This window comes from Streptomyces sp. V4I2, from assembly GCF_030817655.1.
GTDB classification, from domain to species: domain Bacteria; phylum Actinomycetota; class Actinomycetes; order Streptomycetales; family Streptomycetaceae; genus Streptomyces; species Streptomyces plumbiresistens.
The window spans coordinates 5,984,075-6,437,314 of sequence record NZ_JAUSZM010000003.1 but is presented as its reverse complement, the minus strand read 5'-3'; the positions used below and the strand labels follow the sequence as shown (position 1 = coordinate 6,437,314).

The window sequence follows — 453,240 nt, the reverse complement described above, 5'->3', positions numbered from 1 at the left end:
GGCTACCGCCGGGAGACGGGCTACCGCCGGGAGACGGGCTACCGCCGGGAGACGGGCTACCGCCGGGAGACGGGCTACCACCGGAGGACGGGCTACCACCGGAGGACGGGCTACCACCGGCAACCTGCCGATCGTCGGGCATCTGCCGTCGATCAGGCATCGGTCTCCGATCACGCGTCGGACCGCCGTCAGGAGCTGGCCCACCGTCAGCAGTCGGTAGGCCGTCAGGTGTCCGGCGTCGGCCAGAAGTTGGCCGGCAGTCAGGCGTCGGGCACTGGTCAGGCACCGAAGCCTCCGCGAAGCGAGCCCTGCACGACCGGCAGGAAGTGCGCCGGAATCTCGATCGGGCGACCGCGGCGCCACAGGCGACCACCGCATACGCCGTCGAACCAGTTGTCGGCCGGAGCAACGGCTTCCTCGCACTTGCGCCGCACCGGGCAGCCGGCGCAGGCCCGCAGCGCGGGCGCGGCCTCCTTGACCTTCTTCGAGAAGACGACCCCGGGCGGGAGCCCGGCGCAGGCGGCCGCGGTCTGCCAGGCGCTCGGACGGGGCGGTGGACACGAGCCGGTGACGGACATGGGGGCCTCCCAGTGTGGCGGGTGTGAAGCAAGCGTCGCCCAGAGTTACAGATTGCGAGCGCGCTCGCAACAAATATGCCAGCGACCCTTTCGCCGGAATCGGAAGATCCGGATCGGTCGGACATCACCTACACCGAATCTCCCCTCCTCGCACCGACTTTCCTCAGTGCTTGCACGAGAGCACGTAATTCCGTGCGCGCAAGCAAGCTAAACTTGCCGCACTCCACAGGAAAGCGAGCCCTCAGATGACCAGCCAGGATCTGGACGCGTTCGCCGCTTGGGTCGAGCACCTGATGCGCGACCGCGGCTACGACATCGACAGCCCACGCGGCGGCGGCAAGTCACGCATCGCGGACGAGGCGGGAGTCCATCGCGCCGCCGTCACCCGACTGCTGCAGCGCCAGAGCATGCCGGACCTCGAGACGACGCGCCGACTCGCCCGCGCCCTGCGCGTACCGGTCCGCGACATGCTCATCCGCTCCGGCCGGCTGACCGCGGAGGAACTGACCGACCCCGGCGACCACTTGACCTCCCCCACACCCGGCGCGGAGTTCGGCCGCCGCCCCACCCTGGAGGAGGTCGCCGACCTGCTCGGAGTACCGGCCGACCGACGGGAGATGTTCGTCCGCGTGGTGGAGCAGTTCCTGCCGAACGACGTACCGGCCATGGAACGCGACCACAAGGAGCCCCGTCAGCTGGCGGACGCGGCCGCGACCGCCGACTGACGATCCCTCCCAGATGCCGGACGCGCCACAGAGGACACCCGTGGGCCGACGGGTGCACCTGCACGGGGGCGGCGAGTTCCGGCACTCCTGAACGCCCATGTGCCGCAGCGCCCCTTTCTTCAAGGGCGGGACTGTATCGATGTGCGGCTCCGCCGCGTTGCGGCGCGACAAGCCCCCACGCACCCACAGCGCCCCCCAACCTCAGCCCCTCCCCTCCACCCCCTCCCCACAACAGGTCTCCGGATTTAGTTGCGTGCGCGCACGCACCTATGTCACAGTTGGTGCAGCGGCGGAGCTGTGCCCGCAGGGCGCCACACCGCCTTCCCAACGCTCCCCGAGGTGACCCGGCATGACCACACCCACTCCCCCGAGCACCTTCCCCGACGTCGAGGCCATGATCGTCGACGTCCTGGAGGACGACTCAAGGCTCTCCGGCGCGATCGTCGACGTCCAGGCACCGTCCGGCTTCGACGGCACCGCCGCCGCCGTCTTCGTCAACCGCCGAGGCGGCGCCTGGGTCGGCGAGCTCCACGTCGACCAGCCGCTGATCGAGCTGGAGGTGTACGGCCCGACCAAGCAGGCCGCACACGTCCTGGCCAACGACGCCCGTCAGGCCGTACTGGCGATGGCCAACACCCGGTACGGCACCAGCCTCGTCACGGAGGTGGAGGAACAGGACGGCCCGCGCTGGCTGCCCGACTACCTCTACTCGGCGGCCAACCGCTACGTCACCGTGATGAAGGTGTACGTGGACGTCTACTGACAGACGCTCCGCGCCCCACAGACCGAAGGCCCCGCCACCCCGGCGGGGCCTTCGTCGTACCCGGACCCCCACTCGGGCACGACAACCACCAATATGAACCCATATGAACAAGGAGAACCACCACCATGGCAGGAACCAACTCCTCCGAGATCCGCATCGCCGGCGTAGGCCGCCTCTACGTCGCCACCGCCGACACCGACGTACCGACGACCTTCTCCACCGACACCTCCACCGACTGGGCGACCGGCTGGAAGAACCTCGGCTTCACCTCCGGTGAGGGCGTCACCTTCAGCAAGAAGGACAAGCTGGAGCCGGTCGACGTGTGGCAGGCCGTCAGCCCGGTGCACTTCGTGTACTCGGACCGCGACCTGACCCTGAAGTTCTCGCTGATGCAGTTCAACGAGGACACGCTGCCGTTCTTCATGGGCGGCGGCGCGGTCGAGGCCGTCACCGGCTCCACGGGCGTCTACAAGTACGACATCGCCGACCGCCCGTACGCCGACGTACGCGCCCTCGGCCTGGAGTTCACGGACGTCCGGGCGAGCGACGGCACCACCGTGACCTACCGCTTCGGCATCCCGCGCGGCCAGGTCACGGCGGCGGACGACATCAAGCTGGCCCGCAAGTCCGCGGCCCAGCTCGGCATCACCTACACGGCGATGGCATCCGCCGACGGCTCGGCGCTCGCCAGCTTCGTGATGAAGGACGCCTCGTACGCGGCGGCCTGACCTCCCGGGGTGGGGCGGGCGCCGACCCGCCCCACCCCGGGCCCCACACCGTTCACCCGCCTTCAGTCTTCTGTCCGCGGTCTTCAAGAACTCCAAGGAGTACGCCTCACCATGGCCCGATTCGACGTCAACGCTGCCCGCGCCCAGCGCCTCGAAGCCCTCGGCCGCACCTGGTCGTTCGAGCTCGACGGCGAGACCTTCACCCTGCCCACCGAGCTGACCCGGGCCACCGCCCGAGCCCTGCGCAAGCTCGACGACAACGACGTGGACGGGCTGCTCGGCCTGCTCATGGGTGAGCAGCAGTTCGCCCGCTTCGAGCGGTACGAGATCACCATGCAGGACATCGCCGCCATCCTGGAGGCCTACGGCAAGGAGACGGGGCTCGGCCTGGGGGAAGGCTGAGCCTCGTCGGGTTCGTAGACGAACACGCCGAGGCCCTGGAGGCGGACCTGCTCCGCTACTACGGCATCGACCTGCTCGACTGGCACCGCGACCGGCTCTCCTGTCGCCGGCTCGCGGTGCTCGTCAAACACCTGCCGCGCGACAGTGCCCTGAATCGGGACCTGCACGGTGAGGCCGCCGAGTGGTCGGTGACCGACCATCTGCTGGCGGCGACGGTGGACCATCTGGCCGCCGCCAACTGGATGTTCATGTGCGTCAACTCGTCCGAGGACGGTGACCAGCCGGAGCCTCCGGTGCCGGTCCCGCGCCCGGGCGACGCGGCAGAGGAAGGGGAGGCAGGGAACGAACGAGAAGAAGGAGAAGGAGAAGGAGGAGGAGAGGCAGGGCCGGAGCGGTCGCCGATCGACGGTCGGGGGACACCCGGGGACGGTTCGACGCCGTCCGCGGTCCAGCTGGCCCGATTCTTCGCCTGATTCTCCGCCTGGTTCTTCACCCCGATCGGGGCGGAGCCCCGGCTCAACGAGGCCCCGGCGTCTGCTCGTCCTTCTCGTCCCGGCCCCGGCCCGAGGTCCTGCCCTTGCCCTCCAGCTCGTCGGCGAGGACCCGGGCCTTGTCCGAGAGCCGGGGGCGGTCCTCGTCCCGGGGCACCTGCGGATCGGGCTGCTCCTGCTGGCGGCGACTCCTGTCCCGTAACGCCCCGGTGTCGGCGGCACGTTTCAGCGGGGGCACGCTGGGCCGCCCGTTGCGCCGCACCACCGGCCGCCGCTCGACCGCCGGGCTCGTCTCCCGCACGTCACGCGCGGAGAGCAGGATGTCGGCGGCGGGCACGCTGACCGGGCCGGGGCCGGGGCCGGGGCCGGGTTCAAGCTCAGGCTCGGGCTCGGGCGACTGCTCGTTCTCGTCGGCCACCGACCGCTCCCGCTCGCCCCGCTCCTCTACCCGCGTCACTTCCGAAGGGGGCCGCAGGAGTTGGAGATACGGCAGCGGGATGACCTCGCCGCCCCGCGCGTCCTCGGGCCGTCCGGTTCGGCGCGGCCGGCGGCCGGTGCGGGCGTCTTCGTGGCCCTCGAAGTACGCGGCGGTGATCCGTTCCTCGTAGGCACGCCGTATCCCCGGCATCTGCTCGGCCACCACGTCCGCCCAGGCCGCGCTGTAGGCGCCCAGTTCGCGCCGGTCGAGTTCACCCCGGGGAAGGACGATGAGGTCCTGTGGGTCGTAGCCGAGACGGTGGACGAGTTCGGAGACTCTGGCGATGAGATGTGGCAGATCGGCGGACTGTTCCAGCCAGTCGATCACATGCTCGTGCCGCGCGTTGCTCGCGTCCGCATCCACCCAGTAGGCCTTGCTCTCGTCACCTGCCCCATCGCACCCCCCGGCGCGAGGACGGCCATCGGCGGCCGTCGCCGTCGTCTGCCAGGCCCTCAGCTTCCTGTGGAGCCCGTTTATTCACACTTCATTCACCGACGGAAGAACGGCCGGATCTTACTCCACCAACCGGACAGAACATTCACCGGATCCCGCATCGCCGCAGGTCCGGACCACGCACGGCGGATCCGCCTCGGCAAACACGGGACGGCACCGCGGGATCACTCGTACACTAGTTCGAACACGCGTTTCGAACGCCCCGAGGCGCCACCTGTACCACCAGCCCAGCGGACACACCGGAAAGCAGGCCGACATGGCGACGACTGGCACGAGCAACCACCCGCAGCAGCCGACGGACACCTACACCCGCCTCGCCCACCTCCTGCACGCCTGCGCCCCCAGCCGCGAGGCCCTGCTCGACCAGGTGTACGAGGAGCTGCTCACCCGGGAATCCCGCGCCTACGCCGCCGGCTGGACGGACGCACTGACAGAGGCACGGCGGGCGCGCCCGGGCCGACGGTCCTCCTAGTCGCTCACCGGGTCCGGGGGTGGCACGGATCCGCCGATCCCGCGAGGACGGCGCCGGACGCGACTGCAAAGGTGCACCAGACCTGCTTCTCGTCGAAGCCCGTCCGATGCCACCCCCACCGACGCGCCAAGGCCTCGACCAGACGCAGCCCCCGGCCACCTTCGCCGAACAGGTCGGCGTCGGCGGGCACTTCGGGCACCCGTTCGGGGGCATGGTCGATCACCATCACCCGCAGCAACGCCGGCGCGAACTGCCGCCCGGCCGCCAGGACCAACTCCAGCCCGGCAAGCCCGCCCCCGTGTCGTACGGCGTTCGTACACAGCTCACCGACGGCGAGCTCCACGGGATCCACCAACTCGCCCAGCTTCCAGTGCTGTTGAAGCCAGATCCGAGTCCGGTGCCGGGCCTCGGCAACGGGCCGGTACGGATCGAGTACGGAGGCGTCCCAGCCGACGCGGGTGGGGGTTGCGTCGAAGGGGGTGGAGGCTGTGTCCATCGTTCACCTCGCGGGGAGTTGACGAATAACCCAAGCGATCGACCCATAAGCTACCGGGAAGCTTAAAACGCGTGCTACATATCTCACTCGAACGGGTCTTACTTCTAGATTCGTTGGACGCCCGTCACGCATGTCGGCAAACTGTGCGCGCGAGCGAGGAGTTGATCCATGGCACCCCGGCAGAAACCCACCATCCGCCAACGGCGCTTCGGAGCCGAACTGCGCAGAATGCGGGAGGCCGCAGGCCTCTCCGCTCCGGTTGCGGCCGAGCGGCTCGGCGCGGACCGGACGATGATCTCCAACATCGAGTCCGGCCGCTTCGGCATCAGCGAGCAGCGGCTGCGCCGCCTGGCCGGCATCTACGAGTGCGACGACACCGAACTCATCGACGCCCTCGCGGCAATGACCGGCGGACGGACGAGGGGCTGGTGGGACGAGTACCGGGGAAAGATCCCCCCGGACTTCCTGGACGTGGCCGAACTCGAACACCACGCCACAGGCCTGCGGACGCTCCAGACGGCCCACATCCCCGGCCTCTTCCAGACCGAGGACCACGCGCGGGCGCTGTTCAATCTGTTCGTCCCGGCGTTGCCACGCCTGGAGGTCGAGTTGAGGATCGCCCACCGCCTCGCCCGGCACGCCGTGATCACGAACGAACCCGGCGTGCCGTACGTCGGGCTGGTCCACGAAGCGGCTCTCCGCATGCACACGGGAGGCCGCCAGGTCGCCAAGGCGCAGCTGAACCGTCTGCTGGAGGAGAGCGAGCTCCCCAACGTCCGCCTGCTCGTGATCCCGTTCACCGCCGAGGGCTTCCCGATGGCCGGCGACACGATGATGTACGTTTCCGCCGCCAGCCCTCGCCTGGACACGGTCGAGGTGGACTCCCGGAACGGGGCAGTCTTTTTCGACTCACCCACCCAACTGGTCAACTTCCGGCGACGGCTGGACTTGGTCGAACAGGTGACGTTGAATCCGAACAAGTCGAGAGACCTCATCCTCGAGATCGGCAACGACCTGTAAGAGGTGCCCAGCCCTTGTCCCTCCAGCCCCAGTGGCGCAAGTCCTCGTACTCCGAGGACTCCGGCAATGCCTGCGTCGAGATAGCCGAGACCGGACACGTCATCGCCATACGCGACTCCAAGCACCCGGAACTGCCCTGCGCGTCGGTGGGACGAGATGCCTGGACGGAGTTCACAGGCGCCCTGGGGACAGGCCGGCTGCGAAGGAAACCGTAGGTTCAGGCGCGTCGGCACAGCGCTCCGCCACCACCGGACCCATCGTCACCGGACTCCGCGAGAGACCCTACGAGCCGTTCGACTACCCTCGGACTCCACTGACCAGGAAGCGATGGAGCACGGTTCCGCCCTTGGGCAACTGATAAGCGATCGCTGCGAGCTTCGGCTCTGCGGGTCGTAAATAACGTCGACCGGCGCCGCCACCTGAACGTCGGCCCAGGAACTGGTCGGCGTGGTGATCGTGGCCGTGTCACCGTCGTCAGGCTCGAGCCTCCTGGCACATCCTGCGTACTTCAGTAGAGGACGAGCGCAAGCACCGCACCCACGGCCATCAGCGCCAGCCCGGGCACCGAGAACAGCACGACGTAGAACCGCTCTTCGGATGAGTTGATGTCCGCGAGCGTGCCGGTCTTGGCTCGGCTGGGCTTCCTTCGGTCGTACACCACCGGAACGACGGTGCCCACCGGCCCTCGCGGATCAACCCCCACCTCCTCGAAAGACGGGGGGTAGTCCCGGGTCGAGCTGTCGGGAAGACGGATCTCGTAGAACACATGGGGCCCACTGCTGAGCATTCCTCACGCGTGGAGACCGCTTCACCCTCGACGCCGTGCCGTTCCAGATTCCGCAGTTTCAGGAACTTCTCAAGACCCCCGCAATTCGCGAAGCAGAGCAGCGCGCCGAATCCCATCAGGACAATTCCCACGGCCGCAATGCCACTCATCGCACCCCCACTTATGACAAATGCGCTTCGAAAACAGCTCGACTTCGGAAAGCTTTTGGAGACGCGTCGGGCAGCGTAGCGGCTGGGGCCAGCTCTCGCCATCAACCAGAGCGCGGGAAGTCGTGACCACCGCGACCCTCAGGACAGGACCAGCAGCACGACACCCATGAGATACGCCGCCACACCGCCGTACCCGAAGACGAAAACGGAGAGCTGATCGGGGCGGTAGTTGATGTCCTCCAGGAATCCTGTCTTCGCACGCTGCGGCTTCGTCCTGTCGTACACCACAGGGACCACAGTGCCGAGCTCCGCCATCACTCTTTGCAGGGCGTGGAACTCGGCCTTGGATTCACCGTCAGCCAGGCGGACCTCGTACTGCACCCGGTACTGCCCGGCGCCGGCGTAATCCTGCGCGGTCGAGACGGCCTCTCCCTCTACACCGTGCCGCGCCAGGTTCCGCAGCCGCCGATAATCCCGGAATATGCCGATATGGGAAATCATGGCAGCAAATCCCAGCACCTGAAGAATACAGGAGACAATAAAAGCAGCATCTGAATTCACGGCATCACAGCCCGTCGACCCGGTGACCGACTCACGTCACGGCACCGACGATACAGAGCAGCACCCCAACTGCGAGTAGCGCAAGGCCGGTGCCCCCAGCGAACAGCACGACAAGCCGCTCCGCGTCGAAGTTGAGATCCTTGCGGGTTCCCGTCTTCGCGCGCCGCGGCTTCCTTCTGTCATACACGACCGGCACGACCGTGCCCTCGGGGCCAGGCAGCCCCTGCATGTACTCGTGGAATTCAGCACGCGGCTCCCCCTCCGGCAGGCGGACGTCGAAATAGACCCGCTGCGATCGGGGATTCGCGTATTCATGGGATTTATAAACCGCCTGCCCATCGACACCATGGTGCTTCAAGTTCCGCATGAGGCGATATGTCACGAAATTACCGGACTGGGCCAATAGAGCAAAGACCCCGAACACTATGAGACCTATTCCCAGGATCACCGGGAAATCAAACATGCCCACCCCTACCACTCTCATTGAAGTCGGCGGATTTTAGCAGTCGACGGCAACTGGAAGCAACCCCCAGTATCGCGAGGTAAAAATGGCCAGCGGATCAGACTCCGAAACCCTTGAGAAAATCGCAGAACTCAAGGAGGAAATCAGCACGGTGAAAACCATGCTGAACTCACATGTCAAACCCGAGAACAATGTAACAAATTCGGAACTGACGACCGTCGAGAACAACCTCAAGAATAAAATCAAGGAGGGCAAGGACGAAACGAAGACATTCTGGCAAGCTCTAATGGAATCGGTTGGCCTCAAAGACTTCCTCGAGGCGTTCAAGCAGAAGGATTTCTGGGTTCAAGTCACTTTGATCATCGGCGCCCTCGGTGTGGTCATCATGGGAAAGCTGCTCGACCTCGGAAAAGTGTTCAACCTTGGCCTGCAGAAACTTTCGCAACTGTTCGCCCGCAGTATGTTGGGCCGCACAAACACTCAAGGTCGCGTTCTTGCCACGGGAGACAGTGGCCTGCCACAGTTCATGACCCGCCAGCAGGCAGATTCCCTCACAGCTGTCTCCATCAACCCGCACGGCCTCACCCAGGAAATCCTCAACGGTCTCAAAGACGCGCTCAAGGACCTCGTCCCGGAGATCCAGAACTTCAACAACGCAACCCGGAACATGTACTCCTCAGGGAAGATCAACAAGCTCGCCAAGGCGATCGCGAACCTTAAGGGCAAGCTGACCCCGAGCCCCAAGCAGACCATCCTCGACGTGGCCGGGGCCGTCGGTGAGCTCAACACGTCGATGACGAACTACAAGCCCGAAAAGCTCCCCAAGGCTCAGACGTTCCGGGAGATCGCCGCAGCAGCCCAGGACCTCAACCGGAACGCCGACACCCTGCGGCGAACGTTCGTGGACCTGGCCACCGCATCCAGCACCGCGGCCGGCGCCATCGGCGGCGGCGCCACCGCCCCCGCCGCCAGATGACCCCGTTCCGCCTGAAGGAGGTGTGCCATGAGTCTCGTTAGTTCACTGAAGCAGGCGTCCGGATCCCTGCAGGACTTCAAGTCGAAGGCGTCCGGCGCCGAGTCGGCGGCGAAAGGTGTCGGAAACGCCGGCAAGGCAGGGGCTACCCAGCTCAAGGCCCTCAAGACCGCCGCCCAAAGCTCCGAAAAGGAGCTCAAGGACCTCAAGAAGGCCTCCGACCAAGCCGAGAAGTCCATAGCCAAGGCCGGCAAAACCGGCTCCACCGCCGGAAAGAACCTCGGCAAGTACGAGTCGGGGGCGACCAAGGCGGCCAAGGGCCAGGACAAGATGAACAAGTCGATGAAGGGCAACTTCTTCGGCATGCTCATGGACCTGCTCATGCCGCTCATCGAGAAGGTCGTCGAGATGGCGACCAAGTCGAAGACCATGCAGAAGGTCCTCAAGGCGGCCTTCGGCGCCATCAAGGCCGTGATCAGCAGCGTCATGAAGGCCATCGGGCCGATCATGAAGAACGCCGCGAAACTGATCAAGTCGGTCTGGAGCGGGATCAAGAAGGCGATCTCGGCGGTCGTCAAGGCCGTCGCCACCGTCATCAAGACCTACGTCGGCATCTGGAAGAAGGTCATCAGCACCGCGTTGAAGGCGATCAAGACGGTCGTCTCCACCGTGTGGAAGGGCATCAAGGCCGTCATTTCACCGGTCGTGAACTGGATCAAGTCCGCGATCCCGAACGCCTTCCGCGCCGTCAAGGACAGGCTGTCCAGCGTCTGGGGCGGCCTCAAGGGCATCGCGGGCCGCGCCTTCGACGGCATCAAGAGCGCCGTCAAGGGCCCGATCAACGCCGTCATCGGCATCATCAACTCCGCGATCGGCGCCCTCAACGGCATCAAGGTGTCGATCCCGGGCTGGGTCCCGAAGGTCGGCGGCAAGACCTTCGGCGTCAGCCTGCCGAGGATCCCCGCCCTCGCGGCCGGCGGTGTCGTCATGCCTCGCTCCGGCGGTGTACCGGCGATCCTCGCCGAGGCCGGTGAGGCGGAAGCCGTACTGCCGCTCAGCAAGCTGGACCGACTGCTCAGGCGCGCCGCCGCACAGGGCCCGGCCTACGCCGGCGCGGCCGGAACACACGGCGCGCTGCACATCGAGCACTACTACGCGGCCGAGGCCGGCAGCCCCCAGCGCACCGCCGACGCCCTGATGTTCCTGGCGAAGGCCCGCGGATGAGTGCCGCCTCCATATCGGCGGGCGGCATACCGCTGCCGGTCAACCCGTTCGCCGGAGTCGCGCCGGTCCTCAGCTCCTTCCGTACGAAGGTGACGCAGACCCAGTCCACCCTCCGCAGCCTCACCGACCGGATCAAGGGCGCCGCCACCGCCGTAGACCGCATCCGTCCCGCCGCCGACCAGGGCGCCACCGCCCTGCGCCAGGTCAAGACGAACGCCGACGCCGCCGCCCGCTCCGTCACCAGGACCGGGCAGACCGCCACCACCGCCGCACCCGGCATCAAGGCGGCCGGCGGCGAAGCCAAACGCTCCACGAAGGCCCTCGGCAGGCTCACGTCCGCCGCCGGCGGCATCCTGGCCCTGGCCGCCGGTCTCATCGACGTCGCCGGAATCGTCGGCGACCTGATGGGCGCCTTCGGCACCGCCATGACCATCGGCTCCGGCGTCATGCTCGTCATCAACGCCCTCACCCGCGCCAACCCCATCGGTTTCGTCACGGGCCTGCTCCTCCCGGTCGCCGCCTGGCTGCTCGACCTCGCGATGAACTCCGAGACCGGTCAGCGGCTCATGAAGCAGCTCGCCACGCTCGTACTGAAGTACGTCGAGGGCTACCTGACCGTCATGACGCCGCTGCTCAAGGCGATCGCGAGCGCGGTGAACACGTACGCCACCGCCTACCTCACCCTCATCACCACCGCGATCTCCGTCATCAGCACGCTCCTCGGCACCGCCTTCGCCGCCGTCAGGGCCCTCACCACCGGCGACACCCGCACGCTCAGCGGCAGGGTGTCGTCGATCTGGCGGGGCTTCAAGAACGCGGTCAAGCCGGCGCTGACCTGGATCACCAAGGACATCCCCCGGATGTTCACCCGGATCAAGGAGGCGACCTCCAACACCCTGCGTGCGATGGGGCAGTTCGTCACGACCGGCGCCCAGACCTTCGCCGGTGTCATCAAGGGACCGGTCAACGGGCTGATCGCGTTCTGCAACTGGGTCATCGACGGGCTCAACTCACTGAGCTTCTCGCTCCTCGGCAAGAAGTTCGGCGTCGACCTGGACGAGATCCCGATGCTCGCGAAGGGCGGCGTCGCGGTCCCCGGCGCCTCCCGCCGGGCGGGCCGGGTGCTGCCGCTCACCCACCTGGAGCGGCAGCGGGCACTCGCCCGGCGAAACCGGTCCCGGTCCCAACTCCCGCATCACATCAAAGAGTTCCACGAGAGTGCGGGTACCGGCGCCCGGGGCACCGCCGAAGACCTTCTCTTCCTCGCGTCGGCACACGCGTGAACACACCCGAGGACCTGAACCCGAGAGCGACGAGAGTAGTGAGGTGACGCCCGATGGCCGACATATCCACAACCGCATACACCGACGATGTTCCCCCCGGCTCACTCATCACCCGCGACGGGCAGATGCAGTGGGCCGGACTGCTGCTCGGCCCCGGCACCCCGTACGAGATCGACCGCGGCGGCCTCAGCGGCTGGGAGGACCTGCCCGAGTACGACAGCTCCGACGCCGACCACCCCACCGCGCACGGCGCCTGGCCGGGCACCCGCTACGCCAAGCCCCGCAAGGTCGGCGGCACCCTGTGGACCGTACCGGCGGAGAGCGGCACCGAGTCCTCCCTCGCCGCGATGCGCGTCCTGCGCCAGGCCCTCCTCCTCGGCGACGCCGAGCGCTGGCTCGCCGTGCGGCTGCACGGCGAGACGCTGGCCGTGCGGGCCCGGGTCAGCCAGCGCGTGCTGGCGGCCGACCGGACGTACACCACCCAGGGCGTCTCGAAGGCGTCCGTGCAGTGGTACGCCACCGACCCGCGCCGCTACGCCGTCGACGAGCAGGCCGCCGTCACCGGCGCCCCGCAGCCGGAGAGCGGCCTCACCTGGCCGCTGACCTGGCCGCTGTACTGGGGCCAGACGGCCTCCACCGGAGACGTCAACGCCGACAACACCGGCTCGGCGCCCACGCACCCGGTGCTCACCTTCAACGGCCCGTGCGCCAACCCGACCGTCACCGACCGCACCTCCGCCCGCCGCCTGCGCTACGACATCACCCTCGCCGCCGGTGACGAGCTGGTCGTCGACACCGCGGCCGGCACGGTCACCCTCAACGGCACCGCCTCGCGCCGCCACACCGCGGCCGCCGACAGCAGTCCCGAGGAACTGTTCGCCTTCGAACCGGGCCGTGCCCAGCTGGCGTTCCGGCCGGACACGTACGACACCGGCGCCCGGATGACCGTCCGCTGGCGCGACGCCGAATGGTGACCCGGCCCGGGCCCGACTCCGTGCCCTACGCCGTGCCCTACTCCGTGCCGAACCCCGCGACCCGCCCCGTGCCCCACCCCAGAGGAGAACACTCGTGAACCTGCGCAGCTCATGGGTGGCCGAGACCGGCCAGACCCGCGAGGACACCCGCCTCACCCAGCTCGGCGCGACCACGCCGAGCAACCCCGTCGGGGTCCGCTCCGGCATCCTGCCCGGCTCCTACAGCGGCCAGCACCGAGTCTCCGGCTTCTGGATGGAGGGCGGCGCCGGCACCATGAAGGCGACCGTGTACGAGGGCCGGGCGGTCATCCAGGCCGAGAACAACCAGGGCGCCTACCCGGTCACGCTCCCCGAGTCGCTCCCCCTCACCTTCGCCGACGGCGATGCCTCCCACGCCCGGATCGACCTCGTCGTACTCCGTATCTACGACGACCTGTACGACGACTCCGGCTTCACGAAGGCCGCCGTCGAGATCATCAAGGGCACTCCGTCCGCCACCCCCGTCGACCCCCCGCTCCCGGACATCGCGCTGCCGGTCTACCGGGTCACCGTGCGGGCCGGCGTCAGCGCCGGTAACGGCGGCGTCAACTGGAACAACGACGCCGAGGACCTGCGGACGTCCGTCGTCGCGCTCGGCGGCATCCTCCCGGCGTACGGCGACACCGGCAACGGCGCATACCCCGGCCAGTACCGCGACTCCGGGGGCACGCTGCAGCGCTGGGACGGCTCGGCGTGGGTGTCGTACCCGAGCGCGCTGGGCGGGATCGCCCCGGCCGGTGCGGTCACCACGGCCAGCTACACCGGCCAGTACCGGGATTCGTCCTCCGGGCTGCTACAGCGCTGGAACGGCACGACATGGGTGTCGTACCAGCCGGTGCCGAGCTGGGTCGACTACACGCCGGTCTGGGGCGCCGAGAACGGCATCGCGCCCACGATCGGCAACGGGACACTCGCCGGGTCGTACATGAAGATCGGCACGGTCGTGCACGTCCGGATCTACCTGAAGATCGGTTCGACGACCAACCTGGACGCCCAGGACGCCAACGCCAACTGGACGTTCTCGCTGCCGGCCGCCCCGGTCGCCGCCCCCGCCTGGAAGCTCGACGGGCGGGTGCTGAACGCCGAGGCGTTCGACTCCTCGGCCTCTTTCTTCTACCAGGGCTCCGGCCTGCTGGCCACGACCAACGGCGGCATCGTCCGCTCGGTGCGCGACACCCTCGGCAGCAGCGCCGGCATCTGGGACAGGTCGCTGCCCTTCGCCTGGGCCTCCGGGGACGTCCTGTCCATCCACGGCACCTACGAAGCCGCGTCCCCCTCCTGAGCCGACACAGCCCGGAGACCAACCGAAGGACTCGCTGACCATGACGCTGCACTCCGGCTGGCTGTCCCCCACCGGCCAGACCCGCCAGGCCACCCGCCACAGCGCCCTCGGCGCCACCACCCCGGCCGGCCCCCTCCAGTCCCGCTCGGGCATCCTGCCTGGCACGTACGACGGCCAGTACCGGGTGGGCGGCCTGTGGATGGGCGGCAAGGTCGGCACGATGACCGCCGTCGTCTACCACGGCAGGGCCGTCATCCAAGGCACCACCACCCAGGGTGCCTACCCGGTCGCCCTCGACGAGGACGTCACGGTGACCTTCGCCGACGGCGACGCCCAGTACGGCCGCATCGACCTGCTCGTGCTGCGCGTATACGACGACGCCTACGACGGCTCCGGCCGCACCGAGGCGGTCGTCGAGATCGTCCAGGGCACCCCGGCCGCCGCCCCCGTCGCACCGACCACCCCGGACCTGGCGCTCCCGCTGTTCCGGGTCTCCGTCCCGGCCGGAACCAGCGCGGGCACCGGCGGCATCCCCTGGGCCACCTCCAACACCGACCTGCGCACCACGCTGGTCTCGGCCGGCGGCATCCTCCCGGTCTACAACAACGCGACAGCGGCCGGCAGTTACCCCGGCCAGTACCAGGACAACGACGAGTCCGGTTTCCTCACGCGGTGGAACGGCACCGCGTGGGTCAGGTACCCGAAGGCCCTCGGCGGCATCGCCCCCTCCGGCGCGGTCACCACAGGCAGTTACACCGGCCAGTACCGCGACTCCTCCCTCGGCGTCCTGCAACGCTGGAACGGCTCCGCATGGCAGTCGGCGATCACGCCGCCGCCGTTCGCGTCGTCCCTGGACTCCGGCTACACCACGTCGACGACCTACACGGCCGCGCTCACGGAATCCGCCGTCACCGCGCTCACCCTCGCCTTCATCGCCCCGACCACCGGCGCCGTACTCCTCCACTTCGGCGCGCGCATGCTGACGCAGAGCAGCACCACCGCCACGGCGTTCATGGCCCCGCAGGTCACCCAGGGCAGCACCGTCGTGCTGAGCGCGAACGACGAGAACTGCGCCTCCCACGGCGGCACCGTCTACTCGTCAGTCTCGACGGTGTGGCGGCTGGGCGGGCTCACCCCGGGCACGAGCTACACGGCGACCGCCATGCACCGTTCCAGCGACGCGGCCGTGACCTGCTGGTTCGACAACATCTTCATGCGCACCGAACCGGCCAACTGACCCGGCCGGCTGACCCCGGCCAACTGCCCCCGGCCAACTGACCTGCCCCAGAAAGGGAGTTCCCCATGCCCGTACGCTCCGGCTGGCTGTCTCCGGACGGCCAGTCCCGCGAGGACACCCGGCTCGTCTCGCTCGGCGCCCTCACTCCGACCTCGGCCGTCGCCACCCGCTCCGGCATCCTGCCGGGCTCCCCCGACGGCCAGTGGCGGATCTCCGGATTCACCCTGACCGGTACCCCGAACACCATGACCGTGAGCGTCAGCCCCGGCCGCGCGGTCCTCCAGGGCACCGACAGCCAGGGCGCCTACCCGGTCGCCCTGACCGGGTACCTGCCCCTGACCTTCGCCGACGGCGACGCCCTGTACGACCGGATCGACCTGGTCGTGCTGCGGGTGTACGACGACGCGTACGACGGCCTGGGCCGTACCGAGGCGGTCGTCGAGATCGTCCCGGGCACGCCGGCCGCCATCCCGGCCGTCAAGCCCGTACCCGCACTCGCGATCCCGCTGTACCAGGTCACCGTGGCCAAGGGCACGAGTGCGGGCGGCGGCGGTCTCGCCTGGTCCTCCGTCCTCGCCGACCGCCGTACCCCGACGGTCGCCGTCGGCGGCATCCTGTCGGTCACGTCCGACACCGCGATCGGCTCCTACCCCGGCCAGTACCGCGACATCAATGGCCAGTTGCAGCGCTGGACCGGCAGCGCCTGGGCCGACTACCCGGTCCTGCCGACCTGGCAGAGCTGGACGCCGGCCTGGACGACCGGCACCGGGAGCGCCCTGCCGTCGTACGGCAACGCCACCGTCAACTGCCGGTACCTCAAGTCCGGTACGACCGTGCACCTCAACTTCTCGATCCAGTTCGGCACCACCACCAACTTCGGCACCAGCCCCACCACCGCGGACAACTGGCGGTTCTCGCTGCCGGTGGCCGCGGCCACCGCCCAGCCCGTCATCGGTTTCGCCGAGCTGTCCGCCACCAACGCCGCCCGCCTGATGGGCCGGATCTACCTCGCCACGACCAGCACCTTCGAGTTGAACATCGGCACGGGCCGGGTCGACGCCGCCGCGATCGCCAGTGCCAGCCAGGGCACCGCGGACGCCCTGTCGCCCTGGACCTGGGCCGCCTCGCACGCCGTCCGGGGTACCGCCACCTACGAGGCCGCCTCATGAGCACGATCAACACGCCCTACCGGGCGATCTTCTGCGACCTGCTCACCGACCACACCATCGACATCCTGCCCCTACGAGACGTCACCGTCGACGACTACATCGGCAAGGCCGGTTCCCTCTTCGGCACCGTCCCCCTCCCCAACGCCGAGATGGCCGCCCGTGCCCGCCGCATCGAAGAGGGCCGCACCTCGGTGTATCTCCAGCGCGGCAACGACCTGTGGTGGGGCGGCATCATCTGGACGTCCACCCTGCAGAGCGACACCCGGGGCGTCCTCACCCTCGGCATCCAGGCGGCCACCTTCGAGTCGTACGCGGGCCGCCGCCGCATCCGCAAGGACCTCGCGTTCACCGACGAGGACCAGCTGGAGGTGGCCCGCAAGCTGTGGCGGCACCTCCAGACCGGGACCGTCGACGCCGAAGCCGAGCCCACCGAGGCCGGCGGCGACATCGCCGTCACGTCCGGCGACGAGACCTCCACGCAGACCCGCACCGTCTCCTACCGCGACGGCGACGAGACCGTCTACCTGGAGGCGCTCGACGCGCTCGCCGCCGTGGACAACGGCTTCGAGCACCACATCGCCGTCTACCGCGACCCGTCCACCGGCGAACGGACGCGCCGGCTGCGCCTGGGCAACCCGAAGATCCTGATCGGCACCACCGACCTGCTCCTGGACCGGCCGGGCACGATCCTGTCGTACTCCTTTCCGCGCGACGCCACCCGTGGCGGCACCACCGCGCGGACCCGCGGGGCCTCCGTCAACGACAACCAGGCCGCGGAGTCCCGCCCGCAGTGCTCCGACATCCAGGTCGCCGACGACCTGATCACCAAGGCGGGCTACCCGCGCATCGACCTGTCCTCCGACCACACCGAGATCACCAGCAAGGCCACCCTGAACTCGCTGGCCAAGGCCGAACTGGCATCGGCCACCGCGGCCGTGGTGATCCCGGAGATCAGCGTCCGCCTCGACGACCTGGTCCCGCCCGCCCTGCTCGGCCGGACCGTCCGTATCCGCATCACCGACGAATGGTGGGCCGAGGGCCTGGACGCCCGTTACCGGATCATCGGCGTCAAGGTGAGCCCGGCCCAGCGCGGCCGCCCCGACACCGCCGAGCTCTACCTGGAGGAGGTCTGATGCCCCAGCTCCCCGAAGACATCATCGACCGGCTCACCCAGATGGAACGCCGCATCCAGCAGCTGTCCACCGCCGTCAACGGCCTGCCCGCCCTCAACAAGGGCTCGGGCGCGGGCGGTTACATCTCCGTACGGACCCCGGACAACAGCTCCGAGGTGTTCCGGGTCGGCAAGTGGACGGGCGACGAGTTCGGCCTCGCGATCCGCCGCCAGACCGGCAAGCTGGCGCTGAGTGTGTACAACGGCGACGGCACCAGCACCTCCCAGCAGCCGCTGCGGGTCCACGACGTCAACGGCCGCGAGATCTTCTCCGACGACATCGACACCGGCGGCCTGGCCCGGCCCTGGCTCCCGATGGCGCTGCCGACCGACCTGGACAACGCCCGCTGGCCGCGCACCACTCTGACGGACTGGTCGACGGTCGCCCGGTCCTGGAACCCGCTGTGGCAGCCGCGGATGCGCATCTTCGTCGCGACGGCGGTCAGCTCCGGTGCCACGGGCGAGGTCCGGGTCCTGATCAACGACGCCGAGTGGTCCGGTGCGGTCACCGCGCCCACGTCCCTCGACCACACCGGCGCCGTCGCCGCCGACTTCAACACCTCGTTCGGTTCGCTGCTCAAGGTGGAGATCCAGGCCCGGGTCACCTCGACCTCCGGCACGGTCTACGCCCAGCCGCGGATGATGTTCGGCCTCCAGACCTCGTAAGCCCCTTCAGCCCTCAGGCTCTTCAGCCCTCACGGAGAAACCCATGGACATCGACACCAGCCAGCCCTGGGGCGTCGCGATCGACTACGCCGGCCGCGCCACGGTCGTCGAGGACGCTCACACGATCCACGTCAACGTCTCCGACGCCAGCCTCAGCAGCATCATCGCCCCCGACCCGCTCACCGGACGCCACGCGTCCGTGACCGTCACGGCCCAGTTCTCCGAGACCGACGGCAGCGGCGCCGTCCTGCGCGGCGGCGGCCGCGTCACGGTCCAGCCGACCGGCGCTGACCCCGTCGTACCGGACCAGACGGCCGTGCAACGGGCGGTCGCCGCCGCACTGGACGACTTCCGGGCGAACACGGAGAAGTACGCGGCCCTGTGCGCCACGTGGACGAGCCCGAGCACCCCGGATCCGGAGACGGACACGGACACGGACACAGAGACAGAGACAGAGACAGCAACCACCTGACCCACCCCGCGCCACATCCACCCCGAGCCACCCGGCCGGGGTTTTCTCATGCCCGCGTCACCCCTGAAAGGCAGCCCATGGCCACACCCCTCTCCGCCGACGCCCTCGTCTCCGCCCTGCGGGCCGAGGGCGTCACCGTCGTCGAACACCCCGGCTGGCGCACCAACAACCGCAACCACAAGGGAAGTTGGGGCCCCGTCAACGGCGTGATCATCCACCACACCGTCACCTCGGGTACCGCCGCCACCGTCAACCTCTGCTTCAACGGCCGCTCCGATCTCCCCGGCCCGCTCTGCCACGGCGTCATCGCCAAGGACGGCACGGTGCACCTGGTCGGCAACGGCCGCGCCAACCACGCCGGCAGCGGCGACGGCGACGTACTGAACGCCGTAGTCACCGAGCGCACCGCTCTCCCTTCCCCCAACGAGAACGACACCGACGGCAACGTCCGCTTCTACGGCTTCGAGTGCGTCAACCTCGGCGACGGCAAGGACCCCTGGCCCGAGGCCCAGCTGGACGCGACGGCCCGGGCGGCGGCCGCGCTGTGCCGGGCACACGGCTGGAGCGCCGGCTCCGTCATCGGGCACAAGGAGTGGACCAGCGCGAAGATCGACCCGCGCGGGTTCACGATGACCGACTTCCGGGCCAGGGTCGCCACCCGGCTCGGCAAGAAGCCGACCAGTGCGACGAGGCCCACGTACCAACCCTTCCCCGGCGCCGCCTGGTTCAAGAAGCACCCCCGGTCGCCGATCGTCACAGCGATGGGCAAGCGCCTGGTCGCCCTCGGCTGCTCCGCCTACACCGACGGCCCCGGCCCCCAGTGGACCGAGGCCGACCGCCGGTCGTACGCGAAGTGGCAGCGAAAGCTCCGCTACACCGGCGCGGCGGCCGACGGGTGGCCGGGCGCGAAGTCCTGGGCGGCACTGCAGGTCCCGTACAGCCCTTGAGATCCGTACAGCCCCTGAGAAAGGAGGCCCTCATGTCAGAGGCCGCCAAGCGGACCCTCCGCACCGTTGTCCAGACCGCTGCCGGCCTGTGCGTCCTGCTGCCGACGGTCGTCGACGCCGCCGGCATCTCCAGGACACTCCCCTGGGTGGCCGGCGCCCTCGCCGTCGCCGCGGGCGTGACCCGGGTCATGGCCGTACCCGGCGTCCAGACCCTGCTTCCCGCCTGGCTGCGCACAGACAGCCCGGACTCCGGGGGTGACGGATGACACCTCCGGAGCAGCAACAACACGACGTCGCCCTCGAACTGGAACGCCTGCGCGGCACCGTCGAGGCCGGTTTCGCCCGCGTCGACGGGTCCCTCGCCCTCCTCGTCCAGCGCAGCGACCAGACCGACAAGCAACTCGCCGATCACGAACAGCGGTTGGACGCCCTGGAGCACTCCCGCTGGCCGCTTGCCAGCATCGGCGCGCTGGCCGCCGTAGCCACCATGATCGTCATGGCCTGGGAACTGGCAGCACGCTGAACAGGCCGAAGGGCGGCCACCCCGTACGAAACGGGGTGACCGCCCTTCAGAACCTCAGGACCTCAGAACTCAGAACCTCAGGACCTCAGCACCAACTACTACTGGTTGTACGGACCGTAGTCGTAGTCCTCCAGCGGAACGGCCTGGCCGGAGCCCGTGCCGAACGGCGAGTAGTCGATGTCGTCGTAGCCGACGGCCGAGTACATCGCGGCCTTGGCCTCCTCGGTCGGCTCGACCCGGATGTTGCGGTAGCGGGACAGGCCCGTACCGGCCGGGATGAGCTTACCGATGATGACGTTCTCCTTGAGGCCGATCAGGGAGTCGGACTTGGCGTTGATCGCCGCGTCCGTCAGAACCCTGGTCGTCTCCTGGAAGGACGCCGCCGACAGCCACGACTCGGTCGCCAGCGAGGCCTTGGTGATACCCATCAGCTGCGGACGACCGGAGGCCGGGTGACCGCCCTCCTGGACCACACGACGGTTCTCGGTCTCGAACTTCGAACGCTCGACCAGCTCGCCGGGCAGCAGCTCCGCGTCGCCCGACTCGATGATCGTCACACGGCGCAGCATCTGCCGGATGATGATCTCGATGTGCTTGTCGTGGATCGACACACCCTGCGAGTTGTAGACCTTCTGGACCTCGCCGACCAGGTGGACCTGGACGGCACGCTGACCCAGGATGCGCAGCACGTCGTGCGGGTTGGTGGCACCCACGGTGAGCTTCTGGCCCACCTCGACGTGCTCGCCCTCGCTGACCAGGAGTCGGGCACGCTTCGAGATCGGGAACGCCGTCTCGTCGCTGCCGTCGTCCGGGGTGACGACGATCTTCTTGGTCTTCTCGGTCTCCTCGATCCGCACGCGGCCCTGGGCCTCGGAGATCGGGGCGACACCCTTCGGCGTACGAGCCTCGAAGAGCTCGACGACACGGGGCAGACCCTGGGTGATGTCGTCACCGGCCACACCACCGGTGTGGAAGGTACGCATCGTCAGCTGGGTACCGGGCTCACCGATGGACTGGGCGGCGATGATGCCGACCGCCTCACCGATGTCGACCAGCTTGCCGGTGGCCAGCGAGCGGCCGTAGCACATGGCGCAGGTGCCGACGTGCGACTCGCAGGTCAGGATCGAACGGGTCTTGACCTCCTCGACACCGTGGCGCACCAGCTGGTCGATGAGGACATCGCCGAGGTCGACGTTGGCCGGCGCGATCACCTTGCCGTCGATGACGACGTCCTCGGCGAGCATGCGGGCGTAGACGCTGGTCTCGACGTCGTCCGTCTTGCGCAGCACACCGTCGGCGTCGCGGTTGGCGATCCGCAGCTTCAGACCGCGCTCGGTGCCGCAGTCCTCCTCGCGGATGATGACGTCCTGCGAGACGTCCACCAGACGACGGGTCAGGTAACCCGAGTCGGCGGTACGCAGGGCGGTGTCCGCCAGACCCTTACGGGCACCGTGCGTGGAGATGAAGTACTCCAGCACGGACAGGCCCTCACGGAAGGACGCCTTGATCGGACGCGGGATGGTCTCGTTCTTCGCGTTCGACACCAGACCACGCATACCGGCGATCTGCCGCATCTGCATCATGTTTCCTCGGGCACCCGAGTCAACCATCATGAAGATGGGGTTCGTCTTGGGGAAGTTCGCGTTCATCGCCTCGGCGACCTCGTTGGTCGCCTTGGTCCAGATCGCGATGAGTTCCTGCGTGCGCTCTTCCTTGGTGATCAGACCGCGCTCGTACTGCTTCTGGACCTTCTCGTCCAGCGCCTCGTAGCCCTTGACGATCTCCTTCTTCGCCTCGGGAACGACGACGTCGGAGATGGCCACGGTGACACCGGAACGGGTCGCCCAGTAGAAGCCTGCCGCCTTCAGGTTGTCGAGCGTCGCCGCCACGATGACCTTGGGGTAGCGCTCGGCCAGGTCGTTGACGATCTCGGAGAGCTGCTTCTTGCCCACCGAGTAGTCGACGAACGGGTAGTCCTCGGGCAGCAGCTCGTTGAAGAGCGCGCGGCCCAGGGTGGTGCGCAGGCGGAACGTGTCCCCCTGCTGCCACTCGGGCTCGCCCTCCTCGCGCGCCGGCGGCGTCCAGCCGCGCGGCGGGATGGTGCCCACCGGGAAGCGGATGTCGATCGGCGACTGCAGCGCGAGCTCGCCGGCGTCGAACGCCATGATCGCCTCGGCCGTGGAGCCGAAGGACCGGCCCTCGCCCTTGGTGTCACGCAGTTCGCCGTCGGTGGTGAGGAAGAACAGACCGAGGACCATGTCCTGGGTCGGCATCGTCACCGGACGGCCGTCGGCGGGCTTGAGGATGTTGTTCGAGGACAGCATCAGGATGCGGGCCTCGGCCTGCGCCTCCGCGGACAGCGGAAGGTGCACGGCCATCTGGTCACCGTCGAAGTCCGCGTTGAACGCGGTGCAGACGAGCGGGTGGATCTGGATGGCCTTGCCCTCGACCAGCTGCGGCTCGAAGGCCTGGATGCCGAGGCGGTGCAGGGTGGGAGCACGGTTCAGCAGGACCGGGTGCTCGGCGATGACCTCTTCGAGGACGTCGTACACGACCGTGCGGCCGCGCTCGACCATCCGCTTGGCGCTCTTGATGTTCTGCGCGTGGTTCAGGTCGACCAGGCGCTTCATCACGAACGGCTTGAAGAGCTCCAGCGCCATGGCCTTGGGCAGACCACACTGGTGCAGCTTCAGCTGCGGACCGACGACGATCACGGAACGCGCGGAGTAGTCCACACGCTTGCCGAGCAGGTTCTGACGGAATCGACCCTGCTTGCCCTTGAGCATGTCGCTCAGGGACTTCAGCGGGCGGTTGCCGGGACCGGTGACCGGGCGACCACGACGACCGTTGTCGAAGAGGGCGTCCACGGCCTCCTGGAGCATGCGCTTCTCGTTGTTCACGATGATCTCGGGCGCGCCGAGGTCGAGAAGCCGCTTCAGGCGGTTGTTCCGGTTGATCACACGGCGGTACAGGTCGTTCAGGTCGGAGGTCGCGAAGCGGCCACCGTCCAGCTGCACCATCGGGCGAAGGTCCGGCGGGATGACCGGGACGCAGTCGAGGACCATGCCCTTGGGGCTGTTGGAGGTCTGCAGGAAGGCAGACACGACCTTCAGCCGCTTCAGCGCACGGGTCTTCTTCTGGCCCTTGCCGGTACGGATGATCTCGCGCAGCCGCTCGGCCTCTTCGTCGAGGTCGAAGGACTCCAGGCGCTTCTGCAGCGCCGCGGCTCCCATCGAACCGTCGAAGTACGTGCCGAAGCGGTCACGCAGCTCGCGGTAGAGCAGCTCGTCGCCCTCGAGGTCCTGGACCTTGAGGTTCTTGAACCGGGTCCACACCTCGTCGAGACGGTCGATCTCGCGCTGCGAACGGTCGCGCAGCTGCTTCATCTCCCGCTCGGCACCTTCGCGCACCTTGCGGCGCACGTCGGCCTTGGCGCCCTCGGCCTCCAGCTCGGCCAGGTCGGTCTCGAGCTTCTTGGCGCGGGCCTCCAGGTCGGAGTCCCGGCGGTTCTCGACCTGCTGCCGCTCGACGGAGACGTGCGCCTCCAGGGAGGGCAGGTCGCGGGTGCGGCGCTCCTCGTCGACGTACGTGATCATGTACGCCGCGAAGTAGATGACCTTCTCGAGGTCCTTCGGGGCGAGGTCGAGCAGGTAGCCCAGCCGCGACGGAACGCCCTTGAAGTACCAGATGTGCGTGACGGGCGCGGCGAGCTCGATGTGGCCCATCCGCTCACGGCGCACCTTGGCGCGAGTCACCTCGACGCCGCAGCGCTCACAGATGATGCCCTTGAAGCGGACGCGCTTGTACTTGCCGCAGTAGCACTCCCAGTCCCGGGTCGGACCGAAGATCTTCTCGCAGAAGAGTCCGTCCTTTTCGGGCTTGAGCGTGCGGTAGTTGATCGTCTCGGGCTTCTTGACCTCGCCGTGGCTCCACTGACGGATGTCGTCAGCGGTGGCCAGACCGATCCGGAGCTCGTCGAAGAAGTTGACGTCGAGCACTATGCGTCAATCCCTCTCAGGGTTGTAAGTCATGGGGTCTGATACGGGGGTCCTGGGGCCGGAGGCCTTCATGGTGAAGGCCTCCGAACTCCCGTCAGACCTCTTCGACGCTGCTCGGCTCACGCCGGGACAGGTCGATGCCAAGCTCCTCCGCAGCGCGGAAGACGTCCTCGTCGGTGTCGCGCATCTCGATGGACATGCCGTCCGAGGACAGCACCTCCACGTTGAGGCACAGGGACTGCATCTCCTTGATGAGCACCTTGAAGGACTCGGGGATGCCGGGCTCGGGAATGTTCTCGCCCTTGACGATGGCCTCGTAGACCTTCACGCGGCCGGTGACGTCGTCGGACTTGATGGTCAGCAGCTCCTGGAGGGCGTACGCGGCGCCATAAGCCTCCAGCGCCCACACCTCCATCTCACCGAAGCGCTGGCCACCGAACTGGGCCTTACCACCCAGCGGCTGCTGGGTGATCATCGAGTACGGACCGGTCGACCGGGCGTGCAGCTTGTCGTCGACCAGGTGGTGGAGCTTGAGGATGTACATGAAGCCGACCGAGATCGGCTCCGGGAACGGCTCGCCGGAACGGCCGTCGAACATCCTCGCCTTGCCGGACGGGAGGACCAGACGGTCCCCGTCGCGGTTCGGGATGGTGTGCTCCAGCAGACCGGTCAGCTCGTCCTCGCGGGCGCCGTCGAACACCGGGGTCGCCACGTTCGTGCCGGGGTCGACCTGGTCGGCGCCGATGACCTGGAGGCGCTGCGCCCAGTCCTCCGCGAGGCCGGAGACGTCCCAGCCGCGGCTGGCGAGCCAGCCGAGGTGGATCTCCAGGACCTGTCCCGGGTTCATTCGGGACGGCACACCCAGCGGGTTGAGGATGATGTCGACCGGGGTCCCGTCCTCGAGGAACGGCATGTCCTCGATGGGCAGGATCTTGGAGATGACACCCTTGTTGCCGTGACGGCCGGCCAGCTTGTCGCCGTCCGTGATCTTGCGCTTCTGCGCCACGTAGACACGAACCAGCTGGTTCACGCCCGGCGGCAGCTCGTCGCCCTCTTCACGGTCGAAGACGCGGACGCCGATGACCTTGCCGATCTCGCCGTGCGGCACCTTCAGCGAGGTGTCACGGACCTCACGGGCCTTCTCACCGAAGATCGCACGGAGCAGGCGCTCCTCCGGGGTCAGCTCGGTCTCACCCTTGGGCGTGACCTTGCCGACCAGGATGTCGCCGGCGACGACCTCGGCACCGATACGGATGATGCCGCGCTCGTCGAGGTCGGCGAGGACCTCCTCGGAGACGTTCGGGATGTCCCGGGTGATCTCCTCGGGGCCGAGCTTGGTGTCACGGGCGTCGACCTCGTGCTCCTCGATGTGGATCGAGGAGAGGACGTCGTCCTGCACGAGGCGCTGCGACAGGATGATCGCGTCCTCGTAGTTGTGACCCTCCCACGGCATGAACGCCACGAGCAGGTTCTTGCCCAGCGCCATCTCGCCGTTCTCGGTGGCCGGACCGTCGGCCAGGACCTGGCCGTCGATGATCCGGTCGCCCTCGTTGACGATGACCTTCTGGTTGACCGAGGTGCCCTGGTTGGAGCGGGCGAACTTGGCCAGGCGGTACGTGATGTACGTGCCGTCGTCGTTCGCGGTGGTGATGTAGTCCGCGGAGACCTCCTGGACCACACCCGCCTTCTCGGCCTTGACCACGTCGCCGGCGTCGACGGCGGAGCGGTACTCCATGCCGGTGCCGACGAGCGGGGACTCGCTCTTGATGAGCGGCACGGCCTGACGCATCATGTTCGCGCCCATCAGGGCACGGTTGGCGTCGTCGTGCTCGAGGAACGGGATCATGGCGGTCGCGACCGACACCATCTGGCGCGGCGAGACGTCCATGTAGTCCACGTCGTCACCGGGGACGTAGTCGACCTCGCCGCCACGGCGGCGGACCAGGACGCGGTTCTCGGTGAAACGCATGTCGTCATTGAGCTCGGCGTTCGCCTGCGCGATGACGAATCGGTCCTCTTCGTCGGCCGTCAGGTAGTCGACGTCGTCGGTGACGACACCGCCGGTGACCTTGCGGTACGGCGTCTCGACGAAACCGAACGCGTTGACGCGGCCGTAGGAGGCGAGCGAACCGATCAGACCGATGTTCGGGCCTTCAGGCGTCTCGATCGGGCACATACGTCCGTAGTGGGACGGGTGCACGTCACGGACCTCGAAGCCGGCCCGCTCACGGGAGAGACCACCCGGGCCAAGAGCCGACAGACGGCGCTTGTGGGTGAGACCCGACAGCGGGTTGTTCTGGTCCATGAACTGCGACAGCTGGCTGGTGCCGAAGAACTCCTTGATGGAGGCGACGACCGGCCGGATGTTGATCAGGGTCTGCGGCGTGATCGCCTCGACGTCCTGGGTCGTCATCCGCTCGCGGACGACTCGCTCCATACGCGCCAGACCCGTACGGACCTGGTTCTGGATGAGCTCGCCGACGCTGCGCAGACGACGGTTGCCGAAGTGGTCGATGTCGTCGGTCTCGACGACGATCGTCGTGCCGTTGTCAGCGGCCGTCTCGGTCTCGCCGGCGTGCAGCTTCACCAGGTACTTGATCGTCGAGATGACGTCCTCGACGGTCAGGACACCCGCATTCAGCGGAGCGTCCCCACCCAGCTTCTTGTTGACCTTGTAGCGGCCGACCTTGGCGAGGTCGTAGCGCTTGGGGTTGAAGTAGAGGTTCTCGAGCAGGGTCTGCGCGGCCTCACGCGTCGGGGGCTCGCCCGGACGCAGCTTGCGGTAGATGTCGAGCAGCGCGTCGTCCTGGCCCTGGGTGTGGTCCTTCTCCAGGGTGGCGCGCATGGACTCGTACTCGCCGAACTCCTCGAGGATCTGCTCGGTGGTCCAGCCGAGAGCCTTGAGCAGGACGGTGACGGACTGCTTGCGCTTGCGGTCGATGCGCACACCGACCATGTCGCGCTTGTCGATCTCCATCTCCAGCCAGGCACCCCGGGACGGGATGATCTTGGCGGAGAAGATGTCCTTGTCGGACGTCTTGTCGATGGAGGAGTCGAAGTAGACACCCGGCGAGCGGACCAGCTGCGACACCACGACACGTTCGGTGCCGTTGATGACGAAGGTGCCCTTGCCGGTCATGAGCGGGAAGTCGCCCATGAAGACGGTCTGGGACTTGATCTCGCCGGTCTCGTTGTTGGTGAACTCGGCGGTGACGAAGAGCGGGGCCGCGTACGTGAAGTCGCGGTCCTTGCACTCGTCGATGCTGTTCTTAGGCGGCTCGAAACGGTGGTCGCGGAACGTCAGCGACATCGACCCGGAGAAGTCCTCGATCGGAGAGATCTCCTCGAAGATCTCCTCCAGACCGGACTTGGTGGGGACGTCCTGACCGGACTCCAGAGCCGCCTCGACACGAGCCTTCCACGCGTCGTTGCCGAGCAGCCAGTCGAAGCTCTCGGTTTGCAGCGCAAGAAGGTTCGGAACCTCGAGGGGCTCCTTGATCTTTGCAAAGGAGATGCGCAGCGGGGCGGTGCTGGCGCCGTTGTTCGTATTCGCGGTCGAGGCAGTGCGCGAGGCGGCCAAGAGGGGGTCCTTCCGAGGGCTCGGACTCACTACGCGCGTACCGGTCCCTCTCCCGGGCACAGAGACAGACGGTTCCTTCTCCGGCTCAAAGGGCCAGGTCAGATACGGTCTGATCGTCGGTGCTCAAGTGAGGGTATGCCCCTGGTGACGGGCAGGAGGCAGCTAACAGGCAGCGCAAAGGGTCAGTGTAGCCATTTGGCACACTGATGTCCAGTCCGGGTTTTTCAAGACCCTCGTTGCTCTCAACACCTTCGGCAAGCCCACGTCCTCAACGCACGGTGATACTGCCCTCTTCGTCGCCGATCCATGCCTCGGATTCGGATCCTTGTGACGACGCGTCCTGAGAATTGCGCGCTGCGTGCGGTTCGTCAAGGCCCTCCTTGCCCGAACCGGGTGCTGCGCTCGTCACGTGCAGCCTGCACCGGGGGCGCCCGGAGACACGACGAAGATCACCATACTCCGCACGAACACCGGTGCAAGGCAGCCGCCGCCCGGCTCCCCGAACGCCGAAGAGCGACCACCCAGATGGATGATCGCTCTTCGGTGCGTCAGCGTTACAGCCCCTCTACGAGGGCCGGCAACACGCGTGAGTCCGTGCGGACCCGTGAGGTGTTACTTGACCTCGACGGAAGCGCCGGCGCCCTTGAGGGACTCGGCGGCCTTCTCCGCGGCCTCCTTGGCGACCTTCTCGAGAACGGGCTTCGGGGCGCCGTCCACGAGGTCCCTTGGCCTCCTTGAGGCCCAGGGAGGTCAGCTCACGCACGACCTTGATGACCTGGATCTTCTTCTCGCCGGCGCCGGTGAGGATGACGTCGAACTCGTCCTGCTCCTCGGCAGCCTCGGCCGGGGCGGCCGGACCGGCCGGGCCGGCAACGGCGACCGCGGCGGCGGCGGTGACGTCGAACTTCTCCTCGAACGCCTTCACGAACTCGGAGAGCTCGATGAGGGTCATCTCTTCGAACTGCGCGAGCAGGTCTTCCTGGCTGAGCTTCGCCATGATGGGCGATCCTTCCACTTTTTCGGCTGGTGCCGGTATGTACATGTCTGGCGGGCGTACGTTCGGCCCGCGACGACCGTCACCTCAGGCGGGAAGCCTCAGGCAGCGATCATTTCGGGAGCCGAGTTACTCGGCACCGCCCTGCTCGTCCTGCTTGGCACGAAGCGCGTCCACGGTGCGGACGAGCTTCGACGGGAGCGCCTGGAAGACCTGAGCAGCCTGAGTCTGCTTGCCCTTGAAGGCACCCGCCAGCTTGGAGAGCAGAACCTCGCGGGACTCGAGGTCCGCAAGCTTCTTGATCTCGTCGGCGGACAGCGCCTTGCCGTCAAGGACACCGCCCTTGATGACGAGGTTCGGGTTGTCCTTGGCGAAGTCACGAAGACCCTTCGCCGACTCCACCGGGTCACCGGTGACGAAGGCGACTGCCGTCGGACCGTTGAACAGGTCGTCGAGCGTAGAGATCCCGGCCTCGTTGGCCGCAATCTTGGTCAGCGTGTTCTTCACCACGGCGTACTGGGCGTTCTCACCGAGCGAACGACGCAGCGTCTTGAGCTGCGCCACGGTGAGACCCCGGTACTCGGTCAGCACGGCGGCATTCGAGCTACGGAACTGCTCCGCGAGCTCGGCCACCGCGGCAGCCTTGTCGGGCCTTGCCATAGAGCGTCGGCCTCCTTCCGGGTGATGAGGACCGCTCAGAAGGGGCTGGGACGAACGAAACGCCCCGGCGCAGGCGCACGGGGCGTAGCTCGACCGGCATTCGCAACGCGAGCAGCGAACTCCGGGAGCACATCCACGGTCACCTGCGCGGGTCGTCCGCAGTTCAGCGGATCCTTCGGCCACCGCGCCCTCTTACGAGCACACGGCAACGACCAGCGGTCTTTGGCTTCCTGAGGAGAGTACGCGACGGGATCGCCGTCGAGCAAATCCGCCCGTACGGGGCTCAGCGCGCGGCGTCTGCCATGGAGTCCATCGCCTCGGCGATGTCGACGGTGTCCTTCGCCGGCGGGGCCGTGACCGTCACCGGGGCTCCCCCGCCCATGTACATGACCTTGTCCACGAACCGGATCTCCGCGACCTGGTCCGACCCTCGGTCGAGCGCCGTCATCTTCGGCGACTCCTCCGCCGCCGTCCCGCAGCCCGCGGCACCGGCGGCCAGGAGCAGTGCGGCAACTCCGGCGCCTGCCGTGAATTCCCTGTGGCTCAGGGGGTGTTGCCGAGCGCGCCCTGCTGCTTCAGGAGCTCCTTGAAGTCCTCGGTGTCGTCGGCCGGAGGCTTTTGCACGGAGACCCGCACGCCGTAGTCGCTGTAGTACGCGGTCTGGGTCAGCTCGCCGGTGGCCATCCGGCCCTTTTCGACCTTCTTGACCAGCAGGTCCTGGGCGTCGACCCAGATGTCGACGGTCTGTGTGGTCACCCCGGCCCCTTCCAGCTGCTGCCGCAGCTCGGCGTCGGCGACGTCGCTCACCTCGACCGTGCCGGAGTAGTGCGTGGTGGGCTGCCCGCTCACCGTCTCCGCGCCGACCTCGCGCACGTCCTCGCAGTCCAGGAGCAGCTTCACCGACTGGTTGGGCGTGGTGTTGCGCATCTGGTCGGCGAAGTTCGCGCCACCGCCGCCGAGGGCCTCGAGATCGTCGTAGACGTACCTGAGCCAGTGCTTGCCGCCGGCCTTCTCGGCGAACGCGTCGCCCATCCGCGCGTAGTAGGCGTCGGACAGATAGCGGGCCTCCATCGACGTGATGCCGAGGCCGCGCATCGTCTCGGCCGTGGTGCCGCCGGTGTACGTGATGGTCAGGGTGCCGGTGAGCGCGCTGCCCCAGTCGAGGGCGCCCACGGACTCGACGGACAGTTGGGTGCCCATGGCGGTGGTGGACCGGACCCTGGCCGACTCGGCCCGGTCGGTGGACCGCTCGGCCAGGCGCAGGGCCGGGAGGAACTCGGAGGTCGCCGCACGGTCGTTCTCGGGCTTCGGGGAGGGCTCGGAGGAGGTACAGGCGGTCAGCACCGTCAGTGCGGCCGCCATCGCGACCGAGCGGACACCGCGTCGCCCCGTCGTGCACTTCATACGTCCCCCTGTGCCATCGCCCTGTGCGCACGCTAACCCAGGGCACAGTCCCCTCACACAGGAACGGGCCCCGCACCGAGAAGGTGCGGGGCCCGTCGCCGACCAGGCGAGCCGTCAGGCTCAGACCGCAGCCGGGTCCTCCTCGACAAGGAGGTTGCGGGTGCGGTTCGGGTCGAGCGGAATGCCGGGGCCGATCGTGGTGCTGATCGCGGCCTTCTTGATGTAGCGACCCTTGGCGGCGGAGGGCTTCAGACGAAGGATCTCGTCCAGGGCCGCGCCGTAGTTCTCCACCAGCTGGGTGTCGTCGAAGGACGCCTTGCCGATGATGAAGTGCAGGTTCGAGTGCTTGTCGACGCGGAACTCGATCTTGCCGCCCTTGATCTCGTTGACGGCCTTGACGACGTCAGGAGTCACGGTGCCGGTCTTCGGGTTGGGCATCAGACCACGCGGGCCGAGGACACGGCCGAGGCGGCCGACCTTGCCCATGAGGTCCGGGGTGGCGACGACGGCGTCGAAGTCCAGACGGCCCTTCGACACCTCGTCGATGAGCTCGTCGGCGCCGACGATGTCGGCGCCCGCGGCACGAGCGGCCTCGGCACGGTCACCGGTCGCGAAGACCAGGACCCGGGCGGTCTTGCCGGTGCCGTGCGGGAGGTTCACGGTGCCACGGACCATCTGGTCGGCCTTGCGCGGGTCGACACCCAGACGGAAGGCGACCTCGACGGTGCCGTCGAACTTGCTCGTGGAGGTCTCCTTGGCGAGGCGGACGGCCTCGAGCGGGGCGTAGAACTTGTCCCGGTCGATCTTGGCGTCCGCAGCGCGGAGAGACTTGCTGCGCTTGCTCACTACTGCTCCTGTGTGTTCTTGAGGAGTCGTGGTGTGGGCCGAGCAGGCCCTGCCACTTCTTCTGCTCTGCGGGGGTTGGGGCTCAGCCCTCGACCGTGACGCCCATGGAACGCGCGGTACCGGCGATGATCTTCGCGGCGGCGTCCAGGTCGTTGGCGTTGAGGTCGGCGAGCTTGGTGGTGGCGATCTCGCGGACCTGCGCCTCGGTGATCTTGGCGACCTTGGTCTTGTGCGGCTCGCCGGAGCCCTTCTCGATGCCCGCGGCCTTGAGGATCATCTTGGCGGCCGGCGGCGTCTTGGTGATGAAGGTGAAGGAGCGGTCCTCGTAGACCGTGATCTCCACCGGGATCACCCAGCCACGCTGCGACTCGGTCGCGGCGTTGTACGCCTTGCAGAACTCCATGATGTTGACGCCGTGCTGACCCAGCGCGGGGCCGACCGGCGGCGCCGGGTTGGCGGCACCGGCCTGGATCTGGAGCTTGATGAGCCCCGTGACCTTCTTCTTCTTGGGAGGCATTCCGGGTCCTCTGTCTTTTCTGTCAGTTTCCTGATGCCCGAAGGCAACCGCACAACCCTAACGGGTATCTCTGCGCGGCTAAAAACCGAGCAGGTCAGACAGGCTGCGAAGCCGTCTGACCTGAACGGTGGCTTTGTCGCCGAAGGCGTTAGTTCTTCTGGATCTGGTCGAACGAGAGCTCGACCGGAGTCTCGCGGCCGAAGATCTCCACGAGGCCCTTGACCTTCTTCGAGTCGGGGTTGATCTCGTTGATGGTCGCCTGCAGCGTGGCGAACGGGCCGTCGGTGACGGTGACCGAGTCGCCGACCTCGAAGTCCAGCACCTGGACCTCGACCTTGCGCTGCGGAGCCGGCTTGCCCTCGGCCTCGGCGGCCTCGCGGGCGGCCTTCTCCTCGGCCTCCGGGGCGAGCATCTTGACGATCTCGTCCAGGGTCAGCGGGTACGGGTCGTAGGCGTTGCCCACGAAGCCGGTGACGCCGGGGGTGTTGCGGACGACGCCCCAGGACTCGTTCGTCAGGTCCATGCGCACCAGCACGTAGCCGGGGAGCTTGTTCTGGCGGATGGTCTTGCGCTCGCCGTTCTTGATCTGCGCGACCTCTTCCTGCGGCACTTCGGCCTGGAAGATGAAGTCCTCGACATTCAGCGAGACGGCACGCTGTTCGAGGTTGGTCTTCACGCGGTTCTCGTAACCGGCGTACGTGTGGATGACGTACCACTCGCCGGGGAGGGTGCGCAGTTCCTCGCGCAGGGCGGCGACGGGGTCGACCGGCTCGGCCGGCTCCTCCTCGACGTCCTCTTCCGCTTCCGCTTCGTCTTCCGCGACGGTCTCGTCGGCGGCGGACTCGTCGGCGTCAGTCTCGTCCGCGACGGTCTCGTCCTCGTCCTCGACGTGCACGGCGGCGTCCTCGGCGGGCTCACCAGCGTCGGCGTCGGCAGCCTCGACCTCGTCCAGATCCTCGTCCGCGCCCTCGACGATGTCGAGTTCGTCTTCCACGGACTCGTCCGGCTCGACGGCCTCGTTCAGGTTCGGGTCAGACACGGTGGCTGCTTCTTCCTGGATACATGGGGGTGGAACACGCGAAAGGGGCGCCGGTGACGGCGCCCTTCGCTCTTGGCTCAGCCAAAGACGTACTTGGCGGCGTGGTCGAGTCCATAGTCAATCACGGTGACCAGGCCGATCATGATGACGACGAAGACGATCACGACGGTCGTGTACGTCGTCAGCTGGCTGCGCGTAGGCCAGACGACCTTGCGCAGCTCGGCGACAATCTGACGATAGAAGAGAGCGAGGCGCTTCAGCGGGCCCTTCTTGGCACGCTTTCCGCCCTTACGAGTCTTCTTCTTGGACTCCGGCGCCTCGTCCTCGGCATCAGGCATGTCGATGGAGCCCACGGCGTCCGTCACTCGTCCTCACCTGATTCCGGGTCGTGGCCGTGCCGCGCCCGGTCTGAGCCGCACGGCGGTGCATTGCTGTACGTACATGCGCACACATCCTGGCGAAGGAGTGTGTAGCAGGGCCGGAGGGACTTGAACCCCCAACCGCTGGTTTTGGAGACCAGTGCTCTACCAATTGAGCTACGACCCTTTGTGTGTTCCCCAACAACGTACCGCATCCGACCGAGTGCTCGGTGTGCACCGATTGAGCGCAGCCTGCTGAAGGCCAACGAGGTGAGAGTGTACGTGTTCTGTGGCCCATCGTCGAACAGAAAGTGCCCGTGGGCGCCCTGTCGACGGAAGAACGGCGGAAGATCGACTGTGGATCGCCCTGGCCGCGGCCGGGTTCCGGACGGGTGTTCCGGGGTTTGCCCGTACATGTTCAGTCTGTGAAACCCGCGTGCCGGGGTGGTTTCCGGTCTGAAACGATGGGCCCCATGAGCGCTGCAACCCCTCCCACCGAGCGCCGGGTCTCCGCCCGAGTCGGCGCGATCTCCGAGTCCGCCACTCTCGCCGTGGATGCCAAGGCCAAGGCCCTGAAGGCCGCCGGGCGGCCGGTGATCGGCTTCGGCGCCGGTGAGCCCGACTTCCCGACCCCGGACTACATCGTCGAGGCGGCCGTCGAGGCCTGCAAGAACCCGAAGTACCACCGCTACACGCCGGCCGGTGGTCTGCCCGAGCTGAAGGCCGCGATCGCCGCGAAGACGCTGCGCGACTCGAACTACGAGGTCGACCCGGCGCAGATCCTCGTCACCAACGGCGGCAAGCAGGCCATCTACGAGGCCTTCGCCGCGATCCTCGACCCGGGCGACGAGGTCATCGTCCCGGCGCCGTACTGGACGACGTACCCGGAGTCGATCCGGCTGGCCGGCGGTGTCCCGGTCGACGTGGTCGCGGACGAGACGACCGGCTACCGCGTCAGCGTCGAGCAGCTGGAGGCGGCCCGCACCGAGAAGACGAAGGTCGTCCTCTTCGTCTCCCCCTCGAACCCGACCGGCGCGGTCTACAGCGCCGAGGACGCCGAGGCGATCGGCCGCTGGGCCGTCGAGCACGGCCTGTGGGTCATGACGGACGAGATCTACGAGCACCTGGTCTACGGCGACGCGACCTTCACGTCCCTGCCCGCGATCCTGCCGGAGCTGCGCGACAAGTGCATCGTGGTCAACGGTGTCGCGAAGACGTACGCCATGACGGGCTGGCGGGTCGGCTGGATCATCGGCCCGAAGGACGTCGTGAAGGCGGCGACGAACCTCCAGTCGCACGCCACGTCGAACGTGTCGAACGTGGCGCAGGTCGCGGCGCTGGCCGCGGTGTCGGGCGGACTGGACGCCGTCGCGACGATGCGGGAGGCCTTCGACCGCCGCCGCAAGACGATCGTGCGGATGCTCAACGAGATCGACGGCGTCGTCTGCCCCGAACCCGAGGGCGCCTTCTACGCCTATCCCTCGGTGAAGGGTCTGCTCGGCAAGGAGATCCGCGGCAAGCGCCCGCAGGACACCGTCGCGCTGGCCGCGCTGATCCTGGAGGAGGCCGAGGTCGCGGTCGTTCCGGGCGAGGCCTTCGGTACGCCGGGCTATCTGCGGCTGTCGTACGCCCTGGGGGACGAGGACCTCGTCGAGGGGGTCTCGCGGATCCAGAAGCTGCTGGCGGAGGCGCGGGACTGATTTTGGTCACAGGGCGGCCAGCTCCGGTTTTTTCGGAGGTGGCCGCCCTGTTTGTTTGTGCGAGCAAGACCACTAAAGGGGAAAGCGCTACCGGGACGGCGGGGACGTACGGCAGGATCCTGGAATGGAGCGTGTACGTGATGTCTCTGAGCTGCCGAAAGCCCATCTGCACCTGCACTTCACCGGTTCGATGCGGCCCGGCACCGTGCTGGAACTGGCCGACAAGTACGGCGTGCGTCTGCCCGAGACGCTCAGCGAAGCCCTGATCAGCGGGGAACCGCCCAAACTACGGGCGACGGACGAACGGGGCTGGTTCCGTTTCCAGCGCCTGTACGACGCGGCGCGCTCGTGCCTGAGAGAGCCCGAGGACATCCAGCGGCTGGTGCGGGAGGCCGCGGAGGAGGATGTGAAGGACGGCTCGGGCTGGCTGGAGATTCAGGTCGACCCGACCTCGTACGCCCCGAGGCTGGGCGGACTGATCCCGGCCCTGGAAGTCATCCTGGACGCGGTGGAGACGACCTCGCGGGAGACCGGGCTGGGCATGCGCGTCCTGGTCGCCGCGAACCGTATGAAGCACCCTCTGGACGCGCGCACGCTGGCCCGTCTCGCGGTGCGGTACGCCGACCGGGGCGTCGTCGGCTTCGGGCTCTCCAACGACGAACGCCGGGGCATGGCGAGGGACTTCGACCGGGCCTTCGCCATCGCGCGGGAGGGCGGTCTGCTGTCGGCGCCGCACGGGGGCGAGCTCACAGGGCCGTACTCGGTACGGGACTGCCTGGACGACCTGCATGCGAACCGGCTCGGTCACGGGGTCCGGGCGGCGGAGGATCCGCGCCTGCTGAAGCGGCTCGCGGAGCGGGGCGTGACGTGTGAGGTGTGTCCGGCGTCGAACGTGGCGCTGGGTGTGTACGAGAAGCCTGAGGACGTGCCGCTGCGGACGTTGTTCGAGGCGGGTGTGCCGATGGCGCTGGGGGCCGACGATCCGCTTCTTTTCGGCTCTCGTCTGGCCGCCCAGTACGAGATCGCCCGCCGGCACCATGCCTTCACGGACCTGGAGCTGGCGGAGCTGGCCCGTCAGTCCATTCGGGGGTCGGCGGCGCCCGAGGACATGAAGGGGAAGCTGTTGGCGGGGGTGGAGGACTGGCTGGCCGGCTGACGGCCGGCGCCTTTACAGGCTGACGCCGACCGTCACCGGTTCGTTGACGAGGGTGACCCCGAAGGCGTCTTCGACACCCGTGACCACCTCGCGGGCCAGGGTGAGGAGGTCCTCGGTGGTCGCCGAGCCGCGGTTGGTGAGGGCGAGGGTGTGCTTGGTGGAGATGCGGGCCGGGCCGGTGCCGTATCCCTTGGTGAAGCCGGCCTTGTCGATCAGCCAGGCGGCGGAGGTCTTGGTGCGGCCCTCCCCTGCCGGGTACGCGGGAGGCTCCACACCTTCGCCCAGGCGCGCACGTACGCGCGCGTGGAAGGCTTCGAACTCCTCCTGGGTGAGGATCGGGTTGGTGAAGAAGGACCCGGCCGACCAGGTGTCGTGGTCCTCGGGGTCCAGGACCATGCCCTTGCCGGAACGCAGCTTGAGGACGGTCTCGCGGGCGTCCGCGAGCGGCACGCGGTCGCCGGGTTCGACGCCCAGGGCTCGGGCCGTCTCGGCGTACTTGACCGGGCCGGACAGTCCGTCGGCGTCCTCCACCTCGAAGCGGACGCGTAGGACGACGTAACGCTCGGGGGTGGCCTTGAAGCGGCTGTGGCGGTACGAGAAGGCGCAGTCGGCGTTCGGGATCGTGACCGTCTCGTGCGTGGTCCGGTCGTAGGCGATCACCTCGGTGATCGTCGAGGAGACCTCCTGGCCGTACGCGCCCACGTTCTGGATGGGGGTCGCGCCGGCGGAGCCGGGGATGCCGGCCAGGCACTCGATGCCGGCGAGTCCCGCCTCCACGGTGCGGGCCACGGCGTCGGTCCACACCTCGCCGGCGGCGAGCTCCAGCCGGGTGCCGTCGAGGGCGAAGCCCTTGGTGGCGATGACGAGCGCGGTGCCGTCGAAGCCCTTGTCGCCGATGACCAGGTTCGATCCGCCGCCGATGAGCAACAGGGGCGTCCCGCTGTCGTCCGCCTCGCGGACTGCGGCGATCACCTCGGCGTCGGTCGTCGCGGTGACCAGACGGGCCGCGGGACCGCCCAGCCGGAAGGTGGTCAGCGGGGCGAGGGGGGCGTCGTGGAGTTCCTGCACGCGCTCAAGAGTACGAGACGGGGGGCGAGGCGTTGTGCCTGCGGCGGCCTGTGCGGGTTGGGTGGGGGTGCGCGTAGCGCCGTGCGTTGGGTGGTGGGTCGGGGCCGCGCCGGGGGTGTCCGTCCTCGGAACGGCGCGGAATCGGTCGGCCAGGGAGGTACCGGCGTTGACGCGCCAACCGCTGCGGGCGGACACCCCCCGACACGTCCCCTTCCCGCCGTACGCGACTGCGGGAGCGTCCACCTTCCGACCGACCACCTCTCGGGGCGACACTCACCTGTCGGCCAACCGAGTCAGGTGGCAGGTGGAGACCATCCCCAGCCCCCACCCACCCGCTGAGGGCACAGCCCCAGGCGTGAGGCCCGCCCCTCGACCCACCGAGTCGGGTGGTGGGTGGGCATAGGCCGGGGGTCTGGGGGCGGAGCCCCCAGGGGCGCCCGCGCCCAGACGCCGGGTGACTGGGAACGCGGGGTACCCGAACCCAAGCCACCACCCGACACCGACCCCGCGACACTCACCGAGAAGCCGTCTCCCTCACCGGCGCCGCCACCGCATCCTCCGTCGCCGCCAGCCGCGCGGCACTCTTCCGTCCCGGGATCAGCAACGCCGCGATCCCGGCGACAGCCACCACCGCCGCCCCCGTCACCAACGCCGGCCGCAGCCCGTCGACGAAGGCCTGCCCGCTCTCGTAACCACCCTGCGCTGCGAAGATCGACGCCATGACGGCGATGCCGAGCGCGCCGCCGACCTCGCGCAGGGCGTTGTTCGCGCCGGAGGCGATGCCCTGTTCGTGGGCGCGGACGCTGGACATCACCAGGTTGGCGGCGGGAGCGAAGTACAGGGCCATGCCGACGCCGCTGATGATCAGGCCGGGCAGCTGGGCACCGTAGGACGCGTCGGCGGTGACCACGGAGGCCATCCAGGCGAGGCCGGCCGCCTGGAGGAAGAGGCCGGCGGCGACGACGGGGCGGCCGCCGATGCGGTCGGAGAGTATGCCCGCGATGGGCGCCACGAGCATCGGCATGCCAGTCCAGGGCAGCATCCGCAGGCCCGCCTCGGTGGGCGAGTAGCCGAGTACGCCCTGCATGTACTGGCTGAGCAGGAAGATCGACCCGAACATGCCGAGGAACATCAGGAGGCTGGCCGCGTTGATCCCGGAGAAGGCGCGGGAACGGAACAGCCGCATCGGCAGCATGGGGTGCTTGGCGCGGGTGCTGTAGAAGACGAAGCCGGTGAGCAGCGCCGTCCCGGTGAACAGGCCGGTCAGGACGAGAGGGCTGGTCCAGCCGTCGACGGGGCTGCGGACCAGGCCGTAGACGATCCCGAAGAGGCCGCTGCTGGCGAGCACGGTGCCGAGTACGTCGAGCCGGGCATCGGAGCCGCGGGACTCGGCCAGTCGGAGTCGGGCGAGCGGCAGCAGGGCGATGCCCAGCGGGACGTTCAGCCAGAAGATCCACTGCCAGGAGATGTGTTCGGTGAGGCTGCCGCCGATGAGCGGGCCGGAGGCGACAGCGAGTCCGTTGACGGCGCCCCAGATGCCGTACGCCATTCCGCGCTTGGCGGCGGGCACGGCCGCCGTGAGAAGGGTGAGCGTCAGCGGCATCATGATCGCCGCGCCTACACCCTGGACCGCGCGGGCGGCGATGAGGGAGTCGATGCCGGGCGCCATGGCCGCCGCGGCGGACGCTGCAGTGAAGACCGCCGTGCCGATGATGAAGAGCCGGCGGCGGCCGAAGCGGTCGCCGAGCGCCGCGCCGAACATGAGGAAGACGGCGAAGGTGAGCGTGTAGGCGCTCACCGTCCATTCCAGGTCGTCCAGCGCTCCCCCGAGGTCCTTGCGGATGGAGGGCAGGGCGGTGGTGACGACGAGGTTGTCGAGAGCCGCCATGAATCCGGCGACGCTGGTGATGACGAGGGCCCAGACGGCTCCCCCGCGACGTGCTGTCTGCTGTGACATCTCTCCCCCAGAGAGTGATCAGAGCGTGACCAGAGAGTGTTGAGCGACTGATCACCAAGATCGGTTAGTTATTGATGACTAACTTTCACGCGCATAAAGAGGCACTTATGACGCCTTCTTGTTTCCTAGTGCTCCAGCCGGCCCTTGGCCCGCGCCGACGGATAGAGCCCTTCCCAGACCCGGTGCTCGGGCGGGAAGCCCATGGCGACCAGGCAGTTGATGAGCATTCCGTACGCCAGGAAGGCCGTCGTCTCGTTGACGTCGGCACCGAGGGGCAGGTGGACGGTGTCCCACAGCCGCATCCAGCCGGCCCGCACCGCTTCGCCGAACTCGTGCTCACCGGCCTCCTCGGCGGCAGCCACGGCGACGTACATCTGCATCTGCATCATCAGCTGCTCGGGCTGCTCCGCGATGACCTTGGTGTACGCGTTCCCCATGGCATGGAGGGCCTCTTCGCCCTCGAGCCCTTCGGCGGCCTCCTTGAAGGTGCGGATGGTGTCCTCCACACACCGCTCGGCCGCCGCGAGGAAGATCGCCTTCTTTCCCGGGAAGAGCCGGAAGAGATACGGCTGCGAGACGCCGACCCGCTTGGCGATCGCCTCGGTCGAGGTGCCGTGATATCCACCACGGGCGAACTCGGCCGTCGCCGCACGGATGACACTCTCGCGCCTTTCCTCTGCGCTCATCCTGACCATGCCAGTAAGTTAGTACTTAATCACTAACCACGTCAAGGCTGCCGGACTTAGCCCTTTAAGTGGCGAGATGCGCCTATGCGTAAGGGGCGCCCCTCAATGGAGGACGCCCCTTACTGCTGCTCCAGGGTCAGGCCAGTCGTACGACCGCCCGCGACATCCCCAGCACTTTCTGCCCGGCACTGGTCGCGGTGAGGTCGACGCGGACCGTGTTGTCGTCGAGCTTGGCCGCGACCTTGCCGCTGACCTCGATGGTGGTGCCCTGGTCGTCGTTCGGGACGACGACGGGCTTGGTGAAGCGGACGCCGTACTGGACGACCGATCCCGGGTCGCCGGCCCAGTCGGTGACCACGCGGATCGCCTCGGCCATGGTGAACATGCCGTGCGCGATGACGTCCGGCAGCCCGACCTCCTTGGCGAACTTCTCGTTCCAGTGGATCGGGTTGAAGTCGCCGGAGGCGCCGGCGTACTGGACGAGGGTGGCCCGGGTCACGGAGAAGGTCTGGGCGGGCAGCTCGGTGCCGACCTCGACGTCGCTGTACGCGATCTTGGCGGTCATCTGCTCACGCCTCCTCGGCCGCACGGGCCACGAGCTTGGTCCAGGCGGTCACGACGTGCTCGCCGGCCTCGTCGTGGACCTCTCCCCGGATGTCCAGGATGTCGTTGCCCGCCATGGACTTGATCGCCTCGATGGTCGAGGTGACGGCGAGCCGGTCACCGGCGCGCACAGGGCGGACGTATTCGAACTTCTGGTCGCCGTGTACCACCCGGCTGTAGTCGAGGCCGAGCTGCGGGTCCTGGACGACCTGTCCCGCTGCCTTGAAGGTGATCGAGAACACGAAGGTCGGCGGGGCGATCACATCGGGGTGACCGAGCGCCTTGGCGGCCTCCGGGTCCGTGTACGCCGGGTTGGCGTCCCCCACCGCCTCCGCGAACTCACGGATCTTCTCCCGGCCCACCTCGTAGGGGTCGGTGGGCGGGTAGCTCCGCCCGACGAAGGACTGGTCGAGCGCCATGGCTCGGCACCTCCTGAAGTCTGCTGTACCGAAACGACGTGAGGCCGCCCCCCGACTGCGGGGGCGGCCTCACGTACGAGCCTGATTTATCGCGTTTCGCGGTGCGCGGTGTGCGCGTTGCAACGCGGGCAGTGCTTCTTCATCTCCAGTCGGTCCGGGTTGTTACGCCGGTTCTTCTTGGTGATGTAGTTCCGCTCCTTGCACTCCACGCAGGCCAGCGTGATCTTCGGGCGGACGTCGGTGGCAGCCACAGGAGTGCTCCTTGACGAACGGATGGGACGGTTTAAGCATTAACGCATAGAAGAGTAGCCGATCGAAGGACCGACCCCACAATCGGCTACTGTCAGTAGCGGTGACCGGACTTGAACCGGTGACACAGCGATTATGAGCCGCTTGCTCTACCGACTGAGCTACACCGCTGAGATGCGATCGGGCCCCGCCTTGCGACGGGAACCTTTCACACCAGAGCCCCAATACGGAATCGAACCGTAGACCTTCTCCTTACCATGGAGACGCTCTGCCGACTGAGCTATTGGGGCGAGCGATGAAGACATTACACGCTCGCCCGCCGTTCGCCCAAATCCGTTTCGCGGCTCCCGTCCTGCCCCGATCTGCGGTCCTCCCACGGGCCTCGCAGGCCCCTCCGGTGCAGCGGACCACACCGGTACGACTATTGCGCTCCTCCCTGTCGCGAGCGGGTGGTCACCCTAGGCTCGACTCACTCTGCGTGATCTTGTGCCCCCTTGCGATCCCTTCCGCAGTCCTTAGCCAGCAGTCCCCGAGCCCCCTCCGCAGTCCCCGAGCCCTCTCCGTAGTCCCCGAGCCCCGCAGGCCCCGAGCCCCTGGAGCGCGATGCCCGACAGTCAGCCGCAGCCGCCCCCCTCCCCGTCCGGTTCGTCGTCCTCGTCCTCGTCCGGTTCGTCGTCGAGTTCGCCGTCCGGACGGGCCGAGGGGGCGTCTCTCCTGTTGTGCGGCGCGCGGCTCGCGGACGGCCGGGCCGTGGACGTACGGCTGGGCGGCGGGCGCATCGAGGCGGTCGGTACGGCGGGGAGTCTCTCGGCGGGCGGGGCACGCGCGCGTGGCGCGCGCCTGGACCTCGGTGGGTATCTGCTCCTGCCGGCCCCGGTCGAGCCGCACGCCCACGCCGACACCGCACTGTCCGCCGACGACGAGGGTCCGGTCTCGTACGACATCCAGGATGTCCGGCGTCGGGCCACCGAGGCCGCCCTGCTGCAACTCGGGCACGGGGCCACCGCGCTGCGGGCACACGTGCGCGTGGGCGACGTCCCGGGGCTCGGCACGCTGGCCGCCGTACTCCGGGCACAGCGGGCGCTGCGCGGGTTCACCGAGCTGACGACCGTGGCGATGCCGAGGGTGCTGACCGGGGTGGCCGGGGCCGACGGGCTCGCGATGCTGCGGGACGCGATGAAGATGGGCGCCTCCGTGGTGGGCGGCTGTCCGGATCTCGACCCCGATCCGACGGGCTATGTGCAGGCCGTCCTGGACGTCGCCTCCGAACACGGCTGCCCCGTGGACCTGCACACCGACGCCACCGACCCGGCCCGCCTGTCCCGGCTCGCGGCCATGGCCGGCGGACTGCGCCCTGGAGTGACTCTCGCGCCCTGCGGCGGTCTGGGGCGCCTGCCCGCCGAGGTCGCGTCCCGGACCGCCGACCAGCTCGCGGCGGCCGGCGTGGCGGTGGTGTGCCTGCCGCAGGGCGGCTGCGGAGGTGTCGACCGGCGGGGCACGGCTCCGGTACGGCTGCTGCGCGCGGCCGGAGTGCGGGTGGCCGCGGGCAGCGGCGCTCTGCGGGACGTCTCGAACCCCGTCGGGCGCGGCGACCCGCTGGAGGCTGCCTATCTCCTGGCCTCCCGCTACGGCCTGCGGCCCGAGGAGGCGTACGACGCGGTGAGCGCGTCGGCCCGAGCGGTGCTGGGTCTGCCGGAGGTACGCGTGGAGGCCGGGTTCCCGGCCGAGTTGCTCGCGGTACGCGGTGAACGACTGGCGGGGGCGCTCTCGCTCGCGTACAGCCGCATCGTGGTGCACCGGGGGCGCGTGGTGGCGCGGACGAGCGCGGTACGGGAGTACTGCGACACGGCTGCGTCTGCGGAGTTGGGGCTGCCTCGGCAAGGGCGCGGGCAGTTGTCGTAGGGGCCGTTGTCGAAGGGGCCGTTGTCGAAGGGGGCAAGCGTCGTAGGGGCTGGCGTCCTAGGGGGGCAGTTGTCGAAGGGGCGGTCACCGGGCCGTGTGCCTGATGTGTAGGCCCTGAGGTGTGGCCAGAGTCGTGCGGCGGATGCGGCGGTCCGGGCGTACGGTCGGAAGCATGCGCATTGTCATCGCTGGTGGTCATGGTCAGATCGCGCTGCGGCTGGAGCGTCTGCTCGCCGCGCGCGGAGACGAGGTCGCGGGGATCATCCGCCGCACCGAACAGGGCGACGACCTGCGGGAGGCCGGTGCCGAACCGGTGCTGCTGGACCTGGAGTCGGCCTCGGTCGAGGAGGTCGCGGCGCAGCTGCGGGGCGCCGACGCGGCGGTCTTCGCGGCGGGCGCGGGTCCGGGCAGCGGGGTGGCCCGCAAGGACACGGTCGACAAGGGTGCGGCGGTGCTCTTCGCGGACGCGGCGGTCCAGGCGGGCGTACGGCGCTTCGTGGTCGTGTCGTCCATGGGCGCGGATCCGGCACACGAGGGCAGCGAGGTCTTCGACGTCTACCAGCGCGCCAAGGGCGAGGCGGACGCGTACGTGAGCGGACTGGACGCCCTGGAGTGGACGATCCTGCGCCCCGGTTCACTGACGAACGACGCCGGCACCGGTCTCGTACGGCTGGAGGCGCACACCGGCCGGGGCGCGGTGCCGCGGGACGATGTGGCCGCCGTACTCGCGGAGTTGGTGGATTCCCCGGCGACTGCCGGGCTGACCCTGGAACTGGTCAGCGGGCCCTCGCCGGTGTCGGTGGCGGTGAAGTCGGTGGCGGGGAACTGAAGATGGCCGCCGAGGGGGTGCCGGCCGCACGCGAGGCGTTGCTGCGGCGGATGTACGAGGTGTTCTCCACCGACGAGCGGGACGTCTTTCTCGCGCGGTGCCTGGCCCCGGACGTGGACTGGCCGAACATGCTGGACGGGGTCCGGCTGCACGGCCGCGAGGCGGTACGCGCGTACTGGGCACGGCAGTTCGCGGCCGGCCATCCCCTCGTAGGGCTGGAAGGGCTGCGGCTCGACGGGGACGGCGAGGCGGTGGTGGCGACCGTACGACTCGGGATGCGGGACGCGAGCGGGGAGCACTGGGCCGGGACGGTCGAGCATGTGTACCGGTTCGACGGGGACGGGTTGGTGACGCGGATGGACGTACGGACCGGTTCGTAGCGGTACGCGGCCGGCCGCGGGGCTCGCGCCCAGAACCTCGCAGAGCGTCCTGGAACCTCCTAGAACCTCTTAGAACCTCCTAGAACAGGGGCAGCTGTCCGGGATAGACGGGGACTGCGTACCCGTCCAACGTGGGCTGCGTGGCTCCGAGTTCCGCCTGCCGTCGGGAACCGGGGCACGAGACGAGTACGCCGTTCTCGCGCGCGCCGGGCGGGTCGTGCCGGGCGAAGCGTCCGGCGACGACGGCGATCTCGCGACGGCATTCGGGGCAGTGTCTGCGGCGGGTGGACATGGGATCAGTGTGCCCGGGGGTCTTCGCAGTACCGGAATCAGTGTGCCCCGGGGGTCATCGCGGTACGGGAGCCGGAAGGGAAACGAGGCAGCCGGCGACCCCAAATCCTTCACCACCCCTTCCCGAAAACCGACCATACTTGCTTAAGTCAATCAACCGACTTAGCTTGAACATGTCGCGCTGCCCCCAACCCCACCCGGAGGCTCGACCCATGTCCCACGCGCTCCCCCGCCCCACCGACGACGGAGAGGTCGCGGGCCCCAGGGCCAACACCGTCGTCGCGGTCCTGGCCTTCGGCGGGATCGTCGTCTCGTTGATGCAGACCCTGGTGATCCCGATCGTCCCGGAGCTGCCGCAGCTTCTGAACGCCCCGGCCTCGGACACCGCCTGGGCCGTCACCGCCACGCTGCTCGCGGCCGCCGTCGCCGTACCGATGATGGGGCGGCTCGGTGACATGTACGGCAAGCGCCGCATGCTCCTGATGAGCCTGGTCCTGCTGGTGGCCGGATCGGTCACCGCCGCCCTCAGCGACTCCCTGACCCCGATGATCGCCGGACGCGTCCTGCAGGGCATGGCGGGCGGTGTGATCCCGCTCGGCATCAGCATCATGCGGGACGAACTGCCCGCCGAACGGCTCGGTTCCTCAACCGCCCTGATGAGTGCGTCCCTGGGCGTCGGCGCCGCCCTCGGACTACCCGCCGCCGCGCTGATCGCCGACAACTTCGACTGGCACATGCTGTTCTGGAGCTCGGCGGTCATGGGCGCCGTCGCCCTCCTGCTGGTCCTGCTGCTCGTACCCGAGTCCAAGGTCCGCACCGGCGGCCGCTTCGACCTGGTCGGCGGCCTCGGCATGGCGGTCGGCCTGGTCTGCCTGCTGCTGGCCATCTCCAAGGGCGGTGACTGGGGCTGGGGCAGTGGCACGATCCTCGGGCTCTTCGCGGCGGCCGTCGTGGTCCTGCTGGTGTGGGGCTGGTGGGAACTGCGCACGGAGCAGCCGCTGGTCGACCTGCGCACCACCGCCCGCCGCCAGGTGCTGTTCACCAACCTCGCGTCGATCGCGCTCGGCTTCGGCATGTTCGCGATGTCCCTCGTCCTTCCGCAGCTCCTGCAGTTGCCTGAGGCGACCGGCTACGGTCTGGGCAAGTCGCTGCTCACCGCCGGCCTGGTCATGGCGCCGAGCGGCCTGGTGATGATGGTCATCGCACCGGTCTCCGCGGCCCTGTCCAAGGCCAAGGGCCCGAAGGTGAGCCTGATGCTCGGCGCCCTGATCGTGGCCGCCGGCTACGGCCTGCAGATCCTCCTGATGGACGAGGTCTGGCAGTTCGTGATGGTCTCCTGCGTCATCGGCACCGGTATCGGCTTCACGTACGGCGCCATGCCCGCGCTGATCATGGGCGCCGTGCCGCCGTCCCAGACCGGCGCCGCGAACAGCCTCAACACCCTGATGCGGTCCATCGGTACGTCGGTCGCGAGCGCCGTCGCCGGCGTCATCCTGGCCCAGATGACCACCGACCTCGGCTCGGTCGCCCTGCCCTCCGAGGACGGCTTCAAGACCGTCCTCGCCATTGGCGGGTGCGCGGCGCTGCTTGCCTTCGGCCTCGCCGCGTTCATTCCGCGCAGGGGGGCGGTCGAGGCGGGGGCGGTGGGTGGCGGCGGGGGTCCGGTCGTCGGAGGTCCGGCCGTCGGAGGTCCGGTAGTTGGGGCGCCGGCAGTCGAGGGCGCGGCAGTTGGGGGTCCGGTAGTTGGGGGGCCTCGGACGCCGGACGGTGAGCCGGTTACGGTCGGGCAGGCCGTCGGCGTGGCGCTGGAGCGTACCGGGGCGCTCGCCTCCGCGGCGAGCGCCGAGGGTGACGACGGTCCCAGCGGCTCACTCACCGGCCCCGTCGGCGTCGGCAACGGCGTCACGGTCAGCGGACACATCCTCGGGGCCGAGCGCGTCCCCGTGGCCGCGGCCGCGGTCACCCTGATCTCCCTGGGCGGGAGGCAGCTCGGCCGGTCGGTCTCGCGGAGCGACGGTTCGTACGGCGTGGACGCACCCGGCGCCGGTTCGTACGTCCTGATCGCCTCCGCCGACGGCTACCAGCCGCAGGCCTCGACGATCGTCGTCGCCGGTGACGCGCCGGTTCCGTACGACATCCTGCTCAGCGGCACCAGCGGCCTCGCCGGTGTGGTGCTGTCCGCCGACAGCGGGGCCCCGGTCGCGGAGGCCGTGGTCATCGTGACCGACGTCCGCGGGGACGTCCTGGCCACCGCACGCACCGACGCTCTGGGCGAGTTCGCCATCGCCGACCTGGTGCCGGGGACCGTGACCCTGGCGGTCAACTCCCCCAAGCACCGCCCGCTGGCCCTGCCCGTCGAGATCGGCGGCACCGCGAGCACCCGGATAGAGGTCGAGCTGCGACCGGGGGCGCAGGTGCGGGGCACGGTACGCGGAGCGGGTGCCCCGCTGGGTGACGCGCTGGTGACCCTGGTGGACGCCGCGGGCAACGTCGTCGCCACGGCCACGACCGGCCCCGACGGGGCGTACGCCTTCTCCGACCTGGACAGCGGCGCGTACACGGTCATCGCGACGGGCTACCCGCCGCGGGCCGCCTCGGTGACGATCGCGGGCGCGGGCGTGGACGACCACGACATCGAACTGATCCACGCCGGTGAGTAGTTCGGGGCCGACGCGCGGTTCACGCCCTCATCTGAACCCGGCCGACCCACCCGGGCAGGCGCCTTGAGCGCGAGGCGCCTGCCCGGGGCCGGCGGGGACGAAGCATGGAGCGACCTTGAACGGCTCTACCGGCCTACCTTCAACCTTGGTCCGCGTCTGGTCCGGAAACCCTGATCAGCCCCGGATCCGGGTGTAACCCGGGGGGAACAAGTCGCCTACTTTCGATTCCACTCGAGAGATTGCCCTCGAACGCGAAGAGACCCCCTCCGTCCTGCGTTTCCGCAGATCGGAGGGGGTCTACCTTCATGTGGCGGCGCCAGGATTCGAACCTGGGAAGGCTAAGCCGGCAGATTTACAGTCTGCTCCCTTTGGCCGCTCGGGCACACCGCCGGGGTTTGCCGCCCTTCGAACCGCTTTTCGGCGGTACTCCGTGGCAACGACGTAAACGATACCCGATGGGGAGGGGTGCTTCGCCACCCGATTGATCTGCGCTCGGAGGTCGGTGGGTAGCTAGGCTTGTCCGGATGCGGCCCGGGACCACACCGGGCTCGGCGCTCGCCTCCACGTACGCCGATACGCACGTACGCACCCCGATACGCACCCCGATACAAGGAGCCACAGGACATGGCCGACTCCAGTTTCGACATCGTCTCGAAGGTCGAGCGGCAGGAGGTCGACAACGCCCTCAACCAGGCCGCCAAGGAGATCTCGCAGCGCTACGACTTCAAGGGCGTGGGTGCCTCGATCTCGTGGTCCGGTGACAAGATCCTGATGGAGGCGAACTCCGAGGACCGGGTGATGGCTGTCCTCGACGTCTTCCAGTCCAAGCTGATCAAGCGCGGGATCTCACTGAAGGCGCTGGACGCGGGCGAGCCGCAGCTCTCCGGCAAGGAGTACAAGATCTTCGCGACGATCGAGGAGGGCATCTCCCAGGACAACGCGAAGAAGGTGGCGAAGATCATCCGTGACGAGGGTCCGAAGGGCGTGAAGGCGCAGGTGCAGGGCGACGAGCTGCGGGTCAGCTCGAAGAGCCGCGACGACCTGCAGACCATCATCGCCCTCCTGAAGGGCAAGGACTTCGACTTCGCGCTGCAGTTTGTGAACTACCGGTAGGCATTCCCGAACTGCGAGCGGACCGCTCTGTACGAGGAAGGGTGGGCGCCCACCGGTCTCCCGGTGAGTGCCCACCCTTCTCGCCTGCTGGCTGCGGTCCGAGGGGAGTTTCCGCGCGGTCAGTTGCGCGAGTTGCCGAACAGGAGGCGGTAGGCGATCAGGAGGACGAGGGAGCCGCCGATCGCCGCCGCCCAGGTCGTGCCGTCGTAGAACTCCTTGGTAACCGGGTGGTCCAGCCAGCGGGCCGATATCCAGCCGCCGATGAACGCGCCCGCGATGCCGATGAGTGTCGTGCCGATGAAGCCGCCCGGGTCGCGGCCCGGCAGCAGGAACTTGGCGATGGCTCCGGCCAACAGACCGAGGATGATCCAGCTGATGATGCCCATGGCCTGAACCTGCCCTTCCGTTCTGTGCCCGCACTGTCTTCGGCCTGTGACTTACGTCGCGGCAGGCTGTCCTAGCGGGCGGTGCACGTACCGCTGTGCGCGAGTGTTCGTGCTGCGTTGATGAAGAGGACGTCACTGCTGCATCCCGCGGTTGCAGCGATCAGTAGGGTGCCGCACATGACACCTTCCGAAGCCGGACTGCGGCGCACCCTGGGGGTGGGGGACGCGGTGGTCATCGGGCTGGGCTCGATGATCGGCGCCGGCATCTTTGCCGCCCTCGGGCCCGCGGCGCACGCGGCCGGGTCCGGGCTGCTGCTCGGACTGGCGGTCGCCGCCGTGGTCGCCTACTGCAATGCCACCTCCTCGGCTCGGTTGGCGGCCCTGTATCCGGCGTCCGGCGGCACGTACGTGTACGGGCGCGAGCGGCTCGGGCCGTTCTGGGGTTATCTCGCGGGCTGGTCGTTCGTGGTCGGGAAGACGGCCTCCTGTGCGGCGATGGCGCTCACGGTCGGGACGTACGTCTGGCCGGGGCAGGCGCATGTGGTGGCGGTCGCGGCGGTGGTGGCGCTGACCGCGGTGAACTATGGCGGGGTCCAGAAGTCGGCCTGGCTGACCCGGGCGATCGTGGCGGTGGTCCTGGCGGTCCTCGCCGGCGTGGTGGTCGTGTGTCTGGGGTCCGGGGCCTCCGATGCCGGGCGGCTGGACATCGGGGCGTCGGGCGGGGTGGGCGGGGTGCTCCAGGCGGCCGGTCTGCTGTTCTTCGCGTTCGCGGGGTACGCGCGGATCGCGACCCTCGGCGAAGAGGTGCGGGATCCGGCGCGCACGATCCCTCGCGCGATCCCGCTGGCCCTGGGCATCACGCTGGTGGTGTACGCGTGTGTGGCGGTGGCTGTCCTTTCCGTACTCGGTGCGGGCGGTCTCGGCGACGCGACCGCGCCACTGGCCGACGCGGTGCGGGCGGCCGGGGTGCCGGGGCTGGTGCCGGTGGTGCGGGTGGGTGCCGCCGTGGCCGCGCTGGGCTCGCTGCTCGCCCTGATCCTGGGCGTCTCGCGGACCACGCTGGCCATGGCGCGGGACCGGCATCTGCCCGGCGCGCTGGCCGCCGTGCATCCGCGGTTCCAGGTACCGCACCGGGCGGAACTGGCCGTGGGCGTGGTGGTCGCCGTCCTGGCCGCCACGGTGGATGTGCGGGGTGCGATCGGGTTCTCCTCCTTCGGTGTGCTGGCGTACTACGCGGTGGCCAACGCGTCGGCCTGGACGCTCGGTTCGGCTCCGGCGGCGCGGGTGGTGCCGGCGGTGGGGCTGCTCGGGTGTGTGGTGCTGGCGTTCGCGCTGCCGGGAGTGTCGGTAGTGGTGGGGGCGGGTGTGCTGGCGGTGGGTGCGGTCGCGTATGGGGTACGGCGGGGGGTGTCAGGTCGCGGGCAGTAGCGGCCGAGGGGTCGGGAGGTCGGTGGGCGGGAGTGTGTGACGGCATTCCCAGGCGCCCATCCGTGTCGACAGCCGGGCGCTCTCGGCCATGGGTTCATCATGCAAGGCCCCACTGACAATCGGGCGGGGCTGTTGACAACCGCCGGCCTGTGGAAAACCCTGCTGTGAAAGTCCGGCGCTCAGACGAGGCGGACTTCGACGCCTCGCTCGGTCATGAAGGCGAGCAGCTCGTCGAAAGTCGGCGGGCGGTCGTCGAGGAGTGGGGTGACGCCGAGGCAGGCGCGGGCGATGTGGTCGTCGTGCCAGACGAGGGTGAGGGGCGGGGCGGCACCCCAGCGGCCTCGGAGGCAGTCGTCCAGGGCGCTGAGGCCCCAACCGAAGTAGCCACCGGGACCGTTCACCGCCTCGCCCACCGCGCAGAAGAAGCCGATGGCGTCGGTGATGTGGCGGCCGTCGAGGTCATAGACCGTGTCGGACGGCTTGTCCGGCGCTTCGTGCACGTGGTTGTCCAGGGCCGTGCGCAGCCAGAACCGACGGCCTTCCGGGCCGCACCCCGCCCATCGGTTGGGCTCCGCGGGCCGTCCGTCCCCCCACAGCTCCCAGACCTCACGAGCCGCGAGTGGCGGCCGCTCCGACCACAGGTCGAGGGTGAGGTCGACCAGGCCCGCACCGCGGGCGGAGGGGATCCAGGCCCGCAGTTCGCCCTCGGCGGCGGCCTGCACGGGCCGGCCGGAGGAGTCGATGCGCAGGACCTTCACCTGGCCGAGGTCCTCCTCGCCGGCGTCCAGTGCGGTGCGCAGGGCTCCTCTCGGCGCACAGCCCAGGAGGCGAAGCGGGGGCTCCAGGGGTTCGTCCTCGACCTCTCGCACACGGGCCAGGTCACGGCAGGCGCCCCAAGGCTCGCACTCCGCGTCCAGCAGGCGGTAGCCCGGGGACAGCGGCGGGCACTGCGGATAGTCGTAAGGGTTGTCGTCGGGTTCTCGGGCCTCGATCGTGACGTCGCGCAGCTTCAGGTCACGGGCGCAGGGGCGGACGTCGAGAACGCGGGCGTCTTCGACGTACCACTCCCCGACCGCCGTCCCGGACTTGTCGAGAATCTCCAGGATGAGGACGCCGAGCGGAACCGAGCCCTCGGCACGCACGCGTGCGAGGGCTGCGGAGAGCTCGCCCTCAGGAGCACAGCCCAGCAGCTCGTACCTGTCCCGCGTGGGCGGAGGAGGGTCGGCGAACAGGTCGTCGGCGTCCTGGCACAGGGCCCACGTCTCCTCGTACCCCTCCTCGCCCTCGAACTCCGCCTGTCCGTCGTACGACAGCAGGAGGTACTTCGGCTTCCCCACCCCCGGATCCGCCTGTCAGCGGGTTGCGAACGGCTGGTCGCTCGGCACGATTTCGCGGCCCAGTGGGAACAGCGAGACCGGGATCAGCTTGAAGTTGGCGATGCCGAACGGAATGCCGATGATCGTGAGGCACAGGACGAGGCCGGTGACGATGTGGCCGATGGCCAGCCACCAGCCGGCGAGGACCAGCCAGAGCACGTTGCCGAGGAAGGACGGGGCACCCGCGTCGCGGCGCTCGACCGTGGTGTAGCCGAAGGGCCACAGGGCGTAGACGCCGATGCGGAAGGCCGCTATGCCGAACGGGATGCCGATGATGGTGATGCACAGGAGCAGGCCCGCGGCCAGGTAGGCGAGGAAGAGCCAGAAGCCGCTCAGGACGAGCCATATGACGTTCAGGATGGTTTTCACTGGGGTCGACCTGCCATCTTCTCGAGCCGGGCGATGCGTTCTGCCATCGGCGGGTGTGTCGAGAACATCTTGGAGAGTCCCTGGCCCGGGCGGAAGGGGTTCGCGATCATCATGTGGCTCGCGGTCTCGATGCGGGGCTCAGGGGGCAACGGAAGCTGTTTGGTGCCCAGTTCGAGCTTGCGCAGGGCGCTGGCGAGGGCGAGGGGGTCGCCGGTGAGCTGGGCGCCGGACGCGTCGGCCTCGTACTCCCTGGAACGGCTGATGGCCAGTTGGATGAGGCTGGCCGCGAGCGGTCCCAGGATCATGATCAGCAGAATGCCGAGGAGGCCGGGGCCGTCGTCGTCGTTGGAGCGGCCGATCGGGATCAGCCAGGCGAAGTTGACCAGGAACATGATCACGGAGGCGAGGGCGCCGGCGACCGAGGAGATCAGGATGTCGCGGTTGTAGACATGGCTGAGTTCGTGGCCGATGACGCCGCGCAGCTCGCGCTCGTCCAGGATGCGCAGGATGCCCTCCGTGCAGCACACGGCGGCGTTGCGCGGGTTGCGGCCTGTCGCGAAGGCGTTCGGTGCCTCCGTCGGCGAGATGTACAGACGGGGCATGGGCTGGCGGGCCTGGGTGGAGAGATCACGGACCATGCGATAGAGGCCCGGGGCCTCGAACTCGCTGACGGGGCGGGCACGCATCGCGCGTAGAGCCAGCTTGTCGCTGTTCCAGTACGCGTACGCGTTGGTCCCAAGGGCGATCACGACCGCTACGACGAGCCCCATGCGGCCGAAGAAGCTGCCGATGACGATGATGAGTGCGGACAGTCCCCCGAGGAGTACTGCGGTCCTAAGCCCGTTGTGCCGGCGGTGCACGGTACGCCCTCCAAGTCGCGCAGCAGGGGAACCCTTTGCTTGCTGATCTCGCTCGATGATCTTGCTTACTGACTCCGATGCCACCGGTGCCGTGGTGTCACGTCCAGTGGACCCTCCCGTTCTGGTCAACGCCAGGCGAGGGCCTCTAGTTCCCTTGTGCGTACGGCGGCCTGCGTGGGCCGTCCGGGTGAGGGCAGCGGTGAGCGCTCAGAAGAGCCCGGTGTCCGTGAAGCGCAGGACCAGCTGAGGTGCTCCGGAGAGGGCGATGCCGAGGACGCCGGTGAGGGCGATCGCGGCGGTGAGGGGGGCCGGGACGCGGTGGGCGGCGGCCTCGCCCTCCGGGGCGCGGAACAGCAGGGTCGTCCACTGGAGGTAGTAGAACAGCGCGATCACGACGTTGACGGCCATGACCACGGCGAGCCAGCCGAGGCCCGCGTCGACGGCCGCGGAGAACACGGTGACCTTCGCGAAGAGCCCGATGATGCCCGGCGGCAGTCCGGCCAGGCAGAGCAGGAAGAAGGCCAGGAGGAGGGCCGCGAGGGGGTTCGACGCGTACAGGCCGCGGTAGTCGGAGACGCGGTTGAGGGACTTCGTACGGCCGACCAGCGCGGCCACCGCGAAGGCACCCAGGTTCACGGCGGCGTACATGAGGGCGTACGCGACCGTGGAGCCGATCGACTTCTCGGCGTCGTCGGAGTACGCGGCGGCGGCGATCGGGACGAGGAGGTAGCCGGCCTGGCCGACGGACGACCAGGCGAGCAGCCGTACCGCGCTGTACGCGCGCGTGGCCTGCTGGCGGAGGGCGCCGACGTTGCCGACGGTCATGGTGAGGGCGGCCAGCGCGGCGAGGGCCGGGCCCCAGACGTCGGCGTACGACGGGAGGGCGACGACGGTGATGAGGATGAGGCCGGAGAAGCCGACCGCCTTGCCGACGACCGACAGGTAGGCGGCGATCGGGAGGGGCGCGCCCACGTAGGTGTCCGGCACCCAGAAGTGGAAGGGCACGGCGGCCGTCTTGAAGGCGAAGCCGATGAGGGTGAGGACGACGCCGGTCTGGGTGAGGGTGTGGAGCTGGCCGTCGACGTTCTGGATGCGGTCGGCGATCTGGGTGAGGTAGAGGGTGCCGGTGGAGGCGTACACGAAGCTGATGCCCATGAGGCTGACCGCGGTCGCGGTGACCGAGGACAGGAAGAACTTCAGGGCGGCTTCGGAGGACTTCCGGTCGCCGTGCCTGAGGCCGACGAGGGCGAAGGCGGGCAGGGAGGCGACTTCGAGGGCGACGATCAGGGTCGCGAAGTCGCGGGAGGCGGGCAGGAGGGCGGCGCCGGCCGCGGACGACAGCAGGAGGAACCAGTACTCCCCTTCGGGGAGTCCCTTGTCGGCGTCCTTGAGGGCGGTGACCGACAGGAGGGCGGCGAGGAGGGCGCCGCCGAGGACCAGGAGCTGCAGGACGAGGGTGAAGCGGTCGGCGGTGTAGCTGCACACGTCGGGGGCGCCGGTCAGGCAGAAGGTGCTGCGGTCGCCGTCCAGGAGGGGCAGCAGCATGAGCGTCGAGGCGGCGAGGCCCGCGACCGACCCCCAGCCGAGCAGCGCCTTCTTCTTCTCGCCGACGAACAGGTCGGCGACGAGGACGACGAGTCCGACGACCGCCGCGATGGTGGGCGGCGCGATGGCGAGCCAGTCGACGGACTGGACGAGATTCACGGCCAGCGGCTGGACCGGGGAGCTCATCGGGTGCCTCCTGCGAGGAGCTGTTGCACGGCCGGGTCGGTCAGGCCGAGGAGGGCCTTCGGCCAGAGGCCGGCGACGACGGTGAGGACGACGAGCGGAGTCCAGGCCGCGAACTCGTATGTCTGGACGTCGGCGAGCTTCGGCGCTTCCTGCCGTACGGCGCCCATGCAGACGCGGCGCACCACGATCAGCATGTACGCGGCCGTCAGCAGCGTGCCGAACGCCGCGATCGCCATGAAGGTGAGGAAGGCCGGGCGGCTGAGACCTTCGGCGGGGTCGAACGCGCCGAACAGCGCCAGCATCTCGCCCCAGAATCCGGCGAGGCCGGGCAGGCCGAGCGAGGCGACGGCGGCGAAGGCGAGCAGGCCGCCGAGGCGGGGTGCCTTGCCGTAGAGCGCGGCGCCGGTGGCCTCGGCGAGGGTGTCGAGGTCGGACGTGCCGGTGCGGTCCTTCAGCGCGCCGACCAGGAAGAAGAGCAGGCCGGTGATGAGGCCGTGGGCGATGTTGGCGAACAGCGCGCCGTTCACGCCGGTCGGGGTCATGGTCGAGATGCCGAGCAGGACGAAGCCCATGTGGCCGACGGACGAGTAGGCGATGAGCCGCTTGAGATCGCCCTTCGCTCCCTGTTTCGCCAGGGCCAGGCAGGCCAGCGATCCGTAGATGATCCCGACGACGGCGAAGGCGGCCAGGTAGGGCGCGAAGGTGCGGAAGCCGTCCGGCGTGATCGGCAGCAGAATCCGGACGAATCCGTACGTACCCATCTTCAGCAGTACGCCGGCCAGCAGGACCGAGCCGACGGTCGGGGCCGCGGTGTGGGCGTCGGGCAGCCAGCTGTGCAGCGGCCACATCGGCGTCTTGACCGCGAGCCCGATCCCGATCGCCAAAACCGCGATGACCTGCACGGATGTGGTCAGCGACCGGCCGTTGTCAGTGGCGAGTGCCACCATGTCGAATGTGCCCGCCTTGATTCCGATCAGGAGCAGGCCGAGCAGCATGACCACGGATCCGAGCAGGGTGAAGAGGATGAACTTCCAAGCCGCTTGGGTCCGTTGTTCACCGCCCCAGCGGGCGATGAGGAAGTACATCGGGATGAGGACCATCTCGAAGGCGAGGAAGAAGAGGAGCAGGTCGAGGACGGCGAAGGTCGCGAGGGTGCCGGACTCGAGGACGAGCAGCAGTGCGACGAAGGCCTTCGGGGTCGGTCCCGCGGGCATTTTGAAATAGGAGTAGAGCGCGCAGAGGAAGGTCAGCAGCGCGGTCAGGACCAGAAGGGGGAGGGAGATGCCGTCGATGCCGAGGTGGATGCGCACGTCGAGTGCGGGAATCCAGCTGATGTCGGTCGTGGCCTGCATCTTCGACGGGTGGTCGTGGTCGAAGCCGAGCGTGAGGACGACCGCGGCGATGAGAATCGCACCGGTGACCGTCACACCGTGCCGCAGCACGGCCTGCTCGGGTGACTTCCCCTTCAGCCCGGGCGGGGCCGGCAGCAGAGCGGTGGCGGCGCCGAGAAGCGGGCCGACCACGATGAACGCCAGAAGGACCTGCATCACGGACTCGTTGATATCGATCACGCCTGCTCACGCTCCCGTGGCGACGAGGACGGCGGCGACCACCAGGACGACGGTGCCGGCGAGCAGCACGCTCACATAGGTCTGCAGATTGCCGGTCTGGGCCCGCCGTACGGCGGCTCCCAGCAGGCGGGGCAGCGCACCCGCGCCGCGTACGTAGGTGTCGACGACCTCGCGGTCGAGGAACCGGACGAGGGTGGCTCCGGCCTGGACCGGGCGGACGAAGAGGGCCGTGTACACGGCGTCGAGGTGGAAGCCGACGGCCGCGTGGCGGTGCAGCGGGCCGAGCAGGAGGCGGCCCGGGTCCGCCGGGTCGGGGGCGTAGGCCACGTCTCCGTACGCGGGCTTGTGGCTGGCGATGGCCTCCGCCTCGACCTGTCCGGCGTCGCCCTCGGGGTGGGCCGCGACCGCACCCAGCGGGACGCGGGCCGCCAGAGCGGTGGTGTGCCGCCAGGCCGCGTAGGTGACGAGACCGCCGACCAGGGCCACACCCGTGCCGAGGACGGAGGTGGTCAGGGTCGGGGCCAGGTCGCGGCCGTCGAACCAGTCGGGCAGCGTGCGGTAGGCGAATCCGCCGACGGCGAGAGACGGGGCGGCGAGCACCCACAGCACCACGGTCATGGTGAGGGGCTGCCTGCCGTGGTCGGGGGCCTCGGCGCCGCGGCCGTGGAAGGCAAGCAGCCACAGGCGCGCCGCGTAGGCGGCGGTGAGGAGGGCGGTGAGCAGGCCGGCCACGAGGACGGTCCAGCCGGCGGCGCCGGGGGCGTGCTCGGTATGGCCGGTGGCGACGTGCTCGGCGGCGCCGAGGACGGACTCCTTGGAGAAGAAACCACTGAAGGGCGGGATCGCGGCGAGCGCGAGGAGCGCCACGGTCATGGTCCAGAAGGCGTCGGGGACGCGGTCGCGCAGGTTGCTCATGCGGGACATGGCGGCCAGCGAGTTGGTGCCGGCGGCGTGGATGATCACGCCGGCCGCGAGGAACAGCAGCGCCTTGAAGGCGCCGTGCGTGAGGAGGTGGAAGACGGCGGCACCGCGGTCGCCGACGGCGAGGGCGCCGGTCATGTAGCCGAGCTGGCCGATCGTCGAGTAGGCGAGGACACGCTTGATGTCGTCCTGGGCGAGCGCCGCGAGCGCCGAGCCGGCCATGGTGACCGCGGACATCACGGCGAGGACGACCATCGCGGCCTGGGAGGCCTCGAACACCGGGAGGAGCCGGGCGATGAAGTAGACACCGGCGGCGACCATCGTCGCGGCGTGGATCAGCGCGGAGACGGGGGTCGGGCCCGCCATCGCGTCGGGGAGCCAGGTGTGCAGCGGGAACTGCGCCGACTTGCCCGCCACGCCGGCCAGGAGAAGCAGGGCGATCAGCGTCGGGTGGTCGAGTCCGCCGTTCGCGACGGCGCCGAGGACACGGGTGATGCGGAACGACCCGGCGTCGGTGGCCAGCGCGAACAGGCCGATCAGAAAGGGGACGTCGCCGAGCTTGGTGACCAGGAAGGCCTTGAGGGAGGCGGCGCGGGCCTCCGGGGTCTCCCAGTAGTGGCCGACCAGGAAGTACGAGCAGATGCCCATGATCTCCCAGCCGACCAGCAGCACCATCAGGTCGCCGGAGTAGACGACGAGCAGCATCGCGGAGGTGAAGAGGGACACGAGTGCGGCGTACGAGGGGTAGCGCGGGTCGTCGCGCAGGTAGCCCGTGGAGTAGATCTGCACGCAGGTGGCGACGAGGCCGACCAGGACGGCGACGAGGGCGGCGAAGCCGTCGATGTGCAGGGCGAGTTCGATCGGGACCGAGCCGGTGGGGGTGAGCTCGGTGGCGGCGTTCACCGCCTGGTCGCCGCCCTGGCGCACGGCGACCATCGCGGCGAGCGCGAGGGAGGTGAGCGTCGGCAGGACGGCGAGCGGGCGGACGAAGCCGGGGGCCGTGCGGCCCAGGAGCAGGCCGGCCGCGGCGCCCAGGAACGGAAGGAGGGGGACGAGGACGGCGAGGGTGGTCGTGGTCACGCGGTGGCCTCAGCCTTCCCGGCCCGGTCGGCCGGGCCGGCCGTGCGGGCGTCGCTGTCGGAGCCGTCGGAACCGTCCGTCGGGTGGCTCTCGTGGCCCTCGGCGGTGTCGCGGAGCTTGTCGATGTCCGCGGTACCGCGGTTGCGGTGGACGGCGAGGACGATCGCCAGGCCGATGCCGATCTCGGCGGCGGCGATGGCGATGGTGAACAGGGTCAGGGCCTGGCCGGAGTGCAGGGTCTCCTCGGCGGCCCGGCTGAGCCAGACGTCGAAGGCGACGAGGTTGAGGTTGACGGCGTTGAGCATCAGCTCGACCGACATCAGGACCAGGATCGCGTTGCGGCGGGCGAGGACGCCGTACAGGCCGGTGCAGAACAGGAGGGCGGAGAGGACGGCGGGATAGGCGAGGTGCATCAGCGGGCCCCTTCCGTGTCACGTCCGGTGTCCCCGGCGCCGAGGACGCCCGGGCCGGTGCTCGCCGCCGGGCCGGTGCCCGCCGCGTCCGCCTTGGTCTTGCGGGAGAGGACGATCGCGCCGACCAGAGCGGCGAGGAGGAGGACGGAGAGGGCCTCGAAGGGGAGGACCCAGTTCTGGAAGAGGCTGGCGCCGGTGGCCTCGGTGGAGCCGGCCGCCGGGCCGTCCAGGTCGATCCAGGTGGTGCGGAAGGCGTCGACGACGACCCACACCAGGGCGGCGGCGGAGGCGACGGCCACGGTGAGGGCGGCCCAGCGGTTGCCGGAGTCGGCGTCCGGGGAGCGGCCGATGGGGGCCCTGGTGAGCATCAGACCGAACAGGAGGAGGACGACGACGGAACCGACGTAGATGAGGACCTGCACCCAGGCGATGAACTCGGCGGTGAGCAGGAGGTACTCGACGGCGAGGCCGCCGAGGGTGGCCACCAGCCACAGGGCGGCGTGGACCAGCTGTTTGGTGGTGACGGTGACCAGTGCGGCGCCGAAGGTGACCAGGCCGACGAGGAGGAAGGCGATCTCGACGCCGGTCGGGGAGAGGAAGCCGTGGGTCTCGGTGGCGGCCGTCAGGAAGCCGGCGGCTGCTGCGAGGGTCATGCGTCTCCCTCCTGCCGGGGCTGGTCCGTCTGCTGCTTCGACTCACCCGTCGGCCGGGTGGGCTGCTCGGCCGCGCGGGCCTGCTCGTCGGCGTGCGGCTCGGTCGGCGACTGGACCTCCGGCTGGGCCTCCTGCTGGGCGGCCAGCTTCTCGGCGGTCTTGCGGGCGGCGGCGATCTCCTTCGGCTCCTCCGCGGCGGGGTCGAGGGCGGGCGGGGCCGGGACGGTCCACATCCACTCGCGGAGCTTGTCGCGCTCGTGGGTGAGGTCGCGGATGTCGGTCTCGGCGTACTCGAACTCCGGGGACCAGAACAGGGCGTCGAAAGGACAGACCTCGATGCAGATACCGCAGTACATGCACAGGGCGAAGTCGATGGCGAAGCGGTCGAGGACGTTGCGGCTGCGTTCACGGCCGCCGGGGGTCGCCGCCGGGACCGTCTCCTTGTGGGAGTCGATGTAGATGCACCAGTCCGGGCACTCACGGGCGCACAGCATGCAGACCGTGCAGTTCTCCTCGAAGAGGCCGATCACACCGCGGGTGCGGGGCGGGAGGTCGGGCTGGACGTCCGGGTACTGCTCGGTGACGGTCTTCTTCGTCATCGTGCGGAGGGTGACGGCCAGGCCCCTGGCGAGGCCGGAGCCGGGGATGCGGGGCCGGGTGGGCGGGACAGACGCAGCCATGGTTACTGGATCACCACCTTGACGATGCCGGTGAGGGCGATCTGGGCGAGGGAGAGGGGGACGAGGAGGGTCCAGGAGAGCTTCTGGAGCTGGTCCTCGCGCAGGCGTGGGTAGGTGACGCGGAGCCAGATGACGACGAAGGCCAGCACGGCCGCCTTCAGGAGGGTCCAGACCCAGCCGAGGCCGTCGGCGCCCCAGGGGCCGTGCCAGCCGCCCAGGAAGAGGACGGTGGTCAGGCCGCACAGGACGACGATTCCGGCGTACTCGGCGAGGAGGAACAGGGCGAAGCGGAGGCCGGTGTACTCGGTGTAGGCACCGAAGATGATCTCCGAGTCGGCGACCGGCATGTCGAAGGGCGGGCGCTGGAGTTCAGCGAGGCCGGCGACGAAGAACACGATCGCGCCGACGATCTGCCAGGGCAGCCACCACCACTCGAAGGCGTCAAGAATGCCGGGGATCGAGACGGTGCCGGCCGCCATCGCCACCGAGGCGGCGGTGAGCAGCATCGGGAGTTCGTAGGCGAGGAGCTGGGCGGCGGTGCGCAGGCCGCCGAGGAGGGAGAACTTGTTGGCGGAGGCCCAGCCGGCCATGAGCGAGCCGAGGACGCCCACGCCCATGACGGCGAGGACGAAGAAGACGCCCGCGTCGATGACCTCGCCGACGGCGCCCTCGCCGGGGCCGATGGGGATGGCGAGGAGGACCAGGAGGTACGGGAGGAGGGCTACGGCGGGGGCGAGTTGGAAGATACGGCGGTCCGCGCCCGCCGGGACGATGTCTTCCTTCTGCGCGAACTTCACGCCGTCGGCGACGAGTTGGGCCCAGCCGTGGAAGCCACCGGCGTACATCGGGCCGAGGCGGCCCTGCATGTGGGCCATGACCTTGTGCTCGGTCTGGCCCACGATCAGGGGGAAGGTGAGGAAGACGACGAAGACGATCACGAGTCGCAGGGCGACGTCGAGTGCGTCGTTCACTGCGGGCCTCCTGAGGGGTCTTCGGGGGTGCCGGGCTCGGGGTCGGGGACAGGGCCGGGCCTTGGGGGGTGCTTGGGGTTGGGTGCCTGCTCGGCTTCCGTATTCGCATCGACCTCGGCTTCGGCATCGACTTCGGCTTCGGCTTCGGCTTCGGCTTCGGCTTCGGCTTCGGGAGCGTGGTCCGGCTCGGTTTCCGGTGCCTGCTCGGCATTGGGTGCTTGGCCGGCCGCTGCCTCGCTCTCGGCGTTCGGCTCGGGCTCAGCGCCTCGCCCGGCTTCCCGTTCGTCGAAGGCTGGGCGGGCGTGGTGCCAGGGGGCGTCCGGGCTGCACGGAGTGGTGGGCGCTTTCGGGGGCGTGCCCTCGGTCTGCGCAGGTGCGGCGGCCTCGCCGGTGTCGTCGGCCGAATCCACCGCGCCGGGCGTGGCTCCCTGACTCGCCGATGCCTCCGAAGCGGTGCGGGCCTGACGCCGGGCACCGGGCGCATCGCTGGCCGGGGCAGCTGGGTGCGGAGCGCCCGTGGCCGACGTCTCCGTGGCCTTGGACGCCTCGCTCTGGCTGGCCGAGCCATCCGAAGCAGTGCGGGAACGCCTCGGTACAGCGGGCGCGCCCGTGGGCTGGGACTCCGCCGCCTGCTCCGCCGCCGTTGGACTCCCCGGGCCCTGCACTGGAGACGGCGAGGTCCGGCTCGCCGAGCCCTCGGCCGCCGTACCAGACTCACTCGGCCCAGCTGACGAACGCGAAGAATCAGACTCCTTCGCCTGCCCCGCCGCGTCCTCCGCCGGAACCGCCTCGGCCCGACTCGCCGAACCCTCCTCAGCCGCCGTACCAGACCGCCTCGCCGCACCCGCCGCACCCGCAGACCCGGCCGCCTCCACCGCGGCGGCCTCCTTCGCACTTCCCGAACCCTCCACCGGAGCGGCCGACACCTGACTCGCCGACCCCTCAGCCGCCGTACGGGCACGCCGTACGGGCCGTTCGCCGGCCGCGCGCGCCGGGCGCTCGCCCGTGTCCCCCACCGGGCGATCCCCAGTACCCCGTACCGGGCGATCCCCAGTACCACCCCGCACCGGGCGTTCTCCCGCCCCCGCGCGCCCCGCGCCCCGTGCCGGACGGGTTGGGGCCGGGGGGAGTTGGCCCTTCAGGGGGCCCCATTCGTTGGGGTCGGGGACGCCTGGGGGGAGCATTTGGCGGCGTTTGGGGCCGCCGTGTTCGGATTCGCCGGGTTCCTTGGCGCCGGGCCAGGCCTTGGCGACTCGGGAGGCGAGGACGAAGTCCTTGCGGAGGGGGTGGCCTTCGAAGCCGTCCGGGAGGAGGAGGTGGTCCAGGGAGGGGTGGCCCTCGAAGGCGACGCCGAACATCTCGTGGGTCTCGCGTTCGTGCCAGGCGGCGCCCGCGTACACGTCGACGGCGGTCGGCAGGGCGGGGGCCTCGTGCGGGACGGTCGTACGGACGAGCAGGCGGCGTACCGGGGAGAGGGCCACGACGTGGGCCGAGACGCGGAAGCCCGTGCCCGGTTCGTCGACCGCGCTCAGCCAGTCGAAGTAGGTGCAGCCGAGGCGGTCGCGGGCCGTTTCGAGCGCCGCGATCCAGGAGGCCGGCGGCACGTCCACCGTCAGCACCTCGTACGACTCCTCCGCCGTGGCCTCCGCGCCGAACAGTTCCTCGGCGGGCGCGGGCAGCCAGCCGACCACCGTCATCGCGCGTCCCCCTCAACAGCCGGCTCAGCAGCTGGCGGCCGCACCAGCCCGCTCTGCAGCGCCGCGGCCGACGGCCGGACCGTCCCGTACCGCTCCCCCAGCGACTCCCGGGCGATCTTCTCCTGGAGCTTGAGGATCCCCTGGAGCAGCGCCTCGGGGCGCGGCGGGCAGCCCGGGACGTACACATCCACCGGGATGATCTGGTCGACGCCCTTGGTGACGGAGTACGAGTCCCAGTACGGGCCGCCGCAGTTGGAGCAGGCGCCGAAGGAGATGACGTACTTCGGCTCGGGCATCTGTTCGTAGAGGCGCTTCACGGCCGGCGCCATCTTGTCGGTGACCGTGCCGGAGACGACCATCAGGTCGGCCTGGCGCGGGCCGGGCGCGAAGGGGATCACGCCGAGGCGGATGAAGTCGTGGCGGGCCATCGACGCGGCGATGAACTCGATCGCGCAGCAGGCGAGGCCGAAGTTGAAGACCCACAGGGAGTAGCGGCGGCCCCAGTTGAGGACCACCTTCATCGGCTCGGGGGCGAGCCGGGAGAGCACGCCGAGGCGCTTCGGCTCCGGCAGGTACACGGGCTCCGAAGGAGTCACTTCTGGGGTCACGTCCATGCCAGTACGCCCTTCTTGTACGCGTACAGCAGGCCCACGGCGAGAAAGCCCAGGAAGATGAACATCTCGACGAGTGTCGTCGCGCCGTACCCGTCGGCGGCGAACACCGTCGCCCAGGGGAACAGGAAGATCGAGTCGACGGCGAAGATGACGTACAAGAAAGCGTAGACGTAGTAGCGGACCTGGGTGTGGGCCCAGCCCTCGCCGACGGGGTCGACGCCGCACTCGTACGTCAGGAGCTTCTCGGGCGTGGGGACCACGGGTCGCAGCAGCCGCCCGGCTCCGAAGGCGACGGCCACGAACAGGACGCCGACGACGGCGAGCAGCCCGACGACCGAGTACGACTGGAAGTAGTCCGCCGCAACGACGACGGTCGGTTCCGGCACGTCAGTCCCTCGCTCCCTGACACTGGACGACATCTGGACGACACTGGACGCTCTTCGACGATCTGTACGCACGGGAGTCTAGGCCCTGCTAAAGAGACCGTAAGCAGCCCGTCACGCCTTGGCACAAGCCACAGGTCGCCGGGGTGGGGTTATCCCCAGGGGATCGCGGCGGTCCGCCTCATGGCGCGGCGGCCCGCCGCGCGGCACGCTAACCCGTATGACCGAACGTCTCCCGTCCTCGAGACCCAGCGGGGAAGCGGACAGCGACCGCCTGCCGCCTGTCCGTTTCGCCTTCGACCGGCACACCTGGAAGGAGATCGCGCACCTCCTGGCGAACCTCCCGGTGGCCCTGCTCGGATTCACCTACGTCATGACGGTGCTGGTCACCGGCTTCTGGCTGACCGTCACGGTGATCGGTTTCCCGCTGCTGGCGGCCGGCCTGATGGGCGCCCGGCAACTGGGCAAGCTGGAGCGGGCGCGGGCCAGGGCCCTGCTCGGGGTGCGGATCGACGAGCCGAGCCCCCTCCCCCTGCGCAGCAGAAGGAACGGCTTCTTCGCGCAGCTGTGGATGGGGATCAAGGACCCGGTCGGCTGGCGCACGGTGCTGTACGACTTCGTCCGGCTGCCCTGGGGTGTCTTCACCTTCGCCATCACGCTGACCTCCTTGTTCGTGCTGTGGCCGGTGCTGCCGTTCATCGCGCGGGGTCTGACCAACGTGGACCGGGCGATGGTGCGCGGCCTGCTGTCGCCGTCCGACGAGCTGGAGCGGCGGATCGCCGAGCTGGAGTCGGACCGGGGGGTCGTGGTCGACACGGCCGCGGCCGATCTGCGGCGCATCGAGCGCGATCTGCACGATGGTGCGCAGGCCCGGCTGGTCAACCTGGCCATGGGCCTGGGCCTCGCCAAGGAGAAGCTCCTCGAGGACCCCGACACGGCGGCGGCGATGGTCGCGGAGGCGCACGGCGAGGTCAAGCTCGCGTTGCAGGAGCTGCGGGATCTGGCCCGGGGCATCCATCCCGCCGTACTGACGGACCGCGGCCTGGACGCGGCCCTGTCCTCGGTCGCCTCGCGCTGCACGGTGCCGGTGAAGGTGACGGCCGACCTGCCGACCAGACCGGCCGCGGCGATCGAGGGCATCGCCTACTTCACCGTCTCGGAGCTGCTGCAGAACATCAGCAAGCACAGCGGGGCGAGGACCGCGTCGGTCGACGTGTGGCAGGCCGACGACCGGCTGCTGATCCAGGTGTGGGACGACGGCCACGGCGGCGCGCGTCTCGACGGCGGTACGGGGATGCGCGGCCTCGCCGACCGGCTGGGCGCCGTCGACGGCCTGTTCGTCATCGACTCGCCGCCGGGCGGGCCGACGGTGGTCACGGCGGAGCTGCCGTGGCGGGACCGGTCGCTCGACGCGCGGGAGCCCAGGGGGGCCGGGGAGCCCAGGCGGTCCCGGAGGTAGGGAAAACCCCCCGTCCAGGACGCCGACTGACTCCATGGTCCGCGGACCTGCGGCCGAGCAGGGTGGAGATACGACGGCACAGCCTCGGGACCAGCAGGTGGACCAGCAGGGTCTGCGGAACCTCAGGACGAGTAGAAACGGACGACGCCGATGGCCACGGACTACGGACAGGGCTACGGGCACGACAGCGGGCTCGGGTTCGCGGAGGGGACGCGCAGGCATCGGCTGCCCTCCGCGCTGCGGGCGCCGTTCGAGGCGCGCAGCTGGAGCGAGCTGGCGTATGTGCTGCTGGGCCTGCCGATCGGCGTGTTCCTGTTCACGTACGCCGTCACGATGGTCTCCCTCGGTGCGGGTCTGCTCGTGACGTTCCTCGGGATTCCGGTGCTGGCGGCGGGGCTGGCCGGGTGCCGGGGGTTCGGTGCGCTGGAGCGGGGCCGGGCGCGGGCGCTGCTGGGTCTGGAGGTGGGCGACCCGGAGCCGCTGCGGATGCGGAAGCAGGGCGTGATGGGCTGGATGGGAGCCGTCCTCGGGAGCGGCACCTCCTGGCGGACCCTGCTGTACGCGCTGCTGTACCTGCCGTGGTCGGTGTTCTCCTTCGTCGTCTCGGTGACCTTCTGGTCGATCGGGTGGTCGCTGATGACGTACCCGCTGTGGTTCTGGCTCTTCCCGATGTACGGCGGTCAGGACGGGCTCCAGCTGTACGGCGACGAAAGCCACCACATCTACCTGGACAACGCCTTCGAGATCGGCGTCACGGCGTTGGTGGGGCTGTTGTTCACGATGGCCACGCCGTGGATCGTGCGGGCGCTGACGATGGTGGACCGGGTGCTGGTGCACGGGCTGCTCGGGCCGACCCGGTTGTCGGCGCGGGTGGTGGAGCTGGAGTCGGACCGGGGGGTCGTCGTGGACACCGCCGCGGCGGACCTGCGGCGCATCGAGCGGGACCTGCACGACGGGGCGCAGGCACGGCTGGTGGCGTTGGCCATGGATCTGGGGCTGGCGAAGGAGAAGCTCACGGAGGACCCGCAGGCGGCAGCACGGATGGTGGACGACGCGCACGGTGAGGTGAAGACGGCTCTCCAGGAACTGCGGGACCTGGCACGCGGGATCCATCCGGCGGTGCTGACGGATCGGGGCCTGGACGCGGCGCTGTCGGCGGTGGCGTCGCGGTGCACCGTGCCGGTGCAGGTGGAGGTGGATCTGCCGGCGCGGCCGGCGGCGGCGATCGAGGGGATCGCGTACTTCACGGTGTCGGAGCTGCTGCAGAACATCAGCAAGCACGCTCGGGCGACGTGGGCGTCGGTGGATGTGTGGCGGGTGGAGAACCGGCTGATGCTGCAGGTCGTGGACGACGGGGTGGGCGGGGCGGACACGGCCGGCGGGTCGGGGCTGGCCGGGCTCGCGGAGCGGCTGGACGCGGTGGACGGGATTCTGGTGGTGGACTCGCCGGAGGGCGGGCCCACCCGGATCACCGCGGAGTTGCCTTGGCGGGCGGAGCCGGCGATGCGGTGAGCTCCGCGGTTGGGCGGGACCGGGCGGCGGGGTGTGGTTTCGCCCCCGCCGCCCCTACCCGTTCCCGTCCTCCAGGGGCGCTGCCCCTTCGACCCCGTACCGGGGGGCTCCGCCCCCTGGACCCCGTCGGCCTGAACGGCCTCGTCCTCAAGCGCCGGACGGGCTGGATGGCTCGCGTGCCCTTCGTTCCCCTTGATCCCCGATGATTCCTGCTGCCCGGGCCCGCCCGGGTCCGAATGCTGGGATGCTGGACGTTGTCGTCCGGGCGGGCGGTGGAGTCGGGGCTGTGGGGGGCCGTAGATCGTGGAGGACAGGGTGCGCGTGGTCATCGCCGAGGATTCGGTGCTGCTCAGGGAGGGCCTGACCCGGTTGCTGACCGACCGGGGGCACGATGTGGTCGCCGGGGTGGGTGACGGGGACGCGCTGATCAAGACCATCACCGAGCTGGACGCGGAGGGTGCGCTGCCGGACGTCGTGGTGGCGGACGTACGAATGCCGCCGACGCACACCGACGAGGGGGTGCGGGCCGCCGTACAGCTGCGCAAGGCGCACCCCGGACTCGGTGTGCTCGTGCTGTCGCAGTACGTGGAGGAGCGCTACGCCACCGAACTGCTGGCCGGTTCCAGCCACGGGGTCGGCTATCTGCTCAAGGACCGGGTAGCCGAGGTGCGTGAGTTCGTGGACGCGGTGGTACGGGTGGCCCAGGGAGGTACGGCCCTGGACCCCGAGGTCGTCGCGCAGCTGCTGGGGCGCAGCCGCAAGCAGGACGTGCTCGCGGGACTCACCCCCAGGGAGCGTGAGGTCCTGGGGCTGATGGCCGAGGGCCGGACCAACTCCGCGATCGCCCGGCAGCTGGTCGTGAGCGACGGGGCCGTCGAGAAGCACGTCAGCAACATCTTCCTGAAGCTGGGGCTGTCCCCGAGCGACGGCGACCACCGGCGCGTCCTCGCGGTCCTCACCTACTTGAACTCCTGAGAGTCTGACACCCTGTCAGAAATGGGCGCCCGCTGAGCGGGATGTGCGGGCCCGCCGATCCCGAGAACCGAAGAATGAGGGGCAGCGTCTTCAAGGGCAAGCGCTGGGGGCGAGTAAATCGTGACAAGTCGGGGTGCCCAACCATCTCAAAAGCGTGTCCATCATGCGAATGACCCAGGGAAGGCGACCCTTACGGTCGTAGGGTTGATCCTGGGAGGGCCTGCGGGAAGGCCGCTCCCAGACAGCCGCCTCGAGGGAGGTCCAGTTCAGTGACGCAGGTCAGTAGTCCAGCGGAGCAGGCCGACGGAACCGTCGTGGGAGAGCAGCGCAAAGCGGCAGGCGTGAAGGACGTCCGCCGTCTGAACCGGGTCATCATCCGTTTCGCGGGTGACTCGGGTGACGGGATGCAGCTCACCGGTGACCGTTTCACCTCGGAAACGGCGTCCTTCGGCAACGACCTGTCGACCCTGCCGAACTTCCCGGCCGAGATCCGGGCCCCCGCCGGCACTCTCCCCGGTGTCTCCTCCTTCCAGCTGCACTTCGCCGACCACGACATCCTCACGCCGGGTGATGCGCCGAATGTGCTGGTCGCGATGAACCCGGCGGCGCTGAAGGCGAACATCGCCGATCTGCCGCGCGGCGCGGAGATCATCGTCAACACGGACGAGTTCACCAAACGGGCGATGGCGAAAGTGGGGTACGCGGCCTCGCCGCTGGAGGACGGATCCCTCGACGGTTACCACCTCCATCCGGTCCCCCTGACCACCCTGACCGTCGAGGCTCTCAAGGATTTCGACCTCACTCGCAAAGAGGCCGAGCGCAGCAAGAACATGTTCGCGCTCGGCCTCTTGTCGTGGATGTACCACCGGCCGACCGAGGGCACCGAGAAGTTCCTGACCTCGAAGTTCGCCAAGAAGCCGGACATCGCGGCCGCGAACATCGCCGCCTTCCGCGCGGGCTGGAACTTCGGTGAGACGACGGAGGACTTCGCGGTCTCCTACGAGATCGCGCCGGCGACGACGGCGTTCCCGACCGGCACGTACCGGAACATCTCCGGGAACCTGGCGCTGTCCTACGGGCTGGTCGCCGCGTCCCGGCAGGCGGACCTGCCGCTGTTCCTGGGCTCGTACCCGATCACTCCGGCGTCCGACATCCTGCACGAGCTGAGCAAGCACAAGAACTTCGGCGTGCGTACCTTCCAGGCGGAGGACGAGATCGCCGGGATCGGGGCGGCGCTGGGTGCGGCGTTCGGCGGTTCGCTGGCGGTGACGACGACGTCCGGTCCGGGCGTGGCGCTCAAGAGCGAGACGATCGGGCTGGCGGTGTCCTTGGAGCTGCCGCTGCTGGTCATCGACATCCAGCGGGGCGGCCCGTCGACGGGTCTGCCGACCAAGACCGAGCAGGCGGACCTGCTGCAGGCGATGTACGGGCGCAACGGCGAGGCGCCGGTGCCGATCGTGGCCCCGCGCACCCCGGCCGACTGCTTCGACGCGGCCCTGGAGGCGGCCCGGATCGCGCTGACGTACCGCACGCCCGTCTTCCTGCTCTCGGACGGCTATCTGGCCAACGGTTCCGAGCCCTGGCGGATCCCCGACCTCGACGAGCTCCCCGACCTGCGGGTGCAGTTCGCGCAGGGCCCCAACCACACCCTGGACGACGGCACCGAGGTCTTCTGGCCGTACAAGCGCGACCCGCAGACCCTGGCCCGCCCGTGGGCGATCCCGGGCACGCCGGGCCTGGAGCACCGGATCGGCGGCATCGAGAAGCAGGACGGCTCGGGCAACATCTCCTACGACCCCGCCAACCACGACTTCATGGTCCGCACCCGGCAGGCCAAGATCGACGGCATCGACGTACCGGACGTGGAGGTCGACGACCCGCACGGCGCCCGCACCCTGGTGCTGGGCTGGGGCTCCACGTACGGGCCGATCACGGCGGCGGTACGGCGGCTGCGCACCGCCGGCGAGGCCATCGCGCAGGCCCATCTGCGCCACCTCAACCCTTTCCCCGCCAACCTCGGCACCGTCCTTGAGGGCTACGACAAGGTGGTGATCCCCGAGATGAACCTCGGCCAGCTCGCCGCCCTGGTCCGGGCGAGGTACCTGGTCGACGCCCACTCCTACAACCAGGTCAACGGCATGCCGTTCAAGGCAGAACAGCTCGCCACGGCTCTGAAGGAGGCCATCGATGGCTGAGACGTCCACGGAAGGCACGGGCACGATCGAGGCGCTTTCGCTCGTCCCCAAGGCCGAGGCCCGCCAGTCCATGAAGGACTTCAAGTCCGATCAGGAAGTGCGCTGGTGCCCCGGCTGCGGTGACTACGCCATCCTCGCCGCGGTCCAGGGCTTCATGCCCGAGCTGGGCCTGGCGAAGGAGAACATCGTCTTCGTCTCGGGCATCGGCTGCTCGTCCCGCTTCCCGTACTACATGAACACCTACGGCATGCACTCCATCCACGGCCGTGCCCCCGCCATCGCGACCGGCCTGGCCTCCAGCCGCCGGGACCTGTCGGTGTGGGTGGTCACGGGTGACGGGGATGCGCTGTCGATCGGCGGCAACCACCTGATCCACGCCCTGCGCCGCAACGTCAACCTGAAGATCCTGCTGTTCAACAACCGGATCTACGGCCTGACCAAGGGCCAGTACTCCCCGACCTCCGAGGTCGGCAAGATCACCAAGTCGACGCCGATGGGCTCCCTGGACGCCCCGTTCAACCCGGTGTCCCTGGCAATCGGCGCGGAAGCCTCCTTCGTGGCCCGCACGATCGACTCCGACCGCAAGCACCTCACCGAGGTCCTGCGCCAGGCCGCCGCCCATCCTGGCACCGCGCTGATCGAGATCTACCAGAACTGCAACATCTTCAACGACGGCGCCTTCGAGGCACTGAAGGACAAGCAGCAGGCCGAGGAGGCCCTGATCCGCCTGGAGCACGGCAAGCCCATCCGCTTCGGCACCGACGGCACCCGCGGCGTCGTACGCGACCCGTCGACCGGCGACCTGAAGGTGATCACGGTGACCCCGGACAACGAGGCGGACGTCCTGGTCCACGACGCCCACGCCACGTCCCCCACCACCGCCTTCGCCCTCTCCCGCCTGGCCGACCCGGACACCCTCCACCACACCCCCATCGGGGTGCTCCGCTCCGTGGAGCGACCGGTGTACGACACTCAGATGACGGACCAGCTCGACACCGCGATCGAGCAGAACGGCAAGGGCGACCTGGGAGCGCTGCTGGCCGGCGGGGACACCTGGACGGTCGTGGGCTGACCCGCGTCCGACGCCCCAGGGCCCGGTGCCGTACGTCACGGCGCCGGGCCCTGTGACGTCATGCGTCAGGGATGTCCTTCTTGGCGCGGATCAGGGTCTCGCGGGTGATGACGACGATGCGCTCGTGGTCCGCGCGGGAGGCGTCCGGGGGGAGATGGGGTTCCAGGGCGGCGGTGGCTTCGGTGCCGATGACCGCGAAATCACCGTCCGTAAGTTCGAAGAGGTCAGGGCAGGACTCACCGGACAGACTTCCCCTCTGCTGGGGGGTGGCGCCCAGGCGACGGGCGATACGGGCGATACGGGCGATACGGGCAGGCAGCCGGTCATTACGCACCGTGAAGCTCTAACCGAACAACCTGCCCATCACGCACAAGTACACCCGTGCGCCGTCCCTTGTCCGACCACTCGGGCGCATGAGTCAGCCGCACGGCGCACACCTCAGTCGCACGGCGCATCCGGCGCAGTGGGCCCCGGCCCCACGATCCACCACTCGTCAGGGTCGTCGGCCAACTCGTCCAGAAGGATGTCCACCGCCTCGCCGATACGTTTCTCCAGTGAGCCGGCCTTGAGGCTGCGCCGGTGCTCGACCGTGCGTGACCAGAACTCCCGGAAGAGCTCGCTGCGACACTGCATCCGCAGGTGGCCCAGCAGCTCGTCCTGGTCGACGATGCCGACCCTGTGGGCGAGCAGGACCGTCTGGTAGGCGCGGTTGGCGAAGAGCATCTGCCGGCGCTTCGCCTCGGAGATCCCGTCGAGGGTGCTCAGAACCGCGGCGAACGACGGGTCGTCGATGGCACGGTCCCATTGGTCCATCATCAGGCGGTGGTGCTGAAGCAGGTTGGCGCGATGCAGCTCCGCGGTCATCCCGGCGACTTGACGGACGAGTTCGAGCAGGAGTTCCTCGTGTCGTCGATGACGGCCGCCGCGCAAGAACGGAGCCCTCATTCGACCCAGCCCCGCCACCACGGCGGAGCCGACCCTGTACGCGGCCAAATTCCGTGTGCCCATGTCAAGGCATCCCCCTGGATCCGGGTACCGTGCGCCGATTGATGGCATCGCAGGCCGGTGCACAGTAGGCGTGGCACTCCGCGTTCCAGCGTGCCCTGCGGCTCAAGTCGGCGTGGGAGGCGGAGGGAGGGCGCATTGGAGGACGTGAGGCTCACATCGACCGGCGCCCTGCCATACGTGTGCCCCGCGGGCGCCGCCCGCATACGTTCGTTCGACCCTCGCCGGACGCGTCAGCCCTGCTCAGAGGCCATCTTCCGCGCGTCGTACACCTCCCGCGCCTTCTGCACCTCCCCCATCCGCGCGTCGGTCCACACGGCCAGCGCCCGCACCTGTACGGCCGCCTCGCGGCCCAGGCCGGTGAGGGAGTAGTCGACCCTCGGGGGGATGACCGGCTTGGCGTCGCGGTGGACGAGGCCGTCGCGTTCCAGGGTCTGGAGGGTCTGGGTGAGCATCTTCTCGCTGACGCGGCCGATGGCCCGGCGCAGCTCGCTGAAGCGATGGGGGCGGTCGAGGAGCTGGATCAGGACCAGGACACCCCAGCGGCTGGTGACGTGTTCCAGCACCAGGCGGTGCGGACACATCTCCTCGGCGACCGACGGACTCATCGACGGACCCATCGACGGGCCGCTCACCCCATTGCTTACTGCCATACCAGTACCTTACTTCAAAGTGGGTACTTTCGCAGAGTTAGCGCACACCCTATGGTTAGCGGCAGAGACGCACCCCACAAGGAGATCGCAGATCATGAGCATCGTTGTCACCGGAGCCACCGGAAACCTGGGCCGCCACGTCGTGGAGCAGCTGCTGGAGAAGGTCCCGGCCGAGCAGATCACCGCCGTCGTCCGCAACGCGGAGAAGGCCGCCGACTTCGCGGCGCGCGGCGTGAAGATCGCGCTCGCCGACTACAACGCCCCGGCCTCCTTCGACGGGCTGTTCGCGGCCGGTGACAAGGTGCTGCTCATCTCGGGCAACGAGTTCGACAAGGGCCGCGTCCAGCAGCACACCATCGTCATAGACGCCGCGAAGGCGGCCGGTGTGGCGCTGCTCGCCTACACCAGCGCCCCCGGCACCCTGACCGCCGCGCTCGCCGACGACCACCGTGGCACCGAGGAGGCCCTGACCACCTCCGGTGTGCCGTACGCGCTGCTGCGCAACGGCTGGTACCACGAGAACTACACCGAGAACCTCGCCCCGGTGTTGGAGCACAGTGCGGTCGTCGCCGCCGCCGGCGAGGGCCGGGTGTCCTCCGCCTCGCGCGCCGACTACGCGGCCGCCGCGGTCGCCGTACTGACCGGCGAGGGGCACGAGAACAAGACGTACGAGCTGGGCGGCGACGAGGCGTGGAGCTTCGCGGAGTACGCGGCCGAGCTCAGCCGGCAGACCGGCAAGGAGATCGGCTACTCCGCCGTCCCCACCGACGCCCTCATCGGCATCCTGACCGGAGCCGGGCTGCCGGAGCCGTTCGCCGCGATCCTGGCCGGCGTGGACGCGTCGATCGAGAAGGGCGAGCTGGTCGTGTCCAGCGGCGACCTGTCCCGTCTGGCCGGCCGCCCGGCCACGCCGCTCGCCGAGGCGATCGCCGTCGCGCTCAAGGGCTGACCCGCACGACGGAGCAGATGGAGCAGACGAAGCCACCCAGGGCCGGACTCCCCCGGTAGGGCCCTGGGGTCCAGGTCACCCCCGTCTGTCATGACCGTATGCCGATACGGACATGACAGACGGGGGTGCTCGGCGTTACCTTCTTGCAGGCGAGCTGGATGCGAGAAGGAGGGGTCCGTGGCCGGGACGTCGAAGGGCGAGCAGCACATAGGTCTGCTGAACGGCTTCGCGGCGTACGGGATGTGGGGGCTCGTTCCCCTTTTCTGGCCTCTGCTCAAGCCTGCGGGAGCGGTCGAGATCCTCGCCCACCGGATGGTGTGGTCCCTGGCCTTCGTGGCCGTCGCGCTCGTCGTCATCCGGCGCTGGGCCTGGGTCGGTGAGCTGCTGCGGCAGCCGCGCAGGCTCGCGCTGATCACCGTGGCCGCGGCCGTCATCACCGTGAACTGGGGGCTCTACATCTGGTCGGTGAACTCCGGTCACGTCGTCGAGGCCTCGCTCGGCTACTTCATCAACCCGCTGGTCACCATCGCCATGGGCGTCCTGCTCCTGAAGGAGCGGCTGCGGCCCGTGCAGTGGACGGCGGTCGGCGTCTGTCTCACCGCGGTCCTCGTGCTCACCGTCGGCTACGGCCGCCCGCCGTGGATCTCCCTCACCCTCGCCTTCTCCTTCGCCACGTACGGCCTGGTGAAGAAGAAGGTCAACCTCAGCGGCGTCGAGTCGCTGGCGGCCGAGACGGCGATCCAGTTCCTGCCCGCGCTCGGCTACCTGCTGTGGCTCGGCGCACAGGGCGACTCCACCTTCACCGGCGAGGGCGCGGGCCACGCGACCCTGCTCGCCGCGACCGGCATCGTCACCGCGCTCCCCCTCGTCTGCTTCGGCGCGGCCGCGATCCGTGTGCCCCTGTCCACGCTGGGGCTGCTGCAGTACCTGGCCCCGGTCTTCCAGTTCCTGCTCGGCATTTTCTACTTCCACGAGGCCATGCCGCCCGAGCGCTGGGCCGGGTTCGCGCTGGTCTGGCTGGCGCTGACGCTGCTCACCTGGGACGCCCTGCGCACCGCCCGCCGCTCCGCCCGCACGCTCAGGGCCGAGAGGAACAGGCCCAGCGCCACCATCCCGACGGGCACCAGCAGTGCCGTACGGAACGCGGAGAGCGTCGCCTCGGGGCCCGACCCCGTGGACGCCAAGCCGTAGACGGCCGTCACCGCCGAGATCCCGATCGCCGAGCCGAACTGCGTGGCGGTGTGCAGCAGCCCGCTCGCCAGCCCCTGCTCGGACTCGGCGACGCCGTCCGTCGCCGCGATCGCCAGCGGCCCGTACGCCAGCGCGAAGGCCGTGCCCGCGATGATCAGCGTCGGGAACATCGCCACGTACGACCAGTCCATGCCGACCGGCAGGAACAGCCCGTAGGCGACGACCGCCAGCACGAAGCCGCCGACGATCACGCGGGTGTTGCCGAAGCGGGCGACCAGTTTCGGGGTGAGGGTCGGGGCGAGCACCGCGTCGCACCCCATGATCACCAGGGCGATCGCCGTCTGGAGCGAGGACCAGCCGCGCAGCTCCTGCAAGTACAGCGTCACCACGAACTGGAAGCCGAAGAAGGCCCCGACGAACAGCAGCGCGCCGAGGTCCGCGCGCACGACGGAGCTCATGCGCAGAATGCCGAGCCGGACCAGCGGGGCGGCCGTCCGGCGCTCCACGGCGACGAAGACGGCGGCCAGCAGCAGCGCCGCGAGGGCGGACGCGGTCGTCAACGGCCAGCCGTCCAGACCGTGTTCCAGGCGTACGACGGTGTAGGCGGCCAGCAGCATGGCGCCGGCGGCGGTGCTCGCGCCGGGGAGGTCGAAGCCACGGCGCCGCCCAACCGGAGCATCCTGCGCCGGCACCACTCGTACGGCCACCAGCAGCAGCGCGCCCGCCAGGAGTACGGGCGCGAAGAACACCCAACGCCAGCCGAGCTGGGTGAGCAGGCCGCCGACGACGAGGCCGAGCGAGAAGCCGCCGGCCGCGGTGCCTGCGAAGACCAGCAGGGCCTTGTCGCGCCGCGGGCCCTCCTCGTACGAGGTGGTGATCAGGGACATGGCGGCCGGCGTCATGAACGCGGCGGACACCCCGGTCACGAAACGGGCGACGACCAGCATCCAGCCCTCGGTGGCGAAGCCGCCGAGCCCCGAGAAGAGCAGGAAGACGGTCAGCCAGATCAGGAACATCCGGCGACGGCCGAGCAGGTCCGCGGCCCGGCCGCCGAGCAGGGTGAAACCGGCGTACCCGAGGACATAGGCGCTCATCACCCAGGCCGCCGTGCCGGTCGTGAGGCCCAGGTCGGATCTGATCGACGGGATCGCGACCGCCATCATCGCGACGTCGATGCCCTCCAGGAAGATCGTTCCGCAGAGGACGAGTAACAGCGCCCACGCGCGCGTGCCCATGGCAGTACTCCACATCTAGGGACGGTTACGGGGATGAGGGTCGGTTCCCTCTTGTAACCGACTTCAGCGTGCGGCAGCATCGACAGACATGGAAGAAGGCACTTCAAAGTCACCGAGTAACTGCGCGGGCACCGTGGACTACGGCGATGCCGACCCCTTCCAGTGGGACACCCGGGAGGACTGCCAGGTACGGCAGATCCTCGACCGGGTGGCCGACAAGTGGTCGCTGCTGGTCATCGCGCTGCTGGAGCACCGGCGGCTCAGATTCACCGAGCTGCGCCGGGAGATCGACGGGATCAGCCAGCGGATGCTGACCGTGACCCTGCGCTCGCTGGAGCGGGACGGGCTGGTGAAGCGGACGGTCCATCCGGTGGTGCCGCCGCGGGTGGAGTACGAGCTGACACCGCTGGGCGGGACGCTGCACGCCACGATCCAGTCCCTGGTGAAGTGGACGGAGGTCCACCAGGGGGAGATCGCGGTGGCACGGGCGGCGTACGACGTGCGGGAAGCGGACGCCGCTTCCCTTCACTGACCCGGCACTGTCGGACCCGGCCGCTATAACTGGTGGGCATGACACAGACACCCGCACCCGCCCCCGTGCACTGGAAGCTCGTCATCGACGCCGGTGACCCGCACGCGCAGGCCGACTTCTGGGCGGCCGCGCTGAACTACCTGGTCGAGGACAACGACGCGCTCATCCAGCGGTTGCTGGAGCTCGGCGCCCTGCCGCGCGAGGCCACCGTCGAGTTCCACGCCCGCCTCGCCTTCCGGGACCTGGTCGCCGTACGGCATCCGGACGACCCGTATGAGAAGGACAGCGGGACCGGGCTGGGGCGACGGCTGCTGTTCCAACGGGTGCCGGAGGCGAAGACGGGCAAGAACCGGCTCCATGTCGACCTGCACCCCGGCGAGGGGCGGCGCGCTGCCGAGGTGGAGCGGCTGACGGGGCTCGGGGCGAGTGTGCTGCGGGAGGTGAAGGAGCCGTCGGGCGAGTGGGTGGTGATGGCGGATCCGGAAGGGAACGAGTTCTGCGTGCAGTGATGTGCTGGGAGGCATGAGCGCGGGGCTGTCGGCATGAGGACCGACGGGTCAACGGGCGCTCTGGGCGCGCTCGGTGAGGCGGCCCATGCGGGCGCGGGCCTTGTCCAACTGCTCGATGTCGTCGGCGGCGGGGCCGTCCTCGGCCGTGAGCTCGGTCCACAGGCCGATCAACGCGTGGCCCAGTTCCAGGCCCAGCTGGGGGTCGCGTACGGCACGCCAGGCGGTGAACGCGCTCTGGATGTTGCCGTACGCGGCCTCCGCGTCCCGCATGTGGCGGCGGGCGTGGGCGAGGTCGAGGGAGAGCTGGAAGGAGCGGACCGGGTCGTCCGCCAAGTAGGCGATGTACGCGGCCAGTTCGCGCAGGTGCAGCACCTCGGGGTGCTCCGGCCCCAGCGCCCCGGACGCCTGCGCCAGGGTCCGGTCCGCCACCTCCGCCGCCGTGTCCGTCCGCCCCGCCTTCACGGCCTCGTTGATGTGAGCGAGTGGCTCCGCGAGCAGCGGGGGTGCGGTGCCGTCGCCGGCCGCGACGGTCAGCGGGCCGTCCCCGAGCACGGCTTCGGCGACGGCGTCGAAGCCGCGGGGTGGGGTGGGCTTGGGGTCCGGTGCGGGCTCGGGGGCGAGGTCGGGGAGGAGGAAGGAGGCGGGGCTGGTAGGGCGTGCGGGTGTGGTGGGGGCGGCCGGTGTGGTGAAGGGCGCGGGCGGAGTGGCCTGCGCGGGTGGAGTGGCGTGCGTGGGCGGGGTGGACTGCGCAGGTGGAGTGGCGTGCGCGGGCGGGGTGGCCTGCTCGCGGGGGGCGGGGTGCCCGGGCGGGGCAGGGGGCGCGGACTCTGTGGGCTCCGGCCTCGCGTCCATCACCGGCGGCGGGCCGAACACGCCGGTCGGCGGGGCGACGGTGCCGGGGGCGTGACCGGGGGGCTGGTCCGGGAGCGCGTGGAGGGGGAAGGTCGGAGGGGAGTACCCGCTCGACGGCGATTCACCGGCATGGGGGGACTCACCTGCCGGGGACGGCTCTCCGGTCGAGGACGACTCTCCGGCCGGGGGCGGAAACGCGGGGGCCGCATCCCCTTGCGGCTCGGGCTCGGCAGCCGCTCCCGGGGGAAGGCCGGGGCCCGCCTCGTCGGCCGGCTCCGCCTCCGGCACCGCCCGCATCCGGAAGGTGGGGACCGCGTCCCGCACGGGCTCGTCGAACGGCCGTAGAAGGTGCGTGGGCAGATCACGCCGGGGCTGCTGCGGCTCGGCGGCGGCCGGGGGGCCGTCGGAGGAAGCCGGCATGCCGGGCGGTACGGGCACACCAGACACCCCAGGCCCACCAGGCTGCTCGGAATCGGCCCCCGCAGAAGACCCCCGCTCCACCGGCGGAGCCATCGGTACCGGGTCTGCCGTGAAGTGGCTCGCGCCGTCCGGGTCGACCTGAAGGGGGACGACGTAGCCGATGCGCTCGTCGTGGATCGTGGCGTGGACGGCGTGGCCGGTGCTGAAGGCGATGTGGTGCAGGTGGGTGAGGACGGCCTGCTGGACCTCCTCGCCGGGGGCCGCGACGATCCGTACGTCACCGACCCACGCCGCGCCCGCGCCCGTACCGGACGCCGGGACGTGGACGTCGATCGGCGTCGGCGCGGGGGTGGCCGGGTGCGCGGCGCGCTGCTGGTCCCGCTTCTTGTCGCGGCTGAGTCGAGCCATCGGTTCCCTCACTCGGATGTGTCGGGGAGTCGCCGGACAACGCGTTCGGGTTCCATGGTGCTCCCTCCCGCGTCGGGCTTCCGCACCCTCAGCGCATGATCCGGTCGTACACGTACTGTCGAGTCTCTCCGCTCCCTCACGGTTCTCACGTCACTGCGACGTCACAGACTCGTTCCAGGAACTCATGCCACGTCAGAACACGTGCCCGATGCCGTGCGCGTCACCGGGCAGCAGCGGGTAGCAGGCGGGTGTCGGGGACGGCGAGGAGGAGCGGGACATGGGGACGGACGTACGGAGTGACATACGGCGAGACATACGGAGGGACATACGGCGAGGGCCTGAGATCTGGCTGCGCGGGCCGGTGGCCACACCGGAGGGCCGGCCACCGGAGCCTGTCCTCGGCGCCGGCGGCCCTCCGCGCCACTCCTTCGTCGGTGCGCACGGCGGGGCCGGCACCTCCACCCTCGCCAGGGTCTACGGCGGCCACGACTGCGGACGCGACTGGCCCGGCCCCGCCGCCCCGCGGTCGGTCCTGCTCGTCGCCCGTACCCACGCGTCCGGCCTGAGCGCCGCCCTGCACACCCTGGAGCTCTTCCGGCGGGGCGAGGCTCCGCCCGGCCTCGGCCTCGACGCGGTCGTCCTGGTCGCGGACGCCCCCGGCCGGCTGCCGCGCCCGCTCGCCCAGCGGATCAAGGTGATCGACTCGGCGATCGACGTGCACCGCGTCCCCTGGGTGCCGGCCTGGCGCCTGGGCGACCTGACCGGGACACCGCCTCGGGAGACGGAGGCGCTGGCCCGCCTGACGGGGGCGGCGGGGCGGTCACGTTGAGCGGCGGTCCAACTCCCTGCCACTCAACGGCGTTGCCGAGAATCGCCGTATGACACCCGCCGTACCCGCCGTACCCGCCATCCACTCCTTCGCCTCCGACTTCGCCGCGCTCTCGGCGGAGGAGACCGCCGCCGCCGTACGCTCGCGTGCGCTGCGTGCGGTCGACGTGGTCGCGGCCGCGCTGGAGCGGATCGGGCGGGTGGACCCGGAGCTGTGCGCGTTCGTCGAGGTGTGGGGTGAGGAGGCGCTGCGGCGGGCGGGTGAGGTGGACGCGCGCGTGGCGGCGGGCGAGTGGCTGCCGCTGGCCGGGGTGCCGGTCGGGGTGAAGGGCCGGCACGGGCTGCGTACGGCGGCTCCGCTGCTCGCGGCCGGGTGTGTCGCGGTGGGTGCGACGGCCGTGCCCGGTCCCGGAACTCCCTGGCAGACCTGGGGACTTGGCGCCCATGGCCGTACCGTCAACCCGTGGCGGGACGACCGTACGCCGGGCGGCTCCTCGGCCGGGTCGGCCGCCGCGGTGGCCGCCGGACTGGTGCCGCTCGCGACCGGGAGCGACGGGGCGGGGTCGGTGCGGATTCCGGCGGCCTGGTGCGGCGTGGTGGGGCTGAAGGTCACGAACGGACGGCTGCCGGCGGCCGACCGTACGGGGCTCACGGCGCCCGGCGTGCTGACCCGGTGCGCGTCGGATGCGGCGGCCTGGTGGCGGGTGGTGGCGGGGGACGCGCCGGCGGAGGGAGCCGCACATGGGGCCGGGGCCGGGGCTACGCCTGCGGCGGGTGGCTCACGCTCCCCCACCGCCGTCTGGTCGCCCGACCTCGGCTTCGCCGGCCCCGATCTCGACCCGGACGTCGCGGCGGTCGCCCACGCCGCCGCCGTACGCCTCGCGGAAACCGGTGCCCTCCGGCTCGTACGGCCGTCCGCGCCCCTCCGCCTCGAAGACCCCGCCCCGGCCTGGCTCGCCCTCCGGTCACCCGGCGCGGACCTCGCCTCCGCCCACCGCACCCGCGCGGAGAACGACCGCCGCCTGGCCGCCCTCTTCGCCGACGCGGACCTGCTGCTGACCCCGACGACTCCCACCCTCCCGCACGGCCACGAAGGTCCCGGCGACCGCTACTCGACCGCTCTGACCTGGGCGTTCAACCTGAGCGGGCACCCGGCGGTCAGCATGACGGCGGGGTTCGGCGGCGACGGGTGTCCGGTCGGGCTCCAGATCGTGGCGCCGCCCGGGCGGGAGGACCTGTTGCTCCGTACGATTGCACATTGAATGCGTACGCATATACTGCAAGCGCAAGTAGTCGTCGCACGCCGACCACCTGGGGGATCCCATGACCCGCCGCTTCCTCTTCGTCCTGGGCAGCAGCCGCACCGAGAGCAACTCCGAGATGCTGGCCCGCGAGGCCGCAGAGCAGCTTCCCGCGGACGTCGAACAGGAGTGGATCAGCCTCGCCGAGCATCCGCTGCCCGACTTCGTGGACCTGCGGCACGACAGCGACCACGTCCGCCCGACGGAGGGCGATGTGGCGCTGCTGCTCGACGCGACGCTCGCGGCGACGGACATCGTGATCGTGTCGCCGCTGTACTGGTACTCGGTCTCCGCGCCCGTCAAGCGCTACCTGGACCACTGGTCGGGCTGGCTGCGCACGCCCGGCGTGGATTTCAAGGCCACGCTGGCCGGGCGCACGCTGTGGGGCGTCACCGTGCTCGCGCACGAGGAGGAGGAGGTCGCCGATCCGCTGGTCGGCACACTCAACCAGTCGGCCGCGTACCTGGGGATGCACTTCGGCGGGGTGCTGCTCGGCAACGGCAGCAAGCCGGGTGACGTACTGAAGGACACCGAGGCCTTGACCCGCGCCAAGACCTTCTTCGCGCGGGAGACGCCGCTCGCGCGCTTCCCGTACGAGACCGCGTGACCGTACGAGACCGCGTGACCGTACGAGACCGCGTGACCGTACGAGACCGCGTGACCGCTAGGACGCGATGTCCTTCGTCGTGAACCGCGCCCAGGCCGCCGAGCCGAACACCGCCGCGTACAGGGCCTGGAGGCCGAGGTTCTTCACCAAGTCGTCCCAGTAGATGGGCTCGCGCATGAGATCGGCGAAGGACAGCCAGTAGTGGGAGAAGAAGTACGGCTGGATCGCGTGCAGTTGGGGGATCTGGTCGAGGATCTGGATGGTGATGAGCAGGCCGACCGTGGTCGCCATCGCCGCGATGCCGCTGCTGGTGAGGGTCGAGACGAACAGGCCCAGGGCCGCCATGCCCACCAGTGACGCGGCGACGGCCAGGGCGATCAGCAGCGCTCTGCCCAGGCCCTCGGCGAAACTGATCTGCGTGCCGGAGATGGTCGTCAGGTCGCCCAGGGGGAACAGCAGCGCCCCGACCGTGAGGGCCGAGACGGCGACCACGAGAGTGGCCAGCAGACAGAAGGCCAGCACCGTCGCGTACTTGGTGAGCAGCAGGCGGGTGCGGCCGGCGGGGGCGACCAGGAGGTAGCGGAGGGTGCCCGCGTTGGCCTCGCCGGCGATCGAGTCGCCCGCGATGACGCCGATGGCCATCGGCAGGAAGAAGGGGAGCGTCGCGGCGAGCGCGGTGAAGACGAGGAACAGGCCGTTGTTGGTGATCTGCGAGATGAACGCCGGGCCTGCGCCGCCGCCTCCGCCGCCGGGGCCCGATCGGTCGCCGGTCTCTATCTTCACGGCGATCCCGACCAGGATCGGCACGGCCGCCAGCACGCCGAGGAGGGCGAGGGTGCGCCAGCGGCGGAAGGTGGTCCACATTTCGTTGCGGAGCAACCCGAAGGTCCACAGCACGCTCGGCGTACGGACAGCCTGAGCCTGCGCCGTCGACGTACGTACGGCCTCAGCCTGCGACATCGAAGCCCTCCCCCGTCAGCGCCACGAACGCGTCCTCCAGTGAGGCCCGTTCGACGCCGAAGCCGCGGACCCGGACGCCCGCCGTCACCAGTGCGGCGTTCACCTCGGCGAGGTCGCGGTCCTGGGGCGGCTCGGCGCTCACCCGGTCCTCGGCGATGACCACGTCGGCGGCGCCCTGCTCCTTCAGTATCCGGGCCGTGTCCGCCGGGTCCGGGGTCGTCACGACGAGCCGGCCGCGGGTGCCCGCCGCCAGGTCGGCCACCGGGCCCTGGGTGATCAGGCGGCCCTGGGCCATCACCGCCGCGTGCGTGCAGACCTGCTCGATCTCGTCGAGGAGGTGGGAGGAGAGGAAGACCGTGGTGCCGTCCGAGGCCAGCTCCCGGATCAGGGAACGGATCTCGCGCATGCCCTGCGGGTCGAGTCCGTTGGTCGGTTCGTCGAGGACGAGCAGCCTGCGCGGCTGGAGGAGCGCCGCGGCGAGGCCGAGCCGCTGCTTCATGCCGAGCGAGTACGCCTTCGCCTTCTTGCCCGCCGCCGCCGCGAGGCCGACCCGGTCCAGGGCCGCCGCGACGCGGGTGCGCCGGGTGCGCGGGTCGGCGGTCGGGTCGGCAGCGTCGTAGCGCAGCAGGTTGTCGCGGCCGGAGAGGAAGCCGTACAGCGCCGGCCCTTCGATGAGCGCGCCCACGTGCGGGAGCACCGCGCGCGCCGAGCGCGGCATGGGCCGGCCCAGCACGCGGGCCGACCCCGAGGTGGGCTCGATGAGGCCCATCAGCATGCGGATGGTGGTGGTCTTGCCCGAGCCGTTCGGACCGAGGAAGCCGAAGACGCTGCCCGCCGGAACGGCCAGGTCGAGACCGTCGACGGCGAGCTGCCCGCCGCGGTAGCGCTTGGTGAGCGCGCGGGTGACGATGACGCCGTCACCCGCGCTCTGCTGCCCCGGTTCCGGCTCCGTGGCCGGCGTTTCGCTCATGGGTGCCTTACTACCCGGCGTTCGCGGCCTTGACCAGGGCGTCCTTGGTGACCGCACCGACGTAGACCTTGCCGTCGTCGGTCATCAGCGCGTTGACCAGGCGGGTCGAGAAGACCGTGCCCGAGCCGAACTTGCCGGTCACCTTGTCGCCGAGGGAGTCGAGGAAGCCGCCCATGTCGCCGCCGACCTCGGAGCCGGAGGGCATGCCCTCGCCGCCGGTGTCGAAGGTGGCGACGGAGTTCCAGCCCTCGCCGATGACCTTGAGGCCGTCGAGGCCCTTGCCGAGGTCCTCCTCGGGCTTCCCGCTCGCCGAGCCGTCGTGCTCGCCGTGCTCACCGTGCGCGCCCTTCTCGATGGTCTCGCCCTCGGTGACCTTCGCGCCCTTGGGCGGCGTGAAGTCGAACGTGGACGCGGCCGGCTTGGCGAAGCTGACCTGGGTGAAACCGGCGTCGATGACGGCGGCGCCGCCGCTCGCCGGGGTCAGCGTGAACTTCAGCGGCAGCCCGGTCTTCGAGTCGACGGCCACGGTGATCTGACCGACCGTGGACCCGGAAGCCTTGGGCTTGATGACGAGCCGGTAGGCGTCGCGGCCCGCGACCTGCGCGGTGCCGTCGACGGTCACGGAGGTGGTGTCGTCGACCGCCTTCAGGGCCTCCTCGGCCATGTCCTTCGGCGTGGCCGGGACGTCCTGCCCCTTCTCGGCCTTGCCGCTGTCGGAGCCGCTGTCGGAGGTGGTCGAGTGGTAGACCTCGTTGGACTTGCTGTCGTAGCCCCAGACGTCCTTGCCGTCGTGGATCACGCTGTACTCGGAGCCGCTCTCCAGGAGCGACAGCTTCTGCTTGTCCGGGCCGTCGGCCGCGACCCGCAGGGTGTGCGTGCCGGTCGCCAGCTCGGTGAGCTTGGCGGACGGGTCGGCGGAGGAGCCGCCGTCGCCCGAGTCCATGGCGCCGGAGGTCAGGCTGCTCTCCAGACCGCCGAGGTCGGGCAGTCCGAGATCCGTGCTGATCTTCACTGTGCCGGACAGCTGCTCCACGTCCGACGCGGCGATCTTCTCGATGAGTTCCTGTGCGCTGACCTTCGGCAGGTCGGGGTCGCCGGAGTCGGCGAGCGCGGGAACGAGCCCGATGGTCGCCGCCGCCACCCCTATCACCGCGACCGGGACGACGTACCGAGCGGCCTTGCGTCGCCGCGCCGCGCGCAGGTCGTCGACCTCCGCGGCGGTCGTGCTGTCGTCGGTTTCGATCGGTGCCATGTGTGCCTTACCTCCGTCGTCGGCGGCGGCTGGTCCAACTCCCGTACGTCAACCCCGTAGCCGCCATTCTCACCCGAATCGGTGAGGAGTGGTGTTTTTCTCTGATGTCCATCTGACCAAATCCGCCGCGATGATTCGTCAGCCCGCGGGCTCAACTCCGCGTACACCTGGGGTATGACACGCGGAGGCGGCGCCTCCCCCGACCCGTAGGGGTCGGGGTGCAGACGCCGCCGTCGGGTGGTCGGTTGCTCAGCCGCGCAGGAACACGTAGTCCGCCTGGTACGGCACGCCGACGATCGTGCCCGCCGTGCAGGAGCCGGCCGGGGCGACTCCGCCGACGGTGTTCAGCCGCAGGATCTCCACGGTGCCGGCGAACAGGCCGTGGTGCTTGCCGGACTGGGTGGCCTTGATGTCCAGCTCGGGGATGTTGCCGGCGCCGTTGGGAGTCCGGGAGATGACAGCCCCGGTGACCGCGCTGCGGTCGGGCGCGATCCACTGCGGCGTACCGGAGTTGGGCGCCACGAAGGAGTGCGCGATGCCGGTGCCGAGCACGGCGCTGACGTCCCGCTGGGCGAAGGCGTACCCGCCGGCCTCGACCGGCTTGCACTCGTAGATCTGCTCGCCCTTGAGGACGGACGCCTGGAAGTTGTCGAGGGCGTCGCGGAAGTCGAAGGCGGCGACGGTGACCTTGTGGAACTGGCCGCGGACGGCTCCGCCGGGGAACTCGGCGGTGTGCAGGTTGGCGTAGAAGGAGTTGGGGTCGGTCTTGAGGGCGTCGAGCAGGGCCGGGTCCTTGACCTTGACGGTTCCGGTGACGGTACGGGCCTTGCCGCCGCGCTTCAGGAGGTCGGTGAAGTCCACCTTGATGGCGCCGTTGGTGCCCTTGGCGCCCTGGTGGATGTGGAGGGCGGTCGGCTTGTCGGTGCCGCGCCACTTGACGGCGACGGAGACCTTGTCGCCGTCGACCTTGACGAACTGGAGCGCGGTGCCGTCCTTGTCGCCTTCGGCCGGTACCTCGCTGGCACCTCGGAGGCTGGCGGCGAGGACGGTGCCGTCGCCTCCGGCGGTGGAGGCGGAGGCGGAGGCGGGGGTCGCTGTGGCGGCGTGGCCGCCGGCGGCCACGGCGACGGCGATGACGATCGCTTTCATGCGCATGGGCAGATATACGGGCTGATGTCAGTGTGGACTCGGGCCAGGGGTGTGACCTGTGTCACTCTGCTCTGCGGGTGTGTGGGGGTGCGCGTCTCTGGGGGCTCCGCCCCCAGACCCCCGGCCTTCGCCCACCCACCACCCGACTCGGTGGGTCGAGAGGTGAAGGTAGAGGGTCACTTCTCGTCCGACCGAGTCGGGTGGTGGGTGGGCGAAGGCTCGGGGGTCCAGGGGGCGGAGCCCCCTGGCGGGGTCGAAGGGGCAGCGCCCCTGGATGATGGGACGGGTAGGGGCGGCGGGGGCGGAATCAGCCCGCCCGGTGTACCACCGCGTCGCACAGTTCCATCAGGGCCGCCTTCGCGTCGCACTCCCGTAGCGGAGCCAACGCCGCCCGGGCGTCCTTCGCGTACCGCACCGTGTCACGCCGCGCGTGCTCCAGCGCGGGATGCGCCCGCAGGCCCTCCAGCGCCTTCGCGTGCAGGGCGTCGTCGGTCAGGTCGGAGTCCAGGAGTTCGCACAGGGCGATGTCCTCGGCCAGCCCCAGCCGGGCCGCCCGCTCCCGCAGCCGCAGGACCGGCAGGGTCGGGATGCCCTCGCGCAGATCCGTCCCCGGGGTCTTCCCGGACTCGTGGGAGTCGGAGGCGATGTCCAGGACGTCGTCCGCCAGTTGGAAGGCGACGCCGAGCCGCTCGCCGTACTGGGTCAGCACGTCGACGACCGTCTCGTCGGCGCCGGACATCATCGCCCCGAAGCGGCACGCCACCGCCACCAGCGATCCCGTCTTGCCGCCGAGGACGTCGAGGTAGTGCTCGACCGGGTCGCGGCCGTCGGTGGGACCGGCGGTTTCCAGGATCTGCCCGGTCACCAGCCGCTCGAACGCCTCCGACTGGACCCGGACCGCCTCTGGCCCGAGGTCGGCCAGGATGTGCGAGGCGCGCGCGAACAGGAAGTCGCCGGTGAGGACCGCGACCGAGTTGCCCCAGCGGGCGTTCGCACTGGCGACCCCGCGCCGCACCTCGGCCTCGTCCATCACGTCGTCGTGGTACAGCGTCGCCAGGTGGGTCAGCTCCACCACCACCGCCGACGGCACGATCCCCGGCGCGTAACGGTCGCCGAACTGGGCGGACAGCATCACCAGCAGCGGCCGGAACCGCTTTCCGCCCGCCCGCACCAGATGCTGGGCGGCCTCCGTGATGAAGGGAACCTCGCTCTTGGTGGCTTCGAGCAGTCCCTCCTCGACAGCCGCCAATCCGGCCTGGACATCGGCTTCCAGAGCCTGGTCCCGCACGCTCAGCCCGAACGGCCCGACGACGGTCACGAGGGATCTCCTGTCTGCTGTGTCTACTGGCGATTACACGGTTTGTCGATAGGTCGCTGCCATCACTCAAGTCAGCGTATCCGGTCACGTTTCGATCACCGATAGCGCCCGCCCGTGCAGCCCGGGCGGTATCGGATCACGACGGGTATGTTTTTGATCACTTGAAAAGAATGGATATCTGCCGATTTACATGGAAGTGGTGGAGCGTGTCGCGAACCACCGTCGATACCGAGCCCGGAAGCCGGCCGCCTCCGGAGATCGGCCCGGTCCTGTGCGTGACGGACGGCCGTCACCTGACCGGACGCACACACGCGGCCGCATTCGCCCTCGCCCCGGACACCACGCACCCGGTCCACTGAACTCACGGGGTCACGCTCATGCACATCCGTACGTCCTTCCCCTACGAGACGACCCACGAGGACCTCCGCATCCCGCTCCCGGACGGGACGCTCCTCTACGCGCGCGTGTGGCGCCCCCTCACGGACGAACCAGTACCCGCGATCCTCGAATACCTGCCGTACCGCCTGACCGACTGGACCGCGCCCCGCGACTGGCAACGCCATCCCTGGTACGCGGGCCACGGGTATGCCTCCGTACGAGTGGACGTGCGCGGACACGGCAACAGTCAGGGCATGCCGGGCGACGCGTACTCGGCCACCGAGCTGGCGGACGGCGTCGAGGTCGTCCGATGGCTCGCGGCCCAGCCCTGGTGCGACGGCAAGGTCGGCATGTTCGGCATCTCCTGGGGCGGCTTCGACTCCCTCCGGATCGCGGCCCTCGCACCCGAGCCGCTCAAGGCGGTCGTCACCGTCTGCTCCACCGACGACCGCTATGACAACGACGTGCACTACCTGGGAGGTTCCGTCCTCGGGGTGGACATGCACGCCTGGGCGGCCACCCTGCTGGCCCTCGTCTCCCGCCCGCCGGATCCGCGGTACGTCGGCGAGGCCTGGCGGGACATGTGGCTCAAGCGCCTGGAGGAGGTCACCCCCCTCGTCCACACCTGGCTCGACCACCAGACCCGCGACCGCTACTGGCAGCACGAAAGCGTCCGCGAGGACTACGGCGCGATCGACGCCGCCGTCCTCGCGGTCGGCGGCTGGCACGACCCGTACCGCGACACCGTCCTCCGCCTCGTCGAGCACCTGCCCGCCGACCGCGTCCGCGGCCTGATCGGTCCCTGGTCCCACCAGTACCCCGACCGCGGTCTGCCGCCCGGCCCGGCGATCGGCTTCCTCCAGGAGACCCTGCGCTGGTGGGACCACTGGCTGAAAGGGGTCGAATCGGGCGCGATGCGCGAGCCGCTGCTCCGTGCCTACGTCAGCGACTCCCACCCCCCGGCCACGGTCTACGACACCCTGCCCGGCCGCTGGGTCGGCGAGCCCGCCTGGCCCTCCCCCAACGTCTCGATGGTCTCGCACGCCCTCGAGGGCGCCCCTCTCCTGGTCCGCTCCCCGCAGCATACGGGTGTCGACGCCGGCCGCTTCCTCCCTCTGGGCAACGACGCCGACCTGCCGCCCGACCAGCGGGAGGAGGACGCGAGGTCGGTGTGCTTCGAGTTCCAAGCCGACGAGGAGACCTGGGTGTTGGGGCGGCCGAGGGTGCGGCTCAGGCTGACCTGCGAGGTGCCGCGCGGCCAGGTGATCGCCCGGGTGTGCGACGTCGCCCCGGACGGCGCCTCGACGCTGGTCACCCGGGGCGTACTGAACCTGTCGGCGCGGCAAGGGCGGGATCGGGCGGTGCCGTGGGAGCCGGGCGTCACCGAGGACGTGGAGTTCGAGCTGAACGGCATCGGGCACGCGTTCCCGGCCGGTCATCTCGTCCGGCTGGCCGTCTCCTCCGCGTACTGGCCGTGGATCTGGCCGCAGCCCGACTCGGCGGCCGGCTTCACCCTGGACCCGGAGGGCAGCTTCCTCGAACTCCCGGTGCGCACAAGGGAATCCGCCTCCGGCATCGCCTTCGAGGAACCGGAGCAGTCCGAGCCGCTCGGCGTCAACGTCCCCGTCACGCTCGACGAACCGCGCCCCGAGCGGCTGGTCGTACGCGATGTGGCCAAGGGCGAGTGGCGGCTGGAGGTCGATCCGCTCCCCCACTCTCGGCTTCGCTCGAGCGGGGGGACCCCCATCGGCGGCACCCGCGTGTATCCCGACGGTCTGGAGTTCACCGAGGGCGCGCTGGAGACGTACACGATCAACGAGTCGGACCCCCTGTCGGCCCGGGCCCGCTCGGACTGGACGGTCGAGCTGCACCGGCCGGAGCTCGCCTGGCGGGCGACGGTCCGCACCCGGTCGGAGATCAGCTGTGACGGAACGGACTTTTCCACCTCAAACGAGGTGATTTGTACGGACGGCGACGAGGTCGTCTTCCACCGGACGTGGGAGAAGCGGATTCCACGGACGGCCGGTTGACTATGAGTTGGGCCTATTGCCCGTTTTAGCCATCCTTGTGCTAACCCGTGAGTTGGGTCACTTGCGGCCGGTTGGGGCCACTTGGGGGCCACGCCTCCGCACGCCCGCGTTTCGCCTTGCCTTTCGCGCCAGTTGAGACTTGGCAACCGCAAAGGATCAAGCGCCCCAAATGCCTCAGACCAAGGTCATAGCCCTGAAGTGTGAATCAGCCACTTGTTTCGGCCATGTGCTCTCGCATACGTTCCGGGCCTGTCGGGCGGACGCCTAATCCTGCCGCCGCCCACAGAACACTCATCGACCAACACCGCACGGCAGGAGCGGGGGACCCAGGTAAGCGCCGCACCGGACATCACGCCGGTACGGCTAGGGGTTAAGTCGCGCCGCCTCACGGCGGTGCGGCCGGGCAGCTCCCGTCCGAACCCGACAGCTCACCTCGTAGGCGCCGGAGAGGAACAGCGCCATGCCCGCAGGCAAGCACCGTCGTACCCGCACCAACCCGCTCACCCGAGGCGTCGTCACCGCCGGAACAGGCGTCGCCGCCCTCGCCCTCCCGCTCCTGGGCGCGACCACCGCGAGCGCCGCGCAGCCGGCCAAGGCCCCCGCCTCCGCGCCGGCCGCAGCACAGGTCAAGTCCGTCACGTACACCACGGTCAAGGGCGACTCGCTCTACGGCATCGCGGACAAGTACGACACTCCCGGCGGCTGGCGCCAGCTCTACAAGGACAACCGCAAGGCCGTCGGCGACAACCCCCGGCTGATCCACCCGGATGTCAAGCTGACGGTCAAGACGGCGAAGAAGTCCGGCACGACGGCCGACAAGGCCTCGACGTCCGCCAAGAAGTCCGCCCAGTCCGTCGCCAAGGCCACCCAGGCCTCCGCCAAGACGTACGCGGACAACCTCGACGGCTGGATCCGCGAGGCGATGGACATCATGGCGCAGAAGGGCATCCCGGGCTCGTACGACGGGATCTACCGCAACATCATCCGCGAGTCCTCCGGCAACCCCCAGGCCATCAACAACTGGGACTCCAACGCCGCCGCGGGCACCCCCTCCAAGGGCCTGCTCCAGACCATCGACCCGACCTTCCAGGCGTACCACGTCGACGGCACGTCGTGGGACCCGTACGACCCGGTCGCGAACATCACCGCCGCCTGCAACTACGCGGCCGCGCGGTACGGCTCGATCGACAACGTCTTCGGGGCGTACTGAGCCTGACTACCGCTGCGGAAACAGTCTTTCGAGGACGACGGCGATGCCGTCGTCCTCGTTCGACGAGGTGATCTCGTCGGCCACGCACTTGAGTTCGGGGTGGGCGTTGGCCATGGCGACGCCGTGGCCGGCCCAGTCGAACATGGGGATGTCGTTGGGCATGTCCCCGAAGGCGATGGTGTGTTCGGGGCCGAGCCCGAGATGGTCGGCGGCCAGGGCGAGGCCCGTCGCCTTGGTGATGCCGCATGGCTGGAGTTCGACGGTGCCGGGTCCCGACATGGTGACCGTGGCGAGGGAACCCACCACGGAACGCGCCGTCGCCGCCAACTCGTCGTCGGACAGGTCGGGATGGCGCAGCAGCACCTTGCTGATGGGCTCGCGCCACAGGTCGTCGCGCCGCCCGACCCGGACGGCGGGCAGGGTCGGGTGCGGCATCAGATACCCCGGCTCGATGAGGGTGAGCCCGTCGACGCCGTCCTGGTCGACGGCCGCGTACACCTGGCCGATCTCGGCCTCGATCTTGCCGAGCGCGGTCTCGGCCAGCTCCCGGTCCAGGGTGACCGACCACAGCAGACGGTCCGCGCCGGCGTCGTACACCTGCGCGCCCTGCCCGCACACCGCGAGCCCCGTGCTGCCCAGGTCGTCGAGGAGCGGCCGCACTCTGGGCGCCGGGCGGCCGGTCACCACCAGATGCCGGGCCCCGGCCGCCGCCACCCGCGCGAGCGCGGCGAGCGACCGGTCGGACAGCGTGTCGTCGCCTCGGAGCAGCGTGCCGTCCAGGTCGGTGGCGATGAGCGAATATGCGGTGGGTGCGGCCATGATCAGAGAATACGGATGGAACGCCGCATCGACTCGACGCGAACCGGACGGCTCCAGCCTTCACATGCGTTGACACGTGCTCCGGTTAGGGCAGTTGGCGCGGTCACGCGGAGTCCCGTACCACCAGTTCCGTGGGGAGGATCACTCCCGCCGTGTCCTCCCCCGCGATCTGCGCGAGCAGCATGCGGACCATCTCGGCGCTGATGCGGTCGTAGGGCTGGCGCATGGTGGTGAGGGCCGGGGTGACGGCGGTGGCCGCGGCCGAGTCGTCGAAGCCTCCGACAGCGATGTCATCGGGGACCGAACGGCCGGACTGGTGCAGGGCGTTGACGACTCCGGCGGCCATGAGGTCGGAGGCGACGAACACCGCGTCGATGTCGGGGGCCTGCGCCAGCAGCCGACGGGCGGCCTGCTCGCCGCCGGTGCGGCGGTAGTCGCCCTCCACCACCAGCGCCGGGTCGTAGGGCAGGCCCGCCTCGGCGAGCACGTCGCGGTAGCCGGCCAGGCGGTCGGTGCCGCCCGGGGTGTCCAGCGGGCCGGTGATCATGCCGATGCGGCGGCGGCCGCCGGCGAGGAGGTGGCGGACCATCTCCTGGGCGCCGTCGCGGTCGGCGGCCGCCACGTAGCTGACCTTGGAGCCCAGACCGAGCGGCTTGCCGCAGGCCACCAACGGGATGCCGGCGTCGCGCAGTTCGGCGGCGACCGGGTCTCCGCTGTGGCTGGAGACCAGCAGCACGCCGTCGACGTGGCCCGAGGTGATGTACCGGGTCAGCCGACGCCGGTCGTCGTCGCTCGCCGCCAGCATGAGCAGCAGCGGGATGTCGTGCTGCGCGAGGCGCTCGGTGCAACCCCGCAGCAGTACGTTGAAGTTGGGGTCCTCGAAGAACTTCTCCTGCGGCTCGGTCAGCAGGAAGGCCACCGAGTCCGAGCGTCCGGTGCTCAGGCTGCGGGCATGCCGGTTGACCACGTACCCGGTCTTCCTGATGGCGGCCTCGACGGCCCGGCGGGCGGCCGGGGAGACGTAGTGGCCGCCGTTCAGGAAGCGGGAGACGGTGCCCCGTGACACGCCGGCCTCCCGCGCCACGTCGTGGATGGTGGGCGGTCGGCGGCGTCCGTTGGCGCTGGTGGTCATGTTCCTCGTTCGTGACGGTGGGGTCGGCGGATGCCTCAGGCCTTGACCGAGCCGCTCAGCAGGTCCAGGGACCAGAACCGCTGGATCACCAGGAAGAGCGCGATCAGCGGAATGATCGCCAGCAGACATCCGGTGATGACCAGGGTGTAGAGAGCGGGCTGCGAGGCGCCCTGCGCGAGCAGCGTGTAGAGCCCGAGGGTGAGCGGGAACTTGGTGTCGTCGGCCAGCATCACGTACGGCAGCAGGAAGTTGTTCCAGATGGCGACGAACTGGAAGAGGAACACCGTGATCAGGCCCGGCATCATCATCGGTACGGCGATCCGCGAGAAGATCCGCCACTCGCTCGCGCCGTCCATGCGGGCGGCCTCCAGGAGCTCGGCGGGCACCGCGGCGGCCGCGTAGATGCGGACCAGGTAGACGCCGTACGGGGAGAGGATGGACGGCAGCAGCATCGACCAGTACGAGTCGGCCATGCCCATCTTCGACAGCAGCAGGTACTGCGGGACGGTCAGCACGATGCTCGGCACCAGGACGCCGGCCAGGATCAGCTTGAAGATGAACTCCCGCCCCCGGAAGGCGAACCGGCCCAGCGCATAGCCGCCGCCGGCCGAGACCGCGGCGGACAGCAGGGCGCCGAAGCCCGCGTAGAGGGCGGAGTTGCCCATCCACGTCCAGTAGATGCCGTCCCGGTAGGCGTTCAGCTCGCTCAGGTTGTCGAAGAAGCCGGTGCCGGGCGCGAAGGTGAAGGTGGAGAACAGCTCCGACCGGTCCTTGGTCGCCGCCATCACCACCCAGGCGATGGGGACCAGGCAGTACAGCGCGCCGAGGAGCAGCACGAGGGTGGGGACCCAGGCCGTGCGCCGCGCACGGCTTTTGACCGGGGGTTTGCCGGTGGTGTCGGCGGTGAGGGTGAGGGGGGTCATGCCCGGTCCTCCCGGGTGTAGCGGTCGGAGACGCGCAGCAGGGTGAAGGAGACGAGGTAGGTGGCCAGGGCCAGGACCACCGCGGTGGCGGAGGCGCCGTAGATGTCGGACTTCAGGAAGGCGCTGTCGTAGATGGCCATCAGCGGACTCCAGGTGGAGGGAAGGCTGTTGGTCAGCGGCTTGAGCGCCATGGGCTCGGTGAAGACCTGGAGGGTGGCGATCACCGAGAAGAAGAACGTGAGCACCAGGGAGGGCATCACGATCGGGATCTTGATCCTCAGCGCGATCTTGAAATTGGACGCGCCGTCGATCCGCGCCGCCTCGTAGATGTCCGGCGGGATCGCCCGGAGTGCGGTGTAGATGACGATCATGTTGAAGCCGGTGCCGCCCCAGACCGCGATGTTCGCGAAGGAGAGGTACAGGTTGCCGCCGTCGAACAGGTCCGGCTGCGGCAGCCCGAACTTGTCCAGCAGGTAGTAGAAGGGGCTGACGGCCGGGAGGTACAGGAAGCCCCACATGAGGGCGGCGATGATGCCGGGCACCGCGTACGGCAGGAAGATCATCAGCCGTGTGAAGGGCGCGCTGCGCGCCTTCGGGGTGTCGAGCATCAGCGCGAACAGCAGCGCCAGGCCGAGCATCGTCGGGATGACGATGAGGCCGTAGCCGAAGGCGCGCAGCACGCTGTGGCCGAACTCGGAGTCGTGGAGCACGTCGGTGTAGTTGCCGAAGCCGTTCCAGACCTGTTCGCGGGCGCCCTTGCCGAGTCCGATGCCCTTGACCTGGACCTTGTGCAGGCTGAGCCAGATCGCGTACCCGATGGGGACGACGGTGAAGGCGGCGAACAGGACCAGGGTCGGCGTCAGGAACCAGTACGGTGCGCTGCGGCCTCGGCCACGGCGGCGGGGGCGGCTGGGGCGGACGGACTTGGCGGTGCCGGTGCCGTCCGCCAAGGGCCCGACCGTGACGCGGTCGGAGCCCTTGAGCGGAGCGCTGGTCATGCCTCGGTCACCTCGAAGCCCTGCTCCTTCATGTCGTCGAAGGTCTTCGACTGCATGGTGCTGAGCGCAGAGGTGAACTGGGCCTCCTTCTTCGCCTTGGTGGCCTTGCCGAAACCGTCGTTGAAGGCGGTGTAGGCGGTCTGCACGTTCGGGCCCCAGGCGGCGGTGGCCGTGGTGGCGGCTATCTCCGCGGCCGTGGTGTAGAAGTCCTTCTGGTTCGGGAAGAACGCGGGCGTGGTGAGGACGTCGCCGGACTGGCCACTCGTGGCCGCCGGGTAGATGCCGACCTCCTTGACCAGGGCGGCCAGCGCCTGAGGGTCGGTGTTGATCCAGTGCGCGAACTTCGCCGCGGCCTCGGCGTTCTTGGAGTCCGTGGAGACACCGGTGGAGGAACCGCCCCAGCTGCCGGTGACGTTGTCGCCGGCCTTCCACTGCGGCAGCGGGGCCATCCGCCACTTGCCCTCGGTCTTGGGGGCGGCGGAGACCAGCACACCGGGCGCCCACACGGCGGAGACCCAGCCGATGTGGGTGCCCGTGTTCAGGGCGTTGTTCCAGGCCGGCGTGTACATCGGCTGGTTGTCGATGACGCCCTCCTGGACCAGGCCGCCCCAGAACTCGGCGACCTTCTGGCTGGCCGCGTCGTCGATGCCGACCGTCCACTTGCCGTCGCCGTCGACCGTCCACCACTTGGCGCCGGCCTGCTGGGTGAGGCCCGCGAACAGACCCGGGTCGTTGGAGGAGAAGGTGGTCAAGTAGGCGTCCGGGAGGGCCTTCTTGGCGGCGCGCGCGGTCTCGGCGAACTCCGTCCAGGTCTTCGGCACGGACAGGCCGTGCTCCTTGAAGAGGTCCTCGCGGTAGTAGAACATCAGCGGCCCGGAGTCCTGCGGGACGCCGTAAACCGCGTCGGTGCCGAGGGTGACCATGTCCCACAGGCCCGCGGCGAACTCGCCCTTCGCGTCACCGACGTACTTCGAGATGTCGGCGAGGACGTCGTTGGAGACCAGGGTCGGCAGCGACTGGTACTCGGCCTGGATCAGGTCGGGCGCGTTGCCCGCCTTCTTCGCCGTGATCACCTTGGTGAGGATCTCGGCGCCGCTGCCCTGCTTCGACACGGTGACCGTGATGTCCGGGTTCTTCTTGTTCCAGATCGCGGCGACCTTCTCCATGTTCGGCGCCCACGACCAGTAGGTCAGCTTGACCGGCCCGCTGCTCTCTCCGGAGTCTTCGTCGTCGGAACCGCCGCAGGCGGCGAGGGTGCTGGTGAGGCCGAGGGCGGCGGCCCCGGCGAGAATGCTGCGCCTGCTGATCTGGCGGCGGTTGATCGACATCTACATCTCCCCTGACTGAGAACGAGCCCACCTCGGAACGTCTCGCGTTCGCGGCGACCGCCGTGGGGGGAGGAGCTGCGACACGTGACCGAGGGGCTGTGCGCGAGGGCCGCGCGGCTCTGTGATCGTGCACAGTAGAGAATTGTTTCGGCCCCTTGTCAATGGCGGGTGCCTGGGGTTACCTACTTGTTGCCCGCCGATGTCAGCGCTCATCGGTACTGTGCACGATCACAGAAACAGGGCGTCACCTCTGCCGATTCCTGTGCCCGATCCTCGTCCTCGATCCCGTCCTCGATCCCCGTCCTCGATCCCCGTCCTCGATCCTGGGAGTCACCGCATGCCCTCCGCCGCCCCGCACGACCGCCTGCCACTCGCCTTCGGGGGCGACTACAACCCCGAGCAGTGGCCGCAGGAGGTGTGGGAGGAGGACGTACGGCTGATGCGTGAGGCCGGCGTCACCATGGTCTCGCTCGGCATCTTCGCGTGGTCGAGGATCGAGCCCCGGCCCGGCGAGTACGACTTCGAGTGGCTCGACCACATCATCGGCATGCTCGACGAGGCCGGGATATGCGTGGACCTGGCGACACCGACCGTCGTACCGCCCGCCTGGTTCTACCGCGCCCATCCGGAGGCGCTGCCAGTGACCCGGGAGGGCGTGCGGCTGGCGTTCGGATCACGCGGGGCGATCTGCCACTCCAACCCGGACTACCGGGCGGCTGCCGCTTCGATCACCTCACGGATCGGCGAGCGCTACGGCCGTCATCCGGCCGTAGCGATGTGGCACGTGCACAACGAGTACGGCGCACCCGTGCTCAGCTGCTTCTGCGACACCTGCGCCGACGCCTTCCGGGCCTGGCTCCAGGACCGCTACGGCACCCTCGGCGCCCTCAACCAGGCCTGGGGCACCGCCTTCTGGGGCCAGCTCTACGGCGACTGGGAGGAGATCGGCGTGCCCCGGGCCACACCCACGGTGGGCAACCCGGCCCAGCAGCTGGACTTCCAGCGGTTCGCGGACGGCCAGGCCCGCGCCAACTTCGTCGCCGAGCGGGACATCCTGCACCGACTGTCCCCCGGCGTGCCCGTGACCACCAACTTCATGGTCGCGCCCAGCCAGTGCGCCTCCATCGACTACTGGGCCTGGGCGGGCGAGGTCGACCTCGTCACCAACGACCACTACCTGATCACCGACGGCCGCCGCACCCACGTCAATCTCGCCCTCGCCGCCGACCTCACCCGCTCGGTCGCGGGCGGCGGCCCCTGGCTGCTGCTCGAACACTCCCCGTCGGGCGTCAACTGGCAAGCGCACAACCCCGCCAAGGAGCCGGGCCAGATGGCCCGCAACTCCCTCGGGCACGTCGCCCGCGGCTCCGAGGGCGCGCTGTTCTTCCAGTGGCGGCAGTCCCGCAGCGGCGCTGAGAAGTTCCACTCGTCGATGCTGCCGCACGGCGGGACGGGGACGCGTGTGTGGCGGGAGGTCACTGATCTGGGCCGCCGGATCGCGGACCTGGCGGATCTCCGGGGTACCCGCACCCGCGCCGACGTGGCCATGGTCTGGTCCTGGGACTCCTGGTGGGCCCAGGGACTGGAGTGGCGGCCGAGCGAGGCCCTGGACGCCCGGGAGCGGCTGGACGCGTTCTACGAGGCCCTGTACGACCGGCATCTGACCGTGGACTTCTTCGCGCCGGCCGGGTTGGGCGAGGTCGATCCCTCGCGGTACCCGCTGCTCGTCGTCCCCCAGCTGTACTCGGCACCCGCCTCGGTCGCCGCCGACCTGGAGCGGTACGTCGCGCGCGGCGGCACCCTCCTGGTCTCCTACTTCTCCGGCATCGTCGACGAACACGACGCCGTGCACCCCGGGGCGTATCCGGGGGCGCTGCGGGACGTACTCGGGCTGACCGTCGAGGAGTTCGACCCGTTGCTGCCGGGCGAGCGGATCGCCGTACGGACAACGGCCGGGGAGGTGTTCGAGGCCGATGTGTGGTCCGAGTACGTCGTCCCCGGCGACGGCTGCGAGACCGTGGCCGTCTTCGCCGACGGGCGTACGGCGGGACGGCCGGCGCTCACCCGGCGCGCGCTCGGCGACGGGGCCGCCTGGTATCTGGCCACCCGGCTGACCGGTGGCGATCTGGCGGCGGTGGTGGACCTCGCCCTCGCGGACGCGGGCATCACGCCCGTCGATCTGCCCCGGGACGTCGAACTCGTCGTACGGGAGGGCGAGTCGGGCTCCTTCCGGTTCGCCATCAACCACAGCGGTGCCGACGTGAAGGTGGTGCTGGCGGACGGGAGCCGGGCCGCCGTGCCGGCCGGAGCCGTCGAGGTGTTTCGCGAGCCCCGCTGAGCTCGCTCTCCTGAATCTTCTCTTCCCCTTGTGACCTGTACCTTGAAGGGACCCTGACATGCGCAGACGCAGTGTTCTGACCGCCGCCGGAGCCGCCGCACTGGCGATCCCCGTGCTGGGCGCGGCGCCCGCCGTCGCCTCGACGGCCGGGGATCGTCGCCGTCTGGAGATCCGCGGCGTCGACATCTCCTCGCTGCCGAAGAACGAGGACCACGGCGCCGTGTTCCGCACGGCCGACGGCCGCCGCCAGGACCCGGTGCGCATCCTCGCCGACTCGGGCGTCACCCACGCCCGCCTCAAGGTGTGGGTCAACCCGGCCGACGGCTACAACAACAAGGCCCGCGTCCTCCCGCTGGCCCGGCGCCTGAAGCGAGCCGGCATCGGCATCTGGGTCGACTTCCACTACTCCGACACCTGGGCGGACCCGGCGCACCAGACCAAGCCGGCCGCCTGGGCCGACCTGGACGTGGCAGGCCTGAGCAGGGCCGTCTACGACCACACCGCCGACGTCCTCGGCGCACTGCGCCGGCAGGGCACCCCGGCCGAGCTGGTGCAGATCGGCAACGAGCTGAACGGCGGCATGCTCTGGCCCGACGGCAACTGGGAGCACTGGGACAACCTCGCCGCCTTCCTCAAGGCCGGCCTCAGCGCCGCCCGCGACACCCAGCCGCGCATCCGCACGATCCTCCACCTGGCCAACGGCGGCGACAACGGGCTGTACCGGTGGTGGTTCGACAACGCGGTCTCCTACGGCGTCGACTTCGACATCATCGGGCTCTCCTACTACCCCTTCTGGCACGGGTCGGTGGAGCAGGCCGCCGCCAACATGGCCGACATCACGGCCCGTTACGGCAAGCCGTGCGTGATCGCCGAGACGGCGTACCCGTTCACGCTGGAGAGCGAGGACGACATCAACGACATCATGAACGACCCCTCGCAGCTCACGCCCGGCTACCCCGCCACGCCCGCGGGCCAGGCGGCCTGGCTGCGCGCGGTGGCCGACCTCGCGGCCGCCGTCCCCGGCGGGCAGGGGCTCGGCTACTGCTACTGGGAAGGCGTGTGGACCTACCGCGCCGGCAGCGGCTGGAACCCCGAGGACCCGACCTCCGGCAACGCGTGGGAGAACCTCGCGCTGTTCGACTTCGAGGACCGGGCACTGCCGGGGCTGAGGACGCTGGGGCGCTACCGGGGCTGAGGACCCTGGGTCGCTACCGGTCGTAGGGCGGGCCGCGGGGCCTGTCAGGGGCGGGGAACGGCGGGGACCGGCAGGGACCGGTGTAGCGGACTACACCACGGATACGGGTGGCCGTTCCCTCGTGGCGGCGGGCGGGCGACGGGATCGTAAGGGGCAGAGATCCTCTACGAAAGGACCAGCCCCATGTCCGCGAACCGTCCGCGCCACCGCCGTATCACCACCCTCGCCACCGCCGTGGCCGGAGTCGTCCTGACCGTCGGGCTCGCCACCGCCTGCGACCCCGACGACTTCGACAACTCGCTGGGCTGCCTGTCCAACGCCGACACGATCTCCGACAGCCTCAAGGAGATCCACGAGGCCGGCTGGGACGTGGCGAAGGACCCCTCGCGCACGGACGAGTCGATCGACACGATCGAGAAGAACCTCGACAAGATCAACGACGACACCGACGACAACAAGGTCGACAAGGCCGCCGACGACCTGAACCAGGCGATCAAGGACTACAACAAGGCCATCCTGGACGGCGACACGAACCCGGACACCAGCAAGATCGACGCGGCAGCCGACGAACTGAAGGACGTCTGCACCTCGTGACGTCGGTCATCCCCAGGTCGTGCCGGCCGGCTCCTTGATGGTGGTGTTGATGCGGTTGAACAGGTTGGTGAGGGCGATGGTGAGGATGATCGCCGACAGTTCCTTCTCGTCGAAGTGGTCGGCGACCTCGTCCCACAGCGCGTCCGGCACCGACTCGTGGGAACGGTCGGCGAGGCGGGTGACCGACTCGGTCAGCTGGAGCGCCGCCCGTTCGGCGTCGGAGAAATAGGGCGCCTCGCGCCAGGCGGCGACGGACGCGATGCGCTCCTCGCTCGTCCCGGCCTTGCGCAGGTTGTGCACATGGCCGTGGACGCAGGCGCCGCAGCCGTTGATCTGGCTGGCGCGCAGCGCGACGATCTCCGCCACCTCCTGCGACAGTCCGGACTCGCCGATCGCCTGGAACATGGTGCCGATGCCCTTCATGGCGCCGGGAAGGACGTACGCCGGGTTCGTCATCCGTGCCTGCATGGTGTGCCTCCTGTGTCAGTGTGATCGTGCTCGTGCTCGTTCTTGTTCTCGGTCTCACTGCACTGACGGGTCGGAGGCAGCGGTTGTGACAGGTAGGCCGGAGGAATCGCCGAGCGTTTTCCAGACGCATCTGCGGGAGGCCCCGCCGGCATCCTGGACCGCTTCCCCGAGGCCCTGCGGCCCGAGATCTACGCCTGCCGGCTCCTCGACGGCTTCGAGATGCTGGGCAACATCCCTCAGGACCTGACGGGTGCCGAACTGTACGTCGACGAGATCAAGCGGCTCGGCCTCTGGTACGAGGGCGAGGACGAGGATCTGCCGCTCATAGGGGACGACGACGGGATCGACGCCCAACGCGACCTGCTCAACCTCCACTTCGCCGACGCCTGCATCGACCTCGCCCGGCGTCTCCACGCGGACGGCCGTATCGAGAAGCTCTTCGGCCGCCGCCTGCCCGTCGTGGTCTTCGACCTGGACTGCCCCGGCTGGGAGATCGAGGCCACCGAGGCGGCCAACCCACCGGAGTTGATCGCGGACTTCCTGACCTGGCAGCGGGCGCCCGAGGGGCCGTGACCTGCGCAAGGGGTGCGCCAGGGGTGCGGCCTGCCCAGAACAGGCAACTCAGCCGTAACGTGTGGCCCGACAGCGTGTGGCGCGACCACATCGAACGCACGGTACGCACGAGAGTGAGGCAGCACCCATGCCCCCCTTCGATGTCCCCGAGGGCGACCCCTTCGGCCCGCACAACCTCCCGTACGGCGTGTTCTCGCTCCCCGGATCCGACGATCGCCGGGTGGGTGTCCGTCTCGGCGACCACGTGCTGGACGCGGGCGCGGCGGCCGCGGCCCTCGGCTCCCCGTACGTCTCCCTCCTCGCGCGCCCCTCCCTGAACCCACTGCTCGCCGCGGGCCGCACCGCCTGGTCGGACGTACGACGCGCGCTGACGGGATGGGTGACGGTGCCGTCGCACCGCGAGATCATCGAGCCGCTGTTCCACCCCCTGTCCGCCGTGACCCTGCACCTCCCCTTCGAGGTGGCGGACTACGTCGACTTCTACGCCTCCGAGAACCACGCCCGGAACGTCGGCCGGATGTTCCGCCCGGACGCCGCCGACTCCCTGACCCCCAACTGGAAGCACCTGCCGATCGGCTACCACGGCCGCTCCGGCACGGTAGTGGTGTCCGGCACGGACGTCGTACGCCCGTCGGGGCAGCGAAAGGCCGCTTCCGACCCGGCGCCCGTCTTCGGGCCCTCGGTCCGCCTGGACATCGAGGCCGAGGTCGGCTTCGTGGTCGGGACGCCCTCCCGGATGGGCGAGCAGGTCGCACTCGCCGACTTCCGCGAGCACGTCTTCGGGCTGTGCCTGTTGAACGACTGGTCCGCTCGCGACATCCAGGCCTGGGAGTACGTCCCGCTCGGCCCGTTCCTCGGCAAGTCCTTCGCCACCTCCGTGTCGGCGTGGATCACGCCGCTGGACGCCCTGGAGTCGGCGCTGGTGACGCCCCCGGAGCGGACGCACCCGCTGCTGCCGTACCTGGACGACACCGACGACGAACCCGGCGGCTACGACCTGCGCATCTCGGTCGCCGTCAACGGCCACGTCGTCTCCGAGCCCCCCTTCTCCACCATGTACTGGACGGCCGCCCAGCAGCTGGCCCACATGACCGTCAACGGCGCCTCCCTGCGCACCGGCGACCTGTACGGCTCCGGGACGGTGAGCGGCCCTTCCGAGCGGGAACGGGGATCGCTGCTGGAACTGACCTGGAACGGCCGCGACGCCCTCGAACTCCCCGCCGGCAAGCAGACGTTCCTCGAGGACGGCGACGTGGTGACTCTGTCGGCCTGGGCCCCCGGTCCGGACGGCGTCCGGGTAGGTCTGGGGGAGGTCACCGGCCGGGTGGTGCCGTCCGTATCCCGCCCCTGATCCCACCCCGCACCCCACTGAACCACTCCCGACACCTGCCGTACGCCGCCCGCCGCCGTCATACTGGCGACGGGCGGCGTGGCGTGTGAGGACGACACCGTCGTCGCCCGTACAGCCCGTACGGTGCTTGCCCTTTGCGCTCTTCGCACTGTGCACCCATAGCAGCCGTTTCTTCCGATCAGGATCCGGAGCCCGTGGCATGACCGTCTGCCTGCTCCTGCTGAGCGCCGTCGCCCTGGCGGCCGCCGTGCCGGTTCCCCGTGCGCTGACCCGGGCCGCGTGGCCCGAACGGGACCCCGTGGTCGCGCTGTGGGTGTGGCAGTGCCTGGTCGCCACCGTCCTGCTGTGCTGTCTGGCGGCCCTTGTGCTGAGCACCGCGGCGGTCTTCCACACCGTCCGCCACCATGTCTTCGCACCCGCGCCGCCGGCCGTGACCGCGGCGTACGACCTCTCCGCCGCGCCGCCCTGGGCCGCCACCCTCACCCTGCTGCTGGCCTGCGGGGCCGCCTGGACGACCGCGATGCTCGCCCGCGAGCTCGTCGAGGCCCGCCGTCGCCGCGGCCAGGCCCGCGCCCACCTGCGCGAACGCGCCCCCGACCTGCCGGCCGGCCTGCCCCCCGCACGCGGCCCCCTCCTCGTCCTGGAGGACGAGTATCCGGACGCCTGGTGGATGCCCGGCAACCCGCCCCAGCTGATCGTCACGACCGGCGCCCTGCACCGCCTCACCGACCACCAGCTGGACGCGGTCCTCACCCACGAACGCGGCCACGCCCGCGCCCGCCACGACTGGCTGCTCCACCTCTCCACGGCCCTTGCCACCGGCTTCCCCCGTATCCCGCTCTTCGCCCACTTCTGCGACCAGACCCACCGTCTGGTGGAACTCTCCGCCGACGACACGGCCTCCCGCCGCTGCGGTCACCTGACCACGGCCCTGGCCCTCATCGAGCTGAACCAACACCGAGGCGTCCTCTCCTGCGCCTCCACCCACCGCCTCCTCGGCGAACGAGTGGACCGCCTCCTGGAACCCCAGCCCCGCCTCGGCCCCCGCCACCGAGCCCTCACGACGACGGTGGCAGCCCTGACCCCCCTGCTCCCCCTGCTGATCGCCTTCGCCCCGGGCCTGACGGCACTGTCGTAACGACGAACGCATTCGACCCCGTCAGCCTGCGGGCACCCGGCCAGCGCCGGGCTGGGCGACCCGCCCCCGCCCGGCCGCAACACTGGGGACTGGGCACCAGTCACCAGGCACCGAACCAGCCGACGCCCCTACTGCATCCAGTCCTCGTCCGGCCCCGGCTCCGCATCCATCTCCGGCCAGTCATCCGCACTCGGCCCCGCGTCCCCACTCGGCCCCGCGTCCCCCTCGGGCCCCGGCGCCGCACCCCCGGGAGCACCGCCCAATCCGGCGAGCACCCCGATCACGCCCTCCCCATACGTCATCAGCTTCTTCTCGCCGACCCCACCGACCTCGCCCAGCTGTGCGACGGACGTGGGCCACACCGTGACGATCTCCCGAAGCGTCGCGTCATGGAAGATGACGTACGCCGGAACGCCCTGCTCACGAGCCTGCTCGGCCCGCCAAGCCCGCAACGCCTCGAACGCCGGCACCAACGCCTCGGGCAGCTCGGCCACCGCCGCCTTGGCCTTGCGCTCGCCTCGCCCGGAGCCCGAAGACCCCGAACCCGCCGCCGACCGCGAGGTCACCGCCTTCTTCGGCTCCTTGCGCAGCGGCACCTCCCGCTCCCGCCGCAGCACCGCCCCGCTCGCCTCGGTCAGCACCAACGTGCCGTAGTCCCCCTCGACCGCGAGCAGCCCCTGCGCCAGCAACTGCCGTACGACGCCCCGCCATTCCCCTTCGGAGAGCTCCTCGCCGATACCGAACACGGACAGCTGGTCGTGGTCGAACTGGATGACCTTGGCCGTGCGCTTCCCCATCAGGATGTCGACGATCTGCACCGCGCCGAACTTCTGTCCGCGTTCCCGCTGCAGCCGCACCACCGTCGACAGCACCTTCTGGGCCGCGACCGTGCCGTCCCAGGTCTCCGGCGGCGTCAGACACGTGTCGCAGTTGCCGCAGCCCACCGGGTCGGGGTCCTGGCCGAAGTAGGCGAGGAGCTGCCCACGCCGGCACTGGGCCGTCTCGCACAGCGCCAGCATCGAGTCCAGGTGGGCGGCGGCCCGGCGCCGGAACGCCTCGTCGCCCTCGCTCGACTGGATCATCTTGCGCTGCTGTATGACGTCGTTGAGCCCGTACGCCATCCATGCCGTGGACGGCAGTCCGTCGCGGCCGGCGCGGCCCGTCTCCTGGTAGTAGCCCTCGACCGACTTGGGCAGGTCGAGGTGGGCGACGAAGCGGACGTCCGGCTTGTCGATGCCCATACCGAAGGCGATGGTCGCGACCACGATCAGGCCGTCCTCCCGCAGGAAGCGGGACTGGTGGGCGGCGCGCGTGCCCGAGTCCAGGCCCGCGTGGTACGGCACCGCCTCGATGCCGTTGCGGGACAGGAACTCGGCCGTCGCCTCCACGGACTTGCGCGAGAGGCAGTACACGATGCCCGCGTCGCCCGCGTGCTCCTCGCGCAGGAAGCCCAGCAGCTGCTTCTTGGGGTCGGCCTTGGGCACGATCCGGTACTGGATGTTGGGCCGGTCGAAGCTCGCCACGAAATGGCGGGCCGTCGGCATGTTCAGCCGCTGGGTGATCTCCTTGTGCGTGGCGTCCGTGGCCGTCGCCGTGAGGGCGATCCGCGGGACGTCCGGCCAGCGCTCGCCGAGCAGCGACAGGGACAGGTAGTCGGGGCGGAAGTCGTGGCCCCACTGGGACACGCAGTGCGCCTCGTCGATGGCGAAGACCGCGATCTTCCCCCGCGAGAGCAGATCCAGCGTCGACTCGAGGCGCAGCCGCTCCGGTGCCAGATACAGCAGGTCCAGCTCGCCGGCCAGGTACTCGGCCTCCACCACCCGCCGCTGGTCGAAGTCCTGCGTGGAGTTCATGAACCCGGCGTTCACCCCGAGCGCCCGCAGCGCGTCCACCTGGTCCTGCATCAGCGCGATGAGCGGCGAGACCACAATGCCCGTACCGGGTCTGACCAGGGATGGGATCTGGTAGCACAGCGACTTGCCGCCGCCGGTCGGCATGAGGACCACGGCGTCGCCGCCGGCCACCACATGCTCGATGACCGCTTCCTGCTCGCCGCGGAAGGCCCCGTACCCGAAGACGCGGTGCAGCGTGGCCAGCGCCTCACTGTCGATCGTGCCTGGCATCTCGCTGATCCCGCCCGTCCCACCCATTGCCGTGTCCCCCGTACGTCGTCCCTCGACCACTGCCTCCACGATAGGGGTCAGGACTGACACCATCGGAGTTATCCACAGGCGGCCCCGGCTCCCACGAGGGAACCGGGGCCGCAGCAGGCACGAGCAGCGCAGATCAGCGCGATCAGCGCACGAAGACTCCCGCCTGGTTGGCCAGGTCCAGGAAGTACTGCGGCGCCACACCGAGCACCAGCGTGACCGCCACGCCGACGCCGATCGCGGTCGTCGTCAGCAGCGACGGCACGGCCACGGTCGGTCCCTCGGGCCGCGGCTCGCTGAAGAACATCAGCACGATGACGCGGATGTAGAAGAACGCCGCGATCGCGGACGAGATCACACCGACCACGACCAGCGGGGCCGCGCCGCCCTCCGCCGCCGCCTTGAACACGGCGAACTTCCCGGCGAACCCCGAGGTCAGCGGGATGCCCGCGAAGGCCAGCAGGAACACCGCGAACACGGCCGCCACCAGCGGTGACCGCCGGCCGAGTCCGGCCCACTTGGACAGGTGCGTCGCCTCTCCGCCCGCGTCCCGCACCAGGGTGACCACCGCGAAAGCGCCGATCGTCACGAACGAGTACGCGGCCAGGTAGAAGAGGACGGACGAGATACCGTCGGGCGTGGTCGCGATGACACCCGCGAGGATGAATCCCGCGTGCGCAATTGACGAGTACGCCAGCAGCCGCTTGATGTCGGTCTGTGTGATCGCGACGATCGCACCGCCGAGCATGGTGACGACCGCGACGCCCCACATGACCGGCCGCCAGTCCCAGCGCAGGCCGGGCAGGATGACGTACAGCACCCGGAGCAGCGCGCCGAAGGCGGCCACCTTGGTCGCCGCGGCCATGAACCCGGTCACCGGCGTGGGCGCGCCCTGGTAGACGTCCGGCGTCCACATGTGGAACGGCACGGCGCCGACCTTGAACAGCAGGCCCATCACCAGCATGGCGGCGCCGATGAGCAGCAGTGCGTCGTTGCCCATGGTGTCCGCGAGCGCCGGGTTGACGGTCTGGACCTGGCCGTCGACGACCTGCGCGATCGTCGCGTACGACATCGAGCCCGCGTAGCCGTACAGCAGGGCGATGCCGAACAGCGTGAACGCGGAGGCGAACGCGCCGAGCAGGAAGTACTTGACCGCGGCTTCCTGCGACAGGAGCCGCTTGCGGCGGGCCAGCGCGCACAACAGGTACAGCGGGAGGGAGAAGACTTCCAGGGCCACGAAGAGCGTCAGCAGATCGTTGGCCGAGGGGAAGATCAGCATGCCGGCGACGGCGAACAGCAGCAGCGGGAACACCTCGGTGGTGGTGAACCCGGCCTTCACCGCGGCCTGTTCGCTGTCACTGCCCGGCACTGAGGCGGCCTGCGCGGCGAAGGAGTCGACGCGGTTGCCGTGCGCCTCCGGGTCGAGCCGCCGCTCGGCGAAGGTGAACAGGGCGACCAGGGCCACCAGCAGGATCGTGCCCTGCAGGAAGAGGGCCGGCCCGTCGACCGCGATCGCGCCCATCGCCGCGATGCGCGCCTTGGTCGTGCCGTATCCGTCGGCGGCGAGCGCGACGACCGCGGCGAAGGCGGCGACCAGCGCGACGACGGACACGAACATCTGGGCGTAGTAGCGGGACTTGCGCGGGACGAACGCCTCGACCAGCACCCCGACGATCGCCGCGCCGACGACGATCAAGGTGGGCGACAGTTGTCCGTATTCGAACGTCGGCGTATCGATCTTCGCGATCGGTTCCGCCGCGGTTGTCCACAGGCTGTGGACGGCTACTGCGCTCACTTGGCCGCCTCCACCTCGGGCTGGGGGTCCTTCTTGTCCACGTCGGACATGGTCTGCTTGACCGCCGGATTCACGATGTCGGTGACGGGCTTCGGATAGACACCCAGGAAGATCAGCAGTACGACCAGCGGGGCGACCACCACGAGCTCCCGCACCCTGAGGTCGGGCATCGCCGCGACCTCGGGTTTCACCGGGCCCGTCATCGTCCTCTGATAGAGGACGAGGGTGTAGAGCGCGGCGAGCACGATGCCGAAGGTGGCGATGATCCCGATCACCGGGTAGCGCGCGAACGTGCCGACCAGGACGAGGAACTCACTCACGAACGGCGCGAGGCCGGGCAGCGACAGGGTCGCCAGACTACCGATCAGGAAGGTGCCGGCGAGGACCGGAGCGACTTTCTGCACTCCGCCGTAGTCGGCGATGAGCCGCGAGCCGCGCCGCGAGATCAGGAAGCCGGCCACCAGCATCAACGCGGCCGTCGAGATGCCGTGGTTGACCATGTAGAGGGTCGCGCCCGACTGGCCCTGGCTGGTCATCGCGAAGATGCCCATGATGATGAAGCCGAAGTGCGAGATCGACGCGTACGCCACCAGTCGCTTGATGTCCCGCTGGCCGACGGCGAGCAGCGCCCCGTAGATGATGCTGATCAGCGCCAGGACGAGGATGACGGGCGTCGCCCACTTCGACGCCTCCGGGAACAGCTGGAGGCAGAAGCGGAGCATCGCGAAGGTGCCCACCTTGTCGACGACCGCGGTGATGAGGACGGCGACCGGGGCGGTGGCCTCCCCCATCGCGTTGGGCAGCCAGGTGTGCAGCGGCCACAGGGGCGCCTTCACCGCGAAGGCGAAGAAGAACCCGAGGAACAGCCAGCGCTGGGTGCTGGTCGCCATGTCCGGCAAGCCGTGCTGGGCGATCGTCTGAAGCGAAAAGTGTCCGGCCACCACGTAGAAGCCGATCACCGCGGCCAGCATGATCAGTCCGCCGACCAGGTTGTAGAGGAGGAACTTCACCGCGGCGTACGACCGTTGCGTCGACGCCGCCTCCTCGCCGTGCTGGTGGGCACGGTCCCCGAAGCCGCCGATGAGGAAGTACATCGGGATCAGCATGGCTTCGAAGAAGATGTAGAAGAGGAAGACGTCGGTGGCCTCGAAGGAGATGATCACCATCGCCTCGACGGCCAGGATCAGGGCGAAGAAGCCCTGGGTGGGCCGCCAGCGGGTGTTGCCCGTCTCCAGCGGGTCGGCGTCGTGCCAGCCCGCGAGGATGATGAACGGGATCAACAGGGCGGTCAGCGCGATGAGCGCCACCCCGATGCCGTCCACGCCCAGCTCATAGCGCACCCCGAAGTCCGCGATCCACGAGTGGGATTCCGTGAGCTGGTAGAAGTTGCCGTCCTTGGCGACGTAATCCGGGTCGAAGCGGACCAGGACGACGATCGCGAGGACGAGCGTGGCGAGTGAGACGAGCAGCGCCAGCCACTTGGCGGCGGTGCGCCGCGCCGCCGGCACAGCGGCCGTGGCGATCGCCCCGAGGGCCGGGAGCGCCGCCGTCACTGTCAGCAGAGGAAAGGACATCGGTAATCAGACCGCCCTCATCAGCAGGGTCGCGGCGACGAGGACCGCCGCACCGCCGAACATCGAGACCGCGTACGACCGTGCGAAGCCGTTCTGCAGCTTGCGCATCCGCCCGGAGAGGCCACCCATCGAGGCCGCCGTGCCGTTGACGACACCGTCGACCAGGGTGTGGTCGACGTACACCAGGGAGCGCGTGAGGTGCTCGCCGCCGCGGACCAGGACCACGTGGTTGAAGTCGTCCTGGAGCAGGTCGCGCCGGGCGGCCCGGGTGAGCAGCGACCCGCGCGGGGCGAGCACCGGGACCGGGCGGCGGCCGTACTGGGCCCAGGCGATCGCCACGCCGACGACCAGCACCACCATCGTGGCGAGGGTGACCGTCAGCGCGCTGACCGGCGGGTGTCCGTGGTCGTGGCCGGTGACGGGTTCCAGCCAGTGCAGGAAGCGGTCGCCGATGCTGAAGAAGCCACCCGCGAACACCGATCCGAAGGCCAGCGCGATCATCGGGATCGTCATGGACCTGGGCGACTCGTGCGGGTGCGGTTCCGCGTGCTCGCCGCGGTGCTCGGCGGCGGGCTCCACACTCGGCTCGGCCGGAGAGGCCGTCTTGGTGTGACGCCAGCGTTCTTCTCCGAAGAACGTCATCAGCATCACGCGCGTCATGTAGTACGCCGTGATGGCCGCGCCCAGCAGAGCGCAACCGCCGAGGATCCAGCCCTCGGTGCCGCCCTTGGCGAAGGCCGCCTCGATGATCTTGTCCTTGGAGAAGAAGCCGGACAGGCCGGGGAAGCCGATGATGGCGAGGTAGCCGAGTCCGAAGGTGACGAAGGTGACCGGCATGTACTTCCTGAGGCCGCCGTACTTGCGCATGTCGACCTCGTCGTTCATGCCGTGCATGACCGAACCGGCGCCGAGGAACAGTCCGGCCTTGAAGAAGCCGTGCGTCACCAGGTGCATGATCGCGAAGACGTAGCCGATGGGGCCGAGGCCCGCGGCCAGGACCATGTAGCCGATCTGCGACATGGTCGAGCCTGCCAGCGCCTTCTTGATGTCATCCTTCGCGCAACCGACAATCGCACCGAACAGGAGCGTGACGGCGCCGACGATGGTGACGACGAGTTGCGCGTCGGGCGCCGCGTTGAAGACGGCCCCAGAGCGGACGATCAGGTACACGCCCGCGGTCACCATCGTCGCGGCGTGGATGAGGGCCGAGACCGGGGTCGGGCCCTCCATCGCGTCCCCGAGCCAGGACTGCAGCGGCACCTGGGCGGACTTGCCGCAGGCGGCGAGCAGCAGCATCAGGGCGATGCCGGTGAGCGTGGCCTCCGAGGTGTCACCGACGAGCCCGGGCTCCTCGTGGGTGCCGAGCACCGGGCCGAAGGCGAAGGTCCCGAAGGTCGTGAACATCAGCATGATGGCGATCGACAGGCCCACGTCGCCGACGCGGTTGACCAGGAAGGCCTTCTTCGCGGCGGTGGCGGCGCTGGGCTTGTGCTGCCAGAAGCCGATCAGCAGGTAGGAGGCGAGACCGACGCCCTCCCAGCCGACGTACAGCAGCAGGTAGTTGTCGGCCAGGACGAGCAGCAGCATCGCCGCGAGGAACAGGTTCAGATAGCCGAAGAAGCGGCGGCGCCGCTCGTCGTGCTCCATGTACCCGACGGAGTACAGGTGGATCAGCGAGCCGACGCCGGTGATCAGCAGGACGAACGTCATCGACAGCTGGTCGAGCTGGAAGGCGACGTCCGCCTGGAAGCCCTCGACCGGCACCCAGCTGAACAGGTGCTGGGTCAGTGTCCGGTGTTCGGCGTCCTTGCCGAGCAGGTCGACGAAGAGGATCGCACCGAACACGAAGGACGCGGCGGCCAGGGCCGTGCCGATCCAGTGGCCGACGGCGTCCAGTCTCCGGCCGCCGCACAGCAGGACCGCCGCTCCGAGCAGGGGCGCCGCGACGAGCAGCGCAATCAGGTTCTCAGCATTAGTCACGGTTCAGCGACCCCTTACAGCTTCATCAGGCTGGCGTCGTCGACCGAGGCCGAGTGGCGGGAACGGAACAGCGACACGATGATCGCGAGCCCGACCACGACCTCCGCGGCGGCGACGACCATCGTGAAGAAGGCGATGATCTGGCCGTCGAGGTTGCCGTGCATCCGGGAGAAGGCGACGAACGCGAGGTTGCAGGCGTTGAGCATCAGCTCGACGCACATGAACACGACGATCGCGTTGCGCCTGATCAGCACCCCGGTGGCGCCGATCGTGAACAACAGGGCGGCGAGATAGAGGTAGTTGACGGGGTTCACTTCGACGCCTCCTCGGACCGCTTGAGGTTGGCCTGCTCGATCCCGGTGCGCTCCAGGCGCTCCTCGGCGCGCTGCTCCAGGGCCCGCAGGTCGTTGAGCGCCTCCTGCGACACGTCACGGATCTGGCCGCGCTCCCGCAGCGTCTTGCTGACGGTGAGGTCGGACGGGGTGCCGTCGGGCAGCAGGCCCGCGATGTCCACGGCGTTGTGCCGGGCGTACACACCGGGCGCCGGCAGCGGCGGCAGGTGCTTGCCCTCGCGGACGCGCTCCTCGGACAGCTCGCGCTGGGTCTTGGCCCGCTCGGTGCGCTCGCGGTGTGTGAGCACCATGGCGCCGACGGCGGCCGTGATCAGCAGGGCGCCGGTGATCTCGAAGGCGAAGACGTACTTCGTGAAGATGAGGGCCGCCAGGCCCTCCACATTGCCGCTCGCGTTCGCCTGGGCGAGGCCGTTGAACTCCGTCAGGGAGGCGTTGCCGATGCCCGCGAACAGCAGGATGCCGAAGCCGAGCCCGCAGGTCAGGGCCAGCCAGCGCTGGCCCTTGATGGTCTCCTTCAGGGAGTCCGCCGCGGTGACGCCGACGAGCATCACCACGAACAGGAACAGCATCATGATCGCGCCGGTGTAGACGACGATCTGGACGACGCCGAGGAAGTAGGCGCCGTTGGCGAGGTAGAACACGGCCAGGATGATCATGGTTCCGGCGAGACAGAGCGCGCTGTGCACGGCCCGCTTCATGAAGACGGTGCACAGGGCGCCGATCACGGCAACGGTGCCGAGGACCCAGAACTGGAAGGCCTCTCCGGTGGAGGTGGAGTAGGCGGCGAGTTGCGCGCTCATCGGCCGATCACCTTCTCCGACGTCGGCTCGTCCTCGCCGAAGGTCGACGCGGCCTCCTGCGGAACCTCGCCCTTGGAGAGCGCGACCTGCTGCACCGTGCCGGGCGCTGCCTCGGTCACCAGGCCCCGGTAGTAGTCCTGTTCGTCCGTCCCCGGGAAGATGGAGTGCGGGCTGTCGACCATGCCCTCTTCGAGGCCGGCGAGCAGCTGCTCCTTGGTGTAGATGAGGTTGGCGCGGCTGGAGTCGGCCAGCTCGAACTCGTTGGTCATCGTGAGCGCGCGCGTGGGGCACGCCTCGATGCACAGGCCGCACAGGATGCAGCGGGCGTAGTTGATCTGGTAGACGCGGCCGTACCGCTCGCCCGGCGAGTAGCGCTCCTCGTCGGTGTTGTCGGCGCCCTCCACATAGATGGCGTCGGCGGGGCAGGCCCAGGCGCACAGCTCGCAGCCGACGCACTTCTCCAGGCCGTCCGGATGGCGGTTGAGCTGGTGCCGTCCGTGGAACCGGGGGGCAGTGGTCTTCTGCTGCTCCGGGTACTGCTCGGTCAGCCGCTTCTTGAACATGGCCTTGAAGGTCACGCCGAAGCCGGCCACAGGGTTCTGGAAGCCAGGCTTCGTCTGCCCGGCCTCCTTGGGCTCCTCAGCCATCGGACGCCTCCTTTCCATCCGAAGATCCGTCACTCGCAGTATCCGGTCCACCACTGACAATCAACTCGCGCTCGCGGCGCGGACTGCGCCGCGGCACCGGCGGAAGCTCCTGCCCCGGCAGCGGAGGCACGGGGAACCCGCCCGCCATCGGGTCGAAGCCGACCGGTTCCTCGAGGGGCCGCTCGGCCACCCTCGCCTTCTCGCGGAACATGTCGACGACGAAGGAGAGCAGCAGCAGGACGAGGACGCCGCCGCCGATGTAGAGGGCGATGTCGGCGAAGTCGTAGTTCTCGTTCCTGAGGGTCCTCACGGTGGCCACGAGCATCAGCCACACCAGGGAGACCGGGATGAGGACCTTCCAGCCGAGCTTCATCAGCTGGTCGTAGCGGACACGCGGGAGGGTGCCGCGCAGCCAGATGAAGAAGAACAGCAGCAGCTGCACCTTGACGACGAACCAGAGCATCGGCCACCAGCCGTGGTTCGCGCCCTCCCAGAAGGTGCTGACCGGCCATGGAGCCCGCCAGCCACCCAGGAAGAGCGTCACGGACACGGCCGAGACCGTCACCATGTTCACGTACTCGGCGAGCATGAACATCGCGAACTTGATCGACGAGTACTCGGTGTTGAAGCCGCCCACCAGGTCGCCCTCGGACTCCGGCATGTCGAAGGGGGCGCGGTTGGTCTCGCCCACCATCGTCACGATGTAGATCACGAAGGAGACCGGCAGCAGGACGATGTACCAGCGGTCGTGCTGCTGCTCGACGATCGTCGAGGTCGACATCGATCCCGAGTAGAGGAACACCGAGGCGAACGCGGCGCCCATGGCGATCTCGTACGAGATCATCTGCGCGCAGGAGCGCAGACCGCCGAGGAGCGGGTAGGTGGATCCGGAACTCCAGCCCGCGAGGACGATGCCGTAGATGCCGACCGAGGCGACCGCGAGGATGTAGAGCATCGCGATCGGCAGGTCGGTGAGCTGCATCGCGGTGCGGTGGCCGAAGATCGAGATCTCGTTGCCGGCCGGCCCGAAGGGGATCACCGCGATCGCCATGAAGGCCGGGATGGCCGCGACGATCGGCGCGAGGATGTACACCACCTTGTCCGCGCGCTTGACGACGACGTCTTCCTTGAGCATCAGCTTCATGCCGTCGGCGAGCGACTGGAGCATGCCCCAGGGGCCGTGCCGGTTGGGGCCGATGCGCAGCTGCATCCAGGCGACGACCTTGCGCTCCCACACGATGGAGAACAGCACGGTCAGCATCAGGAAGGCGAAGCAGAACACCGCCTTGACGACGACCAGCCACCAGGGATCGGTGCCGAACATCGAGAGGTCTTCAGCGGCGAGGTACGGGCTCATGCCTCCACCTCCTTGAGGGCTTCGGCGGCGAGCGTCGCCGGACCGATGCGGACGAGTGCGCCGGGCAGCGCCCCGGTGTCGGAGGCGACGCCGCCACCCAGGGAGTTCAGCGGGAGCCAGACCACGCGGTCGGGCATCTCGGTGATCCTGAGGGGAAGTTCGACCGTTCCGGTGCTCGCGGTCACGGCGAGCAGGTCGCCGTCCTTCACACCGGCTTCGGCGGCCGTTGCGGGCGACACGCGCGCGTGGGCCGCGTGCCGCGTCCCGGCGAGCGCCTCGTCGCCCTCCTGGAGGACGCCCTGGTCGAGCAGCAGCCGGTGCCCGGCCAGTACGGCCTCACCGGCGGCCGGCCGCGGCAACTGCGCCGCGGTCTCCAGGGGTTCGGTGGCCCGGGGACCGTCCCAGGCCCCGAGCCGGTCCAGCTCCGCACGCGCGGTCCGCAGATCCGGCAGACCCAGGTGTACGTCCATGGCGTCGGCCAGCATCTGCAGCACGCGCGCGTCGGTGGGTGCGAGGCGCCGGGTCATGTGGTCGGGCTTGAGCGCGGCCTCGAAGAAGCGCACCCTGCCCTCCCAGTTGAGGAAGGTGCCGGCCTTCTCGGCGACCGCGGCCACCGGCAGGACGACGTCCGCGAGTTCGGTGACCTCGCTCGGCCGCAGTTCCAGCGACACCAGGAAGCCGGCCTCGCGCAGCGCTTCACGCGCGCGTGCGGGGTCGGGCAGGTCGGCGACCTCGACGCCCGCGACCAGCAGCGCCTGGAGCTCACCGCCGGCGGCGGCCTCGACGATCTGGCCGGTGTCGCGCCCGTAGCGGTGCGGGAGTTCGGCCAGGCCCCAGGCCACGGCGACCTCGTCCCGCGCGCGCGGGTCGGTGGCCGGACGCCCGCCCGGCAGCAGCGTGGGCAGCGCGCCCGCCTCCACGGCACCGCGCTCCCCGGCCCGGCGCGGGATCCACACCAGCTGGGCGCCGGTCGCGGAGGCGGCCCGTACGGCGGCGGTCAGGCCGCCCGCCACGGCGGCCAGCCGCTCGCCCACCAGGATCACCGCGCCCTTGGTACGCAGCGCCTCGGAGGCCTTCGCGCCGTCGTCCTCCAGACCGACCCCGCTCGCGAGCGCGTCCAGCCACTCGGTCTCGGTGCCGGGAGCTGCGGGCAGCAGCGTGCCGCCGGCCTTCTCCAGGCCACGTGTGGCGTGCGTGGCGAGGGAGAACACCTTCTGCCCGTGCTTGCGCCAGGCCTTGCGCAGCCGGAGGAAGACGCCGGGCGCCTCCTCCTCGGCCTCGAACCCGACCAGCAGAACGGCGGGTGCCTTCTCCAGAGCGGTGTACGTGACGCCCGTACCGTCGAGGTCCCGGCCGCGTCCGGCGACCCGGGCGGCCAGGAAGTCGGCCTCCTCCGGGCTGTGCACGCGCGCGCGGAAGTCGATGTCGTTGGTGTCGAGCGCCACGCGCGCGAACTTGCTGTACGCGTAGGCGTCCTCGATGGTGAGCCGGCCGCCGGTCAGGACACCGGTCCGGCCCCGGGAAGCGAGCAGACCCTGAGCGGCGATCTGCAACGCCTCCGGCCAGGACGCCGGCACGAGGTCGCCCTCGGCGTTGCGCACCAGCGGGTGCTGGAGCCGGTCCCGCTGCTGGGCGTACCGGAACGCGAAGCGCCCCTTGTCGCAGATCCACTCCTCGTTGACCTCGGGGTCCTCGGCCGCGAGCCGCCGCATGACCTTGCCGCGCCGGTGGTCGGTGCGCGTGGCGCAACCGCCGGAGCAGTGCTCGCACACGGACGGCGAGGAGACCAGGTCGAAGGGGCGGGAGCGGAATCGGTACGCCGCCGAGGTCAGCGCGCCGACCGGGCAGATCTGGATGGTGTTGCCGGAGAAGTACGACTCGAAGGGGTCGCCCTCACCGGTGCCGACCTGCTGGAGCGCGCCCCGCTCGATCAGCTCGATCATCGGGTCGCCCGCGACCTGGTTGGAGAACCGGGTGCAGCGGGCGCACAGCACGCACCGCTCACGGTCGAGCAGCACCTGCGTGGAGATCGGCACGGGCTTCTCGTAGGTCCGCTTCTTTCCCTCGAAGCGGGACTCGGCCTGACCGTGCGACATGGCCTGGTTCTGCAGCGGGCACTCGCCGCCCTTGTCGCAGACCGGGCAGTCCAGCGGGTGGTTGATGAGGAGCAGCTCCATGACACCGTGCTGTGCCTTCTCGGCGACCGGCGAGGTGAGGTGGGTCTTCACCACCATCCCGTCCGTGCAGGTGATGGTGCACGACGCCATGGGCTTGCGCTGGCCCTCGACCTCGACGATGCACTGGCGGCAGGCGCCGGCCGGGTCGAGGAGCGGGTGGTCGCAGAACCGGGGGATCTCGATGCCGAGTTGCTCGGCGGCCCGGATGACCAGGGTGCCCTTGGGCACGCTGATCTCCACGCCGTCGATCGTCAGCGACACGAGATCTTCCGGCGGGACCGCCGCCTCTCCCCCGCCCGAGGGAGCGTTGGTGGTCACGGTCATGCGTTCACCTCCGTGCGGTGGTCGGCCCAGGCCGTCGACTTGGCCGGGTCGAAGGGGCAGCCACGGCCCGTGATGTGCTGCTCGTACTCCTCGCGGAAGTACTTGAGCGAGGAGAAGATCGGCGAGGCGGCGCCGTCGCCGAGGGCGCAGAAGGACTTGCCGTTGATGTTGTCGGCGATGTCGTTCAGCTTGTCGAGGTCGGACATGACGCCCTTGCCGGCCTCGATGTCGCGCAGCAACTGCACGAGCCAGTACGTCCCTTCACGGCACGGTGTGCACTTGCCGCAGGACTCGTGGGCGTAGAACTCGGTCCAGCGGGTCACGGCACGCACGACGCAGGTCGTCTCGTCGAAGCACTGCAGAGCTTTTGTGCCGAGCATGGAACCCGCGGCGCCCACTCCTTCGTAGTCAAGAGGGACGTCGAGGTGCTCCTCGGTGAACATCGGCGTCGAGGAGCCGCCGGGCGTCCAGAACTTCAGCCGGTGTCCGGGCCTCATCCCGCCGCTCATCTCGAGGAGTTGGCGAAGGGTGATGCCGAGCGGGGCCTCGTACTGGCCGGGGCTGGCGACGTGGCCGCTGAGCGAGTAGAGCGTGAAGCCCGGGGACTTCTCGCTGCCCATCGACCTGAACCATTCCTTTCCTTTTTGCAGGATGGCGGGAACCGACGCGATCGACTCGACGTTATTCACAACAGTCGGGCACGCATAGAGGCCCGCGACAGCAGGGAAAGGGGGACGGAGCCGCGGTTGACCCCGGCGGCCTTCGAGCGAGTCGAGCAGTGCGGTCTCCTCACCGCAGATGTACGCGCCCGCGCCCGCGTGCACCGTGAGCTGGAGGTCGAGTCCGCTGCCCAGGATGTTCTCGCCCAGGTAGCCCGCCGCGTAGGCCTCACGCACGGCCTCGTGCAACCGCCGCAACACAGGGACGACTTCACCGCGCAGATAGATGAAGGCATGCGAAGACCTGATGGCATAACACGCGATGACAATGCCCTCGATGAGGCTATGCGGGTTCGCGAAGAGGAGCGGAATGTCCTTGCACGTTCCGGGCTCCGACTCGTCGGCGTTGACAACTAGATAGTGCGGCTTTCCATCCCCTTGGGGAATGAACTGCCATTTCATTCCCGTGGGGAATCCCGCACCGCCGCGACCACGCAGACCGGAGTCCTTGACGTACGCGATCAGGTCGTCCGGCGACATGGCGAGCGCCTTGCGGAGTCCCTCGTACCCTTCGTGCCTTCGGTAGACGTCCAGCGTCCAGGACCTGTCCTCGTCCCAGAAGGCCGACAGCACGGGTGCGAGCAGCTTCTCGGGGCTGGTGTCTTTGATCTCGGGTGCCAAGGTCATCACTCCCCCTCCTCGGCGGTAGGCCCTGCCGGGTGGGCGGGGTCGGAGGCCGACGTGTCCTGCGGCGCGTCGTGCGAGCTCAGGTGCTCCGCCGGTGACGGATGGTGCACCGCCCTGTCCTGCGGCTCGTCGTGCGGTCCGCCGTCGCGCGGATGGACCACGCGCGCGGGTGCGGCCTCTCCCCTTGCCAGGCGAAGGCCCACCAGCGAAGCGGGTCCCGCTCCGCCGCTCGCCTCGACGGCCCCGGGCCGCTCGTCGGGGAAGCCGGCCAGGATCCGGGCGGTCTCCTTGAAGGTGCACAGCGGCGCCCCGCGCGTGGGCTCGACCGGCCGCCCCTCGATCAGGTCGTCGACGAGGCGCTTGGCGCTCGCCGGGGTCTGGTTGTCGAAGAACTCCCAGTTGACCATCACGACCGGCGCGAAGTCGCAGGCCGCGTTGCACTCGATGTGCTCCAGGGTGACCTTGCCGTCCTCGGTGGTCCCGCCGTTGCCGACGCCCAGGTGCTCCTGGAGGGACTCGAAGATCGCGTCGCCGCCCATCACCGCGCACAGCGTGTTGGTGCAGACGCCGACCTGGTAGTCACCGCTCGGCCGGCGCCGGTACATGGTGTAGAAGGTGGCGACCGCGGTGACCTCGGCCGTGGTCAGGTGGAGCACGTCCGCGCAGAACTGCATCCCGGTGCGCGTGACGTGGCCCTCCTCCGACTGCACGAGATGCAGCAACGGCAGCAGGGCCGAGCGGGAGTCCGGGTAGCGGGCGATGATCTCCCGCGCGTCCGTCTCCAGCCGGGTGCGGACGTCGTCCGGGTATGCGGGCGCGGGCAGCTCGGGCATGCCCAGGCTGACGCCCCGCTCCGAAGAAGAGGTGGTCACCGGTCGACGCCTCCCATCACGGGGTCGATGGACGCGACAGCGACGATGACGTCGGCGACCTGGCCGCCCTCGCACATCGCCGCCATGGCTTGCAGGTTGGTGAAGGACGGGTCTCGGAAGTGGACCCGGTAGGGGCGGGTGCCGCCGTCGGAGACGGCGTGCACCCCGAGCTCGCCCTTGGGCGACTCGACGGCCACGTATGCCTGTCCCGGCGGTACGCGGAAGCCCTCGGTGACCAGCTTGAAGTGGTGGATCAGGGCCTCCATGGAGGTGCCCATGATCTTCTTGATGTGGTCGAGGGAGTTGCCCAGACCGTCCGGGCCCAGGGCGAGCTGGGCGGGCCAGGCGATCTTCTTGTCGGCGACCATGACCGGGCCGGGCTGCAGCCGGTCCAGGCACTGCTCGACGATCCTGAGGGACTGGCGCATCTCCTCCAGCCGGATCAGGAAGCGGCCGTAGGAGTCGCAGGAGTCGGCGGTGGGGATGTCGAAGTCGAACGTCTCATACCCGCAGTACGGCTGTGCCTTGCGCAGGTCGTGCGGCAGGCCGGCGGAGCGAAGGATCGGGCCGGTGGCGCCGAGAGCCATGCAGCCGGTCAGGTCGAGATAGCCGACGTCCTGCATGCGGGCCTTGAAGATGGGGTTCCCGGTGGCGAGCTTGTCGTACTCCGGGAGGTTCTTCTTCATCTTCTTCACGAACTCGCGGATGTGGTCCACCGCGCCGGGCGGCAGGTCCTGCGCGAGTCCGCCGGGGCGGATGTACGCGTGGTTCATCCGCAGGCCCGTGATGAGCTCGTAGATGTCGAGAATCATTTCACGATCACGGAATCCGTAGATCATGATCGTGGTGGCGCCGAGTTCCATGCCGCCGGTGGCGATGCACACCAGGTGCGAGGACAGCCGGTTCAGCTCCATCAGGAGCACCCGGATGAGGGTGGCGCGGTCGGGGATCTGGTCCTCGATGCCGAGGAGCTTCTCGACGGCGAGGCAGTAGGCGGTCTCGTTGAAGAAGGACGTCAGGTAGTCCATGCGCGTCACGAACGTGGTGCCCTGCGTCCACGTGCGGAACTCGGTGTTCTTCTCGATGCCGGTGTGGAGGTAGCCGATGCCGCAGCGGGCCTCGGTGACCGTCTCGCCGTCGATCTCCAGGATGAGGCGCAGCACTCCGTGGGTGGAGGGGTGCTGGGGGCCCATGTTGACGACGATGCGCTCGTCGTCGGCGCGGGCCGCGGACTGGACGACCTCGTCCCAGTCGCCGCCGGTGACCGTGTATACGGTGCCTTCGGTGGTCTCCCTGGGGGAGGCGTGGGAAGTGCTCACGAGTACGACCTCCGCTGGTCCGGAGCCGGGATCTGGGCGCCCTTGTACTCGACGGGGATGCCGCCGAGGGGGTAGTCCTTGCGCTGCGGGTGGCCCTGCCAGTCGTCCGGCATCATGATCCGCGTCAGGGCCGGGTGACCGTCGAAGACGATGCCGAAGAAGTCGTAGGTCTCGCGCTCGTGCCAGTCGTTGGTCGGATACACGGAGACCAGCGACGGGATGTGCCGGTCGCTGTCCGGAGCGCTGACTTCCAGGCGGATCAGCCGGTTGTGGGTGATCGAGCGCAGGTGGTAGACGGCGTGCAGCTCGCGGCCCTTGTCGTGCGGGTAGTGGACTCCGCTCACGCCCGTGCACAGCTCGAAGCGCAGGGCGGGGTCGTCGCGCAGGGTGCGGGCGACGCGCAGCAGGTGCTCGCGTTCGATGTGGAAGGTGAGCTCGTCGCGGTCGACGACCGTCTTCTCGATCGCGTTCTCGGGGAGGAGGCCCTGCTCCTCCAGCGCGCCTTCCAGCTCGTCGGCGACCTCGTCGAACCATCCCCCGTAGGGGCGGCTCGTCGGGCCCGGGAGCCGGACGGAGCGGACCAGGCCGCCGTAGCCGGAGGTGTCGCCGCCGTTGTTGGCGCCGAACATGCCGCGCTGGACACGGATCTCCTCACCGCCCTCGCCGCGCTGGCCGGGGAGGTTGGAGGCGCCGAGGTCCTTTTCGGGATTCACCCCGTTCGACGCCCCGTTGGTGCCGTTCGCGTCGCTCACCGCAGCAGCCCCTTCATCTCGATCGTCGGCAGGGCCTTGAGCGCCGCTTCCTCCGCCTCACGGGCCGCCTCCTCGGCGTTCACGCCGAGCTTGGAGGACTGGATCTTCTGGTGGAGCTTGAGGATGGCGTCCATCAGCATCTCGGGCCGTGGCGGGCAGCCGGGCAGATAGATGTCGACCGGCACGATGTGGTCGACGCCCTGGACGATGGCGTAGTTGTTGAACATGCCGCCCGAGGAGGCGCAGACCCCCATGGAGATCACCCACTTCGGGTTCGGCATCTGGTCGTAGACCTGCCGGAGCACCGGCGCCATCTTCTGGCTGACCCGGCCGGCGACGATCATCAGGTCCGCCTGCCGCGGCGAACCGCGGAAGACCTCCATGCCGAAGCGCGCCAGGTCGTAGCGGCCGGCGCCGGTGGTCATCATCTCGATGGCACAGCAGGCGAGGCCGAAGGTGGCGGGGAAGACGGACGACTTACGCACCCAGCCCGCGGCCTGCTCGACGGTGGTCAGCAGGAAACCGCTCGGCAGCTTTTCTTCGAGTCCCATGACTAAAGGCCCCTCAGTCCCATTCCAGGCCGCCGCGCCGCCATACGTACGCGTACGCGACGAAGACGGTGAGCACGAAGAGCAGCATCTCCACGAGCCCGAAAACACCCAGGGCGTCGAAGGTGACGGCCCAGGGGTAGAGGAAGACGATCTCGATGTCGAAGACGATGAAGAGCATCGCCGTCAGGTAGTACTTGATGGGGAAGCGCCCGCCGCCGGCCGGCGTGGGGGTCGGCTCGATTCCGCACTCGTAGGCCTCGAGCTTGGCCCGGTTGTACCGCTTCGGACCGATCAGCGTGGCCATGACCACGGAGAAGATCGCAAAGCCTGCCCCGAGGGCTCCCAGTACGAGGATGGGCGCATACGCGTTCACCGCTCCTCGCTCCTCTCAGTCGGCACTGACTGCTGGCGATGGCACATCGGACTCACATCCGCCTCACATGTCCCGAGAGCCCCGCTAGTCCCGGCGAAGATCGCGAACATGTGAAGCAGGTCACAAGCCCAACTGCCTCGCATCTTATGCCTGCCGCTCTGTGATCTGCGACACGGGGTATTGCACAAGCTTTGTGATCTCCACCACCTGACGAAGGATCATGAAGTCGGACGAGTGCCGATCTTCGTACGAGAAGCGTCCGGGTGATCACCAGACGTGACAGTTTCGCTCGTCGGCGCAGGTCGAAAGGTGAGTCTCCATATCAAGAGACTTCCCTTGCATGCAAATTGGTGCTGGACGCGACGCCTTGGTAGAGGACCCCGTTCACACATCAGGGGGAGCCACGGTGCACGGTGTGGACGCGTGCACACATTCACGAGCTCGGCTCGACGCGTTCCGCACACCGGACGCACCCGCACTCGTAACCGTTGCGTGACCTCCACCACATCCCCGAGAAGCCCACGAGAAGCGGGGTTGGCCACCTGTCCCCACCAGTGGTAGGCGGCGGGCAATTCGGACGTAACAACGAAAGCCCATGATCACAGCCATGATCACTCGCGTCCGCAATGTCCGTTACGGCGTCAATAAAGAACGACACACCCGGCGTTCGGAACACCGATTGAACAACTGTGGCGCACCACACGTTTCTTGAAGGTATGGAGGAGCCCCTGATACCGGTTGTTCTCATGTCCCACACCGCTCACATACGCAGCCACCGGAAACCCCGCCGCAGCGCGTCGACCATCGCGATGCGGGCCGGAGTTGCCGGTGGCGTCCTCAGTACCCTGGCAGTGGCCGGGGCGTCGGGTTCGGCGAACGCGGCCGAGCCCGTGACGCAGACCCTTGAACTGCCCACCCTGACGGCCGACCTGGCCACGCAGGTCGCCGAGTCCGCCGACGCCACGCAGCAGGCGGCGGCGAACTACCAGCTGCAGGCCGAGCGTGACGCGGCCGCCGCAAAGGCCGCGAAGCAGGCCAAGGCGGACCTCGCGGAGGCGAAGCAGAAGGCCGAGGACAAGAAGAAGGCGGCCCAGGAGGCCGCTCGCAAGGCCGCTGCCGAGCGCGCGTCCCGCACCACCGAGCGGGCCACCCTGTCCGCCTCGGCGAGCGCCAGCACGTCCACGAGCACGTCCACGGCCACCGGTTCGGCCGCCGCGGTGATCGCCTTCGTCAAGGCGCAGGTCGGTGACGCCTACGTCTCCGGCGGCACCGGCCCGAACTCCTGGGACTGCTCCGGCCTCGTGCAGGCCGCCTTCAACCAGATCGGCGTCAGCCTGCCGCGCGTCTCGCAGGACCAGTCGACCGCCGGCACCCAGGTCTCGCTCGACAACCTGCTGCCGGGCGACATCCTGTACTGGGGCAGCGCGGGAAGCGCGTACCACGTGGCGGTCTACGTCGGCGACGGCATGTTCGTCGGCGCGCAGAACCCGTCCACGGGCGTCGCCGAGAAGTCGCTGTCCTACGACCCGCCGACCGGAGCGGTGCGGGTGCTCTGACGCAAGCAACAACAGTACGGATGGGGCCGCAGCCGCTCGGGGGCTGCGGCCCCATCCGGCTCCTCCGAGGCCGGAGCCGGTCGTTGAAGTGGCCGTGCACGACGGGGGTGGGCGTGCGCAGGTAGAACGTCACGCCGGTCATCCAGTCCGTCCGCAGGGCGTCGCACGGGGCGAGTTCCCCGGCGCCCGCCAGGAAGCGGCTGCGGGTGTGGCCGGTCCGGCCGGTCTGGTTCCGGGGCTGCTGTGTGTGGTCTGTTGTCATGAGCAACGGAGGTGGGGAGGGGCTCCGGAAGGCGGAACCCGGCTTCCCCACCGCACACGACAGGAGAAACCGTCATGCCAAGCGTGTTCGTGCAGGGCAGGCCCGTCGACTCGTATCCCCCGCTCGCACCCGACGCCCGGCGCGGGTCTGTACGGCGCATCACCGAGGTGGGTGAGGGAGTCCTGCACAAGCCGTGTCGGGACGTGACCGAGTTCGGTCCCGATCTCGCGGCGCTGATCGACGACATGTTCCTGACGATGTACGTCGCCGAAGGCGCGGGACTCGCCGCGAACCAGGTCGGCGTCGATCTGCGGCTGTTCGTCTACGACTGCCCGGACGACGACGGTGTCCGGCATGTCGGACACATCGTCAACGCGGTGCTGGATCCGCTCCCCCCGGCCGGGCGACGGCTGCTCGACGACAACGAGGGGTGCCTGTCGGTGCCCGGCGCCGTGATGGACGTACCGCGTCCGGACCGGGCCGTCGTGCGCGGGCTCGACAAGGACGGCGAGCCTCTCGTCATCGAGGGCACGGGGTACTTCGCCCGCTGCCTCGCCCACGAGACCGACCATGTGAACGGGCAGGTGTATCTCGACCGGCTCTCCAAGCGGGAGCGGAAGGACGCGCTGCGGCAGGTGGCGGACCGGCGCGAAGAGGTCTTCGCCCGCCGGGCCGCCAACACAGCCGCCCTCAGCGGCTGATCACGCCTTCGGCGCCACCTTGCTCAGGCCGTTGATGATGCGGTCCATTGCGTCGCCGCCCGTCGGGTCGGTGAGGTTGGCGAGCATCTTCAGCGTGAACTTCATCAACAGGGGGTGCGACAGGCCGCGCTGGGTCGCGATCTTCATGACCTTCGGGTTGCCGATGAGCTTCACGAAGGCGCGGCCCAGCGTGTAGTAGCCGCCGTAGGTGTCCTTGAGGACGCGGGGGTAGCGCTGAAGGGCCAGTTCGCGCCCCGAAGGGGTCGAGCGGGCGTGGGCCTGGACGATGACGTCGGCGGCGATCTGGCCGGACTCCATGGCGTACGCGATGCCCTCGCCGTTGAAGGGGTTCACCAGGCCGCCGGCGTCGCCGACCAGCAGCAGGCCCTTGGTGTAGTGGGGCTGGCGGTTGAAGGCCATGGGGAGGGCGGCGCCGCGGATGGGCCCGGTCATGTTGTCGGGGGTGTAGCCCCAGTCCTCCGGCATCGACGCGCACCAGGCCTTCAGGACCTCGCGCCAGTCGAGTTCCTTGAAGGAGTCCGAGGTGTTCAGGACGCCGAGGCCGACGTTCGAGGTGCCGTCGCCCATGCCGAAGATCCAGCCGTAGCCGGGGAGGAGACGGTCCTCGGCGCCCCGCCGGTCCCACAGTTCCAGCCAGGACTCCAGGTAGTCGTCCTCGTGGCGCGGCGAGGTGAAGTACGTACGGACGGCCACGCCCATCGGGCGGTCCTCGCGGCGGTGCAGGCCCATCGCCAGCGAGAGCCGGGTCGAGTTGCCGTCGGCGGCGACGACCAGCGGCGCGTGGAAGGTGACCTCGCGCTTCTCCCCGGTGTCACCGAGCTTGGCGTGGACGCCGGTGATGCGGCCACTGCGGTCGTCGAGGATCGGCGCGCCCACGTTGCAGCGCTCGTACAGCCGCGCTCCCGCCTTCTGTGCCTGCCGGGCCAGTTGCTCGTCGAAGTCGTCGCGCTTGCGGACGAGGCCGTAGTCCGGGAAGGAGGCGAGATCCGGCCAGTCCAGCTGCAACCGCACACCCCCGCCGATGATCCTCAGGCCCTTGTTGCGCAGCCAGCCAGCCTCCTCGGAGATGTCGATGCCCATGGCCACGAGTTGCTTGGTGGCGCGCGGGGTGAGTCCGTCACCGCAGACCTTCTCGCGCGGGAACTCGGTCTTCTCCAGCAGGAGTACGTCGAGTCCGGCCTTGGCGAGGTGGTAGGCGGTGGTGGAGCCGGCTGGCCCCGCGCCGACGACGATCACATCGGCGGTGTTTTCGGAGAGGGGCTCGGTCACGGCGGGATCTCCCCAAGTTCGGAATCTGCGTGCCGACCGGCACTGGACATGGGCAGTCTATTCAGCAGAATTGATCACCCGGCTGAAGGGCTGCCCTGTGAACCGAGCTCTCCGCGGACCGGGGGCCGACGGGCGAGATCGAGATCGGTCGGCGGCTCGGGCGCGAGCAGCGGGGCCGGGGATACTCCACCGCCGCCGCCCGGATGACGCTGGAACGGCTGCGTGCGGCGGGGGTGCCAAAGGTGGTCGCCAGATCGACGCAGGCAACACCCGGTCCGTCGCGGTCACTCGCCGACTGGGCATGCGCCTCGCCGAGGTGTTCCGGACGCCGGCGCCGGAGCGGGAGGGTCACTGCTACCGGCTCGATCCGCAGAAGCCGATGATTACGCACAGTAACTGACTGTCACAGAAAGACACTTGGCGCTTCCGGGCAGCATACACCCGGGGTTACCCTGCCAGTACCGCTGGGGGTGACATCTGTGCGAATAACACCCAAATCGCCCGAGGTGCGGGTGCCGAAGCTGGTCGGTCTGATGGCCGTGGACGCGCGCGAGGCGGCCGAGGCGGGCGGCGTGCTGCTCGCCGCTCCCGACCGGCCCGACTTCCGTCGCACGGTCGTGGAGTACGTCGTACGGCAGTACCCGCCACCCGGCGCCGAGATTCCGCGCGGGGCCGTGGTGACCGTGTGGTTCGAGTTCGGTGAGGGTGAGGGCGGCGGCGGCGCGGGCGTGCACGAGCCGCGCCTGCCACGTCCGGGCGGCGGCGGCATGCAGCGCGAGCTCGACGAACCGGGCGCCCCGTACTACGCCGTGGCCGGGTTCAACTCGCCTTGAAGCCCCGGTGCAGCGCCACGATCCCACCGCTCAGGTTCCGCCAGGCCACCCTCGACCAGCCGGCCTTCTGGAGACGCTCGGCCAGCGCGGGCTGGTCGGGCCAGGCGCGGATGGACTCGGCGAGGTAGACGTACGCGTCGGGGTTGGACGACACCGCGCGCGCGACCGGCGGCAGGGCGCGCATCAGGTACTCGGTGTAGACCGTGCGGAAGGGCGCCCAGGTCGGGTGCGAGAACTCGCAGATCACGACCCGGCCGCCGGGCTTGGTCACGCGGTGCATCTCGCGCAGGGCCGTGTCGGTGTCCTGCACGTTGCGCAGCCCGAAGGAGATGGTGACGGCGTCGAACGTGTCGTCCTTGAAGGGCAGCTTCGTCGCGTCGCCCGCGGTGAACGGCAGCCAGGTGTGTTTGCGCTTGCCGACCTGGAGCATGCCGAGGGAGAAGTCGCAGGGGACGACGTACGCGCCGGTGCGGGCGAACGGCAGCGAGGACGTGGCCGTACCGGCGGCCAGGTCCAGGACCTTCTGCGCGGGGCGGGCGTCGACCGCCGTGGCGACCTCCTTGCGCCACACCCGGTCCTGGCCGAGCGAGAGCACGTCGTTCGTCAGGTCGTACCGTTCCGCCACGTCGTCGAACATCGAGGCGACTTCGTGCGGCTGCTTGTTCAGGGAAGCGCGGGTCACGGGGCCATTGTTGCAGTACGTCCCCCCGCGTCCGCTCAGGGGAGCAGCCGCGGCTTCCTCCTCGCCGCCACGTCCTCCACCCATCCGCATCCCAGGACGAACCCGGCGATCAGGATCCAGCCGACGCCGAACATGAACCACTGGCTCTCCAGCGGCAGATACGTCTCGAAGGCCGGCACCTGCCAGAACCGGTCGATCAGCGGGACCGTCAGGATCAGCGCGATCTCGTGCCAGAGGTAGATCGTGACCGCGCGCGCGTTGAAGACCGTCACGAGCCTGTCCAGCCGCCGGAAGCGGGTGAGCCCGGCGAAGTCGATCCGGCAGCGGGCCTTGGCCCACATCAGGAGCAGCACGAAACCGGCCGACCAGAAGGCCTGCGCGAGAGGGATCCCGTCGAGGTCGTAGGTGCCGAACTCGGCCTGGTGGCCGACGGCGTACCAGCCGCCGTACCCCATCGCGGCGAGCGACAGCACGACGACCACCGCGGGCCGCGTCCGCCGGAGCACGCCGTCGCGGTGGGCGAAGCCGAGGAGCCAGCAGAAGAGGTACGTCGACAGGTCCCACAGTGCGCTGCCGAGGCGGTTGTCCGGGCCCGACCAGAGGAAGGTCAGGACCAGGATCGGGCAGAGCGACAGCAGGAGCACCGGGACGGGGGCGAGCCGGAAGACCTTCAGCAGGAGCGGGGAGAGCAGGACGAACCACAGATACGTCCGCAGGTACCAGAGGATCTCCCAGGCCTGTACGCCCCACTCGTTGCCCGGCGGGTCGCCGAGCGGGACGATCCAGTAGACGATCTGCCGGCCCGGCATCCAGCCGTGGACCAGCATCGCGACGACCACGAAGAAGCCCCAGAACCAGAACGGCGGCAGGAGTCGGCGCAGCCGGCTCTTCACCACCGTGAGCGGCGGGCGCTCCAGGGACTTGGCCATCAGCGTGCCGGCCAGGCCGAACATGATCCCCATGGAACCCGAGTAGCGCGAGACCATCGAGCCGACCACGAAGAACGTGGCGGGGATGTCGTACTTCTCCAGGATCTCCAGGACCCGGGGCGTGTACGTCGGGTTGGGGCCGTCGTCGAAGGTGAGCGCGATCGTCTTGTCCGGCACGGACAGTGTCGTGGCCTGACCGCCCCGGAAGCTCACGATGGGCCCGCCGTTGGGGATCTTGTCCGGCACCTTGTTGGCACTGGCCCCGTCGCGTACGCGCTGGTCGCCGCCGACCTCGGCACGCAGATAGCCGTCGAGCAGCATGATGCTGGTCAGGGCGAGGAGGAGCAGCAGGGCGAGGATGACCCGTGGCTTCTGCAACGCCGCGGCCTTGCCCGCCGCCCGTTCGATCCGGGAGGGGACGCGCCGGCGGCGGCGGCGTGCGGGCGGGTTCGGGATCGGGATCGGGTTCGGGATCGGGTTCGGGTTCGGGTTCGGGTTCGGGTTCGTGCTCATGACGCCGCCGAGGAGGTGGCAGTGACCGAAGGGCTGACCGAGGGCAGCGCCGACGGGGCACCGCTGGGCCGGACGCCCCGGTCGCCGATGCCGCCCTGCGGCTGGTAGCCGCCGGGGCCCGTGCCGCCCGGCCCGGCACCGCTCCCGCCGCCTCCGCCGAACGGCACCAGCGCGGACGGGTTGACCGAGATGCCGACGCCCATGAAGGCCATGCCCAGGACGACCGCGTACCCGAGGCAGACGACACCGACCAGGAGGCCGATCCGGCGCAGCGCCTTGGAGCGGCGTCCGGAGTTGTCAACGAACACGGGACCCTCGGTCGGGGACCCGTTGCCGCGTTTGCGGCAGCGGCGCGGTTTTCGATGGCAGGCTCGGAATGCATTCCCCGGATATTAGGGAGCCTTTATGTGGCCTAAACTCAGGGTTCCTTGTGAGAGAACCATGAGAAACCCGGAAACCTGTCCTTTCGCTGAGAGATTCCCAGAAAGCCTGCGCAACTTCGAGCGGGACGAAAGGAGTCGAATGCCTGAATTGCTCGCCCGTTGAGCACCGTTTGACCGCTTGTGCCCATGAAGCGCCTGTGCGGTCGTCGTCCGCCCGGAGCCCGGCTCCATGTGAGACATTTCCACTTCGGAAACGCGGTTTGTTTCCTTCCTGAGACAGAAATCACGAGAGCGGGAGCATTCTCAATGCGGAGTTTCCTGAAGCCGGCGGCCGGGCTCACCTGCCTGTTTGCCCTGGCCACCGCGGGGTGCTCCGCGGGATCCGACGACACCTCGGACGCGGCGCCGGCCGCCCCCCCCCCCCCCCCCCCCCCCCCCCCCCCCCCCCCCCCCCCCGCAGTCGAGCACGTCCCCCGCCCAGGAGCCCGCCTCCACCACCTCGTACGCCCCCTACGTCAACGCCACGACCGCGTCCGACAACGACTCCGCCGCCTCCCCCACGACGTACAACCTGGCCTTCGTGATCTCGGAGGGCAGCGGCTGCACGCCGACGTGGAACGAGACGCATGCCATCGGCGACGCGTCCGTGAAGTCCCGGATAGCGCAGCTCAAGGAGGACGGCGCCACGGTCCGGGTCTCCTTCGGCGGCGCCTCCGGCGAGGAGTTGGCGGCGACCTGCGACAGCGCGTCCGAACTGGCCGAGGCGTACGGCAAGGCGCTGGACGCGGCCGGCTCCACCCAGGCCGACTTCGACATCGAGGGTGACGAACTCACCGACGCCGACTCGGTCGCCCTGCGCTCGGAGGCGATCGCGGCCCTGCAGAAGGAGCGCACCGACCTGGAGGTCTCCTTCACGCTCCCGGTCATGCCGTCCGGCCTCGACGACGCCGCCCTCGCCCTCCTGGAGTCGGCCAACGAGCACGACGTACAGGTCTCCACCGTCAACCTCATGACGATGAACTACGCCGAGTCGTACGACGGCGACATGGGCGGCTACGCGCTCACCTCGGCGAAGGCCGCTCACACCCAGCTCAAGGACGTGTTCGGTCTCGCGGACGCGGCTGCCTGGCGGGGCCTGGCGCTGACCTCGATGATCGGCGTCAACGACGTGGAGAACGAGACGTTCACGCTCTCCGACGCGGCCCAGGTGCGGTCGTTCGCGGAGGAGAAGGGGATCGCGTGGGTGTCGATGTGGTCGGCCGAACGCGACCAGCAGTGCGAGGAGGGCAGCTCCGGCCAGGACGACGCTGCGACGGACTGCAGCGGGGTGAAGCAGAGTCCGGGGGCGTTCGCGGAGGCGTTCGCGGGCTGAGCCCGGCCGACGGGGCCGGTGCACGAACCGGTGCTCGAACCGGCTAACGGCGCCGGTACACCAAGCGCCCCTTGACGACCGTCGCCACGCAGCTCGCGGCTCCGCGCTTGGCGAGCGCGGCCTCGTCGGGGACGTCGAACACGGCGAACGTGGCGTCCACGCCGCGCACACCGTCCGGCGGAAGCGGCAGCAGGACCGCCTCCGCCAGGCTCCGCCCGGGCCGCCCGGGCCGCCCGGTCCCCCCGGCCAGCGGGTCGAGCGTCGGCGGGCCCGGGGGATCCTCGAACCGCTCCTCGACCGTCAGCCCCGCCCGGTACACGGCGTCGACGACGCCGGGCCGCCACAGGCTCCCGGCCACGGCGACGGTCCCGTGGGCCAGCATCCGCTGCACTCCGCGCTGAGCGCTCGCACCCCACCGCGCGTCCGTCATGGCGAGCGCCGCGAGGGCCGCGCCGACGATCGGCTCGGTACCCAGTTCGTCGGCCTCGCGCGGGTCGGGATGGTAGGCCCGCTCCAGGAGTTCGGGCCCGTGGACGTTCACCAGCCCGGGCGTCAGAAGCCCCGGCCAGCGCCGCACCCGAGCCGTCGGATGCGCGGCGACCAGTTCCTCGTACCGCCCGACCGCCGCGATCTCCCGCCCCTCGACGACTACCGCCCCACCGGGCACGGGCGGCCGCCGATCCCCCGTGACCAGGAGGTCGGCGGCGTGAATCGTCAGCACAGCGGCGTCAGTTGGACGCCAGCAGCTTCAGCTCCGGATGAGCCGTGCCGCCCGCGATCGCCGTGGAGGAGATGTGGGACATCACGCGCTCGTCGACGGGGTCGTTCGCCGGGTCGACGTGCACGACGAGGTGCTCGTACGTCGTCGCCCGCTGGGCCGGGACGCGCCCCGCCTTGCGGATGAGGTCGATGATCTCCATCCGGTTGGAGCGGTGCTTGGCGCCGGCGGAGGAGACGACGTTCTCCTCCAGCATGATCGAGCCGAGGTCGTCGGCACCGTAGTGCAGGGACAGCTGGCCGACCTCCTTGCCGGTGGTCAGCCACGAGCCCTGGATGTGGGCGATGTTGTCCATGAACAGCCGCGCGATGGCGATCATCCGCAGGTACTCGAAGAGCGTGGCCTGCGTACGGCCCTTCAGGTGGTTGTTCTCGGGCTGGTAGGTGTACGGGATGAAGGCGCGGAAGCCGCCCGTCCGGTCCTGTACGTCACGGATCATCCGCAGGTGCTCGATGCGCTCGGCGTTGGTCTCGCCGGTGCCCATGAGCATGGTGGAGGTGGACTCGACGCCCAGCCGGTGAGCCGTCTCCATGATCTCCAGCCAGCGCTCGCCGGACTCCTTCAGCGGCGCGATGGCCTTGCGCGGACGGGCGGGCAGCAACTCGGCACCGGCACCCGCGAAGGAGTCGAGACCGGCCGCGTGGATCCGCGTGATGGCCTCCTCCACACTCACCTTGGAGATCCGGGCCATGTGCTCGACCTCGCTCGCCCCCAGGCTGTGGATGACCAGCTGCGGGAAGGCCTGCTTGATGGCGGAGAAGTGCTTCTCGTAGTACTCGACGCCGTAGTCCGGGTGGTGACCGCCCTGGAACATGATCTGCGTCCCGCCGAGCTCGACGGTCTCCGCGCACCGGCGCAGGATGTCGTCCAGATCGCGGGTCCAGCCCTTGGCGGTGTCCTTGGGAGGGGCGTAGAAGGCGCAGAACTTGCACGCCGTGACGCACACGTTCGTGTAGTTGATGTTGCGCTCGATGATGTACGTCGCGATGTGCTCGGTCCCCGCGTACCTGCGACGCCGTACAGCGTCGGCGGCTGCGCCCAGCGCGTGCAGCGGGGCGTCGCGGTAGAGGAGGAGCGCCTCCTCGGGAGTGATGCGCCCACCTTCGGCGGCACGGTCGAGGACGGACTGAAGGTCGGCCTTCTCGGTCACCGGGGGCGTCCCTTTCGTCAAGGGGTGAGGACGGGTCCGAACCAGCCTACGCCAGCCGTTTTCGGCTACGGACTTCAGGCCGCGTACGCGCCGATCAGCAGCCCGAGGTACGCCCCCGCGATCAGAAACGGCCCGAACGGGATCGTCGTCCGGCGCCCGGCCCGCCGCGCCACGACGAGCGCACCGCCGTACAACGCCCCCAGCAGGAACCCGGCGAAGGTGCCGAGCAGCACCGTCCCCCAGCCGTACCAGCCGAGCGCGGCCCCGATCCCGAGCGCCAGCTTCACATCGCCGAAGCCCATGCCCCCGGGGTTGATCAGCCACAGCACGAAGTAACCGGCCCCGAGCGCAAGGGCGCCCAGCGCGGCGGACGGCCAGTCCCCGGCATGCTCGGGCACGAGCGCGACCAGCCCGAGCAGCACCAGCGCGACTCCGGCGAGCGGCAGCGTCAGCACGTCCGGCAGCCGCTTCACCCGGAAGTCCACGACGGCCAACAGCACGCCGACGGGCGCGAGCAGCAGCCAGACGGCGAGCTCGGGCCGGGTGCCGGTGGCGGCGGCGAGGGCGGCGCAGAGGAGAGCGGTGGTGAGGGCGAGGACGGGGGTGCGGGGGCCGTACGTACCGTGCGCGGACTCCTTCGCCATGACGGTCTCGGCGTCGGCGTCGGCGTCGGCGTCGGCGTCGGCGTCGGCGTCCGCGGTTACGACGGTCTCGGCGTCCGCCCCCACCCCAACCCGGCCCGCACACTCCCCGCACCGGGCCCGCCCGAGCCACCCCCGGATCGGATGCCCCCCGGGACACCGCGCCCGCCAGGTTTCCTCCGCGGGCACCGAGAACCGGTACGCGGCCCGCGGCACCAGCGCCCCCGCCACCGCCCCCCACACCACGGCGACGGTGATCAAGAGACCGGTCATCCTTGCTCGACCTTCGACAGCCGTGCCTTCGGCCGCCCCGAGTCCTCGCTGTCGGAGTCGTATTGAAGGTCGTCGCCGACGGGCGTGAGCCGGACCGTGTGGGCGGCCTGGCTGCACACGCCCCGGTTCGGCTCGGCACCGACGGCGGTCGCCACGACCTGCTTGTCCGTCACCCTCTTCAGGGTCAGTACGTCGTCGCAGACCCCGCCGAGCACATCGGTGTGCCGCAGTGTGCCCAACTTCTCGCCCACGTCGGCCTGTGCGACGGTCAGCCGGAAGGTCCCCATGGGAAGCGTGCCGTCGAGTGCGGCGGCCTGGCCCTCCCAGGTACCGACGTAGCGGGCCGGCAGCGCGACCGCGTCGCCGCCGGCGCTCGCGCTCGGAGTCGAGGAGTGGGCGCCGCTGTCGGAGTCCCCCGCGGTGCTGGGCCTGCCGTTGTCCGGCAACAGGTCGAACACGAACACCGACCCGACGGTGACCGCCGCCAGCGCCCCCGCGACAGCGAGGGCCACCGTGCAGCTGAGCCGGCGCCCTCGGCCGGTGGCGGCAGGGGCCGCCGTGGCGGAGATGGAGACGGAGAGCTTGCCGGGGCCGCGGTCGGAGGGAGCGGTGTCCTGGGGGCGGGGTTCGGGCGCGTCACGGGGCTCGGGGACGGACCCGGGCGAGCCCACCGGAGCCTCGACGGAAGACGGCGTCGGAGTCATGACCGGCGGCGGCCCGAACTCCCCGAGCGGCGGCGGCTTCACCATCACCGGCGCGGCCTCCGAAGTCCTGCTGAACTCCACCGGCCCGGACGCCACCTCCTGCCCCGTGTCCAGGTTCAGCAGCCGTACGGCCCCCCGGCTGACCTGTTCCACCAGCGCCCCCGGCAGCCACCCGCCCGCGACCAGCCGCGCCGCGCCCTCGGGGGCCAAGCGCCGGGCCACTTCCGCGGGCGTCGGCCGCTCGTCGGGTTCCTTGGACAGGCAGGCCTCCACCAGCGGCCGCACGTCTCCCTCCAGCGACCCGAGTTCGGGCGGCTCGTGGACGACCCGGTAGAGCAGCGCCGCCGAGGAGTCCCCGCGGAAGGGCGCCTCCCCGGTCGCCGCGTACGTCAGCACCGCGCCGAGGGAGAAGACGTCGGCCGCGCCGGTCGCCCCCTTGCCGAGGATCTGCTCGGGCGACATGTAGCCGGGCGAGCCGATCGAGACGCCGCTGGAGGTCAGGGAGGCCGTGCCGTCCAGGGCCCGCGCGATTCCGAAGTCGATGAGCAGGGGGCCGTCCAGGGTCAGCAGCACGTTCGACGGCTTCACGTCCCGGTGCACCAGGCCGAGTTCGTGCACCGCCGTCAGCGCCTCGGCGAGCCCCGCCCCCAGCGCCCGTACCGAATGCGCGGGCAGTGCGCCCCCGTCCGCGACCGCCGCGGACAGCGACGGGCCGGCCGCGTAGGCGGTCGCCACCCATGGCACCGGGGCCTCCGGGTCCGCGTCCAGGACCGGCGCGGTCCAGGCGCCGCCGACCCGCCGCGCCGCGTCGACCTCGCGTCGGAAGCGGGCGCGGAACTCCTCGTCGAGCGCGAAGTGCGGGTGCACGATCTTCACCGCGACCGTGCGGCCGCCCGCGCTGCGGCCGAGGTAGACCCGGCCCATACCGCCGGAGCCGAGCCGGCCGAGCAGCCGGTAGGGCCCCACGACGGTGGGTTCGTCGACTCCGAGCGGCTGCATGGCGTCACTCCTCCCCCGTGCCACTGCCAAAGCATCAGCAGCGTAGTGCGCCGTACCCGCCACGGTTACGGCTGGAGCAGATCGACCTTCACATCCGCCGGGAACCCGGTCGTCGGACCCACCCGGCGGGCGAACTCGGCGACCGCCGCGAGCTGCGGGCCGCCGAAGCGGAAGTCAAGGGTCGTGAAGTAGCGCTCCAGGACCTGCTCGTCGAAGGCCTCCCAGCGGGCCGCCTGCTCGGCGACCTTGCCGACCTCCTCCAGGGAGAGGTTGCGGGAGGCGAGGAAGGCCTCGTGGACCTTGCGGGTGATGGCGGGCTCGCGCTCCAGGTAGTCGCGGCGGGCCGCCCACACGGCGAAGACGAACGGCAGCCCGGTCCACTCCTTCCACAGCGCACCGAGGTCGTGCACTTCGAGCCCGAACTTCGGCCCGTCGAGCAGGTTCGCGCGCAGCGCCGCGTCTCCGATGAGTACGGCGGCCTCGGCCTCCTGCATCATCAGGCTCAGGTCGGGCGGGCAGGTGTAGTAGTCGGGTTGTACGCCGTACCGGTCGGACAGCAGGAGCTGGGCCAGGCGTACGGACGTGCGGGAGGTCGAGCCGAGGGCGACCCGGGCGCCGTCCAGCTCGTCCAGCGGGACCTGCGAGACGATCACGCAGGACATCACCGGCCCGTCGCAGCCGACCGCGATGTCGGGGAAGGCGACCAGGTCGTCCGCGTTCTTGAGGAACTCGACCAGGGTGATGGGCCCGATGTCGAGGTCCCCCCGCACCAGCTGCTCGCTGAGCTTCTCCGGGGTGTCCTTGGTCAGCTCGAAGTCGAGCAGCGTGCCGGTTCTCGCGAGCCCCCAGTAGAGGGGCAGGCAGTTGAGGAACTGGATGTGGCCGACGCGCGGCCGGGTGCGAGAAATGTCCACATCGCGACACTAGACCCCATGGGGTAGCGTGCAGGGCCCGGGTGCGGCTCAAGCGTGACTTGTCTGTGGCTCACGCGTCACCTCTGCTTCACTGCCGCCCCGTCAACCCCGAAACGGGTCCTTCAAACGTCCGGGTGACGTGATCTTGACCTCTATTGCTTTCGGCTGCCCACATGCTAGGCTCGCCGCAAGTTGCAGTTTGGTTTCCCTTGCAGTACAGAGCCTGCGGAGCATGTAACCGCGGGCTCTAGTCGTTTTCAGACGTATGCAGTTGTGCGGCATTTTGTTTTCACACTTGCAGGGTTCTGGAGCAGGGCGACCCTTTGGGCCCAAGGAGGGCTTATGGCTACCGGAACCGTGAAGTGGTTCAACGCCGAAAAGGGCTTTGGCTTCATCGCCCAAGAAGGCGGCGGCCCCGACGTCTTCGTCCACTACTCCGCGATCAACGCGAGCGGCTTCCGCTCGCTGGAGGAGAACCAGCAGGTTTCCTTCGACGTGACCCAGGGCCCGAAGGGCCCGCAGGCGGAGAACGTCACCCCTGTCTGAGTTCATGAGCCCAAAGCTCTGATCCGGAATCGACAGCAGTACCCAAGGAGCCCCGCGCCGCAAGGCGACGGGGCTCCTGCCTTTGCCCCCGACGTTCAGACCTGCGCCCCCTGAGGTTCAGACGTGCTGCATCACCAGCACGAACGTCGTCCCGGCCGCCAGCGCCTCGTACGAGTGCGGCACATCCCCGCGTGCCCGGAATGTGCGGCTCCGACTCACGCGCCGCCCCCGGCTCCGCGCGCAGGTGGTAGATGTCCCGCCGCGCCCCGGGCGGACTGGTGGACAGCAACGTGGCCACGTAGTTCGCCCGTTCGGACGCGATCGCCGTCACCGGCGGACTCCCGGTCTGGGTGCCGGTGGTGATGTCGCTCGTCGTGTACGCGGGCGCCTCCCAGTTCAGCGCGGTCGGCGTGCTGCTCGCCGGGGGTGGCCCGGTCGCCGCGGCGGCCACCGGTCTCCTGCTCAACACCCGCACGGCCGCCTTCAGCCTCGCCGTCGCCGACACCATCGGCCGGGGCCGCCTCGCCCGTCTCGTCGGCGCCCACCTCGTCGCCGACGAGACGGTGGGCCTTCGCCCTCGCCCAGCCGGACCCGGCCCGGCGCCGGGCCGCCTTCTGGATCTCCGGCGTCGGCCTGTTCGTCGTATGGAACGCGACCGTCCTCGCCGGCGCCCTCGCGGGCAGCGCGCTGGGCGACACGGCCACCTACGGCCTGGACGCCGCCTTCCCCGCCGTACTCGGCGATCCGCGCTGCTCGGCACCGTACTGGCGCTGGCGGTGACGCCGGCCGTTCCGGCGGGGGTGCCGGTGCTGGTGGCGCTCGCGGGACTGGCCCTGTACGGCCGTAGGAACTCGGCGAACGTGCGTGAGAGGTCGGCGACATGAGTGCGACGGTTGCCATGATCGTGGCGCTCGCGGTCGGGACGTACGCCTTCCGGCTGGTCGGACCGGTCCTCCACGGGCGCGTGACGCTCCCGGCGCGCGCGCAGGAGCTGCTGTCGGCCGGCGCGGTCGTGCTGCTGGTGGCCCTGCTGGCCACGGGGGCGCTGACCGAGGGCGGCGGCTTCGCGGGGTGGGCCCGGCCGGCCGGAGTGCTGGCGGGCGGGGTACTGGCGTGGCGGCGGGCGCCGTTCGCGGTGGTGGTGCTGGGGGCGGCGGGGGTGACGGCCGGGTTGCGGGTGGTCGGGGTGGCCTGATCCGGTTGTCGGGTCGCCGTGGCTGTCAGTGGCCGCCGCTAAGGTCCCCGCCCATGACCCACGACACCACCTTCCTGACCGACACCCGCACCTTCTACGACGCCATCGCCGAGGACTACTTCACCCTCTTCCATGACGTGCTGGCGAAGACGCCGTTGGACCGGGCCGTGCTCGCCGGGTTCGCCGAACTCGTCGGAGCCGGCGGTGAAGTGGCGGACCTGGGCTGCGGGCCGGGGCAGGTGACCGCGCACCTCGCCTCGCTCGGCCTGTCCGTGTTCGGGCTCGACCTGTCCGAGTCGATGCTGGCGGTGGCCCGCCGCGAGAACCCGGGGCTGCGGTTCGAGCAGGGCTCGATGCTGGAGCTGAAGCTTGCCGACGGGGCGCTCGCGGGGGTCGTGTCCTGGTACTCGTCGATCCACACGCCTGTGGACCGGCTGCCCGACCTCTTCGCCGAGTTCCACCGCGTCCTGGCCCCCGGCGGCCATCTGCTCGTCGCCTTCCAGGTCGGCGACGAGCCCCGGCACCACGACCGCCCCTTCGGCCACCCGGTGTCGCTGGACTTCCAGCGCAGGCGGCCGGAGGACATCGCCGAGTTGCTGTCGGCGGCGGGGTTCGCCCCCATCGCGCGAACGGTGCGGGAGCCGGACGAGGCGCGCGGGGAGCCGACCCCGCAGGCGTCCCTGATCGTGAGCAAGCCGCTGGAGGCCGCCCGCTAGGGCCTGTCCGGGCAGGTCCTAGAGCGCTCCCGCCAGGTCCAGTGCCGCGATGTACCCGAAGGTCATCGCCGGACCGATCGTCGAGCCCGCGCCCGCGTAGCTGTGGCCCATCACGGCGGCGCTGGAGTTCCCGGCGGCGTACAGGCCGGGGATGACCGAGCCGTCGGGGCGCAGCACGCGGGCGCGGGCGTCGGTGCGCAGGCCGCCCTTGGTGCCGAGGTCGCCGGGGACGATGCGGAAGGCGTGGTACGGGGGCAGCCACAGGGGCGCCAGGCAGGAGTTGGGGAGGACGGCGGGGTCCGTGTAGTAGTGGTCGTACGCGCTGTCGCCGCGCCCGAAGTCGGTGTCATCGCCCTTCAGCGCAAGGGAGTTGAAGCGGTCGACGGTGGCGCGGAGGGCGGCCGCGGGCACGCCGATGGCGGCGGCCAGGGCGTCCAGGGACCAGGCCTTGTGCGCGGCACCGGAGGTGTACCAGTCGTCCGGGAACGGGAAGGTCGGCGCCACGTCCTTGAAGAGGTAGCGGTTGCGGTAGTTCTGGTCCGTGATCAGCCAGGCCGGGATGTCGGGGTCGGTCGGGTTCCGCTCGTACATGGTGTGGACGACGTCGCCGTAGGGGGCGGCCTCGTTGACGAACCGGCGCCCCGCCGCGTTGACCAGCAGCCCGCCGGGGAGGGTGCGTTCGGCGAGGCAGAAGTACGGCTGGCCGGGGATTGGAATGGCGGGCCCCCACCAGGCGTCCTCCATCAGGGCGAGGTCGGCACCCAGCCGCTGCCCGGCCCGGATTCCGTCCCCGGTGTTCTCCCTCGCGCCGACGGTCCACTCGGTGCCGATGGGCTGTTGCTGGTACTGCGCCCGCATCGCCGCGTTGTGCTCGAACCCGCCGGAGCCGACGACGACCCCGCGCCGGGCGCGGACGAGCCCCGGGGTGCCGCCCTTGGTGACCACGGCGCCGGTCACCTTCCCGCCCTCGACGTACAGCTCGGTGAGCGGGGTGCCGAGCCAGACCGGCACGCCTGCGGCCCGGAGTCCGAGGCGCAGCCCCGCCGCGAGCGACTGCCCCATGGTGAGCGGCTGCTGCCCGAGCGCGGCGGCCTTCGTGCCGCGGGCCAGGCACTCGGCGGCGACGGCGACGCCCTTCGCGCTCACCGCGGTCAGGGCGAGCCACTTGTAGTCGGCGCTGAAGACCACCATGCCGGCGGGGACTTCGAGGTACGGCGGGTTGAGGCGGGCGAGTTCGGCGCCGAGGAGGTTGCCGTCGAGTTGGTCGGGCTCGATGGAGCGGCCGTTCGGGAGGCCGCCGGGAAGCTCCGGGTAGTAGTCGCTGTATCCCTCCATCCAGCGGAAGCGCAGCGGGCTGTTGGCCAGGACGAAGGAGATCATGGCGGGCCCGTGGGCGAGGAAGGCCCGCTGCCGGTCGACGGGGACGTCCGCCCCGACAACGGCGGCCAGGTAGGCGGCGGCCTTGGCAGGGGTGTCGGGAACTCCGGCGGCGAGGATCACCGGGTTGTTCGGTACCCAGATCCCGGCACCGGAGCGGGCGGCCGAGCCACCGAAGGTGGCGGCCTTCTCGACGACGACACAGCTCAGCCCCCGCCTGGCGGCGGCCAGCGCGGCGGTCATCCCGGCCGCGCCGGAACCGATGACGACGACGTCGTATGTACCGAGCGGAGGCAGATCGGCCGCCCGGGCCCCTTGCTGCACCCCGGTGGCGACGGCGAGGCCGGCACCGGCGGCGCCTGCCAGGAGGTGTCTTCGGGACGGGCGTCCGGCAAGCCTGACGCCTGATCTCACACGGTCCGCGCTCGTGGTCATGGCAACACTCCAGCCCGCTCGGGAACGAATTCAAGGGATGAGGGGACGGGAATGTCGCGCGGGGGTCTTGTGAAGTCAAGAGCCGTGCGCCGACCACAACAGCCTTGACCTCGACCGGACTTGAGGTACGAGGATCGCCGCATGACGACGACAGAGCAGTCGCACGCGGCGGTGGAGTTCGAGGCGCTGGAGATCGAGGCGATCACCCAGGTGGTGGCCAGGGTGGAGCACGCCCAGCGGAACGAACTCCCGGAGGAGTTCGTCGGGTTGTTCCGCGCCGACGCGATCTGGACGACGGGACACGGGCGGCGACTCTTCGGACGAGAGGACATCGCCGCCTTCACGCGTCAGGTCCTCCCCGGCGCCATGCGCGAGTCGACGGTGACCTACGAGGTGGAACACGTGCTGTTCATCCGGCCCGACGTGGCCGCCGTGAAGGTCCGCGCCCAGTACCGGACCCCCGACGGCGAGCCACTCGGCAACCCCGGCAGCCCGATGTACGTGATGTCCAAGGAGAACGGCGAGTGGCGGCTCACCGCCTGCCAGAACACGGAGGTGTTCGAAGCCGCGTGAGGCGGCTCGGAGCGGGCCGCCGCCGTCCACGGGTCGGCCGCGCCGGCGCGCTCACCGCTGGTACAGCCCTTCCACGTCCTGCGCGAAGTCCTTCATGACCGCTTCCCTGCGCAGTTTCATCGACGGGGTCAGGTGGCCGGCCCGCTCCGAGAAGTCCACCGGGAGGATGGTGAAGCGTCGGATGGACTCGGGGCGGGAGACGAGCTTGTTGGCCTCGTCCACCGCTCGCTGGAGGATCGCTCGCAACTCCTCGTCGTTCACGAGGAGTTCCGCCGGGACGGGGTGTTTGCCGTTCATCTGGCGCCAGTGGGTGACGCCATCCATGTCGAGGGTGATGAGGGCGGAGATGTAGGGGCGGGTGTCGCCCACGACCATGCACTGGGAGATCAGGGGGTGGGAGCGGAGCCAGTTCTCCAAGGGGGCCGGGGCGACGTTCTTGCCTCCCGCCGTGATCAGGATCTCCTTCTTCCTGCCCGTGATCGTCAGGTAGCCCTCGTCGTCCAGGCGGCCGATGTCGCCCGTCTGGAACCAGCCGTCGGGGGAGGCGGGGATGAGGCCGCTGCCGTGCGGGTCCCAGTAGCCGCGGAAGACCTGGCCGCCGCTCAGGAGGATCTCGCCGTCCGCGGCGATGCGGATCCTGGTGCCGGGCAACGGCCAGCCGACCGTGCCCAGGCGGGGTTTGAGGGGCGGGGTGACCGTGGCGGCGCCGGTGGACTCGGTGAGGCCGTAGCCCTCGATGATCTCCATGCCCGCGCCCGCGTAGAAGGCCGCGAGGCGGCGGCCGAGGGGGGAGCCGCCGGAGATGATGTGACGGATGCGGCCGCCCATGGCGCTGCGGATGCGGCGGTAGACCAGGGGGTCGTAGAAGGCGCGGGCCGCCTTGAGGGAGGCGCCGGGGCCGGAGCCCGTTCCGGCCAGGCGGGCCTCGACCGCCTCGGCGTAGCGGCAGGCCACGTTGGTCGCGCGGTCGAAGACCTTGACCCGGCCGCCGCTCTCCGCCTTGGCGCGCGCGTTGTTGAAGACCTTCTCCAGCATGTACGGGATGACCAGCAGGAACGTCGGTTTGAAGCTCCCGAGGTCCGCCAGCAGGTCCTCCGACTGCAGGCTCGGCGCGTGGCCGAGACGGACCCGGGCGCGGATGCAGGCGACGGCCACCATGCGGCCGAAGACGTGTGACATCGGGAGGAAGAGGAGGGTGGCGAGGTCCTCGGACGCCGTCTGCGACTTGAAGACGGGGTGCAGGAGTTCGATCGCGTTGTCGACCTCCGCGAGGAAGTTGCCGTGCGTGAGCGCACAGCCCTTGGGGCGGCCGGTGGTGCCCGAGGTGTAGACGATGGTGGCGAGCGTGTCCGGGACCAGCACCCCGCGCCGTACGGCGATCTCCTGGTCGGCGACGCCCTGGCCCAGTTCGGCGACGCGCTCCAGGTGGCCCTTCTCGAGGATCCACAGGTGGCGCAGGTCGGGGACCTGGCTGAGTTCCGGGCCCAGCGCTGACGCCTGGGCGACGGTCTCCGTGACCAGGGCCACCGCGCCCGAGTCCTGGAGGATCCACCGGGTCTGGTAGACGGAGGAGGTCGGGTAGATCGGGACGGTGACCAGGCCGGCGGCCCACGCGGCGAAGTCGAGGAGCGTCCACTCGTACGTCGTCCGCGCCATGATCGCGATCCGGTCGCCCGGCGTCAGCCCTTCCGAGACCATCCCCTTGGCCAGGGCGAGCACTTCCCCGGCGAACTCGGCCGCCGTGACGTCCGCCCAGCCGCCCTCCGCCGTACGGCGGCTGAGCACCCGGTGCTCGGGCGCCGTGTCGGCGTTGTCGAAGGGCAGGTCGGCGAGCGATCCGTGGCTCAGCGGCGGGACCATCGGCGGTACGGAGACCTCCCGGACCTCTCCGTCCAGCCGCCGGATCTCCGGTTCCACGAGCACGGGCGCGCCGTCGTAGTCGTGACCGGACGTGTAGGCGAGGGACATGGGCAGCTCCAGAGGCGTGCAGCAGCGTTCCGCTCTGCTGCATGTGGTACGCACGGGACATACCAGGGCGTTCACCAGCGGCGCGCGGCTGACGGGTTACCGCGGGTTAAGACGGTGATCGTACGGGGCCCGCGTGGAAGGTTCGTGCGGGTTCGGAGGTGGTCCGGAGCCGGGGATGTGCAACCTCGGAGGTTATGTGAGCGACCCTCAGGTACGCCCCGTGTGACGTGGCATTACCTGCGGTAACATTAGGTCGGTGTCCGTCGTCCTCACCCGGTCCCCCGCCCTCGCGCCCCTCCTCGCGCGCGGCGCCCTGCTGTCCCCCTTCAAGCGGCCCCGCCCGGCCGCCGAATTCCCCGGCACCCGGCTGCTGTTGCCCGGCCTGCGCGTCGACCTCGCCCGGCTCGCGGCGTACGAGCGGGTGTGCGGCTTCGCGACCGGGGACGACGCGCTGCCGGCGACGTATCCGCACGTGCTGGGCTTTCCGCTCGCGATGCGCCTGATGAGCGGACGGGACTTCCCCCTGCCGCTGCTCGGGCTCGTCCATACGTCGATCGAGATCGCGCAGCACACCGCGCTCGCGGCCACCGGGGAGTACGAACTCACCGTGTACGTCGACGGGTTGGCGCCGCACCGGCGCGGCACGGAGGCGGCCGTCATCACCGAGGCGCGGGCGGACGGGAGCGTCGTGTGGGAGTCGAGGAGCACGTATCTCGCGCGGCACCGCACGGACGGCCGTACCGCTGAGACCGGCGCGCGGGCCCACGAGCCGCTGCCCGCCGTCGCCGAGTGGCGGCTGGCCGGTGATGTGGGGCGGCGCTATGGCGCGGTCTCCGGCGACCGCAACCCCATCCACCTGCACCCGCTCACCGCCCGCCTCTTCGGCTTCCCCCGGGCCGTCGCGCACGGCATGTGGACCGTGGCCCGCTGCCTGGCCGCGCACGGCACTCCGCAAGCCGCCCTGGTGCGGGCGGAGTTCAAGGCGCCCGTGCTGCTGCCGGGCACGGTGACGTACGCCGCGGACGGCGAGCGGTTCGAACTGCGCGGCGGGGGCCGGGTGCATGTGAGCGGCGGGGTCTACCCGACGGCCTCGTGAACCGGCTCGGGCGGCGACCAGGGACGCCCGTCCATCAGGTTCCCCAGCCCCGCCCACGCGAAGTTCATCAGGGTCGCCGCCGCCTGTCGGGCGCTGACCCCCGGCGTGACGTTGGCCCAGGCGGCGAGGGACTCGGCGGCGCCGACCAGGGCCTCGGCGAGACCGGCGACCTCGCGTTCGGCGAGGTCGGGGTCGCGGTGGGCCGCTCGGGCGGCGACGACGATGAGCCCGGTCACGAAGGCGACGATCTCCTCGCGCATCGAGGCCACCTCGGCGGCGAACGGCTCGCCGTGGGTGCGGGCCTGGAGGTGCAGGACCGACCAGGCGTCCGGATGCCGCGCGGTGTGGGTGAAGAACGCCCGCAGACCGTCCCAGAGTTGGCGGTCGGCGGGCAGGGCCGGATCGACGCCGGCCCGGACGGCCACGGTGAGGGCCTTGGCCTCACGGCGGATGCAGGCGGTGAAGAGGTCTTCCTTCGAGTTCAGGTACAGATACACCAACGGCTTGGACACGCCCGCGAGTTCCGCGATCTCGTCCATCGACGCGGCCATGTACCCGCGCTGCCCGAAGGTCCGCACGGCGGCGTCCAGCATCTGCTGCTCACGGACGGCACGCGGCATCCGCTTGCTCTTCACGGCACCCATACCGGAAGACTAATTGGGTACGGCCGTGAGCGGCTCTCTTATGAGGCCTGGGGAGCCTGCCCCTGCGCCCGGGCGCTGTCGTCGGCCCCGTCCTCCTGGCTGCGGTTGGCCTCCAGGTTGGACTTCATACGGTCCACTTTCTGGACGACCTGGAGCGAGGCGCGGTCCCGCTCCTTGCGCAGCACGACGAAGCTGATCGGCGCGGAGAGCACGAGGGCGAGCAGGACGACCCACATGCCGTTGGCGTCGCCCACGCCGCGCGGGACGACACCGGAGTAGACGAGGCCCCAGACGACCACGAAGCAGCCCACGAAGATCCCGAGGCGCATCAGTGTGTAGCGGAGCATCTCAATCCACTCTTCCGTTCCGACCGAATGTTCCCGAACGCACCATCCAGTGAAGCACGCCCGGCATGCGATCTTGCAGGGGGTGTCAGGGGAAGCCACATCATGATGTCGTCCCGGTAGTCGTCCGCGGCGACCCGCAGCCCGCCCGGCACCCGGCCCACCTCCTTGTAGCCGACGGAGGCGTAGAAGTCCTCCAGGCCCGTCCCGCCCCGGCAGGTCAGCTTGAGCGCCTCCAGGCCGAGGTCGCGGGCGTGCTCCTCGGCCGCCGCGAGCAGGGCCCGGCCGTGGCCGCCGCGCTGGAGGGAGGGGTCGACCATGACGGTGGTCAGCCAGGCGTAGTGGCCCTGGAGGCGGTGCGTGTTGAAGCCGAGGAAGGCGGTGGCGCGCAGCCGTCCGTCGGGGTCGAGCCCGGCGATCAGGCGGTGGCGTCCGGCCGCGACCGACTCCGCGTACCGGTCGATCTCGGGCCGTACGTCCTCGTACGTCGTGTCGCCGACGAAGCCGACCGCTCCGCCCGCGTTGTTGACGTCCGTCCACAGCCGGGTCAGCTCGTCCAGCAGCGCGGGCGAGAGGTGGGGGTCAGGCCGGAATATCAGCTCCATGGTCGGCAAGTTTAAGTTCGGCCAGCCGTACGCCCGTCTGCGGGTCGAAGGCCTTCACGTACGCGAGCTGGGCGCGTCCGGTGCAGCCGCGGGAGAGTTTCACGTCGCCGGAGCCGGTGCCGTAGTGGATCGCCGTGACGTCCTCGGTGACGGCGAGACGCAGCAGCTCGTAGTAGAGGAGGCCGAAGTACAGAGGGGTGTCGCCCTTCGCTTCGTAGTCGTAGCCGGTCTGGCGGGCGTACATCTCGCCGCGGTGGGTGAAGAAGAGCACGAATCCGGCGAGGCGTCCGTCCAGCTCGGCGGTGAGGACGCGGGCCGTGTCGCCGGTGTTGGTCGCGACGCTGGTCAGGACGCGGCGGAAGGCGTCGGCGTCGGCCGGGGTGCCGTACTTGGCGTAGAGGTTCAGCTCCAGGGGGGCGATGCGGTCGATGAGGTCGTCGGTGAGGGGCGAGAGCGCGTAGCTCACTCCCGCCTCCTCCAGTCGCCGCAGGTCGCGGCGGATCCGGCGGCGGGTCTCGCGGCCGAAGCGGGCACGGTAGGCGTCGAAGCCGCCGTCGGACGCCGACGGGACGTCCAGGGAGTACGTCGTCTCGAAGGCGAGGTCCGTGTAGCCCGCGCCGGTGAGGGCCGTGCGCAGGACCTCGTCGTCCTCGTCGACGTAGAGGAAGCAGACCGAGCGCATGCCGTCGTCGCGGGCTTGTTCCTCGGCGGTGGTCAGGAGGCCGCGCAGGGCGTGAGGGTCCACGGCGGCCGCCTTGCCGTGGGAGGGATTGCGGCCGCCGAGGGCGAGGGCGGGCATGAGGTCCGGGGTCCAGGGGGCGTCGTAGTTCCGGCCGAGGACGAAGTCGGGGCGGCAGAAGACATAGGGGGCGTCGTCTTCGAGGGGGTGGGCGGGGAGGGCGGCGAGCAGGTCCCCGTCCGGGGAGCGGGCGGTGAAGTAGTACGGGGCGGTGGCGGCCGTGGCGTGGGCGTGCCGGAGCCAGGGCGTGGCGGAGAAGAAGGACCGGGTGCCGAAGGCGGAGTCCCAGGCCGGGTCGAGGGCGTGGGGGCTGCGGTGCACGGCGACGGTGGGGCGGCCGGGGCTGTCGGTCATGTCCGTCACTCCCCCTCCGCCTCCGCCACCACCGGCGTCAACTGCCCGATCGCCGCGTCCGCGCACCTCAGCGCGTCCCCCGCCGTGTCGGCGGTGGCCACCACCGTGCCCAGGTAGTCGAGGTTGCTCTCGGCCGGCTTGACCGGTTTGCCCGCCTTGGGCTGGAGGACGACCGTGACGACGCCCGGCACCCGGCGGGCCAGGTCCGCGCCTTCGACACCCGCGAGGATCCCCGCCGACCGCGCGGTGAGGTACCGGGACGCGGCGGCCCGGGACTGGGTGGGGGTGAGGTCGGCCGGGACCCCGGCATGGAGCTTGGCCACCTCACGCTGCATGTGGATGCCGGTGGACTCGAGGATCAGGCGCGGGATCTCCGCCCCCGCCATCCGCCCGTTGATCTCCACCACGTACGGCCCGCCCTCGGTGACCTTGACCTCGACGTGCGCGGCGCCGAAGTCGTGCCCGACGGCCGTAAGGGCCCGCACGGCCAGCTCGGCGCACGCCGCCCGCACCGGCTCGGAAAGCAGCGACGGAAACACCTCGCCCAGCTCGGCGAAGTACGGGTGCGGGCCCAGCGCCTTGTCGGTCAGGCCGACGACGACGTGCTCCCGACCGTCGTACACGATCTCGGCGCTGAGCTCGTAGCCGATCAGATACTCCTCGACGAGCGCCCCCGGCCGCCGCGGCTGGCCGCGGAAGTTCAGCGGCACGGACGCAATGGCGTGGTGCGCGGCGGCGACCTCCTCGGGCGTGCGGCAGAGGCTGACGCCGATGCTCGCCGACTCCGTCATCGGCTTCACCACGACGGGCAGCCCGTACTCCTCGGCGGCGGCCAGCGCGTCCGCCTCGGTGACGGCCTGCGTGAAGCGCGGTACGGCGACCCCGGCGTCCCGCATCAGTTCGCGCTGGACGAGCTTGTCGCGGCAGGCGGCGGCCGCGTCGACGTTCATGCCGGGCAGCCCGAAGTGCGCGGCGATCTCGGCGACGACCGGGATGTTGTAGTCGGTGACCGTCATGACGCCGGCCAGCACGCCCTCGGCGTGAAAGGGCGCGAGCGCCTCGACGACGGAGGCGACGGAGTTGGTGTCGGCGGTGAGGATGCCGTCGATGTACTTGGCGTACACCTCGTCGGCGGTGGAGACGATCCGGTAGCGGTCGGGGTCGTTGCTCACCAGCACGGCCCGGTATCCGAGTTCGTGGGCGGCGCGCAACGGGGTGAGTCCGAAGTCGGAGAGCTGGCTCTCGATGACGGCGATCACGGGGGTGGTGCTCATGCGGTCTTCCCTTCGAGGGCGGCCTGGGCGGCAGGTGCGGTCGCCACCGCGATGGGGTGGCGGGCGGCGACGACGAGGACCAGGGCGAGGGCCGTGCAGCCGGCGGGCACGAGCAGCGCGGCCGAGGCGCCCAGCTGCTCGGCGACCACGCCGGCCACCGCGGAACCGGCGGCACTGCCGGCCTGGATGAAGCTGCCGACGCCCGCGAAGGCCTGGGTCATCCGCCCGGTCTCCGTCATGTCGCCGATCAGCTGGAACTCCTCGGCGCCGGCGGGCGCGATGGGCGTTCCGCTGGCGATCAGCAGGACGGCCAGGAGTACGACGGCCGTGGTGCCGTCCGCGAGCCCGGCCAGCGGCAGCAGCGACAGCCCGGCGGTGAGGACGACGAGGAGCCGCAGATAGCGGCCGTAGGTGGAGCCGGGCCGCAGCTTCGCCCCGTAGACGAGGCCACCGGCCACACTGCCCGCCGACTGCAGGGCGAGCAGCACGCCCGCGAACGCCGTGTCCGACCGCTCCCCGTCCAGCAGCGCGGCGACGGCGACGGCGAGCGCGCTGGACAGGGCGGCGGTCAGACCGATCGCGACGAGGACGGTGAGCGCGGCGACCGGCCGGTGCGCGCCGCGTTTGCGGGGCTTGACCGCTGCGGAGGCGGGCCGCTGTTCCCGTACGGCCGGGGCCTGCGCGTAGGCCCAGGTGCCGGCGCCCATCACCACCGCCGCCGTGACCAGCGCGGGGCGCGCGCCGACGGTCGCGGCGAGCAGGGTGATCAGGGAGGGGCCCGCGATGAAGAGGAACTCGGTCAGGGTGGCCTCGAAGGAGTACGCCCGCTGCCGCAGGCCCTCGTCCTCGGTCAGTCTGCTCCACAGCGCCCGCACGGAGGCCCCGACCGGCGGCGCGCACGCCCCGGCGAGACAGGCGCAGGCGAACAGCACGGCGACCGGTGCGCGCAGGCCGGCCACGGCGACGCAGACCAGCGCGACGCACACCCCCGTGCCCAGCACCCGCAGCACGGGCGCCGGACGCAGCCGGTCCATGGCCCGCCCGGCGAAGGGCTGCCCGCACGCGCTGCCGACCGCGTAGGCACCGGCGGCCCCGCCCGCGACGGCGAACGACCGCCCCGCCTCGACGACGCTCAGCAGCAGCGCCACCGGCACCATGGTCACCGCGAGGCGGGCACAGGCGGCGGGGACGACGGCGGGGCGGGCGCCGGGGAGGCGGAGCAGCTCGGCGTACTTGGCGACAAGGCTCATACGCCGGCCTCCACCGCGAACCGGAACACGTCCTCGTCCGTCTCCGCCCGCCACACCAGGTCCTCGCGCTCCCCGTCGATCGCGACGACCCCGGCGCGCAGGCGGATGAAGTTGTTGCTGCGGCCCAGCGAGTAGGCGCCGGAGTCGTGCATGGCGAGCAGGTCGCCGATGTCGAGGTCGGCGGGCAGGTCGGTGGCGGGGGCGTGGATGTCGGCCTCGTAGCAGAGGGGGCCGGCGAGGGACCATGGGGTGAGGTCGGCGGAGAACTCCCGCCCGATCGGCGTGAATCGATGCACCTCGCCGGTGCCGGTCCAGGGGGCGATGTGGTGGCCCGCGTCGAGGATCAGCCAGCGGGAGTCCGGCAGCTCCTTGCGGGACATCACGCGGGTGAGCAGGCACATCGCGTCGGACACCAGCAGCCGCCCCGGTTCGCACGCCAGGACGGCGTCACCGAGACCGAGCTCGGTCATCCGCTTGTCCACGACGGTGAGGAAGGACGCCGGGTCGAGCCCCGGCCCGGGCGACCGGTCGGTGCCCCGCGGCCGCAGAATCCCGGGCACGCCGAATCCGCCGCCGATGTTCACCTCACGCACGCCGAGCCGCGCGGCCTCCTCCAGTACCGGGTCGAGGGCGGCGAGCAGCAGCTCGGGGTGGACGATCTGGCTGCCGAGGTGCGCGTGCACGGCGGTGAGACGAAGATGCTTCGCGGCCTCTACGGTGGCCAGCACCCGCGCCAGCTGCCCGCTACCCGTCGGCCAGCCGAACCGTCCGCGCCGGGCGGACCGTTCGGCCTGGGCGACGAACGCGGGGTCGTCGGATCCGGTGACGGGCAGCCCCGGAAACAGCCGTATCCCCACCTCCGCCACGGTCCCCGCCTCGGCTGCCGCCCGCTCCAGTGCCGCGATCTCGTGCTCGCCGTCGATGTTGACGCGCACCGAGTTGCGTACGGCCAGGGCGAGTTCCTCCGGCGTCTTCACCGGGCCGTTGAAGACGACGTCGCCGGGCGCGAACCCGGCGCGCAGCGCGGCCCGCAGCTCGTAGCCGGAGACCACGTCCGCACCGAGCCCGCGAACCGCGAACCGCTCGCACAGGTGGGGCAGATAGTTCGTCTTCACCGAGTAGTACGCCCGCCCCGGCCGCCCCAACCCGCCGAGCGCGCTCAGCAGTTCGTCGGCGGCCCGCTCGGCCCGCCGCACGTCGAGGACGTGCACGGGGGTGCCGTACCGCCCGGCGATGTCCGCGAGGCGTGTCCCGTCCCAGCCGGTCGTCATCGCTCGCCTCCCGCTCCCGTGATCAGCCGGAACCCGGCGTCGATGTGGTCCAGCTCCAGCAGCCCCGCGTGCCCGCGCTCCCACGCCCCGGACTCCAGGTCGGCGGCCAGCCGCCCGACGCCCCGCTCCACCGCGGCCGGGTCGGTCAGCGCGAACGCCGAGCAGGAGCGGCGGCGCACCGGGTCCAGGTAGGCGTGGGGCCGCCGCCAGAAGGCGGTCATGAAACCGTCGGTGAAGTCGTGCCACACCGGCAGCTGCCGGACCTCGCACTCGCCGAGGAGCCCGGTGAGGTGCGGCAGCGACGGCACCCTGCTCTCCTCGGCCGCGGCGATCTCGGGCAGGTACTCGCGGGTGAGCCAGAACTCCCGCTGCACCGCCATGTCGTACGTCACGACCACGAACCGCCGTGCCACGCGCCGCAGTTCGGCGACCCCGGCGGCGAGGTCGGTCCAGTGGTGCACGGTGAGGACGGCGAGGGCGACGTCGAACTGCGCGTCGTCGAAGGGAAGTTCCTCGGCCCGCCCGGTGAGACAGGGGGCGGCGTCGGCGGGCCGCTGGGCGCGCATCGCGGCGGACGGCTCGACGGCGAGCAGCGGGACGTCCCGCGGTTCGTAGGAGCCCGCGCCCGCACCGACGTTGATGACGCTGCGCGCGTCGCCGACGGCGTCGCGGATCGCGGCGGCCCACCGCGGATCGGGCCGCCGTACGGAGGAGTAGCCGATGCCGATCCGGTCGTAGAGGTCCGTGACCGGAGCCTTGAGCGCCTCGGTCGTCATCACGCCGACGCCCGCTGCCCCTCCAGGACCTTGGCCTCCCACTCCTCCCCGTACCGGCGCTCGTCCCAGGGGTTCACCGCGATCAGCCAGACGTCGCGCAGGCCACCGCTGTCGTCGAGGTGGTCGATGTCGGTGGCGTGGTGGAACATCTCACGGTCGTTGAGCGCGATGGCCTGCCCCGGCTGCAGCACCGTACGGAAGAACGGCTGCCCGCCGCCCGGCGGCATCAACTGGGTCTCGCCGCCGCTGATGTTGTGCCGGCGGCTGACCGCGGTGACGGTGTAGTGGTGCCCGTCGCGGTGCGGTCCCTCGGGCACGGCGACGCCCTTCACACCGGGCGCGGAGACGATGCGCACCTGGTGCACGTTGAGCTGCCAGGACGCGTCCTGGTCGAGGCCGATCGCCTCGGCGGCGGCGCGGATCAGCGGCTCGGGCACGACGTTGAGCGGCTCGAAGGACCGCGGCTGCCCGCCGACCAGCGCGTTGTACTCCCGCGCCTGCGCGAACTCCCGGTGCGGCAGCACCCGCGGCGTCCACGCCCCGCCCTCATGGGTGAGCCGGAACTGCGAGTACCGCCGATAGCGCTGCCGCGAGCCCGTGTACTTGTCCAGCGGCAGCTTCTCGAACTCTGTCAGCGCCGCCTCCCCCAGTGGCGGCACGTCGAAGATCGCGAAGCCCTGACCGTTCAGCCCCATGTGCCGCAACTCCCCGTGTTGCCCGGTCAGTTGACCGGAAAGCGACTTGAAGGCCAAGACTGTAGTCGCCGTTGATCAACACGCGTAGACACCGGGGCGTTAAATCAACGTTTCCGAAAGCCGTGCACCCGCCGTGGCCGGAAGTTCACCCAAGGGCATGGGCCGCGACCCGCAGATCGGAGAGCAGCCCGCGATACGCGGCCTCCCGGTCGTCCGCCCGCAGCACCGAGGAGGGGTGCACGGTGGGCACCAGCCGCTCCGCGTGCCCGTGGATCTCCTCCTCCAGCACCGTCCCGCGCACCTGGGTGACCCGGAACGACGACCCGAGCAGCGCCTTGCCGGCCGTGGCACCGAGCACCACGATCAGTTCCGGCTCCACGACGGCCAGCTCGGCGGCGAGCCACGGCCCGCACGCGGTCATCTCGCGCAGGGACGGCGCCTTGTGGATCCGGCGCTTGCGGGGCTCGGCCTGCGTGAACTTGAAGTGCTTCACGGCGTTGGTGACATACGCCTCGCCGGGGTCGATGCCCGCCTCCGCCAGCGCCCGGTCCAGCAGCTTCCCGGCCGGCCCGACGAAGGGCTTGCCCTGCCGGTCCTCCTGGTCCCCGGGCTGCTCCCCCACGAGCATCACGCGGGCGTCGGCCGCCCCCGCCCCGAACACGGTCTGAGTGGCGTCCCGGTGCAGGGGGCAGCCCCGGCACTCGGCGGCGGCCTTGCGTAGGGCTGGGAGGCCGCCGCGGTCCGGGACGAAGGGCTCCGCGGTGTATGCGTCCTCGGGAGGCATGGGGCCCGAGTACCCGCCGTGGGGGTTCGGACCCATGTCGTCTGCGGGTGCGTGGAGGGCTGGTCGCGCAGTCGACGTCACACGCGCATCGGCTGCGGGGTCTCACGACGCGCGGGGTCCGGGCCGTCGTACTCCCTGATGATCTCGTACCGCGTATTGCGCTCCACCGGGCGGAACCCAGCGTCCCTGATCAGGTCCAGCAGGTCCTCGCGGGTCAGCTTGTTCGGGGTGCCGTAGTTGTCGGCGTCGTGCGTGATCTTGTACTCGACGACCGAGCCGTCCATGTCGTCGGCGCCGTGCTGGAGCGCGAGCTGGGCGGTCTGGACGCCGTGCATGACCCAGAAGACCTTGACGTGCGGAACGTTGTCGAAGAGCAGCCGGGAGACCGCGAAGGTCTTGAGGGCCTCGGCACCGGTGGCCATCTGGGTCCGGGCCTGCAGCCGGTTCCGTACCTTCCCGTCCTTCATGTCCACGAAGTCGTGCTGGTAGCGCAGCGGGATGAAGACCTGGAAGCCGCCGGTCTCGTCCTGGAGCTCACGCAGCCGCAGCACGTGGTCGACGCGGTGGCGGGGCTCCTCGATGTGGCCGTAGAGCATGGTGCACGGGGTCTTCAGACCCTTCTCGTGCGCGAGGCGGTGGATCCGCGACCAGTCCTCCCAGTGCGTGCGGTGGTCGACGATGTGCTGCCGGACCTCCCAGTCGAAGATCTCGGCCCCGCCGCCGGTCAACGACTCCAGACCGGCGTCGATCAGCTCGTCCAGGATCTCGCTCGCGCTGAGCCCCGAGATGGTCTCGAAGTGGTGGATCTCGGTGGCGGTGAAGGCCTTCAGCGACACGTTCGGCAGGGCGGCCTTGAGCTCCTTGAGCGACCGCGGGTAGTAGCGCCACGGCAGGTTCGGGTGCAGGCCGTTGACGATGTGCAGCTCGGTGAGGTTCTCGCCCTCCATCGACTTGGCGAGCTTGACCGCCTCCTCGATGCGCATCGTGTACGCGTCCTTCTCACCCGGCTTGCGCTGGAAGGAGCAGTAGGCGCAGGACGCGGTGCACACGTTCGTCATGTTGAGGTGGCGGTTGACGTTGAAGTGGACGACGTCGCCGTTCTTCCGCGTCCGCACCTCGTGCGCGAGGCCGCCCAGCCAGGCCAGGTCGTCCGACTCGTACAGCGCGATGCCGTCCTCACGGGTCAGCCGCTCACCGGCCCTGACCTTCTGCTCCAGCTCGCGCTTGAGTCCGACGTCCATACCCACACCTTTCTCCGACGACTTCCCACCGTCTCCCACCGTACGTCTATGCCTCTTCGGGCAGCTCCCCGACCCTGTTCTCCCACTTCGTGGACAGCACGATCGTGGTACGGGTCCGGGACACGCCCTTGGTTCCGCTGAGCCGCCGGATGATCTTCTCCAGGCCGTCGACGTCGGTCGCCCGCACCTTGAGCATGAACGAGTCGTCGCCCGCGATGAACCAGCAGTCCTCGATCTCGGAGAGGTCCTTCAGCCGGCGGGCCACGTCCTCGTGGTCGGCGGCGTCCGAGAGCGAGATGCCGATCAGGGCGATGACGCCGAGGCCGAGCGAGGCGGCGTCGACCGTGGCGCGGTAGCCGGTGATGACGCCGGCCGCCTCCAGCCGGTTGATGCGGTCGGTGACGCTGGGTCCCGACAGGCCGACGAGGCGTCCCAGCTCCGCGTAGGAGGCCCGGCCGTTCTCCCTCAGGGCCTGGATGAGCTGCCTGTCCACCGCGTCCATGCGATCGAAGCCTTCCGATGAAGAGACTGAAGAGAGGTTTGTGTGGTGCGTGGTGCGTGGTGCGTGCCTGTTGCCCGGTGCTGTGCCTGGTGCTCACGCAGGTGGCCTGGAGCCCCCGCCGAGCTCGCCCTGCCACCGGCGGTACAGCCCGTGTCCGACGCCCGCCGCGTCGAGGACCCGTCCGGCGACGAAGTCCACCAGGTCCTGGATGTGCGTGGCGCCCGCGTAGAAGGCGGGCGAGGCGGGTACGACGCTCGCACCCGCGTCGTCCAGGGCGACCAGGTGCCGCAGGGTCTGCCCGTTCAGCGGGGTCTCCCGCACGGCCACGACCAGCGTCCGCCGCTCTTTCAGCGTGACGCTCGCGGCCCGTTGCAGCAGGTCCTTGGACAGGCCCAGCGCGACTCCGGCGACGCAGGCGGTGGAGGCCGGCACGATCAGCATCCCCTTCGCGGGGTACGACCCCGAGGATGGCCCCGCCGCCAGGTCCCCGGCGCTCCAGTGCCGTACGCCCTCGACGTCCACGTCGAAGGTCCCCGGCTTCCCGTCGGCACCCCTGGACAGCCATTCCCGCAGGTCGCCGCGCCAGTGCGCGTCCCGGAAGGAGATCCCGGTCTCGTCGAGGAGAGTCAGCCGGGAGGCTCGCGACACGACCAGGTCGACGCTCTCGCCCGCGGCGAGGAGTGCGCGCAGCACGGCGGCGGCGTACGGCGTACCGGATGCTCCGGACACCCCCACGATCCAAGGCGTGCGCTGCGTTTCTCCTGCGTTCACACCCCGAGCGTACCGGTGGGCGAAGAGGTCTTCAGGACCGGTGTGGCGTCTCAGGGTCCACGGGAAGCCTGCTCGTGTCGACGGTGAGGCGTCCGAGCTTCGTCTCCACGGAAACCTTGTCGCCATACGGAACCGTGTCCCGTCCGAGGTATCCGTCCGCTCCGGGGTTCCAGAGCGTTACGAGGTGCGCCCTCTGGGGGTCGAAGATCAGGTAGTTCGGGATGCCCCGGGCTGCGTACTGCTTGTTCTTGATCTCGTAGTCGTTGCGAACGCTGCTCGGGGAAACCACCTCAACGGCCAGTTCGACGAGATCCGGAGGGTAAGCGGTCAGGTTCCGGTTCTTCTCGACCGCCGGGATGACCGCGAGATCGGGGCAGAACTCGAAGTCGTCGCTGAACGGGATGGCGACATCACTGATGAATCCCCACTCGGGGTCCATCTGGGCTTCGAGCTGAGTCCACAGCCTCACGATGGTCTCGTTGTGGAACGGCCTGAGCGGACTCATCACGATGTTGCCCTCGACAATCTCCATCCGGTACCCGCGGAACATGTCCTCGTACCGGGCGAGCTGCGAGTGCAGGCGGTTACTGTCCGAGACGGTCACGTCGGCCTCCCTCTCTGCACTCGATGGTAAGCCGCACCGTACTTACACGGTCAGACCCCGAACCAAGAGATCAAGCAGCGCACACACGAACAGGGCAATCCCGATGAACCCGTTGACGCTGAAGAACGCCCTGTTCACACGGGACAGGTCATGGGGCCGCACGATCGAGTGCTCGTAGACGAACGCGCCCGCGACGATCATCAGGCCGAACCAGAAGAAGGTGCCGGCCTCGGTGGCGACCGCGTACCAGACGAACAGCGCGGTCGTGAGCGCGTGGCATACCCGCGCGCCCCAGACCGCCGCCGGGATGCCGAAGCGGGCCGGGACCGACAGGACGCCGATCTCGCGGTCGGTGTCGACGTCCTGGCAGGCGTAGATCAGGTCGAAGCCGCCGATCCAGATGCCGACGGCGAGCCCGAGGATCACCGCGTCCCAGGACCACTCCCCGGTGATCGCCAGCCAGCCGCCGACCGGGCCCATCGCCTGGGCGAGGCCGAGGATGGCCTGGGGGAAGTTCGTGAACCGCTTGCCGTAGGGATAGACCACCATCGGGATCACCGCGATGGGGGCCAGCGCCAGGCACAGCGGGTTCAGCAGCGCCGCCGAGCCGAGGAAGACCACCAGCGCGACCAGCGCGCCCGTCCAGGCGTGCTTCACCGACATCGCGCCGGTGACCAGCTCGCGGTGCGCGGTCCTCGGGTTACGGGCGTCGATCTCCCGGTCGATGATCCGGTTGACCGCCATCGCGAAGGTCCGCAGGCCCACCATGCAGACGGTGACCAGGAGGAGGCGGCCCCAGTGGATGTTCTCGTCCCACTGGAACATCGCGGTGAGCGCGGCGATGTACGCGAAGGGCAGGGCGAAGACCGAGTGCTCGATCATCACCAGGCGGAGGAAAGCCTTCGTGCGTCCCGGCTGCGGGAGCGCCGCAGAAGCTGAACTCACAGGCCGTACTCCTTCCACCGGCGGTCGACCTTCGCCGCCGTCTGAGGGTCGGACAGCACCATGTCGGGCCAGCCGCCGTCGCGTGTGTAGCCCTCCTCGGGCCACTTCCTGGTCGCGTCGATGCCCGCCTTGCCGCCCCAGAACTGCTGGTAGGAGGCATGGTCGAGGTGATCGACGGGACCTTCGACGACCGAGAGGTCACGGGCGTAGTCCGTGTTGCCGAGGGCCCGCCACGCGACCTCGTGCAGATCGTGGACGTCGCAGTCGGCGTCGACGACCACGATCAGCTTGGTCAGGGACATCATGTGTGCCCCCCAGACCGCGTGCATCACCTTCTGCGCGTGCTTCGGGTACTTCTTGTCGATCGACACGATCGCGCAGTTGTGGAAGCCGCCCGCCTCGGGCAGGTGGTAGTCCACGATGTCCGGCACGATGATCTTCAGCAGGGGGAGGAAGAACCGCTCCGTCGCACGGCCCAGGGGTCCGTCCTCCGTCGGAGGGCGGCCTACGACGATCGACTGCAGCAGCGGCCGCTTCCGCATCGTCACGCAGTCGATCGTCAGGGCGGGGAAGGGTTCCTGCGGGGTGTAGAACCCGGTGTGGTCGCCGAAGGGTCCCTCCGGGAGCATCTCGCCGGGCTCCAGCCAGCCCTCGATCACGACCTCCGCCTGCGCCGGCACCTGGAGCGGCACCGTCTTGCAGTCGACCATCTCGATCCGCCTGCCCGCGATGAACCCGGCGAAGAGGTACTCGTCGATGTCACCGGGAAGGGGCGCGGTGGAGGCGTACGTCACGGCGGGCGGACACCCGAAGGCGATCGCGACCGGCAGCCGCTCGCCCCGCCGCGCCGCGACCTGGTAGTGGTTGCGGCTGTCCTTGTGGATCTGCCAGTGCATGCCGATGGTGCGCTTGTCGTGGCGCTGGAGGCGGTACAGGCCCAGGTTCCGGATGCCGCTCTCGGGGTCCCTGGTGTGGGTGAGCCCGAGGTTGAAGAAGGAGCCGCCGTCCTTCGGCCAGGTGAAGAGGGCGGGCAGCTGGTCGAGGTCGACGTCGTCGCCGTGCAGGACGACCTCGTGGACCGGGGCCTCCTTCACCTTCTTCGGCGGTACGTGCGTCATCGCGCCGAGCTTCCCGAAGGCCTCCCGCACGCCCACGAAGCCGTGCGGCAGCTCGGGCCGCAGCAGCCCGCCGATCTTCTCGGAGATCTCGCCGTACGACTTCAGCCCCAGGGCCTTCAGCAGCCGCCGGTCGGTCCCGAAGACGTTCATCGCGAGGGGCATCGCGGAGCCCTTCACGTTCTCGAAGAGCAGCGCCGGGCCCTGGGACTTCTGCACCCGGTCGACGATCTCCCCGACCTCCAGGTACGGGTCCACCTCGGCTTTGATGCGCTTGAGGTCGCCCTCGCGCTCCAGGGCCCTGAGCAGGGAGCGAAGATCGTCGTAAGCCATGGGGCCAAGTATCCCCGAGCCGCTACCCTGGCCCGGTACCTGGGGTCCCGTGCTCGTGGCCCCGACGACCGTTCCATTGAGAGGCCCCATGCTCCGGGTACTGATGTTCCTCGTCCCACTGGCGCTGAGCGTGTACGCGTTCATCGACTGCATCAGCACGAAGGACGAGGACATCCGCTACATGCCCAAGCCGCTGTGGGCCATCCTCGTCCTGGTGTTCCCGCTCGCCGGCTCCCTCTCCTGGCTCATCGCCGGCAAGAAGCGGCACCCGGCCGGCGCGGGCGGCCCCGCGGGTTCCGCCGGCTCTCCGTGGCGCCGGGGCGGCGGGCAGCGATGGGTGGCGCCCGACGACAATCCCGAGTTCCTCAAGTCCCTGAAGGACGAGGACGAGGACAAGAAGGACCAGGACAAGAAGGACGGCGGCGAGGACCCCACCGCCTGAGTTCACCGCACCTGACAAGGTGTACGCCGGTGAGCCGCCCGGAGCGGACAATGCGCCCCTGGGCGGCGGCGGGCGGGGGCCGGACACTTACCTCGCATGACGACTGCTCCCGCCGACTCCACCGGCACCACGCTCACCCCCGAATACGGTGACAAGGTCATCGCCGTCGAGACGGCGGGCTCGGAACCGATCCCCGACGCCGAACGGCACGGCAGCCCGCTCCAGTTGCTGTGGACCTGGGCGTCCCCGAACATCGAGTTCGCGACGGTGTACATCGGCGTGATCTCGGTCCTGTTCTTCGGGCTGGACTTCTGGCAGGCGACGGCGGCACTGCTGCTGGGCACGGCACTCGGCTCGCTGACCCACGGGATCCTGTCCCTGGACGGCCCGCGCTTCGGCGTCCCGCAGATGGCGGTCGGCCGCTTCTCCTTCGGTTTCCGGGGCAATCTGCTGCCGACGGGTGTGAACGCGCTTGTCGCGGGCGTCGGTTGGTTCGCCGTGAACAGTGTGAGCGCGGCTTTCGCCCTCAACACGCTGACGGACCTGCGCCCGCTCCCCTCCCTCCTGCTGGTGGTGGTCGCCGAGATCGCGATCGGATTCATCGGCCACAACTTCGTCCACGTCTTCGAGAAGTACGCCTTCCCGGCGCTGGCGGTGATCTTCCTGCTGGCCGGCGTCTGGACCTTCAAGGAGGCCGACCTGGGCGGGGCGGGCGCAGGCGGCGGCATCGGCGGCTTCCTCCTCGCCTTCAGCGCGGCCTGGGGCTACACGGCCGGCTGGAACCCGGGGGCCTCGGACTACTCGCGCTACCTCCCGCGTACGGCGAGCCGCTTCAAGACCGCCCTCTACCCGGCCGTCGGCCTCTTCGTGTCGGTCGCGATCGTCTCCGTGATCGGCGCGGCCTCGGCGACGATCGTCGCCCCCGAGGGCGCCTCCCCCACGGCCGCCTTCACGGGCCACCTCCCGGGCTGGCTCAGCGACTTGGTGTTGCTGGCCATCATCCTGGGCGCGGTCTCCGCGAACGCCCTGAACGTGTACTCGTCGGCCATGTCGATCACTTCACTGGGTCTCAAGCTCCCGCCGTGGCTGGGCCGCAGCGCCATCGTCGTCCTGTGCGGTGTCGCCGGTACGGCGGCGGCCTGGGCGTCGCTGGCGGACGCGGGGCACGCGTACGAGGCGTTCCTGCTGGTCATCGCGTACTGGGTGGGACCGTGGCTCGGGGTCGTGCTGGTGGAGCGGTGGCTGCAGTCGCGGACGCCGGTCGAGCAGCTGGCGGCCCGGCTCGGCGACCGGACGTTCACCAACTGGCCCGGTATGGCCGCCCTGTTGACCGGTATCGCGGTGTCCGTGCCGGTCTTCTCCAACCAGGAGAAGTACGTGGGATGGGTACCGGAACAGTGGCCGTCCTTCGGTGACATCACCTGCCTGGTCGGGTTCGCGGTGAGCGCGGGGCTTTACGCGGTGCTGCGGCGGGCGCCTCGCTGAAGCACCTCGCCGGAGAACAACGCCGAGAGACGCAGGTCACATTCGGGCCGTGTCACATCCTGCCGGGGCCGTTCCGTCCAAGTGGTGTAGCCATCAATGAACGGCAGCCATCGACAACGGCAAGGAGTGCACCATGGAAGCTCGCATGAACCTCCTCGGCAACCCGGTCGCGACCAAGATCTGGAAGCACATCGTCGCCGCGAGCAAGGCGGTCGAGGACACGACGCTGCCGGCCGCGACGCAGGAGCTGGTGAAGATCCGCGCCAGCCAGATCAACGGCTGCGGTTTCTGCACCGACATGCACACCAAGGACGCCGCGCACGCCGGGGAGACCGCCCAGCGCCTCAACCTGATCGCGGCCTGGCGCGAGGCCAAGGTGTTCACCGAGGCCGAGCGGGCCGCCCTGGAGCTCGCGGAGCAGGGCACCCGCATCGCCGACGCCGCCGGCGGCGTCACGGACGAGGCCTGGGCGAACGCCGCCAAGCACTACGACGAGGACCAGCTCGCCGCGCTGGTGTCGCTCATCGCGGTCATCAACGCCTTCAACCGCGGGAACGTCATCATCCAGCAGCCCGCCGGCGACTACCAGGTCGGCATGTTCGGATGACGCCGAGCAGTTGACCGAGTGCGCCTAGCCGGCCTCGGGGACTTCCAACGGCAGCGTGTGGGCCTGTTCCGCGTGCTCGACCCTGATGTACCGCTCGCCGAAGGTCTCCTCGAGGATCGGCTCGGCCCTCTCCGGGGCGTCGACGCCGACGAAGACGAACCCGCTTTCATCCACGCCGACTTCGCGCAGCAGGAAGGTGCCGTCCCAGCGGCTCATGTCCTCGCCGATGCGGTCGGAGAGGGCGTTGAGGTCTTCGCGGTTCACGTCGGTGCTGTGCAGCCGTACGGTCACGCCCTTCTCGGCGGCGGCACAGGCGGCGGTGTCGAAGGCGGCGGACGGGATGCGCCAGACGTCCGCCGCGTTGTCGTCGTCGTCGACGGACAGACCGGTGCGGACGGCGGCGTGACGGCCTGCGGTCAGCTTGCCGAGGTCGTCCACGGTCCGGTCCAGCGGGGTGTAGTGGACGGCGTCACCGGCCGTGGGAGCGGGGCAGGTGCCGATGCAACTCTTGTCCGTGGCCGCGGCTTTGATCTCGGCGGATGCCACGCCGTACCCCCCGTCGGTGTGACCGGTCTCCAACTCCTCGATGTACAGCCCGGCGCCCACGGCCACACCGGCGGTCGCGAGGCCCGCCGCGATCCAGGTTCGGTGCCTGATCGGGCTCCTCGCGCACCGGTTGACGGAGGCGAACTTTCTGTAACCGTTCCCGTTCGCCCCGTTGACACCTCCCGCACTCCCCCTTAACGTCACGCCCACATTTTGAACGTGGGGCGAGATTTCGAACACCGAGGTCCGTCGGTCGTCTACTCGCCTTCAAAGCTGTACGCCGACCCCCGACGACCTCGGTGGCTGCGTGCGGATCCACCAGTGATGCCCGTGCAGGGCATCGACGTCCGCTACGCCGTCATCCCCCCAACCAAGAAGAACAAGGAACGATCACCATGGTCACCCGAAGAGCCGCCCTTGCCCTCCTCGGCGGAGTGGCCTCCATGGCCCTCACCTTGTCCGCCTGCGGCCAGAGCAGCGAAGCCGGCTCCGAGGACAGCTCCGAGAGCGACACCGTCGGCATCGCCATGCCGACGCGGGCCTCCGAGCGCTGGCTCACCGACGGCAAGAGCGTCGTCGAGAACCTGAAGGGCATGGGGTACAAGTCCACGCTGGTATACGGCGATGACGACCCGAAGGTCCAGTCCTCGCAGATCGAGACCCTGATCAAGCAGGGCGTCGACGCACTGATCGTCGCGGCCATCGACGCGAAGTCGCTGAACGGCGTGCTGCAACAGGCCGCCGACGCGGACATTCCGGTGATCTCCTACGACCGGCTCATCCTCGGCACCAAGAACGTCGACTACTACGTCTCCTTCGACAACGAGATGGTCGGCCGGCAAGAGGCCCGCCACATCATCGAGAAGCTCGGCCTGGAGGACGGCAAGGGCGGCCCGTTCAACATCGAGCTGTTCGCCGGTTCCCCCGACGACAACAACACCAAGTACTTCTTCGACGGTTCGATGGCGCTTCTGGAGCCGTTCCTGGAGAGCAAGCAGTTGGTCGTCCAGTCCGGCGAGACCGAGCTCGACAAGATCACCACCCTGCGCTGGGACGGACCCACCGCGCAGAAGCGCATGAGCGACCTCCTCACCAAGTGGTACAGCGACCAGACGGTCGACGCGGTCCTGTCGCCGTACGACGGCATCTCCCGGGGCGTCCTGTCCGCGCTGGAGTCGGACGGCTACGGCACCGACGGCAAGCCCCTCCCGGTCGTCACCGGCCAGGACGCCGAGCTGGACTCAGTGAAGTCGATCATCGCGGGGAAACAGTCGCAAACCGTCTTCAAGGACATCCGCGAGCTCGCCAGGGCCGCCACGGAGCTGGTCGACGACATACTCACCGGCCGGATACCGAACGTGGACAACAGAAGGGATTACAACAACGGCGTCAAGAACGTGCCCGTCCACTTGCTGCAGCCGGAGAGCGTCGACAAGACCAACTACGAGATGCTGATCACCAACCGCTACTACACAGCCGAACAGCTGAAGTAGCGACGAGCTGTTGCTCCTGGTCAGCGGAGAGCGGACTTGAATCCTCCCCCTCGTAAACGAGGGGATTCCTGGCTCAGGCTGCCTGGCGGAACAGCGTCCCGCCAGGTCTTGCGCCATCAGCACCAGCCGGGTTGAGACCAGCCCGGGCCAGCATTACGCGGGCGGAGTTCTTGTCTCTGGGCGAGACGGCTCCGCACGCGGTGCAGGCGTAGGTTCGTTCGTTCCAGATCCACCGGCACCGGTCCCACTCCGCCAGCAGCGCAGACTCGGCGGTCGACGACACGCGCAGCCGGAACGTCCACCGGGCATGCCCGGCGTCCCCGGCCTCCTTCACCACCGACACGACATCCCCCCTCCCACACCCCGCCCGATCACCCCAGCTTCCACGCCGAGACCGTACGTGCGACATGCGCACACCCGTACCCCCACTACGGCAAAGCCACCCCAACCAGCGAACACGGGCACGCCCGTTCGCTTTTCGGCTCCGTCGGCGGCTTTGCGGGCGCTCCGCGCCCCAGGAGACCTGACACGGCGACGCTCCGCGTCGCCGTCACGGGATGCGATTCCTCCCCGGCGTGAACGCCGGGGCATCCTCGCAAGAATCAGGTGAATGCGCTCAGCGCAGCCGCGACGACGACAGGATCGACAGCAGGTGCGCCGGGACCATCACCCACGTGATGACGGCCAGCGCGCCCAGTGCCCAGCGGGTCGGGTCGATGCCACCGGTCATCTGGTCGGCCACAGCCGCGGCCAGCAACACCAGCGACGCCTCGATGCCATTCGTCACGCGGTGGATCTTGAAGGCGGCCGCCAGCTTGCGTACCGTCGCCACGCCCTGAGAGCGCGGGCGGGTCGACTCGTCGTCGACGACGCCCAGTCCGCGCCGGGCCCGGGCCACGTCCACGAGGTCGGTCGAGGCCTTCAGCAGCACGACACCCAGGGCGGTGGCGATGCCGATCGACAGCCAGCCGCCGACGCCGGACTCGGCGGCGCGGTAGCCCGCGCCCGCCAGCAGGGCCGCGTCGGCGAGGTAGGCGCCGAGGCGGTCGACGTAGATGCCGGACGCGCTGTTCTGGCCCTTCCAGCGGGCGACTTCGCCGTCCACGCAGTCGAAGAGGAGGAACAACTGCATGAGGACGACGGCCAGTACGGCACCCGTCAGCCCCGGGATCATCAACGCGGCCCCGGACGCGACCCCGCACACCACCATCGTCCAGGTCAGCTGGTCGGGAGTGACCGGCGTGCGCACGAGGTGCCGGGTGAACCGCAGCGAGACGCGCCGCATGTACAGCCGGCCCGCCCAGTGCTCGCCGTTGCGGCTCGCGAGCTTGGCCTGCGGCTGGCAGACCTCCCGCAGCTCCTCCAGAACCGGAGCAGCAACCATGAACGTTCCTCCAAGGGGGGCCCAACTGCCGCTGACACGGCGGTGATCGGCACAGGTTACCTGCCCGGTCGTCTGGACTCCTGCGCTGGCCGGAGTCCAGAATCCGGAGTCCAGAAGCCGGAATCTAGGCCACCGTCCGCAGCCCGCCCGCCACCGCCGGGCTCGTCCCCCGCACCACCCGATGCGCACAGGCCGCCGTCAGCAGTTCGCCCAGCAGGTCCGGGTCGCCGATCTCCAGCCCCAGCAACGACTCGATCCGCTCCAGCCGCTGGTAGAGGGACTGGCGGCCGATGTGCAGCAACGCGGCCGTACGCGTCGGGGAGCAGCCGTGCCGCAGGTGGACCTCCAGGGTGCGGACGAGGTCGCTGGGGTGGGCCGCCTCCCAGGCCAGCAGCGGGCCCAGGGCGTGCTGGACCAGGCCGGCGAGCCGCTCCCGGTTGGCGTCGACGCCGCCCCGGGTCAGCTCCCGTTCCAGGGCCAGCGCGCGCGACGACGTCACCAGCGGGCCGCCCGCCATGCCCGGTTCGGCGGCCGGCACGGTCAGCGCCAGCTCCAGCGTCGTACGGGCCGCCCGCAGCGTGTCGCTCCAGCGCAGCCAGCCTCCGCCGGCGGCGACGGCGTGCCCGACCGCGACGGTCAGGCCGGGGTCGGCGGCCGTACGGAAGGCGTCCTGGACGGCCCGTACGGGGTCGCCGGCACGGGAGCCGGGGAGGGACAGCAGCGCCAGTACGTCGCCCGGGAACGCCGCCCGCAGCACCCCCGACCCGCCCAGCAGCCGTACCGCGCGATCGACCGTGCTCGTGTCCCGCGTGCCGTGCAGGGACACGCCGAGCAGGCGAGCCCCGGGGCCCGGGTGGAAGCCCGCGAGGGCCGCCCGCGCCTCCACCTCGGGCTGGTTCAGCGCCGCCCGGTCGGCCAGGTCCGCCAGCAGGGCCGCCGTATGGTCGTCGCCCCACGGCCGGACGACCGACCGCCCCGACAGGCCCCGGGCCACGATCGCCCGGTTCGCGGCCTCCGTGATCCGTACGAAGGGCACGACCCGGTGCAGGGCCAGCAGCGGCAGGCCCAGCCGGCGGGCCTCGTCGGTCACCTCGTCCGGCATGGACGGCAGTGAGCGCCCCACCTCGACCGCGAGTCCGGCCGCGTCCCGTGCCGCCAGTTCGCGTACGTACCGCCGCCGGACCTCCTCGTCGGCGTCCGTCAGCCCGAAGCCGTTGGTCAGCAGCAGTTCGCCGCCGTCCAGGAAGTTCGCGCCCTCGTACACCTCGCTGGAGTGCACCCAGCGCACGGGACGGTCCAGAGAGCCCTCACCCGCCAGGAGCCGGGGTTCGGCGGCCCGTACCGGGTCCAGCTCCAGGATCTCGCGGAGGGTGAGTGCGGGCACGGGAACCTCCAGGGCGCTGACAGTTCGTCCGGCTGCGGGATGCCCGGAGAGTACTTTCCGCACGTTGCCCTCGTGTTTCCGCCACAGGAGAGTGAAGACATGGACCTTGAAGCCATGGACCTTTTGGATCAGGCGACAGCACGTACCTGGCTGGCCACCGCCGTCGAGGAGGCCCGTGCCGGGCTCGCCGAGGGCGGCATCCCGATCGGCGCGGCCCTGTACGGCGCCGACGGCACCCTCCTCGGCCGCGGCCACAACCTCCGCGTCCAGGACGACGACCCCTCGATGCACGCGGAGACGGCCGCCTTCCGGAACGCGGGACGGCAGCGGTCGTATCGCGGTACGACGATGGTGACCACCCTCTCCCCGTGCTGGTACTGCTCCGGCCTGGTCCGCCAGTTCGGCATCTCGCGGGTCGTCGTCGGCGAGGCGGCCACCTTCCACGGCGGCCACGACTGGCTCGCGGAGCACGGCGTGGAGATCGTGCTCCTGGACGACCGCGAGTGCGTCGAGATGATGCGCGACTTCATCAAGAACAACCCGGCACTGTGGAACGAGGACATCGGTGAGTGACACCCCAGCCCCGCGCATTCCCACGATCGACCTGAAGCCCTGGGTCGAAGGCACCCCCGCCACCCGCGCCGAGATCGCCCGCACCGTCGACGAGGCCCTCCAGACCGCCGGATTCCTGCTGGTCACCGGGCACGGGGTCGACCCGGCCCTGCGTTCCCGCATCCGGGAGGCCGCGCGGACGTTCTTCCGGCTGCCGGTCGACGTCAAGCAGCCGTACACGGCGAAGGTCGGCGGACGCGGCTGGCTCGGGCCGGGGGCGGAGGCGAACGGGTATTCGGAGGGTACCCAGACCCCGCCGGACCTGAAGGAGTCGCTGACGTTCGCCACGCACGAGCACTTCGAGGACCCCGTGGTCGACGCGGAGTGGGCCGCGCCCAATGTCTGGCCCGCGGAGGTGCCCGAGCTCCGGGACCTCTGCGAGGAGTACCTGGCGCGGATGGCCGACCTGGAGAAGGAGCTGCTGTCCCTGCTCGGCGAGGCGCTCGGGCTCGACGCCGACTTCTTCTCGAAGCACATGGACCATCCGACGTACGGCTTCAACATCAACTGGTACCCGGGGACCGAGGTCGTCGGGGAGCCGCAGCCGGGGCAGTTCCGCATCGGTCCGCACACCGACTTCGGGACGGTGACGATCCTCGACCGGCAGGCCGGCAAGGGCGGGCTGCAGGTGTACACGGACCCTGTGGACGGGGGTGCCGGCTGGGAGGACGCGCCCTTCGACCCGGAGGCGTTCACCATCAACGTCGGTGACCTGTTGGCCCGTTGGACAGGCGACCGCTGGCGTTCGGGACGGCACCGCGTGCTGCCGCCGCCGGCCGACGCGCCCGCCGAGGAGCTGATGTCCCTCGTCTACTTCGGGGAGTGCACGCCGGGCACGCTGGTGGAGTCGCTGCCCGCGCCGGTGGGGCGGGTGGCGTACGAGCCCGTCGACTCGCACACGTACCTGCGGGCGAAGCTGGACTCGATCACCGTGGACTGACCGGTCGAGAGTTTCGTAACCCAACGGACATCACGCGGTCTGGCCCGCACCAACTCCCTCTCTTTACCCTGAGGTTGGAGTCTCTGGGGGGAGAGATGCGGTGGGCAGACGGTTGCACGGGCGCGGGGCGTTGTTCGACACCGATCCGGCCGGTCTTGCTCCGCGGCTCGTGGGCCTGCGTCCGCACCAGCACCGGGCCACTCCCGTGGAGCATCCCAAGGAGCTGCCCTTCGTGCTGCTGACCGGGGGGCGGGGGCTCGGCAAGAGCGCGGTGCTCGATGAGTTGCGGGACGCCTACAAGGGGCACACGCCGGTCGCGTCGATCGACTGCGAGGACGTCCAGTTCGCGCGGCCGACCGGCGGGCGGCCCCTGGAGGCCTGGTCGCCGGTGTCGCAGGCGCTGCTGGTGGTCGCCGAGCAGCTGGCCGAGCCGGTGACCGGGGCCGGGCGGATCACGTTCCCGCGCCTGATGTCGGGCCTGGTCGCGGTCGCGGCGGGCGGCTGGGACGACGCGGACTCCGAGCGGATCCGGCGCGAGGTGGAGCGGATCCTGCTGCTGAACGAGGGCGGGTCGTGGGTCGCCGGGTTCGCGGGGCGGATGGCGGGCCGGGTCACCGCGAACGTCGTCTCGGCGGTGAGCGGCACCGGTCCGCTCGTGGCGTCGGCGATCGAGGCGACCCTGGAGTCCTTCTCCGACAGTTTCGTGAACCGGCGCCAGCAGCGGGCCTCCGCCTGGTGGCGCGCCTACCCGAACGCGGGCGCCGACGCCCGCCGCGGCCTGATGCTGCTGTCCGGGCACTTCCGGGCCGGCGGCACCTCGCGGGAGCACGCCGAGCGGTATCTCGTACGGGCGCTGCTCGCCGACCTGACCGACGCGTACGCGGGGATGCTGCCGCGGATGCAGCGGCTGGGGCGGCCCGTCGTCCTCATCGACAACGCGCACCGGGCTCCCGGCCCCGGGCTGGTGGACGCCATACTGCGCGACCGTGCCGAGGGGATCGCCGACCAGGTCGTGTTCGTCGGCGGCCTGCGCGGCACCGACCGCCCGGTCCTGCGCAACGCCGTACGGCGGACGCTGGCGGAGGTCGCGCGGCGCAGCGACTGGGCGCCGGACCCCGCGGCCCCCTCCTCCCGGGCCCTGCTGGTGGCGCTGCCGCCGCTCAGCCCGGACGACACCCTGCACCTGGTGGGCGCCGCCTGCGCCGAGGTCCCGGTGCCGCCCCAACTGCCGTACGCCACCTACAGGTTGACCGGCGGCAACCCGCTGGGGATCGTCCACCTCGCCGACTCCGCCGCGCAGAACCTGCCGGGTGCCGCCTCCCTGGGCGAGCTGCTGACGGCGGACGTGCGGCTGGACGACGACCGCGACGGGCGGCCCGCCTACCTCGAACTCCTGGACCGGCTGGTGCCGGCCGACCGTCTGGACGAGCTGACCGTGCTGGCCGCCGCCCACGACCACGACTCGGCCTGCGCGCTCGCCGAGGCGCTCCTGCCGGACGACTTCGGCCCGGCGGACGTACGGGCGTTGCAGACCCGGCTCGTGGCGGAGGGGCTGGTGGAGGTGCCGGGCCGGTTCGTCGGGGACTCCTTCGTGCGGACTCTGCTGTTGCTGCGGCTGCACCACCGGGACGCGGACCACGGGCAGTGGCGGCAGGCGCACGAGACGCTGATCCGCTCCTACGCGCACGCGGCCGACGACGACGATCCGGCCCGCGCCCGCTACCGGCTGCACCACGAACTCGCCCTGGGCCGCTCGGAGTCGGCGGTGGGATATCTGCGGGACAGCTTCCCCACCCTGGACATCCGCGTCTGGCTGCGGTCGCTGCGGTTCATCGCGTCGGCGCCCTACTTCCACGCGCACGACGCCGAGGGCCACGACTTCGCGGCGCGGGACGACCGGCGGGCGGCGATCGCGCTCGGGCGCACCGACGCCGAACAGGTCGTGCCTCAGGGCGCGGACGCCGTACTGCACCTGCGAATACGGCGGCTGCTGCACGCCGTGTGGCAGCTCACCGACCCGCTCGCGCTCCCCGACCCGAAGGTGTGCGACCGGCTGCGGTTCGAGCTGGAGCAGCTGTCCAACCTGCGCCCGGCGGGCAACGCGCTGCTGTGGCGGGCCTCGCGGGACTGGCCCGAGGACGCGCTCGCCGGGCGGCCGTTGCGCGTCCCGGACGACGACGAGGACGAACCGGACGGGGAGGCGTGATGGCGGGGAGCGGCGCGGGCGGGGGTTCGGGCAGAGGACTGGGCACACGGTTGCGCGAGGGCGTCTGGGAGATCCCCCTGCGCCGCTACCTCGCCCTGCTGGTCGCCGCCGCGGTGGTGACCGGCCTGGTCTTCGGCGTACGGGCGCTCGCGCACGACGACCGGTCCTGCGCCCCCGGGGTCGTACGGCCCGAGGGCAGCGACGAGTGCGTGGGCGTGTCGGCGACGGACTACTACTTCGGCCGGCCTCAACTGCGGGACACCGTAAGGGCGATCGCCCGGGAGAACAGGTCCCTCAAGGCGGACAGCTATGTCACCGTCGCCCTCCTCGAACCCTTCACCGCGACCGACACCGACAACCTCGGGGACGCGCTGCACGAGTTGCAGGGCGTGTATCTGGCGCAGTACCAGGCCAACCACAGGTCGGCCGGGCAGACCCCGGCGATCCGGCTGGTGCTGGCCAACCCCGGGGCGACCGGCGCCCACTGGGAGCACACGGTCGACCAGCTGGAGAAGATGACCAAGGGCCCGGACCGGCTGCGGGCGGTGACCGGGGTCGGGCTGAGCACCGAGAACAACAAGAAGGCCGTCGCCGAGCTCACCCGGCGCGGGATCCCGGTGATCGGCACCTCCATCACCGCCGACGACCTCGCCAACGGACAGGACGGCACCGACCCCTTCCCGGGGCTGGCCCGGGTCTCCCCCACCAACACCGACGAGGCCCGCGCGCTCGCGTCCTTCGCCGAGGTGACGGCGGGCAACGCGCTGCTGGTGTACGACAAGCCGGGCGACCCGTACACGACGACCCTGCAGAAGTCGTTCGCCGACCTCATCGAGGGCTCGCCCTACGAGCCGCAGCCCTTCACCCCGCCGGACGACCGCAGCCAGGAGGGCACGACCGCCAACACGTTCCGGCAGATCACCCACCTCGTGTGCGACACCGCGCCGGACACCGACACCATCCTGTTCGCCGGACGGCACACCCAGCTGCGGCAGTTCATCAACGCGCTGGGCGGGCGCGGCTGCCAGGACCGCAGGTTCACCCTGCTCACCGGTGACGAGGGCTCCTACCTCACCGGCGACAAGGAACTCGACCGCAGCGCCCTCACCCACAACCTCTCCGTGCGCTACACCGCCCTCGCCCACCCGGAGGCCTGGACGCAGGACCCGGTGAAGACCGGCGGCTCGGCGAAGGACGCGGAGGTCCTCAACGGGCTGCTCGCGAGCAGCAAGCGCGAGCCGGTCGGCCCGCTCGGCCCGATCACCCTCTCGGACGGCCAGCTGATCATCGCGTACGACGCCATGCAGCTGGCCGTCAAGGGCATCCGCGAGGCCACCCCCGACGGCGAGGTGGTCCCGCCGCTCGCCGACGTCGGCCTGCAGTGGCCGCAGGTCAAGGGCTCGCTGAAGGTGAGCGGGGCGAGCGGCTGGATCTGCCTGGACGTGCACGGCAACCCGTACAACAAGGCCGTCCCGGTGGTGGAGATCACCCCGCAGGGCGCCAACCGCTTCGTGAAGATCGCCTGGCCGGAGGGGAAGCCACCGGCGAAGGAGTGCCTGCCGCCGTCCTAGAAACGGGCTTCGGGGTCCTGGGAAGGAGCATCGAGCCGGTCGATCAGCCGCTCGAACCGGGCCCGCCAGCCCGCCTCCGACTCCCGGTCCCCCCGGAACTCGTGGGTGAAGCGCAGGGCGGACCCCTCCTCCCCGTCCCGCTCCAGGTGGAACCTGATCCGTCCGCCGCCCTCCACCGTGTACTCGGCGACCCGGTCCACGTCCCACGCGGTCACCTGCCCCGATCCCAGGTCGCGCAGGGTGACCGCGCCGCCGAGGCGGGGTTCGAGGACGTCGACGGCCGTCCACCAGGCGGCGATCCCCTCCGGGGTGGCCAAGGCCGGCCAGACCGCCTCCATGGGCCTCGGGAGCCGCACCAGGAAGTGCAGGATGCGCGTGTCCCCGTGGGTCTGGCTGGAGCCCTGTTCGACGGAACCGCTCATGACTCCAGCCTGCCCCCGGCATACGGAATGCGCACCCCTCAGGGACGCTGACCTGCACGGTCGACGACGGCCCGGCGGAGCACCGCGGTGTTGGCGATGACCGTGCCCTCCTTCACGTCCGAGAAGTCGTCCGTGGCCACGCTGCGCTGCCCGAGGAACTCGTAGGTCTGCCGGTCGAAGATCCACTCGTCCCGGCTGGAATTGTCGGGATCCTTGCGCGCGATGGCGACGCCTCGGCGTCCGGCGGCGTCGACCGCGTTCTCGCCGATCGTCACCCCGGGGATCCGGGCGACGGCCCGGAACAGCGCGGCGCTCTGCTCCGGAGGCACGATCGCCTGCCTCAGCAGGTCGCCGGCCAGCACGAACATGGCCTGGTACCGCTCCTGGCCGCTGTGCTTCGGGGCCGTCTCGTACAGGTAGCGGTACATCCCGTCGGCGTCGGTGGGCAGGGTCTTCACGTGGTTGTAGGAGGGAGAGATCTCCCAGCCCTCGCCGCCCGGCTTGGGGTCGGTCGGGAGGTCCCAGTCCTCCCGCCCCGCCTCCCGCCCCATCCCGGTGTGCAGACCGTCCACCGAGAACCACATCTCCAGCCGGTGCAGCGGCGTGATGGTGAACTTCCCGTCGTACGCCTCTCCGCCCGACACCTTGCTGTCCAGGTACACGAACTGGTCGTCCCGGACCTTCCCGTAGGACGGCTGCTCGTGCGCGGCGGCCAGCGCGATGTCCTCCAGCAGGGCGACGGTGGCCCTGCTGGGCGGCGGTGCGCTCGCCCCGGCCCCCTCGTTCGACGGCAGGACGACGAAGGTGACGGCGGCCGCGGTGGCCACGGCCGCCGCCACCAGTGCGGGCCGCAGCCAGGGCTTCCGCTTCCGGACGGGCAGCGGCTCGGTGTGCCGGATCTCGGTCATCAGATGCTCCTTGAGGAGTCGGTGACGGCCCGGCGGAAGGTCGTGTTCGGGAAGCTGGTTCATCGGTTTCCCTCCCTCAGGGGCCCGACCGCGGTGCCGCGGTCACCTCTCATCTGTCCGCGCGCTTCAGGTGGTTCCAGATGTTTGGCGAGTTTTGTCCGCGCCCGCGAAAGCCGCGACCGTACGGTCCCCACCGGCACCCCCAGCGCCTCGGCCGCGGCTCGGTAGTCCAGGCCGGACCACACGCACAGCGCCAGCACCTCCCGCTCGGCCCGCCGCAGCTTCGCCAGCGCGGTCCGTACGACGGCCAGTTGCGCGGCGTCGTCGAGGCGCCCGGCGACCTCGTCGGCGAAGTCGCGCACCGGCTCGTCCCGGGGCAGGCGGGCGACCGCGGCCGCGTGTCTTCGGGCGGCGCGGCGGGTGTTGCGGGTGACGTTGGTGGCGATGCCGAGCAGCCAGGGCCGCAGGGATCCGCCCTCCTCGTCGAGCCTCTCGCGCAGCCGCCAGGCGTCCAGGAAGGTCAGCGAGACGACGTCCTCGGCCACCGCCCATTCCCCCGTCAGCCGGTAGGCGTGGTTGTAGACGGAGCGTGCGTACGCGTCGAAGAGATCGCCGAAGGCGTCGTGGTCCCCCGCGCGGATGCGTCTTCGCAGATTCGTATCCACACCCTCCACCTGTCCGTACGACCAAGGCCGGTTCCTGTGACCTGCGTCACGGGAACCGGCCTTGAGGCTACGGGAGGCGGTTACACGCCCGCGTAGGAGTGCTTGCCGGAGACGAAGATGTTGACTCCGTAGTAGTTGAACAGCCAGCAGCCGAACGCGATCAGCGCCAGGTAGGCGGCCTTGCGGCCCTTCCAGCCGGCGGTGGCGCGGGCGTGCAGGTAGCAGGCGTAGGCGACCCAGGTGATGAACGCCCAGGTCTCCTTGGGGTCCCAGCCCCAGTAGCGGCCCCAGGCGTCGCCCGCCCAGATCGCGCCCGCGATGATCGTGAACGTCCACAGCGGGAAGACGGCCGCGTTGACCCGGTAGGAGAACTTGTCGAGGGTTGAGGAGGCGGGCAGCCGCTCCAGGAACGAGGTGGCGAACTGGCCGGGCCTGCCGCCGCTCTGCAGCTTGTTCTCGTACGAGTCCTTGAACAGGTAGAGGATCGTGCTGACCGCGCCGACGTAGAAGACCGCGCCGCACAGAATCGCGGTCGAGACGTGGATGTACAGCCAGTACGAGTGGAGGGCGGGAACCAACTGGTCGCTGGCGGTGTACAAGACAGTGACGGCGATGCCGAGATCGAGGAGGACCGTCGTGATCAGGAACAGCCCGAGCCAGCGCACGTTCTTCTTCAGGGCGAGCAGCGTGAGGTACACGCCGACGGCCACGGTGGAGAAGGTGATGTTGAACTCGTACATGTTGCCCCAGGGCGCCCGCTCCACCGAGGCAGCCCGGGCGATGACCCCGCCCAGCTGGATGAGGAACGCGAGCACCGTGAGGGACACGGCGATACGCCCGTAGAGGTCGCCCTGCGCATCGCCACCGTGGGCGCCGGGCCCGTCGGGCACGTCACGCGCCCCGGCCGCCGCCCGCACGACGACCTTCGGCCGCTCCAGTACGGCGGTGGAGCCGCCCTTCTTCACCGTGACGGCCGGCGCCTTCGCCGCCTTCTCGGAGGTGAGCGCGGCGGCGGTGCGGGCGATCTTGCTGCGGCCGCCGAAGGTCCATTCGGCGATGTAGGCGAAGAAGGCGAGGGTGTAGACGGCCATCGCGGAGTAGATCAGCGTGTTGCTGAGGTTCGCGAGGTTTTCGTTGGTCGCGGCGGCGAGTGTCACCTCAGCGCTCCTTCGGTGGATATCCCGGCAACTTGCGGTCGGGCGGCGAGATCTGCAGGTAGCGTGCGTTCGTGTTCACCGGGCTGGTTTCAACCCGGCTGGCGTTGATCGTGGAAGACCTGGAGGACCGCTGGTCCGCCGGGCGGCGTGAGCCAGGAATCTCCCTTGTTCCGCGCGGGAGAGGATTCAATTCTCAGCCCCTTCGGCAGATGCGGCGTCGGAGTCGGACACACCGTCCGGCTCCGCCCCCGTGTCACCGGGCGCGCCCGGTGCCTGGTCGTAGAGGATCCCGGCGAGGTCGCCGAGTTCCTCGGGCACCTTGGCGGACTCGCTGCGGCCGAGGCCGGCCATCTCGACGACGGTGACACCGTCGTCGCCCTTGACGGCCCGCACCCACACGCGGCGGCGCTGGATGAACAGGGAGCCGGCCAGACCGAAGATCGCGGTGACCGAACCGCCGAGCGCCCAGCCGCTGCCCGGCTGCCGGGTGATCTGGAAGTTGGCCCACTCCTTGGTGCCCTCGTAGGTGACCGAGCCGGCGCCGTTCGGGAGCTGCATGGTCTCGCCGGGCTTCAGGTTCTCCCGCAGCTGCGTGCCCTTGGAGTTCTTGAACTCCTTCAGGTGGGTCTTGTCGAGCTGGTACACGCTCTGCGGGATGCCCGCGTCGACACCGAGGTCGCCGTGGTAGGCCTCCAGGTTCAGCACCGGGTTGTTCAGCGCCGGGAACTGCGAGACCACCGCGGAGTTTGCACCCCCGTAGGTCGGCAGGAAGAAGGCCTGGAAGCCGAGCTGTTCCTTCACGCCCTTGGCGTTGCGGTAGCCGTCCATGACCTTGATCGCACCGGAGGAGGTGACGTTGGAGTCGAGCGGGAGGAGAGGCACGGCCTGGCTGTAGACGACGTTGCCCTTGCCGTCGCGGACGGTGATGACGGGGGCGTAGCCGTGGGCGGTGAGGTAGACCTTGGAGTCGCCGATGTCCAGCGGCCCGTTGGGCTCGATGGTGGTCTTCCGGTCCTTGCCGTAGGCGCCGACGCTGTAGTCGACGGTCGCCCGGTAGACGCGCGGGGTTCCCTTGCTGGGGCCCGACGGCTCGTAGGTGCCCGTGAAGTCGTCCAGGACGAAGCTGAACGGGTCCAGGCTGTCCTGGCTGAAGAGGTTGCCGGACTTGAAGTCGTCGTACTGCGTGATGGTGTTGGAGAAGCCGTCGCCCTCGACGACCAGCTTGTTGCCCTCCATCTTGAACAGCTGACCCCAGGCGAAGGCGGTGAGCAGCACGATCAGGGCGATGTGGAAGGCGAGGTTGCCCACCTCGCGCAGATAGCCCTTCTCGGCGGCGACGGCGTCACCGGCGAGGTGGGCGCGGAAGCGGCGCTTCTTCAGCAGGGCGAGCGCGGCCTCGCGGACCTGCTCCGGCTCGGCCTCGGTGCGCCAGGTGGTGTAGGCGGGCAGCCGGGTCATGCGCCTGGGGGCGCCCGGCGGCCGGCCGCGCAACTGGCCCACGAACTGCCAGGTGCGCGGGACGATGCAGCCGATGAGGGAGATGAACAGCAGGATGTAGATCGCGGAGAACCACACCGAGCTGTAGACGTGGAAGAGCCCGAGCTTGTCGTAGACGTCGCCGAGGGTGGGGTTCGCGCTGCGGAAGTCGGCGACCTTCGTCTCGTCCGTCCCGGACTGCGGGATCAGCGAGCCGGGGATCGCGCCGAGCGACAGCAGCAGGAGCAGCAACAGCGCGACCCGCATGGAGGTCAGCTGCCGCCAGAACCAGCGGGCCCAGCCGATGACGCCCAGGGAGGGCAGGTTGGGCAGCTCTTCCTTGGGGGCGGTGGACAGCTGGGATCCGGCGGCGCCGAGGTCCTGTTCGTCCGGGGTCGCGTCGGCGGGCGCGCCGGTGGTCGTCTTGCTCATCGATCAGATCCCCACAGTGAAGCCGTTGGACCAGTTCTGCATCTCGGAGACGATCTGGTCCCACGCGCCGGTCAGCAGCAGCAGACCGGTCACGATCATCATGGTGCCGCCCAGGCGCATCACCCAGACGTAGTGGCGCTTGACCCAGCCGAAGGCGCCGAGCGCCTTGCGGAAGGCGACCGCGGCGAGCACGAACGGCAGGCCGAGGCCCAGGCAGTACGCGACTGTCAGTATGGCCCCGCGGCCGGCGCTCGCCTGGCTGAAGGACAGCGCCTGCACGGAGGCGAGGGTGGGTCCGATGCAGGGCGCCCAGCCGATGCCGAACAGAGCGCCGAGGACGGGGGCGCCGACCAGTCCGGCGGCCGGCTTCTGGTGGAAGCGGAAATCGCGCTGGGTGAGCCAGGGCATCAGGCCCATGAAGAAGACACCCATGAGGATCATGAGCACGCCGAGCACCTTGGACAGGATGCCCTTCTGCTCCTGCAGCGTCTCCCCGAAGTACCCGAACAGGGCCCCGCCGGAGACGAACACGGCGGTGAAGCCGAGCACGAACAGCGAGGCCCCGACGACCATCCGCCCGCGCCGGGCCTCGGCCAGGTCGGTGCCGGTGACGCCGGTGACGTAGGAGAGGTAGCCGGGGACCAGGGGCAGGACGCACGGCGAGAAGAAGGAGACGAGTCCGCCGAGCAGGGCTATGGGCAGCGCGACCAGCAGGGCACCGCTGAACACGGTCTCGTTGCGGCCCGTCGCCTCGGCGAGGGTCACCAGCGCGCTCACGTCACTTCTCCGCGAGGACGGGCTTGAGCATGCTGAGCAGATCCTCCTCGCCGAGCGCCTGCAGCGCCCGCGCGGCGACCTTGCCGTCCTGGTCGATGACGAGCGTGGAGGGGATCAGCTGCGGGTTGAGGGTGCCCTTCTTGAAGCGGAGCATCAGCTTGCCCGTGGGGTCGTACAGGCTCGGGTAGGTGATGCCGTAGTCCTTCTCGAAGGCGACCGCGACCCCGGTGCTGGTGTCCCGGGTGTTGATGCCGACGAACTGGACGCCCTTGTCCGCGTACTCCTTGGAGATCTTGGAGAAGTACTTGGCCTCCGCGCGGCACGGCCCGCACCAGGATCCCCAGACGTTGAGGACGACGACCTTGCCCTTGTAGTCGGCGACGTCGAGCTGCTTGCCGTCGATGGTGGCGCCGGAGAGGTCGGGGGCGGCGACCCGCTTGCCCTGCGCGACGGTGTCGATGCCGTTGTTGCCGGTGACGAAGTTGGTGTCACCGCCGCCGCCGGACGTACCGCCCGAACTGCACGCGGACAGGGTCACCGCGGCTGCCGAGGCAACGGCGGTGAGCAGGACGGCGCGACGGGTGCGACTACGGGTGGCGGCACTCATGTGAAAAGTTTCGCATGCCCGTTCTGGGGATCTTGCGCACCCCCCTTGCGGGCGGAATTCCGCATTTCAGGCAGCGTTCGAGGAGGTCTCCGAGGCGGTCGAGCCGGTTGCGGCCGTGTCCTTCAGGAACTCGTTCCAGCCACCGGCCGGCTGCTGCCCGACATCGAGCGTACGCAGCTTGGCGAGCACCTCGGGCTTCTGGACGTCCATCCAGTCGACGAACTGCCGGAAGGAGACCAGGCGTACGTCCTCGCCCTTCTCCTTCTCCCGGGCGATGTGCTTGAAGGCCTCCTCGACGGCGTCCATGTAGATGCCGCCGTTCCACTGCTCGAAGTGGTTGCCGACGAAGAAGGGTGCGCGGTTTGTCTCGTATGCCCGCTGGAATCCCTGGATGTAGGCGCCGGCGGACTGCTCGCGCCAGGCCGGGTAGTTGTGGGCGGGCGCGTTGGTGGAGTTGACGGACTGATTCGCCAAGTGGTTGTAATCCATGGAAAGCACCTCAAATCGGCGACCGGGGAAAGGTATCGCCTGCAGGGGCAGGTCCCACATCCCCTCCTTCTGCTGCGGCCAGACCTGGCGGCCGCCGGGCGAGGAGGCGTCGTAGCGCCAGCCGAGCTCGCGGGCGGTGGGCAGCAGGTTGTCCTGGCCGAGGAGGCAGGGGGTGCGGCCGCCGACGAGTTCCTTGTCGTAGTCGAAGGGCAGCGCGGGCAGGTCGGTCCATCCCGTGTTGGTCCGCCACTCCTTGACGAAGGACTTGGCCTGGTCGATCTCGCTGCGCCACTGCTGGGGCGTCCAGTTGCCGACGGTGCCGGTGCCGGCGCAGAAGTGGCCGTTGAAGTGGGTGCCTATCTCGTGCCCTTCGAGCCACGCCCGCCTCACGTTCGTCAGCGTCGCCCTGACGTGCTCGTCGGTGAGATAGCCGATGTCGGAGGCGCCGCGCGGGTTGTTCGGCGGGTCGTAGAGGCGCTTCTTCGACTCGGGCAGCAGGTACAGCCCGGAGAGGAAGAAGGTCATGCTCGCGCCGTGCTCCTTGGCGAGGTCCAGGAAGCGCGGGAAGAGGCCGTTGCCGACCTCGCCGGCGCCGTCCCAGGAGAAGATCACGAACTGCGGCGGGGTCTGCCCCGGCTCCAACGGCTCGGGCTTCGCGGGCTGGTGGGGCTGCCTGCCGGTGAAGGAGGTGGAGCCGTCGCCGAGGGGGCGGGCGGTGGGCTTCGGGCTGCTCGGGCGGCCGTCGCCGGAACCTCCGGCATGGCTCGACCCGTCCGACGGGGTGAGCGTGCCGCACCCCGCCAGCCCTACGGCGGCCGCGGCGCCCGCGCCGAGTCCGAGTGCTCCCCTTCGGGTGAGAGTGCGCATTGCATCCCCGTTCGTCACGTTCTCTGGTGGTCACCCAGTCAGAGGCGGCGACGAACGGGGAGGTTCCTCCGATACTTACGGATTTCGTAACAGAGGCGCCGAGAACGCGCTTACGCCCCGAAGGCCTTGCCCTGCCCCTTCACCGGCTTCGCGCCGGCGAGGAGATGAGCGGGGACGAGATCGCGGGCCGGCTCGCTGTAGCCGACGGAGACGATCTTGTCGCCCCGGTATGTGAAGGTCGTCAGGGACGCGAGGGTGCACTGCCGCTTGCGCGGGTCGTGCCACAGCCGCCGCTTCTCGACGTACGACCGCACGATCCAGATCGGCAGCTGGTGACTGACGAGCACCGCCTCGTGCCCGCGCGCCCGGTCCTTCGCCGCGTCCAGCGCGCCCATCATGCGGATGACCTGGTCGACGTACGGCTCGCCCCACGACGGCTTGAACGGGTTGACCAGGTGCTTCCAGTTCTCCGGCCGCCGCAGCGCGCCGTCCCCGACCCCGAAGGTCTTGCCCTGGAAGACGTTCTCGGCCTCGATGAGCCGCTCGTCCGTCGCGATGTCCAGGCCGTGCGCCTTGGCGATCGGCATTGCCGTCTCCTGCGCCCGCTCCAGCGGGGAGGCGACGACATGCGTCACGTCACGGGTGGCGAGGTGCTCGGCGACCCGGTCGGCCATCTGCCGGCCGAGCTCGGAGAGGTGGTAGCCCGCGAGACGGCCGTAGAGGACACCGTCCGGGTTGGCGACTTCACCGTGCCGCATCACGTGGACGACGGTGATGTCCCCGTTGACGTTGCGGTTGCCGTTGCCGTTGCCGTTGTCACTCATGCTTGCGTGGCCTCCGCAGCCGCTCGGGCCGCCGCCGGAAGGGCGTCGGCGATCCGCTGGACGGCCCGCTCGTCGTGGGCCGTGGACACGAACCAGGACTCGAAGGACGACGGCGGCAGGTAGACGCCGTTCGCCAGCAGGGAGTGGAAGAAGGCGGTGAAGCGGAACGACTCCTGCGCCTTCGCGTCCTCGTAGGTGCGGACCGGGCGGTCCGTGAAGAAGACGGAGAACATGTTGGAGGCGTTCTGCACGGTGTGTGCGACGCCTTCCTTGGTGAGGGCCCCGGAGACCAGCGCCTGGATCTGCGCCGACACGTCGTTGACCTTGACGTAGGCCGCGTCGTCGAGCAGCCGCAGCTGGGCGAGACCGGCCGCGGTGGCGACCGGGTTACCGGAGAGGGTGCCGGCCTGGTAGACCGGCCCGGCGGGCGCGAGGTGCCCCATGACATCGGCGCGGCCACCGAAGGCGGCGGCCGGGAACCCGCCCCCCATCACCTTGCCGAAGGTCATCAGGTCGGGCCGGACGCCGTCGATGCCGTACCAGCCGGCCCTGCTGGTCCGGAAGCCGGTCATGACCTCGTCGGAGACGTACAGCGCGCCGTTCTTCGCGCACGCGTCCTTCAGCCCCTGGTTGAAGCCGGGCAGCGGCGGTACGACGCCCATGTTGCCCGGGGAGGCCTCGGTGATCACACAGGCGATCTCGCCGGGATGGGCCTCGAAGGCGGCGTGCACGGCGTCGAGGTCGTTGTAGGGCAGGACGATGGTGTCGGCGGCCTGGGCGCCGGTGACGCCGGGGGTGTCGGGCAGCGCGAAGGTGGCGACGCCGGATCCGGCGGAGGCGAGGAGCGAGTCGACGTGACCGTGGTAACACCCGGCGAACTTGACCACCTTGGTGCGCCGGGTGAACCCGCGGGCGAGCCGGATGGCCGACATGGTGGCCTCGGTCCCGCTGGACACCAGCCGCACCTGCTCCAGCGGCTCGATCCGGGCGACCATCTCCTCAGCGAGCGTGACCTCGCCCTCACCGGGCGTACCGAAGGAGGTGCCGCGGGAGACGGCGTCCTGTACGGCGGCGATGACCTCGGGGCGGGAGTGCCCGAGGATCATGGGCCCCCAGGAACAGACCAGGTCGACGTACTCGCGCCCGTCGGCGTCGGTGAGGTACGGACCCTTGCCGGACACCATGAACCGGGGCGTTCCGCCCACGGCACGGAAGGCGCGCACCGGGGAGTTCACGCCGCCGGGCGTGACGGCGGCCGCACGGTCGAACAGGGCCTGCGAGACAGGCGCATCGTATGAATAGGGCAATTCGCTCATGTCCTGCGACTTCTCCGACCTTCTCCGACTGCTCGGACTCCGGTTTTGCCAGTGACCTCCTCAGGGTAGGCCAGGGGGCACCGAGGACAGCGGGCCGCTGTGGACGGGGCTGCCGAGGCGGGGCCGAGCGGGCTGCCGATGCGGCTACTGACCCGGCGACCAGTCCCGGGCCCCCGTCATCTGCGAGACTGGCACCTGATACACACAGCTCAGAAGGACGATGTTGTGGTGCGCCCTGTTCAGGGGCTGCAAAGATCCTGCGGACAGGTGTTTCAGCGCACGTTTCGGCGGGCGGCCGTGGGGGAGGTCACTGACACGATGATCGGGTTGCGCGGCGGGGCCCGCGCGTCCTAGAAAAGCAGTCGGGTGGAGATATGCATCGCGGTGGCGGACTGGGCGAGGGGACTGACGACCTGGGTCCTCGACGTGCCCGGCGGGGAAGGCACCGACGCGACGCGGAGGAATCGAACGAAGCACGCCAGGGACACGTTGTACCTGGTGAGGAGTCGGAGTGGTCCGACCGACGGATCGACCGGCTGAGGGCGGGGAGCAGGAATGGTGGTCGGGTGGGGGTGACGTACAAGTACTTCGGCGCGCCCGACGGCGCGACCGCAGCCCGTGTCCCGATCTCGATGCGCCCCGAGGAACTCGGCGGCGACGAGCTCGGGATGAACGGCATGTTCACGAAGATCAAGCCGGAGACCATGGCGGCGATGGTCCTCACCGGCATCGAGGGCGTCCCCCTGCACAAGGTGCCGCCCCTGGAACTCGTCGTCCTGCACCCCGACTACGCGGTGGTCAAGCTCCCCATGACGGTCGTCGACCCGCTCCGCGGCATCGGCGAGGAGGCGGTGGGCGCGGCGGCGTTCATCTGGTCGACGGTGCCGGACCGGGGCGGGCCCCGGGACGCGTTCAACGTGTACCAACTGCTGCACGAGTGGCAGGATTTCAGCCATCGGTTGCATGAGGCGGGGCATCAGCCGTACTGCCTGGTGTGGCCGTGAGCTGAGGTTTTCCGGTAGCCGGGCGGGGTTTGCGGACCCCGCCCTTTTGTATGCCGAAATCGTCGGAACCCGCCCGTAGCGTCTCTTTCGGAGCAATCTCTCGTTGGGCCACATGGCCATCGAGCGATGCCGCGAACGGAGAGCCCCTTGCGAATCACCGACATCCAGCGTTGCGAGCTTCGGTCCGGACGTCTCGTGGAATGGACGCTGCACCCGACGACCGTCAAGGCCGCGATGAGTTTGCCGGACGATTCCCGCCCTCCCGCGTACGTACAGGAGTCCCATGTCCGAACGACGCGATCGGTACGGCAGGACGGCCTGTTCGTACCGACCTGGCTCGGGGCGGCCTTCGACATCCCGGGACGGATCGATCTCGACGTACTCCAAGGCGCGTTGCGTGCCTGGACACTCAGGCACGAGACGCTGCGCAGCGGATTCCGCTGGACCGACGACGAGATGCGACGCTTCACGCTGGACGCCGACGCGGTCGTGCTGCACCGCGAGGACATCGGCACCTTCTCCGACGCGGCGGTGCTGACCCGGTATCTGCAGGACCGTTTCGACGTCGCGGCGGACGCGCTCACCTGGCCGAACTTCATTTTCACCGCGGTCGTCAGGGACGACGGCACGAGTGTCTACATGGCGTTCGACCACAGCAACGTCGACTCGTACTCGCTGCAGCGCATCCCCGGCGAGATCCACGACCTCTACGCGGCCGGGCTCCAGGGGCGCACCGCCGACACGGCACCGGTCCGCCAGCTACGTCGACTTCTGCGCGTCCGAGCGCACGCGTGCCGACGGGATCGACGACTCGCACGCGACGGTCGCCCGCTGGCGGGAGTTCATCTCCCGATGCGACGGCAAACTGCCGAACTTCCCCGTCGACCTCGGTCTCGACCCCGAAGGACCGCTGCCCGCCCAGAAGCTCATGCGCGAGATGCTGGTGGAGGACGCGGAAGCGGCGGCCTTCGAGGCGTACTGCCGCCCGTACGGCGGAAGTCTGGTCGGCATCCTCGCCGCCACCGCCCTCGTCGTCCGCGAGATCGGTGGCCAGGAGGTGTACCGCACCGTCGTGCCGTTCCACACCAGGGCGAAGTCCCAGTGGTCGGACTCGGTGGGCTGGTACGTGGGCGGCGCGCCGATCGCTGCGGGAGAACCGGTCACTGGCCCGGATGCCCATCGCCCGCGTACTCGGCCTACTGGGCTCCGACTTCCGGCCCACGTCTGCGGACCTGTACTCGATCGTCTCGTACGTCGACACGCGCGGCACTCCGGGGTCGGAGCGGTGGCAGGAACTGAAGGCGTCCGGACTGCTGCGGGTCTCGTACGGCGACCAGGTGTGCGTGTGGCTGAACCGGCTCCACGAGGGCCTGCAGTTCGCCAGCCGCTGTCCCGACAACGACGTCGCGTACAAGAACATGCGGCTGTACGTCGAGGGGCTGCGGGACCTCGTGGTTTCGGTGGCCCGGGACTCGGCCGTACGCGTCTAGGACGGGGCCGTAGGTGGAGCGGGCTACACCCCCGACCGGGGAGGACGCTCTCTCGTGACGGCAGGCCGATGACGGGATCGTTGAGCTCACAAGGTCAACGGCTCCCCGTCGGGGAGATCCACAGATCCACCTCTCCCCGAAAGGCACCTGCCATGAAGGCGATGCTCTCCTCCCGCCCCGTCCTGTGGTTCCTGTTCCTCTTCAACCTCACCGTCGCCCTGGCCGCCCCCTTCATCGACGACAGCGCGAAGGGCATCGCGACCAGCATCGGCATGGCGGTCGTCTCCCTGGGCGCCGGGTCGGCCCTGTACAAGGGCCGCGGCCGGCGCGCCTGACCGCAGGACGCGGGCGGTCGTCGCGGGCCGCACCACTGCGACGCACCGCTACGACGCACCTGCCTGCCTCAGGCCCCGCCCACCGTGAACCCGATCACCGTCCCGCCGCCCTCCCGCCGCACGGCGAACGGCGCGCCCCCGTGCGCGAGGGCCACCTCCCGCACGATGGACAGGCCGAGGCCCGAGCCCGGCAGGGAGCGCGCGTCGGCGGCGCGGTAGAAGCGGTCGAAGATACGGACCAGGTCGGCGTCGGCGATGCCGGGGCCCCGGTCGAGGACCTCGACGCGGACGGTGCCGATGGGGGTCCCCCCGCTCGAGTGAAGCCGAGAGTGGGGGAGGGCCGGACCGCTGACCTTGATCTCGATGGGTCCCCCGCCGTCGCGGTCGAACTTGGCCGCGTTCTCGACGAGGTTGGAGAAGGCGCGCTGGAGCATCGCCGGGCGGCCGTCGGTCGTCGTGTCACCGCTCGCGCGGACGACGATCTCCCGCCCGGTACGGCGACGGGCGAGCCCGGCGACGTCCTCGGCGATGTCGGCGAGGTCGACCCGCTGGGGCGGCTCGGTGTCGGACTGCCCGGCCGCGAGGTCGACCAACTCGTTGACCAGGTCGGTGAGTTCGCGGGCCTCCTGGCCGAGGTCGGCGACCAGTTCGGCCCGGGTATCGGGGGGCAGCTCGTCGATCCTGCGCAGCAACGAGATGTTCGTCCGCAGGGAGGTCAGCGGCGTACGCAGCTCGTGCCCCGCGTCCTGGACCAGCCGCCGCTGGTCCTCCTCGGACTGGGCGAGCCGCCCGAGCATGCGGTCGAAGGCGCGGCCGAGGCGGCCGACCTCGTCGTAACCGGCGACGGGCACCTGGATGCCGAGGCGTCGGGTACGGGCGACGTCCTCGGCGGCGGAGGTGAGGATCACCAGCCGGCGGGTGATGCGCCGGGCCAGCCACCAGCCGAAGAGCCCTGCCGCTGTCACGACCGCGAGCATCAGGATCAGCGTCCGCTGCTGCAGGGCCCGCAGCAGGTCCTCGGTGTCGCTGAACTCCTGCGCGACCTGCACCGCGCCCCGCCCGTCGCCGAGGGCGACGGTCGCGACCCGGTAGACGTCGTCGCCGACGTCGACGTCCTTGTGCTCGACCATCGTCCCGGCGGTGGCGTCGGCCGCGATCCGCCGGTCCCCGGCGACGACCGGCAGCCCGGGCCGGCCGGGGTCGACGACGCCGCCGTCCGGCCCGAGCACCTGCACGTCCGTGCGGGCGGGCCGGACGAGGTCGTGGCCGGGCTCGGAGGAGGAGAAGTCGCCGGGTGTCATCCGGTGCGTGCGCACCTCGTCCCGCAGGTCCTGCACGACCTGGTCGAACACGGACTCCTGGTCGACCCGGACCAGCCGGGCGGCGGCGCTGTAGGACAGCACGCCGACCAGGACGGTGACGGCGGCGGTCACGGCCGCGAAGGACACCGCGAAGGTGGTCCGCAGGGACAGGAGCCGGGGTCGCCGTCTCACCAGCAGCCGCCCGAGGCGGCCCACCCGTCAGTCCTCCCGCAGCACATAACCCACACCGCGGACCGTGTGGATCAGCAGCGGCGCCCCCGGCTCGTCGAGCTTGCGGCGCAGGTAGCCGACGTACACGGCGAGATTCTTGGAGCCCGGCCCGAAGTCGTAGCCCCAGATCCGGTCGTAGATCGTGGAGTGGTCGAGGACGATTCCCGCGTTGCGGACCAGCAGCTCCAGCAGCTCGAACTCGGTGCGGGTCAGCTCCAGCTCCCGCCCCCCGCGCCAGGCGCGCCGCGCCTGTACGTCCATCCGCAGCCCGTCCGCCTCGATCCGCCCCTCGGCGTGCTCGGGCGCCTGCGGCTTCGGTGCGCCGCTCAGCGCGCCGACCGGGCTGGTCCGGCGCAGCAGCGCCCGCAGCCGGGCGAAGACCTCCTCGACGTCGAACGGCTTGACCACATAGTCGTCGGCGCCCGCGTCCAGCCCGGCGATCCGGTCCTGGGTCTCCACGAGCGCCGTCAGCATCAGGATCGGCGTCCGGTCCCCCTCGGCGCGCAGTACCCGGCAGACCTGCAGTCCGTCGATCCCGGGCATCATCACATCCAGCACGAGCACGTCGGGCGGACTCTTGTGGGCGTGCGCCAGCGCCTCGATCCCGTCGGCGACCGCGGTGACCCGGTAGCCCTCCAGGGTCAGGGCGCGCTCCAGCGCATGGCGGATGGCGCGGTCGTCTTCGGCGAGCAGCACGTTTTGGGGCACGCCCTCAGTGTGCCAAGCCCGCCGACCCGTGCGCCGTGATGAGCGGCTCACCGGGCGCCCTTCTTACTGCCCTCTCACCGCCGGGTGCGCAACCGGGGGCGCACCCCTACCGTCCTCTCACTCGCCCCGCCGGGGAGCTCACGGGCGCAGGCCGTCGAGCGCGGCCCGCAGGATCGGCTCGACGTAGTCGGGGGTGCCGTGAATCGTGGCGACGGCGATGATCATGTCGCAGATCTGCTCGAGGGTGAGGTCGTCGCGGATCTCGTGGGCCTGCTGTGCGGCGACGAGGAGCGGCCGGCCGGCGGCCAGCACCCGGGTGCGGCTCTCGCTGAAGACGGCGTCCTCGCTGTCGGAGTGCGTCAGCAGCTCGGTGGCGATGTCGTGCTTGCCGGTGGCGAAGGCGAAGAACTGGTGGAGCCAGGCCGTGAACACCGCTCCCGGCGTCCGGCCGTCGACGGTCTCGGCAGGCGCGCAGACGGCGTCGACCTCGTCGAGGTAGAGGGCTTCCAGGAGCTCTCGGCGACCGGGGAAGTTGCGGTAGAGCGTCGCCATGCCGACGCCGGCGCGTCGCGAGATCTCGGCCATCGACACCTGGGCGCCGGGCTCGGCGAAGGCGGCGCGGGCCGCCGTGAGGATCTTGTCGCGGTTCCGCTCGGCGTCGGCACGTCTCGACGGTGTGGGCGGCTGGTCCGAGGTCATCACGCTTCCTAAGTGGATAGGCTATCCGCTACGCTGAACGGACAGGCTATCCGTTTCTGCGTCCGGCCTGATTCTATCCACCTGCCGCGGCTTGATTCGCGGCGATTCGAGGAGCCTCCACCATGGAGTACCGCCCCCTGGGACGCACCGGCGTCTCGGTCAGCCCGCTGTGCCTGGGCGCGATGATGTTCGGCGCCTTCGGCAACAGCGACCACGACGACTCGGCCAAGATCATCCACCGTGCCCTGGACGCCGGGATCAACTTCGTCGACACCGCCGACTTCTACTCCGGCGGGGAGTCGGAGGAGATCGTGGGCAAGGCGCTCGCCGGCGGGCGGCGTGACAACGTCGTGCTCGCCACCAAGGTCGGTCTGCCGTTCGGCGAGGACCCCAACCAACGGGGAACCTCGCGGCGCTGGATAACGGAGGCGGTCGAGGGTTCGCTGCGCCGGCTGGGGACCGACTGGATCGACCTCTACCAGGTGCACCGTCTCGACGCGGCCGTCGACATCGACGAGACCCTGGGCGTCCTGTCCGATCTGGTCCACGCCGGAAAGATCCGGGCCTTCGGCGCCTCGACGGTCGCTGGTTCCGAGATCGTCGAGGCGCAGTGGACCGCAGAGCGCCGCGGCCGCGAACGGTTCCGCACCGAGCAGCCCCCGTACTCCCTCCTGGCCCGTGCCGTCGAGTACGACGTGCTGCCGACCTGCCTGCGCCACGGGATGGGCGTGCTGGCCTACAGCCCGCTGGCCGGCGGCTGGCTGACCGGCCGCTACCGCAAGGGCCAGGAGATCGCCGGGCCGGGATCGGTGGCCCGCCGGGTCCGCTTCGCCGCCACCTACGACGCCACGTCCCCGGCGAACGCGGCCAAGCTCGACGCCGCCGACGCCCTCGGGGCGCTCGCCGACGAGGCCGGGATGACGCTCGTCCAGATGGCGATCGCGTTCGTCGTCCGCCACCCGGCGGTCACCTCAGCGATCGTCGGCCCGCGCACCATGGACCACCTGGAGTCCTACCTGACGACCGACGGCATCGAGCTGTCCGACGACCTCCTCGACCGCATCGACGAGATCGTGCCGCCCGGGCACACGGTCAACGTCGCCGACAACATGTGGCACACCAGCACGTCCACGCTGGACGCCGCTTTCCGCCGCCGCTGAAGCCCGTCCGGCGGGTCAGGCCGCAGGAAACCGACGGTGCCTGATCGACGCGGGTGAGCGGGGCATGCCCGCCGCGGAACAGCTGATGTCACTGCTGCCCCGCGCCTGCGGCGGGCCGGGCCGGCCAACCCGCCGGTCCGGCCGCACCCGGTCCACCTGACGTCACCGCCCTGCGCTCACGCCCGCAGCGCGGCCAACTGCTCCTCGAACGGCACGACCGCTGCGAAGGCGTCCTTGACGGGCCTGGCCGCCGACATGCCCGTCATCAGGGCCGCCAGCTCACCCGCAGCCCGCCCGATCCGCCCGTCCAGCCCTTCCGCGCCCCAGTCCTCCGAGGCCGCGTACACCCCGGTCGGGACGACGACGCCCCGCAGGTGGGCGAAGAGCGGACGCAGCGCGTGGTCCAGCACGAGGGAGTGCCGGGCCGTACCGCCGGTCGCGGCGATCAGCACCGGCATGCCCGCCAGCGCGTCCTTGTCGATCACGTCGAAGAACGACTTGAACAGCCCGCTGTACGACGCGGAGAACACCGGCGTGACGACGACCAGCCCGTCCGCCCCGGTCACCGCGTCGATCGCGGCGGCCAGCTTCTTCCCCGGGAACCCGTTGGTGAAGTTGTGCGCGATCTCCACGGCGAGGTCGCGCAGCTCGACGACCTGGACCTCGACCGGCAGGTCCCGGCCCACGGCCGCGGCCAGCCGGTCCCCCAGCAGGCGGGTGGACGACGGGACGCTCAGCCCGGCCGAGACGACGACGAGCTTCATTCGACGGTCACTCCCTTCGATGCGGCCGCGAGCAGCGACTGGTGGGTCGGCGCCTGAGGCACCCCGGCCGGACGCCTCGCGGCGAACTCCTTGCGCAGCACCGGCACGACCTCCTCGCCGAGCATGTCGAGCTGCTCGAGCACGGTCTTCAGCGGCAGCCCGGCGTGGTCGACCAGGAACAGCTGACGCTGGTAGTCACCGGCGTACTCGCGGAAGGCGAGCGTCTTCTCGATGACCTGCTGCGGGGAGCCGACGGTCAGCGGCGTCTGGTCGGTGAAGTCCTCCAGCGACGGCCCGTGCCCGTAGACCGGCGCGACGTCGAAGTACGGCCGGAACTCCCGCACCGCGTCCTGCGAGTTGGGCCGCATGAAGACATGGCCGCCCAGGCCGACGATCGCCTGCTCGGGTGTGCCGTGCCCGTAGTGGGCGTACCGGCTCCGGTAGAGCTCGACCATCCGCTTGGTGTGGTCGGCCGGCCAGAAGATGTTGTTGTGGAAGAAGCCGTCGCCGTAATAGGCGGCCTGCTCGGCGATCTCGGGGGACCGGATCGAGCCGTGCCAGACGAACGGCGGCACGCCGTCCAGCGGCCGGGGCGTGGACGTGAACCCCTGGAGAGGCGTACGGAACTTCCCCTCCCAGTTCACGACGTCCTCGCGCCACAGCCGGTACAGGAGGGCGTAGTTCTCGATGGCGAGGTTGATGCCCTCGCGGATGTCCTGCCCGAACCACGGATACACCGGGCCGGTGTTGCCGCGCCCCATCATCAGGTCCACCCGGCCGTCCGCGAGGTGCTGGAGCATCGCGAAGTCCTCGGCGATCTTCACCGGGTCGTTCGTGGTGATGAGGGTGGTGGAGGTGGAGAGGATCAGCTTCTCCGTCCGCGCCGCCACGTAGCCGAGCATGGTCGTCGGCGACGACGGCACGAAGGGCGGGTTGTGGTGCTCGCCGGTCGCGAAGACGTCGAGCCCGACCTCCTCGGCCTTCAGCGCGATGGCGACCATGGCCTTGATGCGCTCGCGCTCGGTCGGCGCACGGCCCGTGGTCGGGTCCGGCGTTGCATCGCCGACGCTGAAGATCCCGAACTGCATGGTCGCTCAACCTCCAAAGTTGTTGACCGTTCAACTATAGCCTGACAACGGTCCCGCCCTCCCCCGTATTCCGAGTCCCGCCCTCCCCCGTAGCCCGAGTCCCGCCCTCCCCCGCATTCCGACTACCCGGCGCTTGTCAGTGCCCCGCCCTACGATCGCTTCATGGCCCCCGTACGCCGTGACACCCGAGGCATCGTCGACGCCGCGGAGCTCTTCACGCACGTGGACTTCCGCCGCGTCGAGCCGGCGGAGCCGCTGCGCCGGTATGTCGAGCAGTACTGGCTGATCGACTGGAACCTCTCCGAGCCGTACGTCTCCCATGTCGTCCCGCATCCGGCGGTCAACATCGTCTTCCAGCGGTTCGAGGGCCAGGACCCCTTCGTGGAGGTGGCGGGCATCCAGCTCGGCCTCTTCGCGCAGAAACTGGAGGGGCGGGGCCGGGTGTGCGGCATCAAGTTCAGACCCGGCGGCTTCCGCCCCTTCGCCCCGGAGCACCCGGTCACACACTGGACGGGCCACCGGCTCCGCTCCCCCGAGGTCTTCCCGGACACGGACCCCCTGACGATCCTCTCCCCGGACGACGAGAAGACCAGGGTCGCCGCCCTCGACACCTTCCTCCTCGGTCTGGACCCGCGGCCCGACCCCCAGGCCGACCTCGCGACCACCCTGGTCGACCGCATCGGCGCCGACCGCACGATCCGCCGCGTCACCGACTTCGCGCGGTCCGAGGACATGTCCGTACGACTGCTGCAGCGCCTGTTCGCCGCGTACGTCGGCGTCGGCCCCAAGTGGGTCATCCTGCGCCACCGCATCCACGAGGCGCTGGAACGGGCGGAGACGGAGGCGCCGGTGGACTGGGCGGCACTGGCCGCCGACCTCGGCTACGCCGACCAGGCCCATCTGATCCGCGACTTCACAGCGACGGTGGGGATCCCGCCGACGGCGTACGCGCAAGGCGTGCACTGACGGCCCTGAGCAGCGTCCGTCCACCGCGCCCGTCGGCTCCGAAACCGACGCGGAAATCAATGCGCTTGACCGCTCGGCACCCGAGCCCGCACATTTATCTGCGTGACACAGATACTGCATGACGCAAATGAAAAGAAGGCAGCCGCCCGCACCCGCTGGGCGATCCTCGCCGTCGTCCTCGCCGCCGACGTGCTGGACCTCCTCGACGCCACGATCACCAACATCGCCGCCCCGACCATCACCCAGGACCTCGGCGGCGGCTCCGGCCTCGTCCAGTGGCTCGGCGCCTCCTACGCGCTCGCGCTCGGCGTGCTGCTCGTGCCCGGCGGCCGACTGGGCGACAAGTACGGGCGCCGACGGATCTTCCTGCTCGGCCTGGCCGGGTTCGTCGCCGCGTCCCTCGCCTGCGGACTGGCCGTGAGTCCGGAGAACCTCGTCGTCGCCCGCCTCGTCCAGGGCGCCTTCGCCGCCCTCGTCATCCCGCAGGGCTTCGGCATCCTGGCCGCCACCTGGCCGCGCGACCAGATCGGCAAGGCGTTCAGCCTGTTCGGGCCGGTGATGGGCCTGTCAGCCGTCGGCGGCCCGATTCTCGCCGGGTTCCTGGTCGACGCCGACCTCGCCGGCCTCGGCTGGCGCCCCATGTTCCTGATCAACCTGTTCCTGGGCGGCGCCGCCCTGCTCGCCGCCATACGTCTCCTCCCGCGCGACACCGGCGATCCGTCCGTGACCGTCGACGGCCCGGGATCGGCGCTGCTCGCCGGCGCGCTGCTCGGCCTGCTCGGCGGGCTCATCGACGGCTCCACCCACGGCTGGACGCCCCGCGCCTTCGCCCTGCTCCTCCTGGGGCTCGCCCTGTTCGCCGGCTTCTGCCACCGTCAGCGCACCGCCGCCCACCCCCTCGTCCAGCCGTCGCTGCTCCACAACCGCGGCTTCACCTCGGGCCTGATCCTCGGCATCGTCGTCTTCGCCGCGACCGCCGGACTCCTCTACGTCCTCTCCCTCTTCTTCCAGCAGGGCCTCGGCCGCTCCCCCGCGGGCACCGCGCTCGGCCTGGTTCCCCTGTCGCTCGGGATCGTCGTCGCGTCCATCGCCTGCTACCGGCTCATCCACGCCCACGGCCGCAGACTCGTCGTGGCGGGACTGCTGATCGTCATGGCGGGCTGCGGATACCTGGCCAGCCTGGTCATCAACTCCGGTACGGCCCTCAGCAGTTGGGAGCTGGCCCCGCCCGTCCTCCTCATCGGCCTCGGCATGGGCACCTGCTTCGGCACGGTCTACGACATCACGATCGGCGACATCGCCCCCGAGGAGGCGGGCAGCGCGAGCGGCTCGCTCTCCGCGGTGCAGCAGCTCGCCAACGCGATCGGGGCGGCCGCCGTGACCACCGTGTACTTCCGCACGGCCGAGGGCGGCGAGGCCCACGCGATGACCGTGAGCCTCCTCGTGGTCGCCGCGGCAACGGCCCTGTGCCTGCCCCTCGTACGGCTGCTGCCGCGCAAGGCGCCGGAGGAGCAGCACCACTGAGGTCCCGGAAGCGCAGCCGGCCGGCCCCGGGCACAGGCACAGGCACAGGCACAGGCACCGACAACGCGGGGTCGAAGAAAACCCCCGGCCGGCCTGTCACACTCCCGCCCCGCTCCCCGTCAACCCGGTGAACGCGACGAAGCCGCCGCGATCGAGTCCACCGCGATGAAGCCCACCACCGAGGAGCACGCCATGTCCGTCGCCCACACCGTCGTCACCCTGCTGGCCGCCGCGATGGCCGGCTACTCCGGAGTCGTCGTCCTCACCCGCGCCGAGTGGATCACCAAGGCCCTGGCCGACTACCGGGTGCCGAGCTCGTGGTGGCCCTGGCTCGGCGCGGCGAAGGTGGCCGGAGCCGTCGGCCTGCTGGTCGGGTTGTTCGTACCGGTCATCGGCATCGCGGCCGGGACCGGGCTGGTGCTGTACTTCGCCGGGGCGGTCGTCACCGTCGTACGGGCGCGGTGGTACGCGCACATCCCGTTCCCGCTGGTGTACGCCGCCCCGGTGGTCGCGGCCATGACGCTGGGCGCGTCGGCCTGACCCCGCCGCCCGGTGCTCAGGGCACCAGCACCAGCCGCCCCCGCACCCCGCCCTCCGCGAGCCGCGCGTGCGCCTTCGCGGCCTCGTCCAGGGCGTACGTCTCGGCCACCCGGAGGGTCAGGACCCCCTCGTCCACCAGGCCGACCAGCTCGGCGAGACGGGCCCCGTCGGCGCTCACCCCGACGTCCGCCGTCCGCACCCCGCGCACCGGGGCCGGGGCCGTCCCCGGAATGACGCCGACGAAGGCGCCCCCGTCCCGCACCCACTCCAGGGCCGCCGCGCCGAGGATCGCCGCGTCCAGCACGGCGTCGACGCTGCCCGGCTCGACAGCACCGGAGGTGAAGGACGAAGCCCCCAGCGACCGTACGAGCTCCGCGTCCTCCTCGCGGGCCAGCGCGGTCACCGACACCCCGCGGTGCGCGGCGAGTTGGACGGCGTACCCGCCCACCGCGCCCGCGGCCCCCGTCACCAGCAGCGACTGACCCGGCGTCACCTCCAGCAGGTCCAGGGCCTGGACGGCGGTCAGCGCGTTCAGCGGCAGAGTCGCCGCCGCCACCGCGTCGACCGACCTCGGGGCGAGTGCCACCGCGTCCGTGTCCACGACCACGTACTCGGCGTGGGTGCCCAGCGGATTGACCATGCCGTGGTCGAGCGCCACCACCTCGTCCCCGACACGCCATGAACTCGCCACACCCACCGCGTCCACCGTCCCGGCCACGTCCCAGCCGAGCCCGAGCTGCTTGCCCTCGCCGCCGAAGGCCCCCGCCCGCACTTCGGCGTCCACGGGGTTCAGCGCGGCCGCCGCGACCTTGATCCGCACCTGCCGCGCCGCCGGCTCGGGCAGCTCCGTCTCCACGATCCGCACGGCCTCGGGCCCGCCGAACGTCGTCACCACTGCAGCTCGCATGTCCGTCAACTCCCCCTACATCACTGACTGCCTCGGTATCTCCTCAGCTGCCGGCAACCCTAGGAAGAGTTACTATCCATCGGGAAGTAGTTACCCAAAGGTGCGTACATACCCCGGAGGTGAGCCATGGCGACCACAACGGCGGCCCAGCGGCGCGAGCAGGCCCGCACCGAGTACGACGCGTTCCTCAAGGGATGCCCCACCAACCAGCTCCTGGACCGGCTCAGCGACAAGTGGGTCAGCCTCGTCGTCTCTGCCCTCGCCCCCGGCCCCCAGCGCTACAGCGACCTCGCCCGCAGACTCGCCGGCGTCAGCCCCAAGATGCTCACGCAGACCCTGCGCGCACTGGAACGCGACGGCATCCTCACCCGCACGGTCACCCCGTCCGTCCCGGTCCGCGTCGACTACGAACTCACGCAACTGGGCCGCAGCCTGAGCCTGCTGCTGCTCGCGGTGAAGGACTGGGCGGAGACGCACATCGAGGAGGTCTGGGAGGCGCGGGAGCAGTACGACGCCGGGGAGGTGGATGACGGCCGGGTGCGCGGTGGCGGTGGCACTCACACCTCGCCCGCCCGCAGCCGGGCCACCTGAGCCGCGCTGAACGCCGTCGTACGCCTCATGTGGTCGACGATCAGTCCGAGTTGGGATTCGTCCAGGTCGTCGAAGAGAGTGGACCAGCCGCCCCCCAGCCGCTCCCACACCCGCCCGAACTCGGCGATCCGCTCCGGCACCGTAGCCACCAGCACCCGCCGCCGGTCGGCCGCGTCCCGCTCCCGTACGACGTACCCCGCCCGTTCCAGCCGGTCCACCAGCCGCGTCGCCGAGCCGGTCGTCAGCCCGGTCAGCTCGGCGACGCGGCCGGTCGTCACCGGCCCGCCCTCCAGCGTGAGCAGGTTCAGACACTGCAGGTCGGTGGGGTGCAGCCCGAGATGGTCGGCCACCGCCTGGTTGAACAGGGCGTACGACGCCATGTAGCGGCGGGAGACGGTGGACAACTCCTCCAGCAGCCGCTCACGTCCCTGACCGGCCCCCGCCCCACGAGCCATCGCCTCGCCGGCCATCATCCCGTCCGCCTCTCCTCTGCGTCGCGCAGAGATCGTACGACGCAGCCACCGAGGTAGGTGCGGGGCCGGCGCCGACGCCTGCTCAGAAGTAGTACTCGTCCCCGGTGTCCAGGACCAGCACCCGCTGCCGGTCGTTGGCCCGGTTGCGGTCCACCACCCCACCGCTCCACACCGTGTCGACCTCCAGCAGCACCTCCGACGGCGCCCCCCGCAGCCGTACCCCCAGCTCCACGCGGTCCCCCAGCCCGTCCGCGGCCAGCGCCCCCACCCGGCACAGCACCACCCGCAGCCCCGAGCGCGCACATCCGTCCGGCAGCACCTGCCGGAACGCCAGCGGCTCCGACCAGCGCAGCCGCACCGTCGCGTCCGGCACGGCCGACGGCCCGTGATTGCGCGGCGTGAACCGTACGTCGACGACCCCGAAGGCCATCGAGGCGGTCCCGTGATAGGCGAGATCGGCCTCGGGCCCCCCGTCGGCGGCAGCCACCGGAACCGTCCCGCCGCCCACCGCCGCCAGAGCGACCCCCCACACCGCAAGACACCGCAGAACCCGTAGAATCCGCACCCGCATGCCACCACTCCTCAGTCAGCAGTCAGTAGTCAGCCGTGGTCGTACGGGATGTATCCCACGCGCGGCGCACCCCAGGCGCAGCCCATCAGGTGACGCACGGCCCCCTGCACGCGCATGGAAAGCTGGACCGCATGCTCATCCTCCGCTCCGCCGCCCTCTTCGTCGTCGCCGCGCTCTTCGAGATCGGCGGCGCGTGGCTGGTCTGGCAGGGCGTACGTGAGCACCGCGGCCTGTTGTGGATCGGCGCGGGCGTCCTGGCCCTCGGTGCGTACGGCTTCGTCGCCACGCTCCAGCCCGACGCGAACTTCGGCCGCATCCTCGCCGCGTACGGCGGTGTCTTCGTCGCCGGTTCCCTGGCCTGGGGCATGGCCGCGGACGGGTACCGCCCGGATCGCTGGGACGTCACGGGCGCGCTGATCTGCCTCGCGGGCATGGCGGTGATCATGTACGTGCCGCGGGGCGACTGAGCGTACGTACGGCAGGGACCGCTCAGGTCTTTCAGAGCCCTCAGGCCGGCTCTTCGGGCAGCAGCCCCAGTTGTCCCAGGAAGTCCATCTCGTCGAAGTAGAGCCGGTAGTCGACGATCTTGCCGTCCGCCACGGTGGCGATGTCCACCCCTCGGATCCTGATCTCCTTCTGGGTGGGCGGGAGCGTCTCCCCGTTGGGCAGTTGCAGCGGCCCGGTGTTCCGGCCGCTGAAGATCCCCTCGTCGATGGCCGTGTCACCGGCCTCGTACGCGTGCAACGTCTCGAACGTGGCCTCGGGAACCGCCTCCGCCATCTGCCGCCAGTACTCGACGATGCCGTCGCGACCGCGGATCTCCCCCTCGTCGGGGGTGAAGGCGACCGCGTCGTCGGCATAGAGCTCGGCGATGACCTTCAGATCCGGGTGCGAGGTCAGCGCGTCCGTGAGCCGGTCCATGACCTCACGTGCCTGTCCCATCGATCCACCTCCTGAACCGCGGATCACCCACCTCATTGTCCCACCGGGACCGCGCCGGGCAGACCGGAGAGCCGGCCGCCGGGCAGACCGGAGACCGAGACCACAAACCACCCGGTCGCCCCACGCACTTAAGCTGGCCGGGTAGGTCCGTCACGCACCGTCCGAGGAGCAGCCCATGGCCACCGCCGCACCGTCCGCCGCCTCCCGCATCGCCGTCGTCACCGGTGCGAGCAGCGGAATCGGCGCCGCCACGGCACGCCGCCTCGCCGAGGCCGGCTACCGCGTCGTCCTGACCGCCCGCCGCAAGGACCGTATCGAGGCGCTGGCGGAGGAGCTCACCGCGGCCGGCCACCAGGCGACGGCGTACGCCCTCGACGTCACGGACCGCGCCGCCGTGGACGAGTTCGCGACGGCCTTCAAGTCGATAGGCGTCCTGGTCAACAACGCCGGCGGAGCCCTCGGCGCCGACCCCGTGGCCACCGGCGACCCGGCCGACTGGCGCTCGATGTACGAGACGAACGTCATCGGCACCCTCAACCTCACCCAGGCCCTCCTGCCCAAGCTGGACGCGAGCGGCGACGGCACGATCGTCGTCGTCTCCTCGACCGCCGGCCACGGCACCTACGAGGGCGGCGCGGGCTACGTCGCCGCCAAGCACGGCGCCCACGTCCTCGCCGAGACCCTCCGCCTCGAAATCGTCGGCCGCCCCGTCCGCGTCATCGAGATCGCTCCCGGCATGGTCAAGACGGACGAGTTCGCCCTCACCCGCTTCGCCGGCGACAAGGAGCGGGCGGAGAAGGTCTACGAAGGGGTGGCGGAACCCCTCACGGCCGACGACGTGGCCGACACCATCGCCTGGACGGTCACCCGCCCCAGCCACGTCAACATCGACCTCCTGGTCGTCCGCCCCCGCGCCCAGGCCTCGAACACAAAGGTCCACAGGGACCTGTGATGACCAGCGACGCCGAACGCCGCCGCCTGGACGAGGAGAAGAAGAACGAACGCAAGATGTGGTGGTGGCTCGCCTACTTCCTCTTCGGCATCCACATCGTGGCGTTCGTGATGATCTACGCGGTGACGCACGCGCCGAAATAGGCACGCACCCGCCGAGGCAAGAGTGCCGCAAAAGGGGCCCGAGTCTCCTCGGGCCCCTCTCACACGGCCGGCCGTCAGCCCTTCACGCACACGACCTGCTTCAGCTTCGCCACGACCTCCACCAGGTCCCGCTGCTGATCGATGACCTGCTCGATCGGCTTGTACGCGCCCGGGATCTCGTCCACGACACCGGAGTCCTTACGGCACTCCACGCCCCGCGTCTGCTCCTCCAGGTCCTTCGTCGAGAAGCGACGCTTCGCCGCGTTCCGGCTCATGCGCCGACCCGCGCCGTGCGAGGCCGAGTTGAAGGCCTTCTCGTTCCCGAGGCCCTTCACGATGTACGAACCCGTGCCCATCGAACCCGGGATGATCCCGAAGTCGCCGGAACCCGCGCGGATCGCGCCCTTGCGGGTGACGAGGAGGTCCATGCCGTCGTAACGCTCCTCGGCCACGTAGTTGTGGTGCGCGCTGATCTCCGGCTCGAACGTCGGCTTCGCCTTCTTGAACTCCTTGCGGACCACGTCCTTGAGGAGCGCCATCATGATCGTGCGGTTGTACTTGGCGTACTCCTGCGCCCAGAACAGATCGTTGCGGTACGCCGCCATCTGCGGGGTGTCCGCGATGAACACGGCGAGGTCGCGGTCGATCAGCCCCTGGTTGTGCGGGAGCTTCTGGGCGATGCCGATGTGGTGCTCGGCCAGTTCCTTGCCGATGTTCCGGGAACCGGAGTGGAGCATCAGCCAGACAGAACCGGTCGTATCCGTGCACACTTCGACAAAGTGGTTGCCGGATCCGAGCGTTCCCATCTGCTTCCCGGCCCGCTCGTGACGGAACTTCACCGCCTCCGCGACCCCGTCGAACCGCCCCCAGAAGTCGTCCCACCCACCGGTCGCGAACCCGTGCAGCCGCCCCGGATCCACGGGACTGTCATGCATCCCCCGCCCCACCGGAATGGCCTGCTCGATCTTCGACCGGAGCCGCGACAGATCCCCGGGAAGGTCATTGGCGGTCAGCGAGGTCTTCACGGCGGACATCCCGCATCCGATGTCCACCCCCACCGCCGCAGGACACACAGCCCCCCGCATCGCGATGACCGAGCCGACCGTCGCGCCCTTCCCGTAGTGCACGTCTGGCATCACGGCGAGGCCCTTGATCCACGGCAGGGTCGCCACGTTCCGCAGCTGCTGGAGCGCGCCCTCCTCGACCGTCGCCGGGTCGGCCCACATACGGATCGGAACCTTCGCGCCCGGCATTTCCACGTACGACATATCGTCCTCATTCCCCCGGAACCACAACAGAAGTCTTGAATCGCAAAACCGGCGCCAAGATCGACGTAAGGGACAACGGACCGGCGGCCACGGCCATGCGTGCGATACACATTGTCTCCAGGGCAGGCCCCCGTGCGGCAAGCGATTAACCAGCGGGGACACTGAAGAACCCGGCAACAAAGCCATCGTCGAGAGGAGCCTGACCGTGCAGCGGAAGGCGTACGTACCCGGCGTCGCCGCGCTCCTCGCGGCCCTGCTGGCCGGCTGCACCGGCAGCTCGGGCGACGGCGGTACGACGGACGACGCGAACCCCGGTCAGGCCGGCACGGCGTCCGCCGCGGCCCAGCCGGGCAAGTACCGCGTCCTCCCGGAACCCTGCGGCGCGGTCGGCCGGGGCACCCTCGACTCGCTGCTGCCCGGCATCAAGCAGCTCACGGACGAGGAGCAGCGGGAGAACGCGTACGCGGGCGAGGCCACGCTCACCTACGACACCGACCGCAAGGTCGGCTGCCGCTGGAAGGTGGAGTCCACGGACGCCACCGACCATCTGCTCGTCGACTTCGAGCGAGTGGTGTCGTACGACACCGCGGTGAGCGACGACGCCGACGCGCAGCAGCTCTTCGGGACGAAGGAGGAGGCGGCCGACCTTCCCGAGGCGGCGAGCCCCAGCGCCGCGTCCGACGTCGGGACCGGCGAGAGCGGTGGCACGAGCACCGGCAGCCCCACCGCCACCCCGACCGACGCCGCCTCCGCCTCCGCGCCCGCCACCCCCTCCTCCACGGCCTCCCCCTCGCCCTCGGGCTCGTCCTCCCCCTCCTCCACGACCTCGGCCACTCCGACCGATCTCCAGCCCCGTCTTCTCGACGATCTGGGCGACGAGGCGTTCCTGGACGACGCGTTGGGCAGTTCCGGTTCGGCGGCCCAGCAGCGCACGGTGACTGTGGCGTTCCGCACGTCGAACGTGATCGTGACCATCGAGTACGCGGAGCAGCCGACGACGATCGGCGTGGCCCCGGACAGCAAGGAAATGCAGGACAAGGCCCGGAAACTGGCCGCCCAACTGGCGGAGGCACTGGCCGGGTAACACCCCTTCACCGGCCCCTCACGCCCGCGCACAAAGCGGCGGAAGCGAGACCGCACAACTCCCTCACCGCGTACCGTGGCCCCTCGGACCAGATCCGACGGCAGGAACCACAAGCGTCATGAGTGAAGGAACCATGCAGCGACCAGCACAGGCAGACCAGCGTGACGAGCGAGACCAGCGCGATCGGCGGGCCAAGCGCCTTGGCCGCGTCCTTGTCTGCGCGGCCGCCGTCCCCGTGATGCTGATCGCCGCCGGCTGCTCCTCGGACTCCGATTCCGGCTCCGACGACACCGGCGGCAAGAGCGCGGACACCGCGGCGTCGGCCTCGGCGAGCGCTTCGCCGACCGTGCAGGCAGCGGCGTACCAGTCGCTCCCGAAGGCGTGCGGGGTGTTCTCGAAGAAGACCTTGGGCGAACTGGTGCCGAAGGCGCCGAAGTCGGGCAAGGAGGGCACTTCGGACGACAAGTCGGCCCGTGCCAGCTGCTCCTGGAGCAGCCTCGACAACAACGGCGTGAAGGGCTCCCAGTTCCGCTGGCTGAACGTCTCCCTGCTCCGCTTCGACTCGGACACCTCACGCGGTGCGGGCGACGCGCAGGCGCAGACGTACTACGAGACACAGGTACAGGACGCCCAGGCGGTGGACGGCGCGAAGAGCGTGAAGTCGCAGCCGGTGTCCGGGACGGGCGACGCGGCGACGACGGTGACGTACGACCTGAAGAAGAAGGAAGGGTCCTTCAAGCAGCAGACGGTCGTCACACGCGTCGAGAACGTCGTCCTCACCCTCGACTACAACGGCGCGGGCCTCGCCGGCGAGAAGACCCCGAGCGCGGCGACCCTGACGAAGCTCGCGGAGAAGGCCGCCAAGGAGGCGGTGGCGGCGGTGTCGTCGGCGAACGGCGAGGGATCCGGCGCGGGTACGGGCTCGAGCCCCTCCGCCTCGAAGTCCCCCTCGAAGAGCCCTTCGAAGAGCCCTTCGAAGTCCCCGTCGGCCTCGGCTTCTCCCTCCAAGTCGGCTGTCAAGAAGAGCTGACGAAGGTCTCAACTAGGGCGGCCGAAACCTACCGGCCGCCCGTACGCCGCACACATGTGCCACTCTGTTGCGCGCAACAACACGCACGGGGAGGGGAGTACGGGTGGCCGCGCCCATTCAGCTCACACGGACGCACCGGATTCTCATCGGCGTGGTCGTCGCCGGTGCCGTGGTCATCGCGGGCATCGGCTTCGCCGGTTCGTATGCGGCGGTCCGTGAACTGGCCCTCAAGAAGGGTTTCGGGAACTTCAGTTACGTCTTCCCGATCGGCATCGACGCGGGCATCTGCGTCCTGCTCGCCCTCGATCTGCTCCTGACCTGGATCCGGATCCCGTTCCCCCTGCTCCGCCAGACGGCGTGGCTGCTGACGGCGGCGACGATCGCCTTCAACGGTGCGGCCGCCTGGCCGGATCCGCTCGGTGTGGGCATGCACGCGGTGATCCCGGTGCTGTTCGTCGTCTCCGTGGAGGCGGCCCGGCACGCGATCGGCCGCATGGCCGACATCACGGCCGACAAGCACATGGAGGGAGTCCGCCTCACCCGCTGGCTCCTGTCCCCCGGGCCCACGTTCCTCCTCTGGCGCCGCATGAAGCTGTGGGAGCTGCGCTCCTACGAACAGGTCATCAAGCTGGAGCAGGAACGTCTCGTCTACCAGGCCCGCCTCCGCTCCCGCTTCGGCCGCTCCTGGCGCCGCAAGGCCCCGGTGGAGTCCCTGATGCCCCTGAGGCTCGCCAAGTACGGCGTCCCGCTGGCCCGCACCGCTCCGGCGGGCCTGGCGGCGGCGGGCATCGAACCGGCCCTGCTGCCCCCGGTGCCGGTGGAGGCACAGGCCCAGGCGCCGGCACTCGCTCCCCAACAGGAGCTGGCACCGGCCCCCGCGTCACAAGCGCAGCAACAGCAACCGCAGACACAACAGCAGGCACAACAGCAGGCAGAGCCGCTCGACCAGACGCCCGAGGATGACCAGAACCCCTGGTTCCAGTCGCCTCACGAGGTCGCGTACCAGGGCGGCTACGACCCGACGTACGACCCGTCGGAGCAGTACGCCGAGTGGTACGCGCAGCAGCAGCATGCCGAGCAGTACCGGGACCAGTACCAGGAGGAGCCCCCGGCCCAGGAGCCCTCCCCCGAGGAGACGGGTTCCTTCCCCATTCCGGTGGGCCCGGGCCGCAGCCGCGAGCTGGGCGAGGGCGGCGGCACCCCGATCGCCGAGCCGGACGAGGAGTCGTACTACCAGATATTCAAGCAGTCGTCGATGAGCGGCAGCGGTTACCCGACGCCGAGCCAGTTCAGCTACGACGTGGAGGCGACCTACGGCTCCCCCATCCCGGACGCCGAGGCCAAGCGCATGGTCATGCGCTTCCAGAAGCGCCACGCGGCGGAACTGGAAGAGGACCACATCGCGTAGGTGAATCAAGGTGTAGGTGAAACAACAAGAGGCCCTCTGACGAGGGCCTCTTGTCCGTCTCCTGTCCGCGTCCTACTCCCCGAGCAGGGCCCGCACCCGCTCCTGCCCCACCGCGAGCAGCAGCGTGGGCAGACGCGGACCGGTGTCGCGCCCGACCAGCAGGTGGTACAGCAGGGCGAAGAAGGACCGCTGGGCGGTCTTGATCTCCGCGGGCAGTTCCTTCGGCGTCGCGTCCGCCGGGAACCCGGCCTGGACCTTGGGCACGCCGTACACCAGGTGGGTCAGTCCGTCGAGCGACCAGTGCGAGGCCAGCCCGTCGAGGAGCAGCCGCAGCGAGCCCTGTGCCTGCTCGTCGAGGGACTTCAGCAGCTCGACGTCGGGTTCCTCCCGCACGATGGTCCGCTGGTCGGCGGGCACGTGCGTGTTGATCCACGCCTCGGCCTTGTCGTACCGCGGCCGGGCCTCGTCGAGGGAGCCGAGCGGGTCGGACGGGTCGAGCTCGGACAGGATCCGCAGGGCCTGGTCCGCGTGCCCGGCGGTGATGTCGGCGACGGAGGCCAGGGTCCGGTACGGCAGCGGCCGAGGCGTCCGCGGCAGCTCACCGCCCGCGGTCCCCACCGCACGCGAGTGCGCGGCGATGTCGGCCGGCAGGGCGGATCCTCCCCCAGAGCCGAAAGCCTGGGAGGTGCCCCCAGCGACCTTCGCGTCCAGCTTGTCCCACTCGTCGTAGAGCCGCTGGATCTCCTGGTCGAAGGCGATCTTGAAGGACTGGTTGGGCCGGCGCCGGGCGTACAGCCACCGCAGGAGCTGCGGCTCCATGATCTTCAGCGCGTCGCCGGGGGTGGGTACGCCCCCCTTCGAGGACGACATCTTCGCCATCCCGGAGATACCCACGAAGGCGTACATCGGCCCGATGGGCTGCTGCCCGCCGAAGATCCCGACGATCTGCCCGCCCACCTGGAACGACGACCCGGGAGACGAGTGGTCGACCCCGCTCGGCTCGAAGATCACGCCTTCGTACGCCCAGCGCATCGGCCAGTCGACCTTCCAGACCAGCTTGCCGCGGTTGAACTCGTTCAGCCGGACGGTCTCGGAGAAGCCGCAGGCGGTGCAGGTGTACGTCAGCTCGGTGCTGTCGTCGTCGTAGGCGGTGACGGTGGTGAGGTCCTTCTCGCAGTTGCCGCAGTAGGGCTTGTACGGGAAGTACCCGGCGGACCCGGCGCTGCCGTCGTCCTCACTCGCGGCCCCCGAGCCCTCGGCGGCCTCCAGCTCGGCCGCCTCGACGGGCTTCTGCGACTGCTTGGCCGGGGCCTTCTTGGTCCGGTACTGGTCGAGGATCGCGTCGATGTCCCCGCGGTGCCTGATGGCGTGCAGGATCTGCTCGCGGTAGACACCGGAGGTGTACTGCGCGGTCTGGCTGATCCCGTCGAACTCGACGCCGAGCTCGGCGAGCGACTCGACCATGGCGGCCTTGAAGTGCTCGGCCCAGTTCGGGTGGGCGGAGCCCTTGGGAGCCGGCACCGAGGTGAGCGGCTTGCCGATGTGCTCGGCCCAGGACGGGTCGACGCCGTCGACTCCGGCGGGCACCTTGCGGTACCGGTCGTAGTCGTCCCACGAGATCAGGTGCCGGACCTGGTGTCCCCGCCGCCGGATCTCGTCGGCGACGAGGTGCGGGGTCATGACCTCGCGGAGGTTCCCCAGGTGGATCGGGCCGGAGGGCGAGAGCCCGGACGCGACGACGACCGGTTTGCCCGGGGCCCGACGCTCCGACTCCTCGATGACCTCATCCGCGAAACGGGAGACCCAGTCGGTGGTCTCGGTGCTCTGAGCCACGATCGGCACGTCCTTCTTTCTCCGGGGCAGCCATACGGTCAACGGCTGACGCCCTCATTCTCCCAGCTCGGGCGGCAACCACGAAAACGCCTTTTCACACCCACCGCCACCACCCGGGCTCTCCGCAATAACCGCTTTGCTCCCCATGGGATACTGGCCACGTCCATCAAGCCCACGAGGAGAACGGCTCCCACCCCATGGCCCCGGTCACGTCCCTCACCGATCTCGTCCAACAGCGCCTCGCCGACGCCTTCTCTTCCGCCCTCGCGGAAGCCGACGGAGTCGACCCGCTGCTGCGCCGAAGCGACCGGGCGGACTTCCAGGCCAACGGGATCCTGGCCCTCGCGAAGAAGGCGAAGGCGAACCCGCGGGAGTTGGCGACGCAGGTCGTTGCCGGGGTGGTCACCGGTGACGTGATCAAGGACATCGAGGTCTCGGGCCCCGGCTTCCTGAACATCACGCTCGCGGACAGCGCGATCACCGAGAACCTGGCCGCGCGGTACGCCGACCCCGACCGTCTCGGGGTCCCCTTCGCCGAGAACCCGGGCACGACGGTCGTCGACTACGCCCAGCCGAACGTGGCGAAGGAGATGCACGTCGGCCACCTGCGCTCGGCGGTGATCGGCGACGCGGTGGTCCAACTGCTGGAGTTCACCGGCGAGACGGTGGTGCGCAGGCACCACATCGGCGACTGGGGCACCCAGTTCGGCATGCTCATCCAGTACCTGGACGAGCACCCCCACGAGCTGGACCACAAAGACGCGCAGGTCAGCGGCGAGGAGGCGATGTCCAACCTCGACCGTCTCTACAAGGCCGCGCGCAAGCACTTCGACTCCGACGAGGAGTTCAAGACCAGGGCCCGCCGCAGGGTGGTCGACCTCCAGGCCGGGGACCCGCACACCCTCGCCGTCTGGCAGAAGTTCGTGGACGAGTCGAAGATCTACTTCTTCTCCGTCTTCGAGAAACTGGACATGGAGGTCCGGGACCCGGACATCGTCGGTGAGTCCGGCTACAACGACATGCTCGCCGAGACCTGCCGCCTCCTGGAGGAGTCCGGCGTCGCGGTCCGCTCCGAGGGCGCCCTCTGCGTCTTCTTCGACGACGTCAAGGGCCCGGACGGCAACCCGGTCCCGCTGATCGTGCAGAAGTCGGACGGCGGCTACGGCTACGCGGCGACGGACCTGTCCGCCATCCGCGACCGCGTCTTCAACCTGAAGGCGAACACCCTGGTCTACGTGGTCGACGCCCGCCAGTCACTGCACTTCAAGATGGTCTTCGAGACGGCTCGCCGGGCGGGCTGGCTCGGCGACGACGTCAAGGCGCACCAGCTGGCCTTCGGCACCGTGCTCGGCAAGGACGGCAAGCCGTTCAAGACCCGTGAGGGCGAGACGGTCAAGCTGGTCGACCTCCTGGACGAGGCGATCGAGCGGGCGACGGCGGTCGTCCGGGAGAAGGACACGCTGGGCCAGTTGTCCGAGGCGGACATCGCCGAGCGCGGCACCCAGGTCGGCGTCGGCGCGGTGAAGTACGCGGACCTGTCGACGTCGGCCAACCGGGACTACAAGTTCGACCTGGACCAGATGGTCTCGCTGAACGGCGACACGTCCGTGTACCTCCAGTACGCGTACGCCCGTATCCGGTCGATCCTGCGCAAGGCCGGGGACGTACGTCCGTCCGCCCACCCGGAGCTCGAACTGGCCGAGGCGGAGCGGGCGTTGGGCCTGCACGTGGACGCGTTCGCGGAGACGGCGGCCGAAGCGGCGACGGAGTACGCCCCGCACAAACTGGCGGCCTACCTCTACCAGCTGGCGTCGCTGTACACGACCTTCTACGACAAGTGCCCGGTCCTGAAGGCCGAGACGCCGCAGCACGTGGAGAACCGCCTGTTCCTCTGCGACATCACGGCCCGGACCCTGCACCGGGGCATGGCCCTGCTGGGAATCCGGACGCCCGAGCGCCTCTGAGCGCCCGAAGAGACGCGTGCGGCCCGTCCTCTCCCCCGTGGGAGGACGGGCCGCGGCGTCCGCTCAGGCGCAGTAGTTGATCTCGTTGAAGTCCCAGAACGCGGCCCTGGTCGCCGGTCCGGCGACCCCGTCGACGGCAAGGTTGTAGTCGAAGATGTTCAGGTAGCGCTGCAGCGCCTTGATCGTGTTGGTGCCGACGACTCCGTCGACAGTGCCGGCGTTGAGGTCCAGGTCGTTGAACTTCCTCTGCGCCGCCTTCCAGCTGTTGGTGCCCAGCTGCCCGTCGATCGTGCCGGGGTTGTAACCCGTGTCGCGCAGCCAGCACTGCCAGCGCTGGGCCCGAGCCGTGTTCAGGCCAAGGTTGTTCACCGCGAGGACGGAGACCTCGGAGCTCACGGCCGGCTTCGCGTCCGGCGCCGCGAAGCTGGTGCCCGCGGCCGCCACCGTTCCGGCCGCGAGTCCGACGACGGCGGTGAGGCTGATGGCGGTCCTCGTCAACACGTTCGGTCGCATGTTTCCCCCTTGGGGTCGTGGGACGGCACCTGACGTGCCGCCGGTCTGGCAACACGAGAGTGCTCAGTGGACGGCAACGCCTGCCACAGTTGCCGCAGAACTGACGCCCTCGCGGGACGCCCCGCCCGCTGACCTGCTGGGACGCCGTCCGCCGGGACGGTCCGGCGGGACGGCTGCGGCGGGCGGTGGCCGATTCCGTACCCGCGCGGGAACCACGCTCCGGTGCGGGCCGTGGATGGTGATGCAGAATGCGCCGGGCGCAGGGGCCGCTGACCACGGCCACTGAGCACGGACCGGGAACGCGAGTGGGGGAGACATGTCGCGTTGGAAAGCGCTGCCCGCAGAACTGGATCCGCGTGTCCGGCAGTTGGCCGTGCAGTTGCGCCGGCTGAAGGATCACAGCGGGCTGAGCCTGCGGCAACTGGCGGCGAAGACGGGGTACAGCCCGAAGTCGTGGGAACGCTATCTGGGCGGCAGATCGCTTCCTCCCTCGGAGGCCGTGGAGGCGATGGCCCGGATCGGCGGTGACGATCCGACCCGGCTGCTCGCGTTGCACGAAGTCGCCGCCGAGGCGTGGGGGAACGCGCGCGAAGGCGGAGGCGCGTCCGCGCCGGAGGCGGTCGCGGCCGAGCCGGACATCCGGTCGGCGAGGGCCGAAAGCGCACCGTTTCCCAGCCGTTCGCTGCGTATCGCTCTCGTGGCGGGGACGGCGGCTCTGGTACTGGCCGTCTCCGCGGCGGTCCTCCTGCTGGTACGGCTCAACGGCGGCGGCGACGGCGAATTGGCGGCGTCCCCTCTCGCCTCGTCCGCCTCGTCCGCCGCGTCGGCACCCCGGTCGCCGGCGGCGGCACCCACGTACACCTGCCACCCGGAGCGGAGCGACGGCCGCTGGTACGCGGGCATCAGCCGCACCCGGGACGCCATCCTGGCGGACGGCCACGCCGGGCCGGAGGTGGCCGAGGCGCAGTGTCTGCTGCGCAGGGCGGGCGTGTCGCCGGGGGTCGTCGACGGGATCTTCGGTCCGCATACGGAACGTGCGGTCAAGCGCGTGCAGCAGCGGGAGGGGCTGGTCGTGGACGGCATCGTCGGACCGCACACGTGGGAGGTCCTGCGGGGATGACGACGCCGTCGCCCGAATGCGCCCGACTGGCCGCTGCGCTGCGGGAGGTGAAGGAGCAGACCGGCCTGAGCATGGCGGGCCTCGCCTCGAAGACCCTGTTCAGCAAGTCGTCCTGGGAGCGCTATCTCAACGGCAAGACGCTGCCGCCGCGCGAGGCGGTGCGGGAGCTGTGCCGGCTCGCCGGCGCACCGGACGGACGGTGTCTGGCGCTGTGGGAGATCGCGGAGTCGGAATGGCGCGGGCGCGGGACGGGAGAGCCGCGTACGGAGGAGCGGTCGCGGGAGCCGAAGCCGTCCCCGACCCCGGCGCCGCCGCCACCTCCAGCTCCACCTCCAGCTCCGCCTCCGCAGGAGGTGACGCGTGCCGGTCACAAGGGTCTGGCAGCCGTGGCGGTCCTCGCGTCGGTGTCCGCCGTGGCCGTCGGGGGCGTGGCGGTGGCCCTCTTCCTGCTGCCGGACCAGGATGTCGGATCCCGGTCGTCGGCGTCCCCGTCCGCCACCGGGCCGCGCTGCCGGGGAGCCGCCTGCGAGGGCAAGAGCCCGATGCACATGAAGTGCGGCACCGGCCCGGACACCCTCGCCTCCCACCGCACGGCCACCGGTGCCTGGCTGGAACTGCGCCACAGCGAGGAGTGCGGGACCAGCTGGGCGCGGATGTGGGGCACACGGATCGGCGACCGGATCGAGATGACGGTGAGCGGCCGTGACGGCCGTGACGATCTCGGCGGTCGTGACGGTCTCGGAGATGGTGACGGTCGTGTCCGCAGCGCCGAGGTCGAGGACGACGTAGACGCGGAGGCCTACGTCTATACCCCCATGGCCGTGACCCGTCCCGGAGCCGTCGTCGAGGCCTGTTTCCAACCGGCGGCGGGTGGCAGGCGGGAGTGTTTCGACGGCAGCGTGGACCAGTCGGGGCGGCCGCCGCCGTTGTCAGTGGCTCCCCCTAAAGTCACCGGCATGGCGACACTTCCCAACCCCCTGCCGAGACTTGCGACCCTCGGTCTCCCCCTCCCGCCCGGACGCCTGGTCGACGAGACACCCGACGGCCCCTGGCACGAACCGCTGCTCTGGTACGCCGACCGGCCCGCGTCCCCCGGCGACTGGTCGGCGCTGGCGGCACCCGCCGCGCGGGCCGGCCTGCTGCCGGTGCTCGTGGACACGGAAGGCGTCCATGGCGGCGGCCCGGAGAGCTGGGCACTGCGGCCCGAGCTGATGTCGTATCCCGGGGACCACGACGCCGAGGAGGTGCTCGCGGAGTTCTGGGAGGAGCACCAGGAGGTGTACGAGGCGGAGTACGAGGAGGGTGCACCCGGACCGGACTGGCCGGGGCTGTCCTCCGCCGGTTCCCCGGACGCCGGTTCCCCGGACGCCGGTTCCCCGGACGCCGGCCCGCCCGACCCCGATCCGGACATGCGGGCGGCCGAGGTCGCCGACCTGGTGTGCGACGGCGGGGCCGACGCCTTCCACCACCCGAGTCTCGCCCTGGTGCCGACCCGCCGCTCCGCCGACATCCCGGCGGCGATCGGCTGGACCGGCCCGCTGAACCACGACAACGACGTGGCCCGTCTCTGCGCTGTCCTGCGGTCCTGGGAGGATCGCTTCGGGATACGGGTGGTGGCGCTGACCTCCAGCGACCTGCTGGTGTCCGTCGCCGCCCCTCCCACCACTCCCGCCGAGGCGGAGGCGATCGCCGCCGAGCACCTCGCGTTCTGCCCGGACGCCATCTGGCAGACGGGCCCCGGCGACCTGGTCTCCTACGCCAAGGACCTCATCGGTCAGCGCCGCTGGTCCTTCTGGTGGGACTGACCGGCCACCGCCCCCTCACTCCGGCGGGGTCAGCAGCGTCATCCCCTCCGGAGCCACCACCCCGAACTCCGCCTCCAGCAGCCGACGCGCCTCCGCCTCCTCCATGACCTCCCGCTCGCTCACCGTGCCGTCGACCAGCGTCTCGGTGAGGAGGCGGCCGTGGAGAAGGAGGTGGCGTTCGGCGGAAACCCGCTGCACGTACAGCTGTTGGGTGAAGGGCGAGCGCGGGTTGGTCCCGATGTGCCAGTTGATGACCTCGAAGTCGGGCGCCTCGAACGGCTCCAGGGTGAACGCGTACTGCTCCGCCCAGGACGCGGCCTTCTCCTCGTACGCCTCGAGCACCCACATCTCCAACGGCCCCCGGTGCGCCACGTGCACGAGCCGATGCCGCCGCTCCGCGTCCCGGACCTCGGCACCCACCACCAACGGCATGGGCTCCAGCAACGCCCCGATGGCCCCGAACCCGACGTCGGCCAGATACGGCGCCCGCTCCCCCGGCACCTCCACGAGCAGAGCCATGTGCGTACGCGGCCGACTCTCCCTACGGTCCGCCCCCACGACGACGCGGGCGGCCAGCCGGGTCACCACCCGGAAGCCCAGTGCCTCAAGGGCCAGCGAGAACAGCGTGTTGTGCTCGTAGCAGTAGCCGCCGCGCCGGCTGTGGACCAACTTGGTCATGAGGTCGGCGGGTTCGAGTGAGGGCGCCAGGCGCCGCAGGGCATCCAGGTTCTCGAACGGGATGCCCCGCATGTGCGCGAGATGCACCCCCCTCAGCGTCGCCGCGTCGGCCCGCCGCTCCCCCTCCCACCCGATCCGCCCGAGATACGCGTCAAGGTCGAACTCCCCAGTGTCATCGGCCATGCCCTCACCGTATGCACACCGCTCAGCCCACGTCAGCGATCCACAGCAGTAGCCGTTCCCCCGCCTTTGGACCTAGTCCCCCGGAAGCCCGAATCCGGCCCCCAGCCTCCGCAGCCCCTCCCCGATCTCCGCCGGCGTCTGCGTGACGAAGCACAGCCGCAGCGTCGACCGGTCCGGCTCACCGGCATAGAAGGGCGCCCCCGGCACATAGGCCACGTCCTGCCGCACCACCCGCGCCAGCAGCTCGGTCGTGTCGTACGACGACGGCAGCCGGGCCCAGAGGAACATCCCGCCCTCGGGCCGGCTCCAGGCCGACCCCTCCGGCAGCGCGTCCGCCAGCCCCGCGAGCATCGCGTCCCGCCGCTCCCGGTACACCCCGGCGACCCGCCGGACGTGGGCGTCCAGGTCCCGGTCGGCCAGATACCGTGCCGCGGCGAGCTGGTTGACCGTCGGTGTGTGCAGGTCGGCGGCCTGCTTGGCGACCGCGCAGGCCCGCCGCAGCGCGCCCGGCGCCCGCAGCCACCCCAGCCGCAGCCCCGGCGCCATGACCTTGGAGAAGGAGCCGAGCAGGACCGTACGGTCCTCGGCGCCCGGGTACGTGGCGATCCACGGCACCCGCTCGCCCTCGAACCGCAGCTCCCCGTACGGATCGTCCTCGACGATCCACAGCCCCCGCCGGGCGGCGACGGACGCGATCGCCGCCCGGCGCGCGGCCGGCAGCGTACGGCCCGTCGGATTCTGGAAGGTCGGCACGGTGTACAGCAGCTTGGGCCGCTCCCGCACGACCAGTTCCTCCAGCGCCGCCGGATCCAGCCCGTCCCCGTCCCCGTCCCCCGGCACCGCCACCACCCGCGCGCCCGCGAAGCCGAAGGCCTGAAGTGCCGCCAGATAACAGGGACTTTCGACAAGAACCGTGTCCCCGGGCTCCACCAGCACGGTCGCGAGCAGGGACAGCGCCTGCTGCGAACCGGTGGTGACCAGCACGTCGTCGGCCTCGGTGGGCAGCCCCCGCACCGACATCCGCCCGGCCAGCGCACCCCGCAGCCCCGGCTCACCCTCGGTCGTGGAGTACTGCAACGCCCGCTCGGGCGCCTCCGCGAGCACCGCCCGGAAGGCGTCCGCGATCCCGTCCACGTCGAACAGCTCCGGCGCCGGCAGCCCGCCCGCGAAGTTGATCACCTCGGGCCGGGCGGTGACGGCGAGGATGTCCCGTACGGCCGACCCACCGACCGCCCGGGCCCGCGCGGCGAGCGGCGGCGCGGGAACGACATCGACCTCGGCAACGGTCATGGCGGCTCCTTCGACTGCGACGGACTGAAGAACAGGACAGACAGTGCCGCGCAGCCTAGGGAAATAAGTGCCACCTACAAGCAGGTTTCCGCCATCCGGACGGTCACCCACGCCAACCCGTCAGCCCGTCAGCCCGTCAGCCCGTCAGGCCTTGAGCCCGGTCGCCCCATACACATTGATGTCGTCGTCCGTCACGTCGTTGATGTCCCGGTAGCGGATCTTCTCGATGTCGTCGAGCCTCTCGAAGTCCTCCGGATCGATGGCCGGCGGAGCGGGCGCGGGATCCGGCTTCCACTGATGGACGGGGACGACACCGGGCTCGTCGAGCGTGACGCCCGGCGTCTCGGTGAAGAACCGCTCCACCTCGGCCTTGGTCCGGAACACGAAGGTGAACCCGCGCTCGGTGTACGTCCGTTGCACCGCCCGGGTCGGCTCCGGATGCATCTCGTCGGTGAGATGGGTGAGCACGAGCCGGCTGCCGGAGGGCAGCGCGTCCACCAGACCGCGCACGACCGAGTAGGCCTCCTCGTCCTCGACGAAGTGCAGAAGCGCCACCAGACACAGGGCGATCGGCTCGTCGAAGTCGAGGGTCTTGGCGGCCTGTTCGAGGATCTGGCCCGGTTCGCGCATGTCGGCGTCGATGTAGTCCGTACGCCCCTCGGGCCCGCTCGTCAGCAGCGCACGCGCGTGCGCGAGGACGACCGGGTCGTGGTCCACGTACACGACCCGCGAGTCGGGGATGACCCGCTGGGCGATCTGATGGACGTTCTCCGCTGTCGGCAGCCCGGTGCCGATGTCAAGGAACTGCCGGATGCCGTGGTCCGTGGCCATCCGCGTCACGGCGCGGCGCATGAAGTCGCGGTTGTGCCGTACGTCGAGGTAGCCGCGCGGATTGGCGGTCAGGGCGGCGGCCGCGGCCGCGCGGTCCATCGGGTAGTTGTCCTTGCCGCCGAGGAAGACGTCGTAGACACGGGCCGGGTGCGCCTTGGTGGTGTCGATCCTCCTTCTCAGCTCGGCGGGGTCCTGGCTGAGGGCGTCACCGGACATGGGCGTCTCCTCGGAGAGTCGGCGGTGGAACGGTCAACAACCTAACTCCCGGCGGCACTTGATGGTGCCCACCGGCACATTTCACGGAACCCGCCCGTACGACGTCCCGCGCCACGTCCCTGGGAAGCAGCGTCCCCGCAGGTCAGCCCACATCCCACGGCCCCGGCGTCCCGAATCCCCCGCGAACCATGGCACCGCCACCACTCACCCCGCACGCTGTTCCCACCGCCCCCCACCCACCACGGAGGCCGCCCAGCATGTCCGCCCGAACCCGCCACCGCCGCCGCCTCCTCGCCGCCACCGCCCTCACGCTCCTCGCGCTCGTGCTGACGGGCTGCGAGGACGGAACGGGCGTACGCGACGAGGGCCCGTCGACGCTGTCCCCGTCAGCGCACTCCACCCGCTGACCGGCGGCCCCACTCAACGCGAAAGGCCGCCCGGAGAGCGGCCGGGCGGCCTCACGTCACAGGGTCGGAACTCGCCGTCAGACGAGAACCGGCGCTTCCTTCGGGTTCGCACCGAACTTGTTCGCGCCCGACTCACCGTCGCCGCACAGGAAGACCAGCATCACGATGGCGCCCACGAGCGGAACCAGCCCGATGAAGATCCACGCGCCGGAGCGGCCGGTGTCGTGCAGACGGCGCACGGTGACCGCGAGGCTCGGCAGCAGGATCGCGAGGTAGAAGACGACCGCGATCAGCGGCTGCTTGGTGACCGCGGCGATGATCGCGAACACGATGTAGAAGATGGTCACGAACAGCGTGTACATCCAGTATTCCTTGCGACGCGCACGCCCGTTGAACACCGCGTACTTCTTCAGCGCCTCGATGAACCAGCTCATTGTGTCCCCCCAGGGATCGACGTACCCAAGACCCCTCCGAACGGATCAGGCCAGGCGCAGAAGATATGGACACTGACGGGAACTCGTCAATTCGTTACGTCCGCCCAGTTCCGAGGCCCGAACCCAGCACCCGCCGCGGAGCAAGCGCTCTCTCCAGGGTCATTTTCCGGACAGACCCCCAGAAGCTCACCACGAAAACCCGGAAACGCCACGGAAACACCACGGTTCACACCCCCTGCGTTCCCCGGACCGAGTTCCGCCCGTAGCCGGACCGAGTTCGAACCGTTGCGTACGGTAGGCACCCGGGAGCGCCCCGTTCGCGTCCCGCTCCGCCTTCACAGCAGGCGCTGCGCGACCTCGGTGGCCCAGTAGGTGAGGATGTTCCGCGCCCCGGCCCGCTTGATGCCGGTGAGGCTCTCCAGAATCGCGCGGTCCCGGTCGATCCAGCCCTTCTCGGCGGCGGCCTCGATCATCGAGTACTCGCCGGAGATCTGATAGGCGGCGACCGGCACGTCCACGGAGTCGGCCACCCGGGCCAGAATGTCCAGGTAGGGCCCGGCCGGCTTCACCATCACCATGTCGGCGCCCTCTTCGAGATCGAGCGCCAACTCCCTCAGCGACTCCCGCGCGTTCGCCGGATCCTGCTGATACGTCTTCCGGTCCCCCTTCAACGAGGACCCGACGGCCTCCCGGAAGGGCCCGTAGAACGCGGAGGCGTACTTGGCGGTGTACGCGAGGACGGCCACGTCCTCCCGCCCGATCTGGTCAAGGGCATCCCGGACGACCCCGATCTGCCCGTCCATCATCCCGCTGGGACCCACCACATGGGCCCCGGCGTCGGCCTGGACCTGCGCCATCTCGGCGTACCGCTCAAGGGTGGCGTCATTGTCGACCCGCCCTTCCGCGTCGAGCACCCCACAGTGCCCATGATCAATGGTCTCATCGAGACACAGGTCGGACATGACGAGCAACTCATCGCCCACCTCGGCCCGCACATCACGAATCGCGACCTGCAGAATCCCGTCCGGATCAGTCCCGGGCGTCCCCACGGCATCCTTCTTCGACTCCTCCGGCACGCCGAACAGCATGATCCCGGAGACCCCCGCCGCGACCGCCTCCGCGGCGGCCTTCTTCAACGTGTCCCGGGTGTGCTGCACCACCCCCGGCATCGCCGCGATGGGCACCGGCTGGGCAATGCCCTCGCGTACGAAGGCCGGAAGGATGAAGTCGGCAGGGTGCAGCCGCGTCTCGGCGACCATCCTCCGCATGACGGGGGTGGTCCGCAGCCGCCGCGGCCGCGTGCCGGGAAAGGATCCGTACGTCGTCATACACCTACGCTACGCCCGCCCCAGCACCCCCTTTGCCGACGCCCCGTCGGCGCCCGGACGGTCACCATTCACCCCAAGTTCCCAGTCACCCGGCACGGGCGCGGGCGCCCCTGTCGGCTCCGCCCCCAGACCCCCCGACCTATGCCCACCCACCACCCGACCCGGTGGATCGAGAGGCAGGCCTCACCTCTGGGGCTGTGCCCTCAGCGGGTGGGTGGGGCTGGGGACGGTCTCCACCCACCACCCGACTCGGTCGCCGAGAGGCGAGCGCCACCCTGAAGGCCGCGCCCCCCAGGGTGGGTTGCGGCTGGGGAGATGATCTCCACCCACCGCCCGACTCGGTTGCCCGAGAGGCGAGCGCCACCCCGAAGGCCACGCCCCCAGAGCTGAGTGAGAGCTGGGGATGGCTTTACCCACCGCACGTCTCGGTAGGTGGTTGAGAGGTGGCTGGGCTTGTTCGGGGGCTGCGTCCTCAGCGGGTTGGTGGGGGCTGGGGATGGTCTCCACCTGCCACCTGGCTCGGTTGGCCGGGAGGCGAGCGTCACCCCGGAGGCTGCGCCCTCAGCCGGTGCGTGGGGGCTGCGGATGGCCTCTACTCACCGCCCGGCTCGGCCGGTCGAAAGATGGCCCTCACACCTGGGCTGCGTCCCCAGGGGTGGGTGGGGCTGAGGACGGTCTCCACCCGCCACCCGACTCGGTTGGCCGACAGACGAGCGTCGCCCCGAGAGGTGGTCGGTCGGAAGGTGGGCGCTCCCGCAGTCGCGTACGGCGGGAAGGGGACGTGTCGGGGGGTGTCCGCCCGCAGCGGTTGGCGCGTCAACGCCGGTACCTCCCTGGCCGACCGATTCCGCGCCGTTCCGAGGACGGACACCCCCGGCGCGGCCCCGACCCACCACCCAACGCAAGGCGCTACGCGCACCCCCACCCCACCCGCACAGGCCGCCGCAGGCATCACCCGCCCCCGGCCCCCACATGCGCCACGCACACCACAAGTCCAAGCTGAAAGTACAAGCCTCCCGCCCCAGGAGGACGAGATGACCGCCACCCACGGCACCACGCCCCACCGCACAACCCACCGCACCACCCACCCCACCCCCGACCTCTTCGCCCTCTCCGACATCAAGGGCCCGGTCCTACGCCCCGGCCAAGACGGCTACGCCGACGAGGTCACCGGCTTCAACCTGGCCGCCCTGCACACGCCCGACGTGGTCATAGGAGCAACCAGCGCCGACGACATAGTCGCCGCCCTCCGCTGGGCCTCCGCCACCCGCACCCCCGTAGCCGTCCAGGCCACCGGCCACGGCGCCAACTACCCCATAGACAGCGGCCTCCTGATCACGACCACCCGCATGACGGACGTAGAAATTGACCCCACCACCCGCACCGCCACAGCATCAGCCGGCGCGAAATGGCGCCACGTCATCGACGCCGCAGCCCCCCACGGCCTCGCCGCCCTCAGCGGCACCTCCACAGACGCAGGCGTCGTCGGCTACACCCTCGGCGGCGGCCTCCCCGTCCTCGGCCGGGCCTACGGCTACGCCGCCGACCTGGTCCGCTCCTTCCAGGTCGTCACCCCGGACGGCGCCCTCCACGAGGCGACCAAGGACACCGAACCCGAACTCTTCTGGGCCCTACGAGGCGGCAAGGGAAACGTAGGGATCGTCACGCAAGTGACCTTCGACCTGCTGCCCTTCTCCCGCCTCCTCGGCGGCGGCATCTACGCCCCCGGCGAGCACACCGAGGCCCTCCTCCGAGCATGGGCGGACTGGACACACACCGTCCCGAACGAGATGTGCAGCGCGTTCAGCCTGCTGCGCCTCCCCCCGATCCCCCAGATCCCCGAACCCCTGCGCGGCGGCTTCTGGGCCAGGGTGGCGATCGCGTGGACGAGCGACCCGGCAGAAGGCGAACGCCTCATCGCCCCCATCCGCGAGGCGGCCCCCGTGTCCGTCGACACGGTCGAGGAGATGGACTACGCGGAAGTCGACCGTATCTACATGGAGCCCCAGGACCCGCTCCCCGCCCGGGAATCCTGCGCTCTGCTCCACGACCTGACCCCGGACGCCGTCCGCACGTTCCTGGACCAGGCGGGCCCGGCCGCACAGGACTACCCGCTCCTCCTGGTGGAGATCCGCCACATGGGCGGAGCCCTGTCCCGCCCGGCGGCGGTCGAGGACGCGATCTGCGCCCGCGACGCCGAGTACTTCCTGGAAACGGTGGCGGTGCTGGCCGCCCCACCGGCCGCCGAGGCCATAGAGCAGGCCACGGCAGCCCTCCAAACGGCCATGGCCCCGTACGGCACGGGCCGCACGATGGTCAACATCCACGGCACCCCGGGCAACGAGGAGGACCGAGCCCGAGCCTGGACGCCGGAGGTGTACGCCCATCTCCAACAGGCGAAGTCGACGTACGACCCCGAAAACCTGCTCCGCTACGGCCACACAGTGACCCCAGCCTGACCAGCACCAGCACCAGCACCAGCACCCACACACCCACAGGGCACCGGCACACCCGCACCCGCACCGGCACACCCGCACCCGCACCCGCACCAGATCAGGTCGTCGTACGCCTCCGCCGAGCCCCCGGCCGCCGCTCACTCGGCCGCGTCACCGGATCCCCGGCCTCCAGCGCCGCGGCTCTCCGCCGCAGCCCGAAGTCGGCAAGCGCCTCGGCCAGCTTGTGCACGGACGGCTCGGGAGCCATCACATCCACCCGAAGCCCATGCTCCTCGGCGGTCTTGGCGGTGGCAGGCCCGATACACGCGATGACGGTCACGTTGTGCGGCTTACCGGCGATACCCACCAGGTTCCGCACCGTGCTCGACGAGGTGAACAGCACGGCGTCGAACCCACCGCCCTTGATCGCCTCCCGCGTCTCGGCCGGCGGCGGCGACGCCCGCACGGTCCGGTAGGCAGTGACGTCGTCGACCTCCCACCCGAGCTCGATCAGCCCGGCGACCAGCGTCTCCGTGGCGATGTCGGCACGCGGCAGGAACACCCGGTCGATCGGGTCGAACACCGGGTCGTAGGGAGGCCAGTCCTCCAGCAACCCCGCGGCGGACTGCTCCCCCGAAGGCACCAGATCCGGCTTCACACCAAACGCGACCAGCGCCTTCGCGGTCTGCTCCCCCACCGCGGCGACCTTGATGCCGGCGAAGGCGCGCGCATCGAGCCCGTACTCCTCGAACTTCTCCCGAACGGCCTTCACGGCATTGACGCTCGTGAAAGCAATCCACTCGTACCGCCCGGTCACCAGCCCCTTGACCGCCCGCTCCATCTGCTGCGGCGTCCGCGGCGGCTCGACGGCGATCGTCGGCACCTCGTGCGGCACGGCCCCGTAGGACCGCAGTTGGTCGGAGAGCGAAGCCGCCTGCTCCTTGGTCCGCGGCACGAGCACCTTCCAGCCGAACAGCGGCTTGGACTCGAACCACGAGAGCTGCTCGCGCTGAGCCGCGGCGGACCGCTCACCGACCACGGCTATCACCGGCCGCGCGCCCTCGGGGGACGGCAGTACCTTGGCCTGCTTCAGCGTCTGGGCGATGGTTCCCAGCGTCGCGGTCCAGGTCCGCTGCCGCGTGGTCGTACCGGCGACGGTGACCGTCAACGGCGTATCGGGCTTGCGCCCGGCGGACACCAGCTCACCGGCCGCCGCGGCCATGGAGTCGAGGGTCGTCGACACGACAACCGTCCCGTCCGAAGCCCCCACCTCCGTCCAGCACCGGTCGGAAGCGGTCCGCGCATCCACGAACCGAACGTCCGCACCCTCGGCGTCCCGCAACGGCACACCCGCATAAGCAGGCACGCCAACGGCGGCCGCGACCCCGGGAACGACCTCGAAAGGCACCCCCGCGGCGGCGCACGCCAGCATCTCCTCGGCGGCGTACGCGTCGAGTCCGGGATCCCCGGACACCGCACGCACGACCCGCCTGCCGCCCCGCGCGGCCTCCATGACAAGATGTGCGGCATCCCGCACGACGGGGACACCCACGGTCGTTGACGCACTGTCAACTACCGTTAGTTGAGGCGCGCCTGCGCCCGGAGTCGGACCCTGAGCCGGACCGGAGGACAGATCCGCGGACGGATCCGAATCCGTGTTCACGACGGCGACACCGGACCTGGCGTGCGCACGTACGACGTCGAGCACTTCGTGCTCGGCGACGAGGACGTCCGCATGTGCCAGCGCCTCGACGGCGCGAAGAGTCAGCAGTCCCGGATCCCCGGGTCCGGCACCAAGGAAGGTGACGTGCCCGTGTTCCGAACCGGCGGCGGGAAGAGTGGTGGGGCTCACTGTGCTTGCTCCCCCATCAGACCGGCCGCGCCCTGGGCAAGCATCTCGGCAGCGAGTTCGCGACCGAGCGTCATTGCCTGGTCGTACGTCTCGGGCACGGGACCGGTGGTGGACAACTGCACCATCCGCGAGCCGTCGGTCGTGCCGACGACGCCGCGCAGGCGCATTTCCTTGACAATCTGCCCGTCGGCCAGCAGGTCGGCCAGCGCGCCCACAGGGGCGCTGCAGCCGGCCTCCAGGGCGGCGAGCAGGGACCGTTCGGCGGTCACGGCGGCCCGCGTGAGCGGGTCGTCGAGCTCACCGAGCGCGGCGATCAGATCTGCATCCTGGGCGGTGTTCCCCGCCCTGCATTCGATCGCGAGTGCCCCCTGGCCGGGGGCGGGCAAAACCGTGTCGACCGACAGGAAGTCGGTCACTTCGTCACCGCGCCCGATGCGATTGAGCCCGGCCGCGGCCAGCACGACCGCATCGAGTTCACCATCGCGCACGAACCCGATCCGCGTATCCACGTTCCCGCGGATCGGAACCGTCTCGATGTCCAGCCCGTGGCTGCGCGCGTACGCGTTCAGCTGGGCCATCCGCCGCGGCGAACCCGTACCGATGCGCGCCCCGCGGGGCAGGTCGGTGAACTTCAGCGCGTCCCGGGCGACGATGACGTCCCGCGGGTCCTCGCGCAGCGGAATCGCGGCCAGCGCCAGCTGGTCGGGCTGCCCGGTGGGCAGGTCCTTCAGCGAATGAACCGCGAAGTCGACCTCCCCCTTCAGCAGCGCCTCCCGCAGCGCGGTCACGAAGACGCCCGTGCCGCCGATCTGCGCGAGCTGCTCGCGGGAGACATCGCCGTAGGTGGTGATCTCGACGAGCTCGACGGGCCGTCCGGTCACCTGGCTCACGGCGTCCGCGACCTGCCCGGACTGGGCCAGGGCGAGTTTGCTCCGCCTGGTCCCGAGCCTCAATGCCTTGCTACTCATGCCGGCCCTCGGTTCTTGCTGTTCTCAGGTTCCTCGTCGGCGCCATCGGCCCGGGAGACGGCGGCCACCGTCTCGGGGTCGAGGTCGAACAGGGTCCGCAGCGCGTCCGCGTACCCGGCGCCGCCGGGCTCGGCCGCGAGCTGTTTGACCCGTACGGTCGGCGCGTGCAGCAGCTTGTCGACGACGCGCTTCACGGTCTGGGTGATCTCGGCGCGGTGCTTGTCGTCGAGGCCGGGCAGCCGCCCGTCGAGCCGGGCGATCTCGTTCGCGACCACATCGGCGGCCATCGTCCGCAGCGCGACCACGGTGGGCGTGATGTGCGCGGCCCGCAGCGCCGCCCCGAAGGCGGCGACCTCGTCGGCGACGATACGGCGGACCTCGTCGACGTCGGCCGCCATCGGACCCGCGGACGGAGTCCGCTGATCAGGCCCGGTGGCCGAGGCGCCCGCCAGCGACTCGATGTCCACGAGCCGTACCCCGACCAGCCGGTGCACGGCCGCGTCGATGTCGCGGGGCATGGCGAGGTCGAGGAGGAAGAGGGTCGGCTCGGGCCGCGGGATCTCGGCGACGGGCTCGGGCTTGCGCCGCTCGGGCACCCGGCCGACGGCGGCCGCGGCGGCGGCGAGCGCCGCGATGGCGTCCGCCTCCTCGGCCGGGTCGAGCACGCCGAGCGCACCCGCCGGGGCGGCGTTCTGCTGACGCGTGACGCCGTTGTCCACCCAGGCCGCGTGCTGTTCCAGGTCGGCGGCGGCCATCCCGGCCACGGCGGCCTCCCCGAGCACGGAGAACCCGGCGGTCTGCGCGACCGGCAGATCCAGCGGACAGCCGTCCTCGGCGCCCAGGCTGGTGGGCGGAAGCTCGCCGCGCGCGGCGGCCGCCACGGCCGTACGACCGGAGCCACCGTCGGTCGGCGACGGCGTAACGCTCCCGCCGTCCGCCGCGGTCTCTCCGGTACGGCCCTCGACCGCCGAGGCGACCGCCTCGGCCGTCAGGACCAGCCCCGTCGCCCCCGTGCAGGAGACGACGAGATCGGCACGTGTCAGCTCGACCGGCACCGATTCCATCGGTACCGCGCGGGCCAGCACGTCCGTGTCGTCGCCCTCCGCCAGGATCTGGGCGAGCCGCTCGGCGCGATCAGGGGTGCGGTTGGCGACGACGATCTCGGCGACCCCGGCACGCGCGAGCGTGGCCGCGGCCAGCGAGGACATCGACCCGGCGCCGATGACCAGGGCCTTCTTGCCCCGGGCCCACTGCTCGACGGCGTTCGAGGCGGACAGCTGCTCCAGGCCGAAGGTGACCAGGGACTGCCCGGCGCGGTCGATACCGGTCTCGGAGTGGGCACGCTTGCCGACGCGCAGGGCCTGCTGGAACAGGTCGTTCAGCAGCCGCCCGGCGGAGTGCACGTCCTGTGCCTTGGCGAGGGAGTCCTTGATCTGGCCGAGGATCTGTCCCTCGCCGACGACCATGGAGTCGAGCCCGCACGCCACCGAGAAGAGATGGTGGACGGCCCGGTCCTCGTAGTGCACGTACAGATAGGGAGTGAGCTCGTCCAGCCCCACCCCGCTGTGCTGGGCGAGCAGCGTGGACAGCTCGGCGACACCGGCGTGGAACTTGTCCACGTCGGCGTACAGCTCGATGCGGTTGCAGGTCGCAAGCACCGCGGCCTCGGTGGCGGGCTCGGCGGCGACGGTGTCCTGGAGCAGCTTGAGCTGCGCGTCCGCGTTCAGCGCGGCCCGCTCCAGCACGCTGACCGGGGCGCTGCGGTGGCTCAGCCCGACGACGAGGAGACTCATGCCGGCATCACGGCGGGGACGTCCCCGTCTGGACCCTTGTCGGCGGGCTGCTTGCGGGCGGCGGTGTGCGGGACCTCGCCGTCGGCCGCGGCGGCGGCCTCCTCGCCGGCCTTGCGCTGCTCGTGAAAGGCGAGGATCTGCAGCTCGATGGAGAGGTCGACCTTGCGCACGTCGACGCCGTCCGGGACGGACAGCACGGTCGGCGCGAAGTTCAGGATGGAGGTGACGCCGGCGGCCACGAGCCGGTCGCAGACCTGCTGGGCGGCGCCGGCGGGCGTGGCGATGACCCCGATCGACACGCCGTTGTCGTCGATGATCTTTTCGAGCTCGTCGGTGTGCTGGACGGGGATCCCGGCCACCGGCTTTCCGGCCATCGCCGGGTCGGCGTCTATGAGCGCCGCGACCCGGAATCCGCGCGAGGCGAACCCGCCGTAGTTGGCGAGGGCGGCGCCGAGGTTACCGATACCGACGATCACTACCGGCCAGTCCTGGGTCAGGCCCAGCTCACGGGAGATCTGGTAGACGAGATACTCGACGTCGTAGCCCACACCGCGCGTTCCGTAGGAACCCAGGTAAGAGAAGTCCTTGCGCAGCTTCGCGGAGTTGACCCCCGCCGCGGCCGCGAGCTCCTCGGAGGAGACCGTGGGTACCGAGCGCTCCGACAGTGCGGTCAGCGCGCGGAGGTACAGCGGAAGGCGGGCGACGGTGGCCTCGGGAATCCCTCGGCTACGGGTCGCCGGTCGGTGAGTTCGGCCAGTTGCCACGGTGCTCCTGCGGGTAGAGCGGGGCTGCAGGCGGTCACACGTTCCCGGACCGCCCCGTCGAAAGCAGGCTATGTCTTTGTGAACGCGTGCACAAAGATGGTGTCCGATTTGCCCGGCCAACGTGACCGGGGTCACGCGCCCCCGGCGCACCTGTGCGGAACCGGCGCATGCGCACCACCGTTCCTCTTCTCTTGGGGGCAAAACCGCACACTCTCCTCTACGATTCCCGCCCCCGAGACCAAGTCGCCGTCGATCCTAAGCGACGTTCCGGACCAGTTGGACTACTCGGTCAGTGCTTTGCGAAGGCGATCCTCGTTCACGCGCCAGAAGGTGTGCTGCGCTCCGTCGACGAGCACGACGGGGATCTGTTCCCAGTACTGGTCGTGGAGTTGGGGATCCTGGGTGATGTCCTTCTGCTCCCAGGGAACCCCCAGATCGGCGCACACCTTCTCGACCACGGACTGTGCGTCATCACACAGATGACACCCGGCCTTGCGTACGAGAGTGACGAGCCGGTCCTGCGGGGCCCTCGGGGCGCTGCGCCGAAAGATGGGAGTCATGTCGGCCATTCTCCCGCGTTCTTTAACGGCACGGTCGCGGAGAGTTCACATCCTTCGAACCTCTCGGCTCCGGAACCTCCGAACAGACTGGCTATGCTCACGCCATGGCCGCTCTTGGATGGCTCACTCCCCGTAGGCGCTCCGCCACCGCGCGGAGCGTGTTGGCAGGCGAGGCCTCGGCTGAGGCAGCGCGCAAGTCCACGCAGGACCTCCCCAGCGAGGAGCCGGCGTTCCCCGTGCACGGCGACGCGCACGCCGCCGCCTTCTTCGATCTGGACAACACCGTGATGCAGGGCGCCGCCCTGTTCCACTTCGGACGGGGCCTGTACAAGCGGAAGTTCTTCGAGACCCGCGACCTCGCGAAGTTCGCCTGGCAGCAGGCGTGGTTCCGGCTGGCCGGCGTCGAGGACCCGGAACACATGCAGGAGGCCCGCGACTCGGCGCTGTCGATCGTCCAGGGCCACCGGGTCTCCGAGCTGATGTCGATCGGCGAGGAGATCTACGACGAGTACATGGCCGAGCGCATCTGGCCCGGCACCCGGGCCCTGGCCCAGGCGCACCTGGACGCCGGCCAGAAGGTGTGGCTGGTCACGGCGGCCCCGGTGGAGATCGCCCAGGTGATCGCCCGCCGCCTCGGTCTGACCGGTGCTCTCGGCACGGTCGCCGAGTCGGTCGACGGCGTGTACACGGGCAAGCTGGTCGGCGAACCCCTGCACGGCCCGGCGAAGGCGGAGGCGGTCCGTGCGCTGGCCGCGGCGGAGGGCCTGGACCTGACCCGCTGCGCCGCCTACAGCGACTCGCACAACGACATCCCGATGCTGTCGCTGGTCGGCCACCCCTACGCCATCAACCCGGACAGCAAGCTGCGCAAGCACGCCCGCCGGCTGGAGTGGCGGCTGCGCGACTACCGCACGGGCCGCAAGGCGGCGAAGGTCGGCATCCCGGCGGCGGCCGGCGTCGGCGCGGTGGCGGGCGGCACCGCGGCGGCGATCGCCCTGCACAAACGCCGCCGATAACGCCGGGCATCACAACAGGTCACACCCGGAACAACCGGCCAATCCACGGGTCGTACCCCGTTACCCCGCTGGTCAGTCCCGTTGGCTGCACACGGCCACAACACGCCCCGGACCCAGACGGAACACGACGCTTTCCGATCAACAACCGATCACTGACCGGCACTTGATCGGCCGCCATTCGGTTACAGAAGCGACGTAATCGATGATTTGAGCAACTGCGTGTAGCAGTGCCTGCACTAAGCGTTATTCTCCTCAGACGCAATCCGGATCCCCTTCCGTCGCTACGACGGGTGAACGGTTCCGTACTGCACGTGATGGAAGCTCTGCCTCTGGGAGTCCCGTGTACCCACACGTCGGGGTTGACGCCTCGGGCCTGGCTACGCTGCGCGCAACGGTCCAAGACCTGTTGCGCGGCTTCGTCCCCACCGCGTACGCCGTCCCTGCCCTCGCCGTTGCCACCACCCCCGTCGGCCCGTGCTACGCGCTCGCCGACGGCAGCGCCGCCGTCGGAAGACGAGGGCGTTCGACCGGTGCCACAACAACCCGCCGCCCCGCGGCGGACAGCGACAGCGCCCGCATGATGGACCTTGTGGAGCGCGCCCAGGCCGGCGAGGCCGATGCCTTCGGCCGTCTCTACGACCAGTACAGCGACACCGTGTACCGGTACATCTACTACCGAGTGGGAGGCAAGGCGACCGCTGAGGATCTCACCAGCGAGACGTTCCTGCGCGCACTGCGCCGCATCGGCACGTTCACCTGGCAGGGCCGCGACTTCGGCGCGTGGCTCGTGACCATCGCCCGCAACCTCGTCGCGGACCACTTCAAGTCGAGCCGCTTCCGGCTCGAAGTCACCACCGGCGAGATGCTCGACGCCAACGAGGTCGAGCGCTCCCCCGAGGACTCCGTCCTGGAGTCCCTCTCGAACGCCGCCCTCCTCGATGCCGTACGACGGCTCAACCCGCAGCAGCAGGAGTGTGTGACGCTCCGCTTCCTCCAGGGCCTCTCCGTCGCCGAGACCGCCCGCGTGATGGGCAAGAACGAGGGCGCGATCAAGACCCTCCAGTACCGCGCCGTGCGCACTCTCGCCCGGCTCCTCCCGGACGACGCACGCTGACAGAACACGCTCGGTAACTCTCAACTCGCAGTCGGTGAAAGTCCGTTGGCTTCGCTATCCGATCATCCGCCGTCCGTAACCCAAGTGCCGCGCCACTCGTTGTGCGGGATGCAGGCTCCCTGTGGTCACTCCCTGGCCGACTTCGATCACCCGATCGTGTGCTTCTGGTCAGGGCGTGCAACCCTCAGGACCCCCTGGGGAGTCGACCGTCTTGACGAGAGGAGGTGCCGCCAGTGATCGCGAACGTATCGGCGCACCGGCGGGCGAACGCCTTCGCCCAGGCCCTGGAGGACCAGTCCGGCCAGGGCACGGCGGCCGAGCAGTCCGACGGACCACCACCGTCCCCGGCTGCTGCGGAACAGACCGGTCAGGGCCGCCTCACGGCCCTGGCGACCGGTCTCGGCGAGCTGCCCAAACCGCAGATGGACCCCGAGGTCAAGGTCGTCCAGCGGGCCCAGCTCGTGGCCGCCATGGAGGCCATGCTGCTGGAGGGCACCGTGGGAGGCGAGGGCGACCCGGCGGTGCCTGAACAGCGCTCCCCCCGGGCACGGGGCACGCACCGGGCGAGCCCACTGGGCAAGCTCCGCCCGCGTTCCCGGCTCACCAAAGGCCTCGCCGCGGGCGGACTCAGCGTCGGCGTCGCCGCCGGCGCCTTCGGCGGAGTCGCCGCGGCCAGCTCGGACGCCCTGCCCGGCGACTCGCTGTACGGCCTCAAGCGCGGCATAGAGGATTTCAAGCTCTCCTACCTGTCCGACGGGGACGACGAGCGTGGTGTGGCCTACCTCGACCAGGCCTCCACCCGCCTCAGCGAGGCCCGCCGGCTCATGGAGCGCGACCGCGGCGGCCAACTCGACCACGAGTCGCTGGGCGAGATCCGCCGCGCTCTGTCCGGCATGCGGCACGACGCCTCCGAGGGCCACCGCCTGCTGACCGCGGCGTACGAGCGCGACCCGGAGTCCCTGGGCCCCATCCAGGCCCTGGACGCCTTCTCCCGCTCGCACCGCGACGTCTGGGGCGCCCTGCGCGACCGACTGCCCGTCCAGCTCGGTGACGTCAGTCAGCAGGTCTCGTCGGTCTTCGACGCCATAGACGAAGAGGTCGCCCCGCTGCAGTCCCTCCTCCCGCAGCCTCCCGCCCAGGGCGGCAGCGGGACCGGTCAGCGGCAGGACTCCGGGCCGGCATCCTCCGACACCTCGACCGGTTCCGGCCGCTCCTCGGCACCCAGCAGCGGCAACGGCGGCTCGTCCGACGGCACGGGGAGCAACAGCCCCAGCAAGTCGGCCGGCTCCGGCACCGAGGACGACGGCCTGCTCGGCGGCAACACCGGCGGCCTCCTCGACCCACCCAAGAACACCGGCGGCACCACTCCCCCGTCGACCACGACACCCACCACCGAACCGGACGTCACCCTCCCGCCCCTCCTCCCCGGCCTGCTGCCCGGCCTGGGCATCGACGCGGAGGACGCGGAGCAGTAGTCCCTACGACAACGGGGGCGCCCTCCTCAGGAGGGCGCCCCCGTTGTCGTACGACAGGCTTCGGTCAGGTTTCTCAGACAGCTGCCCGAGAGCCGCCGCAGGTTTCTCAACAGCTACCGAGAGCCCCCGACAGCGCTCAGAAGAAGACCGAGCGGCGCTGCACCAGCAGCTTGTAGAGCGTGTGCTGGATCTGTTCGCGGACCTGGTCGGTCAGGTTGAACATCAGCATCGGGTCCTCGGCGGCCTCCGGCGGATAGCCGTCCGTCGGGATCGGCTCGCCGAACTGGATGGTCCACTTGGTCGGCAGCGGGACCGCACCCAGCGGGCCGAGCCACGGGAAGGTCGGCGTGAGGGGGAAGTACGGGAAGCCGAGGACGCGGGCCAGGGTCTTGGCGTTGCCGATCATCGGGTAGATCTCCTCGGCCCCCACGATCGAGCACGGGATGATCGGGGTGCCCTGGCGCAGCGCCGTCGAGACGAAGCCGCCGCGGCCGAAGCGCTGGAGCTTGTAGCGCTCGCTGAAGGGCTTGCCGACGCCCTTGAAGCCCTCCGGCATCACGCCGACCACCTCGCCCTGGGCCAGCAGCCGTTCGGCGTCCTCCGCGCAGGCCAGGGTGTGGCCGAGCTTGCGGGCCAGTTCGTTGACCACAGGCAGCATGAAGACCAGGTCCGCCGCCAGGAGCCGCAGATGGCGGTTGGCGGGGTGGTGGTCGTGGACGGCGACCTGCATCATCAGGCCGTCCATCGGCAGCGTCCCGGAGTGGTTGGCGACGATCAGCGCCCCGCCCTCGGCCGGGATGTTCTCGACGCCCTTCACCTCGACCCGGAAGTACTTCTCGTACATCGGGCGCAGCAGGGACATCAGGACCTGGTCGGTCAACTCCGCGTCGTAGCCGAAGTCGTCGACCTCGTAGTCACCCGTGAGCCGGCGCCGCAGGAACGCGAGCCCGCCCGCGATACGCCGCTCCAGGCCGCCGTACGCGCCCTTGTCCTGCCGCTGCGGGGGCGGCTGTTCCTCACGGGTCACGGGAACATCATCCTGCGCGGGCGCCCTGCTGGGCAGGGGCTGGACCTCACGGACCACCGTGGGCTCACCCTTGCGCCGGCTCCCCGCGCTCCGGCGCCGCGGCGGCCGCTGCACGGCGCTCCCGCGGGACCGGTCGTCGTCGAACGGAATGACCTTGGCGTCCGCCATCGTTGATGCGCTCCTCAGTTGGCGCTCTGCGTCGGGGGGTGGCCGCTGCCCGCCAGGGGCAGCGCGGCGATCCGGTCGACGGCCCCCGCAAGGGCCTCGGGCGGCAGCAGTCCCGGTCCGCGACTGCGCGCGAACTCCGCGAACGTCTGAGCCGTCGTGTACTTCGGCTTGAACCCGAGCGTCTCACGCATCTGGTCCGTCGCCACGACCCGGCCGTGGGTCAGCAGCCGGATCTGTTCGGGCGAGAAGTCCGTCATACCCAGCGTACGCACCAGCGATCCGGCCCAGGTCACCGCGGGGAGCAGCAACGGCACCGTGGGCCGGCCCAGCCGCCGCGAGCACTGCGACAGCAACAGCACGCCGTCCCCGGCGATGTTGAAGGTGCCGCTGTTGAGCGTGCCCCGCTCCGGTTCGTGCGAGGCGATCCGCAGCACCTCGATCACGTCGTCCTCGTGCACGAACTGCAACCGGGGGTCGTAGCCCAGCACGGTCGGCAGGATCGGCAGCGCGAAATACGCGGCGAGCGGGGTGTCCGCGGTCGGGCCGAGGATGTTGGCGAACCGCAGCACACACACGGCGACGTCCGGCCGGCGCCGGGCGAACCCGCGCACATACCCCTCGACCTCCACCGCGTCCTTCGCGAACCCGCCGCTGGGCAGCGACTTCGGCGGAGTGGTCTCGGTGAAGACGGCGGGATCGCGCGGCGCGGATCCGTACACGTTCGTACTGGACTTGACCACGAGCCGCTTCACGGTCGGCGACTTCTGGCAGGCCCCCAGCAGCTGCATGGTGCCGATGACATTGGTCTCCTTGACGGAGGTCCGGCTGCCGCTGCCGAGCGCGGTCGCGGTGACGTCCAGATGGACGACCGTGTCGGCGGCCGTCTCGGCGAGGACCCGCGCTATGCCGGGCTGCCGGATGTCGGCCTGGATGAAGTCGGCGCCGCCCAGATGGTGCTCGGGCGGAACCGCGTCCACGGCGACGACCCGCTCCACCTGTGGGTCACGCTGGATCCGTCGTACGAACCGGCCCCCCAGTTGACGGGCCACCCCGGTCACGAGCACGACCTTGCCCAAGATCAGCGCCTTCCTTCCAGCCCAACCAGCACTCTTTGCCTGCCGCGTTCCCCGTGTGAGGCCCAACCTAGCGGTTTGGTGTTGCGCTGTGATGACCGCCCAATGCATGAAGTGACGACATCCGGCCCCGGACACGCGTGTGGCCCCCCACCATCATGGGCGGGGGGCCACAGAACACACGCTCTCGCGGTGTCGCTTACTTCTTGTTGCGACGCTGAACGCGCGTGCGCTTGAGCAGCTTGCGGTGCTTCTTCTTGGCCATCCGCTTGCGCCGCTTCTTGATAACAGAGCCCACGACTACCCTCGCTCACTTCTCATCACTCGGTGCTGGGCGCCATGGGCCCATACGACCTACGAGGGGCTAGCCTACCCGCCCGAGCGCTGAGGTCGTAATCGAGGTGACCGGGGTGATCCAGTAGTGCCCTGAGGATCCCCCCGGACCCGTCGTCGTCAGGCGGTTTCCACCCCCACATAGCTCTCGCGAAGGTACTCGTGAACCGCATTCTCCGGGACGCGGAAGGACCGCCCCACCCGGATCGCGGGCAGATGACCGCTGTGCACCAATCGGTACACGGTCATCTTCGACACTCGCATCACCGAGGCGACTTCCGCCACGGTAAGGAACTGAACCTCGCTCAGAGGCCTCTGCTCAGCAGCCATGACACACCTGAACCTTCCGCACTCGACGGCCACCGGCTTCCCCTTCCGGTGACTCTTCGTCGCTGCGTGCTCACTCCCCAATGTAGGGGCGGGTGATGCAAGTGGGGAAGAGGTGCACCCATCGGCGGCCTACTGTGACAGACACGCTCGATTGAGTACGTAGCGGGTCAGCGGCAGGTAGTAATCAGACCGCACAGCGTCATCAAGTGGAACGACGACGGACACGACCCCCTCCGCCTCCCCCACAAAGAGCGCGGGGTCATCCGTATCCGCCAGCCCAATGGCCTCAAACCCCAGCTGACCTGCTCCGCAGACCCACCCGTGGTCTCCGATGACGAGCTCGGGAAGAGGCCCGCCGGCCTCCGCGGCCGCGGCCAGCGCGACCCGAACCGGGAGCGGCGAATGCGTGTGCGCGCCGGTCGCACGACCGGAGCTCGGCGCGGCGGGTTCCCGCACCAGCGCGACTCCTCGTACGTAGTCAAGGTTGTACGTGCGTAGACCGAACCGGGTCGTTATGTCGACAGAGTGACCCTGCGCCGGGCTGAGGACGGTACATCCCGCCGCCGACAGTGCGTCTGCCAAGGCGGCGTAGAAGCCGAGCAGTCGATGGGGGTGCCCGGTGCCGAGGAGGACGGTCGCGCCACGCTGCGCGGCTGCCTCGAGCCGCTCGGCGAACGCATCCAGAGCAACCAGGGTCCGCTCAGGATCAATCACATCATGGCCCTCAACGTGACGAGGATCGGCCGAAACCCCGCACTTGTCCGCCATCAACTCGATCAGATCGAGCTGTCCCCACGACCACTCAGGATCAATCCCGATCAGAACCCGAGGATCCCGAGCAGCGAACAACCGATAACTCCGCAGACTCTCCTCCCGCAAGGTCGCCACAGTCCCGGCCAACCGCGCGGCAAGCAGATGGGCACGCAGGGCGCCGACACTCAACACGGGTGCGATGCTGACGGACCCAACACCCCACCGCGACACGAACGAGCAAACACCCCACAGTTGGCGTAATACCTGCCTGCCGATACCGGCCACACCCCTGTCTCCGCGTCCGAGTCCGAGTCCGAGGAGACGGCCCTTCGGACGGAGCGGGTTCGCGGCTCAGCCCAGCGGGGTGCAGGGACGAAGCCCACAAGGCACCAGCGGCCGTAGCCTCCGCCAGGGATCCGGGACCTCAGTCCCCGCCAGGAATCCGGGGACGCAGCCGCCGGGGCGGAGCCCCGCGTGGGGTGCAAGGGACCTAGGCGCTGTCCGGCGGATCATGGGGCCGCGATGGCACCAAGTTAGTTCTCGCGGGCCGGACTGCACCCGGTCTCGAGGCGTTTCTGCCCCTCGGACATGGGCAGGACCGCCAGTGCGGTGTCTGCAATGTTCCGCAGCGTCTCCGGGTCCAGGCCGGCCTTGCCTACCGCCTCGATACCGCGGACCACCGTCAACAGCAGTGCCGCCAACCGCTCCGGATCCGCAGCGCTATCGATGTCGCCGTGGCGCTGGGCGGCGCTGATCTCCGTCCGCAGCAGGGTCAGCAGTGCCGTCATGGTCTCGGCCGACCGTCCGGCGACCGTCGGATCGTGCTGGGCCAGTTCCGCCGCGCCCTTGGCCAACAGGCACCCGCGGCGCTCGGTGTCGGAGGCGGTGTTCTCCGCCATGAGGTGCACGTATCCCGACAGCCGGGCCAGGGCCTCTGCGTCCGGGCCACCTGCCAGCCGGTCCTCGGCCACCTCAACGACTGCGGTGCACCAGTCGCCGAACACACGGTGGAACAGCTTGCCCTTGTCGCCGAATGCGCCGTACAGGCTGCCCTTCCCCAGGCCGGTCGCCCGGGCGATGTCGTCCATCCGGGTTCCTGCATAGCCGGTCGCCCAGAACTGTTCCCGGGCCCGCTCCAGGACTCGGCGTTCGTCGAATGCGCGTGGTCTCGGCATGGCCTCACCCTACCCATTCTTGACTCGATCGTCCATTACTGCCTACGTTATGGACGATCCATTCCACAACCGAAGGGGTTCGACATGCCAGGCGTGCTGCAGGAGAAGGTGGCCGTGATCACCGGAGGGACCAGCGGGATCGGGCTGGCCATCGCCCACCGCTTCGTCCGGGAGGGCGCACGGGTCTTCGTGACCGGCCGGGACATCGACCGCCTCGAAGCGGCAGTCAAGGAGATGGGCCCTGCGGCCACCGGCGTACGATCCGACGTCTCGGTCCTGGCCGACCTGGACGCGCTCTACGCGCGAGTCCGCGAGGAGGCCGGACGCATCGACGTGCTGGTGGCCAACGCGGGAATCGTCGCGGACGCCGCGCTCGGCGCCCACACCGAGGCGAACGTCGACCTGACACTCGCCGTCAACGTCAAGGGCCCACTCTTCACCGTCCAGAAGGCGCTTCCGCTGCTGGCGGAGAACGCCTCCATCCTGGTCATCGGCTCAAGCAACAGCGTGCGCCCCAATGAGCAACTCGAGGTCTACAGCGCCTCGAAGGCGGCGGTGAGCAACCTCGTGCACAACTGGGCCCGGCAGTCACGGGAGCGCCGATTCCGGGTCAACGTGCTCAGCCCGGGACCCACGCGGACCCCTGGCCTGCTGCGCGCCGCGGGGCCGGACATCGACCAGTTCGCCGAGGCCGTCGTGCCACTGGGGCGGCTGGCCGACGCCGAGGAAATCGCCGAGGCCGCTCTCTTCCTGGCTTCGGACGCCTCGTCGTTCGTCACCGGCGCCGAACTCTTCGCCGACGGCGGCTACACCCGGGCCTGAACGACGGCCGCTGGTGCGCATCCGGTTCCCTCGAAGCGACGGGGCGCACTTCCAGCCGCGCGGGTGCGTCGTACGAGGCCAGTGCGCCCGAAGCAACGAGCTCGTGGCCGCGGCCTCTTCGGATGACGTCGACCGCCACCCCGACTGCCGCTCCGGCAACGCCGACCTCCGCTGGATGCTCATCCATCTCGTCGAGGAGACCGGACGGCACGCGGGGCACGCGAACATCGTGAGGGAGCTGCTTGACGGGACGAAGGGGTACTACCAGCTCTCTCCGGTGGGTCGCGGCCGGAGCCACAGTCGGATCGAGGCAACGGTGCGTTCCTGCGTTTGTAGATCGTCCTGTCGAAGCCAGCGGGCCGACCGCCCCTGCTGCCTTTGTGCTGTCAGCTGGCCCGCTGGTTCTTCGGTTCGGGAATCGTGTGCTTGATCTGGCGTCGCCGCAGGTAGCGGCGGTTGCGGCGGGATGAGTAAGCCTTGTCTCCGCCGAGGTGGCCAGGCCGAGTCCGCGGTCGCCCGCCATCCCAGCGGGCGACACGGACACGCTCCATGCAAGGCGAGTGGGCGGCGTCCGCCCTCACCGGCAAGGTGATCTTGCAGGTCAGGCCGCCCCGTGAGCGTCCCAGGCCCTCATCGGGGCGGTGCTCCAGGGGCGTGTGTCTTTTCCCGGAAGCCGCGGGGGTTTCTCACGTGCTCCCGCGGCGTGTCGGTGGGAAGAGCTTGCCCCATGTGCCATCCGCTGACCAGCGCCGATGCCGCTCAAACACGGTCTTCCACCGACCGAAACGCGCAGGCAAATCCCGCCAAAAAACCCCGGTGCCAACCCCCGCCCCACCTCGCCCCTACGCCAACAACCCCCGCAACGGAAACACCGCCCGCCGAGCCGCCAACACCGCCTGGTCCAACCGATCCGCCGGGTCGTACCCCGCCTCCCAGTCGGCCCACCCCACAGGCCACCGCCCGTCAGTCATCCGCGCCGGCCCCAACTGCCGAGTCCGGGCGAACACTTCCTGCCGCCACCCCTCGGGAATCATGGCGGAGGGCTCCACGGCCCGCCCCGCCGCGATCCCCACCAGATGAGTCCACGACCGCGGCACCACATCCACCACCGCGTACCCGCCCCCACCCAGCGCGACCCACCGTCCGTCGGCGTACTCGTGCGCCAGGTCATGACAGGCCACCTGCACGGCCCGCTGCGCATCAAGAGACACAGCCAGATGAGCCAGCGGATCCTCGAAATGCGTGTCGGCCCCGTGCTGCGTCACCAACACCTGCGGCCGGAAGTCGGCGATCACCTCAGGCACCACCGCGTGAAACGCCCGCAGCCACCCCGCGTCCCCGGTCCCCGCCGGCAACGCGACATTCACCGCCGTCCCCTCCGCGGACTCCGCCCCCGTCTCCTCCGGCCACCCGGTCTGCGGAAACAACGTACGAGGATGCTCGTGCAGCGAAATCGTCAGAACCCGCGGATCCTCCCAGAACGCCGCCTGCACCCCGTCCCCGTGATGCACGTCGACATCCACATAGGCGACCCGCTCGGCCCCGAGCTCCAGCAACCGGGCGATGGCGAGCGACGCGTCGTTGTAGATGCAGAACCCCGACGCACCCCCCGGCATGGCGTGATGCAACCCACCCGCGAAGTTCACCGCATGCAGCGCCTCCCCCCGCCACACGGCCTCCGCGGCCCCCACCGACTGGCCCGCGATCAGCGCGGACACCTCATGCATCCCGGCAAACGCCGGATCATCCATGGTCCCCAGCCCGTACGACCCGTCGGCCGCCCCGGGATCCACGGAGGCCGCCTTCACGGCCTCGACGTAGTCCGCCCGGTGAACCAGCCGCAGCGTCGACTCGCCCGCCGGCTTGGCCGAAACGACGTCCATCTCCCGGTCGAGCCCGAAGGCCTGGACAAGCCTCCAGGTCAGGGCAAGCCGAACCGGATCCATCGGATGCTCCGGACCGAAGTCATAGCCCGTTACTGCCTCGTCCCACATCAGCTGTGCGCGGCCGCTCATGCCCGCCACCGTATCGGTCCGGTTGAGCGGCGAACGACCGGGCGTACACGAGCGTCACCAGCACCAACACCATCGGCACAAGCATGGCCCCGCGATAGCTCCAGGCATCCCCCAAGGCCCCCACCAACGGCGACCCGACCAGGAACCCGACGTAGTTGAAGACATTGAGCCGGGCAACCGCCGCATCGGACGCCCCCGGGAACAACCGCCCCGCCGCCGCGAAAGTCTGCGGCACCAGCACACACAACCCGAGCCCCAGCAACGTGAATCCCAGCATCCCGACCCACGCCCCGGGCGCCACCGCCACCACACCGAATCCGACCGCCGCCACCAACGCCCCCACCCGCACGACAGCGACCGCCCCGAACCGCCGTACCCCAAGGTCCCCGATCGCCCGCCCGATCAGCGTGGTCACCATGTACACGTTGTACGGCACAGTCGCCAGCTGCTCACTGCTCCCCAGCACGTCCTGCAGATACTTCGCGCTCCAGTTGGAGACCGTCGAATCCCCGATGTACGCGAAACACATCACCAGACACAGCGGCAGCAGCAACGCGAAGGCGAGGGTCCCACCCTCGCCCTTCTCCTCCACGACATCGGCGTCCCCGCCCCCGTCGACATACCACCGACTCCCCACCAGAGCAGCCGGCAACAGCACCAGCACGACCGGCAGATACGACACCCACAACGCCAGATGCCAGTGCGCTCCCACCCAGGCGAGCGAGGCTCCCAGAATCCCGCCCAGGCTGTACACGGCATGGAAACTGAGCATGATGCTGCGCTTGTACGCCCGCTGCAGACTCACCCCGAGCATGTTCATCGAGGCGTCCAGCGCACCCACGGCGAGCCCGAAGGCGGCGAGCGAGACACCCAGCTCGACCATGGACTCCCCCGCCCCCACCCCGAGCAGCGCCAGGAGCACCACAGGCTGGGACCACCGCAGCACCCGGCTGGGCGGTATTCGCTTCACCAACTGCTCGGTACTCACGCTCCCGACCCCGGCGAGGATCGGCACGGCCGCGAGAAACGCGGGCAGCAGCGCGTCGGAGACCCCGTAACGGTCCTGGATGGCCGGAATCCGCGTCACGAGCAGAGCAAAGGCGACACCCTGCGCGAAGAAGCTGAACGCCAGCGAGGCCCTGCCGCGCCGCAGCACATCAGTCATGGCGGCGAGCGTAAGGCCCCGGCGTACTCGTGGGTAGGTCCAACCAAAGATGAGTTTGTTTCATCTTTGCTTCGCCCGGCGCTCGCAGACCGGGCGTCAGACCAGCAGGTCAGCCAACTCCCCCATGTCAGAGAACAACTGGGTGGCTCCGGCCAACCGTTCGGCAGGCGTCATGGCCGTGAACCCGTACACATCCATCCCCCGGCCGCGACAGCGGCCTGCACCCCCAGCGGACTGTCCTCGATCACGACACACCGCTCGGGCGCGACCCCCATCCGCCCGGCCGCGTACAGAAACAGATCCGGCGCCGGCTTCCCCCGCCCCACATCCTGCGAACTGAAGATCCGCCCCTCGTCGAACCACCGGTCCAGCCCGGTCTTCCGATGCCCGACCCGAATCCGCTCATGGCTCCCGGAAGAGGCGACACAGTACGGCACCCCGTCCGCAGCCAGCTTCTCCAGCACCCCCACGGCCCCGGCCACCGGCTCCAACTCCCGCTCGAAGGCCGCGAACACCCGCCCATGAAAGACGTCGTCGAAACGCTCCGGCAACCGCTGCCCCGTCCGTTCCCACACGAGGTCGTGGATCCGGTGCATCGCGGACCCCATGTAGTCACGGATGGAGTCCTCGTACGACGTCGGATGCCCGAGCTCGGTCAGATAGCCGGCCAGAAGCCGGTTGGAGATGGGCTCACTGTCGACGAGCACACCGTCGTTGTCGAAGATGACAAGGTCATAGCGCATGCCCCGACCCTAAGCGACCCGGAAAAACAGAAAACCCCCGTGCCGATGGCACGGGGGTTTCCTCAACAATTGTTCGGCGGCGTCCTACTCTCCCACAGGGTCCCCCCTGCAGTACCATCGGCGCTGTAAGGCTTAGCTTCCGGGTTCGGAATGTAACCGGGCGTTTCCCTCACGCTATAACCACCGAAACACTATGAAACTGTTTCAGCCGCACCGTTGTCGTGGCCCGACAACGGGGCTGTTCGTGGTTTCAGAACCAACACAGTGGACGCGAGCAACTGAGGACAAGCCCTCGGCCTATTAGTACCGGTCACCTCCACCCATTACTGGGCTTCCAGATCCGGCCTATCAACCCAGTCGTCTACTGGGAGCCTTAACCCCTCAAAGGGGGTGGGAATACTCATCTCGAAGCAGGCTTCCCGCTTAGATGCTTTCAGCGGTTATCCCTCCCGAACGTAGCCAACCAGCCATGCCCTTGGCAGGACAACTGGCACACCAGAGGTTCGTCCGTCCCGGTCCTCTCGTACTAGGGACAGCCCTTCTCAATATTCCTGCGCGCGCAGCGGATAGGGACCGAACTGTCTCACGACGTTCTAAACCCAGCTCGCGTACCGCTTTAATGGGCGAACAGCCCAACCCTTGGGACCGACTCCAGCCCCAGGATGCGACGAGCCGACATCGAGGTGCCAAACCATCCCGTCGATATGGACTCTTGGGGAAGATCAGCCTGTTATCCCCGGGGTACCTTTTATCCGTTGAGCGACGGCGCTTCCACAAGCCACCGCCGGATCACTAGTCCCGACTTTCGTCCCTGCTCGACCCGTCGGTCTCACAGTCAAGCTCCCTTGTGCACTTACACTCAACACCTGATTGCCAACCAGGCTGAGGGAACCTTTGGGCGCCTCCGTTACTCTTTAGGAGGCAACCGCCCCAGTTAAACTACCCATCAGACACTGTCCCTGATCCGGATCACGGACCCAGGTTAGACATCCAGCACGACCAGACTGGTATTTCAACGACGACTCCACCTGAACTGGCGTCCAAGCTTCACAGTCTCCCAGCTATCCTACACAAGCCGAACCGAACACCAATATCAAACTGTAGTAAAGGTCCCGGGGTCTTTCCGTCCTGCTGCGCGAAACGAGCATCTTTACTCGTAGTGCAATTTCACCGGGCCTATGGTTGAGACAGTCGAGAAGTCGTTACGCCATTCGTGCAGGTCGGAACTTACCCGACAAGGAATTTCGCTACCTTAGGATGGTTATAGTTACCACCGCCGTTTACTGGCGCTTAAGTTCTCAGCTTCGCCACCCCGAAGAGTGACTAACCGGTCCCCTTAACGTTCCAGCACCGGGCAGGCGTCAGTCCGTATACATCGCCTTACGGCTTCGCACGGACCTGTGTTTTTAGTAAACAGTCGCTTCTCGCTGGTCTCTGCGGCCACCCCCAGCTCACCGTGTAAAACGGATCACCGGTGATGGCCCCCCTTCTCCCGAAGTTACGGGGGCATTTTGCCGAGTTCCTTAACCATAGTTCACCCGAACGCCTCGGTATTCTCTACCTGACCACCTGAGTCGGTTTAGGGTACGGGCCGCCATGAAACTCGCTAGAGGCTTTTCTCGACAGCATAGGATCATCCACTTCACCACAATCGGCTCGGCATCAGGTCTCAGCCTTGATGAGCGGCGGATTTACCTACCACTCGGCCTACACCCTTACCCCGGGACAACCACCGCCCGGGCTGGACTACCTTCCTGCGTCACCCCATCACTCACCTACTACAAGTCTGGTCCGTCGGCTCCACCACTCCCCTTTGCCCGAAGGCTCCAGGGCGGCTTCACGGACTTAGCATCGCCTGATTCAATGTTTGACGCTTCACAGCGGGTACCGGAATATCAACCGGTTATCCATCGACTACGCCTGTCGGCCTCGCCTTAGGTCCCGACTTACCCTGGGCAGATCAGCTTGACCCAGGAACCCTTAGTCAATCGGCGCACACGTTTCTCACGTGTGTATCGCTACTCATGCCTGCATTCTCACTCGTGAACCGTCCACAACTCGCTTCCGCGGCTGCTTCACCCGGCACACGACGCTCCCCTACCCATCACAGCGCCCGTTGGGGCTATATGCTGCAATGACACGACTTCGGCGGTACGCTTGAGCCCCGCTACATTGTCGGCGCGGAATCACTAGACCAGTGAGCTATTACGCACTCTTTCAAGGGTGGCTGCTTCTAAGCCAACCTCCTGGTTGTCTGTGCGACTCCACATCCTTTCCCACTTAGCGTACGCTTAGGGGCCTTAGTCGATGCTCTGGGCTGTTTCCCTCTCGACCATGGAGCTTATCCCCCACAGTCTCACTGCCGCGCTCTCACTTACCGGCATTCGGAGTTTGGCTAAGGTCAGTAACCCGGTAGGGCCCATCGCCTATCCAGTGCTCTACCTCCGGCAAGAAACACACGACGCTGCACCTAAATGCATTTCGGGGAGAACCAGCTATCACGGAGTTTGATTGGCCTTTCACCCCTAACCACAGGTCATCCCCCAGGTTTTCAACCCTGGTGGGTTCGGTCCTCCACGAAGTCTTACCTCCGCTTCAACCTGCCCATGGCTAGATCACTCCGCTTCGGGTCTTGAGCGTGCTACTGAAACGCCCTATTCGGACTCGCTTTCGCTACGGCTACCCCACCCGGGTTAACCTCGCAACACACCGCAAACTCGCAGGCTCATTCTTCAAAAGGCACGCAGTCACGACTGCATGTGCAAGCACATACAGCGACGCTCCCACGGCTTGTAGGCACACGGTTTCAGGTACTATTTCACTCCGCTCCCGCGGTACTTTTCACCATTCCCTCACGGTACTATCCGCTATCGGTCACCAGGGAATATTTAGGCTTAGCGGGTGGTCCCGCCAGATTCACACGGGATTTCTCGGGCCCCGTGCTACTTGGGTGTCTCTCAAACGAGCCGCTGATGTTTCGACTACGGGGGTCTTACCCTCTACGCCGGACCTTTCGCATGTCCTTCGCCTACATCAACGGTTTCTGACTCGTCTCACGGCCGGCAGACCGTAAAAGAGAGATCCCACAACCCCGCATACGCAACCCCTGCCGGGTCTCACACGTATACGGTTTGGCCTCATCCGGTTTCGCTCGCCACTACTCCCGGAATCACGGTTGTTTTCTCTTCCTGCGGGTACTGAGATGTTTCACTTCCCCGCGTTCCCTCCACATACCCTATGTGTTCAGGTATGGGTGACAGCCCATGACGACTGCCGGGTTTCCCCATTCGGAAACCCCCGGATCAAAGCCTGGTTGACGACTCCCCGGGGACTATCGTGGCCTCCCACGTCCTTCATCGGTTCCTGGTGCCAAGGCATCCACCGTGCGCCCTTAAAAACTTGGCCACAGATGCTCGCGTCCACTGTGCAGTTCTCAAACAACGACCAGCCACCCATCACCCCGAACCAACCGGTTCGAGTTCACTGGGGCCGGCATCGAAGGTCCAGACTCGAAAGCCCGTACCCTCAGACACCCAACAGCGTGCCCGACACCCTCGCCACTCGCCTTCCATTCCACGCCGAAGCAGTACTAGGAAGACAAGCTGGTCAAGTGTGCCGAGTAGTCAACGTTCCACCCTTGAGCAACCAGCACCGGACGTTCGCCGATGAACTGGCCTCTGACCTCACCCCGAAGGGATCGGTAAGAAGTGCTCCTTAGAAAGGAGGTGATCCAGCCGCACCTTCCGGTACGGCTACCTTGTTACGACTTCGTCCCAATCGCCAGTCCCACCTTCGACAGCTCCCTCCCCACAAGGGGGTTGGGCCACCGGCTTCGGGTGTTACCGACTTTCGTGACGTGACGGGCGGTGTGTACAAGGCCCGGGAACGTATTCACCGCAGCAATGCTGATCTGCGATTACTAGCAACTCCGACTTCATGGGGTCGAGTTGCAGACCCCAATCCGAACTGAGACAGGCTTTTTGAGATTCGCTCCACCTCACGGTATCGCAGCTCATTGTACCTGCCATTGTAGCACGTGTGCAGCCCAAGACATAAGGGGCATGATGACTTGACGTCGTCCCCACCTTCCTCCGAGTTGACCCCGGCGGTCTCCTGTGAGTCCCCATCACCCCGAAGGGCATGCTGGCAACACAGAACAAGGGTTGCGCTCGTTGCGGGACTTAACCCAACATCTCACGACACGAGCTGACGACAGCCATGCACCACCTGTACACCGACCACAAGGGGGGCACCATCTCTGATGCTTTCCGGCGTATGTCAAGCCTTGGTAAGGTTCTTCGCGTTGCGTCGAATTAAGCCACATGCTCCGCTGCTTGTGCGGGCCCCCGTCAATTCCTTTGAGTTTTAGCCTTGCGGCCGTACTCCCCAGGCGGGGAACTTAATGCGTTAGCTGCGGCACCGACGACGTGGAATGTCGCCAACACCTAGTTCCCACCGTTTACGGCGTGGACTACCAGGGTATCTAATCCTGTTCGCTCCCCACGCTTTCGCTCCTCAGCGTCAGTAATGGCCCAGAGATCCGCCTTCGCCACCGGTGTTCCTCCTGATATCTGCGCATTTCACCGCTACACCAGGAATTCCGATCTCCCCTACCACACTCTAGCTAGCCCGTATCGAATGCAGACCCGGGGTTAAGCCCCGGGCTTTCACACCCGACGTGACAAGCCGCCTACGAGCTCTTTACGCCCAATAATTCCGGACAACGCTTGCGCCCTACGTATTACCGCGGCTGCTGGCACGTAGTTAGCCGGCGCTTCTTCTGCAGGTACCGTCACTTTCGCTTCTTCCCTGCTGAAAGAGGTTTACAACCCGAAGGCCGTCATCCCTCACGCGGCGTCGCTGCATCAGGCTTTCGCCCATTGTGCAATATTCCCCACTGCTGCCTCCCGTAGGAGTCTGGGCCGTGTCTCAGTCCCAGTGTGGCCGGTCGCCCTCTCAGGCCGGCTACCCGTCGTCGCCTTGGTGAGCCATTACCTCACCAACAAGCTGATAGGCCGCGGGCTCATCCTTCACCGCCGGAGCTTTCAACCCCCACCCAGGAGGGAGGGAGTGTTATCCGGTATTAGACCCCGTTTCCAGGGCTTGTCCCAGAGTGAAGGGCAGATTGCCCACGTGTTACTCACCCGTTCGCCACTAATCCCCACCGAAGTGGTTCATCGTTCGACTTGCATGTGTTAAGCACGCCGCCAGCGTTCGTCCTGAGCCAGGATCAAACTCTCCGTGAATGTTTACCCGTAATCGGGTCGACACCACGAGAGCGGAACAGCCAGGCGGAATAAGCCCGGCCGTTCACAGCGTCCTCGCTGTGTATTCTTCAAAGGAACCTCGCCACCGGAAGAATCCGATGGACGGGGTATCAACATATCTGGCGTTGACTTTTGGCACGCTGTTGAGTTCTCAAGGAACGGACGCTTCCTTTGTACTCACCCTCTCGGGCTTTCCTCCGGGCGCTTCCCTTCGGTCTTGCGTTTCCGACTCTACCAGATCTTCCCGATCCGATTTCCTCGGTGCTTTCCAGGTTCCCGCTCTCGCGTTTCCCTTTCCGGCGGTTCCGACTCTATCAGATCCTTTCGGGCCTGATTCCCAGTCAGAGGGGCTTGTCATCCCGACCCGTGGGCCGTTCCGACGAGTGAGACTTTAGCGGATTCCCTGCTCCCGACGCTAATCGGGGGCTGCGTTCATTCGAACGCAGATTCCTCATTTCGCTAATACGCATGCCAATGGCGCGACGGCAGAACACTGTCGTCGAGTGTCGGCTGGTACTTGCGGAATGGCTGTCCGGGGACCGACCGGAGTCGGCGCTCACGTCGGACAACTCGGAGAACAGTACGTAGCGGGTCGGGGTGTGTCAACTTCGGTCCGCACGGTGCCCTGGCGGCGTACTGTGGGCCGCATGACTACGCGTACGTGCACCCAGCTGTGGTGGGCCGCCTGACGGCGGCCGTGCTCACGTATGCACTCAACGGCCGCCGCCTCGGCGGCCGTTCTTGTTTCTCCCTCCGGAACTCCTAAGGGTCGGCCGACCGGGACGGCGGCCTCGACCAGGAGGTGGAGTAGAGATGACACGGGTCTTCAGCGGGGTCAAGCCGACCGGACACCTGACGTTGGGGAACTACCTGGGCGCCATGCGGCGGTGGGCCGCCGTCGATCAGCACGAGGCCGAAGCGCTGTTCTGCATCGTCGATCTGCACGCGCTGACCGTGGACCACGATCCGGCGCGGGTGCGTCGGCTGAGTCGGCAGGCGGCGACGTTGTTGTTGGCGGCGGGCCTGGATCCGGACCTGTGCACCGTGTTCGTACAGAGTCATGTGGATGAGCACGCGCGGCTGTCGTATCTGCTGGAGTGCGTGGCCACGGACGGTGAGATGCGGCGGATGATCCAGTACAAGGAGAAGGCCGGGCGGGAGCAGGCGCGGGGCGGGAGTGTGCGGCTGTCCCTGCTGACCTATCCCGTGCTGATGGCGGCGGACATCCTTGCGTACGGGGCCGACGAGGTGCCGGTCGGGGACGATCAGGTTCAGCATGTGGAGCTGACGCGGGACCTGGCGGTGCGGTTCAACCAGCGGTACGGGCACACCTTCGTGGTGCCTCGGGCGACGCGTCCGGCGGTGGCGGCTCGGGTGATGAATCTGCAGGAGCCGCTGTCGAAGATGGGGAAGAGCGACGACACCGGGCCGGGGATCGTCTATCTGCTGGACGAGCCGGACGCCGTACGGAAGAAGGTCCTACGGGCTGTGACCGACAGTGGGCGGGAGGTCGTGTACGACCGGGAGGCGCGGCCGGGGGTGGCCAATCTGCTGGAGATCCTCGCAGCCTGCATGGGTGGGAACCCATCGGACCTGAGCGGTGTATATGAGTCGTACGGCGCCTTGAAGAAGGACACCGCGGAGGCGGTGGTCGAGGTCCTCAGGCCCGTGCAGGAGAGGCACAAGGAGTTGTGCGCGGATCCTGGCTTTGTGGAGGGGGTGCTGCGGGATGGGGCGGAGCGGGCTCGGGCGATGGCGCGGCCGACTGTCGATGCCGCATATCGGGCGATCGGGCTGTTGCCGGCGGGCGCGGCTGTTGCGGAGACCGTGACGGGCGGGGCCGGCGCGCGGTGAGGGCCCGGGTGCGGTGAGGGGTGGCGCGTGCGGCCCCCTGGTCGGGGGCCATACGGCGTCAGCTGTTGCCGGAGGCCAGTTCGCGGCTGCGGTCGCGGGCGGCTTCGAGGGCGGCGATGAGGGCAGCTCGTACGCCGTGGTTCTCGAGTTCGCGGATGGCGCTGATGGTCGTGCCCGCGGGGGAGGTGACGTTCTCGCGGAGCTTGACGGGGTGTTCGCCGCTGTCGCGGAGCATGGTGGCGGCGCCGATCGCGGACTGGACGATCAGGTCGTGGGCCTTGTCGCGGGGCAGGCCGAGGAGGATGCCGGCGTCCGTCATGGCTTCGACGAGGTAGAAGAAGTAGGCCGGGCCGGAGCCGGAGAGGGCGGTGCAGGCGTCCTGCTGGGACTCGGGGACGCGGAGCGTCTTGCCGACGGCGCCGAAGATCTCCTCGGTGTGGGCGAGGTGGTCGGCGGTGGCGTGGGTGCCGGCGGAGATGACGGACATGGCCTCGTCGACGAGGGCGGGGGTGTTCGTCATGACGCGGACGACCGGGGTGCCTTTGGCCAGGCGCTCCTCGAAGAAGGAGGTGGGGATTCCGGCGGCGCCGCTGATGACGAGGCGGTCGGCGGGGACGTGTGGGGCGAGTTCGTCGAGGAGGGTGCCCATGTCCTGCGGTTTGACCGTGAGGATCAGGGTGTCGGCGGTCTTGGCGGCTTCCGGGTTGGTGACCGGGGCGACTCCGTAGCGGGTGCGGAGTTCTTCGGCTCGCTCGGCGCGGCGGGCGGTGACCAGGAGGTCGGCCGGGGCCCAGCCGGCGCGGATCATTCCGCTGAGCAGGGCTTCGCCGATCTTGCCGGTGCCGAGGACTGCGACTTTCTGGGTCATGGCTGGGGTGCCCTCCGGGGGGTGCGTCGTCCAGGCTCATCCTCGCATCGGGTTCGTCGGCCTGGCTCGGGTGTCCGGTGGGCGGGACGTCGGGTGTTGGGGTGCCGTGGGGGTTTCTCGCCCCCGCCGCCCCTACCCGTCCCATCCCCAGGGGCTCCGCCCCTTCGACCTCGCTGAGGGCTGCGCCCCCCTGACCCCCGTCGGCCCTGAACGGGCCTCGTCCTCAAACTCCCCCAGAGGGGGACCCCCGGACGGGCTGAGGGGTGCGGGCGGCGCTGGAAGGGGTCATACCGTCCGGCGTCGTAGTGTCGCCGCGCCCAGGCCCAGGACCAGGAGTGCGCAGCCCGCGACGATCAGAGCGTCGCGTACGAAGGCGGCTGTCATGTCCGTGTGGTGGAGGACCTCATTCATGCCGTCGACCGCGTAGGACATGGGGAGGACGTTGGAGACGGCCTCCAGGGCGGGGTGCATGTTGTCGCGAGGGGTGAAGAGGCCGCAGAGGAGGAGTTGGGGGAAGATCACCGCCGGCATGAACTGGACGGCCTGGAACTCGGAGGCGGCGAAGGCCGAGACGAAGAGGCCGAGGGCGGTGCCGAGCAGGGCGTCGAGGAGGGCCACCAGGAGGAGGAGCCAGGGGCTGCCGGTGACGTCCAGGTCGAGGAACCAGAGGGCGAGGCCGGTCGCGAGGGCGGACTGGATGATCGCGAGGGTGCCGAAGGCGAGGGCGTAGCCGGCGATGAGGTCGCCTTTGCCGAGGGGCATGGCGAGGAGGCGTTCGAGGGTGCCGGAGGTGCGTTCGCGCAGGGTGGCGATGGAGGTGACCAGGAACATCGTGATCAGTGGGAAGATCCCGAGGAGGGAGGCGCCGATGCTGTCGAAGGTGCGCGGGCTGCCGTCGAAGACGTAGCGCAGCAGGAACAGCATCACGCAGGGTATGAGGATCATCATCGCGATCGAGCGCGGGTCGTGGCGGAGCTGGCGCAGGACCCGGGCCGCGGTGGCGAGGGTGCGGGAGGCGTTCAGGGCGCTGGTGGGCGCCGGAGTGGTCGGGGGCGCGGTGCTGGTCGTCGTACTCATCGGTTCGTCTCCTTCCGGCGGCCGGCTGCGGCGGCCTCGTCGACGAGGTGGAGGAAGGCGGCCTCGACCGTCTCGGAGTGCGTACGGGTGCGGAGGGCGTCCGGGGTGTCGTCGGCGAGGATCTCGCCCTCGCGCATCAGGAGGAGGCGGTGGCAGCGCTCGGCCTCGTCCATGACGTGGGAGGAGATCAGCAGCGTCGCTTCTCGCTGTACCGCGATGTCGTGGAAGAGATTCCACAGGTCGCGGCGCAGGACGGGGTCGAGGCCGACGGTGGGCTCGTCGAGGACCAGGAGTTCGGGGGTGCCGAGGAGGGCGACCGCGAGGGAGACGCGGCTTCGTTGGCCGCCGGAGAGGTTGCCGGCGAGGGCGTCGGCGTGAGTGGTGAGGTCGACGTCGGCGATCGCGCGGGTGACGTCCTCGTGGCGTCGGTCGGCGGAGGCGCGGCCGGGGGCGAGGATCCCGGCGAAGTAGTCGAGGTTCTGGCGGACGGTCAGGTCGTCGTAGACGGAGGGGGCTTGGGTGACGTAGCCGATGCGGGTGCGGAGGGTGGGGTGGCCGGCGGGGCTGCCGAGGACGTCGAGGGTGCCGGTGACCTTGGCCTGGGTGCCGACGATCGCGCGCATGAGGGTGGACTTGCCGCAGCCCGAGGGGCCGAGCAGGCCTGTGATCTGGCCGCGCGGGACGGTGAAGTCGAGGCCGCGCAGGACGGTGTGCGGGCCGCGGACGACGGTGAGGTTTTCGGCGTGTACGGCAGTGGCGGCGTCCCCTGGGGCCGTTCCTCCGCCGGCTGAGTCGAGATTTATAATCATCATGCGATGAATATTGCTCTCGCCGACGGACGCCGTCAAGCGGCGTGCGTCGGGTGGTTCAGGCGCGCGGCGGAGTGATCAGAGGCGGGTGATCCGATCCGTGCGCCCCTGGGTGCTCCGGATGACCACGGGAACCGGGTGCGCGATCAACTCGCCGTTCCGAGAATTGCTTTCAGTGCGAGGTCACATGTCGAGCACGTGCCTCGTTGTGTTTCTCGTGGCCTTGCCTCTGTGCGTGGGGATCGCCATCGCCTCCGGAGTACCCGCCGAACTGGGGCTGGTCACCGGGATCGTCGGCGGAGTGGTCGCGGGGGCGTTGCCCGGCAGCAGTCTGCAGGTCAGCGGGCCGGCGGCGGGGTTGACCGGGCTCGTGTACGAGGCCGTGCAGAGGTATGGCGTCGGGGGAGGGGTTGGTGGTGAGCGGAAAGAGGGTGTCGTAGGCCTGGCTGCGGTCTGCGGTCTGCGGTCTGCGGTCTGCGGTCTGCGGGGTGGGGTGGTCAGGCGGGATTGGTGGCCACCAGCAGGATCACGTCGTAGACCTCCTCGACGATGCCGTCCGGGAAGGCCCTCGTCAGGTGGTCCCGCTCCTCGGCTAGGAAGGCTGCGGCTGCCTCCTCGCCCTGGACCAGGAAGATCGAGTGGCTGCCGATGTTGGCGAGGTGGGTGTCGATGGGGACGCGGCGGCTCCAGCGGACCTCGCGGCGGACGAAGTCGAGGCGGCCGGTGGGATCGGCGACACGGGCGTTGACGCCTCGCTTCTCGGCCTGGACGTTCACGTCGAAGTACCGGTCGATGCGGTCGGCGGCCTCGGCGATCCACGGCACGTCGAGGGCCTCGGTGTTCCACCACAGGGCGAGCGCGCCGCCCGGGCGCAGGACGCGGAGGGCCTCCGGGACGGCCTGGGCGGGGTCGGTCCAGTGCCAGGACTGGGCGTAGGTGAGGAAGTCGGCGGAGGACGTGGTCAGGGGGAGGGTGTTGCCGTCGCCCCGGATGATCGGGATGTCGGGGTGGGCTCGGCGGAACTGGGCCGCCATGCCGTCGCCGGGTTCCACGGCGACCACGTCGGCGCCGCGCGCGTGCAGGAGGGCGGTCGCGATGCCGGTGCCGGCGCCGATGTCCGCGACGTGGGCGCCGGTGAGGGGGTGGCCGGCCAGGTCCTCGATCGCGTCGAAGAGGGCGGGCGGGTAGGAGGGGCGGTTGGCGGCGTACTGGGCTGCGGCTGCGTTGAAGGACTGCGCTCGGGTGGCGTGGGAGGAGGCCGTCATAGGGGCCATCGTGACCGGGGTCGGGGCTCAGTGCGGTGAGTTTTTGGTGAGAGGGGGCGCGGCCTATGCGCGACGGCGCTTCTTCGACGGGTTGCGGGTGCGGCGGGTCGTGCGCTTCTCGTGCCGGTCGAGGGCCGCCTCGTACTCCTCGCGGTGGAGTTTCTCGCCGGGGGCCTCGGTGAGGGAGCGGAAGAAGTAGGCGAGGAGGGAGCCGACGAAACCGATGGCCAGGAGGCCCCGGAGGGAGGCCTGGCGGTCGGGGTCGGGGCGCTGGGTGAAGCCGTCCCAGGTGTGGCGGAAGGCGAGGGCGCTGCAGATGGCGAACATCGCGACGACGAGAACGGTCACGAAGCGGCCGGTGTCGGCGATCTGGAGGCCCTCGTAGGCGAAGCGGAGGACCAGGCAGGAGGCGATCGCGGCGGCCAGGGAGCCGATGGAGGCGGCGATGCGGCGGAGGGCGTAGCCGTTGTCGTGGGTGACCCAGGTGGTGCCGAAGAGGCGGAGGGGGTCGGGGTGGGGGGTGCCTGGGGAGCCCGCGGGGGTTTCCTGGATGCCGGTTTCGTCGCTCACACGATGATTATGGCTCCGGGGCGGTCGCGGGCTCCTCCGAGGCTCAGGAGCAGCGCGGTTTGATGTAGCCGTCGCTGCCCGTGTTCACGTACGCGTCCGAGACGTACTCGCCGTTGTCGATGTTGTCCCAGATGTTCGACGTGCCGTACGGGCCGGTGACCGTGGTGCCCGGTGACTGGCAGAAGATCGGGACCTGGGCGCCCTCGGCCAGGATGCGGACGATGGTGTAGTTGGTGCCCGGGCCGCTGCGAACGTTGAGGCGCACGCCCGGGGCGACCGGGTAGTAGCGCAGGGCCGACTCGGCGGTGGCCGCGCCCATCATGAGGAGGGCTCCGGTGAAGCCCGCGATCACGGTAGATCTACGTTTCAGGGATGTCATGGGTGTCCCCCGCGTAGTGGTGGTGGGATCAGGCGCAGCGAGAGGCCACGTAGCCGTCGCTGCCCGTCTTCACATAGGCGTCCGAGACGTACTGACCGCTGTCGATGTTGTCCCAGATCTTTGATGTGCCGTACGGGCCCGTGACCGTCTGGCCCGGCGTCTGGCACCAGATCGGGACGTAGGCGCCCTCGGGGAGGACGCGGACGATGCCGTACGTCGTGCCCGGGCCGCTGCGGACGTTGAGGCGCACGCCCGGGGCGACCTGGTAGTAGCGAACGGCCGCGGTCGCGGCTGCCGTTGTCACGGCCTCCGCCTCGTTTCCGCTCTCGACCTCTTCGACACGCTCAACAGACATGGAAAAGCCTCCCCCGTTGAATCCCATGACTGCCATGGGACCCGTTGATTCCCCCAAAACACGCCACGCACACCTGTGCGATCGCGGAACACGCAGGCTAGCAAGCCCCCTCTGTCTCGCACGAGTCATCGACTAGGCTCCGTGCGTCGCGCGCGCGAACGAAGAGCACGGGGGTGGTCGCATGGCGCCACAGCGCAACACTGGGGCGGGCGCAGAAGCGGAACTTCCCGAGTACGCCGGTCACTACCGCTTGGAGTCGTGTCTGGGCTCCGGCGGCATGGGCGTCGTGCACCTCGCTCGGAGCACCTCGGGGATGAAGCTCGCGGTGAAGGTCGTACATGCCGAGTTCGCCAGGGATCCCGAGTTCAGGGGGCGGTTCCGGCAGGAGGTGGCCGCCGCGCGGAAGGTCAGCGGTGCGTTCACCGCATCCGTCGTCGACGCCGACTCGGAGGCCGAACGGCCCTGGATGGCCACCCTGTTCATCCCCGGGCCGACCCTGTCCGAACACGTGAAGCGGAACGGGGCCATGAGCCCTGCCGAGTTGCGCCGCCTGATGGCCGGGCTGGCCGAGGCACTGCGCGACATCCATCGGGTCGGCGTGGTGCACCGGGATCTCAAGCCGAGCAACGTGCTGCTCGCCGAGGACGGGCCCAAGGTCATCGACTTCGGCATTTCTCGGCCAAAGGACAGTGAACTGCGGACCGAGACCGGGAAGTTGATCGGGACGCCGCCGTTCATGGCGCCCGAGCAGTTCCGGCGGCCGCGGGAGGTCGGGCCCGCCGCCGACGTCTTCGCGCTGGGATCCGTGATGGTGCACGCGGCCACGGGGCGGGGTCCGTTCGACTCCGACAGTCCGTATGTCGTCGCCTATCAGGTCGTTCATGACGAGCCGGACCTGACCGGCGTACCGGAGAATCTCGCGCCGCTGGTGCTGCGGTGCCTGGCCAAGGAGCCCGAGGACCGGCCCACGCCGGACGAGTTGATGCGGGAACTGCGGTCGGTGGCGGCCTCGTACGACACGCAGGTGTTCATACCGGCGCAGCGGACGACTGATGTGGCAGAGCCGGAACCCGTCGTCGAGGCGGCCGGGCGAAGGTCCAAGAGACGTCTGGGCAAGCGGGTGGCCCTCGCGGCCGGGGCGCTCATCCTGCTGGCGGGCGGCGTGTTCGCTTCCGTCCAGTTGGCGGGCTCGCCCTCCCCCGAGGCGAAGAGCTCCAGCTCCCCGGGCACGGCGGCGGCGTTCCGCGCATGGCAGGCAAAGCCAGGCCCGGACGGCGCCGGCACGCCCCAATGCTCGTACGGGGCAGGGAAGTTGTTCTGCACACAGTCGGGGCTGGTCTTCGCTCTCGCACCGTCCGACGGCACGCTGCTGTGGCGGCGCTCCATCGGTGAGGTGCGCAGCAGCGCGCCGCCGGTCCTCTCAGGCGGCCTCGTGCTGATCTCGACGGACGAGGGCCGCCGCGTGCAGGCGCTCGATCCCGGCACCGGCCGGGCCCGCTGGCAGCGGAGCACACCGGCGCAGACCGGTACGCCGTGTGTCGGCGGCATGCTCCTGCTCACCGCCGCCAACGGGACGGTCACCGGTGTGGACAGCGCGACGGGCGACACCAAGTGGAGCCGGCGGATACCGGGCCAGAGCGCGCCGACCTTCGTCTCCTTCACGGGGGATCCGCTGGCGTACGCGTGGAGCACGTCCGACGGGTCGAGCACGCGGGTCACGGCGGTGGATCCGGCCACGGGTGTCGTGCGGTGGGACGCGCGACTGCGAGGCAGTCTGCAGCCCGTCGGTACCGTCGGCGGATCCGTGTATCTCCTCTCCGCCGCCGGCGCCTACGGGGACACGGCAGCAGTGGTCCGCTACGACCCCGGGCCCAGGACTTCGGTACGGGTCACGCTGCCCGTTCCGCGCCAGGGCGTGCACGCCGGCGTGCGGGGGAACGTCGTCCATCTCCTGGCCTCCGGGGGTTCCCTGGAAGCCGTCGACACGAAGACGCGCAAGCGACTGTGGCACCTCGAAACGTCCGTGAGCCGCGGTTCCGTGCCGGTCGCCGACGACAAGCACGTGTACGTCAGCGCTCCCGACGGACGGCTGCTCGCGGTCGACGCCGACAGCGGGAGGCTCGTGGGGCAGACGCCGCCGAGGCTCGGTACGAACTCGGATCGAGTTGCGGGGACACTGCCGACGCCCGTACTCGCCCACCACCACATCTACGCAACCGCCCCCGACGGCACCGTCTTCGCCGTCCCCGCGAAGAACCCGTCCGCCTGGTAGAGGCACGGCAGACCGCCGGGTAGAGGCACGGCAGAGACACGGCAGAGGCACGGCACAAAAAAGGGGCCGCCCCCGAAGAGACGGCCCCTGAAGACGAACGTCAGCCCAGCATGCTCACGTCCCGCACCGCGCCCTTGTCCGCGCTCGTGGCCATCGCCGCGTACGCCCGCAGCGCGGCCGAGACCTTGCGCTCGCGGTTCTTCGGGGCGTAGACGCCGTTCAGGGCCTGCTCGCGGCGGGCCAGTTCGGTGTCGTCGACGAGGAGTTCGATCGTGCGGTTCGGGATGTCGATGCGGATGCGGTCGCCGTTCTCGACGAGGGCGATCGTGCCGCCGGACGCCGCCTCCGGGGAGACGTGGCCGATGGACAGGCCCGAGGTGCCGCCGGAGAAGCGGCCGTCGGTGATCAGGGCGCAGGTCTTACCGAGGCCGCGGCCCTTGAGGTAGGACGTCGGGTAGAGCATCTCCTGCATGCCGGGGCCGCCCTTGGGGCCCTCGTAGCGGATGACGACGACGTCGCCGTCCGTGACCTGCTTGGTGAGGATCTTCTCGACGGCCTCTTCCTGCGACTCGCAGACGACCGCGGGGCCCTCGAACGTCCAGATCGACTCGTCGACACCGGCCGTCTTCACCACGCAGCCGTCGACGGCGAGGTTGCCCCTGAGGACCGCCAGGCCGCCGTCCTTCGAGTACGCGTGCTCGGCGCTCCGGATGCAGCCGCCCTCGGCGTCCTCGTCCAGCGCCTCCCAGCGCTCGGACTGGGAGAAGGCCTCGGCGGAACGGACACAGCCGGGGGCCGCGTGCCACAGTTCCAGGGCCTCGGGGGACGGGGAGCCGCCTCGGACGTCCCAGGTCTTCAGCCAGTCCGCCAGGGAGTGGCTGTGGACCGAGTGAACGTCCTCGTTCAGCAGGCCCGCGCGGTGCAGTTCGCCGAGGAGGGCGGGGATGCCGCCGGCGCGGTGCACGTCCTCCATGTAGTACGTGCGGTCCTTGGCGACGTTCGGGGCGACCTTGGCGAGGCAGGGCACGCGGCGCGAGACCTCGTTGATCTCCTCCAGGCCGAAGGGGACGCCCGCCTCCTGGGCAGCCGCCAGCAGGTGCAGGATCGTGTTGGTCGAGCCGCCCATGGCGATGTCCAGGGCCATCGCGTTCTCGAAGGCCGCGATGGTGGCGATGTTGCGGGGCAGGACCGTCTCGTCGTCCTGCTCGTAGTAGCGCCGGGTGATGTCCATGACCGTGCGTGCGGCATCGACGTAGAGCTGCTTGCGGGCCGTGTGCGTGGCCAGGACCGAGCCGTTGCCGGGGAGGGAGAGGCCGATCGCCTCGGTGAGGCAGTTCATCGAGTTGGCCGTGAACATGCCGGAACAGCTGCCGCAGGTCGGGCAGGCGTTCTCCTCGATACGGAGGATGTCCTCGTCCGAGATCTTGTCGTTGGCGGCCTCGGACATCGCGTCGACCAGGTCGAGCGTGCGGACTGTGCCGTCGACCAGCGTGGCGCGGCCGGACTCCATCGGGCCGCCGGAGACGAAGACCGTGGGGATGTTCAGCCGCAGGGCCGCGTTCAGCATGCCCGGGGTGATCTTGTCGCAGTTGGAGATGCAGACGATGGCGTCGGCGCAGTGCGCCTCGACCATGTACTCCACGCTGTCCGCGATCAGGTCGCGGGAGGGCAGGGAGTACAGCATGCCTCCGTGGCCCATCGCGATGCCGTCGTCCACCGCGATGGTGTTGAACTCGCGCGGGATGCCGCCGGCCTCGATGATCGCCTCGCTGACGATCCGGCCGACCGGCTGCAGGTGGGTGTGGCCGGGGACGAACTCCGTGAAGCTGTTCGCGACCGCGATGATCGGCTTGCGGCCGATGTCCGCACCGGGTACACCGGAGGCGCGCATAAGGGCGCGGGCGCCCGCCATGTTGCGTCCGTGGGTGACTGTGCGGGACCTCAGCTCGGGCATCGTCGCTCGCTCCTTCAGGGACTGCAGAGACTGCGATCAGAGACTTCTGACTGCTAACGAGCGTACGCCGGTCATCCAGGGGGCGGACAGGTTGTCCGGAATGCGGGACGCGCGTCTCACAGCCGCTCCCAGCCACTCACAGCCGCCCACACCCGCTACGGACTCGTCAGATGCCCCTGCACCACCGGCGCCACCCGCGCGATGATCGCCTCCACCTCCGCCGACGCCAGCGGCTCCACCTTGATCACGTATCGGAGCATGGCGATGCCGACGAGCTGCGCCGCCGCCAGCTCGGCGCGCAGTTCCGCGTCCGGGGCGTCGAGTTCGCCCGCGATGCGCAGCAGCAGCTGCACGGAGACCAGGCGCCGGAAGACGGCGGCCGCGGTGTCGTTGGTCACCGCCGAACGGACGATCGCGAGCAGCGGCGTCCGGGTCACCGGGTTCTCCCAGAGACCGAAGAACATACGGGTCAGACGCTCGCCGACGGTGTCCGCCGGGCCGGCGAGGGCCACGTCACGCCCGTTGAGGGCGGGGGCGAGGGCGACCTCGATGGCCGCCTCGAAGACCTTTTCCTTGGTGCCGAAGTAGTGGTGGACCAGGGCCGAGTCGACGCCGGCCGCCTTGGCGATGCCGCGCACGGACGTCTGCTCGTAGCCCCGCTCGGAGAACTCCTCGCGGGCCACGGCCAGGATGCGGTCACGGGTGTCGGCCGATTCCGTACGACGGCGGCGGCCCCGCCTGCGGGCGGTGACGTCGGTCACGGGCGGGTCACCTTCACCGCCGAGGCCAGGTGCAGGCGCGTGAAGGCCAGCGCCTCGGCGAGATCGGCCTCCCGTTCGGCGCCGGACATCGCGCGCCGGGTGTTGACCTCGATGACGACATGGCCGTCGAAGCCGGTCAGGGCGAGGCGTTCCAGCACCTCGGCGCAGGGCTGGGTGCCGCGGCCGGGGACGAGGTGCTCGTCCTTGGCCGAACCTCTGCCGTCGGCGAGGTGGACATGGCCGAGCCGGTCGGCCATGCGGTCGATCATCTGGATGGCGTCGGAACGGGCCGTGGCCGCATGACTGAGATCGATCGTGAAGTGACGGTAGTCCTCCTTCGTCACGTCCCAGTCGGGCGCGTAGGCGAGCATCTCGCGGTCGCGGTAGCGCCAGGGGTACATGTTCTCGACGGCGAACCGTACGTCCGTCTCGTTCGCCATGCGCCAGATCCCGCTGACGAAGTCGCGGGCGTACTGGCGCTGCCAGCGGAACGGCGGGTGCACGACGACCGTGCTCGCGCCGAGCTTCTCGGCGGCCGCCTGGGCGCGCTGGAGCTTGGTCCAGGGGTCGGTGGACCACACGCGCTGCGTGATGAGCAGGCAGGGGGCGTGCACCGCGAGGATGGGGATGCGGTGGTAGTCGCTGAGTCTGCGCAGCGCCTCGATGTCCTGACTGACGGGGTCGGTCCACACCATGACCTCGACGCCGTCGTACCCGAGGCGCGCGGCGATCTCGAAGGCGGTCGCAGTCGACTCCGGATAGACGGAGGCCGTGGACAGGGCGACCTTCGCATCCGGGATGCGTACGACTGGCTCTGCCATGGGGGACAGATTACGGGGTGCGGTCGGGTGGATGTGGGGTGCCTATTCGCCGTTGTGGCGTTCGCCACGGGCGGGCGGGTTGCTCCCGCACCACGGCGGTGCCGCAGATCGATACAGCCCCGCGCGAGATCGATACAGCCCCGCGCGACCTGTTACGGCGCTACACCGACCCCATGTGATCCAGCCGACGCAGGATGACGCCCTCCCGCAGCGCCCACGGGCAGATCTCCGCGCTCTCCACGCCGAACAGGTCCATCGCCCCCTCGGCCACCAACGCACCCGCGAGGAGTTGGCTCGCGCGGCCCTCGGAGACTCCGGGAAGGTCGGCCCGCTCGGCGGTCGTCATGCCGGCGAGCCGGGGGACCCAGGCCTCCAGGGACTCGCGCTTCAGCTCGCGCTGGACGTACAGGCCCTCAGCGGAGCGGGCCGCGCCGGCCAGGCGGGCCAGTTGCTTGAAGGTCTTGGACGTGGCGACGACGTGGTCGGGTGCGCCGAGGCGGGTGAACTCGCCGACCGTGCGGGCGATCTGGGCACGGACGTGGCGGCGCAGGGCCCTTATCGCCTCGGGGTCCGGCGGGTCGCCGGGGAGCCAGCCCGCGGTGAGGCGGCCCGCGCCGAGCGGCAGGGAGACCGCGGCGTCGGGCTCCTCGTCCATGCCGTACGCGATCTCCAGGGAGCCGCCGCCGATGTCGAGGACGAGGAGCTTGCCCGCGGACCAGCCGAACCAGCGGCGGGCGGCGAGGAAGGTCAGCCGGGCCTCCTCGGCACCGGTCAGGACCTGGAGGTCCACGCCGGTTTCGGCCTGCACGCGCGCGAGGACGTCATCGGCGTTGCTGGCCTCGCGGACGGCGGAGGTCGCGAACGGCAGCACGTCCTCGACGCCCTTGTCCTCGGCGGCCTGGAGCGCCTCGCGGACGACTCCGATGAGTTTGTCGACCCCCTCGGGGCCGATCGCACCGTCCTCGTCGAGCAGTTCGGCAAGGCGCAGCTCCGCCTTGTGCGAGTGCGCGGGCAGGGGGTGCGCACCCGGGTGCGCGTCCACCACCAGCAGATGCACCGTGTTCGATCCCACGTCGAGGACACCGAGTCTCATGTACGGAACGCTACTGCCAGCGGAGCCGGGCGCGGCCCCCGGAGCTGTCCACGAGGTTGTCCTCGGGGCTGTCCCTGGTCCGGCCTCGGGCGACTTACCCTGGACGCGTGCCAAAGACGAAAAAGGCGAAGAGCGACAAGACGGCCAAAACAGCCAAGGGTTCTTCGCAGGCGAAAGCACCGAAGAAGTCGAAGCAGGCCCCGGCAGGCGACGAGAAGGGGCTCGACTTCGCGCGGGCATGGGTGGAATTCCCGGATCCGGCGGACGACGAGCAGGTCTTCCGCTGCGATCTGACATGGCTGACCTCTCGGTGGAACTGCATCTTCGGCAGTGGCTGCCAGGGCATCCAGGCGGGCCGCGCGGACGACGGGTGCTGCACCCTGGGCGCCCACTTCTCCGACGAGGACGACGAGAAGCGGGTCGCCGGGCATGTGGCCAGGCTCACACCCGAGATCTGGCAGTACCACGACGAGGGCACGCGCAACGGCTGGGTCTCCGAGGACGAGGACGGCGACCGCCAGACCCGCCCCCACCAGGGCTCCTGCATCTTCCAGAACCGGCCGGGTTTCGCGGGCGGCGCGGGCTGCTCGCTGCACATCCTCGCCCTGAAGGAGGGCCGCGAGCCGCTGGAGACCAAGCCGGACGTCTGCTGGCAGCTGCCGGTGCGACGGACGTACGAGTGGATCGACCGGCCCGACGACACGCGCGTGCTCCAGGTGTCGATCGGTGAGTACGACCGCCGGGGCTGGGGTCCGGGCGGCCACGACCTGCACTGGTGGTGCACGTCGGCGACCTCGGCGCACGGCGCGGGCGACCCGGTGTACGTCTCCTACCGGCCGGAGCTGGTCGAGCTGATGGGCAAGGCGGGCTACGACCGCCTGGTCGAGCTGTGCGAGGAGCGGCTGGCCTCGCAGCTGCCGTTGCTGGCACCGCATCCCGCGGATCCGGTCGGCCCGCCACAGCGCGGCCTGTAGGGCCTGGGCCTACGACGTTGCCGGGCTCGGGTCGCCGCCGCCGGTGGGCGGTGGCGTCGAGCCCCCGGGGCCGGACGGGGCGGGGTCGGTGGGCGTGGGCTCCGGGTCGGGCGACGAGGGCGGGTCGCTCGGGGCGGAGTCGGAGGGGGCCGGGGTCGTCGGGGTCGGATCGGGGCCGGGGTCGGACGGGTGCGGGTCGCCGGGGTGGCCGGGGCCAGGTCCGGGGTGGTGGCCATGCCCCGGGTCCGGATCGGGGTCGGAGGGGCTGGGCGCGGTGCCGTAGCCGTCGATGGAGACGACGGCGCCTGCTGGTGAGACGGCCACGCGCGCGTTCCAGTACCCGGACGGCTCGCGCAGGTGGTCGACGTACACCTTGATCGTCAACGATTCGCCCGGTGCGAGCGTTCCGGACGGCCGGCTGAGGTAGAGCCAGGAGGCGCTCGTGGTCGCGGACCAGCGCACCGGCGCGGAGCCGGTCGCGATGAGGGTGATCAGCGTGGTGTCGCCGCTGTTGCCGGCGGCCACCTCCAGGTGCCCGGCGCCCTTCTTGCCGGCGCCGACGACACTCATGACCGCCACGGACACGTCGGGCTTGTCGCCCTTGCTGAAGCGGCCGCCGGGGTGCGTGCTGGCGTTGCCGGCGTTCTCGTAGCCGCCGGTCGCCGAATCGCCGTCGAGGAGGCCGGGGCCGTGCTCCTCACTGGCGCTGGCGGCGGTGCCGCCCGGGCCCTCGCCGGTCGGGGCGCCGCGGTAGGCGGCCCAGAGGGCCAGCACGGGCGCGGCTACGACGGTGGCGACGACGGTCGTCGTGACGGCACGCGCGCGTAGGCGGTCCCTTCGGGCGGCCCGGTCCTTGGGGTCCATCGGGAAGCCGCGCCGGTCGAAGCGGGGCGCGGCGGTGCCCCGCGCGCGCGGGAGGTGCGTCAGGGCCACGTGCAGGGCCGCGCGGGGTGCCTCCAGGACGGGCAGCTCGGCGGGGGTGACGGCGGCGCCGGGCCAGCGGCCGGGGACCGCGCGCTCGGCCGTACGGCGGCAGCGCGGACAGTCGTCGACGTGCCGGACGAGTTCGCGGCGCACGGCGGCGCTGAGCACCAGCTGGTTGTCGCCGGTGAGCCGGGCCACGCCCGGGCAGCCGCCGGTCTCGACGACGGCGAGGGCCGCGCGGGTGCGCTCGACCTCGCAGGCGGCGGAGGCGAGCAGTTCGCGGGCTGCGGTCAGGTCCATGCCGAGGACGGCGGCGACCTCGTGGGCGGCGAGATGGTGGCGCACGGCGAGTTCGAGCGCCTCGCGCTGCTCCGGGGTGGTGCCGGCGGCCTCCGGCCAGGCGAGCAGGGCCAGTTCGCGCCGGCGCTGCTGCTGGGTCTCCTCGGAGACCGGCGGGCCGGCGGGCGGGCGGCGCTCGGTCCCCTGACGGCCCACCGCGTGCGTGGCCTGACGTTTCTGCTTGGCCTCGGTCAGCTTGCGCAGGCAGGCCCAGCGGGCCAGCGCGTACAGCCAGGCCCTGCGGTCGCCGGCCGCGTCCGGGCCGCGGCGCCTCTCGGCGAGCGCGAGGACGTCGCCCAGGGCGGCGGTCGCGGTGTCGTGGTCGCACAGCACGGACAGGCAGTAGGTGAACAGGCCGTCGAGGTAGGGCTCGTAGCGCGCGGGCGGGCGCTGCGCCAGCGTGCGCGCCGCCGCGCGGTCGCGCCCCTCCCGGTGCGCCCGGTGTGCGCCGGTGGTGCGGGTCGAGGTCTCCGGACTGCTGCTCATCACCCGTGGACCGTAGGCGGCGGGAGTTGGACGCTTCGGCCCCCTTGAGCACATTTAATCCGTACGGGTGAAACGATCCCTCAATAGGGGACAGGAACGGATCATTCCGTGGCTCGTTCCCGATGAGGGTGGCTGGTTCCAGCGGGTACGCGGCGAGGTGCGGAGCCGGGCGTCCGGCCCACCTGCGACGGTCGCCGCCTGGGTTGTCAGTGGTGGCGGTTACGGTTCGTGCATGGCTGCCCGTACGAAGTCCGCCAAGGAGCGTCCGTCCTACCGCTGCACCGAGTGCGGCTGGCAGACGGCCAAGTGGCTCGGCCGCTGCCCCGAGTGCCAGGCCTGGGGGACGGTCGAGGAGTACGGCGCGCCCGCGGTCCGTACGACGGCTCCGGGCCGCGTCACCACCTCCGCCGTGCCCATCGGCCAGGTCGACGGCCGGCAGGCCACCGCCCGCTCCACCGGCGTGCCCGAGCTGGACCGGGTGCTCGGCGGCGGTCTGGTGCCCGGCGCGGTGGTCCTGGTCGCGGGCGAGCCCGGCGTCGGCAAGTCGACACTGCTGCTCGACGTGGCGGCCAAGTCGGCGAGCGACGAGCACCGCACCCTCTATGTGACCGGCGAGGAGTCGGCGAGCCAGGTCCGGCTGCGCGCCGACCGCATCAAGGCCATCGACGACCACCTGTATCTCGCCGCCGAAACCGATCTGTCGGCGGTGCTCGGCCACTTGGACGCGGTGAAGCCGTCCCTGCTGATCCTCGACTCGGTGCAGACGGTGGCCTCTCCGGAGATCGACGGCGCCCCCGGCGGCATGTCCCAGGTGCGCGAGGTGGCGGGCGCCCTGATCCGCGTGTCCAAGGAGCGCGGCATGTCCACCCTCCTTGTGGGCCATGTCACCAAGGACGGCGCGATCGCCGGCCCGCGCCTGCTGGAGCACCTGGTGGACGTCGTGCTGAGTTTCGAGGGCGACCGGCACGCGCGCCTGCGTCTCGTACGAGGCGTCAAGAACCGCTACGGCACCACGGACGAGGTGGGCTGCTTCGAGCTGCACGACGAGGGCATCACCGGCCTCGCCGACCCGAGCGGCCTGTTCCTGACCCGCCGGGCCGAGCCGGTGCCCGGCACCTGCCTGACCGTCACCCTGGAGGGCCGCCGCCCGCTGGTCGCCGAGGTCCAGGCGCTCACCGTCGACTCGCAGATCCCCTCCCCCAGGCGGACCACGTCCGGCCTGGAGACCTCCCGCGTCTCGATGATGCTGGCCGTCCTGGAACAGCGCGGCCGGATCAGCGCCCTGGGGAAACGGGACATCTACTCCGCGACGGTCGGCGGTGTGAAGTTGTCGGAGCCCGCCGCGGACCTCGCCATCGCCCTCGCCCTGGCGTCCGCGGCCAGTGACACCCCGCTCCCCAAGAACCTCGTCGCGATCGGCGAAGTCGGCCTCGCGGGCGAGGTCAGACGGGTCACGGGCGTGCAGCGCCGGCTCTCCGAAGCACACCGCCTGGGCTTCACGCACGCGCTCGTTCCGGGCGATCCGGGCAAGGTCCCGCCCGGCATGAAGGTCCTGGAAGTAGCGGACATAGGGGACGCCCTGAGGGTCCTTCCACGCTCGCGTCGGCGAGAGGCCCCACGGGACGAGGAGGAGCGCCGGTAGACTTTGCCCAGGTCTCGCCCGTCCGTACGAACAAAGTGTGCGAACGGGAGCGCCCCAGAACCTGCGACCGGAGGAGTGCAGTGGCAGCCAACGACCGGGCGGCAGCTCCCGGAAAATCCGGCGGGAGTTCCGGTGCCGATGGCCTCATGCGCGCCTCGCTGAGCGCCGTGGCACCCGGCACGCCCCTGCGCGACGGGCTTGAGCGGGTCCTGCGCGGCAACACCGGCGGTCTCATGGTGCTCGGCTCCGACAAGACCGTCGAATCGATGTGTACGGGCGGTTTCGTCCTGGATGTCGAGTTCACGGCAACGCGACTGCGGGAGCTGTGCAAGCTCGACGGCGGCATCGTGCTGTCCTCCGACCTGTCGAAGATCCTCCGGGCCGGCGTCCAGTTGCTCCCCGACCCGACGATCCCCACCGAAGAGACGGGCACCCGGCACCGCACCGCGGACCGGGTGAGCAAGCAGGTCGGCTTCCCGGTCGTCTCGGTCTCCCAGTCGATGCGGCTGATCGCCCTGTACGTCGACGGCCAGCGCCGCGTCCTGGAGGACTCGGCGGCGATCCTGTCCCGCGCCAACCAGGCCCTCGCGACCCTGGAGCGCTACAAGCTCCGCCTCGACGAGGTGGCGGGCACGCTGTCCGCGCTGGAGATCGAGGACCTGGTCACCGTCCGGGACGTCTCGGCCGTGGCCCAGCGTCTGGAGATGGTCCGCCGCATCGCCACCGAGATCGCCGAGTACGTGGTCGAGCTCGGCACGGACGGGCGTCTCCTTGCCCTCCAGCTCGACGAGTTGATCGCCGGCGTGGAGCCCGAGCGCGAACTGGTCGTGCGGGACTACGTCCCCGAGCCCACGGCCAAGCGCTCCCGCACGGTCGAGGAGGCGCTGTACGAGCTCGACGCGCTCTCCCACGCCGAGCTCCTCGAACTGCCCACGGTGGCACGGGCGTTGGGCTACACGGGGTCGCCGGAGGCGCTGGACTCGGCGGTGTCGCCGCGGGGCTTCCGACTGCTGGCGAAGGTGCCGCGCCTTCCGGGCGCGATCATCGACCGGCTGGTGGAGCACTTCGGGGGCCTGCAGAAGCTGCTGGCCGCGAGCGTGGACGACCTGCAGACGGTGGACGGCGTCGGCGAGGCGCGGGCGCGGAGCGTGCGCGAGGGGCTTTCGCGACTGGCGGAGTCTTCGATCCTAGAGCGTTACGTCTAGGTCGGATCACCCTCAGCCGGGCAGCCCCTGGTCGTTCTCCAGCTAGTCGTTCTCCAGCACGAACGACGCCTGCGCCGTCCCGAACCCGGGCGTCTTGGCCTCCACCAGGTACGTCCCCGCCCCGGCCGTCCCCGCGGGAGGCGTCGCGCACTGCGAAGCACTCGGCTTGCGGTCCCACTTCACGGTGTACGTGATGCTGGTGCCGGCGGGCGCCCGGAAGACCAGGTTGGAGACCTCGGGGCAGTCGGCGGAGGACCAGTACGCGTCCTCGCTGCCCGCCTGGGTGATGGTCACCACCGCGTTCTTCGGGCCGAGATCGACCTTGCAGTCACCGGCGGAGGAGTTCGTCGCGGTCAGCAGCAGGGTGGGCGTCTGACCGGGCTCGTACGCGTTGTGCAGGCTGCGCACGCTCAACTTCACGGCGCTCGGGGTGCAGTTGGGGAGTGCGGAGCCCGCCGGGAGCGCGTCGTTTCGGCCGACCCCGGTACCCGTACCGCCACCGGCCGTCCCACCGACGGAGCCCTGAGACCCGCCCGAGCCACCAGTGGCGGAACCCGCGCCCGCTGCCGACCCGGAACCATCACCGGACCCGTCGCCCGACCCCGACCCGCCGGAGTCAGTGCCGCTCGACTCGTCCCGCCCGCCCGGTGCTTGGCTGATCGCCGGCCCGGAGCCGGACGGCCCCGGCGTGATCGTCGAGGGGGAAGGATTCTTGTCGTTGGATCCGTCGGCACCGTTGTTGCCGCCTCCGCCGCCCGAGGAGACGATCCAGGCGATCAGCAGCGCCAACAGGGCCATCACGGACAGCAGTACGGCCCTCCGTCGCCAGTAGATGGAGGAGGGAAGCGGCCCGACCGGATTGCGCAGAGATCCCACGGCGCAAACTGTACGAGAGATCGGAGCCTTGGCTGGCCCCACCCGCCGCCCGGGTCCACAACTTTTCCGGATCATCATCCCGGAACTGGCCGCTCCACCCCTGTCCTTTGTCAGGTGCGGCACCCGACGATCGCAAGCTGTGACGGTATCGGCCCGCCGCCTACCGTCCGTGACCAAGGACTTCGAGAACACCGAGCTCTACCGCGACCTCACCGACGCCGCCCAAGACACCCCTACGTGGGACAACACACCGCCGAGAAAGGGACGGAGACCGGGATCCTGCTCTTCGCCGCGCTGTTCGCGACAGCATGGCGGCGGGCCCGGCACGGCACCACCCACACGTTCGCGATCGCGGCCCTTGCACCCCTGGCCACGGCTGATGGCGACGGTCGCGCCACCCGCCTCTCCCGCCACCACGACGGTCACCGGCGCGCCCGGCGCGTGCCGGGCCGCGTTCGTCAATGCCTCGAGCACACCCGGTGCAAGGTGCGTTCGGCGACCGAGCCCGGCTGTACGGCCGTACCGGCTCCCGTCGGTTCCCAGTGCACCGGCAGCCCCGACTCGGCAGCGCGGGCCACGAGTTGCTCGACGCTGTCGCCCGCCGGGGCCGGCGGCACCGGCTCGTCACCCTCGCGCAGGACGCCGATGATGCGGTGCCGCCGGTCCGTGGCGTCGGCGGCGGCCGCGCGCAGGGCGATCGGGCTCAGCTCGTGGCCGGGCGAGTCGTGCATGTCCTGGGCATGCGGGCCCGTTCGCGCAGCCGCGCCCGCGCCTCGGCGATGCGCTGCTCCTCCTCGAGGCGGGCGGCGCGCGTCCAGTCGGCCCGGGCCAGTTGTCGGCTCTGGCGCCAGTAGCGTCCGCCCAGCCAGGGGAAGACGCAGCCGAACAGGAGGGTGCCCGTCAGGACCACCCACTGCGCCGCCGGGTCGACGCCGACGAGCGCGACCTTCGCGGTGCCGGCGCAGCCGACCGCGGCGAAGAGCACGGCCGCCGGGAGCACCCGGTCCGCGCGCAGGCCGAGCAGCAGGGCGAGGACGCCGAGGGCAGGGCCGTAGGAGACGGTGAACAGGGCGGGGGCGGCGGCCAGGCTCAGTACGGCCGCCGGCCCGGAGGCCGCGACAGGGTGCCGGCGGCAGACGCCACCGCCGCGGCGAGCACCACCGGACCGGCGGAAAGAGGGCACGCGGTGCGTTCAGGCCGATGGCGTCCACGGTGAGCGCGGGCAGCGCGAAGGCCGCCCACAGGAGGCGGGCCCGCCGGATACGAGGACGTTCCATCCGGCCGATGCTGCAAGCGGTCGTAGGGGCGGCACTGCTGTCGATCGTCAGGTCCGGTAGCTCGCAGGGGTGGCGGTACGCCCGGGGAACCGCCCTCGCATGGCAGGATCGGTAGGCCATGACTGTGTCCACGAAGTCCCCGCACCCCATGAGCAGCCCCGTCGGCGACGGCCTCGGCGAGCCGCTCCACGCCCCCGTCATCGACTGGTTCGACGAGCATGCCCGCGACCTGCCCTGGCGGCGGCCCGAGGCCGGCCCCTGGGGCGTGATGGTCAGCGAGTTCATGCTGCAGCAGACGCCGGTGAACCGCGTCCTGCCCGTCTACGAGCAGTGGCTGGCCCGCTGGCCGCGCCCCGCCGACCTGGCCGCGGACGCCCCCGGCGAGGCCGTGCGCGCCTGGGGCCGGCTCGGCTATCCGCGCCGCGCCCTGCGGCTGCACGGAGCCGCCGCCGCCATAACGGAACGGCACGGCGGCGACGTACCGACGGACCACGCGCAGCTGCTCGCGCTGCCCGGCATCGGGGAGTACACGGCCGCGGCCGTCGCCTCCTTCGCGTACGGGCAGCGGCACGCGGTCCTGGACACCAATGTCCGCCGGGTCTTCGCGCGGGCCGTCACCGGTGTGCAGTACCCGCCGAACGCCACCACCGCCGCCGAACGCAAGCTGGCCCGCGCGCTGCTGCCCGAGGACGAGGGGATCGCCGCCCGCTGGGCCGCCGCGTCCATGGAGCTCGGCGCGCTGGTGTGCACGGCCAAGAACGAGACCTGCCAGCGCTGCCCGATCGCCGCGCAGTGCGCCTGGCGGCTCGCCGGAAAGCCGGAGCACGACGGTCCGCCGCGCCGCGGACAGACGTACGCCGGTACCGACCGCCAGGTCCGCGGCAGGCTGCTGGCCGTGCTGCGGGAGGCACACGCTCCCGTCCCGCAGGCGGCGCTCGACCGGGTGTGGCACGAGCCGGTGCAGCGCGCCCGGGCGCTGGACGGTCTGGTCGCCGACGGTCTGGTGGAGCCACTCCCGGGTGGTTTGTATCGGCTGCCGTTGACCTGACGGCGAGGACAAAACACCGCACACCGCCACCTACCGGTACAACAACTGACCCTGCCTCCACTGCTGTTACACAACCGACGGACAGCCGAGCGCTAGCCGCAGGCTGCTTCGGACAGCCCCGTGACAACGCCTCCGTAACTTCATTTCCGTGCCCGACAGGCACCACAGGCAATGAATCCGACGGCGAACAGGCCGGCCGGGAACGGGGAGCGGGAGGCGGTCACCATGGCGCAGGGCGAGGTGCTCGAGTTCGAGGAGTACGTACGCACCCGGCAGGACGCGCTGCTGCGCAGCGCCCGCCGGCTGGTCCCGGACCCTGTCGACGCACAGGACCTGCTCCAGACGGCGCTCGTGCGGACGTACGGCCGCTGGGACGGCATAGCGGACAAGCGGCTCGCCGACGCCTACCTGCGCCGGGTGATGATCAACACGCGTACCGAGTGGTGGCGGGCCCGCAAGCTGGAGGAGGTGCCGACCGAGCAGCTCCCGGACGCCTCGGTCGACGACGCCACCGAGCAGCACGCGGACCGCGCCCTGCTGATGGACGTCATGAAGGTACTTGCCCCCAAGCAGCGCAGCGTCGTCGTGCTGCGACACTGGGAGCAGATGTCCACGGAGGAGACGGCCGCCGCCCTCGGCATGTCGGCCGGAACGGTCAAGAGCACGCTGCACCGGGCGCTCGCCCGGCTCCGCGAGGAGCTGGAGAGCAGGGACAACGAAGAGCGCGCCGAACGCGCGCTGGAGCGTGAGGAGCGGGAGCGTTGCGCGGCCTAGGCACGCATGCCGGTGGCATCGGGCGCACGGCGGGTGGGGGTTCCGACAGCGGTGGCCCCCTCCGGCCCGAACCCGTGACACCGGCGCGGGGGACCTTTCAGGCGGCGATCACGGCAGCGGCTGTGCTCGCCGCCCTCAGCCTTTTCGTGTCCGCCTGCGGCACCGGTGGCACCGGCGCCCGTGACGAGGGCCCGGCCCGCACCGACTCGGTGGCGGGCGCGGCCTCCTCGCCCTCACCCGCCTCCTCCGCGACGGCCGGGCGCGTGGACGCGGTGCAGCTCGTCAAGGACGATCCGGAGGTCTCCGCGGACGTCAAGCGCCAGCTGAAGCCGTGCGCGGGCGACGACTACCCCGTGGACGTGTCGTACGGCGACCTGACCGGAGGTTCGTCCGACGATGTCGTCGTCAACGTTCTGACCTGCGGTGACATGGTAGGAATCGGCTCGTACGCGTATCGCGACGAGGGCGGTTCCTACCAGAACGTCTTCAAGGCCGAGGAGCCCCCGCTCTACGCGGAGATCGACCGCGGTGCCCTGGTGGTGACCCGGCAGGTGTACGCGAAGGGCGACCCGGTGTCGAGTCCGTCCGGCGAGGAGGTCAGCACGTACGTCTGGACCATGGACCGCTTCGTCCGGAAGTACACGACGCGTACGGAGTACAGCAATGCCGTGGGCGGCGATGCCACGCCGGTTCCGGGCAACTGACCCGCCGCCCGTCGAGGACGGTGTGAACCGATCGGGGTGGCTGAACCGATGACCTGGTAGCGACACTGCACGGACACACGGCACAGCGACACGACACAGCGACACGGCACTGCGACACGACACAGCGATACGACACAAGTCACGGCACAAGGACTGAGAGCAGAGAGCAACCGGATGGCAGACCAGACCCACGTTCTGTTCGTCGAGGACGACGACGTCATCCGCGAGGCCACCCAGCTCGCCCTGGAGCGGGACGGCTTCGCGGTCACCGCCATGCCCGACGGGCTGTCGGGCCTGGAGGCGTTCCGCGCGGACCGACCCGACATCGCCCTGCTGGACGTCATGGTGCCGGGCCTCGACGGGGTCTCACTGTGCCGCCGGATCCGTGACGAGTCGACCGTCCCGGTGATCATGCTGTCCGCGCGCGCCGACTCGATCGACGTCGTGCTGGGCCTGGAGGCGGGCGCCGACGACTACGTGACCAAGCCCTTCGACGGCGCGGTGCTGGTGGCCCGGATCCGCGCGGTACTGCGCCGCTTCGGACACGCGAGCGGCGGCGACCGCATGGACGACTCCGCCGCCCCGGCGGCCGGCGGCGGACTGCTGACCTTCGGCGAACTGGAGATCGACACCGAGGGCATGGAGGTGCGCCGGGCCGGCGAGACGGTGGCGCTCACGCCCACCGAGATGCGCCTCCTCCTGGAGTTCTCCTCCGCGCCGGGCACCGTGCTCTCCCGGGACAAGCTTCTCGAGCGGGTGTGGGACTACGGCTGGGGCGGTGACACGCGGGTCGTCGACGTCCATGTGCAGCGGCTGCGTACGAAGATCGGCCAGGACCGGATCGAGACGGTCCGCGGCTTCGGCTACAAGTTGAAGGCCTGAGCAGGGGATCAAGGGTATGCGGGGGAACCTTCGGCGCCCGAGCAGCACGATTCCGGGCAAGCGCATGGTCCCGGGCAAGCGCACGGTCTCGGGCGTGCGCATGACTCCGGGCATTCGTACGGGACTGAGATGGAAGCTGAGCGCGGCCATCGCGCTGGTCGGCGCGCTGGTGGCGATCACGCTCAGCCTCGTCGTGCACAACGCGGCCCGGGTCTCGATGCTGGACAACGCGCGCGACCTCGCCGACGAGCGCGTCCAGATCGCACAGCGCAACTACGAGGTGGCCCAGCGGCCGAACTTCCCCAACATCAAGATCGACGACCCGGACCTGCCGGCGGCGCTGCGGACGAAGGTCGAGCAGGGGCGCCGGGCCACCTACGTCTCCGACCGGCCGGACGGCGTGCCGGACATCTGGGCCGCCGTGCCGGTCAAGGGCGGGCATGTGCTGTCGCTGCACACCGGGTTCACCGACCGCAGCACGGACATCCTCAACGACCTCGACCAGGCCCTGGTGATCGGCTCCATCGCGGTCGTCCTCGGCGGCAGCGCGCTCGGGGTGCTCGTCGGCGGGCAGTTGTCGCGCCGGCTGCGCAAGGCGGCGGCCGCGGCGAACCAGGTCGCGGGGGGCGAGTCCAATGTGCGGGTGCGGGACGCCATCGGCGGGGTCGTGCGGGACGAGACCGACGACCTGGCGAGCGCGGTGGACGCGATGGCGGACGCGTTGCAGCAGCGACTGGAGGCGGAGCGCCGGGTCACCGCCGACATCGCGCACGAGCTGCGTACGCCGGTGACCGGGCTGCTGACGGCCGCCGAGCTGCTGCCGCCGGGCCGGCCGACGGAACTGGTCCTCGACCGGGCGAAGGCCATGCGCACGCTCGTCGAGGACGTGCTGGAGGTGGCCCGCCTCGACGGCGCCTCCGAGCGGGCCGAGCTGCAGGACATCATGCTGGGCGAGTTCGTCAGCCGGCGGGTGGCTGCGAAGGACCCGGCCATCGAGGTCCGCGTGGTGCACGAGTCCGAGGTGACGACCGATCCGCGGCGCCTGGAACGCGTGCTGTTCAACCTGCTCGCCAACGCCGCCCGGCACGGCAAGCCGCCGATAGAGGTCACCGTGGAAGGCCGGGTCATCCGGGTCCGCGACCACGGCCCCGGCTTCCCCGAGGACCTCCTCGCCGAGGGACCTAGCCGCTTCCGCACCGGCAGCACCGACCGGGCCGGCCACGGCCACGGCCTGGGCCTGACCATCGCGGCCGGGCAGGCCAGGGTGCTCGGCGCCCGGCTGACCTTCCGCAACGTACGGTTGGCGACCGCGTCGGAGGAGGTCCCGGCGGAGGGCGCGGTGGCGGTGCTGTGGCTGCCGGAGCACGCGCCGACGGCCACCGGGAGCTATCCGATGATGCCGGCATCCGCGAAGACATCGGGGAAGGCTTCGGGGAAGTGAGCTAACACGACCAGTCCTTGGCGGTGTCGAGGCCGCCCTCACGGGGCTGGGTGAAGGAGAACCAGTTGCCGGAGTCGTCCCGGAAGAGGGCCTCCGTGCCGTAGGGGCGCTCCTGCGGCTCCTGCAGGAACTCCACGCCGCGGTCCTTGAGCTTCCGGTAGTCGCCGTGGATGTCGTCGGTGGTCAGCACGCCCGCGCCGAGCGCCCCCTTGGCCACCAGCTTCTTGATCATTTCGGCGGACTCCGGGTCCATCGCGCCCCCGCCCGGGACCATCAGCGTCAGTTCGACGTCGGGCTGGTTCGGCGAGCCGACGGTGAGCCAGCGCATGCCGCCCTCGCCCATCGTCATGTCCGTACGGACCTCCAGACCCAGCTTCTCGGTGTAGAACTCCTTGGCCCGGTCCTGGTCGAGGACCCAGACGGTCGAGATGGCGAGACCCTTGATCATGATGTGCTCCTCATTGCCCGCGTCGGTGCCGTGCCCCGTCACCGTAGGCACCGGCGCCCTCAGTCCGCTTCTCCAGAATTGCGCTCTGCCCTGCCGGGAGCGGATCTGAAGCCTCCGACCCAGAGCATGGCGTAGCAGCCCGGTATGAGGGCGGCCCCGCGGCCCACGTGCTTTGTGCGGTACTCGGTGGGGGTCAGCCCGGTCCAGGCCTTGAAGCGGGCCGAGAACGTGCCGAGGCTGCTGAAGCCGACGAGGTGGCAGATCTCCGTCACCGTCAGGTTGGCGGTGCGCAGCAGGTCTTCGGCGCGGTCGATGCGGCGGTGCGTGAGGTACTGGCCGGGCGTCTCGCCGTACGCCTCCTTGAAGGCGCGTATGAAGTGGTAGCGCGAGTACCCGGCGTGCGCGGCCACCGCGTCCAGGTCGAGCTCCGGGTCCGCCCAGTCCCGGTCCATGGCGTCCTTGGCCAGCCGCACCTGCCGCAACTTGTCCATGCGACCGATGGTGACACGCCGGTCTGACAACGACTCGGGCGTCGTGCCCGGGCAGGCCGAAGGCCCCCGGGGGCGGACACCGCCCGGGGGCCTTCGGCGCGCGTGGGGTCAGACGGACTCGGCCACCGGTGCCTGCGCCGCCGTGGCGTCCTCCTTGCCCTCCGCCTCCTTCGGTCCCGCCCCCTTCAGCGGAACCTCCTTCACGAACCACGCCGCCACCATCGCGACCACCGCCACCGCGGCCCCCAGCAGGAACGCCGAGTGCGTGCCGGCCGACACCGCGTGCTGGTACGCCTCGCGCGCGGCGTCCGGCAGCTTCGCCAGGCTCGCCGCGTCCAGCTGCGCGGACTGCTCGGTCACCTTGGAGCCAAGCGCACCGGCCCGCTCGGACATGACCTCCTGGACGCGGTTGTTGAACAGCGCGCCCATGATCGCGACGCCGAACGAAGAGCCGAGCGTACGGGAGAGGGTCGAGGTCGAGGACGCCACGCCCATGTCCTTCATCTCCACGCTGTTCTGCGCGACCAGCATGGTGATCTGCATCAGACAGCCCATGCCGAGACCGACGACCGCCATGCACACACCGGACGTGAATCGCGAGGTGTCCGTGTCCATCAGGGACAGCAGGTACAGCCCGACGACCATCAGGACGCCGCCGACGACCGGGAAGACCTTGTACCGGCCGGTGTTCGTGGTGACCCGCCCCGCGACCATCGAGGTGACGAGCATCGCCCCGAGCATCGGCAGGAGCAGCAGCCCGGAGTTGGTCGCGGAGGCGCCCTGCACCGACTGCTGGTACAGCGGCAGGAAGAGGGTCGCGCCGAACATCACGAAGCCGGTGATGAAGCCGATGATCGCCATCAGCGTGAAGTTGCGGCTGCGGAAGATGTGCAGCGGCACGACCGGCTCGGCGGCCTTGGTCTGCCAGAACACGAATCCGATGAGGGCGGCGACGCCGATCCCTATAAGCTCCATGATCCGCGCGGACGTCCAGGCGTACTGCGTGCCGCCCCAGGTGGTGACGAGCACGATGGCGGTGATGCCGACGGTCAGCAGCGCGGCGCCCAGGTAGTCGATCCGCGCCTGCGCCCGCTTCTTCGGCAGGTGGAGGACGACGCTGATCGCGGCGAGCGCGACCACACCGAGCGGCAGGTTGATGTAGAAGGACCAGCGCCAGCCCCAGTGGTCGGTGATGGTGCCGCCGACGAGCGGGCCGCCGATCATCGCGAGCGCCATGACGCCGGCCATCATGCCCTGGTACTTGCCGCGCTCGCGGGGCGGTATCAGGTCGCCGATGATCGCCATGACGCCGACCATCAGACCACCGGCGCCGAGACCCTGGACGGCTCGGAAGCCGATGAGCTGCCCCATGTCCTGGGCCATGCCGCTGAGCGCGGACCCGATCAGGAAGAGCACGATCGAGCTCATGAAGACGCCCTTGCGCCCGTACATGTCGCCGAGCTTGCCCCACAGGGGGGTGGAGGCGGCGGTCGCGAGGGTGTACGCGGTCACGACCCACGAGAGGTGTTCGAGCCCGCCGAGCTCGCCCACGATCGTCGGCATCGCCGTGCCGATGATCATGTTGTCGAGCATCGCGAGCATCATCGTGATCATGAGCGCGAGCAGGACGACCCGCACGCTCCTGGGTTGCTTCTCGGGCTCTGTCTCAACCGCCTGCGCGTCCGCCATCGTCTTTCCCACTCCCCTGCGTACTGCCCCCGGCGGCTACTTACTTGCCGCCCGGCTAGTTGACTACACTCCGGGAAAGTAGACCCGCAACTAGCCGGTCGTCAAGTAAGTTCTTGGGAAAGTGCGAGGAGTGCGACGATGGGCGACACCATGGACGGCACCAGGCAACGGCGCCGCGGGAACACCCGCCAGCGCATCCAGGACATCGCCCTCGAACTCTTCGCCGAACAGGGCTACGAGAAGACCTCGCTGCGCGAGATCGCCGAGCGTCTGGATGTCACCAAGGCGGCGCTCTACTACCACTTCAAGACCAAGGAAGAGATCCTCGTCAGCATCTTCGACGACCTGGCGAAGCCCATCGAGGACCTGATCGAGTGGGGCAAGGACCAGCCGCACACCCTGGAGACGAAGCAGGAGATCGTGCGGCGCTACAGCGACGCCCTGGCCGGCGCCGCACCCCTGTTCCGCTTCATGCAGGAGAACCAGGCGACGGTACGCGAACTGCGCATCGGTGAGACCTTCAAGACCCGCATGCTCGGCATGCGGGACATCCTCATCGACCCGGCAGCGGACCTGGTCGACCAGGTCCGCTGCGTCAGCGCGATCTTCACCATGCACGCCGGGATGTTCGTCCTCCAGGACCTCGAGGGCGATCCCGAGACCAAGCGCCAGGCGGTCCTTGAGGTCGCGACGGACCTGGTGACACAGGCCCACCGAGGCACCGGCGGTTCCTCCACGAGGTCTTAGGACTCCGCCGGAACTCCGTCAGAGCTCCGCCCTAGCCTCCGCCGCGAGGTCTCAGACCTTCACGCCCTTGGAGCGCAGGAAGGCGACCGGGTCGATGGCCGTGCCGTAGTTCGCGGTCGTACGGATCTCGAAGTGCAGGTGCGGACCGCTGGAGTTGCCGGTGTTGCCGGACAGGGCGATGCGCTGACCGGTCTTGACGACCTGGCCGACGTTCACGTCGATCCGGGACAGGTGGGCGTACTGGGAGTACGTCCCGTTGCCGTGCTTGATGACGACGGCGTTGCCGTACGCGGGACCGTCACCGGCGCCGTTGCCGCCGGCCTTGACGACGGTGCCGCCGTGCGCGGCGAGGACCTTGGTGCCGCTCGCGACGGCGAAGTCCTGCCCGCTGTGGGTGGACTGCCACATGCCGCCGGCCTGGGCGAAGCTCGCGGACAACGTGTACTTCTGCACCGGGTCGACCCAGGAGGCGGCCTTCTTGGCCGCTGCGGTCTTGGCGGTGGTCTGGGCGGCGGCGACCGTGGCCGCGCCGGTGTCGGCGGCTGCCGCGACCCCGGCCCCCAGTACGACCGACACTCCCAGGCCGGTGGCGAGCACGGCCGCACGGGTGCGGAGGGCGGACATACGGGAAGAACGGGGCGAGACGCGCTGGGACATCGAAAACCTCATGGGGACGGGGACAGAGAAACCACCCGGCGCAACAGGCATTCGCCGGATGGGGCATCCCTTGGTAACCCGAACCCCCACACAGCCCCAAACCGGTTATCTACGACGAAAGCTAGTACGTGACCACAAAGCTTCAGGCTTCTTGACAGAGCCCCCATTCATCGCGAATCAACCCGGGATGGTAAATCCCGTACGGGAGTTCCGGGCCGAAAATCCCTTTTCGTCCACTTTCACCCATCGGGCGACGTCCACTATTCCGCGTAGTAACGGACAAAACCCCTGTGCGGCATGTCACCGGGCCGCGAGATCCTCGATCTTTGAAATACCGCGTCATGTGACGTGCATCTCTGGTCACTTACCGTCCAGTAACCCTACGGTTCCCCTCGCGCCACCCTCACCAACGAACATGCACCCGACAACTGCAGAACGTCCGGACGTGAGAGGAACCCCCACACATGACACGACGACGCCCCTGGGCGCGCCGCGCAGCCGTCACCGCCGTCACCGCCGCCGCCCTCGTGGCGCTGGCCGTCCCCGCCGAGGCCGCGACGACGACCACCAGCACCTCCACGACCGCCACGGCCACCGCCGCCGAGGACGTCGACTACGCGACCTGGCAGCAGGACTGCCAGGCCCTGATGGACCAGGCCCTGCCCTACCTGAAGCAGCGCATAGCGAACACCAGGCCGGGCGAGAAGCAGGCCATCGTCTTCGACATCGACAACACCACGCTGGAGACCGACTTCGGCTTCAGCTACCCCCAGCCGGCCAACCAGCCGGTCCTGGACGTCGCCGAGTACGCCCAGGAGCACGGCGTCGCCCTGTTCTTCGTGACGGCACGGCCCGGGATCATCTACTCGGTGACCGACTACAACCTGGAGCACGTCGGCTACGAGGTCTCCGGTCTCTACGTCCGCAGCTTCGTCGACCTCTTCAAGGACGTAGGCGCCTACAAGACCGCCCAGCGGGTCGACATCGAGTCCAAGGGCTACACGATCATCGCGAACATCGGGAACAGCGCCACCGACCTCTCGGGCGGCCACGCCGAGAAGACGTACAAGCTGCCGGACTACGACGGCCAGCTCTCCTGAGATCTGAACGACCGCACGCAAACGCGCGGAAGGGGCCGGTGCTCGAAAGCACCGGCCCCTTCCGCTCGCCTCTGAGGACGCGAGGCTTACGCGTCCTTGCTCAGGTTCGGCCCAGCCCCACCGGCCGTCTGCTCGATCGGCGGAACGTCCGGCAGTGCCGACTTCTCCTCACCCCGGAAGGTGAAGGTCTTGGTCTCGCCCTCGCCCTCCGTGTCCACGACCACGATGTGACCGGGGCGCAGCTCGCCGAAGAGGATCTTCTCCGACAGGGAGTCCTCGATCTCGCGCTGGATGGTGCGACGCAGCGGACGCGCACCCAGCACGGGGTCGTAACCCTTCGTGGACAGCAGCTCCTTGGCGGACTGGGAGAGCTCGATGCCCATGTCCCGGTCCTTCAGGCGCTCGTCCACCTTGCCGATCATCAGGTCGACGATCCGCAGGATGTCCTCCTGCGTCAGCTGCGGGAAGACGACCACGTCGTCGACGCGGTTGAGGAACTCGGGCCGGAAGTGCTGCTTGAGCTCGTCCGAGACCTTGTTCTTCATGCGCTCGTAGTTGGTCTTCTTGTCGCCCGAGGCCGCGAAGCCCAGGTTGAAGCCCTTGGAGATGTCCCGGGTGCCGAGGTTGGTCGTCATGATGATGACCGTGTTCTTGAAGTCCACGACCCGGCCCTGGGAGTCGGTCAGGCGACCGTCCTCCAGGATCTGCAGCAGCGAGTTGAAGATGTCCGGGTGGGCCTTCTCGACCTCGTCGAAGAGGACGACGGAGAACGGCTTGCGGCGGACCTTCTCGGTCAGCTGGCCGCCCTCTTCGTAGCCCACGTATCCGGGGGGCGAACCGAACAGACGCGACACCGTGTGCTTCTCGCTGAACTCCGACATGTCGAGGGAGATCAGCGCGTCCTCGTCACCGAAGAGGAACTCGGCGAGCGCCTTGGACAGCTCGGTCTTACCGACACCGGACGGGCCGGCGAAGATGAACGAACCACCGGGACGCTTCGGGTCCTTCAGACCGGCACGCGTACGACGGATCGCCTTGGACAGCGCCTTGACGGCGTCGACCTGGCCGATGACCCGCTTGTGGAGCTCGTCCTCCATGCGCAGCAGACGCGAGGACTCCTCCTCGGTCAGCTTGAAGACCGGGATGCCGGTGGCGGTCGCGAGGACCTCGGCGATCAGCTCGCCGTCGACCTCCGCGACGACGTCCATGTCGCCGGCCTTCCACTCCTTCTCGCGCTTGGCCTTCGCGGCGAGGAGCTGCTTCTCCTTGTCGCGGAGAGAGGCGGCCTTCTCGAAGTCCTGCGAGTCGATCGCGGACTCCTTGTCACGGCGGACGCCGGCGATCTTCTCGTCGAACTCGCGCAGGTCCGGCGGCGCGGTCATCCGGCGGATGCGCATCCGGGAACCGGCCTCGTCGATCAGGTCGATCGCCTTGTCCGGCAGGAAGCGGTCCGAGATGTACCGGTCGGCCAGCGTGGCGGCCTGGACCAGCGCCTCGTCCGTGATGGAGACGCGGTGGTGGGCCTCGTACCGGTCACGCAGACCCTTGAGGATCTCGATCGTGTGCGGCAGAGACGGCTCCGCGACCTGGATGGGCTGGAAGCGGCGCTCGAGGGCTGCGTCCTTCTCCAGGTGCTTGCGGTACTCGTCCAGCGTGGTCGCACCGATGGTCTGCAGCTCACCGCGGGCCAGCATCGGCTTCAGGATCGAAGCGGCGTCGATGGCGCCCTCGGCGGCACCCGCACCGACCAGCGTGTGCAGCTCGTCGATGAACAGGATGATGTCGCCGCGGGTGCGGATCTCCTTGAGGACCTTCTTCAGGCGCTCCTCGAAGTCACCGCGGTAGCGGGAGCCGGCGACCAGCGCGCCGAGGTCCAGGGTGTAGAGGTGCTTGTCCTTGAGGGTCTCGGGCACCTCGCCCTTGACGATGGCCTGGGCGAGGCCCTCGACGACGGCGGTCTTGCCGACGCCGGGCTCACCGATCAGGACCGGGTTGTTCTTCGTACGGCGGGACAGCACCTGCATGACCCGCTCGATCTCCTTCTCGCGCCCGATGACCGGGTCGAGCTTGGACTCACGAGCGGCCTGGGTGAGGTTCCGGCCGAACTGGTCGAGGACCAGGGACGTCGAGGGGGTGCCCTCGGCAGGCCCGCCGGCGGCGGCGGTCTCCTTGCCCTGGTAGCCGGAGAGCAGCTGGATGACCTGCTGCCGCACCCGGTTGAGATCTGCGCCCAGCTTGACCAGGACCTGGGCGGCGACGCCCTCGCCCTCACGGATCAGGCCGAGCAGGATGTGCTCCGTGCCGATGTAGTTGTGACCCAGCTGAAGGGCCTCGCGGAGCGACAGCTCCAGGACCTTCTTGGCACGGGGGGTGAAGGGGATGTGCCCGGACGGGGCCTGCTGGCCCTGGCCGATGATCTCCTCCACCTGCTGGCGGACCGCCTCGAGCGAAATCCCGAGGCTCTCAAGGGCCTTGGCGGCGACACCCTCACCCTCGTGGATCAGGCCCAGGAGGATGTGCTCGGTGCCGATGTAGTTGTGGTTGAGCATCCGGGCTTCTTCCTGAGCCAGGACGACAACCCGCCGCGCGCGGTCGGTGAACCTCTCGAACATCGTTAATCGCTCCTCAGAGCGGTCAGGCAGTGGGGGGAACTTCCCCTCCCTGTCCTTCCGCAGCTTAGTCCCGCAAGCGGGGACCGCTCATTCCAACTGCCGACACTGTCCTTGGCCTCCTGACCCCGAACGCCGACATCTGCTCCAACCTGATGGTGCGAGACGATGTTCCCGCAGGCCAAGCACTTACCCCCTTCCCCAGTACGCCGATGGCGAACGTGAGACGGCCTGTCCTGCGTGTCGCCCCCTCCCACTAGGGATGTCTTACCCGCTGCGACGGACACTCCATGCCGCGCGCCCCGGATCCCTCCGCTATGGGCGAACAACCTTGTGCCTCCCCGCACCCCCGGACGCCCTCCTTTTCGATACTCTGTGCATTCGATAGCACACCCAGCGTAACTCGGGGGCGGTTCCGACGGTTGCACTTGGCATGGTTGGCACCCTCCCCCCGGTCCCCATCGAAATCACCACGGTCCCTCGCCCCCGACGGCCGCTCGATTCGAGCGATCAGGTCCGCCGGTGGTACGAGAACGAACTGGGCTGGCCGACGGTGCCCGCGAGCGCGAAAAGCCCCGAATTTCCGGTACGGCTGTGCGTGGGCCCGCGCTTCGACGTCCTGGACGTGCCGGCCGAGGCGGGCCGGCCGGCGCTGAGGCACCTCGCGCCGGGCTCTCCGGTGGCCCTGCGGGGTGACCGGATGTGGCTGCTGATCGCGCCGGGCAGCGCGGAGGAAGTGCCGGGAGTCCTGGACTGGCTGGAGTGGGGAGCGCTGACGCTCGACCTCACGGCGACCGGCGAGGGCGGCGTCATGGACGCGCCACCACCCCTGGAGCCGGGCCGGGTCGGAGTGGGTCCGCCACCACCGGGCCCGGGCTGCTCGGGAACCGAGCAGGGGGCCGCCGTATGGCTGCGACCCCCCGTGCCCGGGTGCGAGGCCGAGGCCTCGCTGCCGACGCTGTCGGCCGTGGGGGGCGGTGGGGGCGCCCCCGATCTCGTACGAGTTGTGGCCACGGTGGCAACACAGTGCCACCGCCTGCGGCTGCGACGCGCGTACGCGCGGCAGCGCACCTGCCCGTAAGTGCCGTGACCGTGATCAGCCGTTGGCCTTCTCGTATGCCTCGCGAATGATCGCGGGAACACGGCCGCGGTCATTGACGTCGTAACCGTTCTCCTTGGCCCACGCGCGGATCTGCGCGGTGTCCTGGCTGCCACCGGAAGCGGCACGCGCCTTTCCACGGCCACCCGAAGTACGGCCTCCGGTACGACGACCGCCCTTCACGTAAGGCTCGAGAAGGCCGCGCAGCTTGTCCGCATTGGCGGTCGTGAGATCGATCTCGTACGTCTTGCCGTCCAACGCGAACGTGACGGTCTCGTCCGCCTCGCCGCCGTCGAGGTCATCGACAAGAAGGACCTGAACCTTCTGTGCCACCGGATTTCCTTTCATCCAATACTGAGGGCCGGGGGCCTGCGGCGTCCGCCGTTTCGCCGTCCCCTGTTATATGCAGTACTGCAGTACGTCGGAAAGCAAACCGCTTTTGCCCGAAAAACACAAACCCCCGGCGGAGACTGCTGGGCCCGCTCCAGTCCGGAAATATGTGCGTTTCGGACATAGGGAACCTGGGCAGGGTGAGTCGCGCCGGAATTGGCCTCGCTTGCGGACGCTTGTCGTCCCTTCGCGCCTTGTCGCCACCGGGCGATCACAGATGCAGAAGCATCCGGCTGTTGCCCAAGGTGTTCGGTTTCACTCGTTCGAGACCGAGGAACTCCGCCACGCCTTCGTCATAGGAACGCAGTAGCTCCGCGTAGACATCGGTGTCAACGGGTGTCTCACCGATCTCGACGAAGCCGTGCTTGCCGAAGAAGTCCACTTCGAAGGTCAGACAGAAAACGCGGCGAACACCGAGCCAGCGCGCGGTGTGCAGCAACTTCTCCAGCAACTGATGGCCGACACCGGCGCCCTTCAGGCCCGGCTTCACCGCGAGAGTGCGGACTTCCGCGAGGTCTTCCCACATCACGTGCAGGGCACCACAGCCGACGACCTCGGCGTTGTCGTCCCGTTCGGCGACCCAGAACTCCTGGATGTCCTCGTAAAGAGTCACCGTCGCTTTGTCCAGCAGGATGCCGCCGCGGACGTACGCGTCAAGGAGTCGTCGAACGACCGGGACATCGCCGGTGCGGGCCCGTCGGACGGTGATGGCATTTGCGGTGACTTCGGGACTCTCCGCGGAGGAACTCCCCGCTGAGCTCTCTGCTGACATGTGCGGACGCTATCGCCCGCCGCCCTCCGCCGCCGAGCCGGGGTTCTCCTCGGCGGTATGAGCGGGGGCGGGCGGAGCGGCTTCGGGTGTTTCCGGACCCTGCACCATCCGTACGGCGTCCCTCAGGGCGTGGCGCTGTTCCTCGCTCATCATCCCGAAGAAGGCGACGAGAGCGGCCGCGGGGTTGTCACTCTGCGACCAGGCGTCGTTCATCAGGGCGGCGGCGTAGGCGGCCCTGGTGGAGACCGCCTCATATCGATAGGCCCGGCCTTCCGCCTCACGGCGCACCCAGCCCTTCTGATGGAGATTGTCCAAAACGGTCATCACGGTGGTGTACGCGATGGACCGTTCCTGCTGAAGGTCTTCCAGGACTTCTCGAACGGTCACCGGGCGGTTCCACTTCCACACCCGCGTCATGACCGCGTCTTCGAGTTCTCCCAATGGGCGAGGCACACCTCAGCACAATAGTGGGAGTTCCCGACATTCGCGTGGCGGACGAGCGCTTTCGCCGACAAACGGCACAAAAAGGGCGTACGACTCGAAAAATCCGCGAGTCGTACGCCGCTAAGGTCGGCGGGCTCTCCGGCCCGGCCTCATGCCTCAGACCTCGGACTTGCCGGCGGCGGAGGCCTGACGAGCCCCCTCCGCGCGCGCGAGGGCGGCATCCACGGCCGCGTCCTCCTTGGCCTTGTTGGCCCCACCCTGGGTCTTCACGATCACCCGGATCACACCGATGAAGAACACGGCCATGACGACCGGGGGCACGAGCGCGGAGACATAGTCCATGCGTCCAGAGTAGCCACGCGCCGGACGGCGACCGGGCCGGGGTGGGGCGAAACGGGCCGCGCGCCCGTCAGCCGACGGCGAGCTGCCGCGGAGGGTCGGCGGGCGGCGGGGCCGGCTTGCGCCGGGGAAAGACCTCACCGGGCGTGGGAATGGGCCGCGCCGGCTTGGGAGCGTCGGGTGCCGGGGACTTGGGGCCGGGCCGCTCAGGGCGCTCGGGACGCTCGGCGGGCTTCTGCGCGGGCTTCTTGGCGGGACCGGGGGCGGGCTCCTTGGCGAGCCCGACGGTCGGATGCCCGGCGAGCTCGTGGGCGCGACCCTCGGCGGCCCGCCCTCCGAAACCCTCCTGTTCGGAGGTCCTGCGCTCGGGGAAGCCCTCAGGCGCTGCGGAGAGCCCTCCTGGGAGCGCCAGAAGGCGCGTACGAGAGGCGGGCACCGTCGGGGTGGACCGAACCGTTGCACGAGCCCCGCCACGGGCCAGACGGGCCCGTACGTCCTGCTCGGCCAGGGTCTGGCAGCGGTGGAGGAGGGTGGCCGCGACGGGGTTGCCGCGCAGGGCCCGGAGTCCGGCCAGGTCATCGGGGTCCGGACGGTAACCGGCGCTCAGCGCTTCCTCCAGGAGGGTGAGGTAACCGGCGGCGGTGCCGGGCAGGGCGGCGCGGTACCGGGCGAGGTCGGCCACCAGGAAGGCGCGCAGCCGGGCGCCCTCACGCATCGCCTCGTCGAGGGACTCGGAGAGGCGGAGGCAGTCCTGGACGTCCTCGGCCGAGGCGGGCGTGGGGTGCAGGGCGAGGGCGAGAGCGCGGCGGAGCACACGCAGCTCCTCCACACCGAACGCCATGCCGCCGCGGGATCCGTATGGCGTGGGCATGCGGCGACGATACGCGCTAATCAGACAAACTCGACATAAGTGAGCAGGGTGTGGCGCACGAAGCCACCCAGGCGGCCGCGCACACCTGCCGACACAGCCGACAGGGCCCGGCCAACCCGCCTGGCACGACCCGAGCGCTTGGATCTGGGGCGGAGCACGAGCGGGTGCGGAGGCAGAGCCCTGTCTGGGCGGTGCAAGGGGGCGGAGCCCTGCGTGGGCGGTGCAGGGGGCGGAGCCTGCCGTGGGTGCAGGGTTGCAGGCCCGCGTGGGATGCAGGGGCGACGCCCCGCGTGGGATGCAGGGGCGACGCCCCGCGTGGGGTACAGGGGCAAGCGCCAGCCAGGGTCCAAGGGCGCACCAGCCGGAGGCTAAAGGCGGGCCCCAGCGGGAGTACCGGACACATCCCCGTCGGGGTCAAGGGGCACAGCCCCGGCGTGGGGCCAAGAGCACAGCCCCGGCGTGGGGCCAGAGGCGCAGCACCGCTCGGGTCCAGAGGCGCAGCCCCTGCTCGGGTCCAGAGGCGCAGCCCCTGCTGGGGTCCAAGGGGCGCAGCCCCTGGGGATGGGACAGGTAGGGGCGGCGGGGGCGAGAACAGGTTGACGGCGAGCACAGCGCCGGGCAGTCGCACCGCCCCCCACCCCGCCTCACATACGCGACACGTTCCGCTCGTACACCAACCGCAGCCCGATCAGCGTCAGCCACGGCTCATGCTCGTCGATCACGGACGACTCGCCCAGCACCATCGGCGCCAGTCCCCCCGTGGCTATCACCGTCACTTCCTCCGGATCCTCCGCGAGTTCCCGGACCATACGGCTCACCACCCCGTCCACCTGGCCCGCGAACCCGTAGATGATCCCCGCCTGCATCGCCTCGACCGTGTTCTTGCCGATCACGCTCCGCGGCCGGGCCACCTCGATCTTCCGAAGCTGCGCCCCCTTGACGCCCAGCGCCTCGACGGAGATCTCGATACCGGGCGCGATGACACCACCGACGTACTCCCCGCGCGCGGACACCGCGTCGAACGTCGTGGCCGTACCGAAGTCCACGACAATCGCGGGCCCCCCGTACAGCTCGACCGCGGCCACCGCGTTGATGATCCGGTCCGCGCCGACCTCCTTGGGGTTGTCGGTCAGGATCGGCACGCCGGTCTTGACGCCGGGTTCGACGAGCACGGCCGGCACGTCGCCGTAGTACCGCCGCGTCACCTCGCGCAGCTCGTGAAGGACGGACGGAACCGTCGCGCAGATCGCGATCCCGTCGATGCCGTCGCCCAGCTCGTCCCCGAGGAGCGGGTGCATGCCCATCAGGCCCTGGAGGAGGACCGCCAGCTCGTCCGCCGTACGGCGCGCGTCCGTCGAGATGCGCCAGTGCTCGACGATGTCCTCGCCGTCGAACAGGCCCAGAACCGTGTGCGTGTTGCCTACGTCGATCGTGAGGAGCATCGCGACTACTCCGCCTCGCGCAGGTCCAGGCCGATGTCCAGGATCGGCGAGGAGTGGGTGAGGGCCCCCACGGCGAGGTAGTCGACGCCGGTGTCCGCGTACGCCTTGGCGTTCTCGAGGGTGAGCCGCCCCGACGCCTCGAGGGCGGCGCGGCCGTGCACGACTGCAACCGCCTCCTCGCACTCCCCGGGCGTGAAGTTGTCCAGCAGGATCAGATCGGCCCCGGCGTCCACGACCTCCCGCAGCTGGTGCAGGGTGTCGACCTCGACCTCGATCGGCACGTCCGGGAAGGCTTCGCGTACGGCCTTGAAGGCCTGCGCGACGCCGCCCGCGGCGACCACGTGGTTGTCCTTGACCAGGGCCGCGTCGGACAGCGACATGCGGTGGTTGACGCCGCCGCCGCAGCGGACGGCGTACTTCTCCAAGGACCTGAGCCCCGGAGTCGTCTTGCGGGTGTCCCGCACGCGCGCCTTGGTGCCGTCCAGGACGTCCGCCCACGCGCGCGTGGCGGTCGCGATGCCCGAGAGCCGGCACAGGAGGTTGAGCGCGCTGCGTTCGGCGGTGAGCAGGTCACGCGTGCGCGTGGTGACCGACAGGAGCTTCTGCCCGGCCTCCACGCGGTCGCCGTCCTCCACGTGCCGCTCGACTTCGAGCTCGTCGGCGCAGACGACCGAGAGGACCGCTTCGGCGACCCTCAGGCCCGCCACGACGCCCGCCTCGCGCGCGGTGAAGTCGGCGGTGGCCACGGCCTCCTCGGGGATGGTCGCGACGGTCGTCACGTCCACGCCGTGGTCGAGGTCCTCCTGGATGGCGACGTTGGCGATGTCCTCGACCTCCACGGGGTCGAGTCCCGCGTCGGCCAGGAGCTGCGCGAGCGCGGGGTCGAGCCCGCACTCCAGATACTCCTCGCCGGCGATGTCGGAGGCAGCGCCACAGGCACAGCCGTCGCCGCAGCCGCCGCTCTCGGCGAGGGGAAGGTCGGGGGTGCTCACTTCTGTCACTGCTCCTGGGGAATGTGGGGCTGCTGCCGGGTCGGGGGGAAGTCTGGGGTGTCCGTGGTGTGTACGGCCAGCGTGCGGTCCGGATTCAGCCGTACGACGATATGGCGGCGCCAGGTCGTGTCGTCGCGCTCGGCGTGGTCCTCGCGCCAGTGGCAGCCACGGGTCTCCTCGCGCAGGAGCGCGGCGGCGACCAGGACGCGGGCCACGCACAGGAGGTTGGTGGCCTCCCAGGTGTCGACGCCGGGCTCGGCGGTCTTGCCGTTCTCGTCGAGGGCGCCACGGGCGTCGGCGTGGAGCCGCTGGAGGGCGTCCGCGGCGCCGGCCAGGGACCCGGCGGAGCGCAGGACGCCCGCGCCCTGCGTCATGGTCCGTTGGATCGCGAACCGGGCCTCGGGCGCGAGCAGGGGGTGCGCGGGCTTCTCGGGGTGCTCGACGGGCACCGGCACGCGCGCGTGGAGACCGTTCTCCGCCCGGCGCGCCGCGATGTCGGCGGCGATGCGCTCGGCGTAGACGAGGCCCTCCAGGAGGGAGTTCGACGCGAGCCGGTTCGCCCCGTGCACGCCGGTGCAGGCGACCTCGCCGCACGCGTACAGGCCGGGGACGGTCGTACGGCCCTGGGAGTCGGTGCGCACGCCCCCGGAGGCGTAGTGGGCGGCCGGGGCGACCGGTATGGGCTCGTGGACCGGGTCGATGCCGTGGGCACGGCAGGCCGCGAGGATCGTCGGGAAGCGGTGCTCCCACATGTCGGCGCCGAAGTGCCGGGCGTCGAGGAACATCTGCTCGGCGTCCTGCTCCTGCATGCGGCGCATGATGCCCTTGGCGACGATGTCCCGGGGCGCGAGTTCGGCGAGTTCGTGCTGGCCGACCATGAAGCGCACGCCGTCCGCGTCCACCAGGTGGGCGCCTTCCCCACGTACGGCCTCGGAGACCAGGGGCTGCTGGCCCTCCGCGTCGGCGCCCAGGAAGAGCACGGTCGGGTGGAACTGCACGAATTCGAGGTCCGAGACCTCCGCGCCGGCGCGCAGGGCGAGCGCCACGCCGTCGCCGGTCGACACGGACGGGTTGGTGGTCGCCGAGAAGACCTGGCCCATGCCACCCGTCGCGAGGACGACCGCGGGGGCGAGCACGGCGCCCACACCGTCGTGCTGGCCCTCGCCCATGACGTGCAGGGTGACGCCCGCGGTGCGGCCGTCGGCGTCCGTCAGGAGGTCCAGGACGAGCGCGTTCTCGATCGTGCGCAAGCCACGCGCGCGTACCGCCTCCACCAGCGCCCGGGAGATCTCCGCGCCGGTCGCGTCACCGCCCGCGTGTGCGATGCGGCGACGGTGGTGGCCGCCCTCGCGGGTGAGTTCCAGGCGCCCTTCCTCGGACTCGTCGAAGTGGGCGCCGGTCTCGATGAGCCGGCGTACCGCGTCGGGCCCCTCGGTGACGAGGATCCGTACGGCCTCCTCGTCGCACAGGCCCGCGCCCGCCACCAGCGTGTCGTCCAGGTGCTGTTCGGGCGTGTCGCCATCGCCGAGGGCCGCGGCGATGCCGCCCTGCGCCCAGCGGGTGGAGCCGTCGTCGAGGCGGGCCTTGGTGACGACGACCGTCCTGAGGCCCTCGGCCTCGCAGCGCAGGGCGGTGGTGAGGCCGGCGACGCCGGAGCCGACGACGATGACGTCCGCGTCGATGGACCAGCCCGGGGCGGGCGCGTGCAGTCGTATGCCTGTGCTGGTCACGAGGCGGCTCCGAAGGTGAGGGGGATGTTGTCGATCAACCGGGTCGTCCCGACCCGGGCGGCGACGGCGAGGACGGCCTCGCCGGTGAAGTCGTCCTCGATCTCGGTGAAGTCGGACGGGTCGACGAGCGCGAGGTAGTCCAGCGCGAGCGGCGGGCTCAGGCGGCCGGCGTCGTCGAGGACCAGGCGGGCGGCCGCGCGGACGGCCGCGGGACCGCCCGTATGGGCGGGGCGACCCGCAGCGTCTCCGCCAACGGCGGTGGTGGGCGAAGGGCGGGACTTGGCGACGGCGTGCGTGTCGGCCGCGGCGCGGGACTCCCCTATGGCGCTCAGCGCCTCGGCACGCGCGTGCGTGGCGGGCACCTCGCGCGCCCGCGCGCGCAGCGCCTCCTGCGCCGCGTGCCGGTCGCGGCCCGCGAACAGCGCGCGGGACAGCGTGAGCGCCGTGCGCCGTTCCTCTGGGCTGAGGTAGCGGTTGCGGCTGGACAGCGCGAGGCCGTCGTCCTCGCGCACGGTGGGTACGCCGACGATCTCGACGCCGAAGTTCAGGTCCCGCGCCATGCGGCGGATCAGGGCGAGCTGCTGGGCGTCCTTCTGGCCGTAGAGGGCGACGTCCGGGCGGGTGAGGTGCAGCAGCTTGGCGACAACGGTGAGCATGCCGTCGAAGTGGCCGGGGCGCGAGGCGCCCTCCAGGCGCTCCCCCATGGGCCCGGCGCTGATGCGGACCTGGGGCTCGCCGCCCGGGTAGACCTCCTCGACGCCGGGCGCGAACACGGCGTCGGCGCCCGAATTCTCGGCGATCTTGAGGTCGGCGTCCAGGGTGCGCGGGTAGCGGTCGAGGTCCTCGCCCTTGCCGAACTGCAGCGGGTTCACGAAGACCGTGACCACGACCTCGCCGTCCGGACCCGCGATCTCGCGGGCGGTGCGGATCAGGGTGGCGTGGCCCTCGTGCAGGGCGCCCATGGTCATCACGACGGCGCGGCGGCCCACACGCACGCGTGCGTGCAGCTCGTCGGCGGTGCGCAGCAGGGCGGTGGTCATCGGGCGTCCCCTTCGGTGCCGGTGGTCCCGTCGGTCCCGTTGGCGAGTACCCCGAGGAGGTCCTCCGCGAGTTCCGGTTTCAGCAGTCCGTGGGCGAGCGCGCGGTCCGCGGTCGCGCGCGCCATCGCCAGGTAGCCGGCGACGGCCTGCGGGGCGTGCTTGCGCAGCTCGGCGACATGGGCGGCGACGGTTCCCGCGTCCCCGCGCGCGACGGGGCCGGTGAGGGCCGCGTCGCCGGAGCGCAGGGCGTTGTCGAGGGCGGCGCCGAGCAGCGGGCCGAGCATCCGGTCGGGGGCCTCGACGCCTGCCGTGCGCAGCAGCTCCATGGACTGGGCGACCAGCGTCACCAGGTGGTTGGCGCCCAGCGCGAGGGCCGCGTGGTAGAGCGGCCGGTTCTCCTCGGCGATCCACTCGGGTTCGCCGCCCATCTCGATGACGAGCGCCTCGGCGGCCAGCCGCAGCTGGTCGGGGGCGGTGACGCCGAAGGAGCAGCCCGCCAGGCGCTGGACGTCCACCGGGGTGCCGGTGAAGGTCATCGCCGGATGCAGGGCCAGCGGCAGCGCGCCCGCGCGCAGGGCGGGGTCGAGGACCTTCGAGCCGTACCGCCCGGAGGTGTGCACGAGCAGCTGGCCCGGGCGCACGGCCCCGGTCTCGGCGAGGCCCTCGACGAGCCCGGGCAGCGCGTCGTCGGGGACGGTCAGCAGCACCAGGTCGGCGCGCTCCAGAACCTCGGCGGGCGGGACGATCGGCACGTCGGGCAGCATCTGCGCGGCGCGCCTCCTGGAGGCGTCGGAGACCCCGGAGACGGCGACCGGGCGGTGTCCGGCGAGTTGCAGGGACGCGGCAAGTGCGGGGCCCACCCGGCCTGCGCCGACGACGCCGACGGTGAGCCGCGCGGGGCGGTCCTTGGGGTCTGGCTGGTGGACTGTACTCACGCGACGGCGGCCTTCCCGTTCCAGTCCGCTCTGGGTACCGGACGATTTCTCGTCATGTTAACGCGATTGATTCCAGGGGCGTCCGGTTGTCCACAGGCTGTGGGTTTCCCAACACCCCGCGCCCGTCGACGGGACGGCGGAAATGCGGGTGCCCGCGCGGACCGCCGCACGGCATGATCCGTTGCATGACGGACACGGCGGAACAGGGCGGGGAGCAGTCGGCGCAGGAGCGGCTGCGGGAGCGGCGGGCGGCCGCCTTCCTGGGGGCGGAGCGCGTCCTGGCACGAGCGGGTTTCCGCGGCACCCTGCGCGAACGGCTCGCGTGGCTGCAGGAGGCGGCGCCCGAGGTGTACGACCTGGACGAGCCCGGCGACATGTACGGCAACCGGATCGTGGAGTCCCTGGAGGACCGCGTCGCCGCGCTGCTGGGGACCGAGGCCGCCGCGTTCTTCCCGACCGGCACGATGGCCCAGCAGATCGCCCTGCGCTGCTGGGCGGGCCGTACCGGCAACCCCACGGTGGCGCTGCACGCGCTGGCCCACCCCGAGGTGCACGAGCGAGGTGCGCTCAGCGAGGTCGCCGGGCTGCGCCCGGTCCGCCTCACCGGCGAGCCCCGGCTGCCGACCGCCGAGGAGGTGCGCGACTTCGAGGAGCCCTTCGGGACGCTGATGCTGGAGCTGCCCCTCAGGGACGCCGGTTTCGTGCTGCCCTCCTGGGAGGAGCTGACCGGGGTCGTGGAGGCGGCGCGCGAGCGCGACGCGGTGGTGCACTTCGACGGGGCGCGTCTGTGGGAGTCCACCGTGCACTTCGGGCGTCCCTTGGACGAGATCGCGGGCCTGGCGGACAGCGTCTACGTGTCGTTCTACAAGTCCCTCGACGGCTTCGGCGGCGCCGCGCTGGCCGGCCCGAGGACGCTGGTGGAGGAGGCGAAGACCTGGCGGCACCGGTACGGCGGCATGATCTTCCAGCAGTTCCCCACGGTGCTGTCGGCACTCGTCGGCCTCGAACGCGAGCTGCCCCGGCTGCCTCAGTACGTGTCCCACGCGCGCGTGGTCGCCGCCGCGCTGCGCGAGGGCTTCGCCGAGGCCGGCGTGCCGTGGGCGCGCGTCTTCCCCGAGGAGCCGCACACCCACGAGTTCCAGGTCTGGCTGCCGTACGACCCGGACGTCCTCGCCGAGGCGGCCGTACGGCAGGCCGAGCAGACCAGGACCCTGCTTTTCGGCGTCCCCTGGGACCGGGGCGGACCGGGCCTGGGCATCACCGAGGTCACCGTGCGCGCCGACGGCCTGACGTGGACGGCGGACGACGTGAAGGCGGCGGTCGTGGACTTCGTGGCGCGGGTGAGCGAGGTGGCCGGCGAAGCGTCGAGACGGTAGAGGCGATCGAGACGGTCGGTAAGGAGAACGCGGTCGCGTCGATTGACGGCGGCCGTCAATCGACGGCGACGTTGTCAGTGGCGGCGTGCACCATGAGGGCATGAGCGTGCACATCGACATCGCGGGGCTGCGGCCGGAGCGGATCGCCGTCGTGCCCGCGCCCCTGGCCGAGCTCTGCATGGCGCTGCACGCGCTGTCCGAGCCGGGGCACCATCCGGGCCTGCAGGGCTGGGTGACGGGCGTGAGCGCGGGGCTCGACCCGCATCTGGCCGACCGGATGTGCGAGGCCGACTTCCTGTGGCGGACGCTGTTCTCGGACCTGTTCCTGCCGGCCGCGGGCATCCCGGGCGGTACCACGCTGCCCGGCGCGACGCTCGCCGAGGAGCTGGACCTGCTCGACAAGCTGACGGACGAGCAGTTCGTGGACGCGGCCCTGGAGTTCACCTGCGCCCTGCCGTACAGCACGCGCGGGACGACCGCGCTCTCCGACCCCGAGCTGCGCCGGAGGGCGCTGGATCTGGCCGCCGCGCGCGGTCCGCAGCAGGTGCGCTTCAGCGAGCGGCTACTGGCGGACCCGCCGCGGATCCGGGCGTGGCTCAGGCAGTTCCTGGAGGACTGCGACGCGGCGTTCTTCGCTGAGACCTGGTCCCGGCTGCGCCACCAGCTGGCCTCGGACGCCCGGCACAAGACCGACCTCCTGCGGCGCAGGGGCCTGGCCGAGGCGCTCGCCTCGATATCGCCGGCCGTGGCGCTCGACGAGTCCGCCACGCGGATCACGGTCGACAAGCTCGGCGACGGCCGTACGGCCACTCGGGACGGCGGTCTGATGCTCATCCCCACCACCCTGGGCCGGCCCCACCTGATGGTCCTGCACCGGTACGACTGGCAGCCGGTCCTGCACTACCCGGTCGGCTCCCCGGAGCTGGCGGCCCCGCCCTCGGTCGAGCAGCTGACGCTGCGGATGGCCGCCCTGTCCCACCCGGTGCGGATGCGGCTGTGCCGCAGCCTGGCCCGCAGCGCGTTCACGACCAGCGAGCTGACCCAGGTGCACGGCATGACGGCCCCCGAGATATCCCGGCACCTGAGCGTGCTGAAGAAGGCGGGTCTGGTGACCACCCGCCGCCGCGGCCGGTACGTCCTGCACCAGCTGGACGTCACGGTGGTGGCCCGGCTCGGGAGCGACTTCCTGGAAGGGATACTCCGCTAGCGGCGGGGCCCGCCTCAGCCGTGCCCGCCCGCCCGCACCAGCCCCGTCTCGTACGCCAGGACCACCACCTGCACCCGGTCCCGCAGCCCCAGCTTGGTCAGGATGCGGCCCACATGGGTCTTCACGGTCGCCTCGGACAGCACCAGCCGGGCCGCGATCTCACCGTTGGACAGCCCCTGCGCGACCAGCACCATGACCTCGCGCTCGCGGTCGGTGAGCCGCTCCAGCGCCTTGAACTGGGGCTCCTTGCCGGCGCTCGGCAGCATCGGCGCGAAGCGGTCGAGCAGACGGCGCGTGGTCGAGGGGGCCACCACGGCGTCGCCGCTGTGCACCGCGCGGATGGCGGCCAGCAGCTCGCCGGGCGGCACGTCCTTGAGCATGAAGCCGGAGGCGCCGGCCTTCAGCCCGGAGAAGGCGTACTCGTCGAGGTCGAAGGTGGTCAGGATCAGGACCTTCGGCGGGTCGGCCTCCATGCAGATGCGTCGGGTGGTCTCCACGCCGTCGAGCTTCGGCATGCGGACGTCCATCAGCACCACGTCGACGGCGGTCGAGCGCAGCACCTCCAGGGCCTCGACGCCGTCGCCCGCTTCGGCGACGACCTCCATGTCCGGCTGGGCGGCGAGCACCATCCGGAACCCGGTGCGCAGCAGCACCTGGTCGTCGACGAGCATCACGCGGATCGTCATCGGGGCCTCTCTTCAAAGGTCTTCAGGGGCGTTACAGGGGGCGATACACGGGTCGTTACAGGTGTCAATGAAGGACATAGGTCGGCGTCAGTGCGCCGGTTTGAGCGGGAGCAGGGCGCTGATGCGGAATCCTCCGCCCGGGCGCGGGCCCGCGTCCAGGGTGCCGCCCACCATGCCGACCCGTTCGCGCATGCCGATCAGGCCGTGGCCGGCGCCGTCGGCGCCGCCCTCCTCGTACAGCTCGTGCGGTGCGCCCTTGCCGTCGTCCTCGACGAGCAGGCCGAGGCCGTCGTCGAAGTAGACCAGGCGGACGCTGGCGCCCGCGTTCGGCCCGCCGTGCTTGCGGGTGTTGGTGAGCGCCTCCTGCACGATGCGGTACGCGGTGAGCTCGACGCCGCTGGGCAGGGGCCGCGGGGTGCCCTCGATCTTGAAGTCGACGGGCAGGCCGGACCCCCGGCACTGCTCGACGAGGTCGTCGATCTGCTCGACGTCGGGCTGCGGGACGTACTCGCCGCCCTCCTGGTGCTCTCCGGTGCGCAGCACGCCCAGCAGGCGGCGCATCTCGGCGAGGGCCTGGCGGCCGGTGGAGGAGATCGTCTCCAGGGCCTTCTTGGCCTGGTCGGGGGCGGCGTCGAGGACGTAGGCGGCGCCGTCGGCCTGCACCACCATCACCGACACGTTGTGCGCGACCACGTCGTGCAGTTCACGCGCGATCCGGGCGCGCTCGGCGGCGACCGCGACCTTGGCCTGGGCCTCGCGCTCCTTCTCCAGGCGCGCGTTGCGCTCCTCCAGCTGTGCGAAGTAGGCGCGGCGGGTGCGGATCGAGTCGCCCAGCACCCAGGCCAGCACGAACGGCACCGTCAGGAAGATCATCTGCGCGAGGTTGCCCAGCGTGGTCGTGTCGTCGTTCCACCAGCGCAGTTGCGCCAGGGGGGCGGCGCACAGGCCTACGGCCAGCGCGAGCCGGGAGGCCCAGCGGGCGCCCGTCGCGGCCACGGTGTAGGCGATCACCAGGAAGGCGAAGTCGGCGGCCGTCGTCTCCACGTTCAGCGCGAGCTGCGCCACTCCGAGTACCACGGCCAGCACCAGCATCTTCTCCGGCATACGCCGGCGCAGTGCGATGACCAGGCACAACAGGAGAACGATCGGGACGACCACCGCCGGGGCGTCGGTGCCCCGCGCCTCCTGACGGGTGGTTTCGCCCACCACCGAGATCCCGAACAGGAAGACGGCCCAGAAGCTGTCGACCCACGTCGGGTGCCTGCGGAGGAAGTCATAGAGGCGCTGCACGTAACCCAGCGTAGGGAAGCAAGATGCGTGCAGGGGTCAACCGGAGGACCGATCCGTACGCCCCCCGCATACTCCGCAAGGTGGAGGCTCCGTTCCCCTGTACGCCTAACCTGACGGCGTGACGCAAGGGACAGTGGGCGAGTGGCGCGGCTGGCGAGCGGCCTCGGAGGCCGCCCTGTACGGGCCGGACGGCTTCTATCGCAGGCCCGAGGGGCCGGGCGCGCACTTCCGTACGTCCGTGCATGCGTCGCCGCTGTTCGCGCAGGCCGTGGCCCGGCTGCTGTGCCGGGTCGACGAGGCGCTGGGGCGGCCCGGGACGCTGGACTTCGTCGACATGGCCGCCGGGCGGGGCGAGCTGGCCGCCGGCGTACTGGCCGCGCTGCCCGCGGACGTGGCCTCCCGCGCGCGCGGGTACGCCGTCGAGGTCGCCGACCGCCCCGAAGGTCTCGATCACCGGATCGAGTGGCTGGCCGAGCCCCCGAAGGGCATCACCGGGCTGCTGTTCGCCAACGAGTGGCTGGACAACGTGCCGGTGGAGATCGCCGAGGTGGACTCCGCGGGCGTACCCCGGCTGGTGCTCGTACGGAGGGACGGGCGTGAGCGCCTCGGGGAGCCGGTTTCCGGTGCGCAGGCGCAGTGGCTCGCGCGCTGGTGGCCGCTGCCGGCCGAGGAGGGGCTGCGGGCGGAGATCGGTCTGCCCCGGGACGAGGCGTGGGCGTCGGCGGTCGCGACCGTCGACCGGGGGCTCGCGGTGGCGGTGGACTACGCGCACACCGCACGCGCGCGCCCCCCGTTCGGGACGCTCACCGGATTCCGCGAGGGACGCGAGACGGCGCCCGTGCCGGACGGGTCGTGCGACCTCACGGCGCACGTCGCCCTGGACGCGTGCGCGCTCCCGGGAGGGCGCGTACTGACCCAGCGCGACGCCTTGCGCGCCCTGGACCTCTCCGGCGCACGCCCTCCGCTCGCACTCGCCTCCACACAGCCCGCGGCCTACGTGCGCGCCCTCGCGAGCGCCTCAGAGGCCGCCGAGCTCACGGCGTCGGGCGGGCTCGGCGACTTCGGGTGGCTGCTCCAACCGGTCGGAATCCAGCCGGCAGGAGCCCCGGCCGCGCCCCTCCGCGGCCTACTTGTCGATGTCCCCGACCACGAAGAACAGTGACCCCAGGATCGCCACCATGTCCGCGACCAGCGTGCCCGGCAGCAGCTCCACGAGCGCCTGGATGTTGTTGTACGAGGCGGAGCGCAGCTTCAGCCGGTACGGGGTCTTGTCGCCCTTGCTGACGAGGTAGTAGCCGTTGATGCCGAGCGGGTTCTCGGTCCACGCGTAGGTGTGGCCCTCGGGCGCCTTCAGGACCTTGGGGAGCCGCTGGTTGATCGGCCCGGGCGGCAGGCCGGCGAGCCGGTCCAGGCAGGCGTCCGCGAGGTCGAGGGCGTTGTGCGTCTGCTCCAGGAGGACCTCGAAGCGGGCGAGGCAGTCGCCCTCCTTCCGGGTCACCACCTTCAGGGTGTCCTGCAGCTCGCCGTAGGCCAGGTACGGCTCGTCGCGGCGCAGGTCGAAGTCGACGCCCGAGGCGCGCGCGATCGGCCCGCTCACGCCGTACGCGTGCACGGCCTCCGGCGCGAGGATGCCCACGCCCCGCGTACGCCCCCGGAAGATCTCGTTGCCGAGCACCAGGTCGTCGAAGCGGTCCATGCGGGAGCGCACGGCGGCGACGGCCCCCCGCGCGCGTGCGGCCCATCCGGCCGGCAGGTCCTCCTTGAGGCCGCCGACGCGGTTGAACATGTAGTGCATGCGCCCGCCGGAGACCTCCTCCATGACGTTCTGGAGCACCTCGCGCTCGCGGAACGCGTAGAAGACCGGGGTGATCCCGCCGAGTTCCAAGGGGTAGGAGCCGAGGAACATCAGGTGGTTCAGCACCCGGTTCAGCTCCGCGAGGAGCGTGCGCGTCCACACCGCGCGTTCGGGGACCTCCATGCCGAGCATGCGCTCCACCCCGAGGACGACGCCCAGCTCGTTCGAGAAGGCCGACAGCCAGTCGTGGCGGTTGGCGAGCATGATGATCTGGCGGTAGTCACGCGCCTCGAAGAGCTTCTCCGCGCCCCGGTGCATATAGCCGATCACCGGGTCCGCGCGCATGATGCGCTCGCCGTCCAGGACGAGCCTGAGGCGCAGCACACCGTGGGTGGACGGGTGCTGGGGCCCGATGTTGAGCACCATGTCGGTGCTCTCCGCGGCGCCGCCGATGCCGACCATGGTCTCCGTCGTAGGAGTCATGGACACAGTCTCTCCTACGTACGCTGACGGTATGGAGACGGGGAGCACGGCCGACACGGGGACCACGCGGGACGAGCCGGTGTGGACCGGGCTGCCGCCGGGGCTGCTGCGGATGCGGCGATTGCTGCTGGTGGTGTGGCTCGGGCTGCTGACGGTGGGGCTCGGACTGCTGCTGGGCCTGGTCGTGGGCCCGGCCTGGGCCGCCTTCGCGTTGCTGCCGTTGGCTCTGATGGCGTGGGGCTGGGTGATGCTCGGCCACAACTGGCGTTCCTGGCGCTACGCCGAGCGCGCCGACGACCTGCTGATCAGCCGGGGCGTCCTGTGGCAGGAGGAGACCGTCGTGCCGTACGGACGGATGCAGCTGGTCGAGGTCACCTCCGGGCCCGTCGAACGCCACTTCGGGCTGGCCAGCGTGCAGCTGCACACCGCTGCCGCGGCGACCGACGCGACCATCCCGGGCCTCGACCCGGACGAGGCGGAACGGCTGCGTGACCGGCTCACCGAGCTCGGCGAGGCCCGATCGGCCGGCCTGTGACGGCACCGGGCGTGAACGACGCCATACGCGAGAAGCCACCCGTCACCGAGCGACGGCTGCACCCCGTGACGCCCTTCAGGCGCGCGTGGGCGCCGATCGCCGTGATCATCGGGTGGGCGGTGCACGACCCCAACCAGGCGCAGCAGCAGCTGACCAGACTGACCACGACCACGCTGCTGATCGCTCTCGCCGTGTTCGTCCCGGCCGCCGCTCTCTACGGCTTCTTGACCTGGTGGTTCACTCACTTCGCGGTGACGGACACCGAACTGCGCATCCGTACCGGTCTGCTGTTCCGGCGTGCCGCGCACATCCGGCTCGAACGGATCCAGGCCGTCGACGTCACCCAGCCGCTGCTCGCGCGGGTCGCGGGAGTCGCGAAACTCAAACTCGACGTCGTGGGCGCGGACAAGAAGGACGAACTCGCCTTCCTGGGCGAGGACGAGGCACGCGCGCTGCGCGCCGAACTCCTCGCGCGCGCCGCCGGTTTCGCGCCCGAGACGGCGCACGAGGTCGGCGAGGCACCCTCCCGCGAGCTGCTGCGCGTGCCGCCCGGCGTCCTCGCCGTCTCGCTGGTGCTGACCGGCGCGACCTGGGGCACCCTGGTCGCCGCCCTCGTCGTACCGACGGTGCTGTGGCTGGCCACCCACAGTGTGTGGACGGTCCTCGCCACCGCGCTGCCGCTGCTCGGCGCGGCGGGCGCGAGCAGCGTGGGGCGGTTCGTCACCGAGTACGACTGGACGGTGGGCGAGTCGCAGGACGGGCTGCGGATCGACCACGGGCTGCTGGACCGTACGCACGAGACGGTGCCGCCGGGGCGTGTGCAGACCGTACGGATCGTGGAGCCGCTGCTGTGGCGGCGGCGCGGCTGGGTGCGGGTGGAGCTGGACGTGGCCGGGTCGTCCAACTCCGTGCTGGTGCCGGTCGCTCCGCGGGAGGTCGCCGAGACAGTCGTCGCGCGCGTGCTGCCCGGGGTGACCGTGCCGCCCCTGTCGGCGCTGTCCCGGCCGCCCCGGCGGGCCGCGCGCTGCGTGCCGCTGTGGTGGCGGGGCTACGGACTCGCCGTCACCGACGCGGTGTTCGTGACCCGGCACGGACTGCTGCGGCGGATCCTGTCCCTGGTTCCGCACGCGAAGGTGCAGAGCGTAAGGCTCGCGCAGGGGCCCTGGGCGCGCGTCTGGCGCGTCGCCGACGTCCACGTGGACACCGGGGCCAACAAGACCGTGACAGCGCGGCTGAGGGATGCGCAGGAGGCTGGCGAGCTGCTGCGGGGGCAGGCGGAGAGGTCACGGACGGGGCGGAGGGAGGCGCGGCCGGACAGGTGGATGGCGCCCTAGCCGCGGGCTCCTGGCCGGGGCTGTCGTTACGAGACCGCGCTCCGCAGTCCCTGCACGTCGATCTGCTCGGTCTCGTCGTGGGCCGTCAGGTCGATGACCTGGCCCACGCCACGGGACTCCTCGTCGGCCGGCTTGAACTCCGCCTCGGCCTCGGCCTTGTGCAGCGCGAGGGCCTCCTGGCCGACGACGTCGGCGAGGTCCTCGTTCTGGACGGCCGCCAGCGCGGCCGGAGCCGCGCCCTTCTGCGCACCGAAGAAGTCGAAGCCGCCCTCGACCAGCGGACGCCGCGCGGGCGTCGTCGGCACGACCGCCACCGCCGTCGGGGCGACGAAGTGTCCGGAGGACTGCCGGCCCGGCTGGGCGGACTTGGCCGTGGTGACGGCGGCCGCGCGCGAATGCCCGTCGACCGCCTCGGGCTTCCCCTGCGCCTCGTCCTCCTGCGCGGCCTCCGCCTCGGTGCCGCCGGCGGCACCGGCCGCCGGCGCCTCGGCCGAAGCGACCTTCACCGGCTCGCCCTTCGTGGCGTCCTTGGGGCCGGCCTTGTTCACGCCCTTGGAGTCGTTCTGGGCCTGGGAGTCGGACTCGTTCTTCAGCTCGCCATTCAACTCGGGCTCGTTCTTGGGCTCGGCCTTCACCGTGCCGTCACCGTCGTCGCCGAAGCGCGCCAGCGCTCCCTGTGCCCGCAGAAACAGCTTGGAACCCTCCGGCGAGAAGATCGCCGGAGCCTCCGGTTCGTCGTCCGCCGCCGGTACGGCCTCGCCGGCCTCGTCGATCTGGGCGGTCGCGGCAATCTCGTCCGCCTGGGCAGTCTCGGCGGCTTCCGGATCGGCCGGGGCAGCCACAGCCCCCACCTCCGCCACGGGCGCGGCCGGCGCCGGCAGCAGCTCACGGGCGGGACCCGACGCCTCTATCTCCAGCAGGCGGCGGCCCTCAAGGGCGCTCGCCCGCTCGGTCTCCGCCGTGGCGTACCGCCGCAGCAGCGCCGCGTGTTCGTTGCGCAGGCCCGCGAGTTCGGCGCGCTTGGCCCGCAGCCGCTGCTCCAGCTTGACGCGCAGCTCACGCGACTCGTCGAGGTCGGTCTCCAGTTCGGCGACCCGCTCCTCATACCGCCACTCGTCGCTCGCACGCGCGCGCGTGAGGTCGGCGACCTGCTTGCCCGCCTGGGTGTCCCAGTGCCGCATGACGACCGCACCGACGACCGCCGTCACCGCGGCGGCCGCGGCCAGCCCACGGAGCACTGTCTGTTCCGTGAACACCCAGGGGCCGAGAGCGCAGACGAGAGAGACTCCTGCGATCGCCGACGGGGGCAGGATCCTGTGCAAAGGCGGGGAATGGCGGTGACGTCCACGTGGCATGGCCAGAAACTTACCGCGCGTAGGCGATTGATGGTGCCCCGGGCCGTAAAAACACCGCCATCGCGAAGACTTCACAGGTCATCAGGAAACAGATCTGCATCGAATTCGGCAGGATTGGCAAGAGGCACCACGCGCGGCCGAAGGGAACGGCGAGAACTGCAAGATCGTTTTCAGTGGTCGCCCAGCCGTCCGCCGATCCACTGCAGCGTCGCGGGAATCTCCCGTCGCCAGGTGTTGAAGTTGTGCCCGCCGCTTTCGAGGATGATCGACGAGATCCGTGTCCGCCCGGTGTTCTTCACCCGCTCTATGAACTTCAACGTGTCCTTGTAGTTCGCCTCGCCGACCTTGCTGCTGGTGACGAGCAGTGAAGTGTCGGGCGCGGGCCTGTGCTTGAGATACCACCAGAGGTTCGCCCGGTCGCGCAGTTCCCTGTCGCCGTGGAAGAGATCGCCCGTGGTCGGGTCGCTCGGCGCGTTGTAGTACGCGGACAGCCCCGCCCCGGCGGCGTACACCTCGGGGTGGTGCATGGCGAGCTTCAGCGCGCAGTAGCCGCCCGTGGAGTCGCCGATGATGCCCCAGCTGCCCGGCTTTTCGCCCACCCTGTAGTGGGCGAGTACGGCGTCGGGCAGATCCCTTGCGAAGAACGACTCGGTCTGCGGACCGCCGGGGATGTCCACGCACTCCGTGTCCCGCGGCGGCGCCACCGTCGGCCGCAGCATCACCAGGATCATCGGCTGCATACGTCCGTTCTCGGCGAGCTTCCATGCCGTGCGCGGATAGCGGAGTTTGTCCACCAGTGCCTGCGCGGTACCCGGATAACCGGTGAGGACGACGGCCGCGGGAAACGTTCGCGTTCGGTACTGCGGCTGGAAGTACTCCGGCGGCAGATAGACGTACGCGGGCGTGGCGATACCGGTCGTACGACCCACAATGGCGACCTTCTGGATCTGCCCGCCGACCTGCGGCCTCAGACCGCCCGTCTCCTTCACCCGCTGCGTGTCGACCACCCGGAGAGGGCCGCCCGAACCGAGGCCCTCGGTGTGGTCGACCACCACTCCCTGGTCGGTTTCCCACCCGAACAGGTCCGCCCAGGAGGCGTAGAAACCGAAAGCCTGGTTGGCGGCGAGACCGAGGGACACGAAGAGTGCCAACTGAGTGGCGAGGAGCAGGCCGACACGTCCTCCCACGGCCCGCAGGTTCCGCCGTGCCAGCCGCGGCCACAGCCACACCGTGCCGACGAAGAGCAGCACGGCGCAGAGCACCGCCAGCAGCAGCGTCTTGTTGCTCGTGAGACCCATGGGTTCCTTCGCGAGGACTTGCCCGGGACTTGCCCAGGGCTTTGGACCGGTTTTGAGGAGGTGAGTGAACCTCTCCCCCCGAGACACCGTCCTAGAGGGCGCAATGTCGCCGGATGCCCGAATCGGGCCCGGATCCAAGGTCTCTCGCGGAACAACGGGATGCGATGTCTGTCAGGACAGATGAGGAAATGTCGGGCGAGGTTCCGACCCGATCACACCGGATGCGGCGCGTCCTGAGTGGTCCGCGCCCCGAGGCCGTCCCGGCCCTCGTCGGCAGAGCGTGTGCCCTCGTGGGCCTCGTGGACATCGGCGCGGGCGTCTTCCCGCGCTTCAGGCACAGCCGTATGCACACCATCGCCGAGGTGCTGCCCGGCGCACTCGGTCCGTTCGCGGCCGCGCTCGCGCTCAGCGCCGGCATTCTGTTGCTGCTGCTCGCCCACGGCCTCAAGCGCGCCAAGCGCCGGGCCTGGCGCGCCGCCGTAGTGCTGCTCCCGGCCGGAGCGATGGCGCAGTTCAGCTACCGGCACTCGCTCGTGGGCGTCCTCATCTCGCTCGCGCTGCTCGCGCCCCTGCTGCGCCACCGCGACCAGTTCTCCGCGCTGCCCGACCCGCGCAGCCGGTGGCGGGCACTCGCCAACTTCGTCCTCATGGGCGCCGGTTCCCTCGCCCTCGGGCTGGTCATCGTCAGCGTCCACCCCAACCGCCTGGTGGGCGACCCCAGCCTGGCCGACCGCATCACGCACGTCCTCTACGGCCTGTTCGGCTTCGAGGGCCCGGTCGACTACCAGGGCGACACCTCCTGGACGGTCGCCGTCTCCCTGGGCGCCCTCGGCCTGCTCACCGCCATCACGACGATCTACCTGGCCTTCCGCCCCGAACACCCGGCCGCGCGCCTCACGGCGGAGGACGAGGCCCGGCTGCGGGCCCTCCTGGACAAGCACGGCGGCCGCGACTCCCTCGGCCACTTCGCGCTGCGCCGCGACAAGGCCGTGGTCTTCTCGCCCAGCGGCAAGGCGGCGGTGACGTACCGCGTCGTCTCCGGCGTGATGCTGGCCAGCGGCGACCCGATCGGTGACGTCGAGGCCTGGCCGGGCGCCATCGAGCGCTTCATGGACGAGGCCAGAGCCCACTCCTGGACCCCCGCCGTCATGGGCTGCTCCGAGACCGGCGGCGAGGTCTGGACCCGCGAGACCGGCCTCGACGCCCTCGAACTGGGCGACGAGGCGGTGGTGGACGTCGCGGATTTCTCCCTGGCCGGCCGTGCGATGCGCAATGTGCGCCAGATGGTCAAGCGCATCGAGCGCGCCGGTTACCAGACCCGGGTACGGCGCGTCCGTGACCTCGGTGACGTCGAGCTGGACCGCATCCGCCGCGCCGCCGAGGACTGGCGCGGCACCGACACCGAGCGCGGCTTCTCCATGGCGCTGGGCCGCATCGGCGACCCGTCCGACGGCGACTGTCTCATCGCCACCGCCCACAAGGCCGACGGCCGGCCGGGGCAGTACGGCGACCTCAAGGCGATCCTGCACTTCGTGCCGTGGGGCACGGACGGCGTCTCCCTGGACCTGATGCGGCGCGACCGGTCGGCGGACCCCGGCATGAACGAACTGCTGATCGTGGCGGCCCTCCAGGCGGCACCGAGGCTCGGCATCACGCGCGTCTCCCTGAACTTCGCGATGTTCCGCTCGGCACTGGCCCGCGGCGAGAAGATCGGCGCGGGCCCGGTCCTGCGGGTCTGGCGCGGGCTGCTGGTCTTCCTGTCCCGCTGGTTCCAGATCGAGTCCCTGTACAAGTTCAACGCGAAGTTCCAGCCGCGCTGGGAGCCCCGCTTCGTCGTCTACCGCGCCTCCGGAGACCTGCCCCGCATCGGCTTCGCCGCCATGCAGGCGGAGGGCTTCGTCAACCTGGCCCTCCCCCTGCCGCGCTTCCTGCGACGCCGTACGGCCCCCTCGCGCGCGTGCGCCCACGCCGTGACGGAGCGGGACGTCCGCGCGGCGTGACGCGGCCACCGGGACGGGCCGCGGTCACCATGACGGCCCCGGGGCCGCCCCTCGCCACGGCCGGGCCCCGGGCCTCCCGGCCCCGCCCTGGGCCTACGCTGAACGTATGAGCAAGCAGAGCGGACGTGGACGCGTCGCGGGCCTTCCGGAATGGGGCCGCTGCGCGGTCATGGGAGTCGTGAACGTCACCCCCGATTCCTTCTCCGACGGCGGCCGCTTCTTCGACACGACAGCGGCCGTCAAGCACGGCCTGGACCTGGTCACCGAGGGCGCCGACCTGGTCGACGTCGGCGGCGAGTCCACCCGCCCCGGCGCCACCCGGGTCGACGAGGCCGAGGAGCTCAAGCGGGTGATCCCCGTCGTGCGCGGCCTCGCCTCCGAGGGTGTCACCGTCTCCGTCGACACCATGCGCGCCTCCGTCGCCGAACGGGCCCTCGCGGCCGGCGCCGCCCTGGTCAACGACGTCAGCGGCGGCCTCGCCGACCCCGCGATGATCCCGGCCGTGGCCTCCGCGGGCGCCCCCTTCGTCGTCATGCACTGGCGCGGCTTCCTGGAGGGCGGCAACGTCAGGGGCGTGTACGACGACGTCGTCACCGAAGTCGTCGACGAACTGCACGCGCGCGTGCAGGCCGTTCTGGACGGGGGCGTCGCCCCCGACCGCATCGTCGTCGATCCGGGCCTCGGCTTCTCCAAGGACGCCGAACACGACCTCATCCTCCTGGCCCACCTCGACCGCCTCCTCGGCGTCGGCCACCCGCTGCTGGTCGCCGCCTCCCGCAAGCGGTTCCTCGGCCGGGTCCTCGCCGGACCGGAGGGCGCGCCGCCGCCCGCACGCGAGCGCGACGCCGCGACGGCCGCCGTCTCCGCGCTCGCGGCGCACGCCGGCGCATGGGCGGTGCGCGTGCACGAGGTGCGCGCGACGGCGGACGCGGTACGGGTCGCACGCGCCGTGGAAGGCGCACGCGCGGCGGACAACGGCACAGAGGGAGCCCTGTGAGCGCCCCCCACACCGACGTCGAGCAGGTCGAACTCGCCAACGCCACCTATTACGAGGCGATGGAGCGGGGCGACTTCGAGGAGCTGACCTCGATGTGGCTGACCCCGTCCGACCTGGGCGTCGACGAGGAGTACCACGATCCGGCGGACACCGGTGTGATCTCGTGCGTGCACCCCGGCTGGCCGGTGCTCACCGGCCGCGGCGACGTCCTCAGGTCCTATGCCTTGATCATGGCAAATACGGACTATATTCAATTTTTCCTCACAGACGTGCACGTTTCCATCACCGGTGACACCGCCCTGGTGACCTGCACGGAGAACATCCTCAGCGGCGGTCCCGCCCCCGAGGGCGGCGAGGAACTCGGCCCGCTCGTCGGCCAGCTGGTCGTGGCCACGAACGTGTTCCGCCGCACTCCCGACGGCTGGAAGCTCTGGTCCCACCACGCCTCCCCGGTTCTGGCCGAAAACGACGAGGACGAAAGCGACGACACCCCCGCCTGAGCGGGTAGGCGCCCCAGAGGAAGGACGCCAACAGGTCCCCGTCGCCCGCACGGACCAAGAAGTGGTTGGAATCACGGACCCGGGGTAGGGGCGGCTACCAGCCCGTGAGCCGTCGGGTTCCCCGGGGGGAACACAAGGTGAAACCTCCGGCCCCGGCTCGGGCCCGCGGCCCCATGTCCCGGCCCTGTCAGTGCTCGCAGGTAGATTCGTTCGAGGCCGGTGTGCCGCCCGCACACGGTACGGACCGGCCGTCACCGACGATTGCAGGAGTGATTCGCGTGGATCGTGTCGCGCTGCGCGGCCTCAAGGCCCGCGGGCACCACGGCGTGTTCCCCAAGGAGCGCGAGGAGGGCCAGACCTTCATCGTGGACCTCGTCCTCGGCCTGGACACCCGTCCGGCCGCCGCCGACGACGACCTGGCGAAGACCGTGCACTACGGCATCGTGGCGGAGGAGGTCGTGGCCGTCGTCCAGGGCGAGCCCGTCAACCTCATCGAGACACTCGCCGAGCGCATCACCCAGGCCTGTCTGAAGCACGAAGGAGTCCAGGAGGTCGAGGTCACCGTCCACAAACCGGACGCGCCGATCACCGTCCCCTTCGACGACGTGACCGTCACCATCACCCGGAGCCGAGTATGACCGCGTTCTTCACCGAGGGTCACAGCGACCCGACCGTACAGCCGGTACCCGCCTCCGTCGTCGCGAAGGTCGACGCCGCCGACACCACCCTCCAGAACCCGAAACGCGCCGTGATCGCCCTCGGCTCCAACCTGGGCAACCGCCTGGAGACCCTCCAGGGAGCCATCGACGCCCTGGAAGACACCCCCGGCCTCCGCATCAAGGCCGTCTCCCCCGTGTACGAGACGGAGCCGTGGGGCGTCGAACCCGGCAGCCAGCCGTCCTATTTCAACGCGGTCGTGGTCCTGAAGACGACGCTGCCCCCGTCCTCCCTGCTGGAGCGGGCGCACGCGGTCGAGGAGGCCTTCAACCGCGTCCGGGACGAGCGCTGGGGCCCACGCACCCTCGACGTCGACATCGTCGCGTACGCCGACGTCGTCACCGACGACCCGCACCTCACCCTCCCCCACCCGCGCGCCCACGAACGCGCCTTCGTGCTCGCCCCCTGGCACGACGTGGAGCCCGAGGCCCAGTTGCCCGGACGGGGCGCGGTCGCGGCCCTCCTCGACACCGTCACCCGCGACGGCGTGGAACCTCGCAAGGACCTGGAACTCCGGCTGCCCGAGTAGCCGTTAAGGTCAAGACGACCCTGGGGCGGCCTAACGAGACGGCCGGACCGGACGGGTCATCACGACCACCGTCCGCGACCACGGCCGGGGAGCTGAAGGGACACCGTGAGAGAGCTGCGCATCAGGTTGCTGGCCGGCGTCTTCGCCGTCGCCGGGATCCTGTCCTGGGCGGGCGCCCGCCTCTGGAACTCGGTCGGGACCCTCCCCAGCGTCCCCCTGGCCGCCCCCATCGTCCTCGCCCTGATCGCCGCGGTCCTGCTGTCCACGGCGCTCTCGATCCGCGCCCGCCTCAAGGCCCAGCGCGAGCGCCGCCCCGAGGCCAAGGGCGTCGACCCGCTGATGGCGGCCCGCGCGGTCGTCTTCGGCCAGGCCAGCGCCCTGGTCGCCGCCCTCGTCTCCGGGATGTACGGCGGCACCGGCGTCTTCCTCCTGGAGTCCCTCGACATCCCCGCCCGCCGAGACCAGGCCATCTACGCCGGCTTCTCGGTCCTCGCGGGCATCGCCGTCATAGCGGCCGCCATCTTCCTGGAGCGCGTCTGCAGGCTCCCGGAGGACGACGACCACAACACGGGGGCGGCTTCGGCGGCCTGACCCGCCGCACGCTCAGGTGGCCGCTCAGCGGGCCATGATGAGGCTCATCGCCTCATTACGGGTGGCGGGGTCACGCAGCTGGCCCCGGACCGCCGACGTTATGGTCTTCGCCCCGGGCTTCCGGACCCCCCGCATCGACATGCACATGTGCTCGCACTCCACGACGACGATCACACCGCGCGGCTCGAGGATCTTCATCAGGGAGTCGGCGATCTGCGTGGTGAGTCGTTCCTGCACCTGAGGCCGGCGGGCATACACATCCACCAGCCGGGCCAGCTTCGACAGTCCCGTGATCTTGCCATCGGTGGACGGGATGTACCCGACATGGGCGACGCCGACGAACGGCACCAGGTGGTGTTCACAGCTGCTCAGGACTTCGATGTCCTTCACGAGCACCATCTCGTCGTGCCCCAGGTCGAACGTCGTCGTCAGCACGTCCTCGGGCTTCTGCCACAGCCCCGCGAAAATCTCCCGGTACGCCCGCGCCACCCGCCCCGGCGTCTCCCGAAGCCCCTCGCGGTCCGGGTCCTCGCCGACCGCGATCAGCAGTTCGCGTACGGCGTTCTCGGCCCGCTTCTCGTCGAAATCGCCGATCGAGCCCTCGCCGTCCAGCGTCACGGGGTCGGTCATCTGGTGCCTCGTTCCTGTGCCTGTCGCGCGTGTGGACCACGCACCTCACTGCGGACATGCAAACGCCGCGCCCCCCAGGCTAGAACCTGGGGGGCGCGGCATCCATTCCGGGCCTGGTGAGGTCACCGTGCCCCGAAGTGTCCGAGGAGTCAGCTCTCCGGACGCTCCTCGGGGGCGGGCTCGGCCACCGGGGCGGGTTCCGCCGCGGTGGACTTCGCGGTGGAGATCGCCGGCGTCGCGCCGTTGGCGCCGTTCGTCAGTGCGAGCTCCCTGGGGGAGAGCACCGGCGGACGGGTGGACGGCGTGCGGCGGGAGGAGCCGGTCCAAGCCGGCCGCGGGGGACGCTTGACGATGGGAGCGAAGATCTCGGCGATCTGCTCCTTGTTCAGCGTCTCCTTCTCCAGCAGCTGGAGCACCAGCTGATCGAGCACGTCGCGGTTCTCGACCAGGATCTCCCAGGCCTCGTTGTGCGCGTTCTCGATGAGCTTCTTGACCTCTTCGTCGACGAGCGCGGCGACCTCTTCCGAGTAGTCACGCGGGTGCGACATCTCACGTCCCAGGAACGGCTCGGTGTTGTCGCCACCGAACTTGATGGCGCCGAGACGCTCCGTCATGCCGTACTGCGTGACCATCGCGCGGGCCGTTGCGGTGGCCTTCTCGATGTCGTTCGCAGCGCCGGTGGTCGGGTCGTGGAAGACCAGTTCCTCGGCCGCGCGGCCGCCCAGCATGTAAGCCAGCTGGTCCAGCATCTCGTTGCGCGTGGTCGAGTACTTGTCCTCGTCCGGCAGGACCATCGTGTAGCCCAGAGCACGGCCTCTCGAGAGGATCGTGATCTTGTGGACCGGATCGGAGTTCGGGGAAGCCGCCGCGACCAGGGCGTGGCCGCCCTCGTGGTACGCGGTGATCTTCTTTTCCTTGTCCGACATGATCCGGGTCCGCTTCTGCGGGCCCGCCACAACACGGTCGATGGCCTCGTCCAGCATGTGGTTGTCGATGAGCTTCAGGTCGCTGCGCGCCGTCAGGAGCGCCGCTTCGTTCAGCACGTTCGCCAGGTCCGCGCCGGTGAAACCGGGGGTGCGGCGGGCGACGGCCGACAGGTCGACGTCCGGCGCGACCGGCTTGCCCTTCTGGTGGACCTTGAGGATCTCCAGACGGCCCTGCATGTCCGGACGGTCGACCGCGATCTGGCGGTCGAAGCGGCCGGGACGCAGCAGTGCCGGGTCGAGGATGTCCGGCCGGTTCGTCGCGGCGATGAGGATCACACCGCCCTTGACGTCGAAGCCGTCCATCTCGACGAGCAGCTGGTTCAGCGTCTGCTCGCGCTCGTCGTGACCACCGCCGAGGCCGGCGCCGCGATGGCGGCCGACCGCGTCGATCTCGTCGACGAAGACGATCGCCGGAGCGTTCGCCTTGGCCTGCTCGAACAGGTCACGCACTCGGGAGGCACCGACACCGACAAACATCTCGACGAAGTCGGAACCGGAGATCGAGTAGAACGGCACGCCGGCCTCGCCCGCGACAGCACGCGCGAGCAGGGTCTTGCCGGTGCCGGGAGGGCCGTACAGCAGTACGCCCTTGGGGATCTTCGCCCCGACGGCTTGGAACTTCGCCGGTTCCTGCAGGAACTCCTTGATCTCGTGGAGCTCCTCGACGGCCTCGTCCGAGCCCGCGACGTCCGAGAACGTCGTCTTCGGGGTGTCCTTGGTGATGAGTTTCGCCTTGGACTTCCCGAAGTTCATGACTCGGGAGCCGCCACCCTGCATCTGATTCATCAGGAACAGGAAGACGACCACGATGAGGACGAAGGGGAGCAGGGAGAGCAGGATCCCGACGAAAGCGTTCTGCTTCGTCGGCGAGACGGTGTAACCGTCCGGGATCTGCTTGTCCTGGTACTTGTTCTGCAAGGTGCCGGCGAGGGTCGCACCCTGGTCGCCGATGTAGCTCGCCTGGATCTTCGAGCTGCCCTCGACCTTTACGCCGTCCTTGAGCTGGACCTTGACGGTCTGCTCGTCGCCGGTGGTCAGCTTGGCTGATTCGACCTTGTTGTCATTGATCGCCTGGATCACCTGGCCGGTGTCCACCGTCTTGTAGCCACCGGACGAGCCGACGACCTGCATCAACACGACCACGGCAAGGACGGCCAGCACGATCCACATGACCGGCCCACGGAAGTATCGCTTCACGTCCATCCATACGGAGCGGTGCCGCCCCGTCCCTCCTGCCATAGTGAGTTTGATAAGACAGTTCTTCTGACGGTACCCCAGCATTGTGGACCGAAGCCGCACAGGACAGCCGGTGAACCCGTCTGCATGCTCCAACGGCGCGAAACCCGCTGGGGTTCCCGATCGTCTTACAGGGCTTGGGCTGTCTGGCTCAGCCGCCGTAGACGTGGGGCGCGAGCGTACCGACGAACGGGAGGTTGCGGTACTTCTCGGCGTAGTCGAGGCCGTAACCGACGACGAACTCGTTCGGGATGTCGAAGCCGACCCACTGGACGTCGATGGCGACCTTGGCGGCCTCGGGCTTGCGCAGCAGAGTGCACACCTTGAGGGATGCGGGCTCGCGCGAGCCGAGGTTGGAGATCAGCCAGGACAGGGTCAGTCCGGAGTCGATGATGTCCTCGACGATCAGGACGTGCTTGCCCTTGATGTCGGTGTCGAGGTCCTTGAGGATCCGCACCACGCCGGAGGACTGGGTGCCCGCGCCGTACGACGACACAGCCATCCAGTCCATGGTGACGGGGGTGGACAGCGCCCGGGCGAGGTCCGCCATGACCATCACCGCGCCCTTGAGGACGCCGACGATCAGCAGATCCTTGCCCGCGTACTCCGCGTCGATCTTCGCGGCGAGCTCCGTGAGCTTCGCGTCGATCTCTTCCTTGGTGATGAGCACCGACTTGAGGTCGGCACCCATGTCTTTCGCGTCCACCCGCATCACTTTCGGTCGTCCAACCGGCTGCCCTGCCCCTCGCCGAGGTGCACGGAGAGGCCGGGATTCAGCCTTGCCGAATCACCAGTCTGCCACCCTGCCGCTGGGCCACGACCTTGCCCGGGAGATTGATGGCTCCCTGGCCGCGCCAGCCGGTGATCAGCCGGTCGACTTCCTCGATGTGACGCGCGAACAACGAGCCCGCCGGGGCGCCGGCCTCAATGGCGGCGCGGCGCAGGATGCGACGGCGTACGGCGGGCGGCAGGGCGTAGAGCTTGGCGCACTCCAGCAGCCCTGCGGCGTCCCGGACGGCGGCCTCGGCCTGACCGGCCCAGGCGTCGAGGGCGTCGGCGTCGTCGCGGGAGAGCTGGGCCGTACGGGCGAGGGCCTCCACGACGCCTTTGCCGAGCGCCTTCTCCAGCGCGGGCAGGCCCTCGTGGCGCAGCCGGGAGCGGGTGTACGCCGGGTCTGCGTTGTGCGGGTCGTCCCAGACAGGCAGGGACTGGACCATGCAGGCCTTGCGGGCGGTCTGCCGGTCGAGCTGGAGGAAGGGGCGGCGGTAACGGCGGGCGGCCCCCGGACCCCCGGAAACAGCGGCCATTCCGGACAGGGAGCGGATGCCGGAGCCGCGGGCGAGACCCAGCAGGACGGTCTCGGCCTGGTCGTCGCGCGTGTGGCCGAGGAGGACGGCGAGGGCGCCATGGCGTTCGGCGGCCGCGTCGAGGGCGGCGTAGCGGGCGTCACGGGCGGCCGCCTCGGGTCCGCCTTCGCGGCCGACGGCCACGGCGGTGGACTCGACCGGGTCGAGGCCGAGTTCGCGCAGCCGCAGGACGACCTCGTCGGCGCGCAGGTCGGAGCCGGGCTGCAGGCCGTGGTCGACGGTGATACCACCGGCGCGGAGGCCGAGCTTGGGGGCTTCGAAGGCGAGGGCCGAGGCGAGGGCCATGGAGTCGGCGCCGCCGGAGCACGCCACGAGCACGAGCGGCGACTGCGCGCGCTCGTGCGGGGGGTCGTCAAAGGCGCCGGGGTCTCCGGTCGTACGACTCTCGGTCGTACTGCTCTCGGTCGTACGACCGGCCGTCGTACGGCTGTGCTCGGTGAGGATGTCGTGGAGGACGCGGCGGACCGCCAGGCGTATCGCCGCGACCGCAGGATGGGGACCCATGTCCGGTTCCCTTCATGAAGTTTTCGGGGGTGAGCCCGGGTTCGGTCACTCAGAGTGTGTAGATGGTGACAGAACCGGGCCGTTCCCCGAGCATTGCACGCCTACCCATCGCTCACGGTCCCTCGGACGGGTGATTGGAGGGGCGTTCGCCTGCCGTCGGCCGGATTCGCTTCATGACCTCGGCGCACTGTTCACGACTCGGCCTTGCGATGCACCCGCGCGACCCAGTCCGCCGGTTTGGCGATCTCCGTCTTCGTCGGGAGGGTGTTCGGGGACGTCCACACGCGGTTGAAGCCGTCCATGCCGACCTGGTCGACAACGGACCGTACGAAGCGTTCGCCGTCGCGGTACTGCCGGAGCTTGGCGTCCAGCCCGAGCAGCTTGCGCAGGGCCATGTCCAGTCGGGAGGCCCCCTTGGCGCGACGCTGCTGGAACTTCTCGCGGATCTCGGCGACCGTCGGCACGACGTCCGGACCGACCCCGTCCATCACGAAGTCGGCGTGTCCCTCCAGCAGGGACATCACGGCGGTGAGGCGGCCGAGGATCTCCCGCTGCGCGGGCGTCTGCACGATCTCCACGATGGACCTGCCGCCCTCGTCCTCCTCGCCCTCGGGGCGCCCGCCGGCCAGCGACTGGGCGGCCTCCCGGACGCGTTCCAGGACGGTCATGGGGTCGACCTCGGTCTCCCCCAGGAACGACTGGATTTCGCCCTGCAGGTGGTCCCGCAGCCAGGGCACGGCCGTGAACTGCGTCCGGTGCGTCTCCTCGTGCAGGCACACCCACAGGCGGAAGTCGTGCGGCTGTACGTCGAGTTCGCGCTCCACGTGCACGATGTTCGGGGCGACGAGGAGCAGACGGCCGCCGCCGTTCGCCCCCGCCGGGAGTTCGCGGGTGGCCGGGGCGAAGGTCTCGTACTGGCCGAGGACCCGCGAGGACAGGAAGGACAGCAGCATCCCCAGCTCGACGCCCGTCACCTTGCCGCCGACGGCGCCGAGGACCGCGCCGCCGGGGGTACTGCCGCGCCGTTCCTGCATCTTGTCCAGCAGCGGCTTCAGCAGCTCCCGGAAGCCGGCGACGTTCGCCCGGACCCAGCCCGGTCGGTCGACGACGAGGACCGGGGTGTCATGAGTGTCTTCCGTCCCCAAACGAGTGAAGCCCCGGACGTGTCCCTCCGAGGCCTTGGCATGCCGACGCAGCTCCGCGACGACGGCCCTGGCCTCGTCACGGCTCACGTCGGGGCCCGGCCGTACGAGCCGGGTCGCGGTCGCGACCGCGAGATTCCAGTCGACCATCTCGGCACCACCGATGCTCGTCATGCGTCAACCGTACGTGAGCGCTACCGCTTGGGGCAGAGCCGCGCGAGGTTGACGGAACCGCGTTACCTGCAACCGCACGCCGCCAGAGCCGTCGCGGTCCTGTCCAGCGCCGACTGCGCCGCCGCCGGGTCGGTCGTGTTCGACGTGAGGAACGCGAAGGCCAGCAGGTGGCCGTCCTGGTCCACCACCGTTCCCGCCAGCGTGTTCACGCCGGTCAAGGTGCCCGTCTTCGCTCGTACGATCCCTGCCGCGCCGTCCGTGTAACGGCTGGTCAGGGTGCCCGTGAAGCCGGCCACCGGGAGGCCGGTGAGGGCGGGGCGGAGTTCCGGGCGGGTGGGGTCGCCGGCCTTCACCAGAAGGGCCGTCAGGAGGTCCGCCGTGAGCCTGTCGTCGCGGTCGAGGCCGCTGCCGTCCTTGAAGGCGGCGCCCGACGCGGGCAGTCCGAGTTTCTTCAGCTGGGTGCCGATGGCCCGGCCGGCGCCGCCGAAGTCGGCGCGTTTGCCGGTCGCGACGGCCGTCTGGCGGGCGAGGGCCTCGGCGATGTCGTTGTCGCTGTTGGTGAGCATGCGTTCGACGAGGGCGGAGAGCGGCGGCGAGGAGACCGTGGCGAGGGACTCGGCGCGGCCGGTGGCCTTGGAGGGGCCGGGGGACGTCGTCTTGATGCCGTTGTCCTCGAGGAAGGCGGCGAACTTTCGGGTCGCGTCCGCCGCCGGGTCCGGCACGCGTGGCGCGGGGCCGCTCGCGGAGTCGTCCGTGCGGGCCTCGTCGGCCATCAGGGCGGTGACGAGGGCGAGGTTGTCGTTGACTCCGATGGGATGACGTTCCGGACCGGCGTACAGGGTGGTGTCGTACGAGAGCGTGACCTGGTTGATGTCGCGCTTCTTCAGGGCGGCGGCGGTGTCGTCGGCGAGGGTGCGCAGGCTCGCCCAGCCCTCGGCGTCCTTCCGGGCGGTGAGGGTGGGGTCGCCGCCGCCGACGAGGACGAGTTCGTCGGTGTCGGGTTCGAGGGCGGCGCGGGTGGTGAGGCGGTGGTCGGCGCCCAGGGCGGAGAGGGCGGCGACGGCGGTGGCGATCTTGGTGGTGGAGGCGGGGGTCAGGGCCTCGTCGACGCCCGTGCCGTAGAGCCGCTTGCCGGTGGCGACGTCGACGACCGCCGCCGTGGAGCGGGCACCGAGCGCCGGATCCCTCAGGAGGGGGGTCAGAACCTCGGCGAGGGCCGGGCCGGTCGGGGCCCTCTTGACGCCGTTCGTGGCACCGCCGAGGCCGGCGAGCACGGAGGCGGCGCTGGGGGCGGGCCGGGGCGCCCCGCCCGCCGAACCGGACGAGCCGTCGTGATCTGCGCCACCCGTTCGCTCCTGGGCGACCGCCCGGTCGCGCTCCGCCGTACGCTGACCGGTGGAGTCCCAGGGGCCCGCGGCGGTCACCACTGCGGCGGCCAGCGCCAGTCCGGCGGTGGCGGCGCCCGCGGTGTACTGCCAGGTCTTCGGTGTCTTCGGCCTCGTGATCCGCGCGACCTGCGGCTTCGCGGCCCGCGTGATCCGCGCTACCCGCGGCTTCGCGGCCGTCGCGGCGCGCGCGAGACGTGGCCGTACGGCGTCCGCGGCCTGTGCCAGACGCGGTCGTACGGCGTTCGCGACCCGCGTCACATGCGGTCTCGCGGCCCGCCAAGGCCTCCGCTCTGGCACGACCACCAGCCCCTTTCGCGATCACACACCTGCGTGAGGGACACTTAACCACCAGAACTATGTGCTGATCATGGAGGAGCCACCGGTGGAGTTCGACGTCACGATCGAGATTCCGAAGGGTTCGCGGAACAAGTACGAGGTGGACCACGAGACCGGTCGGATCCGCCTGGACCGTCGCCTCTTCACCTCGACCAGTTACCCGGCCGACTACGGCTTCGTCGAGAACACTCTCGGCGAGGACGGAGACCCGCTGGACGCCCTGGTCATCCTGGACGAGCCGACCTTCCCGGGCTGCCTCATCCAGTGCCGCGCGATCGGCATGTTCCGTATGACGGACGAGGCCGGCGGCGACGACAAGCTGCTGTGCGTCCCGGCGCACGACCCGCGCGTGGAGCACCTGCGGGACATCCACCACGTGTCGGAGTTCGACCGTCTGGAGATCCAGCACTTCTTCGAGGTCTACAAGGACCTGGAGCCCGGCAAGTCGGTCGAGGGCGCCGACTGGGTGGGCCGCACCGAGGCCGAGGCCGAGATCGAGCGGTCGTACAAGCGCTTCAAGGACCAGGGCGGTCACTGAGCCTGCTGTTGCGAAGGGGCCGCACGCGTGCGCGTGCGGCCCCTTCGCGTATGTGTGCGCATACTGAGGCTTGCTGCACGTGTCGTACAGGGAGCGCTACGGAGTGAGGGACGCGGAGGACCGCAAGCCGCGGTCGGACGAGGCCAGGAGCAGGTTTGCCACTCCCACCGCGGTCGCCGGGGATGCGGCCGATTCCGCCACGACGTCGGAGTTCGCGGTTCCCGAGGGCCTGGCCGTGCCCGGGGGCGTCGCCACGGAGTCCGAGACGACGTCGGAGTTCGCCGTCCCCAAGGGGCTCGGCGTGCCGCAGACGCCCGTGGCGGAGTCCGAGGGGTCGGCGTTCAGCCCGCCGCGCACCTACAGCGCCCAGGACGCTCCGGCCGCGTTCACTCCCGCGGCCGGCATCCCCCTGATCAGCCTCACCAAGAACGCGCCCTGGCAGGACCGGATGCGCACGATGCTGCGGATGCCGGTGGCCGAGCGGCCCGCTCCGGAGCCCTTGCAGAAGGTCGAGGAGGAGGGCCCGGCCGTTCCGCGGGTGCTCGACCTGACGCTGCGTATCGGCGAGCTGCTGCTGGCCGGTGGTGAGGGTGCGGAGGACGTGGAGGCGGCGATGTTCGCGGTCTGCCGCTCCTACGGCCTGGACCGTTGCGAGCCGAACGTCACCTTCACCCTGCTGTCGATCTCGTACCAGCCGTCCCTGGTGGAGGACCCGGTGACGGCCTCCCGGACGGTCCGCCGCCGCGGCACCGACTACACGCGCCTGGCGGCCGTGTTCCGGCTGGTCGACGACCTCAGCGACCCGGACACGGCGATCTCCCTGGAGGAGGCGTACCGGCGGCTCGCGGAGATCCGGCGCAACCGGCACCCGTATCCCGGCTGGGTGCTGACCACCGCGAGCGGGCTGCTGGCGGGTGCGGCCTCCGTGCTCGTCGGCGGTGACTACATCGTCTTCGTCGCGGCCGCGCTCGGCGCGATGCTCGGCGACCGGCTGGCGTGGCTGTGTGCGGGGCGTGGGCTGCCGGAGTTCTACCAGTTCACCGTGGCCGCGATGCCGCCGGCCGCGATAGGGATCGCGCTGACCCTCGCGCATGTGGACGTGAAGGCCTCCGCGGTCGTCACCGGTGGACTGTTCGCCCTGCTGCCCGGGCGGGCGCTGGTGGCGGGCGTCCAGGACGGTCTGACCGGCTTCTACATCACCGCCTCCGCGCGCCTGCTCGAGGTCATGTACCTCTTCGTCGGCATTGTCGTCGGCGTGCTGATCATGCTCTACGTGGGCGTGCAGCTCGGCGCCAGCCTCAACCCGGACGCCGCCCTGGGCATCGGCAAGGATCCGCTGTGGCAGATCGGCGCGTCGATGCTGCTGTCCCTGACCTTCGCGGTGCTGCTCCAGCAGGAACGGTCCACCGTGCTGGCGGTGACGCTCAACGGCGGGGTCGCCTGGTCGGTGTACGGCGCGATGCACTACACGGGGGAGCTCTCGCCGGTCGCTTCCACTGCGGTGGCGGCGGGGCTGGTCGGTCTGTTCGGCCAGATGCTGTCCCGGTACCGGTTCGCCTCCGCGCTGCCCTATACGACCGCGGCGATCGGGCCCCTCCTGCCGGGTTCCGCGACGTACTTCGGGCTGTTGTCCATCGCGCAGAACCAGGTCGACGAGGGGCTGGTGTCGCTGTCCAAGGCGGCGGCGCTCGCGATGGCCATCGCCATCGGGGTCAATCTCGGGTCGGAGATCTCGCGGCTGTTCCTGCGGTTGCCGGGAGCGGGGAGTGCGGCGGGGCGGCGGGCCGCGAAGCGGACGCGCGGGTTCTGAACGCCGGGTGCCCACGAGCCTCGGGGCCGACAGCGACATGGCCCCGATCCCCTTGGCCGCCTGTCAGTAACCCTGGTTGTAGGGGTCCTGCTGGTTGTTGCCCTGCTGTGCGCCGTACTGGTCCTGTCCGTAGCCCTGCGGGTACTGCTGGGAGCCCTGCGGGTACTGCGGGGCGTACGGCTGTTGCTGTTGCTGTTGCGGCTGCGAGGGCTGGCCGTAGTACTGGTCGTAGCCGTACTGCTGCCGGCCCTGGTCGCCCTGCTGGTGGCCCTGCTGGCTCTGGTTCCCCTGGTCGCCGTACGGCTGGTCCGTCGGGGGGATGCGGCGGAGTTGGGTCGTCGCGTCGTCCATGGCCGGGGGCTGGTAGGCGGCGGCCGGGGCCTGCGCAGCGGCGCGCTTCTTCTTGGAGCGTTCGCGGAGGTACTCGATGGCGATCGGGACCACGGAGACGATCACGATCAGGATGAGGATCGCCTCGACGTTCGTCTTGATGAAGTCGATCTGGCCGAGCCAGTAGCCGGCGAGGGTGACGCCGGTGCCCCAGGCGACGCCGCCGATGATGTTGTACGTGAGGAAGGTGCGGTACTGCATGCGGCCGGCACCCGCCACGATGGGGGCGAAGGTGCGCACGATCGGTACGAAGCGGGCGAGGACGATCGCCTTGGGGCCGTACTTCTCCATGAACTCGTGGGCCTTCTCCAGGTTCTCCTGTTTGAAGAGCTTGGAGTTGGGGCGGCTGAACAGCCTCGGGCCGAAGAACTTGCCGATCATGTAGCCCACCTGGTCGCCGATGACGGCGGCGAGCACGATCAGCGTGCAGACCAGCCACAGGGGCTGGGTGATGTAGTTCCCCTCAGCCACGAAGAGCCCCGCGGTGAACAGCAGCGAGTCGCCGGGCAGGAACGCGAAGAGACCGGACTCGGCGAAGACGATCAGCAGGATGCCGGGCAGGCTGAAGGTCTCGATGAGGTAGTCGGGGCTGAGCCACTCGGGGCCGAGCGCGAGCGTGGTCACGGGATTGTGGCTCCTGCTGGTGGGGGACGGGCTGAGGCTGGCTGCCCAAAAGTATCAACGCAGCTGTCGTGGCCCAGGTTCCATGGGCGTCCCCAGGATGCACTGTGGTCCGCCTGGGACAAAGCTGTGCACCCTGGGCCAGGGGTTACGAGGTGCGGCGGCTCGCGTTCGCCTTGATCGCATCCCTGAGGTGTTCGGCGAGGCCCGGGCGCATGGAGTCGTAGAACGCCTTGAAGCGCTCGTCCGAGACGTACATCTCGCCGAGGCCCTGGTGGATTTCGTACGAGCATTCGTAGAACCACCCGCAGATGTGCTGCCGGTGTTCCTCGGCCAGGTCCATCGCCGCCTGGCCGGTCGGCGGTTCGTCGGCGGCCATCAGGGCGTTGTAGCGCTCGCTCCAGTCGTTGACCTCGGCCTGCATGCGCTGCCAGTCGTCCTTGGTGTAGCGCGCGGCGCGGCGCTGTGTCTCGGCGTACGCCTCCGTGTCGCCCCAGCGCTGTTCGGCTTCCTCGGCGTACTGCTCGGGGTCCTTGTCGCCGAAGACCTCGAACTTTTCCTGCGGTGTGAGGTTCATGCCCATCGTGCGTGCCTCCATGGCGTGTTCCACGGCCGCCGCCATCTTCTGCAGCTTCTCGATCCGGGCGGTCAGCAGGTCGTGCTGGCGGCGCAGGTGCGCGCGCGGGTCCGCGGCCGGGTCGTCGAGCAGGGCGGCGACCTCCTCGAGCGGGAAGCCGAGCTCCCGGTAGAACAGGATCTGCTGCAGCCGGTCGAGGTCGGTGTCGCTGTAGCGCCGGTGGCCCGCGTGGCTGCGCTCGCTCGGGACGAGCAGGCCGATGTCGTCGTAGTGGTGCAGCGTGCGCACCGTCACTCCGGCGAAACCGGCGACCTGTCCCACGGAATAGCTCACTTCGTCCGCTCCCTTCTCGGTACGCACTCCACGGTGCGTCCTCACGTGACGTGAGGTGCAAGCCGGATTTCCCGGATTCCCCGGACAGGTGCGAGGCGGCGGGCCCGGCCGGATCCCTCCGGATGTTCCGCCGGTTTCGTCCGCTTATCGTGAGCCCGTGGCCCAGGACACCGTGCAGCAGGCACCCGCCGCCCCGGCGACCCCGGCGCGCGCCCTGCTGCCGTTGATCCTCCCCGCTCTCGTCGTAGGAGTGGGCGCGAGCCTGCTCTTCGTCGGGGTGAGCGCGGCGGCCGAGGAGCTCCAGGACGTGCTGTGGCAGGACCTGCCGGACGCGCTGGGGATCGGCCGGTACTCCGTGCTGTGGATGCTCGTCGTGCTCACCGCGACGGGCGCGGCGGTCGGGCTGGTGGTGTGGAAGGTGCCCGGGCACGCCGGTCCCGACCCGGCCACCACCGGCCTCGACGCTCCCGTTCTCCCGCCCGTCGTGCTGCCCGGGCTGGTGCTGGCGACCGGACTGATGCTCGCGGGCGGGCCGAGTCTCGGTCCCGAGAACCCGATCATCGCCGTGAACGTGGGGCTCGCCTTCTGGCTGGGCAGCCGACTGCTCCCGCGGGTTCCGGGCGGCCTGTGGCCGGCGCTGGCGGAGGCGGCGACGATCGGGGCCCTGTTCGGCACGCCGGTGGCGGCGGCGCTGCTCATCTCGGAGGCGCTGGCCGGGAAGCAGCTGAAGGGGGCGCTATGGGACAACGTCTTCGCGCCGCTGGTCGCGGCCGCGGCCGGCGCCCTGACGACCACCCTGGTGGCCCATCCGACCTTCGATCTGCATCTGCCCGCCATCGGGCGGCCCGGCTGGGGCGACCTGCTGGCGGTGCTGGTGGTCGCGTCGGCGGCGGCGCTGCTCGGCATGGCCGCCGTGTACGCCTTCCCGTACGTCCACGGCGCCTTCGCCCGGCTCGGGCACCCGATGCTGGCCCTTCCGGCGGGCGGGCTCGTGCTGGGCCTGCTGGCGGCCCTGGGCGGCCATCTGACGCTCTTCAAGGGGCTGGACGAGGTCGGCGAGCTGGCCCGCAGCCCCGAGGGCTGGTCGGCGGGAGAGTTCGCGACGATGGCGGTGGTGAAGCTGGCCGCGCTGCTCGTCGCCGCGTCCTGCGGCTTCCGGGGCGGGCGGATCTTCCCGGCCGTGTTCGTCGGCGTCGCCTTCGGGCTCGGTGCCCATGCCCTGGTGCCCGCCGTGCACCCGGCGGTCGGTGTCGCCGCGGGCGTCCTCGGGATGCTTCTCGCCATCACCCGGCAGGGCTGGGTGAGCCTGTTCACGGCCGCCGTGCTGGTGGCCTCCCCCGCGATCCTCGCCCTGCTCTGCATCGCCTCCCTGCCCGCCTGGCTCCTGGTGACGGGGCGTCCGCAGATGCAGCTGCGCAAGGACGGAACTCCGGTCGTCTGAACCCGCCGATGAACCCCCCGATCCCCTGAGAAGGCCCGCCCACGCCGCTCCACAAAGGCCCCGAGAAGCCCGACGAGCGTCCCCTGTCCGTCAATCCCTTCTACGGCGTGGCCAACCCGATCGGCGGCATGACCGAGGCTCCGCCCAAGCACCGGCTCCCGGACACTCCCCTGTCGCCCACGACCGCCTACGCGAAGCCGGTGCCGGCCACGAAGCCGGGCAGGTCCGGCGCGGACGGGGCACGAGGGGCCCCGGCGGCCCCCGCGTCCCCCCTCTCGCCCGCACGCGCGTCCGCCCACCCGGCCTCCGCACGCCCGTCCTCCGCCCCCGCGTCCACGCAAGCCGTCGCCAACGCCAGCACGCCCAGCGCTGCGGCCACCACCGCCCTGCCCCTGACCCACCTCATGGGAACCCCCCGATCCACCACAGATCCTCCGAAGCCGCCCGGCCGCGATGCACTGTCATTCCTGGTACACCGCTCGCCGCATCCGGGTTCCCACTCCCCCGCGACGACTTTTCGGAGCCGCCCTGCCGCCCCGGCCGGCACTCCACCCCGTCGCCCTGCCGCCCCGCCGACACTCCGCCCCGCCGACACTCCGCCCCGCCAACTCTCCGCACCGCCCTACTTGCTCAACCCCCGAAACCTGCGCACCGCCAACGGAAAGAACACCCCCAGCAGCACCAGCGGCCACACCACCGCCGCCCACACATGCCCCCGCTCCCCGCCCGGCCCGCCGAACAGGTCCCGTACCGCCGTCGCCGTCTGGGACATCGGGTTCCACTCGACCACCGTGCCCAGCCACCCCGGCATGGACTCGGGGGTCGCGATGGCGTTGGAGAGGAAGCCGACCGGCCAGACCAGGATCTGCACGGCCTGCACCAGCTCCGGTTTCCCGGCCACCATCGCCAGGTGGATGCCGATCCACAGCATGGCGAAACGGAACAGCAGGAGCAGCCCGACGGCTCCGAGGAGGCCGGAGACCCCGCCGTGCGGCCGCCAGCCGATCGCGTACCCGACTCCGATCATCACCGTGAGGCTCACCGCCGACTGGAGCATGTCGGCGGCCGAACGGCCCACCAGTACCGCGCTGTTGGCCATCGGCATGGACCGGAAGCGGTCGATCACGCCCTTGTTGAGGTCCTGCGTGACGGCGAGCATCGTGCCCTCCAGGCCGAAGGCCATGGTGAGCGCGAGCATGCCGGGGACCAGGTAGTCGACGTAGCCTCCTTCGACTTCCCGCCCACCGCCGACGAGGTAGCCGAACATCAGCAGCAGCATCACGGGAAAGACCAGGCCGACCACGACCTGCACCGGCTGCCGCGCCCAGTGGGCGAGTTCACGCCGGGTCATGGTCCAGGAATCGGTCAGTGCGTACGCGCGCGTGCCGTACCGGCTCGTGGCGTACGTGCTTGTGCTCGTACTCGTACTCACGCGGCCTCCTTCACTCGGTGGTCGCCCACTCGCTGGTCGCCCCCTCTGTCGTCGCCGGTGAGGTGCAGGAACACCTCGTCCAGCGTCGGGCGGCGCAGGGCCACGTCCTCCGCCTCGATGCCGGCCTCCTCCAGTGCCCGTACGACACCGGACAGTGCCGCCATGCGGTCGGTGACCGGCGCGCTGAGCAGCCGGCGGTCGGCGTCGACGGACACCTGCGACGCGGCGAGCGGCAAGAGGGCCACCGCCGCGCCCAGTTGGCCCGCGTCCCGAAGGACCACGTCGATTCGGTCGCCCCCGGTCAGCGCCTTCAGTTCGTCCGCCGTGCCGTCGGCGATGACGCGGCCCCGGTCGACGACCGAGATGCGGTCGGCGAGCTGGTCGGCCTCTTCCAGGTACTGCGTGGTCAGCAGGACCGTCGTACCGGCGCCCACGAGGGAGCGGACCGCGGCCCACACCTCGGCGCGGCCGCGCGGGTCGAGGCCGGTCGTGGGTTCGTCCAGGAAGAGGACCTCCGGGTCGGTGATGAGGGAGGCCGCCAGGTCGAGGCGGCGCCGCATGCCGCCGCTGTAGGCGCTGACGGGCTTGCGGCCGGTGTCGGCGAGGCCGAAGCGCTCCAGGAGCTCGCCGGCCCGCACGCGCGCGTGCCGGGCGCCCAGGTGGTACAGCCGGCCGAACATCTCCAGGTTCTGGCGGCCGGACAGCTCCTCGTCGAGGGCCGCGTGCTGGCCGAGCAGTCCGATACGGAAGCGGACCTCCTGGGAGCGGGTCACGAGGTCGTGGCCCACCACCTCGATCCGGCCCGCGTCGGGCCGCAGCAGGGTGGACAGGATGCGGACCAGGGTCGTCTTGCCCGCGCCGTTCGGCCCGAGCACGCCATGCACCGTCCCTCGCCCGACCCGTAGGTCGAGTCCGTCCAGTGCCTTCTTGTCGCCGTACTTCTTGTGTGCGCCTTCGACGGTGATCGCCGTGTCGGCCACTGCCACTCCCTTGCTCACTCGCCCGCCCACCCTCGTTAGTCAAACTTGACTACCTCAGCAAAGTATCACCGCGCATCGCATTGGTCAAACTTGATTAGCGGGCGTCTCCCGGATGCCGCTCATCCGTCGCGTACGGGTTCTCCTCGCCCTCGGCCAGGATGCCGACGAAGGGTTCGCCCTCACCCGCGAAGGTGTAGGCGCCCCCCTCGATGCGGGCGATCAGCCCCTGGGTCCACTCGGCCTCGGCGTCCGCCGTGTGGACCCAGAGGTTCATGATCTCGCCGATGTGGCCGAGTTGCTCCGGGCCCTCTTCGGGCACGTAGTGCTCGGTGACGGCGGAGCGCCACTCCTCGATGCGCCGGATCCGCTCCTTCAGGAGCGCCACGGCCTCGGCGCGCGGCAGCTCCACCATGAAGCCGATGGCCGCCGACTTGAGGTCCATCTTCTGGTCGTACGAGGTCAGCGCCTCGCGCACCAGCCTGAAGCACTCCTCGGTGCCGGCCTCGGTGAGCTCGTACTCCGTGCGCGGCGGGCCGCCCGCGGTGGACGGCGCGATCTCGTGCGCGTGCAGCAGACCCTGCTTGGCCATCTGCTTGAGCGCGTGGTAGATCGAGCCGGGCTTGGCGTTGGACCACTCGTGCGCGCCCCAGTACTCCAGGTCGTTGCGCACCTGGTAGCCATGGGCCCGGCCGTGCTGGCGCACCGCGCCGAGCACGAGGAGACGGATCGCTGACATGCGGTCCAGATTAGGCCGCCGCGTCGCGGCGCCGCGGGTCAGCCCCAGGAGGCGCCCTGCTCCTTGGCCACCAGTTCGAAGGCGGTGGCGCCGTCCAGGGACTCGCGGATGATGTCGGCGTGGCCGGCGTGCCGGGCCGTCTCGCGGATCAGGTGCAGCACGAGCCAGCGCATGGAGACGGCCTCGTCCGGCGGGAACCAGGGCTCGTTCGGGAGCGGGAAGGTGTCGTCGAGGCTCGGGACCGAGCGGACGAACACCTCCGTGTCGGCGGCGACCTTCTCCCAGTACGCCAGCTGCGCCTCCACGGTCTCGTCACCCACCAGCTCGAAACACTCGTGCCAGTTCGACTCGTCGCGCTTCACCACCGGCGCCTCGCCCTTCGCGCGGGCCACCCATCCCTGCTCGACCTCGGCGACGTGCTTGAGCAGACCGGCCAGGGACAGCTCGCTGGCGCTGGGGCGCGACGAGGCCTGCTCGTCCGTCAGCCCGAGCACCGCGCGCCGGATGCCGCCGCGCTGCTCGGCCAGGAAGGAGAGCAGCGCACCGCGCTCGTCGCCCTGCGCCTCGGCTCGCACGTGAGTGACCATGACCGGCCGCCTTTCGTCGGATTCGGGAAGTTCCGGGGTTTCCCCCGACACCGACGAAGCTACGGGCCGTTGCGGTCAGCTTCTGTCCGCAAGGCCGCGACAGCCGAAGAAACAGCAGCCGAAGAAACAGCGGCCGGAGAAAGGCCGCCGGTGAAACCTAGAAGGGGAACCCGCTCCGCCCGTGCTGCACCGAGATCCACTTCAGCGTGGTGAACGAGTCCGCCGTGTTGTCGCCGTTCAGGCGGCCGATGCCGGAGTGCTTCTCGCCGCCGAAGGGGACGAGCGGCTCGTCGTGGACGGTGCCGTCGTTCACGTGGAACATGCCGGTGTCGATCTGCTTGGCGAAGTTCACGCCGCGCTCGATGTCACCGGTGTGGACGGCGCCGCTCAGGCCGTACGGGGTGTCGTTGACGATGCGTACGGCCTCCTCCTCGCCGTCGAAGGGGACGAGGAAGACGACCGGGCCGAAGACCTCCTGCTGGAGCAGGGAGGAGCCGGCGGGGACGTCGGTGAGGACGGACGGCTCGACCAGGTTGTCCGTCCTGGTGCCGTGCACGAGCGCCGTGGCACCTTCGGTGATCGCCTGCTCGACGACGCCGGAAAGGGCCTCCGCCTGGGAGGAGTTGATGACCGGGCCGATGATGGTCTCGGGGTCGCGCGGGTCGCCGGCCTTCAGGGTCTTGACCTTGGCGACGAACTTCTCGGTGAACTCGTCGGCGACCGAACGGTCCACGAGGACCCGGTTCGCGGCCATGCAGACCTGGCCCTGGTGGACGAACCGGCTGAAGACCGCGGCGTCGACGGCGTAGTCGATGTCCGCGTCGTCGAGGACCACCAGTGCGCTGTTGCCGCCCAGTTCGAGGACCGAGCGCTTGAAGTTCGCGGCGCAGACGGTGGCGACATGGCGGCCGACCTTGTCGGAGCCGGTGAAGGAGATGACCTTCGGGATCGGGTGCTCGATGAAGGCGTCGCCGATCTCCGCGATGTCCGTGATGACGACGTTGAGCAGACCGCCGGGCAGGCCCGCGTCCTCGAAGATCTTCGCGACCAGGGAGCCGCCGACGATCGGCGTGTTCTGGTGCGGCTTGAGGACGACGGCGTTGCCGAGGGCGAGCGCGGGGGCGACCGACTTGAGCGACAGCAGGAACGGGAAGTTGAAGGGGCTGATCACGCCCACGACGCCGACCGGCACGCGGTAGAGGCGGTTCTCCTTGCCGTCGACCGGCGACGGGAGGATCCGGCCCTCGGGGCGCAGCGCCAGGTGGATCGACTCGCGCAGGAACTCCTTGGCGAGGTGGAGCTCGAAGCCGGCCTTCAGCCGGGTGCCGCCGAGCTCGGCGATGATCACCTCGGCGATCTCCTGCTCGCGCTCCTCGACCAGTCCGAGGGCCTTCTCGAAGACGGCGCGGCGCGCGTACGGGTTGGTCTCGGCCCACGTCTTCTGGGCGCGGGCGGCCGCCTGGTACGCCTCGTCGACCTCGTCGACCGTGGCTATCGTGATCGATGCCAGCTTCTCGTCGTCGTACGGGTTGAAGTCGATGATGTCCCAGGAGCCTGTGCCCGGGCGCCACTCACCGTCGATGTACTGCTGAGCCAGGTCGGTGAAGTAGGACGACATGTGATCCCCAAATCACTAGCAGACACACGATCAACGTCACGGTCTGATCACACGTCATCGTACTTGCGTCTCAAGCGAGTTGGGCACTCTGGGCAATCTTCTGGGGAGAACCTGGGGAAAACCCTAGGACAGCTGGAGGAGACCCCGCAGAAGATCCCGGCTCTCGTCCGGCCCGGGGCTGTCCTGCTGGAGTTCCTTCAGCGCCTTCTCGTACTGGGCGACGTCCTCGTGCTTGTCCAGGTACAGCGCGCTGGTGAGCTGCTCCAAGTACACGACGTCGGACAGGTCGGACTCCGGGAAGGAGAGGATCGTGAACGCGCCGCTCTCGCCGGAGTGCCCGCCGAAGCTGAACGGCATTATCTGCAGCCGGACGTTGGGGCGCGCGGAGATCTCGATCAGGTGCTGGTACTGACCGCGCATCACCTCGCGGTCGCCGTAGGGGCGGCGCAGGGCGGCCTCGTCCAGGACGATGTGGCACTCGGGGGCGTCGTCCTCCAGGAGGTACTTCTGCCGCTCCAGGCGCAGCGCCACGCGCCGCTCGACGTCCTCCGCGCTCGCGCCCTTCATGCCGCGCCGCACGACCGCGCGCGCGTACGCCTCGGTCTGCAACAGGCCGTGCACGAACTGGACTTCGTAGGCGCGGATCAGGGACGCCGCGCCCTCCAGGCCGACGTAGGTGGGGAACCAGCTCGGCAGCACGTCCGAGTAACTGTGCCACCAGCCCGCGACGTTGGCCTCCTTGGCGAGGGAGAGCAGCGAGTTGCGCTCCGCCTCGTCCGTGATGCCGTACAGCGTCAGCAGGTCCTCCACGTCCCGTGTCTTGAAGCTCACCCGGCCCAACTCCATCCGGCTGATCTTCGACTCGGAGGCGCGGATCGAGTACCCCGCGGCCTCGCGGGTGATTCCGCGCGCCTCACGCAGTCGCCTGAGTTGCGAGCCGAGCAGCATCCGCCGCACCACCGATCCGGGCTCTCCCGCGCTCACGTTCGTCAGCCTCCCCAACCGTCTTCAGACGCCGAAGTCTGCCACTAAAACACTCCGAGCAGTACTCGTCCGATTACAGAGATGGAAATAATTGATCCATCCGCACAGTGGGCAGACAGGTTCTGGGGAGGAGTGGGCAAGAAGTCGGGGAGAAGGTGGCGGAAAAATTGGCCAACAAGCGGTACGGGAGGGTCCAATTCGGTCACGTGCACGTGCATCTGCCCTTGCATCTGCTGTACGCATCCGAAACCATGGTCCCGCGCAACCGCTGCATCGCAACGACCGCGACCTCCCGGGAGTGCCTCGCATGGGGACGAATGGATCGACCATGCTCGAGCCGTTACGGCAGGGCCTTCCGCCGCTGGACCCCGCGGCCGTGTCCAACGCCGCTTCATGTGCCCTGCCCGCTCGCTACGAAGCCGTGCGCGAGGCACGGCAGTTCACCGGCAGAACACTGGACGGGTGGGATCTGGGCGACCGTTTCGACGACGTCTGTCTGGTGGTCTCGGAGCTGGTGACCAACGCGCTGCGGCACGCACTGCCGGCCAACACCCCGCGCGTACCGGAGCAGAGCCCGCCCGTGCGGCTGCATCTGATGCGGTGGACCGAGCGGTTGGTGTGCGCGGTGCGCGACCCCAGCGCGGACAGTCCCATCGCCCGCGAGGCAGACGACTTCTCGGCGGAGTCCGGCCGCGGACTGTTCCTCGTCGACTCCTTCAGCGACAGCTGGGGCTGGCATCCGCTGGCGGGCACGCTGGGCGGGAAGGTCGTCTGGGCGCTGTTCCGGCTGCCCCAGCCGCAGTCCGGCGAATGAGGAACCCCGGCGTTTTCCGACGCCGGGGTTCTACGCGCGTTACGCGGAGCAACAGCGACATTACGGTCCGGAGCGGCCCGGCTCAGCTCACTATCAGGTGGTCGAACTCGCCGTCCTTGATGCCGAGCAGCATCGCCTCGATCTCGGCGCGGGTGTAGACGAGCGCCGGTCCGTCGGGGAAGCGCGAGTTGCGTACGGCCACCTCGCCGCCGGGGAGCCGGGCGAACTCCACGCAGGAGCCCTGGGAGTTGCTGTGCCTGCTCTTCTGCCAGGCCACCCCGTCCAGCCTGGGGGCCGGCATGCCGTTGTACACGCCGGACGCGTCAACGTCGTACACGTCGTGGTCCACAGGTCGCTCCCCGGTGGTGCACTGGCTGATGAGGCCATTGATGCATGGTCAACTGAACCGGATCATAGCCCTGTTCATGTGCAGACGCATGGGCGGATGCATCTGCAGATGCACGTGCACGGGGGGTGTTCCTGCGGTTACAGCTTTGCCGGACGTTTTACCGATGCCGCCGCGCACCAAGGCTTGCCTTGGAAAGAGACGCATTGCACGGCGTTCGTGTTCCATCGGCCGGGCGATGGCCGGGAATGGACCGTCGCCCGGCCGGTGGCCACGGTGCGATACCGGGGAGCCGCCGTCAGCGGCTGGAGTACGGCAACAGTGCCATCTCCCGCGCGTTCTTGATCGCGCGGGCCAGCAGTCGTTGCTGCTGAGCGGTGACGCGGGTGACCCGGCGGCTGCGGATCTTGCCGCGGTCCGAGATGAACTTCCGCAGCAGATCGGTGTCCTTGTAGTCGATGTACGTGATTTTGGCCTGATCCAGCGGATTGGGCCGGTTCTTGACGGGCTTGCGGTCGGTCTTGCGGGGCGGCATGGCGGGGTCAGACCTCCAGGAGGGTGTCGAAGGCGGGCGGCAGCCGCTTCCAGGCGTCGCGCCCGGCGGCGTACTCGGTGTCGGTCAGCAGGCAGGACTCCAGCAGCGACTCCAGTCCGTCGCGGTCGAGGCCGGGGGACGTGAAGACGAGGTGCTGGCAGCAGTCGCCGTGCTCGGGGTGCCAGTCCAGCGCGGCGGCGGCGCGGCGCACCGGCGGGACCATCTCCCAGGCCGCGTCCGGAAGGGACACGAGCCACGGGCCCGCGCTCTCCACGCACAGCGCCCCGCCGGCCGCGTCCCAGTGCAGCAGCGCGTCCGGCTTGTCGGCGAGCCAGAACCGGCCCCGGCTGCGGGCGGCGGCACAGGTGATGTCCTCCAGGGCCTCGTACAGCCGCTCCGGGTGGAAGGGGCGGTGCCGGCGCCAGACGAGGGTGGACACGCCGTGCGCGTCCGCCTCGGCGGGCAGCAGGGCGCACGCGGGGTGCTGGGCGGCCGCTGCGGCTTCCACGTCGAAGCCGGCGAGGGCGGCGCGGGCGAGTTCCTGCCCGGCGCCCGCCAGGTCGCCGTGGCCGATCGGGACCTGGCGGGCCGTCGGATGCAGCTGGGCCAGCAGCTCCCGGTCCTCGTCGTCGGCCTCCGGGGAGTCGGCCAGGGCGAGGACGGGGGCGTACTCCAGCTGCCGTGCGAAGGTGTCGGCGACCGTCCGCTGGTCGGTGGCCGCGGCGGCGAGGCCGCCCTCGGCCAGGTCGTCGCCGTTGGCCAGGTACGGCAGGACGAGCGCCGGGTCGACGGCGGTGATCACGCCGGTGACGGTGAGCCCACCGGCCGCGACCACCTCGGCCATGGCCTTGGGCTCGACGGAGTCCCACAGCTCGACGACCGCGAGGTGGGTCGCGCCGACGTCGGCGAGCCGACGCAGTTCGGGCACCAGGTCCTCGCGGAGCGCGCAGCAGGCGCAGTCGTTGACCAGGGGTGCCTCGCCGGCGTCGATGATGCCGGTGGCGTCACGGATGGTCCGTACGACGGTGCCGGCCGTGGCGGTCGCCAGGTCGTGGTGGAGTACGACGCTGCCGGGCACGTCGGCGAGCAGCCGTGCGACGGCCGCCCTGCGGGCGTCGGCGTGCAGCCCGCCGACGATCACGACGGAGAGTGCGGAAGGCACAGCCACCGTTCTAGCCCTGCTTTCCGTACCGGCGTTCGAAGCGCTCGACGCGCCCGGCGGTGTCCAGGACGCGGGCGGTGCCCGTGTAGAAGGGGTGGCTGACGTCGGAGATCTCGACGTCGACGACCGGGTAGGTGTTGCCGTCCTCCCACTCGACCGTCTTCTCGCTGGTCATCGTCGAGCGGGTGAGGAAGGCGTAGTCCGCGGCGCGGTCGCGGAAGACGACGGGGCGGTACTCCGGGTGGATTCCCTTGCGCATGGCGGTGTCAGCGCTCCTCTCGGAAGTCGACGTGGCGGCCGGCGACCGGGTCGTACTTGCGCAGCGTCATGCGGTCCGGGTCGTTGCGGCGGTTCTTGCGGGTGACGTAGGTGAAGCCGGTCCCGGCGGTGGACCGGAGCTTGATGACCGGGCGGAGTTCGTTGCGAGCCATGCTGGTATCTTACTGAAAATGAATTCCATTTCTACAACTGCTTCGAGAGAGGTGCATCACCCGTGTCCGCCCACTGCATGCTGACCGGCGCCCAGCCCGGCTTCGGCAACCGCATCTCCCACTCCCACCGGCGCACCTCGCGCCGCTTCGACCCCAACATCCAGCCCAAGCGCTACTGGCTGCCGAGCGAGGGCCGGCACGTACGACTGCGACTGAGCACCAAGGGGATCAAGACCGTCGACACGATCGGCGTCGAGGCGGCCGTGGCCCGGATCCGGGCGCGAGGGGTGAAGGTCTGATGGCGAAGAAGAGCAAGATCGCGAAGAACGAGCAGCGGCAGGTGATCGTCGCGCGGTACGCGGCCCGCCGGGCCGAGCTGAAGGAGATCATCCGGCGGCCGTCCTCGACGGAGGCCGAACGGCTCGCCGCCCAGGAGGAGTTGCGCCGGCAGCCGCGGGACGCCAGCGCCACCCGGGTCCGCAACCGCGACCAGGTGGACGGACGGCCCCGCGGCTACTTCCGTGCCTTCGGGCTGTCCCGGGTGGGGCTGCGTGAGCAGGCGCACGCGGGGTACCTGCCGGGCGTTCGCAAGTCGTCCTGGTAGGCCCGGTTACGCCCTGGTAGCTTGCTGCGGTCCTTTCCGGCCGACTCGGCCGACGGGGCGACCGGCTACAGCTTGGGAGCTTCCAGTGACTTCGGCGACCTTCTCGCGTACGGCGGCGCGGCGGCGGGTGCGGACCGCCGCCGCGGCCGCGGCCCTGGCCGGTGCGCTCACCCTGACCGCGTGCAGCGGTGACGGCGGCTCCGACGACGAGGCCTCCGGCGGCCCCAGCCCGTCCGCGAGCGCGAGTGCGTCCGGGAGCGCGTCCGGGAGCGCGGACACCGGCGGTGCGACCGGCGGCAGCGAGGGGGGCACGGCCGCGTCCGACGAGCTGGAGGGCAGCTGGCTCGCGACCACCGACGGCAAGGCCGTGGCGCTGGTGATCACCGGTGCCAAGGCCGGGCTCTTCGCCACCGACGGGGCGGTGTGCAGCGGCACCGCCGGCGAGGAGTCGGGCGCGGAAACGATCCGCCTCAAGTGCTCGGACGGCAGCAAGAAACGGGCCGAGGGCACGGTCGACTCCGTCGGCGGGTCGACGCTCGAGGTGACCTGGGAGGGCGGTCTCGGCACGGAGACCTACACCAGGTCGGAGGGCGGGCAGCTGCCGAGCGAGCTGCCGACGGCGAGCCTGGGGTCCTGAGTTTCCGTGTTTCCGTCCCGGGCGACCGGGTCTCCTGGGCGGGGCGGGCAACCGCACCACCGCCTGATGCGTGATGATCCATGCACTCGACCATCGGCATCACGCTCCCCCAGAGGACCCTCATGCGCACCGCCCCTTCCCTGGCCGCAGCCACCCTCGCCGCAGCCCTCCTCCTCACCGCCTGCGACGACAGCGGCAGCAATGACGACGGCGGCGGCGGCGCCGCGGAGACCGGCAAGGCGAGCGCCGCGAGCACCGCCTGCAAGCTCGACGAGGTCACCGTCGAGGTCGGGCCCGCCGCCGAGGCCCCGGCCGCCGGGGACACGGGCAGCGTCCTCGTCACGATCACCAACAGCGCCACCGAGTGCACCCTCGACGGCCTCCCCACCGTCGGCCTCCAGGCGGGCGACACCTCGACGGACGTCCCCGCGGACCCGGCCGCCACGGCCCAGAAGCTGACCCTCGCCGCGAACCAGGCCGTGTCCTTCACCATCACCTACGTCCGGGGCGAGGCGGGCGGCGCGCAGAGCCTCGCCGTGAAGACCGGGAAGTTCAGCCTGCCCGGGGCCACGGCCACGCACGGCTTCCCGTGGTCGTACGGCGAGGTCGCGCTGAAGGGCGACGGGAGCGAGCCCGACGCCACGGTGAGCGGGTTCCAGCAGGTCGGCGACTGACCCGGCCGACAGGTGCGCGGCCTCCTCAGCGGCCTCCTCAGCCTCAGCGGCCTCCTCAGCCGAGCGGCCGGCGCGCCCGGACCTGGGCCCGGTCGGCCGCCTGGGACCCCTCCGTCCAGCCCGCCTCGTCGCTGACGCCGCGCAGGCGGGTGGTGGTGGTCTCCGGGAACATGCGGTCGAGGTGGTCGGCGACAGCGACCTCGCGGGTGGCGAGGACCGGCAGCAGATCGTCGGTGACCTGGGTGTCCGCCGCCGCGGCCAGACGCGTGCCGACGCGGTGGGCATAGGCCGCGAGGAAGGACTGCCGGAAGGTCTTGGTCCGCTTACGGCCGCCCGCGCGCTGCGCCGCCTCCGCCTTCGCCATCGCGGACTGGGCCTGGACGAGCAGCGAGGTGTAGAGCAGCTCGACCACCTCCAGGTCCGGTTCGAAACCGACGACGGTGGTGAAGCCGAAGGGTTCGTTCCACACGGCCCGGCAGTGGTTCGCCGTGGCGACCGCGTCCAGCAGCACCGCCTTGGCCTGCTCGTACGGCGGCTCGACCCCGATCCGGCAGGCGCCGGGGGCGTCGGCCGCGGGCGCCCCGGCCGCGAGCAGCGCCTCGTCGACACTGTGCCGGGCCATCAGCTCCTGCGCCTTGGCACTGAGCGCCTCGGCCTCCTCGGGGAAGCCGGTCGCCTCCGCCTTGGCGAGGAGGGCGCGGATACGGGCGAGCATGCGGGACTCGGACTTGGAGTGGTGCCGGGCGGCGGCGGGCTGCTCCAGGGGCTCGATCGCGGGCAGGCTCAGGAGGAGGCGGTACAGCTCCAGAACGACGGTCGCGTACGAGAAGCGGTCCGTGCGGGGCGGGGCCTCGGCGGCCTCGGCGGCCTCGGCGGCCAGTTCGTCGAGCTGGGCGGTCCAGCGGGGGCCGCGCGGACGGTCGTACGCCGCCTGGGAGCGGATCAGCGCGGACAGCACGCGCGCGTGTACGTCCTCCAGCTCGCGCCGCACGATCCGTACGACGTCGGCGGGCTGCCAGCCGCGCCGCCAGGCCGTCGCCACGAACTCCTGGCCCCGCCGGTCGAGTTCGGCGTCCGCCGTGGGGTCGGCCGCGAGGAGGGAGGCGCCGGTGTCGAGGGCGGAGTCGGTGTCGGCGTAGAGGGCGACCTGGAAGGCGCGTTCGACGGTGCTGCTCACCGGACGATCGTCTCACTCCGGAACTCGCGTCACGGACCCGCTGGGTGTCAACCCGAGGTTGACACCCGCCTACTGTCAACCTAAGGTTGACACATGACGACGAACCCCAACATCACGTCATCCGTACGTCTCGACGACCTGATCACGGCCATCAAGAAGGTCCACGCCGAGCCCCTCGATCAGCTCCAGGACGCGGTGCTCGCCGGTGAGCACCTCGGCGAGGTGGCCGACCATCTGATCGGTCACTTCGTGGACCAGGCGCGGCGCTCGGGCGCCTCCTGGACGGACATCGGCCAGAGCATGGGCGTCACCCGGCAGGCCGCGCAGAAGCGGTTCGTGCCGAAGGAGTCGGCGGGCCTCGATCCGAACTCCGGCTTCAGCCGCTACACGCCCCGCGCCCGCAACACGGTGATGGCCGCCCACAACGAGGCGATCGCGGCCCGCAACCCCGAGGGCCGCCCCGAGCACCTGGTCCTCGGCCTGCTGGCCGAACCGGACGGCCTGGCCGCCAAGGCGATCACCGCGCAGGGCGTCCTCCTGGACTCCGTGCGCCAGGCCGCCACCGCCGCGCTGCCGCCCGCCGCCGAGGAGGTCCCGGAGCTCGTCCCCTACGGCTCCGACGCCAAGAAGGTCCTGGAGCTCACCTTCCGCGAGGCCCTCCGCCTCGGCCACAACTACATCGGCACCGAGCACATCCTGCTCGCCCTGCTGGAGTTCGAGAACGGCGAGGGCGTCCTGTCCGGCCTCGGCATCACCAAGCCGGCGGTGGAGGGGAACATCGCGGCGGCACTCGCCGAGGTCACGGTGAAGCTCGGCGAACAGGACTGAACAGGTCGGAGCAGGCCGGTCAGGACTGAGCAGGCCGGTCAGGCCGGAGAGGGCCGGTCGGGCCGGAGCAGGACTGAGCAGGCCAATCAGGCCGGAGCAGGTCAGAGGCCGTTGTCAGACCCTCCTGCCACACTCGCAGCATGACCGACCGGTGGGCTCTCGCTCCGGCCGAGGACGGTGGCGTGGAGTTCGCCCCCCTCGGCCCCGGCGGGCTGCTCGCCGGGCCGGTGCGGCGGGCGCCGGACCCCGCCGAGGCGGTACGGGGCCTGCCGGACGTCACGCGCTGGGTGTGGCGGTCCACGGCCGAGACGTACCCGCGTCTGCTCGCCACGGGGGTGCGAGTGGAGCGGTGCTACGACGTCGAGGACGCGGAAACGCTGCTGCTGGGCCACGAGGGGCGCTCCGGCGAGCCGCGTTCGGCGGCCGCCGCCCTGGCCCGGCTGCGCGGCGGCCCCGTACCGCCGGATCCGCCGCAGCGGTCCGCCGAACCGGGCTCGCAGTCGCCCCTGTTCGAGCCGCAGTCCGTGCACCTGCCGCTGACGGACCTGGTCGAGGTGTACGCCGAGCAGCAGCGTCGGCACGAGGCCACCGCGCACCCGGACCGGATGCGGCTGCTGACGGCGGCCGAGTCGGCGGGGATGCTGGTGGCCGCCGAGATGAACCGGTCCGGACTGCCGTGGAGCGCCGACGTCCACCGCCGGGTGCTGCACGAACTGCTCGGCGAGCGGTACGCGGGCGGTGGTGAGCCCCGGCGCCTGGCCGAACTCGCCGACGAGGTGTCCGCCGCCTTCGGCCGCCGGGTCCGCCCCGACCTGCCCGCCGACGTGGTCAAGGCGTTCGCGCAGGCCGGGATCAAGGTGAAGTCGACGCGGCGCTGGGAGCTGGAGTCGGTAGACCATCCGGCCGTGAAGCCGCTCGTCGAGTACAAGAAGCTGTACCGCATCTGGGTCGCGCACGGCTGGTCCTGGCTGCAGGACTGGGTGCGCGAGGGCCGCTTCCGGCCGGAGTTCCAGGCGGGCGGGACCGTCACCGGCCGCTGGGTGACCAACGGGGGAGGCGCGCTGCAGATCCCCAAGGTCATCCGTCGGGCCGTGGTGGCCGATCCCGGCTGGCGGCTCGTCGTCGCCGACGCCGACCAGATGGAGCCGCGCGTCCTCGCGGCGATCTCCCGCGACCCCGGGCTGATGGAGGTGGCCGGCCGGGAGACCGACCTGTACCAGTCCGTCTCCGACCGCGCCTTCTCCGGCGACCGCGCCCAGGCCAAACTCGCCGTGCTCGGCGCGGTCTACGGCCAGACCTCCGGCGACGGGCTCAAGAACCTCGCGGCGCTCAGACGCCGCTTCCCGCGCGCGGTGGCCTACGTCGACGACGCGGCCCGCGCGGGCGAGGAGGGTCGGCTCGTACGGACCTGGCTCGGCCGGACCTGCCCACCGGCGGCCGGGACGGGCGACGACGCCTCCGAGGAGGCGGGCATCCCCGCCGCGGAGGACGAGTCCGGGGACCGGCAGTGGGTGCCCGGGTACGCCTCCACCGACGCCCGCGCCCGCGGCCGCTTCGCCCGCAACTTCGTCGTCCAGGGCAGCGCCGCCGACTGGACGTTACTGCTGCTCGCCGCACTGCGGCAGTCCTGCGCCAACATGGCGGCCGAACTGGTGTTCTTCCAGCACGACGAGGTGATCGTGCACTGTCCCGAGGAGGAGGCCGAGGCGGTCGTGGCCGCGATCCGGGAGGCGGCGGAGCTGGCGGGCCGGCTGACGTTCGGGGAGACGCCGGTGCGGTTTCCGTTCAGCACGGCGGTGGTGGAGTGTTATGCGGACGCGAAGTGAGTCCCCCTCCTTGTCAGATGACCGGCGGACGCCCCAGTCGGCTGAGCCGCCAGACGGTCCGCCAGCGCATCGGGCGCCGCTCACCGGCAGGCTCCCGTACGCCTTCGACGAATCCGCCGAACCACGCGCGCAATCCGGCCGCCGACCGTACCCGCAGCAGCGTGAGCAGCGTCCACACGCCCAGGTGCAGGGGAATCAGCGCGAGGGGCAGCCGGCGGCGGACCAGCCAGACCCGGTTGCGGGCGTTCACCCGGTAGTAGATGGCGTGCCGGGCGGGCGAGGTCTTCGGGTGCTGGAGCAGCAGCTCGGGCGCGTACAGGATCCGCCAGCCGCCGTCGGCGGCCCGCCAGGCCAGGTCGGTCTCCTCGTGGGCGAAGAAGAACTCGGCGGGCCAGTCCCCGATCTCGCCGAGCATCGTCATACGGAAGGCGTGTCCGCCGCCGAGGAACCCGGTGACGTACCCGCCGCGCATCGGATCGGCGGAGCCGACGCGGGGGACGTGCCGCTGCTGCGTCTCCCCGAGCTCGTCGGCGATGCGGAAGCCGACGATGCCCAGGCGCGGGTCGGCGGCGAACAGCTCCGCCACGCGGCGCAGCACATCGGCGTCGACGAGGAGCCCGTCGTCGTCCAGCTCGACCACGACGTCGACGTCCCCGAACTCCCGCAGCCGGGCCAGCGCCACGTTCCGCCCGCCGGGGCAGCCGAGGTTCTCCTCGACGTCGATGGTGGTGACCTCGCCGGGCAGCGACAGCCGCGCGGCGAACTCGGGCAGCCGGCAGCCGTTGCCGACGATCACGATGCGCCGGGGGGCCAGGTCCTGCTTGGCCACGGACTCCAGCAGCGCGTCGACTTCCGCCGGCCGGTTCCCCATGGTCACCACGGCGACACCGATCCTCGGTTCCCGCACGTTCTCACCCCAATCCCGGCCGGCTATCGCGCTCGCGATGCTAGCCGTTCACTGTAAGGACTCCCTAAGTACAAGTCCGGCAATGACAACAGTCGGGCGATGACAAACATCGGGCGATGACGACGACATCGCCGGACGGCACCGCAACCCACTCGACCAAGTCCGACTTGTCCGTTTCTGGTGCGACGGGCACGCTGAAGACTATGAGTGACACGCCCGGCACGAATTGAGCAAGGATGGACACCGGAGCCGCCACGGCCACCATCAGCCCCCGAGGCACCGTCACGGGCTGGAGCGAGGGAGCTCGGCGGCTGCTGGGCTACCGCGCCTCGGACGTGGTCGGGCACTCCGCGGCCGGCCTGCTCGCCGTGGAAGGCTCCCGCCCGGCCGGGTTCACCCGGACCGACTCGCGGGAGTGGAGCGGCACGGCGGCCTTCCGTCACCAGGACGGCCGTCGCGTCGAGCTGGCCCTGCACTCCTACCCCTCGCTGGACGGCGACGAGAAGGCCCAGGGGTTCGTCGTGACCGCCACCGCGGACACCTCCGAGCCGGGATACGACCGCAGGATGGTGGAGTGGGCGTGCGCCCAGTCCTCTGTTGCCATGTCCACTTTCACCACACGCTCGCGCCACTGGCGGCCGAACACCGTGGCGTCGGCGGACACCGGCTCGCCCTACCCGGACGTCCTCGACGGGGAGGGCGCCGACGAGGGATTTTTGCGGTTCGTCGACCAGGTGGCCCAGGACGCGGAGCCGATGCGCTACGAGCGCTTCGCACCGGGCACGTCCTCCTCCCGCCAGCACGCCTGGATCATCGAGATGTGGCCCGTCAGGGACCCCTCCACCGGCCGGGTGTGCGGGGTCGGCACCGCGGCGTTCGACAGCAGCGACCAGCACTGGGCCCGGCAGAGGCTGGCCCTGCTGAACGAGGCGGGCGCCTGTATCGGCACCACCCTGAACGTGGAGCGCACCGCCCAGGAACTCGCCGATCTGGCCGTACCCCGGCTCGCCGACTTCGTCAGCGTGGACCTTCTGGACTCCGTGACCCGAGGGGAGGAGCCGGTCCCGGGCCCGGTCGACGCGGCCGTGGTGCTGCGCCGGGTCGCCCACCAGTCCGCCGCCGAGGGAGTGCCCGAGGCCGCCGTGCACCTCGGCCACGTCGACACCTACCCCGCCTTCTCGCCCCCCGCCCGCTGCCTGGCGACCGGCCGCCCCGTGCTCAGCGGGACCGACGACCCCGACTTCGTCCAGTGGATCACCCGGCACGAGGCCAGAAGCGCCAGCGTGCGGGCGTACGGCTTCCACTCGATCATGGCGGTCCCGCTGCTGGCCCGCGGGATCACGCTCGGCGTGGCGGTCTTCGCCCGGGGCAGTTCCTCGGACGCCTTCGAGCAGGACGATCTGCTCCTCGCCGAGGAACTCGCGGGCCGGGCGGCGGTCGGCATCGACAACGCCCGCCGCTACACCCGGGAGCACGCCAACGCCCTCGCCCTCCAGCGCAGCCTGCTGCCCCACGGCCTGCCCCGACAGGCGGCCGTCGAGGTCGCGTACCGCTATCTGCCGGCCGGTACGGGGGCCGGCGTGGGCGGCGACTGGTTCGACGTGGTTCCCCTGTCCGGCACCCGGGTCGCCCTGGTCGTCGGCGACGTGGTCGGACACGGCCTGCACGCCTCCGCCACCATGGGACGGCTCCGCACGGCGGTGCGCACCCTCGCCGACGTCGACCTGCCCCCGGACGAACTCCTCACCCACCTCGACGACCTGGTCACCCATCTCACCTACGACGACGAGAGCATCCCCGAGGAGATGCCGTCGGCCGGCGAGATCGGCGCCACCTGTCTGTACGCCGTCTACGACCCGGTCTCCCGCGTCTGCACCCTCGCCAGCGCCGGCCACCCCCCGCCCGTCGTGCTCTATCCCGACGGCACGGTCAGCGTGGTCAAGCTCTCCCCCGGGCCGCTCCTGGGCGTCGGCGGCCTGCCCTTCGAGGCCACCGAACTGGAACTGCCCGAGGGCACCCTGCTCGCCTTCTACACCGACGGCCTGATCGAGGCCCGCGACCACGACATCGGCCTCGGCCTCGACCGGCTGTGCGAGTCCCTCGGCTCCCCCACCCCCTCGCTGGAGGTCACCTGCGACGCGGTACTCAAGGCGCTCCTCCCCGACAGCCCCGACGACGACGTGGCCCTGCTCCTCGCCCGCACCCGCGCCCTGCACACCGACCAGGTCGCCGCCTGGTCCCTGCCGTCCGACCCGGCGATCGTCGCGGACGCCCGCGCCCAGGCCTCCCGCCAGCTGGCCCTCTGGGGGCTTCAGGAAGCGGCGTTCGTCACCGAACTCGTGGTGAGCGAGCTGGTCACCAACGCCATCCGGTACGGGGCGGTCCCGATCGGCCTACGGCTGATCCGCGACCGAACGCTGATCTGCGAGGTCTCCGACGCCAGCAGTACCGCGCCGCACCTGCGCCGCGCCCGTACCTACGACGAGGGCGGACGCGGGCTGCACATGGTCGCCCAGCTCACCCAGGGCTGGGGCACCCGCCAGACCCCGACCGGCAAGACCATCTGGGCCGAACAACCCCTGCCGGTCAGCTGAAGATGACGAGACCGACGCAGAATCCCAGCGCCGCCGGAGCCGCCCCGCCCACGAGGGCGGGGGTTCCGGCGGAGGGCGGCACCCGCGCGGGGGCAGGGGCGGGGGGCGCGAAGGAGGGCGCCACGCGCGTGGGGGCGAGGGCGGGGGTCGCGGAGGAAGGCGGAGCACGCACGGGGGCGAAGACCCCGACGGAACACAGCGCACGCACGAGGGCAGGGACGACCCCCGCAGAAAGCGGCACACGCACCCTCGGTCTCGTCTATCCCCCGGCAGGACGCCATCACGACTACACCGGGGGGCAGCTCACCTTCATCGGCGGAGTGGCCGAGGCCGCCACCGCATACGACTACGACCTTCTCCTCTCCCCCGCCGACCGGGCGAGCGACCCGTCCTTCCGACGGATGATCGACGGGCGGCGAGTGGACGGCGTGATCGTCATGGAGATCCTGCTGGAGGACGACCGGGTCGAGCACCTCGCCAGGACCGGCTTCCCCTTCGTCACCATCGGGAGGAACAGCCGGGCGGAGGAGACCGGCTGGGTCGATCTGGACTTCGCGGGGCTGGCGCGCGGCTGCGTGTACCACCTGGCCGATCTGGGCCACCGCCGGATCGCCTTCGTCAACCGGTCCGAAGATCTCTTCCAGAGCGGCTACGGCTTCGCGCACCTCGGACTCGAGGGCTACACCAAGGCCATGGCGGAGCAGGTCCTGACCCCCCGTGCGTATCTCTGCGACGACGACGTCGCCGCCGGGGAGGCGGTCCTGGAGCAGATCCTGCTGGACGATCCGGCGACCACCTCGCTGGTCACCATGAACGAGGCGGCCCTGGTGGGCCTGTACCGCGGGCTGACGCGACACGGCCGCGCCGTGCCGCGCGACTTCTCGGTCGTCGGCGTGGCGGCCGGGCGCTGGGCGGAGCAGGTGGATCCGCAGCTCACCGCGGCGGAGATCCCCGCCAAGGAGATGAGCCGGGTGGCCGTCGACCTGATGATGCGACGCCTTACCTCACCGGACTCACCTCCCCGGCACGTCCTGCTGAAACCCCTGATCTCCCTGCGGGCCAGCACCGGTCCCTGCCGACCGGTGCCCGGTTCGGAGCCCGATCGGGAGTTCCCGGACATCGACGCTTTTCCTGACCTGGACGCTTTCCCTGATCTGCCGGATTCCGACTTCTGACACCCTGGGAGCAGAGCATGTCGTACGCCGTCGACCGCCGCGGTTTCCTGCGCGCCGCCGGAGCGGGAGCCGCCGCCCTCGGCCTCGGGTCCGTCCTGACGTCCTGTGGCTCGGGTGGGCAGAGCGGCGGCGGGACGGTCACCCTCACCTGGTGGGACTACTTCACCCTGGACAACTTCCAGCCCGCCTTCGCACGGCTGGTCAAGGACATCGAGTCCAACGTCCCGGACGTGAGGATCGAGCGCCGGACGTTCCCCTTCGCGGACCTCGACCGTCAGATCACCCTGGGCGCGGTCTCCGGTGACCTCCCGGACATCGCCATCGTCGACAACGTCGCCATGAACTCACTCGGCGGCAGCGGGCTGCTGGCCGATCTCACCGGCCGGGTCGAGGAGTGGGGCCAGTCGGGCACGTACTACGAAGGCCCCTGGGCCGGCTGCCAGGTCGACGGGAAGACGCTGGGGATCCCCAACAACAGCAACTGCCTCGCCCTGTACTGCAACACCAGGATGCTCGACTCCGCGGGAGTGAAGCCGCCGACCACGTGGGACGAGCTGGCCGACGCGGCGCAGAAGCTGACCCGTGGGGACCGGTACGGCCTGGCGATGAGCGCGATCAGGACGGAGGAGGGCGTCTTCCAGTTCCTGCCGTTCCTGTGGCAGGCCGGCGGCGACCTGGACACCTTCGCCACGGACGGCGCGACCGCGCTGTCCTTCCTCGACGACCTCGTCGCCAAGGGCTCGCTGTCCGAGCAGTGCGTGGGCTGGACGCAGCAGGACGTCAACACCCGCTTCGTCAACCAGCGCGCCGCGATGCAGATCAACGGCCCCTGGCAGCTGCCCTCCCTCAAGCAGGCCGACCTGGAGTGGGAGGTCGTCGCCCTGCCCCGTGACCGGACGTCCGCCACCTGCCTGGGCGGTGAGAACTGGGTCGTGATGGAGAGCAGCAAGCACCAGGACAAGGCCTGGGAGGTCCTGGAGTACACGCAGCGTCCGTCGGTCCTGGTGCCGTACCTGGTGGCGCTCGGCAACCTTCCCGCCCGCAAGGACCTGGCGGACACGGGCACCTGGGCGTCCGACCCGGCCCTCAGGCTCTTCCTCAGCCAGCTGTCCGTCGCCCGTCCGCGTCAGTACGGGCCGCACTACGCCGACGCCTCGCAGGCCGTCGCCGTGGCCGAACAGGCCGTACTCACCGACTCCGCCGCGCCCACGGCTGCGGCGAAGTCCGCGGCCGTCAAGATCGACAAGGCGCTGGGGAGCCAGTGAGGAGGCGCCGCCCACCGGTGGGGAAGCACCACGGGAAGCGCCAAGGGGGGCGTCACACGAGGCGTCACCCTTCTTCACCTTCCTCCCGCCGCCGCCGAGCCGGGTACCTGTTCTCCCTCCCCGGCCTCGCCTTCCTCGGGCTCTTCCTGGCGTACCCCCTGCTCTACAACGTGTGGACGTCCGTGCACGACGTCGACCTGGGCACTCTGCTCGGCGGCGCCTCACGCTTCAACGGCCTCGCCAACTACCGGGCCACCGTGGCCGACCCGGACTTCTGGCACGCCGTACGCCTCTCGATCGTCTTCACCCTGGCGTCGCTGCTGTTCCAGTTCGTCATCGGCTTCGCCCTGGCCCTGCTGTTCGCCCGGCCGTTCCCGCTGAACGGGCTGCTGCGGTCGCTGCTGCTGGTGGCCTGGCTGCTGCCCCCGGTCGTCAGCGGCACCCTCTTCCGCTGGATGCTCGACGGTGAATCGGGCGCCTACAACGCCCTGTTGCGCGCGACGGGGCTGGGCGCCCTGTCCCACGACTGGCTCACCGACCCGAGCACCTCGCTGGCCGGGGTCGTCTTCGCCAATGTCTGGGTCGGCGTGCCCTTCAACATGCTGCTGCTCCTGGTCGGGCTGCACACCATCGACCCGGAACTCCACGAGGCCGCCGCCATCGACGGCGCGAGCGTCTGGCAGCGCTTCCGCTGGATCACCCTGCCACTGATGCGGCCCGTGTCGGTGACCGTGCTGCTGCTCGGGCTCGTCTACACCTTCAAGGTCTTCGACATCATCTTCGTGATGACGGGCGGCGGTCCCGTCGACGCCACCAGCGTCCTGTCGCTCTACGTCTACGAGATCTTCTTCAGGTTCTTCCGCTTCGGCGAGGGCGCCGCGGCCGGCCTGCTCCTGCTGCTCGTCCCCCTGCTCGCGGGCGGGCTCTATGTGCACAGGCTGCGCAGGGAAGGAGAAGCGGCGTGACCCGGGGCCGCCGCCCTTGGCTGCGCACCGCCGTCGCCACGCTGATCACCGCCGCCTTCCTCCTGCCGGTCTACTGGATGGTCAACACCAGCCTGACCGAGCCGGACCGGATCCAGGCCGACAGCCCGCGGTGGCTCCCGGTACCGGTCACCACGGAGAACTACTCGACGGCGCTGGCCGTCGACGCCCTGCCCCGGGCCCTGCTCAACAGCGTGGTGATCTCCTGCGGAGTGGTCGCGCTCACCCTGCTCCTCGGCGTCCCCCTCGCCTACGCGCTCGCCCGGATCCCGATGCGCGGCTCCGGCACCATGGTGCTCGCCCTGCTCGTCGCCCAACTGCCGCCCAGCATCGTGCTCGCGGCCCCGCTGTTCATCCTCGAACGCCGGGCCGGCCTCGACGACACCCACCTCGGTCTGATCGCCGCCGACACCACCCTCACCCTGCCCTTCGCGGTGATCGTGCTGCGCCCCGTACTGCGGAGTGTGCCGCGGGAACTGGAGGAGGCGGCCCTCGTCGACGGCTGCGGCCCGGTGGGCGTCCTGCTGCGCGTCGTCCTGCCGGTCATGGTGCCCGGCCTGTTCGCGGTGGCCGGCCTGGCCTTCCTCATCGGCTGGGGCGAGTTCGTCTTCGGCCTCACCCTCGCCTCGGAACCCGCCGTGCAGCCCGTCACCGTCCTGCTCAACTCCTTCGTGGGCCGGCACGGCACCGCGTGGGGAGCCCTGATGGCCACCGCCACCCTCATCAGCATCCCGGTCGTCTGCGTCTTCGCGGTCTTCCAGCGCTTCATCGTCGGCGGCCTCACTGCCGGGAGCGTCAAGAACTGACTCCGCGGCCGCCGCCGAGACCGCCCATCGCCGCCGGAGACGGGCGTCTAGGCTGCGCGCATGGATCAGCGAGAGATCATGCAGCGCGTCGTCGGCATTCTCACCGAGTCACTCGAGATGCGGCGACAGGTCCGCGAAAACCCCGGCAAGCAGATCGCTCTCACCGGCGCCATCTCCGCACTGCTCGCCGAGACCCTGCCCCACATCCACCTGCCCGCCGACGCGGGCGGTCAGGCAGCCGCTGCCATCGTCACCGAAGAGCTGGGCCCCACCATCGTGAGCATCGCCAACTGCTTCTCGTTCGCCTTCGTACAGCTGGCCGAGGTCCACGACGAGGGCCGCACCGACATCTCCACCACGGACGTCCTGCGCTCGATCTCCTTGCGCTTCGCGGGCGAGACGGAGCAGTAGGCGGGCCGCCAGGGGTCTACCCGGCCGGGGTGGTCATGCTCGCGCCGCACGGGGTGCGCCTCCACACCCCGCGCGGTCCGGGCGGCCCGCGCACGGTCATGTCGTGCTGCACCGGCTCGGTTTCTCACGTACCAGAACGCCGGAGTCGACTGCGCCTTCGTCGGAGCGCTGAGCAGCGGTTTCTGCAAGTGGTCGGCCATAACTCCTCCCCATTCGCGGCTCCCAGAGCCCCAGCCGGCCGTCGGCGGTGGCCCGGTGCCGGTAGTCCAGCACCGCATCGGCCAGGTCCGCGTCGACCGGCAGCCCCTGCTTCCTTGCTCCCCGGCCCACCGGCCCACCGGACCAACCGGTCGACCAGCAGCTCGCACGCCGCCTCGGAGCCCACCTCGCCCCCGGCTTCAGTTCACGGCCCGCATCCTGGTCCCGGGCCCGAGGCTGTTCGGTCGGACGCTCACCCGCCTCGACGAACGCTGGACCGTCTGGACCGTCTGGACCCTCGCCGAAGGGCTCGTGACGACGGCCATCGCGGGTGGGGCGCAACCCGCTCGACGCTACCGGTCGTCAGCCTCCGACCCGGAGGTAGTGTCCCCAGTAACCCTGCCAGGTCCCGTAGTGGTCAGCCAGCCGCTGGAACTCCTGCTCGTCCATGGTGCGTCCGTAGACCCTCCGCGCGGCACGGAGCATCTCCTTGTCGAGGCTGACCCGTTCCGTGCGGCCGAGACCGCGGACGAGGAGGAACGAGGCGGACCACGGGCCGATCCCAGGAATCCGGAGCAGCTGCTCGCGCACACCGTCGTACGGCCCCGTGCGCAGAACCTTCTCGTCCAGCTCGTCCCACTGACGCACCGCGCCGTACAGATAGCCGGCCTTGCGCTCATTGCCGATCAGACTCCGCAGATCCGCCTCGTCGAAGGTGCGCAGCTGATCGGCGTCCGGGAAGGCCCACCGGGTCTCCCCCCGCACTGCGATCCGGTTGCCGACCGCCTCGACCAGCGCCCGTTTCATCTGCCTGGCCACCGGCATGGGGACCCGTTGGCACAGGATCGCCCAGCACAGCAGCTCCCACGGTGAGGGGAACTTGACCTGGTGGTAGCCGCGCAGCCGCTCCAGCACTCGTCCGAAGGGCGGGTCCTGACGGGCCAGTTGATAGAAGCCGGTCAGGTCGTCCTGCAACCCGAGGTAGAAGTCCAGCCGGTCCATCACGGCGTCCACCGTGGCCTCGCCGATCGGGACGTCCGCCGAGAGCGTGCAGTCGACGGCGTGCTCCGCCGGTACGGCGGTCAGAGCGGCTCCCACAGTGGTGCCGCCCTCCCTGAGCGCCATGGTCAGCACCCCGGCCGCCGTACCTTGCTCGCCTGTCATGGCGGGAAACGAGCTGATGAAGGCAAGGGAGGCCGGGAAGGAGAAGGGTGCTCTGGCCGGTAGCCGGACGGTCGTCACACCAGGCACGGTCGGCTCAGCAGATGGCATGGCGCGTCTCTCCGTAGCAGAGTTCGGATTCGAAGTGGCAGCGGCTTCGCGGTGGCAGCGGCTTTGGATCAGACCAGCAACTTCTGATAGAGATCCTGGAGCTGCAGCGAGGGACGTACGCCGAGTTCGACGTCGAGAACGTTCGACAAGCGCTGGTACGCCTGGAGTGCTTCGGCCCTGCGACCACAATGATGAAGAGAGTCGATGAGCTGGGCGTGAAAATTCTCGTTGAGCGGGTTCTCGGAGACGAGTGACCGCAGCTCGGGAATCAATTCCCGATGGCGCCCGAGACTCTTGTATGCATCGACGCGCACACTGATCGCGGAGAGCCGAAGTTCTTGCAGATAGATGGAATGCATTTCAAGGGATCTCCCCATGGGCATTCCGAGAAAGGCGGGACTCCGGGAAAGGCTTAATGCCTTCGAAAAGTGGTCCAGAGCAGCCTCGGCATGCCCGTCGTTGAAACACGACATCCCTTCGGATATCAGCGCCTCGAACAAGATCGCATCAAGTTCGGTATCGGCCAGCGCCATGAGATAACCGGAGGTACAGGTGACCAGCAGTTGTTCCGGATGCTCCACCCGCAGCTCGGTCTCGAAGAGCTTGCGGGCGTGGTACACGTAGGTCTGCAGCGTGGTCACCGCGGTACGCGGAACCCGGTCCCCCCACAACTCGTCGATCAGCGCGTCGATGCTCACGACTTCATTACTCCGGGCCAGCAGCAGCGACAACATCTGCCCGACCTTCGATTTTCCCAACAGGAACGATTCGCCGTCTCTGGACGCTTCGACCTGACCGAACACCTTGAAGTGCATGCAGAGCCCCCCGTAGCCCATCCGGCCTCGGTTCCGTGAGGATTCTAGCCCTCACAAGGTGCACCTACTTCCAAGGTTTAGTAATTTCCGAGCCCGCCGCAGACGTTCAGAGCCTGCGCCGTGATCGCCGCGGCCCGAGGGTTCACCAAGTAGCGAACCATTTCAGCGACTTCCTCCGTCGCCACGTACCGACCAATCGGCACTCGCGCGGTAACGCGGTCGTGAACTTCGTCCACGCCGACACCCCAGATCACCGAGTAATGTTCCCTGACGCGCTCCGCCATGGGCGTCTCGACGAACCCGGGACAGACCGCGTTCACCGTGATACCGGTCTGCGCGAGTTCCAGACCGAGCGCTTTGCTGAATCCCACGACACCGTGTTTGGAGGCCGAATAGGGGGCCGCGTGGACAACGCCTTGTTTGCCGCCCGTCGAGGCGATGTTGATGATCCGCCCGTAGTCCCCGTCGGTCATGCCTCCATCGCGCAGTACGCGTTTGGTGACCAGGAAGACGCTGTTGAGGTTGGTGCCGATCACGTCGTACCAGAGGTCGTCGTCCAGTTCGGCCGTCGTCCCGCCCCCCGGACGGCCGGCGTTGTTGACCAGGATCTCGATTCGGCCGTAACGGTCGACACAGGCGCGCACCAGCCGGTCGACGTCGGAGGCGGAGGTGACGTCGCAGGTACTGCCGTCGACGTCGAGTCCCTGGTCGCGCAGTTCCTTCACGGTCCGGTTCACCGCCTCCTCCCGCCGGGAGCACAGGAACACCCGTGCACCGTCCTGAGCCAGGGTCCTCGCGATCTCCAGGCCCATTCCGCTGGTGGCTCCGGTCACCAACGCGACGCGGTGGTCTTCGCTCATCTCAGGTCCCCTCTCTCCGCAGTGCTCGTGTCGGCGCTGCGGAGAGAAGGGTGACCAGGTCATCTTGGGAAGCCCGTCGACGATGGCTAGGAGTTCGCTAGTGAGCCTGTCCGGAAGGCCTCGAGGGGCTGGTCGGCCGGAACTGCCGGACCTCTAGCGGACGACAGACCGAGGTTCGAACGGGTGGGGCAATCGTGGCGGCGATCGCACCAGGAACCAGCACGGCACCGGAGGACTGATGACAGCGCTGGAGACCGCCATGGCCGGCGACCCGTACCCGAACAAGTGCTACCTCCCGTTCATCCTGTACCCCCCGGGGATGCACCGGACCAGCGGGGGACGCGAGTGGCTGGAGAGCCACATCGACATGCAGCAGCAGGGCAGCGACTTCGTGCTGTACATCGGCATCCCGTTCTGCCGTACGCGCTGCAAGTCCTGCCCCTACTTCGCGAGCCTGCTCTCCGAGAAGGATCCGGGCGGCCGCGAGGAGCGGTACGTCAACGCGCTGCTCGCCGACCTGAGGCGCTGGGGCGGCTACCCCAAGTTCGCCACCGGCGTGATCCGCAACATCTTCATCGGCGGCGGGACCGGCAGCATTCTGCGCACCGAGAACCTTCGCCGCCTGGTCGACACCGTCTACGAAACGTTCCAGGTCGCGGACGACGCCGAGTTCACCCTGGAGGGCAACGCCAGGGACTTCGACGACGAGAAGATCGACTACGTCGCCCAGTCACAGATCAACCGGCTGAGCCTCGGCGTGCAGTCCTTCCAGCCCGAACTCCTGGGGATCATCGGCTCCCCGCACGCGGCCGAGGACAGCGCCCGGGTCATCAAGGAGTTCCAGGCACGGGACTTCCGCAACATCCAGCTCGACCTGATGTACAACATGCCGGGCCACACGATCGACATCTGGCGCCGCGACCTTCAGGTGCTGTCCACCCTGGACGTACCGCACTTCACGATCTACCTGTACCGGATCCACCAGGAGACGATCCAGGCGAAGCTGATCTCCAAGGGGAAGGTCGAACGCCCCTCGGACCCCGAAGGCCCCATGGTCAAGGCCATGTACAGCGAGGCGGTCGAGATAGCCGAGGAGATGGGCTACTCGATGTACATGGTCGACCACTTCTGCAAGCCCGGCTACGAGAACATGTACAACCACTGGAACTGGAAGGTGTACATCGACACCCTGGCGGTCGGCCCGGGCTCCTACAGCTACTTCGACGGGTACCGGCTGGGCACGGAGACCGATGTCGAGAAGTACGTCGAGACCGTCGAGAGCGGCGACTTCCTGATCAGCACCGTCACCGACGAGCTGTCCCCCCGCGTCCAGCGCGAGCGCTACGTCATCTTCGCCCTGCTGTACTACGAGATCGAGTACGCGTTCTACCGCAGCAAGTTCGGCACCGAGTTCCGCGAGGACTTCGCCGACGAGCTCCAGCGGCTGGAGCGCAAAGGCCTCGTGGAACTGACCGAGGACAGGATGCGGTTGACGCAGCTCGGCCTGGTCTGGCACACCAACGTCATTCTCGAGTTCTTCAACCCCGCCTTCTGGAACGACTCCGACTCCCTGAACGAGCCGAACTGGTCGCTCAACGGCGTGATGGTCGAGGTGGGCGCGCACTCCCGGGACTATTGGCTCGGCGGCGAGGACGTCACGTTCTTCCCGCCCCCACTGGGGGCCGCCGCGGCCGAGAAGGTGGCCGACCATGGCTGACACGCAGAAGTTCGTCGCGTCCGCCACCGCGACGGTCCATGCCCAGGCGCACGACATCTGGGCGGTGTGGGTGGACGTCAACGCCTGGAAGAACTGGGACGACGGCATCGAGAGCACCCGGCTGCACGGCAACTTCAAGGCCGGCAACACCTTCACTCTCACTCCCAAGGGCGGCGAGCCCATGGAGGTCGTGCTCAGGACGGTGACCCAGGGCGAGGAGTTCTCCGACGAGACCGTGCTCCCCTTCGGGAACATCGTCACCCGGCACCGCATGCAGCCCCTCGACGGCCGGGTACAGCTCACCCACGAAGTGACGGCCGAGATCCACTGCGAGATGGCGCCGTTCTTCGGGAAGGACATCTGGCCCCATCTGCAGAGCGGTCTCTCCTCGTCGCTGCTCGGTCTGGCCGATCTGGTCAGCGGTGACTGAACGGCCGCTCGGCACGCCGGCTGCGCGGCGGACGCGCGGCGGGACCGCGCCGCCCGACAAGTTGGTCACCATGCTGCTGTCCGCCGACGCGGCGGCCGGCGGGGCCTTCCGGCTGGTCGAGTCCGGGCGCACATACACCCGCCGGCAGCTCGCGGACGCGGTCGGCCGCTGCGTCGCGTGGCTGCGCGAGCAAGGTGTCGCGACCGGGGACCGGGTGCTCGCGCTGCTCGACCACGATGCCCGCGGGCTGGTCTTCCTGGCGGCCGCGAGCGCGCTCGGCCTGCGCGTCATGATGCCGTACAACCTCAGCGCCGTGGCGCTGCCCGAATGGCGGTCCATCGTGGTCGACGCCCGCCCCGACGTCGTCGTCCAGCTGCAGGCAGGCGCCGACGGCCGGCGGCTCGCCGGTGTCCGCGCGCTCGCGGAACTCGGCCCGCGGGTGGTCGAGTTCGCGCCGGAGATCGACGGCGGCGAGGGCGGCGAGGGCGCTCCCGTCGGCGAGGTGCGCGTCGACCATCCGCAGCCGGTCGAGAACTTCCTGGTGCTGTTCACCAGCGGATCGACCGGGGCACCCAAGGCAGTCAGCGTGTCCGAGGCCCTGGTGTGCCGCCGGATACGCAGCGTCACCCGGATGCTCCGATTCGGCCCCGGTTCCCGGGTGTTCATGTCCGGGCTGCTCAACAACACGACCGGAGTGATCTTCTCCTTCGGGGCGTTGCTGCACGATGCGCGGCTGTTCCTGCCGGGTGACCGGGATCCCGCGCGGTGGCCCGCCGAGGTGGCCGGTCACCGGGCGACGCACATCATGCTGCGCCCCGCCGCGATGCGGCGTTTCGTGGAGTCCGCGCAGGCGGAGCGGACCGATCTGTCCTGTCTGCGCGTCGTCGCCTACGGAGCCACCGCCCTGCCGCGCCCGGTCCTCGCCCAGGGCCGTCGGCTCATGCCGTGCGACTGGGTCCAGGGCTACGGCCTGAGCGAGACGTTCGGGCCGTTCTGCTGGCTGGACGAGGCAGGTCACCGAGATCCTCACCGCATGGAGCGCACGTACTGCGTGGGCCGCCCGGACGACACACTGGAGGTGCGCCTCGAACCGCTGGAGGGACATCCGCCCGAGGTGGGCGAGGTCCTGCTGCGGGGCGACGCCGTCATGGAGGGGTATCTCGACGTGGCCTCGGGCGAGGTCGCGAGGCCCGGCGCATGGCTGCGCACCGGAGACCTCGGCTCCTGGAGTCCGGACGGTGACCTGCTGCTCAAGGGACGCATCAACGGCACGGTGATGAGCGCGAACGGCCACCGTATCTATCCGGAGGAAGTCGAGTCCGTACTGAGCACGCTCCCCGGCGTGCGGGACGTGGTGCTCGTCGCGCTGCCCGCTCCCGACGGTCCTGCCGAGCAGCCCGTGGCCTGCATCTCGGGGCCGCTGGGTGACCGGACCCCGAGCGCCCTGCGGGCTGCGGTGACCGCCGCACTCACCGGTGTGCTCAGCCAGGAGAAGTGGCCGGAACTGCTGTACGCCGTCACCGCCCCGTTCCCCAGGAGCGGCAACGACAAGGTCCTGCGGTCAGAAGTGGCCCGGCAGATCGAACGCGACGCACTGATCGAACTGTGACGGGGCACGGACCGCACCGTGCCCCTCCTCATCGCCCGCCGCCCCGCGGCGAGATCCCCTGGAGCTGTCCCATGCGCTATCACGCGTCCCACTCCGTCCTCTGCACGGCCCCGCCCGACCGCGTCTACGAGTTGATCAGTCGCTCGGCCGACTGGCCGCAGGTGTTCGACCCCTGTGAAGCGGTCACCGTGCTGGCCGCGGAGCCGGATTTCGAGCACATAGAGATCCGCGCCCGCGTCGGTGGTGAATCGATGACCTGGCAGTCACGGCGCGACCTTCTTCCCGACGTGTACGGCGTGCGGGCCGAGGTGGTCCGCCCCATGAAGCTGGTCGCCGCCATGACCACCGAGTGGCGGGTCGTACCGGTGAACCACGAGCAGAGCCTGCTCCTGCTGGAACACGCCTACGACCTGTGCGAGGACGTCACTGGCCAGGTCGACTCGGTGACCACCCGCGCCGAGGCGGAGCGCTTCATCGAGACCGCCATCGACACCAACTCGACCGTGGAACTCCGCAATATCAAGGCCACCGCCGAGCGCCCGGCCGCCCCCGCCTCGCAGCGCGACGGCCATGCCCGGCACTCGGTGGTCATCGCGGCCCCTGCGGACACCGTGTACCCCTTGATCCGCGACCCCGGCATCTGGCCGCGCATCTTCGACGCCTGTGTGGCCGTGACGACCGTCGACACGGACGACACCGGCGAACTGGTCCGCATCGAAGCGGTGCAGGGCGACGGGACGGTCAGCTGGGACACGCGCCGTCGCTCCTACGACGCGATCCGCAGGGTCGACTACCACCTGCCGGTGCCCATGCCGTTGGTCTCCTCGATGCACGGGCAGTGGCGTGTCGTCCCCCTCGGCTCCGATCACTGCCTGCTCACCGTGGACCGTCACTGGACGCTGCTCGGGGACGTCGGCGGCATCCGGTCCGAGGCGGAGACCACGGCGCGAGCCGCCGCCGTACGCGACTTCGTCGAGACCAACGCGGCGGCCGAGATGGTCGCCCTGCGCGCCTACGCCGAGCAGGGCACAGACGCGCTCACCACCGTCACCACCCGCATCTCGGTGCCGCATCCCCCGGACGCGGTCCACGCGCTGCTCGCGGATGTCTCCGGCTGGCCGAAGTTCCTGCCGCACTGTGAAGGGCTCGACCTGCGCTACGACGACGGACGCCACCAGGAGTTCACGCTGGACATCCGGACACCCGCCGGCGCGGAGACCTTCCGCAGCGTGCGGCACTGCGACGAGGAACGGCTGTCGATCACCTACTTCCAGCCGGAACCGCCCGAGCTGCTGCGTCGGCACGAAGGGGACTGGCAGGTGCGGGCGGCGGCCGGCGGCAGCGAGGTCGTCTCGCGGCACACGGTCGTCCTGGACCGGGCCGCCTGCGCGAAAGCGTTCGGGACGGACGACCTGCGGGCTCAGAAGCAGCGGGTGCGCGACCTGCTCGACGCCAACAGCCGGCTGACGGTCGAGTCCTGCGCCCGGCTGCTCGACGGCACCCCTGGAACCCGGGCACGGCATGGTTAGTGTGCCGCCGGCCGTTCGGCCGGCCCGCCTGCCCGAGTCGTTGTTCCGCGCCTGCGGCTATTTCCTGCCGCGTCTGATGTTCCTGCATTCCCGCTACGCCCCACGCGTCGGGTGGGGTGACATCGCCCGGGCCCTGGACGGCTTCCCCGACGACGACCCCGATCTCGGTTCAGCGGCGTTCTGGGAGGAGTGGCGTATCCGTTGGACCGCCCACGGCGACACCTACGCGGACCTGGCCGAGTCGTCGTCGACGGCGGCGGGCCGTTCCCGTGCCGCCCGTGTCGCCGCAGGCTGCTACCACTGGGCCGAGTTCATGTACTTCGACGACGCCGAACGCAAGCATTCCCTGCGCCGGCGGATCCGCACATTGTTTCTGCGCAGTCTGGAGGGCGAGGAACTCGAGCTGGAGGAAGGCTGGTTGACGGTTCCGGACGCCGGTTATGCGTCCGTTCCGTACTGGCTGATCCTGCCGCCCGCCCATCGGCGCGGGCCCGGCCGGTTGCCCTGCGTGGTGCTGTCCAACGGCCTGGACTCGATGACCGAGGTCGAGGTGCTGGCCGTCGCGGAGACCTATCTCGACCGCGGCATCGCGGCCGTGCTCTTCGACGGCCCGGGGCAGGGCGTTCAGCTGGGGCGCACTCCGCTCCTGATCGAGATGGAGCGCGTCGTCGAGGCGCTCGTGGAGCGGCTGCGCCAGGACCCCAGGATCGCGGCCGACCGCCTTGCCTTCTTCGGGATCAGCTTCGGCGGCTACTTCGCCCTGCGGGTGGCTCGGTTCCTCGGCGCTCGCTTCCGGTGCGTCGTCAATGCCTCCGGAGGCCCGTACATCGCCCCGTACGAAGGCTTGCCGCGCCGTCTGAAGGACGACTTCCGATTCGCCTTCGGCGACCGCGCCGCCCCAGAGATGCAGGCGCGCTTCGACGCTCTCGCCCTCGACCCGGGCCGCCCGGTCCGAACCGAGGTTCTGAGCATCCACGGCGCCCTCGACGACATCTTCCCGCTCGCCGGGCTCACGGACCTCGACCGGGCCTGGGGGCCACGGCACCGGTTGCGGACGTACGCCGACGAGGCGCACGTCTGCCTGAACGTGATCGACGCCTGGAGCCTGGAAGCGGCGGACTGGGTCGCCGAACGGCTCCGATGACCACCTGACGAGAGAAGGCTTCCATGTCCCTGACCCGCCCGACCACGCCGGTCGCCCTGGTGACCGGCGGCGCCGGTGGCATCGGCAGCGCCGTCTGCCAACGGCTGGCCTCCGACGGCTATTACGTCGTCGTGGGCGCGTACACCGGAGTCGAACCCGCCGAGGAGCTGGCGGCCACCATCGAGAAGGAAGGGGGTGCGGCGGAGGTCCTGCAGTTCGACGTCAAGGTTCCTGAGCGGGTGACCGCGGCCTTCTCCCAGGTGATGACTCGCCACAAGCGGCTGGACGCCGTCATCAACAACGCCGGGACGACGGTGCCGCGTCCTCTGGCCGATCTCGACGACACGCTGTACGACCGGATCTTCGACGTCAACGTGCGCGGCGCCCTGAACGTGCTGCGCGAGGCGAGCAGGCATCTGGCCGACTGGGGGCGCGTCGTCAACATCTCCTCGACCCTCGTGCGCTCCCCCATCGCCGGCTCGGGTGCCTACGCGGCGAGCAAGGCCGCGCTCGAGCTGTTCAGCACCGTCGCCGCGCAGGAGTTGGGGCCCCGCGGAATCACCGTCAACGCGCTGCGGGTCGGGCCCACCGTCCCCGGAATGTTCAGTCAGGCGCCGGTGGCGCGGCAGGCCGCCATGGCCGAGGCTTCGCCGTTCAAACGCCTGGGCCAGCCCCAGGACGTGGCAGACGTCATCTCGTTCCTGGTCAGTGACGCGGGCCGGTGGATCACCGGCCAGGTCATCACCGTCGACGGCGGCACGACCTCATGATCGTACGCATCGCACGAGGAGACCCGACTGCCGAGGAACTGGCTGCGCTCGCCCTGGTCCTGGCCCTCCGCCTGTCCCCCGGTGTGCCGACCGATGTGCGCACGCGGGGCGTGGGCCCGGTTCGGTACGCGAACTGGCAGCGTCTGGAACGGCTGCCCAAGTACGCGGCGACACCGCCCAGTTGGCGACAGAGCGCCTGACCGCACAACAAAACCGGACAACAAAAGGGCGTCCTCACGGCGATGGCTGTGGGGACGCCCTGTTGCTGCGGTGCTGCGGTGCTGCCGGTCAGGCCAGACAGGTCGGCAGTACTCCCTCGTTGTACTCCACCATCTCGCCGAAGACCGACGGCACGTCCAGCGGCTCACCGCGTTCCCCACCGCGCAGCTCGGCGTAGGCACGGTGCAGATTGCCGACCAGTCGCTCCGGATCCAGGAGATGCGCGAAATCACCCGGACCCGCCTCGCGCGCCGCCCGCAGCGGGCTCCAGCCGGCGTCCAGGCCCGCGGCCGCGACCTGCTGGATGCGCCGCAGATACGCCTCGTTCTCGTCGAACACCTCGGGGCCCTTCACCGGACCGTGGCCGCAGACCACGGTCCGCGCACCGAGCCGGCGCAGCCGTTCGACGGCTTCAAGGGAACCCGAGACCGACCCCATCAACGCGAAGGGGGTGGCGTCGGCGAGCACCACGTCCCCGGTGAACAGCACCTTGCTCCGAGGCAGCCACACCACGATGTCGTTGGTGGTGTGCGCCGGTCCCACGTACAGCAACTCCACACGCTGCTCGCCGGTTTCGAGCACCAGGCCGTCGGCGAACGTGATCGTGGGCCGCGCCACCCGGACATCCCCCCACTCGACGTCCGGCCACAGTCGGGTCAGCGCCAGCCCCGTGTCGATCAGTTCCGCCGGCGCCCGCTCGTGAGCGATCACTTCGGCCGATGTGCCGAACGCCTGGTTGCCGAAGTTGTGGTCGCCGTGGTGGTGGGTGTTCACCACGGTTCTGCGGGCGCCGACGCCCAACTGGTCGACACATGCGCGAAACCGCTCCGCCCTGGCCTGGGTGGCCAAGGTGTCCACGATCACCGCGCCGTCGCGGCCCGCGATCGCACCCGCGTTGCTCACGCACCAGCCGCCCGGCCGCTGTACATAGGCGTACACGTCCTCGGCGACCTCGGTCAGGGTCTCCTGCTCGGTCTGCGTATCCATCAGCACCGCCCTGCCGCCGTCAGCGGGTTTCCCGGGCCACCCCGTTCACCAGATCGAGCACAGCACGTGGGGTGACCAGATCGAACAGCACCTCGTCCGATATGTGCACCCCGAACTCCTTGCCTATGCGGGTGGCGATCCCCAGCAGCGCCAGGGAGTCGTATCCGAGTGCCACGAACTCGGTGTCCACGAGCTCGCTGGTGAGTGCGCCGTTGTCCGTCCCACCTGCTTCCTCGGTGAGCAGCCGGTTCAGGTCATCAATGGTGATCGTCGACATGTTCAACTCCGTCGGTCTCTCTGATGATCAATGCGTCGGGCAGGAAACATTCAGCGAGGCAGGGCCTCGCGGACCACGACGGCGGAATTGAACCCCCACCGTCCGCGGGCCAGTACCAGCGCGCAGGAGACCCTCGCCGTCCGTGGCTCCTCGCGCACCAGGTCAATGCGGTATTCGGCCGGCACTCGAGTGACCTTGCCGGTCGGCGGGATCACACCGTCCCGGATCGACAGCAGCGCCGCGCAGATGTCGACAGGACCGGCTCCGGAGTGCATCCGGCCGGTCAGTGCCTTCGGCACCGTGACGGGCACGGACCGCGGTCCGAACACCGCGTTGATCGCCGCGGCCTCCGCCCGGTCGAGCTCGCCGACTCCGGCCCCGTCGGCGAACACCACATCCACCTGGGCCGCTGCCACCCCGGCGTCCGCGAGGGCGAGTTCCGCCGCTCTCGCGAGCCCGGACGGCAGCCCGGACCCCGGAGGCGGGTCGAACGTCGAGCCGTACCCGGCGATCTCCCCGTACACCTGATGGGCCCCGCGGTGCCGCGCCGCGTCGGCGTCCTCGAGCACCAACAGCGCGCCTCCTTCGCCGGGGACGTGACCGCAGGCGTGGGTGTCGAAGGGGAGGTAGGCGTGTTCGGGGTCGACGGCGTGACTGACCCGGCCATCGGCAAGCTGGGACACCCAGCCCCATGGGTCGAGTGCGGAGTCCACGCCCCCGGTGACCACCAGGGGCGTCCCGGCGCGTACGGTCCGACGGGCATGACCGACCGCGTCCAGCCCTCCGGCCTGATCGGCGACGAGCGCGCTGCTCGGCCCGCGCAGGCCGTTACGGATGGAGATCTGGCCCGTGTTCACCGCGTAGAACCAGGCGAACGACTCGTAGACGCTGACCGAGTCCGGGCCCTGGGACCACAGCTTGTGGAACTCCCTGTGGGTGAAGGCGAATCCGCCGCAGGCGTTGGCGGTCACGACACCCATGTCGTAGTCGGCGTAGCCGCCCGACTCCACCTTCGCGTCCTGGAGTGCCCAGTCCGAGGCCACCAGCGCGAGCTGCGTGGACACATCCGTCTGCGGCAGCAGCCGGGCCGGCAGGTGCGAAGCCGGGTCGAATCCGTCGATCTCACCGGCCAGCCGGGCGGGATAGCGCGTCGCGTCGAACCGGGTCAGCGGACCGATGCCGCTGCGCCTCTCGAGCGTGGCCTGCCAGAACTCCTCCAGTCCGAACCCATTGGGCGTCAGCAGGCCGATTCCCGTCACCACGGTGCGGCCTCCGGCACCGGTGGCCATGCCGGCCGTCATACGCGAGCTCCTTCCGGGCTGCGGAGCACCATGGCGCTCTGAAATCCGCCGAAGCCGCTGCCCACCGTGAGTGCGGTGTTCACCGGGCATTCGCGGGCGGTCCGGGGCACGTAGTCGAGATCGCACTCCGGGTCGGACTGGTGCAGGTTGGCGGTCGGTGGCACCACGTCGTGCTCAATGGCCAGGGCGGACGCCGCGATCTCGATGGACCCGATCGCCCCCAGGGAGTGACCGACCATCGACTTGATGGAGCTGACGGGAGTGGAGTAGGCGTGCTCGCCGAGGCTGCGCTTGTACGCGGCCGTCTCGTGCCGGTCGTTCTGCTTGGTGCCGGAGCCATGGGCGTTGATGTAGTCCACGGCGGACGGATCCGTCCTGGCCTCCGCCAGCGCCACCCTGATCGCCTCGGCCATCTCCCGGCCGTCGGCCTTCAGGCCGGTCATGTGGTAGGCGTTGCAGCGGCTCGCATAGCCGGAGATCTCCGCGTAGATGTGGGCGTCCCTGCGCCGGGCGTGCTCGTACTCCTCCAGGACGAACATCGCGGCGCCCTCGGCCAGGACGAAGCCGTTGCGCGAGGCGTCGAAGGGCCTGGAGGCGTGCTCAGGATCGTCGTTGCGCGGGCTGGTCGCCCGGATCGCGTCGAAGCAGGCGACCACGATCGGGGTGATCGGGGTGTCCGAGGCCCCGGCCAGCATCACGTCGGCGCTGCCTTCCCGCAGCAGCCGACAGGCGTGACCGACCGAGTCGAGGCCCGAGGTGCAGCCGTTCGAGATCATGGTCACCGGGCCCTGGGCCGCCACCGTCCAGGCCACTTCCGCGGGCATGACGCTGGGGATGAGGTAGTCCGCCATGTTCGGGGACACTCGGGTGTGATCGACCAGCCAGTCGCGACCCCCCGCCGATACGGCAAGGTACTGCTGCTCGAGGCTGGTGGCTGCGGCGACGGCGCTGCCCAGGCTCACCCCGACGCGGGTGAGGTCGAGGGCGGAGAAGTCCATGCCACTGTCGGCGACGGCCTCCCGGGCGCAGACGACCGCGAACTGGGCGGCCCGGTCCATGCGTTGGATCTCAGCAGGCGTCAACCCCTCGGCGAGCGGGTCGAAATCGGCTTCACCGGCCATCTGCGAGCGGTAGGGGGACGGATCGAAGAAGGAGATCCTTCGGGTGGCCGAGCGCCCCGATGTCAGCAGGCTCCAGAACTCCGCTCTGCTGCCGCTGTCGGCGGCCCTGACTCCGATCCCGGTGATGACCACACGACGGCTCACGTGGAACCGCCCGGGGTCGGCGAGTTGGACCTGAGGACCATGGCGAACATCTCCTTCCCCCACGAGCTCCCGCCGCGGGCAGTGACGACAGGACACAGCCTGGGCAGGACGGATCGAACACCGCTCGTCGGCCTTTTTCCCCCTGCGACGGCGCCTTCGAAGAGATTCCGAGCAACTCACGACCGAACTGCTACCGCGATCGATTCCTCTGGTGCCGAGGAGCCGACAGTCACGAGCGCACGGGAGAGAACATGAGACCGCCCTCGGGTGAGACGGAGCCGTCGGGCGGCACCATCGCCGCCGCCGACGGCCCGCAGGAGCCGGTGCCCGGCGTTCCCCGCCACGTGTGGCAGGTGACCGCGGTGGTGATCGTGGGCGCCTTCATCACGCAGCTCGACGCCGCGCTCGTCAACGTCGGCCTCGCCACGGTGGCGGACGATCTGCACGCATCGCTCCGGTCCACCCAGTGGATCGTCAGCGGCTATCTGCTGGGCCTGGTCGTCGGCCTGCCGCTGTGCGGCTGGGGCAGCCGTCGCCTGGGCGCCGGCCGTCTGTGGATGTGGTCACTCGGTGGCTTCACCCTGACGTCGATGTTGTGCGCCTTGGCCACCGACATCCGGCTGCTCGTCCTCTTCCGGATACTTCAGGGACTCTTCGGCGGGCTGCTGCTGCCGGCGGGCCAGACGGTCATCGCCCAGGTCGCGGGCCGGAATCTGATGGGCCGGGTGATGAGCACCGCCGGGGCGGCACTCGTGCTGGGCCCGGCCGCGGGTCCGGTGATCGGCGGTCTGCTGATCGCCCATGCCTCCTGGCGGTGGCTGTTCCTCGTCAACATCCCGGTGGGTCTGGTCGGGCTCTGGCTCGGCAGGCGTCTCATCCCGCGAGGCGAGCCCACGAAGGCGGCCCGGTTCGACGCCGTGGGCTTCGTCCTGGTCGGTGCCGGCCTCTCGGCCGTGACCTACGCGGTGAGCCTGTCCGACGCGTCGGACGGCCTGACCCTCACGACGTTCTACGGCCCCCTGGTCCTGGGCTGCGCCGCTCTGGTCGCCTTCGGCGTCCTCACCCGCCGAACCGAAGCGCCGCTGCTGAACCTCGACCTGTTCGCCAACAAGGTGTTCATGGCCGCGGCCGCGTCGAGTCTGCTGGCCGGAGTGGTCCAGTTCGGCGCCTTGGTGATCTGGGCCCTCTACTTCCAACTGGTCCGTGGATACGGCGTGGTGGACACCGGCCTCGCCATGATCGGATTTGCCGTGGGAGCAGCCGTACTGCCCTTCGCCGGCAAGCTCACCGACCGCTTCGGCGGCGGGCCGGTGTCCCTCGCGGGTGCGGTGGTGACAACGCTGGCCTTCGTACCTGCGGCCTTGCTGCCAGTAGACACCTCACTGTTCGTCCTCGAGGCGTGTCTGCTGTTGCTCGGCGTCGGGAACGCGCTGTCAGTGGTGCCCTCTTCGACAGCCGCGTACGTGACCGTGGCCCCACCACGCATCCCCGACGCCGTCACTCTGATCAACATCTTCCTGCGGCTCGGTGGTGCCGTCGGCTCCGCACTGCTGGTCTCCGTGGTGAGCAGCGGAAGCGGCGGGGCAACAGCCGTCTCCAACCATCGAGCGGCCTTCTGGTGCCTCGCCTTCTTCTCCCTGGCCTCGGTGGTCAGCGCGCTGGGGGTGCTACTCGCTGCCCGCGCCAGGGAGAACCGCTGCTGAGCCGGGCTGTGCGTCGAGGGCCAGCAGCGCTTCGACGAAGGCCGGCCCGTCCGGTGTCGCCTGGAAGTAGGCCCGGTCAACGGCCTCGACGAGCTCGATGGCCTCCCGGGCGAGTGCCGTTCCCTGCTCCGTGACGTGCAGGCGTTTGATCCGGGTGTCGTGCGGGTCCTGCTCACGGCTGATGAGCCGTTTGCCTTCCAGGGCACGGGCGACCTGGGACGCGGTCATGGCATCCATCCCGGCGTGCTCCGCGAGTTCGCGCTGGCTGGGCGGCTGCCCGTGACGGCCGAGCCACCAGGCGCTGGCCAACACGACGAACTGCGGATGGGTCAGCTCGTAGGGCCGCAGGGCACCGGCGACGGCGCGCTGCCAGCGGAGTGTGACGCGCCAGAGCAGGAACCCCGGGTTGTTCCAGGGCCCCTGCTCCCGCGCTGCTCGATCGGTCATCCGGCCTGTCCTGCGACCTTCGCCAAGGCCTCCATGGCCTCGGGGAAGTCCGAAGTGATCTGCGGTCCCAGCTCAGGCCCCATCGCCTCGGCGGCCGGCCCTTCGATCTCGAGGCGGTGAGTGATCTTCGTCCGCCCACCGGGGAGAGCAGTCAGCCGGTGAATGAACCGCAGGGTGACCGCGTCGGGAATCACCGTCTCATCGGTGAATCCCTGCTCCGGAACAGCTTCCGTGATGGTGAACGGCAGCGGATCCTGCCCCTCCGGCGTCATCGTGCCCGTGCTCCCCGCCGCGAACGGCCCGTCCAGCGTCACCCGCACGATCCCCTCGTCCCACTCGGGCCAGCTGGCTGTGTCCACGTACCGCGACCAGACCTGAGCCGGGGTGACATCAGCCTCGATGGTGTGCTCGAAATCCCACATGCCGCCTCCAAAGGTATGTGTACTTATAATCAGTGTACTTACTTTAGGTCGGCGGGCAAAACGGCACGACAGCAGCTGCAGCGATCAGTTCCGACACGAGAAACGGCCTCTTCAGGTGCACGCTTCCCCGCCACGCGCCAACTGATCGGCGCCAGGGTTCGCACGCCATCGGGCCACCTCGCCCGCTCTGACGCACAGCTCGTCCCCGCTCCAGCTCGTACGGATCATGCTGTGTTCGATCCCTGGAGTGAACTCGTCCGCCCGCAGACCGAGTTCCCTGCGTGGCGCTGCGAGCGTGAGGTGCTTTCCTGTCGTACCGGCCATGGCGTCCTCCCCCGTGCACACCGTGCTTCACACTGTGCCATCCGGGTCTGACAATCGGTGACCTTGCGGTCGCTGAAGGTAACCTGCCGGGGCTGTCCCTCTGCGTCGGAGTGGTACACGGGCTGCTTTCTCCCGCCCCTTGCCCGGGTCGGAGTCGCTGTACGGGGAGCCTCGGGCAGTAGCCCTCCCCGGCCGGCCAGGCGCGAGCCCGACCACGCTGTCGCTCGTCGCAGAACCGGTGGTACCGGCGCCAGGAGCGCTCGTCACAGGCGAGGACGTACTTGAAGCGCCGGAAGGCGCCCCGCCCGCCGATGGCGATCCGCAGCCGGTCGGCGAGGGCGGCGTCGCCGAGCCCGCCGATGAACAGCTCCATGTCCTGGTAGCCGGTCCGGGAGCCCAGCGCCGGAACGTACAGCCATCGCTCAGGATCGTCCGCCTCCTCGGCCGGGGGCCCAGGCTCCGGTTCGTCCGTGAACGCCGGCCGACACTCCCCGGTGGGCTGATCGAGCCGGCCACCGGACTCGCCCTGTCAGGTGCGGGTGAGGTCGGACAGGAGCGCCGGGAGGAGGCGTTCCTCCATGACCGTTCTGCCCGACTCCTCCATGGCACGGGCCAGTTCGGGGTCCCAGGGGCCGACCGCGGGCGGTCCCGCGAGGCGTCCGCGCTCCCCTTGCGCTCCCCGCCCCTTGGCGATGCGATGAACCGACCTGCACAGCTCCTTGGCGACACTGGTGGCACGGCTTGTCGAGATCACACATACGAGACGATGGCCATCATTCGCAGGCCTCTCGCTTACACCGATATGGAGCAGCTTGAGCAAGTCGGCGGTGACGACCCCGTAGGCGTTGCCCAGACGCAGGACCGTGCACGGATACCGGCCGCGCTCGGCAAGGTCGTACCCCGTGGTGCGGCTCGGGGACAGCGCACGGTTCGCCGTCTCCAGATCCACGGCCGCAGGCAATGCGAGCAACTCCTCGCGCGTCAGCCCACGGGACGCATCGTCGCGCTTGGTGATCACAGAGGATTTTGTACCCCGCGAGGCAATCCGCCACCTGGCGATCGGCGACCTGAACGTGGCAGCCGGTGTCAGCAGCACTCATCTCGCACAGCGGTTCAAGGAGCTCATCGGCGTCACGCCGAAGCGGCTGGCCCGGACCTACCGCTTCGCCGCCACCGTGTTCGCGATCAACCCCGCCGGACCGATCGACTGGGGCGACCGGGGCTCACGCCGACCCGGTACGTCGAAGTCCGGCGGCGGTTCCTGCGCGAACATCCCGGCCACGTGCTGGACAGCTGGCCGCTGCCGGCCGATTGATTTCTTACAAGAGCGACAGCTCACGACACGCTAATTTGGGGCACCCCAAAGCAGAGGAGAGCCCCGTGGGCAAGGTGGTCATGTACAGCTCGGTGTCGGTGGACGGCTTCATCGCGGACGAGAATGACCAGCCCGGACCGCTGTTCGACTGGTTGTCCAGCGGTGACGTCCCGTTGGACGAGAGCGGCGAGGTGAAGGTGTCGCAGACGTCCTACGATTACACCCGGCCGTACTGGGACCAGATCGGGGTGACAGTCGTCGGCCGCCACGTCTTCGACATGACGGACGGCTGGGACGGGAAGCCGCCGGGCGGGATCGACCACGTGGTCGTCGTGACGCACCGGCCGGAGCCCGAGGGCTGGGACCCCGAGGCGCCGTTTCACTTCGTCGACGGCGTCGAGGCAGCCGTGGCCGAGGCGCAAGGGCTTGCGGGTGACCGCATGGTCGAGGTCGCCGCCGGCGAGGTCGGTGGCCAGGTGCTTGCCGCGGGTCTGGTCGACGAGGTGCGCATGGACGTCGTACCCGTCGTGTTCGGGTCCGGCAAGCGCTACTTCGGGTCGGTCGACGCGCAGCACCTGTTGGAGGATCCTGACGTGGTGATTCAGGGCAACCGGGTGCTTCATCTGCGCTATCGGGTGCGCCGTTGACCGCTCTGAGCGGGTACGCGAAGAAGTCCACTGCGAACGGTGACACAAGATCGGGCCTCCGGCTGCCTTTGCGCATCGCTGTCCCTGGTCGGGCAGCCGACGCCGATCCGCCCCGGCACCTCACCTGCGGCAAGTTCAACGGCCGACCCCCAGGAAGAGCGGCTCTTCACCAATGCAGGGAGTAGTCGGGGTCTGAATCCGCCTGTCTCGAGTAGGGATCGGGCGATGTAGTTGGTGAGGTCGCGGAAGCCGAGGGCGGAGCCGCGCAGGTGCTCCAGGCGGCCGTTGATCGCTTCGGTTGGACCGTTGCTGGTGCCGGGCCTGCCGGCGCAGACGCACCTGGCCACGAAGGGAGGAGCCGTTCGTGACCAGGCCCGTCTGCCGTGGGCGGGCACACGCGCGTCCGGTGTACGCCTCGCGACCCGCCGCCCTGGGGCTCAGCTGGTGAAGTAGCCCGTCAGGTCGGCGATGAGGTGGACGCTGCCGGCGTTGTTGTAGAAGTCGACCTTTCCGTTGATCACGGGGACGACGACCAGGTTGGGTATGGTCTCGCCGGCCGTGAAGTTGAGGTTGGACGCGCTGGACCGGGTGGTCCCGTCGGGGTAGACCGTGACGTAGCTGGAGGAAGTACCGCCGGTCGCGGTGACGTTGAGGACGACGGCGGTGGCGTTCACGGGGACGCCGTTCCTGCCGCCGACGGTCAGGGTGACCTTGGCGGCGGCGCCGACCGTGCCCTTGCGGACGCCGGTGCCGTTGCGGGTGTCCATGACGCGGAGCGGGCCGGCGTTGTGCTCGACGGAGCCGCTGCTGCTGAAGTAGCCGGTGATGTCGGCGACGAGGTTGACGCTGCCGGAGTTGTTGTAGAAGTCGACCTTCCCGTCGACCACGGGGACCACGACCAGGTTGGGAAAGGTCTCGCCCGCGCTGAAGTTGAGGTTGGAGACCGCCGGGCGCGGACTGCCGTCCGGATAGACGGTGACGTAACTGGACGAAGTCCCGCCGGTCGCGGTCACGTTCACCACCACACCGGTGACCCCACTGCTCGGCACCCCGGCCACACCCGCGACCTGCAGACGGACCGTACCGCCCGGGCCGACCTTCGCCTTCGCCACACCCGTGCCCGTGCGGGTGTCCATGATCCGCGCCGGGCCGACACTGGTGAGCTTCGATCCGCTGCCGTCACTCGTGTAGTAGCCGGTGATGTCGGCGATGAGGTTGACGCTGCCTGCGTTGTTGTAGAAGTCGACCTTTCCGTCGACCACGGGGACCACGACCAGGTTGGGGAACGTCTCGCCCGCGCTGAAGTTGAGGTTGGAGACCGCCGGGCGCGGACTGCCGTCCGGATAGACGGTGACGTAACTGGACGAAGTCCCGCCGGTCGCGGTCACGTTCACCACCACACCGGTGACCCCACTGCTCGGCACCCCGGCCACACCCGCGACCTGGAGACCGACCGTACCGGCCGGGCCGACCTTCGCCTTCGCCACACCCGTGCCCGTGCGGGTGTCCATGATCCGCGCCGGGGTGACGGGCTTGAACGTGCCGGTCGGCGGCACGACCGGCTGGATCGTTCTGACGTCGCTCGCCTTCACGTACGCGATCCGGTGGTTGTAGCGGATCGGGTAGTACCGCGTGGTGCCGACGACGAGCAGGCAGTCGGGGTCGGCCGTGCAGTTGAGGTTCTCCGCGTAGTAGAAGTCGCCCGTCACCTGGTCGAGCGCGCGGTACGCCTGGCCCGGCTGGATGGTCTCGTGGCTCAGCGGGGTCAGCTGCTGGTTGGGGTCGGCCGCGAGGGTGCTCAGGGACGAGGGGTAGGCGGAGGTCTCCGGGTAGGCGCGTCCGTACACCGGGACCGCCGACGTGCCGACGGGGGTGATCAGCTGCTTGGCGGTGCCGGTGTTGGCCATGGAGTAGGCGCCGCCGGGGTTGTAGAACCAGGCCTTCTGCCCGTCGAACCAGATGGCCGTCCAGTCGCCCTGCACCGCCGCGACCACGAAGGTCTGGCCGTAGACGGCCTTGTCGGTCCAGTCCCAGCCCAGCGTGGAGCCGGTGGTCTGGCCGTCCGCCGTGTACTTCGGGTCCTTGATCAGGGAGGCGGTGGAGGACGGACTGGTGCGCAGGTAGACGAAGTTGGCCGGGTTGGCGGGGCAGGTGGTGGTGGAGGAGCCGCAGCCGGTCAGGGTCGGCTCGTTCGCAGTGCTCCAGGGCGGGGTGATGGTGACCTCGCCACCGGCCACCGGCATGCCGTCGCCGTTCGGGGAGGCCTGCAGCAGGGCGAGATAGTGGCCCCAGTTCCACCATGGGCCCGGGTCCCAGTGCATGCCCTCGTAGTACGCGTCGAGCGGACCGGGAACGTCGTCGTGGCCGATGAGGTGCTCGCGGTCGAGCGGGACGGCGAACCGCTGGGCGAGGTAGGTCACCAGTGCCGCGGAGGACTGGTACTCCTGCTCGGTGTACCAGGAGCCGTAGGTCAGGGCGTAGCCCTCGTGCTCGATGCCGATCGAGTGGTCATTGACGTACTTGTTGCCCGCGTGCCAGGCGACGTCCTTGGTCGGCACCATCTGCGTGACCGAACCGTCGGCGCCGACCACGTAGTGCGCGCTGGCGTAGGACGACGGCTTCTGGAACGCGTTGATCGCCGAGGACGCCGTGCTCTCCGTGTCGTGGATGACGATGCTGGTGATCGCGTCCCCGTCCGCGGGGCGGTTGGCCAGGTCGTAGTTGCCGTAGTCCGTCTGGTCGGTGCTGCCGTTCAGCGCGTAGGCCGCCGGCGTGAAGGTGCAGGCCAGCGTGGACGGGCACTCGGTCGCGGGCGTAGTCGTGGTCGTGGTCGTGTCCGCCTGGACCACCGGGGTCCGCGGGGACAGCGGGGTGACGGCGGCCGTGACGTGGGCCACCCCGGACTGCGGAGTGGTCTTCAGGGCCACGGCGTCCGAGGGCTGGGCCGCCGCGGACTTGAGGTCGGGGCTGAGCTTGGGGGACGCCTGGACCGGCACCGAGGGGTCGGCGGTGAGCGTCACCTCTTGGTTGTCCGCGGTGATCCGGTGGGCGCCGGTGCGTATCGTCGCGTAGACCCGGTGGGCGAACTGGTCGGCGGTGGCGGAGTTCGCGGCCTGCGAGAAGCGGGCCACCGCGGGGTACCACTGCGCGGAGGTGGTGGGCAGTGACCCGGTCGCGGCGCGCTCGTACGAGGCGAGGAGCGCGGCGGCCCCGCGCACGCTCTGTCGCGTGGAGGTGCGCAGCGACGCCGGTGAGTCGCCGAGCATCGAGGCGGCCGTGTCGAGGGTGCGCATCGCCGGGGTGATCGGCGGCACCGTGCCGCTGTCCGACGGCGTTGCCGCGGGATGGTGCGGCGCCCGGGGGTCGTCACCCCGGCCGTTCGTCTCCGGCGGGGTGTCCGACGCCGCCCGGAGATCCGACCGGCTGACCGAGGTGAGGCCCATGACGTTGTAGTTGCCGGTGACCGACGGGCTGCCGCGGTGCGACTCCCACAGCGTCTGCTGGTAGGAGACGGCCAGCAGCACGCTGCTCGGCACGTGGAACTCCGCGGCGGCCGCGCTGAAGTCGGCCTGCAGCGTGTGCAGGGCGGGCTTGATCGGCGCGGACACCGCCGTCCCGCCGACAGTGCCCTGCCCCTGGGTGGAGCCGGATCCCTGGGCGGCCTGTGCGACCGCCCCGATGACCAGCCCGACGGTGGCGAGCCCCCCGGCGGCTCCCCACCAGATCCTCTTCCGCTGACTGCGGTGTCTCGAACGCACTGCTACCCCTCACCCATGTCCGGTGCACAGGGCCGCAACGGCTCCCCCGCGATACGGGGAACACGCGAGCGCCTCGTATGTGGACGCGCGCGACGCCATCACGCCGGCCCAGATCGGTCCGTGTCACGACAGCGCCCTGCCGGCAGGCAGGGCGACGGTGGGGTACGCGACGATCGGCAGGCTATGACGCATCGGACCATGGACGGTCGATCGCCCGATCATGAACGGGTAAACACCTCGGACCTCGCATGCAAGACGCAACACCAGCGGTATCCGGCCGCGCCCCACGTACCGGTGACACACCGGGTTCGTCGATGTACGGCCCCGACGTCGAGCTGCACCTGGTCCGCCACCTCGGCGTGCTCAAGATGCACGGCCTTCACACCAGTTACGCCCCGGGCATCTTCAACTGGATCGTCTCCGACTACGCGCCGCCTGGTGCACCGCGTCGCGTCGCCGAACTGCATGATGTACCGCCCCAGTTCTTCTCCGACCGCTGAGACCGGCTGGTAGATCTGTCCGGCCTGCTACCGATCCGGCTCTACGACGGCCGCCACGAGGGCCGAGAGTCCGGCACTGGCCGTCGGCGTCGCACGGAAAGCCGTGCAGGCGATGATCGGGGCCGTCGATGCGGATGACGACCGACGCGAACCAGACGGTGCTGCCCGAGATGCCCGCCTCGAAGGTCTCAGTCTTCTGAGACCTCATCACCGCACACCGGGCATCGAAGAAGAAGGGGCTAAAACGCGGATAGACTGGACTCGTGCGGGCCCCAGATCGGGCCCCATCTGGCCACCTCGGTGCCCGATCGGTAAGTGGTTTAGACCAAAAGTCGCGCAAGGAATGACGAAAGGCCAGGTCACGGGCTATGTGACCTGGCCTTTGCCGGAGCCGCCTTCGGGAGTCGAACCCGAGACCTACGCATTACGAGACCGTGAGCGTTCGTGCTGCGTGGTGCCCGGTCGTGCTACTGAGTGACGTTCTGCCTGATCAGAGCATGTGCGGCTTGTTGGTCTGTGCTACCTCGTATCACGTCGTCCAAAGGCGTCCGGCCACCCCTTGGCCACCCCGGGCCAGCTACGCCGCACCTCAACGCCTACGCACAGCAGTTGTCGGACTTCCACAGTTCACTCACGCGCGGTCCACGCATGCAGACGCCGGCCCGGCGATGCCGTCTCACGTCGGCCACATGGTCCCGGCCCCTACAGCGTCACCGCATACAAGAGGCCAGTGTCGCCAGCGATATACACCATCCCGTCGGCCACTGCAGGGTCCTCGTACAAGGATCTGGCGGTGTGGAAATTCCACCGCTTCTCGCCGCTCGCGGCGTCCACCGCGTACAGGTTGCCGTCCTTGCTCCCGACGTACACCACACCGCCCGCCACGGCCGGCGACGAGAGCACGGCGCCGCCCGTGCGGAACCTCCACCGCTGCTCGCCGCTCGCGGCGTCCACCGCGTACAGGTTGCCGTCCTCGCTCCCGACGTACACCACACCGCCCGCCACGGCCGGCGACGAGGACACAAAGTGCTGGGTGGGGAACTTCCACCGCCGTTTGCCGGTCGCGGCATCCACCGCGTACAGGTTGCCGTCCTGGCTCCCGACGAACACCACACCGCCCGCCACGGCCGGCGACGAGCGCACGGCCCAGCCCGTGGGAAACGTCCACCGCCGTTTGCCGGAGGCGGCGTCCACCGCGTACAGGTTGTCGTCCCCGCTGCCGATGAACACCACACCGCCCGCCACGGCCGGCGACGAGCCCACGGCGCCGCCCGTGCGGAACCTCCACCGCTGCTCGCCGGAGGCGGCGTCCACCGCGTACAGGTTGCCGTCCCTGCAGCCGACGAACACCACACCGCCCGCCACGGCCGGCGACGAGTCCACGGCGTTGCCCGTGCGGAACCTCCACCGCCGTTTGCCGGTCGCGGCGTCCACCGCGTACAGGCTGTTGTCGACGCCGCCGATATACACCACACCGCCCGCCACGGCCGGCGACGAGAGCACGGCGCCGCCCGTGCGGAACCTCCACCGCTGCTCGCCGGAGGCGGCGTCCACCGCGTACAGGTTGCCGTCCCCGCTGCCGACGAACACCACACCGCCCGCCACGGCCGGCGACGAGTTCAGGGAGCCCCCGGCGCGGAACAGCCACCGCTGCTCGCCGGAGGCAGAGGAACCGCTGCCGCGGATCTTCCAGCCGACGAAGCCGAGTCCTGCGGCGGTGGCGCCGCCGAGGCCGAGCAGGGTCCGTCTGCGGGTGATCCCGGCCGGGCGTCCCGCAGCCTTGACCGGCGGCAGGGACGGGAGCCGCGCCCCGGGCGGCAGGACGATGAAGTCGCGCTGTTCCCTCGGCCGGGTCGGCGCCGGGCGCTCCGGCCGGCCGGCGCCGGGTTCCGCCGGCACCGGCTCCGTGGGCGGGCGCTCGGACGTCTCGGGCCGTGACGGTGGCGGAGCCTCGGGCAGTGGCGCGGCGAGGGTGCGCGAGTGCACGGTCGCGGCGACCGGCTCGGGGAGCCAGCCGGGCTCGGTGACTGTCCGCGTCGACGCAGTCGGCGTGGATGCCGGTGGGACGGCCGGCCGACCGCCGGAGGTATCGGCCAGCTCGTGCAGCAGCGTGGTCACCGTGGGCCGCCGGTCGGGTTCCTTGGCCAGGCAGGAGGCCACCAGGGCCCGTAGGACCGGCGGAAGTTGGTGCAGGTCGGGTTCTTCGTACACGACGCGGAAACTGAGGGCGTGCGCCGAGCCGGTCCCGAACGGCCCGGCCCCGGTCGCGGTGAAGGCCAGTACCGCACCCAGGGCGAAGACGTCGCTCGCCGGTCCGACCGGCTTGCCGGTCAGCTGCTCGGGGGACATGAACCCCGGCGTGCCCACGACCGTGCCGGTGCTGGTGAGCGCGCTGGCCTCGCCCGCCACCGAGATCCCGAAATCGATGACTCGCGGTCCGTCCGCAGCGAGCAGGATGTTCGACGGCTTGAGGTCCCGATGGACCACGCCGGCCGCGTGGATGACCTCCAGGGCCTCGGCCAGCCCCGCCCCGAGTGCGAACACCTCGGCCTGCGGCCACGGTCCGTGCGCTGCCACGGCATCACCCAGCGGGACCCCGGGCACGTACACCGTCGCCAGCCATGCCGGTGATCCGTCCGGATCGGCGTCGACCACGCCCGCGGTGAACGCCCCGTTCACCCGGCGGGCGGCGGCCACCTCCCGGGCGAACCGGCGCCGGAAGCCGGCGTCCTCGGCCAGCTCCGGGCGTACGACCTTCACCGCCACGAACCGTCCGCCGGGCGAGCGCCCCAGGTACACGCGGCCCATTCCACCCGCGCCCAGCCGGGCCACGATCCGGTACCGCCCCACCTGCCGGGGATCCCCAGCCTCCAGTGCCTCGAACGGGTCCACCCGAATAACCCCCTGCCACGTCCCCACGCCCCAACGGCCTCACGGGCTGCCGCTTCGAGATCGCACATCATCCCCGATGTCCCTGGCTCCGCACCACCGTCCGCCTGTCCGGCCCCTGTTGACTTGTCCACCGGCCGGACGATCACCAGGAGGCGCCGCCGTGTCCTGGCGCGACGCAGCCTTCTGCGACACGCTTCAGCACCCCGGCGCCGACCGGGGCACCCGGTCCTCCCGGACCGGGCCGGAGCGGGGGCCGCGATCCCGCTCCTGGCCTGGTCCGATGTAGGTGCCGGCGGATTCGGCGAGGGACAGCGAACGGGCCCCGGCTCTAGGTTCGGCAGCCTCAAGGCACGGCAGCGGCAACCTTCCGGCCGCTGCCATAAGGGGGCATCATGCGCAGGACCGTGTCCGTGGTGGGCGTACTCATGATCGTGGTGGGTGTCGCGTTCGCCGTGCTGAGCCTGCTGACGTATGCGGACAAGGACGAGCGGCAGTGGGCCGAACATCGTCTCTATGACCTGCAGCTGTCGCCCGAGGAGAAGGCGCGGGCGACGGCGAACCTTCTGAGCGTCCAGGACCGCGAGCGTCTCAATATCGAGGTGGCGATCGTCGGCACAGTCGCGGCCGTGGCGGGGGGCGCGATGGTCAGGACTGTCCGTCGGCGGCAGCCCGCGGTGTCTTCTCCGTCGCGTTGAAGTCCTGCGAGACCGCGGCGGCCGGCTCCCGCGACCACCGCGTCAGCAGTTGGCCGACCTCCCGGGTACGCGGATGGTTGGCGCCCTGGACCCGGACCATGTCGGCCAGCAGGGTGGTGAGCCGTTCGGCGGCAGTGGCATGGTCACCGCCGCGGTGCAGGAGTTCGGCCTCCTGCTGCCGGGCCCGCAGGGTGCGCGGGTGGTCGGCGCCGAGGACCCGTTCCAAGGTCCGCCGGAGCCGCTCCAGTCGGCCCGACGCGGCGGCGGTGTCTCCGGCGACGCCACGCCAGAAAACAAGGTTGACCTGGTAGGTCAGGGTGGTGGGGTGCTCGGCGCCCAGCGCGAGTTCGGCGTCGTCGGCCGCTGTGTCGAACTGCTCGATCGCACCGTCGAGGTCACCGGCGATCGCGTGCCAGTAGGCGAGGTTGTGCCGGGCGACGAGCGTTTCGGGGTGCAGCCGGCCGACGACGGAGACCAAGCCGTCCACCGCCTGCTGATAGGTGGTCACGGCCAGCCGCACGTCACCCGTCTCCCCGATCCACCGGCTGAGGTCGGTGACGACCTTCAACGTCGCCGGATGCCGGGGCCCGAGGTCCCGCTCCAGTTCCCGGGCGATCGAGGCGTACGCGTCGCGCGCGCCTCGGGCGTCCCCGGAGAGCCCGCGGCACAGGGCGACGTATTCGTCGGCGGCGGTCACCAGCGGGTCACCGGCGCCGAGCGTCGCCCGCGTCTCGGCGGCCAGGGTGACGAAGTCGGCCAGCGCGGCGTCGATGAGGCCCGACTCCATCCGGAAGCGCGCCTCGTGCAGGCGGATGGACAGCGTGTCCGGGTCCACGCTGCCGAGGCTGTCCTCCGCTTCGCGTCTGATCTCCGCCAGCGACCGGACAGCCGCCGTGGTGTCCCCGAGGTCGCCCTCGGCCTGGGCCGCCTGCGAACGCAGCGTCAGAACGTCCCGGTGGCCGTCGCCCAGCCGGCGCCGGGCCTGGTCGGCCAGGCCCTGGGCCATGTCCCGGGCCGCGGCGGGGCGGCCCAGAGCGGTCAGATGCGGCCCGAAGCGGCGGAGCAGGGGATGCAGGCCGCCGCCGTGCCAGAGGTGGCCGCCGGCATTCGCCAGCAGCACTTCGGCGCTGCGGTAAAGGGCGGTCTCCGTCTCCGGTTCGCAGTCCGGCGCGGACCACACCTCCTCCAGCGCGTCGGCCGCGGCTGTGGCGAGCCGTTCGCGGCGGTCGGCCGGTACACCGTCCCGGACAGCGCGCTGGACGAGGGAATGCACCTCGACGACCGCCGGGCCGGCAGGTCCGTGGTGGGTGACCAGACTCAACCGGTGCAGTGCCCGCAACGCCAGCAGGGCGCCCCGTTGCGGGACGGGGTCACCGCCGAGCCAGTCACGCGCCGCCGGACCGAGCAGTACCGCGTCGGAAATGCCGTCGGGTGCGAACATCGAGATCAGTTCGAGCATGGCTCGGGCGGTCCCGGGCAGTGCCAGGGACTCCGCCCGCCCGAGGGCGAGTTGCAAGGTGCTCGTCACCGTGCCGCCGTGCTCGTCCGCGGGGGAGGAGGGCGGAAGCAGACCGGCGATGCTCTCCCGCCGGTCGGCCAGAAGGCTCAGGTACGTGGGCAGGTCCATGCCGGTGTCGAGGAGGAAGGCGGCCGCCTGGGAGAGGGCGAGCGGGAAGTGGCCGAGTGCTGCGGCCAGGGCCGTCAGATCCTCGCGACGGTGCGCCGGGGGCCCGTGGTGCCCGGCGGCCGGGCCCAGGTCGAGCAGCAGACGGTCGGCCAGGTAAGCGGTGGCCTCGTCGGCGGTGAACACACCGACGGCAATCATCCGGACCCCCGGGCGCAGCAGCGTGGCGTCCCGCCGACGGGTGGCCAGGACGGTCCGGCCGGCGTCACCGGCCGGCCAGAGCCCGGCCAGTTCGCCGGGGTCGTCGATGTCGTCGAGGACCACGAGCCAGGGAGTGGTGGTTGATCTCAGCCAGGTCAGGAACAGGTCGGCCTGGGTCTCGTCGTCCCCGCCGGGGTCGGTGCCGGGCGGGGGAGCTTCCCCCGCGATGCTCTCGATGCGCGCCCCGGACAGTGCCCGCCACGCGCGGGCGTAACTGCCGAGGACCGACAGGCGGTCGCCGGCGGGCACCCAGAGCAGGATCTCGGCCCGCTGCTTGGCGCGGTGGAACGCCGCCGAGGCCAGTTGAGACTTGCCGACGCCGCCCGCACCCGTGAGAAGGATCTGCCGGACGGATGCGTCTCGTATGCCCGCGTCGATGCTCTCGGCCAACCCGTCACGCCGCCGCAGTGCGGCGGCATCACTCGGCGGACGGCCGATCACGATCTGCGATTGCGGCTGCGGCTGCGGCTGCGATTGCGGCTGCTGTCCAGGGGCGGGGCTGCTCCGGTAATCCCGCGCGGCACGCCACAGCCGCTGCCAGTGCGCCAGCGTGGGCTGATCGGCGGACGCGCCTCCAGCCACCCTCTCGACGGCCTGTACCAACGCCATGACGGCTTCGAACCTGCGCGGTACCGACTGGCCGCCGGCCCATTCGCCGAGCCTGCGCGCGTTGACGGCGACCCGGCGACCGGACGGCAGCTCCACCGCGCTGGCCCGCCGGGCCAGGGTCTCGTCCGACATGTCTGGCAGCCGCCGACGCAGCCGGGTCAGCGCCGCCGCAAACCTGACTCTGGGATCACCGGCTTCACGATCGTCCACCCGTGTCTCCCCCGCCCGCCACGCTGGTCACCCGAGTCTATGCGACGGCGCCGCCCCCGGTCCGGCCCGCAACGGGGACCTGTTTGCCGCCACAGCAGCCTCAGTTGACCTGCTCGGACAGCCCGCGCCGACTGCCTGGGACGGTCACCGGCGCCGCATCACCCGTACCGTGGACCTGCTGTCAGGACCTGCTGTTGCGGGGCGTTGGAGCCGGGTACCGAGAAGAAGGGGCCTCCCCTTGACCATTGAACCTGCTTATCCCGAAATGATCCGCGACGAGCAATACGTACGGCCCTTCGATGGTTGGCAGGGCTACGCGCATGTGCGGGCGTGGCGGCCGGCACCGGACCAAGTGACCGTCATGATCAGTGGCCTGAGCGGCGGTTGCACTCTGAAGAAGTTGCTTCCCTTGCTGCGCGACGAGTACCCGGACGACGCAGTGGAATTCTTCTTCCACGTGCCCTCGGACTGGACAGCTCTGGGGTACTACGCAGCGCTGACGGTGGATGCCGACGGCACAGTGGTCCAAACACGTATTGCTGGAGACACGTTGGCCGCGCGCCTCGGGCCCACCCTGTACGCGACCGAGGACCCGGACGACGAGACGTCCGGCTGGGGCGGAGCCTGAGTCACGAACGCCGTCTACGCACGGCTTCGCGGCACCCAGAACCGGGTTTTCGCACCGGCCCGAAGGACCTGAGCGGGCTCAGCGGTGGGTGAGGCGTAGCTGCAGCCACAGCGAGAGCCTGTCGTCGGGGTCGTCCAGCGAGATGTCGAAGAGGTCGGCGGTCCGGCGCAGCCGGTAGCGCAAAGTGTTGGTGTGCACCCCCAGCCGGGTCGCCGCTTCGGCGACGTTGCCGACGGCGTCGAGCCATGCGAGGACCGACAGGACGAAGTCCGTACCGTGCTCGGCATCGTGGGCGGTCATCGCGGCGACAGCGGGATGCCTCAAGCGCGGTTCGTGGCCGAGCTCGTCGGCGACGCGAGCCAGCAGGAGCCGTGCGTGTACGTCGGTCAGCCCAGCGACTGACGGTGCGTCGACGTGGGCTGTTGTCACGCGAAGGATGTCGTCGATCTCCCGGCGCATGGCCGGCAGGGCCGCCGGATCTGTTTCCGTGGGAGCGACCGCTGCGCGGACGCTGTCACCGAAAGCCCCGCGGATCGCGGTGAGCGCGTCTCTCGCGATCCGCCTCGCAGCCTGTGATCCGCCGCCCGGCAACAGGACGTAGACCGCACGGGACGTCGTGGCAATACTCGCGTCCGGACGGAAGGGGACGATGTAGCGGGACAGCGCGTGGCTGAGGTAGGCGGTCAAAGCCAGAGAACCCGTCGCGTCGGTTGTCGCGGCGAATCCGAGGAGCCCGAGGTCGACTCCTGACGGAATGGAAAGACGAAAGACTGTTTCGTGAGCCGCCCAGGATCCTTCCAGTGCCCCGAGCAGCGCGCTCTCGCGTTTTTGAAGCTCCAGTTCATTTGCATTGCGGCTGCGAAGAATGTGCAGACTGGCCAGGCGTGCACAATCGACCAGCGCCTGTTCACCGTCGCTGCCGAGGCCGTCGGTGCTTTCGATGGCCCAAATGGTGCCGAGCGGCTGGGTCCCGGCCCTGATGGCTATGGCTGCGCGGGGCAGCGCTCCGAGCGCATCGGGAAAGCGTACGACCTTGTCCGAACCGAGCACGATCCGATACCGCTCGAGGTTGTGGTCGATCTCCGGGACACGGCGGCTCAGAATTCCTTCGCGCCGCAGGGCGTCGATGCGCTGGTCCGGCGATGACGAATAGGCCATCACGCGCCGGTCCAGGTCCTCGATGGCAACAGATCCGCCGATGACGGCGCCGGCCGCGTTCGCCAGGATGAACAGTCCGTCCCCGGATCCGGCCTTCGGGTCGCCCCCGCCCCCCTGGGAACCCAAGGCGGAGAGCAGCAGCGCGTCGAGATGGCGCCAGGAGACCTCGTCCGCCGCGGCGAGCAGGGTGAGGCCGCCGGCCGATGATTCGGCGACGAGGGCGCTGGTATCGCTCCCCCTGAGCTTCAGGACCATCGCGCAGTATCCGCGGCGGGCGGCATCCCGTACGAGCTCGGCGGCGCCGGGTTGGTCGCCCTGGAGCCCTGGCATCAGCAGGAGCTGGTCCACGCCGGCCGGCAGGGGGTCGTGGGGGTCGTGCAGGACGGTCCCTCGGACGGTCTGTTCCAGTCCTCGTGGCGCGGTCAGCACCTGGAGGACCGGCGATCCGATGGTCGCGACGAGGTGCCGGACCGTGGTGGCCGGTACGTCGGCGACGATCTCACCGCTTGGGCGATCGGACAAAGTCATGGCCGGATCCTAGTCCAATCGGATCAGGACGGGTGATACGGGCGGGGACAACAATCGCCGCAATGGCCTTTCTGCTCCGGGTCTGTACGTGGAAAGACCCGTCGAGATTCTTCAACCGGTCGGACACATGACGCATGACCTCGGCCCAAGTTCTTCGAATGGAGACGCACATGACCAGAAGTCGTTTCACCGTCGTGACTCTCGCAATGGGAACCGCAGGAATTCTTCTCAGTTCCTGTAGCGGTACGTCGGCCACCGGCGACACTGCGACCCCGGCCGCGAGCGGAAGCAAGCTCCAGCCGTCGATTGTCGCGGACACCAAGGTCGCGGCACTGCTGCCCGAGCGATTCAAAGGTGGGATCGACGTGGCCAGCGGCGTCTACGCGCCGATGGAGATGCTCGACTCCAACCAGGAGTGGACCGGATTCGACTACGACTTGGGACAGGCGCTCGGAGTGAAGCTCGGCGTCTCGTTCAACTTCAAGAACCAGGCATTCGACAGCATCATCCCCTCGCTGCAGTCGGGCAAGCACGACATCATCATGTACGGAATGAATGACACGCCGGAGCGGGAAAAGAGTCTTTACTTCGTCGACTACTTCCACGCCGGAATGGAAATCGTCGTGAAGAAGGGTAATCCGGAGAAGGTCGGCAAGGTGCTCGATCTGTGCGGCAAGTCTGTCGCGGTCGCCAAGGCCACTACGCAGGCCGACCTGATGAGGGCCCAGGAGCCGAAATGCGCAGCCGCCGGAAAGAAGCCGATCACCGTGATCGAACTGCCCACCGAAGGTGACGCCCTCCTCGCGGTTCGCGCAGGAAAGGCCGTCGCGGACGTGCTCGACGCGGCGCCCGCCAGGTACAACGCCGCCACGGCAGGAAACGGCGCCGCTTTCGAGGTCGTGAGCGACCCTGCGCATCCCACCGGATTCGGTCCGGTGTACACCGGTATCGGGGTGCTCCGAAAGGACCACGACCTGGTCCTCGCCCTTCAAGCGGCGCTGGATTCCCTCGTGAAGGACGGTGCCTACAAGCAACTCCTCGACAAGTACGACCTGTCCGCGTACGGCGTCAAGTCCGCGATCGTCAACGGGGCATCGTGACGGACGAGATCGTGAGCACCGGGAAGGCGAGCCCGCTCGCCCCCGGCCTGCGTACCGCCGGGACGCACGATGTGGCTGCCACGCCCCTGCGGCACCCGGGACGATGGGTGGCCGCGACGGTGCTGATCGCCCTGTGTACGGGCTGGATGTTCTCGCTCTGGCGCAACCCGAACATCGAGCACCTGACGATCGCCGACTTCCTGTTCGACGGGCGGATCGTCAGAGGTGTCCTGCTCACGGTCGCGCTGACCGGCTGCTCGATGGCGCTGGCGACGACGCTTGCCATCCTGCTGGCTGTGATGCGGCTGTCCGCGAACCCGGTACTGCGCGTGATGTCGTGGGCGTACACATGGTTCTTCCGGGGCACCCCGCTGCTCGTTCAGATCGTGTTCTGGGGATACCTCGGCCTGCTGTACCAGACGCTCACCCTGGGTATCCCCTTCACCTCGATTCAGTTCGCCTCCGCGGACACCAATGTGATCGTGACCCCCTTCGTCGCCGGCTTGCTGGCCCTGGGGATGAACGAGGCCGCGTACGCCTCCGAGATCGTCCGCGCGGGACTGCTCTCGGTCGATCACGGCAACGTCGAAGCGGCCCACTCGCTGGGGATGTCGCCCGGGTACACCCTGCGGCGCATCGTGCTGCCCCAGGCGATGCGGGTGATCATCCCGCCCATGGGCAACGAGACGATCTCCATGCTCAAGAACACGGCCCTGCTCCAGCTCATCGCGGTGCCGGAGCTCTACACGCAGACCAGCTGGATCTCGGCGCAGAACCTGCACCAGGTCGAGCTGCTGATCGTCGCGAGCGCCTGGTACCTGGTCCTCACCTCCGTGCTCTCCGTACCGCAGTACTACCTGGAGCGCAGATACGGCCGCGGCACCGACCGAAGCCTGCCGTTGACGCCCTGGCAGCGGGCGCGCCGCCTGGTGAGCCGGGTGCGGACCCGTGTCTCACAGGTCGCGCGCACCGACGCAACAACAGAAGGAGACGCATGAACACGCAGGCCATCGACGGACCGAAGCCGTTGGTGGAGGCGCGGGACGTCCGCAAACGCTTCGGCGCGAACCTGGTGCTCAAGGGGATCGATCTCCGTGTCGAGCGTGGGCAGGTGATGTGCCTGCTCGGGCCCTCGGGCTCGGGCAAGTCGACCTTCCTGCGCTGTATCAACCACCTGGAGCGGGTAGACGGTGGGCGCATATACGTCGACGGTGAGCTGATGGGCTACCGCGAACACGGTGATCGTGCCCGCGAGATGAAACCCGGTCAGATCGCTGCTCAGCGCCGGAGTATCGGCATGGTCTTCCAGCGGTTCAACCTGTTCCCCCACCTCACGGCGTTGGAGAACATCGTCGAGGCCCCGGTCGGTGTGGCGCGCCGGAGCAAGGCCGACGCCCGCACCAGAGGCATGGAGCTACTGGAGCGAGTCGGTCTCACCGATCGTGCGGGCATGTATCCGGCTCAACTGTCGGGTGGCCAGCAGCAGCGGGTGGCCATCGCCCGGGCGCTCGCCATGGATCCGAAGCTGATGCTCTTCGACGAACCGACTTCGGCCCTGGACCCGGAACTCGTCGGCGATGTGCTGAACGTGATGCGCGATCTGGCGAAGAGCGGCATGACGATGATCGTCGTGACCCATGAGATCGGCTTCGCCCGCGAGGTGGCGGACCAGGTCGTCTTCATGGACGACGGCGTAGTGGTCGAATCCGGTGCTCCGACCGACGTGATCAGCAACCCGCAGCACGACAGAACGAAAACATTCCTCGACAGCGTTTTGTAGGCCGCTGTCGCTCCGCGTGTCCGGTTCGGGACCGCGACTGCTCACCGACTCCCTTGTGCCACAAAGAGAAAGAGAGGGACACCCCTGTGTGTGACGTCGTCCGTCGACCGCTGATCGCGGTCACCCTGGGACGGGACCTGCCTGACCATCCGTCCGTCTTCAGGCTGGCCGACAGCTACGTACAGGCTCTTACGAGTTCGGGAGCGATACCGATCGCCGTCATGCCCGGCACCGACGACGCGGCGATCCGGCACGTGATGGAACGCGTCGACGGCCTGTTCCTCCCCGGCGGAGTCGACCCGCATCCCCGCCATTTCGGAGAGGAGGTGCACCCCAAGACGGTCATCGACGAGGACCTCGACGCTCTGGAGATGAACGCCATCGCCTGTGCGGCCGACTTGGACATGCCCATACTCGGCATCTGTCGAGGCTGTCAGATCCTCAACGTCGCCCTGGGCGGCAGCCTGGTCCAGCATCTGGAGCCCGGCGGCCCGGTCGACCATCTCCAGGTTCTGCCGCTGAAATCGGAGGTCCACGAGCTCCGGATCGCAGCCGACTCCCGCCTCGCCGGACTGTCCGATGCCCGGCTCCTTCGGGTCAACAGCCTGCACCATCAGGCCGTCGCCAGACCGGCACCGGCGCTGAGAGTGGTCGCCACAGCGGAGGACGGCACCGTTGAAGCCGTCGAGGCAGGAGACCCCGACCGGTGGATCGTAGGCGTCCAGTACCACCCGGAAGAGCTCATGGACCAACAGGCCCATCGCAATCTCTTCGACGACTTCGTCTCGTCCTGCAGCCGGTTCGCAGCCGCTCGGCAGAGTCCGGAAGGATCGATATGACCACCTCCCCAGCAGCCGAAGCAGCCGAGCGACGCGAACGCATCCTGCGCGCGGCCGTACACGACCGGCTTCTCGACCCCGACCATGCCGTACTGGCGGCGTTCGTCGACCTCGACGGCGTCGCCGCGAGTGTCGCGGCGCTGCACCGTGCCTTCCCGCCCACGGTCCAGGCCCTGCACACGTTCGCGGCGAAGGCCAACTGCCTGGTGCCGGTGCTGGCGGAACTGCGGACGCACGGCATGGGGTGCGAGGTCGCCAGCCACGGCGAACTCGCCCAGGCCCTGGCCGCCGGCTTCGCGCCCGAACGGATCGTCTTCGACTCCCCGGCCAAGACCCGCGCGGACCTCGACCGAGCCCTGGCCCTGGGTGTCACGGTCAACGTGGACAACTTCCAGGAACTCTCGCGCGTCGACGAGATCCTCGCAGTCCGTTCGTCCACCTCCCGGATCGGTGTGCGGATCAACCCTCAGGTCGGCAGCGGGGAGATCGCCGCCATGAGTACGGCCACCGCGACCTCCAAGTTCGGCGTAGCGCTGGAGGACGACGGCAATCGGGAGCGGCTCCTGCAGGCATACCGGGACCGTCCATGGCTCACATGGGTCCACGCCCACGTCGGGTCGCAGGGCTGCCCGCTGGATCTGATCGCCCAAGGCATCGCGAAGGCTGTGGCCTTCGCCGACAAGGTCAACGCCGACCTCGGTCGGCACCAGGTGACCGGCATCGACATCGGCGGCGGACTGCCCGTCAACTTCGGCAGCGACGAGCCGACGCCGGGCTTCGACGAGTACGTCGCTCGCCTCCAGGCCCACGCACCGGCCTTGTTCAGCGGCAACTACCAGGTCGTCACCGAGTTCGGGCGGTCCCTGCTGGCCAAGAACGGATTCACCGCCGCGTACGTCGAATACACCAAGACCTCCGGCGGACGCCCGATCGCGATCACCCACGCAGGTGCCCAGGTGGCCACACGGACGGTGTTCATGCCCGAAGCCTGGCCGCTGCGGATCACCGCACATGACCCCGGCGGCTCCCTCAAGGTCGGAGAAGCCGTACCCCAGGACATCGCGGGCCCCTGCTGCTTCGCCGGCGACCTGGTCGCCCAGGCCCGCCCGCTGCCCAGGCTCGCACCCGGCGACATCGTGGCCCTCCTCGACACCGGCGCCTACTACTCCTCCACGCCCTTCCACTACAACAGCCTTCCCGACCCAGCTGTTCACGGCGTGCGCATCGCTGCCGACGGAAGCATCCGATTCGGGCTACTTCGCCCCGCGGAGACCGTCCACCATGTCCTCGCCCGAACCGGAGGTGTCACGCTTGGCGCCGACGAGGCGGCCTGAGAAGCCGTTGCTCTCCTGATCATCTCCGCGTTGCGGCTGCTGCGACGGGAGTTGGCCGCGTGACGTCGCCTGAGGGGACCCGCCGCGAAACGCCTGGATCATGTCGAACCCGTACACTGCGCGTCCGAACTCCGCCTTGTCGACTGGGCACAAAAGCAGAGCCTCTCTCAGCCTCCGCCCAGAGTCCCTCGGGCTCCTCCAGAACACCGCGGGCTGCGTCGATCAGCAGCATCTCAAGAAAAGCAGGTCAGCGGCCTCATCCGACATCAACAACGCGTCCCCGATCCCGGGGAGTGAAATCTTTGACCTACGCCTTCCATGCACAGCCCGAAGAAGCCCTTCGAGCACACATTCCAAGGTCAAAAAAACAAAGAAACCGCCCCGTAGACGTGGTAGTTGGCCTCGAAGACCTCGCTGATCTGTTCCTTCAGTTCGGCGTCCCGCACGGTCCTGGCCGACGGCGTGCTCCGCCGTCTGTGGTGGGCGTAGTAGGTGGAAGGGGCGATCTTGCAGTCGTGCTCGGTGAGCGTCCTGCAGATCGGCTCGACGCCGCCGAAACGGTCCCGGTGCTCGTCGATGAACGCTACGAGCGTGTGTGTGGCCGGTCGAGCTCGGCCGCGAAGAAACTCGCCGCGGCCTTCAGGATCTCGTTGGCCCGCTTCAGTTCGGCGTTCTCCTTCTTCAACGCCTTGAGCTGGGCGGACTCCTCCGTCGTCGTCCCCGGACGTGTCCCCGCGTCGATCTCGTGCTGCTTCACCCAGTTCCGCAGCGTCTCGCGGGAGCCGATGCCGAGCTTCTCGGCCACCGCCTGCAGGGTGGCCGTCTCGTTCGGGTAGTCGTCGCCTACTTCGGCGACCATGCGCACCGCGCGACGGCGGAGCTCGAGCGGGTAACGGGAAGGTCGTGCCATGACTCGATCCTGAACGGAAAATCCAGGATCCTGAGGGCATGCGGGAGCGTCCGGCCGGTGCCGGACGGACGCTCGGGTTGGTTCGGGTCAGGCAGTCAGAGGCCTGGGGCGAGGGTGACTTGGTGTCCGAGCGCGGTCAGTTGACGGACCAGGTCGCGGGTGCGCCGGGCCGGGTCGATCAGACGCTGGTGGTGATCGGAGCCGAGCTCTTGGTACTCGGTCTCGGGGTTGTTGATGAGGTGCCAGATGATGACCAGGATCGATCGGGCGACGGCGACCAGGGCCTTCTTGTGGCCACGGCGTTTGACGATTCTCCGGTAGCGGGAACCGAGGAAGGTGTCGGTGCGGGAGGCGGCCATCGCCGCCTCGCCGAGGGCGCCCTTGAGCCAGGGGTTGCCCTTGCCGGTGCGGCCGAAGGACTGCTTGGCTCCGGACTGCACGGTGCGTGGGCATAGCCTCGCCCACGACGCGAGATGGTCCGGGGTGGGAAATACCCGCATGTCCGGGCCGAGTTCGGCCAGCAGGATCTGTGCGGTGGCCGGACCGACGCCCGGGATGGCGTCCAGTCGCTTCACCAGCCCCGGCCCCGGCCTGCTGCTGTCACCGTCGTCGCCGGCATCGGGGCAGTCGGGTCCGGGCAAGTCCCTGATCGCGTTGGTGATCCGGGCGGACAGCCTGTCGATCTGGGCGGTCAGGTGGTCGATGGTGTCCAGCAGCGTGCGGCACAAGAACGCGTGATGCTCCTCGAACTGCCCCGTGAGCGCCTGCGTCAGGGCGTCCTTCTTCGCGGTCATCTTGCCCTTGGCCATCTGGGCCAGGAATCGCGGGTCCCGCTGGCCGCCGATCATTGCCTCCATCATGGCCCGCCCGGACACCCCGAAGATGTCGGTGGCCACGGTGGACAGCTTGACCTGGGCGTCTTCCAGCAGCTTCTCGACGCGCTGCTTGTGCCGGGTCCGTTCCTCGGTCAGGACGGTGCGGGTACGGGTCAGATCACGAAGCTGCCGGACCGGCTTGGGCGGGACGAACGAAGGTCGCAGCATCCCGCGCTCGGTCAGCTTGGCGAGCCAGATCGCGTCCAGCTTGTCGGTCTTGGGGCGGCCGGGGACGTTCTTCACGTCACGAGCGTTGACCAGCCAGCACTCCAGCCCTCGCGCCTCCAGCAGGAAGAAGAACACCTTCCAGTACGCCCCGGTGGCCTCCATCACCACCCGGGTCACGCCCTGACACAGCAAGCGGTCCCCTAGCTCAAGGACCGCGTTCGTGGTCGCCGCGACGTTCCAGACCTCCTGCACGCGCCGGCCTTCCCGGGTCGGGTGCGGCAGCCGCATGCACACCATGCCCGACGTCTTCGCCACGTCGATCGCGGCGACCCTCTCCACCAGGCCCTCGGCCGTCTCGAGCTCCGCAGCCTCCATACCCACCCCTTTCATGCCGGGACCGACAGGCAGCGGCCGCCCGGGAGCGGGAGGGGAGAGCGGGAGTCTGAACGGCGTGCTCGTGGCAACAGTGCATGGCCCCTCGGGCCGACTCCGGCATCAGACTTTCACGCGGGCTCCCGGCCCAAGGCTCGGTCGACGTCGACGGACGGCCGCCGCTCTCAATTTTCACGCCTCCAAGGCGTCACCGTAGGGACATGGGGACTTTCATGAAATCGAGTCTCCATTCGAACCGGGGCGGTTCACCCGGGCAGCCTGTGGGGGCGGCAGCCGTAACAGTTGGGCGGCGGAGGGTGGGCCCCTATCCCGCAGCGGCAGGCTCGGGGGTCGGGACGGTGGTCGGCGAGTGAGTGAGGTCGTAGGCGCTCTCCGCGTGCAGGTGGACGTCGACGCCCTCCTGTTCGACCTCGGGGCGGACGCGCAGGCCCATCGTCATGTCCAGGGCCTTGGCGATCAGCCAGGTCACGGCGAAGGAGTACGCGAGGACGGCGAAGGCGCCGACCGCCTGCTTGCCGAGGAGGGAGAGGCCGCCGCCGTAGAGGAGGCCGTCGACGCCGTTCGGGGCGTCCGACGTGGCGAGGACGCCGACCAGCAGGGTGCCGGTGAGACCTCCGACGAGGTGGATGCCGACGACGTCGAGGGAGTCGTCGTAGCCGAACCTGTACTTCAGGCCGACCGCGAGAGCACACACGGCGCCGCCGACGGCGCCGAGGGCGAGGGCGCCGACCGGGGAGACCGCGCCGCAGGACGGGGTGATCGCCACCAGGCCGGCGATGGCGCCGGAGGCGGCGCCGAGAGTCGTGGAGTGGCCGTCGCGGACCTTCTCGACGAGGAGCCAGCCGAGCATCGCGGAGCAGGTGGCGGTGAAGGTGTTCAGTACGACGACGGAGGCGGCGTTGCCCGAGGACAGCGCGGAGCCGCCGTTGAAGCCGAACCAGCCGAACCACAGCAGGCCCGCGCCGAGCATCACCAGGGGGAGGTTGTGCGGGCGTTCCTGTCCGCCCTCCTTCTGCCAGCCGATGCGTCTGCCGAGGACGAGGATCACGGCCAGCGCCGCCGCGCCGGAGTTGATGTGGACGGCCGTACCGCCTGCGTAGTCGATGGCGCCGAGCTTGTTCACGATCCAGCCGCCCACCACGCCCTTGCCGTCGAAGGCGAACACCCAGTGGGCGACCGGCAGATAGACCAGCGTGACCCAGATGCCGGTGAAGGCCATCCAGGCGCCGAACTTGATGCGGTCCGAGATCGCGCCGCAGATCAGCGCGGCGGTGAGGGCCGCGAACAGGGCCTGGAAGGCGGCGAAGACGGAGAGCGGGATGACCGCCTTCGGGTCGTCCGCGATGACGCCCCTCATGCCGAAGTACTCGGAGACGTCACCGAGCAGGCCGGCGCCGCCGATGGAGTCGCCGAAGGAGGCCGAGAAGCCGTAGACGACCCAGATGCAGCCGACCAGGGCGACGGACCCGAAGGTCATCATGATCATGTTCAGGACGCTCTTGGCGGCGACCATGCCGCCGTAGAAGAGCGCCAGGCCCGGCACCATCAGACAGACGAGTGCCGTGCTCGCGAGCATCCAAGCGGTACTTCCGGTGTCCATGCGCACACTCCGCGGAGAGGTCCAGCCGAAGGAAACGTTGTTTCACCGCAGTAGACCGATCGTGCGTTACAGGACACCTCTGTGGCCGATTAAGGCCAGGTTTCAGTGCTGCGGGCTGTCCCCGAAGGCCGTCACCGTCAGGAAGCGGATGGGCAGTTCGACCAGTCGCTCGGGGCCGTGCGGGGCCTCGCCGTCGAACTGGAGGGCGTCGCCGGGGCGCAGGGTGTAGCTGGACTTGCCGTGGCCGTAGACCATGACGCCCTCCAGCATGTAGAGGAGCTCGGTACCGGCGTGCTGGAAGAGCGGGAAGACCTCGCTCTGTTCGGTCAGCGTGACCAGCAGGGCGTCCATGCGCTTGTGGGCGCCCCGGAGCGAGCCGAGTTGGGCGTACTCGTGGCCGACCTTCGTACCCCGCCGCACGATCCGAGCGCCGTGGTCGGCCGGGACGAAGACGGCCTCGCGTTCGTCGTCCATACCGCGGAACAGGGCGGTGACCGGGACGTCGAGACCGCGCGCGAGCCGGGAGAGCGTGGTGAGACTGCACGCGGTCTGGGCGTTCTCGATCTTCGACAGCATGGCCTTGGAGATACCGACCCGCATCGCCATCTCACCGACCGACAGCCCGGCCGCCTGCCGGTACTCACGGGCGCGGACCGCGATGACGCGCTCCAGCGCCTTGTCGTCGGAGGCTTCGGAGGCTTCGGAGGCTTCGGAGCCGACGCCGTCTTCGTGGTGCTCGGTCATCGGCGCAGTTTAACCGGCACGTTGCAGCCGGAAGCGGGGGTGGGGTTCGGTGCGGCCGGTGGCGAGGTCGGCGGCCATCGCGCCGACGAGCGGGGCGAACTTGGCGCCGTGGCCGGAGCACGGGGACACGATGACGAACGGGCCGCGGCGGTCGAGGACGAAGTCCTCGTCGGGGGTGGTGGTGTAGAGGCAGGTCGCCTCGGCGACCGGGTCGGGCATGAGGCCCGGGAGCCGGTCGCGGACGAAGCCACTCACCCGGGTGCGCGACGACGGGTCGACGACTCCGCTGCGGGTACGGGCGGTGGTGGGCGTGCCGCGGTCGTGCTCCGCGACCTTCACCGCGGGGAGCGGGCCACCGTCGGCGCCGGACGGCAGCCCGAAGACCTGCATCGCCTCGTCCTTGGACACCAGGATCGGCCACCGCACACCCGGATCACGCTGCGGGAAGTGGAAGACCTGTTGCTGGGTGACGCGCAACGACGGTAGTGGGACGGGCAGGTGGAGATCCGGCAACCAGGCTCCGGCGGCGAACACCACGCTGTCGGCGATGAGTTCACGGCCGCCGTCGGTGCGCAACAGCACCTTGTTGTCGCCGAGGGAGTCAACACCCGTGACACGTACGCCGATCCACGCGTCCGCGCCGTGTTCGACGGCCCGGCGGACGCACGTCGCGACGGCCTGGTCGGAGTCGAGGACACCCGCGTCCGGGTGGTACAGCGCCGGGCCGGTGAAGCGGATGTACGGCCAGCGCTCAGCGGCGGCCTCCGCGCCGAGGAGTTTGTACGGCACTCCGGCCGCGCCCAGCACGGCCGCCAGCCCCTCCGGGTCGCGCCCCTCCCCCAGGTCGAGGCCACCGGTCGTACGCAGCAAGGGAGTTGAGCTGTCCTGCTCCAGCTCACGCCAGTGCTCGTAGGCCTGCCCGGTCAGCCGTACGTAGAAGGGGTCGGCGTATGCCCGTCGGAAGATCCGTGAGCTGCCGTGCGAACTGCCGTGCCGGTGGCCGATGTCGTAGGCCTCGATCAGGGTGACCTCGTGTCCCTGCCGGGCCAGTTGCCATGCGGTGGCCGCGCCCATCAGCCCGGCACCGACGACGGCGATCACAGGCCGGCTCCGGGAATCCAGTTCGTGCCCGCGAGCGGGACACGGGCCATGGCGGCGGACTCGATGGTGAGCGCGACCAGGTCCTCCGGCTCCAGATGGAGGAGGTGCGCCTTCCCACACGCCCGGGCGAGCGTCTGGGCCTCCATGGTCATCACTCGCAGGAAGTTGGCGAGCCGGCGGCCGGCGTCCACCGGGTCGAGACGGGCGGCGAGTTCCTCGTCCTGGGTGGAGATGCCGGCCGGATCGCGGCCGTCCTGGTAGTCGTCGAAGTAACCTGCGGCGGAGCCCAGTCGACGGTACTCGGCGTCGTACTTCGGATGGTTGTCGCCGAGCGCGATGAGCGCGGCCGTACCGATGGCGACCGCGTCCGCGCCGAGCGCGAGGGCCTTGGCCATGTCTGCACCGCCCCGGATCCCACCGGAGACGATCAGCTGGACCTCGCGGTGGACGCCCAACTCCTGGAGGGCGCGCACTGCTTGGGGCAGGGCGGCCAGGGTGGGGATGCCGACGTGCTCGATGAAGACGTCCTGGGTGGCCGCCGTACCGCCCTGCATACCGTCGACGACCACGACATCGGCGCCCGCGTGGACGGCCAGCTTCACGTCGTAGTACGTCCGGGTCGCACCGACCTTCACATAGATCGGCTTCTCCCAGTCGGTGATCTCGCGGAGTTCCAGGATCTTGATGGCGAGGTCGTCGGGGCCGGTCCAGTCGGGGTGGCGGCAGGCGCTGCGCTGGTCGATGCCGACGGGCAACGTCCGCATCCCGGCGACCCGTTCGGTGATCTTCTGTCCGAGCAGCATGCCCCCGCCGCCGGGCTTGGCCCCCTGGCCGAGGACGACCTCGATGGCGTCGGCGGCACGCAGGTCGTCGGGGTTCATGCCGTAGCGGGACGGCAGGTACTGATAGACGAGGTGCTTGGAGTGCCCGCGCTCCTCGGGGGTCATGCCGCCGTCACCGGTGGTGGTGGACGTACCCGCCTCGGACGCTCCCCTGCCGAGGGCCTCCTTGGCCTGGGCGGAGAGGGCCCCGAAGCTCATACCGGCGATGGTGACGGGGGTGGAGAGGCGGAGGGGGTGCTTGGCGTGCCGGGTGCCGAGGACGACGTCGGTGTCACAGCGCTCCCGATAACCCTCGAGGGGGTAGCGGGACATGGAGGCACCGAGCAGCAACAGATCGTCGAAGTGCGGGAGTCGGCGCTTGGCGCCCCAACCGCGGATGTCGTAGATGCCGGTTTCTGCGGCGCGCTGGATGGCGTGGATGGTGGCACGGTCGAAAGTCGCCGACTCGCGCAGTCCGTGGGATGCGGGTTCCAAGGCCAACTCCTTGTCAGGGCTGAGGTGGAGCACCCCTTTCAGGGGCGCGGGGCTGTGTCAATTCGCGGCTCCGCCGCGCGGGCGCGACCAGGCACATGCGGCTCGCAGCCGAAAGCCGAACTCCCGGCGGGGCTAATACGCCGTCAAGTTGTCGACCTTGAAGTGATAGAGCGTCCTGGCGGAGCCGTACCGCCGAAAATCCGCAGGATCCTCGTCCCGCTCAGCCGCCTTGAGCAACTCGGCAAGCTCAGCCAGATGTTCGTCCCGCATCTCCTTCTCGACGCAGTCCGCACCAAGGGACTTCACCGAACCCCGGACATAGATCCGAGCCTCATACAGCGAATCCCCCAGCGCGTCCCCCGCATCCCCACACACCACCAACCGCCCGGCCTGCCCCATGAACGCGCTCATGTGCCCGACATCGCCCCCCACAACGATGTCCACCCCCTTCATGGAGATCCCGCACCGCGCAGACGCATCCCCGTCAATCGCCAGAAGTCCCCCGTGACCAGTGGCCCCCGCCGACTGGGACGCGTTCCCCCGCACCCGAACCGTCCCGGACATCATGTTCTCGGCGACACCCGTGCCCGCGTTGCCGTGCACGGTGACCGTGGCGCGCTGGTTCATGCCGGCGCAGTAGTAGCCGACGTGGCCTTCGATGTCGACGGCGAGACCCTCCCGGATTCCGCAGGCCACGGCGTGTGCGCCGCGCGGGTTCAGGATGCGCCAGACATCCGCGCCGCCGGGCGTGTGCAGGGCCTGGTTGAGCTCCCGCACCGGAGTCTCGACCAGGTCGATCAGCGTCGCCATACGTACACCTCTTCCGGCTCGGGTTCGAAGATGCGGGCGTTCTCGATGCCCGGCAGGACGTCCAGCGCCCGGTACTCGGAGGCCATCGCCACCCACGCATCGGTCTCGGCGACGAGCGCCGGCTTGCAGGCGATGGCGTCACGGACGACCGCGAAGGAGTCACCGGTCGACACAAGCAGCGTGTAGAAACCGTCGAACCGCTCGCACAGCAGCTGCAGCGCCTTCTCCAGGTCGGCGCCCTGTTCCAACTGATGGGAGACGAACCGCGCGCCGACCTCGGAGTCGTTCTCGCTGGCGAACTCGACGCCCTGGGCGCGCAGTTCGCGCCGGATGGTGGCGTGGTTGGCGAAGGAGCCGTTGTGCACCAGGCACTGTCCGGGGCCGACCGAGAAGGGGTGGGCGCCCTCGGGGGTGACCGCGGATTCCGTGGCCATGCGGGTGTGGCCGACGCCCTGCCAGCCGGTGACGGCGGCGAGCCCGAAGGCGTCCGCCAACTCCACTGGGTTTCCAGTGCCCTTGAGTACGGCCATGTTCGTGCCGGAGCCGATGACGGTGACGTGGGGCAGCGCGTCCGCGACGGCCGCGAGCAGGTCGGCGACCGGAAGATCCGCGTGTACGACGGTGGTGACGTCGGCGGCTACGGCCACCGCGCCGGGCAACGCGGCCTCCGCCTCGGCCGGCGTGACCCCGAGCAGCGAGACGACGGCACGTCCCGGCGGGGACAGGCGCGGGTCGCCGTAGACCGCGACGCCCGCCGAATCGGGGCCGCGTTCGACGACCTGGCCCAGCATCGCGGTAAGCAGCTCGCCCAGCCGGGGTTCGAGTGAGGGCTCCCGCAGATGGAGCCCCACGATTCCGCACATCTCAAGTCCCTTCAGAAGGCGGCAAAAAGCGGAGGGTGGTCAAAAGGCGGTCAGAAAGCGGTCAGATAGCGGTCCAGCTCCCAGGGGCCGACCGTCGCGTGCCAGTCGAAGAACTCCTCGCGCTTGAGGTCGGCGAAGTACCGGCTCACCCCGGCCCCGGCCGCGTCCAGGGCGCCGCTGATCACCTCGTCCGCCTGGAGCGCCTCCACTGCGTGCAGGAGGGTCGGCGGGAGTTCCGGGCCCTTGCCTGCCGCGCCGGGCTCGCCCGGGTCGAGGCCGCGTTCGATGCCGTCGAGGCCGGCAGCGAGGGCGGCGGCTGCGGCGAGGTAGGGATTGGAGGCGCCGTCTCCGCCGCGCAGCTCGATACGGTTGCCGTCGGGGACGCGGACGAAGTGGGTGCGGTCGTTTCCGCCGTACCCCGCGACGCGCGGTGTCCAGGTGGCGCCCGAGCGGGTGTTCACCGCGCCGGTGCGCTTGTAGGAGTTGACCGTCGGCGCGATGACGGCCTGGAGGGCCTGCGCGTGCTCGATGATGCCGGCGACGAAGGAGTAGGCGAGCGGGGAGAGTCCGAGCCCGCGTCCGTCGGTGGCGTCGGGGAAGGCGGGTTCGTCGCCCCGCCACAGCGACATGTGCAGGTGCATGCCGGTGCCGGTGCGGTCGGTGAACGGCTTCGGCATGAACGTGGCGGTCATGCCCCGCTGTTCGGCCAGCATCGACACCAGGTACCGCATGGTGATGACCCGGTCGGCGGTGGTGAGGGCGTCGGCGTGCTTGAAGTTCTGCTCGAACTGGCCGTTGCCGTCCTCGTGGTCGTTGGCGTAGTTGCCCCAGCCGAGGGAGTTCATGGCGCTGGAGACGGCGGTGAGGTGGTCGTACATCCGGGTCAGCCCGCGGGCGTCGTAACAGGGTTGGGCGGCGGTGTCCCTGGCGTCGGCGACGCTGAGCACACCGTGTTCGTCCCGGTTGACGAGGAAGTACTCGACCTCGGCGCCCACGGACATCGACAGCCCCTGGGCGGCGGCCCGTTCCAGCACCCTGCGCAGGATGACGCGCGGGGCGTAGGGCCAGGGTTCGCCCTCCACGTACGGGTCGCAGTGGACGAGGGCGAGGCCGGGCTTGACGAAGGGGACGGGGGTGTACGAGGACGCGTCGGGGCGGGCGACGACATCGGGGTCACTGGGCTGCTGGCCGAGCGCGCCGGCCGCGTACCCGGCGAACCCGACGCCCTCGTCGCGGAGTTCCTCGACGGCCTGGGCCGGGACGAGCTTGGCGCACGGTTTGCCGGTCAGGTCGACGAAGACGGCGAGCACGAACTCGATGCCGTCGGCGCGGACCAGTTCGGCGAGATCGGGGATGGCGGTCACCATGGGCCCCTCCTTGGGTGTCCACTGTGGTGAATCGTTGTTGCATACCAGTAGACACGCAGGGCGTTACGGGCAGATTTCTGCCGTGGAAGGTCCCCGTAAGCCGAAAGCCGGGCACCACCCCCGAAGAGGCGAAACCCGGCCGCTACAGAGCCCTCCCTTCCTCAGGAACCCGCCGTACCGAGCCCTTCGTCCGAACCGCCGATGGGCAGCCCCGCCAGCAGCGCGCGTCGGCTGGCCCTGACGTGCTCACGCATCACCTGCTCGGCGCTGTCGCCGTCCTTCTCCAGGATCAGTTCCAGGACGACGTGGTGCTCACGGTCCGACTGCAGGGCACGGCCCGGCCGGCTCAGCGAGGTGTGCACCAGCCGGGAGTAGTAGGCCAGCTGGTTCATCAGCATCCGGTAGTGGGCCTCCAGCTTGCTGTTGTCGGCACCGGCTATCAGCAGGTCGTGGAACTCCTGGACCAGCTCCGCGTAGCGCTCCCGGTCGTCCCGCGCCACCGCTTCGTCGGCCTCGCGGAGGTTCCGTTCGAGCAGGTCGATCTCCGCGACGCGGCCACGCTGAGCGAGGAGACGGGCGGCGGCACCCTCGATGAGCCCCTTCATCTCGAAGAGTTCCGTGATCTCACGGCGGGAGGGGATGGAGACGAACGTCCCGACGCGGGGCCGGATTTCGACCAGCCCTTCGGTCTGCAACTGCTTGAGGGCTTCGCGTACGGGCGTACGACTGACGCCGAACTCCTCGGCGAGGGCGAGTTCCGAGAGCGGGGCCCCGGGCTCGATGTCTCCCTTGATGATCCGCCGGCGCATCTCGCCGATCACCATGGCCTGCATCGACCCGTTCTTCGGTTCGCCCTTCGGCTCGCCCTTTTCGCGATTCACCGAACCCTCCTCATCCCAGTGGCGCGAGCGCGCCGCCGTCGAAGAACTTACCCGCGCTGTAGACCATCGGATGGTTCTCGGCGACGGCGGCGTGCACCACGCGGCAGATGAACACGGTGTGGGTGCTGGCCTGCAGCCGCTCGCGTATCTCGACCTCCATCTGCGCACTGCTCCGGGCGAGCAGCGGGCTGCCGAACGGACCGCTCTCCCATGCGACGTCCCTGAACTTGTCGTCGGCCTTGCCCGCGAACGTACCGACGACGTCGAGCTGCTCGGTGGACAGGATGTTGATCGCCAGGTGGTCCGCCGCGAACAGACAGTCATGCGTGGACGAGGTGCGCTGGACGCACACCATCACGGTCGCAGGGTCGAGCGAGATACTCGAGAACGCGTTGACGGCCAGCCCTCTGGGGGTCTCACCGTCCATCGCGGTCACGACCGTGACACCGGTGACGAACTGCCGGTTGACCAGCTTCATCACATCGAGGTCGGGCTTCGAGGCGAGCGGGGTCATGGCGGTGCTCCTCCTGGTCGTCGTCTCGTCATCGTCATCGTGATCCTCAGTCCTGTCCCACCCGGATGACGCCCAGCGCCGAGAGCAGCGCCCGGGGGTCCCACGTCACGTGCTCCTCGACGATCAGGTCCCCCTCGAAACGGGCGAACGTGGCGCCGCTGACCTCCACGCGCCGTCTGGTGGGAGGGACCCCGAGGAACGAGTTCGTCTGGGTTCCGCCGCTGTGCCAGCGGATCGCGGCCCGGTCACCCTCGACCACGATGTCGTCGACGGTGGTGACCAGGTCCGGGAAGGCGGCCCGGGTCGAGACGATCGTGGCCTTGAAGGCGGTCAGGTCCTGGGGGTGCGGGTCGCCGCCGTGGCGGAGGTACGCCGGACTCAGCAGCGCGTCGAGGGCGTCGACGTCACCCTGGCCCCAGACCGCGGTCCACGTCTTCTCGATGAGTGCGCGACGGGCGTCAGAGTGCGGCACCGGTCGTCTCCTTCCTGTCCGCGCCCAGCTCCTTCCCGTCCTTCACGTCCCTCCCGTCCTTCCTGTCCGCCCTCAGCTCTTTCCAGAAGGACACCGCCAGACCGGCGATGATCACGAGGAACGGCAGGGACGTCACGATGACGGTGTTCTGCAGGGCGTTCAGTCCGCCGGCGAGCATGAGGACCACGGCGGTGACACCGGTGAGGACGCCCCAGAGGATGAGCACCGGGCGACGCGGGGTGAGCGATCCGTCCGAAGTCATCATGGACAGGACGTAGGTGTTGGCGTCGGCGCCGGAGACGAAGAACATCACGACCAGGATGATCGCGATCACCGAGGTGACGTCGGCCAGCGGGAAGTGGTCGAGGGTCGCGAAGAACGCGCTGTTGATGTCGGCGGCGGTCTGCTTGGCGATGTCGCCGCCCTCGAACATGTCGACGTGGATCGCCGTACCGCCGAAGACCGTGAACCAGGTGAAGAAGACCACGCTGGGGACGACCAGGACGCCCATGATGAAGCCGCGGATGGTGCGGCCCCGCGATATCCGGGCCAGGAAGACACCGACGAAGGCGCCCCAGGAGACCCACCAGGCCATCATGAAGTAGGTCCACCACTGCATCCACTGGAGCCCGCCGAACGCGGTGCCCTGCAGGCTCATCCGGAAGAAGTCGGTGGCCCACTGGCCCACGGACTCGATGTACAGGTTCGCGATGAACACGGCCGGGCCGACGACCAGCATGAAGACGAACAGCGCGATCGCCAGCAGCGTGCTGCCCTGGCTCAGGAACTTGATGCCCTTGCTGACACCCGTCACCGCCGAGAGCGTGAAGATCGAGGTGACGACGGCGATGATGAGCACCTGGCTCACGTTGTCGACCGGCATCCCCCACAGCCTGCCGAGACCGTTGTTGACCTGCAGCGCTCCGAGGCCCAGGGACGTCGTGGTGCCGAAGAGCGTCGCGAACACGGCGAGTACGTCGATCGTCTTGCCGATCGGCCCGTTCACGCGGTCGCCGAGCAGCGGCACGAACAGCTGGCTCACCAGGGTGCGCCGACCCTTGCGGTGGGTCGAGTACGCGATGGCCAGACCGAAGACGGCAAAGATCGCCCAGGCCTGCAGACCCCAGTCGAAGTAGGAGTACTGGAGGGCGCGCACCGCCGCCGCCGACGTGTTCGGCTGGGCGAGACCGTGCGGCGGGGACGCCAGGTGGGAGATCGGTTCGGCGACCCCGTACGAGACCAGTCCGATGCCCATGACCGCGCTGAGGATCATGGCGAACCAGGTGAGCGTCGAGAACTCGGGGCGGTCGCTGTCCTTGCCCAGGCGGAGGTCGCCGGCGGGGCTGAAGGCCAGGAACACCAGGAAGATCAGGATGGCGAGCGTGATCACCAGGTAGGACCAGCCGAAGGTGGCCGTCACCCAGTTCAGCGAGCTGTTCGTGACTTTGTTCAGGTTGTCCGTGAAGAGCACCGCCCAGGCCACGAAGACGGCGGAGATACCTATCGAGGTCCAGAAGACGGAACCGAGTCTGCCGCCGCCGTCGCCCTCGGCATCTGTGCCGGTGTCCGGGCCTTCCGTGGCGCTTTCCCCGCTGCTCCCCGACAGTGTCGCGGGCGTCGTTTCCGCGTCCGTTCCAAGGTGACTGGACATGGAACTCCTTGGGTCCGGGGGCCGATGGCCACCTGGTCTGGCATACAAGCAGCAGTAAGGCATGCCACCGATGGAGCGTCAAGGGTTCGCGGCACAGAATCACTTACCGACTGCGAACATCATCAATACTCGCAGGTTAAAAGCCTGTTTCCGGTCCTGGTGGGGAGGCCTCCGGCCTACCGAGGCGCCCTTCCGCTCAACCTCTTGACCGACTCGAGAGACGACACCTATCGTCCTGTGCCATGCAAGAGTGCCTGAATCACCCTGACGAGAGCATCGGTCTCCGCAAGCTCGTGCTCTACCGCGACGTCGTGCTGACCGAGGCGGGGAAGGCACCCGCGCAGCCCACGCGAAGAGCCAGCGTCGCCGCGGTCATACGGAACCCGTGGGTGGGCACCGGCCCCTCGGCCAATCTGTCCGTGGAGCAGAACCGCGTCGCCCCGGTGCTCGCCAGGTTGCTGACCGACCGGCTCATCGCTTGTCTGGGAGGCGTGGACGAGATCGAGGCGTTCGGCAAGGCCGCCATCGTCGGCGCGGCCGGCGAGATCGAGCACGCCGGGGCCCTCATCCACACCCCGTACTTCGGCAACCTGGTACGGGACTTCCTCCAGGGCGAGTCGATCATCTGCTTCGCCGACACCCGTGCCGAGGCGGGCGAGACCCTGGTCGTCCCGCTCTGGCACAAGACGCGGGCCTCGACACGCAGCCACTACCAGACCATCAGTGCCCGCGTCTCCGACGCCCCGCGCCCGGACGAGATCGTCGTCATCGCGGCGGCCTCGACGGGGCCGCGCCCGCACCCCCGTATCGGGGACCGTATGACCGACCCCGTCGTCACCACCGAAACCCTGGAGGTCGTCGCCTCATGAGCGTCCATCACGTCTATGACATCCCAAACGTCCGCAAGATCGTGACCATCGTCGAGGAGATCCGCACCGAAGGCGGCCGCGGACTCGCCCGCCCCGCCCGGATCGCGATCGTCGCGGCGGTGATCGAGAACCCCTGGGCCGGCCAGGGCTTCGTCGAGGACCTCGCCCCCGGCATCGACGCGAACGCCTCCGACCTCGGCGCGCTGCTGGCCCCGGCGGTGCTCGACGCCCTGGAGGCCCCCGCCGAGGCGTACGGCAAGGCCGCCATCGTCGGTCTGGACGGCGAGATCGAGCACGGTTCGGCGCTGATCCACACGCTCAAGTTCGGCGACCACTTCCGCAAGGCCGCGAACGCCACCACCCTGCTGCCCGCGGTCGAGAAGCGCGGGCCCGCCGGTGTGGTCTTCGACATCCCGCTGAAGCACATCACCGACGCCACGATCCGTTCGCACCACCAGAGTGTCGAGGTCCGGATCGCCGACGCCCCCCACCCGGGCGAGATCGTCATCGCGCTCGCCGCGGCCGCCCAGGGGCGCCCCCAGCAGCGCCTGGCACCGCTCTCGACCGAGCAGTAGGCAGCGCGTTCATGAGCAAGCCGACCGTGGTGCTGCTGCACGGCGTCGGGCTCGACCACACCATGTGGGAGCCCACCGCCGCGCTCCTGGCCGACCGCTTCACCGTGCTCACCCCCGACCTGCCGGGCCACGGCAACCGCCCGCCGGTGCGCGACGGGGTGACCCTCGCCGAACTGGCCGCCGGGGTGGTCGACGAGATCCCGGCGGGCTCACACCTGGTCGGGTTCTCGCTGGGCGCCCTGGTCGCCCAGCACGTGGCGCTGCACCGTCCGGAGCTGGTGGCCACGCTGACCTCGGTCAGTTCGGTGTGTGAGCGCACGGCCGGGGAGCGGGCCTCCGTACTCGCCCGACTGCGCACCGCCGAGGCCGACTTCGCGGCGAGTGCGGCCGCGTCCCTGAAGCGCTGGTACGACGGCGCAGGGGTCGCCCCGGACCGGGTGGCCCGCACCGGGGCGACCCTCCTCGCCAACGACGTCGCGTCCTTCCTCGGCTGCTACCGCGTGTTCGCGACGGCGGACGCCGACCTCGCGCCGGACCTGGCCGCCATCGGTGTACGCGCCCTGGCGGTGACGGGTGCGGACGATCCCGGGTCCACCCCCGAGATGACCCGCCGGCTCGCCGCGGCGCTCCCCGACTGCCGTGCGGTGGTCGTCCCCCGGGCGCGTCACATGCTGCCCGTCGAGCGCCCCGAGGCGTTCGTCGAGTGCCTCACCACCTTCATCGGCTTCATCGGCTTCAACGGAGAGTGCGCACATGTCTGAGCTCACCGGCCTCACCACGTTGCGGCACTTCATCGGCGGGGCATGGGTCGAGCCAGCGTCGGGCGAGTACTTCGAGAGCGCCAACCCGGCCACCCGCGAGGTCCTCTACCGGGCTGCACGCGGCAACGCCGCCGACATCGACCAGGCGGTGGCCGCCGCGCGGAAGGCGTTCGAGGACCCGCGCTGGCGCGACCTCAGCCAGACGCGGCGCGGACACCTGTTGCGGCGCCTGGGCGACCTGATCGCCGCGAACGCCGAGGACCTGGCCCGTATGGAGACGCAGGACAACGGCAAGCTGCTGCGCGAGATGCGCGGCCAACTGGCGACATTGCCCGAGTACTACTACTACTACGCCGGACTGGCCGACAAGATCCACGGCGACTTCATCCCCACCTCCGACCGTCAGGTGCTCAACTACACGGCCCGGGAGCCCCTGGGCGTCGTCGGAGCCATCACGCCCTGGAACTCCCCGCTGACGCTGACCAGCAGCAAACTGGCACCCGCGCTCTGCGCCGGCAACACGGTCGTGATCAAACCCTCGGAACACACCTCGGCGACGGTGCTCAGGCTCGCCGAGCTGGCGTTGGAGGCAGGCTTCCCGCCGGGTGCGGTGAACGTCGTCACCGGGTTCGGCGCCGAGGCCGGGCAGTCCCTGGTCGACCACCGCGACCTCGCGAAGATCTCCTTCACCGGCAGCACCGCCACCGGGGCGCGCATCGCCGCCGCGACGGCGAGCCGTTTCATCGGCTCAACGCTCGAACTCGGCGGCAAGTCGCCCAACATCGTCTTCGAGGACGCGAACATCCCGAACGCCGCGATGGGCGTCGTCGCCGGCATCTTCGCCGCCGCCGGACAGACCTGCATCGCCGGCAGCCGGGTCTTCGCGCACCGGTCCGTCTATGACGAGCTGCTCGAACGGGTCACGGAGCGCGCCCGGACCATCGTCATCGGCGACCCCCTGGACGAGAAGACCGAGCTGGGCCCGCTGGCCTTCGAGGCCCAGCGCGACAAGGTCGCCGGGTACGTCGACCTCGGACGCGACGAGGGTGCCCGGGTGCTGACCGGCGGCCGGGCCAACGACGGCGGCCTCGGCGGCTACTTCTACGAGCCGACGGTCCTCGTGGACGTCGACAACGGCATGCGCGTCGTACGGGAGGAGATCTTCGGCCCCGTCCTGGCGGTCATGCCGTTCGACACGGAGGAGGAGGTCGTACGGCTGGCCAACGACACCGAGTACGGTCTCGCGGCCGGCGTGTGGACGACGAACCTGTCGCGGGCGCACCGGATGGCGGCGCGCCTGGATGCCGGGACCGTGTGGGTCAACACGTACCGGGCCATGTCCCCGATGTCACCGCGCCAGGGCTTCAAGACGAGCGGCGTCGGAGTCGAACACGGCACGGAGACGATTCTGGAGTACACGCGGCTGAAGAGCGTCTGGATCAACACGAGCGAGGAGCCCGTGGCCGACCCGTTCACGATGCGGAGCTGAACCGACATGCCACAGGTCGCCATCACTATCGCCGAGGGCCGCACCCCGGCGCAGATCCGGGACCTGATCCACGAGGTCCACGCCGCGGTCCTGCGCACCGTGAACACCCGCCCCGAGTACATCCGTGTCGTCGTCCACGAGGTCCCCCGGGCCCACTGGGCCACCGGTGACATCACCCTCACCGAGATGGACGCCGCCACAACAGCAGAAGCAGCGGAGGAGCAGTCATGAGGTTTTCGTTGTTCGTGCACATGGAGCGCTGGGACGAGGAGGTCAGTCACCGGCAGCTCTTCGAGAACCTCTCCGAACTGGCCCTGATGGCCGAGGCCGGCGGGTTCGGCACGGTATGGATCGGCGAGCACCACTCGATGGAGTACACGATCTCCCCGAGCCCCATGCCGCTGCTCGCCCACCTCGCCGCGAAGACCTCGACCATCCGCCTGGGCGCGGGAACCGTCATCGCCCCCTTCTGGCACCCCCTCCGCGTCGCCGGTGAGTGCGCGCTGCTCGACGTCATCAGCAACGGCCGGATGGAGGTCGGACTCGCCCGGGGTGCCTACCAGTTCGAGTTCGACCGACTGGCAGGCGGACTACCGGCGGCAGACGGCGGAAAGCACCTGCGCGAGCTGGTCCCGGCCGTCCGCGCGCTCTGGCAGGGCGACTACGCCCACGACGGCGAGATCTGGCAGTTCCCGACCTCCACCAGTGTGCCCAAGCCGGTGCAGCAGCCCACCCCGCCCATGTGGATCGCCGCCCGCGACCCCGCCTCCCACGACTTCGCGGTGGCACAGGGCTGCAACGTCATGGTCACCCCGCTGATGAAGGGCGACGAAGAAGTAGTCGACCTCAAGCGGAAGTTCGACACAGCGGTCGCCAACCACCCGGAAGTGCCGCGCCCCGACCTGATGGTGCTGCGGCACACACACGTCCACCCCGCCGACGACCCCGAGGGCTGGCGGCCGGCTGCCGAGGCGATCAACCGCTTCTACCGCACCTTCGACGCCTGGTTCGGCAACAACGCCACCCCGGTGAACGGCTTCCTGCCGCCCAGCCCGGAGTCGAAGTTCGAAGACCGCCCGGAGTTCCAGCCGGAGTCGCTGCACCGGACCGCGATGATCGGCACCCCGGCCGAGGTTGTCGAGCGGCTGCGCGCCTACGAGGAGCTCGGCGTCGACGAGTACAGCTTCTGGATCGACAACAGCATGCCGCACGAGGCAAAGCGCGAGTCGTTGGAACTGTTCATCAAGGAGGTCGTGCCAGCCTTCCAGTGAACCCCTTCTCGGTAATGTCTCGTGACATTTTGTGATCTTCGTTCAGGCGGTGCGGCCGTGTTCGAGCTGGAGCAGGACGAGGGCGGGCTCGGGCGATCCGGGTGATGGTCGCGGGGTCGAGGCCGACCCTGCGCAGGGCCTTGAAAGTAACCTTGCGCAGGGGCATTGGGCTCTCGGCGACAGCGCGGACGCCTCGGATCACGGCGTTGAACGCCTGGTCGGGCTTGGCGAGTTCACCACCCTTGGGCTTCTTGACCGGGTGGCGGAAGCCGGGCCCGGTGTTTTCGTAGCCGAGGTCGGCCTGAGTAGGGATGCCCAGGGTGGCGGCGAGCCGGTTCAGGACATCGACCAGTCCGTGGGCGCGGGCGCAGGTGGTGTCGCGCTCGCGGCCAGGACGGACCGGGGAGACCCAGATGGGCCAGGCGCAGCGGCGCGGGGAACCTCAGTCGGCGGTTGCGGGTGCTCATGGCCGTGATCGTCGCCAGGATCCAAGCCGGACGTGAGACCTGTCAGGACCGGACAGTCCCGACGACGCCGATCGTCCCATCGGAGACCGGTCCATTTCATCCGTCGTCCCACGGGCAGCGCCAGGCCCCTGACAGAAAGCACACCTCTGACCTACGCATGACGAAGCGCGGACCACACGTGTCCGATTGGCCTGAATTCCAAGGTCACCCGAAAGAAGAAACCCCAGGTCAGGGGCCTGACCTGGGGTTCACCGTGGAGCCGCCTTCGGGATTCGAACCCGAGACCTACGCATTACGAGACCGTGAGCGTTCGTGCTGCGTGGTGCCCGGTCGTGCTGCCCAGTGACGTTTTGCCTGATCAGAGCATGTGCGACTGATTAACCAGTGCTACCCCGTGATGCACGGTCCGAAGGCGTCTGTCCACCGGCTGTCCACCGACGGAGTTGTCATCGGCCCACCAGCGAGGATGGCTGCGGGCTGGGTGTGAGCGCGACGGCCGCTGGCGATGTTGGCCCAGCCGGCCCGGTGAAGAGCGCCGAGGACAAGGTCTCGTAGCGCACTCATGACGGCGGGGCGCGATGGCGGCGGACCCTACTCGCGTCCTCGGCGAAGGTGACGCACCGGCCTGTTCACGGTCTTCGCCTGAATCAGACGGGCCGGCCGGCTCGGCTCCTCAGGAATGCGGCATGGGAAAGGTGTTGAGCTCCTCTTCCCCCAACTGCCTTCTCCACCAGCCGAGTCGGACGGCGGTGCCGCTCAGGCGCCGCCCACCCAACGGCGGGTAGGCGGCCGGGGCGGCTCCCGCCAGGCCCGGGACGATGACGCGGAGCACGGTCAGGCCGATGGCGGCCGTGTCGGGTGTGGTCAGGTCCACGCTGAGGACCTCGAACCCGGCGTCGGCCACCCGGGCCGTGAGCACGTCGGCCGAGCGCCCGGGCAGGGTGGGGACCCGGTCCCACGTGCCGGCCGCGGGGGCCCACGCCCAGGGGGCGACCCGGTCGGCCGCCCGGCAGTCCAGGTAGAGCTGCAGGTGGCACAGCTGCTCGACGGCGTCGCGCCCGTCGGCGCGGTAGGCGTCCAGATAACGGCGGTCCCGGCGCCACGGCTTGAACGGGGAGGGACGTCCGGCCGGATGGGGGATCCCGGACGGGCTGTCCAGAGACTGACAGGTGATCTGCAGGGTGTACGCCTCGGCCAGCGCCTTGGCGGCAGCCTCCAGGGGATCGGCGCGGACCGCGAACCCGTACGTCAGCCAGCCCTCGTCACGGCTGCGGACGCCGGCGGCGAGCACGGGCACGCCGAAGTCGTTCGCCAGACGGGTGCAGCGGACGTCGAAGGCCCGCCCGGCACCCTCGGTCAGACGGCGCAGCCGGGCGTCGGCGGGAAGCGCGGGCGAGGGGTGGGCGTTGGCCCACCACACGGCGGCCGCGTCCCGTTCGATGGCCTCTTCCAGCCCGCTGGTCAGGGCGAAATCCTCGGTGGGCCCCGCAGCGACGCCGCCCACCGCCGGGAACGCGTACAGCGGCTCCGGGTGCGGCCGGGGCATGTGCGGCCAGGCGGAGTGGACGAGGAAGGCCGGCACCAGCACCGGCGTGCCATGTGTGACGGACCGGGCCTCGAGCCAGTGGGCCGGCGAGTCGGGCCCGAAGGGCCGGAAGGGGAAGCCGGGGGTGGCGTACTGCCGGGCGGAGTACAGGACGAGCCGGCGCGGGTCGAGCGCGCGCAGTCCCCGGCGGGTCAGCTCGCTGTGGCTGCCCCAGTGGAGGCGTTCGGGCGCGGGGGCGTGCGCCTCGCAGTGGCGTTCCGCGGCCTCGCCCTCGGCGGAGCGGCGGGCCTGCGCGGGATCCTGCCAGGAGGTGCCGAATGCGCGCCGGCTGCTCTGCCACGGCCGGTCGGGGGCCTCGGGTAGATCGCTGACGGCCAGCCGCAGTGCGGGCGGGGTGCCCGCGACACCGGCCAGCACTCGGGTCGTCGTCGCGAAGGACGGTGCGGGGCCGGAGCCCGGCGCGGGGCGGACGGTGCCGCCCCGGCCGGTCTCCGCCATGGTGGGATCGGTCATCGTCAGGCGACGTGCGCGGGCACACAGTTCTCGACGAGGAACTGCTCGCCCAGGTGCGCCGGGACGCAGTTCTCGACGACGAGCTGCTCCGTCGCCTCGGCGACGTGGGCCGGGACGCAGTTCTCGATGACCAGGTGCTGGTTCATGCTCGTTTCCCCTCTGTTGCGACACGCGGGAGCGGGCTCCCGCCTTCTTCCCGTACGGCGGGTGCCGTACGGAAGCCTTGGGCGCCGGTGATCAGCAGCCAGCCGCAGCCGGCCGCGCCGGCGAGCACGGCGGACAGCGTCCACAGCACGGCGGACCCCCATCGGTCGAGGACCCAACCGCCGCCCGCCGGGCCGAGGAAGCCGGCGGTGGACCAGGCGGCGGCGTACAGGCCCAGGTAGCGGCCACGCTGCCGCGTCGGTGCCCGCTCGGCGACGACCGCGCTGCCCGCCGGTGTCTGGAACATCTCGCCGAACGTCCAGACGACGACCGCGGCGACGTACAGCCCCGGCCCGTCGGCGAAGGCCGTCATCGCGAGGCCCGCCCCGGCGAGGAGTCCTCCGGCGCACAGGACCATGCCTTTGGGACTGCTGCTGAGCAGCCGGGTGAGCGGGATCTGCACGACGACCACCAGGACCGCGTTGACCGCGTTGAGCAGGCTGAACACCGCCGGCGAGTGCCCCTGGGCGGCCATCACCATCGCCAGGGAGCCGGAGCGCTGCTCGAAGGCGAGGGCGAACAGCACCGTCAGCAGGGTGAACAGGACGAAGGGCAGGTCCCTGCGGATCGGGGTGCCGCCAGATCCCGGGGATCCGCCCGACGGTTCCTCCGCCGCCGGGGTGCGGACCGCTCGCGGGGGCAGGGTCTCCGGGACCATCACCAGGACGACCATCGCGCACAGCAGCGTCGTGGCCGCGTCGGCGAGGAACAGCAGGGTGTAGCCCTGCCGGACCAGCAGCCCGGCCAGTACGGCCGCGATGGCCAGACCGGCGTTCACCGCCCAGTAGTTGAGAGCGAAGGCCCGCTGCCGGTCCGCGGCCGGCAGTACGTCCGCGAGGACGGCGCCCGCGGCCGGCCGCACCACCCCGGTGCCGATCCCCACGGCCAGGGCGGCGGCGGCGACGGAGGTGCGGTCCTGCGCGAGCCCGAGAGCGGCCATGGCGGCGGCGGTCCACACGTGGCCGCTCACGAGGGTGACGCGCCGCCCGTACCGGTCCGCGAGGACGCCCCCGAGCGCGTTGCCGGCGATCGCGCCGAGTCCCGGCAGCGAGACGACGAATCCGGCGTACGAGGCGGAGTAGCCGCGGTCCGCGGTGAGCGAGAAGGCCAGCATCGGGCCCGCGAAGGCACCGAGCCAGTTGATCAGCAGGCTGGCCCAGATCCACCAGAAGACGGCGGGAAGTCCGCGCAGTCCGGTGAGCGGCGCCGGTCGCGGACCGCCCGTCACCAGCCCCGGTCCCGCCACTGCGGCAGGCTGGGCCGCTCCGCGCCGAGCGTGGTGTCCTTGCCGTGGCCCGGGTAGACCCAGGTGTCGTCCGTGAGCCGGTCGAAGATCTTCGTCTCGACGTCGTGGAGGAGCGAGGCGAACCGCGCCGGGTCCTTCTCCGTGTTGCCGATCCCGCCGGGGAACAGGCTGTCCCCGGTGAACAGGTGCGGGTGCCCCTTCGGGTCGCGGTAGAGCAGCGCGGTGGAGCCCGGCGAGTGGCCCACCAGGTGGATCGCGGTGAGGGAGACGGCGCCGACCCGCACGGTGTCTCCGTCGTCCACCAGGACGTCGGAGACCGGGACGCCGGGTGCGTCCTCGCGTCCGACGAGGGAGCGGGCTCCGGTGGCGGCGACCACCTCGGCCAGGGCCCGGTGGTGGTCCCAGTGCCGGTGCGTGGTGAACACGGTGGCCAGGCCGCCGTCGCCGACGAGGTCCAGCAGGGTCCGCGGCTCGGCCGCCGCGTCGATCAGGAGCTGCTCGCCGGTCGTCCGGCAGCGCAGGAGGTAGACGTTGTTGTCGATCTCGCCGACCGAGGCCTTCGTGATCACCAGGTCGGTCGTCTCCCGGGTGTCCCCGGGGCCGCCGGCCTGAACCTCACCGGTATAGCTCATCGTTGCTCGTGCCTTTCCGCGGGACGAGGTCCCGTCCGTCATGGGGCAGTTGGGGATCTTCCGGTCAGGATGCCAGCCGTACGTAACGCCCGGAGTGGAAGACCAGCGGGCCCCCCGAGACGGCCTCCGGGCCGCCCTCCGTGGACCACTCCAGGGCCCTTGCGACGACCAGCTCGTGGTCGCCGGCCGGGTGAATCTGCTCGATGGCGCAGTCCAGCCAGCCGAGCCCGTCCGACAGCAGGGGGTGCCCGGCCGGGGTGCGGACCCAGTCACGGCCGGCGAACCGGTCGGCGCCCCGGGTGGCGAAGGTCCGGCAGACCTCCTCGTGGTCCTCGCGCAGGATGGTCACCGCGAAGCCCCCGGCCGCGCGGATCGCCGGCCAGGTCGTCGAGGTGCGCGCCGCGCACAGCGCGATCAGCGGGGGCACGAGGGACACCGAAGTGAAGGAGTTGGCCGCCATTCCGGCGGGCCCGTCCTCGGTCTGTGCCGTGACCAGGACGACCCCCGTGGTGAAGCGGCCGAGCACATTGCGGAAGGATCGCTGAGTCGGCACCTTCGTCTCCACTTCCTACTCCCTTTCCCTGTGTCAGGCGTGGGTCACGAACTCGGCGAAGCTCGGTCCGCGCAGCTTGAGCTGGGCGTGGACGTCACCGCCCAGGCCGAACCGTCCGATGGCGCCCACGTAGTTCTGCTGGTAACTCATCCACAGCAGGACGACGTTCATGATCCGGTCACCGGCCGCGACCTCCGGGTCGGGGAACGGGTTCGGCATGCGCGCGTGGTAGCTGCCGTTGCCCTTGTGGTCGGCGATCAGCACGTTCGGCACCCCGAGCGGGCCCGGCCGCACCGGCCCCGAGGGGGCCAGGTCGCGGCGTCGTACGGACATCACGGTGTAGAGGCTGTTGGGCAGCAGCCCGGTGAACTCGCAGTGGAAGTCGGCTGCCCGGCCTCCGGCCGCCAGCGTGACCCGCACCTCGCCGGCCGCCTGCACCCACTGGCCGAGCGTGATCGGTTCCGTCACCTTCGGCCCGTCCTCGGGGCGCAGGTCCGGCAACGGCACCTGGTGGAAGGCGTAGCTGGGCCGGACCACCGAGAAGGGGTCGGCAAGCTGGTCCGGGGCGAAGACCTCGGGGTAGTTGGTGCACGGCAGCGGCAGCGGCAGCGTGTGCAGGACGAGGTCCTCGTCGGCGGCCGACAGCCGCGAGCCCAGTTCGCGGACGATCCGGTAGGGGGCCGTGCCGCCCAGCTCCGGCAGCGGGCTGTCCGCGGCGACGATCCCGCTGCCCCACTCGGAGACGACTCCTCCGCCGGCCGCCTCCCGGTTGACGTACCCGATCACCACGAAGTTCCCGTCGGGATCCATGACTTCGCTGGGCGGATACAGCGGGCCCTGCGTGGTGAGGCTCAGTTCGTACGACTCGGACCGCGTACCCATCAGGCGTCCTCGGTGACGCGTCGGTACAGGCGGGTGTAGAGGCCCTCCTCGGTGACGAAGCGGGCATGGGCGTACCGGGCGATCTCCCCGTAGCGCTCGGAGGAGAACGCGGGCAGGTATTCCTCGGGGTCGCAGGAGAACCCGGAGACGAACATGACGCCGGGCTCGGTGGACAGCAGTGAGTGGTAGGCGAGGAACGTCTCGACCTGCTCCGTGGTCCGTACGACGTCGAAGATCGTGCCGTCCCGCCAGTCCAGGTACTCCTCGTGCACGCGCGGCTTCACCTCGACGTGCCGCAGCTGGACGTAGGGGGTGTCGGGGAGCGCCGCGCCGACCGGAGCGGGCTTCGGCGCCTCGACGAACCGCAGCACCTGGCGGCGTACGTCTCCGACGACCAGCTCGGCCAGCTCCTTGGCCTGCCGGCTCCACTGCTCGTCGAGTCCGGCGAGGGCGTCGAGGCCGTCGAGCGGGGTGAGTTCGAGCAGGGTCGGGGCCTCCAGGCCCCGGTAGAGGACGGAGCCCGGCGCGGTGGGCCGGTCCCGCCACGCGGCGAGTGCCTCGTCGACGCGCTCGCCGACGGGGAGCTCGGTCAGCAGAAGCAGTGCGGATGACATGGGAATCCCTTCGAGGGTCGGGTACACAAATCCAGGGCAGAACGGTTCAGCCGGCCGGGACCGGGTCCATCTCGCGGCCGAGCACCCTCAGGGCCCGTGCGGTGCCGCGACGTTCCTTCTGGGCCAGGGCCGAGCTGTCGAGGGCGCCGCACACCATGCGGACGGTGGCGGCGGGCAGGCCTGTCTGCTCGAAGGTGACCTGGACGTCGAAGGACAGCTGGGCGGGGTCGTTCAGGTCCGCGGAGAGAACCTCGTACTCGATCGCGGCGGCCAGCGGGAACAGGAAGGTCAGGAACTTGCTGTCCATGCTGTCGAGCACGAAGCTGTAATGCCGCTCGGGCCGGCGGGACAGGTAGTACCGCTCGCTCACGGCCACGAACATCTGGCGCGCGGCTTCCAGGACGACCATGCCCTGGACATGTCCGCCCTGGTGGTCGAGGAGCAGTTCCTGGTCGTTGTGGATGCGCAGGGCCGCCCGGAAGCGACTCTCGGCGACCCGGTCGAGGCCCGCGATCAGGACGTTGCACTCCCGGTGCTTGTGCGTTTCGGTCTGCCGGCACAGGCAGCCCGCGTCGCTCTCCCGGATCCGCACGCGATCTGCGAGACCTCGACGGTCGAGTTCGTCACGGATGCGGTCCCAGTCGAAGGAGGTGAGGCCCTGCCCCTCGACGAGGACGAGTGACGTGTCGTCCCGGTGGCGGTCGGCGCGCAGGTCGGCGACGAAGCGGGAGACCGTGCGGATCGTGTCGTGGGTGGCGAACGGCTCGAAGCGGTCGCCGACTATGTAGCGGGTGAGGGGGCTCTGTTGCGTCATCAGACCCACTGCCAGGCGTCGAGCTCGACAGTGGAGACGTGCGCACGGCGCGAACTGCCAAGAAGCGCGCAGGTGGAGTCGGCCACGTCGGCGGCAGTGAGCATCCGGTCGCGCTGCTCCTGAGTGAGCTCGCCCGGCATGTTCTCGCGGAAGGAGGTGTCGACCTTGTCGAGGACGATGCCCGAGACACGGACCCCCCAGGGCCGGGCCTCCTCGGCGAGCGCCCTGGTCAGACCCTCGACGCCCCACTTCGACACGGAGTAGGCGAGCATGGCGCCGGGCGGGGCGGTCCGCCTGCCCCAGATCGAGGACATGTTGACGACGAACCCGTCGCCGGCTTCCTTCATGTACGGCAGTACGGTCCGGGCTGTCACGAAGTAGCCGGTCAGATTGGTGGCGAGGGTGCGGTCCCAGATCTCCCGGCTCGTGGTGAGGACACCGCCCGGGTGGGCGACCCCCGCCACGTTCAGCAGGTAGTCGATCTTCCCGAATCGGGCGACCGCCTCGGCCACGGCCGCCTCGACGGCCGCGCTGTCGGCCACGTCGTGGACGGCGGTGAGCACCTGCCCGTCCACCCAGCCCTCGTCGGCGACGGTCTTGGTCAGGCCCTCGGCGTCGTGCGAGTGGAGGACGAGCCGGCACCCCTGGGCGCCGAGCCTGCTCGCCAGGGCGCGGCCGATGCCCCGGTCGGCTCCGGTGATCAGGGCGACCCGGTCCCGGAAGACCCCGGGGCCGGCCGGGGCCTGCGGTGTGGTCTGTGTACTCAACTATTCTTCCCCTCTTGCTCCGTGGGCCGATGACATCACCGGCCAGCCGTGCGTGCGGGCGAGCTCACCGAGGGTCGGGTCGTCCCCGATCACCGATGGCCGGCCCACCACGCGCAACATGTCGAGATCACTGGCGTGATCCCCGTATCCACAGCAGTCCCCGGCGGCCAGGCCGAGTTCTCGCATGGTCTTCGCGACGGCGTCCGCCTTTGCCCGGCCGATCATCGGTTCCACCACCTCGCCGGTGTGGAACCCCCGCTCGTCCACGACGAGTTGGCCGCACAGCACCCGGTCGGCCGCCAGGTCTTCGGCGAGCGGGTCGAGGCAGGCCCGGAAGGATCCGGAGACCAGCACGACGGTGTCCCCGGCCGCCCGGTGCCGGGCCAGCGCGGACAGTCCCGCGGTGACGAAGGCGTCCGGGCGTTCGCGGTAGGCGGCGTACCAGTCTCGGCCCGCCGCCCGCACGTCGGCGGCGTAGGTGCCCGCGTAGTACTGGTAGTAGGCGCGGTTGACCTCCTCGCGGGGTATGCCGAGCGCGGACATGTCCCGCAGGGCGGCGGCGTGGCGCGCGTACCGGGTGCCGTCGTCGCCGCCGCGGGCCAGCCAGAAGCGCAGGAACTCGAACATGGACTTGGCGGTGATCAGGGTCTCGTCGACGTCGAAGAAGGCCGCTCCCCGGACCGCACCGGACCGGTCGTGCGCCTCGCTCATGCCGCGCCCGCCGGCCTGCGCAGCACGGTGAGGACGACCAGCATCGCCAGCGCGGAGGCGACCATCACGACCACCCCGATCGAGGGGAGCGAGGACAGGGTGCCGAGCACGGCGACGCCGAGGGCGACTCCGGCCTGCCGGGAGGCGGTCGCCGCGCCCTGGCCGGTCGCGGCCAGTTCCGGCGGGGCGGCCGAGGCCATGTCGGCGGTGGCGGCGGGCACCACCGTCGTCCCCCCGATGGTCAGCAGGATCTCCATGGGGACCAGCGCCGCGAGCGGCGGGTGGCTGCCGACGAAGCACAGTCCCAGCCCGGCCAGTACATGTGCCCCGAGCCCCACCAGGATGACGGTCCTTGCCCCGTACTTGACGACCGCGCGGCCCGCGAGCAGCGGGATGACGCAGGCGGGCAGCGTCATCGGCAGCAGGGCGACACCGGTCTGCAGCGGGGACAGGTCCCGCTCCCGGATCAGCCACAGGGTCAGCGCGAAGAACGAGCCGTAGAAGACGAAGCACGACATCGCTCCGGCCATCAGGTCGGCGCGGACCCGGCCGAGCGCCATCAGGCGGGGCGGCAGTACGGGGGCCTCCACCTTCCGCTCGACGAGCAGCAGCGCCACGAAGGCGAGCACGCCGACGGCCAGCGCGGCCAGCGGGACGGGCCGGCCCCAGCCCTGGCTGCCCGCGTCGATCAGGCCGAAGGTGACGGCGCCGAGCCCCAGGATGGACAGGACGAGACCCGCGTAGTCGATCCGTTTGGAGGTCGTCGGCCGGTGGGCGCTGAGCCACTTCGTGGGCAGCAGCACCAGGCAGATGATCACCGGGTTGACCAGGAACACCGCGCGCCAGCCGCCGAGTTCGACCAGGCCGCCGCCGATGAGCGGCCCCGCGATGAATCCGCTGGAGCTCAGCGCGCCCCAGGCGCCGATCGCCCGGGACCGCTTGCTGGGGTCCGGGTAGAGCTTGGCGAGCAGTGCGAGTGAGGCCGGGACCAGGCCGGCCGCCGCGATGCCGAGGGCGGCTCGGCCGGCGATCAGACCACCGGCGCTGGGGGCGGCGGCGCAGGCCAGCGAGAGCAGCGCGAACAGACACAGGGCGGTGCGGTAGACGCGGCGCGGACCCCAGCGGTCGGCGACCGCTCCGGAGGCCAGGAGCAGACCGGCGAAGACGACCGTGTACGCGTCCGCCGTCCACGGCAGCTGGGTGGCGGTGGCGTGCAGGTCGCTGCGCACGTCGGGAAGGGCGACGTTCAGGATGGAGACGTCGAGGATGACAAGGTAGTTGCCGGCCACGAGGCTGGCGAAGAGCAGTGGGGTCCGGGATCGCGAGACCTGGGGCTCCGCGCTCTGCGCGACCTCGGCCGTGTTCCTGCCGACGGCGGTCATGAAGGCTCCGGTTCGGGTGTGGGTGGGGGGAGGGGACTGGGAATCGGGCCCTGGGTCAGCCCCGGCTCGCCACGATGTGCTCGATGGATTCCTTGGGGCGCGAGACAGCCCCGGTCAGCTGTGGTGCGACGTAACGGGCGAGCAGGTCGAGGCTCCGGTCCGTCTTCTCCCAGGAGCACCAGTCCGGTACGTAGACCAGCAGGGTGCCGAATCCGCCGGTGCGCTCCTGCAGTCGCCGGATGCCCTCGACGACGTCCTCGGGCGAACCGACGATCGCGCCACCCGCCTCGATACGCGCCTGGAGCTCCTGACCCTCGGGCACGCCGGGGGTGGACACGTCGCGGCCGGCCGCGCGGCCGAAGAAGTCGAAGAGCCAGCGGTCGAAGCCCTCGCGGACATCGGCGAGGGCCTGCTCGGTGGTCTCCGCAACATGCAGCGGCAGGGCCACCCGCCAGTTGTCACGGACCATGGTGTTGCCGTGCTCCTCGGCGGCTTCCTCGGCATAACTCCACTGCCGGGCCAGGTCGATGGTCCGGGGCGCGCCGGGCTGGCTGAGCGCGAAGGAGACCAGGCTGGTCCCGTGCTGACCGGCGAGCAGCGGGCTGCCGGGTGAGGTGCCGCCGCTGGCGATGGCCACCTCCAGGCCGCCCGGGGTGTAGCGGGGCAGCTGCAGCTTGGCGTCGCGCAGCCCGTACCAGTCGGTCTTGTCGGTGACCCGGCCCTCACCGTTGACCAGCTCGATCACCGCGGGCAGTGCCTCGGCGAGACGGGTGCGCTGCGCGCTCGCCTCGATGCCGAGCATCTGCGCGTCCGGGAAGATTCCGGGGCCCACGCCGAGGATGTAACGCCCTTGGGTGAGGTGGTCGAGGTGTACGGCACGCGAGGCCACGTGGAAGGGGTGGTGCCAGGGCAGCGGTACGACTCCGTTGGCCAGCCTGATTTGCCGGGTGCGCTGGGAGGCGGCGGCGATCATCGTCTCCGGGGCGCCCACGAGACCCCAGCCGAGCGTGTGGTGCTCACCGAACCAGGCCTCGTCCAGGTTGAGCGCGTCGGCCTTCTCGACCAGGTCGAGCTGTCGGCGCAGCACCAGGTGCGGGTCCTGCCCGGGCTCGTTCACGGGGGACAGGAATATTCCGATACGGCTGTGCATGACGGGTCCTCCAGAAGGGGGCGGAAGCGGGTGGGAAGGTCGGTTCAGTCGGCGGGGGTGTCGACGCTGCTGCGGGATTCCATCAGCGCCACGACTCCGGCGACGCTGCCGGCCTCGACCAGCTCGTCCTCGGCGATTTTGATGCCGTACTTCCGCTCGATGATCACGGAAAGCTCCAGCATGATCAGCGAGTCGAGTTCTATTTCGCTGAACCGGGTGGCGGGGGTCACGTCCTGATCCAGGTCGAAATTGTCGGTCAGGATGGTGGCGATGCTCTCGGCTACCGCTTGAGAATTCATGGGTCCCCCTACAGTCAGGAATCAGGGCAGGATGCAGCGCGGGCTCGTAGTAGTGGAGAAATCCGCTGGAATACGCGGTGAGGTGTGAGAAACCCGTCGGTTCAGATTTCCGTGGAGATTTCCATGACGTCGATCTCCGGCCACCGCAGGGCGGTCGAGGCCCAGCTGAGCCCGCCGCCGAAGGCGGTCATCAGCACCCGGTCACCGGGCTTGACGCGCTCGCTGACGGCGGCGTCGGTGAGCGCCAGCGGGATGGAGGCGGCCGAGGTGTTGCCGACCTTGTCGAGGTGGACCAGCATGCGGGACCGCTCGACGCCGAGCACGTCCGCGACCGTGTGCAGGATCCGGATGTTCGCCTGGTGCGCCGCGCACCAGTCGACGTCCGCCGCGCTCCAGCCAACGCGTCCGAGCAGCTGCTCGGAAGAGGCGGCCATCCTGTTGACGGCGTGGGTGAACATGTCCTTGCCCTGCATGGTCATATACGCGCCCTCGGGCCGCGCCGGCAGTCCGCTGCCCCGCTCCCGCGAACCGCCGCCGGCCACCTGGGCCAGCTCGTGACCGGTGCCGTCGCTGCCCAGGTCGAAGCCGAGCAGCGCGCCGGGCTCGTCGGCGTCGCCGGCGCGCAGGACCGCGGCTCCGGCGCCGTCACCGAAGATGATGGTGGTGGAACGATCCTGCGGGTCGAGCCGAGTGGACCAGACGTCCGCGCCGACGACCAGGACCCGCTCCGCCACGCCGGACGCGATCGCCCCGGCGGCGGCGGACAGCGCGTACAGGAATCCGGAGCAGGCCGCAGAGATGTCGTAGGCGGCGACGTGCCCGAGTCCGAGTGCGGTCGCGACTTCCGGCGCCGTGCCGGGCATTGGTTGGTTTCCGGTGCTGGTCGCCAGGATCACCAGATCCACGGAATCGACCCCGGCGGACTTCAGGGCTCGCGCGCCGGCGGCGGTCGCGAGATCACCGGTACTGGTCCCGGTGTCGGCCCAGTGGCGGGTACGAATACCGGTCCTGGTACGAATCCAGGTGTCGTTGGTGTCCAGTGTCCGGGCGAGTTCGTCATTCGTCACCGAACGTGGCGGAATTGCTGCTCCGATTCCGGCCAGGACTGTTGCGCGTATCATGTTTCCCCCTCGCGCTGATTTCACTGACTACTTTATCGACGGAAGCACCGTGCAGGAAGTTTGTACATGCCCGCGCATGCACACCCGATTTCCTTCACGCCGCTTCGTCGACCCACGACATGAGCTTGCGGAGCTGCTTGCCGGTGGTCTCCAGGAGGTGCTCGGAGTCCGCGGTCTTGTACTCGTTGTACTTCTTCAGACCGCCGTGGTACTCGGCCATCCACTCGCGGGCGAAGGTGCCGTCCTGGATCTCGGCGAGGACCTTCTTCATCTCGGCCTTGGTGGCGTCCGTGATGATCCGCGGGCCGGTGACGTAGTCGCCCCACTCGGCGGTCTCGGAGACCGACCAGCGCATCTTGTCCAGGCCGCCCTCGTACATGAGGTCGACGATCAGCTTCAGCTCGTGCAGGCACTCGAAGTACGCGATCTCCGGCTGGTAGCCCGCCTCGGTCAGCGTTTCGAAACCGGCCTTGACCAGCGCGGCCGTACCACCGCAGAGAACGGCCTGCTCACCGAACAGGTCGGTCTCGGTCTCCTCGGTGAAGGTCGTCTTGATGACGCCGGCGCGGGTGCCGCCGATGCCCTTCGCGTACGAGAGAGCCAGCTCGAAGGCGCTGCCGGTCGCGTCCTGCTCGACGGCCGCGATACACGGAACGCCGCGGCCCTCCTCGTACTGGCGGCGCACCAGGTGGCCCGGGCCCTTGGGGGCGACCATGCAGACGTCGATGCCGGCCGGGGGCTTGATGAAGTCGAAGCGGATGTTCAGGCCGTGGCCGAAGAAGAGGGCGTCGCCGTCCTTGAGGTTGTCCTTGATGGACTCCTCGTAGACCTGGGCCTGGATCGGGTCCGGGACCAGGATCATGATGACGTCGGCCTCGGCGGCCGCCTCGGCCGGGGTGACCACGCGCAGCCCCTGCTCCTCGGCCTTGGCCTTGGACTTGGAGCCCTCGTGCAGACCGACACGCACGTCGACACCCGAGTCACGGAGCGACAGCGCGTGGGCGTGGCCCTGGCTGCCGTAACCGATGACCGCGACCTTGCGGCCCTGGATGATGGACAGGTCGGCGTCGGCGTCGTAGAACAGCTCGGCAGACATGGATGGTTACTCCTAGGCGATGGCGGCGGCCCACGGCGCCAGGGTGGCGGGACGCGGCCTGCGGTCGATGAGCGGGACGGGGCCTCGTCCGATGGCGATCGCGCCGGACTGGACCAGTTCCTTGATGCCGTACGGTTCGAGCATCCTGAGCAGGGCGGACAGCTTCTCGCCGCTGCCGGTGGCCTCGATGGTCACCGCTTCAGGGGAGACGTCGACGGTCTTGGCGCGGAAGAGCTGGACGATCTCCAGAATCTGCGAACGCGTCCGGTTGTCGGCGCGAACCTTCACGAGCACCAGCTCACGGATTATCCGCGCGTCGGGCTCCAGTTCCATGACATCGAGGACGTTGACCAACTTCCCGGTCTGCTCGATGACTTGGTCGAGCCGGGTCAGTTCGCCGTTGACCACGATGGTGATCCGGGAGATCTCGGGGTGCTCGGTGACACCGACCGCGAGCGAGTCGATGTTGAACCCGCGGCGGGAGAACAGGGCGGCGATCCGGGCGAGGATGCCCGGGGTGTTCTCCACCAGGACGGAGAGCGTGTGCTTGGACATGTCTCTTGGGTCTCTCTCGCTCAGTCGTCTTCGTTGTCGCCGAAGTCGGGGCGGACGTCCCGGGCGGCCATGATCTCGTCGTTGGAGGTGCCGGCGGCGACCATCGGCCACACCATCGCGTCCTCGTGGACGATGAAGTCGACGACGACGGGGCGGTCGTTGATGGAGTTCGCCTCTTCGATGACCTTGTCCAGGTCCTCCGGGCGCTCACAGCGCAGGCCCACGCAGCCCATCGCCTCGGACAGCTTCACGAAGTCCGGCACGCGCGTGCCCTTGGCGTCCGGGTTGACGTCCTCGGGACCGCTGTGCAGCACGGTGTTGGAGTAGCGCTGGTTGTAGAAGAGGGTCTGCCACTGGCGGACCATCCCGAGGGCGCCGTTGTTGATGATGGCGACCTTGATCGGGATGTTGTTCAGGGCGCAGGTGGTGAGTTCCTGGTTGGTCATCTGGAAGCAGCCGTCGCCGTCGATCGCCCAGACCGTGTTGCCCGGAATGCCGGCCTTGGCGCCCATGGCGGCCGGGACCGCGTAGCCCATGGTTCCGGCGCCGCCGGAGTTCAGCCAGGTGGCGGGCTTCTCGTACTGGATGAAGTGCGCGGCCCACATCTGGTGCTGGCCGACGCCCGCGGCGAAGATCGTGCCCTCGGGGGCGAGCTGGCCGATGCGCTCGATGACCTGCTGCGGGGAGAGCGAGCCGTTGTCGGGCTGGTCGTAACCGAGCGGGTAGGTCTCGCGCCAGCGGGACAGGTCCTTCCACCAGGAGCTGTAGTCGCCCTTGTGGCCCTCGCTGTGCTCCTTCTGGACGGCCTGGACCAGGTCGGCGATGACCTCGCGGGCGTCGCCGACGATCGGCACGTCGGCGGCGCGGTTCTTGCCGATCTCGGCCGGGTCGATGTCGGCGTGGACGATCTTGGCGTGCGGGGCGAAGCTGTCCAGCTTGCCGGTGACGCGGTCGTCGAAGCGGGTTCCGAGGGCGACGATCAGGTCGGCCTTCTGCAGCGCGGTGACGGCGGTGACCGCACCGTGCATGCCCGGCATTCCCACGTGCAGCGGGTGGCTGTCGGGGAACCCGCCCAGCCCCATCAAGGTGGTGGTGACGGGAGCTCCGGTGAGTTCCGCGAGGACCTTCAGCTCGGCGGTGGCGCCGGACTTGATGACACCACCGCCGACGTAGAGGACGGGCCGCTTCGCCTGGGTGATCAGCTTGGCGCCCTCACGGATCTGCTTGGCGTGCGGCTTGGTCACCGGGCGGTAGCCGGGCAGGTCCATGACGGGCGGCCAGGAGAACACCGTCTTCGCCTGGAGTGCGTCCTTGGCGATGTCGACCAGGACCGGCCCCGGACGGCCGGTGGAGGCGATGTGGAAGGCCTGCGCGATCACCCGCGGGATGTCCTCGGCCTTGGTGACCAGGAAGTTGTGCTTGGTGATCGGCATGGTGATGCCGACGATGTCCGCCTCCTGGAAGGCGTCCGTGCCGATCGCCTTGGAGGCCACCTGGCCGGTGATCGCCACGAGCGGCACCGAGTCCATGTGGGCGTCCGCGATCGGCGTCACCAGGTTGGTGGCACCGGGGCCGGAGGTCGCCATGCAGACGCCGACCTTGCCGGTGGCCTGCGCGTAACCGGTGGCCGCGTGACCCGCGCCCTGCTCGTGCCGGACCAGGACGTGCCGCACCCGGGTCGAGTCCATCAACGGGTCGTACGCCGGGAGGATCGCACCACCGGGAATACCGAATACCGTCTCGGCGCCGACCTCCTCGAGAGAGCGGATGAGGGACTGCGCACCCGTCATGAGTCCGGTGGTCATCGCTACGCCCATGTGACGAGTCGCTTGGGCTGCTCGAGGATCTCCGCGGTCGCGTCGAGGACCTTGGAGCCCAGCTCTCCGTCGACCAGGCGGTGGTCGAAGGAGAGGGCCAGAGTGAGTACTTGACGGGGCTTCACCTTGCCCCGGTGCACCCAGGGCAGGGTCCTGATCGCTCCCACGGCGAGGATGGCCGCCTCACCCGGGTTGAGGATCGGGGTTCCCGTGTCGACGCCGAAGACCCCAAGGTTGGTGATGGTCACCGTGCCGCCGGACAGGGCCGCGGGGGTGGTCCGGCCGGCCCGGGCCGTGGCGACCAGGTCGCCCAGCTCCGCCGCCAGTTGCGGCAGGTTCCTGGTGTGCGCGTCTTTGATGTTGGGGACGAGCAGGCCACGGGGCGTGGCCGCGGCGATGCCCAGGTGGACCCGCTCCTTGATGACGATCTCCTGTGCGGCCTCGTCCCAGGAGGCGTTGATCTCGGGGAAACGCCGCACCGCGGCCAGGAAGGCTCTGGCCACGAGGAGCAGCGGGGTCACCCGCAGTCCCGCCAAGTCGGGGTCCTGCTTGAGCTGTTGGACGAGTTTCACGGTGCGTGTCACGTCGACGGTGCTGAACTCGGTGACGTGGGGTGCCGTGAAGGCACTCGTCACCATGGCCTCGGCGGTCGCTTTGCGCACCCCCTTGATGGGGACACGGCGTTCGTCGGACGCGGGGACACGCACCGGTTGGTCGGCCACCGGCGGCTGGGTGGTGCGGGCCGCGGCGTGGACGTCCTCACGGGTGATCACACCGCCCGGGCCGGAGGGCACCAGGAGGCCGAGGTCGACGCCGAGGTCCCGGGCGAGCTTGCGCACCGGGGGCTTCGCCGCGCCGGGAACGGCCTCTCGGCGGGCGGGCCGCTCCCGCTCGGCTCGCGGCTTGCGTGGGCGGCGCCTCGTCGAGCCGTTCATGACGCCGTATCCGACGAGCAGGGCCTGCTGGGGCTCCGGCTCGGGAGCCGGCGGGTCCGCGGGCTCGGACGTCGGCGGGTCGGCGGGCTCGGGCCCGCCGTCCGGCGCGGTGTCGACGGTGATGATGACCGCCCCGATGTCGACCGTCGTGCCGGCGGGGCACCGGATCTCGTGCACCGCCCCGTCGTAGGGGATGGGCAGTTCCACCGCCGCCTTCGCGGTCTCGACCTCGCACACGGTCATACCGTCGTGCACCCGGTCGCCGGGCTTCACGTACCACTGGAGTATGTCCGCCTCGCTCAGGCCCTCGCCCACGTCGGGCATCCTGAACTCACGGAAACGCTGTGCTTCCACGGAATCCTCGTCTCGGTGGGCCAGAGCGGCCGGGACGTCAGTAGGCAAGGACGCGCTCGACGGCATCCAGAATCCGGTCCAGGTCGGGCAGGTAGGCGTGCTCGGTCCGGGCGGGCGGATACGGCATGTGGAATCCGCCCACGCGCAGGACCGGCGCCTCCAGCCGGTCGAAGCAGCGTTCCGTGACGTGGGCGGCGATCTCCGCGCCGGTGCCGAAGAACACGGGTGCCTCGTGCACCACCACCAGCCGGCCGGTCCTGCGCACCGAGGCCTCGACCGTGTCGAAGTCGACCGGCGAGACCGAGCGCAGGTCGACGACCTCCACGCTGGTGCCCTCCTCCTCGGCCACGGCCGCCGCCTCCAGGGCGGTGCGCACGGTCGGCCCGTAGGCGAGGACCGTCGCATCGCGGCCGAGGCGTATCACCCGTGCGGAGTGCAGCGGGTGGGGCGACGCCGCCGGATCGACCTCGCCCTTGTCGTAGTAACGGCGTTTGGGCTCGAGGTAGATGACCGGGTCGTCGCCCGCGACGGCCTGCCGGAGCATCGTGTACGCGTCCGCGGCGTTGGACGGCGAGACCACCCGCAGTCCGGCGACATGTGCGAAGAGTGCCTCCGGAGACTCGCTGTGGTGCTCGACCGCGCCGATGCCGCCGCCGTACGGGATCCGGATGACGACCGGCAGCGCGATACGGCCGCCGGATCGGGCCCGCATCTTGGCGAGCTGGGTGACGATCTGGTCGTACGCGGGAAAGACGAAGCCGTCGAACTGGATCTCCACGACAGGTCGGTAGCCGCGTAGCGCCAGGCCGATCGCGGTGCCGACTATGCCGGACTCGGCGAGCGGAGTGTCCTTGACCCGGTGGTCCCCGAAGTCCTTCTGCAAGCCGTCGGTGACCCGGAAGACACCGCCGAGCCGCCCGATGTCCTCGCCCATCAGCACGACCTTGGGGTCGTCCTCCAGAGCCGCCCGCAGCGCCGCGTTGACGGCCTTCGCAAGGGTCGTCGTCGCCATGTCAGCTCCCCTCCACGAACGACGCCTCGTACTCCTTGAACCACTCCCGTTCCTCGGTGACCTGCCGGTGCTCTCCGGCGTAGGTGAGGTCGAAGAACTCCGTGAGATCGGGATCGGGCATGGTGCGCACGCTCTCCTTGATGTGCTGGGCGAGCCGGTCGCCCTCCTCACCGACCCCCGCGACGAAGTCGGCGTCGGCCCAGCCGTGGTTCAGGAGGTACTTCTCCAGGCGGGCGATCGGGTCCTTGCGCGCCCACTGCGTCAGTTCGGCGGACTGCCGGTAGCGGGTCGGGTCGTCCGACGTGGTGTGGGCGCCCATGCGGTAGGTGAACGCCTCGACGAGTGTCGCCTCGCGTCCCTGCCTGGCTCGCTCCACGGCGGCCCGCGTCACCGCCAGACAGGCCAGCACGTCGTTGCCGTCCACCCGGACACCGTGCAGTCCGAAACCGGCGGCGCGCCGGTGGATCGGCACCTTGCTCTGCCTTTCCACACCCTGCGAAATGGCCCATTGATTGTTCTGGCAGAAAAAGACGACCGGCGCGTCGTAAACGGCGGCGAAGTTGAATGCCTCGCTCACGTCCCCCTGGCTGGTCGCACCGTCACCGAAATACACGACGACCGCGGAGTCGGCATCGTCGTCGGCCACGCCCATCGCATATCCGGTGGCATGCAGAACCTGGGAGCCGATCACGAGCGTGTAGAGATGGAAGTTCTTCTCCGCGGGATCCCAGCCGCCGTGGCTCACGCCCCGGAACAGCCGGAATATGTGCAGCGGGTCGACCTGTCTGGCGAGGGCGACACCGTGGTCGCGGTAGCTCGGAAAGACGTGGTCGTCCGCGCGCAGCGCGAGACCCGAGCCCACCTGAGCCGCCTCCTGTCCCAACGACGAGGGCCACAGGCCCAGCTCGCCTTGTCGCTGCAGGGTGACCCCCTCGGCGTCCACCCGGCGGGTCAGCGCCATCCGCCGGTACATCTCCCGGAGTTCCCCGGGGGTTGGTTCGATGTCGTAGTCGGGGTGGTGCACACGCTCGCCGTGCGGCGTGAGCAGCTGCACCATCTCCCCCGGGTCTTCGCCTGAAAGGCCGTCACTCGTTCTCTTTTGCGCAGCCAAGACTCTCCCCCGTCACTGCATGGATTTCTCAACTCGAATTCGCCCCGGACGCCGAATCAGTCGCGCTCGACGAGTATCACTGCTACTTCACCGCGAACACCAGTTTGTGCACGGCTCATCCGTACACGTTCGGTGTCAGTGCCGACTCGCCGTGCAGCACTGAGCGCAGTTCGCCGAAGAAATCCCGTTTCGACTCACGGGGAAAGAAATGTCCGCCCGGGATCGCATGGACGGTGCAGCCGGCGCTGGTGTGCCGACTCCACCCCGCCGCGGCCGCCCGGTCCACCAGGGGGTCGCGGGTGCCGGTGAAGACGTGGATCGGGCAGGGCAGCGGCGCCTCGATGTCCTGCGCCGGGCGCCGGGGCCGGATGATCCGCAGGTCCTCCCGCAGCCGGGCGAGCATCACGGCCAGCCGTTCGGTGCCGCCGAGCAGGTCCGCGTGGATGTCGGAGGTGTCGACCAGCCAGCGCAGCAGCTCCGAGTCGGTCATGTCCTCGGTGGCACCGGTCGACTGCCGCAGATGGGGTGCACCGAAGGCCCCGACGATCAGTTTCTCGGGCAGCCGCTGCGCCCGCCGGGCCAGCAGCCGGGTCAGCCGGTAGGCGACCAGCGCCCCCATGCTGTGGCCGTACAGCACGTGCCGCCCCGACAGGCCGGACCCCAGGTCCTGGGCGAGCGCCTCGACCAGCGTGTCCAGATCGCGGTAGCGCGGGCTGCGGCCGTCCCGCCCCCGCCCCGGCAGCGCGACCGGCACCACCTCGACCTGTGGCCCGAGCGCGCGCTGCCAGCCGGAGAACGCAGCGATGCTGCCCCCCGCATGATGGAACCCGAAGAGGATGAATTCCCCCACGACACCGACACCTCCGCCGTGTCCGCCGGACGGCCCCGCTCAGGGCCTCCGGCGCCGTCCAACCACGGAACTCCCCGTGGTTGCACAGCTCCCCGTAGTCGCACACAGCCGTACAGCCCCCGCCGCCGTACGGACGTCTCTCACTCGCCACCGGACTCGGCGGCCACCCGTTCCAGATCGTCGGCGAACTCGGTCCAGGCGATGGCGCACTTGCGGGCGAGCTGGCTGATCACCTTCGCCCCGTGCTCCGGCACGGCCTCGCGCAGCTCGGCCCACCGGCTGTCGGGCAGCACCTGTACGCCGAGCAACCGCAGCAGGAAGCGTCCCCGCTCGGTCAGCCTGAGGGACGGGTCCTTCATGAGGGACCTCAGCAGCCCCTGCTCGTCGACGGGGTCGCGTGCCTCGGGCAGCCGCCGTACCGGGTGAGCGCCCCGCGGCGCGTCCGGGGCCCGCAGCGACTTCGGGAGCGGGTCCTCGCCCCGCGCCATCCGGTCGCGTACGTCGCGGACCGTACCCGGGGACACCCCGGCCCGCTGGGCGATTGCCCGTAGCGAGGCGCCCGGCATCTCCTCGATCAGCCGGCTCGCGCGGATCCGTCCCTCGGCGCCGTTCAACGGCCGCACCCGGCCGTCGCGCCCCAGCCTGGCGGCGGGCGGTTCACCCGCGTCCAGGGACCGCCGGATCTCGCCGATCGTGCGGGCGGACAGGCCGGCCGCCAGCGCGACGGCGGGGTCGGACCAGTACGGATGGGTCCGCAGGATACGGGCGGCGGCCGCGGCACGATCGCGTGCGCTCAGCGGCAGCCCGTGCGTGGTGTTCTCCCGTACGGCGAGCACGAACGCGTCGCGCTCGTCACCGTCGAAGAACCGCACCTTCACTTCCGGCTCGCCCCGCAGGCGGGCCGCCGCGAGGCGGTGCATACCGTCCACGACCCGCATGGTCGGCCGGTGGACGATGATCGGGGGGAGCGCCGCTCCCGAATCGGCCAGTAGACGTGCGTGCGCCTGATCCTCGCCCTCGGTGCGCGGTGAGTCCGCGGACAGGAGGGAGTCGATGGGAACCGTGGCGACCGCCGAGAGTCCCGGCTGCTGCACTTCGGCCCACGCCGACTCGCCCACCCCAGCGGACAGTTGAGGCACCACCAAGACGTTCTGGGTACTCATCATGCTCCGTATCTCCAGCTGATCTTGTGACTCCACCATAGACTTTTACGTACGTTCGCGAACGTTTTTTTAGACCCTTTTTGGCCTTACTTGACCAGTGCCCACAGCCCTGCAGCAGACTGTGAGGGCGCGAAATACATTCGCGGTGGTACGTTGGTGGTCAAACGAGTCGTCACTGTTGACCTCATGCGGGAGCCGCCACGTGCATGCCCTTGAACCCACACCTGTCGGCGAGAAGCGCCCCGTCCGTCAGGAACCCAAGCAACAGCGGTCGATCCGTACCCGCGTCCAGATCCTCGAGGCGGCGGCCGTGGTCTTCGCGCGCAGCGGCTTCGCCGACGTGACCTTGCTCGACATCGCCGAACAGGCCGGGGTGACCAAGGGGGCCGTGTACTTCCACTACGCGAACAAGGAGGCCATCGCGATCGCGGTCTCGGAGGAGTACTTCGCCCGCCTGGGCGCCTTGTCCGCCGGCGTCAGGCGCCTGAAGGCGCCTCCCCTGCAGGCCACGGTGAAGCTGCTGAACCGGGTGGCCGTCGCCCTTCGCGACGACACCCTGTTCCAGGCCGCGGTACGGCTGCATCTGGACCGCCACCAGATCACCAGCGGACTGCCCACCCGCCCGTTCGTCGACTTCATCACTCACTGCCAGGACCTGCTGGCGGAGGCGAAGGAGGTGGGCCAGCTCCCCGAGGATGCCGACCCGGAAAAGCTGGCCCGGGTGCTCGTGGCGGCCTTCTTCGGCGCTCAGCACATCTCCTGGGCACTGAACGATCGCGTTGATATTATCGACCGCGTCCAGGAGACGATCGACGCAATCCTGCCCCGTCACTGGTACGAGTCGGCCGACAACACCTGAGACGCCGACGGGAGTTCAGAGTCCCCGGGACGGGACGGGACGGGACGAACACGAACTCGGCTGGCTCCAGCCGGCGGGTGCGGGCCGCGTACTCGCCCATGCAGCCGGGCCAGTGGCGACAGCGCGGCCGTTGGGCGTGCGGTACCACGACGAGCAGGACTGCCATGCAGTACCCGTGAAACGTGCCCACAGGGCCCGCAGCCCCGCCTCCTCGACCTCGGGCCGCGTCCAGGGTTTCTCGCAGCTCCGAGCGTTCGGGCTGGCGGGTGGGCATCGTCAGCAACGGAATGGCCGACAACCAGCTGGCGAATATCGAGCGGTCGGGTGTGGGCGAGAGGGTGGACGCCTGCTGCGTCTCCGGTGAGGTCGGCATCCGCAAGCCCAACGTCCGGATCTTCGAATTGGCCGCCGAACGGTGCGGGACGGATCTGGCTGCCGGCGGAGGATGATCGGCGACAGTCCCGAGCACGACCTCGCGGGTGGACGGGCGGCGGGGCTGCGGACGATGTGGCCGACCGCACGACTCCCGATGCCCTGGCCGCGATCAGTCTTCTGCTGGACGGGTCCAGGTAGACCTGCCGACCACGATCGCGGCTGCGACGGTCCCGACTGACGACACTCCGAACAATCCAGCCCGCACCAATGTCTAGGTCTGTCGCAAAGCCACAACCAGGACGACTCCCGTTCTCCTCCCCTGGCCACTGAAGCTCCCGGCGTAGTGCGGGGGCAGTGATGCACTCCTGACGGAGCATCAAGCACGCTTGTCCACCGGCTGTCCACCGGAGCCGATGCCAACAAGACCATTCCGAGGGTGCAATGCACAAAAACCGCAGGTCAAAGCCTTGTCTTGATCGTCGGCGACAGCTCATGGAATCGCGACCTACGCATTGTGATGCGTAGACCACGAGTGTCCGATCAGTCCGGATTCCAAGGTCAATGAAGCAAAGAAGCCCCAGGTCAAAGGCCTGACCTGGGGTTCACCATGGAACCGCCTTCGGGATTCGAACCCGAGACCTACGCATTACGAGACCACGAGCGTTCGTGTTGCGGAGTGCCAGACCATGCCATCCAGTGACGTTTTTCCTGATCAGAGCACATGCGACTGGTTAATCCGTGCTACCCCGTGATGCACGCTCCAAAGGCGTCTGTCCACCGGCCGTCCACCGGTGGGGCCGCCAGGGGAGGTCCGTAAGGCCACCGTGGGGCAGCAGGTGTAGCGCCTGACGAGGTCAGATGGATACGTGAGGGCGATTGTTCGACTTCTACAAAAGCAGCTTTGGCATCCTCTGCTACCGCGCAGCCTGCTGGCATCGGCATCCTCACCTGATAGGAGGCCGGAATACTGGTGAGCTCGCGTATTCAACTGTCGCCAAGTTCTCGGCCTTCGTGGGCCGCTTGGTGACCTTGTGCGATTCCGGTGGCATGTCGGCTCCAGGTGCCTCCGGCCTGAGTGGCCGGCTTTGTGGGGCAGTGACACGTCCAGGGTGTGGGTCAGGTCGTGGCAGATGCTCGCTTTGACGTCGCGGCGGGCGCGGGCGGCCTCCATGCGGTCGCCGTCCTCCATGTCCCGTGCCACCAGCCACCGGCCGCTGGGCGCCGGCGTGCCTGCCGGTGCCGCGGACCTGAGCAGGTTCAGCGCGGGGGTGCGCCCGTGAGCTCGCCCTCCAGGCCCGGGCCCCTACCTCGCAGCCGGTCCTCCGTCACGTCCCGCAGCAGTGCCAGCACTTGCCGTTCCTCGGCCGTGCGCCAGGCGGTGTCCTCTGCCGCCCGGGAGATCTCCGCGAGGTCACTTTCGCCGAGCGAGGCCACTGGGCGCAGCACCCGGGCCAGTGGATGGTGGAAGTCGTGGACGACCAAGCTGTAGGTCCTCTCCGGGGTCAGGTATCCGCCCACGGCGGCGAGGCGGCCGTCGGCGGAGGCGGCAACTGCGTGGACCAGGCGCGGGTCGTACCGTGCGTCCAGAAACGGCCGGGGCGGATCAACCGGCGCCAGGGACACCGGGTCGAAGAAGCGGTGTTCTCCCTCCCCGCCGAAGCGACCGCCGACCACGCCCCAGGCCGGGACGGAGAAGAGGTCGCTGAGGCGCGGGGCCTCGCCGACGGTCTCCAGGGCCAGCGCCTCGTGGGGCGAGATACGCCAGCGGCTCAGCCCGCCCTGTGCGCCACTCACCACGATCTCGTCAGTGGTGGTGAAGGCGAGGCCACGCACCGGGCCGTGCGGTACAGGCACGACGGACCGGGCCACCAGGCGCTGCAGCCGGGCATCGGTGACCGCGATCTGCTCGTGGCTACCGAAGGCGACCCTCTCTCCGCTCGGGTCCACGGCGAGGCGGCAGGCGTCGAGAAGCCCGAAGGGCGCGAGGTCCACGATGCCCGGCGGGAGATCCGGTCCGGCCGCCATCGCGGCCGGCTGCAGTGCGCTGCCCGCGACGAACCCGGCTGCGGTGGCCGCCGGTTGCATCCCCGTCACGGCGGAGCCCTGCACGACCGGGCGTTCCCTGCCCCCGGCGTAGTGGACCAGTGCACGCCCGTGATCGGGTTCGTCGCGGACCACGACGACATTGTCCGCATCGACGCACGTGACCGCGTAGTGGTGCAGCTCGCTGAGGTGGATGTCGCTCCAGGACCCGTCCCGCAGCATCGATATCCGGGTGAGTCCCGGGTCTTCGTACGTGTTCAGTGTGAGGACCGGGTCACCGAAGCCGAAGGACAGCCACTGCGCGGAGGTCGCGATGCGGTCATGGCTCGTGCGCGAGTCGCGTTCGGCGGTGGCAGCCACCCGGGAGACGAGTTCCTCGTCGGTTGCGGCGAGGCGGTAAAGGAGCCGGTCGTTCTTCTGTCCGATCGGATCCGCCCGGGCCAGCCACCCGGCCAGCCGGACCCCGTCCCGCAGCGGCACAGCGAGGATCAGGCGTCTCAACGCGTCCCGGTACCCGCCCTGGAGATAGCGGTGGGCCTGGCGGCCGATGCGGTCGGAGTCGGCCCACGCGATGCGCTCCACCATTACTGCCCCGTCCTACGAGTCCGGCATCACAACTGACAATTCATCCATTCTGCCCCGGCGCTACTCTGATATCGACGACTACCGACAATGCCAACTCGGCTGAGTGAGCAGGGGACTTCATGACGGATCCGACGACGGTTCTGGCCATGACAGGGGCAACCACCATCGTCGCGGCGATGGCCACCACCGCCTGGGAGGCCGCGCGGGGCGGCGTCACGGAGCTGTTCCGGCGGAGCAACGAGGACGGGTCCGGCACGATCGAGGCGCAGTTGGACGGCGACGCGGCCCTGGTGGTGCGGGACGAGGACACCGACGGCGTACGCGAGGACCTGGTCAGGCCGTGGGCGCGGCGGCTCGCGGCGCTGCTGCGGGAGCACCCGGAAGCCGCTGACGAACTCCGTGCCCTGGTGGATCAGGTGGCGGCCGAACTGCCGCGCACGGAACACAACTGGGCGCAGCACATCACCGCGCATTCGGGCGGCTCGGCCTTCGGCGCGCAGGGCCCCGGCAGCAGTGTCCACGTACACAAGGCGCCGACGGCGGGCGACGGTTCCGCGTGAGCGGTCCGGACCCGGCGGAGGGCTCGGCTGTGTCCTCGCATCAACTGGTTCGCGCGGAGGGCGGGTTCGCGTACGGAGTGATCGGCGCCGACATCCATGTCTTCGGCGACGGACTGCCCGTGTACGTGCTCGAGAACTGGCGCGGTCGTCCGGAGTCATCCGCCGAGTGGCTGCTTGAGCTGCCCAGCAGGATGCTCAGCGCCCGCCATGAGATCGTCCCCTTCACCGGGCGCGAGCAGGACCTCGCCGAGCTGCACCGCTGGCGCGTGTCGGACAGGCGGCTGGCCGCGCGCTGGCTCCGGGCCCCGGGCGGGCAGGGCAAGACCCGTCTCGCCGCCCGGTTCGCCGAGGAGTCGATCGCCCGGGGTTGGAAGGTCGTCCACGCCGTCCACGGCCCCGGCAGCGTCCTGCCACCGCCCGGCAGCCAGGACCTGCGGATCGACGGCGCGGACGGACTGCTCCTGATCGTCGACTACGCCGACCACTGGCCCCTGCCCCATCTGACCTGGCTGTTCAGCAACGCGCTGCTGCACCGTCCCGAGCTCCCCACAAGGGTGCTGATGCTGGCCCGCAGTGCGGACATGTGGCCGGCGGTACGCGCCGCGCTCGCCGATCTACAGACCGCCACCTCCAGCCAGACGCTGGAACCGCTGTCCGACGAAAGCGACGAAAGCGGTGAGGGCAGCGATGAAGACGGGGGGCCGGGCCAACGGGGCGAGATGTTCCGGGCGGCCCGGGACGGCTTCGCCGCCCGCCACGGCGTGTCGGACGTCGCGCAGTTACGGCCTCCGGTGTCATTGGCCGAGCCCGACTTCGGGCTGACGCTCACCGTGCACATGGCCGCGCTCGTGGCGGTGGACGCGCACCGGACCGGGCGGCGCCCCCCGTCGGACGCGGCCGGCCTGACGACGTACCTCCTCGACCGGGAGCAGCTGCACTGGGCCCGGCTGCACAGCCAGGGCGCGGGCCGTGAACCCGGCGCATCCGCCCGTGCGCACACGACCCCGCCCGAGGTCATGAATCGGGCCGTGTTCACGGCCGTCCTCACCGGAGCGGTCGAACATCCCACGGGGGCAACCGTGTTGGAGTCGCTGAGGGTGCCGCTTCCCGCGGAGCAGATTCTCGCCGACCACGCGGTCTGCTATCCGGCGGCCGACCCCGTGCACCCGACGGTCCTGGAACCGCTCGCCCCCGACCGGCTCGCCGAGGACTTCCTCGCCCTCACCCTGCCCGGGCACCGGGCCGACTACCCCGCGCAGGACTGGGCGGCGCCCACGCTCCAGGCACTGCTTCCGCACGGCAGCGACCGGCACACGGCCGCCTGGACACCCCGTGCGATGACTTTCCTGGCCAGTGCCGCCGACCGCTGGCCCCATCTGCGCCACGGCCATCTCTACCCCCTGCTCCAGGGCGCGCCCTGGCTCGCGGTCGCAGCCGGGGGCGCCGCGCTTGGTCTGCTGGTCGGCCTCGACGACATCGGCACCGAGCTGCTGGAGGCCGTCGAGACAGAGCTCCCCGACCATGAGGACGCGGAACTCGACCCGGCCGCCGCGGTCCTGGCCGTTCGCCTCGCCGAGCACCGGCTCGCCACGACCGACGATCCGGCGACGCAGGCGACCGTGCATCTCAACCTGGGGTGGAGTCTTGGTGGAGCCGGCCGGTACGAGGAGAGCCTCGCTGCGTGCGAGCGCGCCGTCGAGCTCTTTGCGCAGTTGGCGCAGCACAACCCTTCGGCGTACGAGCGTGATCTGGCCCGGGCCCTGAACAACCTCAGCAACCGCCTGGATCATCTACGGCAGTCCCAGCGGGCTCTGGAGACCGCGCAGCGGGCGGTGGAGATCCAGCGTCGGCTCGCGGCGGCCGACCCCGGCGCCCACAGCGCCGATCTGGCGCTCTCCCTCTCCAACTACGGGGTCCGCCTCCGGCACGGGGGGCGGTGGCTGGAAGCGCTACAGGCCGACGGCGAGGCGCTGGAGCTGTACGCGCGGCTCTCCGCGGCCCACTCCGGTGCGTACGACCACGACCTCGGGGTCACTCTGCTCAACCTGGGTTCCGGTCTGTCGGACGCGCTCGAAAGCCCTGCCGCGATCGCGGCGACCCGGCAGGCCGTGGCCATACTCGGGAGACCGGCCGAAAACGGTACCCGCGCCCGTGAGGGAGTGCTGTCCACTGCTCTCGCCAACCTCGCCACCGAGCTGCGTGAGCATGGCACCCGGCGGGAACAGCTGGTCACCCGGATGATCGCGGATGGCAGTCCCCTCGACCCGGACCTTCTGGAGCCGATGCACTGGCGCGACGAGGCCCTGGCCGCCATCACCCGGGCCGTGGAGATCGACCGCCGCCACGCCAAGGCCAACCCCGCAGCTCTGGAAAGCAGGTTGGCGTCCTCCCTGCACACCCAGGGGCAGGTGCTGAAGGACCTGGGCCGATCGCAGGACGCACAGACGTCGACCCTGGAGGCCGAAGCACTCAGGGCCAGGCTCGGCCCGCTCGCGGAACCTCACCGTGCGGAGTCGCGTACGCAGTACGGCCGGGAGTCGATGGTCATCAAGAACGAGGTCCTGATCACCCTGTACCGCTATCTGGCCGACGTGGACGTGGTCGCTCACGGGCCGGAGCTGGCCATGCGCCTCGGACTGCGGTACCTGAACAACCCGGCCGGGGGCCCCTGCGACCCGGTGTGGCGTGCGGAGGCCGCCGAGGTCCACCGCCGCCTGGCCGACGCGGATCCCGACACCTACGAACCCGGATACTCCTACGCCCTTGCCGAGTACGCCGATGCGTTGTGGTGGGCCGGGCGGCGGACGGAATCCATCGAGGTGACGGAGCAGGCCGTCGAGATCGACCGCCGTCTGGCCGCCTTCGACCCACCCGAATACGGCCCGGCACTCACCCGGACACTCGACGCCCTCGCCACCCGCCTGAAGGCCACCGGCCGGCGCCGCCAGGCCCGGGCGGTACGACGGCTGGGCCGCCGGCCCTGAAGCCCGGGGAGCACCCCACCGTACGCCGCGGTGCTTGCCGTCAGGCCGTTCCGCCAGTGTTCGCGAGGTCCCCGACCGCACCCGTGCAGTAGTCCGACTCCGCCAGGTGGAAGGCGAGTTGACGGAAGGTCCAGTCGACCGCGAATGGCCGAGCAGGCCATGGCCCGCCTCAAGATCGGCCGCTCCGCCCTCTACGACCTCCTGCGCACACGCCGCCTGGTCTCGCTGAGCATCGGCGAAGCCCTGCCCTCACCCCGGAGCGGCAGCGCTGAAAGAGCTCACTGCCTCGATGTCCACCTCGTCGATCCCGGCGAATACCAGCGAGTCCCAGAACATTGAGTCGGCCTGTTTCACCAACACCGTCACCTGCGACGACCGACAACAACTACAGGCTTAGATGCTCCCTGCAGTACCGGGTCGGCTCAATGCCGTGTATCGCCCTCCATGGCGGAGATCAGTGCCTCGATCCCGCCATCAGAGAAGATGTCCAAGTTCAAATATCATCACCAGGGCCCGAGCCAGATGCGAGGCCTGTCGGGACCGGACAGTCCTGGCGACGCCGATCGCCGCATCGAAAACTGGCGGCTTTCGCAGTGCGACAACGGGGCGGGGGAAGTCTCCTGACGGAGTGTCACGCACGGCTGTCCACCGGTTGTCCACCGGGACCTTTGCGCCAGCATGACCCATCCCCCACCGGCAGATAAAAGACCAGGTCAGAGCGTTGTGCCGTCGACCTCGTCACAGAAACCAAACCTCCGACCTACGCATTACGATGCATAGACTGCGAAAGTCCGGTTGGCCGGGATTTCAAGGTCAACGGAGCAAAGAAACCCCAGGTCAAGGCGTGACCTGGGGTTCACCATGGAGCCGCCTTCGGGATTCGAACCCGAGACCTACGCATTACGAGGCCACGAGCGATTGTGTTGCGTGGTGCCTCGCTGTGCTGTCTGGTGCTGTTGCGCCTGTTCAGAGCACGTCCAGCAGGTCATCCCGTGCCACCTCGTGATGCACCGTCCGAAGGCGTCTGTCCACCGTCTGTCCACCGGCGGGGCTGTCACCGGGGTTGGCAGCAGGACTGCCACGGGACTGCCAACGAAGCCGACGCCCGGGTCGGCAGAGTGGACCGGGCACCTGTCCAATCTCTACAGACGTCTTCTGACAGCCCGCGCCGGACCGCCGTCCCTTGCGCTCCCGGAGGACGGATGGTGGATCAGTACCCGTGGCGGCTCTCGATGTGGTGCCAGAAGTCGCGGAGCAACACTTGTCGAACGCGGTCGCGCTGCCCGCGTTCAGTGGTCGTCCCCCGGGCTCAAGCATGGGCCTCCACCTCCCCGACCGGTACAGCACAGCAGTGCCTGGCCGGCGGTCAGGAGTGCGGTCGACCAGGCCAAGTGGGGCACTCTGCCGTTGACGCGCTTGCGGCAGCTGCTGCCGCAAGCTCCCGCGCGCAGGCCGAGGGCAGCCGCAGGCGCGCGGACTCGGCGGTGTCGAGGAGCGTGCCACTGTCAAGTCCACCCACCACGGCACGGCTCTGCCGGCCGACGGCCGTACGACATTCGACAAGCCGCTGCCCAACAGCGGGCCCGCGAAGGTGACGTCTGGACCACACTCCGCTCAGTCGCCACGACCTGGTGATCCGCCAACGCGTCAGCGGCTCAGCCCTTCTCCCTGCGGGCCCGTCCGAACCCGGATCGCAAGGGCTCTCCGGCGGATCACCATCGCGATCGAGTTGGATCTGCGTCGTGCTCCGCCGAACGCAACGGGAAACGCGGGTTCAGGGGCCGTTGACACCGGGGGCGGTCGGCGCCGGCAGCGACCGTGGCCGCGGGCCTGGCGCGAGGCCGGCCCCGTAGAGGGTGAGGGGCACCGCGGTGAGGCAGTCAAGTGGCTCAGCCACCGATCTGTGGACGGCGCACGTCCAGTCGTCGATCCGTGGTGGTCAGGGCGTCAACGTGGCGCCGATCGTGGGGTTCTTGGTGTTGCTGAGGAAGGGTGTGGAAGGCAGCTGTCCGTCGGGGCCGCGGTGGGCGGTTGTCGATGTGGGGTCGGTGAGGTGCAGTACCTGCGTCGTCCAGCCCGACTGGTCCCAGGAGTTACCCGCGTGCTGCGCCTGGTCGCCCAGCCAGGAGTCGGGGTGGTTCGCCAGGGCGAGATTGTGCTGAAGGGTCGCTGCGGACGAGAGGAAGGCAAAGCCCGCCTGCCCGTTGCGGAAGGCCGTGTCGTTGGTCAGCAGGGGGGCTCCCGCGTTGCCCACCTCGGTGAACCCGAAGCCGGCGTTGTCCCAGGAAGCGCTGTCCGAGGCAATCTCGGCGGCCGCAAGACCCGAATCGCCGCCGAGCTTGAAGCCGCTGCCTCCGCCGGAGAAGGTCGCGGTACCCCAGCGATTGACGCCGTTGCCGAACGACCAGGTGTGGTCGACGGTCACAGCGCCGCTGAATCCGCTGAGGTCCACTCCGTCGCCCGAGTTGTCGTACATCCGGCATCCCTGGATCCGGTTGCCCGTTCCGGAGCCGTCCCTGAAGACCAGGCCATCGACGTACCCGCCGGTGGACCCGGACTCGTGATTGTCGAAGAAGTCGCTGTTGAGCACCAGGTTGTCGCGTGTCCCTGCGCCGCGCAGCACAAGTCCGGTCTGGCCGTTGCCGTGAACGCCGAGCCGTGCGAAGACGTCGTTGTGGCAGGACTCGCAGACGTACGGGGCGTTGGGGGCGTTGACGATCTCAAGCCCCTGCACGGTGACGTACCCACCGCTCTGGACGATGAACCAGGCACTTGCCGGGATCCGGGACCCGTCGAGCACGGGATGCTCACCTCGGTAATTGCTCACCGTGATCCGGTGATTCGCGGTACCGGAGGACTTGAGCACGATCGTGGCCTCGGGGTGATACGTGCCTCCGCGGACGGCGACTGTCTGGCCCGGCCCGGCCTTCGCGGCGGCCCGGGTCACGGTGGCGAAGGGCCGGGCCAGGGTGCCCGGATTCGCGTCATCCCCGCCGGGGGCGACGTAGTAGTCGGCGGTCGCGACGCCGGAGTAGGCGCGGAGTGCGGTCGACGGGGTGGAGGACGGCGTCCGTGTGGCCGTGTCCGAGGCCGCGGAGGTCTGGCCGGGCGACTGTGGGGCGCTCGCGATCGGGGTCGGGCTCCGCATCGCCGGATTGGCGTGCGGGTGGGGCTGGGGCTGGGGCTGGGGCGCCAGATGGATCGCGAGGCCGAGGACGGCGGCGAGGGTCACGGTGCTGCCGACGGCCACGGCGGACTTCACCGTGACCCGTCCCAGACCGTGTTGGAGGGTGCTCAGCAGCGAGGACACCGGCCCGGCGGCCACCCCGTCCTGACCGACGAGGTTCGGGATCCGCGCCACCAGCACGGCCGGGACCGCCAATGCGCCGATCCGGATCGGCAGGTCGTCGATCGAATGCCGGGCACCGGCCGCTGCCTTGCATCGCGGACATGCGGCCACGTGTCGGCTGAGCTTGGTGAGCCGCCGTTGCCCGGCCGCGGCCGGGCCGCCCCCGAGGGATTCGAGCTCGGAGCACCGCGGCCGGGCCCGCCAGGCGGCGAGCACGCCGATCGCGACTCTGAGCTTGGCCTTCATCCGCTGAATTCGCACCGCGGTGTGCGGAACGCTCAGGTGCAGTGCGTCGGCCACCTCGGTGCGGGTCAGTTGCCCGGCGGTCTCCTGCCACCACAGGGCCAGCGTCCAGCGCTCGTCATGGCTGAGCCACCGGCTGGCTTCCAGCAGGTCACTGCCGGCCTGGGACAACGCCTGCCGGTCGACGGTGAGTTCGGCCGGGTCGCGGGAGGGATCGAGGACGTTGGCCACGTCGGCCAGAGGCTGCTGACGGGCCACCGTGGCCTTGCTGCGCCGTCCGTGATCATGTATCTGCCGGATCGCTATGGCCACGATCCAGGATCGGAACCGCTCCGGTTCCCGTAGCCGGGGCAGCGCTCGCATGGCGGACAGCATGGTCTCCTGGACGACGTCGTCGACGTCGGCGTGCCCGTGGAGACCTCGCCCGACGACGTTGTAGACCAGGGGCAGATACTCGCTGAACAGGGCGGCCCGTGCCCGCGGGTCCCCGGATCGGGCAGCGTTGACCAGGTCGGTTCCGGACAGACGGGTCGCCGTCTCAGTCGTGGTGTCGGTCGCCGTGTCAGCCGTGGGCCGGGCCGAAGCGTTGCGCAATGCACCCTCACAGAGTGTGATCCCTCAGCGGAGGCGCTCATGATGGCACGGGCTGGCAGAGGGGCCGACCGGAAGGACCACGTCGGGTCGGGCGGGGAGTCCACGCGAAATTCGTGGCCCTGAAAGCGTTATGGGTCGCTGAGGTGGTCCGTCTCCGTAGTGGCAAACGGAGAAGGGACTGGCATGAACCTCAGTCGGCACAAGCGGGGCAGACGAACCCGGTGGCCCGTCGCGGCGGTGGGTGGCGTAGCCGCTCTCGTCCTCGCGGGAGTCGGTTTCGCGGCGGCGGCCACCGTCGGAGCGGGATCAGGTGACTCGGCGGCCGTTGTGAAGGCCGGCACCTACAACCTCGCGGTCGCCAAGAGCGGGCTGTGCATGGATCTGGTCGGGGGCAGTGCGTCCAGCGGCGGGCTGGTCCAGCAGTGGGGTTGCAGCCAGGGGCAGAGCAACCAGCAGTGGACCCTGGTCGATCGGGGATCGGGCAAGTTCAACATCACGTCAGCCGCCAGCAAGATGTGCCTCGACGTCCCGGGCGCCTCCACCGCCAGCGGGACCCGGCTGCAGCAGTGGGGCTGCGGGACCGATCACGCCAACCAGTTGTGGACGCTGAAGGCGGCGCGGGACGACACCTTCCAGATCGTCAATGTCAACAGCGGTCTGTGCGTCAGCGACGCGAAGGCGAGCACCGCGTCCGGCGCGGCCGTCATCCAGGAGACCTGCACCACCAACAGCAACAAGCGCTGGAAGCTGACCCCGGTCACCGGCGGCTCGGCCCCGACGGCCACCGCATCGGCCACGACCGCGGCCTCCGGCACGACGATCACGGTGGCCGCTGACGGTTCCGGTGACGTCAAAACGGTGCAGGCGGCGATCGACAAGGTCCCGGTGAACAACACCAAGCCGGTGACCGTCGCCATCAAGAAGGGCATCTACCGGGGCGTCGTCACCATCCCGAGCACCAAGCCCTACGTGACGCTGAAGGGCCTCGGGTCCGCCGCCTCCGACGTCGTGATCGTCGAGAACCACGGGGCGAGCGTCAAGAAGCCGGACGGGACGACGTACGGGACCTTCGGCAGCGCGACCGTGCGCGTCGACGGCCACGACTTCTCGGCCTCGAACCTGACCATGTCCAACGACTACGACAACACGGTCACCACGAGCCAGGCGTTGGCGCTGAGCCTGTCCGAGGACCGCGCGGTCCTCACGAACGTGCGGCTCCTCGGCCACCAGGACACCCTCCTGGTCAATGAAGCGGCGCGGGCCTACGTACGTAAGTCCTACGTGGAAGGCACCGTCGACTTCATCTACGGCGGCGGAATCGCGGTCTTCGACCAGTCCGAGATCCACCAGTTGGGCAACGGTGGTGTCATCACCGCGGCCAGCACCCCGGCGACACGCGCCTACGGGTTCCTCTTCTACAAGTCGAACATCACCGGGGAGTCAACCGGGAGGAAGAGCAACCTCGGTCGCCCGTGGCGTCAGGACGCGCAGGTGCTCTACCGCGAGTCCACCATCGGGTCGTCGGTCGACACCGGCCGGCCCTGGACCGACATGTCCACCTCCCTGTGGAGGAAGGCCCGGTTCAGCGAGTACAGGAACACCGGCCCCGGAGCGACGGTCAACTCCGACCGGCCGCAGCTGAGCGACTCCAAGGCGGCGGCCTACACCCCGGCGAAGTACCTGGCAGGGTCGGACGGCTGGAACCCGATGACCACCACGACGACGAGCCCGGCCACCGGCACGGTCTGCAAGCCCACCAGCTACGGGGCGAAGGGCGACGGCAGGACGAAGGACACCGTGGCCCTGCAGAAGGCGATCAACGCCTGCGCGGGCAAGGGCACGGTCGAACTGACCAGCGGCAGGTACCTCTCGGGCGCACTGACCCTGGCCGGCGACCTCACCTTCACGATCGACTCCGGAGCGACCCTGCTCGCCTCACAGAACCCGGAGGACTACCCCCTGTCGGGCACCAGGAGGTCTCCGCTGCTGGGGGCGACCGGCGTGCGGAACCTCACCATCAGCGGCGCGGGCACCATCGACGGCCAGGGCGCTCCCTGGTGGGCCAAGACCTGGGCGGCGATCAAGGCAGGCCAGACCCAGCCGTCCCGGCCCAGCCTGATTCTCGCCAGCGACACCTCGAACGTGAAGATCACCGGGATCACGCTGAAGAACGCTCCGAACGTGAACATCTCGCTCACCAAGGTGACGAAGGCCGACGTCGACCGGATCACGATCTCGGCGCCGTCGGACGCGCCCAACACCGACGGAATCGACGTGTGGTCGTCGTCAGCCGTCGCGGTGACCAACAGCACGATCGACACCGGGGACGACGACATCGCCATCGCCTCCTCGTCGGCGGGCGCGTCCCACGACATCTCGCTGAGCAAGTGCGTGATCCTGCATGGTCACGGACTGTCCATCGGCAGCTTCACGGGCGGCGGCATCTACGACATCGACATCCACGACAACACCCTGACCGGCACCGCCGCCGGCGTCCGGATCAAGACCGCGCGGGGCCGTGGCGGCAACGTCCACGACGTCACGTACAGGAACCTCACGATGACCGATGTCAGGACCCCGATCCTGATCACCGGGTACTACCCGCAGGTGCCCGCGGACGGCGACGCGGCGCAGGCGATCACCAGCACCACGCCGCACTACCACGACATCACCATCGCCAACGTCACCGCGACCGGCGCCGACAAGGCCGGGCAGATCATTGGCGTGCCGGAGCAGCCGATCATCGGCCTGACCCTGTCCTCGGTGTCGATCAGCGCGAAGACCGGGCTGACCGTGCGCAACACCACAGTGACCACGACCTCCACCACGGTCAAGCCGGCCTCGGGCTCGGCGTTCATCGTGCAGAGCAAGGCCACCGTCAAGTAGCGGCGAGGCGTTTCCCCCTCACCGGTCGTGGGCCGGGCCGACAGGCCCGGCCCACGACCGGCCCGCAACCGGCCTTGGGCCTCATCCATGCCGAAGCGGTGGCGGACACGGGCCGCCGGGCTCGCCGGCCACCGGCACCACGGGCAGGCCCCTGCTGTCCAGGCCAGTCCCGCGTAATGGCCGCCCATCACTTCCGACCGGCTCCTGTGACACCGCTGCGCGGCTACTGTGACAGTCGCCCGCTTCTGAGAGGGCCGGGGCGCACGCGCCTGTGAGCACCACAGCACAGGGATCGAACATGAGCGCCCGCGCCTTCTCCCAAAAGAGCGCAAATCGGTCCGCCCGCCCTCGGGGCGGAACGCGCCGCCAGCAGCCGCTCGAGGACCCGCCACGACCGGGAGCCAAGGAACGCACCGACGACACTGCACAGCTCGCAGCCGCATCCAGCGCAGACCACTGACCAGTCGTCAGGCAGCGCGCGGCAGCCGCTCGCACATCGCGCGGAGCCGGTCCGCGAGTCCCGCGCGATCGCGTCGAACCCCGCCACACCCCACCCGGCCGACGTGCTCGCCTCCGCGGCGGGTAGACGGCAGGCCGCTGGTCAGCGGTTGTCAGGTGGCGAATTGCCGCCGTCGGCGGCGGCATCGACCGGGCACCGGCTCCGTCGAACACAATTCAGCCGGCTGGCCGGCTCGGCGAGGTCGGCCGCGCCGCCACGTACGGCTTCGGCGCTAAAAGAACACGGTCAGCCTGTCCTTCTGCCGACAGGCAACCAGACTCGCGGACTGCGACGGATACGGTGCCAAGGGGTGCTCCACGTGCGGCAAGCGGGGACCTGGCCGCAGGGACGAGGACATCTTCGTGCCCGCGGCCGTCGGAGGCGGCGGCTGCTCGCCCGTGGGGACGGTCGTGGGCCTGCTGCTCGTTGCCGGGATCCTGGCCGCGCTGTGGGAGATGGTCTCCAAGTGACCGCTTCGGCGACTGTCGGGACCGGACAGTCCCGCCGCTGCCGATCTTCCCATCGAAGATGGCCGCATTTCACCCGCCGACCCAGGGGTAACGACAGGCCCCTGATGGAGTGTCACGCACGCCTGTCCACCGGTTGTCCACCGAAACCCATTGCGTATACCTGACTCGCCCTTCCTGGATGAGCAAAAGCCCAGCTCAGAGGCTGAGGTCATCCATACGGTCACGGAAACCACACCTCCGACCTACGCATTACGATGCACAGACCGCAGGTGCCCGATTTGCCGATATTCCAAGGTCACCCGAAACAAGAAACCCCAGGTCAAAGGCCCGACCTGGGGTTCATCATGGAGCCGCCTTCGGGATTCGAACCCGAGACCTACGCATTACGAGGCCGCCAGAGGTCGTGCTGGGCTGTGCCATGCTGTCGTACCAGATCCCGTTTTCCCAGATCAGAGCCCATGCCGCGGTCCGGCTGTCCGCATCCGGTGTTGCACCGTCCAAAGGCGTCCGCGCTCCCCTTGCGCTCCCCGTTCCTCGGCGAAGCAATGCGAGCGCAAACGGTCGACGGCTTCGTGGGACCGGAGGTCCTCAGGCATCACATCTGGCGGGCCGCGCTGGACTTGCGCTCCGGGCCGGGGGACGCAATTGCCGGGCTGCGGCTGGTGAGGTATCCGGCGGCGCCGACGGTGTGCAGGATGCCGTGGCGGTCGAGGACCTCGCGTACTCGCGGCCAGTAGTCGGCCGGAGGCACGAGCATGCCATTGAGGAAGTCGGTCGGGTCCTGGCCGTCGCAGCTCGGCGCGGTACGGCCACGGCGGCATCGGGGACGCGCCACCACCCGGACCAGATCACCCTTGTCCGCCACACCCGATTGACCTCAAGCATCCCTCGGCCCGACCCGAGGTGATGTACAGCTGCCACCGATTACGGGACAGAGTCAGCGATACAGTGTATGTAGGTCAATTGAGAGAATCTCCAATCTACGCCAGCAGTGCCCCACGGTGCCCGATGGTGGGGCATTCCAAGGCGTGGCTTCACACGAGACCTTTCAGGAGATGCGGTGACGGCTGGGAACGCGAGGCCCATGAGCCGCATCGAGCAGCCGGAGGCGATGCGGCTACGGTTGCTGGCGGCCAGCGACCACGATCTGTCGATGGCCGAGGCACTGAACGTGGCCCTTCAGCAGGTGACCGCCGGCCTGGGTGGCCTCGGCGGCTTGGTGCACTGGCGCGACCCCGGTTCTGATCGGTTGCGCTTGGTGGCGGCCAGCGGACTTGCGCCGGAACTCGCCGGGGCATGGGCGGATCTCCGTGCGGACGAGGACGTGCCCCCCGCACGCGCCTTGCGCAGCGGCACATTCGTCTGGGTGGCCGAGGACAGCCTGGGGATCGGGGCCTCCGGCACTGCGGCAGTGCCTCTGCTCGGTACCAGCGGGCGAGTCGGTGCGCTTTCCGTGCTCATGGCAGGGCCCGACGAGCCGGATCCCGCGCAGCGGTCCTTTCTCGGCTCCGTGGCGGTGTGGGCGGCCGGACGCCTGGAAAAAGGTCACGCTACGCCGTCGGGTGTCGTCTCGGCGCCCGGGAAACCGCCGGCGATCGACTGGCCCGGTGGGGAGCTGCCCCGCGCGGTTGCGATCAGGCATTGGGAGTACGACGCCGCGGCCGGTTCCGTAACGCTCACCCAGCCGGTCATCGACATGCCCGGCGAGTCGCTGCAAGCGTTCGACGAGAGCGCGGACCTCTGCCGGCACCTTCCGGGCATCGAGGATCTGCCGACATTCACGGCCGACATCCGTGAGGCGTACGAAAGCGGGACGGCGCACGACACCGAATACCGAGTGCACCACAGCGACGGCACATTCGGGTGGGTACGAGCGCGCGGCCACATCGTGCCGGGTGAGCACGGCACCTCTGCCCGTATGGTCGGCACGCTGTGGGGCCCGGCTCACGCACAAGCCGCAGGCGATCCGGTCGTCGCCGCCCTTCGTGACATGGACGAAGGATTCCTGGCGGTCGACGAGGACTGGGCGGATCACCTGCGTCAACGAGGAGGCCGAGCGTCTCCTCGGCCCCGGCCGGACGCTGCTGGGCAGCGCTCTCTGGGATATTCCCGTAGGCCGCGCACCCGGTCTCGAAGCCCAGTGCCGGCGGGCGTCCGCCGAGAGGAAGCCGATCGGTTTCGATCTCCACGGGCCGACCGATCAGCGCGTCCGCCGTGTCCGGCTGGTCCCCTTGCAGGGCGGCGGGCTGACGATCTACTTCGCCGGTGTCACCGACGAGCGGCCAGAGGGAGCCGAGCGATCGGTCGGCGAGCGAAGCGAGACGGGGGTCCCCCCGGCCGGAGGCTGGGGGAGGGTCGCGGCTGGGCGAACCGCCCGGATGAGTGAGCTGACGGCGGCGCTGGCCGAAGCCGTCACATCCAGCGACGTGGTAAAGGCCGTCGCGGAGCGTGTCCTGCCGCCTTTCGGCGCCGACGGGCTGGTGGTCAACGCGCTTGAGAGTGGCCGGCTGCACGTGGTCGGATCCGTCGGATACACAGAGGAATTCCTGCGCCAGATCAGCGGGATCTCGCTCACGAGCCACATGGCGATCGCCGAAACGCTCCGCACCCGCACTCCCGGATTCGTCGAGTCGCCTGCCGAATATGTTCGGCTCTATCCCCAGTTCGAGGGCTTTGTGGCCGCGTCGACCAAGAGCGCATGGGCGTTCCTGCCTCTCATCGCCTCCGGGCACGCGATCGGTTGCTGTGTTGTCTCCTTCTCTCGGCCGCGCTCCTTCAGCGAGGAGGAACGCACCCTGCTGATAGCCCTGAGCGGGCTGATCGCGCAGACACTGGATCGGGCCCGGCTGTACGACGTGGAGCACACCCGCGCCCAGGAGCTCCAGCGCGGTCTGCTCCCCAGGACACTGCCCTCCCTGCCGGCCGTTTGCGCCGCCGCTCGCTACATGCCCGCGGGGAAAGGCGAAGAGGTGGGCGGTGACTGGTACGACCTGATCCCGCTGTCCGGCGATCGGGTCGCCATCGTGATCGGCGACGTCATGGGGCACGGCATCGCCGAAGCCGCCGTCATGGGGCAGCTGCGCACGGCGGTCCGCGCCCTTGCCGACCTCGAACTGGACCCAAACGAGCTGCTCAGCCACCTCAACGAACTCGTCTCCGACCTCGGCGACGACAAGTACGCCACCTGCTCCTACGCCGTGTTCGACCCCGTCACCCGTATCTGCTCGCTCTCCTTGGCCGGTCATCTCCCGCCTGTCATCGTCTATCCCGATGGGACGGTCCACTGCCCGGAGCTGGCCAGCGACCCGCCGCTGGGCGCCGCCGAACCTCCCTTCGAGACGCACGAGCTGCACCTGCCGGACGAGAGCCTTCTCGTGTTCTGCACGGACGGCCTCGTCGAATCCGCCACCCGGGACATCGACCAGGGACTGGCTCAGCTCAGGCAGACGCTGGCGAGGGCCGTGGCCCGGCCCTCGTTCTTCCCGACCGGCCCCCAACACGGTGACACCAGGCGCCTCGATGACCTTTGCGACGTCATCGTCTCGGCTTTGCTGCCCGACCGCGAGCAGACCAACGACGACGCGGTCCTCCTCGTGGCCCACACCCGAGGCACACCTGTCGACAGCGTCGCCTCGTGCAGCCTTCCGGACGACCCGCGGGCAGCCGGCCAGGCCCGGGAATACGTCCGCAGCCAGCTGGCCGGCTGGGGTCTGGACGATCTCGCCATGACCACCGAGCTCCTGGTGAGCGAATTGGTCGGCAACGTGATCCGGCATGCCAGCGGCCCCATGCGCGTGCGCCTGCTGCGCAGCCGGTCGCTGATCTGTGAGGTCTATGACGGCAGCCTCACCAGCCCGCGCATCCGGCGCGCCGCATACACCGACGAAGGCGGCCGGGGCCTGCACCTGGTGGCCGCTCTCTCTCAGCGGTGGGGCACTCGCCATCTCGACGAGGGCAAATGCATCTGGACCGAGCAGGACCTTCCGCTCGCCCATTGATCTGTCGACCGGCTCCGGTGGCGGACATCAGCCCGCCTCCGCCCGGACGGTGCCGGCCTGTACCGCTGCCACGATGTCCGAGGGCTTGACCGGTAGCTGCCGAACCCGCATCCCGTACTCCCGCAGGGCGTCGTCGATGGCCGCCGACACGGCCGACGGGGCCACCATGCGGCCGCCCTCGCCGCCGCCCTTGATGCCGTACTCGGTGAACGGCGAAGGCGTCTCGACGTGCCCGATGCGGAACGGCGGGACCTCGCCCGCGGTGGGGATCAGGTAGTCCCTGAAGGTCGAGGACAAGAACTGCCCGTCCTCGTCGTAGGCCAGCTCCTCGTAGAGCGTGGTCCCGATGCCCTGCGTGGCGCCGCCGGTGACGTGGCCGCCCAGGCTCTTGGGGTTCACGATCGTCCCGGCGTCGTGCACGGCCACGTAGTCGAGGAAGGAGGGGATCCCGGTGTCGGGGTCGACTTCCAGGACCGCGATGTGGCAGGCATGGCCCATGATCGGGTAGAAGACGCCGAAGTCCGAGCCGTCCGGTGCCGGCAGCGTCGTGTACGGATGGTCGTAGGTGTAGGACTCCTCCAGTCCGCTTGTCATGCCCTCGGGCAGGCTGAGCGCGAAGAAGTAGGCGGTGCCCGCGAGCTCCGCGAGGGTCAGCCCGGTCTCCGGGGCGTCTTTGACCTGCACGCGCGCGTCGACAAGTTCGAGGTCCTCCGCGGCCACTTCGAGGGTGTGCGCGGCGATGTGGATGAGTTTCTTCCGCAGCTTGCGCGAGGCGCCCCGGATCGCACCGGCCACCATGACGGTGTAGCGGCTGCCGCCCGGGCCCGTGCTGGGAAGCGCGTGGGCGGAGTCGGCATACCGGACGTTGACGCTCTCCGGCGGGATCCCGAACTCCTCGGCGAGGACGGTGGCGCCCACCGTCTCGGGGCTGTTGCCCCACATCGACTGGCAGTGCAGCAGGAGTTGGAACTGCCCAGTGGGGTCGATCGTCACCGTCGCGCTCTCGGGGCTGGAGGTGACGGGCAGGACGGGCTTTTCCACCAGGGACCAGAACTCGGTGGAGCTGAAGACGCTGCGCTCCTGGGTGGTGGCCAGGCCGATGCCGATGCAGCGGCCCTCCTCCGCCCGCAGCCGCTTCTGTTCGGCGCGCCACCTGTCCAGGTCGATCATCGATAGTGCCTTGTCCAGTACGGCTGGGTAGTCACCGCTGTCGTAGACGTTGCCGCCGGGGATCGTGTACGGGAACTGGTCGGGCTGGATGAAGTTGCGGCGGCGGATCTCCTCCGGAGCGAGCCCGAGCCGGGCCGCCCCGGAGTCGACCAGCCGTTCCAGCACCCAGTTGTGCACCTCGGAGCCGAAGCCGCGGTAGGCGCCCTGCTGGCACTTGTCGGTGAGCACGGCCCGCAGTCGGTACCTCACGTCCCGGAACCTGTAAGGGCCGACGACCTGGGAGAAGGCGTTGCCGTGGTGGCCGACGCCGAACTGCATGTAGGCGCCGTAGTCGTCGACGACGTCAATGTCGAGACCGACGATCGTGCCGTCGGCGCGAAAGCCCATGCGGGCTTCGTAGAAGCGGTCGCACCCGTGGTGGTCCGAGTTCACCAGGTGGTCGATCCGGTCCTCGACGTACGACACCGGGCGACCCACCCGCAGCGCCAGGAAGCCGGCGAGGGTGGGCACCTTGTGCGCGGCGAGCTTGCTGCCGAAGCTGCCGCCCGCCGGGACCGGCTTCATGGTCAGCTTGTTCGACGGAACCCTCAGCGCGCCCGCGATCAGGAAGGAGAAGTAGCTGAAGTTGAGCGAGTTGCAGTAGATCTCCAGTACGCCGTTGAAGCCGGGCTGGGCCACCGCGCCCGCGGTCTCCATCGGCATTCCGGCGGAGCGGCCCCAGTGCAGGGTGTCCTCGACGACGAGGTCGGCCCCGGCGAACGCGGCGTTCACATCGCCGAACTCGAAGGTCCGCTCGCAGCCGATGTTGCTGTCGTGCTCCTCGTGCAGCACGGCGGACTCGGGCTCCATGGCCGCCATGGGATCGGTGACCGGCGGGAGGTCCTCGTAGTCGACCTCCAGCAGGTCCACGCCGTCCTCGGCGAGGTACCTGCTCTCCGCGACGACGGCCGCCACGGCCTCGCCGACGTAGCGGACCTTGTCCACGGCCAGCGGATACTGCGCGATGGTGGCCGGGCCGAAGTTCATGCAGGGGTTCATCCTCGCCTTGCAGTCCTCGCCGGTGAGCACGGCGACGACTCCCGGCAGCTTCAGTGCCTCGGTGGCGTCGACGGACCTGATCCACGCGTGCGGTACGGGGCTGCGCAGGATCGCGGCGTGCAGCATGCCCGGCAGTTTGAGGTCGGCGATGTACCCGCCGCGGCCGACCAGCAGCCGAGGGTCCTCGACCCGCTTGCGGTCCTTGCCGATGTACTTGTAGCCGGACTTCTGGGCAGTGTCCGTGTGCTCGGTGGTCATCAGGAACGACCTCCCGCGGCGCCGTCGGCCGTCGCCTCGCCGCGGTCGGCCGCGGCCTCCCCCACTCTCGAATCCGCTCGAGCGGGGGGACCCCCATCGCCGCGGAGTTTGGCGCCGGCGGACTGGACCGCGTTGACGATGTTCTGGTAGCCGGTGCAGCGGCACAGGATCCCGGAGATCTCGTGACGCACCTCGGCATCGGTCATCTCATGACCGGTCTCGATGATCTCCTTGGTACGCAGCACCATCGCGGGCGTGCAGAAGCCGCACTGCAGCCCCTGCTCCTCGGCGAAGGACTCCTGGATGGGGTGCAGCTCCGTCGGGTCGACGGACAGGCTTTCGACGGTCTCGACCGCGTGCCCGTCCCCCTGGACGGCCAGCATCAGGCAGGAGCGCACGGAGTGGCCGTCGAAGAGGACGTTGCAGCATCCGCACTCGCCGTGCTCGCATCCGAGATGCACGCTGACCAGGTCGAGTTCGTCGCGCAGGAAGTCGGCGAGCGTTGTGCGCGTCGACACCTCGCGGGTCACGCCCCACCCGTTGACGTGCATGGTCACGGTCCGGCGGGCAGTGCCGTACTTGGCGGCGGTCGAGGTCGTCACTTCCCGTTGCTCCTCTCGTGGGCGCGTGCCACGGCCGCGGTGATCGCGCGCGACACCACGACGGAGGCGAGGTGCCGGCGGTAGGCGCGCGTGGCGTGCAGGTCGTCCCCCGAGGTCACCGAGGGAACGATCTCCTTGGCGGCCCTGGCGATGTTCTCCTCGGTCGGGGCCTCACCGATCAGTGCGCTCTCCACCGCGGAGGCGCGGACCGTCGCGACGGAGATACCCAGGACGCCGACGGAGACGGAGGTGAAGCGGCCGTCCTCGTCGAGGTTCACCACCGCGGCGGCGCCGGCGAGCGCAAGGTCGCCCACGCGCCGGGACACCTCCACGAAGCCGTGGCCCGCGGTCCACGGCGTCACCGGGTAGCGGATGGCGACGAGGACCTCCTCTGGCTCCAGGGCCGTGGTCATCCAGCCCTGGAAGAAGTCCTGGGCCGCGATGGTGCGGGTGCCCGACGGCCCGTGCACGACCACCGTCGCGTCGAGCGCCACCGCCGTGCACGGCAGTTCGGCAGCGGAGTCGGCGTGCGCCAGGCTGCCGCCGACCGTGCCGCGGTGGCGGTTCTCGATGTGGCCGATGTAGCCGGTGGCCTCCGGCAGCAGCGGGACCAGTTCGCCGACCAGCGGGTGGTCCTCCAGCTCGTACTGCCGAACCCCGGCGCCCACCTCCAGGATGTCGGCCCGGCGCTCGATCTTCTGCAGGTCACCGATCTTGTTGATGTCGATCAGTGCCTCCGGCCTGGCAAGCCGCATGTTGAGCATGGGGAGAAGGCTCTGTCCTCCCGCGAGGACGAGGGAGTCGTTGCCGTACTCGCTCTTGAGCGCGACGGCCTCATCGACGGATTCGGGATCGCAGTACGTGAATGGAGGCGGCTTCATCGCCTGTCCTTGGTTGCGGCTCCTGGGAAGGAGCAAGTGACCGGGCCCGGAGCCGAAGTGGGCTGCGGACGGTTACCCCGAGATTGCGTCGCGCGATTCGTCAGGTGATTGTGGGTGCCCCACAGGCTCCGAGGCGGTTCATACGCGGATGCCCATGGGCCCTCCGGCCCTGGGCGGGGTCAGAGCCATGCGCGGGTACGTAGGGGCAGTCATCGAGGTTCACGACATGGCCTCCTGTGTGCTGTGTGCTGTGTACGACGCACATCCGCACCGGCTCGGTGTCACTGCCGTTCTCCTTCTAGTGCACCACACCTGGCGCAACGACGACGAAGTGTCCCGGAACGCTCGCGGGCCTGGTCCCAGCCGGTCGCCGACCCACCGACGGCCGACGCCGCCGAGCACGTACAGGGCCGTTTCGGGCTCGCCGTGGCGGTGACACCTGTTTTCATACCCGCCGAGAGCACGAAGGACAGTCCCTGGATCCCCGTCTTCTGCCTGCTCACAGCGCCGGAAGTCGAGTGTGGCCTTGGCGCGGGAACAGCGACGCGCGATGGCCGCCGTGGCTGCCACTTTGGCCACAAAACACCAGGTCACAGACCTTGGCCATCGATCCTGAATGCGCTCCCCTTGCGCTCCCCTCCGCTCATGGGCATCCCACGAGCTGACCAACCATCAGGAGCGCAAGACAAAAGACCAGGCCAGAGGGCATCTGACCTGGTCTCAAGTGGAGCCGCCTTCGGGATTCGAACCCGAGACCTACGCATTACGAGTGCGTTGCTCTGGCCATCTGAGCTAAGGCGGCACGCCGTCCGCACCATGGTGCGATCAGCAACGTGGGAAAGTCTACACAGTTTCCGGGGGTGCTCCGTACGGGCCCCGGGAGCGAGGTCTCCGGGGCCCGTCGCAGGGGCTATGAGCAGCGCTTTCCGTCGACCGGAGGCGTGCCGCGGAGCAGGTACGCGTTGATCGTGGAGTCGATGCACGCGCTGCCGCGGCCGTAGGCGGTGTGGCCGTCGCCCTCGTAGGTGAGGAGGCGGGCGGAGGAGAGCTGGGCGGACAGGGCCCGGGCCCAGCGGTAGGGGGTGGCCGGGTCGCGGGTGGTGCCGACCACGACGATCGGGGCCGCGCCCTTCGCTTCGATGCGGTGCGGCTCGCCCGTCGCGCCCACCGGCCAGTACGCGCAGTTCAGGGAGGCCCAGGCGAGGCCCTCGCCGAAGACCGGGGACGCCTTCTCGAAGGCGGGGAGGTCGTTTCGTACCTCGTCCGGGGTGTCGAAGGTGGCCGGGAGGTCGAGGCAGTTCACGGCGGCGTTGGCGAACATCAGGTTCTCGTAGCGGCCGTCGGCGTCCCGCTCGTAGTAGCCGTCGGAGAGGACCAGCAGGCCCGCGCCGTCGTTCTCCTTCATCGCCGAGGTCAGCGCCTCGCGCAGCTGCGCCCAGGCTCCCTCGTCGTACATCGCCGCGATCACGCCGGTGGTGGCGAGGGATTCGCCGAGCGTACGGCCGTCCGCGTCGCCGGTGGGGACCGGGCGGGCGTCGAGCTTCTCGAAGAAGGCCTTGAGGTTGCGGCCGACCTGGGCCGGCGTCGTGCTCTTGCCGCCCAGCGGGCAGTCCGGCTGCTGCACGCAGTCCTTCGCGAACGACTGGAACGCCGTCTCGAAGCCCGCCGTCTGGTCGAGGTTCAACCGGCGCGCGGGCAGCGAGGGGTCCATCGCGCCGTCCAGGACGAGGCGGCCGGCCCGCTCCGGGAAGAGGCCCGCGTACGTCGCCCCGAGGAACGTCCCGTACGACGCCCCCACGTAGTTCAGCTTCGGGTCGCCGAGCGCCGCCCGCACGATGTCCATGTCCCGGGCCGCCTCGACCGTGGACACATGGCGCAGCAGCCGAGGCGAGTCGGCGCCGCAGCCCTCCGCGAACTCCTTGTACGCGTCGACGAGTTCGGTGGTCTCCCGCTCGTCGTCGGGCGTCATGTCCGTCTGCGTGTACGCGTCCATGTCCCGCCCGTCGAGGCATTCGACGGGCTCGCTGCGGGCGACGCCACGTGGGTCGACCGCCACCATGTCGTAGCGGGCGCGGACCTCGGCCGGGTAGCCGATCCCGGCGTACGCCTGCAGGTAGCCGATCGCCGAGCCGCCCGGCCCGCCCGGGTTCACCAGCAGCGAACCGAGACGCTTGCCCGAACCCGTGGCCTTCTTGCGCGCCACGGCGAGCCGGACGTCGCCGTCGGCTGGCTTCGCGTAGTCGAGCGGCGCCTTCAGCGTGGCGCACTCGAAGCCGGGGACGCCGCAGCTGCGCCAGTTCGCCTTCTGTCCGTAGTACGACGCGAGGGCGGCCGGCGTGGCCTCCGGCAACGCGACAAGCGCCGCATGAGCCGCCGCGCTGCCGGAGCTCGTCGTACTCCCGGAGGAGCAGGCGGAGACGAGCAGCGCGGCGGCGGCGAGGAGAACACCGCTGGTGCGGGCTCTGCGTGTTCGAGAGCGCTGGACGGGCGGATCGGTCTGGCCTGCCGTGGTGAGGGGGCGGAAGCTGCGCCTGGTGTACATCAACCGAGCGTAACTCTGTGCAGCCATCTGAATGCCCTCCGTGCATGCCATGGCTCGTACGAGTGACATGGTCAACCTCTCCCCGCCCCGTCCTCCTCCGCGCCCCTCCCCTCCTCTCCCCTCAGCTCAACTCAGCCTCAGCCTGCTCTCAGCGCCATCGTCATCGCTTCCACCGCGAGCAGCGGAGCCACATTGCGGTCGAGGGCCTCGCGGCACGCGGCGATCGCCTCGATGCGGCGGAGCGTGGACTCCGGGGAGCCGGCGCGGGCGAGCCGCTCCAGGGCCTCCTCCGCGTCGGCGTTGGAGATCGCCACGCGGGAGCCGAGCTGGAGGGCCAGGACGTCGCGGTAGAAGCCGGTGAGGTCGGTCAGGGCGAGGTCGAGGCTGTCGCGCTGCGTACGCGTGCGGCGTCGTTTCTGCTTGTCCTCCAGGTCCTTCATCACGCCCGCGGTGCCACGCGGCATCCGGCCGCCCTGGGAGGCGCCCATCGCTGTCTTGAGTTCGTCGGTCTCCTTGCCGTCCATGTCCTCGGCGAGTTGCTTGGCGTCGTCCGCTGCCGCGTCGACGAGTTCCTGGGCGGCCTTGAGACAGGCGCCGACGTCGTCGACCCGCAGCGGCAGCTTCAGCACGGCTGCCCGGCGCGCACGGGCGGCGGGGTCGGTGGCGAGGCGGCGGGCCCGCTCGACGTGGCCCTGCGTGGCGCGCGCGGCGGCCATCGCGGCGGCCGGCTCGACGCCCTCCCGGCGTACGAGCATGTCGGCGACGGCGTCGACCGCCGGCGTCGAGAGGTTCAGGTGACGGCAGCGGGAGCGGATGGTCGGCAGCACGTCCTCGATCGAGGGGGCGCACAGCATCCAGACCGTGCGGGGGGCGGGTTCCTCCACGGCCTTGAGGACGGCGTTGGCCGACTTCTCGTTCAGCCGCTCGGCGTCCTCGACGAGGATGACCTGCCAGCGGCCGTTCGCCGGCGAGGTGAACGACTTGCGGACGGTGTCCCGCATGTCGTCGACGAGGATCTGCGACCCGACGGCGGCGACGGTGGAGACGTCGGCATGGGTGCCGATCAGCGCCGTATGGCACCCGTCGCAGAACCCGCAGCCGGGGATCCCGCCGAGTGCGCGGTCCGGGCTGACGCACTGCAGGGCGGCGGCGAAGGCCCGCGCCGCCTGGTTCCGCCCCGCTCCGGGCGGTCCCGTGAACAGCCAGGCATGGGTCATCTTCGACGCCTCGGGCGGCGGCGTGTCGGCGGCGGCCGCGGTGACCAGGGCGTCGGCGTCCCGGGCAGCGGCACCGAGCTGCTCGCACACCCTCTCCTGGCCGACCAGGTCGTCCCAGACGGTCATCCCCTCACCCCGCCCTTTCGTCACGTTTCGCGTTGCGGCTTCCATTGTGCGGGGTGGCACTGACAGCGGCCGGGGCGGACCGTGTCGCCCCGGCCGCGAGCAGACGTACAACCCGGGGGCATCCGGGCCGCGCGGCCTGCGGGCAGTGTGCGCTGGGTCGGCCCCGACCCAGCCGACCCAGCGAACTGAGCCCCGCCGAACTCAACCCCGCCGGCCGCGCCCGCGCCGCCCCTTCCCCTCGTCGAACTCCTCGTCCCCGCGCGGCCCCAGCAGTTCGTCCGCCAACGTCGGCAGATCGTCCAGCGGCGTCTCCTCGGCCCAGTCCGACCGCGCGCGTCGCCGCGGTGCCCCGGACTCGTCGACCTGCGGCATCTCGCGCGTCCGGTCCTCGGTCCCGTCCGGCTGCGCCCCGGCGCCGGTGGTCCCGGCCTGATCGTCCCGGAAGTACCCCGGCGGAACCCGGTCCCCAGGAGTCTCGTCCCGCACGGGAGGCAGTACGGCCGTCTCGTCTGCCGCACCGGGCGGCGCCACCGGCGGCAGCACCGCCGTCTCGTCCGCCGCCCCCGCAGGAGCCGGCGGCTGCGGCAGCTCGGCCGTCACCTCGGCGTCCGGCCCTCCGGCGGCCTCCCCGGACGAGCGCCCGTCCGTCTGCTCGTCCCGCACGGGACGCAGCACCGTCGTCTCGTCCGTGCCCCTCGGCGGCACCGGGGGAAGCACCGCGGTCTCGTCGTCCGCGGCCCCCGGCGCCACCGACGGCAGTACGGCCGTCTCGTCCACCGGTCCGCCCGACGCGTTCGTCGGCGTCACCACGGGCGTCGGCACGGTCGCCGCGTCCGCCGCGGGGCCGGAAGCCGGCCGATTTCCCGGCGTCTTGGGCCCCGCCTGGGCCGCGGCCGCCGCCTGCTCGGCCAGCCGCCGGGCCTCCTCGGCGCGCAGCAGCGCCTCCTCGGCCTTCCGCTGCTTCTCCAGGCGCCGCGCCTCGGCCTCGGCACGCAGGCGCGCCTCCTCCTCGGCCTGCCTGCGGCGCCGGTCCTCCGCAGCCTTCCGGCGGGCCTCTTCCTCAGCCCGTGCCTTCTCCTCGGCGAGGAGCCGCGCCCGCTCCTCCTCGGCACGGCGGCGCGCTTCCTCGGCCCGCACCCGGGCCTCCTCCGCCTGCCGTTCGGCCTCTCGCCGCTGCGCTTCCTCCAGCTCGCGCCGCTTGCGCTCCTCCTCCTCGGCGCGCAGTCGTTCGAGCTGCTCCTGGCGCTCGCGCTCCAGGCGCTCCTCCTCGGCCTTGCGGGCGGCCTCTTCCTCCGCCTTGCGCCGGGCCTCTTCCTCGGCCTTCCGGCGGGCCTCCTCCTGGGCCTGGATCTCGGCCTCGGACAGCGGCAGCATCTGGTCGAGCCGATGCCGTACGACGGTGGTGACGGCCTCGGGCTCCTGGCCCGCGTCCACGACCAGGTAGCGCCCGGGGTCGGCGGCGGCCAGCGTCAGGAAACCGGACCGCACGCGCGCGTGGAACTCGGCCGGCTCCGACTCGAGCCGGTCGGGTGCCTCGGTGAACCGCTCGCGTGCGATCTCCGGCGAGACATCCAGCAGCACCGTCAGGTTGGGTACGAGCCCGTCCGTCGCCCAGCGGTTGATCCGGGCGATCTCGGTCGGGGACAGGTCACGGCCCGCGCCCTGGTAGGCCACCGAGGAGTCGATGTAGCGGTCGGAGACGACCACCGCGCCGCGCTCCAGGGCGGGCCGGACGACGGTGTCGACGTGCTCGGCGCGGTCCGCCGCGTACAGCAGCGCCTCCGCCCGGTGCGACAGCCCGGCGCTGGACACGTCCAGCAGGATCGACCGCAGCCGCTTGCCCACCGGGGTGGCGCCCGGTTCCCGCGTCACCACGACCTCGTGCCCCTTCGCCCTGATCCACTCGGCGAGGGCCTCGGCCTGGGTGGACTTCCCGGCCCCGTCGCCGCCCTCCAGGGCGATGAAGAAACCGGTGCCGGCGGGTGCCGTCACGGGGTCGTCGCCGCCGAGCAGCGCGTCCCGCAGGTCGTGCCGCAGGGGCACGCCGGAGCGGTCGTCGACCTTGGCCAGCACCAGTGCGGCCACCGGCAGCAGCAGCGCGCCGATCAGCATCAGGGTGAAGGCCGCGCCGCCGTGCGCGAACACGAACTTGCCGTTCTCCAGGCGGTGCGGGCCGATCGCCGCCGCCACCAGGGGCGCCACCAGCGCGCCCAGGGCCACGGAGACCCGTACGACCGCGTGCAGATGCTCGGTGGTCCGCGCCCGGCGGTACTCCTCGGCCTCCAGGTCGAGCAGCGTGTGCCCGGTGTTGGCGGCCACGCCCGCGCCGACGCCGGCCAGCGCGAGGATCAGCACCACGCTGGTGACGTCCGGGACGAGCCCGGCGGCCAGCAGCGCGACGCCGGTGAAGGCGAGCGCCAGTGCCAGCAGGCGGCGCCGCGACAGTGTGGGCAGCAGGGACGGTGCCGTACGGATGCCTACGACCACGCCGCCGGTCAGGGCGCCCACCAGGAGCCCGTACATCACCGGGCCGCCGCCCAGGTCCTTGGCGTGCAGCACGGACACGGCGACCGCGGCCGCCACCGCCCCGGCGATCGCCGCGCAGGCGAGCACCAGCAGCGGGATCGCGCCGGTACGGCCCTTGTCGACGCCGGTGCCCGTCTTGGGCCGGCGCAGCCCTTCCAGCGGCGACCGCGCGCGCGGGGTGCGGGTGCCGGGCAGCTCCAGGAAGGTCAGCACGGACAGGGACGCGGCGAACAGCCCGGCCGCGACATACGAGGCGAGGGCCGCCTGGTGCTGGGCGAACCAGGCGATTCCCGAGCCGAGCAGGTTGTTGAGCAGACCCGCGACCACGAGCACGGCGGCCGCGAGCGGGATCGCCACGAAGGTCGTGCGCAGTGTGAGGCGGCGCAGCGCGTCCATGTGGTCCGGCAGCGGTCGCACCGTCGCCCCCTCCGGGGGCGGGGCGGGCAGCAGTGCGGGCGCCGCGCTCTCGCGGCACACCGTCCAGAAGCGCTCGGCGACACCGGTCACGAAGGCGGTGACCAACAGGACGGCCAGCGCGTCCTCGGGTGTCCAGTCGATCCACAGGGGCGCCACGATGAGCATCGCGGCCCGCAGCCCGTCCGCGCCGACCATCGTCCAGCGGCGGTCCAGCGGGCCGTCCTGGGAGGTGAGCGCGGTCAGCGGGCCGAGGAGAACGGCCCCGAAGAGCAGCGTCGCGAGGATGCGCACCCCGAAAACGGTCGCCACTGCGAACGCCACGCCCCGGTAGCCGCCGCCGAACGAGCCCTCGGCGATCGCCGCTTGGAGGGCGAGGACGACCAGTACCAGAAGCGCGAGGGTGTCACCGACTCCGCCCACGAGTTGTGCGCTCCACAGCCGTTTCAGCTGCGGTCGGCGCAGCAGGGCGCGGACGGCGCGCTCGCGGGAGTCCGCGACCAGGGCGTCGTCGGGGGCCGGGTGAGGGGCCGTTGGCTGCTCCGCTGGGGTCATGCTTTCAGCCTATCGGGACCTACCGACAGGCCGGGGCGCGCGTCCGAACGTGCGCACGCCCCGACACCAAAGTGATGCCGGGGCGTTCGTTTTGCGAACCCTCAGTGGGGAAATACGGTGACCCTCACTCGTCGGCGGCCGTCTTCGAAGCCGTCGCCCGCTTCGCGGTGGTCTTCTTGGCGGTCGTCTTCTTCGCAGCGGTGGTCGTCTTGGCGGCGGTCTTCTTCGCAGCCGTCGCCTTCTTGGCCGGAGCCTTCTTGGCGGGCGCCTTCTTCGCCGTCTTCTTGGCGGGCGTCTTGGCCCGCTTCTCGGCGAGCAGCTCGAAGCCGCGCTCCGGGGTGATCTCCTCGACGCTGTCGCCGGAGCGCAGAGTCGCGTTGGTCTCCCCGTCCGTGACGTACGGCCCGAAGCGACCGTCCTTGACGACGACCGGCTTCCCGCTGACCGGGTCGTCGCCCAGTTCCTTCAGCGGCGGCTTGGCGGCGGCCCGGCCACGCTGCTTGGGCTGGGAGTAGATCTCCAGCGCCTCTTCGAGGGTGATCGTGAAGAGCTGGTCCTCGGTCTGCAGCGAGCGCGAGTCCGTGCCCTTCTTCAGGTACGGCCCGTAGCGGCCGTTCTGCGCGGTGATCTCCACGCCTTCGGCGTCCTTGCCGACGACGCGCGGCAGCGACATCAGCTTGAGGGCGTCCGCCAGCGTCACCGTGTCGAGCGACATCGACTTGAACAGCGAGGCCGTACGCGGCTTGACGGCGTTCTTGCCGGTCTTCGGGGTGCCCTCGGGGAGCACCTCGGTGACGTACGGGCCGTAGCGGCCGTCCCTGGCGATGATCTGACGACCCGTCTCCGGGTCGGCACCGAGCTCGAAGTCGCCGCTCGGCTTGGCGAGCAGTTCCTCCGCGAACTCGACGGACAGCTCGTCCGGCGCCAGGTCCTCGGGCACGTCCGCCCGCTGGTGGTTCTCGGAGTCCTTCTCGCCACGCTCCACGTACGGGCCGTAGCGCCCCACCCGCAGCACGATGCCGTCGCCCACCGGGAACGACGACACCTCGCGTGCGTCGATCGCGCCCAGGTCGGTCACCAGCTCCTTGAGGCCGCCGAGGTGGTCCCCGTCGCCGTTGCCGGCGTCTGCGGCACCGCCGCCGCCCGCGCCCTCGCCGAAGTAGAAGCGCCTGAGCCACGGCACGGCCTGCGCCTCACCGCGGGCGATGCGGTCGAGGTCGTCCTCCATCCTGGCCGTGAAGTCGTAGTCGACGAGCCGCCCGAAGTGCTTCTCCAGGAGGTTGACCACGGCGAAGGACAGGAAGGACGGCACGAGGGCCGTGCCCTTCTTGAAGACATAGCCGCGGTCGAGGATCGTGCCGATGATCGACGCGTACGTCGACGGGCGGCCGATCTCGCGTTCTTCGAGCTCCTTGACGAGGCTGGCCTCGGTGTAGCGGGCCGGGGGCTTGGTGGCGTGCCCGTCGACCGTGATCTCCTCGGCGCGCAGCGCGTCGCCCTCGCTGACCTGGGGCAGCCGGCGCTCGCGGTCGTCCAGCTCGGCGTTCGGGTCGTCGGCGCCTTCGACGTACGCCTTCAGGAAGCCGTGGAAGGTGATCGTCTTGCCGGACGCGCTGAACTCGACGTCCCGGCCGTCGGCGGCGGCGCCACCGATCTTCACGGTGACGGAGTTGCCGGTGGCGTCCTTCATCTGGGAAGCGACGGTCCGCTTCCAGATCAGCTCGTACAGCCTGAACTGGTCGCCGGTCAGTCCGGTCTCGGCGGGGGTGCGGAACCGATCGCCCGAGGGGCGGATCGCCTCGTGCGCCTCCTGCGCGTTCTTGACCTTCCCGGCGTACGTCCGCGGCTGGGCCGGGAGGTAGTCGGCGCCGTACAGCTGGGTGACCTGGGCACGGGCGGCGTTGATCGCCGTGTCCGACAGGGTCGTGGAGTCCGTACGCATGTAGGTGATGAAGCCGTTCTCGTACAGCTTCTGGGCCACCTGCATGGTCGACTTCGCGCCGAAGCCGAGCTTGCGCGAGGCCTCCTGCTGAAGCGTCGTCGTACGGAACGGGGCATACGGCGAGCGGCGGTACGGCTTCGACTCGACGGACCGCACCGAGAACTGGGTGTTCTCCAGGGCGGCGGCCAGCGCGCGGGCGTTGGCCTCGTCGAGGTGGAGGGTGTTCGCGCTCTTGATCTGTCCCACGGAGTCGAAGTCGCGGCCCTGCGCGACCCGCCTGCCGTCGACGGTCTGGAGGCGGGCGACCAGCGACGACGGGTCCGACGCGTCCCCCGCGCGGCCGGTCGCGAAGGTGCCCGTCAGGTCCCAGTACTCAGCAGAACGAAACGCGATGCGCTCGCGTTCCCGCTCCACCACGAGCCGGGTGGCGACGGACTGGACACGGCCGGCCGACAGTCGCGGCATGACCTTCTTCCACAGGACCGGCGAGACCTCGTAGCCGTAGAGGCGGTCGAGGATGCGGCGGGTCTCCTGGGCGTCGACCAGCTTCTGGTTCAGCTCGCGCGGGTTGGCGACGGCGGCCTGGATCGCGGCCTTGGTGATCTCGTGGAAGACCATCCGCTTGACCGGGACCTTGGGCTTGAGGACCTCCTGGAGGTGCCAGGCGATCGCCTCGCCCTCGCGGTCCTCATCGGTGGCGAGGTAGAGCTCGTCGGAGTCCTTCAGCAGGTCCTTGAGCTTCTTGACCTGGGCCTTCTTGTCGGCGTTGACGACGTAGATGGGCTGGAAGTCGTGCTCGACGTCCACGCCGAGGCGGCGGACCTCGCCGGTGTACTTCTCGGGCACCTCCGCGGCGCCGCTGGGGAGGTCGCGGATGTGCCCGACGCTCGCCTCGACAACGTATCCGGGGCCGAGATAGCCCTTGATCGTCTTCGCCTTGGCAGGCGACTCGACGATGACGAGTCGGCGGCCGCCCTTCGCGGTCTCGCTGGTCGGGGACAACTTCGCTCTTCTCTCCGGTCGACGCTGGGGCCTCCCCAGGCCTTGCTCCCGGGGTCGGGTCATGGTGACGCTGCGGAGTGTGACGGTACATCCCGCCCCCGTGTCAAACGGGAAAAGCCCGCAACGGCCACTCGAACGGTAACCCGACTCCCGCCATTCCTGCCGCCCGGAGTGCCCACCGGCCTTTTCTCGCCTATCCGGAGGGTGACCTCCCAATTATCCGGGCCTCGGCCTTCAGGCAGCTCTCGCGCGGTTCTTACACGCGCGTGAAGCACCACATGCCAAGGGCCAGCGCGATCAGCGCGACGATGCTCGCGACGGTCGCCGATGCGACAGGACTCACACCGAGGGCGACCGGTTCCCGGTGCCGGACGCGGGCCGCGGTCCACGCCAGCAGCCCACTTCCGAACAGGGCGAACACCACTCCCGAGAAGATCGCCGGTCCGCTCTCCATGGCTCCCCTTGCCCCTTTTCTCCTGACCCCGTGTGCCCAGCCCGTGGAGGCTGACACGCATGGGCGGCGGACAGGCGAACCCCAGGTGAACGCGGGACCGACGCGGCTGTGGACTCCTCCGCTCCGCGCCTGCCGGCCGGCCTCAGACCGCGCCGGGCGCGGGTATCTTTCCGGTCGTCTTCTTGTTGTCGGCCCGGCTGACCGTGCACACGACCTTGTTGAAGCCCTCTTCCCAGTCGTCCTGGTCGGCCACCCAGCCGTAGACGGTCCGGTCCTGCCCCGGTGCCCACGTCGACTCGAACTTGTTGCCGCACAGCTTCGTCGCGTTGTCGGTGCCCTTCTTGTACGTCATCCCGGTCGGGGCCTGGACGCTCCCGATGACCTGGTCGGTGTGGGGTTTGGCGCAGTCGGTGAGCGGGGCGTTGTAACTGTCCTCCTGTTCCTCGTAGACCCAGCAGTCGCCGACGCTCATCTGGCCGACCCACAAGTCGGTGCCCGCGTCGCGGAAACGGCCGACCTCACCACCTATCGAGGCATGGCGGCCGAGTACGAGACATGCCGTACCGCCGCCCGCCGCGGTGAAGCCCTCCTCCGTCGGTACGACGGCGTAGCCGGCCGCGTCCGGCAGTGCGTCGACGAGCGTCCGGGTCTGGTTCTCGCAGCGTTTCGCGCCCTGCGCGCGGGCGTCCGCGTGGTCGGCGGCGGTGTCGATCGCGACGACCTGCCCGTCCGGCCAGTCCTCGGCGCAGTCCACCAGCCCCAGGTTGGGCTCCGACTTGAACGGCGTCCCCGACCACACCGCCTGCACACAGTCCCCGGGCTCCAGGGGTTCCCCGAGCCCGACCACATCGCCGTACGGCAGCACGGGCCCCGCCGGCGGCGCCGAGGCCGACCCCTGCGATCCGCTCGCACTGGGCGAGGCCGACCGCTTCGTCGCCGCGTCCTTCTTGCCGTCGTCGTCCCCGGTCACCAGGACGACCCCCCACGCGCCACCGGCGATGACCAGCACGGCGGCCACGACGAGGGCGACGAGAGCGATCCGCTTCTTCGCGGGGGACGGCGGGGGCGAAGCCTGCCCACCGGGAACGCCGGGAGCGCCGGGCCCACCCGGGCCGCCGTAACCGCCGTACCCAGGCTGCGCGGGGACGCCACCGGGGTACGCCGACTGCGTGGCGCTGCCGCCGTATGAGGCCTGGGAGCCGCTGCCGTACGGCGATTGGGCACTGCCGCCGTACGGCGGCTGGGCACCGCCGCTCGCGTACGGCGAACCGGGCGCCTGCGCATAGGGGTTGCCGACGTCCGGCGGCTGCGCCGCGGGACGCCGCCACGGGTCGTACGCCGACGGGCCGGGTGTTCCGCCGGGCGTCGCGGGGCCGCCGGATTCCGCACTTCCGGAGCCCGCCCCGCCCCCGCTCGGGCCGCCCGAGCCAGGACCGCCCGAGCCGACACCGCCGAAGCCAGGACCGCCGGATCCCGGGGTGGCCGGGTCCCCGGCCCCGGGGCCCGCGAGAGCGCCCGCACCGGCGGTACCCGCCTGGGTGTGCGGCGTCTGCGGCGTGTTCGGCGTCTGCGGCGCACCCGGCAGCGGTGGACTCCCCTGCGCCGGGCCGCCGCCCCACCCGCCCGGCGGGCCGGAGACATAACCCGGCGGCGTGCTCGCCACGTACCCGGGCGGCGGGCCGTCCACCGCCTCGGCGCCCGGCGAAGCGCCTTGGC

General features: G+C 70.0%; 412 protein-coding genes, 5 tRNA genes, 3 rRNA genes, 18 pseudogenes and 1 riboswitch (1 of these 439 running past the window's edge). Of the genes and pseudogenes, 168 read left to right on the top strand and 270 right to left on the bottom strand.

Annotation, left to right across the window (positions count from 1 at the left end):
- Positions 1 to 278: 278 nt before the first annotated feature.
- A complete protein-coding gene (locus tag QFZ76_RS30590) occupies positions 279 to 578 on the bottom strand; it encodes a WhiB family transcriptional regulator (protein ID WP_307676721.1) in 300 nt (99 codons plus the stop codon).
- 245 nt (positions 579 to 823) lie between these two features.
- Here QFZ76_RS30590 and QFZ76_RS30585 point away from each other — a divergent pair, with 245 nt between their 5' ends.
- The 5 genes from QFZ76_RS30585 (at position 824) to QFZ76_RS30565 (ending at position 3,669) form a co-directional block, all read left to right on the top strand.
- The gene (locus QFZ76_RS30585) at positions 824 to 1,303 is read left to right on the top strand and encodes a helix-turn-helix transcriptional regulator (protein ID WP_307676720.1); all 480 of its coding nucleotides are present in this window, start codon (positions 824 to 826) and stop codon (positions 1,301 to 1,303) included.
- A 349-nt stretch (positions 1,304 to 1,652) separates the two neighbouring features.
- Entirely contained in the window at positions 1,653 to 2,066 is a 414-nt protein-coding gene (locus tag QFZ76_RS30580) for a hypothetical protein (RefSeq protein WP_266435078.1), read from the top strand.
- A 125-nt stretch (positions 2,067 to 2,191) separates the two neighbouring features.
- Positions 2,192 to 2,794, top strand: a complete 603-nt coding sequence (locus QFZ76_RS30575; RefSeq protein ID WP_307676719.1) for a phage tail protein — start codon at positions 2,192 to 2,194, stop codon at positions 2,792 to 2,794.
- 111 nt (positions 2,795 to 2,905) lie between these two features.
- Complete coding sequence (locus tag QFZ76_RS30570; RefSeq protein ID WP_266435082.1) at positions 2,906 to 3,196, top strand: hypothetical protein; 291 nt, start codon at positions 2,906 to 2,908, stop codon at positions 3,194 to 3,196.
- Positions 3,197 to 3,312: 116 nt separating this feature from the next.
- Positions 3,313 to 3,669: a hypothetical protein gene (locus tag QFZ76_RS30565; RefSeq protein WP_373464373.1), complete on the top strand. Its 357-nt coding sequence runs from the start codon at positions 3,313 to 3,315 to the stop codon at positions 3,667 to 3,669.
- A 43-nt stretch (positions 3,670 to 3,712) separates the two neighbouring features.
- Here QFZ76_RS30565 and QFZ76_RS30560 read toward each other — a convergent pair whose 3' ends face one another.
- Positions 3,713 to 4,528 (bottom strand): hypothetical protein, encoded by an 816-nt coding sequence (locus tag QFZ76_RS30560; RefSeq protein ID WP_307676718.1) that lies wholly within the window; start codon positions 4,526 to 4,528, stop codon positions 3,713 to 3,715.
- Between the two features lie 346 nt (positions 4,529 to 4,874).
- Here QFZ76_RS30560 and QFZ76_RS30555 point away from each other — a divergent pair, with 346 nt between their 5' ends.
- A complete protein-coding gene (locus tag QFZ76_RS30555) occupies positions 4,875 to 5,090 on the top strand; it encodes a hypothetical protein (protein ID WP_307676717.1) in 216 nt (71 codons plus the stop codon).
- A gap of 4 nt (positions 5,091 to 5,094) precedes the next feature.
- Here QFZ76_RS30555 and QFZ76_RS30550 read toward each other — a convergent pair whose 3' ends face one another.
- Positions 5,095 to 5,586 carry an ATP-binding protein gene (locus QFZ76_RS30550; RefSeq protein WP_307676716.1) on the bottom strand — a complete coding sequence of 164 codons (492 nt, stop codon included), beginning with the start codon at positions 5,584 to 5,586 and terminating at the stop codon, positions 5,095 to 5,097.
- A gap of 168 nt (positions 5,587 to 5,754) precedes the next feature.
- On the opposite strand from QFZ76_RS30550, the gene QFZ76_RS30545 reads away from it, so the two are divergent.
- Together QFZ76_RS30545 and QFZ76_RS30540 are read left to right on the top strand one after the other, a co-directional pair.
- Entirely contained in the window at positions 5,755 to 6,606 is an 852-nt protein-coding gene (locus tag QFZ76_RS30545) for a helix-turn-helix transcriptional regulator (protein WP_307676715.1), read from the top strand.
- Between the two features lie 14 nt (positions 6,607 to 6,620).
- Positions 6,621 to 6,821: a DUF397 domain-containing protein gene (locus QFZ76_RS30540; protein WP_307676714.1), complete on the top strand. Its 201-nt coding sequence runs from the start codon at positions 6,621 to 6,623 to the stop codon at positions 6,819 to 6,821.
- Between the two features lie 293 nt (positions 6,822 to 7,114).
- On the opposite strand, the gene QFZ76_RS30535 is transcribed toward QFZ76_RS30540, so the two are convergent.
- The 3 genes from QFZ76_RS30535 to QFZ76_RS30525 form a co-directional block, all read right to left on the bottom strand.
- Entirely contained in the window at positions 7,115 to 7,372 is a 258-nt protein-coding gene (locus QFZ76_RS30535) for a hypothetical protein (RefSeq protein ID WP_307676713.1), read from the bottom strand.
- A 308-nt stretch (positions 7,373 to 7,680) separates the two neighbouring features.
- Positions 7,681 to 8,103, bottom strand: a complete 423-nt coding sequence (locus QFZ76_RS30530) for a DUF3592 domain-containing protein (protein ID WP_307676712.1) — start codon at positions 8,101 to 8,103, stop codon at positions 7,681 to 7,683.
- A 31-nt stretch (positions 8,104 to 8,134) separates the two neighbouring features.
- Positions 8,135 to 8,566, bottom strand: coding sequence for a DUF3592 domain-containing protein (locus QFZ76_RS30525; protein WP_307676711.1), 432 nt, complete (start codon positions 8,564 to 8,566; stop codon positions 8,135 to 8,137).
- An 85-nt stretch (positions 8,567 to 8,651) separates the two neighbouring features.
- Here QFZ76_RS30525 and QFZ76_RS30520 point away from each other — a divergent pair, with 85 nt between their 5' ends.
- The 13 genes from QFZ76_RS30520 to QFZ76_RS30460 all read left to right on the top strand — a co-directional run bounded on the left by QFZ76_RS30520 (position 8,652) and on the right by QFZ76_RS30460 (position 20,526).
- Complete coding sequence (locus QFZ76_RS30520) at positions 8,652 to 9,542, top strand: hypothetical protein (RefSeq protein WP_307676710.1); 891 nt, start codon at positions 8,652 to 8,654, stop codon at positions 9,540 to 9,542.
- Between the two features lie 27 nt (positions 9,543 to 9,569).
- The gene (locus QFZ76_RS30515; RefSeq protein WP_307676709.1) at positions 9,570 to 10,763 is read left to right on the top strand and encodes a phage tail protein; all 1,194 of its coding nucleotides are present in this window, start codon (positions 9,570 to 9,572) and stop codon (positions 10,761 to 10,763) included.
- On the top strand, positions 10,760 to 12,046 hold the full coding sequence (locus tag QFZ76_RS30510; protein WP_307676708.1) for a tape-measure protein: 1,287 nt from the start codon (positions 10,760 to 10,762) through the stop codon (positions 12,044 to 12,046). Before QFZ76_RS30515 ends, QFZ76_RS30510 begins: the two co-directional genes overlap by 4 nt.
- Positions 12,047 to 12,099: 53 nt before the next feature.
- Positions 12,100 to 13,020, top strand: coding sequence for a phage tail domain-containing protein (locus tag QFZ76_RS30505; protein ID WP_307676707.1), 921 nt, complete (start codon positions 12,100 to 12,102; stop codon positions 13,018 to 13,020).
- Between the two features lie 94 nt (positions 13,021 to 13,114).
- Positions 13,115 to 14,341: a hypothetical protein gene (locus tag QFZ76_RS30500; protein ID WP_307676706.1), complete on the top strand. Its 1,227-nt coding sequence runs from the start codon at positions 13,115 to 13,117 to the stop codon at positions 14,339 to 14,341.
- A 40-nt stretch (positions 14,342 to 14,381) separates the two neighbouring features.
- Positions 14,382 to 15,578: a hypothetical protein gene (locus QFZ76_RS30495; protein WP_307676705.1), complete on the top strand. Its 1,197-nt coding sequence runs from the start codon at positions 14,382 to 14,384 to the stop codon at positions 15,576 to 15,578.
- 65 nt (positions 15,579 to 15,643) lie between these two features.
- The gene (locus QFZ76_RS30490) at positions 15,644 to 16,747 is read left to right on the top strand and encodes a hypothetical protein (protein ID WP_307676704.1); all 1,104 of its coding nucleotides are present in this window, start codon (positions 15,644 to 15,646) and stop codon (positions 16,745 to 16,747) included.
- Positions 16,744 to 17,880, top strand: a complete 1,137-nt coding sequence (locus QFZ76_RS30485) for a hypothetical protein (RefSeq protein WP_307676703.1) — start codon at positions 16,744 to 16,746, stop codon at positions 17,878 to 17,880. The genes QFZ76_RS30490 and QFZ76_RS30485 overlap by 4 nt, the downstream gene beginning before the upstream one ends.
- Complete coding sequence (locus QFZ76_RS30480) at positions 17,880 to 18,584, top strand: hypothetical protein (protein WP_307676702.1); 705 nt, start codon at positions 17,880 to 17,882, stop codon at positions 18,582 to 18,584. Before QFZ76_RS30485 ends, QFZ76_RS30480 begins: the two co-directional genes overlap by 1 nt.
- A gap of 43 nt (positions 18,585 to 18,627) precedes the next feature.
- Positions 18,628 to 19,056 carry an ATP-binding protein gene (locus QFZ76_RS30475; RefSeq protein ID WP_307676701.1) on the top strand — a complete coding sequence of 143 codons (429 nt, stop codon included), beginning with the start codon at positions 18,628 to 18,630 and terminating at the stop codon, positions 19,054 to 19,056.
- A 77-nt stretch (positions 19,057 to 19,133) separates the two neighbouring features.
- Positions 19,134 to 20,003 (top strand): peptidoglycan-binding protein, encoded by an 870-nt coding sequence (locus tag QFZ76_RS30470; protein ID WP_307676700.1) that lies wholly within the window; start codon positions 19,134 to 19,136, stop codon positions 20,001 to 20,003.
- A gap of 32 nt (positions 20,004 to 20,035) precedes the next feature.
- Complete coding sequence (locus tag QFZ76_RS30465; protein ID WP_307676699.1) at positions 20,036 to 20,269, top strand: hypothetical protein; 234 nt, start codon at positions 20,036 to 20,038, stop codon at positions 20,267 to 20,269.
- Positions 20,266 to 20,526 (top strand): hypothetical protein, encoded by a 261-nt coding sequence (locus QFZ76_RS30460; RefSeq protein WP_266435116.1) that lies wholly within the window; start codon positions 20,266 to 20,268, stop codon positions 20,524 to 20,526. The genes QFZ76_RS30465 and QFZ76_RS30460 overlap by 4 nt, the downstream gene beginning before the upstream one ends.
- A 98-nt stretch (positions 20,527 to 20,624) precedes the next feature.
- Here QFZ76_RS30460 and QFZ76_RS30455 read toward each other — a convergent pair whose 3' ends face one another.
- The 11 genes and pseudogenes from QFZ76_RS30455 to QFZ76_RS30405 form a co-directional block, all read right to left on the bottom strand.
- On the bottom strand, positions 20,625 to 24,524 hold the full coding sequence (locus QFZ76_RS30455; RefSeq protein WP_307676698.1) for a DNA-directed RNA polymerase subunit beta': 3,900 nt from the start codon (positions 24,522 to 24,524) through the stop codon (positions 20,625 to 20,627).
- A 94-nt stretch (positions 24,525 to 24,618) separates the two neighbouring features.
- Positions 24,619 to 28,104 carry a DNA-directed RNA polymerase subunit beta gene (gene rpoB, locus QFZ76_RS30450; protein WP_307676697.1) on the bottom strand — a complete coding sequence of 1,162 codons (3,486 nt, stop codon included), beginning with the start codon at positions 28,102 to 28,104 and terminating at the stop codon, positions 24,619 to 24,621.
- A 612-nt stretch (positions 28,105 to 28,716) separates the two neighbouring features.
- A pseudogene (rplL, locus tag QFZ76_RS30445) lies at positions 28,717 to 29,101 on the bottom strand (50S ribosomal protein L7/L12).
- Positions 29,102 to 29,227: 126 nt separating this feature from the next.
- Positions 29,228 to 29,758, bottom strand: a complete 531-nt coding sequence (gene rplJ, locus QFZ76_RS30440) for a 50S ribosomal protein L10 (protein WP_030039746.1) — start codon at positions 29,756 to 29,758, stop codon at positions 29,228 to 29,230.
- A 283-nt stretch (positions 29,759 to 30,041) separates the two neighbouring features.
- Positions 30,042 to 30,206 (bottom strand): hypothetical protein, encoded by a 165-nt coding sequence (locus tag QFZ76_RS30435; protein WP_307680392.1) that lies wholly within the window; start codon positions 30,204 to 30,206, stop codon positions 30,042 to 30,044.
- A 95-nt stretch (positions 30,207 to 30,301) separates the two neighbouring features.
- A complete protein-coding gene (locus QFZ76_RS30430; protein ID WP_307676696.1) occupies positions 30,302 to 31,162 on the bottom strand; it encodes a hypothetical protein in 861 nt (286 codons plus the stop codon).
- A 120-nt stretch (positions 31,163 to 31,282) separates the two neighbouring features.
- Entirely contained in the window at positions 31,283 to 32,008 is a 726-nt protein-coding gene (rplA, locus tag QFZ76_RS30425; protein WP_307676695.1) for a 50S ribosomal protein L1, read from the bottom strand.
- Positions 32,009 to 32,090: 82 nt separating this feature from the next.
- Positions 32,091 to 32,525 carry a 50S ribosomal protein L11 gene (gene rplK / locus QFZ76_RS30420; RefSeq protein ID WP_266435150.1) on the bottom strand — a complete coding sequence of 145 codons (435 nt, stop codon included), beginning with the start codon at positions 32,523 to 32,525 and terminating at the stop codon, positions 32,091 to 32,093.
- A 148-nt stretch (positions 32,526 to 32,673) separates the two neighbouring features.
- Positions 32,674 to 33,564, bottom strand: a complete 891-nt coding sequence (nusG, locus tag QFZ76_RS30415) for a transcription termination/antitermination protein NusG (RefSeq protein WP_307676694.1) — start codon at positions 33,562 to 33,564, stop codon at positions 32,674 to 32,676.
- A 77-nt stretch (positions 33,565 to 33,641) separates the two neighbouring features.
- Positions 33,642 to 33,929, bottom strand: coding sequence for a preprotein translocase subunit SecE (gene secE / locus QFZ76_RS30410; protein WP_030039741.1), 288 nt, complete (start codon positions 33,927 to 33,929; stop codon positions 33,642 to 33,644).
- Positions 33,930 to 34,037: 108 nt separating this feature from the next.
- Positions 34,038 to 34,110 (bottom strand) — tRNA-Trp (locus QFZ76_RS30405).
- A gap of 286 nt (positions 34,111 to 34,396) precedes the next feature.
- Here QFZ76_RS30405 and QFZ76_RS30400 point away from each other — a divergent pair.
- The gene (locus tag QFZ76_RS30400) at positions 34,397 to 35,623 is read left to right on the top strand and encodes a pyridoxal phosphate-dependent aminotransferase (protein ID WP_266435156.1); all 1,227 of its coding nucleotides are present in this window, start codon (positions 34,397 to 34,399) and stop codon (positions 35,621 to 35,623) included.
- A 124-nt stretch (positions 35,624 to 35,747) separates the two neighbouring features.
- Positions 35,748 to 36,779, top strand: coding sequence for an adenosine deaminase (locus QFZ76_RS30395; RefSeq protein WP_266435158.1), 1,032 nt, complete (start codon positions 35,748 to 35,750; stop codon positions 36,777 to 36,779).
- Between the two features lie 12 nt (positions 36,780 to 36,791).
- Here the strand turns inward: QFZ76_RS30395 and QFZ76_RS30390 are convergent, their stop codons facing one another.
- From QFZ76_RS30390 to QFZ76_RS30355, 8 genes are all read right to left on the bottom strand, one after another.
- Positions 36,792 to 37,847 carry a UDP-N-acetylmuramate dehydrogenase gene (locus QFZ76_RS30390; RefSeq protein ID WP_307676692.1) on the bottom strand — a complete coding sequence of 352 codons (1,056 nt, stop codon included), beginning with the start codon at positions 37,845 to 37,847 and terminating at the stop codon, positions 36,792 to 36,794.
- Positions 37,848 to 38,361: 514 nt separating this feature from the next.
- Complete coding sequence (locus QFZ76_RS30385; protein WP_307676691.1) at positions 38,362 to 39,804, bottom strand: DHA2 family efflux MFS transporter permease subunit; 1,443 nt, start codon at positions 39,802 to 39,804, stop codon at positions 38,362 to 38,364.
- A gap of 125 nt (positions 39,805 to 39,929) precedes the next feature.
- A complete protein-coding gene (locus tag QFZ76_RS30380) occupies positions 39,930 to 40,499 on the bottom strand; it encodes a TetR/AcrR family transcriptional regulator (RefSeq protein WP_307676690.1) in 570 nt (189 codons plus the stop codon).
- Positions 40,500 to 40,626: 127 nt separating this feature from the next.
- On the bottom strand, positions 40,627 to 41,055 hold the full coding sequence (locus QFZ76_RS30375) for a MaoC family dehydratase (RefSeq protein ID WP_307676689.1): 429 nt from the start codon (positions 41,053 to 41,055) through the stop codon (positions 40,627 to 40,629).
- A 4-nt stretch (positions 41,056 to 41,059) separates the two neighbouring features.
- Entirely contained in the window at positions 41,060 to 41,512 is a 453-nt protein-coding gene (locus QFZ76_RS30370; protein WP_266435169.1) for a MaoC family dehydratase N-terminal domain-containing protein, read from the bottom strand.
- An 86-nt stretch (positions 41,513 to 41,598) separates the two neighbouring features.
- Positions 41,599 to 41,763, bottom strand: a complete 165-nt coding sequence (rpmG, locus tag QFZ76_RS30365; protein ID WP_003948671.1) for a 50S ribosomal protein L33 — start codon at positions 41,761 to 41,763, stop codon at positions 41,599 to 41,601.
- Between the two features lie 96 nt (positions 41,764 to 41,859).
- Positions 41,860 to 41,932, bottom strand: a tRNA-Met gene (locus QFZ76_RS30360).
- A 46-nt stretch (positions 41,933 to 41,978) separates the two neighbouring features.
- Positions 41,979 to 42,051 (bottom strand) — tRNA-Thr (locus QFZ76_RS30355).
- A 313-nt stretch (positions 42,052 to 42,364) separates the two neighbouring features.
- Here QFZ76_RS30355 and QFZ76_RS30350 point away from each other — a divergent pair.
- The 3 genes from QFZ76_RS30350 (at position 42,365) to QFZ76_RS30340 (ending at position 44,872) form a co-directional block, all read left to right on the top strand.
- On the top strand, positions 42,365 to 43,663 hold the full coding sequence (locus tag QFZ76_RS30350; protein ID WP_307676688.1) for an amidohydrolase family protein: 1,299 nt from the start codon (positions 42,365 to 42,367) through the stop codon (positions 43,661 to 43,663).
- 172 nt (positions 43,664 to 43,835) lie between these two features.
- The gene (locus tag QFZ76_RS30345) at positions 43,836 to 44,492 is read left to right on the top strand and encodes an SDR family oxidoreductase (protein WP_307676687.1); all 657 of its coding nucleotides are present in this window, start codon (positions 43,836 to 43,838) and stop codon (positions 44,490 to 44,492) included.
- Between the two features lie 2 nt (positions 44,493 to 44,494).
- Positions 44,495 to 44,872, top strand: a complete 378-nt coding sequence (locus QFZ76_RS30340; RefSeq protein ID WP_307676686.1) for a nuclear transport factor 2 family protein — start codon at positions 44,495 to 44,497, stop codon at positions 44,870 to 44,872.
- 79 nt (positions 44,873 to 44,951) lie between these two features.
- Here QFZ76_RS30340 and QFZ76_RS30335 read toward each other — a convergent pair whose 3' ends face one another.
- Positions 44,952 to 45,164, bottom strand: a complete 213-nt coding sequence (locus QFZ76_RS30335) for a hypothetical protein (RefSeq protein WP_307676685.1) — start codon at positions 45,162 to 45,164, stop codon at positions 44,952 to 44,954.
- A 211-nt stretch (positions 45,165 to 45,375) separates the two neighbouring features.
- Between QFZ76_RS30335 and QFZ76_RS30330 the strand changes: the two genes are divergently transcribed.
- On the top strand, positions 45,376 to 47,823 hold the full coding sequence (locus QFZ76_RS30330; protein WP_307676684.1) for an MFS transporter: 2,448 nt from the start codon (positions 45,376 to 45,378) through the stop codon (positions 47,821 to 47,823).
- Positions 47,824 to 48,131: 308 nt separating this feature from the next.
- On the opposite strand, the gene QFZ76_RS30325 is transcribed toward QFZ76_RS30330, so the two are convergent.
- Positions 48,132 to 48,213 (bottom strand) — tRNA-Tyr (locus QFZ76_RS30325).
- Between the two features lie 234 nt (positions 48,214 to 48,447).
- On the opposite strand from QFZ76_RS30325, the gene QFZ76_RS30320 reads away from it, so the two are divergent.
- On the top strand, positions 48,448 to 48,936 hold the full coding sequence (locus QFZ76_RS30320) for a YajQ family cyclic di-GMP-binding protein (RefSeq protein ID WP_307676683.1): 489 nt from the start codon (positions 48,448 to 48,450) through the stop codon (positions 48,934 to 48,936).
- A 119-nt stretch (positions 48,937 to 49,055) separates the two neighbouring features.
- Here QFZ76_RS30320 and QFZ76_RS30315 read toward each other — a convergent pair whose 3' ends face one another.
- On the bottom strand, positions 49,056 to 49,322 hold the full coding sequence (locus tag QFZ76_RS30315) for a GlsB/YeaQ/YmgE family stress response membrane protein (protein WP_266435211.1): 267 nt from the start codon (positions 49,320 to 49,322) through the stop codon (positions 49,056 to 49,058).
- Between the two features lie 177 nt (positions 49,323 to 49,499).
- Here QFZ76_RS30315 and QFZ76_RS30310 point away from each other — a divergent pair, with 177 nt between their 5' ends.
- On the top strand, positions 49,500 to 50,750 hold the full coding sequence (locus QFZ76_RS30310; protein ID WP_307676682.1) for an APC family permease: 1,251 nt from the start codon (positions 49,500 to 49,502) through the stop codon (positions 50,748 to 50,750).
- Positions 50,751 to 50,929: 179 nt separating this feature from the next.
- Here the strand turns inward: QFZ76_RS30310 and QFZ76_RS30305 are convergent, their stop codons facing one another.
- From QFZ76_RS30305 to QFZ76_RS30245, 13 genes are all read right to left on the bottom strand, one after another.
- A complete protein-coding gene (locus tag QFZ76_RS30305; protein ID WP_307676681.1) occupies positions 50,930 to 52,087 on the bottom strand; it encodes a barstar family protein in 1,158 nt (385 codons plus the stop codon).
- Between the two features lie 15 nt (positions 52,088 to 52,102).
- Positions 52,103 to 52,495, bottom strand: coding sequence for a YccF domain-containing protein (locus tag QFZ76_RS30300; RefSeq protein WP_307676680.1), 393 nt, complete (start codon positions 52,493 to 52,495; stop codon positions 52,103 to 52,105).
- Positions 52,492 to 53,355 carry a zinc metalloprotease HtpX gene (gene htpX, locus QFZ76_RS30295; RefSeq protein ID WP_307676679.1) on the bottom strand — a complete coding sequence of 288 codons (864 nt, stop codon included), beginning with the start codon at positions 53,353 to 53,355 and terminating at the stop codon, positions 52,492 to 52,494. Before htpX ends, QFZ76_RS30300 begins: the two co-directional genes overlap by 4 nt.
- A 207-nt stretch (positions 53,356 to 53,562) precedes the next feature.
- The gene (locus tag QFZ76_RS30290; RefSeq protein WP_307676678.1) at positions 53,563 to 55,086 is read right to left on the bottom strand and encodes an NADH-quinone oxidoreductase subunit N; all 1,524 of its coding nucleotides are present in this window, start codon (positions 55,084 to 55,086) and stop codon (positions 53,563 to 53,565) included.
- Positions 55,083 to 56,657, bottom strand: a complete 1,575-nt coding sequence (locus QFZ76_RS30285; protein WP_307676677.1) for an NADH-quinone oxidoreductase subunit M — start codon at positions 56,655 to 56,657, stop codon at positions 55,083 to 55,085. Before QFZ76_RS30285 ends, QFZ76_RS30290 begins: the two co-directional genes overlap by 4 nt.
- Positions 56,658 to 56,663: 6 nt before the next feature.
- Positions 56,664 to 58,658 (bottom strand): NADH-quinone oxidoreductase subunit L, encoded by a 1,995-nt coding sequence (locus tag QFZ76_RS30280; protein WP_307676676.1) that lies wholly within the window; start codon positions 58,656 to 58,658, stop codon positions 56,664 to 56,666.
- A complete protein-coding gene (gene nuoK, locus QFZ76_RS30275; RefSeq protein ID WP_307676675.1) occupies positions 58,655 to 59,071 on the bottom strand; it encodes an NADH-quinone oxidoreductase subunit NuoK in 417 nt (138 codons plus the stop codon). The genes QFZ76_RS30280 and nuoK (QFZ76_RS30275) overlap by 4 nt, the downstream gene beginning before the upstream one ends.
- The gene (locus tag QFZ76_RS30270; RefSeq protein WP_307676674.1) at positions 59,071 to 59,724 is read right to left on the bottom strand and encodes an NADH-quinone oxidoreductase subunit J; all 654 of its coding nucleotides are present in this window, start codon (positions 59,722 to 59,724) and stop codon (positions 59,071 to 59,073) included. Before QFZ76_RS30270 ends, nuoK (QFZ76_RS30275) begins: the two co-directional genes overlap by 1 nt.
- Positions 59,721 to 60,404: a 4Fe-4S binding protein gene (locus QFZ76_RS30265; RefSeq protein ID WP_307676673.1), complete on the bottom strand. Its 684-nt coding sequence runs from the start codon at positions 60,402 to 60,404 to the stop codon at positions 59,721 to 59,723. Before QFZ76_RS30265 ends, QFZ76_RS30270 begins: the two co-directional genes overlap by 4 nt.
- A gap of 2 nt (positions 60,405 to 60,406) precedes the next feature.
- Positions 60,407 to 61,375 (bottom strand): complex I subunit 1 family protein, encoded by a 969-nt coding sequence (locus tag QFZ76_RS30260; RefSeq protein WP_307676672.1) that lies wholly within the window; start codon positions 61,373 to 61,375, stop codon positions 60,407 to 60,409.
- Positions 61,372 to 63,072 (bottom strand): NADH-quinone oxidoreductase subunit C, encoded by a 1,701-nt coding sequence (locus QFZ76_RS30255; protein WP_307676671.1) that lies wholly within the window; start codon positions 63,070 to 63,072, stop codon positions 61,372 to 61,374. Before QFZ76_RS30255 ends, QFZ76_RS30260 begins: the two co-directional genes overlap by 4 nt.
- Positions 63,069 to 63,686 carry an NADH-quinone oxidoreductase subunit B gene (locus tag QFZ76_RS30250; RefSeq protein ID WP_307676670.1) on the bottom strand — a complete coding sequence of 206 codons (618 nt, stop codon included), beginning with the start codon at positions 63,684 to 63,686 and terminating at the stop codon, positions 63,069 to 63,071. Before QFZ76_RS30250 ends, QFZ76_RS30255 begins: the two co-directional genes overlap by 4 nt.
- Positions 63,677 to 64,105, bottom strand: a complete 429-nt coding sequence (locus QFZ76_RS30245) for an NADH-quinone oxidoreductase subunit A (protein WP_307676669.1) — start codon at positions 64,103 to 64,105, stop codon at positions 63,677 to 63,679. Before QFZ76_RS30245 ends, QFZ76_RS30250 begins: the two co-directional genes overlap by 10 nt.
- 184 nt (positions 64,106 to 64,289) lie before the next feature.
- Here QFZ76_RS30245 and QFZ76_RS30240 point away from each other — a divergent pair, with 184 nt between their 5' ends.
- From QFZ76_RS30240 to QFZ76_RS30220, 5 genes are all read left to right on the top strand, one after another.
- Positions 64,290 to 65,528: a sensor domain-containing protein gene (locus tag QFZ76_RS30240; RefSeq protein WP_307676668.1), complete on the top strand. Its 1,239-nt coding sequence runs from the start codon at positions 64,290 to 64,292 to the stop codon at positions 65,526 to 65,528.
- 150 nt (positions 65,529 to 65,678) lie between these two features.
- Complete coding sequence (locus QFZ76_RS30235) at positions 65,679 to 67,040, top strand: sensor histidine kinase (protein WP_307676667.1); 1,362 nt, start codon at positions 65,679 to 65,681, stop codon at positions 67,038 to 67,040.
- A gap of 315 nt (positions 67,041 to 67,355) precedes the next feature.
- Positions 67,356 to 68,015: a response regulator transcription factor gene (locus tag QFZ76_RS30230; RefSeq protein ID WP_307680173.1), complete on the top strand. Its 660-nt coding sequence runs from the start codon at positions 67,356 to 67,358 to the stop codon at positions 68,013 to 68,015.
- 269 nt (positions 68,016 to 68,284) lie between these two features.
- Positions 68,285 to 70,210 (top strand): 2-oxoacid:acceptor oxidoreductase subunit alpha, encoded by a 1,926-nt coding sequence (locus tag QFZ76_RS30225; RefSeq protein WP_307676666.1) that lies wholly within the window; start codon positions 68,285 to 68,287, stop codon positions 70,208 to 70,210.
- Positions 70,203 to 71,282 (top strand): 2-oxoacid:ferredoxin oxidoreductase subunit beta, encoded by a 1,080-nt coding sequence (locus tag QFZ76_RS30220; protein ID WP_307676665.1) that lies wholly within the window; start codon positions 70,203 to 70,205, stop codon positions 71,280 to 71,282. Before QFZ76_RS30225 ends, QFZ76_RS30220 begins: the two co-directional genes overlap by 8 nt.
- Positions 71,283 to 71,340: 58 nt before the next feature.
- Here QFZ76_RS30220 and QFZ76_RS30215 read toward each other — a convergent pair whose 3' ends face one another.
- The 3 genes from QFZ76_RS30215 to QFZ76_RS30205 all read right to left on the bottom strand — a co-directional run bounded on the left by QFZ76_RS30215 (position 71,341) and on the right by QFZ76_RS30205 (position 72,940).
- Complete coding sequence (locus QFZ76_RS30215) at positions 71,341 to 71,580, bottom strand: hypothetical protein (protein WP_307680172.1); 240 nt, start codon at positions 71,578 to 71,580, stop codon at positions 71,341 to 71,343.
- 140 nt (positions 71,581 to 71,720) lie between these two features.
- Complete coding sequence (locus QFZ76_RS30210; RefSeq protein WP_307676664.1) at positions 71,721 to 72,290, bottom strand: DUF6082 family protein; 570 nt, start codon at positions 72,288 to 72,290, stop codon at positions 71,721 to 71,723.
- A gap of 230 nt (positions 72,291 to 72,520) precedes the next feature.
- Positions 72,521 to 72,940, bottom strand: coding sequence for a winged helix-turn-helix transcriptional regulator (locus QFZ76_RS30205; protein ID WP_373464372.1), 420 nt, complete (start codon positions 72,938 to 72,940; stop codon positions 72,521 to 72,523).
- 94 nt (positions 72,941 to 73,034) lie between these two features.
- On the opposite strand from QFZ76_RS30205, the gene QFZ76_RS30200 reads away from it, so the two are divergent.
- Together QFZ76_RS30200 and rarD are read left to right on the top strand one after the other, a co-directional pair.
- Complete coding sequence (locus QFZ76_RS30200; protein ID WP_307676663.1) at positions 73,035 to 73,889, top strand: SDR family oxidoreductase; 855 nt, start codon at positions 73,035 to 73,037, stop codon at positions 73,887 to 73,889.
- A 177-nt stretch (positions 73,890 to 74,066) separates the two neighbouring features.
- Positions 74,067 to 75,080 carry an EamA family transporter RarD gene (gene rarD / locus QFZ76_RS30195; protein ID WP_307676662.1) on the top strand — a complete coding sequence of 338 codons (1,014 nt, stop codon included), beginning with the start codon at positions 74,067 to 74,069 and terminating at the stop codon, positions 75,078 to 75,080.
- 80 nt (positions 75,081 to 75,160) lie between these two features.
- Here rarD and QFZ76_RS30190 read toward each other — a convergent pair.
- A pseudogene (locus tag QFZ76_RS30190) lies at positions 75,161 to 76,240 on the bottom strand (MFS transporter); the annotation flags it as partial.
- Between the two features lie 163 nt (positions 76,241 to 76,403).
- Here QFZ76_RS30190 and QFZ76_RS30185 point away from each other — a divergent pair.
- Together QFZ76_RS30185 and QFZ76_RS30180 are read left to right on the top strand one after the other, a co-directional pair.
- Positions 76,404 to 76,847 carry a helix-turn-helix domain-containing protein gene (locus tag QFZ76_RS30185; RefSeq protein WP_307676661.1) on the top strand — a complete coding sequence of 148 codons (444 nt, stop codon included), beginning with the start codon at positions 76,404 to 76,406 and terminating at the stop codon, positions 76,845 to 76,847.
- 38 nt (positions 76,848 to 76,885) lie between these two features.
- Positions 76,886 to 77,356, top strand: a complete 471-nt coding sequence (locus QFZ76_RS30180) for a VOC family protein (protein ID WP_307676660.1) — start codon at positions 76,886 to 76,888, stop codon at positions 77,354 to 77,356.
- A 48-nt stretch (positions 77,357 to 77,404) separates the two neighbouring features.
- Here the strand turns inward: QFZ76_RS30180 and QFZ76_RS30175 are convergent, their stop codons facing one another.
- Positions 77,405 to 79,036: a tetratricopeptide repeat protein gene (locus QFZ76_RS30175; RefSeq protein WP_307676659.1), complete on the bottom strand. Its 1,632-nt coding sequence runs from the start codon at positions 79,034 to 79,036 to the stop codon at positions 77,405 to 77,407.
- 277 nt (positions 79,037 to 79,313) lie between these two features.
- Here QFZ76_RS30175 and QFZ76_RS30170 point away from each other — a divergent pair, with 277 nt between their 5' ends.
- The 3 genes from QFZ76_RS30170 to QFZ76_RS30160 all read left to right on the top strand — a co-directional run bounded on the left by QFZ76_RS30170 (position 79,314) and on the right by QFZ76_RS30160 (position 81,772).
- A complete protein-coding gene (locus QFZ76_RS30170) occupies positions 79,314 to 79,865 on the top strand; it encodes a DUF6668 family protein (RefSeq protein ID WP_307676658.1) in 552 nt (183 codons plus the stop codon).
- 49 nt (positions 79,866 to 79,914) lie between these two features.
- Positions 79,915 to 81,126 (top strand): amidase, encoded by a 1,212-nt coding sequence (locus QFZ76_RS30165; protein WP_307676657.1) that lies wholly within the window; start codon positions 79,915 to 79,917, stop codon positions 81,124 to 81,126.
- Positions 81,127 to 81,187: 61 nt separating this feature from the next.
- The gene (locus QFZ76_RS30160) at positions 81,188 to 81,772 is read left to right on the top strand and encodes a flavodoxin family protein (protein ID WP_307676656.1); all 585 of its coding nucleotides are present in this window, start codon (positions 81,188 to 81,190) and stop codon (positions 81,770 to 81,772) included.
- 57 nt (positions 81,773 to 81,829) lie between these two features.
- Here QFZ76_RS30160 and QFZ76_RS30155 read toward each other — a convergent pair whose 3' ends face one another.
- From QFZ76_RS30155 to QFZ76_RS30135, 5 genes are all read right to left on the bottom strand, one after another.
- Entirely contained in the window at positions 81,830 to 82,732 is a 903-nt protein-coding gene (locus tag QFZ76_RS30155; protein WP_307676655.1) for an ABC transporter permease, read from the bottom strand.
- On the bottom strand, positions 82,719 to 83,702 hold the full coding sequence (locus QFZ76_RS30150; protein ID WP_307676654.1) for an ABC transporter ATP-binding protein: 984 nt from the start codon (positions 83,700 to 83,702) through the stop codon (positions 82,719 to 82,721). The genes QFZ76_RS30155 and QFZ76_RS30150 overlap by 14 nt, the downstream gene beginning before the upstream one ends.
- A gap of 10 nt (positions 83,703 to 83,712) precedes the next feature.
- Positions 83,713 to 84,954 (bottom strand): DUF2092 domain-containing protein, encoded by a 1,242-nt coding sequence (locus QFZ76_RS30145; protein ID WP_307676653.1) that lies wholly within the window; start codon positions 84,952 to 84,954, stop codon positions 83,713 to 83,715.
- A gap of 249 nt (positions 84,955 to 85,203) precedes the next feature.
- Positions 85,204 to 86,103: a CHRD domain-containing protein gene (locus QFZ76_RS30140; RefSeq protein WP_307676652.1), complete on the bottom strand. Its 900-nt coding sequence runs from the start codon at positions 86,101 to 86,103 to the stop codon at positions 85,204 to 85,206.
- 307 nt (positions 86,104 to 86,410) lie between these two features.
- Positions 86,411 to 87,421, bottom strand: coding sequence for a polyprenyl synthetase family protein (locus tag QFZ76_RS30135; RefSeq protein ID WP_307676651.1), 1,011 nt, complete (start codon positions 87,419 to 87,421; stop codon positions 86,411 to 86,413).
- Positions 87,422 to 87,627: 206 nt separating this feature from the next.
- Between QFZ76_RS30135 and QFZ76_RS30130 the strand changes: the two genes are divergently transcribed.
- The 3 genes from QFZ76_RS30130 to QFZ76_RS30120 all read left to right on the top strand — a co-directional run bounded on the left by QFZ76_RS30130 (position 87,628) and on the right by QFZ76_RS30120 (position 91,039).
- A complete protein-coding gene (locus QFZ76_RS30130; protein ID WP_307676650.1) occupies positions 87,628 to 87,780 on the top strand; it encodes a hypothetical protein in 153 nt (50 codons plus the stop codon).
- Between the two features lie 18 nt (positions 87,781 to 87,798).
- Positions 87,799 to 89,829 carry a CocE/NonD family hydrolase gene (locus QFZ76_RS30125; protein ID WP_307676649.1) on the top strand — a complete coding sequence of 677 codons (2,031 nt, stop codon included), beginning with the start codon at positions 87,799 to 87,801 and terminating at the stop codon, positions 89,827 to 89,829.
- A gap of 286 nt (positions 89,830 to 90,115) precedes the next feature.
- A riboswitch (cyclic di-AMP (ydaO/yuaA leader) is annotated at positions 90,116 to 90,284 on the top strand.
- A 5-nt stretch (positions 90,285 to 90,289) separates the two neighbouring features.
- Positions 90,290 to 91,039: a LysM peptidoglycan-binding domain-containing protein gene (locus QFZ76_RS30120; protein WP_307676648.1), complete on the top strand. Its 750-nt coding sequence runs from the start codon at positions 90,290 to 90,292 to the stop codon at positions 91,037 to 91,039.
- A 6-nt stretch (positions 91,040 to 91,045) separates the two neighbouring features.
- Here QFZ76_RS30120 and QFZ76_RS30115 read toward each other — a convergent pair whose 3' ends face one another.
- The 5 genes from QFZ76_RS30115 to QFZ76_RS30095 all read right to left on the bottom strand — a co-directional run bounded on the left by QFZ76_RS30115 (position 91,046) and on the right by QFZ76_RS30095 (position 96,239).
- A complete protein-coding gene (locus QFZ76_RS30115) occupies positions 91,046 to 91,858 on the bottom strand; it encodes an HAD family hydrolase (RefSeq protein ID WP_307676647.1) in 813 nt (270 codons plus the stop codon).
- Positions 91,859 to 91,961: 103 nt separating this feature from the next.
- Positions 91,962 to 92,990, bottom strand: coding sequence for a LacI family DNA-binding transcriptional regulator (locus tag QFZ76_RS30110; protein WP_307676646.1), 1,029 nt, complete (start codon positions 92,988 to 92,990; stop codon positions 91,962 to 91,964).
- Positions 92,991 to 93,025: 35 nt separating this feature from the next.
- Positions 93,026 to 93,913: a carbohydrate ABC transporter permease gene (locus tag QFZ76_RS30105; protein WP_307676645.1), complete on the bottom strand. Its 888-nt coding sequence runs from the start codon at positions 93,911 to 93,913 to the stop codon at positions 93,026 to 93,028.
- Complete coding sequence (locus QFZ76_RS30100; protein WP_307676644.1) at positions 93,910 to 94,911, bottom strand: carbohydrate ABC transporter permease; 1,002 nt, start codon at positions 94,909 to 94,911, stop codon at positions 93,910 to 93,912. Before QFZ76_RS30100 ends, QFZ76_RS30105 begins: the two co-directional genes overlap by 4 nt.
- Positions 94,908 to 96,239, bottom strand: a complete 1,332-nt coding sequence (locus QFZ76_RS30095; protein WP_307676643.1) for an ABC transporter substrate-binding protein — start codon at positions 96,237 to 96,239, stop codon at positions 94,908 to 94,910. The genes QFZ76_RS30100 and QFZ76_RS30095 overlap by 4 nt, the downstream gene beginning before the upstream one ends.
- 337 nt (positions 96,240 to 96,576) lie before the next feature.
- On the opposite strand from QFZ76_RS30095, the gene QFZ76_RS30090 reads away from it, so the two are divergent.
- From QFZ76_RS30090 to QFZ76_RS30080, 3 genes are all read left to right on the top strand, one after another.
- On the top strand, positions 96,577 to 98,577 hold the full coding sequence (locus QFZ76_RS30090; protein ID WP_307676642.1) for a beta-galactosidase: 2,001 nt from the start codon (positions 96,577 to 96,579) through the stop codon (positions 98,575 to 98,577).
- A 58-nt stretch (positions 98,578 to 98,635) separates the two neighbouring features.
- Positions 98,636 to 99,772, top strand: coding sequence for an arabinogalactan endo-1,4-beta-galactosidase (locus QFZ76_RS30085; protein WP_307676641.1), 1,137 nt, complete (start codon positions 98,636 to 98,638; stop codon positions 99,770 to 99,772).
- A 183-nt stretch (positions 99,773 to 99,955) separates the two neighbouring features.
- The gene (locus QFZ76_RS30080; protein ID WP_307676640.1) at positions 99,956 to 100,366 is read left to right on the top strand and encodes a hypothetical protein; all 411 of its coding nucleotides are present in this window, start codon (positions 99,956 to 99,958) and stop codon (positions 100,364 to 100,366) included.
- 6 nt (positions 100,367 to 100,372) lie between these two features.
- Here the strand turns inward: QFZ76_RS30080 and QFZ76_RS30075 are convergent, their stop codons facing one another.
- A complete protein-coding gene (locus QFZ76_RS30075; protein WP_307676639.1) occupies positions 100,373 to 100,834 on the bottom strand; it encodes a carboxymuconolactone decarboxylase family protein in 462 nt (153 codons plus the stop codon).
- Positions 100,835 to 101,053: 219 nt separating this feature from the next.
- Between QFZ76_RS30075 and QFZ76_RS30070 the strand changes: the two genes are divergently transcribed.
- The 3 genes from QFZ76_RS30070 to QFZ76_RS30060 all read left to right on the top strand — a co-directional run bounded on the left by QFZ76_RS30070 (position 101,054) and on the right by QFZ76_RS30060 (position 103,896).
- A complete protein-coding gene (locus tag QFZ76_RS30070; protein WP_307676638.1) occupies positions 101,054 to 101,407 on the top strand; it encodes a hypothetical protein in 354 nt (117 codons plus the stop codon).
- Positions 101,408 to 101,534: 127 nt separating this feature from the next.
- Positions 101,535 to 102,758 carry a fumarylacetoacetase gene (gene fahA, locus QFZ76_RS30065; RefSeq protein WP_307676637.1) on the top strand — a complete coding sequence of 408 codons (1,224 nt, stop codon included), beginning with the start codon at positions 101,535 to 101,537 and terminating at the stop codon, positions 102,756 to 102,758.
- Positions 102,759 to 102,957: 199 nt separating this feature from the next.
- Positions 102,958 to 103,896: a M56 family metallopeptidase gene (locus QFZ76_RS30060; protein WP_307676636.1), complete on the top strand. Its 939-nt coding sequence runs from the start codon at positions 102,958 to 102,960 to the stop codon at positions 103,894 to 103,896.
- Between the two features lie 128 nt (positions 103,897 to 104,024).
- Here QFZ76_RS30060 and recQ read toward each other — a convergent pair whose 3' ends face one another.
- The 15 genes from recQ to QFZ76_RS29985 all read right to left on the bottom strand — a co-directional run bounded on the left by recQ (position 104,025) and on the right by QFZ76_RS29985 (position 122,266).
- Positions 104,025 to 106,046, bottom strand: a complete 2,022-nt coding sequence (gene recQ / locus QFZ76_RS30055; protein ID WP_307680170.1) for a DNA helicase RecQ — start codon at positions 106,044 to 106,046, stop codon at positions 104,025 to 104,027.
- A gap of 145 nt (positions 106,047 to 106,191) precedes the next feature.
- Positions 106,192 to 107,841 (bottom strand): NADH-quinone oxidoreductase subunit NuoN, encoded by a 1,650-nt coding sequence (nuoN, locus tag QFZ76_RS30050; protein WP_307676635.1) that lies wholly within the window; start codon positions 107,839 to 107,841, stop codon positions 106,192 to 106,194.
- A complete protein-coding gene (locus tag QFZ76_RS30045) occupies positions 107,838 to 109,415 on the bottom strand; it encodes an NADH-quinone oxidoreductase subunit M (protein WP_307676634.1) in 1,578 nt (525 codons plus the stop codon). Before QFZ76_RS30045 ends, nuoN begins: the two co-directional genes overlap by 4 nt.
- A 6-nt stretch (positions 109,416 to 109,421) precedes the next feature.
- Positions 109,422 to 111,395: an NADH-quinone oxidoreductase subunit L gene (gene nuoL, locus QFZ76_RS30040; protein ID WP_307676633.1), complete on the bottom strand. Its 1,974-nt coding sequence runs from the start codon at positions 111,393 to 111,395 to the stop codon at positions 109,422 to 109,424.
- A 14-nt stretch (positions 111,396 to 111,409) separates the two neighbouring features.
- Complete coding sequence (gene nuoK, locus QFZ76_RS30035; RefSeq protein ID WP_004927567.1) at positions 111,410 to 111,709, bottom strand: NADH-quinone oxidoreductase subunit NuoK; 300 nt, start codon at positions 111,707 to 111,709, stop codon at positions 111,410 to 111,412.
- Positions 111,706 to 112,548: an NADH-quinone oxidoreductase subunit J gene (locus QFZ76_RS30030; protein WP_307676632.1), complete on the bottom strand. Its 843-nt coding sequence runs from the start codon at positions 112,546 to 112,548 to the stop codon at positions 111,706 to 111,708. The genes nuoK (QFZ76_RS30035) and QFZ76_RS30030 overlap by 4 nt, the downstream gene beginning before the upstream one ends.
- Positions 112,545 to 113,195, bottom strand: coding sequence for an NADH-quinone oxidoreductase subunit NuoI (nuoI, locus tag QFZ76_RS30025; protein WP_266435345.1), 651 nt, complete (start codon positions 113,193 to 113,195; stop codon positions 112,545 to 112,547). The genes QFZ76_RS30030 and nuoI overlap by 4 nt, the downstream gene beginning before the upstream one ends.
- On the bottom strand, positions 113,188 to 114,552 hold the full coding sequence (gene nuoH / locus QFZ76_RS30020; protein ID WP_307676631.1) for an NADH-quinone oxidoreductase subunit NuoH: 1,365 nt from the start codon (positions 114,550 to 114,552) through the stop codon (positions 113,188 to 113,190). Before nuoH ends, nuoI begins: the two co-directional genes overlap by 8 nt.
- Positions 114,549 to 117,053: an NADH-quinone oxidoreductase subunit G gene (locus QFZ76_RS30015; protein WP_307676630.1), complete on the bottom strand. Its 2,505-nt coding sequence runs from the start codon at positions 117,051 to 117,053 to the stop codon at positions 114,549 to 114,551. The genes nuoH and QFZ76_RS30015 overlap by 4 nt, the downstream gene beginning before the upstream one ends.
- Complete coding sequence (gene nuoF, locus QFZ76_RS30010; protein WP_307676629.1) at positions 117,050 to 118,402, bottom strand: NADH-quinone oxidoreductase subunit NuoF; 1,353 nt, start codon at positions 118,400 to 118,402, stop codon at positions 117,050 to 117,052. Before nuoF ends, QFZ76_RS30015 begins: the two co-directional genes overlap by 4 nt.
- Positions 118,399 to 119,271 carry an NADH-quinone oxidoreductase subunit NuoE gene (gene nuoE, locus QFZ76_RS30005; RefSeq protein WP_307676628.1) on the bottom strand — a complete coding sequence of 291 codons (873 nt, stop codon included), beginning with the start codon at positions 119,269 to 119,271 and terminating at the stop codon, positions 118,399 to 118,401. Before nuoE ends, nuoF begins: the two co-directional genes overlap by 4 nt.
- Positions 119,268 to 120,590, bottom strand: coding sequence for an NADH-quinone oxidoreductase subunit D (locus tag QFZ76_RS30000; RefSeq protein ID WP_307676627.1), 1,323 nt, complete (start codon positions 120,588 to 120,590; stop codon positions 119,268 to 119,270). Before QFZ76_RS30000 ends, nuoE begins: the two co-directional genes overlap by 4 nt.
- Positions 120,587 to 121,342: an NADH-quinone oxidoreductase subunit C gene (locus QFZ76_RS29995; protein ID WP_307676626.1), complete on the bottom strand. Its 756-nt coding sequence runs from the start codon at positions 121,340 to 121,342 to the stop codon at positions 120,587 to 120,589. The genes QFZ76_RS30000 and QFZ76_RS29995 overlap by 4 nt, the downstream gene beginning before the upstream one ends.
- Complete coding sequence (locus QFZ76_RS29990) at positions 121,339 to 121,893, bottom strand: NADH-quinone oxidoreductase subunit B family protein (RefSeq protein WP_018528252.1); 555 nt, start codon at positions 121,891 to 121,893, stop codon at positions 121,339 to 121,341. Before QFZ76_RS29990 ends, QFZ76_RS29995 begins: the two co-directional genes overlap by 4 nt.
- A 13-nt stretch (positions 121,894 to 121,906) precedes the next feature.
- Positions 121,907 to 122,266 (bottom strand): NADH-quinone oxidoreductase subunit A, encoded by a 360-nt coding sequence (locus QFZ76_RS29985; protein WP_007383963.1) that lies wholly within the window; start codon positions 122,264 to 122,266, stop codon positions 121,907 to 121,909.
- Positions 122,267 to 123,012: 746 nt separating this feature from the next.
- Between QFZ76_RS29985 and QFZ76_RS29980 the strand changes: the two genes are divergently transcribed.
- A complete protein-coding gene (locus QFZ76_RS29980) occupies positions 123,013 to 123,822 on the top strand; it encodes a C40 family peptidase (RefSeq protein ID WP_307676625.1) in 810 nt (269 codons plus the stop codon).
- 336 nt (positions 123,823 to 124,158) lie between these two features.
- Complete coding sequence (def, locus tag QFZ76_RS29975) at positions 124,159 to 124,785, top strand: peptide deformylase (protein WP_307676624.1); 627 nt, start codon at positions 124,159 to 124,161, stop codon at positions 124,783 to 124,785.
- Here def and QFZ76_RS29970 read toward each other — a convergent pair whose 3' ends face one another.
- Positions 124,786 to 126,075, bottom strand: a complete 1,290-nt coding sequence (locus QFZ76_RS29970) for a geranylgeranyl reductase family protein (protein WP_307676623.1) — start codon at positions 126,073 to 126,075, stop codon at positions 124,786 to 124,788. It lies immediately after the preceding gene.
- A 122-nt stretch (positions 126,076 to 126,197) separates the two neighbouring features.
- Between QFZ76_RS29970 and QFZ76_RS29965 the strand changes: the two are divergent.
- Both QFZ76_RS29965 and QFZ76_RS29960 read left to right on the top strand, forming a co-directional pair.
- A pseudogene (locus tag QFZ76_RS29965) lies at positions 126,198 to 126,475 on the top strand (GNAT family N-acetyltransferase); the annotation flags it as partial.
- A gap of 79 nt (positions 126,476 to 126,554) precedes the next feature.
- Positions 126,555 to 126,908, top strand: coding sequence for a PASTA domain-containing protein (locus QFZ76_RS29960; RefSeq protein WP_266435367.1), 354 nt, complete (start codon positions 126,555 to 126,557; stop codon positions 126,906 to 126,908).
- Here the strand turns inward: QFZ76_RS29960 and QFZ76_RS29955 are convergent.
- The 3 genes from QFZ76_RS29955 to QFZ76_RS29940 form a co-directional block, all read right to left on the bottom strand.
- Complete coding sequence (locus QFZ76_RS29955; RefSeq protein ID WP_307676622.1) at positions 126,895 to 127,590, bottom strand: demethylmenaquinone methyltransferase; 696 nt, start codon at positions 127,588 to 127,590, stop codon at positions 126,895 to 126,897. The genes QFZ76_RS29960 and QFZ76_RS29955 overlap by 14 nt on opposite strands.
- A 35-nt stretch (positions 127,591 to 127,625) precedes the next feature.
- Positions 127,626 to 128,840, bottom strand: coding sequence for an acyltransferase family protein (locus QFZ76_RS29950; RefSeq protein ID WP_373464545.1), 1,215 nt, complete (start codon positions 128,838 to 128,840; stop codon positions 127,626 to 127,628).
- Between the two features lie 188 nt (positions 128,841 to 129,028).
- Complete coding sequence (locus QFZ76_RS29940) at positions 129,029 to 129,340, bottom strand: hypothetical protein (RefSeq protein ID WP_307676621.1); 312 nt, start codon at positions 129,338 to 129,340, stop codon at positions 129,029 to 129,031.
- 381 nt (positions 129,341 to 129,721) lie between these two features.
- Between QFZ76_RS29940 and QFZ76_RS29935 the strand changes: the two are divergent.
- Positions 129,722 to 130,787: pseudogene (locus QFZ76_RS29935) on the top strand (chitinase).
- A 43-nt stretch (positions 130,788 to 130,830) separates the two neighbouring features.
- Here QFZ76_RS29935 and QFZ76_RS29930 read toward each other — a convergent pair.
- From QFZ76_RS29930 to QFZ76_RS29910, 5 genes are all read right to left on the bottom strand, one after another.
- Positions 130,831 to 131,508 (bottom strand): hypothetical protein, encoded by a 678-nt coding sequence (locus tag QFZ76_RS29930; protein WP_307676620.1) that lies wholly within the window; start codon positions 131,506 to 131,508, stop codon positions 130,831 to 130,833.
- A gap of 7 nt (positions 131,509 to 131,515) precedes the next feature.
- Positions 131,516 to 132,715 carry a cyclic dehypoxanthinyl futalosine synthase gene (mqnC, locus tag QFZ76_RS29925; protein ID WP_307676619.1) on the bottom strand — a complete coding sequence of 400 codons (1,200 nt, stop codon included), beginning with the start codon at positions 132,713 to 132,715 and terminating at the stop codon, positions 131,516 to 131,518.
- A 74-nt stretch (positions 132,716 to 132,789) separates the two neighbouring features.
- Positions 132,790 to 133,629 carry an A24 family peptidase gene (locus tag QFZ76_RS29920; RefSeq protein WP_307676618.1) on the bottom strand — a complete coding sequence of 280 codons (840 nt, stop codon included), beginning with the start codon at positions 133,627 to 133,629 and terminating at the stop codon, positions 132,790 to 132,792.
- On the bottom strand, positions 133,626 to 135,332 hold the full coding sequence (locus QFZ76_RS29915; protein ID WP_307676617.1) for a serine/threonine-protein kinase: 1,707 nt from the start codon (positions 135,330 to 135,332) through the stop codon (positions 133,626 to 133,628). Before QFZ76_RS29915 ends, QFZ76_RS29920 begins: the two co-directional genes overlap by 4 nt.
- 65 nt (positions 135,333 to 135,397) lie before the next feature.
- Positions 135,398 to 136,246, bottom strand: coding sequence for a menaquinone biosynthetic enzyme MqnA/MqnD family protein (locus tag QFZ76_RS29910; protein WP_266435385.1), 849 nt, complete (start codon positions 136,244 to 136,246; stop codon positions 135,398 to 135,400).
- 342 nt (positions 136,247 to 136,588) lie between these two features.
- Between QFZ76_RS29910 and QFZ76_RS29905 the strand changes: the two genes are divergently transcribed.
- From QFZ76_RS29905 to QFZ76_RS29885, 4 genes and pseudogenes are all read left to right on the top strand, one after another.
- The gene (locus QFZ76_RS29905) at positions 136,589 to 136,792 is read left to right on the top strand and encodes a cold-shock protein (protein WP_003992177.1); all 204 of its coding nucleotides are present in this window, start codon (positions 136,589 to 136,591) and stop codon (positions 136,790 to 136,792) included.
- Between the two features lie 317 nt (positions 136,793 to 137,109).
- Positions 137,110 to 137,676 (top strand): annotated as a pseudogene (locus tag QFZ76_RS29895) (AzlC family ABC transporter permease); the annotation flags it as partial.
- On the top strand, positions 137,673 to 137,987 hold the full coding sequence (locus QFZ76_RS29890) for an AzlD domain-containing protein (RefSeq protein WP_266435390.1): 315 nt from the start codon (positions 137,673 to 137,675) through the stop codon (positions 137,985 to 137,987). The pseudogene QFZ76_RS29895 and the gene QFZ76_RS29890, both read left to right, overlap by 4 nt.
- A 53-nt stretch (positions 137,988 to 138,040) precedes the next feature.
- On the top strand, positions 138,041 to 138,703 hold the full coding sequence (locus QFZ76_RS29885; protein WP_307676616.1) for a class I SAM-dependent methyltransferase: 663 nt from the start codon (positions 138,041 to 138,043) through the stop codon (positions 138,701 to 138,703).
- 18 nt (positions 138,704 to 138,721) lie between these two features.
- Here the strand turns inward: QFZ76_RS29885 and kstD are convergent, their stop codons facing one another.
- Positions 138,722 to 140,515, bottom strand: coding sequence for a 3-oxosteroid 1-dehydrogenase (kstD, locus tag QFZ76_RS29880; protein WP_307676615.1), 1,794 nt, complete (start codon positions 140,513 to 140,515; stop codon positions 138,722 to 138,724).
- 141 nt (positions 140,516 to 140,656) lie between these two features.
- On the opposite strand from kstD, the gene QFZ76_RS29875 reads away from it, so the two are divergent.
- A complete protein-coding gene (locus QFZ76_RS29875) occupies positions 140,657 to 141,088 on the top strand; it encodes an SgcJ/EcaC family oxidoreductase (protein WP_307676614.1) in 432 nt (143 codons plus the stop codon).
- 51 nt (positions 141,089 to 141,139) lie between these two features.
- Here the strand turns inward: QFZ76_RS29875 and QFZ76_RS29870 are convergent, their stop codons facing one another.
- A complete protein-coding gene (locus tag QFZ76_RS29870) occupies positions 141,140 to 143,056 on the bottom strand; it encodes a long-chain fatty acid--CoA ligase (RefSeq protein ID WP_307676613.1) in 1,917 nt (638 codons plus the stop codon).
- Between the two features lie 256 nt (positions 143,057 to 143,312).
- Between QFZ76_RS29870 and QFZ76_RS29865 the strand changes: the two genes are divergently transcribed.
- Entirely contained in the window at positions 143,313 to 144,152 is an 840-nt protein-coding gene (locus QFZ76_RS29865; protein WP_307676612.1) for a MaoC/PaaZ C-terminal domain-containing protein, read from the top strand.
- On the opposite strand, the gene QFZ76_RS29860 is transcribed toward QFZ76_RS29865, so the two are convergent.
- From QFZ76_RS29860 to QFZ76_RS29785, 16 genes and pseudogenes are all read right to left on the bottom strand, one after another.
- Positions 144,134 to 144,796: a TetR/AcrR family transcriptional regulator gene (locus QFZ76_RS29860; RefSeq protein WP_307676611.1), complete on the bottom strand. Its 663-nt coding sequence runs from the start codon at positions 144,794 to 144,796 to the stop codon at positions 144,134 to 144,136. The two genes, QFZ76_RS29865 and QFZ76_RS29860, sit on opposite strands and share 19 nt — an antisense overlap.
- A gap of 38 nt (positions 144,797 to 144,834) precedes the next feature.
- Complete coding sequence (locus QFZ76_RS29855; protein ID WP_307676610.1) at positions 144,835 to 145,143, bottom strand: DUF4229 domain-containing protein; 309 nt, start codon at positions 145,141 to 145,143, stop codon at positions 144,835 to 144,837.
- Positions 145,144 to 145,229: 86 nt separating this feature from the next.
- A pseudogene (locus QFZ76_RS29850) lies at positions 145,230 to 145,745 on the bottom strand (N-acetyltransferase family protein); the annotation flags it as partial.
- Positions 145,723 to 146,838 carry a GNAT family N-acetyltransferase gene (locus QFZ76_RS29845; RefSeq protein ID WP_307676609.1) on the bottom strand — a complete coding sequence of 372 codons (1,116 nt, stop codon included), beginning with the start codon at positions 146,836 to 146,838 and terminating at the stop codon, positions 145,723 to 145,725. The pseudogene QFZ76_RS29850 and the gene QFZ76_RS29845, both read right to left, overlap by 23 nt.
- A 5-nt stretch (positions 146,839 to 146,843) precedes the next feature.
- Positions 146,844 to 148,112 (bottom strand): ATP-grasp domain-containing protein, encoded by a 1,269-nt coding sequence (locus QFZ76_RS29840; protein ID WP_307676608.1) that lies wholly within the window; start codon positions 148,110 to 148,112, stop codon positions 146,844 to 146,846.
- Positions 148,109 to 149,362: an MFS transporter gene (locus QFZ76_RS29835; RefSeq protein WP_307676607.1), complete on the bottom strand. Its 1,254-nt coding sequence runs from the start codon at positions 149,360 to 149,362 to the stop codon at positions 148,109 to 148,111. Before QFZ76_RS29835 ends, QFZ76_RS29840 begins: the two co-directional genes overlap by 4 nt.
- On the bottom strand, positions 149,359 to 150,633 hold the full coding sequence (locus QFZ76_RS29830; protein WP_307676606.1) for a hypothetical protein: 1,275 nt from the start codon (positions 150,631 to 150,633) through the stop codon (positions 149,359 to 149,361). The genes QFZ76_RS29835 and QFZ76_RS29830 overlap by 4 nt, the downstream gene beginning before the upstream one ends.
- Complete coding sequence (locus tag QFZ76_RS29825) at positions 150,630 to 151,409, bottom strand: class I SAM-dependent methyltransferase (protein ID WP_307676605.1); 780 nt, start codon at positions 151,407 to 151,409, stop codon at positions 150,630 to 150,632. The genes QFZ76_RS29830 and QFZ76_RS29825 overlap by 4 nt, the downstream gene beginning before the upstream one ends.
- Positions 151,409 to 152,104 carry a 2OG-Fe dioxygenase family protein gene (locus QFZ76_RS29820; protein ID WP_307676604.1) on the bottom strand — a complete coding sequence of 232 codons (696 nt, stop codon included), beginning with the start codon at positions 152,102 to 152,104 and terminating at the stop codon, positions 151,409 to 151,411. The genes QFZ76_RS29825 and QFZ76_RS29820 overlap by 1 nt, the downstream gene beginning before the upstream one ends.
- A 145-nt stretch (positions 152,105 to 152,249) precedes the next feature.
- The gene (locus QFZ76_RS29815; protein WP_307676603.1) at positions 152,250 to 152,888 is read right to left on the bottom strand and encodes a UdgX family uracil-DNA binding protein; all 639 of its coding nucleotides are present in this window, start codon (positions 152,886 to 152,888) and stop codon (positions 152,250 to 152,252) included.
- 77 nt (positions 152,889 to 152,965) lie between these two features.
- A complete protein-coding gene (gene mqnE, locus QFZ76_RS29810) occupies positions 152,966 to 154,129 on the bottom strand; it encodes an aminofutalosine synthase MqnE (RefSeq protein ID WP_307676602.1) in 1,164 nt (387 codons plus the stop codon).
- Positions 154,130 to 154,175: 46 nt separating this feature from the next.
- Positions 154,176 to 154,631: an Lrp/AsnC family transcriptional regulator gene (locus QFZ76_RS29805; protein ID WP_266435423.1), complete on the bottom strand. Its 456-nt coding sequence runs from the start codon at positions 154,629 to 154,631 to the stop codon at positions 154,176 to 154,178.
- 93 nt (positions 154,632 to 154,724) lie between these two features.
- Positions 154,725 to 155,402 carry a UbiX family flavin prenyltransferase gene (locus QFZ76_RS29800; protein WP_307676601.1) on the bottom strand — a complete coding sequence of 226 codons (678 nt, stop codon included), beginning with the start codon at positions 155,400 to 155,402 and terminating at the stop codon, positions 154,725 to 154,727.
- Positions 155,403 to 155,433: 31 nt separating this feature from the next.
- A complete protein-coding gene (locus QFZ76_RS29795) occupies positions 155,434 to 156,006 on the bottom strand; it encodes a Uma2 family endonuclease (protein ID WP_307676600.1) in 573 nt (190 codons plus the stop codon).
- 42 nt (positions 156,007 to 156,048) lie between these two features.
- Positions 156,049 to 156,951, bottom strand: coding sequence for a menaquinone biosynthesis prenyltransferase MqnP (mqnP, locus tag QFZ76_RS29790; protein ID WP_307676599.1), 903 nt, complete (start codon positions 156,949 to 156,951; stop codon positions 156,049 to 156,051).
- Complete coding sequence (locus QFZ76_RS29785) at positions 156,948 to 158,399, bottom strand: menaquinone biosynthesis decarboxylase (RefSeq protein ID WP_307676598.1); 1,452 nt, start codon at positions 158,397 to 158,399, stop codon at positions 156,948 to 156,950. The genes mqnP and QFZ76_RS29785 overlap by 4 nt, the downstream gene beginning before the upstream one ends.
- Positions 158,400 to 158,487: 88 nt before the next feature.
- On the opposite strand from QFZ76_RS29785, the gene QFZ76_RS29780 reads away from it, so the two are divergent.
- The 3 genes from QFZ76_RS29780 (at position 158,488) to QFZ76_RS29770 (ending at position 160,933) form a co-directional block, all read left to right on the top strand.
- Positions 158,488 to 158,841 (top strand): PLD nuclease N-terminal domain-containing protein, encoded by a 354-nt coding sequence (locus QFZ76_RS29780; protein WP_307676597.1) that lies wholly within the window; start codon positions 158,488 to 158,490, stop codon positions 158,839 to 158,841.
- Between the two features lie 96 nt (positions 158,842 to 158,937).
- Positions 158,938 to 160,326 carry a cytosine permease gene (locus QFZ76_RS29775; protein ID WP_307676596.1) on the top strand — a complete coding sequence of 463 codons (1,389 nt, stop codon included), beginning with the start codon at positions 158,938 to 158,940 and terminating at the stop codon, positions 160,324 to 160,326.
- A gap of 133 nt (positions 160,327 to 160,459) precedes the next feature.
- Positions 160,460 to 160,933: a carboxymuconolactone decarboxylase family protein gene (locus QFZ76_RS29770; RefSeq protein WP_307676595.1), complete on the top strand. Its 474-nt coding sequence runs from the start codon at positions 160,460 to 160,462 to the stop codon at positions 160,931 to 160,933.
- Between the two features lie 24 nt (positions 160,934 to 160,957).
- Here QFZ76_RS29770 and QFZ76_RS29765 read toward each other — a convergent pair whose 3' ends face one another.
- The gene (locus QFZ76_RS29765) at positions 160,958 to 161,539 is read right to left on the bottom strand and encodes a hypothetical protein (protein WP_307676594.1); all 582 of its coding nucleotides are present in this window, start codon (positions 161,537 to 161,539) and stop codon (positions 160,958 to 160,960) included.
- 335 nt (positions 161,540 to 161,874) lie between these two features.
- Between QFZ76_RS29765 and chvE the strand changes: the two genes are divergently transcribed.
- On the top strand, positions 161,875 to 162,972 hold the full coding sequence (gene chvE / locus QFZ76_RS29760; protein WP_307676593.1) for a multiple monosaccharide ABC transporter substrate-binding protein: 1,098 nt from the start codon (positions 161,875 to 161,877) through the stop codon (positions 162,970 to 162,972).
- Between the two features lie 73 nt (positions 162,973 to 163,045).
- Here chvE and QFZ76_RS29755 read toward each other — a convergent pair.
- The 3 genes and pseudogenes from QFZ76_RS29755 to QFZ76_RS29745 all read right to left on the bottom strand — a co-directional run.
- A pseudogene (locus QFZ76_RS29755) lies at positions 163,046 to 163,195 on the bottom strand (RNA-guided endonuclease TnpB family protein); the annotation flags it as partial.
- 393 nt (positions 163,196 to 163,588) lie between these two features.
- Positions 163,589 to 164,356 (bottom strand): CDP-alcohol phosphatidyltransferase family protein, encoded by a 768-nt coding sequence (locus tag QFZ76_RS29750; RefSeq protein ID WP_307676592.1) that lies wholly within the window; start codon positions 164,354 to 164,356, stop codon positions 163,589 to 163,591.
- Positions 164,357 to 164,480: 124 nt separating this feature from the next.
- Complete coding sequence (locus tag QFZ76_RS29745; RefSeq protein ID WP_307676591.1) at positions 164,481 to 165,740, bottom strand: PucR family transcriptional regulator; 1,260 nt, start codon at positions 165,738 to 165,740, stop codon at positions 164,481 to 164,483.
- Positions 165,741 to 165,854: 114 nt separating this feature from the next.
- On the opposite strand from QFZ76_RS29745, the gene QFZ76_RS29740 reads away from it, so the two are divergent.
- The 4 genes from QFZ76_RS29740 (at position 165,855) to QFZ76_RS29725 (ending at position 171,069) form a co-directional block, all read left to right on the top strand.
- Complete coding sequence (locus tag QFZ76_RS29740; protein ID WP_307680168.1) at positions 165,855 to 166,313, top strand: nucleoside deaminase; 459 nt, start codon at positions 165,855 to 165,857, stop codon at positions 166,311 to 166,313.
- Entirely contained in the window at positions 166,306 to 167,292 is a 987-nt protein-coding gene (locus QFZ76_RS29735) for an isopenicillin N synthase family oxygenase (RefSeq protein WP_307676590.1), read from the top strand. Before QFZ76_RS29740 ends, QFZ76_RS29735 begins: the two co-directional genes overlap by 8 nt.
- Before the next feature lie 100 nt (positions 167,293 to 167,392).
- Positions 167,393 to 169,498 carry a hypothetical protein gene (locus QFZ76_RS29730; protein WP_307676589.1) on the top strand — a complete coding sequence of 702 codons (2,106 nt, stop codon included), beginning with the start codon at positions 167,393 to 167,395 and terminating at the stop codon, positions 169,496 to 169,498.
- Positions 169,498 to 171,069, top strand: a complete 1,572-nt coding sequence (locus tag QFZ76_RS29725; protein ID WP_307676588.1) for a hypothetical protein — start codon at positions 169,498 to 169,500, stop codon at positions 171,067 to 171,069. Before QFZ76_RS29730 ends, QFZ76_RS29725 begins: the two co-directional genes overlap by 1 nt.
- On the opposite strand, the gene QFZ76_RS29720 is transcribed toward QFZ76_RS29725, so the two are convergent.
- The 10 genes from QFZ76_RS29720 to hemL form a co-directional block, all read right to left on the bottom strand.
- The gene (locus tag QFZ76_RS29720) at positions 171,066 to 171,491 is read right to left on the bottom strand and encodes an SRPBCC domain-containing protein (RefSeq protein ID WP_307676587.1); all 426 of its coding nucleotides are present in this window, start codon (positions 171,489 to 171,491) and stop codon (positions 171,066 to 171,068) included. The two genes, QFZ76_RS29725 and QFZ76_RS29720, sit on opposite strands and share 4 nt — an antisense overlap.
- Before the next feature lie 38 nt (positions 171,492 to 171,529).
- The gene (locus QFZ76_RS29715; RefSeq protein ID WP_307676586.1) at positions 171,530 to 172,462 is read right to left on the bottom strand and encodes a CU044_5270 family protein; all 933 of its coding nucleotides are present in this window, start codon (positions 172,460 to 172,462) and stop codon (positions 171,530 to 171,532) included.
- Entirely contained in the window at positions 172,459 to 173,064 is a 606-nt protein-coding gene (locus QFZ76_RS29710; protein WP_307676585.1) for an RNA polymerase sigma factor, read from the bottom strand. Before QFZ76_RS29710 ends, QFZ76_RS29715 begins: the two co-directional genes overlap by 4 nt.
- 80 nt (positions 173,065 to 173,144) lie before the next feature.
- Positions 173,145 to 174,221, bottom strand: a complete 1,077-nt coding sequence (gene ccsB, locus QFZ76_RS29705; protein WP_307676584.1) for a c-type cytochrome biogenesis protein CcsB — start codon at positions 174,219 to 174,221, stop codon at positions 173,145 to 173,147.
- Positions 174,222 to 174,407: 186 nt separating this feature from the next.
- Complete coding sequence (locus tag QFZ76_RS29700; RefSeq protein WP_307676583.1) at positions 174,408 to 176,129, bottom strand: cytochrome c biogenesis protein ResB; 1,722 nt, start codon at positions 176,127 to 176,129, stop codon at positions 174,408 to 174,410.
- A gap of 3 nt (positions 176,130 to 176,132) precedes the next feature.
- Positions 176,133 to 176,906 (bottom strand): cytochrome c biogenesis CcdA family protein, encoded by a 774-nt coding sequence (locus QFZ76_RS29695; protein ID WP_307676582.1) that lies wholly within the window; start codon positions 176,904 to 176,906, stop codon positions 176,133 to 176,135.
- A 1-nt stretch (position 176,907) separates the two neighbouring features.
- Positions 176,908 to 177,513, bottom strand: coding sequence for a TlpA disulfide reductase family protein (locus QFZ76_RS29690; RefSeq protein WP_307676581.1), 606 nt, complete (start codon positions 177,511 to 177,513; stop codon positions 176,908 to 176,910).
- 66 nt (positions 177,514 to 177,579) lie between these two features.
- Positions 177,580 to 178,869: a hypothetical protein gene (locus QFZ76_RS29685; RefSeq protein ID WP_307676580.1), complete on the bottom strand. Its 1,290-nt coding sequence runs from the start codon at positions 178,867 to 178,869 to the stop codon at positions 177,580 to 177,582.
- Between the two features lie 110 nt (positions 178,870 to 178,979).
- Positions 178,980 to 179,693 (bottom strand): histidine phosphatase family protein, encoded by a 714-nt coding sequence (locus tag QFZ76_RS29680; RefSeq protein ID WP_307676579.1) that lies wholly within the window; start codon positions 179,691 to 179,693, stop codon positions 178,980 to 178,982.
- Positions 179,690 to 181,009, bottom strand: coding sequence for a glutamate-1-semialdehyde 2,1-aminomutase (gene hemL, locus QFZ76_RS29675; protein WP_307676578.1), 1,320 nt, complete (start codon positions 181,007 to 181,009; stop codon positions 179,690 to 179,692). The genes QFZ76_RS29680 and hemL overlap by 4 nt, the downstream gene beginning before the upstream one ends.
- Before the next feature lie 566 nt (positions 181,010 to 181,575).
- Here hemL and QFZ76_RS29670 point away from each other — a divergent pair.
- The 3 genes and pseudogenes from QFZ76_RS29670 (at position 181,576) to QFZ76_RS29660 (ending at position 183,838) form a co-directional block, all read left to right on the top strand.
- A complete protein-coding gene (locus QFZ76_RS29670; RefSeq protein ID WP_003974483.1) occupies positions 181,576 to 182,013 on the top strand; it encodes a hypothetical protein in 438 nt (145 codons plus the stop codon).
- A gap of 147 nt (positions 182,014 to 182,160) precedes the next feature.
- Positions 182,161 to 183,503 (top strand): annotated as a pseudogene (locus tag QFZ76_RS29665) (condensation domain-containing protein).
- A 152-nt stretch (positions 183,504 to 183,655) separates the two neighbouring features.
- The gene (locus QFZ76_RS29660; protein WP_307676577.1) at positions 183,656 to 183,838 is read left to right on the top strand and encodes a hypothetical protein; all 183 of its coding nucleotides are present in this window, start codon (positions 183,656 to 183,658) and stop codon (positions 183,836 to 183,838) included.
- Between the two features lie 68 nt (positions 183,839 to 183,906).
- Here QFZ76_RS29660 and QFZ76_RS29655 read toward each other — a convergent pair whose 3' ends face one another.
- From QFZ76_RS29655 to QFZ76_RS29645, 3 genes are all read right to left on the bottom strand, one after another.
- Complete coding sequence (locus QFZ76_RS29655) at positions 183,907 to 185,355, bottom strand: HAMP domain-containing sensor histidine kinase (RefSeq protein WP_307676576.1); 1,449 nt, start codon at positions 185,353 to 185,355, stop codon at positions 183,907 to 183,909.
- Between the two features lie 3 nt (positions 185,356 to 185,358).
- Positions 185,359 to 186,066, bottom strand: a complete 708-nt coding sequence (locus tag QFZ76_RS29650; RefSeq protein WP_307680167.1) for a response regulator transcription factor — start codon at positions 186,064 to 186,066, stop codon at positions 185,359 to 185,361.
- A gap of 150 nt (positions 186,067 to 186,216) precedes the next feature.
- A complete protein-coding gene (locus QFZ76_RS29645; protein WP_307676575.1) occupies positions 186,217 to 186,777 on the bottom strand; it encodes a TetR/AcrR family transcriptional regulator in 561 nt (186 codons plus the stop codon).
- Between the two features lie 122 nt (positions 186,778 to 186,899).
- Between QFZ76_RS29645 and QFZ76_RS29640 the strand changes: the two genes are divergently transcribed.
- Positions 186,900 to 187,937, top strand: coding sequence for an aldo/keto reductase (locus tag QFZ76_RS29640; RefSeq protein ID WP_307676574.1), 1,038 nt, complete (start codon positions 186,900 to 186,902; stop codon positions 187,935 to 187,937).
- 176 nt (positions 187,938 to 188,113) lie between these two features.
- Here QFZ76_RS29640 and QFZ76_RS29635 read toward each other — a convergent pair whose 3' ends face one another.
- The gene (locus tag QFZ76_RS29635; protein WP_307676573.1) at positions 188,114 to 188,701 is read right to left on the bottom strand and encodes an FMN reductase; all 588 of its coding nucleotides are present in this window, start codon (positions 188,699 to 188,701) and stop codon (positions 188,114 to 188,116) included.
- The gene (locus QFZ76_RS29630; RefSeq protein WP_307676572.1) at positions 188,698 to 189,789 is read right to left on the bottom strand and encodes an LLM class flavin-dependent oxidoreductase; all 1,092 of its coding nucleotides are present in this window, start codon (positions 189,787 to 189,789) and stop codon (positions 188,698 to 188,700) included. Before QFZ76_RS29630 ends, QFZ76_RS29635 begins: the two co-directional genes overlap by 4 nt.
- Before the next feature lie 162 nt (positions 189,790 to 189,951).
- On the opposite strand from QFZ76_RS29630, the gene QFZ76_RS29625 reads away from it, so the two are divergent.
- The 3 genes from QFZ76_RS29625 to QFZ76_RS29615 all read left to right on the top strand — a co-directional run bounded on the left by QFZ76_RS29625 (position 189,952) and on the right by QFZ76_RS29615 (position 192,819).
- Positions 189,952 to 190,755 carry a helix-turn-helix domain-containing protein gene (locus tag QFZ76_RS29625; protein ID WP_307676571.1) on the top strand — a complete coding sequence of 268 codons (804 nt, stop codon included), beginning with the start codon at positions 189,952 to 189,954 and terminating at the stop codon, positions 190,753 to 190,755.
- 102 nt (positions 190,756 to 190,857) lie between these two features.
- Positions 190,858 to 192,279 carry an MFS transporter gene (locus tag QFZ76_RS29620; protein WP_307676570.1) on the top strand — a complete coding sequence of 474 codons (1,422 nt, stop codon included), beginning with the start codon at positions 190,858 to 190,860 and terminating at the stop codon, positions 192,277 to 192,279.
- Between the two features lie 192 nt (positions 192,280 to 192,471).
- Complete coding sequence (locus tag QFZ76_RS29615) at positions 192,472 to 192,819, top strand: DoxX family protein (RefSeq protein ID WP_307680166.1); 348 nt, start codon at positions 192,472 to 192,474, stop codon at positions 192,817 to 192,819.
- Positions 192,820 to 192,835: 16 nt separating this feature from the next.
- On the opposite strand, the gene QFZ76_RS29610 is transcribed toward QFZ76_RS29615, so the two are convergent.
- A complete protein-coding gene (locus tag QFZ76_RS29610; protein ID WP_307676569.1) occupies positions 192,836 to 193,726 on the bottom strand; it encodes an NADP-dependent oxidoreductase in 891 nt (296 codons plus the stop codon).
- 126 nt (positions 193,727 to 193,852) lie between these two features.
- Between QFZ76_RS29610 and QFZ76_RS29605 the strand changes: the two genes are divergently transcribed.
- Positions 193,853 to 194,317: a helix-turn-helix domain-containing protein gene (locus tag QFZ76_RS29605; protein ID WP_307676568.1), complete on the top strand. Its 465-nt coding sequence runs from the start codon at positions 193,853 to 193,855 to the stop codon at positions 194,315 to 194,317.
- On the opposite strand, the gene QFZ76_RS29600 is transcribed toward QFZ76_RS29605, so the two are convergent.
- Both QFZ76_RS29600 and QFZ76_RS29595 read right to left on the bottom strand, forming a co-directional pair.
- Positions 194,284 to 194,787 carry a MarR family winged helix-turn-helix transcriptional regulator gene (locus QFZ76_RS29600; RefSeq protein ID WP_307680165.1) on the bottom strand — a complete coding sequence of 168 codons (504 nt, stop codon included), beginning with the start codon at positions 194,785 to 194,787 and terminating at the stop codon, positions 194,284 to 194,286. The genes QFZ76_RS29605 and QFZ76_RS29600 overlap by 34 nt on opposite strands.
- A gap of 85 nt (positions 194,788 to 194,872) precedes the next feature.
- The gene (locus QFZ76_RS29595; RefSeq protein ID WP_307676567.1) at positions 194,873 to 195,361 is read right to left on the bottom strand and encodes a hypothetical protein; all 489 of its coding nucleotides are present in this window, start codon (positions 195,359 to 195,361) and stop codon (positions 194,873 to 194,875) included.
- 131 nt (positions 195,362 to 195,492) lie between these two features.
- On the opposite strand from QFZ76_RS29595, the gene QFZ76_RS29590 reads away from it, so the two are divergent.
- Positions 195,493 to 195,828 (top strand): YnfA family protein, encoded by a 336-nt coding sequence (locus tag QFZ76_RS29590; RefSeq protein ID WP_307676566.1) that lies wholly within the window; start codon positions 195,493 to 195,495, stop codon positions 195,826 to 195,828.
- Between the two features lie 40 nt (positions 195,829 to 195,868).
- Here QFZ76_RS29590 and QFZ76_RS29585 read toward each other — a convergent pair whose 3' ends face one another.
- A complete protein-coding gene (locus tag QFZ76_RS29585) occupies positions 195,869 to 196,303 on the bottom strand; it encodes an ester cyclase (protein WP_307676565.1) in 435 nt (144 codons plus the stop codon).
- A gap of 175 nt (positions 196,304 to 196,478) precedes the next feature.
- Between QFZ76_RS29585 and QFZ76_RS29580 the strand changes: the two genes are divergently transcribed.
- Complete coding sequence (locus QFZ76_RS29580; RefSeq protein ID WP_307676564.1) at positions 196,479 to 197,255, top strand: SDR family NAD(P)-dependent oxidoreductase; 777 nt, start codon at positions 196,479 to 196,481, stop codon at positions 197,253 to 197,255.
- Positions 197,255 to 197,398 carry a hypothetical protein gene (locus QFZ76_RS29575; RefSeq protein ID WP_307676563.1) on the top strand — a complete coding sequence of 48 codons (144 nt, stop codon included), beginning with the start codon at positions 197,255 to 197,257 and terminating at the stop codon, positions 197,396 to 197,398. The genes QFZ76_RS29580 and QFZ76_RS29575 overlap by 1 nt, the downstream gene beginning before the upstream one ends.
- A 74-nt stretch (positions 197,399 to 197,472) precedes the next feature.
- Here QFZ76_RS29575 and QFZ76_RS29570 read toward each other — a convergent pair whose 3' ends face one another.
- Entirely contained in the window at positions 197,473 to 198,666 is a 1,194-nt protein-coding gene (locus tag QFZ76_RS29570; RefSeq protein ID WP_307676562.1) for an RtcB family protein, read from the bottom strand.
- Between the two features lie 205 nt (positions 198,667 to 198,871).
- Here QFZ76_RS29570 and QFZ76_RS29565 point away from each other — a divergent pair, with 205 nt between their 5' ends.
- From QFZ76_RS29565 to QFZ76_RS29555, 3 genes are all read left to right on the top strand, one after another.
- Positions 198,872 to 199,750: a DUF3558 domain-containing protein gene (locus tag QFZ76_RS29565; protein WP_307676561.1), complete on the top strand. Its 879-nt coding sequence runs from the start codon at positions 198,872 to 198,874 to the stop codon at positions 199,748 to 199,750.
- A 118-nt stretch (positions 199,751 to 199,868) separates the two neighbouring features.
- Complete coding sequence (locus QFZ76_RS29560) at positions 199,869 to 200,780, top strand: DUF3558 domain-containing protein (RefSeq protein ID WP_307676560.1); 912 nt, start codon at positions 199,869 to 199,871, stop codon at positions 200,778 to 200,780.
- Positions 200,781 to 200,883: 103 nt separating this feature from the next.
- The gene (locus tag QFZ76_RS29555; RefSeq protein WP_307676559.1) at positions 200,884 to 202,188 is read left to right on the top strand and encodes a DUF2637 domain-containing protein; all 1,305 of its coding nucleotides are present in this window, start codon (positions 200,884 to 200,886) and stop codon (positions 202,186 to 202,188) included.
- 72 nt (positions 202,189 to 202,260) lie between these two features.
- On the opposite strand, the gene lysS is transcribed toward QFZ76_RS29555, so the two are convergent.
- Positions 202,261 to 204,030 (bottom strand): lysine--tRNA ligase, encoded by a 1,770-nt coding sequence (gene lysS, locus QFZ76_RS29550; RefSeq protein ID WP_307676558.1) that lies wholly within the window; start codon positions 204,028 to 204,030, stop codon positions 202,261 to 202,263.
- Between the two features lie 188 nt (positions 204,031 to 204,218).
- Here lysS and argS point away from each other — a divergent pair, with 188 nt between their 5' ends.
- Positions 204,219 to 205,985, top strand: a complete 1,767-nt coding sequence (argS, locus tag QFZ76_RS29545) for an arginine--tRNA ligase (protein ID WP_307676557.1) — start codon at positions 204,219 to 204,221, stop codon at positions 205,983 to 205,985.
- Positions 205,986 to 206,048: 63 nt separating this feature from the next.
- On the opposite strand, the gene QFZ76_RS29540 is transcribed toward argS, so the two are convergent.
- The gene (locus QFZ76_RS29540; RefSeq protein ID WP_307676556.1) at positions 206,049 to 206,498 is read right to left on the bottom strand and encodes a peptidoglycan-binding protein; all 450 of its coding nucleotides are present in this window, start codon (positions 206,496 to 206,498) and stop codon (positions 206,049 to 206,051) included.
- A gap of 316 nt (positions 206,499 to 206,814) precedes the next feature.
- Here QFZ76_RS29540 and QFZ76_RS29535 point away from each other — a divergent pair, with 316 nt between their 5' ends.
- From QFZ76_RS29535 to QFZ76_RS29525, 3 genes and pseudogenes are all read left to right on the top strand, one after another.
- Positions 206,815 to 207,618: a peptidoglycan-binding protein gene (locus QFZ76_RS29535; protein WP_307676555.1), complete on the top strand. Its 804-nt coding sequence runs from the start codon at positions 206,815 to 206,817 to the stop codon at positions 207,616 to 207,618.
- Positions 207,615 to 208,274: pseudogene (locus QFZ76_RS29530) on the top strand (helix-turn-helix domain-containing protein); the annotation flags it as partial. The gene QFZ76_RS29535 and the pseudogene QFZ76_RS29530, both read left to right, overlap by 4 nt.
- 300 nt (positions 208,275 to 208,574) lie before the next feature.
- Positions 208,575 to 209,423 carry a DUF4253 domain-containing protein gene (locus tag QFZ76_RS29525; RefSeq protein ID WP_307680164.1) on the top strand — a complete coding sequence of 283 codons (849 nt, stop codon included), beginning with the start codon at positions 208,575 to 208,577 and terminating at the stop codon, positions 209,421 to 209,423.
- Positions 209,424 to 209,438: 15 nt separating this feature from the next.
- Here the strand turns inward: QFZ76_RS29525 and QFZ76_RS29520 are convergent, their stop codons facing one another.
- From QFZ76_RS29520 to QFZ76_RS29510, 3 genes are all read right to left on the bottom strand, one after another.
- Positions 209,439 to 210,284 carry an arylamine N-acetyltransferase gene (locus tag QFZ76_RS29520; protein WP_307676554.1) on the bottom strand — a complete coding sequence of 282 codons (846 nt, stop codon included), beginning with the start codon at positions 210,282 to 210,284 and terminating at the stop codon, positions 209,439 to 209,441.
- Positions 210,285 to 210,356: 72 nt separating this feature from the next.
- The gene (locus QFZ76_RS29515; RefSeq protein WP_307676553.1) at positions 210,357 to 211,574 is read right to left on the bottom strand and encodes a PLP-dependent aminotransferase family protein; all 1,218 of its coding nucleotides are present in this window, start codon (positions 211,572 to 211,574) and stop codon (positions 210,357 to 210,359) included.
- 144 nt (positions 211,575 to 211,718) lie between these two features.
- Positions 211,719 to 212,621: an SAM-dependent methyltransferase gene (locus QFZ76_RS29510; RefSeq protein WP_307676552.1), complete on the bottom strand. Its 903-nt coding sequence runs from the start codon at positions 212,619 to 212,621 to the stop codon at positions 211,719 to 211,721.
- 257 nt (positions 212,622 to 212,878) lie between these two features.
- On the opposite strand from QFZ76_RS29510, the gene QFZ76_RS29505 reads away from it, so the two are divergent.
- The gene (locus QFZ76_RS29505; RefSeq protein ID WP_307676551.1) at positions 212,879 to 213,028 is read left to right on the top strand and encodes a hypothetical protein; all 150 of its coding nucleotides are present in this window, start codon (positions 212,879 to 212,881) and stop codon (positions 213,026 to 213,028) included.
- A gap of 77 nt (positions 213,029 to 213,105) precedes the next feature.
- Here the strand turns inward: QFZ76_RS29505 and QFZ76_RS29500 are convergent, their stop codons facing one another.
- Together QFZ76_RS29500 and hemB are read right to left on the bottom strand one after the other, a co-directional pair.
- Positions 213,106 to 213,462: a DUF805 domain-containing protein gene (locus tag QFZ76_RS29500; RefSeq protein WP_307676550.1), complete on the bottom strand. Its 357-nt coding sequence runs from the start codon at positions 213,460 to 213,462 to the stop codon at positions 213,106 to 213,108.
- 335 nt (positions 213,463 to 213,797) lie between these two features.
- Positions 213,798 to 214,790, bottom strand: a complete 993-nt coding sequence (gene hemB, locus QFZ76_RS29495) for a porphobilinogen synthase (RefSeq protein ID WP_307676549.1) — start codon at positions 214,788 to 214,790, stop codon at positions 213,798 to 213,800.
- A gap of 1,034 nt (positions 214,791 to 215,824) precedes the next feature.
- Here hemB and QFZ76_RS29490 point away from each other — a divergent pair.
- Positions 215,825 to 217,249, top strand: coding sequence for an FAD-binding oxidoreductase (locus tag QFZ76_RS29490; RefSeq protein ID WP_307676548.1), 1,425 nt, complete (start codon positions 215,825 to 215,827; stop codon positions 217,247 to 217,249).
- Between the two features lie 94 nt (positions 217,250 to 217,343).
- Here QFZ76_RS29490 and QFZ76_RS29485 read toward each other — a convergent pair whose 3' ends face one another.
- From QFZ76_RS29485 to QFZ76_RS29465, 5 genes are all read right to left on the bottom strand, one after another.
- A complete protein-coding gene (locus tag QFZ76_RS29485; RefSeq protein WP_307676547.1) occupies positions 217,344 to 219,077 on the bottom strand; it encodes a bifunctional uroporphyrinogen-III C-methyltransferase/uroporphyrinogen-III synthase in 1,734 nt (577 codons plus the stop codon).
- A complete protein-coding gene (hemC, locus tag QFZ76_RS29480) occupies positions 219,074 to 220,045 on the bottom strand; it encodes a hydroxymethylbilane synthase (RefSeq protein WP_307676546.1) in 972 nt (323 codons plus the stop codon). The genes QFZ76_RS29485 and hemC overlap by 4 nt, the downstream gene beginning before the upstream one ends.
- Positions 220,042 to 221,838 (bottom strand): glutamyl-tRNA reductase, encoded by a 1,797-nt coding sequence (locus QFZ76_RS29475; protein WP_307676545.1) that lies wholly within the window; start codon positions 221,836 to 221,838, stop codon positions 220,042 to 220,044. Before QFZ76_RS29475 ends, hemC begins: the two co-directional genes overlap by 4 nt.
- A complete protein-coding gene (locus QFZ76_RS29470; RefSeq protein WP_307676544.1) occupies positions 221,835 to 222,602 on the bottom strand; it encodes a redox-sensing transcriptional repressor Rex in 768 nt (255 codons plus the stop codon). The genes QFZ76_RS29475 and QFZ76_RS29470 overlap by 4 nt, the downstream gene beginning before the upstream one ends.
- A 281-nt stretch (positions 222,603 to 222,883) precedes the next feature.
- Complete coding sequence (locus QFZ76_RS29465) at positions 222,884 to 223,171, bottom strand: glutaredoxin family protein (protein ID WP_266435633.1); 288 nt, start codon at positions 223,169 to 223,171, stop codon at positions 222,884 to 222,886.
- A 95-nt stretch (positions 223,172 to 223,266) separates the two neighbouring features.
- Here QFZ76_RS29465 and QFZ76_RS29460 point away from each other — a divergent pair, with 95 nt between their 5' ends.
- The 3 genes from QFZ76_RS29460 to QFZ76_RS29450 all read left to right on the top strand — a co-directional run bounded on the left by QFZ76_RS29460 (position 223,267) and on the right by QFZ76_RS29450 (position 226,767).
- Entirely contained in the window at positions 223,267 to 224,178 is a 912-nt protein-coding gene (locus tag QFZ76_RS29460) for an HAD family phosphatase (protein WP_266435636.1), read from the top strand.
- A 340-nt stretch (positions 224,179 to 224,518) separates the two neighbouring features.
- Entirely contained in the window at positions 224,519 to 225,292 is a 774-nt protein-coding gene (locus QFZ76_RS29455; RefSeq protein WP_266435638.1) for an ECF subfamily RNA polymerase sigma factor, BldN family, read from the top strand.
- Positions 225,293 to 225,525: 233 nt separating this feature from the next.
- Positions 225,526 to 226,767 (top strand): DUF5667 domain-containing protein, encoded by a 1,242-nt coding sequence (locus tag QFZ76_RS29450; protein WP_307676543.1) that lies wholly within the window; start codon positions 225,526 to 225,528, stop codon positions 226,765 to 226,767.
- Between the two features lie 136 nt (positions 226,768 to 226,903).
- Here QFZ76_RS29450 and QFZ76_RS29445 read toward each other — a convergent pair whose 3' ends face one another.
- From QFZ76_RS29445 to QFZ76_RS29420, 6 genes are all read right to left on the bottom strand, one after another.
- The gene (locus QFZ76_RS29445) at positions 226,904 to 227,962 is read right to left on the bottom strand and encodes a lysophospholipid acyltransferase family protein (protein WP_307676542.1); all 1,059 of its coding nucleotides are present in this window, start codon (positions 227,960 to 227,962) and stop codon (positions 226,904 to 226,906) included.
- A gap of 14 nt (positions 227,963 to 227,976) precedes the next feature.
- Complete coding sequence (locus QFZ76_RS29440; protein WP_266435643.1) at positions 227,977 to 229,038, bottom strand: NAD-dependent epimerase/dehydratase family protein; 1,062 nt, start codon at positions 229,036 to 229,038, stop codon at positions 227,977 to 227,979.
- Positions 229,039 to 229,234: 196 nt separating this feature from the next.
- A complete protein-coding gene (locus tag QFZ76_RS29435) occupies positions 229,235 to 229,333 on the bottom strand; it encodes a 30S ribosomal protein bS22 (protein WP_003948845.1) in 99 nt (32 codons plus the stop codon).
- A gap of 155 nt (positions 229,334 to 229,488) precedes the next feature.
- Positions 229,489 to 229,698: a helix-turn-helix domain-containing protein gene (locus QFZ76_RS29430; RefSeq protein ID WP_016437488.1), complete on the bottom strand. Its 210-nt coding sequence runs from the start codon at positions 229,696 to 229,698 to the stop codon at positions 229,489 to 229,491.
- 129 nt (positions 229,699 to 229,827) lie between these two features.
- Positions 229,828 to 230,643 carry a phosphatase gene (locus QFZ76_RS29425; protein ID WP_307676541.1) on the bottom strand — a complete coding sequence of 272 codons (816 nt, stop codon included), beginning with the start codon at positions 230,641 to 230,643 and terminating at the stop codon, positions 229,828 to 229,830.
- A 341-nt stretch (positions 230,644 to 230,984) separates the two neighbouring features.
- Complete coding sequence (locus QFZ76_RS29420; RefSeq protein ID WP_307676540.1) at positions 230,985 to 231,626, bottom strand: TetR/AcrR family transcriptional regulator; 642 nt, start codon at positions 231,624 to 231,626, stop codon at positions 230,985 to 230,987.
- An 84-nt stretch (positions 231,627 to 231,710) separates the two neighbouring features.
- On the opposite strand from QFZ76_RS29420, the gene QFZ76_RS29415 reads away from it, so the two are divergent.
- Together QFZ76_RS29415 and QFZ76_RS29410 are read left to right on the top strand one after the other, a co-directional pair.
- Complete coding sequence (locus QFZ76_RS29415) at positions 231,711 to 232,448, top strand: SDR family NAD(P)-dependent oxidoreductase (RefSeq protein WP_307676539.1); 738 nt, start codon at positions 231,711 to 231,713, stop codon at positions 232,446 to 232,448.
- A 13-nt stretch (positions 232,449 to 232,461) separates the two neighbouring features.
- Positions 232,462 to 232,686 (top strand): annotated as a pseudogene (locus tag QFZ76_RS29410) (DUF664 domain-containing protein); the annotation flags it as partial.
- 82 nt (positions 232,687 to 232,768) lie between these two features.
- On the opposite strand, the pseudogene QFZ76_RS29405 reads toward QFZ76_RS29410, so the two are convergent.
- The 7 genes and pseudogenes from QFZ76_RS29405 to QFZ76_RS29375 all read right to left on the bottom strand — a co-directional run.
- A pseudogene (locus QFZ76_RS29405) lies at positions 232,769 to 233,272 on the bottom strand (transposase); the annotation flags it as partial.
- 18 nt (positions 233,273 to 233,290) lie between these two features.
- Positions 233,291 to 234,463, bottom strand: a complete 1,173-nt coding sequence (locus tag QFZ76_RS29400) for an acetoin utilization protein AcuC (RefSeq protein WP_307676538.1) — start codon at positions 234,461 to 234,463, stop codon at positions 233,291 to 233,293.
- Positions 234,414 to 235,628, bottom strand: a complete 1,215-nt coding sequence (locus tag QFZ76_RS29395) for an MFS transporter (RefSeq protein WP_307676537.1) — start codon at positions 235,626 to 235,628, stop codon at positions 234,414 to 234,416. Before QFZ76_RS29395 ends, QFZ76_RS29400 begins: the two co-directional genes overlap by 50 nt.
- Before the next feature lie 96 nt (positions 235,629 to 235,724).
- A pseudogene (locus QFZ76_RS29390) lies at positions 235,725 to 236,371 on the bottom strand (HAD family hydrolase).
- Positions 236,372 to 236,442: 71 nt separating this feature from the next.
- Positions 236,443 to 236,559 (bottom strand): 5S ribosomal RNA (gene rrf, locus QFZ76_RS29385).
- A gap of 92 nt (positions 236,560 to 236,651) precedes the next feature.
- Positions 236,652 to 239,776 (bottom strand): 23S ribosomal RNA (locus QFZ76_RS29380).
- A gap of 313 nt (positions 239,777 to 240,089) precedes the next feature.
- Positions 240,090 to 241,617: ribosomal RNA gene (locus QFZ76_RS29375) — 16S ribosomal RNA — on the bottom strand.
- Together the 16S, 23S and 5S rRNA genes form the textbook arrangement of a ribosomal RNA operon.
- 834 nt (positions 241,618 to 242,451) lie before the next feature.
- On the opposite strand from QFZ76_RS29375, the gene trpS reads away from it, so the two are divergent.
- Complete coding sequence (gene trpS, locus QFZ76_RS29370; RefSeq protein ID WP_307676536.1) at positions 242,452 to 243,492, top strand: tryptophan--tRNA ligase; 1,041 nt, start codon at positions 242,452 to 242,454, stop codon at positions 243,490 to 243,492.
- A gap of 58 nt (positions 243,493 to 243,550) precedes the next feature.
- Here trpS and proC read toward each other — a convergent pair whose 3' ends face one another.
- The 3 genes from proC to QFZ76_RS29355 form a co-directional block, all read right to left on the bottom strand.
- A complete protein-coding gene (proC, locus tag QFZ76_RS29365) occupies positions 243,551 to 244,360 on the bottom strand; it encodes a pyrroline-5-carboxylate reductase (protein ID WP_307676535.1) in 810 nt (269 codons plus the stop codon).
- 285 nt (positions 244,361 to 244,645) lie between these two features.
- The gene (locus QFZ76_RS29360) at positions 244,646 to 245,437 is read right to left on the bottom strand and encodes an ABC transporter permease (protein WP_307676534.1); all 792 of its coding nucleotides are present in this window, start codon (positions 245,435 to 245,437) and stop codon (positions 244,646 to 244,648) included.
- Positions 245,434 to 246,249: an ABC transporter ATP-binding protein gene (locus QFZ76_RS29355; protein ID WP_373464544.1), complete on the bottom strand. Its 816-nt coding sequence runs from the start codon at positions 246,247 to 246,249 to the stop codon at positions 245,434 to 245,436. Before QFZ76_RS29355 ends, QFZ76_RS29360 begins: the two co-directional genes overlap by 4 nt.
- 184 nt (positions 246,250 to 246,433) lie before the next feature.
- Between QFZ76_RS29355 and QFZ76_RS29350 the strand changes: the two are divergent.
- A pseudogene (locus QFZ76_RS29350) lies at positions 246,434 to 246,646 on the top strand (SulP family inorganic anion transporter); the annotation flags it as partial.
- A 97-nt stretch (positions 246,647 to 246,743) separates the two neighbouring features.
- On the opposite strand, the gene QFZ76_RS29345 reads toward QFZ76_RS29350, so the two are convergent.
- From QFZ76_RS29345 to QFZ76_RS29330, 4 genes are all read right to left on the bottom strand, one after another.
- The gene (locus tag QFZ76_RS29345) at positions 246,744 to 247,511 is read right to left on the bottom strand and encodes a class I SAM-dependent methyltransferase (RefSeq protein ID WP_307676532.1); all 768 of its coding nucleotides are present in this window, start codon (positions 247,509 to 247,511) and stop codon (positions 246,744 to 246,746) included.
- 63 nt (positions 247,512 to 247,574) lie between these two features.
- Entirely contained in the window at positions 247,575 to 248,081 is a 507-nt protein-coding gene (locus QFZ76_RS29340) for an EamA/RhaT family transporter (protein WP_307676531.1), read from the bottom strand.
- A gap of 43 nt (positions 248,082 to 248,124) precedes the next feature.
- A complete protein-coding gene (locus QFZ76_RS29335; protein WP_307680162.1) occupies positions 248,125 to 248,403 on the bottom strand; it encodes an SH3 domain-containing protein in 279 nt (92 codons plus the stop codon).
- A gap of 85 nt (positions 248,404 to 248,488) precedes the next feature.
- Entirely contained in the window at positions 248,489 to 248,815 is a 327-nt protein-coding gene (locus QFZ76_RS29330; RefSeq protein WP_307676530.1) for an SH3 domain-containing protein, read from the bottom strand.
- Between the two features lie 181 nt (positions 248,816 to 248,996).
- Between QFZ76_RS29330 and QFZ76_RS29325 the strand changes: the two genes are divergently transcribed.
- Positions 248,997 to 251,087: a PQQ-binding-like beta-propeller repeat protein gene (locus tag QFZ76_RS29325; protein ID WP_307676528.1), complete on the top strand. Its 2,091-nt coding sequence runs from the start codon at positions 248,997 to 248,999 to the stop codon at positions 251,085 to 251,087.
- A 100-nt stretch (positions 251,088 to 251,187) separates the two neighbouring features.
- Here the strand turns inward: QFZ76_RS29325 and ilvD are convergent, their stop codons facing one another.
- The 4 genes from ilvD to QFZ76_RS29305 form a co-directional block, all read right to left on the bottom strand.
- Positions 251,188 to 253,041, bottom strand: coding sequence for a dihydroxy-acid dehydratase (ilvD, locus tag QFZ76_RS29320; RefSeq protein WP_307676526.1), 1,854 nt, complete (start codon positions 253,039 to 253,041; stop codon positions 251,188 to 251,190).
- Between the two features lie 155 nt (positions 253,042 to 253,196).
- Positions 253,197 to 253,802 (bottom strand): TetR family transcriptional regulator, encoded by a 606-nt coding sequence (locus QFZ76_RS29315; protein WP_307676525.1) that lies wholly within the window; start codon positions 253,800 to 253,802, stop codon positions 253,197 to 253,199.
- Entirely contained in the window at positions 253,799 to 254,623 is an 825-nt protein-coding gene (locus tag QFZ76_RS29310; protein WP_266435691.1) for a sugar phosphate isomerase/epimerase, read from the bottom strand. Before QFZ76_RS29310 ends, QFZ76_RS29315 begins: the two co-directional genes overlap by 4 nt.
- Before the next feature lie 160 nt (positions 254,624 to 254,783).
- A complete protein-coding gene (locus QFZ76_RS29305; protein ID WP_307676524.1) occupies positions 254,784 to 255,716 on the bottom strand; it encodes a Ppx/GppA phosphatase family protein in 933 nt (310 codons plus the stop codon).
- A gap of 107 nt (positions 255,717 to 255,823) precedes the next feature.
- On the opposite strand from QFZ76_RS29305, the gene QFZ76_RS29300 reads away from it, so the two are divergent.
- Positions 255,824 to 256,690 carry a hypothetical protein gene (locus tag QFZ76_RS29300; RefSeq protein ID WP_307676523.1) on the top strand — a complete coding sequence of 289 codons (867 nt, stop codon included), beginning with the start codon at positions 255,824 to 255,826 and terminating at the stop codon, positions 256,688 to 256,690.
- Between the two features lie 9 nt (positions 256,691 to 256,699).
- Here QFZ76_RS29300 and QFZ76_RS29295 read toward each other — a convergent pair whose 3' ends face one another.
- The gene (locus tag QFZ76_RS29295) at positions 256,700 to 258,442 is read right to left on the bottom strand and encodes a hypothetical protein (protein ID WP_307676522.1); all 1,743 of its coding nucleotides are present in this window, start codon (positions 258,440 to 258,442) and stop codon (positions 256,700 to 256,702) included.
- Positions 258,443 to 258,671: 229 nt separating this feature from the next.
- On the opposite strand from QFZ76_RS29295, the gene radA reads away from it, so the two are divergent.
- Together radA and disA are read left to right on the top strand one after the other, a co-directional pair.
- Positions 258,672 to 260,081 carry a DNA repair protein RadA gene (gene radA / locus QFZ76_RS29290; protein WP_307676521.1) on the top strand — a complete coding sequence of 470 codons (1,410 nt, stop codon included), beginning with the start codon at positions 258,672 to 258,674 and terminating at the stop codon, positions 260,079 to 260,081.
- A gap of 80 nt (positions 260,082 to 260,161) precedes the next feature.
- Positions 260,162 to 261,286, top strand: a complete 1,125-nt coding sequence (gene disA, locus QFZ76_RS29285) for a DNA integrity scanning diadenylate cyclase DisA (protein WP_030043389.1) — start codon at positions 260,162 to 260,164, stop codon at positions 261,284 to 261,286.
- A gap of 42 nt (positions 261,287 to 261,328) precedes the next feature.
- Here the strand turns inward: disA and QFZ76_RS29280 are convergent, their stop codons facing one another.
- The 3 genes from QFZ76_RS29280 to QFZ76_RS29270 form a co-directional block, all read right to left on the bottom strand.
- Entirely contained in the window at positions 261,329 to 262,162 is an 834-nt protein-coding gene (locus QFZ76_RS29280) for a hypothetical protein (protein WP_307676520.1), read from the bottom strand.
- A 458-nt stretch (positions 262,163 to 262,620) separates the two neighbouring features.
- The gene (locus tag QFZ76_RS29275) at positions 262,621 to 262,893 is read right to left on the bottom strand and encodes a hypothetical protein (RefSeq protein ID WP_307676519.1); all 273 of its coding nucleotides are present in this window, start codon (positions 262,891 to 262,893) and stop codon (positions 262,621 to 262,623) included.
- Positions 262,866 to 263,345, bottom strand: coding sequence for a hypothetical protein (locus QFZ76_RS29270; protein ID WP_307676518.1), 480 nt, complete (start codon positions 263,343 to 263,345; stop codon positions 262,866 to 262,868). The genes QFZ76_RS29275 and QFZ76_RS29270 overlap by 28 nt, the downstream gene beginning before the upstream one ends.
- Before the next feature lie 212 nt (positions 263,346 to 263,557).
- Between QFZ76_RS29270 and QFZ76_RS29265 the strand changes: the two genes are divergently transcribed.
- The 5 genes from QFZ76_RS29265 to cseC all read left to right on the top strand — a co-directional run bounded on the left by QFZ76_RS29265 (position 263,558) and on the right by cseC (position 268,288).
- A complete protein-coding gene (locus QFZ76_RS29265; RefSeq protein ID WP_373464371.1) occupies positions 263,558 to 264,487 on the top strand; it encodes an A/G-specific adenine glycosylase in 930 nt (309 codons plus the stop codon).
- Positions 264,488 to 264,712: 225 nt separating this feature from the next.
- A complete protein-coding gene (locus QFZ76_RS29260; RefSeq protein ID WP_266435710.1) occupies positions 264,713 to 265,261 on the top strand; it encodes a SigE family RNA polymerase sigma factor in 549 nt (182 codons plus the stop codon).
- Positions 265,249 to 265,965 (top strand): hypothetical protein, encoded by a 717-nt coding sequence (locus QFZ76_RS29255; RefSeq protein ID WP_373464370.1) that lies wholly within the window; start codon positions 265,249 to 265,251, stop codon positions 265,963 to 265,965. Before QFZ76_RS29260 ends, QFZ76_RS29255 begins: the two co-directional genes overlap by 13 nt.
- A 174-nt stretch (positions 265,966 to 266,139) precedes the next feature.
- Complete coding sequence (gene cseB, locus QFZ76_RS29250; RefSeq protein WP_307676516.1) at positions 266,140 to 266,847, top strand: two-component system response regulator CseB; 708 nt, start codon at positions 266,140 to 266,142, stop codon at positions 266,845 to 266,847.
- A gap of 64 nt (positions 266,848 to 266,911) precedes the next feature.
- On the top strand, positions 266,912 to 268,288 hold the full coding sequence (gene cseC, locus QFZ76_RS29245) for a two-component system sensor histidine kinase CseC (RefSeq protein ID WP_307680160.1): 1,377 nt from the start codon (positions 266,912 to 266,914) through the stop codon (positions 268,286 to 268,288).
- Between the two features lies 1 nt (position 268,289).
- Here cseC and QFZ76_RS29240 read toward each other — a convergent pair whose 3' ends face one another.
- From QFZ76_RS29240 to QFZ76_RS29230, 3 genes are all read right to left on the bottom strand, one after another.
- A complete protein-coding gene (locus QFZ76_RS29240) occupies positions 268,290 to 268,736 on the bottom strand; it encodes a VOC family protein (protein ID WP_266448222.1) in 447 nt (148 codons plus the stop codon).
- Positions 268,737 to 268,795: 59 nt separating this feature from the next.
- The gene (locus QFZ76_RS29235; protein WP_266435716.1) at positions 268,796 to 269,227 is read right to left on the bottom strand and encodes a helix-turn-helix transcriptional regulator; all 432 of its coding nucleotides are present in this window, start codon (positions 269,225 to 269,227) and stop codon (positions 268,796 to 268,798) included.
- Positions 269,228 to 269,335: 108 nt separating this feature from the next.
- Positions 269,336 to 270,916 (bottom strand): MDR family MFS transporter, encoded by a 1,581-nt coding sequence (locus tag QFZ76_RS29230; protein WP_307676515.1) that lies wholly within the window; start codon positions 270,914 to 270,916, stop codon positions 269,336 to 269,338.
- Positions 270,917 to 271,054: 138 nt separating this feature from the next.
- Here QFZ76_RS29230 and QFZ76_RS29225 point away from each other — a divergent pair, with 138 nt between their 5' ends.
- Entirely contained in the window at positions 271,055 to 271,663 is a 609-nt protein-coding gene (locus QFZ76_RS29225) for a TetR/AcrR family transcriptional regulator (RefSeq protein WP_307676514.1), read from the top strand.
- 51 nt (positions 271,664 to 271,714) lie between these two features.
- Here the strand turns inward: QFZ76_RS29225 and QFZ76_RS29220 are convergent, their stop codons facing one another.
- The gene (locus tag QFZ76_RS29220) at positions 271,715 to 272,320 is read right to left on the bottom strand and encodes a M23 family metallopeptidase (protein ID WP_307676513.1); all 606 of its coding nucleotides are present in this window, start codon (positions 272,318 to 272,320) and stop codon (positions 271,715 to 271,717) included.
- A 464-nt stretch (positions 272,321 to 272,784) separates the two neighbouring features.
- Between QFZ76_RS29220 and QFZ76_RS29215 the strand changes: the two genes are divergently transcribed.
- The gene (locus tag QFZ76_RS29215) at positions 272,785 to 273,420 is read left to right on the top strand and encodes an HAD family acid phosphatase (RefSeq protein ID WP_307676512.1); all 636 of its coding nucleotides are present in this window, start codon (positions 272,785 to 272,787) and stop codon (positions 273,418 to 273,420) included.
- Between the two features lie 86 nt (positions 273,421 to 273,506).
- Here the strand turns inward: QFZ76_RS29215 and QFZ76_RS29210 are convergent, their stop codons facing one another.
- The gene (locus QFZ76_RS29210) at positions 273,507 to 276,032 is read right to left on the bottom strand and encodes an ATP-dependent Clp protease ATP-binding subunit (RefSeq protein WP_307676511.1); all 2,526 of its coding nucleotides are present in this window, start codon (positions 276,030 to 276,032) and stop codon (positions 273,507 to 273,509) included.
- A 430-nt stretch (positions 276,033 to 276,462) separates the two neighbouring features.
- On the opposite strand from QFZ76_RS29210, the gene QFZ76_RS29205 reads away from it, so the two are divergent.
- Entirely contained in the window at positions 276,463 to 277,110 is a 648-nt protein-coding gene (locus tag QFZ76_RS29205; protein WP_307676510.1) for an SCO3374 family protein, read from the top strand.
- Between the two features lie 15 nt (positions 277,111 to 277,125).
- Here the strand turns inward: QFZ76_RS29205 and QFZ76_RS29200 are convergent, their stop codons facing one another.
- From QFZ76_RS29200 to QFZ76_RS29155, 10 genes are all read right to left on the bottom strand, one after another.
- Positions 277,126 to 277,461, bottom strand: a complete 336-nt coding sequence (locus QFZ76_RS29200; protein WP_266435731.1) for an Lsr2 family protein — start codon at positions 277,459 to 277,461, stop codon at positions 277,126 to 277,128.
- Positions 277,462 to 277,729: 268 nt separating this feature from the next.
- Entirely contained in the window at positions 277,730 to 278,290 is a 561-nt protein-coding gene (locus QFZ76_RS29195) for an amino-acid N-acetyltransferase (RefSeq protein ID WP_307676509.1), read from the bottom strand.
- Positions 278,291 to 278,299: 9 nt separating this feature from the next.
- Complete coding sequence (locus tag QFZ76_RS29190) at positions 278,300 to 278,707, bottom strand: BlaI/MecI/CopY family transcriptional regulator (protein ID WP_373464542.1); 408 nt, start codon at positions 278,705 to 278,707, stop codon at positions 278,300 to 278,302.
- Between the two features lie 183 nt (positions 278,708 to 278,890).
- Complete coding sequence (locus QFZ76_RS29185) at positions 278,891 to 279,076, bottom strand: hypothetical protein (protein ID WP_307676507.1); 186 nt, start codon at positions 279,074 to 279,076, stop codon at positions 278,891 to 278,893.
- A gap of 67 nt (positions 279,077 to 279,143) precedes the next feature.
- A complete protein-coding gene (locus QFZ76_RS29180; protein ID WP_307680159.1) occupies positions 279,144 to 279,914 on the bottom strand; it encodes a hypothetical protein in 771 nt (256 codons plus the stop codon).
- Between the two features lie 674 nt (positions 279,915 to 280,588).
- A complete protein-coding gene (locus tag QFZ76_RS29175) occupies positions 280,589 to 281,386 on the bottom strand; it encodes a type III pantothenate kinase (protein ID WP_307676506.1) in 798 nt (265 codons plus the stop codon).
- 5 nt (positions 281,387 to 281,391) lie between these two features.
- Positions 281,392 to 282,378 (bottom strand): carboxylating nicotinate-nucleotide diphosphorylase, encoded by a 987-nt coding sequence (gene nadC / locus QFZ76_RS29170; protein WP_307676505.1) that lies wholly within the window; start codon positions 282,376 to 282,378, stop codon positions 281,392 to 281,394.
- Between the two features lie 5 nt (positions 282,379 to 282,383).
- Positions 282,384 to 284,108 carry an L-aspartate oxidase gene (locus QFZ76_RS29165; protein WP_307676504.1) on the bottom strand — a complete coding sequence of 575 codons (1,725 nt, stop codon included), beginning with the start codon at positions 284,106 to 284,108 and terminating at the stop codon, positions 282,384 to 282,386.
- Positions 284,105 to 285,148 carry a pantoate--beta-alanine ligase gene (gene panC, locus QFZ76_RS29160; RefSeq protein ID WP_307676503.1) on the bottom strand — a complete coding sequence of 348 codons (1,044 nt, stop codon included), beginning with the start codon at positions 285,146 to 285,148 and terminating at the stop codon, positions 284,105 to 284,107. The genes QFZ76_RS29165 and panC overlap by 4 nt, the downstream gene beginning before the upstream one ends.
- Complete coding sequence (locus QFZ76_RS29155) at positions 285,145 to 286,083, bottom strand: Rossmann-like and DUF2520 domain-containing protein (RefSeq protein ID WP_307676502.1); 939 nt, start codon at positions 286,081 to 286,083, stop codon at positions 285,145 to 285,147. The genes panC and QFZ76_RS29155 overlap by 4 nt, the downstream gene beginning before the upstream one ends.
- A gap of 185 nt (positions 286,084 to 286,268) precedes the next feature.
- Between QFZ76_RS29155 and QFZ76_RS29150 the strand changes: the two genes are divergently transcribed.
- Positions 286,269 to 287,459 carry a low specificity L-threonine aldolase gene (locus QFZ76_RS29150; protein ID WP_307676501.1) on the top strand — a complete coding sequence of 397 codons (1,191 nt, stop codon included), beginning with the start codon at positions 286,269 to 286,271 and terminating at the stop codon, positions 287,457 to 287,459.
- Positions 287,460 to 287,559: 100 nt separating this feature from the next.
- Positions 287,560 to 288,666, top strand: coding sequence for a DUF5937 family protein (locus QFZ76_RS29145; RefSeq protein ID WP_307676500.1), 1,107 nt, complete (start codon positions 287,560 to 287,562; stop codon positions 288,664 to 288,666).
- A 14-nt stretch (positions 288,667 to 288,680) separates the two neighbouring features.
- Here the strand turns inward: QFZ76_RS29145 and QFZ76_RS29140 are convergent, their stop codons facing one another.
- Positions 288,681 to 289,352: a response regulator transcription factor gene (locus QFZ76_RS29140; protein ID WP_266435755.1), complete on the bottom strand. Its 672-nt coding sequence runs from the start codon at positions 289,350 to 289,352 to the stop codon at positions 288,681 to 288,683.
- 87 nt (positions 289,353 to 289,439) lie between these two features.
- The gene (locus QFZ76_RS29135) at positions 289,440 to 290,642 is read right to left on the bottom strand and encodes a sensor histidine kinase (protein WP_307676499.1); all 1,203 of its coding nucleotides are present in this window, start codon (positions 290,640 to 290,642) and stop codon (positions 289,440 to 289,442) included.
- A 118-nt stretch (positions 290,643 to 290,760) separates the two neighbouring features.
- Here QFZ76_RS29135 and QFZ76_RS29130 point away from each other — a divergent pair, with 118 nt between their 5' ends.
- Positions 290,761 to 291,804, top strand: a complete 1,044-nt coding sequence (locus tag QFZ76_RS29130) for an SAM-dependent methyltransferase (protein WP_307676498.1) — start codon at positions 290,761 to 290,763, stop codon at positions 291,802 to 291,804.
- On the opposite strand, the gene QFZ76_RS29125 is transcribed toward QFZ76_RS29130, so the two are convergent.
- Entirely contained in the window at positions 291,769 to 292,920 is a 1,152-nt protein-coding gene (locus QFZ76_RS29125) for an NADH-quinone oxidoreductase subunit D (protein ID WP_266435761.1), read from the bottom strand. The genes QFZ76_RS29130 and QFZ76_RS29125 overlap by 36 nt on opposite strands.
- 31 nt (positions 292,921 to 292,951) lie before the next feature.
- On the opposite strand from QFZ76_RS29125, the gene QFZ76_RS29120 reads away from it, so the two are divergent.
- Entirely contained in the window at positions 292,952 to 293,455 is a 504-nt protein-coding gene (locus QFZ76_RS29120) for a PH domain-containing protein (RefSeq protein ID WP_266435763.1), read from the top strand.
- On the top strand, positions 293,452 to 294,789 hold the full coding sequence (locus QFZ76_RS29115; RefSeq protein ID WP_307676497.1) for a PH domain-containing protein: 1,338 nt from the start codon (positions 293,452 to 293,454) through the stop codon (positions 294,787 to 294,789). Before QFZ76_RS29120 ends, QFZ76_RS29115 begins: the two co-directional genes overlap by 4 nt.
- Before the next feature lie 26 nt (positions 294,790 to 294,815).
- On the opposite strand, the gene QFZ76_RS29110 is transcribed toward QFZ76_RS29115, so the two are convergent.
- Complete coding sequence (locus QFZ76_RS29110) at positions 294,816 to 296,144, bottom strand: hypothetical protein (RefSeq protein WP_307676496.1); 1,329 nt, start codon at positions 296,142 to 296,144, stop codon at positions 294,816 to 294,818.
- A gap of 170 nt (positions 296,145 to 296,314) precedes the next feature.
- Positions 296,315 to 297,442, bottom strand: coding sequence for an esterase family protein (locus tag QFZ76_RS29105; protein WP_307676495.1), 1,128 nt, complete (start codon positions 297,440 to 297,442; stop codon positions 296,315 to 296,317).
- A gap of 188 nt (positions 297,443 to 297,630) precedes the next feature.
- Between QFZ76_RS29105 and QFZ76_RS29100 the strand changes: the two genes are divergently transcribed.
- From QFZ76_RS29100 to QFZ76_RS29075, 6 genes are all read left to right on the top strand, one after another.
- Positions 297,631 to 299,442 (top strand): phosphatidylglycerol lysyltransferase domain-containing protein, encoded by a 1,812-nt coding sequence (locus QFZ76_RS29100; RefSeq protein ID WP_307676494.1) that lies wholly within the window; start codon positions 297,631 to 297,633, stop codon positions 299,440 to 299,442.
- A gap of 106 nt (positions 299,443 to 299,548) precedes the next feature.
- On the top strand, positions 299,549 to 300,439 hold the full coding sequence (folP, locus tag QFZ76_RS29095; RefSeq protein WP_307676493.1) for a dihydropteroate synthase: 891 nt from the start codon (positions 299,549 to 299,551) through the stop codon (positions 300,437 to 300,439).
- Positions 300,436 to 300,939 carry a nuclear transport factor 2 family protein gene (locus tag QFZ76_RS29090; RefSeq protein ID WP_307676492.1) on the top strand — a complete coding sequence of 168 codons (504 nt, stop codon included), beginning with the start codon at positions 300,436 to 300,438 and terminating at the stop codon, positions 300,937 to 300,939. Before folP ends, QFZ76_RS29090 begins: the two co-directional genes overlap by 4 nt.
- Before the next feature lie 278 nt (positions 300,940 to 301,217).
- The gene (folB, locus tag QFZ76_RS29085) at positions 301,218 to 301,577 is read left to right on the top strand and encodes a dihydroneopterin aldolase (RefSeq protein WP_266435775.1); all 360 of its coding nucleotides are present in this window, start codon (positions 301,218 to 301,220) and stop codon (positions 301,575 to 301,577) included.
- Positions 301,574 to 302,185 (top strand): 2-amino-4-hydroxy-6-hydroxymethyldihydropteridine diphosphokinase, encoded by a 612-nt coding sequence (gene folK, locus QFZ76_RS29080; RefSeq protein WP_307676491.1) that lies wholly within the window; start codon positions 301,574 to 301,576, stop codon positions 302,183 to 302,185. Before folB ends, folK begins: the two co-directional genes overlap by 4 nt.
- Before the next feature lie 105 nt (positions 302,186 to 302,290).
- Positions 302,291 to 302,776 carry a DUF3180 domain-containing protein gene (locus QFZ76_RS29075; protein WP_266435778.1) on the top strand — a complete coding sequence of 162 codons (486 nt, stop codon included), beginning with the start codon at positions 302,291 to 302,293 and terminating at the stop codon, positions 302,774 to 302,776.
- A gap of 24 nt (positions 302,777 to 302,800) precedes the next feature.
- On the opposite strand, the gene folE is transcribed toward QFZ76_RS29075, so the two are convergent.
- The 6 genes from folE to dacB form a co-directional block, all read right to left on the bottom strand.
- The gene (folE, locus tag QFZ76_RS29070) at positions 302,801 to 303,406 is read right to left on the bottom strand and encodes a GTP cyclohydrolase I FolE (RefSeq protein WP_266435780.1); all 606 of its coding nucleotides are present in this window, start codon (positions 303,404 to 303,406) and stop codon (positions 302,801 to 302,803) included.
- A gap of 149 nt (positions 303,407 to 303,555) precedes the next feature.
- Positions 303,556 to 305,595: an ATP-dependent zinc metalloprotease FtsH gene (gene ftsH / locus QFZ76_RS29065; protein WP_266435783.1), complete on the bottom strand. Its 2,040-nt coding sequence runs from the start codon at positions 305,593 to 305,595 to the stop codon at positions 303,556 to 303,558.
- 184 nt (positions 305,596 to 305,779) lie between these two features.
- On the bottom strand, positions 305,780 to 306,340 hold the full coding sequence (gene hpt, locus QFZ76_RS29060) for a hypoxanthine phosphoribosyltransferase (protein WP_266435785.1): 561 nt from the start codon (positions 306,338 to 306,340) through the stop codon (positions 305,780 to 305,782).
- A gap of 61 nt (positions 306,341 to 306,401) precedes the next feature.
- Positions 306,402 to 307,499, bottom strand: coding sequence for a tRNA lysidine(34) synthetase TilS (gene tilS / locus QFZ76_RS29055; RefSeq protein ID WP_307676490.1), 1,098 nt, complete (start codon positions 307,497 to 307,499; stop codon positions 306,402 to 306,404).
- A 191-nt stretch (positions 307,500 to 307,690) separates the two neighbouring features.
- Positions 307,691 to 308,815 (bottom strand): zinc-dependent metalloprotease, encoded by a 1,125-nt coding sequence (locus QFZ76_RS29050; protein ID WP_307676489.1) that lies wholly within the window; start codon positions 308,813 to 308,815, stop codon positions 307,691 to 307,693.
- A gap of 62 nt (positions 308,816 to 308,877) precedes the next feature.
- On the bottom strand, positions 308,878 to 310,461 hold the full coding sequence (dacB, locus tag QFZ76_RS29045) for a D-alanyl-D-alanine carboxypeptidase/D-alanyl-D-alanine-endopeptidase (protein ID WP_307676488.1): 1,584 nt from the start codon (positions 310,459 to 310,461) through the stop codon (positions 308,878 to 308,880).
- Between the two features lie 124 nt (positions 310,462 to 310,585).
- On the opposite strand from dacB, the gene QFZ76_RS29040 reads away from it, so the two are divergent.
- Together QFZ76_RS29040 and QFZ76_RS29035 are read left to right on the top strand one after the other, a co-directional pair.
- Positions 310,586 to 311,077 carry an inorganic diphosphatase gene (locus tag QFZ76_RS29040; protein WP_030599677.1) on the top strand — a complete coding sequence of 164 codons (492 nt, stop codon included), beginning with the start codon at positions 310,586 to 310,588 and terminating at the stop codon, positions 311,075 to 311,077.
- Between the two features lie 103 nt (positions 311,078 to 311,180).
- On the top strand, positions 311,181 to 312,887 hold the full coding sequence (locus QFZ76_RS29035; RefSeq protein WP_307676487.1) for a threonine/serine exporter ThrE family protein: 1,707 nt from the start codon (positions 311,181 to 311,183) through the stop codon (positions 312,885 to 312,887).
- Between the two features lie 63 nt (positions 312,888 to 312,950).
- Here QFZ76_RS29035 and QFZ76_RS29030 read toward each other — a convergent pair whose 3' ends face one another.
- On the bottom strand, positions 312,951 to 313,901 hold the full coding sequence (locus tag QFZ76_RS29030; protein WP_307676486.1) for a DedA family protein: 951 nt from the start codon (positions 313,899 to 313,901) through the stop codon (positions 312,951 to 312,953).
- Positions 313,902 to 314,046: 145 nt separating this feature from the next.
- Positions 314,047 to 314,808, bottom strand: a complete 762-nt coding sequence (locus tag QFZ76_RS29025) for a MerR family transcriptional regulator (protein ID WP_307676485.1) — start codon at positions 314,806 to 314,808, stop codon at positions 314,047 to 314,049.
- Between the two features lie 157 nt (positions 314,809 to 314,965).
- On the opposite strand from QFZ76_RS29025, the gene QFZ76_RS29020 reads away from it, so the two are divergent.
- The gene (locus tag QFZ76_RS29020) at positions 314,966 to 316,249 is read left to right on the top strand and encodes an ion channel protein (protein ID WP_307676484.1); all 1,284 of its coding nucleotides are present in this window, start codon (positions 314,966 to 314,968) and stop codon (positions 316,247 to 316,249) included.
- Positions 316,250 to 316,436: 187 nt separating this feature from the next.
- Here QFZ76_RS29020 and QFZ76_RS29015 read toward each other — a convergent pair whose 3' ends face one another.
- The 7 genes from QFZ76_RS29015 to QFZ76_RS28985 form a co-directional block, all read right to left on the bottom strand.
- Positions 316,437 to 316,655, bottom strand: a complete 219-nt coding sequence (locus QFZ76_RS29015) for a hypothetical protein (protein WP_307676483.1) — start codon at positions 316,653 to 316,655, stop codon at positions 316,437 to 316,439.
- A 216-nt stretch (positions 316,656 to 316,871) separates the two neighbouring features.
- Positions 316,872 to 317,600 (bottom strand): ABC transporter permease, encoded by a 729-nt coding sequence (locus QFZ76_RS29010; protein WP_307680158.1) that lies wholly within the window; start codon positions 317,598 to 317,600, stop codon positions 316,872 to 316,874.
- A gap of 77 nt (positions 317,601 to 317,677) precedes the next feature.
- Entirely contained in the window at positions 317,678 to 318,661 is a 984-nt protein-coding gene (locus QFZ76_RS29005; protein WP_307676482.1) for an ATP-binding cassette domain-containing protein, read from the bottom strand.
- Positions 318,662 to 318,755: 94 nt separating this feature from the next.
- The gene (locus QFZ76_RS29000) at positions 318,756 to 319,397 is read right to left on the bottom strand and encodes a PadR family transcriptional regulator (protein WP_266435807.1); all 642 of its coding nucleotides are present in this window, start codon (positions 319,395 to 319,397) and stop codon (positions 318,756 to 318,758) included.
- 38 nt (positions 319,398 to 319,435) lie between these two features.
- A complete protein-coding gene (locus QFZ76_RS28995) occupies positions 319,436 to 319,984 on the bottom strand; it encodes a DinB family protein (RefSeq protein WP_307676481.1) in 549 nt (182 codons plus the stop codon).
- A gap of 157 nt (positions 319,985 to 320,141) precedes the next feature.
- Positions 320,142 to 321,602: an aldehyde dehydrogenase family protein gene (locus QFZ76_RS28990; protein ID WP_307676480.1), complete on the bottom strand. Its 1,461-nt coding sequence runs from the start codon at positions 321,600 to 321,602 to the stop codon at positions 320,142 to 320,144.
- Positions 321,603 to 321,725: 123 nt separating this feature from the next.
- Positions 321,726 to 322,550, bottom strand: a complete 825-nt coding sequence (locus QFZ76_RS28985) for a helix-turn-helix transcriptional regulator (protein WP_266448232.1) — start codon at positions 322,548 to 322,550, stop codon at positions 321,726 to 321,728.
- A gap of 343 nt (positions 322,551 to 322,893) precedes the next feature.
- Between QFZ76_RS28985 and QFZ76_RS28980 the strand changes: the two genes are divergently transcribed.
- Positions 322,894 to 323,400, top strand: a complete 507-nt coding sequence (locus tag QFZ76_RS28980) for an ATP-binding protein (protein WP_329338432.1) — start codon at positions 322,894 to 322,896, stop codon at positions 323,398 to 323,400.
- An 82-nt stretch (positions 323,401 to 323,482) separates the two neighbouring features.
- On the opposite strand, the gene QFZ76_RS28975 is transcribed toward QFZ76_RS28980, so the two are convergent.
- The 5 genes from QFZ76_RS28975 to rpmG (QFZ76_RS28955) form a co-directional block, all read right to left on the bottom strand.
- Positions 323,483 to 323,749, bottom strand: coding sequence for a DUF397 domain-containing protein (locus tag QFZ76_RS28975; RefSeq protein ID WP_307676479.1), 267 nt, complete (start codon positions 323,747 to 323,749; stop codon positions 323,483 to 323,485).
- Between the two features lie 295 nt (positions 323,750 to 324,044).
- A complete protein-coding gene (gene rpsR / locus QFZ76_RS28970) occupies positions 324,045 to 324,281 on the bottom strand; it encodes a 30S ribosomal protein S18 (RefSeq protein WP_266435819.1) in 237 nt (78 codons plus the stop codon).
- Positions 324,282 to 324,288: 7 nt separating this feature from the next.
- Complete coding sequence (locus QFZ76_RS28965) at positions 324,289 to 325,449, bottom strand: GTP-binding protein (RefSeq protein WP_373464369.1); 1,161 nt, start codon at positions 325,447 to 325,449, stop codon at positions 324,289 to 324,291.
- Between the two features lie 4 nt (positions 325,450 to 325,453).
- Positions 325,454 to 325,702, bottom strand: a complete 249-nt coding sequence (locus QFZ76_RS28960; RefSeq protein ID WP_307676477.1) for a type B 50S ribosomal protein L31 — start codon at positions 325,700 to 325,702, stop codon at positions 325,454 to 325,456.
- A gap of 7 nt (positions 325,703 to 325,709) precedes the next feature.
- A complete protein-coding gene (rpmG, locus tag QFZ76_RS28955) occupies positions 325,710 to 325,874 on the bottom strand; it encodes a 50S ribosomal protein L33 (RefSeq protein ID WP_015658813.1) in 165 nt (54 codons plus the stop codon).
- 62 nt (positions 325,875 to 325,936) lie between these two features.
- On the opposite strand from rpmG (QFZ76_RS28955), the gene rpmB reads away from it, so the two are divergent.
- The 4 genes from rpmB to QFZ76_RS28935 all read left to right on the top strand — a co-directional run bounded on the left by rpmB (position 325,937) and on the right by QFZ76_RS28935 (position 327,789).
- On the top strand, positions 325,937 to 326,173 hold the full coding sequence (gene rpmB / locus QFZ76_RS28950) for a 50S ribosomal protein L28 (protein WP_307676476.1): 237 nt from the start codon (positions 325,937 to 325,939) through the stop codon (positions 326,171 to 326,173).
- The gene (rpsN, locus tag QFZ76_RS28945; RefSeq protein ID WP_307676475.1) at positions 326,173 to 326,478 is read left to right on the top strand and encodes a 30S ribosomal protein S14; all 306 of its coding nucleotides are present in this window, start codon (positions 326,173 to 326,175) and stop codon (positions 326,476 to 326,478) included. The genes rpmB and rpsN overlap by 1 nt, the downstream gene beginning before the upstream one ends.
- Before the next feature lie 85 nt (positions 326,479 to 326,563).
- Complete coding sequence (locus tag QFZ76_RS28940) at positions 326,564 to 327,115, top strand: hypothetical protein (protein ID WP_307676474.1); 552 nt, start codon at positions 326,564 to 326,566, stop codon at positions 327,113 to 327,115.
- Between the two features lie 122 nt (positions 327,116 to 327,237).
- Positions 327,238 to 327,789, top strand: a complete 552-nt coding sequence (locus tag QFZ76_RS28935; protein ID WP_307676473.1) for a DUF4232 domain-containing protein — start codon at positions 327,238 to 327,240, stop codon at positions 327,787 to 327,789.
- A 55-nt stretch (positions 327,790 to 327,844) separates the two neighbouring features.
- Here QFZ76_RS28935 and QFZ76_RS28930 read toward each other — a convergent pair whose 3' ends face one another.
- The gene (locus tag QFZ76_RS28930; RefSeq protein WP_307676472.1) at positions 327,845 to 328,966 is read right to left on the bottom strand and encodes a DUF2786 domain-containing protein; all 1,122 of its coding nucleotides are present in this window, start codon (positions 328,964 to 328,966) and stop codon (positions 327,845 to 327,847) included.
- A 93-nt stretch (positions 328,967 to 329,059) separates the two neighbouring features.
- Between QFZ76_RS28930 and QFZ76_RS28925 the strand changes: the two genes are divergently transcribed.
- Positions 329,060 to 329,794 (top strand): Clp protease N-terminal domain-containing protein, encoded by a 735-nt coding sequence (locus QFZ76_RS28925; protein WP_307676471.1) that lies wholly within the window; start codon positions 329,060 to 329,062, stop codon positions 329,792 to 329,794.
- Between the two features lie 140 nt (positions 329,795 to 329,934).
- A complete protein-coding gene (locus QFZ76_RS28920) occupies positions 329,935 to 331,620 on the top strand; it encodes a bifunctional 3'-5' exonuclease/DNA polymerase (RefSeq protein ID WP_307676470.1) in 1,686 nt (561 codons plus the stop codon).
- Positions 331,621 to 331,633: 13 nt separating this feature from the next.
- Here QFZ76_RS28920 and QFZ76_RS28915 read toward each other — a convergent pair whose 3' ends face one another.
- Positions 331,634 to 332,527: a glycosyltransferase family 2 protein gene (locus QFZ76_RS28915; protein WP_307676469.1), complete on the bottom strand. Its 894-nt coding sequence runs from the start codon at positions 332,525 to 332,527 to the stop codon at positions 331,634 to 331,636.
- A gap of 236 nt (positions 332,528 to 332,763) precedes the next feature.
- On the opposite strand from QFZ76_RS28915, the gene QFZ76_RS28910 reads away from it, so the two are divergent.
- The 6 genes from QFZ76_RS28910 to QFZ76_RS28885 all read left to right on the top strand — a co-directional run bounded on the left by QFZ76_RS28910 (position 332,764) and on the right by QFZ76_RS28885 (position 339,761).
- Complete coding sequence (locus QFZ76_RS28910) at positions 332,764 to 335,121, top strand: SpoIIE family protein phosphatase (RefSeq protein ID WP_307676468.1); 2,358 nt, start codon at positions 332,764 to 332,766, stop codon at positions 335,119 to 335,121.
- 128 nt (positions 335,122 to 335,249) lie between these two features.
- The gene (locus QFZ76_RS28905) at positions 335,250 to 336,296 is read left to right on the top strand and encodes a LacI family DNA-binding transcriptional regulator (protein WP_307676467.1); all 1,047 of its coding nucleotides are present in this window, start codon (positions 335,250 to 335,252) and stop codon (positions 336,294 to 336,296) included.
- 17 nt (positions 336,297 to 336,313) lie between these two features.
- Positions 336,314 to 337,561 carry a sugar ABC transporter substrate-binding protein gene (locus tag QFZ76_RS28900; RefSeq protein WP_307676466.1) on the top strand — a complete coding sequence of 416 codons (1,248 nt, stop codon included), beginning with the start codon at positions 336,314 to 336,316 and terminating at the stop codon, positions 337,559 to 337,561.
- 17 nt (positions 337,562 to 337,578) lie between these two features.
- Positions 337,579 to 338,526, top strand: coding sequence for a carbohydrate ABC transporter permease (locus tag QFZ76_RS28895; RefSeq protein WP_307676465.1), 948 nt, complete (start codon positions 337,579 to 337,581; stop codon positions 338,524 to 338,526).
- The gene (locus QFZ76_RS28890; protein WP_307676464.1) at positions 338,523 to 339,350 is read left to right on the top strand and encodes a carbohydrate ABC transporter permease; all 828 of its coding nucleotides are present in this window, start codon (positions 338,523 to 338,525) and stop codon (positions 339,348 to 339,350) included. Before QFZ76_RS28895 ends, QFZ76_RS28890 begins: the two co-directional genes overlap by 4 nt.
- Before the next feature lie 60 nt (positions 339,351 to 339,410).
- Positions 339,411 to 339,761: a hypothetical protein gene (locus QFZ76_RS28885; protein WP_266435858.1), complete on the top strand. Its 351-nt coding sequence runs from the start codon at positions 339,411 to 339,413 to the stop codon at positions 339,759 to 339,761.
- Positions 339,762 to 340,322: 561 nt separating this feature from the next.
- Here QFZ76_RS28885 and QFZ76_RS28880 read toward each other — a convergent pair.
- From QFZ76_RS28880 to QFZ76_RS28870, 3 genes are all read right to left on the bottom strand, one after another.
- Entirely contained in the window at positions 340,323 to 341,123 is an 801-nt protein-coding gene (locus QFZ76_RS28880) for a DNA-3-methyladenine glycosylase (RefSeq protein ID WP_307676463.1), read from the bottom strand.
- Positions 341,124 to 341,299: 176 nt separating this feature from the next.
- Positions 341,300 to 342,046: an AfsR/SARP family transcriptional regulator gene (locus QFZ76_RS28875; RefSeq protein WP_307676462.1), complete on the bottom strand. Its 747-nt coding sequence runs from the start codon at positions 342,044 to 342,046 to the stop codon at positions 341,300 to 341,302.
- Between the two features lie 77 nt (positions 342,047 to 342,123).
- Positions 342,124 to 342,906 (bottom strand): SDR family NAD(P)-dependent oxidoreductase, encoded by a 783-nt coding sequence (locus QFZ76_RS28870; protein WP_307676461.1) that lies wholly within the window; start codon positions 342,904 to 342,906, stop codon positions 342,124 to 342,126.
- Positions 342,907 to 343,144: 238 nt separating this feature from the next.
- Here QFZ76_RS28870 and QFZ76_RS28865 point away from each other — a divergent pair, with 238 nt between their 5' ends.
- From QFZ76_RS28865 to QFZ76_RS28835, 7 genes are all read left to right on the top strand, one after another.
- The gene (locus QFZ76_RS28865; RefSeq protein WP_307676460.1) at positions 343,145 to 344,623 is read left to right on the top strand and encodes a coproporphyrinogen-III oxidase family protein; all 1,479 of its coding nucleotides are present in this window, start codon (positions 343,145 to 343,147) and stop codon (positions 344,621 to 344,623) included.
- Positions 344,616 to 345,053 (top strand): SRPBCC family protein, encoded by a 438-nt coding sequence (locus QFZ76_RS28860; protein ID WP_307676459.1) that lies wholly within the window; start codon positions 344,616 to 344,618, stop codon positions 345,051 to 345,053. The genes QFZ76_RS28865 and QFZ76_RS28860 overlap by 8 nt, the downstream gene beginning before the upstream one ends.
- A complete protein-coding gene (locus QFZ76_RS28855; RefSeq protein WP_307676458.1) occupies positions 345,046 to 346,662 on the top strand; it encodes a class I adenylate-forming enzyme family protein in 1,617 nt (538 codons plus the stop codon). The genes QFZ76_RS28860 and QFZ76_RS28855 overlap by 8 nt, the downstream gene beginning before the upstream one ends.
- 71 nt (positions 346,663 to 346,733) lie before the next feature.
- On the top strand, positions 346,734 to 348,191 hold the full coding sequence (locus QFZ76_RS28850; protein ID WP_307676457.1) for an SRPBCC family protein: 1,458 nt from the start codon (positions 346,734 to 346,736) through the stop codon (positions 348,189 to 348,191).
- Positions 348,184 to 349,335 carry a S9 family peptidase gene (locus tag QFZ76_RS28845; protein WP_307676456.1) on the top strand — a complete coding sequence of 384 codons (1,152 nt, stop codon included), beginning with the start codon at positions 348,184 to 348,186 and terminating at the stop codon, positions 349,333 to 349,335. The genes QFZ76_RS28850 and QFZ76_RS28845 overlap by 8 nt, the downstream gene beginning before the upstream one ends.
- A gap of 23 nt (positions 349,336 to 349,358) precedes the next feature.
- Entirely contained in the window at positions 349,359 to 350,105 is a 747-nt protein-coding gene (locus QFZ76_RS28840; protein ID WP_307676455.1) for an SDR family oxidoreductase, read from the top strand.
- Complete coding sequence (locus tag QFZ76_RS28835; protein WP_307676454.1) at positions 350,102 to 350,305, top strand: acyl-CoA carboxylase epsilon subunit; 204 nt, start codon at positions 350,102 to 350,104, stop codon at positions 350,303 to 350,305. The genes QFZ76_RS28840 and QFZ76_RS28835 overlap by 4 nt, the downstream gene beginning before the upstream one ends.
- Positions 350,306 to 350,393: 88 nt before the next feature.
- On the opposite strand, the gene QFZ76_RS28830 is transcribed toward QFZ76_RS28835, so the two are convergent.
- Genes QFZ76_RS28830 through QFZ76_RS28815 form a run of 4 tightly spaced genes read right to left on the bottom strand, consistent with a single transcriptional unit; the run spans position 350,394 to position 354,217 of the window.
- Complete coding sequence (locus QFZ76_RS28830) at positions 350,394 to 351,311, bottom strand: MBL fold metallo-hydrolase (protein WP_307676453.1); 918 nt, start codon at positions 351,309 to 351,311, stop codon at positions 350,394 to 350,396.
- Between the two features lie 19 nt (positions 351,312 to 351,330).
- Positions 351,331 to 351,588: an acyl carrier protein gene (locus tag QFZ76_RS28825; protein ID WP_307676452.1), complete on the bottom strand. Its 258-nt coding sequence runs from the start codon at positions 351,586 to 351,588 to the stop codon at positions 351,331 to 351,333.
- 50 nt (positions 351,589 to 351,638) lie between these two features.
- Positions 351,639 to 352,889, bottom strand: coding sequence for a ketosynthase chain-length factor (locus QFZ76_RS28820; protein ID WP_307676451.1), 1,251 nt, complete (start codon positions 352,887 to 352,889; stop codon positions 351,639 to 351,641).
- Positions 352,886 to 354,217 (bottom strand): beta-ketoacyl synthase, encoded by a 1,332-nt coding sequence (locus tag QFZ76_RS28815; RefSeq protein ID WP_307676450.1) that lies wholly within the window; start codon positions 354,215 to 354,217, stop codon positions 352,886 to 352,888. The genes QFZ76_RS28820 and QFZ76_RS28815 overlap by 4 nt, the downstream gene beginning before the upstream one ends.
- 188 nt (positions 354,218 to 354,405) lie before the next feature.
- Here QFZ76_RS28815 and QFZ76_RS28810 point away from each other — a divergent pair, with 188 nt between their 5' ends.
- On the top strand, positions 354,406 to 355,857 hold the full coding sequence (locus QFZ76_RS28810; protein ID WP_307676449.1) for a DHA2 family efflux MFS transporter permease subunit: 1,452 nt from the start codon (positions 354,406 to 354,408) through the stop codon (positions 355,855 to 355,857).
- Here the strand turns inward: QFZ76_RS28810 and QFZ76_RS28805 are convergent.
- The 4 genes and pseudogenes from QFZ76_RS28805 to QFZ76_RS28790 all read right to left on the bottom strand — a co-directional run.
- Positions 355,822 to 356,304, bottom strand: coding sequence for a MarR family winged helix-turn-helix transcriptional regulator (locus QFZ76_RS28805; RefSeq protein ID WP_307676448.1), 483 nt, complete (start codon positions 356,302 to 356,304; stop codon positions 355,822 to 355,824). The two genes, QFZ76_RS28810 and QFZ76_RS28805, sit on opposite strands and share 36 nt — an antisense overlap.
- Positions 356,301 to 356,726 (bottom strand): SRPBCC family protein, encoded by a 426-nt coding sequence (locus QFZ76_RS28800; protein WP_307676447.1) that lies wholly within the window; start codon positions 356,724 to 356,726, stop codon positions 356,301 to 356,303. Before QFZ76_RS28800 ends, QFZ76_RS28805 begins: the two co-directional genes overlap by 4 nt.
- 853 nt (positions 356,727 to 357,579) lie before the next feature.
- Positions 357,580 to 357,804 (bottom strand): DUF2399 domain-containing protein, encoded by a 225-nt coding sequence (locus QFZ76_RS28795; RefSeq protein ID WP_307680157.1) that lies wholly within the window; start codon positions 357,802 to 357,804, stop codon positions 357,580 to 357,582.
- A gap of 51 nt (positions 357,805 to 357,855) precedes the next feature.
- Positions 357,856 to 358,068, bottom strand: a pseudogene (locus tag QFZ76_RS28790) (hypothetical protein); the annotation flags it as partial.
- On the opposite strand from QFZ76_RS28790, the gene QFZ76_RS28785 reads away from it, so the two are divergent.
- The gene (locus QFZ76_RS28785; protein ID WP_307676446.1) at positions 358,061 to 358,399 is read left to right on the top strand and encodes a hypothetical protein; all 339 of its coding nucleotides are present in this window, start codon (positions 358,061 to 358,063) and stop codon (positions 358,397 to 358,399) included. The pseudogene QFZ76_RS28790 and the gene QFZ76_RS28785 sit on opposite strands and share 8 nt — an antisense overlap.
- Before the next feature lie 31 nt (positions 358,400 to 358,430).
- The gene (locus QFZ76_RS28780; protein ID WP_307676445.1) at positions 358,431 to 359,012 is read left to right on the top strand and encodes a dihydrofolate reductase family protein; all 582 of its coding nucleotides are present in this window, start codon (positions 358,431 to 358,433) and stop codon (positions 359,010 to 359,012) included.
- Between the two features lie 176 nt (positions 359,013 to 359,188).
- On the opposite strand, the pseudogene QFZ76_RS28775 reads toward QFZ76_RS28780, so the two are convergent.
- Both QFZ76_RS28775 and QFZ76_RS28770 read right to left on the bottom strand, forming a co-directional pair.
- Positions 359,189 to 359,335: pseudogene (locus tag QFZ76_RS28775) on the bottom strand (transposase); the annotation flags it as partial.
- A gap of 114 nt (positions 359,336 to 359,449) precedes the next feature.
- Positions 359,450 to 362,770, bottom strand: a complete 3,321-nt coding sequence (locus QFZ76_RS28770) for an N-acetylmuramoyl-L-alanine amidase (RefSeq protein ID WP_307676444.1) — start codon at positions 362,768 to 362,770, stop codon at positions 359,450 to 359,452.
- A gap of 314 nt (positions 362,771 to 363,084) precedes the next feature.
- Here QFZ76_RS28770 and QFZ76_RS28765 point away from each other — a divergent pair, with 314 nt between their 5' ends.
- The gene (locus tag QFZ76_RS28765; RefSeq protein ID WP_307676443.1) at positions 363,085 to 363,270 is read left to right on the top strand and encodes a hypothetical protein; all 186 of its coding nucleotides are present in this window, start codon (positions 363,085 to 363,087) and stop codon (positions 363,268 to 363,270) included.
- Between the two features lie 702 nt (positions 363,271 to 363,972).
- Here the strand turns inward: QFZ76_RS28765 and QFZ76_RS28760 are convergent.
- Positions 363,973 to 366,162: a PQQ-binding-like beta-propeller repeat protein gene (locus QFZ76_RS28760; RefSeq protein ID WP_307676442.1), complete on the bottom strand. Its 2,190-nt coding sequence runs from the start codon at positions 366,160 to 366,162 to the stop codon at positions 363,973 to 363,975.
- Positions 366,163 to 366,554: 392 nt separating this feature from the next.
- Here QFZ76_RS28760 and QFZ76_RS28755 point away from each other — a divergent pair, with 392 nt between their 5' ends.
- Positions 366,555 to 366,857 (top strand): hypothetical protein, encoded by a 303-nt coding sequence (locus tag QFZ76_RS28755; RefSeq protein ID WP_307676441.1) that lies wholly within the window; start codon positions 366,555 to 366,557, stop codon positions 366,855 to 366,857.
- On the opposite strand, the gene QFZ76_RS28750 is transcribed toward QFZ76_RS28755, so the two are convergent.
- Positions 366,808 to 369,483 carry a tetratricopeptide repeat protein gene (locus tag QFZ76_RS28750; protein ID WP_307676440.1) on the bottom strand — a complete coding sequence of 892 codons (2,676 nt, stop codon included), beginning with the start codon at positions 369,481 to 369,483 and terminating at the stop codon, positions 366,808 to 366,810. The two genes, QFZ76_RS28755 and QFZ76_RS28750, sit on opposite strands and share 50 nt — an antisense overlap.
- A gap of 316 nt (positions 369,484 to 369,799) precedes the next feature.
- On the opposite strand from QFZ76_RS28750, the gene QFZ76_RS28745 reads away from it, so the two are divergent.
- Positions 369,800 to 370,189, top strand: a complete 390-nt coding sequence (locus QFZ76_RS28745; protein WP_307676439.1) for a hypothetical protein — start codon at positions 369,800 to 369,802, stop codon at positions 370,187 to 370,189.
- Positions 370,190 to 370,267: 78 nt separating this feature from the next.
- Here the strand turns inward: QFZ76_RS28745 and QFZ76_RS28740 are convergent, their stop codons facing one another.
- On the bottom strand, positions 370,268 to 371,695 hold the full coding sequence (locus QFZ76_RS28740) for a CdaR family transcriptional regulator (RefSeq protein WP_307676438.1): 1,428 nt from the start codon (positions 371,693 to 371,695) through the stop codon (positions 370,268 to 370,270).
- Positions 371,696 to 372,045: 350 nt separating this feature from the next.
- Between QFZ76_RS28740 and QFZ76_RS28735 the strand changes: the two genes are divergently transcribed.
- From QFZ76_RS28735 to QFZ76_RS28715, 5 genes are all read left to right on the top strand, one after another.
- Positions 372,046 to 372,975 carry an ABC transporter substrate-binding protein gene (locus tag QFZ76_RS28735; protein WP_307676437.1) on the top strand — a complete coding sequence of 310 codons (930 nt, stop codon included), beginning with the start codon at positions 372,046 to 372,048 and terminating at the stop codon, positions 372,973 to 372,975.
- Positions 372,976 to 372,986: 11 nt separating this feature from the next.
- The gene (locus QFZ76_RS28730; RefSeq protein WP_307676436.1) at positions 372,987 to 373,973 is read left to right on the top strand and encodes an amino acid ABC transporter permease; all 987 of its coding nucleotides are present in this window, start codon (positions 372,987 to 372,989) and stop codon (positions 373,971 to 373,973) included.
- Positions 373,970 to 374,755, top strand: a complete 786-nt coding sequence (locus QFZ76_RS28725; protein ID WP_307676435.1) for an amino acid ABC transporter ATP-binding protein — start codon at positions 373,970 to 373,972, stop codon at positions 374,753 to 374,755. Before QFZ76_RS28730 ends, QFZ76_RS28725 begins: the two co-directional genes overlap by 4 nt.
- A gap of 86 nt (positions 374,756 to 374,841) precedes the next feature.
- Positions 374,842 to 375,594, top strand: a complete 753-nt coding sequence (locus tag QFZ76_RS28720; RefSeq protein ID WP_307676434.1) for a gamma-glutamyl-gamma-aminobutyrate hydrolase family protein — start codon at positions 374,842 to 374,844, stop codon at positions 375,592 to 375,594.
- On the top strand, positions 375,591 to 376,928 hold the full coding sequence (locus QFZ76_RS28715; RefSeq protein WP_307676433.1) for a diaminopimelate decarboxylase: 1,338 nt from the start codon (positions 375,591 to 375,593) through the stop codon (positions 376,926 to 376,928). Before QFZ76_RS28720 ends, QFZ76_RS28715 begins: the two co-directional genes overlap by 4 nt.
- A gap of 377 nt (positions 376,929 to 377,305) precedes the next feature.
- Here the strand turns inward: QFZ76_RS28715 and QFZ76_RS28710 are convergent.
- The 13 genes and pseudogenes from QFZ76_RS28710 to QFZ76_RS28650 all read right to left on the bottom strand — a co-directional run.
- Positions 377,306 to 377,838, bottom strand: a pseudogene (locus QFZ76_RS28710) (transposase); the annotation flags it as partial.
- Positions 377,839 to 377,933: 95 nt separating this feature from the next.
- Complete coding sequence (locus QFZ76_RS28705; RefSeq protein ID WP_307674419.1) at positions 377,934 to 379,256, bottom strand: IS110 family transposase; 1,323 nt, start codon at positions 379,254 to 379,256, stop codon at positions 377,934 to 377,936.
- A gap of 322 nt (positions 379,257 to 379,578) precedes the next feature.
- Complete coding sequence (locus QFZ76_RS28700) at positions 379,579 to 380,874, bottom strand: ammonium transporter (protein WP_307676432.1); 1,296 nt, start codon at positions 380,872 to 380,874, stop codon at positions 379,579 to 379,581.
- A gap of 102 nt (positions 380,875 to 380,976) precedes the next feature.
- Positions 380,977 to 381,618 (bottom strand): XRE family transcriptional regulator, encoded by a 642-nt coding sequence (locus QFZ76_RS28695; RefSeq protein ID WP_307676431.1) that lies wholly within the window; start codon positions 381,616 to 381,618, stop codon positions 380,977 to 380,979.
- A gap of 9 nt (positions 381,619 to 381,627) precedes the next feature.
- Positions 381,628 to 382,719: an FAD-dependent oxidoreductase gene (locus tag QFZ76_RS28690; RefSeq protein ID WP_307676430.1), complete on the bottom strand. Its 1,092-nt coding sequence runs from the start codon at positions 382,717 to 382,719 to the stop codon at positions 381,628 to 381,630.
- Positions 382,716 to 384,035 (bottom strand): FMN-binding glutamate synthase family protein, encoded by a 1,320-nt coding sequence (locus tag QFZ76_RS28685; protein ID WP_307676429.1) that lies wholly within the window; start codon positions 384,033 to 384,035, stop codon positions 382,716 to 382,718. Before QFZ76_RS28685 ends, QFZ76_RS28690 begins: the two co-directional genes overlap by 4 nt.
- A gap of 132 nt (positions 384,036 to 384,167) precedes the next feature.
- Positions 384,168 to 384,845, bottom strand: coding sequence for a glutamate synthase (locus QFZ76_RS28680; RefSeq protein WP_307676428.1), 678 nt, complete (start codon positions 384,843 to 384,845; stop codon positions 384,168 to 384,170).
- The gene (locus tag QFZ76_RS28675; protein ID WP_307676427.1) at positions 384,833 to 385,708 is read right to left on the bottom strand and encodes a glutamine amidotransferase family protein; all 876 of its coding nucleotides are present in this window, start codon (positions 385,706 to 385,708) and stop codon (positions 384,833 to 384,835) included. The genes QFZ76_RS28680 and QFZ76_RS28675 overlap by 13 nt, the downstream gene beginning before the upstream one ends.
- A 50-nt stretch (positions 385,709 to 385,758) precedes the next feature.
- Positions 385,759 to 387,075 carry a type III glutamate--ammonia ligase gene (gene glnT / locus QFZ76_RS28670; protein ID WP_307676426.1) on the bottom strand — a complete coding sequence of 439 codons (1,317 nt, stop codon included), beginning with the start codon at positions 387,073 to 387,075 and terminating at the stop codon, positions 385,759 to 385,761.
- 161 nt (positions 387,076 to 387,236) lie between these two features.
- Positions 387,237 to 387,956 (bottom strand): GntR family transcriptional regulator, encoded by a 720-nt coding sequence (locus tag QFZ76_RS28665; RefSeq protein WP_307676425.1) that lies wholly within the window; start codon positions 387,954 to 387,956, stop codon positions 387,237 to 387,239.
- A 10-nt stretch (positions 387,957 to 387,966) separates the two neighbouring features.
- Positions 387,967 to 388,470 carry a flavin reductase family protein gene (locus tag QFZ76_RS28660; protein WP_307676424.1) on the bottom strand — a complete coding sequence of 168 codons (504 nt, stop codon included), beginning with the start codon at positions 388,468 to 388,470 and terminating at the stop codon, positions 387,967 to 387,969.
- A gap of 46 nt (positions 388,471 to 388,516) precedes the next feature.
- Complete coding sequence (locus QFZ76_RS28655; RefSeq protein WP_307676423.1) at positions 388,517 to 388,942, bottom strand: ester cyclase; 426 nt, start codon at positions 388,940 to 388,942, stop codon at positions 388,517 to 388,519.
- On the bottom strand, positions 388,929 to 390,593 hold the full coding sequence (locus tag QFZ76_RS28650) for a BCCT family transporter (RefSeq protein WP_307676422.1): 1,665 nt from the start codon (positions 390,591 to 390,593) through the stop codon (positions 388,929 to 388,931). Before QFZ76_RS28650 ends, QFZ76_RS28655 begins: the two co-directional genes overlap by 14 nt.
- Positions 390,594 to 390,835: 242 nt before the next feature.
- On the opposite strand from QFZ76_RS28650, the gene QFZ76_RS28645 reads away from it, so the two are divergent.
- The 6 genes from QFZ76_RS28645 to QFZ76_RS28620 are packed head-to-tail and all read left to right on the top strand — an operon-like array spanning position 390,836 to position 395,558.
- Positions 390,836 to 391,462, top strand: coding sequence for an amino acid synthesis family protein (locus QFZ76_RS28645; protein WP_307676421.1), 627 nt, complete (start codon positions 390,836 to 390,838; stop codon positions 391,460 to 391,462).
- Positions 391,459 to 392,037 carry an amino acid synthesis family protein gene (locus tag QFZ76_RS28640; protein ID WP_307676420.1) on the top strand — a complete coding sequence of 193 codons (579 nt, stop codon included), beginning with the start codon at positions 391,459 to 391,461 and terminating at the stop codon, positions 392,035 to 392,037. Before QFZ76_RS28645 ends, QFZ76_RS28640 begins: the two co-directional genes overlap by 4 nt.
- Positions 392,038 to 392,048: 11 nt before the next feature.
- Positions 392,049 to 392,798: an alpha/beta fold hydrolase gene (locus QFZ76_RS28635; protein WP_307676419.1), complete on the top strand. Its 750-nt coding sequence runs from the start codon at positions 392,049 to 392,051 to the stop codon at positions 392,796 to 392,798.
- Positions 392,791 to 394,287, top strand: coding sequence for an aldehyde dehydrogenase (locus QFZ76_RS28630; protein WP_307676418.1), 1,497 nt, complete (start codon positions 392,791 to 392,793; stop codon positions 394,285 to 394,287). Before QFZ76_RS28635 ends, QFZ76_RS28630 begins: the two co-directional genes overlap by 8 nt.
- Before the next feature lie 6 nt (positions 394,288 to 394,293).
- Complete coding sequence (locus tag QFZ76_RS28625) at positions 394,294 to 394,518, top strand: tautomerase family protein (RefSeq protein WP_307676417.1); 225 nt, start codon at positions 394,294 to 394,296, stop codon at positions 394,516 to 394,518.
- On the top strand, positions 394,515 to 395,558 hold the full coding sequence (locus QFZ76_RS28620) for an LLM class flavin-dependent oxidoreductase (RefSeq protein WP_307676416.1): 1,044 nt from the start codon (positions 394,515 to 394,517) through the stop codon (positions 395,556 to 395,558). The genes QFZ76_RS28625 and QFZ76_RS28620 overlap by 4 nt, the downstream gene beginning before the upstream one ends.
- A gap of 42 nt (positions 395,559 to 395,600) precedes the next feature.
- On the opposite strand, the pseudogene QFZ76_RS28615 reads toward QFZ76_RS28620, so the two are convergent.
- From QFZ76_RS28615 to QFZ76_RS28505, 23 genes and pseudogenes are all read right to left on the bottom strand, one after another.
- Positions 395,601 to 395,979 (bottom strand): annotated as a pseudogene (locus QFZ76_RS28615) (transposase family protein); the annotation flags it as partial.
- 719 nt (positions 395,980 to 396,698) lie between these two features.
- Positions 396,699 to 398,084, bottom strand: a complete 1,386-nt coding sequence (locus tag QFZ76_RS28610) for a YcaO-like family protein (protein WP_307676415.1) — start codon at positions 398,082 to 398,084, stop codon at positions 396,699 to 396,701.
- Positions 398,085 to 398,086: 2 nt separating this feature from the next.
- A complete protein-coding gene (locus tag QFZ76_RS28605) occupies positions 398,087 to 398,230 on the bottom strand; it encodes a hypothetical protein (RefSeq protein WP_307676414.1) in 144 nt (47 codons plus the stop codon).
- A complete protein-coding gene (locus QFZ76_RS28600) occupies positions 398,227 to 399,534 on the bottom strand; it encodes an MFS transporter (protein WP_307676413.1) in 1,308 nt (435 codons plus the stop codon). The genes QFZ76_RS28605 and QFZ76_RS28600 overlap by 4 nt, the downstream gene beginning before the upstream one ends.
- Positions 399,513 to 400,166: an MBL fold metallo-hydrolase gene (locus QFZ76_RS28595; protein WP_307676412.1), complete on the bottom strand. Its 654-nt coding sequence runs from the start codon at positions 400,164 to 400,166 to the stop codon at positions 399,513 to 399,515. Before QFZ76_RS28595 ends, QFZ76_RS28600 begins: the two co-directional genes overlap by 22 nt.
- A 64-nt stretch (positions 400,167 to 400,230) precedes the next feature.
- The gene (locus QFZ76_RS28590) at positions 400,231 to 400,719 is read right to left on the bottom strand and encodes a flavin reductase family protein (protein ID WP_307676411.1); all 489 of its coding nucleotides are present in this window, start codon (positions 400,717 to 400,719) and stop codon (positions 400,231 to 400,233) included.
- A 33-nt stretch (positions 400,720 to 400,752) separates the two neighbouring features.
- Complete coding sequence (locus tag QFZ76_RS28585; RefSeq protein ID WP_307676410.1) at positions 400,753 to 401,601, bottom strand: hypothetical protein; 849 nt, start codon at positions 401,599 to 401,601, stop codon at positions 400,753 to 400,755.
- A complete protein-coding gene (locus tag QFZ76_RS28580; RefSeq protein ID WP_307676409.1) occupies positions 401,601 to 402,215 on the bottom strand; it encodes a hypothetical protein in 615 nt (204 codons plus the stop codon). Before QFZ76_RS28580 ends, QFZ76_RS28585 begins: the two co-directional genes overlap by 1 nt.
- Positions 402,216 to 402,261: 46 nt before the next feature.
- Positions 402,262 to 403,029 carry an AfsA-related hotdog domain-containing protein gene (locus QFZ76_RS28575; RefSeq protein ID WP_307676408.1) on the bottom strand — a complete coding sequence of 256 codons (768 nt, stop codon included), beginning with the start codon at positions 403,027 to 403,029 and terminating at the stop codon, positions 402,262 to 402,264.
- Positions 403,029 to 403,796, bottom strand: a complete 768-nt coding sequence (locus tag QFZ76_RS28570) for an SDR family oxidoreductase (RefSeq protein ID WP_307676407.1) — start codon at positions 403,794 to 403,796, stop codon at positions 403,029 to 403,031. The genes QFZ76_RS28575 and QFZ76_RS28570 overlap by 1 nt, the downstream gene beginning before the upstream one ends.
- A complete protein-coding gene (locus QFZ76_RS28565; protein WP_307676406.1) occupies positions 403,797 to 404,507 on the bottom strand; it encodes an HAD family phosphatase in 711 nt (236 codons plus the stop codon).
- Positions 404,504 to 405,889, bottom strand: a complete 1,386-nt coding sequence (locus QFZ76_RS28560; RefSeq protein WP_307676405.1) for an MFS transporter — start codon at positions 405,887 to 405,889, stop codon at positions 404,504 to 404,506. Before QFZ76_RS28560 ends, QFZ76_RS28565 begins: the two co-directional genes overlap by 4 nt.
- 55 nt (positions 405,890 to 405,944) lie before the next feature.
- The gene (locus QFZ76_RS28555) at positions 405,945 to 407,039 is read right to left on the bottom strand and encodes an LLM class flavin-dependent oxidoreductase (RefSeq protein ID WP_307676404.1); all 1,095 of its coding nucleotides are present in this window, start codon (positions 407,037 to 407,039) and stop codon (positions 405,945 to 405,947) included.
- 44 nt (positions 407,040 to 407,083) lie between these two features.
- Positions 407,084 to 407,338 (bottom strand): acyl carrier protein, encoded by a 255-nt coding sequence (locus QFZ76_RS28550; protein WP_307676403.1) that lies wholly within the window; start codon positions 407,336 to 407,338, stop codon positions 407,084 to 407,086.
- 101 nt (positions 407,339 to 407,439) lie between these two features.
- Entirely contained in the window at positions 407,440 to 408,459 is a 1,020-nt protein-coding gene (locus QFZ76_RS28545; protein ID WP_307676402.1) for a beta-ketoacyl-ACP synthase III, read from the bottom strand.
- A 94-nt stretch (positions 408,460 to 408,553) separates the two neighbouring features.
- Positions 408,554 to 409,555 (bottom strand): ketol-acid reductoisomerase, encoded by a 1,002-nt coding sequence (gene ilvC / locus QFZ76_RS28540; protein WP_307676401.1) that lies wholly within the window; start codon positions 409,553 to 409,555, stop codon positions 408,554 to 408,556.
- A 12-nt stretch (positions 409,556 to 409,567) separates the two neighbouring features.
- On the bottom strand, positions 409,568 to 410,110 hold the full coding sequence (gene ilvN / locus QFZ76_RS28535; RefSeq protein ID WP_307676400.1) for an acetolactate synthase small subunit: 543 nt from the start codon (positions 410,108 to 410,110) through the stop codon (positions 409,568 to 409,570).
- Positions 410,111 to 410,130: 20 nt separating this feature from the next.
- Positions 410,131 to 411,900: pseudogene (locus QFZ76_RS28530) on the bottom strand (acetolactate synthase large subunit); the annotation flags it as partial.
- A 17-nt stretch (positions 411,901 to 411,917) separates the two neighbouring features.
- The gene (locus QFZ76_RS28525; RefSeq protein WP_307680156.1) at positions 411,918 to 413,186 is read right to left on the bottom strand and encodes a dihydrolipoamide acetyltransferase family protein; all 1,269 of its coding nucleotides are present in this window, start codon (positions 413,184 to 413,186) and stop codon (positions 411,918 to 411,920) included.
- 67 nt (positions 413,187 to 413,253) lie between these two features.
- Positions 413,254 to 414,228: an alpha-ketoacid dehydrogenase subunit beta gene (locus tag QFZ76_RS28520; RefSeq protein ID WP_307676399.1), complete on the bottom strand. Its 975-nt coding sequence runs from the start codon at positions 414,226 to 414,228 to the stop codon at positions 413,254 to 413,256.
- Position 414,229: 1 nt separating this feature from the next.
- A complete protein-coding gene (pdhA, locus tag QFZ76_RS28515; RefSeq protein WP_307676398.1) occupies positions 414,230 to 415,339 on the bottom strand; it encodes a pyruvate dehydrogenase (acetyl-transferring) E1 component subunit alpha in 1,110 nt (369 codons plus the stop codon).
- A gap of 115 nt (positions 415,340 to 415,454) precedes the next feature.
- Complete coding sequence (locus tag QFZ76_RS28510; RefSeq protein ID WP_307676397.1) at positions 415,455 to 416,189, bottom strand: thioesterase II family protein; 735 nt, start codon at positions 416,187 to 416,189, stop codon at positions 415,455 to 415,457.
- 140 nt (positions 416,190 to 416,329) lie between these two features.
- A complete protein-coding gene (locus QFZ76_RS28505) occupies positions 416,330 to 417,355 on the bottom strand; it encodes a ParB/RepB/Spo0J family partition protein (protein WP_307676396.1) in 1,026 nt (341 codons plus the stop codon).
- A 199-nt stretch (positions 417,356 to 417,554) separates the two neighbouring features.
- Here QFZ76_RS28505 and QFZ76_RS28500 point away from each other — a divergent pair, with 199 nt between their 5' ends.
- From QFZ76_RS28500 to QFZ76_RS51870, 3 genes are all read left to right on the top strand, one after another.
- Entirely contained in the window at positions 417,555 to 418,211 is a 657-nt protein-coding gene (locus tag QFZ76_RS28500; protein WP_307676395.1) for a ScbR family autoregulator-binding transcription factor, read from the top strand.
- 182 nt (positions 418,212 to 418,393) lie between these two features.
- Positions 418,394 to 418,660, top strand: a complete 267-nt coding sequence (locus QFZ76_RS51875) for an HAD family hydrolase (RefSeq protein WP_373464368.1) — start codon at positions 418,394 to 418,396, stop codon at positions 418,658 to 418,660.
- Complete coding sequence (locus tag QFZ76_RS51870; protein ID WP_373464367.1) at positions 418,657 to 418,824, top strand: HAD hydrolase-like protein; 168 nt, start codon at positions 418,657 to 418,659, stop codon at positions 418,822 to 418,824. Before QFZ76_RS51875 ends, QFZ76_RS51870 begins: the two co-directional genes overlap by 4 nt.
- Positions 418,825 to 419,843: 1,019 nt before the next feature.
- Here the strand turns inward: QFZ76_RS51870 and QFZ76_RS28490 are convergent.
- Positions 419,844 to 421,214, bottom strand: a complete 1,371-nt coding sequence (locus QFZ76_RS28490) for a hypothetical protein (protein WP_307676393.1) — start codon at positions 421,212 to 421,214, stop codon at positions 419,844 to 419,846.
- Between the two features lie 146 nt (positions 421,215 to 421,360).
- Between QFZ76_RS28490 and QFZ76_RS28485 the strand changes: the two genes are divergently transcribed.
- The 3 genes from QFZ76_RS28485 (at position 421,361) to QFZ76_RS28475 (ending at position 425,097) form a co-directional block, all read left to right on the top strand.
- Positions 421,361 to 421,774 carry a hypothetical protein gene (locus QFZ76_RS28485; RefSeq protein WP_307676392.1) on the top strand — a complete coding sequence of 138 codons (414 nt, stop codon included), beginning with the start codon at positions 421,361 to 421,363 and terminating at the stop codon, positions 421,772 to 421,774.
- Between the two features lie 29 nt (positions 421,775 to 421,803).
- The gene (locus tag QFZ76_RS28480; RefSeq protein ID WP_307676391.1) at positions 421,804 to 424,758 is read left to right on the top strand and encodes a tetratricopeptide repeat protein; all 2,955 of its coding nucleotides are present in this window, start codon (positions 421,804 to 421,806) and stop codon (positions 424,756 to 424,758) included.
- A 144-nt stretch (positions 424,759 to 424,902) separates the two neighbouring features.
- On the top strand, positions 424,903 to 425,097 hold the full coding sequence (locus QFZ76_RS28475) for an excisionase (RefSeq protein ID WP_307676390.1): 195 nt from the start codon (positions 424,903 to 424,905) through the stop codon (positions 425,095 to 425,097).
- Positions 425,098 to 426,697: 1,600 nt separating this feature from the next.
- On the opposite strand, the gene QFZ76_RS28470 is transcribed toward QFZ76_RS28475, so the two are convergent.
- A complete protein-coding gene (locus QFZ76_RS28470; protein WP_307676389.1) occupies positions 426,698 to 428,944 on the bottom strand; it encodes a sigma-70 family RNA polymerase sigma factor in 2,247 nt (748 codons plus the stop codon).
- A 183-nt stretch (positions 428,945 to 429,127) separates the two neighbouring features.
- On the opposite strand from QFZ76_RS28470, the gene QFZ76_RS28465 reads away from it, so the two are divergent.
- The gene (locus QFZ76_RS28465) at positions 429,128 to 431,830 is read left to right on the top strand and encodes a pectinesterase family protein (protein ID WP_307676388.1); all 2,703 of its coding nucleotides are present in this window, start codon (positions 429,128 to 429,130) and stop codon (positions 431,828 to 431,830) included.
- Between the two features lie 1,564 nt (positions 431,831 to 433,394).
- On the opposite strand, the gene QFZ76_RS28460 is transcribed toward QFZ76_RS28465, so the two are convergent.
- Entirely contained in the window at positions 433,395 to 433,664 is a 270-nt protein-coding gene (locus tag QFZ76_RS28460) for a hypothetical protein (protein ID WP_307676387.1), read from the bottom strand.
- A gap of 219 nt (positions 433,665 to 433,883) precedes the next feature.
- Between QFZ76_RS28460 and QFZ76_RS28455 the strand changes: the two genes are divergently transcribed.
- Complete coding sequence (locus tag QFZ76_RS28455) at positions 433,884 to 435,185, top strand: PAS domain-containing protein (protein WP_307676386.1); 1,302 nt, start codon at positions 433,884 to 433,886, stop codon at positions 435,183 to 435,185.
- Positions 435,178 to 436,797 (top strand): SpoIIE family protein phosphatase, encoded by a 1,620-nt coding sequence (locus tag QFZ76_RS28450; protein ID WP_307676385.1) that lies wholly within the window; start codon positions 435,178 to 435,180, stop codon positions 436,795 to 436,797. Before QFZ76_RS28455 ends, QFZ76_RS28450 begins: the two co-directional genes overlap by 8 nt.
- 27 nt (positions 436,798 to 436,824) lie before the next feature.
- Here QFZ76_RS28450 and QFZ76_RS28445 read toward each other — a convergent pair whose 3' ends face one another.
- From QFZ76_RS28445 to QFZ76_RS28400, 10 genes are all read right to left on the bottom strand, one after another.
- Positions 436,825 to 439,263, bottom strand: a complete 2,439-nt coding sequence (locus QFZ76_RS28445) for a xanthine dehydrogenase family protein molybdopterin-binding subunit (RefSeq protein WP_307676384.1) — start codon at positions 439,261 to 439,263, stop codon at positions 436,825 to 436,827.
- Complete coding sequence (locus QFZ76_RS28440; protein WP_307676383.1) at positions 439,263 to 439,865, bottom strand: (2Fe-2S)-binding protein; 603 nt, start codon at positions 439,863 to 439,865, stop codon at positions 439,263 to 439,265. Before QFZ76_RS28440 ends, QFZ76_RS28445 begins: the two co-directional genes overlap by 1 nt.
- Positions 439,862 to 440,746, bottom strand: a complete 885-nt coding sequence (locus QFZ76_RS28435; protein ID WP_307676382.1) for a xanthine dehydrogenase family protein subunit M — start codon at positions 440,744 to 440,746, stop codon at positions 439,862 to 439,864. Before QFZ76_RS28435 ends, QFZ76_RS28440 begins: the two co-directional genes overlap by 4 nt.
- 725 nt (positions 440,747 to 441,471) lie before the next feature.
- Positions 441,472 to 441,548: transfer RNA gene (locus QFZ76_RS28430), tRNA-Thr, on the bottom strand.
- Between the two features lie 108 nt (positions 441,549 to 441,656).
- Positions 441,657 to 443,288: an alpha/beta hydrolase gene (locus QFZ76_RS28425; protein ID WP_307676381.1), complete on the bottom strand. Its 1,632-nt coding sequence runs from the start codon at positions 443,286 to 443,288 to the stop codon at positions 441,657 to 441,659.
- A gap of 137 nt (positions 443,289 to 443,425) precedes the next feature.
- The gene (locus QFZ76_RS28420; RefSeq protein WP_307676380.1) at positions 443,426 to 444,631 is read right to left on the bottom strand and encodes a DNA polymerase III subunit delta'; all 1,206 of its coding nucleotides are present in this window, start codon (positions 444,629 to 444,631) and stop codon (positions 443,426 to 443,428) included.
- Between the two features lie 201 nt (positions 444,632 to 444,832).
- Positions 444,833 to 448,126: a dTMP kinase gene (gene tmk / locus QFZ76_RS28415; protein ID WP_307676379.1), complete on the bottom strand. Its 3,294-nt coding sequence runs from the start codon at positions 448,124 to 448,126 to the stop codon at positions 444,833 to 444,835.
- A 124-nt stretch (positions 448,127 to 448,250) separates the two neighbouring features.
- The gene (gene topA, locus QFZ76_RS28410) at positions 448,251 to 451,070 is read right to left on the bottom strand and encodes a type I DNA topoisomerase (RefSeq protein ID WP_307676378.1); all 2,820 of its coding nucleotides are present in this window, start codon (positions 451,068 to 451,070) and stop codon (positions 448,251 to 448,253) included.
- 256 nt (positions 451,071 to 451,326) lie between these two features.
- Positions 451,327 to 451,524, bottom strand: a complete 198-nt coding sequence (locus tag QFZ76_RS28405; RefSeq protein WP_307676377.1) for a hypothetical protein — start codon at positions 451,522 to 451,524, stop codon at positions 451,327 to 451,329.
- A gap of 142 nt (positions 451,525 to 451,666) precedes the next feature.
- On the bottom strand, positions 451,667 to 453,240 hold the 3' portion of the coding sequence (locus tag QFZ76_RS28400) for a protein kinase (protein WP_307676376.1). 1,090 nt of this gene lie beyond the right edge of the window; 1,574 of the gene's 2,664 nt are visible here — the last part of the coding sequence; its start codon lies off the right edge, out of view — the gene reads right to left on this strand; it ends in the stop codon at positions 451,667 to 451,669.

Bases quoted from the DNA above. Each gene is read 5' to 3' on its own strand.
- QFZ76_RS28635 (WP_307676419.1), top strand. From the start codon at position 392,049: ATGAGCAAGCCGACCGTGGTGCTGCTGCACGGCGTCGGGCTCGACCAC.
- QFZ76_RS28640 (WP_307676420.1), top strand. From the start codon at position 391,459: ATGAGCGTCCATCACGTCTATGACATCCCAAACGTCCGCAAGATCGTG.
- folE (WP_266435780.1), bottom strand. From the start codon at position 303,406: ATGACCGACCCCGTGACGCTGGACGGCGAGGGCTCGATCGGCGATTTC.
- kstD (WP_307676615.1), bottom strand. From the start codon at position 140,515: ATGACCACGAGCGCGGACCGTGTGAGATCAGGCGTCAGGCTTGCCGGA.
- QFZ76_RS29220 (WP_307676513.1), bottom strand. From the start codon at position 272,320: ATGTCCCAGCGCGTCTCGCCCCGTTCTTCCCGTATGTCCGCCCTCCGC.
- QFZ76_RS29420 (WP_307676540.1), bottom strand. From the start codon at position 231,626: ATGCCGAGACCACGCGCATTCGACGAACGCCGAGTCCTGGAGCGGGCC.
- QFZ76_RS28885 (WP_266435858.1), top strand. From the start codon at position 339,411: ATGGATCAGCGAGAGATCATGCAGCGCGTCGTCGGCATTCTCACCGAG.
- QFZ76_RS29430 (WP_016437488.1), bottom strand. From the start codon at position 229,698: ATGGCTGCTGAGCAGAGGCCTCTGAGCGAGGTTCAGTTCCTTACCGTG.
- argS (WP_307676557.1), top strand. From the start codon at position 204,219: ATGGCCCCGGTCACGTCCCTCACCGATCTCGTCCAACAGCGCCTCGCC.
- QFZ76_RS29890 (WP_266435390.1), top strand. From the start codon at position 137,673: ATGAGTGCGACGGTTGCCATGATCGTGGCGCTCGCGGTCGGGACGTAC.
- QFZ76_RS28565 (WP_307676406.1), bottom strand. From the start codon at position 404,507: ATGAGCGAGGCGCACGACCGGTCCGGTGCGGTCCGGGGAGCGGCCTTC.
- QFZ76_RS30585 (WP_307676720.1), top strand. From the start codon at position 824: ATGACCAGCCAGGATCTGGACGCGTTCGCCGCTTGGGTCGAGCACCTG.
- QFZ76_RS29275 (WP_307676519.1), bottom strand. From the start codon at position 262,893: ATGCACGACTCGCCCGGCCACGAGCTGAGCCCGATCGCCCTGCGCGCG.
- QFZ76_RS29500 (WP_307676550.1), bottom strand. From the start codon at position 213,462: ATGAGCTGGTTCATCGAGGCGCTGAAGAAGTACGCGGTGTTCAACGGG.
- QFZ76_RS29335 (WP_307680162.1), bottom strand. From the start codon at position 248,403: ATGATGGGCGCGGCCACCGCCGAGTCGGCCCTGCGCTACTACCCGGTC.
- QFZ76_RS30175 (WP_307676659.1), bottom strand. From the start codon at position 79,036: ATGGCTCGACTCAGCCGCGACAAGAAGCGGGACCAGCAGCGCGCCGCG.
- QFZ76_RS30575 (WP_307676719.1), top strand. From the start codon at position 2,192: ATGGCAGGAACCAACTCCTCCGAGATCCGCATCGCCGGCGTAGGCCGC.
- QFZ76_RS30430 (WP_307676696.1), bottom strand. From the start codon at position 31,162: ATGAAGTGCACGACGGGGCGACGCGGTGTCCGCTCGGTCGCGATGGCG.
- fahA (WP_307676637.1), top strand. From the start codon at position 101,535: ATGCCCCCCTTCGATGTCCCCGAGGGCGACCCCTTCGGCCCGCACAAC.
- QFZ76_RS28420 (WP_307676380.1), bottom strand. From the start codon at position 444,631: ATGACCGTCTGGGACGACCTGGTCGGCCAGGAGAGGGTGTGCGAGCAG.
- QFZ76_RS28870 (WP_307676461.1), bottom strand. From the start codon at position 342,906: ATGAGCGAAGACCACCGCGTCGCGTTGGTGACCGGAGCCACCAGCGGA.
- QFZ76_RS29535 (WP_307676555.1), top strand. From the start codon at position 206,815: ATGTCGCGTTGGAAAGCGCTGCCCGCAGAACTGGATCCGCGTGTCCGG.
- rplJ (WP_030039746.1), bottom strand. From the start codon at position 29,758: ATGGCAAGGCCCGACAAGGCTGCCGCGGTGGCCGAGCTCGCGGAGCAG.
- QFZ76_RS30590 (WP_307676721.1), bottom strand. From the start codon at position 578: ATGTCCGTCACCGGCTCGTGTCCACCGCCCCGTCCGAGCGCCTGGCAG.
- QFZ76_RS28865 (WP_307676460.1), top strand. From the start codon at position 343,145: ATGACAGCGCTGGAGACCGCCATGGCCGGCGACCCGTACCCGAACAAG.
- QFZ76_RS28680 (WP_307676428.1), bottom strand. From the start codon at position 384,845: ATGGCGACGCTGATCGACCTGGTCGAGACTCCGGTGCGGGAGCTCAAC.
- proC (WP_307676535.1), bottom strand. From the start codon at position 244,360: ATGACCCAGAAAGTCGCAGTCCTCGGCACCGGCAAGATCGGCGAAGCC.
- QFZ76_RS30150 (WP_307676654.1), bottom strand. From the start codon at position 83,702: ATGAGCGAAACGCCGGCCACGGAGCCGGAACCGGGGCAGCAGAGCGCG.
- cseC (WP_307680160.1), top strand. From the start codon at position 266,912: ATGGTCCCGGGCAAGCGCACGGTCTCGGGCGTGCGCATGACTCCGGGC.
- QFZ76_RS30235 (WP_307676667.1), top strand. From the start codon at position 65,679: ATGGCCACGGACTACGGACAGGGCTACGGGCACGACAGCGGGCTCGGG.
- hemC (WP_307676546.1), bottom strand. From the start codon at position 220,045: ATGAGTAGCAAGGCATTGAGGCTCGGGACCAGGCGGAGCAAACTCGCC.
- QFZ76_RS30155 (WP_307676655.1), bottom strand. From the start codon at position 82,732: ATGTCGCAGGCTGAGGCCGTACGTACGTCGACGGCGCAGGCTCAGGCT.
- QFZ76_RS30435 (WP_307680392.1), bottom strand. From the start codon at position 30,206: ATGACGGCGCTCGACCGAGGGTCGGACCAGGTCGCGGAGATCCGGTTC.
- folK (WP_307676491.1), top strand. From the start codon at position 301,574: ATGACCGCGTTCTTCACCGAGGGTCACAGCGACCCGACCGTACAGCCG.
- QFZ76_RS29725 (WP_307676588.1), top strand. From the start codon at position 169,498: ATGGCGGGGAGCGGCGCGGGCGGGGGTTCGGGCAGAGGACTGGGCACA.
- QFZ76_RS30060 (WP_307676636.1), top strand. From the start codon at position 102,958: ATGACCGTCTGCCTGCTCCTGCTGAGCGCCGTCGCCCTGGCGGCCGCC.
- QFZ76_RS28425 (WP_307676381.1), bottom strand. From the start codon at position 443,288: ATGTACACCAGGCGCAGCTTCCGCCCCCTCACCACGGCAGGCCAGACC.
- QFZ76_RS29875 (WP_307676614.1), top strand. From the start codon at position 140,657: ATGACGACGACAGAGCAGTCGCACGCGGCGGTGGAGTTCGAGGCGCTG.
- QFZ76_RS28475 (WP_307676390.1), top strand. From the start codon at position 424,903: ATGGCCGAGCAGGCCATGGCCCGCCTCAAGATCGGCCGCTCCGCCCTC.
- QFZ76_RS29830 (WP_307676606.1), bottom strand. From the start codon at position 150,633: ATGACGACCGGCTGGGACGGGACACGCCTCGCGGACATCGCCGGGCGG.
- nuoI (WP_266435345.1), bottom strand. From the start codon at position 113,195: ATGGCTGAGGAGCCCAAGGAGGCCGGGCAGACGAAGCCTGGCTTCCAG.
- QFZ76_RS28985 (WP_266448232.1), bottom strand. From the start codon at position 322,550: ATGCTGCTCGGCTCGCAACTCAGGCGACTGCGTGAGGCGCGCGGAATC.
- QFZ76_RS28405 (WP_307676377.1), bottom strand. From the start codon at position 451,524: ATGGAGAGCGGACCGGCGATCTTCTCGGGAGTGGTGTTCGCCCTGTTC.
- QFZ76_RS29510 (WP_307676552.1), bottom strand. From the start codon at position 212,621: ATGTCCGGTGACGCCCTCAGCCAGGACCCCGCCGAGCTGAGAAGGAGG.
- QFZ76_RS30580 (WP_266435078.1), top strand. From the start codon at position 1,653: ATGACCACACCCACTCCCCCGAGCACCTTCCCCGACGTCGAGGCCATG.
- QFZ76_RS28585 (WP_307676410.1), bottom strand. From the start codon at position 401,601: ATGGGTACGCGGTCCGAGTCGTACGAACTGAGCCTCACCACGCAGGGC.
- QFZ76_RS28675 (WP_307676427.1), bottom strand. From the start codon at position 385,708: ATGTGCGGAATCGTGGGGCTCCATCTGCGGGAGCCCTCACTCGAACCC.
- QFZ76_RS28980 (WP_329338432.1), top strand. From the start codon at position 322,894: ATGGGGACGAATGGATCGACCATGCTCGAGCCGTTACGGCAGGGCCTT.
- QFZ76_RS30165 (WP_307676657.1), top strand. From the start codon at position 79,915: ATGACACCCGCCGTACCCGCCGTACCCGCCATCCACTCCTTCGCCTCC.
- QFZ76_RS28920 (WP_307676470.1), top strand. From the start codon at position 329,935: ATGACCGACCGGTGGGCTCTCGCTCCGGCCGAGGACGGTGGCGTGGAG.
- QFZ76_RS29660 (WP_307676577.1), top strand. From the start codon at position 183,656: ATGAAGGCGATGCTCTCCTCCCGCCCCGTCCTGTGGTTCCTGTTCCTC.
- QFZ76_RS28520 (WP_307676399.1), bottom strand. From the start codon at position 414,228: ATGGCGACGACGACCCTTGCGAAGGCCGTCAACGCGGCGCTGCGGGCG.
- QFZ76_RS28485 (WP_307676392.1), top strand. From the start codon at position 421,361: ATGACAGGGGCAACCACCATCGTCGCGGCGATGGCCACCACCGCCTGG.
- QFZ76_RS29355 (WP_373464544.1), bottom strand. From the start codon at position 246,249: ATGATGATTATAAATCTCGACTCAGCCGGCGGAGGAACGGCCCCAGGG.
- QFZ76_RS29225 (WP_307676514.1), top strand. From the start codon at position 271,055: ATGGGCGACACCATGGACGGCACCAGGCAACGGCGCCGCGGGAACACC.
- QFZ76_RS28840 (WP_307676455.1), top strand. From the start codon at position 349,359: ATGTCCCTGACCCGCCCGACCACGCCGGTCGCCCTGGTGACCGGCGGC.
- QFZ76_RS29740 (WP_307680168.1), top strand. From the start codon at position 165,855: ATGGACCTTTTGGATCAGGCGACAGCACGTACCTGGCTGGCCACCGCC.
- QFZ76_RS28550 (WP_307676403.1), bottom strand. From the start codon at position 407,338: ATGAATTCTCAAGCGGTAGCCGAGAGCATCGCCACCATCCTGACCGAC.
- QFZ76_RS28880 (WP_307676463.1), bottom strand. From the start codon at position 341,123: ATGACAGGCGAGCAAGGTACGGCGGCCGGGGTGCTGACCATGGCGCTC.
- QFZ76_RS28505 (WP_307676396.1), bottom strand. From the start codon at position 417,355: ATGATGAGTACCCAGAACGTCTTGGTGGTGCCTCAACTGTCCGCTGGG.
- QFZ76_RS28800 (WP_307676447.1), bottom strand. From the start codon at position 356,726: ATGTGGGATTTCGAGCACACCATCGAGGCTGATGTCACCCCGGCTCAG.
- QFZ76_RS30085 (WP_307676641.1), top strand. From the start codon at position 98,636: ATGCGCAGACGCAGTGTTCTGACCGCCGCCGGAGCCGCCGCACTGGCG.
- QFZ76_RS30170 (WP_307676658.1), top strand. From the start codon at position 79,314: ATGGGGACGGACGTACGGAGTGACATACGGCGAGACATACGGAGGGAC.
- QFZ76_RS30330 (WP_307676684.1), top strand. From the start codon at position 45,376: ATGTCCCACGCGCTCCCCCGCCCCACCGACGACGGAGAGGTCGCGGGC.
- QFZ76_RS29770 (WP_307676595.1), top strand. From the start codon at position 160,460: ATGGAAGCTCGCATGAACCTCCTCGGCAACCCGGTCGCGACCAAGATC.
- QFZ76_RS30290 (WP_307676678.1), bottom strand. From the start codon at position 55,086: ATGAGCTCCCCGGTCCAGCCGCTGGCCGTGAATCTCGTCCAGTCCGTC.
- QFZ76_RS29605 (WP_307676568.1), top strand. From the start codon at position 193,853: ATGGCGACCACAACGGCGGCCCAGCGGCGCGAGCAGGCCCGCACCGAG.
- QFZ76_RS28465 (WP_307676388.1), top strand. From the start codon at position 429,128: ATGAACCTCAGTCGGCACAAGCGGGGCAGACGAACCCGGTGGCCCGTC.
- QFZ76_RS30270 (WP_307676674.1), bottom strand. From the start codon at position 59,724: ATGACCCTCGCAGCAGCCGCCGGCTTCCTGACGGCCGCCACCGAGACC.
- ilvN (WP_307676400.1), bottom strand. From the start codon at position 410,110: ATGTCCAAGCACACGCTCTCCGTCCTGGTGGAGAACACCCCGGGCATC.
- QFZ76_RS29215 (WP_307676512.1), top strand. From the start codon at position 272,785: ATGACACGACGACGCCCCTGGGCGCGCCGCGCAGCCGTCACCGCCGTC.
- tmk (WP_307676379.1), bottom strand. From the start codon at position 448,126: ATGACCCCAGCGGAGCAGCCAACGGCCCCTCACCCGGCCCCCGACGAC.
- QFZ76_RS30525 (WP_307676711.1), bottom strand. From the start codon at position 8,566: ATGTTTGATTTCCCGGTGATCCTGGGAATAGGTCTCATAGTGTTCGGG.
- QFZ76_RS30095 (WP_307676643.1), bottom strand. From the start codon at position 96,239: ATGTCGATCAACCGCCGCCAGATCAGCAGGCGCAGCATTCTCGCCGGG.
- QFZ76_RS29150 (WP_307676501.1), top strand. From the start codon at position 286,269: ATGACGGACACGGCGGAACAGGGCGGGGAGCAGTCGGCGCAGGAGCGG.
- QFZ76_RS28765 (WP_307676443.1), top strand. From the start codon at position 363,085: ATGTACGGCCCCGACGTCGAGCTGCACCTGGTCCGCCACCTCGGCGTG.
- QFZ76_RS29330 (WP_307676530.1), bottom strand. From the start codon at position 248,815: ATGTCTGTTGAGCGTGTCGAAGAGGTCGAGAGCGGAAACGAGGCGGAG.
- QFZ76_RS30510 (WP_307676708.1), top strand. From the start codon at position 10,760: ATGAGTGCCGCCTCCATATCGGCGGGCGGCATACCGCTGCCGGTCAAC.
- QFZ76_RS30070 (WP_307676638.1), top strand. From the start codon at position 101,054: ATGCTGGGCAACATCCCTCAGGACCTGACGGGTGCCGAACTGTACGTC.
- QFZ76_RS29195 (WP_307676509.1), bottom strand. From the start codon at position 278,290: ATGTCAGCAGAGAGCTCAGCGGGGAGTTCCTCCGCGGAGAGTCCCGAA.
- QFZ76_RS29540 (WP_307676556.1), bottom strand. From the start codon at position 206,498: ATGCGACCGAACGTGTTGACGAGGACCGCCATCAGCCTCACCGCCGTC.
- QFZ76_RS28455 (WP_307676386.1), top strand. From the start codon at position 433,884: ATGAGCCGCATCGAGCAGCCGGAGGCGATGCGGCTACGGTTGCTGGCG.
- hpt (WP_266435785.1), bottom strand. From the start codon at position 306,340: ATGCGGGTGGACGCGAAAGACATGGGTGCCGACCTCAAGTCGGTGCTC.
- QFZ76_RS28525 (WP_307680156.1), bottom strand. From the start codon at position 413,186: ATGCCCGACGTGGGCGAGGGCCTGAGCGAGGCGGACATACTCCAGTGG.
- QFZ76_RS28875 (WP_307676462.1), bottom strand. From the start codon at position 342,046: ATGCACTTCAAGGTGTTCGGTCAGGTCGAAGCGTCCAGAGACGGCGAA.
- QFZ76_RS29445 (WP_307676542.1), bottom strand. From the start codon at position 227,962: ATGGCGGACGCCAAGGTCATTCCGTTCGACGACGACCGGTCCCGCGGG.
- folP (WP_307676493.1), top strand. From the start codon at position 299,549: ATGAGCAAGCAGAGCGGACGTGGACGCGTCGCGGGCCTTCCGGAATGG.
- glnT (WP_307676426.1), bottom strand. From the start codon at position 387,075: ATGGTGACCGCCATCCCCGATCTCGCCGAACTGGTCCGCGCCGACGGC.
- QFZ76_RS30250 (WP_307676670.1), bottom strand. From the start codon at position 63,686: ATGGACGTGACCCCAGAAGTGACTCCTTCGGAGCCCGTGTACCTGCCG.
- QFZ76_RS28820 (WP_307676451.1), bottom strand. From the start codon at position 352,889: ATGACGGCCGGCATGGCCACCGGTGCCGGAGGCCGCACCGTGGTGACG.
- QFZ76_RS28445 (WP_307676384.1), bottom strand. From the start codon at position 439,263: ATGACCACCGAGCACACGGACACTGCCCAGAAGTCCGGCTACAAGTAC.
- QFZ76_RS29690 (WP_307676581.1), bottom strand. From the start codon at position 177,513: ATGAGTGCCGCCACCCGTAGTCGCACCCGTCGCGCCGTCCTGCTCACC.
- QFZ76_RS30160 (WP_307676656.1), top strand. From the start codon at position 81,188: ATGACCCGCCGCTTCCTCTTCGTCCTGGGCAGCAGCCGCACCGAGAGC.
- QFZ76_RS29490 (WP_307676548.1), top strand. From the start codon at position 215,825: ATGACCGCCACCCACGGCACCACGCCCCACCGCACAACCCACCGCACC.
- QFZ76_RS30080 (WP_307676640.1), top strand. From the start codon at position 99,956: ATGTCCGCGAACCGTCCGCGCCACCGCCGTATCACCACCCTCGCCACC.
- QFZ76_RS28910 (WP_307676468.1), top strand. From the start codon at position 332,764: ATGGACACCGGAGCCGCCACGGCCACCATCAGCCCCCGAGGCACCGTC.
- QFZ76_RS30210 (WP_307676664.1), bottom strand. From the start codon at position 72,290: ATGGGCACACGGAATTTGGCCGCGTACAGGGTCGGCTCCGCCGTGGTG.
- QFZ76_RS28925 (WP_307676471.1), top strand. From the start codon at position 329,060: ATGACGACGAACCCCAACATCACGTCATCCGTACGTCTCGACGACCTG.
- QFZ76_RS29125 (WP_266435761.1), bottom strand. From the start codon at position 292,920: ATGACTCCTACGACGGAGACCATGGTCGGCATCGGCGGCGCCGCGGAG.
- QFZ76_RS29140 (WP_266435755.1), bottom strand. From the start codon at position 289,352: ATGACGATCCGCGTGATGCTCGTCGACGACCAGGTGCTGCTGCGCACC.
- QFZ76_RS28990 (WP_307676480.1), bottom strand. From the start codon at position 321,602: ATGTCGTCCTACTTCACCGACCTGGCTCAGCAGTACATCGACGGTGAG.
- QFZ76_RS30395 (WP_266435158.1), top strand. From the start codon at position 35,748: ATGGAGCGTGTACGTGATGTCTCTGAGCTGCCGAAAGCCCATCTGCAC.
- QFZ76_RS29920 (WP_307676618.1), bottom strand. From the start codon at position 133,629: ATGACCGGTCTCTTGATCACCGTCGCCGTGGTGTGGGGGGCGGTGGCG.
- QFZ76_RS30220 (WP_307676665.1), top strand. From the start codon at position 70,203: ATGGCTGAGACGTCCACGGAAGGCACGGGCACGATCGAGGCGCTTTCG.
- QFZ76_RS28695 (WP_307676431.1), bottom strand. From the start codon at position 381,618: ATGACCGAGCACCACGAAGACGGCGTCGGCTCCGAAGCCTCCGAAGCC.
- QFZ76_RS28995 (WP_307676481.1), bottom strand. From the start codon at position 319,984: ATGGTCACTCACGTGCGAGCCGAGGCGCAGGGCGACGAGCGCGGTGCG.
- QFZ76_RS29525 (WP_307680164.1), top strand. From the start codon at position 208,575: ATGGCGACACTTCCCAACCCCCTGCCGAGACTTGCGACCCTCGGTCTC.
- QFZ76_RS29465 (WP_266435633.1), bottom strand. From the start codon at position 223,171: ATGGCCGACATGACTCCCATCTTTCGGCGCAGCGCCCCGAGGGCCCCG.
- QFZ76_RS30185 (WP_307676661.1), top strand. From the start codon at position 76,404: ATGGAAGAAGGCACTTCAAAGTCACCGAGTAACTGCGCGGGCACCGTG.
- QFZ76_RS29680 (WP_307676579.1), bottom strand. From the start codon at position 179,693: ATGAGTGACAACGGCAACGGCAACGGCAACCGCAACGTCAACGGGGAC.
- QFZ76_RS29685 (WP_307676580.1), bottom strand. From the start codon at position 178,869: ATGCGCACTCTCACCCGAAGGGGAGCACTCGGACTCGGCGCGGGCGCC.
- QFZ76_RS30120 (WP_307676648.1), top strand. From the start codon at position 90,290: ATGCCCGCAGGCAAGCACCGTCGTACCCGCACCAACCCGCTCACCCGA.
- QFZ76_RS30550 (WP_307676716.1), bottom strand. From the start codon at position 5,586: ATGGACACAGCCTCCACCCCCTTCGACGCAACCCCCACCCGCGTCGGC.
- rpmG (WP_015658813.1), bottom strand. From the start codon at position 325,874: ATGGCTCGCAACGAACTCCGCCCGGTCATCAAGCTCCGGTCCACCGCC.
- QFZ76_RS30145 (WP_307676653.1), bottom strand. From the start codon at position 84,954: ATGGCACCGATCGAAACCGACGACAGCACGACCGCCGCGGAGGTCGAC.
- QFZ76_RS28705 (WP_307674419.1), bottom strand. From the start codon at position 379,256: ATGGAGGCTGCGGAGCTCGAGACGGCCGAGGGCCTGGTGGAGAGGGTC.
- QFZ76_RS30030 (WP_307676632.1), bottom strand. From the start codon at position 112,548: ATGAGCGCGCAACTCGCCGCCTACTCCACCTCCACCGGAGAGGCCTTC.
- QFZ76_RS29905 (WP_003992177.1), top strand. From the start codon at position 136,589: ATGGCTACCGGAACCGTGAAGTGGTTCAACGCCGAAAAGGGCTTTGGC.
- QFZ76_RS29640 (WP_307676574.1), top strand. From the start codon at position 186,900: ATGGAGTACCGCCCCCTGGGACGCACCGGCGTCTCGGTCAGCCCGCTG.
- QFZ76_RS28595 (WP_307676412.1), bottom strand. From the start codon at position 400,166: ATGAGCTATACCGGTGAGGTTCAGGCCGGCGGCCCCGGGGACACCCGG.
- QFZ76_RS28750 (WP_307676440.1), bottom strand. From the start codon at position 369,483: ATGTCGGACGAGACCCTGGCCCGGCGGGCCAGCGCGGTGGAGCTGCCG.
- QFZ76_RS29260 (WP_266435710.1), top strand. From the start codon at position 264,713: ATGGCGCAGGGCGAGGTGCTCGAGTTCGAGGAGTACGTACGCACCCGG.
- QFZ76_RS30110 (WP_307676646.1), bottom strand. From the start codon at position 92,990: ATGACCACCAGCGCCAACGGACGCCGCCGACCGCCCACCATCCACGAC.
- QFZ76_RS30310 (WP_307676682.1), top strand. From the start codon at position 49,500: ATGACACCTTCCGAAGCCGGACTGCGGCGCACCCTGGGGGTGGGGGAC.
- QFZ76_RS30045 (WP_307676634.1), bottom strand. From the start codon at position 109,415: ATGTCCTTTCCTCTGCTGACAGTGACGGCGGCGCTCCCGGCCCTCGGG.
- QFZ76_RS28825 (WP_307676452.1), bottom strand. From the start codon at position 351,588: ATGTCGACGATCACCATTGATGACCTGAACCGGCTGCTCACCGAGGAA.
- QFZ76_RS28610 (WP_307676415.1), bottom strand. From the start codon at position 398,084: ATGACCGATCCCACCATGGCGGAGACCGGCCGGGGCGGCACCGTCCGC.
- QFZ76_RS29840 (WP_307676608.1), bottom strand. From the start codon at position 148,112: ATGAGCACCACCCCCGTGATCGCCGTCATCGAGAGCCAGCTCTCCGAC.
- QFZ76_RS29505 (WP_307676551.1), top strand. From the start codon at position 212,879: ATGTCCGCCCGAACCCGCCACCGCCGCCGCCTCCTCGCCGCCACCGCC.
- QFZ76_RS30515 (WP_307676709.1), top strand. From the start codon at position 9,570: ATGAGTCTCGTTAGTTCACTGAAGCAGGCGTCCGGATCCCTGCAGGAC.
- QFZ76_RS29625 (WP_307676571.1), top strand. From the start codon at position 189,952: ATGGCCCCCGTACGCCGTGACACCCGAGGCATCGTCGACGCCGCGGAG.
- mqnE (WP_307676602.1), bottom strand. From the start codon at position 154,129: ATGGACGTCGGACTCAAGCGCGAGCTGGAGCAGAAGGTCAGGGCCGGT.
- rpsR (WP_266435819.1), bottom strand. From the start codon at position 324,281: ATGCCGCCCCGCAAGACCGACCGCAAGCCCGTCAAGAACCGGCCCAAT.
- QFZ76_RS30460 (WP_266435116.1), top strand. From the start codon at position 20,266: ATGACACCTCCGGAGCAGCAACAACACGACGTCGCCCTCGAACTGGAA.
- QFZ76_RS28735 (WP_307676437.1), top strand. From the start codon at position 372,046: ATGACCAGAAGTCGTTTCACCGTCGTGACTCTCGCAATGGGAACCGCA.
- QFZ76_RS30340 (WP_307676686.1), top strand. From the start codon at position 44,495: ATGGCCGCCGAGGGGGTGCCGGCCGCACGCGAGGCGTTGCTGCGGCGG.
- QFZ76_RS29860 (WP_307676611.1), bottom strand. From the start codon at position 144,796: ATGGGTGCCGTGAAGAGCAAGCGGATGCCGCGTGCCGTCCGTGAGCAG.
- QFZ76_RS29630 (WP_307676572.1), bottom strand. From the start codon at position 189,789: ATGCAGTTCGGGATCTTCAGCGTCGGCGATGCAACGCCGGACCCGACC.
- QFZ76_RS29615 (WP_307680166.1), top strand. From the start codon at position 192,472: ATGTCCGTCGCCCACACCGTCGTCACCCTGCTGGCCGCCGCGATGGCC.
- QFZ76_RS29190 (WP_373464542.1), bottom strand. From the start codon at position 278,707: ATGACGCGGGTGTGGAAGTGGAACCGCCCGGTGACCGTTCGAGAAGTC.
- QFZ76_RS29720 (WP_307676587.1), bottom strand. From the start codon at position 171,491: ATGAGCGGTTCCGTCGAACAGGGCTCCAGCCAGACCCACGGGGACACG.
- QFZ76_RS30345 (WP_307676687.1), top strand. From the start codon at position 43,836: ATGCGCATTGTCATCGCTGGTGGTCATGGTCAGATCGCGCTGCGGCTG.
- def (WP_307676624.1), top strand. From the start codon at position 124,159: ATGCCAAGCGTGTTCGTGCAGGGCAGGCCCGTCGACTCGTATCCCCCG.
- QFZ76_RS29230 (WP_307676515.1), bottom strand. From the start codon at position 270,916: ATGGCGGACGCGCAGGCGGTTGAGACAGAGCCCGAGAAGCAACCCAGG.
- QFZ76_RS30495 (WP_307676705.1), top strand. From the start codon at position 14,382: ATGACGCTGCACTCCGGCTGGCTGTCCCCCACCGGCCAGACCCGCCAG.
- QFZ76_RS30335 (WP_307676685.1), bottom strand. From the start codon at position 45,164: ATGTCCACCCGCCGCAGACACTGCCCCGAATGCCGTCGCGAGATCGCC.
- QFZ76_RS28490 (WP_307676393.1), bottom strand. From the start codon at position 421,214: ATGGTGGAGCGCATCGCGTGGGCCGACTCCGACCGCATCGGCCGCCAG.
- QFZ76_RS28860 (WP_307676459.1), top strand. From the start codon at position 344,616: ATGGCTGACACGCAGAAGTTCGTCGCGTCCGCCACCGCGACGGTCCAT.
- QFZ76_RS29265 (WP_373464371.1), top strand. From the start codon at position 263,558: ATGACTGTGTCCACGAAGTCCCCGCACCCCATGAGCAGCCCCGTCGGC.
- QFZ76_RS28805 (WP_307676448.1), bottom strand. From the start codon at position 356,304: ATGACCGATCGAGCAGCGCGGGAGCAGGGGCCCTGGAACAACCCGGGG.
- QFZ76_RS30125 (WP_307676649.1), top strand. From the start codon at position 87,799: ATGCACATCCGTACGTCCTTCCCCTACGAGACGACCCACGAGGACCTC.
- QFZ76_RS28560 (WP_307676405.1), bottom strand. From the start codon at position 405,889: ATGACCGCCGTCGGCAGGAACACGGCCGAGGTCGCGCAGAGCGCGGAG.
- QFZ76_RS29990 (WP_018528252.1), bottom strand. From the start codon at position 121,893: ATGGGACTCGAAGAAAAGCTGCCGAGCGGTTTCCTGCTGACCACCGTC.
- QFZ76_RS29185 (WP_307676507.1), bottom strand. From the start codon at position 279,076: ATGGACTATGTCTCCGCGCTCGTGCCCCCGGTCGTCATGGCCGTGTTC.
- QFZ76_RS29825 (WP_307676605.1), bottom strand. From the start codon at position 151,409: ATGACGACCGAGGCGCTCAAGGCTCCGGTCACGGACCTCTACGACCGG.
- QFZ76_RS29460 (WP_266435636.1), top strand. From the start codon at position 223,267: ATGGCCGCTCTTGGATGGCTCACTCCCCGTAGGCGCTCCGCCACCGCG.
- QFZ76_RS29980 (WP_307676625.1), top strand. From the start codon at position 123,013: ATGTCCCACACCGCTCACATACGCAGCCACCGGAAACCCCGCCGCAGC.
- QFZ76_RS29415 (WP_307676539.1), top strand. From the start codon at position 231,711: ATGCCAGGCGTGCTGCAGGAGAAGGTGGCCGTGATCACCGGAGGGACC.
- QFZ76_RS29885 (WP_307676616.1), top strand. From the start codon at position 138,041: ATGACCCACGACACCACCTTCCTGACCGACACCCGCACCTTCTACGAC.
- ftsH (WP_266435783.1), bottom strand. From the start codon at position 305,595: ATGGACGTGAAGCGATACTTCCGTGGGCCGGTCATGTGGATCGTGCTG.
- QFZ76_RS28960 (WP_307676477.1), bottom strand. From the start codon at position 325,702: ATGCGCAAGGGAATCCACCCGGAGTACCGCCCCGTCGTCTTCCGCGAC.
- QFZ76_RS30545 (WP_307676715.1), top strand. From the start codon at position 5,755: ATGGCACCCCGGCAGAAACCCACCATCCGCCAACGGCGCTTCGGAGCC.
- QFZ76_RS28810 (WP_307676449.1), top strand. From the start codon at position 354,406: ATGAGACCGCCCTCGGGTGAGACGGAGCCGTCGGGCGGCACCATCGCC.
- QFZ76_RS30245 (WP_307676669.1), bottom strand. From the start codon at position 64,105: ATGTCGTCCAGTGTCAGGGAGCGAGGGACTGACGTGCCGGAACCGACC.
- QFZ76_RS29515 (WP_307676553.1), bottom strand. From the start codon at position 211,574: ATGACCGTTGCCGAGGTCGATGTCGTTCCCGCGCCGCCGCTCGCCGCG.
- QFZ76_RS29305 (WP_307676524.1), bottom strand. From the start codon at position 255,716: ATGAGACTCGGTGTCCTCGACGTGGGATCGAACACGGTGCATCTGCTG.
- nuoH (WP_307676631.1), bottom strand. From the start codon at position 114,552: ATGAGCCCGTACCTCGCCGCTGAAGACCTCTCGATGTTCGGCACCGAT.
- QFZ76_RS29585 (WP_307676565.1), bottom strand. From the start codon at position 196,303: ATGGGACAGGCACGTGAGGTCATGGACCGGCTCACGGACGCGCTGACC.
- QFZ76_RS28650 (WP_307676422.1), bottom strand. From the start codon at position 390,593: ATGTCCAGTCACCTTGGAACGGACGCGGAAACGACGCCCGCGACACTG.
- QFZ76_RS30470 (WP_307676700.1), top strand. From the start codon at position 19,134: ATGGCCACACCCCTCTCCGCCGACGCCCTCGTCTCCGCCCTGCGGGCC.
- QFZ76_RS30075 (WP_307676639.1), bottom strand. From the start codon at position 100,834: ATGCAGGCACGGATGACGAACCCGGCGTACGTCCTTCCCGGCGCCATG.
- QFZ76_RS30240 (WP_307676668.1), top strand. From the start codon at position 64,290: ATGACCGAACGTCTCCCGTCCTCGAGACCCAGCGGGGAAGCGGACAGC.
- QFZ76_RS29100 (WP_307676494.1), top strand. From the start codon at position 297,631: ATGTCGGGCGAGGTTCCGACCCGATCACACCGGATGCGGCGCGTCCTG.
- QFZ76_RS29015 (WP_307676483.1), bottom strand. From the start codon at position 316,655: ATGAGGTGGGTCAGGGGCAGGGCGGTGGTGGCCGCAGCGCTGGGCGTG.
- QFZ76_RS29775 (WP_307676596.1), top strand. From the start codon at position 158,938: ATGACGACTGCTCCCGCCGACTCCACCGGCACCACGCTCACCCCCGAA.
- QFZ76_RS29145 (WP_307676500.1), top strand. From the start codon at position 287,560: ATGAGCGTGCACATCGACATCGCGGGGCTGCGGCCGGAGCGGATCGCC.
- QFZ76_RS29570 (WP_307676562.1), bottom strand. From the start codon at position 198,666: ATGTCGTACGTGGAAATGCCGGGCGCGAAGGTTCCGATCCGTATGTGG.
- QFZ76_RS29105 (WP_307676495.1), bottom strand. From the start codon at position 297,442: ATGGGTCTCACGAGCAACAAGACGCTGCTGCTGGCGGTGCTCTGCGCC.
- QFZ76_RS30380 (WP_307676690.1), bottom strand. From the start codon at position 40,499: ATGGTCAGGATGAGCGCAGAGGAAAGGCGCGAGAGTGTCATCCGTGCG.
- radA (WP_307676521.1), top strand. From the start codon at position 258,672: ATGGCTGCCCGTACGAAGTCCGCCAAGGAGCGTCCGTCCTACCGCTGC.
- cseB (WP_307676516.1), top strand. From the start codon at position 266,140: ATGGCAGACCAGACCCACGTTCTGTTCGTCGAGGACGACGACGTCATC.
- QFZ76_RS28725 (WP_307676435.1), top strand. From the start codon at position 373,970: ATGAACACGCAGGCCATCGACGGACCGAAGCCGTTGGTGGAGGCGCGG.
- QFZ76_RS28545 (WP_307676402.1), bottom strand. From the start codon at position 408,459: ATGATACGCGCAACAGTCCTGGCCGGAATCGGAGCAGCAATTCCGCCA.
- QFZ76_RS29180 (WP_307680159.1), bottom strand. From the start codon at position 279,914: ATGGCGTTCGGTGTGGAGGAGCTGCGTGTGCTCCGCCGCGCTCTCGCC.
- QFZ76_RS29780 (WP_307676597.1), top strand. From the start codon at position 158,488: ATGCTCCGGGTACTGATGTTCCTCGTCCCACTGGCGCTGAGCGTGTAC.
- QFZ76_RS30505 (WP_307676707.1), top strand. From the start codon at position 12,100: ATGGCCGACATATCCACAACCGCATACACCGACGATGTTCCCCCCGGC.
- QFZ76_RS29520 (WP_307676554.1), bottom strand. From the start codon at position 210,284: ATGGCCGATGACACTGGGGAGTTCGACCTTGACGCGTATCTCGGGCGG.
- QFZ76_RS28605 (WP_307676414.1), bottom strand. From the start codon at position 398,230: ATGAACCAGCACCTGGTCATCGAGAACTGCGTCCCGGCCCACGTCGCC.
- QFZ76_RS28830 (WP_307676453.1), bottom strand. From the start codon at position 351,311: ATGGATACGCAGACCGAGCAGGAGACCCTGACCGAGGTCGCCGAGGAC.
- QFZ76_RS29310 (WP_266435691.1), bottom strand. From the start codon at position 254,623: ATGGCAGAGCCAGTCGTACGCATCCCGGATGCGAAGGTCGCCCTGTCC.
- QFZ76_RS29475 (WP_307676545.1), bottom strand. From the start codon at position 221,838: ATGAGTCTCCTCGTCGTCGGGCTGAGCCACCGCAGCGCCCCGGTCAGC.
- QFZ76_RS29050 (WP_307676489.1), bottom strand. From the start codon at position 308,815: ATGACGAGCATCGGTGGTGCCGAGATGGTCGACTGGAATCTCGCGGTC.
- QFZ76_RS28450 (WP_307676385.1), top strand. From the start codon at position 435,178: ATGAGTGAGCTGACGGCGGCGCTGGCCGAAGCCGTCACATCCAGCGAC.
- QFZ76_RS28900 (WP_307676466.1), top strand. From the start codon at position 336,314: ATGTCGTACGCCGTCGACCGCCGCGGTTTCCTGCGCGCCGCCGGAGCG.
- QFZ76_RS29325 (WP_307676528.1), top strand. From the start codon at position 248,997: ATGGCGCCACAGCGCAACACTGGGGCGGGCGCAGAAGCGGAACTTCCC.
- QFZ76_RS29785 (WP_307676598.1), bottom strand. From the start codon at position 158,399: ATGGCTTACGACGATCTTCGCTCCCTGCTCAGGGCCCTGGAGCGCGAG.
- QFZ76_RS30400 (WP_266435156.1), top strand. From the start codon at position 34,397: ATGAGCGCTGCAACCCCTCCCACCGAGCGCCGGGTCTCCGCCCGAGTC.
- QFZ76_RS30140 (WP_307676652.1), bottom strand. From the start codon at position 86,103: ATGAAAGCGATCGTCATCGCCGTCGCCGTGGCCGCCGGCGGCCACGCC.
- nuoK (WP_307676675.1), bottom strand. From the start codon at position 59,071: ATGCACCTCGCCTATCCCGCCGTCCTCTCCGCCCTCCTGTTCTGCACC.
- QFZ76_RS30255 (WP_307676671.1), bottom strand. From the start codon at position 63,072: ATGACGGTGGTCGGCTGGCTGCCCGCGCCCGCCGAGGAACTGTTCGGC.
- QFZ76_RS30205 (WP_373464372.1), bottom strand. From the start codon at position 72,940: ATGGCAGTAAGCAATGGGGTGAGCGGCCCGTCGATGGGTCCGTCGATG.
- QFZ76_RS29235 (WP_266435716.1), bottom strand. From the start codon at position 269,227: ATGGACAAGTTGCGGCAGGTGCGGCTGGCCAAGGACGCCATGGACCGG.
- QFZ76_RS30100 (WP_307676644.1), bottom strand. From the start codon at position 94,911: ATGACCAGCGCTCCGCTCAAGGGCTCCGACCGCGTCACGGTCGGGCCC.
- QFZ76_RS30090 (WP_307676642.1), top strand. From the start codon at position 96,577: ATGCCCTCCGCCGCCCCGCACGACCGCCTGCCACTCGCCTTCGGGGGC.
- QFZ76_RS30350 (WP_307676688.1), top strand. From the start codon at position 42,365: ATGCCCGACAGTCAGCCGCAGCCGCCCCCCTCCCCGTCCGGTTCGTCG.
- QFZ76_RS29175 (WP_307676506.1), bottom strand. From the start codon at position 281,386: ATGCTCCTCACGATCGACGTAGGCAACACGCACACGGTTCTGGGCCTG.
- QFZ76_RS51870 (WP_373464367.1), top strand. From the start codon at position 418,657: ATGATCGGCGACAGTCCCGAGCACGACCTCGCGGGTGGACGGGCGGCG.
- QFZ76_RS29870 (WP_307676613.1), bottom strand. From the start codon at position 143,056: ATGTCCCTCGCCTACACGTCCGGTCACGACTACGACGGCGCGCCCGTG.
- rplK (WP_266435150.1), bottom strand. From the start codon at position 32,525: ATGCCTCCCAAGAAGAAGAAGGTCACGGGGCTCATCAAGCTCCAGATC.
- QFZ76_RS29210 (WP_307676511.1), bottom strand. From the start codon at position 276,032: ATGTTCGAGAGGTTCACCGACCGCGCGCGGCGGGTTGTCGTCCTGGCT.
- QFZ76_RS29645 (WP_307676575.1), bottom strand. From the start codon at position 186,777: ATGACCTCGGACCAGCCGCCCACACCGTCGAGACGTGCCGACGCCGAG.
- QFZ76_RS29580 (WP_307676564.1), top strand. From the start codon at position 196,479: ATGGCCACCGCCGCACCGTCCGCCGCCTCCCGCATCGCCGTCGTCACC.
- QFZ76_RS29610 (WP_307676569.1), bottom strand. From the start codon at position 193,726: ATGCGAGCTGCAGTGGTGACGACGTTCGGCGGGCCCGAGGCCGTGCGG.
- QFZ76_RS30265 (WP_307676673.1), bottom strand. From the start codon at position 60,404: ATGGCTGCGTCTGTCCCGCCCACCCGGCCCCGCATCCCCGGCTCCGGC.
- QFZ76_RS29600 (WP_307680165.1), bottom strand. From the start codon at position 194,787: ATGGCCGGCGAGGCGATGGCTCGTGGGGCGGGGGCCGGTCAGGGACGT.
- QFZ76_RS29815 (WP_307676603.1), bottom strand. From the start codon at position 152,888: ATGCCTCCCGAGGACGCATACACCGCGGAGCCCTTCGTCCCGGACCGC.
- QFZ76_RS30480 (WP_307676702.1), top strand. From the start codon at position 17,880: ATGCCCCAGCTCCCCGAAGACATCATCGACCGGCTCACCCAGATGGAA.
- QFZ76_RS28835 (WP_307676454.1), top strand. From the start codon at position 350,102: ATGATCGTACGCATCGCACGAGGAGACCCGACTGCCGAGGAACTGGCT.
- QFZ76_RS30490 (WP_307676704.1), top strand. From the start codon at position 15,644: ATGCCCGTACGCTCCGGCTGGCTGTCTCCGGACGGCCAGTCCCGCGAG.
- QFZ76_RS29345 (WP_307676532.1), bottom strand. From the start codon at position 247,511: ATGACGGCCTCCTCCCACGCCACCCGAGCGCAGTCCTTCAACGCAGCC.
- QFZ76_RS28935 (WP_307676473.1), top strand. From the start codon at position 327,238: ATGCGCACCGCCCCTTCCCTGGCCGCAGCCACCCTCGCCGCAGCCCTC.
- QFZ76_RS29120 (WP_266435763.1), top strand. From the start codon at position 292,952: ATGGAGACGGGGAGCACGGCCGACACGGGGACCACGCGGGACGAGCCG.
- QFZ76_RS29835 (WP_307676607.1), bottom strand. From the start codon at position 149,362: ATGAGCCTTGTCGCCAAGTACGCCGAGCTGCTCCGCCTCCCCGGCGCC.
- QFZ76_RS30485 (WP_307676703.1), top strand. From the start codon at position 16,744: ATGAGCACGATCAACACGCCCTACCGGGCGATCTTCTGCGACCTGCTC.
- QFZ76_RS29915 (WP_307676617.1), bottom strand. From the start codon at position 135,332: ATGCAGCCGCTCGGAGTCGACGAACCCACCGTCGTGGGGCCCTACCGG.
- QFZ76_RS29240 (WP_266448222.1), bottom strand. From the start codon at position 268,736: ATGATCAAGGGTCTCGCCATCTCGACCGTCTGGGTCCTCGACCAGGAC.
- QFZ76_RS30105 (WP_307676645.1), bottom strand. From the start codon at position 93,913: ATGACCCCCCTCACCCTCACCGCCGACACCACCGGCAAACCCCCGGTC.
- QFZ76_RS28555 (WP_307676404.1), bottom strand. From the start codon at position 407,039: ATGCACAGCCGTATCGGAATATTCCTGTCCCCCGTGAACGAGCCCGGG.
- QFZ76_RS29845 (WP_307676609.1), bottom strand. From the start codon at position 146,838: ATGACCGACAGCCCCGGCCGCCCCACCGTCGCCGTGCACCGCAGCCCC.
- QFZ76_RS30315 (WP_266435211.1), bottom strand. From the start codon at position 49,322: ATGGGCATCATCAGCTGGATCATCCTCGGTCTGTTGGCCGGAGCCATC.
- ilvD (WP_307676526.1), bottom strand. From the start codon at position 253,041: ATGCCCGAGCTGAGGTCCCGCACAGTCACCCACGGACGCAACATGGCG.
- QFZ76_RS29360 (WP_307676534.1), bottom strand. From the start codon at position 245,437: ATGAGTACGACGACCAGCACCGCGCCCCCGACCACTCCGGCGCCCACC.
- QFZ76_RS29110 (WP_307676496.1), bottom strand. From the start codon at position 296,144: ATGCCACGTGGACGTCACCGCCATTCCCCGCCTTTGCACAGGATCCTG.
- tilS (WP_307676490.1), bottom strand. From the start codon at position 307,499: ATGGGTCCCCATCCTGCGGTCGCGGCGATACGCCTGGCGGTCCGCCGC.
- recQ (WP_307680170.1), bottom strand. From the start codon at position 106,046: ATGGGTGGGACGGGCGGGATCAGCGAGATGCCAGGCACGATCGACAGT.
- QFZ76_RS28660 (WP_307676424.1), bottom strand. From the start codon at position 388,470: ATGACCCCGCTCGCCTCGAAGCCCGACCTCGATGTGATGAAGCTGGTC.
- ilvC (WP_307676401.1), bottom strand. From the start codon at position 409,555: ATGTCTGCCGAGCTGTTCTACGACGCCGACGCCGACCTGTCCATCATC.
- QFZ76_RS29715 (WP_307676586.1), bottom strand. From the start codon at position 172,462: ATGAACCAGCTTCCCGAACACGACCTTCCGCCGGGCCGTCACCGACTC.
- QFZ76_RS28580 (WP_307676409.1), bottom strand. From the start codon at position 402,215: ATGTCATCCGCACTGCTTCTGCTGACCGAGCTCCCCGTCGGCGAGCGC.
- QFZ76_RS30475 (WP_307676701.1), top strand. From the start codon at position 18,628: ATGGACATCGACACCAGCCAGCCCTGGGGCGTCGCGATCGACTACGCC.
- QFZ76_RS28850 (WP_307676457.1), top strand. From the start codon at position 346,734: ATGCGCTATCACGCGTCCCACTCCGTCCTCTGCACGGCCCCGCCCGAC.
- QFZ76_RS30370 (WP_266435169.1), bottom strand. From the start codon at position 41,512: ATGGCGCTCGACCAGTCCTTCGTCGGGCGGAGCTACCCGCCCACCGAC.
- QFZ76_RS28645 (WP_307676421.1), top strand. From the start codon at position 390,836: ATGCAAGAGTGCCTGAATCACCCTGACGAGAGCATCGGTCTCCGCAAG.
- QFZ76_RS29575 (WP_307676563.1), top strand. From the start codon at position 197,255: ATGACCAGCGACGCCGAACGCCGCCGCCTGGACGAGGAGAAGAAGAAC.
- QFZ76_RS28435 (WP_307676382.1), bottom strand. From the start codon at position 440,746: ATGAAGCCGCCTCCATTCACGTACTGCGATCCCGAATCCGTCGATGAG.
- panC (WP_307676503.1), bottom strand. From the start codon at position 285,148: ATGACCACCGCCCTGCTGCGCACCGCCGACGAGCTGCACGCACGCGTG.
- QFZ76_RS28575 (WP_307676408.1), bottom strand. From the start codon at position 403,029: ATGACGCAACAGAGCCCCCTCACCCGCTACATAGTCGGCGACCGCTTC.
- QFZ76_RS29855 (WP_307676610.1), bottom strand. From the start codon at position 145,143: ATGCTCCGCTACACACTGATGCGCCTCGGGATCTTCGTGGGCTGCTTC.
- QFZ76_RS29000 (WP_266435807.1), bottom strand. From the start codon at position 319,397: ATGTCAGCGATCCGTCTCCTCGTGCTCGGCGCGGTGCGCCAGCACGGC.
- QFZ76_RS30320 (WP_307676683.1), top strand. From the start codon at position 48,448: ATGGCCGACTCCAGTTTCGACATCGTCTCGAAGGTCGAGCGGCAGGAG.
- QFZ76_RS29590 (WP_307676566.1), top strand. From the start codon at position 195,493: ATGCTCATCCTCCGCTCCGCCGCCCTCTTCGTCGTCGCCGCGCTCTTC.
- QFZ76_RS28630 (WP_307676418.1), top strand. From the start codon at position 392,791: ATGTCTGAGCTCACCGGCCTCACCACGTTGCGGCACTTCATCGGCGGG.
- QFZ76_RS29205 (WP_307676510.1), top strand. From the start codon at position 276,463: ATGGTTGGCACCCTCCCCCCGGTCCCCATCGAAATCACCACGGTCCCT.
- QFZ76_RS30375 (WP_307676689.1), bottom strand. From the start codon at position 41,055: ATGACCGCCAAGATCGCGTACAGCGACGTCGAGGTCGGCACCGAGCTG.
- QFZ76_RS30555 (WP_307676717.1), top strand. From the start codon at position 4,875: ATGGCGACGACTGGCACGAGCAACCACCCGCAGCAGCCGACGGACACC.
- QFZ76_RS28715 (WP_307676433.1), top strand. From the start codon at position 375,591: ATGACCACCTCCCCAGCAGCCGAAGCAGCCGAGCGACGCGAACGCATC.
- QFZ76_RS30115 (WP_307676647.1), bottom strand. From the start codon at position 91,858: ATGGCCGCACCCACCGCATATTCGCTCATCGCCACCGACCTGGACGGC.
- QFZ76_RS30465 (WP_307676699.1), top strand. From the start codon at position 20,036: ATGTCAGAGGCCGCCAAGCGGACCCTCCGCACCGTTGTCCAGACCGCT.
- rpsN (WP_307676475.1), top strand. From the start codon at position 326,173: ATGGCGAAGAAGAGCAAGATCGCGAAGAACGAGCAGCGGCAGGTGATC.
- QFZ76_RS28620 (WP_307676416.1), top strand. From the start codon at position 394,515: ATGAGGTTTTCGTTGTTCGTGCACATGGAGCGCTGGGACGAGGAGGTC.
- QFZ76_RS28755 (WP_307676441.1), top strand. From the start codon at position 366,555: ATGCGCAGGACCGTGTCCGTGGTGGGCGTACTCATGATCGTGGTGGGT.
- QFZ76_RS29010 (WP_307680158.1), bottom strand. From the start codon at position 317,600: ATGACCCGGCGTGAACTCGCCCACTGGGCGCGGCAGCCGGTGCAGGTC.
- QFZ76_RS30015 (WP_307676630.1), bottom strand. From the start codon at position 117,053: ATGACCGTGACCACCAACGCTCCCTCGGGCGGGGGAGAGGCGGCGGTC.
- QFZ76_RS30570 (WP_266435082.1), top strand. From the start codon at position 2,906: ATGGCCCGATTCGACGTCAACGCTGCCCGCGCCCAGCGCCTCGAAGCC.
- QFZ76_RS28700 (WP_307676432.1), bottom strand. From the start codon at position 380,874: ATGGACACCGGAAGTACCGCTTGGATGCTCGCGAGCACGGCACTCGTC.
- QFZ76_RS29400 (WP_307676538.1), bottom strand. From the start codon at position 234,463: ATGAGCGGCCGCGCACAGCTGATGTGGGACGAGGCAGTAACGGGCTAT.
- QFZ76_RS30180 (WP_307676660.1), top strand. From the start codon at position 76,886: ATGACACAGACACCCGCACCCGCCCCCGTGCACTGGAAGCTCGTCATC.
- QFZ76_RS29820 (WP_307676604.1), bottom strand. From the start codon at position 152,104: ATGGGGCTGAACGGTCAGGGCTTCGCGATCTTCGACGTGCCGCCACTG.
- QFZ76_RS30385 (WP_307676691.1), bottom strand. From the start codon at position 39,804: ATGTCACAGCAGACAGCACGTCGCGGGGGAGCCGTCTGGGCCCTCGTC.
- QFZ76_RS29805 (WP_266435423.1), bottom strand. From the start codon at position 154,631: ATGGACGCGGTGGACAGGCAGCTCATCCAGGCCCTGAGGGAGAACGGC.
- QFZ76_RS29700 (WP_307676583.1), bottom strand. From the start codon at position 176,129: ATGAGCAAGACGACCACCGGCGCGCCCGCCGACGCGACCCCGGACGAA.
- QFZ76_RS28625 (WP_307676417.1), top strand. From the start codon at position 394,294: ATGCCACAGGTCGCCATCACTATCGCCGAGGGCCGCACCCCGGCGCAG.
- QFZ76_RS30200 (WP_307676663.1), top strand. From the start codon at position 73,035: ATGAGCATCGTTGTCACCGGAGCCACCGGAAACCTGGGCCGCCACGTC.
- hemL (WP_307676578.1), bottom strand. From the start codon at position 181,009: ATGAGCGAATTGCCCTATTCATACGATGCGCCTGTCTCGCAGGCCCTG.
- trpS (WP_307676536.1), top strand. From the start codon at position 242,452: ATGACACGGGTCTTCAGCGGGGTCAAGCCGACCGGACACCTGACGTTG.
- QFZ76_RS30520 (WP_307676710.1), top strand. From the start codon at position 8,652: ATGGCCAGCGGATCAGACTCCGAAACCCTTGAGAAAATCGCAGAACTC.
- QFZ76_RS29395 (WP_307676537.1), bottom strand. From the start codon at position 235,628: ATGACTGATGTGCTGCGGCGCGGCAGGGCCTCGCTGGCGTTCAGCTTC.
- chvE (WP_307676593.1), top strand. From the start codon at position 161,875: ATGGTCACCCGAAGAGCCGCCCTTGCCCTCCTCGGCGGAGTGGCCTCC.
- QFZ76_RS28845 (WP_307676456.1), top strand. From the start codon at position 348,184: ATGGTTAGTGTGCCGCCGGCCGTTCGGCCGGCCCGCCTGCCCGAGTCG.
- QFZ76_RS29950 (WP_373464545.1), bottom strand. From the start codon at position 128,840: ATGCTGCTCGACGGCTATCTGCGTGCCGAGGTCGGCGGCGACCAGCGC.
- QFZ76_RS29750 (WP_307676592.1), bottom strand. From the start codon at position 164,356: ATGGTTGCTGCTCCGGTTCTGGAGGAGCTGCGGGAGGTCTGCCAGCCG.
- QFZ76_RS29635 (WP_307676573.1), bottom strand. From the start codon at position 188,701: ATGAAGCTCGTCGTCGTCTCGGCCGGGCTGAGCGTCCCGTCGTCCACC.
- QFZ76_RS29595 (WP_307676567.1), bottom strand. From the start codon at position 195,361: ATGCGGGTGCGGATTCTACGGGTTCTGCGGTGTCTTGCGGTGTGGGGG.
- hemB (WP_307676549.1), bottom strand. From the start codon at position 214,790: ATGACGACGTACGGATCCTTTCCCGGCACGCGGCCGCGGCGGCTGCGG.
- QFZ76_RS29560 (WP_307676560.1), top strand. From the start codon at position 199,869: ATGAGTGAAGGAACCATGCAGCGACCAGCACAGGCAGACCAGCGTGAC.